This is a genomic window from Ralstonia sp. UBA689, from assembly GCF_002298975.1.
Taxonomy (GTDB): Bacteria; Pseudomonadota; Gammaproteobacteria; order Burkholderiales; family Burkholderiaceae; genus Ralstonia.
In genome coordinates this window covers 1-410146 of sequence record NZ_DBMV01000021.1, presented here as the reverse complement: position 1 = coordinate 410146, position 410146 = coordinate 1, and the positions used below count along the sequence as shown (strand labels likewise).

The following is a 410146-nucleotide window of genomic DNA, read 5'->3' as shown; positions in this document are numbered from 1 at the left end:
ACACGGAAATCCTGACACTCCCTGCAGGTCAGGCTTTCATCTCGGCGTTCCGAGTTCGAAACTCGGCGCGTGAGGCTTTTTTCTCGGCATTCCGAGTTCAGAGCTCGGCGTGTGAGGCTTTTTTCTCGCCGTTCCGAGTTCAGAGGTCGGCGCGCGAGGCTTTTTTCTCGACATTCCGAGTTCGGAGCTCGGCGCGCGAGGCTTTTTTCTCGGCATTCCGAGTTCAGAGCTCGGCGCGCGAGGCTTTTTTCTCGGCGCTTCGAGTTCCGGGCCTGGCGCGCCGAGTGCAAAGCATTGAAACCGCGCCTGCAACAGCGTCAGGAAACCACCTCGTCACACGCGTCTTTCACGACGCACATGGAGAAGCGCTTGTCGAACACCTGGCCGCTCGGGCAGTGGTCGAGGACGGCCCGTGATTGGGCGTCGCAGGTGGCGTAGGCTCGTGTGCAGTTGGTCCGCACGGGCTGGTTGGGGCCTCGGTTGGTGCCATCGTCAACGAGGAAGCGGCCGGACGGCGACGGGCACTTGAATTCGGCGGCGGCCTTGGAGAGGGCTGCGGCCGACTGGGCGGCACGCGAGGACGGCGACGCCTGTGAAGTCTGGGGTGTCGGCGGGCTGGATGGCGGCGGGCGGCGGTCGCAGGCCGTCAGGGCAAGCGCACACAGCAGCGTGGCGAGTGTGAGCGCGCGGGGCATGGTTTTCTCCTTCGGGAATTTCATGCCTGAAGTTTGACGCTGCGCGGCGGGCTGTGCAATGTGCTGCGGGTGCATCCCTTGTTTCGTCCCCTGCCGGGGCCGACCTACTTTCTTTGTCTTGCCAAAGAAAGGTAGGCAAAGAAAGGCGCGCCCGAGATGGCGACTTCCCCTTGAATTTCTGTAACCAGGCGGAGACGGGGAAAACTCGCTTCGCTCAGACAGTTCCCCGTCCTTTTTCCGCCCGCTTACAAAAATTCAAGGCGCCATCTAGGGCAGGTACGGCCACACCGTCTGAGTGCGAGTGTTGGAGCTACTGAGCGTGCGTGGTTTCGACGCTTAGCGCAGCATCGCGGACATGGCGGACAGGCTGTTCAACATGCGCACGGCGTGCTCGACGGAATCGGCCGCAAAGCGCAGCATCGTGCCGTCTATGCGTTCCAAGGCAGGCCACTGGCAGAACAGATCGGCCAGCGCGGGCGTTTGCGTTTGCAGGCGGCACACGATCGGGGCCTGGATGCGCAGCGGCATGCTGAAGTGCCCGCGCTGTACCGCTGCCTTCACCGCCGCGTAGATGGCCTCGCACGACTGCTTTGGCGAAAGCGATGTCCCCGCGCTCTGCCCGTCGGCCTGCTTGGTCTCGACAAACGTGGTGTGCGGCAGCAGCGGCTTCGTTTCCCTGATGAACACATCGTCGCCGCTGGCAACGGCAACCGGCACGCCGCGCTCGCCGGCCAGGGCGCCGTAGATGCCGGCCTCACCCAGTTCCTGCTCGTTGAACCACACGCGCGCAAACGCGAAGCTGTTAATGGTGTGGGCCAGTACGCCGCGGCTACCGGCGCGCGCGTGGTAGCCGATCATGCAGACGGCATCGCAGCCGTCCACGCCGGCCATCATGCTGAGGTAACGCGGCTTGCCGAGCACGAAGCGTGCGCGACGGTCCATGGAATCGGGGATGAGGTTGCGGAAACCGCCGTGCGAATCGTTGACGAGCACTTCCGTGGCGCCGCCATCGAAGGCACCGCGCACGGCGGCGTCGGCCTCGGCGGTCATCCAGCGGCGGGCGCGTTCGTATTCGGGGTTGCCGGCACGCGTCTGCTCGGTGTGAAAGACGTTAGCCACGCCTTCGATGTCGGCGGAAATCAGGATACGCATGGGTTACAGCAGATCAGTGAGGGCACGGCGTGTGTGACCATCGCGGCCCGTGACGGTTTCCGCGTGAAAGAGTGCATGCACGATGGCCTGCTCGACGCCGTCGGCAGCGGCCTGGAACAGCGGGTCAAGGTGCGCTTCGTGCGTCATGGCAATGGCGGGCATGGCGCGTGTGCCCTCGTGCGGCACGGTGTAGGCGGTCGAGAATGCCAGCGCGATATCCCCGCTGCCATGGCCGAATACGGAGCCGGTGCGTGCCAGGCCCGCGCCCGCGCGCAGGGCAAGGCGGCGCAACTGGCGCGCGTCGAGCGGCGCGTCGGTGGCCAGCAGCATGATGATCGAGCCTTTCTCCGGCTCGGGCGCCGCAGCTGCAATCGCGCGAGCAAGTTCGGGGCCGATGTGCTTGCCGGCAAGCGTCAGGTTCTGCGTCACGCCAAAGTTGGACAGCACCAACGCCCCCACCGTGCGCTGTGTGCCATCGGCCAACGTCACCACGCGCGAGGCTGAGCCGATCCCGCCCTTCACGCCGAACGACGACATGCCCCGCCCGGCACCAACCGCGCCCTGCGCAAACTCCACGTCCGCCGCCGCATACGCGGCGTTGTAGTGCACATCACCCACTGCAAAGGCCTGCAGATCGTTCAGGTAACCGTCGTTGCACTCGAACACGAGCGGATTGACGGTCGACCATGCACGGCCGATCTGCGGATTGGCTTCAACGGCCTGGACAATCTGCGCCTGTGCCACCGCCCCGACGGCAAACGTGTTGGTCAGCGCAATCGGCGTCTCCAGCACGCCAAGCTCTGCGACTTGCACCAGCCCGGCGCTCTTGCCGAAGCCGTTGAGCACGGCGCAGGCGGCCGGCACCTTGTCGCGGAATGGGTCGCCAGCGTGCGGGCGTACCACGGTCACGCCCGTCTGGATATCGCCACCGGCAAGCGTGGCGTGACCGACGGTCACACCAGCAACGTCGGTGATGCTGTTGCTCGCACCGGCCGGCAGCGCGCCGATGTGTGGAATGGCGAGGCTCGACATCTCAGCGGCGGTCGATCTTCGGGTCCAGCGCGTCGCGCAGGCCGTCGCCCAGCAGGTTGAACGCCAGCACGGTCAGAAAGATGGCGAGGCTCGGGAAGATCGCCACGTGCGGTGCCGTCACCATGTCGGCGCGGGCTTCGTTGAGCATCGCGCCCCACTCCGGCGTGGGCGGCTGCGCGCCCAGGCCCAGGAACGAGAGGCTGGCGGCAGTGATGATCGAGGTGCCGATCCGCATCGAGAAGTACACGACGATGGACGAGATCGTGCCCGGCAGGATGTGCCGCATGATGATGGTCCAGTCCGACGCGCCGATGCTGCGCGCAGCTTCCACATACGTCAGGTGCTTGAGCATGAGCGCATTGCCGCGCACCAGCCGCGCAAACGCCGGGATGCTGAACACCGCCACGGCAAACACCACGTTCATCATGCCGTTGCCCAGGATGGCCACAATGCCGATGGCCAGCAGGATGCCCGGGAAGGCGAACAGCACGTCGGAGATGCGCATGACGATGCGGTCCCACCAGCCTTCGTAGTAACCGGCGAGCAGGCCGAGCACGGTGCCCACGATTGCGCCGATGATGACCGACACGAAGCCCGCTTCGAGCGAGATGCGCGTGCCCATCAGGATGCGGCTGAAGATGTCACGGCCGAGCGAATCGACGCCGAACCAATGCTGCGCCGATGGGCCCGCGTTGAGCGCGTCGTAGTCGAAATAGTTTTCCGGGTCGAACGGCACGATGTGCGGCGCCAAGATGGCGATCACCACCAGCGCGATCACGAACACACCGGCGCCCATCGCCAGATGCTGCTTGCGGAACTTGCGCCAGAACTCGCTCCACGGCGTGCGGACGGGTTCGCTTGCGGCTTGTGGCATGACTGCGGGGCTTGCGGCTTGTGTCATGACGGCCTCTTTATTTCTTGTAGCGGATGGTCGGGTTGATCACGGTGTACAGCACGTCCACCACCAGGTTGATCAGGATGAATTCCAGCGAGAACAGCAGCACCTCAGCCTGGATGACCGGGTAATCGCGCATCTCCACCGCATCCACCAGCAGGCGCCCGAGGCCTGGCCAGTTGAACACCTTCTCCACCACGATCGAGCCGCCCAGCAGGAAGCCGAACTGCAGGCCCATCATGGTCACTACCGGGATCATCGCGTTGCGCAGGCAATGCTTGATGACCACCACCGTCTCGCGCACGCCCTTGGCGCGGGCGGTGCGCACGAAGTCTTCCTGCAGCACTTCGACAAACGAGGCACGGGTAAAGCGCGCCATCACGGCAGCCACCGCAGCGCCCAGCGTGAGCGAAGGCAGGATGTAGTGCTTCCAGCTATCGGCGCCGATGGACGGCAGCCAGCCGAGCTGCACCGAGAACACTTCCATCAGCAGCATGCCGAGCGCGAAGGCCGGAAACGAAATGCCCGACACCGCGAGCGTCATGCCCAGGCGGTCCGGCCATTTGTTGCGCCACACGGCGGAAACAATGCCGATGGCCATGCCGAAGATCACCGCCCACACCATGCTGGCAATCGTCAGATTGAGCGTGGGCCAGAAACGATCGCCGATCTCTTCGCTCACCGGGCGCTTGGTGCGGATGGAGTTGCCGAACTCGCCGCGCGCGGCGTTGGCGAAGAAGCGCACGAACTGCTCGTGCATCGGCTTGTCCAGACCCAGGTCCTTGCGGACCAGGTCAACGGTCACGTCATCGGCCTCGGGGCCGGCGGCCAGGCGCGCCGGGTCGCCCGGCAACAGGTGCACGAACAGAAACACCAACACCGCCACAATCAGCAGTGTCGGGATCACGCCCAGCACACGTTTTAGGAAGTAGTTCAGCATGGCAAATCCACCGCAGGCGGAGATTCAATGGCCCGCGCAGGCGCCGCGCGGGCCGGTACAGCATTGAGGCTTACTGCTTGATGTCGATGTCGTCGAAGCTGAACGAGCCGTCCGGCGCCACGTATGCACCCGACAGGCGCTTGTTGCGCGCGTAGACGATCTTCTCCGTCACCAGGAAGGCCCACGGTGCGTCTTCCCAGATGCGCTTCTGCGCGTCGGTGTAGAGCTTGCTCTTCTCAGTGCGATCGGTCGTGCGCAGGGCGCCGGCAATGTCGGCATCAACTTGGTCGTTCTTGTAGTACGCCGTGTTGAACGACTTGGGCGGCATGGCTTCGGACGCCAGCAGCGGACGCAGTGCCCAATCCGATTCACCCGTCGACGACGACCAGCCCGCGTAGTACATGCGCACGCCGGCGTCCTCGGGTTTTTGCACGCTTTCCACGCGCTCGACGCGCTGACCGGCTTCCAGCGCCTGCACCTGCGCCTTGATGCCGACTTGCGCCAGTTGCTGCTGCACGAACTGGATGATCTTCTGCGCCGTGGTGTGGTTGTAGGCCGACCACAGTTGCGTCTCGAAGCCATTCGGATAGCCCGCTTCCTTCAGCAACTCGCGCGCCTTGGCCGGGTTATACGGCCACGGGCCCAGCTTGACGGAATAGTCCACGCCCGGCGGCACCACACCCTCCGCGGGCACGGCGTAACCGGCGAACGCAACCTTGGTGAGCGCGTCTTTGTTGATGGCGTAGTTGATGGCCTGGCGCACCTTCGGGTTGTCGAATGGCTTCACGTGCGTGTTGAAGCTGACATAGCGCTGGATGATCGACGGCGCGGCAATCAGGTCAACCTTCGGGCTGCTCTTGAGCACGGTGGCCTGCTCGAAGGGGATCGTGAACGCGAAATCCGCTTCGCCCGTCTGCATGACGGTGGCGCGCGTGTTGTTGTCCACCACCGGCTTCCAGGTGATGGTGTCGATCTTGGGCAGGCCGTGCTTCCAGAAACCGTCGAATTTCTTGCCCTTCAGGTAGTCGGTCTGCTTCCACTCGACAAACTCGAACGGGCCGGTGCCGACCGGGTGGAAGGCGATGTCCTTGCCGTACTTCTTCAGCGCGGTGGGCGAGATCATGGCGGCCGACGGATGCGCCAGCACGTTGATAAACGGCGAGAACGGCTCCTTGAGCGTGACGCGTGCGGTGGTCGGGTCCACCACTTCGGTCTTGGCGACGCGGTTGAACAGCGTGTAACGCTTGAGCTTGTTAGCCGGGTCGGTCACGCGGTCCAGGTTGGCCTTGACGGCGTTGGCATCGAACGTGGTGCCGTCATGAAACTTCACGCCCTTGTGCAGCTTGAACGTGTAGACCAGGCCGTCCTTGCTCACCTCGTAGCTGTCGCACAGCACGTTGACGAGCTTCATGTCCTTGTCGAAGCCGAACAGGCCCTGATAGAACGACTTGGCGGCGCTGAACGACAGCGTGTCGTTGGCGTCGTACGGGTCCATCGTGGTGAAGGTCGAATAGACCGCCATCACGGCATCCTTCGCGGCGAAAGCCGGCATGGTGATTGCGGCCAGCGCCAGGCCACTGGCAACCATGGCTGCGCGCGGGGCGAAAGCAAATCGGTTGAACATGTCCTTCCTCCTCAAGAAAGTGTGTGACTTCACAGCGTTCAATACGCGCCGCCGATGGAATGGCGGGCAACAAAGTGGTCTGGCGCCACTTGCACCAAGGGCTGAACCACCGGCATGTCGTCGATGGCGCGAATCGGGCTTGGAATCTCGTGCGTGGACAGCTCGCGTTTCAGGTGCCGGCGCGCCGGGTCCGCAATCGGCACCGCCGACATCAGCTTCTTCGTGTACGGATGCTGCGGGTTTTCGAAGATCGCGCGGCGCGGGCCGATCTCGACGATCTGGCCGAGGTACATCACGGCCACGCGATGGCTGATGCGCTCCACCACCGCCATGTCATGCGAGATGAACAGGAACGCAACGCCAAACTCCTTCTGCAGGTCGAGCATCAGGTTGACGATCTGCGCCTGGATCGACACGTCCAGCGCGGACACCGACTCATCGGCAATCACCACCTTCGGGTTCAGTGCCAACGCACGCGCAATGCAGATGCGCTGGCGCTGCCCGCCCGAGAATTCATGTGGATAGCGCGACGCATGCGCGGCCTGCAGGCCCACCTTGTCGAGCAGCCATTCCACGCGTTGCTGCGCCTCTTTGCCGGAGGCCACCTTGTGCACCAGCAGCGGCTCCATGATGGAGTAGCCGACCGGCACGCGCGGGTCCAGCGAGGCGAATGGGTCCTGGAAGATGAACTGGATATTCCGGCGCAGCGTCTGGAGCGCGGGCCCCTTCAACTCGCCGATGTTCTGGCCGGCAAATTCGATGCTGCCGCTCTGGCTGTCCACCAGACGCAAGAGCGACCGTCCCGTCGTCGACTTGCCGCAGCCCGATTCACCGACCAGCGCCAGCGTCTCACCAGGGTAGAGATCGAAACTGACCTGCTCCACCGCATGCACCCGGCGCGTGACGCGGCCGAAGATGCCCGTGGGCACGTCAAAGCGCGTGACGAGATCACGCACACGCAAAATGGGTTGAACATCATGCGACGCAGCCGGTTGCGGTGTCGTATCGACCACGGCGGACGTGCCATCCACCCGCAACAGCGGAAAACGCGCCGGGCCATCGGTGCCCTGCATCGAACCCAGGCGCGGCACTGCCGACAGCAGCGCGCGCGTGTACGGATGCGCCGGCTGCGCAAACACGGTGGCCGATGGCCCCTCTTCCACGCGGTCGCCCTTGTACATGACGAGCACGCGGTCGGCCACTTCGGCCACCACGCCCATGTCATGCGTGATGAACACCACGGCCATCTGCAGCTCCTGCTGCAGGGCGCGGATCAGTTGCAGGATTTCCGCCTGGATGGTCACGTCGAGCGCGGTGGTCGGCTCGTCGGCGATCAGCAGCGACGGGCGGCACGACAGCGCCATGGCAATCATCACGCGCTGGCGCATGCCACCCGACAGTTGGTGGGGATAGCGCTCCAGGACCCGGCGCGCTTCCGGAATGCGCACCAGCTCCAGCATGCGCAGCGCCTCGGCCTTGGCCTGGCTATGCGACTTGCCTTGGTGCAGCCGGATCGACTCGGCAATCTGCTCGCCTACGGTGAACACCGGGTTGAGCGAGGTCATCGGCTCCTGGAAGATCATCGCAATGTCGGCGCCGCGCACACTGCGCATGGCGGCCGGGCTGGCATTCACCAAGTCCAGCACCTCGCCATTGCGGCGGCGCAAATGCATGTGGCCGCTGACGATCTTGCCGCCACCGTGCTCCACCAGCCGCATCAGCGCCAGCGACGTAACGGACTTGCCCGAGCCGGATTCGCCCACCACCGCCAGCGTCTCACCGCGATCCACATGGAACGAAAGGTTGCGCACCGCATCGACGACGCGCTCGGACGTGGCAAAGCGCACGCTCAGGTCTTGCACCTGCACAATGCGCTGCTCGGGCATGGCGATGGCGGTTGGCTGGCTGGTGATACTCACGGCAACTCTCCTGCTGTCCTGCTCGCTGTTCTGCTTACCGGTAGATCGACACGACGGGCGCTTCCGACCCGCGCGCGAACCCGCGGTACATCCCTTCGGTGTTGAACGGCAACGCGACGTTGCCTTGCGCATCAACCGCGATCAGCCCGCCGCGCCCTTCGATGGCGACAAGTTTGCGCATGACCACATCGTCGGTCGCATCGGCCAGCGACTTGCGGGCGTATTCCATCTGCGCGGCCACGTCGTAGGCAGCCACGGCGCGGATGAACATCTCGCCGGTGCCGGTGCACGACACGGCAGCCACGTTGTTGGCGAAGCAGCCCGCACCGACGATGGGCGTATCGCCCACGCGGCCGACCTTCTTATTGGTCACGCCGCCCGTTGATGTGGCAGCGGCCAGCCGGCCCTGCGCGTCGCACGCCACGGCGCCCACGGTGCCGAACTTGCTGTCGGGATCGATGGGCGCGGCTTCCTTGGCCACGAGCGATGCAGCATCGTGGTCGAGGAACATCGCCATGCCGTCTTTCTGCCGGGCGCGCTGCCACTGGGCGTAGCGCGCCTCGGTGTAGTAGTAGTCCGGCTCGACAAACTCGAGGCCTTGCGCCTGTGCGAACGCCTCGGCACCTTCGGAGGTGAACAGCACGTGTTCGCTGTGCTCCATCACGGCGCGGGCGGCCAGGATCGGGTTGCGCAGGCGCTTAACGCAGGTGACTGCGCCGGCGGCCAGCGTGGTGCCGTCCATGATCGACGCATCGAGTTCGTACGTGCCGGCGCTCGTGAGCACCGCGCCCTTGCCGGCGTTGAACAGCGGGCATTCTTCGAGCAGGCGCACGGCTTCAGTCACCGCATCCAGCGCGCTGCCGCCATCAACAAGAATGCGCTGGCCGGCTGCGAGGATGTCGTTGAGCGCCTGCTGGTAGGCGGCTTCCTGGCCGGCGCTCATGGCCGAGCGGGTGATGGTGCCGGCGCCACCATGGATGGCAAGAATGGGCGTGGTCATGCGTGGCTCAATGAAAATCAGTTTTCAGCGGCGCGTTTGCGGCCGCGGCGGTTTGTGTTGGCGGCCTTGGCGGTCTCGGTGCCGGATGCATTGCCGCGCGATGCCTGCCCCGTATGCAGCCACGGCAGCACGAACGCCGTCAGGCGCTCGGCCGACTCCAGCGAATGCGCAGAACGGTGCGCGACCGCGCCGCACAGCGCCTCGAACAGCGCCACGGCGGCCGTGTCGGACGTTGCCGAGAACTGCCGCTCCGTGCGCGCATACAGCGCAATGTCAGCCAGCGGCGCCAGCGGCGAGGTCGGGCTATCGGTCAGTGCCAACACTTGGCAGCCCTGATCACCCGCCTGCTTGGCCAAGGTAATCGTGTCGGCTGCATAGCGCGGGAAAGCGATGGCGATCAACAAATCCTTCGACCCGATCTTGCGCAACTGGCGCGCGGCATCCGAGGCACCGCCCGGCTGCGAGACGGCGATCACCGTGTCGCAGTACAGGTCCAGCCCGTGGCGCAACAGCCCCGCCAGATAACCGCTCGCGCCAAAGCCCATCACGTAGATGCGCTGCGCACCGAGGATGGCGCCGACCGCGCGCTCACAGGCCGCCGCGTCGAGCATGCGGCGCGTGGCATCGAGGTTGGCGATGTCTTCGTTGAGCGAGGCGGCAAAGATCTCGGCGCTGGTCGCCGGGCGCGCCAGCTCGTGACGCAGCTTCTCGACCGGCGCGAGCGTCGCCTCAAAGCCGCGCAGCAGTTCAGCGCGAAACTGCGGGTAACCATCGAAGCCCAGCGCCAGCGCAAAACGGTTGGCCGTGGCAATCGACATGTCCACCGCTGCCGCAAACTCGTCAATGCGCATGGTGGCCGCGCGAAACGGGTTCGCCAGCACGTATTCGGCCATGCGCTGGTGCGCCGGCGTGAGCGTGGCAAGCGCCGCCCCAATGCGCTCGGAGACGGTCGCCTCGGCCGCAAATGCGCCCTTCGACACATCCGTACGCTTGCTGTTGGGTTTCGCCATGTTCCGGGGCCGTGAAAATTTTGTGTAAATGTATTTTCATGAACCAGCCATGTAAAGAAAAAAACTTTCATAACGGCCTATGGTTTTCCCTAGGTCGAATGCGCATGCACGGATGCCGGGCAGAACAGTCGCTTCCGTAGTGCAATGCACCAACCCAAACCGTCCGAACCGCAGCCGAAGCCCCAGGATCGTGCGCCGCAGCAGGCTACAATCGCACCCTTCTCCGATTTGCCTTCAAAGCGCAGTTTTTCGTGATCCGATTCGACGACCTCGTCCTCCAGCGCGGCACCAAGGTGCTGTTCGACCACGCCTCCGCCACGCTCAACCCCGGTGAACGGGTCGGCCTCGTCGGCGTGAATGGCAGCGGCAAATCCACGCTGTTCTCGATACTGCGTGGCGAGCTGCATGCCGACGGCGGCGAAGTCGCCATCCCGCCCACCTGGCAGGTCGCGCACGTGGCGCAGGAAACGCCTGCCGTGGAGCGCAGCGCACTCGACTACACCCTCGACGGCGACACCCGCCTGCGTGACATCGAGCGCAGCCTCGCCGCTGCCGAGGCCGCCCACGACGGCCACGCGCAAGCCGAAGCCCACACCGCCTTTGCCGATGCCGACGGCTATACCGCCCCGGCACGCGCGCAGGCCTTGCTGCTGGGTCTCGGCTTCACGATGACGCAGACCACGCAACCGGTAGCGAGCTTCTCCGGTGGCTGGCGCATGCGCTTGAACCTCGCGCAGGCGCTGATGTGCCCGTCCGACCTGCTGCTGCTCGACGAACCGACCAACCACTTGGACCTCGACGCCGTGGTCTGGCTGGAAGACTGGCTCTCGCGCTACCCCGGCACGCTGGTCATGATTTCGCACGACCGCGAATTCCTCGACGGCGTGTGCAACGTCACGCTGCATATCGAGCACCAGAAGCTCAAGCGCTACGGCGGCAATTACACGCAGTTCGAGACACAGCGCCTGCAGCAGATGGCGCTGCAGGAGGCGTCGTACGCGCGGCAGCAGAAGCAGATCGCGCATCTCGAATCATTCATCACGCGCTTCAAGGCCAAGGCCAGCAAGGCCAAGCAGGCGCAAAGCCGCGTCAAGGCACTTGAGCGCATGGAGCGCCTTGCGCCTGTGCATGCGGCGGCGGGGTTCTCGTTCGAATTCCGCGAGCCTGATGCGGCCCCCAACCCGATGCTGACCTTTGAAGGCGTCGATTGCGGCTACCCCGGCCCCAGCGTTGATCAGCCCATCACCATCCTCAAACACCTGACGTTCTCGATCCAGACCGGTCAGCGCATCGGCCTGCTGGGCGCCAACGGGCAAGGCAAATCGACGCTGGTGAAGACGCTGGCCGATACGCTAGCGCCGCTCTCAGGCACCATCCGCCGCGGCAAGGGCCTGCAGATCGGCTACTTCGCCCAGCACCAGTTGGAAACGCTGGACGACCACGCCTCGCCGCTGCTGCACCTGGCGCGCCTGGCGCCGGACGTGCGCGAGCAGGAGCTGCGTGACTTCCTCGGCAGCTTCAACTTCCGCGGCGACATGGCGACCGCACCCATCGCACCGTTTTCCGGCGGCGAGAAGGCGCGCCTCGCGCTTGCGCTGATTGTCTGGCAGCGCCCCAACCTGTTGCTGCTCGACGAGCCAACCAACCACCTCGACCTCGACACGCGCGAAGCGCTGACCATGGCGCTGGCCCAGTTCGACGGCACGCTGATCCTCGTCTCACACGACCGGCACTTGCTGCGCGCCACGACTGACCAGTTCCTGCTGGTAGGCCAAGGCACCGTCGCCCCGTTCGATGGCGATCTGGACGACTACCGCGACTGGCTGCTCAAGCAGGCCGCTGCCAAACGTGCCGCTGCCAGCGCACCCGCCACCTCCACCGATGCGGATGGCACACCTGCGGTCAATCGTCGAGACCAGAAACGCGAAGAAGCCGAGCAACGCCAACGCCTTGCCGCCCTGCGCAAGCCGCTGCAAAAGAATGTCGACGCCATCGAAAAGCGCATGACGCCACTGCAGAAGGAAAAGGCCGAACTCGAAGCCTTCCTCGCTGATGGCGCAGCGTATGAAGAGGCCAACAAAACGCGCCTGATGGAAGGTCTGCGCCGCCAGGTCGAACTGAACACCGAGCTGGACCAGTTGGAAGAACGCTGGCTCGAGCTGCACGAACAACTCGAACAAATCAATTAAGGCTGGCGTGTCCGGCCAAGGAGACCATCTTGATGACGACCCCATCGCCGGACACCGCCACTGCCACACATCAACCGCTGGCGGGCGTGCGCGTGCTCGACCTCACGCGCTTGCTGCCAGGCCCCGCCGCCACGCGCCACCTGGCCGACCTCGGCGCGACCGTCCTCAAGATCGAAGATTCAGGCCCCGGCGACTACGCACGCGACATGCTCCGCACGTCCGCCGACCGCGCGGCCGAACGCCCGAGCCTGTTCTTCCGCTCGCTCAATCGCGGCAAGGCTGAACTGCGGCTCGACCTCAAGCTTGTTGAAGACCGCGAAGCGTTCATCGAACACGTGCGCCACGCCGACGTGCTCATCGAGAGCTTTCGCCCCGGCGTGATGGCGCGTCTCGGCGTCGGTTGGGAAACGCTGCGCGCGGCCAACCCGTCACTGGTGATGTGCTCCATCAGCGGCTATGGGCAGGACGGGCCACTAGCCCAGGCAGCCGGCCACGACATCAACTATGTCGGCTATGCCGGCATGCTGGATCAACTCACCAGCGTTGACGGCACGCCCATCGTCCCCAATGTGCAGATCGGCGACCTGCTGGGCGGTGCGCTGACAGCGGTGGTCGGCATTCTGGCCGCGCTAGTAGATGCACGCGCCACCGGACGTGGCCGCTACATCGACGTGTCGATGACGGACTCGGTGTTCGCGCACAACTTGATGGCGTTCTTTGCGGTCGGCACGCGCGGCCAGGCGAGCCGCGCAGGCACTGATCTGCTCAACGGTGGAGTACCCTGCTACGGCGTCTACCGCACCGCAGACGACCGCTTCATGGCCGTAGGCGCCCTGGAGTTGAAGTTCTGGCAGACGATGTGCGACGTGCTCGGCAAGCCCGAATGGAAAGACAAGCACTGGACGCGCGGCCAGCGTGTCGGCGGAGAAGAAGCACACGCCATGCGCGATGAGCTTGCGGCGCTGTTCCGCACAGCCACACAAACTGAATGGACGGCGCGCTTTGCATCAGCCGATTGCTGCGTCACGCCGGTCTTGCGCATGGAAGAAGCCTTGCAGCATCCGCTCTTTGCCGAGCGCAACAGCGTGGTGAAGGAGAATGGCGAGCCCGTGCAGCTCGCCCTGCCGCTACGGTTTGCGGACTGAGCCAGCGTCGGCACGATCCAGCGCATCGAGCAGGTGCGCAGCCTCGGCCAACTGGTGTTGGCTGAACACGCGAATGCCGTGCTGGCGCAAGAGCGCTGCCGTCACACCCTCGCCGGGTTGTAGTTGGCTGGAGAACGTTCCGTCGTAGAGAAAGGCGGAACCGCAGGATGGGCTGCGCTCGGTCAGCACGGCGACTTGCACGCCTGCTGCCTGCGCAGCCTCCAGGGCACGTTGCGCACCCCGTACAAATGCCTCGGTAACGTCATGGCCGTGGTGTTCGACCACACGAGCCGTGCCAAGCAGCACCGCCGTGCCACCGCCCTCACCATGGATTTCCGCCGGCGAGCGCGGCACCGGCAGACCGCCGGCCATTTCCGGGCACATCGGCACGACGCGCCCTTCCATCTGCCAGCGCGCCAGGATGCCGCCCTCGGTCGCAACCGTGCCGCCGTCGTAGCGGACCGGCTGGCCCAGCAGACAGGCACTGACGAGGACGGGCTGCACGATCGATGGCCTATGCCTAGCGACGCTCGCGGCGGATCATCGCCACCACCAGCGTCAGCGCCAGGATCAGCATCCAGATCAGCGACCAGACCGGCACCGACAAGCCCAAAACCGGCGGCATCGGCCCAACACACAGGCCATCGGCTTCAAACACCTGCGGCAGCCATTTGGCCGTGGGCAGCGCGTTGACCCAGTTTTCGATCGGATCGATGCCGCACGTTGCCTTCGGGTTCAGCAGCAGCGAAACGTGGTACCCCGCCACGCAGATCCCGGCCAGCCCAGACAGCATTCCCAGCCCGTGCCACAGCAGCCGCGTGGCAGACGATAGCGCCGCCAGTAGTGAAAACACACCGATGCCCAGAAATGCAAACCGCTGCAGGATGCACAGCGGGCATGGCTGCAGCCCCTCCACATGCTGGAGATACAGCGCATAGCCGACCAGCCCGAAGGCGATCACGGCAATCAGCAGGAAAAAGGCGCGCGAGTTGGCTTGCATGGCGGCGACAGATCAGGGAGAAAAGTTGGCGGATTATCGCATTGCAATGGCATTCGCATTTTCAAATGACGCCATCGACAGTGTTCCAAAGATTTGAAGGACTAAGCCTCCAGCGCCCGCACGCGGTCGATCGCCTGCTCGATGCGCTCGACGGCAATCACTTCCAGCCCGTCGATCGGCTGCTTGGGCGCGTTGGACTTCGGAATCACGGCAATCGAGAAGCCCAGCTTGGCAGCCTCCTTCAACCGCTCCTGGCCACGCGGCGTCGGGCGAATTTCCCCGGCAAGGCCGATCTCGCCAAATACGACCAGCCCGCGCGGCAGCGGCTTGTTGCGCATCGACGAATGGATGGCCAGCAGCACCGCCAGGTCCGCCGCCGGCTCGGTGATCTTCACCCCGCCCACGGCATTGAGAAACACGTCCTGGTCAAAGCATGCAATGCCGGCGTGACGGTGCAGCACCGCCAGCAGCATCGCCAACCGGTTCTGCTCCAGGCCCACGGCCAGGCGGCGCGGGTTCGGCACGCCCGCCGTATCCACAAGCGCCTGAATCTCCACCAGCAGCGGCCGCGTGCCCTCCTGCGTGACCAGCACGCACGAGCCCGGCACTACCTGCTCGTGCTGCGACAGGAACAGCGCCGAAGGGTTGGCCACGCCGCGCAGGCCGCGCTCCGTCATGGCAAAGACGCCCAGTTCATTGACCGCGCCAAAGCGGTTCTTGAACGCGCGCACCAGCCGATATGCCGAATGCGTATCGCCCTCGAAGTACAGCACCGTATCGACGATGTGCTCCAGCACGCGCGGGCCGGCCAGCGCGCCTTCCTTGGTCACATGCCCGACCAGGATGGTGGTCACGTCGAGCCGCTTGGCGATGCGCGTGAGCTGCGCCGCACATTCGCGCACCTGCGCCACCGACCCCGGCGCCGAGGTCAACGCCTCGGAATACAGTGTCTGGATCGAATCGATGACGACCACCTCGGGCTTTTCCGTCTCGATGGTCGCCTGGATACGTTCAAGCTGGATCTCGGCCAGCAGCGCAAGGTTTGGGCTCTCGATGCCGAGGCGGCGCGCACGCAAGGCGATCTGCGCGCCGGACTCTTCGCCACTCACGTACAACACACGCCGGCTGGCCGACAGGTTGGACAGCGCTTGCAGCAGCAACGTCGACTTGCCGATCCCCGGGTCGCCGCCGATCAGCACCACGCCGCCGCCCACCAGGCCACCGCCCAGCACGCGGTCAAACTCGTCGATGCCGCTGGAGAATCGCGGCACATCCTCCGCGTCGATATCCGACAGCTTGCGCACCGTCGCGCTCGATGCCAACGACTGGAAACGAGCGCCGGCACCAGACGCCGGCTGCGCCACGGTTTCCACCATCGTGTTCCATTGCTGGCAATGCGGGCACTGCCCCGCCCATTTCGGCGACGTGCCGCCGCACTCGGTGCACGTATAGACCGTCTTGCTCTTGGCCAAACAACCCCCTGCTTGCGGCCGCCGGACGTATCAGGCAGCCGCTTGATCTTCGTATTGCGTATGTATGACTAGGTTCGCGAAGGCGCTCAGGCAGCCTTGCCGAGCTCGCCCGCCGCTGCCGTTTCGACCGGCTCGACCGTCACCGGCACACGCGGCGCCAGGGCGCACATCAGTTCATAACCGACGGTGCCGGCGGCATACGCCACTTCGTCGATCGGCAGGCCCTCACCCCACAACGTGACCGGCGTACCGACGCGCGCATCGGGCACGCCAGCCAGATCCACCGTGATCATGTCCATCGATACGCGGCCCACGATGTGCGTGCGCACGCCATCGACCAGCACCGGCGTATGGTTGCCACTCCAGCCCGGTGCGTGACGCGGATAGCCATCGGCATAGCCGCACGCAACCACGCCGATGCGCATCGGCTGCTCCACCTTGAAGCGCGAGCCATAGCCGATGGTTGCGCCCGGCTGCAAGTCCTGGATCGCAATCAGTTCGCTCTTGAGCGACATGGCGGGCATCAGCCCGGTGCCTTCGATGTCAGCGGCCAGGCCGGTCGGCGAAGCGCCGTACATGATGATGCCGGGGCGCACCCAATCGCGGTGCGCCTTCGGATGCCACAGCGTGGCGGCGGAATTCGACAGGCTCGCCTCGCCCGGCAGCCCTTGCGTGGCCAGCTCGAAGGCGGCGAGCTGATGATCGATGCCGCGCGGGCCGTCGGCGTCGGAGAAGTGCGTCATATGGACGATCGTGCCGACGCCCGAAATGGCACGGGTGCGCTCCCATGCGGCACGGTAGGTGGCGGGGGCGAAGCCGAGGCGGCTCATGCCCGTGTTGATCTTGAGTTGCACGCTGATGGGGCCTTTCAGGCGCGCCACTTCCAGCATGCGCAACTGCTCTTCGTTGTGGACGGTAGTGGTCAGGCGGTACTGCTCGACGATGGCCAGATCTTCCGGCTTGAAGAAGCCTTCGAGCAGCAGGATGGGCCCCTGCCAGCCGAGTTGGCGCAGGCGAACGGCCTCATCCAGGTCGAGCAGGCCGAAGCCGTCGGTCTGGCGCAGTCCTTCATACACACGCTCGATACCGTGGCCGTAGGCGTTGGCTTTGACGACGGCCCACACGCGCGAGTCGGGCGCATGACGGCGGGCCACCTGGAGATTGTTGGCAAGTGCGGGGCCGTGGATGACGGCCTGAATGGGTCTTGGCATGACGGCAAACCTGCAGAACGTTGGGGCGATGGCGCGCTCGTGGCGCGGCGTCGGTGCTGCAACGCAATAAGCGTGCGCGGCGGGCAAGGCTGGGCCTCCGGCCTTGCACCACAAGCGTTCTATTTGACCACAGGACGCGAACAGGTTCGCGCGGTCAGGCGAATCGCCAAAAAGAAAGTGGGCGGCCGTCACGGGGAGCGCACACGTTTCGTGATATAAAGCCGTTCAATTTAGGCATGGGAAAACATACGTGATGCGCTGGCTGCATAAGGAAAGTTGGGCAACATCCACTTCTTTCTGCGCAACGGCGTCACATCTGGTTTGACCATGCGCACAGGCGAGACAAAAACACGCACGGGGCGGAACGCATGCCCCAAACGCCTGTCAGTGAAGATTCCTGCGGTTGCCCGGCGATGCATGTCTTGCAGCACCAAACTGGCCCCGCCCAAGGGAACCACAGTCAGGGGAGCTCGCGCGAGCCAAGGCACCGCTGCCGCACTCGCGCACCTGCGCACTGCGCGGCCGGTCAGCCGACGCACTGCCCGGCCGGCTGCCCTGGGAGGACGCTTCCGCGTGCCGGCGCGTTGCCGGCGCGTCGTGGCGACGGGAATGGCACCGCGGTCTACGGGGACGAATTCGAAGGTATGAAGAAGGGCTTTTACACCATCATGGCGGCGCAGTTTTTTTCGTCGCTCGCCGACAATGCGCTGCTCATCGCCGCCATCGCCCTTCTGACAGAGATGCATTCACCGCAGTGGATGACCCCGCTGCTCAAGCTGTTCTTCGTTCTCTCTTACGTTCTGCTTGCCGCCTTCGTGGGCGCGTTTGCCGACTCCATGCCCAAGGGCAAAGTGATGCTCATCACCAATGCCATCAAACTGCTGGGTTGCGGCGTGATGCTCACCGGCGTACATCCGTTACTCGCCTATGGCGTGGTCGGCTTTGGCGCGGCGGCGTATTCGCCGGCAAAGTACGGCATCCTGACCGAGCTGCTCCCCCCTGAAAAACTCGTCGCCGCCAACGGCTGGATCGAAGGGCTCACTGTCGGTTCGATCATTCTCGGCACGGTGCTTGGCGGGGCGCTGATTTCCAAGCATGTGTCGGCGTGGCTGCTGTCGTTCGACATCCCCGGCCTCGAATCCATCGACACGCCGGCCGAGGCCGCCATGCTCGTGATCATGGCGATGTACCTGGTTGCGGCGGTGTTCAACCTGCGCATTCCAGATACGGGCGCGCGCTATCCGCAGCAAGAGAAAAACCCGGCGCGGCTGATCTCGGAGTTTGCCGACTGCTTCAACGCCCTGTGGCACGACAGACTAGGCCAGATCTCGCTGGCGGTGACGACGCTGTTCTGGGGCGCGGGCGCTACGCTGCAGTTCATCGTGTTGAAGTGGGCGGAGCAATCGCTGGAACTGAACTTGTCGCAAGGCGCCATCCTGCAGGCCGTGGTGGCCGTGGGCGTGGCCGCAGGCGCCATGGCAGCGGCGGTGAAGATCCCGCTGCGCCGCTCGCTCGACGTGCTGCCGGTGGGCGTGGCGATGGGTGTCGTCGTCATGCTGATGGCGTTCTACACCAAGCACACGATTCCCGAAGTCACCTTCCACATCGGCGAGATGAAGCTGCCGCTGTACATGCTGATTGCCTACCTGTTCCTGATGGTGGTGGGCGCCATGTCGGGCTTCTTCGTGGTGCCGATGAATGCGCTGCTGCAGCACCGCGGGCACGTGTTGCTCTCGGCCGGCCACTCGATCGCCGTGCAGAATTTCAACGAGAACGTTTCGGTGCTGCTGATGCTGTGCCTGTACGCCCTGCTCATCAAGCTGAACGTGCCGGTGGGCGTGGTCATCGTTTCGTTCGGCATCTTCGTGTGCATCACGATGGCCCTGGTGATGCGCCGGCATCGCGCCAGCGAAAAGCTGTACCACACCGCCGCCCTCATCGGCGAGGACAAGCACCACTGAGCGTATCGTTACGCGCCGCCTCGGCTTCAGCGCCGATTTTTTCTCCGAAGATCCACTCGATGGTAATCGTGCGTTGGCGCAGCTCTTGAAGCCATGCCTGGGCATGACGGTGCAGGTAGCGTTGCTGACGGCGGCCATTCTGATCGTCTGCGTGGCGTGACACTTCCCGCGGATCGCGGGCGGCAAGGTGGTGCTGCAGCGCTTCCGCTCACCGCGGGCGCCGCGCATTCAGGGCTGGATCTTCGGGCTGAGCATGCTCGCTGTGGCGGCGTATGTCGCCCTCCTCACCTGAGCACGGCGCTTACTTGCCACCACGCTCCGCGTAGACCTTGCGTGCAAAGCAGAGGTCTTCCCAGGCACGAGCCTTGTCGGTCAGGGTGCGCAGCAGGTAGGCCGGGTGGTAGGTCACCACCACGGGCACACCGTCCACCTCATGCACCTTGCTGCGCAGCTTGCCTACCGGCGTCTGCGTCTGCAGCAGGTTCTGCGCAGCAACACGGCCCAGCACGACAATCACGCGCGGTTTGACCAGCGCGATCTGACGCTTGAGGTACGGGTCGCACATCGCCGCCTCGTCCGGCTCGGGGTCGCGGTTGCCGGGCGGGCGGCACTTGAGCACGTTGGCGATGAACACGCCCTTGTCTCGCGACAGGCCGATCGCGCGCAGCATGCTGTCGAGCAGCTTGCCGGCCTGGCCGACGAAGGGCTCGCCTTGCTTGTCTTCCTGCTCCCCCGGAGCCTCGCCGATCAGCATCCATTCGGCCTGCCGATCGCCAACGCCGAAGACAGTGTTCGTGCGGCGCTCGCACAGCTTGCACGACGTGCAGTTGGAAACCGCGTCTTCGAGCTGCGCCCAGTCAAACGCGGCGATGCGTTGGGCGCGCGGAACGGCGGCATCGCTCGGGACGTCAGCCACCTCCGGCACTTCGGCGCGGGCGACGACGGGTTCCGAAGCGACAACGGCCATCCCGGTTGCAACCGGTTCGGCAACGGCAACCTCGGCGAACTCCGCTTCAGCCAGCGCAACCGGTTCAACCACGTCAACCGGCTCCGCGCCGCGCAACACCCATTCGTTGGAGACACCCAGCGCCTCCAGCATGCGCGCCCGTCTGTTCATGCTGCCTCCACCCCGCTCGCCTCGCAGACAATGCGCATGACGAGCGCATCCTCGCGCGTGTTGTTCTCGGCCGGGTAATAGCGCTTGCGGCGGCCGATCTCGGCAAATCCAATACGACGATACAGCGCGATTGCGCCGGTATTGGACGGTCTCACCTCCAGCAGCAAGCTGCCAAAGCCATGTGCCAGCGTGAGCGCCACCGCCAGCCGCAGCAGCCACCGGCCCAGCCCCTGCCGCTGCCAGACGGGCGCGACCGTCACGTTGAGCAGGTGCATCTCGTCGACCACCGGCATGAGGATCAGATAGCCGGCGACCTCATTGCCGCCGTCACGCAACACGATGCCGAGGTGGCCCGACTTGAGCGAATCCTCGAAGTTGCCGCGCGACCACGGGAAAGCAAATGCCGCCTGTTCGATGGCCGCCACGCCGGCCAGGTCCAGTGCCGTCATGCGCTCGGCGCGCCAGCCGGCAGGCAGCGGCGTCTGCGCGGTCACGCTAGCCAGCGCGCGGTCGATGAGGCTCATGCGTGGGCTCCTCCTGCGGCAGCCTTGGCTTGCTGCACGGCCTGACGCTCTTCAATGGTGAGCGCGACCTTGTCGCGCACATATAGCGGCGCAGCCTCTTCCGGGCGCACCGTGTGGCCGGCGGCCAGGAGGCGCAGAGCGATTGTGACGATCTCGCGTGCGTGCGGTGCCACGTCGGGCAGCACGGCGGCAGCCCCCGCAGCAACGGCCAACCGATCGCCGAATACCGTAGCCGCGTTGCCGGCAAGCCAATACGGCTGCGACGGTGCAACCACGCTCTGCGGACCGCCCACCTGAATGGCAGACAGCGCGTGCCAGCCCGAGGCGTCCTGCGCCGGATCGACGGGCACGAAGCTGGTCCAGTAGCACTCATCCATACGCGCATCGAGCGCGATGGTCACGGCAGCCCCGGCCGGCAGCGACGCGCGCGTCTGTTCGGCACAGGCCACCAGCGAATTGACCGGCACGACCGGAAGATCGGCGCCGAACGCCAAGCCCTGTGCCACGCCGCATGCCGTGCGCAGCCCAGTGAACGAGCCGGGCCCGGCGCCAAAGGCAATCGCCGCGCAATCGGCCAGGGCGATGCCGGCCTCGGCCAGCAATTCGCCGGCGGCCGGCAGCACGCGGCTGCTGGACCGCGCGCCGGTGTGTTCATGGCGGAACAGCGTGCGCGTGCCGTCACCAAGGGCAACGGAACAGAACTCGGTGGAGGTGTCGAAAGCAAGAATCCAGGGCATGGCGGCATTGTACCGGCTGGTGTGGCGCCTGAATGCGCAATCCGCCCACAGCCTGCGCTGAAAACCGAAGGCATCCTCGAATTCAAACGGCCCGGCGGCGCACCCCCGGCGCTATCATCGCCGGACCATTGTTTTCAGCCGGGAATCATCATGAGCGACCTGCAAGCCCGTTTCGACCAAGCCCAGATCGACGTCAAGGGCCTCTCCGAACGCCCCAGCAACATGACGCTGCTGCGCCTGTACGCCCTCTTCAAGCAGGGCGCCGAAGGCGACGCCCACGGCGACAAGCCTGGCTTCACCGACATCGTCGGCCGCTACAAGTTTGAAGCGTGGGAGGGCCTGAAGGGCACCTCGCAGGACGACGCCAAGCAGAAGTACATCGACCTCGTTGAAGAACTAAAGAGCGGAGCGACGACCTGATCGTTGAATCGCCAAATGAAGAACCGGGCCATGCGCCCGGTTTTTTATTGCGCTGCCGGAATGGCGGATGGCAGCTCTCGGCGGCGCATGCGCCACGCTGCCAACACGGCCAGCGCGCAGAGGGTGCCGAGAAAGATGAACGTCTCGTCGAAGGACAGAATACGTGCCTCGGGGTCGACCGCTGCACCGTGCACCGTTTCGATGCCGCGCGTGGCGAGCCGCCATTGCAGAAAGATGCCCGTGGCCGACACACCGATCGCCCCACCAAGTTGGCGTAGGAAATTGACCGCGCTCGAACCCTGCGGGATCAACGTGAAATCGACGCCGCGCATGGCGCCCAGGCTCAGCGATGGCAGCACAAAACCGAGCCCGATCCGCCCGATGATGGCGATAGCGATCAGCAGCAGATAGCTCGTTGCCCGGGTGTTGGTCGCCATCAGGAAGAACGAGAGCGCCAGCGCAGCCAGCCCGAACGACACCAGCCGGAATGGCTCGATGCGATTGGTCAGCCGTCCGGCCAGCATGATCGTCACGGCCAGCACCAGACCGGCGGGCAAGAGCACCAGCCCCGCGCGCGACGGCGCATAGGCCAGCGCCACCTGCATATACACCGGTACCAAGTATGTCGAGCCGTACAGCCCTGCCCCGTAGACGAAGGCCACCACCGCCCCCATCGCAAACTGCCGATAGCTGAAGAGCCGCAGGTTTAGCAACGGCGACTCCACCCGCCGCTGCCAGAACACGAAACCGGCCACGCACACGGCGGACACGAGCATCAGCACGATGCCGTGCGCAGCATCGCCATGCAGCGCGACCAGCCCGTTGAGGAGCGTGACGGTCGCGCCACCGATCAGCAGCAGGCCGCGCCAGTCCAGCGGCTTGGGCTCGCCGGCCATCGACGAGTTGATCGCCATGAAGCGCCGTGCCATCGCCCAGCCGAGCAGCGTGAACGGCATCACCACAAAAAAGATCGAGCGCCAGCCGAACAGCTCCACCAGAAAGCCGCCCACGCTCGGCCCCACGGCCGGCGCCAGCACCACGCCAAAACCGAACAGGCCGAACGCCCTGCCCTGCTCCCTCTCGGGAAACACCCGCAGGATCAGGATGTTGGGCAGCGGTTGCATGATGCCGGCCGCCACGCCCTCCACCACCCGCATGGCGATCATCACGCCGTAATTGGGCGACAAGCCGCCCGCTAGCCCACCCAATCCCAGCAGTAACAACGCCCCAATAAACGTGCGCCGCAGCCCGAAGCGCAGCAGCAGCCAGGGCGTCAGCAGCATCGACAACGTCATCGCCACCATGAAGCTGGCCGAAACCCACTGCGCACGTTCCTGCCCGAGCACGAAATGCCGGCTCAGGTCGGGAATCGCGACGTTGACGATAGTGGCCGAGATGACGGACGACACCGCCCCCACCATCAGCGTGAAAAGCACAAGCCACTTGAAGCGCTCGCCGTAGCGCGCGCGCAGAGCCTCCAGGGTGGGCGTGAATGTCGTCATGGTCTCGTTTTAGTGATGTGAGACGACTGGGAGCAAACCCGGCCCGGCGCGTCCTCCACACGCCGGGCGGGCGAACAACGCTCAGCCGAGCCGGCCGGTGGCGGCAATCTCGCGGATGCGGCGCACGGTGTCGATATCGGACTCGCGGTAGGCGGATTTGACGATCTCGGCGTAGCGCGTGTCGCCGGTCTCATCGGCGCTGGGCAGCGTGGTGTCGTAGACGAAGCGGATGAACGCGGCGTTGGTGTCGTTCGTCTCGATCGTCATGGTGAGCGAGCCGCCGGCGTGCTCGCCGGTGGCCGCCGTGGTGTACGTCACGCGCTTGTGCGGCTCCAGCGTCACGCGGTCTTGAATGCGCGCCTTGCCGAAGCGCAGTTCGCGCTCGACCCAGCCATCGCCTTCGGCCGTGATGATGCATTCGTCGAGGCTTTCGACGAATTCTGTCTGTTCTCGCACTCGCAGCACCAGGCCCTGCCAGATCTGGTTCAGGGTCAGCGTGTCGATCAGGGGATTCAGTGGGTCGTTGACTTCCACCAGGTGTTCAAAACGCAAAGCGGCCTCCGCAAAATTTGCTGACATTATGGCGCGGCCCACGAACAAACGAGCGAAATGAAAAAACGCCGGTGGGTTGCCCCAGCCGGCGTTCTCCCTGCGACGCAAGCGTCGCTTAAACCTGTTCACGAACCGTAGCGAGCGGCCCGAGGTTGGCCAGAGAAGCGCAGCCGTACACCGGGTACGGCGAGCATCACAGGGCCAAGATCGGGACGCGCAGTAGGATCGTGGGCAGGTTTTTAGATTTCTTCGTACAGCGGGAGTGTCAGGAATTCCGCAAAGTCTTCCGACGTCGACATCTGTTCGAAGATTTCTGCAGCGCGGTCAAAGTGGCCCACCGCGCCCGTCTCCTTCACCTTGGCCAATTCTTGCGGGATCAGCCCGCGCACGAGTTCTGCCGTGACCTTCGTGCCGTCTTCCAGCTTGCCCTTGGGCGAGCGGATCCACTGCCACACTTGCGAGCGGGAGATTTCCGCCGTGGCGGCATCTTCCATCAGGTTATGGATCGGCACGCAGCCGTTGCCGGCCAGCCAGGCGCCCAGGTAGTGGATGCCGACGTTGATGTTCATGCGCAGGCCAGCTTCAGTGATGGGCGTTTCCGGCTGGAAGTCCAGCAGGTCAGCAGCCTTCACTTCCACGTCCGGACGTTGCTTCTCGAACTGGTTCGGCTTGTCGCCCAGCACCGCCACAAATTCCTTCATGGCCGGCTCGACCAGGCCCGGGTGGGCCACCCAGCCGCCGTCGTAGCCGTCGGTCGCATCGCGCTTCTTGTCGTTGATGATGCCGGCCATGGCGATGGCGTTCTTCTCCGGATCGTTCTTGATCGGGATCAGCGCGCTCATGCCGCCAATGGCGGGCGCACCACGCTTGTGGCAGGTCTTGAGCAGCAGCAGCGCATAGGCGCGCATGAACGGCGAAGTCATCGTCACCTTGGCGCGATCGGCCAGGCAGAAGTTCTTGTCGACCTTGAACTTCTTGATGCACGAGAAGATGTAGTCCCAGCGGCCAGCATTCAGGCCGGCGCTGTGCTCGCGCAGTTCGTACAGGATTTCTTCCATCTCGAACGCGGCGAGGATGGTCTCGATCAGCACGGTGGCCTTGATGGTGCCTTGCGGCAGGCCGATCTCGTTCTGCGCCATCACAAAGACGTCGTTCCACAGACGCGCTTCCAGATGGCTTTCCATCTTCGGCAGGTAGAAGAACGGGCCAGCACCGCGGGCAATTTGCTCCTTGGCGTTGTGGAACAGGAACAATGCGAAGTCGAAGATGCCGCCCGAGACGCGCTGGCCGTCAACGGTGACGTGCTTCTCGTCCAGGTGCCAGCCGCGCGGGCGCACCTGCAGCGTGGCGATCTTGTCGTTGAGCTTGTAGGTCTTGCCGTTCTGCTCGAGCGTGAGCGTGCGGCGGATGGCTGCCTTCAGGTTGACCTGACCCTGGATCTGGTTGTGCCAGCTGGGCGAGTTCGAATCCTCGAAGTCGGTCATGTAGCTGTCCGCGCCCGAGTTGAACGCGTTGATGACCATCTTGGCTTCCACCGGGCCGGTGATTTCCACGCGGCGGCAATGCAGTGCCGGCGGGATCGGCGCGACCTTCCAGTCGCCTTCGCGGATGGCCTTGGTCTCGGGCAGGAAATCCGGGCGCTCACCGGCGTCCAGACGCTTGGCGCGCTCGACGCGGGCAGCCAGCAGCTCTTTGCGGCGCGGCTCGAAAGCACGGTGCAGCTTGGCGACCAGCGCCAGTGCTTCGGGGGTCAGAATGTCTTTGTAGGCCGGAAGGATCTCGGCCTTGATCTCCATGCCTTGGGGCAGCGTGAGCGCCATGGTTGTTCTCCAGAGGATGATGTGAGGGTTGAACGGGTTCGGTCCTATAGCTGGGCCGATTGAATGCAATGCCTTACGTCGCTTGTGTTGCCTGTATGAATTGCAGCAGGTCTCGCATGTCGTGGCCGGCCCCGGTGGGCGCCACGTCGAGCGCCTCGGGCGGATGCCCCAGGCGATTGATCCAGAAGGTCGTGAAGCCGTACCACGTCGCGCCGCAGGCATCCCATCCATTGGACGATACGAACAGAATCTGTTCGGCTGGCACGCCAAAGGCTTGCGGCGCCAGCGCGTAGGCTTGCGGCGCGGTCTTATACAGCTTGACTGCGTCCACCGACAGGACGTGGTCGAACAGCCCCGACATACCGGCACTCTTCACGGCGATGTCGAGCATTTGCGGGTTGCCGTTGGAGAGGATGCCCAGCGGCAAGCCCATCTCCCGCAGGCGGCGCAGCGCCGGCACGTTCTCGGGAAAGGCCGACAGGCACGCATATTCGCGCATCAGCGTGGCTTCGTCGTGGGCGGAGAGTTCTACGCCCAGGCGAGCCGCCGCGTAGCGCAGCGCGTCGATAGTGATGTCCCAGAACGGCTTGTAGTGTTCCCCCGCCGGGCCAGCCAGCGAGCGGATGCGGGTGTAGTCGATCTGCTTGTCGCGCCAGAGCACCGACAGGGCCTCGCCCTTGCCGGCAAAGAGCTGTTCGGCGCGCGCGGCCACGGAATACACGTCGAACAACGTGCCGTACGCATCAAAGACCACCGCGCGAATCGAAGACATTCAGTCAGCTCCACGGACCCGAAGGTCGTGCACCCTGCAAGTTCTATTACGCAGAACGCCCCTCTGACCTTCGCAACGAAGGCCATTCTAGAAAAGGTGACGCGCTGCACAAAGATGGCAATGGTCACTTGATCTTTGACTTTTACCCTCTGAATGACGAGTGATAACCTTTATATTCATCACAATCCCGCAGGCCTCGTTTGCCACGGTATACATCAGGCATGGCTCATTTCAAGCAACTCGAAACCTTTGTTTCCGTCGCCACGCGCGGCAGTCTGTCCGCCGCCGCCGCCGCCGAGGGCGTGGCGCCCGCCATCATCGGGCGCCGCATCGATGCGCTCGAGGAGCGCCTGGGTGTCAAGCTGCTGGTGCGCACTACGCGGCGCATCACGCTCACCTTCGAAGGCTCGGCCTTTCTGGAGGATTGCCAGCGCATCCTCAACGACCTGCACAACGCCGAAGCCAGCGTCTCGGCTGGTGGCGTGAAGGCCAGCGGCCACCTGCGTGTGACGGCCCCGGCGGGGTTCGGCCGCCGCCACGTCGCGCCGATGGTGCCGGACTTCATCGAGGCGCATCCGGATGTGTCCATGACGCTGGATCTGGGCGACCGCGTGGTCGACCTCGTCAACGAGGGTTTCGACTGCGCCATCCGCCTCGGCGACTTGCCCGACTCCAGCCTCGTGTCGATCCGCCTGTGGGAGAACCGCCGCGTGGTGGTGGCCGCACCGGCTTACCTGGAGCGCCATGGCGTACCGATGCAGGTGGAGCAACTCTCGGGCCACAACTGCCTGGCCTTCGGCGCCAGCGCCAACGTGCAGCGTGGCTGGGTATTCCAGCAAGGCGGCAAGACCGTCACCGTGAAGGTGTCGGGCACGATGGAATGTACCGACGGCGCGGTACTGCGCGAATGGTGCCTGCAGGGCCACGGTCTGGCGTGGCGCTCGTGGTGGGAAGTCGGCCACGACATTGCGACCGGCAAACTGGTGACGGTGCTCGATGCGTTCGAGGCGCCGCCGATCGGCATCCATGCGGTGTTTCCGCAACGCAAGCACCTGCCGCTGCGCGTGCGGCTCTTTATCGACTTCCTGAAGAACACCTATGGCAATCCGGCTTACTGGCGCCGGGCCGACGCCCTCATCGGGATGGACTAGCGATCACTCCGGATGGGTGGAACACTGCGCGCGGCCTACAATCAAGACAACACGCATCCACTTCGCATTTCCCTGATCAGGAGGCCGCATGTTCCAGCACATCCTCATCCCCACCGATGGTTCCGAGCTGTCGCGCAAGGCGGTGGCAGGGGCGCTCGATTTTGCCAAGACGCTGGGCGCGCGCCTGACGGCCTACACCTGCCTGGAGGAATATCCGTACACGCCCTTCTCCGAGATCGTCGTGGAGACGCCGCAGGCCTTCAAGGAGCGCGTTGAAGCGCAGGCGCGCGTGGTGCTCAAGGACGTGGAAGACGCCGCCCGCAACGCCGGCATCAACTGCGACACCGACATGAGCTGCTTTGCCGTGCCCTACATGGGCATCATCGATGCGGCCGAGCGTCACGGCTGCGACGTCATTTTCATGGCTTCGCACGGCCGGCGCGGGCTGGCCGGACTGCTGCTCGGCAGCGAGACGCAAAAAGTCCTCACGCATACCGAGATTCCGGTGATCGTCTACCGCTGAGCCGAGGCGCTCACGCTTTGCAAGCCGCCCCGCCCCGGGCGGCTTTTCTTTTTCTATCAGCCAAGGCATAAAAAAAAACCGCGCCACTCACGGGGCGCGGTTTGAGCGGCTGGGGCGTGGTCAGCGCGCCAGCCCAGGTGTCCTGGATGCCGGATGCGTCGGCAACCTCAAGCGACCTTCTTGGCTTCCGCCTTTTCTTCGAAGAATTGTTCGTCTTCCGTCGAACCCTTCAGCGCCGTGGTGGACGCCTCGCGCTCAATGGTCTGCGTAACGGCGTCGAAGTAGCCCGTGCCGACTTCGCGCTGGTGCTTCACAGCGGTAAAGCCACGCTCGGCGGCCTTGAACTCGGCCTCTTGCAGCTCAACGAAGGCGCTCATCTGGTTGCGGGCATAGCCGTAGGCCAGGTTGAACATCGAGTAGTTCAGGGCGTGGAAGCCGGCCAGCGTGATGAACTGGAACTTGTAGCCCATCGCACCGAGTTCTCTCTGGAACTTGGCGATCGTGGCATCGTCCAGGTTCTTCTTCCAGTTGAACGACGGTGAGCAGTTGTAGGCCAGCATCTTGCCCGGAAACTTGGCGTGGATGGCTTCGGCAAACTTCTTGGCGTATTCCAGATCCGGCTTGCCGGTTTCGCACCACACCAGGTCGGCGTACTCGGCATAGGCCAGGCCACGCGAGATGGCTTGCTGCAGGCCCGGCTTCGTACGGTAGAAGCCTTCCACGGTGCGCTCGCCAGTGCAGAACGGACGATCGTTCTCGTCCACATCGGCGGTCAGCAGGTCAGCAGCCTCTGCGTCGGTACGGGCGATCAGCACGGTCGGCACGCCCATCACGTCGGCAGCCAGACGCGCGGCAACCAGCTTGCTCACGGCTTCACGTGTCGGCACCAGCACCTTGCCGCCCATGTGGCCGCACTTCTTTACGGCGGCCAGTTGGTCTTCGAAGTGCACGCCCGAAGCGCCGGCCTCGATCATGGCCTTCATCAGTTCGAACGCGTTCAGCACGCCGCCGAAACCGGCTTCGGCATCCGCCACGATCGGGGCGAAGAAGTCGATGTCGCCCTTGCCTTCCGACCATTGGATCTGGTCAGCGCGCTGGAACGTGTTGTTGATCTTCTTGACGACCTTGGGCACCGAATCCACCGAGTACAGCGACTGGTCCGGATACATTTCGCCGTTGCTGTTGGCGTCGCCGGCAACCTGCCAGCCCGACAGGTAGATCGCCTTCAGCCCAGCCTTGACCTGCTGCATGGCCTGGTTGCCCGTCAGCGCGCCCAGCGCATTGACGAACGGCTCGTTGTTGATCAGGTTCCACAGCTTTTCCGAACCACGCTTGGCCAGCGTGTGCTCGATCTGCAGCGAGCCGCGCAGGCGCACCACGTCTTCAGCGGTGTAACCACGCTTGATGCCCTTCCAACGCGGGTTAGTGTCCCATTCCTTCTGCAGTGCCGCCACTTGCTGTTCGCGCGTCATGTCAATCTCCTGTGTGATCGCATCACTCAAATCAAAACTGGGTAACTCACTCATCACCTTGAGCCACTGGCACCGTGTTGGGGCGTCGATGGGTGGCTTGAGTCATATGTCTTATATAAGAGTGTAGGGAAACCCGATGCAGCGCAACAAGGAGAAGTTGATCCAACGCAGAAGTTTTTATCCCTTTATTTTCAAATACTTAAATTCTATATTTCACGATACGGGAATATTTTCCCCATCATGAAAGATGCAGATGGTGCTGTGCGATGCGGAATTTTTGCGGATCAAAAAAGCTTTCCGCATTGTGAAATTTAAGGCGGCATGTCATCACCACAAAGCTGGGGCCAACAAAAACGCCGCGGGTGCGGCGTTCAGGATGAAATTGATTGCGGGCGAACTCAGGACTGCCGCTCGATATCCTTCAGGACATCCCACTGCAGCGGGTCCGGCGTCTTGCCGTCGAACACTGCTGCCACGAAGACATAGATCGCATCGATAAAACCGGCCCGAAACTCACGAGGAAGCGCGCGTGTGATGCCGTCGATTTTCGAGCGTAAACGCATGGCCACGAAGGGCCGGCCTGCACGCGCATCGATGTGCGTACGGCAGAGAAAATCCTTGGCTGCGAGGGCACCCGATTGGTAGGGGCGTAAAGCACTCATCGTGCACCTCCGTGAAACAGATACCGGGGGATGCGGGGCAATGGAGAGGGATAAGACGCGGGGCGATGCCCGCTTGATGCGATAGACATGACGTCTCCTAGATGAAGAGGCCAGCCGTTCGCTGCTAAACGAGGGTGGCGGGCCTGACGACGGCGTTAGCAGACCGGCCATCTAGAAACCGGCAGACCCGAAGGTCTCACCGCCCGGCCCGCCATAAAGCATAGGCGTGCACAAGCACCGGACATTGTCCGTCTAGATGGCACATCTTGTGGGCTGCTAAACCCGGCTGCTCAAATGAACAGCGCGCGAATTATATCGCGCGCCCTTCCCCCGCAAAATCGGAATCAGCCTCGAGACAGGCGATGCGCCACCCAATCTCCACCCGTGATGACGGGCCGCCCGGCAATGTGTTTCGGGCTAACCGGATAGACGATGCACTCGACCGGTTCGCTGCCCAGCATGACGGTGTGGTTCTCGCGCAGGAACAGCGCGTCGCCGCCGGGGTAGACCTCTTCGATCTCGTCCAGCACGGGAACGAGCGCCGCATCGATGCGGTACACATCGCCGCGCACGGCGGTGCCGGTCGGATCGAGCACGAGGCCGGGGTAGGCGCCGAAGTCGTACAGGCGGCCGTGCAGCATGGCCGTGCCCAGGAAATCCGGCTCAGGGATGCCGCGCTTGGCCGCAGCGACGCGCAAGTCATTGGCCTCGCCCGCACGCAGCGTGCCGTAGACGAAGACGTGGATGGCGTTGACTGGGCTCATATGAGCTTGTCCTGCGAGACCAGCACGCCGTCTTCGTCGGCATAGATCCATTCGCCGGACTGGATATAGGCGCCGGGCATCTGCACGCCGACTTCGCGCTGGCCGGCGTTCTTCTTGATGCTCTTGCGCGGATGCACCGCCAGCGCATGAATGCCGACATTGCACTCGGCCAACTCGCGCGTGTCACGCACGCAGCCATTGATCAGGATGCCTTCCCAGCCGTTCTCCTCGGCCAGCTTGCCAAGGTTGCCGCCCACCAGCGCGCAGCGCAACGAGCCGCCACCGTCAATGACGAGCACACGCCCCGCCCCCTGCTCTTCCAGCGCCGCGCGCACCAGGCCGTTGTCTTCAAATACCTTGAGCGTGGAGGCCGGGCCCGCCAACACGGCGCGCTTGCCAAAGCTGCGGAACACCGGCGTGAGCACGCGCAGGCTCCCGTAGACAAGTTTGTCTTCGTGCATGTCGCACAGGTCGGTCACTGGGGTCATCGTCATGGCAATGTCGGGAGGTTAGCGTTGGCAAAAAGTCTCAGCCGCGCGATTGCGCACGCAGTGAATCGATCGTCGCGCGCGGGCTGATGATATTCGGATCGGTCTGTACTTCAATGATGCTGGCCACGGGCGCGGCCAGCGCAGTTTCCACGGCCGACTGAAAACCCTCCAGCGAGCGCACCGTGTGCCCCTCGGCGCCATAGGCGCGGGCCAGCGCGGCAAAGTCGGGGTTGCGCAGCTCGGTGCCGCTCACGTGCTCTGGATATTCGCGTTCCTGGTGCATGCGGATGGTGCCGTACATGCCGTTGTTGACCACGATGAAGATGACCGGCGCGTTGTACTGCATAGCGGTCGCCAGCTCCTGGCCGTTCATCAGAAAGCAGCCATCGCCGGCCATGCAGATGACGGGCGTCTCGGGGCAGACGATCTTGGCGGCCACCGCAGCCGGGGCGCCGTAGCCCATCGCCCCGCTGGTCGGCGCCAGTTGCGTGCGCGAGCCGGAAGCCAGTGCGCCGTACTGATAGAAACGATGCAGCCATGTAGCGTAGTTGCCCGCGCCATTGGTCAGGATGCTGTTGTGCGGCAGGCGCTCGCGCAGCCATCGCATCGCGCGGGCCATGTCGATGCCCTTGCCCCCAAACGGCGGCGGCACGATGTTGGCGAGGTAATCGGTGTTGGCGGCTTCCGTCCAGGCCGACCAGTGCGGCGGCGCGTCGGGTGACACCGATTCCAACGCTTCGGCAATCGCGGGCATCGATGCATGGATCATCAGGTCGGCCTGGTAGACGCGACCGAGTTCTTCTGCACCGGCGTGCACGTGGATGAGCGTCTGCTTCGGGCGCGGCACATCGAACAGCGTGTAGCCGGAGGTGGTCATCTCACCCAGGCGCGGGCCGATGGCGAGCACCACGTCCGCATCTTTCACGCGCGCCGCCAGCTTCGGGTTGATGGCGATGCCGACATCGCCGGCGTAATTCGGGTGGCGGTTGTCGAACAGGTCTTGCCGGCGGAAGACGCAGCCGGCGGGCAGGTTCCAGCGCTCGGCAAAGCCCTGCATGCGGGCTGCGGCCTGCGGTGTCCAGCCTGAGCCGCCCAGCAGCAGCATCGGCCGTTCAGCGTTCTGCAGCAGCGTCTTCAGTTGGGCAAGGTCATGCGGGCCGGGCCAGGCCATCGCACGCGGCATCGGCGGCACGTCGGCCACGGTAGCCACCTGCGTGAGCATGTCTTCCGGCAGCGCCAGCACCACGGGGCCAGGCCGGCCTGCCATGGCGGTCTGGAACGCGCGCGCGATGTATTCGGGGATGCGTTCCACGCTGTCGATCTGCGCGACCCACTTGGCCATCTGGCCGAACATGCGGCGGTAGTCGATTTCCTGGAAGGCTTCGCGGTCGGCAAAGTCGCGGCCGACCTGGCCGATGAACAGGATCATCGGCGTGGAATCCTGGAACGCGGTGTGCACGCCGATGCTGGCGTTGGTGGCGCCCGGCCCGCGCGTGCAGAAAACGATGCCGGGCCGGCCGGTCAGCTTGCCGTAGGCATCTGCCATGTTGGCGGCGCCGCCTTCCTGCCGGCAGATGATGAAGCGCGCACGATCGCGGCGCTGGTAGAAACCTTCGAGCACCGACAGGTAGCTCTCGCCCGGTACGCCGAAGGCGATATCGACGCCGTGGTTGACCAGGGCATCGACGAGGATCTGGCCGCCGTGGCGGGGTGTCATTGCGGCGGGGCGTACGACTGCGGTCTCCATGGCGGCTGGTCTCGTGCTTGATTCGTTGACGACACAACGGATCATAACGGAAGGCGCCACGGGCGCACACGCCCTGCTGTGACTACATCTGCCGGAACAGGTGCGCGTACTGCCGCGCCACCGGCAGCGTCTCCGTGCGCCCGCGCATCTTCAGGCCCAGGCGGCCGAGCGACAGATGCACGGCGCTCGATACATGCGCCACATTGACCACCGTGCCGCGATGCACCTGCCAGAAGTGCTCGGGATCGAGCTGCGTAAGCAGATCACGCAGGCTCGTGCGGATCAGCGATTCGCCCGCGCCGGAGACCACGTTGACGTATTTGTCGGTCGCCTCCAGATACAGCACGTCATCTACCGGGATGAAGCGCACCTCCTGCCCGACCAGCGCCTTGATGAAACGCAGGTAGCCGCCGCCGGGCACGGCAACGCGCGTCTGGGCGGCGCCCTGCAGACCAGCGAGGCGCTCGACCAACTCGGCCAGCGTCTGCGCAGGATCGGCGGTGACGCTACCGCTCGGTCGCGCGCCAAGCCGGTCCTTCAGGCGCTTGATCGTCTCGCCCAGACGCTCGGTCTGCACGGGCTTGAGCACGTAGTCGACCGCGGCCTGCTCGAAGGCATCCAACGCAAACTGGTCGTAGGCGGTCACGAACACGACCAGCGGGCGATCGTCCCGATCAGACAGCTCGCGCGCCACGTCAATGCCCGACAGGCCCGGCATGCGGATGTCGAGAAAGACCACATCCGGCCCCGCCCCTGCTGGCGCGCCGTCAATCACGTCGAGCACGGCTTGCCCGTCGTGCACGGCCGGCAACAGCGCGGCTTCGGGCCACAGCGCAGTCAGTTCAGCAACCAGGTTGTCGGCCAGCGCCGGTTCGTCGTCGGCGATCAGCAGGCAGGGGGATGGCGGCATCGATCAGGTTCCGGCAGGTGCGCGCGACGGCAGCGCGGAGTTGGCGGCAGAGCGGGAGAAACGGCAGCGCCATTCGGGCGCATCAGCCGGGGCACGTTGATCGAGCGACTGGTGTGCCAGAGGCATTTCGACGGTGACGGTCACGCCGTGCGGCACGGTTTCAGTGATCGTCAGGCGCGCATCGCCATCGAACAGGCGCGACAGGCGCTCACGCACATGCGTCAGACCCAGGCCGGTGCCCTTGGCCGATGCCGCATCGTTGCCGAAACCGGCACCTGTGTCGCGCACCTCCAGCACCAGGCGCTCGCCTTCGCGGCGGGCGGACAACACGATCTCGCCGCCCTCGCGTGCGGGCTCGATGCCGTGCACGACGGCGTTTTCCACCAGCGGCTGGATCAGCATGGGCGGAATGACGATGTTGGCAATGGCCTCATCCAGTGCCAGAGAAAACCGCAACCGGTTGCCGAAGCGCAGCGCCTGGATTTCGAGATAGGCGCGCAGCAGCGCAAACTCCTGCGCCAGCGTGCACTGCTCGGCACGGGCGTGCGAGAGCGACGTGCGCAAAAAGCCGATCAGGTGCTGCAGCAAGCGCCGCGCACCGGCCGGGTCCCGTGCAATGAGCACATCCACATGGGCCAGCACGTTGAAGAGGAAATGCGGCTCGATCTGCGCCTGCAGCGCCATCAGTTGCGCGCGCACGACCTGCTTCTCTGCCTCTTCGCGCTCCAGCGCGTCGAGTGCGGCCTGCCGCTGTAGCGCGGCCAGCTTGCCGCGTGACCAATAGTAGTAAGTCGCGCCCAGCGCCGCCAGCATGGCGATGATGAAACTCATGCGCAGGCTGTCGGCGCGCCAAGGCTCCGCGTTCGGGCTGTGCAGACACAAGATCGTGCGGGCAATCCACTGCCCCAGCGGTACGCCGATCAGCACCGCGCCCACGATGATCCACGGAAACGCCTTCTTGTTGGGCGGTCCATCGCCCCAGAGCACGTGGCGCGGCACGCCGATCAGCGTGAACATCGACAGGCCGATCGCCTGGCTGAACACAAAGTCCTTCCAGAACGTCTCTTCCGGGCGAATGCCAAACGCCAGCACTGCCGCAATCAGCGTGTTGATGACGATGATGACGGCATAGCGGATCCCCCAGCGCCGCAACAGGCGCGGGTAATCGGCAAGCGAAGGGAACGACACATTGGCGAACATGCGGGCGATCTTACCGGAGGGCTCCCGGGCATTGAAGCGTGGGGTTTCCCGCATCAGCCGCGGCCGGTTTGCGACGATCGGCCAGCCTGCTCCTGCAGCCGCGCGAGTTCCTGATCGACCATGCGCTGGTAGCCGCTGCCCATGCTCCAGGCCAGGCTTAGCCCGTGCGCTGCCAGCCCCATGCCCCAGCCCAGCAGCGGCCAGACGAACCACAACTGCCCGCGCGACAGCGCAATTGCGACCAGCACGGCGTTCACTGCCAGGAACGACAGCAGGTGGATGCGGAACCCCATGCGCGCGCCGGCACGACGGCGGGCGCGGTGCAGCAGGTCATGGTTGGATTCAGCGGAATCGGTGTACGGGATAGCGGACATGGCGGTTTCAGATGGAACCGAGGATGTCCGCAGTATAGAAATGGCGCCCCGGCGGGCGCCACGACAATGCGACGAATGCACGAATACAGGGACCGAACGGACGTTTCCGGCGGCGCCCAGCCCCTGTGGCACCCGAGCCTGCTTCGATCAAGAATAGTTAAGGACAGTTGCCGATGATGTAATACCCGGCCGCCGTCTGCGCCAGGGTGTTCGTATAGAACACGTTGTCCAGGCCCATGCTCTGGTTCGAGCCGTTGGCGTAGGCGATGCCGCCGCTGTCGTGCGCGCGTCCGGCCTGCACGTGAGCGTAATTGCTGGCGGTGGTGGCCGTGCAGGTGAAGCTCGATTGCGTCGTGGCCGATACGGCGGATGACTGCGCGCTCTCCCCGGCGGTCGGGTCGATCTCGGTCACCGTGTAGCTGTATGTCGTGCCCGCGATCAAGCCGGTGTCTGTGTACGTCGTCGACGTGGACGAACCGACCTTGCTGCCGTTGCGATACACGTTGTAACTGCTGGCGTTGGTCACCGCGTTCCACGACAACGAGGCGCTCGTCTGGGTGGTGCCCGTGACCGTCAGCCCGGTGGGCGTGCCGCCCGATTGCACGGGGCTGCTGCCCGCACGCAGGTTGTTCTTCACCCAATAGTCCATCACGAAGGCCGGGTAGTTGATGTGCGTGGCGTCGACGTAGTTGGTGTTGTCGCCACCGGTGCCGGCAGGCCAGGCGTGGGCCATGCCGGAGACCGAAATCTCATGCGTGCGCACCTTGCCGTTGCTGTCGGTGTACGGCGTATTGGTACCGCCACCCGAGATCGACACCGCCGTGCCCTGCGTGAAGGTGCCGCCGTAGACGATGCGCAAGGCTGCCGTGTCCATGGGCCCATACGCCTGCGCCACGGTGTAGTCCGACGTGCCCCACACCGCTCCGGCAATCTGCGTGTTGAAGCTGCTCGCGTTCGAGCCTGCCCAGGCCTTGCAGTTGTTGGCCGCTGTGGTGGCCGTGTAGCCGGATGGCACATAGCCGATCTGCGACGTGGTCGTCCCCGGCGGCGGGCCGGCGTTGATGCCGATGCCCGCAAAGATGTCCGGCGCGATGCAGCCCAGCACCATGGTCATGCCGCCGCCCGAAGACAGGCCGGCCACGTACACCTGGTTCGGGTCGATCGCGTACTGCGAATTGGTCACGAAGCGATTGACCAGATCGAGCAGCACGCCCACGTGCCCGCTCGTGCGGCTGGGCGATGTGTTGGCGTAGTCCCAGCAGTGGTTGCTGTAGACGTTGCCCGTGGCATTGGGCGCAAGGATGACCGCGCCATATTGATCGGCGATCGTCTTCCAGTTGAAGCCGGCGCCATTGGCGTTGTTGATCACATCGCCGGAGGCCGTCTGCAGGCAGCCGTGCAGCACCAGCACCAAGGCGCGTTTGCCGTTGGGCGTGGTCGGCTGACTGGATGGCCAGTAGAAGTAGCCGGTCAGGTTGCCGCCGTTGACGGTGTCCGCCGCCCAGGTCTGCTGGCTGCTCCAGGCCCCTGGGCCTGCCGTGACGGCAGCCTGAGCGGAAAAGGCCGCCAGCGCGGTCACGAACGTTGCGAGCAGCGCGCAAAGCCACTGCCATCGATGTCCTGCTTGGTAGGTCATGGTGTCTCTCTCCTCTTGTGGTGTGTTTTACTTTTTTCGGCAACACAAAGCCCTGCGTGCCGGATACCGCCGGGTAACGCATCAAAAGCACTGCCTGACAACAAACGAAAAGACGTGACGATGCGGGCGCGTTACGCAAACGCGCCCCATATCTGAGGCGTTGCACCCGCTCGGGACATCACCCCACTAGAAACATGACATCTGATTCATGTTTCATCGTAGGAAACGGGTCGATGCCGTGTCAAATAGTGGCTTTCCCTGAGCCGGGACCATGCACTGCAAAAACGAAACGGCCCACCGCCAAAAGGCAGGTGGGCCGTTGCCAACCGGGCAAAGAGCGGCTGCGTCTATGCGGCGGCCTGCTCCTGATGCCAGGCGCGCGCACCGTTCGATACGGCGGCCGACGCCACCGCCTCCGCCACCGTCTCCCGCGACAGATGTGGTGCAAACATCCCGATGAAGTCATGTGCATAGCCGCGCAGGTACGCGCCACGTCGCACCGCCACACGCGTGGTATTCGGCTCAAACAAATGATCTGCACCGATGCACACGAGGTTGTCATCCTTGCGCCCGTCATACGCCATCGACGCGATGATGCCCACGCCCACGTCCAGCGCGACGTAGGTCTTGATCACATCCGCATCCATGGCGGTCAGCACGATTTCGGGGTGCAGGCCGGCGCCGGCAAATGCGGCATCGATGTTGCGGCGGCCCGTGAAGCCCGCGTCGTAAGTGATGAGCGGGTATTGCGCCACGTCTTCGAGCGTGGGGAGCGGGTTCTTGGTCAGCGGATGGTCCGGGCTGACCACCAGCACGTGGCGCCAACGATAAGCCTCGAACGACGTCAGCGCCGGCTCGTTGGCCACTGCCTCGGTGGCGATACCGATATCGGCCTGCCCCGTCAGCAGCAGCTCGACGATGTGCGAAGGCGAGGCCTCCTGCAGCGCCAGCGTGACGTGCGGATATTCTTTGCGGAAAGATTGCACCACCTTCGGCAGCGCATAGCGCGCCTGTGTGTGCGTGGTTGCCACGGTCAGGCGGCCCGACTGGCGGCCGGAAAATTCCTCACCGGCCTGCCGTAGGTTTTCAGCTTCGAGCAGCAGGCGCTCGACAATGCGGACGATCTCGCGGCCGGGTTCGGTCAGGCCGGTCAGGCGCTTGCCGTAGCGTTCGAAAATCTCGACGCCAAGCTCATCCTCCAGCTCGCGAATCTGCCGTGACACGCCGGGCTGCGACGTGTACAGCGCATTGGCGACCTCGGTCAGGTTGAACTGGCGGCGCACCGCCTCGCGGATGGAACGCAGTTGTTGGAAATTCATGCTCGTGTCCTCTCGTATGGTTGTCGTCGGAGCGGCGAGTTACGCGGTCGGTTGCGCGGCTGCTGGCCGTGCGCCTTGGGCGAAGACGCGAATGGCGCGTGGGCGCACCACCAGCGTTTCGCCTTCACGGAAGCCCTCGGCGCGGAAGCGCTCAATGGGCAGGGAGACTTCGATGATGTCGTCGGTGTCTTCGCGCTCCAGCTCAAGCTGCGCGATAGCGCCCAGCGTGAGCGCGCGGCGCAGCGTCACGGGGATGCCCTCAGCGCCCGGCGCGTAGCGTTCCACGTCAATCTCGTGCGGGCGCACGAAGGCGACAGCTTGATCAGCGCCAGACGAACCCACACCGCCCGACGGCACGGCGATGGCCGAATCGCCCACGTGCAGCACGCTACCGCCATCGCCGTTTTCCAACCGGCCATGAAACAGGTTGACGTTGCCCAAGAAGCCGTAGACGAACGGCGTGGCCGGCGTGTTGTAGACGGCATCGGGGCTGCCGACCTGCTCCACCTGGCCGCGGTTCATCAGCACCACGTTGTCGGCCACTTCAAGCGCTTCCTCCTGATCGTGCGTGACGAACAGACTGGTGACGTGCAGATCGTCATGCAGGCGGCGCAGCCAGCGGCGCAGTTCCTTGCGCACCTTGGCGTCGAGCGCGCCGAACGGCTCATCGAGCAGCAGCACGCGCGGCTCCACCGCCAGCGCGCGCGCCAGGGCAATGCGCTGGCGCTGCCCGCCCGACAGTTGCGGCGGGTAGCGATCGGCCAGCCAGTCGAGCTGCACCAGCTCCAGCAGCTCCTTCACCTTGGCGCGGATCTGCGCCTCGCTCGGCCGCTGCGCACGCGGTTTCACGCGCAAACCGAAGGCCACGTTCTCGAACACCGTCATGTGCTTGAACAGCGCGTAGTGCTGGAACACGAAGCCGACCTGGCGCTCGCGCACATGCTGCTCCGATGCATCTTCGCCATTCAGATGAATGCTGCCCGAATCCGCATGCTCCAGCCCCGCGATGATGCGCAGCAGCGTGGTCTTGCCGCAGCCTGAGGGGCCCAGCAGCGCTGTCAGTTCGCCCTGCTTGAAGTCGAGCGAAACATCGTTGAGGGCAACGAAGTTGCCAAAGCGCTTGGTGATGTGTTGAACCTGGATGCTCATGCTGCGCTCCCTTCGAGCGGAGATTGCACGGAGATGTGCGAATTCGAAATCGACGATGACAATGCGACGCGCGCGCCCGGGCCTTCGCCCACACCGGCATCTGCATCATCCAGCTCGCGGCGGCTGCGCCATTCGACCAGCGTCTTCAGTGCCAGCGTCACAAGCGCCAGCAGCGTCAGCAAAGAGGCCACGGCAAATGCAGCCGCAAAGTTGTATTCGTTGTAGAGAATCTCGACGTGCAGCGGCATCGTGTTGGTCAGCCCGCGAATGTGGCCCGACACGACCGACACCGCGCCAAACTCGCCCATCGCCCGTGCGTTGCACAGGATCACGCCATACAGCAGGCCCCACTTGATGTTCGGCAGCGTCACGCGAAAGAACGTCTGCCAGCCGGAGGCCCCGAGCACGATGGCAGCCTCTTCCTCTTCACTGCCCTGCGCCTGCATGAGCGGAATCAGCTCGCGCGCCACAAACGGGAACGTGACGAATACGGTCGCCAGCACGATGCCCGGCACCGCAAAGATGATCTTGAAATCGTGGTCGGACAGGTAAGGCCCGAACCAGCCCTGGGCGCCGAACAGCAGCACGTAGATGAGGCCGGCAATGACCGGTGACACCGAAAACGGCAGGTCGATCAGCGTCAGCAGCAGGTTCTTGCCGCGAAACTCGAACCTGGCGATCGCCCACGCTGCCGCCACGCCAAACACCACGTTCAGCGGCACGGCAATCGCCGCGATGGTCAGCGTCAGGTAGATTGCAGAAAGCGCGTCGGGCTCGATCAGCGCTTCAAGGTAGACGTCCACGCCCTTCTTGAACGCCTCGTAGAACACGCTCGCAAGCGGCACGAACAGGAACAGCGCCAGGAACACGAACGAAACGAGGAGCAGCGTTGCGCGCACCCAGGCGGATTCTGCGGTGGCACCACGGCGGGCAACCGTCGGCGCCTGACCGAGTTGACGGGAAACATTACCGGCCATGTCAGGCTCCTGCTGCCGCATTGGCGGTCAAGGGTTCGGGGGCACGCTCAATGGCGTCATTGCGATTGCCTCGGCGGCGCGTCCAGGCCTGCAGCAGGTTAATCACCAGCAGCAGCGTGAACGAGATACCCAGCATGACAACGGCAATGGCCGTGGCACCGGCGTAATCGAACTGCTCAAGCTTGGAATAGATCATCAGCGGCGTGATCTCGGAGACCATCGGCATGTTGCCGGCGATGAAGATGACCGAGCCGTACTCGCCTGTGGCACGCGCGAAGGCCAACGCAAAACCGGTCAGCAATGCGGGCAGCAAGGTCGGCAGAATCACGCGCGTGAAGGTCTGCCAACGCGTGGCGCCCAGGCTGGCGGCGGCTTCTTCCAGTTCGGTTTCAAGATCTTCAAGCACCGGCTGCACCGTGCGCACGACGAACGGCAGGCCGATGAACGTGAGCGCCACCACGATGCCCAGCGGCGTAAATGCAACCTTCAGCCCGAGCGGCTCCAGGCGCGAGCCGATCCAGCCGTTCGGCGCGTACAGCCCCGTGAGCGCGATGCCGGCCACGGCGGTGGGCAGCGCAAACGGCAGATCGACCAGCGCATCGATCAGCCGCTTGCCCGGAAAGCGATAGCGCACCAGCACCCAGGCCACGATCAGGCCAAATACGAGGTTGATCACGGCGGCAATCAACGAGGCGCCAAAGGTCAATTTGTACGAGGCAACCACGCGCGGCGCGGTGACGGTGGCCCAGAACGCACCCCACGTCATCGTGAACGTCTTGAGGACGGTCGCCGACAGCGGGATCAGCACGATCAACGCCAGATACAGCAGCGAGAAGCCGAGCGCCAGCCCGAAACCCGGGAGCACGTTGGCAGGCTTGCGCCGCTTGGAGGTCAAGAGGGAGAACGCAGAGGGCAGGCTCATCAGCGCAACCGATAAAAATGGCCGCAGAGCAAAACTCTGCGGCCGATGTGCAGATGAACCGATTGTGGCGAGCGTCCCTTATGAAGAAAACGAATATTTACGCATGTACATCATCGTTTTAGATATAAGGCGTGCTGGGTAAGACATCCCATTGGGCCTGCCAATCGGCGCCGTCGCGAGTGGTGTCCTGGGCACTTGCACGGCCGATAAGGCGGTCGAGCAGCGCCAGGCCGGCGGTCCAATCGCCGAGATTGGAATCGGCATTGATGTGGCCGGCCTCCCCGGCATCAACAAACTCGACGCCCCAGCGCGAGCCCCAGTCGACCGCGTAGCAATGCGGCATCCATGGGTCGTTGCGGCTGGCGACAAGCACGGCCGGAAACGGCAGCGCACGTTGGGGCAACTGATCGCGCACACCAAACTTGTCCGGATCGGCAGGTGCGACGAGCAGGATGCCTGCGATCAGGTCGCGCGCCTGCGTGGTCGCCCAATGGATCGAGGCCAGGCAACCAAAGCTGTGCGCAACCAGGATCACGCGGCGCTTGGGGCGAGACGGCGAGCGCTCGGCCAAGGCGGCATGCACGGTCTCGCCCACGCGGGAAGACCAGCGCGGCAGGTCCGGCGTTGACCAATCAGTCTGCTCGACGCGCCGCCAGTCGGGAAAGCGCGCCTCCCAGCGCGTCTGCCAATGGCCGGGGCCGCTGCCATACAGGCCAGGAACGGTCAGGATGGCCATGTCGGCGGGCCAGTGCCAATCGCGGGTGTCAGCCGAGGTTGCGCGTGCGCTGCGTGCCATGGATTCGTGCTCATTCAGTGAGGGTTAAACCCGCGCATTGCTGTTGTTGCACGAGCGGCGCCTGGGCCATCGGTGCATGGATCGGCGCCATGACCAGCGGTGCGGGTGCCGTCAAGGGTTCAGGTTCCGGCTCGGCACCCGGCAAGATGCTGCCTTGTACGTAAGTGATACCGGCAGCACGGGCCAATTCGAGATCGCTCGGACGCTCGCAGCGGCGCAAAGCCAGCGTCACACCCAGCTCGCGCGCGGATTCGGCCAGCGACACCACGTGCCGCGTAATCCAATCGCGTCGCGCATCGAGCTTCAGATACGCGGGCTTGGCATGCACGAGCAACGCACCCGCCTCTGCCGGGTCCGACGCCTGCACGGCCACGGCAAAGCCGTTGCGCCGGTAGTTGTCCACCACGAACAGCAGCAGACCCAGATCGTCATTGGCCGTGGACGGCACCTGGATGACGAATTGCTCCGGCGAAAGCCCCAGCGCCGTCACCGCACGGTGGAATGCCTTGCCGTGGTCGGCCGCGACCGCCGCCAGCAGGCGGCCGTGCACGTTCACAACCAGCCGCCGCGCATCGGTGCGGGCAAAGTAGTTGAGCGTATGCACCAGCCGGCACAGGCGATCGAGTTCCACCAGCGTGCTGTCGTCCGACGCCAGCGAGAACAGCTTCCATGGGTTCAGGCCCATGTCGCCGTCGCGCGTCCACGTGCGCATCAGCGCTTCGTGGCCGGAAGGGGCCAGCGAGCCGTCGGCACGAAGCTGCCAGACCGGCTCAAACAGGCTCGTCAGCGCACAGTGGAAAAACTGGCCCTGTACCCGGCCGGCGGCATCGCGCCACAACTGACGATCCGGCCTCGGGGCGCTCGGCAGGGTGCCGAGAAATTGTGCGAGTGCGGTGGTGTGCATGAGACTCATGGGATTGGGCTCCTGTTGGGTCGCCGTCTCCTCCCCGTCCTTTACAGCTTGGCGATCGAAACTTCCGTCGCCTTCACCAGCGCTACCACTTCACTGCCGATCTTGAGGCCGAGGCTGTCGACCGAACGCGTGGTGATGACCGAAGTGACGATGCCGGCCGGGGTCTCCACGTCGATCTCCGAGAGCACGTCGCCCCGGATGATCTCCTTGATCTGCCCGCGAAATTGGTTGCGTACGTTAATCGCTTGGATGCTCATGATGTTCCTTCTTAGATGACAACGGCACTACGTGCCAATGAATGTTTTCAGGAGAAAGTCTTGCAGCGCCTTACACGGCCCAACGTACCGCCATGGCGGACACGTCATGGGGTGATGCCCACGCCGTGTGCGAACGCACATCGGTCACTTCATTCGGATCGATCTTGCGCTGCATCACGCGGTTGAGGATGGCCTCCTCCAGCCGCGCAAACGCAGGCGAGCCACGATGGCGCGGGCGCGGCAAATCGATACGTTCATCGAGCGCGATGCGGCCGTCTTCGATCAGCACCACGCGGTCGGCCAGCGCCACCGCCTCGGCCACGTCGTGCGTGACCAGCACGCCGGTAAAGCCCAGGCGCTGCCAGAGGCCTTCAATCAGGTTTTGCATGTCGATGCGGGTGAGCGCATCCAGTGCGCCTAGCGGCTCATCCAGCAGCAGCAGGCGGGGCCGATGCACGAGCGCACGGGCAAGTGCCACGCGCTGCCGCTGACCGCCGGACAAGCGCGCCGGCCACTCGCCCGCGCGCTCGGCCAAACCCACTTGCGCGAGCACCTCGGCGGCGCGCGCGCGCTGTGTCTTTGGCAAGCCGAGCGCAACGTTGTCGAGCACCTTCTTCCACGGCAGCAGGCGGGCGTCCTGGAACATCACCCGCGCATCGTCGTGCAGGCCGCCTTCGGTCTCTCCATCGCGGCGCAGGTGGCCACCATCGATGCCTTCGAGCCCCGCAATCAGCCGCAGCAGCGTGCTCTTGCCGCAGCCGCTGCGCCCGACGATGACGACAAACTCGCCCGGCGTGATTTCCAGGTCGATGCCGTGCAGCACTTCGCGATCGCCGTAGCGTTTGACGACGTGTTCGATGTGCAGCGCGGTGCCGTGGTGCTCCACGCGCTCCAGCTCTGCATGTTCGGTGGCGTTGCTTTGCATGTGTTTCTCCTCAGGCTGCCGCCTGATAACCCGGGTGCCAGCGCAGCCAGAAACGCTCCAGCGCACGCGACAGCAGATCGGCCAGCTTGCCCAGCAGCGCGTAGAGCAGGATGCCGAGCAGCACCACGTCGGTCTGCAGGAACTCGCGCGCGTTCATCGTCATGTAGCCGATGCCGGCCTGCGCTGAGACTGTTTCCGCAACGATCAGCGTTACCCACATCAGCCCCAGCGAAAAACGCACGCCCACCAGAATCTGCGGCAGCGCGCCGGGCAGGATCACCTCCCGATAAAGCTGCGCGCGTGACAAGCCGTAGCTGCGTGCCATCTCCACCAGCGCCGGATCCACCGCGCGGATGCCGTGATACGTATTCAGGTAGATCGGGAAAAACACGCCCAGCGACACTAGGAACAGCTTGGCCGATTCATCGATGCCGAACCACAGGATCACCAACGGAATCAGCGCCAGCACCGGAATGTTGCGGACCATCTGCAGCGTGGTGTCGAGCAGCGTCTCGGCGGTGCGGAAGGTGCCGGTCAGCAGCCCCAGCGCCAACCCCAGCGAGCCGCCAATCGCAAAGCCCAGCAGCGCGCGCCACGTGCTCACGGCCACGTGTTTCCACAATTCGCCCGTGCGGGCCAGTTCGATAGCCGACTTGGCCACGTCCAGCGGCGCGGGCAGGATGCGGTTCGACAGCCAGCCCCATTGCGCGGACGCCTGCCACACCACCAGCAACGCCAGCGGCACGAGCCACGGCGTCAGGCGCTGACGCAGCGTGTGCAGAAAGGTGTTCGATTTCGGTTTCGATCCGGACGCCATTGCCCTGCCCCTTCAGCTTGCAGCCACCTTGGGCACGATGCCCGTGGCGATCACCTCGCCGAACGGCCCGTTCAGCACCTTGCCCGGCAGCTTGTCACGCACCGAGCGCGGCAGCAGTGGGAACACCAGCTCGGCAAAGCGGTATGCCTCTTCCAGGTGCGGGTAGCCCGACAGGACGAAGGTGTCGATGCCCAGTTCGGCGTACTCCTGCATGCGTGCAGCCACGGTCTTCGGATCGCCCACCAGCGCGGTGCCCGCACCGCCACGCACGAGGCCCACGCCCGCCCACAGGTTGGGGCTGATCTCCAGGTCAGCGCGACTGCGCTTGACGCCGTTGGCGTGCAGCGCCGCCATGCGCTGCTGGCCGGCGGAATCCATCTTGCGGAAAGCCTCCTGCGCGCGGGCAACGGTATCGTCATCCAACTTGCTGATGAGCTTGTCGGCGGCCTGCCACGCCTCGTCTTCGGTCTCGCGCACGATCACGTGCAGGCGGATACCGAAGCGCACCGTGCGGCCATGGCGGGCGGCACGCTTGCTTACGTCGGCAATCTTCTCGGCCACGGCGGCAGGCGGCTCGCCCCAGGTCAGGTAGGTGTCGACCTGCTCGGCTGCGAGTTCATGTGCGGCTTCGGACGAACCGCCGAAGTACACCGGCGGATACGGCCGCTGCACGGGCGGATACAACACCTTGGCGCCCTTCACGCTCAGGTGCTTGCCGGTGTAGTCCAGCGCGGCGCCCTCATGGCTGGCGGCGAGCGTTTCGCGCCAGATGCGGATGAACTCTTCCGAAGCCTCATAGCGCTGCGCGTGATCGTGGAATAGACCGTCGCCCGCCAACTCGGCCGGATCGCCGCCCGTGACGAGGTTCACCAGAACGCGCCCGTTCGACAGGCGATCGAACGTGGCTGCCATGCGTGCAGCCAGCGTCGGTGCTGTCAGGCCCGGGCGCACCGCCACCAGAAAGCGCAGGCGCTTGGTGGCCGGGATGAGGCTTGCGGCGACGATCCACGGGTCTTCGCACGAGCGCCCGGTGGGAATCAGCACGCCATCGTAACCAAGCGTATCGGCCGCCACGGCCACCTGCTGCAGATAGGCGTGATCGACCTGCCGGGCGCCTTCGGCGGTGCCGAGATAGCGGCTGTCGCCGTGAGTGGGGATGAACCAGAAGACTTGCATGACAACTCCTCGAATCGAATTCGGATCAGGTGCGGGCGATCGCCAGTTGCGCCGGGGTCGGATGCCAGACCAACTCGACCGGCTTGACCGCACGTGGAATCAGCCCCAGCCCGTGGAAAGCGTCGGCAACGCGCTGCTGCTCGGCAATCGCCTCGGGCGTGACCGGCCGCACCGGCGACGGCGGGCGCCGCGACAGAAACAGGTGCACCGTTGCCAGCGACAAACCGGAGAAATCGGCGATGCGCTGCGCGGCTTCCTTGCGGTTCTCCTGCACGAGCCGATCGGCACGCGAAAGCTCCGCAAAGATCGCGGCAAGCGTATCGCCGTGCTGCTCGGTAAAGGCGCGCGGCGCGAAGTAGAACGAGTTGTTGGACGACAGCCCACGCCCCGTCGCCAGCACGCGCGGCTTGATGGCGAGTTCGGTGGCGGCGTAGTACGGGTCCCAGATGCCCCAGGCATCGACGCTGCCGCGCTCGAAGGCGGCGCGGGCGTCAGCAGGCGTCAGGTACACGGGTTGAATGTCGGAGAACGTCAGCCCACCCTTCTGCAAGGCGCGCACGATCAGGAAATGCGCACTAGAACCCTTTTGCAGCGCGATGCGCTTGCCTTTCAGTGCCGCTAGTGTCTTGAGCGATGAGCCCTGCGGCACGAGGATGGCCGAGCTGTCTGGCTTGGGCGGCTCCACGCCCACGTAGCGCAGGTCCTTGCCCGCCGCCTGCGCAAATACGGGCGGCGTGTCACCGGTAATGGCCAGGTCCAGGCTGCCGGCCGACAGCGCCTCCAACTGCTGCGGCCCGGCGGGAAATTCCAGCCAGCTCACCTTGGTGTCGGGAAAGCGCTGCTCCAGCGCGCGGATTTCCTTGACGATGACGAGGTTGACCGCGCTCTTCTGAAAGCCGATGCGCAACTGCGCAGGCGGTGTGACCTTCGGCAAGCCCGCCGGTGCACTCGTCGCATTGGCGGCGTGCGCGACGGGGCCCAGCGCTGCCAGCGACGCGCCCGCCACGGAAGCGCTCAACAGACGGCGGCGTTGAATATTGATCGTCATGGCAATCACCGCGTCGCTTGTTGCGTCGTGGGTTGCCACGCAGAATCCGCCACCTTCACCGGGCGCGGGATCAGCTTGAGCGCGTGGAACGTATCGGCAATGCGTTGCTGATCAGCCAGTGCCTCGCCACTCACCGGCTGGATGCCATAGGCAATGCGCGAAACCGAGCGCGCCACCACCGCAGGCTCCAGGCCCAGTTGCGGGCCGAGGATGGTCGTCACTTCCTTCGGGTTGGCAACCGCCCAGGCATCGGTCTTCTTCAGCTCATCCAGCACGATATTCAGCACGTCCGACCGGGCAGCCGCGTAGCCCTTTGAAGCCAGGAAGTACTGCGAGTTATTCACCACGCCCGTGCCATCAGCCAGCACGCGTGCGCCAAGCTGAGTTTCTGCGGCAGCGAAGAACGGGTCCCAGATCACCCAGGCATCAACGGCGCCGCGTTCGAAGGCGGCACGTGCATCGGCGGGGGTCAGGTAGACGGGCTGGATCTCGCCGTAAGGCACATTGGCCTTCTCCAGCAACTTGACGAGCAGGTAGTGCACGTTCGAACCCTTGTTCAGGGCGACACGCTTGCCGCGCAGATCAGTCACGCTCTTGAGCGGCGAGCTCTTCGGCACGATGATGGCTTCAGCGGCCGGCGCGGGCGGCTGATTGCCGACGTAGACCAGATGCGCACCAGCGGCCAGCGCGAAAATCGTCGGCGCCTCACCCGTGGTGCCGAAATCAATGGCGCCCACGTTCAGGCCCTCCAGCAACTGCGGGCCGGCCGGAAACTCCGTCCACTTCACTTCGATGCCCTGCGCGGCCAGGCGCTTTTCCAGCGTCCCGCGCGCCTTGAGCACGGTCAGCGTGCCGTATTTCTGGTAGCCGATGCGAAGCTGCTTGGCGGCGGTCGGCGGAGGCGTATCGCTGTTGGCAAAGGCCGTGGGGGTGCCAAATGCGCCCAGCGTGGCGAGCAGCGTGGCGGCGATGTTCAGAGCCCTGCGCAAGGGCGAGTGCGTATTCATGACGATGTCGATCTAGTGTGTAGGGGCGGCACGAGCCGCGCGCAGGCGCTGCGCGGCATGACAACAACGGGAAACGTCAACGGCGTGGCGGCGCGTTCAGCGCATCACGCCAGACATCGCATTCGCTCGGCGTCGGCCAGCGTGGCGGCACGTACCGCACTGCGGCTGGAGACGATCACCTGCGCCACGGCCGGATGCCGTGCCAGTGCCAAGGCCTGGTGCACGCGCTCCACGCCGTCATCGAGGCGCTGCTGCAGCGATGGGTCGACGATGAGGCCATCGTCGGAGACAACGATCTGCGCATCGACGGCAAAGATGCCCGGCAGGATCGAACGCGCCGCCAGAGCACTCAGCACCGGCCGCAGCGCATAGTCGATCGCCAGCGTATGCGCGAGGCTGCCGCCGGTGGCAATCGGCAGCACAACCTTGTCGCGCAGCCCGCTCTGTGGCAGCAAATCGAGGAAGGTCTTGAGCAGCCCGCTATAAGCCGCCTTGTAGACCGGCGTGGCAAGGATCACCACCCCGGCCGCTTCCACCCGCGCCACCGCATCGGCAATGGCGGGGTCGGAGGCCTGCGCGCCCAGCAGTGCATCGGCCGGCAGGCTGCGCAGGTCCAGATGGTCCGCCCGCTCGCCGGCGCGTTCGAGCTGCGCGCGCACATGGCCCAGCAGGCGCGCAGACCGCGATTGCGCCGAGGGGCTGCCGGAGATGGTCAGGATTTGCATGATGCGGATCACCAGTTGTCGCGTTTGGGCTTACTTGCTGCCGGGTTGATAAAGCTGATCAAACTGGCCGCCATCGGCAAAGTGCGTCTTCTGCGCCTTCTGCCAGCCACCGAACGTGTCGTCGATGGTCACCAGCTTCACCTTCGGGAATTCGCTCTCGTGCTTCCTGGCCACCGCCGGATCGGTCGGGCGATAGAAGTTCTTCGCGCCAATCTCCTGCCCTTGCGGCGTGTACAGGAACTTGAGGTAAGCCTCTGCCGCTTTGCGCGTGCCCTTCTTGTCGGCCACCTTGTCCACCACGGCCACCGGCGGTTCGGCCAGGATGGAGATGGACGGCACGACCACGTCGAACTTGTCCTTGCCTTCCACGCGTGCGGCCAGCAGGGCCTCGTCTTCCCACGCGATCAGCACATCGCCGATACCGCGTTCGGTAAAGGTGGTGGTTGCACCGCGCGCGCCCGAATCGAGCACCGGCACGTTCTTGTAGAGCTTCTGCACGAAGTCCTTGGCAGTCGCGTCCGAACCGCCGGGCTGCTTGAGCGCATACGCCCATGCAGCGAGGTAATTCCAGCGCGCGCCGCCCGACGTCTTAGGGTTGGGCGTGATGACGGCGATGCCCGGCTTGACCAGGTCGCTCCAGTCCTTGATGCCCTTCGGGTTGCCCTTGCGCACCAGGAAAACGATGGTCGACGTGTACGGCGAGGCGTTGTTCGGCAAGCGCTTCTGCCAATCCTTGGCGGTCAGGCCGCGCTCGGCAATCGCGTCGATGTCGTAGCCCAGCGCCAGCGTCACCACATCGGCTTCCAGCCCGTCGACGACCGAGCGGGCCTGCTTGCCCGAGCCGCCATGAGAGGCGCGCAGGGTGATGTCCTCACCCGTTTCGGCCTTCCACTTCTTGGCGAACTCGGTGTTGATCTCTTTGTACAGTTCGCGTGTCGGGTCATACGACACGTTCAGCAGCGTCGTAGCCGCATGCGCGCCCACGGTTCCCCCCGCCACGATGGCAGCCGCAATGGCGTTGAACACAAACTTTCGAATCATCTTGCTGGCTCCGTTCCTGAAAGTTGTTGATTTCGGATAGGAGCAAGACTACCGAGCGCCCCTTCTACGGGGAACGAATGGTTTCAGTGAATGTTCATCGTTTTTTGCATAAGGAGACCAGCAAAGCGCCGCGGCGCGACCCCTGCCAGCATTCAAAGCGAAAACGTGCCCAGCGCCCTGCGCACCTTGTCCAGCGTGTCCTGGGTGACACCCCGGGCGCGCGCCGTTCCCTCACGCAGCACATCGAGCAGGTAGCCGCGATCACGGGCAAGCGCCTCGCGCCGCGTGCGGATCGGGGCAATCCGCGCCTGCAGGATGTCCTCCAGGCGCCGCTTCAGCACCATGTCGCCGAGGCCACCCGCGCGGTACGCCGCCTTCAGGCGCTCAACCTCATCACGGTCTGCATCGAACGCATCAAGGTACGTGAAGACGACATTGCCCTCGACCTTGCCCGGATCCGTCACGCGCAGGTGATCCGGGTCGGTGTACATGCGTTTGACCGCATCCCGGATGGCGTCGGGCGATGCGGACAACGGGATCGCGTTGTTCTGCGACTTGCTCATCTTCGCCTTGCCGTCGACACCGGGCAGGCGGCCGGTCGGCGGAATCAGCGCCTGTGCCTCTGGCAACACCTCCGCCGAGGCCAGCCGGTTGATACGGCGGACGATCTCGTTGGTCTGCTCGATCAGCGGCGCCTGATCTTCCCCGACCGGTACAACCGTTGCCTCGAATGCAGTGATGTCCGCCGCCTGAGACACGGGATAGCAAAGAAACCCGGCGGGAATGTCGCGCCCGAAGCCGCGCGCCTGGATCTCTTCCTTGATAGTCGGATTGCGCTCAAGCCGAGCGACGGTCACGAGATTCAGGTACAGCAGGGTCAACTCGGCCAGCGCCGGCAACCCCGACTGCAAGGCGATCGTGCACTTGGCGGGGTCGATGCCGACCGCCAGATAGTCCAGCACCACCTCCAGCACATTGCGGCGCACCTTGTCGACATCGTGGGCGTTGTCGGTCAAGGCTTGCGTATCAGCCACCAGCACGAACTGCCGGTGCGTTTCCTGGAGTTGGAGACGAGTCTGCAACGACCCGACGTAGTGACCGAGGTGCAGCGGCCCGGTCGGCCGATCGCCGGTCAGTACCGTCAGTTCGCTGTGAAGTTGGGGGGAAGAGGTGTTGCTGTCGTGCATGATGGATTTCCTGGAAGAAACCGCCACAGCACGGGCAAACGGTGTTCATGACGCCATGTCAGCCGGACTGCGGCGGCCATGGTCATGAAAAAAGACGTGACGATGCCGCTCCTTCAGGAGCGCCACCAAGTATTGGACGTGAACGGGATCGGGTAGATCGAGAACATTTTCAAATCATGCCATAGGCGCGCAGCCGGTGACAAGAACAGGCGCCTCACTCTCTTATCGATACGCTGTTTGGCAAACAAAAAAAAACCGTTCAGCCGAAGCTGAACGGTTTGCCTGCCATCTGCGCGTGCTGAGCTTAGTGCGCGATGCGCTCGAAGGTGAACGCGCCGTCGCGGTACTCCACCGGCACCACATCCTTCGGCGCAAACTTGCCCTCCAGAATCATCCGCGCCACCGGGTTCTCGATCTGCTGCTGGATCGCGCGCTTCAACGGCCGCGCGCCAAACACCGGATCGTACCCAGCGGAGGCCAGCTTGGCCACCGCCTCGTCGCTGATCTCCAGCGTCAGGTCCATATGCGCCAGACGCGCCGCCAGTCGCTTGAGCTGGATACGCGCAATCGACTCGATGTTGCTCTGGTCGAGCGAGTGGAACACCACCACCTCGTCGATCCGGTTCAGGAACTCGGGGCGGAAATGCGTCTTCACTTCCTGCCACACCGCGCCCTTCACCACATCGAACGGTTCGCCCGTCATCGACTGGATCAACTGCGAGCCGAGGTTGGACGTCATCACGATCACCGTGTTCTTGAAGTCCACCGTGCGGCCCTGGCCATCGGTCAGGCGGCCATCATCCAGCACTTGCAGCAGCACGTTGAAGACGTCCGGGTGCGCCTTCTCCACTTCATCGAGCAGCACCACGCTGTAAGGCTTGCGGCGCACGGCTTCGGTCAGGTAGCCGCCTTCTTCGTAGCCGACATAGCCCGGGGGCGCGCCGATCAGGCGGCTCACGGAATGCTTCTCCATGAACTCGCTCATGTCGATGCGGATCAGGTGCTCTTCCGAATCGAACAGGAAGCCGGCCAGCGCCTTGCACAGCTCGGTCTTGCCCACGCCCGTCGGGCCCAGGAACAGGAACGAGCCATACGGCTTGTTCTCGTCCGCAATGCCGGCGCGCGAACGGCGGATGGCGTCCGACACCAGGCGCACGGCCTCGTCCTGGCCGACCACGCGCTCGTGCAGGCGGTCTTCCATCTTGAGCAGCTTCTCGCGCTCGCCGGTCATCATCTTCGACACGGGGATGCCCGTGGCGCGGCTGACGACTTCGGCGATCTCTTCGGCGCCCACTTGTGTGCGCAGCAGCTTGTTCGGCAACTTCTGCTCGTTCGCCTCGGCGGCGGTCGCGGCCTTCAGCTTGCCTTCCAGCTCGGGCAGCTTGCCGTATTGCAGCTCGGCCACCTTGTCGAGCTTGCCTTCGCGCTGCAGCTTGGCGATCTCAACCTTGATCTTTTCGATCTCTTCCTTGAGCGCGGCCGCACCTTGCGCGGCGCCCTTCTCGGCCTTCCAGATTTCATCCAGATCGGCGTATTCCTTCTGCAAGCGCTCAATCTCTTGCTCGATCAGCTCCAGGCGCTTCTGCGACGCTTCGTCGGTTTCCTTCTTCACCGCCTCGCGCTCGATCTTGAGCTGAATCAGGCGCCGGTCGAGCTTGTCCATCGCCTCGGGCTTCGAGTCGATTTCCATCTTGATGCGCGCGGCCGCCTCGTCGATCAGGTCGATGGCCTTGTCCGGCAGGAAGCGGTCGGTGATGTAGCGGTGGCTGAGTTCGGCCGCCGCTACGATCGCCGGGTCGGTGATCTCCACGCCATGGTGCAGCTCGTACTTCTCCTGCAGGCCGCGCAGGATGGCAATCGTTGCCTCCACACTCGGCTCGTCGACGAGCACCTTCTGGAAGCGGCGCTCAAGCGCGGCGTCCTTCTCGATGTACTTGCGGTATTCATCGAGCGTGGTCGCGCCGATGCAATGCAGTTCGCCGCGCGCCAGCGCCGGCTTGAGCATGTTGCCGGCGTCCATCGCGCCTTCGGCCTTGCCCGCGCCCACCATGGTGTGGATCTCGTCGATGAAGAGGATGGTCTGGCCCTCTTCCTTGGCGATGTCGTTGAGCACGGCCTTCAGGCGCTCTTCGAACTCGCCGCGGTACTTGGCGCCGGCCAGCAGGCCTGCCATGTCGAGCACGAGCACGCGCTTGTTCTTCAGGCTCTCTGGCACTTCGCCGTTGATGATGCGCTGCGCCAGGCCCTCGACGATGGCGGTCTTACCCACGCCCGGCTCGCCGATCAGCACCGGGTTGTTCTTGGTGCGGCGCTGCAAGATCTGGATAGCGCGGCGGATTTCATCGTCGCGGCCGATGACGGGGTCGAGCTTGCCGATACGGGCCTGCTCGGTCAGGTCGATGGTGTACTTCTTGAGCGCTTCACGCTGGCTCTCGGCCTCGGCGCTGCCGACAGTCTGGCCGCCGCGCACGGCGTCGATGGCGGCTTCCAGCGCCTTGCGTGCGAGGCCATGCTCACGCGCAAGGCGGCCGGCTTCGCCCTTGTCGTCGGCCACGGCCAGCAGGAACAGTTCGCTGGCGATGAACTGATCGCCGCGCTTGATGCCTTCTTTTTCGGTTTGCTGCAGCAGGCTGCCCAGATCTCGGCCGACTTGTACTTGTTCGCCACCCTGCACCTGCGGCAGGCGCTTGATGGCGTTGTCGAGCGCGACCTCCAGCCCCTTGGCGTTGACGCCGGCCCGCGACAGCAGGTTCTTGGTGGCCCCATCCGGCTGGCGCAGCATGGCCAGCAGCAGGTGGACGGGTTCGATGTACGGATTGTCGTTGCCCAGCGCCAGGCTCTGCGCGTCGGCCAGCGCCTCCTGGAAGCGGGTGGTCAGTTTGTCCAAACGCATTGAAAACCCCTTGCGGAAAATGTTTCACTGCTCCAAAAGATAGGGAGCGTCCGCCGCATTTCAAGCGCAAAAGCGCCGGGGGCGATGCATATTTGTGCCAGATCAAGCGGCGACGGGCGCTCACCGCGCCCGTCGCCCATGTGACCCGAAAGCGCGGTCAGTTCGGCACAGAGACGGTCGCCACGCTCCCCGATGTCGTCACCGAGATGCGGTCGCCTGCGGCCGGCGTGTTGGTGAAGCTCGGCACGTTGGCTGCGGTAATGGCTGGCGCCGAACCTGCCACGCCGCCGCGCGGTGTCGTGCGCACCACCTGCGACGGGGGCAGCGGCGTGCCGTTCTTCAGATTAGCGTACACCGCGTCGAGAGCGCGCTGCTCGTACACCACCAGGGGCACGAACAGCGTGTCATAGCCGGGCACCAGGTCGATAAAGCCATCGAAATGCTGCGCATTCATCACTTCAATGTAAGCGAGCTTGCTGCTCCCATCGACCTGGGCGTTGAGCCCCAGATACGGCCGGGCGCCATGGTTGACGGGCAGCAAGGCGTCGCTGCGCCCTTGCACGATCAGGGCCGGCTTGCCGCGCAGGTTGCCGGTACGCAGCGTCTGCGACAAGCCGAGCTGCAGCGCCTGCGAGGTGGCGTCGCCGCCGGTCAGCAGGTTGCGCAGGCACAGCGCGCCGTCCAGGTTGGCCGCCTGCGTGCCGGATGAGTCCACCGACTGCTTGCTCTGTGTGGCACCACCCTGCGCGAGGTTGTTGATCAACTGCACACCTGTGGTGGGCGGGATGCCATTGCCGGTGGCGGCCAGTTGCGCCAGCGCCGTGGCGTTGACCGTGGTCGGGTGGAAGGACGCATCCACCGCCGCAAAGCTGAAGTTGCAGAGGTTGTCGAGCACGCTGGCACGTGCCAGGGCGTTGCCGAAGGTGGTGGCGACCGACGGATCGACCTCGAAGTACGCCATCGAGGCGTGCACAAGATCGGATTCCGGCTCCCAACCGTAGGTGTGTATCTTCTGCAGGGCCTCGTCAGCCTGCGCAGCCGCGGTGGCAGCGTTCAGCAACCCATTGGCATGCAGCGCCGCGCACCGGTTGGCCTGCACGCTGGCGGGCCAACCGATATTGGCGGCAAAGAACGACTGCCCGGGCGCGCCTGACACGCTGGCCGACAACGCCGCGCACAGCCGGAACTCGTTGGCGTAGCTCACGTAGTCGAACAGCGGCTTGCCGCTCACCGGCAGCGTCACACCACCGCGCTGCACCTGCACGTTGGCCGAGGGCGGCAGGTTCAGGCCGGGCTCACCCACCGCCACGCCGTCGATCAGGTTGTTCGAATCCTGCTCGGCGGCGGCAATGGCCGCCCCGCCGCCGTTCGACACGCTGGAGGCAATCACGATGGTGTTGTCCGGGCGCACCGGCAGCGGGCTGCCGTTGACCGCGTTAGCAGCACCTAGCAGCTTGTCGTTGATGGCCCAGAACGCGAATTGCACGGCTTGCAGCGTGAACAGGCCCCAATCCTTCTCGGGGTTGCGCTGTGAATGCGCGTGCTTGAACGCAAGCCGGTTTGGCGTGGCTGCATTGAACGCGGCGAGTTGGGTGCTGGTGATCGGTGCGGCGAATTGCGCCTTGCTGCCGGCCGCCGTGCGCGTGGTGCGCGTCCCGTCCTGCAGCGGCACGGTGTCGGTGGCCAGGTCGTGCGGGCCGGCGCCGGTGCCCTTGTCGGTATAGGCCACCGCGCACTTGTGCTTGAGGCCCCACTCACCGGTGGAGATGGCACCGTAGATGCCGCGCGAGCCCGAAGATGTGGCCGTGATGATGCAGGGGTTGGCGGGGTCGAAGGCGTCCGGGATCTGGATCAGCAGCACCACGTTCTGCTGGCCGGAGCCGTCGTCGGAATAGGTGACGTATTCCACGCCGGGCACCATGCCGCTGCCGGCTGTGACGTTGCCGTTGGCATCGACGTTCGGGCCGTACAGCGTGCCGTAGCCGCCCTTGGCGTTGGTATCGACCAGTGCGCGGTAGTTGTTGTAGATCGCCAGGCGGCGCAGTTCGGCGGCGGTCGGAGCCGTCGGGGTGGCGACCGTCGGCGCGGTGGCCGAGGCCAGCCCCGAGGCGCCCAGGCCGGCCGTCAGCAGATCGTCGCTTGCGCCGTCGAAGTGCGTGACCGTCACGGCGCCGACAAACGTCGGTTTGACGTTGCCTCCCGCGTTGTTGTTGTCGTTGCTGCCGCCGCAACCGGTCAGGCCGATCGCGCCGGCCGCTGCCATCGCCGCCAGCAGCGTGCCACGCAACCATTGCCGGCTAGGGTCCTTCCCTTGCATCGTTGTCATACCGTCTCCCTGTTCTTGATGTTGTGTGCGAAACATTCAACTGCAACGAGACTGCCAAACATGCGTTGCCTGCTAGGCCGCCAGCTCCGGGCGCTTGTCTTCCAGATTGCGCACCAGCACCAGCGCTTCACCCTGCACCACGATTTGGCCATCAGCACCACGCACGTCGGTGGCGAGATTGACCAGCTCCTTGTCGGCACGCAGCCGCGCGATGCGCACCGAAGCCGTGAGCGGCTCGCCCACCACGGCGGCGGAGCACAGACGCAGCGCCTGCTTCATCCAGCCGGTTCCCCGCCCAGGCAAGCGCGTGCCGAGCAGGTCGGAGAACATGCCGGCCAGCAACGGCAACGGCACCAGCGCGCCATCGAAGCCGCGCGAACGCGCGAACACAGCGTCGGTATAGAACAGGTTGCTGTCCCCTGCCAGCGCGGCGTATTCATCGATATCGACAGTGCTGAACGTGCGCGTTGCCTGCGCGGATTGACCAACACGCAGGTGGTAAAGCGCGGCATCCCCCGCAGGCTGTTCCACCTGCCCTGCCTGCGCAGAAACTGCCTGGGCGACGAGAGAAATCGCGTCGGCATCCAGCATCAGGTTTGCCTGGCCGTGCGCGGTCACCTGCGCATCGAGGTCGGTCACGCTGTCGAGCCCGCGCTGCAGGCAGCGGATCTCGGTATCGAGCACAACTTGCTGCGGCCCGGGTGACTCCTGCAGCCTCAGCACGGCCGCCACGCCATCGGCTACGAACGTCGGGCGCGGAAACATCAACGTTTGCGCGACGGGCAGCACCGGCTGCGGGAAGCTGCGCGTCATCTGCGCGCAGAGCAACGAGAACAGGAACATGCCGTGCGCCACGGTCGCACCGAAGTGCGTGGTGCTGGCGAACTCGGGATCGCAGTGGATGGGGTTGTCGTCGCGCGAGAGCGCGGCAAAGCGGTTGAAATCGGCCTGGGTCAGCACGCGCAGGCTGTGGGGCTGCATGGATGAAACCTCCGGGATATGTTGAAGACGCGCCCGGTACACTCCGGGCACGTCACTTCAGTGCGCGGCAAACTGCGAGCGCAACTTGTGCTTTTCCACCTTGCCCGACGGCGTGCGCGGCAAGGCATCGATAAAGCGCACGTGGCGCGGCACCTTGTAGCCCGCCAGGCGCGCCTTGCAGTGGGCGATGACGGCATCGGCATCGAGTGTCGCGCCATCGCGCATCACCACCAGCGCCACGCCCACCTCGCCCCAGCGTGTATCGGCCGTGCCGATGACGGCGGCCTCGGCCACACCGGGCAGTTGAAAGAGCACGTTCTCGACTTCGGCGGGGTACACGTTCTCGCCGCCGGAGATGAACATGTCCTTGGCGCGATCGACGATGTAGTAATCGCCTTCATCGTCCACGTAGGCGATGTCGCCGGAATGCAGCCAGCCGTCATGGATGGCGGCGGCCGTGGCCTCGGGCAAGTTCCAGTAGCCGGGTGTGACGCCGGGGCCCTTGATCAGCAGCTCCCCCCGTTCACCCGGGGCAACGTCCGCGCCCAGCGGGTCAACCACGCGTGTGAGCATCGAGCCGACCGGCTTGCCGATGGTGCCGATCTTACGGCGCGCCGTGGCTTCGTCACAGACGAACACGGTCGGGCCGGTTTCCGTCATGCCGAAGCCGAAGCAGATCGTCACGCCCTTATCCAGGTACGCCTGCAGCAACGGCTGCGGCACCGGCGAGCCGCCGGCAGACATGTTGCGGATGGCGGAAAAATCCGCCTGCGTAAAGCCCGGATGCTGGCTCAGGAACAGGTACACGGAGGGCACGGCAAAGAACATCGTGATGCCCTCGCCCGAGCGGCGGTCGAGTTTGTCGAGCGTCACCTGCGCATCGAACTGGCGCAGGATGTGGACTGTTCCGCCCGCGTGCAGCACGGGATTGGCGTAGAGGTTGAGCCCGCCCGTATGGAAGAACGGCAGCACGCTCAGGAACACGTCATCGCGCGTGATCTTGTTGGCGAGCATGGCGTTGACGGCGTTGAAGAACACCATGCCGTAGGTCTGGATCACCCCCTTGGGGCGGCCCGTGGTGCCGGAGGTGTAGAGCAGGTGCCAGATTTCGTGCTCGTCGCGGCACGGCATTTCGATGACGTTGCCGGAGGCGGAGGCCAATGCCGCCTCGAATTCGATCCAGCCGGCGGGTGCACCGACAGGTTTGTCACCGGCCAGGTAGAGCACGGCACGCATGGATCTTGCGAGGTTCAGGTCAGCCGCCACGTCGTGGAAACCATCGCCAGCCACCAGCACATCCGGCGCGCAGTCCTGGAGGATCGGCAGCAGCTCCGCCACCGGCAGGCGCCAGTTCAGGCACACCATCACCATGCCGGCCTTGGCGCAGCCGTACAGCATCTCGAAATACGCGGCGCTGTTGTGCGCCAGTACCGCCACGCGCGCGCCAGGTGCCAGCTTCAGTTGCTGCGTCAGGACTTCGGCAAAGCGGCTGGCGCGTTCATCGAACTGCCGGTAGGTGACGCGGCGGCCGGAGTCGACATCGACCAGCGCCACCTTGTCGGGCGTGTGCTGGGCGTTCTTGTGCAGCCAATCGACGACGTACATGGCGGGAGTCTCCGTTATGACGCGATCTCGTGCGTGTCGTGACTGCCGCGCAAGCGCCCTACCACGCCCTGCGGGAAGTAGTACACGCTGAGGATGAACAGCAGGCCCAGCCACAGCAGCCAACGGTCCGGATGCAGCAGGTTGGACAGCAGCGGCACGGCGGCCGTGGCATCGCTGGCGAGCTTCATCACGTCTTGCAGATAGGTCTGCGCGAGCAGGAACAGCGTGGTACCGATGATGGCGCCGTACAGCGTGCCCATGCCGCCGATCACGACGATCAGCAGGATGTCGACCATGATCTCGAACGACAGCGAGGTGTCCGGTCCGTTGTAGCGCAACCAGAGCGCCATCAGCACACCAGCCAGCGTGGCGAACACGGCCGAGAGCACCGTCGATACCGTGCGGTAAACCACCGTGCGGTAACCGATGGCCTCGGCGCGGAAGTCGTTCTCGCGAATCGCCTGGAGCACACGCCCGAACGGCGAGTTCACCAGCCGCAGGAGCATCAGGAACAGCACCGCCGCGCACACCAGCACGAAGTAGTACGACAGCAGCTTGCCGTTGAGCGGCACGCCAAACCATTCGGCATCGCCCAGCGAGAAGCCTGGCGTGAAGATCTCGGGCACTTTGAAGGTCAGGCCGTCTTCACCGCCCGTCCACTCTGAGAGTTGCGAGACCAGCGTGGCAAACGCGGTGGCCACCGCCAGCGTGATCATCGCGAAGAAAATCGCCCGCACGCGCAGCGAGAACAGCCCGATCACAAAGGCCAGCACGGCGGACACGACCACCGCGCCCAGCGTGCCGACCAGCAAGGCGCCCCACCCCGGCTCCATGTTCGACATGGCAATTGCCACGCCATACCCGCCGATGCCGAAGAACATCGTATGGGCGAACGACACAACGCCGGTATAGCCCAGCAGCAGGTCGTAGCTCGCCACCAGCACGACGAAGATGCAGATCTTGGCCGCCATATTGAGCGCACGCGCGCCCGGAAACAGAAACGGCGCGCACAGCAGCGCCAGCAGGATGATGACCAGCAGCACGGTCAGCGTTCGGCTGCGGGGCAGATCACCGGAAAGCATTCGGATCATGGTCGACTCGCTCCGTTCAACGCTTGGCCACCGGATACAAACCCTGCGGCCGCCACAGCAGGATCAGCATCATCAGCAGGATGTTCGAGAACAGCGCCACCTTCGGGAACAGGAAGCCGGTGTAGTTGGCCATCAGCCCCACCAGCACCGCGCCGATAAAGCAGCCCGTGGTCGAGCCCAGCCCGCCGATGATGATGACAATGAAGATCAGCACATTCACCTGCGAACCGATCGCCGCGGTGATGTTCTCCTGGTATAGCCCCCACAGCACGCCGCCCAGGCCGGCCAGCGCCGCGCCCACCACAAACACGCCGATGAACAGCCGGCGGATGCGGTAGCCCAGCGACTCCACCATCTCGCGGTTTTCCACCCCGGCGCGGATCAGCAGGCCGATGCGCGTGCGGTTGAGCACCAGCAGCATCGCCACGAAGATCACCAGCCCCAGCACCACGGCAATGAGCCGATATTTCTCGATGGCCGCGTCGCCCAGCAGCACGGCGCCTCGGAAGGTGGCTGGCGCCTGCAGTGCGATGGTCTCGGCGCCCCAGATGGCCTTGATCAGTTGTTCGGCGACGATCATGCCGCCCATGGTGATGAGGATCTGCTTGAGGTGCTGGCCGTACACCGGACGCACCACCACGCGCTCGAAGAACAGGCCCACGGCACCGGCCGCCACCATGGCCGCCACGATGGCCAGCGCGAACACGCCCAGGTTGAGCGCGAGGCTGTCGGCCTCCACCCAGGCCTGCATCGGCAGCAATACCGAAGCCGCCACGTACGCCCCCAGCGCGATGAAGGCACCGTGCCCGAAATTGAGCACGTCCATCAGCCCGAACACCAGTGTGAGGCCGGACGACACCACAAAAATGATCATGCCCATCGCCAGCCCGGCAATGGTGAGCGTGAGCCACGTCGAGGTGCTGCCGACCAGCGGCAGCGCTACCAGCATTAGCAGCGGTGCGAGCGCAAGCGGTGTCCAGTCGAGCCGAACCTTCGGCAGGTCGGCGGGTGCCGCGGGAACGCCGAGCGAGGTTGAGGAAATCGTCATCTGTGTTGGCTCCGTGGAGCGCTGCGGTTCCATGCCAAGGCCGTTCATTGATGCGCCGCCAGCGACAGACCGAGCAGCCGCTGCTGCAGCGCTTCGTCTTCGGCCAGGGCAGCCATGCGGCCGGTGTGCACGACCTTGCCGTCATCCATTACGGCCACCGTATCGCCCACGGACTTGGCCATGTGGAAGTTCTGCTCCACCAGCAGGATCGAGACCTCGGTCTGCTTGAGCTCCCGGAACACCGCGATCATGTTCTGGATGATGGCCGGCGCCAGCCCCTTGGTCGGCTCGTCGACGATCAGCAGCTTGCGCGGCTCGATGATGGCGCGCGCCACCGAGAGCATCTGCTTCTGCCCACCCGACAGGACCCCCGCACGCTGGTGCCAGAAGATTTTGAGCGCCGGAAACATGCGGAAGACCCAGTCGAGCCGCTTTTCGTCGACGGGCCCGCCGCGTGCGGCCAGGCGCATGTTCTCGGCCACGGTCAGGTCGGCAAACACGCCCATGTTCTCCGGCACGTAAGCAATGCCGAGCTGGGCGATGGCCGGCGTATGGCGGCGCGCGATATCGACGCCGTCGAACTCCACCTTGCCCGCGCTCGCCTGCCACAAACCCATGATGGTGCGCAGCGTGGTGGTCTTGCCGGCGCCGTTGCGCCCGAGCAGCATGGTCACGCCGCCGCGCGGCACCTCGAAGCTCACGCCGTGCAGGATGTGATACGGCCCGATGTGGGTCTGTACGTCCGTCAGACGCAGAATCGGCGCAGTGTGTATGTCAGCCATGGGCCACCTCCGCAGTCGGCTCGGCCGTGCCCAGATAGGCCTGCTGCACGATGGGCGAAGCAATGACCTCCGCCGGATCGCCATCGGCCATCAGCGTGCCGTTGTGCAGCACGATGATGCGGTCGGCCAGCGAGCGCACCACATCCATCTTGTGCTCGACCAGCAGCACGGTCTTGGTCTTGTCCTGCTTGATCTCGTGGATCAGGTCGAGAATCACGGGCACCTCGTCCACGCTCATCCCGGCGGTCGGCTCATCGAACATGAAGATGCGCGGCTGCAGTGCCAGCAGGATGGCCACCTCCAGCTTGCGCTGGTCGCCATGCGAGAGCGATGCGACCGTCTGGCTGCGCTTGTCGGCCAGGGCCACGCGCGCAAGGCAAGCCATCGCCTCGTCGCGGATGGCGCGGTGGCTGCTCCACACCGAGAACAGGTCCAGCCCGCGATGCAGCCGCGCCTGCACTGCCAGCCGCACATTCTCCAGTACCGGCAGGTTCGGGAACAGGCTGGTGAGCTGGAACGCACGCCCGATGCCACGGCGCGTCTTGGCCGAGATGGGCAGCCGTGTTACGTCGTCGCCGCCCAGCAGAATGTGCCCGGCGGAGGGTGGCAACTGGCCCGAGATCAGGTTGAAGTAAGTCGTCTTTCCCGCGCCGTTGGGGCCGACGATGCAGGTCAGCTCGCCAGGCCGGAACGCGCACGACACCGCGTTGACGGCCACGTGGCCGCCAAAGCGGATGGTCAGCCCGCGCGTTTCCAGCGCGGGCGTGCCTTCGGGGGAAGTTGCGCTTGTGCTCATCAGCGGTGGTTGCGGATCGGCACGTTCATCTCTTCGGGCTTGATCTCGCGGACCAGCTCCGGCACGCCCCACGCAAACGCCGGGTCCACCTTGATCTTGAAGTGGTACATCGACTGCATGGCCTGGTGGTCTTCCTTGCGGAAGGTCATCTTGCCCTTGGGCGTGTCGAACGACATGCCTTCCATGGTCGAGATCAGCTTCTCGGTGTTGGTGTCGCCACCCGTCTTCTTGAGCGCTTCCACCAACGCAATGCCGGCCGCCATGCCGCCCGCCGTGAAGAAATCAGGCGGCGTCTTGAACTTGGCGTAGTGCGTCGATACCAGCCACTCGTTGACCTTGTTCTTGGGGATACCGAAGTAGTAATACGTCGCCCCTTCCATGCCCGGCAGGTTCTTGTACGCACTCATGGCGGGCAGAATGTTGCCGCCGCTGGCGATCTCAATGCCGTAGCGCTTCGGGTCCAGGTCGGCAATCTTGAACGGGTTGCCCGCGCCGGCCCAGATGATGAAGATGATCTTGCGGCCCGGCTTGTCCTTGAGCGAATCGAACAGCCGCTGCGCGCCCGCGGTGAAGTCGGTGGTGCTGGTCGGCAGGTATTCCTCGTGCACGACCTTGGCATTCTTCAGCGCCCCCTTGAAGGCCTTCACGCCGTCGCGGCCGAAGGCGTAGTCCTGCGCCAGCGTGGCGATCTGCACGCCCGGCTTGTCCAGCGCCACAGCATTGGCAATCGCATCCTGCGACGAGTTGCGGCCGGTGCGGAAGATGTAGCGATTCCACTTTTCGCCGGTAATGGAATCGGCCACGGCCGGCTCCACCAGCAGAATCTTCTTGTATTCCTCGGCCACCGGCAGCATGGCCAGCGCCGTGCCGGAAGACGTGGGGCCGACGGCGATGTCGGCGCGGTCGTCGCTGTATGCGGCAGCCAATTGCGCCTTGGCCACGTCGGGCTTGCCCTGGGTGTCCTTCTCGATCACCACCAGCTTGTTGCCGTTGACGGTCATGGTGCCGCCGGTGGCGTACTCCAGGCCCATCATCAGGCCGGTCTGCGTCTGCTTGGCGTAGGCCTCCAGCGCGCCGGTCTTATCGTAGACGTGGGCAATCTTGATGTCCTTGGCCAGCGCGCTGCCGACTGCCAGCAGGCTGGCAGCCAGGGCTGCAGCACGGATTGCTGCACGAATGGCCGTGCGATTACGTTGCATCGTTGTCTCCTTCGGTGGTTCCGCTGTTCTTATGGGGTGGAATCCTGCTGAGGCTGCGTCCGAGGCGGTGGCCCTATGTGCGCTTGCCTCTATCTAAAAACCTTCGCATGCCGGCGTCCGCCTCCGCCGTCTGGATTTGCGCGACAAAGGCGGCGCGCTCGCGCTCAAGACCGTCCGCCAGCGCCTGCGAATCCCAACGCAGCAATGCGCGGGTCTGCGCCACGCTGCCGCGCACCTTGTCCTGTATGCCCACCGCCAGTGCCATGGCCGTGTGCTCGGCCTGCCCCGATTCAACCACGCGTGCGGCCAGGCCCAGCGCGCCGGCCTCCTCGGCCGTCAGCGTGGTGTTGTTCAGTTGCCAGGCCCGGGCACGCGCCGTGCCCACAAGCTGCGGCAGCATGGCCGTCCAGCCGCCGTCGGGGCTGAAGCCGACCACGGTGTAGAACGGCGCAATGCGCACGTCATGGCTCAGCACGGCCATGTCGCATGCCAGCACCAACCCCAGCGAGCCACCGGTCAGCCAGCCCTCCACCGCTGCGATGATCGGACAGCGCAGCGCGCTCACCCGCAGAATCGTCCGGTTCAACAACTCCAGCAGACGGTCGGCATAGGCCGGCAGCGCATTGCCCTGCGAAGCCAGCGCCTCGACATCGCCGCCGGTGGAAAAATTGCGGCCCGCGTGGGTCAGGACAACCACCTCGACCTGCGAATCCGCCTCGGCCCTGTCAAGCGCAGCCAGCAAGCCTTCAAGCAATTCCGGCACCAGGCTGTTATGCCTTGCCGGGCGATTCAGCCGCACGATGGCTGTGCCACCGATACGCTCGAACAGAGCAAGCTCGCTGGCCGGCATGTTCATCGCGCCACCAGCCCGTGCGTGATCAGGTCGTGCGCGGCCTCGACCACCTTGTCCATCGATTCCGGTTTCTGCCAGAGCGCGTAGCGCATGCCGAGGAAATTGCTGATACCGATCAGGCACCAGGCCCGCACCTCGGCATCGCCCGGTGCGATCTCGCCCTGTGCCTCGGCATCGCCGAGCCGGCGGCTGTACAGATCGGCAAAGACCTGGAAATAGCCACGATAGATGCTCTCGTCCACCGAGTACGAATCCAGCACGATGCGGTACAGGTTCTTGTGGCGCGAGACGAACGACAGGAACGCCTTCAGGCCAAGCTGCTCGGCTTCGATCTGCGAGCTGGCCGCCGCGACATGCTTGCGCAGATGCCCGCGCACCAGTTCCAGCATGTGCGCCACCAGCGCACGGAACACGTCTTCCTTGTCCTTGAAGTACAGGTAGAAGGTGCCCATGGCGACTTCGGCCTCCTGCGTGATCTCGGAGATCGACGCGGCGTAGTAGCCCTTCTCGCCAAACACCTTTTCTGCGGCGCGCAGCAGCGACTCGCGCGTCTTCTGGCCGCGCGCGGTCTTGGGTTGGGAAACGTCGGAATCTGCCTGGGACATTCATACCTCACTGTTCGGGCGCAACATCACAATCGCGCCCGCAAAAACATGATGACTGATTCAGGTTTCATGATATAAACGTCGAAATCGGGATGTCAATAGATGGCTTTCCCGCACCTTGCCAAGGAACTGCCGGTGGATGTTTCGTCTTCGGCGCACGCTTGCGGCGCGGCGCCTGCCTTCGTGGAATTTGCCGCCCGTGCGGGCTTGCCCGGCTGGCGTGAGGCCGGCACCGGGCGGCCGTTGCTGTTGCTGCACGGGTGGTCGGTATCAGGCGAAGTCTTTGACGGCCAGCGGGCGTTGGCACTGCAGGGCTACCGCGTCATCGCACCGGACCATGCCGGTCACGGCCTGTCTGCTGCCCTACGGCCATCCGGCGCGACCATTGCGGGCCTGACGGCGGACGCGGCTGCGCTGATGCGCCATCTGGAGCTCGACGATGCGGTGGTGGTGGGGTGGTCGATGGGCGCCATGGTGGCGTGGGAGCTGATGCGCAGCCAACCCAGCCTGCGAATCGCCATGATCGGCAGCATTGACATGACGCCGCGACTCGTCACCAGCCCTGATTGGTCGCATGGCCTGCATGGCCACTACGACATGGCGCAGGCGGCACAGATGGCAACCCGGATTCGACAGCGTTGGGAAAGCTTGATGGCACCCGTGGCGGCAGGCCTATGGGCAGCAGGCGTGCAGCCGGATACCGGGCTGACGCGCGATGTGATGCGCATGATGCGGCAATGCGCCCCCGGGACGCTGGCCGCACTGTGGGAAGACATGGCCAGGCAGGATTTCCGCGTGTTGCTGCAGGCGGCACGCTGGCCGTTGTTCCACCTGTATGGGGAGCGCAGCCGCCTCTACGCCCCCGATGTCGGCCGCGCCACGCTGGCGCTGCACCCTGCGGCGCAGGTTGCCACGATCCCTGGCACCGGGCACGCGCCGCACCTCGAACGGCCGGACGCGTTCAATGCCGTGTTGCTGCAAATGTTGCGCGCTCAGGAGAGCACGCGATAGCTCCACAGCCCCACCATCGTCAGGAACAACGAACCGCCCAGGTGCGCCACGATGTGCACCACGCCGATCACATAGTCACCGGCCAGGATGTTGGCGATGACCTCGCTTGAAAACGTCGAGAACGTCGTCAATCCGCCCATGAAGCCGGTCACCGCCAACAAACGCCATTCCGGCGGCAGGCTTGAGTGCGCATCGAAAAAACCGACCGCCACACCAATCAGATAGCCGCCCAGCAAGTTCGCGGCCAGCGTGCCATACGGCAGCGCCGGGTAGATTGCATTCCACAGCACCGCAAAGAACCAGCGCAGCCACGCCCCTAGAGCAGCGCCTACGCCTACTGCCAGGAATCCCATCCCGCTCATGCCTTGTTTCCTTGTTATTCGTAGTCGTTCGGTTGTGCCGACGCGCCAGCTGGACTGGCGGCCGCGTTGCTGGTGACGATGCCCCAGCGCGCCAGGGCCTTATCGTCCGTCACACGCGCATCAACCCAGCGGGCGCCCTCGGGCGTCTGTTCCCTCTTCCAGAACGGCGCCTCGCTCTTGAGGTAATCCATGATGAATTCGCAGGCAGCGAAAGCCTCGCCGCGATGCTTGGACGCCACCGCCACCAGCACGATCTGGTCTTCCGGCTTGAGCTTGCCGACGCGGTGGATGACCAGCGCGTCGATCAGCTCCCAGCGCTGCATGGCCGCGCTGACGATGCTGGCCAGCGCCTTCTCGGTCATGCCGGGATAGTGCTCCAGCTCCATCTCCGACACGCCGGTGCCGTCGTTGATGTCGCGCACCGTACCGATAAAGCTCGCCACCGCGCCAATGTTCGCGCGGCCGGCACGCAGTGCGGCGATCTCGGCGCCCAGATCGAAGTCGGCCTCTTGCACGCGGACGGACATGATCGCGCTCCTTGGCTCAGCCGCCTGTGACGGGCGGGAAGAACGCAACCTCGCAGCCGTCGCGCAAGGCGGTGTCTGCAGGCACGATCTGGTGGTCCACCGCCATGCGCAGGGCACGGCCTTCGGCCAGCGCTTCGGCCCACACGGGGCCGCGCGCAATCAACCAGCGGCGCACGTCGCCCACGGTGCGCAAGGTGTCCGGCACGGTCGCCACCTCATGCGAGGTGCCCAATTGCTCGCGCACACTGGCAAAGAAACGCAGCTCGATCCGCATGCTCATCGCTCCTTACACCAGCCCGCCAAACGGGAGGAAATTCACCACATCGCCCGGTGCGATCGGCTGGTTGGGCGGGTTGTCGATCAGGCCGTCGCCCCACACGGTAGAAGTCAGCACGCCCGAACTCTGGTTCGGGAACAGGTCCAACCCGCCATTGGCATTGATGCGCGCGCGCAGGAACTCGTTGCGACGGTCGCCCTTGGGGAAAGCGAAATCTGCGCGCATTGGAATGCGCTTTGGCGAAACATCAGCCACACCTTGCAGGCGCAGGATGAACGGCCGCACAAACAGAAGAAACGTCACAAAGCTCGATACGGGGTTGCCCGGCAGGCCAATGAAGAACGCCGTTGGCCCGCCCACCATGCCTTCCGGCCGGCGCACCTCGCCAAAGGCCAGCGGCTTGCCCGGCTTGATGGCGATCTGCCACATGTTCAGGCGCCCTTCGGCTTCCACGGCGGGCTTGATGTGGTCTTCCTCGCCCACCGACACACCGCCGGAGGTGATGATCAGGTCGTGGCCTTCTGCCGCCTCGCGCAGCGTGTCACGCGTGGCCTCCAGCGTGTCGGGCACGATGCCGAAATCGGTGATCTCGCAGCCAAGGTTCTCCAGCAGCGCGCGCAGCGTGAAGCGGTTGGAGTTGTAGATGGCGCCGGGCTGGAGCAGCTCGCCGGGCATGGCAAGCTCGTCACCGGTAAAGAACACGGCCACGCGCGGACGGCGCACGACCTGCAGGTTGGCGCAGCCGACGGATGCAGCCAGCCCAAGTTGTTGCGCGCCCAGGCGCGTGCCGCGCGACAGGATCTCGGCGCCCGCGGCGATGTCCTCGCCAGCGCGGCGAATCCACTCGCCTGATTCCGGCACGTGGTCGATCACGACGGTGCCCGTGCCCGGGTCGGCGTTGCACTGCTCCTGCATGACCACGGCGTCAGCGCCCGGCGGGATCAGCGCGCCAGTAAAGATGCGTGCCGCCTCGCCCGCGTTCAGCGGCTGGCCAACGTGGCCAGCGGGAATGCGCTGCGCCACCTTCAGGCGCGTGCCCGGCGCAGCGATATCGGCCGCGCGTACGGCGTAGCCATCCATCTGCGTGTTGTCGGCCGGCGGCACATTCAGGCTGCTGCGCACGGCTTGCGCCAGCACGCGGCCGTTGGCGTGCAGCGTCAGCACGGTTTCAACCTCAGGCAAAACGCGTGCAGCGGCGAGCAATTGCGACAGCGCCGCTTCAAGGGTCAGCAAGGACGGTTTGACGGCGGGAGCATCGTTAGCGGACATGCGAGAAGCGAAATCAGGGAGAGATTTCGATTGTATCGGTTCTGTGGCGGCGCCATGCATCAGCGCCGCTGTATCACGCGAATGCGTTGGCGAGCGCCGCTCGCAGTGCCGGCACGATGTGCGCGTCGAACCACGGATTGTGTTTGAACCAGGCCAGGTTGCGCGGGCTCGGATGCGGCAGCGGAAACAGCACACGCCCCTCCTCGTCCCGTACAGGCCCATTGCGCACCACGTCGGTCAACGACCAGTCGCGCGGAACATCCAGGTAGTAGCGCTGCGCATACGTGCCGACCAGCAGCGCCAGCTTGACCTCCGGCATGGCCGTCAGCAGCGGCCGATGCCACTGCGGCGCGCATTCCGGCCGCGGCGGCAGATCGCCGTTCGGGCCGGTGCCGGGAAAGCAGAAACCCATGGGCACCACGGCGATACGCTTGTCGGCGTAGAAATCGTCGTATGGGATTTGCAGCCACTGCCGCAGGCGGTCGCCCGAGCGGTCGTTCCAGGGAATACCCGTCTCGTGGACAATGCGCCCCGGCGCCTGCCCGACGATCAGCACATGGGCACGGCGGTCCGCCAGAACAACCGGACGCGGCTCATGCGCGAGCGCGCCTTTGCACAGGCGGCAGGCGCGGATGTCATGCAGGCAGCCCGCAAACGCTGCCTGGTCTACGTCATCCGACACCTGCGCCATGCTTTCAAAGGCCGGTGTGCTGGGCGATGTACGCCTTCACGCGATCGGCATCGGCGGGCATGACCTCGAAGCGCTGCGGCAGCGATTCGATGTCGGCGTAACCGGCCGGCCGCTCGGGCTCGCGGTCCAGCGCCTCGCGGATGGTGTCGCCGAACTTGGCCGGCAGCGCCGTTTCCAGCACCACCATCGGCACGCCCGGCGACAGGTGCTCGCGCGCGACCTTCACGCCGTCGGCGGTGTGCGTGTCGATCATCGTGCCGTAGCGGGCAAAGACGTCGCGGATCGTGTCCACGCGGTCCTCGTGCGTGCTGCGGCCCGAGACGAAACCGAACTCGGCGACGCGGTCGAATTCAGGCTTGCCCGTCAGCGAGAAGCCGCCCTTGGTTTCCACGTCGCTGAAGAGCTGCGCGAGGCGCGCCGGGTCGCGGCCCAGCAGATCGAACACGAAGCGCTCGAAGTTCGACGCCTTGCTGATGTCCATGCTCGGGCTCGACGTGTGGTACGTCTGCGCGGCCGAACGCACGCGGTACGTGCCGGTGCGGAAGAACTCGTCGAGCACGTCGTTCTCGTTGGTGGCAACCACCAGCTTGTCGATCGGCAAACCCATCATGCGCGCGATGTGACCGGCGCAGACGTTGCCGAAGTTGCCCGACGGCACGCAGAACGACACCTTGTCGCCGATCTTCGGGGCGGCCAGCAGGTAACCCTTGAAGTAATAGACGACCTGGGCCACCACGCGCGCCCAGTTGATCGAGTTGACCGTGCCGATCTTCTGGCGGGCCTTGTATTCCAAATCGTTGGAGACGGCCTTGACGATGTCCTGCGCGTCGTCGAACACGCCTTCGATGGCGATGTTGAAGATGTTCTTGTCTTGCAGGCTGAACATCTGCGCGGTCTGGAACGCGCTCATCTTGCGGTGCGGGCTGAGCATGAACACGCGCACGCCGCGCTTGCCGCGCATGGCGTATTCGGCCGCGCTGCCCGTATCGCCGGAAGTGGCGCCCAGGATGTTCAACTCGGCATGCTCGCGGTCGAGTGCGTATTCGAACAGGTTGCCCAGCAACTGCATCGCCATGTCCTTGAAGGCCAGCGTCGGGCCGTTGGACAGGCACAGCAGCGACAGCGAGGTACCACCCTCATCGCCCAGGCGGTGCAGCGGCGTGATGTCGGCGGTGTTGTCGCCAGCGCGCGCGTTGCAGTAGACCTCGGGCGTGTACGTGCGGCGAGCCAGCGCGCGCAGGTCGTCTTCGGGAATGTCGGTGGCGAACTTGCGCAGGATATCGAAGGCGAGATCGGCGTACGGCAAATCGCGCCAGCGGGTCAGTTCCTCAACGCTGACTTGCGGGTACTGCTCGGGCAGGTACAGGCCGCCGTCCGGCGCCAGACCGCCCAGCAGGATGCGGGAGAAGCTTTGCGGCTCGCTATGGCCGCGCGTGGATCGGTATTGCATGCTCATGGCTGTCTCGAAAACGTCGTGCGCTCAGTTCAGTTCTTCCATGCGGATGCGCGTGACCTTCGACAGCACGGTCGGCAGCGCCTCAATGGCGGCAATGGCGGCGTTCACGCGTTTTTCCACCGTCACGTGCGACAGCATGATGATGTCGGTCTGCGGCTCGCCTTCACGCGACTCCTTCTGCAGCATCGCGTCGATGGAGATGCCGCGCTCAGCGAGGATACGGGTGATGTCGGCCAGCACGCCGGTTTCGTCAGCCACGCGCATGCGCAGGTAGTAGCTCGATCGCACTTCGTCGATCGGCAGGATCGGCGTGTCAGACAGCTCGTCGGGCTGGAAGGCCAGGTGCGGCACGCGGTGCTCGGGGTCAGCCGTGTGCAGGCGCGTCACGTCCACCAAGTCGGCGACGACGGCCGAAGCGGTCGGCTCCGCGCCAGCGCCCTTGCCGTAATACAGCGTCGGGCCCACGGCGTCGCCGTTGACGACCACGGCATTCATCGCGCCTTCCACGTTGGCGATCAGACGTTTGGCCGGCACCAGAGTCGGGTGCACGCGCAGTTCGATGCCGGCATCGGTGCGGCGCGTAATGCCCAGCAGCTTGATGCGATAGCCGAGCTCCTCGGCGTAGCGGATATCGACGGCTTCCAGCTTGGTGATGCCCTCAACGTATGCACGCTCGAACTGCACCGGCACGCCAAAGGCGATGGCGCTCATGAGTGTGAGCTTGTGCGCGGCGTCAAAGCCCTCGATATCGAACGTCGGATCGGCCTCGGCATAGCCCAGGCGCTGCGCTTCCTTCAACACGGTGTTGAAGTCGAGACCCTTCTCGCGCATCTCCGAGAGGATGAAGTTCGTGGTGCCGTTGATGATGCCGGCGATCCACTCGATGCGGTTGGCCGTCAGCCCCTCGCGCAGCGCCTTGATGATGGGAATACCGCCGGCCACGGCCGCCTCGAACGCCACCATCACGCCCTTGTCCTGGGCGGCCTTGAAGATCTCGTTGCCGTGCACCGCCAGCAGCGCCTTGTTGGCGGTGACGACGTGCTTGCCGTTGGCAATCGCGCGCAGCACCAGCTCGCGCGTCAGGTCATAGCCGCCGATCAGCTCCACGACGATGTCGATGTCGGGCGAATCCACCACGGCAAACGGGTCGTTCACCACCGGCACGCTCGCACCGGCTTCCTGCACGATGGCACGGGCCTTGTCGACATTGCGCACCGCAATCATGGCGACCTCGATACCGCGCCCCGCGCGACGCCGGATTTCTTCCTGGTTCCGTTGCAGAACCTTGAGCGTACCGCCACCGACGGTACCGAGCCCGAGCAGGCCGATCTTGATGGGATTCATGAGACGTATCGTAGGAAAACGAAAAAGCGGAAAGGCAAAAAACAGACAGGGCAGACGCTTCGGTCTGCCCCGCAACAACTGATCTGGCGGAAGACCGGATTAAGCGGCCCGGATGCCAGTACCGTGACGCTGACGGTACCGCTCCAGGAAGCGCGCAATTCGGCCAATGGCCTCGCGCAGATCGTCCTCGTGCGGCAGGAAGACGATGCGGAAGTGATCCGGCGAGTGCCAGTTGAAGCCCGTGCCCTGCACCAGCAGCACGCGTTCCTCCTCCAGCAGTTGGCGGATGAATAGCTGATCGTCCTCGATCGGGTACACCGACGGATCGAGACGCGGGAACATGTACAGCGCCGCCTTCGGCTTCACGCAGGTCACGCCAGGAATGGCAGTGATCAACTCGTGCGCCAGGTCACGCTGACGACGCATGCGGCCGCCCGGCGCCACCAGGTCGTTGATGCTCTGATAGCCGCCCAGCGCGGTCTGGATCGCCCACTGACCCGGCACGTTGGCACACAGTCGCATCGACGACAGCATGTTCAGGCCTTCGATGTAGTCCTTGGCCGGGCGCTTGTCACCGGACACGACCATCCAGCCCGCGCGGTAGCCGCACGAGCGATAGCTCTTGGACAGGCTGTTGAACGTAATCGTCAGCACGTCTTCCGACAGCGAGCCGAGGGCGGTGTGCTTGTTGCCGTCGAACAGGACCTTGTCGTACACCTCGTCCGCGAAGATCACCAGACCGTGCTCGCGCGCAATGGCAACGATGCCGCGCAGCAGTTCGTCGGAATACAGCGCGCCGGTCGGGTTGTTCGGGTTGATGACGACGATGCCCTTGGTGTTGGGCGTAATCTTGGAGCGAATGTCGTCCAGATCCGGCATCCAGCCGTTGGACTCGTCGCAGTAATAATGCACCGGCGTACCGCCCGACAGGCTGGTCATGGCGGTCCACAGCGGGTAATCAGGGGCCGGCAGCAGCAACTCGTCACCTTCGTCGAGCAACGCGTTGGTGGCCAGCGCGATCAGTTCCGACGCCCCGTTGCCCAGGTAAATGTCATCCAGCGTGACGTTCTTGATCCCCTGTTCCTGCGTGTAGTGCATCACCGCCTTGCGCGCCGCGAAGATGCCCTTGGAATCCGAATAGGCAGCCGAATTCGGCAGGTTTCGGATCATGTCCTGCTGGATCTCTTCCGGGGCATCGAAACCGAACACGGCCAGGTTGCCGATGTTCAGCTTGATGATCTTGTGGCCCTCTTCCTCCATCTGCTTGGCCTTCTCGAGCACGGGGCCACGGATGTCATAGCAGACGTTGTTGAGCTTGGCGGATTTTTGGATCGTTTTCACGGGCGGCGTCGAGCGGGCTTGGATTGGCGGAATTTTGTCGTGCAGCAAAGCGGCGCGGGTGATACCGCTTGCGCAGGCAAGCGCTGCGCTCTTCCTTGCCGGGCGTCGCTTGTGGCGCGGCGGGCAAAGGAGAGAAAAAGATATAATTTAGCCCATTATGACAGACTTCGGCGCGCATTTTGCAATGCAGCGAGATCCGCCTGCCGGCTGCAAGAAATGCAGCCCGGAAGTCTGAAACCTAGCGCCCTGCCGCCATCCGTGCCGCAGCCATCGCGCCCGATGGGATTCCCGCCTTGAAGCTCCACTCATCTGATACATCCGCCGTCCTCAATACCGTTACCGCTTATGGCGACGGCTATATCGAAATCAACAAGGTGCGCCACGAGCAATCCGTGCTGGTCATGCCCGAAGGCGCCGTCGTGCCGTGGGACGTTGCCCGCTTTGAAGACCTGACCCCTGAACATTTCGCCCGCCTGCTGATGCTGGGCGCAGAAGTGGTGGTATTCGGCTCCGGCAACAAGCTGCGCTTTCCGCACCCGCGCCTGACCGCGTCGCTCACCGAAAAGCGTATTGGCGTAGAGGCCATGGACCTGCAAGCCGCCGGCCGCACCTACAACATCCTGATGCTGGAGGGCCGCAAGGTGGCCGCCGCGTTGCTGATCGAACGCGCCTGACCGCATGCCGATCGACCGCTCCAACCATTCGCCCAGCGCGCCCACCCTGCCCTGGCGCGACGCCACCCTGTGGGTGCTAGCCGCTTCCTTCCTGGCCGTCTGGCTCGGCACGCTCGGCTACCGGCACCTGATCCCCACCGACGAAGGCCGCTATGCCGAGATCGCCCGCGAAATGTTCACCTCCGGCGACTGGGTGACCATCCGCTACAACGACCTCAAATACTTCGAGAAGCCGCCCCTGCAGATGTGGGGCACGGCGCTCGCCTATACGCTGTTCGGCGTTGGCGACTGGCAGGCGAGGCTGTTCACTGCGATTTCCGGCATCGTTGGCATCGTTTTCTCGATGCTGGCGGCGGCGCGCTGGTGGGGCAAACGTGTGGCCGTCATCAGCGGGCTGGTGCTGGTGAGTGCGCCGATGTGGAACGTGGGCGCGCATTTCAATTCGCTCGACATGGGCGTCGCCGGCTGCATGACGATGGCGCTGGCGTCGTTGCTGCTCGCACAACACCCGCACGCCACCTGCGCCCAGCAGCGCGGCTGGATGTGGGCATGCTGGGCATCGATGGCGCTGGCAGTGCTCAGCAAGGGTCTGATCGGCGTAGTGCTGCCGGGCTTTGTGCTGGTGGTCTATACGCTGGTGGCGCGCGACTGGGCGCTGTGGAGACGCCTGCACTTGGTGACCGGGCTGATCGTTTTCTTTGCGGTGAGCGCACCGTGGTTCGTGCTGATCTCTGCGCGTAACCCGGAATTTGCGTGGTTCTTCTTCGTGCACGAGCACTTTCAGCGTTTCACGTCGAGCGTGCACAACCGCAGCGAGCCGCTGTGGTATTTCGTGCCGTTGCTGCTTGCGGGCTTCCTGCCGTGGCTGGCGCAACTGCCCGGCGCCGCACGCCTGACCCTCGCGCGCAATGAAACTGCGGTCAACGGCTTCCGCCCGACGCTGCTGCTGGGCTTGTGGGCTGGGCTGATCTTCGCGTTCTTCAGCATCTCCAACTCGAAACTGCCTGGCTATATCTTCCCGATCATCCCAGCGATGGCAGTCCTGGCCGCGCTGGTGCTGGAGCAGACCAGCGAGCGCGCCTGGCGCTGGCAGCTCAAGGCTTTCCTGGCGCTTGCCCTGATCGGCCTAGCAGCAAGCGGCTACGTGGCGACGATGTCCTCGGACATGTACCCGAACGCGGTGTTCTCACGCTTTGCGGTATTCCTGGCGGTGGCCTTCGCTGCAGGGGCAGCGTTCACGTGGCTTGCGCTTCGCGTGGGCAGCAAACGCTTTGAGAGTCTTGTCGCCTTCGCCTGCGCTTGGTTTCTGACATTCACGGCTGCCACGCTCGGTCACGAGGCATTCGGGCGGTCGATGTCGGGTATCGACCTCGTGCCGACCGTCAAACCGTGGCTCAAGCCGGGCGTGCCGTTCTATGCGGTGGAGCGTCTGGACCATACAATGCCGGTTTATCTCGGCAAGCCGGCCATCATGGTGCAGGAACCCGATGAACTGGCTTTCGGTGTGCAGCAAGAGCCATCCAAGTGGATACCGACAACCGAGGCCTTCGTGGCCCGCTGGCAAGAGATTGGCAAAGCGGGAGGTCAGGCGGTTGCGATGATGGGCCCCGGTACCTATGACAGGCTCGCCGCGCAGGGCGTGCCGATGACCGTCATCACCCGGGACGACCGCCGCGTGATCGTGCGGCGCAACTAGGTGCCACCTTAGGCCGCCAACGCATGCGCCGAAAGTGGCGCACAAGAGGAATTGTCGTAACATGCGCCCCTGCAGCGCCGTCTTGGGGGAAATCGCTGCAAGCGCTCCAACAACAAAACAACACATGAATCTGGTCACATTCGGGCTGATCCTGACGGGCGTCATGCTCAATGCCTGCGCCCAACTGCTGCTCAAAGCGGGCGTCAACAACATCGGCCGCTTTGCGTTTTCGGCTGAAAACATCGTGCCGATCGGCATCAAGCTTGCAACGCAGTGGCCCATCATCGGCGGGCTGTCGTGCTATGTGATTTCCGTGGTGGTGTGGATCCTCGGGCTCTCGCGCGTGGATGTGACCATTGCGTACCCGATGCTCTCGCTAGGCTACGTGGTTAATGCCTTCTTGGCGTGGTATCTGTTTGGCGAAGTGCTGTCAGTCCCGCGCCTGATCGGTATCGCCATCATTCTTGTCGGTGTGTTCGTGCTGGCCCGCTCCTGAGCAGCACGCGCCCAATCTCATTTGCAGCCATGACGCAAACCAACGCCTCTGTCGAACAACCGTTCCTGCCCTTCGTGCGCCCGACCATCGATGAGGCGACCATCGCCGCCGTGGCCGATGTGCTGCGTTCGGGCTGGATCACCTCGGGCCCCAAGGTGGCCGCATTCGAGGCGGCGCTGTCGGAGTACTTCGGCGGCCGCATCGTGCGCACCTTCGCCAATGGCACGGCCACCATGGAGGTTGCGCTGCGCATCGCCGGCATCGGCCCGGGCGACGAGGTCATCACCACGCCGATCTCGTGGGTGGCCACGTCCAACGTGGTACTGACGGTCGGCGCCAAGCCAGTCTTCGTTGATATCGACCCCGTCACGCGCAACATCGACCTGAGCAAGGTCGAGGCCGCCATCACCCCGCGCACGCGTGCCATCATCCCGGTCTACCTCTCGGGCCTGCCGGTGGACATGGACCGCCTGTACGACATCGCCTGCCGCCACAAGCTGCGCGTCGTGGAAGATGCCGCCCAGGCCATCGGCTCGCGCTGGGGCGACAAGCGGATCGGCCAGATCGGTGATCTGGTCAGCTTCAGCTTCCAGGCCAACAAGAACATCACCACCATCGAAGGCGGCGCGCTCGTGCTGAACACGCCCGAAGAAGCCGTGCTGGCCGAAAAGTACCGCCTGCAGGGTGTCGTGCGCACGGGCTTCGACGGCATGGAAGTCGACCTCGTGGGCGGCAAGTTCAACCTGACCGATGTGAACGCTGCCATCGGCCTTGGCCAACTTGCGCAACTGGAAAACGTTACGGCTCGCCGTGCCGCACTGGCCCGCCGCTACTTTGCCGCCATGCGTGCGGCTGACATCGAATCGTTCGGCGTCGAGCTGCCGGTGGAAGACTTTGCACACACCAACTGGCACATGTTCCAGATCGTGCTGCCGCTGGACCGCCTGACGGTCGACCGCGCCGGCTTCATGGCGGGCCTGAAGGCGCTGGGCATCGGCGCGGGCGTGCACTATCCGCCCATCCACCTGTTCAAGCTCTATCGCGAACTCGGCTGGGGCCCGGGCATGTTCCCGGTCGCCGAGCGCATCGGCCGCGCAATCCTCACGCTGCCGATGTTCGTCGCCATGGAAGATTCCGACGTGGATCGCGTAGTCAATGCGGTCCGCCAACTTTGCGCCCAATACCAACAATGAAGACACCCGCTCTCTCGGTCGTCATTCCTGTCTACAACGAAGAAGACGGGCTCGCTGCGCTGTTCGCGCGTCTGTATCCCGCACTCGACGCGCTTGGCATCTCGTACGAGGTTGTGTTCGTCAACGATGGTAGCCGGGACCGCTCTGCCGCCATGCTGGCCGAGCAGTTCCGCGCGCGCCCGGACAGCACGCGCGTGGTGCTGTTCAACGGCAACTACGGCCAGCACATGGCCATCCTGGCCGGCTTCGAGCACGCACGCGGAGAGCGCGTCATCACGCTCGACGCCGATCTGCAGAACCCGCCCGAAGAAATCGGCCGCCTGGTCGAAAAGCTCGACGAAGGCTACGACTACGTCGGCACCATCCGCCGTAACCGCCAGGACAGTTGGTTCCGCCGCACCGCGTCGCGCGCCATGAACTCGCTGCGCGAGCGCATCACGCACATCAAGATGACCGACCAGGGCTGCATGCTGCGCGCCTATAACCGGACCATCGTCGACACCATCAACCGCTGCCGCGAAGTCAACACCTTCATCCCGGCGCTGGCCTACACGTTCAGCAAGAATCCGACCGAAATCGAGGTCGATCATGAAGAACGTTTCGCGGGTGAATCGAAGTATTCGCTGTACAAGCTGATCCGCCTGAACTTCGACCTGGTGACGGGCTTCTCGGTGGTGCCGCTGCAGTGGTTCTCGGCAATCGGCATGCTGCTGTCGTTTGCCTCGGCGGTGCTGTTTATCCTGCTCGTGGTACGCCGCTTTGTTCTGGGCGCCGAAGTCCAGGGCGTGTTCACGCTGTTCGCCATCACGTTCTTCCTGATGGGCGTGCTGCTGTTCGGCATCGGCCTCTTGGGCGAGTACATCGGCCGCATCTACCAGCAGGTGCGCGAGCGTCCCCGCTATCTGGTGCAGGGCGTGCTGGAAGACACACCCAACCTGCACGAGGCCGGCCCGGCTGACCTGAAAACCAATCAACAGCGGGGTGTTGCATGACGCGCCGCGCCGTCGTTTTTGCGTACCACAACGTCGGCGTGCGCTGCCTGCGCGTGCTCGCAGCGCGCGGCATTCAGGTCGAATTGGTTGTCACGCACGAAGACAACGCCGCCGAGAACATCTGGTTCGGCAGCGTGCGCGCCACCGCACAGGAATTGGGCATCCCCTTCATCACGCCGGAAGACGCGAAGGGTGAAGACCTGCATGCGCGCATCGCAGACATCGCGCCGGATTTCATCTTTTCGTTCTACTACCGGCACATGATCCCGATGACGCTGTTGAGCCTCGCCAAGTTTGGCGCGTTCAACATGCACGGCTCCTTGCTGCCGAAATATCGCGGTCGCGTGCCGATCAACTGGGCCGTCCTGCACGGCGAGACCGAAACCGGCGCCACCCTGCACGAAATGGTCGAGAAGCCGGATGCCGGCTACATTGTCGACCAGACCATCGTGCCGATCCTGCCGGACGACACCGCGCACGAAGTGTTCGAAAAGGCCACTGTCGCAGCCGAGCAGACGTTGTGGCGCGCACTGCCCGCAATGATCACCGGGCAGATTCCTCAACACCCAAATGTGCTCGCCAACGGCAGCTACTTCGGCGGCCGCAAGCCCGAAGACGGCCGCATCGACTGGTCCAAGCCGGCTCAGCAGGTCTACAACCTGGTCCGTGCCGTGGCGCCGCCCTACCCCGGAGCATTCACGGATGCCGGCGGCGAACGCTACATCGTCGCGCGCGCCCGTCTGGCACGACAAACTTTCACGAATTTGCCGCCGGGCTTGCACGTCGTGGATAATGCAATGTTCGGCGTGTGCGGCGATGGGGGAGCCATCGCCATCCACGAGCTCTGGCGCGTCGAGCCCCAGGCTGCAGGTCATGCATCCAGCACGTCCGTCGTGACCGCGCAGCAGCTCGCCCTCTCCTGATTTTGAATTTGCCTTCATGAAAAAAGTACTGATCCTCGGCGTCAACGGCTTTATCGGCCACCACCTGTCCAAGCGCATCCTGGAGACCACCGACTGGGAGGTCTACGGCATGGACATGCAGACCGAGCGCCTGGGCGACCTGGTCAACCACCCGCGCATGCACTTCTTCGAAGGCGACATCACCATCAACAAGGAGTGGGTGGAATACCACGTGCGCAAGTGCGACGTGATCCTCCCGCTGGTGGCCATCGCTACGCCGTCGACCTACGTCAAGGCTCCACTGCGCGTGTTCGAGCTGGACTTCGAAGCCAACCTGCCGATCGTCCGCTCGGCTGCCAAGTACGGCAAGCACCTGGTCTTCCCGTCGACCTCCGAGGTCTACGGCATGTGCGGCGACTCCGAATTCGACCCCGAAGCCTCGCCGCTGGTGTACGGCCCGATCAACAAGCCGCGCTGGATTTACGCGTGCTCCAAGCAACTGATGGACCGCGTGATCTGGGGCTACGGCATGGAAGGCCTGAACTTCACGCTGTTCCGCCCGTTCAACTGGATCGGCCCGGGCCTGGACTCGATCTACACCCCGAAGGAAGGCTCGTCGCGCGTTGTGACGCAGTTCCTCGGCCACATCGTGCGCGGCGAGAATATCCAGCTCGTGGACGGCGGCAACCAGAAGCGCGCCTTCACGTATATCGATGACGGCATCGATGCGCTGGTACGCATCATCGCCAACAAGGATGGCGTGGCCACGGGCAAGATCTACAACATCGGCAACCCGTCGAACAACTACTCGGTGCGCGAGCTGGCCAACATGATGCTCGAGTTGGCCGCGAACATTGACGAGTACAAGGACAGCGCCAAGCAGGTCAAGCTGGTGGAAACCACTTCGGGTGCCTACTACGGCAACGGCTACCAGGACGTGCAGAACCGCGTGCCGAAGATCGCCAACACCATGGAAGAACTCGGCTGGGCCCCGACCACCGTGATGAAGGATGCGCTGGCGAAGATCTTCGAAGCGTACCGCACGCACGTGGCTGACGCCCGCAGTCTGGTCGAAGAAGGCAACGGCAACAACAAGTAAGAAGCAACACCCCGCGCAGGTTCATGGCTCTCATCGTCCTCAAGATCGACGTCGACACCCTGCGCGGCACCCGCGAAGGCGTGCCCAACCTCGCGCGCATGCTGCGCGAGCACGAGGCGGGCGCGACCTTCCTCTTCAGCCTCGGCCCGGATCACACCGGCTGGGCGCTGCGCCGGGCATTCCGCCCAGGCTTCCTGAAGAAGGTTTCACGCACGTCCGTGGTCGAGCACTACGGCCTGCGCACGCTGATGTACGGCGTGCTGCTGCCCGCCCCCGACATTGGTCGCAAGGCCGCCGCCGAAATGCGAGCGATTGCCGAGGCGGGCTTCGAGACCGGCATCCACACGTGGGACCACGTGCTCTGGCAGGACAATGTCCGCCAGCGTGACGCTGCCTGGACGTCCCGCCAGATGGGTGCCTCACACAAACGCTTTACCGAGATCTTCGGCCATGCGCCCGTTACACACGGTGCCGCCGGCTGGCAGATGAACGACCACGCCTTCCGCCAGATCGATGCCTGGGGTATGGCCTACGCCTCCGATGGCCGCGGCACGCATCCGTATATCCCGAGCGTCGACGGCCAGGCACTGAACCACGTGCAATTGCCGACTACGCTGCCGACATTGGACGAACTCATCGGCGTGGATGATCTGACGACGGAAACCGTCGCCCGACATATCCTGAAGATGACCGAATCCGATCGCGACCAGGTATTTACCTTGCACGCGGAGCTTGAAGGGCAGAAACTCGCCCCGATCTTCCGCGAGTTGCTGCGAGGGTGGCGCGCGCAGGGCCATCGGCTGGCGTCGATGGGCGATTACTACGCGACACTCGACCGCAGCACACTGCCCGTGCAGCCCGTCACATGGGGCGAAGTTGCCGGGCGCAGCGGCAGCCTGATTGTTCAGCCGGCCTGATCCACGATCGCCGGCTATACAGCGGGCGATGCGCTTCCCGTTTTGCCCGTTCAAGCGTTCCCCGTCTCTCCCCGCGGTTTTCCGGAACTTCACCATGCCCGTCTCTCTCGACAAGCCTCTTCCTGATTTCTCCGCGCCGGCCACCAGCGGCGTCACGTTCTCGCCGGCTGCGCAGCGCGGCAAGATCGTCGTGCTGTATTTCTATCCGAAGGACAACACGCCCGGCTGCACAACCGAGGCCATGAACTTCCGCGACCAGTACGACGCCTTTGAAGCCGCCGGCGCCGTCGTGTTCGGCATCTCGCGTGACAGCCTGAAATCGCACGAAAACTTCAAGGCCAAGCTGGAAATGCCGTTCGAGCTGATCTCCGACGCTGATGAAGCCGTCTGCCACCTCTTCGACACCATCAAGATGAAGAAGATGTACGGCAAGGACGTGCGCGGCATCGAGCGCAGCACCTTCCTGATCGACAGCAAGGGCGTGCTGCGCAAGGAATGGCGTGGCGTGAAGGTGCCCAACCATGTGGATGATGTCCTGACAGCGGTGCGAGCGCTGTAACCAATCGTGCACGAAAGCACCGTGCAGGACACGCCGGCGCGCGGCCTTGTGCCAGTTTCACGCCGCATGTTGTAACCGGCCAGCGCGACAGCACACGTCACATGTGACAGATTGCAAATCACAAAAGCTTCCGATACAGTCGGAACCGATGAGTACGAAATCCGGATGCCATTCCGACTGCCCACGACGGTACCGGCGGCCAAGTTGGCCTGATACCGTATCGGCGCTTATTTGGGCATTTTCCCCGGCGAATAGGCTGGGCAGAACGTCCGAATCGTGCAGCTTGTCGTGGCGTTCCCCCAGGCCGCCCCACCTCTCGAAGGTCATGGCGGCTTTTTTGTGGCCATCGTTCGGCCGCGCTTTTCCGGCCCCCCCTGCCGCCCCCGCTGTTTTCCACCAGCATCGCCTCGCCACCAGCGCGGGCGGTGTTTTGTCGTTGTTTCCTCCAGAGAGGTAATCGAAGCATGCCGCTGCCGACCATGCCCACCCAGCCAGCCCAGTTGCTAGACCCGGCTGAATTCAAGCCTTTCGGCAAAGCCGGAAAGCCCAAGGCGGGTCAGGAACCTCGAAAACCGGTGCCCGCGCTCGAACGCGAGGCGCTGTCTGAAACCGGCCGTGCACAACCCAAACGCAGCGCGGCCCCCCGTGCCCGATCGGGCGAGGCTTCTCCCACGGCGAAAGGCGAAGCACGCGAACACGCCGGCATTCTCGCCAAGGCGGTCGACAAGGTGAGTGCCACCGGCAAATCCACTGAAACCGCCGCCCGCCGCCGTCTTCGTCGTGACGACGGTCCGACCAAGCTGTTCGTGCTCGACACCAACGTGCTGATGCATGACCCGTCGTCGCTCTTCCGCTTCGAAGAGCACGATGTCTATCTGCCGATGATGACGCTGGAGGAGCTGGACAACCACAAGAAGGGCATGAGCGAAGTCGCGCGCAATGCCCGTACGGTCAGCCGCACGCTCGACCAGCTTGTCGCCGGCACCGAAGGCACGATGGACGACGGTCTGCCGCTCTCCAAACTCGGCAATCGCGATGCGCAGGGGCATCTGTTCTTCCAGACCCGCCTGAACGACATCAAACTGCCCGATGGCCTGCCGCAGGGCAAGGCCGATAACCAGATCCTGGGTGTGGTGTCCGCGCTTCAGCAGCAGCGGCCGGATCGGCATGTCGTGCTGGTGTCGAAAGACATCAACATGCGGATCAAGGCGCGCGCCCTGGGTCTGCCCGCCGAAGACTACTTCAACGACCGCGTACTGGAAGACACCGACCTGCTCTACAGCGGTGTGATGGCCCTGCCCGTCGATTTCTGGCAGAAGCACGGCAAGAACATCGAGAGCTGGCAAGACCCGAAGACGGGCACGACGTTCTACCGCCTGTCGGGCCCGCTGGTGCCCTCGTTCCTGGTCAACCAGTTCGTCTTCCTGGAGCCGAACGACGGCAGCCTGCCGCTGTATGCGCAGGTCAAGGAACTCAACGGCAAGACTGCCGTGCTGCAGACGCTCAAGGACTTCACGCACCAGAAGAACAACGTCTGGGGCGTGACCGCGCGCAACCGCGAGCAGAACTTCGCGCTGAACCTGCTGATGCATCCCGAGGTGGATTTCGTCTCGCTGCTCGGCCAGGCCGGCACGGGCAAGACGCTGCTGGCGCTCGCTGCTGGTCTGGAACAGGTGCTGGACCAGAAGCTCTACAACGAGATCATCATCACGCGTGCCACCGTGCCCGTGGGTGAAGACATCGGCTTCCTGCCCGGTACGGAAGAAGAAAAGATGCAGCCGTGGATGGGCGCCTTCGACGACAACCTAGAAGTCCTGCAAAAGTCCGACGACAACGCGGGCGAATGGGGCCGCGCGGCCACGCAAGAGCTGATCCGCTCGCGCATCAAGGTCAAGAGCATGAACTTCATGCGCGGCCGCACCTTCGTCAACAAGTTCCTGATCATCGACGAGGCGCAGAACCTCACGCCCAAACAGATGAAGACGCTGGTCACGCGCGCGGGCCCGGGCACCAAGATCGTGTGCCTGGGGAACATCGCACAGATCGACACGCCGTACCTGACGGAAGGGTCGTCGGGCCTGACCTACGTGGTGGATCGCTTCAAGGGCTGGAGCCACAGCGGTCACATCACGCTGGCACGCGGCGAGCGCTCGCGACTGGCCGATCACGCGTCGGACGTGCTGTAGCCGTCATACCGCGGCGATTCCGTTCGCCGTAAACTGTTGTGCCAAGGGGCCGCGCTGTTGCGCGGCCTTTTTTTTGCTACGTAGCAGATGCCGATCATTGACCTGATGGAGGCCCGACAATGCTCACGCAGCGAAACCCGCAATCCCGTACATGCTCGATGCGGTCGTTGGTTGCGCTGGCGATACTGTTGTCCGCCGGCGTGTCCTCTGCGTTTGGCAACGACCTGACGCCACAGACCACCGGCCAGATCCGCTACGTCTGCGGTGGCGTCGCACAGGATGAACAAGAGGCGCTGAATGCCGATGCGCGCAACTACAACCTGTCCTTGCTGTTCACGCAGGGGCCGCGCGGCGAATACCTGGCCGACGTGGAAGTTCAGCTCACGCGCCACGGCAAGGAGGTCGCAAGCTTCCACGCTGATGGCCCGCGCTGCCTGATCAAGGCACCGCCAGCCAGCTACAACGTCATCGCTACGTACGAAGGCACCACCAAGCGCGCCACGGTGCAGACCGGCAGCACGCGTAACATCCAGCTCCGCTGGTAAAACTGCCTGCAGAACGCGACGCCATCGGGGTCGGATCGACGAACCCGCGCCCCGCTTGGCGTTGCGCCCTGCCAACATCCAGGTTGGCGCGGTTTGCCTCGGGTTTGGCATTCTGGCGCCGAACGCATAGCATGCGAGCTATCCGGATTCTCCTGATGGCGCATGCTGACGTGGCACGGCTCTCCCCTTGGCAGTAACCGCCTGGCAGGCGCCGCCCTGCTGGCACTGGTCTGCCTGCTGTCCGCCTGCTCGTCGACACCCACTCGCACAAACGCATCACGCGACACCAGCGGGCTGCGCACGCGCGGCGCCGGAATCAACGATCCGAGCGCCGGCTTGGAGGAAATCTCCATCGAAGCAATGGCACTGGTCGGCACGCCCTACCGGTACGGCGGCAACACCCCGGACAGCGGCTTCGATTGCAGCGGGCTCGTGCGCTACGTCGTGCAGCGCGCTGCTTCCGTCAACCTGCCGCGCACCGCCTCCGAGATGGGGCGGCGCGGCACCCCGCTGGAACGCCGTGACGTGGCTTCGGGCGACCTCGTGTTCTTCAACACCACAGGCCAGCCGAACTCGCATGTCGGCATCTATGTCGGCCAGAACCGCTTCGTACATGCGCCATCTACCGGCGGCACGGTGCGCCTGGAAGACATGACCAAGTCGTACTGGGCAAGCCGTTATATGGGCGCACGCCGCGTGGTGGCGGCAAACAATCTGCCCGATGCTCCGGCAGCCATGCCGATCCTCTCGACATCTTCCGCGCCGGCCCGGCCGGTCGACGATGACCCGCTTGGCACCCTCGCCCGTGCACGCGGCGTCCAAACTGACAGTCTGATGATGACGCGCACGCCGGCTGTCGCGGCACCGCCAGTGGACGACGACCCGATCGCCCGCTTCGCCACGCAATAGCGCATCGCCCATGCCAATGCAAAACGCCCACCGGTTGGTGGGCGTTTCGTTTGTTCGGCACAGGCGAGGTTACAGCACGTGCTTGCCGACCCACCAGGCGATGGCCGCCATGAAGGCCGATGCGGGAATCGTCAGGATCCACGCCCAGACGATGTTGCCCGCCACACCCCAGCGCACTGCCGACGCCTTCTGTGCAGACCCCACGCCAACGATGGCCCCGGTGATGGTGTGCGTAGTCGACACCGGCACACCCAGCGCCGAAGCGAAGAACAGTGTCAGCGCACCACCGGTTTCAGCGCAAAAACCACCCACGGGCTTGAGTTTGGTGATTTTCTGGCCCATCGTGCGCACGATCCGCCAGCCGCCCAACAGTGTGCCTAGACCGATCGCCACATAGCAGCAGACGATGACCCACACCGGCGGCGTATCCGCCGTGGCCGAGGCATAACCGCCTGCGATCAGCAGCATCCAGATGATGCCGATGGTCTTCTGTGCATCGTTGCCGCCGTGGCCCAGGCTGTACAGCGACGCCGAGAGCAACTGCAACCGCCGGAACCAGCGATCCACCCTGGATGGCGGCGTGCGGAAAAACAGCCAGGACACCGCCACCATCAGCAGCGAGCCCAGAATGAAGCCCAGCAGCGGCGAAATCAGGATGAACGCCACCGTCTTGAGCAGGCCGCCGGCCACCAGCGAGCCCGTGCCCGACTTGGCCACCGCCGAGCCCACCAGCCCGCCAATCAGCGCATGCGACGAGCTGGACGGAATGCCGTAGTACCACGTGATGATGTTCCACGCGATGGCACCCATCAATGCACCAAAGATGACGTAATGATCGACGATGGCTGGGTCGATCGTATCGCGGCCCACCGTGGTCGCCACCTTGAGGTGGAAGATGAAGATGGCGATCACGTTGCAGGCCGCGGCCATGGCCACCGCCTGCTGCGGCTTGAGCACGCCGGTCGACACCACCGTGGCGATGGAGTTGGCCGCATCGTGGAAGCCGTTCATGAAGTCGAACACGATGGCCAGTGCCACCAGCAGAACGACCACCCAGAGACTGATCTGAAGCGTATGCATGAGGCGTCGTCTCGTCAGGCGTTCTCGAGCACGATGCCTTCGATGATGTTGGCAACATCCTCGCAACGGTCGGTGACGCTCTCCAGTTGCTCGTAGATTGCCTTGAGCTTGATCAGCAGCTTGATGTCGTTCTCGGTGCGGAACAGCTTGGCCATGGCGGCGCGCATCACGCGGTCGGCATCGGACTCAAGGCGGTCGATCTCCTGCGCGATGGTCAGGATCTGGCGGCCGTTGTTCATGTCGTCGAGCAGTGCCACGGCCTTGCGGACCTCTTCGCAGCAGGCTACGCAGATGTTTGCAAGCTGGCGCGATTCGTCGGTCACGTTGGTGACGTCGTACAGCGTGATGGTGAGCGACACGTCCTCCATCAGGTCGAGGATGTCGTCCATCGTCGTGATCAGCTTGTGGATCTCGTCGCGATCGAGCGGCGTGATGAAGGTCTTGTGCAGCAGCTCGATCGTGTCGTGCGTGATGCGGTCGGCCTTCTTCTCGAAGTTCTGCACGTTGCGCGCATGCAATTCAGCGTTGGGCAAGTCGTTGACCAGCTCCTTGAGCGCATGGGCCGCTTTGACGGCGCACTCGGCGTGCTGGTTGAAGTACTCGAAAAACTTGCCTTCGGTGGGCATGAAGCGACCGAACATGATGATCCTTGAAAACGGGAAAACGCAGGAGAGTTGTAAAAACAGCGCCGAGCGGGATCACCGCCGACGCTGTCATCAAAGCGCAATATTTTACCGGAACCCATCGCGCGCCACGCGTGGCACGTTGTGGCAGCCCGACATGCAATACGGGTCACGTGTCGTTGTCGAAGAAAGCGTTGCCCCCGGTGAAGTTATCAAACTTCGTGTATTCGCCCAGGAATGTAAGCCGAACGGTGCCGATCGGGCCGTTACGCTGCTTACCGATGATGATTTCTGCGGTGCCCTTATCCGGAGAATCGGGGTTGTAAACCTGGTCGCGGTAGATGAACAGAATCACGTCGGCATCCTGTTCGATGGCGCCGGATTCCCGCAAGTCCGACATCACCGGGCGCTTGTTCGGGCGCTGCTCGAGGCTTCGGTTGAGCTGCGACAGCGCGATCACCGGGCAATTCAGTTCCTTGGCCAACCCCTTGAGCGAACGCGAGATTTCCGAGATCTCGGTCGCACGGTTCTCGCCGCCGCCCGAGCCTGACATGAGCTGCAGGTAGTCGATGATGATCAGGCCAAGTTGCCCGCACTGCCGGGCCAGTCGGCGCGAACGCGCGCGCAGCTCCATCGGGTTCAGCGCCGGCGTCTCATCGATAAAGAGCTGCGCATCGTTCATCTTTTGAATGGAGTGCGTCAGACGCGGCCAATCCTCGTCGAGCAGGCGGCCCGTACGCAGGCGATGCTGGTCCAGTCGCCCAACCGAACCCAGCATACGCATGGCGAGCTGTGTGCCCGCCATTTCCATCGAGAACACCGCCACCGGCAGGCCCTGCTCAACCGCGACATGCTCGCCGATGTTCAGCGAGAAGGCCGTCTTACCCATCGATGGGCGGCCGGCCACGATGATCAGGTCACCTCCCTGCATACCGCTGGTCATGCGATCGAGGTCAACGAAACCCGTCGGTATACCGGTGATGTCACTCTGGCTATCGCGGTGGTACAACTCGTCGATGCGCTCGACCACCTGCGTCAGCAGCGGCTGGATTTCCAGGAAGCCCTTCTGCCCGCGCGCGCCCTCTTCGGCAATCGCGAACACCTTGGATTCGGCTTCATCCAGCAGTTGGCGCACGTCGCGGCCCTGCGGGTTGAAGGCACCGGCGGAGATCTCATCAGCAATCGTCACCAGTTGGCGCAGCACACCGCGATCGCGGACGATTTCCGCGTAACGGCGGATGTTGGCGGCGCTCGGCGTGTTCTGCGCGAGCGCATTCAGGTAAGCCAGGCCACCCACCTCTTCCGCCTTGCCCGCCGCCTGTAGTTGCTCGTACACCGTGATCACGTCGGCCGGCTTGGCTTGCGAGATCAACTTGCCGATGTTGTGAAAGATCAGCCGGTGATCGTAACGGTAGAAATCGTGCTCGTTGATGAAATCGGCAATGCGATCCCAGGCGGCGTTGTCCAGCAGCAGCCCGCCGAGCACCGACTGTTCGGCCTCGATGGAATGTGGCGGCACCTTGAGGGAATCAAGCTGGGGATCGGATGGCGCGTTCATGGCGGGATTATAGCGGCGCTGCTCGGTCTTCAATCTGGATCCCTGATACAAAAGCCAACAAAAAAAGGCAGAGACTTTCGTCCCTGCCTTCTTGACTCGCGCCAGCCGGCTACCCGGTCGCCGCGAGGTGCAGCGTACGCGCTTAGACGGACTCGCCCAGCACCGACACGGTCACATCGACCGCCACATCGGTGTGCAGCGACACGACGACCGGGTGGTCGCCGACAGTCTTCAGCGGGCCGTTCGGCAGACGCACTTGCGCCTTCTCGACCTTGAAGCCTTGCGCAACCAGTGCGTCGGCGATGTCGTGGTTGGTGACGGAGCCAAACAGGCGACCGTCCACACCAGCCTTTTGCGACAGTTGCAGCGTCAGGCCGTTCAGCTTCTCGCCTTCGGCTTGCGCAGCAGCCAGCTTTTCAGCGGCCAGCTTTTCCAGTTCAGCGCGGCGGGCTTCGAATTCCTTGATCGCCGAAGCCGTGGCACGACGTGCTTGCTTTTGCGGAATCAGGAAGTTACGGGCGTAACCGTCCTTCACACGCACCACGTCGCCCAGGTTGCCCAGGTTGATGACCTTTTCCAGCAGAATGACTTGCATCGTTTATTCTCCTTATCCCGCCGATTACTTCTTGTGCTGATCGGTGTACGGCATCAGCGCGAGGAAACGCGCACGCTTGATGGCCGTATCGAGCTGGCGCTGATAGATCGAGCGCGTGCCGGTCAGGCGGGCCGGGGTGATCTTGCCGTTCTCGCCGATGAAGTCCTTGAGCAGATCGACGTCCTTGTAGTCGATCTGCTCAACGCCCGCCACGGTGAAGCGGCAGAACTTCTTGCGCTTGAACAGCGGGTTTTGCTGCTGGAAGCGCTTCTTGTTCTTCGCGTCGCGCTGCTTCTTGTTCATGAATGCCATGATTCAATCCTTTACGAATACGTTACATCCGGAGATGTGAAAGACCAGTGTCTTGCTGCTGCGATGCTTGCGAGCCAAGAACCCGACGCAATCCAGGACGGTGCCCGGTGCGATGCGATCCAGAACAGTAGCCATCTTGCCGGCGCCGAGCGCTTCGATCGAAAACTCGACCTGTCGCGCCGTCTGCGCTTCCATCGCCTGCCCGCTGTAGGTCAGCAGGCAAGTGACGATGGGCACGCCGGCTGGGGTGTATCGCATCACCTCGCGCTCGACCAGTGTGGCGACGAGCTGCAGACGGTTGATGGCGCTATCCCCGGGGCTTTCGTTCATGCTCGCGGTGCGCGGTCATTTGCTTCGCGCTGCACCGCGCGACATCAGGCGGCCTGTTCGGTTTGAGCAGCGGCCTTCTTGGCCTCTTCGCGCTGCACTTCCTTCATCATTGGCGACGGAGCCGTTTCGGCCTTCTTGGTCTGAACGATGAGGTGACGCAGCACGGCGTCGTTGAACTTGAACGCGTGCTCGAGCTCGGCCAGGGTTTCCTTGCCGCATTCGATGTTCATGCACACGTAGTGAGCCTTGGCCAGCTTCTGGATCATATAGGCCAGTTGACGACGGCCCCAGTCCTCGACGCGGTGCACGTTGCCGCCTTGCGTGGTGACCGTGCTCTTGTAGCGCTCGATCATCGCGGGCACTTGCTCGCTCTGGTCCGGATGGACGATGAATACGATTTCGTAATGACGCATTGACGCTCCTTGTGGATTAAGCCGCCCGGGCGTCACACTCCGGTGCAGCAAGGTTGAATAGCCTGCCATTATACGCAGACTCCGGCGATTTTTTCAATATCGATCAATGACTTGCTGGAGCGAGGCCGCTTCTGCCTGGGCACGCCCGGCCGCGATAAGCAGCATCAGCAGCACGCGCGCCTTGTACGGATTGAGCGTGCCGCTCGCCGCCCAGCCTTGCCCTTCGGACTGCGCAGGCACCACGCCAGCGCCGGTACGCGTCGAACGCAGCACATGCACGCCCTGACTGGACGCCCGCTGCAGTACGACTTCGAGGTTCGCGTGGACGGAACCCGCGCCCGTGGCGGCAATGACCAGCCCCTTGACGCCGGCAGCCACCAGCGTGTCGACCAGGCGCGCGTCGGGCTGCGCATAGCTCGCCAGCACCTCCACCCACGGCCACTGGCCAGCGGGCGGCATCGGTAGCACATCCGCCGAACTCAAGCGTTGAGCCGCGCGCTGAAACTGCACTTGCGCGTCGAGTATGAAGCCCAGCGGCCCGACATCCGGCGAAACAAATGCCTCGACCGCGTAGGTATGCCCCTTCTGCACATCGCGCGCCGCATGCACGCGCTGATTGAGCGCCACCAGCACGCCGCGCCCGCGCGACATCGGATTGACCGCCAGACGCACAGCATTCAGCAGGTTCAGCGGACCATCCGCCGACAGCGACGTCGACGGCCGCATCGCCGCAGTCATCACAATGGGCGTATCGGTGTGCTGCGTCAGGTGCAGCAGCATTGCCGTCTCTTCCAGAGTATCGGTACCGTGCGTGATGGCCACGCCATCCACGCGCTCGACGTCGATCCAATGCCGGATGCGCGCGACCAGCTTTTCCCACACATCGAAGGTCAGATCCTTGCTGTCGATCTGCGCAACCTGCTCGGCACGCACGTTGGCGATGCGCTCCAGGCCCAGCTTGCTGGCAGCCAGCAGTTGATCGATGGGAACGGCGCCGGCGCGATAACGCGCGGCTGAGCCGGCGTCGTCAGCGGACCCAGCGATGGTGCCGCCGGTAGCGAGGATGGCGATGGTGGGCAAGGACATCGTTGCGGTCATGCGTGGTGGGCAAGGCGCGAATTGTATCCGCGCGCCCCGCCTTTGCCGACGCGGGATTGCCCTCGGGGCAGCGCAAAAGCAAAACGCCGGCACACAGGCCGGCGCTTGCGCAGAAGCCGCGACGCTTACTTCTCGACGAAGGCGCGCTCGATCACGTAATCACCGGCCTCGCCCATGCGCGGCGAAATCTTGAAGCCGCGCGCATCGAGCAGCTTGCAGGTGTCATCCAGCATGGCCGGACTGCCGCAGATCATGGCGCGATCCACCGCCGGGTCCAGCGGCGCCAAGCCGATGTCCTGGAACAGCTTGCCGCTGTCGACCAGATCGGTCAGGCGACCCATATTGCGGAACGGCTCGCGCGTGACGGTGGGGTAGTAGATCAGTTTTTCGCGAACCTGATCGCCGAAGAATTCGTTGTTCGGTAGTTCGCTGGTAATGAAGTCGGCATAGGCCAACTCGCTCACCTGACGCACGCCGTGCAGCAGCACGACTTTCTCAAAGCGCTCGTAGGTTTCCGGGTCCTGGATGATACTCATGAACGGTGCCAGGCCGGTGCCGGTGCCGAACAGGTAGAGGTTCTTGCCGGGCAGGAGATCATCGAGCACCAGCGTGCCGACAGGCTTCTTGCTCACCAGCACCTTGTCGCCCACCTTCAGGTGCTGCAGACGTGAGGTAAGCGGGCCGTTCTGGACCTTGATGCTGAAGAACTCGAGGTGCTCTTCGTAATTGGGGCTGGCGATGCTATAGGCGCGCATTAGTGGCTTGCCCTCGACCTCCAGGCCAAGCATGACGAAATGGCCGTTGTGGAAGCGGAGCGCCTGGTCGCGTGTGGTCTTGAAGCTGAACAGCGAGTCGTTCCAGTGGTGGACGCTCAGAACGGTCTCTTGATTGAAAGCGGACATGGTGATGTTCGGGCCAGCCCAACAAGGCTTTGTGGCAGTGCAAGATGCGGTCAAGGCCTTGATTTTATGCGATTCCCCGCAGGCGCGCCTGCATGGATTGCGCATAAGCTTCTAACCAGTCGCATGGGTTTTGACGTGGATCAGGCATGTGGTCACGCCCAAATTCACGGAGCCAGCAACACGTCACAACAAAATCACTTGCGCTTCTCGCGTCACTGTATAAAATCACAGCACCTGTTCAAATATACAGTGCGCCATGGCCACCCTCACCCCTCGCCAGCAGCAGATTTACGACCTGATCCGCCAGACGATCCAGCGTACCGGCTTTCCGCCCACGCGCGCTGAGATTGCCGCGGAATTCGGTTTCTCTTCGCCCAACGCGGCCGAGGAACACCTGCGGGCGCTGGCGCGCAAGGGCGTGATCGAACTGACACCGGGTGCCTCGCGCGGCATCCGCCTGCGAGCGGCGGGCGATACCGCGCAGCACCAGTTCTCGTTGCCGTCGATGGGATTGATGCAGCTGACGCTGCCGCTGGTGGGCCGCGTGGCTGCTGGTAGCCCGATCCTCGCCGCCGAGCACATCGACCGCCAGTATCAGGTCGACCCAGCACTCTTTTCCGCCCAACCCGATTTCCTGCTGAAGGTGCGCGGCATGAGCATGCGCGACGCAGGCATCCTGGACGGCGATCTGCTGGCCGTGCAGCGCGCCACGGAAGCCAGCAACGGGAAGATCATCGTCGCGCGCCTGGGGGATGACGTAACAGTCAAGCGCTTCCACCGTAAAGGCCGCCACGTCGAACTGATTGCCGAGAATCCGGATTTCGAACCGATTCACGTCGATCTGGATCGGGATGATTTTCACCTGGAGGGCTTGGCTGTCGGCCTGATCCGGCCAGCCGCCCCGTAAGTCTCCGGCGCACGCCGCGCCTCTTTCATCGCTGTTTGCCCCAACCCGGAGGTGAGCCAATGGCTCGCCGGGGCGGCTGTTTGCCGTCTATTTTTTGCCGCCCGTCCTTTTACCCGAACTCACGAGGTCTGCCATGCGACTCGGATTGATGTCCTCCCGCCGCCGCCCGGTGCATCCGGTGCCCTTCCGCCAAACCCAGGGCGTGCGTATTTACCAAGGGGAACAGCGCCGCACGATGGTCGGCAGCATGGCAGCGATCTGCCGCATGCTCGACGCCATTCCAGCCGCCTCGCGCCCAGCAGGTGCTGAAGGCTATTGAGCACGACGCCTCACACGGCTGCGCCGGTCAGGGCATACCCCAATGCTGCCGCCGCAACTGATTTCATACACTGGCGATGCCCTGAGGACAGGGCTTTCTTCAACTGATTTTCGGCCCGCCACTTGTGCGGGCTGTTTTTTTTCGGTCTGCATGTTGCAACAACGCCACATTTGCCAATGATCCGCAGGCGAAGCGGACGTTTACGGACGTTTACCCGAATTCTGTTTGGCGTACGTGACAGTAGTATTGCCAATGCCCTCAGGGGCAATTGAGATCGCTGAATTCGAAGCCCGCACATTGCGGGCTTTTTTTTGCGCCGCAATCGGACGGCGGTCCGGTCCACTTAGGCGCTAAACGCTGCCCTCTTTTTCGATGACGAGGATCCGCGCTTCGCCGCGCGGGTGGGCTATATGCTCGCAGCCCACGCCTGCAAAGAAGATATCGCCTGATTCCAGCGCCGCAACTTTCTCCTCGCCGCCTTCGCGGTAGTGCATGTCGATGATGCCATCAAGCACCACGAAGACCTCCTCGCCGTCATTCACATGCCAGCGGTATGGCTGGTCGGTCCAATGCAGGCGCGTGGTGATGCCGCTCATATTGACGATATCGAGCGCACCCCAGGCACGCTCGGCAGTAAACGACTTGGCGCGGATGATTTTCATGGCGATCAGGCAACGGTTACTGCATCGACGACAGATTCCCGACACGTACCAGCATTTCGGTGAACATCTGCATATCCAGGTCAAGGTCCGGCACTTCCTTGTACTCGTTGGCGTTATGCGCGGTGTACTTCTTGCCGGGCATGGCAGGGCCGAAGTTGATGGCGTTGGGCATCAGTTTGGCCGTGGTGCTGCCGGCAGTCGGCACGGGCTTGGCGTCCAAGCCAGTCGTGTCGCCGTAGATGTTGAGCAAGGTCGACAGCCAGGCACCCTTCGGATCGCGCGCCATCCAGTTGCCCTGGTCGTGGCTGATCTCCAGAGCGACGCGGTTGGCATTGGCCCAGGCGTTGATCCTGCCGGCGATCTCGCTGCGCAGCGCGTCGGGTGTCTTGCCGCGCGGCATGCGCACATTGGCGGTCACTTCCACGCGGCCGTTCTTGTCACCGATCACGTTGGGCGACATGGTGAGCGGGCCCATGAAGTCGTCCTTGTAGGCGACGCCCATGGGGTTGCCGAGGTAATCGGTGCCGTACAGGTCGGTCAGATAGCGCACCGCATGCGCGTATGCGTTGTCGGCCAAGCCCAAATCGGCAGCTCGCAGGAATAGCGCCAGGCGCGGCAGCGGGTTCACGCCCTCTTCCGGCCGCGAGCCGTGCGCCGAAACGCCAGTGACCTTCACGACGATGCTGTCCGCATTGCGCGTGATGTCGATCGCGAATTTGCCCTGTGCCGCCAGGCTGTTCACAAAAGCGTCTCGCTTGGCTTCGAGCGCGGAGACGACCGTGCCGAGGTCGCCGCCTTTGAGCGTAGCCGTGGCCGTCTGCGGGACAGCGTTGGATGATGCCGCGCCTGTCATCGAAATGATGGCCGTGCGCGCGGCATCCCCGGCCTGTGCAGGGAAGAATACCTTCAGCGCACCCGTGCCCTTTTCGGCCACCACGGCAGGGTACTTGCTGTCGAGCACGATGTTGTAGGCAGGCAGTTGCGTGTGCTCGCGGTAGTACTTCATACCGTCGCCGCCGGTCTCTTCGGTGGTCTCGATCATCAGGCGGATCGTGCGCGCCAGTGGCACGCCGCTGTCCTTGACCGTCTTCATGGCGTACAGCGCGGCGGCAATCGAGCCCTTGTCGTCGATCGTGCCGCGCCCGTACAGCAGGTTGCCGACGCGCGTGACCTTGAAAGGGTCAAGTTTGGTGCCATCGGCCAGCACCCATTCGTCAGTGCGCGCAGGAACGACGTCGGCGTGCGTGAGGATGCCGAATTCGTCTTGGCCAGTGCCGGGCAACACGACCTCGAACACGCGGTTGTCAACGTTGCGGAATTTCAGATCGAAATCGCGCGCCATGCCTTCGACCAGCTTGCCGAACGCGACGATGGCGGGGTTCTCGTACTGCGGGATCTTGTCGTCGCGTACCGTGGGCAGCGCGACCATCTTCTCGATCGTGCCGATTACGGCCTGCTGATTGTGCAGGCGGTTATACACGCCGAGCAGGCGGCCGATATTGACCTGATCATCGCCACTGAGAGCAGCCCTCTTCTGATATGCAGCCACGCTGCCCGCGACTTGCGGGTCGGCCTTGGCAGCCGCTGCGAGGAAGGCATTCAGGTCAGCCGAAGCCTTGGATTGCTCGGCGGCGACCAGCGTGTCGAGCTGGGGTTTCTGGAGCGTGGCGGCGAATGCGTTGGCGTCACAGGCTAGCGACAGCGCGATCGACAGCGAAGACAGGCCGATACGGGCAATGCGTTGCATCGAAGTGGTTTCCGGAAAAGGCGAAGGCGCCATCATAGGGGCGAAGCCCCGGCCACGCATTGTGCAGCGCCACATATCGCACAACGGCGTTGGGCTACACAAGGATGCGCGTTATGCTTGAGCGGTGTCCCAAAGAAAGGCTTGCCGCATGGAACCGCGTCTGGATACCGACCCCGCCCTGCTGGGCGTCCTGGAAGAACTGCAGCGACTCGAACCGATCTTCCATCGCCCGGAACGTGGGACGCGCCGTGAAGATTTCGAGCGGATGATCACCGAAGATTTCTGGGAAACCGGCGCCTCCGGCCAGCGTTACAGCCGAACCTACGTGCTCGGCGTGCTGGAAGCCCGGCATGGCCACATCGGTGAAGAATTCTGGCAGACCAGCGATTTCCGATGCCAGGAAATCGCACCGGACAACTACCTGCTGACCTATACGCTGGCGCAATCCAAGCGCCTGACCCGCCGAGCAACGCTGTGGCGACGCACGGCGGAAGGTTGGAAGATCGTGTACCACCAGGGAACGATCGTAGCGGACGCCTGAATGCAAAAAGCCCGCATTTGGCGGGCTTCTCTACGAAAATCTTCTGGGGTGGCTGATGGGACTCGAACCCAAATGCGGGGGGATTCAAGGGAAACCGCGGGGAGGCAACCTGTTGATTTCTCACGAATTTTTCCAAAATCGTTTTCCCTCCATTTCCCTCTTCCTTCCCTGGGCTCTTCCCCAGAGTAGGAGTACCGCGGTCGGACGGTAGGCAGGCGGAGAGCTTGTACCGTCATATGCGCTCGTGTGCTCGACGGACTCTTAATCCGTAGCTCGAGTGTTCGAATCACTCACGCCCTACCAGAATATGAAAGGGTTTGCAGGTTGGTTCCTGCAAACCCTTTTTCATTTCCTAGCCTCCGTGTAGGCACCATGTAGGCATGTTGCACGGAGACAAGTCCATACCGATCCATATGGCCGGCATGCCAGGTCACCATCCCCACTATCACCCCGACCGCGCACTACTGCGCTCGTCAGTTGCCTTGCAGAGTTTCAACCGAGCGGGCTCCAACGCCTAAGAAGCTGTTGCGAAATTACCCACGGGGCCTGTTAACTTCTTCGGGCAGGTGTTAACTTTCGGTCTTGTTTTGCCTGACAGGAAGCGATGCCAAGAGAACTGATAGACGACGAACTGTGGTCACTCATCGAACCGTTGCTGCCAGCACGAGCGCCGCGCAGCCGCCGATATGCGGGGCGCAAGCCGACGCCGGACCGCGCGGTGCTGACAGGTATCGTGTTTGTGCTGCGCTCAGGCATCGCCTGGAATCTGCTACCGCAAGAGATGGGCTGCGGCTCTGGCACCGCTTGCTGGCGACGGTTGGTTGCGTGGCAAGAGGCTGGCGTCTGGCAACGCATCCACGAGACGCTGCTTGCCGAATTGCGCCGTCGTGGCCAACTCGACATGGCGCGCGCCATTGTCGACAGTTCTTCGGTTCGCGCCATGTTGGCGGGAAAAAAACTGGCCCGAACCCAACGGACCGGCGCAAGCTCGGGAGCAAGCATCACCTCATCGTCGATGCGCAAGGCATCCCGCTCGCCATCATCCTGACCGGCGCGAATCGCCACGACATCACGCAACTCGATGCGCTGATCGAGGCGCCCCCCCATTCGCGGAAAGCGCGGACGTCCGCTGCGCAAGCCGAAAATCGTTCAAGGCGACCGGGGCTACAGTTCCGAGCCGCATCGACAGCGCTTGCGCGGTCGCGGCATCACACCCGTGCTCGCCAAAATCGGCTCGCCTCACGGCAGTGGGCTCGGCAAAACGCGCTGGGTCGTGGAACGCTCGATTGCTTGGCTCCACTCGTTCAGACGCCTGAAGATTCGATACGAACGATATGCCCATGTCCACGAAGCCTTCCTCTCCCTTGCCTGTTCACTGATTTGCTGGAGCAAGCTGAAGCACTGCATGAACTAATTTCGCAACAGCTTCTAAGTCGCGCCACTTTTCCGGGTGACACGAGAACAGCAAGATTGGATGTCGTGTTGCGGCGTCGAACAGTACATGCTTCCTTTCCGCAAGGCGTTCGTCGTCGCTGTGCACGAGTGGGCTGAGAACAGCGGGCTGAAGGTCGTACCGGCGGTCGCCGCCAGCCTGCTGGCCGGCCACTGCGTATGCGACGGGCATCGCGGCGCCATCTTCCCGATCGAACTGCGCGAACTGCGCGAACTGCTGCAACAGCCGGAAGCACTCGACCGATGAACGAAGCCGCAATCCGCGCGATTGCACTCGAGGTCGAGGAAAGTAAATTACGTCCGAACCCACCGTTACGCAGACAGCATGGATCTCGATTTGATGGACTGGCTCAACTCCCTGTACGGCCAGCACGACAAGCTGAAAGTCGCGACTCCCGAATTGGACTACGCACGCCTGGCGACGCTAGACGACGTCGTGGCTTACCCGGCCAAGGCAACGGGGAGCCAAGTTCGCAGGCATTAGGTCGTAGGGTGCGGCAAGACACCATAGACATGGCCGCACTGGTTGCAATACACGACGAGGAAATTCGGCGCGCTGCTATGCGTGAACTGATAGCGGTGACCGATCGCCTCCATTCCCGACGCACTGCACGATGGACACTTGGGTTCAACTTGAGGCGCGAAAGGCTCAGGCGTGGTTGGCGCAGTCATGGATGCTCATCTCCCTTGGAAAGCTGAATCCAATCTAGCACTTCAAAAGCAATGCCAAGACCTCAGGTGAGCAACCTGTCCACGGGAACATAGGGATAGCCCAGTGCCTCGGCCACGGCTTCATACGTGACATCTCCTTCGCAAACATTCAAACCGGCCCTCAGGTGAGGGGCTTCGGCCAGCGCTCGCTTCCACCCCTTGTCTGCCAACGAGATCGCGTGCGCGATGGTGGCGTTATTGAGGGCGAACGTGGAGGTTCGGGCGACCGCCCCGGGCATATTCGCAACGCAATAGTGAATCACGCCGTCCACGACAAAGGTGGGCGCTGCATGCGTCGTCGGATGGGATGTCTCGAAACAACCGCCCTGGTCAATCGCGACATCCACCACAACCGCGCCGGGTTTCATGTGCGAAACCATGTCGTGCGTGACCAGCTTGGGCGCGGCAGCGCCCGGTATCAGCACACCGCCGATAACCGCATCAGCGCGCAGCACAGCTTTTTCGATGCTGTGTGCAGTCGAATACAGCGTCGTGATGCGATTGCCGAAAATCAAATCCAGATGCCGTAAGCGGTCCACGTTCTTATCGAGCACCGTGACTCGCGCGCCCAACCCGACTGCCATCTGCAGCGCATTGGTGCCCACCACGCCTGCGCCGATGATCACGACATGTGCTGGCGCAACACCCGGCACGCCGGCCAGCAACAGTCCCATCCCGCCCTTGGACTTCTCCAGGTTGACTGCCGCCGCCTGAATCGCCATGCGCCCAGCCACTTCGCTCATGGGCGCAAGCAGCGGCAGGCCTCCGCCGGGCCCGGTGATGGTCTCGTAGGCAATGCACACCGCGCCGGAATTCACGAGTGCCGCGGTTTGCCCAGGATCGGGGGCGAGATGCAGGTAGGCATAGAGAATCTGCCCCGGCTTCAGCATGGCGCACTCGACCGGCTGCGGTTCCTTGACCTTGACGATCATGTCGGCGCGGGCAAAGATTTCCGCTGCACCGCCGCATATCGCTGCGCCTGCGGCGGTATAGGCCCCGTCAGGTAGTCCGATTTCGGCACCGGCATCGCCCTGGATCAGCACCTGGTGTCCACGGCTGGTCAGCTCCCGCACGCTCGCTGGTGTCAGGCCGACGCGGTACTCGTTGTCCTTGATTTCCTTTGGCACACCGATCAGCATCTCTCACCTCCGCAAATTGAGGCTCCGGCCAACTCGAACCTCGCGAAACACCAAACACCCTCTACCAACCACGACTCTACAGCTTGCCCAGCCGCGTAAGTGAGCATTGAGCCAAACGGCGTAAGGCGCGGCTTGCTGGCATTGCACCAAGACAGACGGCGACGCGCGCCGGCGCACCGGTTGCGCCTTGACAATGCCGGCATTCGTTTCCGAATGATCGGCCACACGGTCAAGGATGTGATTGAGCTGGTCGATTGCGCGCACATGCAGGCGCGCGACGAAGCAATCCTCGCCCGTCACTTTGTCGCACTCACGGATCTCGGGAATCTGCTCGATCAGCTTTTGCACCATATGCAGCTTGCCCGGCATCAGCCGCACCCGGACGATGGCTTGAAGCAAGAATCCCAGCACTTGCGGATCAATGTCCACCGTGTACTGGCGGATCACGCGCGTTCCTCCAGGCGGCGCAGCCGCTCCGACACCCACGCGACGACAGCCCTACCTGCTCGGCCAGGTTCTTGAGCGTCTGGTCGTCCTCAACGGTCGAGGCGGTGATGGGGCCGACGCCAAGGGCCAGAGTTCACAAGTCGAGCGCTAGACCAATGGACCTCCGCCGACGGCGTCTCCTTGAAATCAATTCAGGCCGGCAAACCGACACAAAATGCTTACATTGAGTCGTTCAACGGCAAGTTCCGGGACGAACGCCTGAACGAGCACTGGTTCACGAGCCTCGCACATGTACGCGTTGTCATCGCAGCATGGCGTCAAGATGACATCGAGGTGAATGACCAACCGCCTGCAGAATTCGCTGCGCGGTACCGAACAACAGCGGTGGCTCTTGCTGTCCAGGAGCAAACTTGAACTGGGCTGAGCTGGAAGCCCTCTGGCCCTGCCACCGGGACCATGTCACTGGGGACACCTACACGTTGTCTCGTTTGCCGGCGGCTTTAACTCCAGTGCGTGCCAGTCGAGAAACGGTTCCGTTTGAATGGCTCAGATGAATACCCGTGCCGGTGACGCGCTTTCATCTTTGAGCTCCCGTCGCAGAATCTTGCCAATGTTGGACTTGGGAAGCACCTCACGAAATTCCACGTACCTGGGCACTTTATAGGCGGTCAAGTTCGCCCTGCAATGCGCAATGACTGCCTCGACGGTCAGGGCGGGATCCCTCTTCACCAGGCAGACCTTGATTGCTTCACCGGACTTCGCGTCTGCAATGCCGACGGCACTTGCTTCCTTGACTCCAGGATGCATCATCAAGACTTCCTCGATCTCCGCTGGATAGACGTGGAAGCCGGACACCACGATGACATCCTTACGACGTTCAATGAACCGGACACTTCCCTGCTCGTCCATCACGCCGACATCCCCCGTGTGAAGCCAGCCCGCGTGATCGAGGACACGCGCAGTCTCCTCCGGCATGTTCCAATAGCCTCGCATGACCTGCGGGCCCTGCACGCAGATCTCGCCGATTTCGCCAAGGGGCAACTCCCGTCCCGCCTCATCCATGATCGACACTCGAGTGGACGGTAAAGGCAAGCCGATCTTTCCGCTGAACCTATCCGAGTCGAGCGGATTGACGCACACGATCGGAGCAGCCTCGGTCAAGCCATAGCCTTCGACCAGGGGAGCCCCCATCTTCTCCCGCCAGCGCTGCGCCACCTGGCGCTGCAACGCCATTCCCCCGGCCACGGCAACCTTCAGTGCCCCGGCATTGGCTCGGCAAACCGTATCAAAGCCTGGGGCATCGAGCAGAAGGCTGAACAAGGTATTCACGCCCGTGATCGCGGTAAAGCGGGTCTTCCGAAGGGTCTTCACCAGGCGGGGTATGTCTCGTGGATCGGCAATGAGGACGTTATTTGCGCCCCATTTCACAAACGTGAGCAGGTTGGCTGTTAGCGCGAAGATGTGATAGAGCGGCAACGGCGTGACGAGGACTTCCTCGCCCGCTTTGAACGTCTGGCCGATCCAGGCGGACGTTTGCTCCACATTGGCCACCATGTTGCCGTGCGTGAGGATCGCCCCTTTGGCGACTCCGGTCGTGCCGCCCGTATATTGAAGAAATGCGATGTCGTCGTGTGTGAGCGGAACATTGGCCAACCTTTCACGGCGACCGAGTCTCAGCGCTGCATTGATGTCGACGGCCCCAGGCAACCGCCAGCGCGGAACCATGTGCTTGAACCACTTGACGGTCAGGTTCACCAGGCATGCCTGCAGTGGCGGGAACAAGTCGCCAATCTGGGTGGTGACGACATGGCGCACGCTGGTGGCGGCGATGACTTTCTGCAGCGTGTGCGCGCAGTTCTCCAGCACGACAATGGCAACGGCGCCTGAGTCGGTGAGTTGTCGCTGCAATTCGCGTGCGCTATAGAGCGGATTGACATTGACCACCACCATGCCTGCACGCAAGACGCCAAACAACGCGACCGGATACTGCAGTAGATTAGGCAGCATGATTGCCACGCGATCGCCACGGCCTAATCCAAGAACCTGCTGCAGGTAGGAGGCAAAATCGCAGGAGAAGCGGTCGAGCTTTCCATACGTCATGATGACGCCCATGTTGGTAAAAGCCGGGCGATCAGCAAACCTCGCGCAACTTTGCTCGAGCATGTCCTTGAGGGAGGTAAATCGGTGGACGTCGATCTCCTCTGGCACATCTGGGGGGTAGCTCTTCAACCAAATGGGTTCCACGTTACCCCCTATTCCATGCAGGTCAAACCAAATGCAGACCAAGAATCTCCACGATGGCAGCCAGGACAAACATCATGACTGGTCTTTCGTGAGAAAACGATTGAGGGCACCAGATCTGGTCCGATGCCACGAGCATCCTGCCAACCAAGATATGTGGGCCGTTGAGAACCAGACGACATAGGAAAAATTGGCCTTCCAGTGCGGCAATGGTAGATACCCGCCTGGCCCCCTCTCCCTCTTCAGTTGGGAACCCAGTACCATCTTCACCAGCGCATGCGATGCCATCTCCCGGGGCCACGGCAACTACGTCGCCACCGCCACCTCTGCGATAGGTTGGCAAGTCACGCACGCCGCCGCGCCAAGCAAGCCGCAGGCGAAACCAATGCAGATTCGGGCGGACGACCATAGGGCCTTGGGACGAAGGAGTGGACCGCGAGGATCAATGTGCGGTGAGCGCGGCGCGCTCCGATGTGCTTACCGCGTCTATCTCCGGGATGCTTCAGGATAGCGCTCGTCTTCCAGCAACTTGCGAACTCACATTACCGGCAGCGGATCAGAACATTCCAGGTGGCAGGCGTCCCGGCGCGACCCGCTCCCCTCACCCCTCGTATCGGCTTACGTGGCTGGCCTGCGGCTCCTTGCCCGCTCCATCTTCAACGAACTTCACTTTATTGCCGACCTCAAGCTGCTCGAAGTCTGGGTGGATCACGTTGAAGCGGTGAAAGTAGAACTCCCCGCCATCGTCCGTGGCGATGAAGCCATACCCTTCGGCCGGATACAGTCGCGCAATCTCACCGCGCAACTCCGGCTCGTGTGTCTTGATGTCGCCGCGAACCCGCCGAATGTGGTCTTCTAGCTTGCGCTTGGCGTGGTCGAATGCATCGCGAATGGCGACGTAGATGTCTTCGGCCTGATCCCGGTTGACGACGATTTCACCGCCCGGCGCGGTCAGGTCAATCCGAATGTTGTAGAGCTTACCCTGGTGCTTGTGCCGCTGGATCATGCCGACAGTCACGCGGCATGACATCAGGTGCTCGGCAAACTGGTCGAGCTTTTCGACCTTCTCCTGGATGGCGGCTTCGACCGCGTCAGAGTGGGGGACTTCGCGGAAAACGATCTGTATCGGCTGTTGCATGGAGGACTCCTGCAGAGGATACGTGGCGCGACGGCCCGGCCCGATATTGCTTGGCGATACTGCAGGCTGCTGCTTGTGCTGCCGCAGGAGTCGCTTCGCCAGTGCTTGCCGCCGCAAGACAGCGGTCGTCAAGAGTGCATGACCAGGAAATCGTGGGCTCATGCGCTAACACTAGCCTGCCCGCCTACGGGCGGAATGATCCATGTCAACACGCCTACTCGCCGCGTCCGGGCGGGCCGAAGCGCGCCGCGGCATCATATCCATTGCTTCTCTGTGGCGAGGCTTTGCGCCCCCCAGAGCAGGCCGGGCGCAACATCGAGCAACGAATAAGCGCCCGCCCGTAGCCACGGCAGTGCGCGCGCAGCGGCCAGCATGATCTGTGCGGCCAGTCGTGCTTCATCAAAGCGCGCTTCCAGCAAAAGCGACGTATGATCGGCGTGCCCGCGAGCCGAATGACGCTCCAGCAGCACACCGCGATTCTGTTGTTCCAGCGCGGCAATGCTGTCCACCGGGAACACGTACGTTTGCTCATCCAGGTACGTCGGGTCCTGCCGGATGGCGCGCTCCACTGCAGCCACATCGGTTCCTGGCTCCAGCTCGACATACACATAACGCTGGCCGGTGTTATCCAGCGTTTTCAGCTCCGTGGCCAGCGCCTGCCGAACGCCCGCGATGCCTTGTGCCGCCAATGTGTGATGCAAGCTCGCTCCGGTGTGCAGGCTGCTCTGCGTATGGCCGTGTGGAACCAGCAAGGCAAACTGGCTGCGGAACACGGAGAAGAGGCCCGGATCCCACCCAGCGCCAACGACGGCCGCGACCCCGTACAGATGCGCAACCCGGTCCATTTCCGCCTTGTGCTCAACAAACGCCTCGCCGTGCAGGCGCGCGCATTCCACCACCGGGATGCGGGCTTGCAACAATTCCCTCGCTGCGCCCGGCACGACGTCGGGCGGCACGCAAAGCAGCGCCACATCGACCACGCCTAATTCGCGGATGTGCTCAACAACAGGCGCCTTGAGCCACGCGACCGGCGGCTGATCGCTGCGGCGCACCACCCCGACCAACGCCAGGAACGGGTCTGTGGACAAGGCTTCGGCACATCGGCGCCCCAGATTGCCCAGTCCGACCACAGCAACCGATCGCTTTCTCATGGCTGCTCCTTGCTGATGCAAGTTCTCCACGGCGCGGAATGCCACCGCTCCCGCCGTCCTTCCTCAATTCATGGCTTCCAAATTCTCGGCACTGCTTATTGTTGTCGCCCGCGAAGGCAGGAACCCAGCGGCTTTCAAGATACTGGATTCCCGCTTTCGCGGGAACGACGCCAGTGTGCGAGCGGTGCCACAAAATAGGGAACGCTCAATAGACAGGATAGGATGGCGGCCCACAGTTTCATCTCGGACCCCAATCGGAATGACGTACGTGAACAGCAGTGGTGTGAAGGCGAGCAGGTCATGCCACACGCGTCGTGCACCATACACGCGGTCGCTGGCGACAAAGCTCCGTCGTACCCGTTTACCCAGTACCTCATCGTTCAGGCGGCGCAGACTTCGCGGCCGATCCAGTCGCGCGTCGAAGCCGCTTCGCGAAATACCGAGCGCCTCGCACATCAAATTGACCGGCCACGCCCCTCGTGGCGAAGTAGGCCGCGGCGCGTTCAACGGGTGATCGCAACACCTTGTGATCTAATGTCGCGCTCCATCTTCAGGCGCGCCACCTCTGCTCGCAAGCAAGCCAAGTCCATCTGTTCCGGGCTCACCGGCTTCGTATCCGCGCCGGTGACGCGCCAATACGATCTGACCGATCGACCGCATGCCATCGCCATAGACAACGGGGAAATCCATCACTTCGACGGCGACGATGACTCCGTGCCAATACCAAGCCTTGACGATCTTTCCGGAGATGAAAGCCTCACGCACATCACCGTCACCACACAACTCGCGATTCAGCGCGTTGGGCCGGAGCGAGCCGCGAATGCCATCACTGAACAAGGATCTGCGCGGCTTGATGATGAAGTTCATCAAACCATCGAGTTCCGCATCCCCAACGGGCGGCGTGCGCACCCCCGCCTCCAAGCAGTACTGCTTGAACAGCATCTTGTCGCTGGAGATCGCCCACCGTCTGGTGGTATAGGACGGTCATCCGATGAAGGTGCAATCGTCTGAAACTTCCGACGTATAGGCGACGCCGTCCCCGGCCTTGATTGCGAAGCGGGGATACAGAAGTAGCATCCGGTTCTCGACCAGTATCCGCAGGTGGAAACTGAAGATCGAAAACCCCACCTTTGGCTGATTGGCGTTCGCCCACTTGCGAACCGGGCGGATGTGGGGCAACAGAGACTGCAGGATAGAAATCGGACTTGGACAATCGGGAGTCGCTGATCGCAAATTTTGCGAGACCAATACGGCGCGGACAGTGAAGTTGAACAACCGAACACGCGCGGCAATTGCACGCCAACGACAGCACACACAAGCCGCCGGCGCCGCGGTCTTTCAATATCCTCGGTACAGCGCGGCTTGGGTCGACGAGCGTGCGTTCAGGCGCAGTTACTGGACGCCCAGCTTCAAGTTCTTGGGGATACGTTACCGACGGCAGTACAACATGCGTCACACGTACGCGACTGCGATGCTGATGGCTGGGGTGACTCCGGCCTTCTGTGCGAAGCAGCCTGGACACAGCGTAGAGATGTTCCTGCGGACCTACGCAAGATGGATTGACGGCGGCCAGGATGATGTGGAGATGTCACGGCTGGAATCGACGCTTTCTTCCCCGACTCTTCCCCTGCAAACAAAAACAGGCGCCTAAGCGCCTGATTTTTAAGGAATCTCTTTGGGGTGGCTGATGGGACTCGAACCCACGACGACCAGAATCACAATCTGGGACTCTACCAACTGAGCTACAGCCACCATCGTACGAACAGCTTGAACTGATTGCTGCTCGGCGAAAAACGCGATTATACAAACATTCTTCCAGCATGGCTAGGGGGCGGTGCAATTTATGCGGCGACCGCCTCTTCGCCCAATTCCTCGCCACGCCGCAGGTGTGCACGCGCCTCATTGAACAACGCCTGTGCGTCCGCTCGCGTCTTCACGCGTCCGAGCGCCTTGGAATCCGACAACACGCGCCGCCAGCCACGCGCGCCTGCCACGCCTCGATACAACCCCAACATGTGCCGCACTGCCGCGCCGGCATAGCCGCCGCGCTCCACCCAGCGGCCGACGTAAGCAATCATCTCGTCTTCCACTTCTGCGCGCGAGGGCGCCTCCGAACTGGCGCCGTAGTAACGCGCGTCGAACGCGGCCATCAAGTGCGGATGGTGATATGCCTCGCGGCCGATCATCACGCCGTCAACGTGAGCCAGGTGCGCATCGATTTGCTCCAGCGTCTGCACGCCACCATTCAGCAGGATCTCCAGATGCGGGAAATCGCGCTTGAGCTGGTAGACAACCTCATAACGCAGCGGCGGAATCTCACGGTTCTCCTTCGGGCTCAAACCCTTAAGGATGGCGTTGCGTGCATGGACGATGAACGTCTCGCACCCCGCCTCGGCGATGGTGCCGACGAAATCGCGCACGAAGTCGTACGTCTCGATCGCATCGATGCCGATACGGTGCTTGACCGTGACCGGAATCGACACCGCATCGCGCATTGCCTTGACACCCTCGGCCACCAGTTTGGGCTCGGCCATCAGGCACGCGCCGAACGCGCCGCGCTGCACGCGCTCGGATGGGCAACCGCAATTGACGTTGATCTCTTTGTACCCCCATTGCTGGCCGAGGCGCGCGGCCTGGGCCAGATCGTCTGGCTCACTGCCGCCTAACTGCAGCGCGACCGGGTGCTCCACCTCGTCGAAATCGAGGTGGCGCGGCACATCACCGTGCAGGAGCGCGCCGGTGGTCACCATTTCCGTGTAAAGCCAGGTGTGGCGACTGATCTGGCGGTGGAAATAGCGACAATGCCTGTCCGTCCAATCCATCATCGGAGCAACAGACAGGCGGCGCGGGTTCGGCGTAGGGCGTTCAGCAGTCACAGCAAGATCAACAGTTCAATCAGGCGCGCAGTTTACCGGTTCTAGTCCAACAACCCCAGCAGCGGATGCTGCTCACGACGCCACGGCGAGATGAAGAACACGGCCACCTCGTCGGCGCGCACGGCGTCGATGCTGGCGTGCTTCCATTTGGGCGAATGGTCCTTGTCGACAGCAAGTGCACGAATGCCTTCGATGCCGTCGCCCTCAGCAAACACGTGCGTCATCATGTCCAACTCGCGGCGCAACTCATCGGCCAGGGTGGTGTGGCGGCCGCGGCGGATCTGCTCCAACGTTACGGCCATCATCAGCGGCGACCGCTTGACCATCTGTGTGGCAGTCTGTGCAGCCCAGTCGGCGTCGGCACTGCCCGCCAGTTCGGCCAGGATGGCCGGTACGGTGGCTTGGCCAAAGCACGCGTCGATCGCGGCGCGATGCGGGGCAATGACCATCTTGGCAGCATCCGGCTCGGTGGCGGCTTCGGTCAGGCACGCAGCAATCTGCTCGGCGCTGCTCCAGTCGCCTTCGCGCAAGCGCTGCACAACGGCGTCCAGCGCTTGCGTGGTGACATGGCAATCAGCCAGGCCAACCGACAATGCGTCCGCAGCCTCGATCATCTGCCCAGTCACGCCCAGATATTCGCCCACATTACCCGGCACGCGTGCCAGGAACCAGCCGCCGCCAACGTCCGGGAACAGGCCAATGTTGGTCTCGGGCATGGCCATTTTCGTGCGCTCAGTCACCACGCGCAGCGACGCGCCCTGCGAGATACCCATGCCGCCGCCCATCACCACGCCGTCCATCAGCGCGATGTAAGGCTTGGCGTAGCGGAAGATCAGGTGGTTGAGGCGGTATTCCTCGGTGAAGAACGTGACGAGCTGCGGGTCGCCCGCCTTGGCAGCGCGGTGGAAGAAGCGGATGTCGCCCCCGGCGCACAAGGCCTTACCGCCTTCGCCGCACAGAATGACGGCATGCACCTCTGGGTCATGCTGCCACGCCAGCAGCGCATGCGATAGCGCACGGATCATCTCCAGCGACAGCGCGTTCAGGGCCTGCGGCCGGTTCAGCGTCAGCCAGCCAATGCCACCGCGCACCTCGGCGATCACGTTGGGTTGCACGTCGGCTTGCGGCGCAGTCAAAACGGTGGATTCCATGTCTCTCATATTGTGTGTTTTGGGTATGACGGGTCGCACTGTACACGACAGGGCTGCTTATACGAGGAAGGCTTCTAGCGAGCCCCCTTTCGCAGCGCACGTGTTGGGCGTATATCTGCCGATTGGAGACAACACACATCACAAAAATCCAATGACCCCTGCCAACGGCGCCGCCGGCGCTTCCAGTTTCGACCCAGGCCTGATCCTGCTGGCTTTTGCGCCGGTCTTCCTGCTTACCATCGGCGCGGAAGTGTGGTACTGGCGCAAACGCGATCCCTCCGTCTATAGCCTCAAGGACACCGCCTCAAACGCCTGTCTCGCGCTGATGCACCAGGCATCCGACGCGTTCTTCCTGTGGCTGATGGTCAAAACCGTGTATGCGTGGACATACAGCCACGGCCTGCGCGCGGTGCCCGAGACGTGGTGGTCGTTCGCCCTGCTACTGCTGCTGCAGGACTTTCTCTACTACTTCTTCCACCGCGCCAGCCATCGCGTGCGCTGGATGTGGGCGTCGCACGTGACGCACCATTCGTCGGAGGGGATGAATTTCTCCACGGCGTTCCGGCAGAGCCTGACTTACCCAATCTCTGGGATGTGGCTGTTCTGGATTCCGCTCGCATGGATCGGCTTTACACCGGATTGGGTGATCCTGGCAGTGGGCCTGAACCTGGCGTTCCAGTTCTTCGTGCACACGCGGCTGGGGGCACTGGACTCACGCTACGCAGGCTTCTGGCGCTGGCTCGGGCAGTACGTCAATACGCCTTCCGTGCACCGCGTGCATCACGCCAAGAACCCGCAGTACATCGACCGCAACTACGCCGGCGTGCTCACCATCTGGGACCGCATGTTCGGCAGCTTCGTGCCCGAGGAAGAAGCGCCCACATTCGGCATCACGCGGCAGGTTCGCACACACAACCCGATCACCCTCACCTTCCACGAGTGGCGTGACATGTGGGCCGATGTGTTCCGCGATCGCGACATCCGCTATCTGTGGAAACCGCCCGAGTGGCGTAGCCCGCGTTCGACCGTGACAACCGAGCCGAGCAGCGTAGGCTCTCCCTTCTAACGCCGCGCCATCAAAACAAAACGCCCCGACGAATCGGGGCGTTTTGCTGGCAGATCACTTGGAAATCAGACCGTTTCCTCACGCGCAGCGCGCTTGCGCTCGTGCTCCTTCAGGTGACGCTTGCGCAGGCGGATGCTCTTGGGCGTGACTTCCACCAACTCATCGTCGGCGATGAATTCCACCGCGTATTCGAGCGACATCTGGATCGGCGGGACCAAGCGCACAGCTTCGTCTGTGCCCGAGGCGCGCACGTTGGTCAGTTGCTTACCCTTGATCGGGTTGACGACCAAGTCGTTGTCACGGCTGTGGATGCCGATGATCATGCCTTCGTACAGCGCATCGCCGGGCGACACGAACATGCGGCCGCGATCCTGCAGCTTCCACAGCGCGTAGGCCACGGCAGCGCCGTCGTCCTGCGAGATCAGTACACCGTTGTGGCGCTCGCCCAGGTCGCCTTCCTTGACCGGCGAGTAGTCGTCAAAGATGTGGCTGATCAGGCCGGTGCCGCGCGTCAGCGTCAGGAACTCGCCCTGGAAGCCGATCAGGCCACGTGCCGGAATGCGGTATTCCAGGCGGGTGCGACCCTTGCCGTCCGACGCCATGTCGAGCAGTTCGCCCTTGCGGCGGCCCAGCTCTTCCATCACGCCGCCCTGGTGACCATCTTCCACGTCCACGGTCAGGCGCTCGAACGGCTCGCACTTCACGCCGTCGATTTCCTTGAACACCACGCGCGGGCGCGACACGGCCAGCTCGTAGCCTTCGCGGCGCATGTTTTCCACCAGGATGGTCAGGTGCAACTCACCGCGGCCGGACACTTCGAAGATCGTGTCGTCGCCGGTGTCCTTCACGCGCAGCGCCACGTTGGACTTCAACTCGCGATCCAGGCGGTCGCGCAGTTGGCGGCTGGTCACGAACTTGCCTTCGCGGCCGGCCAGTGGCGAGGTGTTGACGCAGAAATTCATGGTCAGCGTCGGCTCGTCCACCTTCAGCATCGGCAGCGCTTCCTGGGCATCCGGGGCGCACACCGTGCAGCCAATGCCCAGCTCTTCAATACCGTTGATCAGCACGATATCGCCGGCTTCGGCTTCCTGCACCAGCTCGCGCTCCAGGCCGCGGAACTTCAGCACCTGGTTGACACGGCCCTTGATCGGCGCGCCATCCGGGCCGAACTTGACCACCACGTCCTGCAGCGGACGCACACGGCCACGCGTGATGCGGCCCACACCGATCTTGCCGACATAGCTGGAGTAGTCCAGCGAGATGATCTGCAGTTGGAACGGGCCGTTCGGGTCGTCGTTACGTTGCGGCACCTTGTCGAGGATGGTCTCGAACAGCGGCTTCATGTCGCCGCTGCGCACGTCTTCAGTCAAGCCGGCGTAACCGTTCAGGCCCGAGGCGTACACCACCGGGAAATCGAGCTGGTCGTCGTTGGCGCCCAGCTTGTCGAACAGGTCGAAGGTCTGGTTGATCACCCACTCCGGACGCGCGCCCGGGCGGTCCACCTTGTTGATCACCACGATGGGCTTGAGGCCCAGGGCCAGCGCCTTACGCGTCACAAAACGCGTCTGCGGCATCGGGCCTTCCACGGCATCCACCAGCAGCAGCACGCCATCGACCATCGACAGCACGCGCTCCACCTCGCCACCGAAGTCCGCGTGGCCCGGGGTGTCGACGATGTTGATGTGCGTGCCGTTGTACTCGACCGCGCAGTTCTTGGCCAGGATCGTAATGCCGCGCTCTTTTTCGATGTCGTTCGAATCCATCACGCGCTCGGCAATCTGCTCGTTCTCGCGGAACGTGCCGGCCTGACGGAGGAGCTGGTCGACCAGTGTGGTTTTGCCGTGGTCAACGTGGGCAATGATGGCGATGTTGCGAAGCGCGCGCATGGGATGTGAACTCGAAAAGACGTGAAACGAGCCCAGGGACAGCGCCCAAAACAGCTCGCGGAATAACCTGACATTCTAGCATGCTGCGATGCGCAAGAGATGACACTCCTTGACGAATCCATGAAGGACCGTTGCTAGAGCGATCATTAGATCACGCATTATTTCCAAAAATGGAATCACACATTCAGTACCTTGCCGTTTGCTGCGCCGATTCGTATATTTGTCCGGACAATGATTGTGCATACATAAGATGTCCGAACAAACAAGACCCGCCACCGAAGTTGCTGCCGGAACCCTGTTCCGGGTGGAGGACTACCGCATGTGCGAAAGCGTGGGCTACCTCGTCGGGCGCGCCAAGACGGCGCTGTCCATGGCGATCGAGCAGGAGGTCGCGCAGATGGACGTGACGCATTCCCAGGCCAGTTGCCTGGTGCTGCTCGCCAACGGCCGTTGCCAGACCGCCACCGATCTCGGCCGCGAACTGAACACCGATATCGGCTCGCTCACCCGCATGTTGAGCCGCATGGAAAAGCGCGGCCTGATCGAACGCGTGCGCAGCGAGTCCGACCGCCGCGTCGTGCATCTGGGCCTGACCGAGGCCGGCCGCGATCTGGCCGACCGCATGCCGGCCATCTATACGCACGTGCTGAACCGCTTCTTTGCCGGTTTTTCTCCGACCGAAGTCCAGATGCTGCGCGCCCTGCTGCAACGCGTGCTGGACAACGGCGCCGCCCCGGAAGGCAATCGCGCACGCTCCACCGATCACTGACGCGGCGTTGCGCCCGGATCGCCCCCTATCGTCTCCCCGATCGCCTGACACCTCAAAACAACATGAACGCCTCGAACTCCGCCACCCAGGCACTTTGCCCCCCCAGCCGCGCGCAGACGCCCTGGCCGGCGCGCCTGGCGGTGGCCTTGAGCAGCATTACCCTGGCTGTGCTGGCCGGCTGTGCCAACCTCGGCAACTCGCACAGCACGCAGACGCTGGCCTCGCCCGAGCAACTGGCAAGCGCGCAAACGCTGCCGTCTCAAGGCGGCCAGTGGCCGTCGCAGAACTGGGTGGACCAGTTCGATGACCCACAACTGCGAGCATTGGTGGACGAGGCCATCAAGGACAACCCGAACCTCCAAGTCGCCTTTGCCCGCGTGCGCGCCTCGCGCGCGATGGCCGACGTCGTGCGCGGCAACCTGTATCCAAGCGTCGGGCTCGATGCCGAGATGACGCGCCAGCGCCTCTCGTCGTATGACCTGTTTGAAGGTACGCCGCTGGGCGGCAACTGGTTCACCGAATCGAAGATCCAGTTGGGCGTGAGCTACGACCTGGATTTCTGGGGCAAGAACCGCTCGGCGTTGGAGGCGGCGCTGTCCGACGACAAGGCGATGGAAGCCGAAAGCCAGGCCGCCCGGCTGATGCTGTCCACCACGGTGGGCCGCACCTACGCCAAGCTGGCCGCGTTGTATGCCCAGCGCGATGTCGCTCAACGCACCATCGACCAACGCAAAGATCTGACCATGCTCGCCGGCCAGCGCCTGCGCGCGGGGCTCGATACACAGGTCGAGGCTACGCAAGCTCGCGCGAATGTAGCCGCCGCGCAAACCGAGCTTGAGCAAGTCGACGAGCAAATCGCCCTGGCGCGCAACCAGATCGCCGCATTGCTCGGCAAGGGCCCGGATCGCGGTCTCGCTATTGCCCGCCCGACGCTGCTGGCACAGACGACACCCAAGCTGCCGGACAACCTGACCATCGACCTGATCGGCCGTCGCCCGGACCTCGTGGCCGCGCGCTGGCGCGTGGAAGCTGCGTCGAAAGACATCGACGTGGCCAAGGCGGAATTCCTGCCGGATATCAGCCTCTCCGCCTTCCTGGGGGTGGCATCCATCCTGCCCGAGAACCTGCTGCTGGGTAATGCACGCCAGCTTGGCATCGGCCCGGCGCTGAAGCTGCCGATCTTCCAGGGCGGCAAGCTGCGCGCCAACCTGCGCGGCAAATACGCAAACTATGACGCAGCGGTGGCCAGCTACAACCAGACGCTGACCGAGGCCCTGCACGACACGGCTGACCAGATCACCTCCCTGCACAGCATTGATTCGCAAATCAACGTCCAGCGCACTGCCCTGACCGAAGCGGAGCGCGCATACAGCCTTGCCCGCACGCGCTACGGCGCCGGCCTCGGCACGCAATTGACCGTGCTCAACGCCGAGACGACCGTGCTGCAGCAGCGCAAGCTCGCCACCGATCTGCAGGCACGCCGCCTGGATGTGCAGATGGCGCTGATCAAGGCGCTGGGAGGCGGCTACACGGCAGAAGCATTGCCCGGCACCAAGCCTGAACACACGACGACCAGCGAGGCAGCCCAACAAGCCCCGTCGCATAGCTGATTTGAATTGAACCGACCGTTCCAACGCATTCTTTCGAGCCAACATCATGAGTGACAACAAGCTCCAAGCCGCACCGTCCGCAGCCCCCGCGGCAACACCCAACGGCAATGGCAACGGAAAACGCAAGCGCATGCTGACGACGCTGGCCGCCGCACTGGTGGTCGCTGGTGTCGGCTACGGCCTCTACTGGGGCTTGTACGGCCGCTGGTCCGAGTCGACCGACGATGCGTACGTACAGGGCAACGTCGTCCAGGTGACGCCGCAGGTGGCAGGCACCGTGGTCGCCATTCGCGCTGACGACACACAGCTCGTCACCGCCGGCCAACCGCTGATCGAACTGGATCGCGCCGATGCGCGTGTCGCGCTGGAGCAGGCCGAAGCGTCGCTCGCGCAGACGGTGCGCCAGGTGCGCACTCTGTACTCGAACACCAGTGCCTATTCCTCGACGCTGACCATGCGCGAGTCCGATCTGGCCAAGGCAAAGGACGACCTTGCACGCCGCAAGCAGATCGCTGGCTCGGGTGCTGTGTCGCAAGAAGAAATTTCGCATGCGCAGACCGCTCTGCAAGCAGCGCAAGCCGCCGTCGAGACGGCCAAGGAGCAACTGCAAGGCAACCGTGTGCTGACCGAGCAGACGACCCTGGAGCGTCACCCGAACGTGCTGCAGGCTGCGGCCAAGGTACGCGAGGCCTATCTGGCCTTTGCACGGACCAGCCTGCCCGCCTCGGTGACGGGCTACGTCGCCAAGCGCTCGGTGCAAGTCGGCCAGCGCGTCGCCCCGGGCACGCCGCTGATGGCGATCGTGCCGCTGGACCAGCTCTGGGTCGACGCCAACTTCAAGGAAGTGCAGGTGCGCCACATGCGCGTGGGTCAGCCGGTTGAACTGGTGGCTGACGTGTATGGCAGCAGTGTGACGTACCACGGCAAGGTGGTGGGCTTCTCGGCGGGCACGGGCTCGGCGTTTTCGCTGCTGCCGGCGCAGAACGCCACGGGAAACTGGATCAAGGTTGTGCAGCGCCTGCCGGTGCGCGTGTCGCTCGACCCGAAGGAGCTGAGGGATCACCCGCTGCGCGTGGGCCTGTCGATGGAAGCGAAGGTCGACATCCATGACGAAGGCGGCCAGAGCCTAGCCTCCACGCCGGCCGCCTCGCCGCTGGAGACTTCGGTGTATGACCAAGCCGGCAAGGACGCCGACCAGGTCATCGCCAGCATCATCACCAACAACGCCGGCCGCGCTGCTGCTCCCGCACCTGCCGCGGCGCCGGCTGCCGGCAACGCGACGGCTGCTTCCGCGCCGCGTGGTTCGCAACCCGCACCCAAGGTCTAAAAGGTCAACGCATGGCAACTGCCGCGCCCAAGCCGCTGCAACCTCTGACCGGCGCCAAACTGGCAATCGGTACGGTGGCACTGTCGCTGGCTACCTTCATGAACGTGCTGGATTCGTCCATCGCCAACGTGTCGATCCCGGCCATCTCGGGCGACCTGGGCGTAGCGCCGAACCAAGGCACGTGGGTCATCACCTCGTTTGCGGTGGCCAACGCCATCTCGGTTCCGCTCACCGGGTGGCTGACGCAGCGTTTCGGACAGGTGCGCCTGTTCATCACGTCGATCATCCTGTTCGTGCTGGCGTCCTGGGCGTGCGGGCTGGCGCCCAACATGGGCACGCTGATCACCGCGCGAATCATCCAGGGCGCGGTGGCCGGCCCGATGATTCCGCTGTCGCAAGCGCTGCTGCTGTCCACCTATCCACCGGCCAAGAGTTCGATGGCATTGGCGCTATGGGGCATGACCACGCTGGTCGCACCCATCATGGGACCGATCTTCGGTGGATGGATCTCGGACAACATGACCTGGCCGTGGATCTTCTACATCAACATCCCGGTGGGCATCCTGGCCGCCTACGCGACATGGGTCATCTACAAGGATCGTGAGTCGCAAACGCGTTCTCTGCCGATCGACAAGATCGGCCTGGCGCTGCTCGTGATCTGGGTTGGCTCGCTGCAGTTGATGCTGGACCGTGGCAAGGAGCTCGACTGGTTCAACTCGACCGAGGTCATCGTCCTGACGGTGATCGCCATCGTGGGCTTCGCATTCTTCCTGGTGTGGGAGCTGACAGAAGACCACCCGGTGGTGGACCTCACGCTGTTCAAGGGCCGCAATTTCAGTGCAGGCGTCGTCGCCATTTCGGTGGCATACGGGCTGTTCTTCGGCAACCTGGTGATCCTGCCACTGTGGCTGCAGACCATCGTCGGCTACACCGCCACCGATGCGGGCCTGATCATGGCGCCGGTGGGCATCTTCGCCATCATCCTCTCGCCCGTGATCGGCAAGAACCTTCCGAAGATGGACGCGCGCTGGGTAGCGACCACGGCGTTCCTGACCTTCGCGCTGGTGTTCTGGATGCGCTCGCACTTCACCACGCAGGTCGACACCTGGACGCTGATGATCCCGACGCTGATCCAGGGCGCCGCCATGGCGATGTTCTTCATCCCGCTTACGTCGATCATCCTGTCGGGTCTACCGCCCGAGCGGATTCCGGCGGCCTCGGGCCTGTCGAACTTCGTGCGGATCATGTTCGGCGGCATCGGCGCGTCGATCTCGACCACGGTGTGGGACAACCGCTCTGCCCTGCACCACGCGCAACTGGTCGAGCACACGAACCCGTACAACCCGGCCTATGCATCGTCGATCAACCAGTACACGCAGATGGGCATGCCCAACCTGCAGGCCAATGGTGTGATCGAGCGCGTGATCTCGCAACAGGCTGCAATGCTTGGCGCCAACGACATCTTCTGGATCTCGGCGGTGTTGTTCATCGTGCTGATCGTCTTCATCTGGCTGACAAAGCCGGCCAAGTCGGCGGGCGGCGCAGAGGCAGCAGCTGGAGCGCACTGACGACCACATTCACGTCGACTCACCTAAACAAAAAAGCCACGCAGTCACGCGTGGCTTTTTTTGTCCGTTGGTGAAATCAGAGATGCACGAGCCGTTCAGGCCTCAGCACACCGTCTTGCCAGGCGGCTACGCCAAGCAGTGAATTCGCCGCGTCACCGCGCGCGCCATAGACGCGGACTTGATCGGCATTTGGCAGCGGCAAACGCAATGGCAAGCGCTGGCCGTGCAGGAAGCGGCGGCTTTCCTCCGCATCCAGCTCCACGCGCGGCAGCGTCTGCAGCAGCGCATCAACCGGAGCCAGCAACGCGGCCCGCGTACCCTCGGCAGCCGCATCCAAGGCTTCCAGCGTAACAGCGCCTTCCAGCGTCAGGTTGCCGACCCGCGTGCGGCGCAGCGCAACCAGATGCGCACCGCAGCTCAGCGCTTCGCCGATGTCCTCGCCCAGCGTGCGGATGTATGTGCCCTTGCTGCACGACACACGCAACGTGACGGTCGGCGCGGCGGATTCCAGATCGGTCGCAAGCACGTCGATGGCGTGGATTGTCACGCGGCGCGCGGCACGTTCCACAGTCTGTCCCGCGCGAGCGTATTCGTACAGCGGTTTGCCGTCCTTCTTGAGCGCCGAGTGCATCGGCGGTACCTGGTCGATTTCACCGACGAAGCGCGCGATAGCCGCCTGCAACTGCGCAGGCGTGACCGACACCGGGCGTTCGCTCAACACCTCGCCTTCGGCGTCTGCCGTGCTGGTCTTGATGCCCAGTCGCACGACAGTCTCATACGTCTTATCCGCATCGAGCAGGTCCTGCGAGAACTTTGTCGCCTCACCAAAACACAACGGCAGCAGGCCGGTCGCCAGCGGATCGAGCGTGCCGGTATGCCCGGCCTTCTTGGCCCACAGCAGGCGCTTGGCGCGTATCAGCGCGTCATTGCTCGACCAGCCGATCGGCTTGTCCAGCAGTAGCACCCCGTGCACATCGCGGCGCGGCGGCTTTGCCGGTTGGGGCTGGCGCGGGTGTTGCTCGTCGGCCATCGTCAGTCGTCTTTGGCGCGCGTGGCGTTGGCCTCATCGATCAAGCGCGACATCTCGATGCCGCGCTCGACCGAGCTGTCAAAGTGGAAGTGCAACGTCGGCACGGTATGGATGTGCAAACGCTTGAACAGCAGCGAGTGCAGATAGCCGGCCTTCTCGTTCAGGATGGCGGCAGCCGCTGCCGGCTCAGCCCCCAGCACCGTGAAGTAGATCTTGGCGTGTGCGTAGTCCGGCGTGAGCGACACCGATTGCAGCGTCACCAGGCCCATCGCCGGGTTCTTGATTTCGCGCTGGATCAGCTCGGCCAGATCGCGCTGGATCTGGTCGGCGATGCGCAGGTTGCGGCCCGTGGCCGATCCCGATTTCTTCGGCATAGTGTGTTCCCCATATGGAACCACGGCGCGTGCCGCAGCCCCAAAAGACAAAACGGTGGCGCGGGACGCGCCCGGGCCACCGTCGCAAAACCAAGCCGGACACCGAAGCGTCCGGCCAGTGCATTACAGCGTACGCGCCACCTCGGTGATCTCGTAGATCTCCAGATGATCGCCTTCCTTCACGTCGTTGAAGTTCTTGATCGACAGGCCGCATTCGAAGCCTTGCTTCACTTCCTTCACATCGTCCTTGAAGCGCTTGAGCGAATCCAGTTCGCCCGAGAAGATAACCACGTTGTCACGCAGCACACGTACCAGCGAGTTGCGCTTGACAATGCCGTCCAGCACCATACAGCCGGCCACCGCGCCAACCTTCGGCACGTGGAAGACCTGACGCACTTCGACGGTGCCCGTGGTCTCTTCGCGCTTCTCCGGCGACAGCATGCCCGACATCGCCGCCTTCACCTCATCCACTGCGTCATAGATGATGTTGTAGTAGCGGATTTCGATGCCCTGATGCTCGGCCAGCTTGCGCGCCCCCGCATCAGCCCGCGTGTTGAAGCCGATGATGACGGCCTTCGACGCAGTTGCCAGGTTGACATCCGACTCGGTAATGCCGCCCACTGCGGCGTGCACAACCTGCACACGCACCTCAGCGGTCGACAGCTTCTGCAACGAATGCACCAGCGCTTCTTGCGAACCTTGCACGTCGGCCTTGATGATCAGCGGCAGCGACTTCACGTCGCCTTCGCTCATCTGCTCCAGCATGTTTTCCAGCTTGGCGGCCTGCTGGCGTGCCAGCTTCACATCGCGGAACTTACCCTGGCGGAACAGCGCGATTTCGCGCGCCTTGCGCTCATCCGGCAGCACCATGACTTCCTCACCGGCGCCCGGCACTTCCGACAGACCCTGGATTTCCACCGGGATCGACGGACCGGCTTCCTTGGCCGGCTTGCCGTTCTCGTCCAACATGGCGCGCACTCGGCCATAGGCCGTTCCCGCGAGCACCACGTCGCCGCGCTTGAGCGTACCGCTCTGCACCAGCACCGTGGCAATCGGGCCCTTGCCCTTGTCCAGTTGCGCTTCCACCACCAGCCCCTTGGCCGGCGCGTTGATCGGAGCCTTCAACTCCAGCACTTCGGCCTGCAGCAACACGTTTTCCAGTAAATCGTCGATGCCCTGACCGGTTTTGGCCGACACCGGCACGAACGGCGACTCACCGCCGTACTCTTCCGGAATCACACTCTCAGCCACCAGTTCCTGCTTGACGCGATCCGGGTTGGCTTCAGGCTTGTCGATCTTGTTGATCGCCACAACGATAGGCACGCCAGCCGCCTTTGCGTGGGCGATGGCTTCCTTCGTCTGCGGCATGACGCCGTCGTCGGCAGCCACCACCAGGATCACGATGTCGGTCGCCTTGGCACCGCGTGCACGCATGGCCGTGAAGGCCTCGTGACCCGGAGTATCGAGGAACGTGATGACGCCGCGGTCGGTCTCGACGTGGTATGCGCCGATGTGCTGCGTGATGCCGCCAGCTTCCCCTGCCGCCACCTTGGCGCGACGGATGTGGTCCAGCAGCGAGGTCTTGCCGTGGTCGACGTGGCCCATCACGGTCACGACCGGCGGACGGGTTTCCGCCTCGACATTGACCTGCTCTTCCGCGCCTTCGATCAGCAGCGCTTCCGGGTCGTCCAGCTTGGCAGCGACCGCCTGGTGGCCCATTTCCTCGACCACGATCATCGCGGTCTCCTGGTCCAGCACCTGGTTGATCGTGACCATCTGGCCGAGCTTCATCATCTGCTTGATGACCTCGGCGGCCTTGACCGACATCTTGTGCGCCAGATCGGCCACGGAGATGGTTTCCGGCACGTGCACTTCTCGCACGACCGGCTCGGTCGGTGCCTGGAAGGCATTGCGGTTGTCGTCGCCATGGCGGTTGCGGCCGCCCTTGGAGCCGGCACGCCAGCCGTCGACACCGCCACCGGTGTCACCACGCGTTTTCAGACCGCCACGCTTGCCGCGATTGTCATCCTGCCAATTGCCAGACTTGCCGCGACCACCCTTCTTGTCGCCGCTCGGCGCGCTGGGCGCGGCTGCAGCGGGGGCCGGCGCGGCCGGCTTCTTGGCAGCCGCGGCCGGACGCGCTTCGCCAGCCGGCTTGACCGGCTTGTGCAGCGTGCCCGATTGCTCGGCTTTCTTCTCTTCGGCCTTGCGCTCGGCCGGCGTCTTCAGCACGCGAGCCGGGGCACTCATCATTTCGCGGATGGCGCGGGCTTCAGCTTCCGCAGCCTCGCGACGCTTGCGCGCAGCGTCCTCTTCGGCCTTGATCTTGTCGGCAGCAACACGTGCCTCCTCGGAAGCCTTCTGCGCGGCTTCGCGCTCTGCGGCCAGACGTACAGCGTCTTCCTCGGCCTTGCGGCGCGGGGCGTCCTCCGCAGCTTCCGCTGCAGCACGGGCTGCCACGGCTTCCTCCTCCGCCTTCTTGGCAGCGAGTTCAGCTTGGCGCTTCTGCTCGGCTTCGGCGGCTTCCTGGCGGGCGCGACGTTCAGCTTCCTCGCGCTCCATCGCCTCCTGACGGGCCTTCAGCTCGGCTTCCTGGCGGGCAAGCAGTTCTGCCTGGTGGCGTTGCTCTTCTTCGCGGCGCGCAGTCTCTTCGGCGCTGATCACAGAAGCGGCGAGCGCAGCCTCGGATTCCAGCGCAGCGGCGCTCGGCTCCTCACGCTTGACCAGCACACGCTTCTTCTTGACTTCCACTTGCACGGTGCGCGTCTTGCCGGTGGCATCCGCTTGGCGGATCTCGCTGGTTTCGCGTTTGGTAATCGTGATCTTCTTGCGCGCGCCATCCTCGGCACTGCCGTGAGCTCGCTTGAGATAGTCGAGCAGACGGGCCTTGTCCGATTCGGTGATGACGTCTTCCGGCGTCGCCTTCTGCACGCCCGCAGCTTGCAACTGTTCCAGCAGCGCCGATGCGCTACGGTTCAATTCGCCTGCGAGTTGGGCAACTGTTGTGCTTGCCATTCAAACCCTTTCGATGCTTGGTTTTAAGTGAGGATTGCGAAAAACGATCAACGCTCGGTCGCAACGTCACGAAAACCAGTGTTCACGCGCCTTCATGATCAGCGCCTTGGCCTGTTCTTCGTCAACGCCGGTCATCTCGACCAATTCGTCAACGGCCAGCTCAGCCAAGTCGTCACGCGTCTGGATGTTCCCCTCGGCCAGCTTGCCGATCAGCTCCGGGGTCAGCCCCTCGAGGTCGCGCAGGTCTTGCGACACCTTCTCGACCTTCTCTTCCTTTGCCAGCTCCATCGTCAACAGCACATCACGGGCGCGGTTGCGCAGCTCGTTGACGGTGTCTTCGTCGAACGCCTCGATCTCCAGCATTTCCTGCAGCGGCACGTAGGCCACCTCTTCGAGCGAGCTGAAGCCCTCTTCGATCAGGATGTCGGCGACTTCCTCGTCCACGTCCAGCTTGTCCATGAACAGCTTGCGGACCACGGAGCTTTCTTCCGCCTGCTTCTGCGCGGATTCGGCCGGTGTCATGATGTTGATCTGCCAGCCGGTCAGCTCAGACGCCAGACGCACGTTCTGGCCGCTACGACCGATGGCTACGGCGAGGTTCTCTTCGTCGACCACCACATCCATGCTGTGCTTTTCCTCGTCTACGACGATGGACTGCACTTGCGCTGGCGCCAGCGCGCCGATCACGAACTGCGCTGGATCCTCCGACCACAGCACGATGTCCACGGCCTCGCCGCCGACTTCATTGCGCACCGCCGTCACGCGCGTACCGCGCACACCGACGCAGGTGCCGATCGGATCAATACGCTTGTCGTGCGCCACGACCGCGATTTTCGCACGTACACCGGGGTCACGCGCGGCCGCCTTGATTTCCAGCAGGCCCTGTTCCATTTCCGGCACTTCGTTCTCGAAGAGCTTGATGAGGAACTCGGGGCACGTGCGCGACAACTCGATCTGCGGACCGCGTGCGGTGCGGTCGACATTCAGGATGTACGCGCGGACACGGTCGCCCGTGCGCAGGTTTTCCTTCGGGATCATCTGGTCGCGCGCCAGCAACGCTTCAACGCGGCCGGACTCGACGATGAGACCCTTCTTGTCGGCACGTTTGATCGTGCCGGTCATGATCTTTTCGCCGCGATCGAGGTAATCGTTCAGGATCTGTTCGCGTTCGGCATCGCGGATACGCTGCAGGATCACCTGCTTGGCGGCCTGCGCGCCGATACGGCCGAATTCGACCGATTCGATCTGCTCTTCGATGAACTCGTCGACGTTGACGTCAGGGTCCTGCTCCTTGGCCTCGAACAGCAGGATCTGCTTGTCCGGCTCCTGCAGTCCGGCATCATCGGGAACAACCAGCCAGCGGCGGAAGGTCTCGTGTTCACCTGACTCGCGGTCGATCGCCACGCGCACATCCACGTCTTCTTCAAAGCGCTTCTTGGTCGCTGAAGCCAGCGCGGCTTCCAGCGCCCCGAACACCACATCCTTGTCGACGTTCTTTTCACGCGCAAGCGCATCGACGAGCAACAGAACTTCGCGGCTCATTGCTTGTTCCCTTTGTTTCGATTTCCTTTGAAGTCCAGCACGGGCACCAGCCGGGCACGGTCGAGTTCCGACAGCGTGAATTCCAGCAGTGCGGGGCCTTCCTTGCCCTCAAACTCGAGGCCGATCCGTTCTTGGCCGGGCTCCCCCGTCGGGGCCTGAATGACTCCCGTGAAATTCTTCTGCCCACCCACCGGCAGGCGCAGCGTCACCTTCGCTTCCAAACCTGCGAAACGCGTGAAATCGGACAGTGTACGCAGCGGGCGGTCCAGCCCGGGCGACGACACTTCCAGCCGCTCGTAATTCACGTTTTCGACTTCGAAGACGCGTGTGAGCTGGTGGCTCACCTTCTCGCAATCTTCGATGACGATGCCGTTTTCCGCCTGATCGATATACACGCGCAGCAACCCGGCCGGCGCGCGTTCCACTTCCACCAGCTCGTAACCCATGGCGGCGAGGGTTTTCTCAATCAGATCAGTCAGATGCACGTTTTTCCTGAAGAATTTCCCGGTACTGCCAACCTGCCGAAGCAAAAAAAAATGGGCGCAACGCCCATATCATTCGCCCATCTTCTGCAGGATGTCTTTTGATTAGACTCACATTGTAATGCGTCTTGAGGCAAAACGCAAAAACTGCCCCAAGTGCATCACGGAATGGGACGTTGCGACGGATACCGCACACAACGCCACCATTCTCAACGCTTGCCGCCGCGTTTACCGCCGCCACCGCGCGCCTTATTGCCATTTGGCATACCGCCGCCGCCCTTACCCGGACGCTTGTTGCCCGGCACACGGTTACCGTCACGCATGCTGCCGCCGGTGGCACCACGGCCGTCCGGCCGGCCACCCGTGCGAGTGCGCGCCGTCAATGTGGTCGGGCCGCCGACATTGATGTAACCCATCGATGTCTGCATCGGGTCCGGCTGGCGCGGATTGGACTGGCGGCGCGGCGCGGGCTGCGCACGGTTGCCGTTCTCGATGCCCAGACCGCGCGACTGGAAGTTGGCTTCGCCGGTGAAGCCCGAGGACATCGGCCCCATCAGTACCGGTGCCGACTCGCGGCGGCGATTCCCCGGGCGATTCTGACCACCCGAACCTGCCGAGGGCACCTTCATGCCCAGCGTGCCCATCAAAGTGCGCACGTCTTCGGCCGGCACTTCCTGCCAGCGCCCGCGCTTGAGGCCACGCGGCAGCACAAAGCTGCCGTAACGCGTGCGAATCAGACGTGACACCGTCAGGTTGACCGCCTCGAACATGCGACGCACTTCGCGGTTGCGACCTTCGGTCAGGGCAACGTGATACCAGTGGTTGACACCCTCACCGCCACCATCGACGCAACGCAGGAAGTTGGCTTCACCATCTTGCAGCTGGACGCCGTGAAGCAACTTCTGGCGATCGGTTTCGGCCAGCTCACCCAGCGTGCGCACCGCGTATTCACGCTCGACACCGTAGCGCGGGTGCATGAAGCGGTTGGCGATATCACCAGAGGTGGTAAAGATCAGCAGGCCTTCAGTGTTGAAGTCCAGGCGGCCGACGGCGACCCACTTGCCGGTCTTCATGCGCGGCAGCGCGTCGAACACGGTCGGACGGCCTTCCGGATCGGATTGGCTGACGATCTCGCCGGCCGGCTTGTGGTACAGCAGCAAGCGCGGCGGCTTGCCGGGCAGCTTACGCTGAATCAGCTTGCCGTTCACGCGCACCTGGTCGGCCTCAAGAATGCGCTGGCCGATGTGCGCCGGCAGGCCGTTCACGGAAACGCGCCCCTGCAGGATCAGGTCTTCCATGTCGCGGCGCGAGCCAAGGCCCGCGTCGGCCAGGATCTTGTGCAGCTTGGGGGCATCGTCCTCAGCAGTCAGTTCGCGCACCTTGGTCGACTGCGAACCGCCTCCCGCATCCGCTTCCGAATCATATGCCCCGGAAATTACGTACTGGAAGACATCATCGGAGCCCTTGTTGCCTCGGGCATTCTTACCACCCCGATCGCCACCAGTACCACCCCGATTCTGACCACCGGCCTTGCCCTGCGGCTTGCCGTTGCGGTTCTGCCCCTTACCGCGACCACCATTGGCTTGCTTGCCGCCGGCATTTTCGGCACGTTCGCCCGCCGGCTGACCCTCGCCCTGGCGGCGGCGGGTCTTGCCGAAACGGCCGCGCGGGCCACGTCGCTCGCCCTGGCCCTCGGCAGCGGCCTGCTCGGCGGGTGCTACGGCTTCCACCACAGCCGCCGGCTCGACACTTTCGGCCTCCTTGGGCTTGCGCGCTCGCGGCGCTCGACTCTTGCGCGACTGCGCCGGCTGACCGCTGTCGGTAGCAGCCACATCAACTGCCTCGCCCTCCGGGCGATTGTCCTGCTGCTGACGGCGGGAAGCCACGAGGTTGCGCAAGCCTCTGCGCAGCCCCTTGCGGCGAGCGGTCGACTCGGTTCCGTCGCCGCCCTCTTGTCGGGGCGACGAAGCGTCGGCATCGGCCGGCATACGTGTATCCATGGAATCTGGCTGGGTGCTCACAACGTCTTTCAAATCAAGGGTTCAGGCCATGCGCCGATCGGGCGGCCGGCATGGCATTACAGGTGTTCGTTCTCGGAGGCCGACGACGGCTCGGCAGCCGCCTTCGGCTTATCTTCCGGCTGACCGGCCTCTGGCTCCACTTCAATTGCGGCGGTGTCGCGCGCCTCGGCCTCCGCAGAGAAAGCTGCTTCCGGCCATTCGCGCGCCTCGGCAACCGCCCCCAGCTCGCTAGCAGCCTCTGCCGCGACCGGCTCGACCTCTGCCGACTCGGTCGGCACATCGCCCTCCGAAACCTCGTCAGTTAGCGGCTCACCCAAACCTGCCGGCGAGGCCTCAGCATCTTCCGCACTCGCCTCCGCGGCCGGCGCCTCGTTGACCAATGCAGTCAACTCCTCCACCGCGATGGCGCCGCCCTCAAACTCAATGGCGCCTTGCTCAAGCAGGCTCGCCTGCGCCTGAGCGCGGGCATCTTCCAGCGGCGGCAGTTCGTCCAGCGAGCGCAGACCAAGGTCGTCCAGGAACTGCTTAGTGGTCGCATACAACGCCGGGCGACCCGGTACGTCACGGTGACCAATCACTTCGATCCAGCCACGGTCCTCGACCTGCTTGATGACCTGCGTATTGACCGTAACGCCGCGAATGTCTTCGATGTCGCCGCGCGTGACCGGTTGGCGATAGGCGATGATCGCCAGCGTTTCCATCACGGCGCGTGAATACTTTGGCGGCTTCTCCGGATGCAGGCGGTCGAGATATACGCGCATCTCGGGGCGGCTCTGCAGGCGCCAGCCTGAGGCCAGCGCAACCAGTTCAACACCGCGATCGAGCCAGTCCTGACGCAGTTCTTCCAGCAGCACACGGATGGTGTCTGCGGAAACATCTTCGTCGAACAGCTTGCGCAAGTCATTGACTCGCAACGGGTCCTGCGCGCAGATCAGCGCGGTCTCGAGGACGATTTTCGCCTCTTGGGTATTCATCGAGTTGAGCAGTTCGTCATTGCTCGCGCTCGGCAAGTTGCCGTCACGCTTGAGGTTTGTCGTTCCGCCGCGAAGCACGCGGCCGATCTGAATACTGCTGCCCGCCCGGGCTTGGCGCACGAGGACCAATTGATCCAATTGGTCCTTGCACCGAAACGCAGCGGCTGTGCCCGCAAAAGGGCCGGAGGAGCGAGTTGATCCGGTGCCGGTCAGGCACCACTAGGGCAATTTCTTCCGCCGCCATGGGGACGGATGCTGCACCGGACGGCTGTCAACGAAAACTGGCAACCTGCCCGAACCGACTGTCCAGGGTAGCTGTACCGCTGGATGGCGTCGCCTGGCGCCGCGCTTGGGATTGTTGATCTGCGCGGGGGGCGAGTCGAATTGTCGTTGATTGTAGGGCAATTTCCCGCGGCGCCGCAACCGGGAAGATGCCCTATTACCGTATCCCGGGCCGGGCGGCGGTCTGCAGGTGCTTCAAACGGCTACAGCACGAGACAGAAGCCGTGTGCATTCAACATCTCCGGCAGCCATACCGCGTGTGCCAGCCCCCAGATTCCGAATGCGGCGATCAGGGCACCCGCCACGCCACGCGCCCACCGCTGGCGCGACAGCCCGCGCAGCCAGCCGGCCAACCCCGACATCATCAGCAGATTCGGCAGCGTGCCCACACCAAAAGCGAGCATCACCACGGCTCCGGAGGCTGCGTTGCCCGCCAGCAACGCGACGGCCAGCGCCCCGTAGACCATGCCACACGGCACAAGTCCCCAGGCCAACCCCGTGACATAGCGCCGAACCAACGGCGGGCGTTGACGCAAACTGCCGCCCAGCCGAGCGGCCAAGCGCGACAGGCCGCCCGCAAGACGACCAAGCACTCGCTCAAGCCACACGCTGCGCCAGGCATCCCCGGTCGTGCGCACCAGCAACAGGAGGCCATAGACCAGCAGTAGCGCGCTGGCCAAGGCAAACAGGCCCCGCTGGATCGGCAGCCACTGCTGTCGCCAGACCGTCGCTCCCAGCGCCCCCATGATCGAGCCCAGCAGCGCATACATGCTGAGCCGCCCCAGATGCATGACCACCTGCTCGAACCAAAGCCGGCGACGCGAGACGATGCGCACGGCCACCGCCCCGCGCTCGGCCGCCAGCGCGATGCCGCTGCACATCGCCAGGCAGTGCACACCTCCGAGCAGTGCAATCAGGAAGACACTCACCAGCGCCGCGACATTCATCTTCTTGACACTCTTTTGATATGGGCCAAAGTCCGTGTTCCGCTGTCGCGAATCAAATGCATTCCACGTGATTCACCTAGTCGGAAATATCCGATGACAGCAAGGTCGCCGCTATAATAAGCGGCGGTTACACCATAAGAATTCCTCATTCCACCTCTTCGAAATCCAGTCGCCCCCGTGCTCACACGAATCGCACTCTCCGACCAAGCCTCGCGTTGTTCGACCTGCGTCCTTGGGCAAATCTGCCTGCCAGTGGGAATGAATTCGGACGACGTGCGGAAAATGGATGAACTGGTGACCGAGCGCATCCGCATCAAGAAGGGGCAGACGCTCTACGCCCTTGGCGAGCCGCTTGAGGGCGTGTACGGCATTCGGTTCGGCACGCTCAAGACGCACGTGACGCTCGAAGATGGCCGCCACCAGATCACGGGGTTCCATTTGCCGGGCGAGATCGTCGGGCTTGACGGCATCGGCGAGATGCGCCATGTGTCAGACGCCACCGCGCTGGAAGACACCGAAGTCTGCGTGGTGCGGTACGACCAACTGCAACAGCTCTCACGCCGGCTGCCTTCGCTGCAGCATCAGTTCCTGCGCCTCATGAGCAAGGAAATCTCGCAGGACCACCTGATGCTGCTCACGCTCGGCTCAATGCGCGCCGAGGAGCGCCTTGCTGCATTCCTGCTCAACCTGTCCAAACGCTCCGCGCAGCGCGGGTACTCGTCGACCGAGTTCGTGCTGCGCATGAGCCGCGAGGAACTCGGCAGCTACCTGGGCCTGAAGCTCGAAACCGTCAGCCGCCTGTTCTCTCGCTTTGCCGAGGCAGGCCTGATCCAGATCCGCCAGCGCCACGTCAAACTGGTCGATATGGCCGGCCTGCGCCAGGTCATGAGCGGCCAGGCCGCCTGAGTCGCCTCGTCAATTCCTGAGCACCCGCTCACACGAGCGGATGCTCATGTGCCTCCAGCTTGCCGATGCCCGGTGACACATACAGCGTGAGCGCGCTCGACAATCCGCACAGCAACCAGAACACAAAGAACGACACCGTGTAGACCGCCTCGGCCGACACCGTGATCTGCTCGCCGAAGAAACGTAGATCCGCCGGGTCCACCACGGCAAAAACGACCAGCTCGGCGAGCGCGGCGCAGATAAACGCCGGCCACAGAATCCACATCAGCAGGCGGCGTTTCATCGGACCTCCCCGTGAGCGGCGTGCGCCGGCACGGTGGTGCTCTTCTCGACGACCAGCCCGCGCCGCACGACGTTGTCCTGGATGACCGGATCGGGATGCGACACAGCCAGCCAGATGGTCACACCGCAGCCGATCATGGCGACAAGGGGGCCCGCCATCAGCAGCCACGGCCAAGGCTCGCGCCACCACGGGTTGGCGGGTGCGGAAGATTGCGTTGCGTGCATCTGTGCCTCCTCTCGTGTATGGGATGCCGCGTCAGCGCGGCACGATGAAGCTCGACGGCTCACGCAGCACGAGGCTTTCGCTGCCGTCATCTGCCTGGATGACGAAACTGATCTTATGCGAGCCGGGCGGCACGTCGTCGGCCGGGCGACGCACCAGCACAGGCAAGAGCCGATTGGCCGCCGGCGCCAGTTCAAGCGTCGTCGATTCGCCACGGCCACCGAGCACCTGCAATTGCGGCAGGCCTTCGGCGGTCACGGTCACGCGAACGGGATGCTCGGACGCATTCATCAACTGCAGACGATAGACGTTTTCGATCTTATCGCCATCCACTTCGCGCGCCAGCGCGCCACGATCGCGGATCACGTCCACCTTGAGTGGCTTGCGCATCGCCAATGCCGTTACGAAGCCCGCGATGAGCACCAGCATGATCCCGGTGTAGACCAGCACGCGAGGACGCAACAAGTGCTGGCGTGTCTGCTGCGGGGTAAGCCGGTCGCGTATCGAGCGTTCGGTCGTGTAGCGGATCAGGCCGCGCGGGTAGCGCATCTTGTCCATCACCTGATCACAGGCGTCGATACAGGCACCGCAGCCAATGCACTCGTACTGCAGACCCTCGCGGATGTCGATGCCCGTCGGGCACACTTGCACACAGATGCTGCAGTCCACGCATGCGCCGAGGCCTTGCGCTGCAAAGTCGGCGTTGCGTGAACGGCTGCCGCGCGGCTCGCCGCGCTGTGTGTCGTACGTGACGACGTAGGTATCGGGGTCGACCATCACGCTCTGGAAGCGCGCATACGGGCACATGTAGCGGCATACCTGCTCGCGCATGAAGCCCGCGTTACCCCAGGTGGCGAACGCGTAGAACAGCATCCAGAAGGTCTGCCAGGGGCCGAGCGAAAGGGTCCACACCTCCATGCCGAGTTCGCGGATCGGCGTGAAGAAGCCAACGAAGGAGAAGCCCGTCCACAACGCGATCAGCACCCAGGCCGCGTGCTTGGCGGTCTTCAGTCGCAGCTTGCGCAGACTCCAACGCTCGCCGTCCAGGCGGATGCGGGCGAAGCGGTCGCCTTCGATATGCCGCTCGATCCACATGAAGATTTCGGTGTAGACCGTCTGCGGACAGGCGTACCCGCAGAATAGCCGCCCCGCTATCGCCGTAAACAGGAACAGCCCCAGCGCCGACAGCACCAGCAGCAACGTCAGGTAAATCACGTCCTGCGGCCACAACACCAAACCGAACAGGTAGAACTTGCGTGCGCCCAAGTCGAACAGCACGGCTTGGCGCCCGTTCCACTGGAACCACGGCAGGCCGTAGAAGATGGCCTGCGTGGCCAGCACCAGCCAAACGCGCCAGCGCGCGAAGGCTCCAGTCACGGCGCGCGGATAGATCTTGCGCCGCACCTCGTAGAGCATCTGCTCGGTCGGCGCATCATCGGCGCCTGCCGCCGTAGTGGCAGGCGTCATCGGGCGCCAGGCGGGTTCTTGGTCACTCATTGCTGGGCGCTCGCGCTAGTGCCAGTGTTCGACAGCCCCCACACGTAGGCCGCCAGCATGCGGATCTTCTCCGGCGAGAGCAGATTCTCATGCGCTGGCATCGTGTTGTCGCGGCCCTTGAGGATGGTCTCGACGATGGTCGCCTCCGCACTGCCGTACAACCAGACGCGGTCGGTCAGGTTCGGCGCGCCGAGTGCCTGGTTGCCCTTGCCGGTGGCCGTGTGGCAGGCCGCACAGACCGTCTTGAAGGTCGACTCGCCACGCGAGGCCTTGATCGGATCGTAGGACAGGCCCGACAGCGAGCGCACGTAGTTGGCGACGTTGACGGCCTGGTTGCCATCCACCACGGCGGCCAACGACGGCATGACGCCATGACGGCCCTTGGTGATGGTGGTGAGGATCGTCTCCGGATCACCGCCGTACAGCCAGTCGTTGTCGGTCAGATTCGGGAAGCCCTTCGAGCCGCCCGCGTCCGACCCATGGCATTGCGCGCAGTTGTTCAGGAACAGACGCTGGCCGATCTCGCGTGCCTGCGGATCGGCGGCGATCTGCTTGATGTCCATGGACGCATAGCGCGCATAGAGCGGTCGCACCTTCGCGTCGGCATCGGCACGCTGCGCGGCCAGTTCGCCGCGCGTGGAGAAACCCAGCACACCGCCAAACGCGCCCAGACCCGGATACAGGATCAGATACGTCAAGGCAAAGATGCACGACAGCAGGAACATCCACATCCACCAGCGCGGCAGCGGGTTGTTCAGCTCGCGCAGGTCGCCGTCCCACACGTGGCCGGTATCGTCGCCGGCATTCTGGCCCGGCGCGACCTGGATACGCCGCTGCGAGAACAGCAGCCAGACACACCACACGATGCCCACCAGGGCAATCGCTGCGATGTAATACCCCCAGAACTCGGAAATGAAGTCGCTCATGATTCGATGTCCTTATTGATGTGGGCGCGACGCGTCTACGCGTGCACCGGCGACCTCGGCTTCATCGGGCAGCAGGAACGGCAACATGGCCGACTCCTCGTTCGCGGCGCGACGATGCGCGGAGAACGCCCACCAACTGATGCACACGAACAGCACCAGAAAGACTGCAGTAGAGATTGCGCTCAACATGGCCATGGCTCACTCCCCTGCTGCAACGGTGGCGGACGGTGCTGCAGCCACATCGCGTAAGTTGCGCATTTCCACGCCCAGGCCCTGCAGAAAGGCCACCACGGCGTCTTCCTCGGTCTTGCCGACAAGCTGCTCGCGTGCGCCAGCAATCTGTGCATCCGTGTAGGGCACGCCGAGCTTGCGCAGCACTTGCATCTTCTTTTCGATGTCGCTGTTGTTCAGCGGCGTCTTGGCGAGCCAGGCGTAGGAAGGCATGTTCGACTCGGGCACCACTGCGCGCGGGTCACGCAGGTGGATGCGGTGCCAGTCGTCCGAATAGCGTTGACCAACGCGTGCCAGATCCGGGCCGGTGCGCTTCGAGCCCCACAGGAACGGGTGGTCGTAGACCGACTCGCCGGCCAGCGAATAGTGGCCATAGCGCTCGGTCTCGGCGCGCAGCGTGCGCACCTGCTGCGAGTGACAGCCGACACAGCCTTCGCGGATGTAGATATCGCGCCCCGCCAGCCGCAGCGGCGAATACGGCGCAATACCCTTGACCGGCTCGGTGGTCGAATGCTGGAAGAACAGCGGCACGATCTGCACCAGACCGGCAATGCTGACCACGACAAGTGTCATCACGATCAGCAGGCCAATGTTCTTTTCCAGCGTCTCGTGCGTAAAGAAGCGATTGTTGGATTGGTTGCTCATGCTCATCTCCTCACTGTGCCGCGGCCAATGGGGCCTGGGCGGGTTGAGGAATCGGCGCATCCACTGCCTTGCTGCCCTGGATGGTCTTGAAGACGTTGAATGCCATCAGCAGCATGCCGCCCAGGAAGCACAGGCCACCGGCCAGACGGATCAGGTAGAACGGATACGTTGCCTTCACCGCCTCGACAAAGCTGTAGGTGAGCGTACCGTCGGCTTCGGTGGCACGCCACATCAGGCCTTGCATGACGCCAGCGACCCACATGGCGGAGATGTAGAGCACCACGCCGATGGTCGCCACCCAGAAGTGCACCTCGATCAGGCGCGTGCTGTACATCTTCTGCTGACCAAACAGGCGCGGGATCATGTAATACATCGAGCCGATGGTGATCATCGCCACCCAGCCCAGCGCGCCGGAGTGCACGTGGCCAATGGTCCAGTCGGTGTAGTGCGACAGCGCGTTGACGGTCTTGATGGACATCATCGAGCCTTCGAACGTCGCCATGCCGTAGAACGACAGCGCCACCACCAGGAACTTCAGGATCGGATCAGTGCGCAGTTTGTGCCAGGCACCCGACAGGGTCATGATCCCGTTGATCATGCCGCCCCACGACGGGGCCAAGAGGATCAGCGAGAACACCATGCCCAGCGACTGCGCCCAGTCGGGCAGCGACGTGTACTGGAGGTGGTGCGGGCCCGCCCACATGTAGGTGAAGTTCAGCGCCCAGAAGTGCACGATCGAGAGGCGATACGAATAGATCGGACGCTCGGCCTGCTTGGGCACGAAGTAATACATCATCCCCAGGAAGCTGGTGGTCAGGAAGAAGCCCACCGCGTTGTGGCCGTACCACCACTGCACCATCGCATCCTGCACGCCTGCATAGGCCGAATAGGATTTCCACATCGACACCGGCAGCTCGGCGTTGTTGACGATGTGCAGCAGCGCGATCGTGATGATGTAAGCGCCGAAGAACCAGTTGGCCACATAGATGTGCCGGGTCTTGCGCTTGAGGATCGTGCCGAAGAACACGACGGCGTAGACCACCCACACGATGGTGATGAGGATGTCGATCGGCCATTCCAGCTCCGCGTATTCCTTCGAGCTGGTGAAACCCATCGGCAGCGTGATGGCCGCCGCCACGATCACCGCCTGCCAGCCCCAGAACGTAAAGGCCGCCAGCGTGTCGGAGAGCAAGCGCACCTGACACGTGCGCTGCACGACGTAGTACGACGTGGCAAACAGCGCGCTACCGCCAAACGCGAAGATGACGGCATTGGTATGCAGCGGACGCAGCCGACCGTACGTCAGCCAGGGCACACCGAAGTTCAGTTGCGGCCAGATCAACTGGGCCGCGATCAGCGCACCGACCGCCATACCGACGATGCCCCAGACGATCGTCATGATCGAGAACTGGCGGATAACGCGGTAGTTGAAGGTCTGGGTGTGCTGCAACGCGCTGGATGATTCCATGCTTGCTCCCCAAGGTAGTTGGTTTGATGCGGTCATGTTAAGAATCCGACGACCTGGAGGTCTTGACGTGCATCAAGGCACCCCGGCCATTGTGGTTAAGCCGTTCAGTCGCGCAGCCCTGTGTCGCGCGGGGTTGGTGTGTCCGGGTCAAGCAGAATCGACTCCGCGGGCGCCTTCAGGTCGTCGTACTGGCCCGAGCCGACCGCCCACCACAGCGCGCCGACGATGGCCAAAACGAGCATCAGCGACAACGGAATCAACAGGAACAGCGTTTCCATGCCGCCTCCTAGACCGCGCGCGACAGGCGCCACGCATTGAGCGCCACCAGCAGCGACGACACCGACATGCCGATGCCCGCAACCAGCGGCGACAACCACCCCAGCGTAGCGAGCGGAATGCTGATCGCGTTGTAGGCAAAGGCCCAGCCGAGGTTCTGGCGCACCACGCGCAGCGTGCGGCGGCCGATCGACACGGCCTCGCTGATGCCGGACAGGCGCGGCTCGGTGAGAATGGCATCAGCGCCAGCCTGGGCCAGCGCGGCGCCGCTGCCGATGGCAATCGAGACCTGCGCCTGCGCAAGCAGCGGCGCATCGTTGATGCCGTCGCCGACAGCCAGCACGCGCGCGCCACCCGCCTGGAGCTTCTGCACATAGGCGCGCTTGTCTTCGGGGCTGGCGCCGCCCACGGCGTGGTCAATACCGAGGCGATTGGCCCACCAGTGCACGGTCTCCGACGCATCGCCGGAAACAAGATGCAGACGCAGGCCCTGCGCGCGGAGCGCCTGCAGGCAGGCGGGCGCATCGGCACGCGGCGTGTCGGCGAGGATGAAACGGGCCAGCGGTTGTCCGTCACGGCCCAACCAGATCACGGTGCAGGCAGCCTCGGGCGGCACCTCTTCCAGTGGCGTTCCGCTGCCATAGCAGGTGGTCTTTACCGGCTGATCGGCATAGTGAGCGGCCGCGAACGGCCGGGAGCCCAATCGCAGCACCTGGCCGTCAACCTGCGCATGCACGCCCTGCCCCGGCACGTTGGTTGCATCCCACACGGCGGGCAGCACCATCGACTCCGTCCCGCCGGCGCGCAGCGATTGCGCGACCGGATGGTTCTCCGACTGCTCCATCGCACACGCCATGGCAAGACAGGTTTCGGCATCGACATCCGCAAGGGTCTCGATGCTGAGCAGGCGCAGGCGACCTTCCGTCAGCGTTCCGGTCTTGTCGAGGAGGACGTCGGTGACGGCCGCAAGGCTTTCGATCGCATGGCCGCGCGTAACCAGCACGCCGCGCCGGGCCAGGGCACCGCTGGCCGCTGCCAGCGCTGACGGCGTCGCCAACGACAATGCGCACGGGCAGCTCACCACCAGCACGGCCACGGTGACCGCGAACATGCGGCTCGGGTCGATCCACCACCAGGCGATGGCGGTGAGCAGTGCCCAGCCAAGCAGTACGGCGACAAACCGCCCCGCCACCCGATCCGCAAGTTCGGCCATGCGCGGCTTGGCGGTCAGTGCGCGGTCGAGCAGATCGACAATCGCCGCCAGGCGCGTCTGCGTGCCGACGCGGTTCACGCGCACGCGGATGGCGCTGGCGACGTTGTAGCTGCCCGCCAGGACAGCATCGCCAACGTCGCGCGGGCGCGGGAGGCTCTCTCCCGAGAGCAGGGATTCGTCGATCTCGGTGGCGCCGCGCTCGATGATGCCGTCGGCGGGAAGCACTTCGCCGGCGCGCACTTCCACGCAGTCCCCTGCTTGCAGGGTGGCCACGGGGATGGTCTCGGCTGCATCGGACGCAGCATCAACACGGCGACACGTGGCCGGCAACTGGCGCACCAACGCCTCCGCCCCGGAGGCTGCGCTCTGCCGCGCGCGCAATTCAAGATAACGCGCCGCCAAAAGGAAGGCGACGAACATCGTCACCGAGTCGAAATACGTTTCGCCATGGCCGTGCACAGTGGCCAACACGCTGGCAATAAATGCCGCCCCGACACCGAGCGCCACCGGCACGTCCATGCCGACGTGCGCGCGCCGCACCTGCTGCCACGCGTTGCGGAAGATGGGCCCGGCAGAGATCAGCACTACCGGCGTCGTCAGCACCAGGCTCGCCCACTGCATCAGCCGGGTTTGGTCGGCAGGGATGTCGCCGCCGTGCAGATAGACCGGCCACGCATACATCATCACCTGCATCATCCCGAGCATCGCGAGCCCCAGGCGGATCAGCAGGCTGCGGCGTTCACGCGCCTCGGCTGTACGACGAGCCGAAGGCTGGTCTGGCCATGCCTCGTAACCCACGTCGGCGATGGCGGCAAACACTTCGGACAGCCGCACGGCGCCCGCTTCGCTGACGATGCGGGCGCGTTCGGTGGCGTAATTGACCGTCGCTTCGCGAACACCCGCCACGCGCGACAAGGCCCGCTCGATCAGCCATACACATGCCGCACAGCGCATACCGCTGATGACGAGCGAGAAGTCCTCCGTACCGTCGGGGCGCGCGCGGACAAAGCGCTCGCGCATGACCGGCAGGTCATAGGTCGACCATACGCCTTCGGCTTCGGCGCGGCGGTCGCCGTCGATGGGTTTGGCAAAAGCGACCGGACCGTCATAGACGTGGCCCATGCCGGAGGCGTGCAGCGTCAGCGCGACGGTCTGGCAGCCCGCGCAGCAGAAGTCATGGGATTGGCCGGCGATGTTGCCGTGGAGCGCGGTGGCGCCATCCAGTGGTGATCCGCAGTGATAGCAGGAGACGTGCGATGCGCCCGCGCCATTGGCCACTAGGGGCGCACTGGTACCGACAACCGGCGTGGTTGGGAGGGTGGGGGCGAGTGTCGTCGTCATTATGAGGCGATGCTAGCCAGCATCCCTTGGGCAACCTTTGATACGAGTCAAGTGCGGCCCACTAAAAATTAGACGGAGCATGCGATTCTTGCAGCACTCTAGGCGACCACCTGTCCTCCCGCAAAGAAAGATGCCTCCTATAGTGATAGCTGGACCAGGCAAACAGGAGGGCGCCATGGCAACCGAGTTCAGCCTGTACAACGTCCACTGCGAGTGGGGCGAGCATGGGGCATCCGCGCTGGCGCCGCATTGCGACGCGGTCATCGTGGTGGACGTGCTGTCCTTTTGCACCTGCGTCGACATTGCCGTAGGACGCGGTGCACGCATCTACCCATATCCATGGCGCGACGGCAGTGCCGAAACGTTCGCCCGCCGCGCCGGCGCCATGCTGGCCGGCACCAATCGCAACCAGCCGGGCTATACGCTGTCGCCCTCCTCGCTCAAGGAACTGCCGATGGGCAGTAGCTTGGTCCTGCCTTCCCCCAATGGCGCGACGCTTGCGCTGGTGACTGGCTCAACGCCGACGTTTGCCGGCTGCTTGCGCAACGCACGCGCCGTTGCGGAAGCCGCGACGCGGCTCGGCCGCCGCGTGGCCGTGGTGGCTTCAGGCGAACGCTGGGCCGACGGCAGCCTGCGCCCGGCCCTGGAGGACTGGCTCGCGGCCGGCGCCATCGTGCACCATCTGTCGGAAACGGTCGCGGGCTTCCTGCCGCAAGCCCTGTCGCCGGAGGCGCTTGCCGCCCGCGCGGTCTATCGCGAAGCGTCACAGATCGGAATGATGAAGGCGTGGCTACTCGATTCCGTGTCGGGCCGCGAACTGTGCGAACGCGGCTTTGCGGAGGACGTGACCATCGCCTCACAAACCGATGTGAGCAACGTTGCCCCCATGCTGGTCGAAGGCGCGTTCCGCAACGTCAACCGCAAGAACGAAAGCGTTGCGCAGGATTTCTTCGGCGCAAACCTGCGGCCATCACCCGTACCATCGGCACACCGCAATCCACCGCTCTCGCACTGAGCGGCAGGCGAACGCTCAGGTCAGCGAGGTATCAACTTCGCGCCGAGGCGCTTCGAGGTATTCGCGCGACTGCATCTCGATGATGCGCGACACCGTGCGGTGGAATTCGTTGGCCATCTGGCCTTCAACATATAGCTCGTCGGCGGGTACCTCGGCCGACATCAGCAGCTTGACCTTGTGGTCGTAAAACACGTCGATCAGCCACGTGAATCGGCGTGCCTCGGACGCCATGCGCGGCGTCATCCTGGGCACTTCGGCCAGGATGACCGTATGGAAACGCGAGGCGATTTCCAGATAGTCGTTCTGCGAACGCGGGCCGCCACACAGCGTGGCGAAATCGAACCACACCACCCCGCCCGCCTTGCGCTGTGCACGGATTTCGCGGTGCTCGATGTGCAGCACCGGTGATTCGTCCGGCACTTCCGCCACCGCCACAAACGCATCGCGCAATGCCGAATTGGCCTTGGCGCCCAGCGGCGTGTGATACGCCTGCACCTGTTCCATAGCGCGCTTGCGATAGTCGATACCGGCATCCACGTTGAGGATGTCCAGCTTTTGCTGCAGCAGCGCGATGGCAGGCAGCACTCGGTCACGGTGCAGTCCGTCCGGGTACAGCAAGTCCGGCCGGTAATTGGACGTCATCACAAACTGCACGCCGTTGGCAAAGAGCTGATCCAGCAAGCGATACAGGATCATCGCGTCAGCAACGTCGTTGACGTGGAACTCGTCAAAGCAGATCAGGCGAAAGCGCTTGGCGATGCGACGCGCAAGCTCATCGAGCGGATCGGGGCGGCCACGCAGGTCTTCGAGCTGGCGATGCACCTCGCGCATGAATTCATGAAAGTGCAAGCGCGTCTTGCGCACCACCGGCACGCAGGCATAGAAGGCGTCCATCAGGAACGACTTGCCGCGCCCCACCCCGCCCCACATGTAGATGCCGCGCGGCAAATCCGGGTGGACAAGCATCTTGCGCAGCGCATTCGAGCGCCGGGCCTTGTAGGCCACCCATTCGTCATAGCACCGCTGCAAGCGATCGACGGCACGCTGTTGCGCCTCGTCGGGCTGATAGCCACGGGCCTTCAGTTCCTTGAGGTAGGTTTCCTGGACGTTCATCTGCGTGGGGCCAGCCTTTCGACGGCCCAAATGGACTGATGCCCGGCAATCTTGTGGATTCGCCGGGCATCGTGCTCGCCTGATGGCGGGCGATTACATGTTGAGCTGACGCTTGTCGACCGCCAGCGCGGCTTCACGCATCACTTCCGACATCGACGGGTGCGGGTGGCAGATGCGGCCGATGTCTTCAGCCGCAGCCTTGAACTCCATCGCCACCACGGCTTCCGCAACCAGATCCGATGCGTTGGCAGCCACGATGTGCACGCCCAGGATCTCGTCGGTCTTCGCATCGGCGATAACCTTCACGAAGCCGTCGGATGCACCCATGCCCAGCGCGCGGCCGTTGGCCAGGAACGGGAACTGGCCCGCCTTGATCTCGCGGCCTTCGGCCTTGAGCTGCTGCTCGGTCTTGCCGACCCACGCGATTTCCGGGAAGGTGTAGATCACCCAGGGAATGCAGTTGTAGTCGATGTGCGGCTTCTGGCCGACGATGCGCTCGGCCACGGCCACGCCTTCGTCTTCAGCCTTGTGCGCCAGCATCGGGCCGCGCACCACGTCGCCGATCGCCCACAGGTTCGGCAGCTTGGTCGCGCAGTGGTCGTCGACCTCGATGAAGCCGCGTTGGTCCGTCGCCAGGCCGATCGCTTCCAGGCCCAGGTTGTCGGTGTTCGGCACGCGGCCGATCGACACGATCAGCTTGTCGCACTCCAGCACTTGCGCAGCACCGGCAGCGTCGGTGTAGTTCACCTTCACGCCCTTGCCCGACGATTCGATCTCGCCAACCTTCACGCCGACGTTGATCTTCAGGCCCTGCTTGGTCAGCAGCTTGTTGGCTTCCTTGGCGACCGACTCGTCAGCCGCGCCGAGGAAGCTCGGCAGCGCTTCGAGAATCGTGACTTCGGCACCCAGGCGGCGCCACACCGAGCCCAGCTCCAGGCCGATCACGCCGGCGCCGATCACGCCCAGCCTCTTCGGCACTTCGCCAAACTTCAGTGCGCCTTCGTTGTCGGCGATGGTCACGTTGTCGACCTTTACGCCCGGCAGATGGCGGGCCTTCGAGCCGGTGGCGATGATCACGTGCTTGGCGGTCACGACTTCCGCGCCGGCCTTGCCGTTGATCTCAACCTGGTAGCCAGCGTCGGTCTTGCCGACGAACTTGCCGCGGCCCTTGAGCAGCGTCACCTTGTTCTTGCGGAACAGGAACTCGATGCCCTTGGTCATCTTGCCGACGATGTCGTCCTTGCGCTTGAGCATCTTGGCAACGTCGACCTTCGCACCTTCCACCGTGATGCCGTGGTCGGCCAGGTGGTGGTTCACGTTCTCGAACTCTTCCGACGAGGCCAGCAGCGCCTTGGACGGAATGCAGCCAACGTTCAGGCAGGTGCCGCCCAGACGCGGCTCGCCCTTCGGATCGTCGTAGGGGTTGTCTTCGCAGCAGGCCACGTTCAGGCCGAGCTGACCGGCACGGATGGCGGCAATGTAGCCACCGGGGCCAGCGCCGATCACCAGCACGTCAAATTCTTTGCTCATGGAGAAATCCTTTAGTCCGTCGTTCCTGCTCAGGCGGGAACGACAACAGTCGGTTTAAACCTGTTCACGGTCCGTAGCGAGCGGCCCGAGGTTGGCCTGAGAAGCGCAGCCGTACATGGGTACGGCGAGCATCGCAAGGTCAAGATCGGGGCGCGCAGTAGGACCGTGGGCAGGCTTACAGGTCCAGCAGCAGGCGAGCCGGGTCTTCCAGCGCTTCCTTCATGGCGACCAGGCCCAGCACGGCTTCACGGCCGTCGATGATGCGGTGGTCGTAGGACATGGCCAGGTAGTTCATCGGGCGAACCACGACTTGGCCGTTTTCCACCACAGCGCGGTCCTTCGTGGCGTGCACGCCCAGGATGGCCGATTGCGGCGGATTGATGATCGGGGTCGACAGCATCGAGCCGAACGTACCGCCGTTCGAGATCGAGAACGTGCCGCCGGTCAGGTCGTCCAGCGTCAGCTTGCCGTCCTTGGCCTTCTGGCCGAACTCGGCAATCTTCTTCTCGATATCGGCCAGGCTCATTTGGTCGGCGTTGCGCAGGATGGGCACCACCAGGCCGCGCGGCGAGCCGACGGCGATACCAATGTCGAAGTAGCCGTGGTAGACGATGTCGTTGCCGTCAACCGACGCGTTGATGACCGGGTACTTCTTGAGCGCGTGGACAGCGGCCTTCACGAAGAACGACATGAAGCCCAGCTTCACGCCGTGGGTCTTCTCGAACTGGTCCTTGAACTTGGCACGCAGGTCCATCACCGGCTTCATGTTGACTTCATTGAAGGTGGTGAGGATGGCGTTGGTCGATTGCGACTGCACCAGGCGCTCGGCGATACGGGCGCGCAGGCGGCTCATCGGCACGCGCTCTTCCGGACGGTCGCCCAGGGCGGCGAAGTCAACCGGCGCAGCCACTTGTTGCAGCGCCGGACGTGCAGCTTGCGGAGCAGCGGCAACCTGGGCCGGCTTGGCGCCACCAGCCACGGCACCCAGCACGTCACCCTTGGTGATACGGCCATCGCGGCCGGTGCCGGCCACTTGGCTGGCCGACAGGTTGGCTTCAGCCATCAGCTTGGCGGCCGACGGCATGGCGACGCCACCGGTAGCAGCGGCGGCCGGGGCCGATGCTGCGGCAGCCGGTGCAGGAGCGGCAGCAGCCGGCGCCGATGCAGCGGCAGCCGGGGCGGCAATGCCAGCCTTGCCTTCGGTGTCGATCTTGGCCAGCAGTTGTTCGGACGTAACGGTCGCGCCATCGGCGACCAGCACTTCAGCCAGCACGCCAGCCGACGGGGCCGGCACTTCCAGCACGACCTTGTCGGTTTCGATTTCGACCAGGACTTCGTCCACGGCCACGGCTTCACCCGGCTTCTTCTTCCAGGAGATCAGCGTGCCCTCTTCGACGGACTCGGAAAACTGCGGGACCTTGACGTCAACAATAGCCATTTTGGTGGTTCCTCGGATTCATGTGTGCGCTGCCCCTAAAACCGCATTCGGCGGGCCAGCGCTGCGATTCGTTTGCGTTGGATTCTGGAGATGCTCTGCATCAAGGCGACGGCCGCAGTCACAGCCATTGCCGCCTTGATGCATTTGCCGCTTACTTGGTCAGCACGAAGCCCTTGAGCTTGGTGAACGCCGCATCGATCAGCGCCTTCTGCTGCTCGTTGTGCTTGGCGTAGTAGCCCACGGCCGGCGAAGCCGAAGCGGGACGGCCCGCGTAGCCCAGCTTCTGGCCCTCGGTCATGTTCTCCATGATGAAGTGCTGCACGAAGAACCAGGCGCCCTGATTCTGCGGCTCATCCTGGCACCACACCACTTCGGCGAGGTTCGGGTACTTCTTGAGCTCGGCCGCGAACGCCTTATGCGGGAACGGATAGAGCTGCTCGACACGGATGATGGCCGTGTCGGTCAGGCCGCGTTCCTTGCGGGCGTTGACGAGGTCGTAGTACACCTTGCCCGAGCACGCCACGACGCGCTTGACCTTGGCAGCGTTCAGGTCTTCCGCCGTATCGGCGATCACGGTCTCGAAGTGGCCCTTGGCCAGATCGGACAGCGGCGATACGGCATCCTTGCTGCGCAGCAGCGACTTCGGCGTCAGGATGATCAGCGGCTTGCGGAACAGGCGGATCATCTGGCGACGCAGCAGGTGGAAGATCTGCGCCGGCGTGGTCGGCTGCACCACTTGCATGTTGTGATCTGCGCAGAGCTGCAGGTAGCGCTCCAAGCGCGCCGAGCTGTGCTCCGGACCCTGGCCTTCGTAGCCATGCGGCAGCATGAGCGTCAGACCCGAGGCGCGGCCCCACTTCACTTCACCCGAGGAGATGAACTGGTCGATCACGACCTGCGCACCATTGGCGAAGTCGCCGAACTGCGCTTCCCAGATCACCAGGGTGTTCGGCTCGGCCGACGAATAGCCGTACTCGAAGCCCATCACGGCCTCTTCGGACAGCACCGAGTCGATCACGGTGAACGGTGCCTGGCTGTCCGACACGTTCTGCAGCGGAACGTAGCTGCCGGCATCCCAGCGCTCGCGATTCTGATCGTGCAGCACGGCGTGGCGGTGCGTGAACGTGCCGCGACCGGCATCCTGGCCGGTGATGCGCACCGGGTAGCCCGAAGCCACCAGCGAGGCGAAGGCCAGGTGCTCACCCATGCCCCAGTCCAGGGGCAGGTCGCCCTTGCCCATCTTGGCGCGGTTGTTGACGACGTTCTCAACCAGCGGATGCAGCTTGAAGTGATCGGGAATGGCGGTGATGCGCTCGGCCAGACGCTTGAGTTCGGCCATCGGCACAGCGGTATCGGCCGAGTCCGTCCACTTGCGGTTCAGGAACGGCATCCAGTCCACGGCGAACTTGTTCTTGAAGTTCGACAGGACCGGATCGACCGTGTGCTTGCCGGCGTCCATGGCAGCGCGGTACTGCTGCACCAGGCCATCCGGCTCTTCGGTCTTCAGGGTGTTCTGCGTAACGAGCTTGTCTGCGTACAGCTTGCGCGTGCCGGGGTGCGTGCCGATCTTCTTGTACATCAGCGGCTGCGTCATCGCCGGCGTGTCTTGCTCGTTGTGGCCGAGCTTGCGGTAGCAGATGATGTCGACCGCGATGTCCTTCTTGAACTCCGAGCGGTAGTCAATGGCCAGTTGCATGGCCAGGACGACGGCTTCCGGATCATCACCGTTCACGTGCAGCACCGGCGCTTCGATCATCTTGACCACGTCGGTGCAATACAGCGTCGAGCGCGTGTCGCGCGGGTCCGACGTAGTGAAACCGATCTGGTTGTTGATGACGATATGGATCGTGCCGCCCGTACCGTAGCCGCGCGTTTGCGCGAGGTTGAGCGTTTCCATCACAACGCCCTGGCCGGCAAAGGCCGCGTCACCGTGCACCTGCACAGCCAGCACTTGCGCGCCGTGCTTGTCATCGCGACGCTCCTGGCGTGCCTTGACCGAGCCTTCCACGACCGGGTTGACGATTTCCAGGTGCGACGGGTTGAACGCCAGCGACAGGTGAACGGGGCCGCCCGGGGTGGTCACGTCGCTCGAGAAGCCCTTGTGGTACTTCACGTCGCCGGCCGGCAGGTCGTCCACGTGCTTGCCTTCGAATTCAGCAAACAGGTCGGCGGGCATCTTGCCCAGCGTATTGACCAGCACGTTCAGACGGCCACGGTGGGCCATGCCGATCACGATTTCCTGCACGCCCTTGGCCCCGGCGTGCTGGATCAGCTCGTCCATTGCCGCGATGAAGCTCTCGCCGCCTTCCAGCGAGAAGCGCTTCTGACCGACGTACTTGGTATGCAGGAAACGCTCGAGGCCTTCAGCGGCCGTCAGGCGTTCCAGGATGTGCTTCTTCTTTTCAGCCGAGAAAACCGGCTTGGAGCGGATGGACTCCAGACGCTCCTGCCACCAGCGCTTCTGCGCCTGGTCGCTGATGTACATGAATTCGGCGCCGATCGAGCCGCAATACGTTTCGCGCAGGTTGTTAACCAACTCGCGCAGGCTCATCGTTTCCTTACCGAAATACGTGTTGCTGGCGTTGAAGACGATGTCTTGATCCGCTTCGGTAAAACCGTAGAAGGCTGGGTCCAGATCCGGCACCGGCGGGCGCTCCTGACGCTTGAGCGGGTCAAGATCGGCCCAACGCAGGCCTACGTTGCGGTACGCGGCCACGAGTTGCGTCGCGGCCACGCGCTTGCGACCCATGTCGGAATCGGCAGACGCGACGATCGTCTTGATCGGGCCTTGCTTGGCGCGCTCAGCGAACGACGTGACGATAGGGGCGTGGGGGATATCCCGGGCGTTGGAACCGTCGACGGCAGGAACGTTCTGCAGCGCATCGAAGTACGCGCGCAGTGCCTCGCTAACGGACGTGGGATCTTGAAGGTATGCTTCGTACTGATCTTCAACGTAGGCGGCGTTACCGCCGGACAGGTACGAAGTGTCCAGGTACTGCTTATACAACTCAGTCATGGGGCGCTCACTTTTCTCCGGGTCTGCCGGAGTTCAGCGGGTTCATCAACCTTCCGCGACACGGCTTGACCGGTTAGCGGATCGCAAACTAAATCGCCTGAAATCACCTGGCCGGACCGGATCGCGCATGGCGGAAAGATGGTGCCGAGACAGCTTTTACAGACAAGTTGTGCGGGAAGGACCTAAGTCTTCACGGGCGGGAAGCATAGCACGTTTATAACGAATATTCCGATTCTTTGACGTGACAAAGAAGCGTTGTTCTGCCACGTCAAAGCATCGTTTTCATCACATTTGAGCGGGCGGAACACGATCCACCCAATCAGTGATCAGACCGTCCAGCCCTGCTCCCCAGAGCAACCGGGCGCGATCCACATCGTTGACGGTGTAGCAGCAGACGCGGAAGCCGGCCGCATGCGCCGTAGCGATGATCTCTGGAGTCAACTCACGATGGTTGGCGTCGAGCGCCACGCAGTCCAGCGCGCGCAGGCGGTCCAGCCAATCGCCTGGCAGCTTGTCCAGCAGCAGCGCACGCGGCACCTCCGGCGCGGCTGCGCGGGCGGCGGCCAGCGCTTCTTCCGAGAACGAGGACAGCAGTGGCGGCACATCGGCGCCAGCCCACAGCGTGCGGGCATCCAGCGCCACGGCCGCGCCCGTGCGCCATTCCGCGCCCGGCACCGGCTTGATCTCGATATTGGCAAGGAAGCTGTTGGCGCACAGGTAGCGGGCGATGGCTGCCAGCGTGGGTACCGGCTCGCCGGCGTAGGCCGGGCTGTGCCAGCTACCGGCATCCAGTTGCGCGATCTGACCAAGCGTAAGCGCGTCGAGCCGGCCGTGGCCGTTCGTGGTGCGATCAAGCGTGGCGTCGTGCAGCAGCACGGCCACGCCGTCGCCCGAGAGCTTCACGTCGAACTCGAACATGCGGTAGCCGAACGAGGCGCCATGACGAAACGCCGCCAGGGTGTTTTCCGGCGCCAGCTTGCCGGCGCCCCGGTGAGCGATGGCGCGCGGATACGGCCAGGCCGGCAAAGTGCGGGCGTCGCTCATGCCACGGCCTCGATGCGGCGGGTGGTCTGTGGATCAAACCAGTGCAGGTGGTCGGCGGAGGTCGTGATGGGCAGCTTGTCCCCAGCCTTCACGCCGGCATGCGGCTCCAGGCGGACCACGATCGGATGACCGGCCAGCGATCCGTAGGCGAAGGCGTCGGCGCCAAGGGCTTCGACCACGCGCACGTCGACGGACGCGATGGCCTGATCGACGGCGCACGGCTCGATGTGCTCGGGGCGCAGGCCCAGCAACGCGTGCTCAGGCAGGTGCAGACCCATTGGCAGGTGGCCGAGCGTGGCCGGCTCATTGTCTGCATTCGCGCCCTCCTTCGCACCGTCGACCCGGATCTGCGCGCCCTCGCCTGCATGGCGCGATACCGGCACGAGGTTCATCGGCGGCGAGCCGATGAAGCCGGCCACGAACGTACTGGCCGGACGCGAATACACCTCCAGCGGCGTACCGATCTGCTCCACCCGGCCGCCGTTGAGCACCATCATGCGATCGGCCAGCGTCATGGCCTCGACCTGATCGTGCGTGACATACAAGCTGGTCGTGCGCAGACGACGATGCAGTTCCTTCAGCTCAAGGCGCATCTGCACGCGCAGCTTGGCATCGAGGTTCGAGAGCGGCTCGTCGAACAGGAAGACCGCCGGTTCACGCACGATGGCACGACCCATGGCCACGCGTTGACGCTGCCCGCCCGAGAGCTGGCGCGGCTTGCGATCGAGCAGCTTGCCGAGCTCGAGAATGCCGGCGGCCTGCTGCACGCGCGCCTGGATCTCGGTCTTGGGCAGGCCGCGAATCTTCAGCCCATAGGCCATGTTGTCGAACACGCTCATGTGCGGATACAGCGCGTAGTTCTGGAACACCATCGCGATGTCGCGCTCGGCGGGCTCCAGTTCGTTGACAACGCGCTCGCCGATCCACACCTCGCCGCCGGTGATGGGCTCAAGGCCCGCCACCATGCGCAGCAGCGTGGATTTGCCGCAGCCCGACGGCCCGACGATGACGATGAACTCTCCATCGCCGATTTCCATGTCGATACCGTGCACGACCTGAAGGTTGGCGTAGTGCTTCTGAACGTTGCGTAGAGACAGTTTTGCCATTGCGTTCGATCTTTTACTTTTCGGTTTCTACCAAGCCCTTCACAAACCACCGCTGCATGCCGATCACCACCGCCGCAGGCGGCAGCATGGCCAGCATGACGGTGGCCATCAGCAGGTTCCAGTCGGTTGCGGAATCGCCGGAGCGGGAGATCATTTGCGTCACGCCCAGCACGATGGGGGTCATGTTCTTTTCGGTCGTGATCAGCAGCGGCCAGAGATATTGGTTCCAGCCGTAGATGAACTGGATCACGAACAGCGCCGCGATGCTGGTGCGCGAGAGCGGTAGCACGACATCCCAGAAGAACTTGAGCGGCCCCGCGCCGTCGATGCGCGCGGCTTCGGCCAATTCGTCTGGAATGGTCAGGAAAAACTGTCGGAACAGGAACGTGGCCGTGGCCGAGGCAATGATCGGAATCGTCAGGCCGAAGTAGCTGTTGAGCATGCCGAGGTCTGACACCACCTTGTACGTCGGCAGGATACGCACTTCCACCGGCAGCATCAGCGTGACGAAGATCAGCCAGAAGAACGTCTTGCGCAGCGGGAAGCGAAAATAGACGATCGCGAAGGCCGAGATGATGGAGATCGCGATCTTCCCGAGCGAGATGCCCAGCGCCATGATCAGGCTGTTCATCAGCATGGTGCCGACCGGCGTGGCCGAGTTGCCCATGCCATGCGTAAGCACTTCACGATAGTTCTCGATCAGGTGCGGCCCGGGGATCAGTGTCATCGGTGCCTGCAGCACCTCTTCGGTCGTCAGCGACGACGCGACGAAGACCACATACACCGGAAAGGCGACGATCACCACGCCGAGGATCAGCACCACGTGGGTAAGGAAGTCCAGAAATGGACGGCGTTCAATCATGGTTCTTATGCCCTCCTCTTAGTATTGGACTTTGCGTTCAACGTAGCGGAACTGAATGACCGTCAGAACGATCACCAAGCCCATGAGGATCACCGACTGCGCCGCTGAGCCGCCGATATCCAGCCCGCGCACGCCGTCTTGGTAGACCTTGAAGACCAGCGTCTCGGTGGCCTTGAACGGCCCGCCCTGCGTGACCGAATCAATGATGGCGAAGGTGTCGAAGAATGCGTAGACAACGTTCACCACCATCAGGAAGAACGTGGTGGGCGACAGCAGCGGGAAAACGATCGACCAGAAACGCTTCCACGGCCCGGCGCCATCGATGGCCGCCGCTTCGATCAGCGATTTGGGGATGCTCTGTAGGCCCGCGAGGAAGAACAGGAAGTTGTAGCTGATCTGTTTCCACGCCGCGATGATGACGACCAGGAACAACGCCTGCTCGCCGTTGAGCACGTAGTTCCACTCCACACCTATCTTGCGGATCACGAACGAGACGATGCCCAGCGTCGGGTTGAACAGGAAGCTCCACAGCACGCCCGCCACGGCCGGCGCAATGGCATACGGCCAGATCAGCAAAGTCTTGTAAAAGGTGGCGCCGCGCAGCGCACGATCGGCAAAGTACGCCAGCGCCAACGAAGTGCCGAGCCCCACGAATGTCACGCCAATGGCGAACACAGCCGTGGTCTTGAAGGAGCCCAGATAGCTGGGATCGGCAAAGAGATCATGAAAGTTCTCCAGCCCGACAAAGTCGAGGTTGATGCCAAAGGCATCCTGGCGCAGCAGCGACTGATACAGCGCCTGCCCAGCCGGCCAGAAGAAGAACACCAAGGTGACGACGATCTGCGGGGCCACGAGCACATACGGCAGCCAGCGCGATCGGAAAACAACGCGTTTTTCCATGCGACATTCCAAAAACGCACCGCCGGCCGGTGCAGATGCACGTGGCCGGCGGTTGACGACAAGCGCAGTGCCGCGCTTATTCCTTGACGGTCTTCTCGAAGCGGACGAGCAGTTCGTTGCCACGAGCAACCGCTGCATCCAGCGCTTCCTTCGGCGACTTCTTGCCGGCCCAGACGGACTCCAGCTCTTCGTCGATCACCGAGCGGATCTGCGGGAAGTTGCCCAGACGGATGCCGCGCGACTTTTCCGTCGTCTTGACGATCATCTGCTTGACGGCCACGTCGGCGCCCGGGTTCTTGTCGTAATAGCCCGACTTCTTGGTCAGCTCATACGCTTCCATCGTGACGGGCAGGTAACCGGTCGACTGGTGCCAGTCGGACTGGATATCCGGACGCGACAGGAAGGTGAAGAACTTGGCCACGCCCTTGTATTCGTCAGCCTTGTGACCGCCCATCACCCACAGCGAAGCGCCGCCGATGATGGTGTTCTGCGGCGCGCCGGGCACACCGGCTTCGTATGGCAGCGGCGCTGGGCTGAAGGCGAACTTGGTGCCGACGCCCTTGCGGATGTTCGCCAATGCCGCCGACGAACCCGTGTGCATGGCGCACTCACCCGCGATGAACTTCGCCTTCGGCTCGTCCTTGCGGCCGGCGTAGGTGAAGTAACCCTTCTTCTCCATGTCCAGCAGGTTCTGGATGTGCTGGACCTGCACCGGGCCGTTGAAGACCAGGCGCGCCTTCGGGCCACCGAAGCCGTTGTTCTCGGTAGCAAACGACACGTTGTGCCAGGCCGAGAAGCTCTCCAGGTGCACCCACGATTGCCAGTCGGTCGTGTAGCCGCATTGGACGCCTGCGGCCTTCAGCTTGGCCGCGTCGATGGCGACTTCCTGCCAGGTTGCTGGCGGCCTGTTCGGGTCAAGGCCGGCCTTCTTAAAGGCGTCCTTGTTGTAATACATGATCGTCGTCGAGCTGTTGAACGGGAACGACAGCATCTCGCCCTTGTTCGACGTGTAGTAGCCAGCCACGGCAGGCACGTAGGCCTTCGGATCGAACTTCTCGCCGGCGTCCTTCATGACCTTGGCCACCGGCACGATGGCGCCCTTGGCATTCATCATGGTGGCCGTGCCCACTTCGAACACCTGCAGGATGGCCGGCGCGTTACCGGCGCGGAAAGCCGCAATGCCCGCGGCCAGCGACTCATCGTACTGGCCCTTGTAGACCGGCACGATCTTGTATTCGGACTGGCTCGCGTTGAACTTGTTGGCGATCTCGTTCACCTTGTCGTTCAAGGCGCCTTCCATCGAGTGCCACCACTGGATTTCCGTCACTGCGTACGCGCCTTGCGCAAACGTACACGCGGCCAGTACAGCCGCCGCCCCCGCAATCTTCTTGATCGTCATCGCTTCTCCTGTTACGACGTTTTGGCGAGCTTTCTCGCTCCGCCCACGGCGCGCCGACTCTATATGAACGGTCGGGCATTTTTATGACAGCGGGATGTTACTTGGCTTTCTGTCACAAAGAAATCGGGAAATCCCTCCAAAGTTTGCCGACAAAGCACCGTTAGAATGCATTGAAGACTGTCCATTTCTTTTGCACCCGCAGCATGCTCGCCCCACCCACCACCCCCGCCTCTGCAAGCTCACCTGAAGCGACGCCCGCCATTGCCGCACGACGCATTCCTCTGGCGTGGCATCAGCTCTCAGATGATGCGCTGCGCAATGTCAGCGGCGTGTTCACCGACGTTGACGGCACGCTCACCACACGTGGCAAGCTGCCTGCCCAGGCATACTCGGCGCTGGAGCAGCTGCATCGTGCGGGCATCAAGGTTGTGCCCGTCACCGGCCGCTCGATTGCCTGGTGCGAGGTCATCACGCGGCTGTGGCCTGTCGATGCCGCGATCGGCGAGAACGGTGCGTTTGCCATGCGCCTCGACACGAGCGGCCATCTGGCCACCGATTTCGTTGACGATGCCCAGACCCGCGCGCGCAATCTGGAACGCATTCGCGAGATCGGCGCGGAGGTCCTGCGCGCGGTGCCCGGCTCCGCACTCGCGACCGACCAGGCTTGGCACGCGGCCGACCTTGCCATCGATCATGCCGAGCAAGTCCCGCCCCTGCCGCAGAATGCCGTGCAGCACATCGTCGACATCATGCGCACCCACGGCATGCACGCCACCGTCAGCTCGATCCACGTCAACGGCTGGTTCGGCAGACACGACAAGCTGAGCGCCAGCGTGGCGCTTGCGCGGCGGGCGTTCGGTGCCGACCTGCATGCCGAGCGCGAACACTGGGTGTTCGTGGGCGACTCCGCCAATGACGCCGCGATGTTCGAGTTCTTCCCGCTGTCGGTGGGTGTGGCCAACGTGTTGGACGTGATCGATACGCTGCCTGTACCGCCGGCCTACCTCACCCTGGCCGAAGGCGGTGGCGGTTTTGCCGAAGTGGCCGAGCGCATTCTTGGGGCACGCGCGCCCGCGCTACCGGCCCCGCGCGGCTGAAGCCGTCGCCCGCCCCGGGCGACGATAAGCCATTTCTCAGGTCTCGTTCCCGGTATCGTCGGATATCGACGTGTGTGGGCATACGCACGCGGCACGCGACTTGCGTCGCGTTGGTGCGCCGCACCGAATCGTGTCATGCACACGCCTCATCTTGGTGCGCGTGGCGTGCGGCGCTCCCATCCCATCCGATAGGAGCTTCTCATGCAAACCCAGAAAATCCGCCAGCGACTTGAGCACGCCGAACACACCATCGCCGAGCTGTCGCAATTGTGCATGTCGCAAGGCGTGCCCGACGCGCTCAAGCATTCCGTCGAGCAGTTGGATGAACAAGCCCGCCAGTGCCATGTGCGGCTAGAGAATACCCACGACACGCAGGCCCTGGTCCAGGCCGTCGATGAACTGGAAGCGGCATCCGATCGAGCCAGAACGGCGTGCCAAAGCGCCGGGAAAATCGACCACAGCGTGCACTCCGCCGTCATGCGCACGCACCAGGAGCTGTCGCGCCTGAAGCACCATCTGCACTAAGCGCAAGAAAAAAAGAGGCGGATCTCCTCATCGGAAATCCGCCCAATCCCAATCGCCAAGCTCGACGATATTCGGTGGGGCCAGCCCGGCTGACGACGCGTCAGTCGAAGCCGAGCTCCTGCAATTTGCGCGTGATGGTGTTGCGGCCGATGCCCAGGCGCGTGGCGGCCTCGACGCGGCGACCACGCGTAACTCCTAGCGCGGCTTCGAGGATGGCCTTCTCGAAGCGGCGCGTAAGCGCCTCCATTACATCGGGCTGGCCGGCTTCGAGCATGGCGCGAGCCTCGCCCGCGAGCGCTCGTTCCCAACCCGCCGCAACTGAGGCCCCTCCCACAACACCGGCCGCCAGCGCGTCGGCGATCGGTGCCGCACCATACGGTTCGCCGCCGTGCGAAGGCTCGCCGATGAAGGCGGGGCGTGCCGCCCCCGCGTCGCCCATGGCGGGCAGCATCTGCGCGCTGCCCTGGACGAGGTCGGCCGGCAAGTCCTTGATCTCGATAGTCTGTGCTGGCGCCATCACGGTCAGCCAGTTGCAGAGGTTTTCCAGTTGGCGCACGTTGCCCGGGAATGGCAGCGTGGCGATGTGCGCCAGCGCGTCGTCCGACATGCGCTTGGGCTCCACGCCCAGCTCCTTGGCACTCTTCTGCAGGAAGTGGCGCGCCAGCAGCGTGATGTCCTCCGGCCGCTCGCGCAGGGCCGGCAGGCGCAGGCGGATGACGTTGAGGCGGTGAAACAAGTCCTCGCGAAACAGGCCATCCTTGACGCGGGTTTCCAGGTTCTGGTGCGTGGCTGCGATGACGCGCACGTTGGCCTTGAGCGGGTTGTGGCCGCCCACGCGGTAGAAGTGCCCGTCCGACAGCACGCGCAGAAGGCGCGTCTGCAGGTCGAACGGCATGTCGCCGATTTCATCGAGGAACAACGTGCCGCCCTCGGCCTGCTCGAAGCGGCCCCGGCGCATGGTCTGCGCGCCGGTAAAGGCACCGCGCTCGTGGCCGAACAGCTCGGATTCCAGCAGGTCTTTCGGGATCGCCGCCGTATTCAGCGCGATGAACGGACCGCTCGCACGCGGGCTGTGCTTGTGCAGCGCGCGCGCCACCAGTTCCTTGCCGGTACCAGATTCCCCGGTGATCAGCACCGTCACGTTCGACTGCGACAGCCGGCCGATGGCGCGGAACACGTCCTGCATCGCGGGCGCCTGACCAAGGATCTCGGGTGAATCCCCCAGGCGATCGTCGATCTCTTCCTCGCGCAGGCTTTCTTCCAGTGCGCGGCGGATCAGTTCGACCGCGCGATCCACGTCGAATGGCTTGGCGAGGTATTCAAACGCACCGCCCTGAAACGCCGCCACGGCGCTGTCCAGATCGGAGTACGCGGTCATGATGATGACCGGCAGCCCCGGATGCTTGGTCTTGATGGTCTGCAGCAGATCGAGCCCTGAACCGCCCGGCATGCGGACGTCGGAAATCAGGACCTGCGGCGTTTCTTCGTCCAATGCGGCGAGCGCATCTCGGACATTGGTGAAGCTGCGCGACAGCAGGCTCTCGCGCGCCAGCGCTTTCTCAAGGACCCAGCGGATGGATTGATCGTCGTCGACTATCCAGATTGGCTTCATGTGTTGGTTCGTCTGCTTGACTTCGTCTCGCCTGGGCGCCCCGTGCCGCTTCAATGCAGCGGCACGAGAATGCGGAAATCGGTCAGGCCCGGCCTGCTCTCGCATTCGATCAAGCCATCGTGTTGCTGCACGAAGGTCTGTGCGAGTGTCAGGCCCAGCCCGCTTCCCCCCTCCCTTCCGGACACGAGCGGAAAGAAGATCCTCTCGCGGATGTCCTCTGGGATACCAGGACCGTTGTCCACCACATGCAAGTCCAATGCCAGCTTGTAAAGACGTTTTGCAATCGTGACTTGTCGTGCAACGCGTGTGCGCAACACGATCTCGGCATCGCCCTGTGCGATGCGGTAGACCAATGCGTGCGCAGCGTTGTGGACGATGTTGAGCACCGCCTGGATCAGTTGTTCCTTGTCGCCGCGAAACTCCGGCAGGCTGGCATCGTAGTCGCGCACGATGCGCAGGCCTTGCGGAAACTCCGCCAGCACCACCGAGCGCACGCGCTCAAGCACCTCGTGGATGTTCACGTCACCCACGATATGCGGATGCCGGTGCGGCTCCAGCAGGCGGTCCACCAGCGTCTGCAGGCGATCGGACTCCTTGATGATGACCTGCGTGTATTCGCGCAGCGAGCGCTCCGGCAGTTCGAACTCAAGCAATTGCGCCGCGCCGCGAATGCCGCCCAGCGGGTTCTTGATCTCGTGTGCGAGGTTGCGGATCAATTCCTTGTTGGCGGAGGTCAAGTCCAGCAGGCGCTCCTCGCGCTCGCTGCGGATCTTCTGCTCGTTGGGCAGCAGCTCCAGCAGCACGGCGCCGGGCGCAAAGTCAATGGCGCCCACCACCGCATGCACATGCAGCGGTTCGTGTCCCGGCCGCTCCAACGACACGTCGCGCCGCTTGGCGTCGAACTGGCGGCCTGCCACGGTGGCGATCATTTCAGCCAGCTCCGAGGGATCGGCAAATAGTTCCTGCAGCGACATCTCCACCAGTTGGCGGCGGGAGACGGCCAGGACGGCCTCGGCGGCGGGGTTGGCGTAGAAGATCGTCAGCGCCGGATGGCGGACGAAGAGAATGGGGTTGGGCACCGCATCGAGCCCGGGGTACGAGGGCAGCGCGCCGTGCGAGAAAGGGATGGGCGGCGGCCCGCCGAGCCCTTCGCCCATGGACACCTCCAGCCCGGAAACAGCGGCAGCCGACGGCGCGGGTGGCGTCGGCTGTTCCTGGTCATCGCGGCGGGCCGCTTTGCGGATCAGTCGACGCATCACTCAGCTACTCCTTTAGGTTGCCCAGCTCCCGGCGGATGGAATCGACATTGGCCTGGCTACGCTCGATGTCGCTCTTCAACTGCGCGGTGCGGTCGAGATACTTCTGATAGTTACGCTCATTGCCCTGGCGCTCGGGCTGACCGTTGTTGTACTCGGTCTTCAACGCCTGGAGCTTGCGCTCCTCTTCAGCCAATTCGGCTTCCAACACTTGGCGGCGTTCGCCGTCGCGCGCCTTCTGCGTGGCACTGTCCACGCGCGGGAAACCACCGGCATTGCTTGGCGCCGGCGTCGGCGCGGCCCCTGCGCTGCGCGGGCTACGTGTGCCCGGCACGGTAACGACATCAGGCAACGCCAGCTTCTTGCAGCCCTTCACGTTGCCGCTGTTGCGATACTCCGGCACACCGTTCGGGCCGGTGCACAGATAGACATCATCGGCGTGCGCGGGCGCCTGCACGGACAGGAAGCCGAGCATCGCCATCGCAGCGAGCAGTCCGGATGCGATGCGTGGGGAAGGACGGAACATGAGATGGAACCTGGCGAAACGTCGATCGGGCGCCGCAATGCGGCGGATGCTCATTTAGCCACAAAACCCCTCGCGCCAACAAGAAAGGGCGACCTGCGCCGCCCTTCCCCGTCAACTTTGTCGCATCCTTGCCCCATGGCTGCATCGCATGGGGCGCTCGCTTTTTACAGCGAGTAGTACATCTCGAACTCGACCGGGTGCGTGGTCATGCGGAAGCGCGTGACTTCTTCCATCTTCAGCTCGATGTAGGCGTCAAGCATCGAGTTGGAGAACACGCCACCGCGGGTCAGGAACTCGCGGTCCTTGTCCAGGTACTCGAGGGCTTGATCCAGGCTCGAGCACACGGTCGGGATCTTTGCATCCTCTTCCGGCGGCAGGTCGTACAGGTTCTTGTCGGCAGCTTCGCCCGGATGGATCTTGTTCTGCACGCCGTCCAGGCCGGCCATCAGCAGAGCCGAGAAGCCCAGGTACGGGTTCATCAGCGGATCCGGGAAGCGAGTTTCGATGCGGCGGCCCTTCGGGTTCGCGACGTACGGAATGCGGATCGAAGCCGAGCGGTTGCGGGCCGAGTAAGCCAGCTTGACCGGAGCTTCGAAGCCCGGCACCAGACGCTTGTACGAGTTCGTGCCCGGGTTGGTGAGGGCGTTCAGCGCACGAGCGTGCTTGATGATGCCGCCGATGTAGTACAGCGCGAATTCCGACAGGCCGGCGTAACCGTTGCCTGCGAACAGGTTCTGGCCGTCCTTCCACACGGATTGGTGCACGTGCATGCCCGAGCCGTTGTCGCCCACGACCGGCTTCGGCATGAACGTCGCGGTCTTGCCGTACGTGTGCGCCACGTTCTGGATCACGTACTTCTGCAGTTGGGTCCAGTCGGCGCGTTGCACCAGCGTGCTGAACTTCGTGCCGATTTCGTTCTGGCCCTGGCCAGCCACTTCGTGGTGGTGCACTTCAACCGGAATGCCCAGCGATTCCAGGATCAGGCACATTTCCGAGCGGATGTCTTGGAACGTGTCGATCGGGGCAACCGGGAAGTAGCCGCCCTTCTTGCCCGGACGGTGGCCCGAGTTGCCGTGCTCGAATTCCTTGGCCGACGACCACGGAGCTTCTTCGGATTGGATCTTCACGAAGCAGCCTTGCATGTCGACGTTCCAGGTCACGCCGTCGAAGATGAAGAATTCGGGTTCCGGACCAAAGAAGGCGGTGTCGCCCAGGCCGGTGCTCTTCAGGTAAGCTTCGGCGCGCTTGGCGATCGAGCGCGGGTCGCGGTCGTAGCCCTTGCCATCCGACGGTTCGATCACGTCGCAGGTCAGCACCAGGGTCGGCTCTTCGTAGAACGGGTCGATGTGCGCGGTGTTCGAATCCGGCATCAGCAGCATGTCCGAGGCTTCGATACCCTTCCATCCGGCGATCGACGAGCCATCGAATGCGTGGCCGCTTTCGAACTTGTCTTCGTCGAAATGCGAAACGGGGACCGAGACGTGCTGCTCTTTACCCTTGGTATCGGTGAAGCGAAAATCGACGAACTTGACGTCGTTTTCCTTCACGAGCTTCATCACGTCTGCAATGCTTTGGGACATGCCATTCTCCTGGTAGCGCAATAACGCAAAGTATTGTGAGCCGGTTGTGTGACGGATCGCTGCGACCGCCCCACCGCCGAAACATCTTCTTCCTCGCAAGGCCGTCCGGCATCACCGAACGTCCTTGAAAAAGACCGCGGGAATCTTAGCAGAAAGCATGCCAATTGCGACCCGATGGCGGGCATGCGCTCCCGCAAATAGTGCAGCACCGCGCCAGCCCATGTCTGACACGGTGCGCCGGCACCCGAAAGGCAAAGCAGGCGCACCGGCCAACTGCTCCCTTGGCCCAAGATTAGCTGTCCAATCAGAATAGTCATCGCACACTATTGGTGCACAAAAGTCACCATGGCACCGCTTTCGTGCACCAGCGCAGTGCTGGCACCATTGCGGTGAATTTCGCCCGATCCATGTAATGACGGCGCTAGAATTGTCAATTTCCATTCTTCCATTTCGCCGATCACCATGACCGCCGTCACACTCACCCGCGAGTCCCTGCTGGAAACCGCCGCTGCCCGCAGAGAGGCCGACCAGTTGCCTTATTTCGGTGCCCTGTCGCCGCAGGAGGCCGCCGCCCTGCTCGCCGCTGATCCGCAGGCGCGTCTGGTGGACGTACGCACGCGCGCCGAACTCGACTGGGTTGGCTCGCCCGACGTCGCGCCGGACCAGTTCGTGCATGTGGAATGGAACCAGTATCCGGGCGGCGTGCGCAATACAAACTTCCTCAGCACGCTGGAAGCTGCTGTGCCGAAAGATGCACCGGTGCTGTTCCTATGCCGGAGCGCAGCGCGCTCCAAACACGCAGCCGCGGCCGCCGCGCAGGCGGGCTACAAGCTGGCGATGGATGTACTGGAGGGCTTTGAAGGCGCCAAGGATGGCGAGGGCCATCGCAAGATGGTGGAAGGCTGGTGCTTCCGTGGCCTGCCGTGGCACGGCGCATAACGGAAACGCCGCCTTCGATCTTGGCCCTGTGATGCTCGCCGTACACATGTACGACTGCGCTTCCAGGATCAACCTCGCTGCGACTGGCGACGCTTCCGCAATCGCTGCAATCAGGGCGCCGTTGCGGCGCCCGTCTCGATGATCTCGCCACCCAGCGCCAGGGCGCCCTCGCGCAATACGACATAAGCGCGCGCCACGGCCTCTGGCACGCCTTTCACGCCCAGGTCGATATGCGAGCGGGCATAGCGCTCGCCGCGCGCAGGATCGCCCACGCTGGGCAGGCTGAACACCTTCACGCCATCGAACTCGGCTTCGATGCGCTCCATCAGCGGCGTCAGCCGCGACTCCGGCAGACCGAATACCAGGAACGAGCGCTCCTCGCGCGAGGCGCGATGGAATTGATCGGCGTAATAGGTATCGAGCACCCACTCCATCATCGGCCACGCCATCACCGGGAAGCCCGGCATGAAGTGGTGATGCCCCACCGAGAACCCGGGGATACGGTTGTAGCTGTTGGGGATGATGCGCGCCCCCTGAGGAAACTCGCCCATCTTGAAGCGGTGCTGATTTTCCGGCGTGGAGAGATCTGCCTTGACCGGATCGCCTGCAGCCGTCTCGCCAATGCGCAGCGTGATCTGGTCGTGCGCTTCCGGATGCAACACCAGCGGCACGCCTAGCGCGGCGGCGGCACACTGGCGCGTGTGGTCATCGGGCGTAGCGCCGATGCCGCCGGTACAGAACACCACGTCGTCGGTGGCGAAGGTGCGCTTCAGCACGCTCGTGATGCGCGCGGGCTGGTCGCCGACGTACTCGGCCCATTCCAGTGCCAGCCCACGCTCGCCCAGCACTTCGATCAGCTTGCGCAGGTGCTTGTCTTCGCGGCGGCCGGAGAGGATCTCGTCGCCGATGATAATCATGCCGAAGGCCATGGATCGGGTTCCTGTCTTATTCGCGGGGCAGTTCGATGGTGGTGACGTCGATGATGGTGGCCTCGACCATGCGCGTCTGCGGCGCCTCAGCCCGCAGGCGCGTCAGCGCCCGCAGGCAGAAATGGCCGAACCACAGCGCCGAGAAGATAAAGATCAGCACGTACAGCCAGATGACGGCAATCGCGATGATCGGAAACAGCACGATCGTCACCACCGACGACACCCACAGCAGCGTCGGCGCCGAGCCCAGCATGCCAACGGCGATGCCGATGCCGAGCAGCGGCAACCGGTAACGCTTCATGATGGCGTGGCGCTCTTCAGCCGTGGCGTGATCGGCCAGCGCATCGTAGGTCATCAGGCGGTAGGTCAGCCACCCCCACAGCAACGGCGGGATGAGCGCGAAGAACGGCGGAATCAGCCACAGCGGCAGCGTGATGATCGCCACCAGAACGAACGTCAGCGTGCACAGCAGCGCATGCATCACACTTCCCGCCAGAGATCCGCCCCTGCGGCGCTCGAGCTGCGGATAGCTGCGGTCGAGAAAACGCATGACCGGCGGCACCGACGTCACGCTCACGAAGACGAGGATCGACACCACAATCACCGGCACCAGCAACGTGATGACCAGCAGCGGCGCAATGGCCGCCCACAAACCCGTCATGCCGATGGCGTTGAGGCCGCTCTTGATCCAGCCCATGAACGACCAGCTTTCCACGGCGCTTCTGGCCACGCCGTTCATGGCGTCCCAGCCGAAATACAGCACCGCGCCCCATACCAGCAGGGCGACGACGAACGGCAGCACCGTCAGGAACAACATGCGCGGATGCAGTTGCGAAAGCAGCGCGCGGCCAAACGCGCGGATCAAGTCGTTCATGCGGGAATCTGAAAATCAGGGAACGGACAGCCTAGCACAGCGCACCGACATGGCGCGCGTGCCGCCCCGACTCACGCGCGACCGAACAGCCGCTTGAAGCCCAGCCATTGCTGGCGCAGCACGCCGCGCCCGTAGTCGCGCGAGGCCCCCTGCGGTGCGGGGAGTTGATCGCGGATGCCGGTGGCATGATATTCCGGCGAGAAGACGGCGGTGCCGAACAGCATGTCCCACCATGGGAAGAGCACGCCGAAGTTGCACCCACCCAGCACGCCCGGCTTGCCCGGCACCTCGTGCCCCAGGCCGATGGCATGGTGCAACCGATGAAAGCGTGGCGAGATCAGCAGACGCTCGCCCAGCCAGCCAAAGTGCATGCGCACGTTGGCGTGTTGCAGGCTCTGCAGCAATTGGGAGATGGCGACCAGCAGCACGTACTGCGACGGCTCCACGCCGATCGCCAGCGCCGCGACTGCGAACACCGCGCCGCGCAGCACGTCGTCGAGGATGTGGTTGCGATTATCCGACCACATCGTCATCTGCCGCTGGCTGTGATGCAACGAATGCAGGCTCCACCACCAGTTGAACTTGTGCGAGAGGCGGTGATACCAGTAATCCAGCAGGTCGAACAGCACCAGATAGATCAGGAAACTGACGATGGCGACCGACGTGACACCTGGCCACCAATCCTCCACATTCAGGTGCGCCCAGCCCCAGAAACGCAGCTTGCCATCCAGACCGTCGATCAGCGGCTGCAGCGTAAAGAACATCAGCAGCGGAAAGAAACCGAGCCGATGGAACAGCGTATAGAAGATGTCCGCGCGCACCGCCTTGCGGTCATGCATCGGCTCCACCGGACGCCGGTGTTCCAGCGGGCGCAGCACCAGCAGCAGCACGGCAATCTGCATCAGCCCCATCAGCAGCCATTCGGTGCCGGGGTACGCATCCTCAACGTAGCCGCCCAGACCAACGCCATACGTCAGCGGCATCACGACATGCTGGAACAGCACGTCCTGCGCTTGCGTGAAGGTGTCGGAAATCCAGTCGAACATGGCGGTGTCAACGGGCGGCAGGGTGTGCGGCAAACCAGGCCTTGTACTGCGGATGATCGCGCAGTGTGGCGAAGCAGAAGCCCCTGCGCTCCAGGCCGCTGATGAGCGGCTCCAGATCGGCCGGTGCCCATGCGTCCTTGCGCGACCAGATGCCCAAGTGCGCCATGGTGATATCGCCGTCGCGCAGATTGGTCAGGGCCTTATCCAGCAGCATGGCGTTCGGGTAGCGCTCGGACGGCAACTCATCGCCAAGGAAACCGGCTGGTGCCCACGCCACATGCGCATAGCCGCATTGTTTGGCCCAGGCTTCGGTGGTGGCAGAAAGGTGACCGCCCGGCGCGCGCCACAGCGGGTCGATCGGCTGGCCGGTCATGGCCCTGAAGCGGTCGGCGCTGCGTTTGAGTTCGGCGCAGAACTCAGGCTCGCTCCAGACGACGTTGCGGCTGCCCTGCTCGCCGAACTGTGGGCGGAAGCGCACCTTGCCGGCGCCGGCCTCGCCCTTGTAGTAGACGTGATCGAACGTATGCGTACCGAAGGCGTGGCCGTCAGCCGCCAGCGACTTCCAGTATGGCGCCCAGGCAGCGTCAAGCGTGCTGTCGCCGTGGATGGTTTTCTCGTTGGCGAGGAAGAAGGTGGCCTGGATGCGGTGGCGGCGCAGCGTGTCGGCAATCAACTGCGCCTGGCTCATGCTGCCGGTGTCGAAGGTCAGGTAGACGGTGCCCTTGCAGGCGCCTGCATTGACGCCACCCGGCGCGGCCGTGGCCAGCGCGCACAGGCCCAGCGCCGCCGCAGCGGCCGCCGTACGCAGTATCGACGGGCCGGCGTTCATGATTGTCACGCTCAAATCAGCGGCGCGCGCGAGCGGAAATAGATGCCGTGCGGCGAGCGCCCAACCTTGATCTCTTCCACCACCTTGCGGCTCGCCACATCGACGATCGCCACACGCTTGGCCCAGCGGCAGGTCACCCAGAGCTGCTTGCCGTCGGCGGTCAGTTCCATGTCATCGGGGCCGGGCGGCAGGCCGGTGATGTCGCCGACCTTGGTCAGCGTTTGCTGGTCGATGATGCTGATCGTGCCCGACACGCGGTTGGACAGGAACACATGCCGCTTGTCGCCCACCGCGCGGAAGTTGTGCGCCGCCTTGCCGGTCGGGATGTGCTTGACGCTGGTTCGCGTGTGCCAGTCGATCACTTCGACGTAGTCAGCGCCGGTCATGCCCACCAGCAGGTACTTCTGGTCAGGCGTGACCCACACGCCGGCCGGCGCGGAGCCGGCAGTCATGCGCCACATCACGTTCTGCGTGGGCAGGTCGATAGCGACGATTTCGTTGGAATCCTGCAGCGTGATGAAGGCGATCTTGCTGTCGGCCGTGAAAGCGATATGGCTCGGCGTCTTGGCCAGCGACAACTGCTTGGCGATCGACAACGCGTGGCCGTCCCAACGGTAGATGTCGACGCGATCCAGGCGGTTGCCAGTCGCCACAAACCATTTCTGGTCGGGCGAGAACCCAATCTGGTACGGATCGTCGATGCGCGGCACGCGCTGCTGGACCTTGCCGGTGAGCGGGTCGAGGAACACTAGCTCATTGCCAACCGCGTTGGCAACAATCAGCGATTTGTCATCCGGCGTGACTATCAGGTGATGCGGCTCCTTGCCGATCGGAAAGGTCTCCAGCACCTTGCGGGTGTCCTTGTCGATCAGGGTGACGCTGGCATCGCCCGAATTGAGCACAGTGACGATTTCGGCATGCGCCGCATTGGCCGACGCCAAGGCAGAAACCGACAGGACAAGCGTGGACAACCAACGGGAGGCAAACGAGGCGCGCGAGGCAGACATAGCGAGAAGATTCAGCAACTTAGCTAGCCATTCTAACGCCCGCCCTCAAGCCGTCGCTGACACAAATCAAAAAAAGAAAGCGGGAACTTTCTCAGCTTGCGGCAAGCAGCGCTGCCTAGCGCTGCATGGATTCCCACACCTTCTGCAGCCGCTTGACCGACATCGGCACCGGCGTGCGCAGCTCCTGCGCGAACAGGGCGATACGCAATTCTTCCAGCATCCAGCGGAATTCTTCCATGCGCGGGTCATTGCCGCCCTGCCCTTGCACGCGCAGCGCCTTCTCGGCGCGCTGGTACTGCTGGATGAGCGGCGCCATCTCCTGCATGCGCTGCGTATCGCGCGACGGATCCGCCTTGAGCTTGTCGATGCGCAAGGCGATGCCCTTCAGGTAGCGCGGGAAATGCGTCAACTGCGCATATGGCGTCGCCTCGATGAAGCGCTTGTGCATCAGCGTCTTCAGCTGCGCGTCGATATCGGCATAGGCGGCGGCAAACGGCTTGGCAATCTGCAGCTTGCGCGGCAGTTGCGCATATTCGGCCAGGATGGCGCCGACCAGGCGTGCGATCTCCTGCGCGAGCAGCGTCAGGCGCGCGCGGCTTTCGTCCTTGCGGGCGCCGAAGCTGGCGTCATCGGTGGGCAGCGGGTCCTGCAGGCAGGCGCGCTCCAGCGTGGCGTCCAGGATCTGGTTGCGCAGTTCGTCCTGCGTGCCCAGGTTCATGAACTGGATCGCCATCTGCGACAGGCCCGGGATGTTCTTCTCCAGGTACTTGAGCGGCTCGCGCAACTGGATCGCAAACAACCGGCGCAAACCCAGCCGGTGAATGCGCGCCGCCTCGGCCGGATCGTCGAAGACTTCCACATCGCAGTGGTCGCCCGCATCGACCAGCGCCGGATAGCCGAACAGCGTCTGGTTGCCCTTGCGGATCTCCAGCAGCTCGGGCAACTCGCCGAAGTTCCAGGTGGTCAGGCCCGAATACAGCGCGGCGTTAGCCGGCGCCTCACGCTTGCCACCCTTGCCCTGATTGACGCTCTCGCCCTGTGCGCCAACCACGGCAGCATCCTTGGCGGCGATCGACTGGAAGGTCTGCTGCGCCCGACCGCCCAGTTCTGCGCGCAACTGGGCCAGATTGCGGCCCATGTCGAGCTGCCGGCCGTGCTCGTCGATCACCTTGAAGTTCATGAAGTGATGCGCGGGCAGCGTTTCCAACTTAAAGTCCGCGCGTTTGAGCGGCGTGCCGGTCTGCTCGCGCACGTCGGCAATCAGGCGATCGAGCAAGTCGCCGTCGCCCAGCCGCACACGCGAGACGAAGCCCGCCGCGTAATCCGGCAGCGGCACACAGTGGCGGCGCAGCTTTTGCGGCAGGCTCTTGAGCAGCAGATGCACCTTCTCTTTGAGCATGCCGGGCACCAGCCATTCGGCGCGCAGCGCGGGCACCTGGTTGAGCGCGTACAGCGGCACTGTCAGCGTCACGCCGTCGCGCGGGCTGCCGGGCTCGAAGTGATACGTCAGCCCCATGTCGATGCCGGCAATCGGCAGCGTCTTTGGGAATAGGTCGGTCGTGATGCCGGCCGCCTCGTGCCGCATCAGGTCATCGCGATTCAGGTACAGCAGCTTCTGGCTGCCCTTGGCGGCCTCGGCATACCACTGTTCGAAAGCGACAGTGTTGTGGATGTCGGCTGGAACCTGGCTGTCGTAGAACGCGTAGATCAGCTCATCGTCGACGAGCACGTCCTGGCGACGCGACTTGTGCTCCAGGTTTTCGATTTCCCGCACGAGGCGCTGGTTGTGCGCGAAGAACGGCAGGCGCGTTTCGAACTCGCCTTCGACCAGCGCGCGGCGGATGAACTGCTCGCGCGCCTCCTTCGGCTGCATCGGCCCGAAATGCACGCGGCGCTGCTGGTAGACCGGCAAGCCGTACAGCGTGCCGCGCTCGAAAGCCATCACCTGCCCGGCCTTCTTCTCCCAGTGCGGATCACTCCACGACACCTTCAGCAGGTGTGCGCCGACCTTCTCGACCCATTCCGGCTCGATGCGCGCGAGCGTGCGGCCGAACAGGCGGCTGGTCTCGATCAGTTCACCGGCCATGACCCACTTGCCTGCCTTGCGAGCGATGGCCGAGCCCGGCCACAGAAAGAACTTGATGCCTCGCGCGCCGAGGTATTCGCGGCCCTTGCCATCGGCCTCCTCAATGCGCACGCCAATGTTGCCGAGCAAGCCTGTCAGCAGCGCCAGATGCAACTGCTCATACGTCGGATCGGATTCGTTGAGCTTCCAGCCCTGCTCCGCCACCGTGGTGTGCAGTTGCGAATGCACGTCGCGCCATTCGCGCAGCCGCAGGTGGGAGAGGAAATGCAAGCGGCACTGCTCCTGCAACTGCTTGTTCGACTTCTTGTGCGCAACGGCCTCTTCAAACCACTTCCAGAGCCTGACCCAACCGAGAAACTCCGACTTCTCGTCAGCAAAGACACGATGCGCCTGGTCGGCTTGCTGCTGCAATTCCTGCGGACGCTCGCGCGGGTCTTGCACGGACAATGCACTCGCGATGACAAGCATCTCGCGCAAGCATTGGTGGTCACGCCCCGCCAGGATCATCCGCGCCACACGCGGATCCAGCGGCAGGCGGGCGAGCTGCTTGCCCAGCGGCGTCAGCGCATTCTCGTCATTGACGGCGCCGAGCTCCTGCAGAAGCTGGTAGCCGTCCGCAATCGCCCGGCCCAACGGCGGCTCGATGAAAGGGAATTGCTCCACGTCCGTCAACCGCAGCGCCTTCATGCGCAAGATGACGGCCGCCAGCGACGAGCGCAGGATTTCCGGATCGGTAAAGCGCGGCCGCGCGACGAAATCCGTCTCTTCATACAGGCGGATGCACACGCCGTCAGCCACCCGGCCGCAACGGCCCGCGCGCTGGTTGGCGGCGGCCTGCGACACCGGCTCGATCTGCAACTGCTCGACCTTGTTGCGATACGAATAGCGCTTCACACGCGCCAGCCCCGTGTCGACCACGTAGCGGATGCCCGGCACCGTGAGCGAGGTTTCTGCCACGTTGGTCGCCAGCACAATGCGGCGCGTATTGGACGGCTTGAACACACGCTCCTGCTCCTGCACGGACAGGCGCGCAAACAGCGGCAGGATTTCCGTATGCGCCGGATGGTGCTTGCGCAGCGCCTCCGCCGCCTCGCGGATTTCGCGCTCGCCCGGCAGGAAGATCAGCACATCGCCGAGGCCTTCGCGTGCGAGTTCATCCACCGCGTCGACGATGGCTTCGTAGAGATCGCGCTCCTTGTCCTTCTCGTCGCGCTGCACTGGGCGGTAACGCACCTCGACCGGATACAGCCGGCCACTGACCTCGATCACGGGCGCAGGCCCTTTCGGCCCCGCAAAGTGCTCCGCAAAGCGCTGCGCGTCGATGGTCGCCGAAGTAATGATGACTTTCAGGTCCGGCCTGCGCGGCAGGAGCTGCTTCAGATAGCCGATCAGGAAGTCGATGTTGAGGCTGCGTTCGTGCGCCTCGTCAATGATGATCGTGTCGTAGGCGCGCAGCAGCGGATCATTCTGCGTCTCAGCCAGCAGGATGCCGTCGGTCATCAGCTTGACCGATGCCCCGGCGGAGAGCGAGTCGTTGAAGCGCACCTGGAAACCCACGTGCTCACCCACCGGCGAGCCGATCTCCTGCGCAATGCGCTTGGCCGTAGACGTCGCGGCAATCCGGCGCGGCTGCGTATGGCCGATCAGCCCGGTACCGCCCGCGCCGATGCCCCGCCCGATCGACAGGCAGATCTTCGGCAACTGCGTGGTCTTGCCCGAACCGGTCTCGCCCGAGACGATCACCACCTGGTTGGCCGCAATGGCCTTGGCAATCTCGTCGCGACGGGCCGAGACGGGCAGCGCCTCGGGAAAGCTGATCGGCGGGACGGGGTTGGCGCGGGCGCGGCGGGCCTCCAGAGCAGCGGCGAGCGCCTCCGGCGTCGGCCTCTGACGGTGCGGCGGCCGACCTGGGCGACCGTGATCGCCGGGCTTGCGCTCGGGCTGCGCGGCGTCCTTCGGCGATCGTTGGGAGGGTGCCGCAGAGCGCGGCTGGGCATGGGAATCTGACATCGGCCGGGATTATAATCCGCGCATCTTTCCTGCACCGACCCGCGTTGGCCGGCGCCCGCGCCCTACTCATCCTTCGCCCGTGACCACACGCTCCTCTGCCCCCTCCTCCAGCGTCTCGCTGGTGGCGCACACGCCCGCCGCCGTCGACATCGCCCCGATCCCGCCCACACCCGAACAGCAGCAGTTCGTGGATTGGCTGCGGGCGGTGGCGCCGTACATCCACGCTTTTCGTGACAAGACGTTCGTCATCGGATTCGGCGGCGAGCTGGTCAAGGCCGGCATGCTGGGCGCGCTGGTCAACGACATCGCCCTACTGCACGCCATGGGCATGCGCATCGTGCTGGTGCACGGCTCTCGCCCGCAGGTCGAGGAGCAACTCGCGCTGCGCCACGTGCAGACGCAGTTTGTCGAAGGCATCCGCGTCACGGACAACGCCGCGCTGGAATCGGCCAAGGAAGCCTCCGGCGAGTTACGGCTCGACATCGAAGCCACCTTCAGCCAGGCGCTGCCCAACACGCCGATGGCCGGCGCACGCATCTCGGTGGTGTCGGGCAACTTCGTGACGGCGCGGCCGGTGGGCATCGTGGGCGGAGTCGATTTCCAGCACACGGGGCTGGTGCGCAAGATTGACGCCGATTCGATCCAGCATTCGCTGTCAAACCGCAAGATCGTGCTGCTCTCGCCGCTGGGCTTCTCGCCCACGGGGCAGGCATTCAACCTGTCGATGGAAGATGTAGCCACCAACACGGCCACGGCGCTCAAGGCCGACAAGCTGATCTTCATCACAGAGGTGCCGGGGCTGGTGGACCGCGTGGGCAAGCTGCAGCAGGAGCTGTCGATGGAGTCCGCCATCGAGCGCCTGCGCGAGGGCAGCCTGTCTTCTGACGTGGCGTATTACCTGCAGCACATCGTCAAGGCCATGCGCGGTGGCGTGCGCCGGGCCCACCTGATTCCATTCGCGCTGGACGGCAGCATCCTGCTGGAGTTGTTCCTGCATGACGGCGTGGGCACCATGGTGTCGCATGCCGATCTGGAATACCTGCGCGAAGCCACGCTGGATGACGTGGGCGGCATCGTGCAACTGATCGAGCCACTGGAAGCCGACGGCACGCTGGTGCCGCGCGAGCGCCGGCTGCTGGAGCGCGACATCGCCAACTTCTCGGTCATCGAGCACGACGGCATCATCTTCGGCTGCGCGGCGCTGTACCCCTATCCCAAGGAGGGCGTGGGCGAGATGGCTTGCCTGACCGTCGCCCCCGATAGCCAGGGCACCGGCGACGGCGAACGCCTGCTCAAGCATGTCGAGACGCGCGCGCGCGCCCTCGGCCTGAAACACCTGTTCGTGCTCACCACGCGCACCGAACACTGGTTCCTCAAGCGCGGCTTTGTGCACGCCACGGTGGACGACCTGCCGGAAGACCGCCGTAAGCTGTACAACTGGCAGCGGCGCTCGATGGTGTTGATGAAGAAGCTCTAAGCCGCAAAAGCGGTACGCCGCTGGCTTCGAGCCGCTAACAAAACCCAGCGCAGCGGTCCTGGCTAGGCGCGCCAACGCAGACAGTACGCAGGTACGGCAAGGCGGTGCAACGAAGCCAGGAGGGTTTTGTTAACGGCTCTTAGCCCGCCGTGGGCCCCCTTCCCTCCCCGCTTTCTCTCGAAGCGGCCGCGAAAACCCGCCGGACAACTGTTCCCGCAAGTACTGTACGAGCGCATTCACCGCACTCGGCACCACAGGGCTGTATGGTCGGATGGCTAGGATATGCTCGCCAAACACACCCACCGGCCGCCACGCTTCCAGCACCGGCACCAGCCGCCCTGCGTCAATGTCGTGCTGCGCGCTGAAGTCCGGCAGCAGCGCGATGCCCAGCCCACCCAGCGCGGCTTCGCGCATCGCCTCGCTGTTGTTCGCCGCAAAACAGCCCCGCACCGGCACGCTGATGCGCCCACCCTTGCGGCCACGTTTTGGGCCACTCGGCTCGAAGCTCCATGCCGTCGGCTCGTTGCCGCGCAGGTAGTGCAGGCAATCGTGCTCCACCAACGCCTGCGGATGCGCCGGCATGCCACGCAGCGCCAAGTAATCCTGGCTCGCCACTAGCAATGAGCGCGTCTGGCACAACGTCCACGCCACATGCGTCTCGGGTGCGCTGGCGACGTGGCGGATTGCCAGATCAAAGCCCTCTTGCGTGAGCGAGTGCAGCCGATCAGAGAAGTCCAGCTCGATCCGCACACCGGGATAGCGCCGCAAGAACGCCGGCAGCAGTGGCACGATCTGCTGCCGGCCAAGCGCCACCGGCGCCGTCACACGCACAAGCCCGCGCGGCTCGCCGGCCAGGTCTTTCACCCGCGTGAAGTGCACGGCGATCGTCTCGTAAGCATCGCGCGTGCTATCGACCAAGGTTTGCCCAGCCTCGGTCAGGCGAACGCTGCGTGTGGTCCGGCGCACCAGTGGCACGCCTGCTGCGCGTTCCAGCTCGGCAATGCGCTGGCTCATGGCCGCCTTGCTGATGCCGAGCCGCTGCGCGGCAGCCGTGAAGCTGTTCGTCGTCGCGAGCACCGTCAACGAATGGATGTGCGGCAGCAGTGCCTGGATATTTTGCAAATTCATCCCGCGATTGTTCATCAAATTAAACAGTGATTCAACCGTAACGGGCTTCTCCCGCGCGCGATGGCCACCTAGACTGCCGCATCGCTTTCCCAATCCCACCACCCACCTGCATCAGGAGGAGACACATGCCCAAGGTACCCGCCTTCAATTCCGACGCCGACGTCGGTCACTACATCCAAGGCACGCCGCGCGCGGGCCGCAGCGCGCGCTTTCAAGACGTCTTCAACCCTGCCGCCGGCAAGGCCGCGCGCCGCGTCGCACTGGCGAATGCGGACGAGGTAAACCAAGCGGTGGCGGCTGCGCAAGCGGCATTTCCCGCCTGGGCCGACACGCCCCCGATCCGCCGTGCGCGCGTGCTGCACAAGTTCCTGCAATTGATGAACGAGCAGCGCGACACGCTGGCCGCCATCATCACCGCCGAGCACGGCAAGGTGTTCTCCGATGCGCAAGGTGAGGTGTCGCGCGGCATCGACGTCATCGAATTCGCCTGCGGCATTCCGCAATTGCTCAAGGGTGATTACACCGATCAGGTCAGCACCGGCATTGACAATTGGACACTGCGCCAGCCGCTCGGCGTGGTGGCCGGTATCACGCCGTTCAATTTCCCGTGCATGGTGCCGTGCTGGATGTTCCCGGTAGCGCTGGCAACGGGCAATACCTTCGTCCTCAAGCCAAGCGAGCGGAACCCGTCCGCCGCGTTGTTCATGGCGGAGCTGTTGACGCAGGCCGGCCTGCCCGATGGCGTGTTCAATGTCGTGCAGGGCGACAAGCTAGCGGTCGACACCCTGCTCGACCACCCGGACGTGCCAGCCGTGAGCTTTGTCGGCTCCACGCCGATTGCCGCCTACGTGCAGCAGCGCGGCGTGCAAGCCGGCAAGCGCGTGCAAGCGCTGGGCGGCGCCAAGAACCACTTGGTAGTGATGCCCGATGCGAACATCGACCAGGCTGTCGATGCGCTGATTGGCGCGGCTTACGGCTCGGCGGGCGAGCGTTGCATGGCGATCAGCGTGGCGGTGCTGGTGGGCGACGTGGCCGACCGCATCGTGCCAGCGCTGGCCGAACGCGCGCGCAACCTCGTCGTGGGCGACGGCATGATGCCCGAAGTGGAAATGGGGCCGATCGTCACCCGCGAAGCGCTGCAGCGTATCGAAGGTTACGTCGACCAAGGCGTAGCCGAGGGCGCCACGCTGGTGGTCGATGGACGCGGCCTGCGTGTCCCGGGCCGAGAGCAAGGCTTCTTTACCGGTGGCACGCTGTTCGACCATGTCACGCCCGACATGCGCATCTACAAGGAAGAGATCTTTGGCCCCGTGCTCAGCTGCGTGCGCGTCAAGGATTTTGCCGAAGCCATCTCGCTCGTCAACGCGCACGAATTCGGCAACGGCGTGTCGTGCTACACCAGCGATGGGGGCATCGCGCGTGAATTCGCGCGCCGTATCCAAGTGGGCATGGTGGGAATCAACGTACCGATTCCGGTGCCGATGGCGTGGCACAGCTTTGGCGGCTGGAAAAAGAGCCTGTTTGGCGACATGCATGCCTACGGCGAAGAAGGCGTGCGCTTCTATACGCGGCAGAAGTCGGTTATGCAACGGTGGGCTTCCAGCATCGGCAAAGGTGCTGAATTTGCGATGCCGACCGCGAAATAACGTGGGCTGAACCCGAGCGCGGCGGGGCATCGCGTCGACACCCCGCCGCGCTCAACGCTTAAGTCATCTTGTCGTGTTCGCCATCGCCGCTGTGTGAAGTGTGCCGGAATGAAAGTTCGAGCCGATACGCCAAAGCGATGAACAGGCTCTGCGCGAGACCCATCGTGGCCGTCAGCGCGCGAAAGCCGAACGTGGTGCTGTCTTGCACGACCAGCGTGACTTCGGCCAGGCGGGCGAGCGGGCTCATGCGGCTATCGGTGATGGCGATAACGCGCGCGCCACGCTGAGCCGCCTGCTGGGCCACCTCCAGAGTCTCATCCGCATACGGCATGAACGAAATCACGATCAGCACATCGCCTTCGCGCACCGAGCGAATCTGCCCCAGATGCATGCTGCCCAGTGCGCTGAACAGGCCAACGCGCTTGTCCGTGTGCTGCAATGCGTAGTCGAGATACACAGCCACAGAAAACGAGCGCCGCGAACCCACAATCCAGATCGCCTGGGTATCAGCCAGCATGTCGACCGCCTGCGCAAATGCCTGCGGGTCCAGCGCCTGGCGCAGATGCTGCATGCCAGCCACACTACCCTGGATGAACGCATCGACAATCTGCTCCGGCTGCAGGGTGGCCGAACCGGATTCAATCACATCGCGCAGACGGAGGTTGTAGTCGCGGCCTGGTGCAATTTGTTGGGCGATCCCCTCGCGAAACAGCCGCTGCATCTCGGAAAAACCCGTGAAGCCGAAATGCTGGGCAAAGCGCACCACGGCAGAGGGCTGCACGCCGCACTGGGCGGCCAACGATTGAATGCCCTCCAGGCCGAGGTGATCCCGGTGGGTTTCAACATAGCGAGCAATCAGCTTCAAGCGATTGCTCAGTGCGTCATATTCCTGCGTCAAGCGCTGCAGAAACGCGTCGACGTTTTCAGGCGGTTGCTCGGTTGGGTGCATCGGACGGCGTGATTTGGGTGGTCCAGGCATTCGGTGCGTTCGCTCGAGAATCGGGCCTGGGCTCGTCAAGGAAGTCGGGAAAGCTATAGAAAAGGTTCGGGCCCATTCTAAGCCGGTTCCCGGCTGCAACGGGATGCGGCAAGGGTGGGGGATGCCCTAAGCCGCCGCGCAGGGCTCAGCGTGGCAAGCCCCCTTTCAGAGGTAATCCACCCACACGCCGCCTGCATCGGCCGAGCGCACGCAGTTCTCCACCCAGCGCACTCCATCCACGCCCGCGTGCACGTCGGGGTAGCGGATCGCCTGCAGCGCGGCCTGATCGTCGCGGTCGGTTGCATCCATGGCCAATGCGAAGCGGGTGTACAGGTTGGACCACGCGTCGAATAACCCTTCCGGATGCCCTGCGCTGATGCGGTCGTCATGCAGCGCGATCGGATGCAGGTAGCCCATACCGCGATCGAGCACCTGTGCCGGCTGCCCCTGCACCTCGTAGCGCAGTTGGTTCGGGTGCTCATCCCACCATTCCAGGCTAGCCTTGGCGCCAATCACGCGAATCTTCTGATTGTGCGTCGACCCGGCATTCACCGCGCACGACCAGACATAACCGACCGCGCCGCCGTCGTACTCCATGATCGTGAAGGCGTTGTCCTCCAGCGGCGCGCGGCTCTTCACGAAGCTCTGCCGCGAACACAGCAACCGCTTGATCTGCAACGCCGGCAGCATCACCTCGGACAGGTACAGCGGATGCGTGCCGATGTCGCCCAGCACGTAGCTCGGCCCGGCAAACTTTGGGTCCATGCGCCAGCGCGCGGCCGGGTTCGCCGCCTCCACGCCCTCACTGTGAAAACCGTGCGAGAACTGCATCTGCACGATGCGGATCTCGCCCAGATCGCCGCGCGCGATCATCTCGCGCGCCTGCTCAATCAACTGGTGGCCGGAGTAGCCATAGGCCACGCCCACGATCTTGCCCTTCTCGCGCGAGAGTCGCTGCAGCTCTTCCGCCTCGGCCGTGGTGAAGCACAGCGGCTTCTCGCAGACCACGTGCAGACCGGTATTAAGCGCGGCCTTGCAGATTTCGAAGTGCGTATTGTTGGGCGTAGCAATCGAAACCGCGCGAATGCCGTCCGGGCGGCGCGCTTCGGCCTCGAACATCGCGCGGTAATCCGCGTAGCAACGCTCCTCCGCCACGCCAAGCCGCTGGCCAAATTGGCAGCCGCGCTCTGGGTCAATATCAAACGCGCCGGCCACCAGTTGGAAGTTGTCATCGCGCAGCGCTGCCGAACGGTGCACATAGCCAATCTGGCTGTTCAAGCCGCCGCCAACCATGCCCCAGGGAATCGAATGCCCCAGCAAGCTTTGTCCGTCGATCATGGTATTTGTGTTCCTCTTATGTTGTCAGGCAAAACCCACGGCGGCGAGGAATTCGCGGCTCGCCGCCACATCGCGCAGGCCGGAGCCGGCATTGCACGGATCGCGCTCCTGTTCGATCGTGATGTAGCCCGCTCAAGGTGCGCTTGATGGCCGGATAATCGAGCTCGCCCCGACACATCACGCCGCGCGCGCACGCGTCAAAGAAGGCGATTCGCCCGCCCAGCACCTGTTGGTAGGTTAGAAGACGGATGTCTTCGAAATACACATAACCGAGGCGCGCGGCATGCCCGCCCAGCCAGGTCACCGGGTCCAAGCCGAAGTCGTACAAGTGACCGGTATCGAAACGCAGGCCCGCCGTTTCGGCCTGCAGCTTGGTCGCGCACTGGTGGCACCAGTCCATCACCACCAGACGGCGCGGGATAACGCTGCCCGGGCTGCGCCAGCACCGACAGCAGTTGCTGAATCAGCGCGCAGATATCGCGCGCCCAACGCAGCAGACTCGTCGAGTTCAGCGGTGACACGAGGTCATCGAGGATCGTGCCCGCCGTGATGCTCAAGCGCCTCCCGCCCAACTCAGCGCGCGCGAAGTCCACGTCCAACGGAATGCATCCATAGGGATCCAGCTCAATGCCGGAGCCCCCCCCCCCGCCTTCGACGCATCGGACAAGACCTCGTGTCACGACGACTGGTGCCGGTTCCTCACGTCGTCCACGCCCCAACAACGGGGGGGAGGGGGAACAGGCAATCTTCATAGCCATACGGGTGCCGCCCGAGTTCTAACGCGATTTCAGGCGCGATAGAACGCCGGCCGTTCAGCAATCTCGATGCGCTCGACTGCGCCGCTCGTCTGCGCACGCACACACGCATCGGCAGCTACCGCTGCGGCGTAGCCGTCCCATGCCGATGGGCCAGTCAACGTGCCGCCTTGCACACCGTCGATGAACGCTTGCAACTCAACGTCGTAAGCCGCGATAAAGCGGTCCTTCCAGTCGACCAGGATGTCGGTTGCCAGCTTGGCACCATGCTTGAGCGACACCGCCTGCGGGTCCGGCAACTTGGCAATGCCGACCTCGCCCACCACCTCGCACTGGATGTCGTAGCCGTATTGGCAATTGACGAAAATCTCGACGTCGATGCGCACGCCGCCAGCCGTTTCCAGCAACACGATCTGCGGATCCGCCAGATGCGATGCCGCGTGGCGGCTCTTCTTCGGATACACGACCTGCGCGCTCACGTAGTCTTCATCAATCAGCCAGCGCAGCACATCCAGCTCGTGGATGAGCGTGTCGGTGATGGCCATGTCGGTCGTATAGCGCTCACCCACCGTCGGGTTGCGGTGCGCGCAATGCAACATCAGCGGTGCGCCGATCGTACCGCTGTCGATCACCTGCTTGAGCGCGCGGTAGCCCTGGTCATACGGGCGCATGAAGCCAACCTGCACCAATCGGCGGCCGTGTGCCTGTTCCGCCTGGACGATCCGCATGCAGCCCTCGGCCGTGACCGCCAGCGGCTTCTCGCAGAACACCGGCTTGCCGTGCGCAATCGCCTTCAGCACAAACTCTTCGTGCGTCGGGCCCCACGACGTGACAAGCACCGCCTGCACGTCCGACGCTTCGATCAAGTCATGACCGTTTGTATACACCTCGGCATTCAGGCCGTAGTTCGACACGGCGCTGCGCGCCTGCATCGGGTCGATGTCCGTCACCGCCACCACGCGCGCGCCGGACAGCGTGCGCGTCAATCGCCGAATGTGGTCCTGGCCGATTGCGCCGCAGCCAATCACACCAATTTGCAAAGTCATACCGTTTCCTCGTTATTCAAAATGTTCAACCTGTCAAACAGAGCGTTGTTGACGTGGTGCATGCTCTGGGCGAGCAGCTCCTCGCTGTTTTCCGCTTCCATCACCTCGGCGGCGAACGGCTCGAACGACACCAAGCCCTTGTAGCCACGATCCAGCAGCGTGCGCAGTTGGTGGATGTTGCCCAGTCGATCAGCCTGTCCGACCAGCACGCGATGGCCATCGCGCATGTCGCGGCGATCCAGCGCCGGCGATTCCACGCCCGACACATGCACCAGCCCCGTCAAATCGGGAAAGAAAATGTCCTCACCCGCCAAGTGGTGGTGGAACGTGTCGTGCACGAGCTTGAAGTGCCGTTCACCGGCGGCGGCGTAAATCGCCTCAACGGCGTCGGACTTGCGGCGCAGCGCACATTCCTCAAAGCCCAGTGGTTCAACCAGCCCTTCGATACCCTGGTCGTCCAGGATCGGACGCAGCTTGCGTAGTGCGTCTACCAAAGCGCGGCGGCGCTCGGTTTCGGTGCGCATATCGTCTCGGCTGTTGAGCGGGCACATCACCAGCGCCTGGGCGCCACACGCGCGCGCATAGACCGCCAGCAAGCGCGCTTTGGTTTCCAGTGCGGCATCGAACACGTCGAACGGATACAACGCGTTGATAGAGCGGATGGTAATGCCGGCTTGCTCGGCCAACCCCTTCAGGTTAGGGGCCGGCGTGCCGTCGCTGATCTCGGTGTCCTTCAGGTCGTTGCGGATTTCGACGGCCGACACGCCAAGCCGCTTGCACATGGCAAGAAAATCGCTGAACGACTGGCGCGGCGCACTGATCCGATTGATGGCAAATGGAATGCGGTGGTTCATGGTCAATGGAAGCAATAGGTTCAGCTTGGCTCAGCGCGCGACGCTGCTGAAATGACGATCGAGACAGCGTTGCAACGCGGCGTGCATGGTCCATTTCCGCTCGCCTTCAAACGGGCTGGCCCAGCGGTACATCGGCTGCAACGATGCCCGCCCCACGCCGCACGATCGCATCGCCTGCTCGAACGCCGCCATTTGCTCGCGCGTAGCACGGGACATGCCCCATCAATCGAGAAAATCGCTGCGCGGTGACAGCTCGATCTGATCGTAGCCAACTCCAGCCACCGCCCCCGGCAATGCACCGAGTGGCGTGTGGCGGAACATGTAAGTGTCCAGCGCGATCGTCATTCCGATTCCTTGGGGCGTTAGGGTGTGCGCGTGGGAGCGGCAATCAACGGCGCTTCTTCTTGTTACGGTATTGATCGGCCACGACGGCAGCGACGATGATGGCTCCCTTGACCATCTCCTGGTAATACGCATCGATGCGGATGAAGGTGAAACCCGACGTCATCACGCCCAGGATCAGCACGCCGATCACCGTGCCCGTAATGCGCCCCAGGCCGCCCGTCAGCGATGTACCGCCGATCACCACCGCCGCGATGGCATCCAGCTCATACATGACGCCCATGCCCGACTGCCCCGAGATGGCGCGCGCCGCCGTCACCGTGCCGGCAATGCCGCTCAGCACGCCAGCAATGGTGTAGACCCCAATCAATTGACGATGCACGTTGATGCCCGACACGATGGCCGCCTGACGGTTGGCGCCAATTGCATAGGTAAACTTGCCGAAGCGCGTGTAGCGCAGCACCACGTGGAAGATTGCGGCAATCACCAAGAAGATGATCACCGGATTTGCGCCCGCGCCAATGGCTGCAAACTCATCGGTCAGCATCGACACCGGCGTGCCGTTAGTGAACCACTTGGCAAAGCCGCGCGCCGCCACCATCGTGCCCAGTGTCGCAATAAAGGGCGGAATGCCCGTGTAGGCAATCAACGACCCGTTGATCAGACCCACCAGCAAGCCCACGAACACGCCCGCCAGCACCGGCCAGATGATCGGCAGATCGGTCAGATGCGGGAACACTGCGCGCGGAAAATCCGACACCTGCGCCAAGCTTGCGGATACCACCGCAGCAGCAGCCACCACCGAGCCAGACGACAGGTCGATTCCGCTGGTGATGATGACGAGGTTCACGCCCACGGCGATGATGCCGATCACCGCCATCTGCAAAATGATGATCTGCAGCCGCTCCGCATTGAACAGAAAGCTCTGGCCGACAACGGCCCAGCCCACTGCCTCGAAGAACAGGCTGATGCCGATCAGCACCAGGAAGATGCTCAGCTCCCGTGGCCACTTTGCGCGCCGCGATTTACCCATCGCGAGGGGCGCTTGCGCGATTGAATTGCACGTTCCCATTTCATTTGTCTCCATACATTGACCCGATCACCCGGCTTAGCGAGACGCCAACTCCATGATGCGAACCTGATTTGCGTCCTTGCGGTCGACGATGCCTGTCACGCGGCCTTCGTGCATGACCATGATCCGGTCGCTCATGCCCAACACCTCCGGCAGTTCCGACGAGATCATCAGCACTGCCACGCCCTTGGCGGCGAGCGCACTCACTAGGCGGTGGATCTCGGCCTTCGCGCCCACGTCGATGCCGCGCGTCGGTTCGTCGAGAATCAGCACCCTCGGCTCGGTCAGCAGCCAGCGCCCGATCAGCACCTTCTGCTGATTGCCGCCCGACAGGTTTTGGATTTCTTCATGCAGGCCTGGCGCTTTTACGCGTAGCGTGCGGCTCATCGCCTCGCAGTCTTGCCGCAGCGCAGTGCGGCGGACAAAGCCGGCTTTCACATAACGGTTGTGTAAGACGGCCGCTTCCATGTTGGCCAGCAGGTCGAGGCTCAGAAAACAGCCGGTATCCTTGCGGTCTTCGGTCAGGAACGCCATCCCGAGCTTCATCGCCTGCGCGGGCATGTGGATCCTGACCAACTCACCGTCCAGGCGAATCTCGCCGCTCGTGGCGGGCACCACGCCAAACAGGGCCTCCGCCACGTTCGAACGCCCCGAACCAACGAGCCCCGCCACGCCCAGAATCTCGCCCGCGTGCAGATCAAAACTCACATCGCGGAACGCGCCCTGCAAGCTCAGGTTCTTGACCGACAGCACCACATCGCCAATCGGCACGTGCTCCTTCGGAAACATCTGCGTGATCTCACGCCCAACCATCATGCGGATGATGTCGTCGCGCGTGACATCGGTGGATGCATGGGTGCCGATGTACTTGCCGTCACGAAACACCGAGAACTCGTCGGCAATTTCAAACAGCTCGTCCATCTTGTGCGTGATGTAGACGATGCCTTTGCCCTGCGCGCGCAATTGGCGAATGATGCGGAACAGATGGCTGACCTCCGTCTCGCTCAGCGCCGAGGTAGGCTCGTCCATGATCAGCACGTCGGAGTCGAACGAGACCGCCTTGGCGATCTCCACCATCTGCCGGCTGGCAACCGAGAGCGTGCGCACCTCGGCTTCTGGATCGATGTCAATCGACAAGCACTCGAACAACGTTTGCGTGCGCCGGCGCAACTCGGCATGGTCGACCAGACCAAAGCGGTTCTTCGGCTCGCGGCGGATCCAGATGTTCTCCGCCACAGTCATGTACGGCATCAGGTTCAGCTCCTGATGGATCATCGCGATGCCGCGGTTGAGCGCATCGAGGGGGCCGTCCAGCTTGGTGGGCGTGCCCTGGATGCGAATTTCACCCGCATCCGGCGTGTAGACGCCGGCAATGATCTTCATCAAGGTAGACTTGCCGGCACCGTTCTCGCCCATCAACGCGTGCACGGTGCCGCGACGCAGGCGGAACTGCACGTTGTCGAGCGCGGCAACGCCAGGAAACGACTTGCGCACGCCACGGACTTCCAGCAGGCAATCCGCAGCAGCTGAAGTGGACGGGCTGAACGAAGGGGATGGCACGTCTTGACGAGACGTCAGCCGATCCGACATGGCAAGGGACATGAGCACTCCTCGGGAAGCGAACACGGGCCGGCGCATCGCGGCCCGCGCGACGTGCAGTCGCGGGTCAGTGCTTGCTGTACTGGGCAAGGTTTTCTGGCGTGACGAGCTCGAACGGCACATTCACGTAGCGCTCCACCGGCTGCTTCTTCGCCAGCTTGAGCGCTGCATCCACCGCGCCGGCGCCCTGCCCGCTCAGGTTCTGGAACACGGAGACCTTAAGGTCGCCCGCCTTCATCGAGGCAATGCCGTCGGGCGTGGCGTCAATGCCGGCCACGATGGTCTTGGGCGTCCACTTGCGGGCCGCCTTCAATGCGGTGATCGCGCCGATCGCCATTTCATCGTTATTGGAGAGAATGGCGTCAAACTTGGCGCCGGAACTCAGCCAGTTCATCGTGATGTCTTGGCCCTGTGTGCGGCTCCACTTGCCTTCACGCCGGTCGACGATCTTCATGCCGGCGCATTCCTTGGTGGCGATCACCTCTTCGATGTCCTTGGTGCGGGCGCGTGCCGACTCATTGGACAACTCGCCCATCAGTACCAGCACATCGCCCTTGCCGCCCAACAGCTTGCACACCTGCTGCGCCTGCAGCGTGCCCGACAGCTTCTCGTCGGACGCCACCACCGCCACGCCAGCCGGCAGTTTGTCGAAATCGACCGGCCTGCGGTTCACGTAGACCAACGGAATCTTGGCCGCCGTCGCCATCTTGGTGATCTTGGGCGTGGCATCGGTGTCAACCGGGTTAACGATGATCGCGTCCACCTTCTGCGCAATCATGTTCTGGACTTGGCTGAGCTGTTTGCCCACATCGCTGCCGGCATCCTCAATCTGCACGACCACGCCCTGTTTTTTGGCGGCATCGGTCACGCCATTGCGCAGGATGGTCAGGCCCGTGTCATCAAACTGCGCAATGGCCACGCCGATCTTCTCGGCATGCGCCAGCGGCGCGGCAAACAGGGCAAGTGCGGCAACGGCCATCAACTTGGTCTTCATGGTGCGTGGTCTCCTGGTTTTTGAGCATGGAAGGTGGCGCGCTAGGCACCACCCGGGCCCGCCCCCGGGTCAAGCCGGAGTGTCAGGACGCAACTGTAGTTCAGGCTCACCCTGTTTTGGAAATTTATTTCTAAGTAATTTCACCTAGAGAACATGTTTTCCAAAAAATCTAGACTGCATCCGAATCTCTGAATTTCCGGCAAGGTGAACTGCCGCCGCATCCATGCTGCGCGGCCCTCCAAACCGGCCTTCCATTGCGCGACGACTGATATGAGCCCGTTGAACTTTCCAACCGACCGCCCCATCGATCTGGCCTGCCTGGGCCGGGTCGCCGTGGACCTTTATGCACAGCAGATCGGCAGCCGCCTGGAAGACGCGCGCAGCTTTCAGATGTACCTCGGCGGCTCGTCCGGCAATGTTGCATTTGGCGTTGCGCGGCTTGGCTTGAGGACGGCGATGATCTCGCGCGTGGGCGACGAGCAGATGGGCCGCTTTTTGCGTGAGGCGCTCGCGCGTGAGGGCTGTGACACCAGCCAGTTGCAGATCGACCCGCAGCGCCCGACCGCGCTGGTGCTGTTGGGCCTGAAAGACCGCGACACCTTCCCGCTACTGTTCATGCGCGAGAACTGCGCCGACATGGCCGTGCGGGCGGACGAGATCCGCGAAGACTTCATCGCCGGCTGCCGCGCGTTGGCAATCACGGGCACCCATCTGTCGACGCCGACCACGCGCGAGGCATCGTTGACTGCGCTGGACTACGCGCGTCGCCACGGCGTCGTGCGCATTCTGGACATCGATTACCGCCCCGTGCTGTGGGGCCTGACCAGCCGTGGCGCCGGTGAAAACCGCTACGTGCCGGACGCGCATGTCTCGCAGCAATTGCAGCAGGTGCTGGGCGAATTCGACTTGCTGGTCGGCACCGAAGAGGAATTCCTGATTGCCGGCGGCGTGCCGCATGACCTGATGGCGTCGCTACGTGCCGTGCGCGCCATCTCGAATGCTGCACTGATCGTCAAGCGTGGCGCGCTTGGCTGCTGCGTCATCGAAGGTGCCATTCCCACGCGGATTGAAGACGCGCCGACTTACCCTGGCGAGCGGGTCGAAGTGCTCAACGTGCTCGGCGCGGGCGATGCGTTCTTGTCGGGCCTGCTCTCGGGGCTCTTGCGCGACAAGGGTTGGGCGGAATCCACGCGCATTGCCAACGCATGCGGCGCCATTGTCGTGTCGCGCCACGCGTGCTCGGCTGCCATGCCAACGCCAGCGGAGCTGGAACACTGGTTCAGCGGCCAACGCCACTCGGCGGTGGATGCCGACCGCGACCTCGCCCACTTGCACCGCGTCACAACCGCCCGTCCCCAGTGGGACGACCTGTGCGTCATGGCCTTCGACCACCGCAGCCAGTTTTACGACCTGGCCGTTCAGGCCAACGCAAGCGAAGCCCGCATCCGGGCACTCAAGCAGTTACTGGTGCGCGCGGCCGAGCAGGTTGAGCGTGGCTGCGGTCTGCAAGGCCACCTCGGTGTATTGATCGACGGCGGCGCCTATGGCAGCGACGCACTCGCCTCGGCAACGGGGCGTGGCTGGTGGGTCGGCCGGCCGGTGGAACTGCCGGGCTCCCGCCCGCTGCGCTTTGACGACACGCGCTCGGTCGGCTCTGCGCTTGTCCATTGGCCCACGGAGCAGGTCGTCAAGTGCCTGGTGCATTACCACCCGGACGACCCGGCAACACTGCGCGTGGACCAAGAGCAGAAGGTGCTCGAACTATGGGAAGCCACCCGCGAGAGCGGCAACGAACTGCTGCTGGAAATCATTCCGCCGCGCACGATCACGCCGGCCGGTACAGAAGACGATGCCGTGCTGCGCACAGTCGCACGTTTCTACAACCTGGGAGTGCGCCCCGAATGGTGGAAGCTCGCGCCCATGCACGCCGACAGCTGGGCGCGCCTGGAACAACTCGTTGCCGAGCGCGACCCGCACTGCCGTGGCGCCGTGATCCTCGGGCTGAACCAGCCGCTGCAATACCTGATCGACAGCTTCCGCTCGGCCACCAACCCGATCGTCAAGGGCTTCATGGTCGGGCGCACGCTGTGGGCCGATGCCTCGCTCAAGTGGCTGCGCGGCGACATCGACGACTCAACCCTCATTAACGAGGTGGCGGGCAACTTTGCGCAATTGGCAGACGCGTGGCTGAGCCGCCGCGCGGGTGTCCAAGCCGAAGCACGATCCGCTGCCTGACTGCCAAGACAATACGAGACTCACCTTGACCACAACCGTAAGACTGACTGTGAGCCAAGCGCTGGTGCGCTACCTGGCTGCGCTGCGAGCCGAAGTCGTGCAGCCCGACGGCCGAATCGAAACCCTGCCGTACTGTGGCGGCGTCTTTGCCATCTTCGGACACGGCAATGTGGCGGGGCTTGGCGAAGCGCTGCAGGCCGAGCGAGACCGCCTGCCCACGCTGCGCGCGCACAACGAGCAAGGCATGGCCAACGCGGCCGTCGCCTTTGCCAAGGCCAACTTCCGCCAGCGCATGATGGCCGTGACGTCCAGCATCGGCCCCGGCGCCACCAATATGGTGACCTCCGCCGCGCTCGCGCACGTGGCCCGCTTGCCACTGCTGCTGTTGCCGGGCGACATCTTCACCTCGCGCCTGCCCGACCCCGTGCTGCAGCAGGTCGAAAGCTTTGAGCAAGGCGACGTGAGCGCAAACGATTGCTTCCGACCGGTCACACGCTATTTCGACCGCATTACCTCGCCTGAGCAATTGCTGGTCGCCCTGCCACGCGCAATTCAGGTAATGACCGATCCGGCGCAGTGTGGCCCCGTTTGCCTCGCGCTGCCGCAAGACGTGCAGACCTTCGCTTACGACTGGCCGGAAGACTTCTTTCAACCGCCGCTGATCCGCATGCGTCGCCAACCGGCCGACCCGGTGGAGTTGGCCGAAGCGGTTGCACTGCTCAAGTCTGCCAAGAAGCCGCTGATCGTCGCGGGTGGTGGCGTGCTCTACAGCCAGGGCTGGGAAGCGCTGCGTGCGTTTGCCGAGGCGCACGGCGTACCGGTTGCTGAATCGCAGGCCGGCAAGGGCTGCCTTGCGTGGGATCACCCGCTCAACCTCGGCGCCATCGGCGTCACGGGCTCGCCGGCTGCCAACCACGCCGCCAGACAGTGCGATGTGGTCTTTGCGGTCGGCACCCGTTTGCAAGACTTCACCACCGGCTCGCACGCGCTGTTTGGCCACGCCACGCTGCTGAGTCTGAACGTGCAACCGTTTGATGCCGGCAAAAAGCGCGGCCAGCAACTGGTGGCCGACGCGCGCACCGGGCTCGGCCAAGTCAGCACCGGGCTGGATGGATGGCGCGCTGATCCCGCGTGGACAGCCACTTGCCGCGACCACGCAGCGACCTGGGTCGGCCGCGTCACGGAGCTGACCAACCACGTGCCGACCGACACCCCGCCCTATGACGCCGAGGTGATTGGCGCGGTGCGTGAATCCGCTGCGGACGCTGGGCTCGACAGCGCACGCCACGACTTGGTGGTCTGCGCTGCCGGCACCCTGCCCGCCGAGCTGCACAAGCTCTGGCGCAGCAGCCTGCCTGGCAACTACCACATGGACTACGCCTACTCCTGCATGGGCTACGAAATCGCGGGAGGGCTGGGCGCCAAGCTCGCGCGCCCCGAGCGCGAAGTGATCGTCATGGTGGGCGATGGCTCGTACATGATGCTCAACGCAGAGTTGGCCACCTCGGTCATGCTGGGCAAGAAGATCATCGTTGTGATTCTCGACAACCGTGGCTACGGCTGCATCGAGCGGCTGCAACTCAACTGCGGCGGTGCGAGCTTCAACAACATGCTCGACGACTGCGTGCCAGAAGGCGGTGAACGCTCGTCCATCGATTTCGCCCTGCATGCCCGCGCCATGGGCGCCGACGCCGTACACGTGCGCAACACCGATGAACTGCGCCGCGAGATGACGCGCGCACGCGCCGCCAAGAAAAGCCAGGTGCTAGTGATCGACACCACGCACCACCGCACTACCGGCGACGGCGGCGCTTGGTGGGAGGTGGCCGTGCCTGAAGTCTCGGCCCGCTCCGAAGTCATGACTGCGCGGCACGCCTACGTTGAGGCCAAGCTGCGCCAGCAACGCTGAACCCAATACCCCCACTAAGGAAGACTCGCATGACCTGGAACGTTCGCATCGGCATCAACCCGCTGTCGTGGATGAACGACGACCTGCCCTCGCTCGGCGGCGAAACCCCGCTCGAAACCGCGCTCAAGGAAGGCGCGGAAATCGGCTATGCCGGCTTCGAGCTGGGCAACAAGTTCCCAAAGAGCGGCCCCGAGTTGAAGGCCAAGCTGGCGGAATATGGACTCGTCTGCGTGAGCGGCTGGTACTCCGGCTTTCTGGCGGAAGTCGCGCCAGGCCAGACCGAGGAAGAGGCCGTGGCCGCAGAGGTCGAACGCTGCAAGGCCCACATGACCAAGCTGCAGCACAACAACGTGAACGTGGTGGTGTACGGCGAATGTGCCGGCACGATCCAGGGCCAGATCGACACGCCCGTCTCCAAGCGCCCGCGCTTTCCGAACGACGATGCATGGCAGCGCTACGCACAGCGCCTGAATGCCTTCGGTGCGCACCTGCGCAACACGTACGGCATCAGGCTCGCATATCACCACCATATGGGTGCCTATGTGGAATCGCCCGAAGACGTGGACCGTCTGATGTCGCTCACTGATCCGGACAAGGTCTTCCTGCTATTCGATACCGGCCACGCTTACTTTGGCGGCGCGGCGGACCCGGTTTCATTGCTCAAGCGGCACGTTGCGCGCGTTGCGCACGTCCACTGCAAGGACGTGCGCCCACAGGTGATCGTGCAGGCGCGCAACGATAGCTGGAGCTTCCTCAACGGCGTAATCAACGGCACCTTCACCGTGCCCGGCGACGGCGCACTTGACTACGAAGCCACGTTGCGCACGCTCAAGGACGCGGGCTACGAAGGCTGGCTCGTGGTCGAAGCCGAGCAAGACCCGGCCGTTGCGCCGAGCTATCTGTATGCGAAGAAGGGCTACGAAACGCTGCGCACGCTGGTCGACCAGCTTGACGCCCAACAAGCCTGACAACCAAGGACTCCCCCCCATGGCAATCTCTCCCCTGCTGGTCAAGGCATCGCCCGAGCGTGAGATCTGCAACGTGACGCCGGAATCCGCCGGCTGGAAGCACGTCGGTTTTCGTGCGCTGCGCTTGAGCGCAGGTGACCACGAAGCGGTGGATACCGGCGCACGCGAACTGTGCGTGGTGGTACTCACGGGTACGATCCGCGCGGAGGTCGATGGCGTCACCTACGACAACCTGGGCAAGCGCGACAGCGTGTTCGACGACATCTCGCCCGACGCGCTGTATGTGCCCGGCAAGCAGCGCGTGACACTTACCGCTACGCGCGATGCGGAAATCGCGCTGTGCACCGCGCCGCAAGTCAGTGATACCAAGGCCGTGCAGCGCCTGGACGGCGAACGCATGCGTCGCATGGTGCGCGGTGAGGGCAGCAACACCCGCTACGTGTGCGACATCCTGATGGGCGACAACCCTGCAGCCGATCGGTTGTTGGTGGTGGAGGTGGTGACGCCGGCCAGCCACTCCAGCAGCTATCCCCCGCACAAGCACGACAGCGATGCCGAACCCGGCGAGACCGTGCTGGAAGAAACCTACTACCACCGTATCAGCCCGCCGCAGGGCTTTGCCTTCCAGCGCGTCTACACCGACGACCGCAGCCTGGATGAAGCCTGCGTCGTCGAGGATCACGACGTGGTCATGGTGCCTCGCGGCTATCACCCAGTGGTCGCCCCGCACGGTTACAACCTGTACTACCTGAACGTGATGGCCGGCCCGAGCCGCGCGTGGGCATTCCGGAACGATCCGGCCCACGAGTGGATGCTGCAGCCGGTTACAGGCTGAGCCCCACGCACTTCTGATCCATTCACAAGCAGGCTCCCACGCACGACCACCGTGCAAGCGTGGTGGGCAAACACATACGAAAAAATGATTTGGCGAGGCTCTATCGCCACCGAAGGGCAGGCGGCAAACCTGCCAAATTGAGGAGACTTATACCTATGCGCCTTTCAACCCCAGCACCACGCCAGCGCTCTGACATCCGCCGACAGGCTATTTACATCGCCGCCGCTTCAGCGCTTACTGCTGCCTGCGGCTTGGCCCACGCCCAAAGCAGCGTCACTCTCTATGGGCGCGTTGCCGGCGGTGTTGACTACACCAACAAGATCGCCACCACCAACGGCACCGCCAGCCGCCTGCAGTATGGAAGCAACCAGTGGGGAACCAGCATGTGGGGCCTGAAAGGCAGCGAAGACCTGGGCGGCGGCCTGAAAGCGGTCATGAACCTGGAGAATGGTTTCACCTCTGCCGATGGTTCCAGCGGTGGCGTGCTCTTCAATCGCTATGCGGTGGTGGGGTTGTCCAGCACGACCTACGGCACGCTGTTGCTTGGCCGGGCCATGGGCATTCCCGATGGTGAGGGCTGGTCCATCGACCCGATGGGCCTGCAGTTCATGAGCATCGCCACACTGCAAGGCAACCGGACGTGGGGCTCGCGGCCCAAGGCCATCACCTACAACTCGCCGGATTGGGGCGGCCTGTCGTTTCGCGCGCAGGCCGGGCTGAACGGCACGGCGGGCAACTTCAACGGCGGCCGTCAACTGGCCGCCAGCGTTGCATACCAGACCGGCCCGCTGATGTTGAAGGCGTTCTATGAAGAAATGCGCGACAACGCTGCGCAATTCACCAATCTCTATACGGCATCGCGCCTGTACACCGCTGGCGGCACGTACCAGATTGGCGATCTCAAACTCTTTGGCGGATACAGCCTGATTCAGTCTGGTGGTGCCACAGTGGCGGATGCCGACAATCCCGCAGGCGCCACGCGCCAGCAAACGTACTGGGTCGGGGCCAACTATCAGGTCACGCCGGCCACGACGCTGGTGGGCGGTGTCTTCCGGGCCAATCAGAACAACGGCGGCGGGAATGGCACACTGCTCACGCTTGGTGTCAATTACGCCCTGTCGAAGCGGACCTTGCTGTACGGCACCGTCGGCACCGTGCTCAACGGCAAGAACGCGACGTTCTCGGTGGAAGCCGCTGGCGGCAAGCCCACGGCAGGTTCCAGCCAGCAGGGCGTCTACACGGGCGTGGTGCATTCGTTCTGACGATCCCCTGGTGCGAGGCCAGCGCCGCAGTTCGCCGCTGCGCCTCGTACGCCACCTGTCGCGCCGGAAGCCCCCTCCGGCCCTAGGGCATTGGCGTGCGTGGCTTAGAATGGTGAGTTGCCGGACCTGCGGTGCAGGTCCCACCATCCGTCAAAACGAGGAAATCCCCATGGCCCGCATGGTTCACTGCGTCAAGCTCAACAAGGAAGCCGAAGGCCTCGACTTCCCGCCCCTGCCCGGCGAACTGGGCAAGAAGATCTGGCAGAGTGTCTCGAAAGAAGCCTGGGCCGGCTGGCTCAAGCACCAGACCATGCTGATCAACGAAAACCGCCTGAACATGGCGGATTCGCGTGCGCGCCAGTACCTGCTCAAGCAGACCGAGAAGTACTTCTTTGGCGACGGCGCCGACCAGGCTGCCGGCTACGTACCGCCACCGTCGGCCTGACCTGCCGCAACCGACAAAAAAGCCGTTCAGTTTGCGCTGAACGGCTTTTTGTTTGGACCCTCGCCGTAGCTATGCGGGAATGGCACCGCTTTCCAGCTTGAAGATCGCCACCGCGCGGCGCAGCGCATTGGCGTAGTCGGCCATGGCCTGTGCGGTGGCAGAGGCCTCCTTCACCAGCGTCGTCGACGGACATCAACAACACCATCAAAGTCATCAAACGCCGCGCTTACGGGTACCGCAACGAGGAGTACCTCTTCCCCGAAATTCCCCGATGAACCAAGAAAAAGGCCGTCCAGACAACCGAACGGCCGCTCCCGCACATCTTGCATCACTTGGTGTTTGCAGTCTCCTCTTGGGGCCGCCGCACCGCGTGCGGGGCGCGACGTGCATTGGCAAGGCGAATGGCATCGTAGTAGGCAGCCGCCGGCGGGCGCTTCAGATATTGACCGTCGCCGCGCACTGCGCGCAGATCGCCATCCGCCCAGGCCAATGCGCCGCGCGTGAGCGTATGCGTGGCGACCCCGCGCACAGTCATCCCTTCGAAGATGCTGAAATCCACCTTCTGGTGATGCGTCTTCACAGAGATCGTCTTGGTGGCGGCCGGGTCCCACACCACCAGGTCGGCATCCGCTCCAGGCTGCACGGCGCCCTTGCGCGGATACAGGTTGAAGATCTGCGCGGCGTTGGTCGACGTAATGCGCACGAACTCATTCGGCGTGATGCGCCCAGCATTGACGCCGTGATGCCAGAGGATGGCGAGGCGGTCCTCAATGCCGCCGCAGCCATTGGGAATCTTGGTGAAGTCTTCACGGCCCATGGCCTTTTGCGATGCGCAGAATGTGCAGTGGTCCGTGCCGGTGGTGTGCAGTTGGCCTGCTTGCAGCCCGCGCCACAGCGCTTCGCGATGCTCAGCCGCACGGAACGGCGGGCTCATGACGTGGGCGGCAGCGCGCGCCCAGTCGGAATCGCGGTACACCGACTCGTCTATCACGAGATGGCCAGGCAGCACCTCGCCAAACACGCGCAGGCCCTCGTTGCGCGCGCGGGCGATGACGTCCACTGCGTCCTTGGCCGACACGTGCACGATGTACACCGGCACACCCAGCACCTGCGCGATACGGATCGCACGGTTGGCGGCCTCCCCCTCCACCTCGGGCGGGCGCGACAGCGGATGCGCCTCCGGCCCCGTGATGCCGCGCGCGAGCAACTGGCGCTGGAGCTGGAAGACCAGCTCGCCGTTCTCCGCATGCACCGTCGGCAAGGCACCCAGCTCCAGCGAGCGCGAGAAGCTGTTCACGAGGATTTCGTCGTCGGCCATGATGGCGTTCTTGTAGGCCATGAAGTGCTTGAAGCTGGAGACGCCGTGCTCGCGCACAAGCGTGCCCATGTCGCGATGCACCGACTCGTCCCACCACGTAACGGCGACGTGAAAACCATAATCTGCCGCCGCCTTCTCGGCCCAGCCGCGCCATTCTTGAAAGGCCTCCATCAGCGGCTGGCGCGGGCTGGGAATCACGAAATCGATAATGCTGGTCGTGCCCCCCGCCAGGCCGGCTGCTGTGCCGGTGAAGAAGTCGTCGCTGGCGGTGGTGCCCATGAAGGGCAGCTCCATGTGCGTGTGCGGGTCGATGCCGCCGGGCATGACGTATTGCCCGTGCGCATCGATGATCGTGGCGCCGGCCGGCGCATCAATCTGCGCCGCCACCTGCAGGATGGTGCCGCCAGCCTCGGGGCTGGCACACAGCACGTCCGCACGCCAGGTGCGGTCCGCATCAATGACCGTGCCGCCACGGATCAGGGTTGTCATGTCGCTGTCTCCTTATGGGTTGCATGAGCTTGCATGCGTGCGTGGATCAGGCGCTCGCCACGCTGGCGCTCGGGCTGCCGCGCAGCTTCATCCACGCGCTGTAGACGACGGCGGCCAGCACCAAGCCGACGAACCAGGCATATGTGTAGAGCGTATTGAAGAACGCCGGCACGTTCGGGAACGCATTCGGAAAGGCGGTGTGCAGAAAGCCCGGCAGATTGGGGAGCACGCCCACGGCCAGCGCCACCACCGCGCCGAGGTTCCAGCCGCCGGTGTAGGCGTATTCGCCGTTCTCGTCGAACAACTCGCGCGCGTTCAGGCGCGTGCCGCGGATGAGGAAGTAGTCGACCATCATGATGCCGGCCACCGGCCCCAACAGCGCGGAATAACCGACCAACCACGTGAAGATGTAGCCCTCGGACGTGGCAAGAATCTTCCACGGCATCATCACGATGGCGATGGTGGCGGTCATCAGCCCACCCGTCTTGTACGAGATGCCCTTCGGCCACAGGCTGGAGAAATCATAGGCCGGGCCCACCAGGTTGGCCGCGAGGTTGCAGCACATGGTGTCCAGCGTCAGGATCACCAGCGCGATGCCCACACCGATGCCGGTCATGCGGCTGGTCAGGTCGATCGGGTCCCAGATGGCCTTGCCATAGATAACCACCGTGGCCGAGGTCACCACCACCGAGATCACCGATAGCAATGCCATTGGAATCGGCAAACCGATCGATTGCCCCACGATCTGGTCACGTTGGGATTTGGCGAAGCGCGTGAAGTCGGGAATGTTCAGCGCCAGCGTTGCCCAGAAGCCAACCATTGCCGTCAAGCTCGGCCAGAACGTCACCCAGAACAGGCCCTCCTTCTTGCCGCCCGCCACGAACTGCGACGGCGCGGAGAGCATCGAGCCGACGCCGCCCGCCTGCGATGTGGCCCACCACACCAGCACGATGCACATGACAATCTTGATAGGCGCCGACCAGCTCTCCAGCCAGCGGATCGAATCGGTGCCGTGCAGGATGAAGTAAAGCTGCAGCGCCCAGAACAGCAGGAAGCACGCAAGCTGTCCAAGTGAAATATCCAGGAACGGCAGCGGCGCGCCATGCAGCGCGTTGCCCGTCAGGATATTGGCCAGCGTATAGATGGCGCTGCCGCCCAGCCACGTCTGGATGCCATACCAGCCGCACGCGACGATGGCCCGCAGCAGCGCTGGCAGCTTCGCGCCCTGCGTGCCGAACGAGGTGCGCACCAGCACCGCGTATGGAATCCCATGCTTGGCGCCGGCGTGGCCGATGAGCAGCATCGGCACCAGCACGATGGCGTTGCCCAGCAGCACCGTCACCACCGCCTGCCACGGCGACATGCCCTGCTCCGTCAGCCCGGCGGCCAGCATGTAGGAGGCGATATTCATCACCATGCCGACCCACAGCGCCGCGAAGTGGTACCACCTCCAGGTACGCTGGGCCACGCCGGTGGGCGCCAGGTCGTCGTTGTAAAGACTGCTGCCGGCCGCAAGCGGATCGGCGGTGTGCGCTGCCTGCTTCATTGAAAGACCTCCACGGATAGTTGGCGCGCTCTGCGGCACGCGTCAGGCTCATTTGTAGGAATCAAAGCCGATCAATACAAGCTGCATCGGATCAAGCCGCCCTGGCTGTCGGCGCCGGCTCCTGGGCACCGGCATCGGGCGGGGCTGCGCCAACGCGCGCCGGGTTATTCGGATGCGTGGTCCAGTTTGCGTAGTCGCCAGCGTCCACGCGCTCCATCGTGATGCATTGCTCGACCGGGCACACATGCATGCATAAATTGCACCCGACGCACTCGGCATCTACCACCTCGAAGTGCCGTTTGCCGTCCTTCTCGCGCGTGATGGCCTGGTGCGAGGTGTCTTCGCAGGCGATATGGCACAGGCCGCACTGGATGCAGCGGTCCTGGTCGATACGCGCCTTGATGTCGTACTTCAGGTTCAGGTACTTCCAGTCGGTCACGTTGGGGACCGCCCGGCCGCGAACGTCATCCAGCGTCGCGTAGCCTTTCTCATCCATCCAGTTGGCCAGGCCATCGGCCATGTCTTGCACGATGCGGAAACCGTAGTGCATGGCCGCCGTGCATACCTGCACGCTGCCCGCGCCCAGCACGATGAACTCCGCCGCATCGCGCCAGTTGGAGATACCGCCGATGCCCGAGATCGGCAGGTTGGGCGTTTGTGCATCGCGCGCGATCTCAGCCACCATGTTCAGCGCGATCGGCTTGACGGCCGGGCCACAGTAGCCGCCGTGCGTGCCTTTGCCGTCCACGGTCGGCATGGGCGCCATCTGGTCCAGATCCACCGCCACGATCGAGTTGATGGTGTTGATGAGCGACACGCCGTCCGCCCCACCCTTGTACGCCGCGCGTGAGCCCAGGCGGATATCGGTGATGTTGGGCGTGAGCTTGACCAGGCACGGCAGCTTGCTCGACGCCTTCACCCAGCGCGTGACCATCTCCACGTACTCGGGCACCTGCCCGACCGCCGCGCCCATCCCCCGCTCGCTCATGCCGTGCGGGCAGCCAAAGTTCAGCTCAACCGCATCGGCGCCGGTGTCTTCAACCATCGGCAGAATCCATTTCCAATCCGCCTCGTTGCACGGCACCATCAGCGAGACGATCAGCGCGCGGTCCGGCCAGTCACGCTTGACCTGGGCGATCTCGCGCAGGTTCACATCGAGTGGACGGTCGGTGATCAGTTCGATGTTGTTCAGCCCGGCGATACGCTGGCCGTTCCATTGCACCGCGCCGTAGCGCGAGCTGACGTTGACCACGTGCGGATCGAGCCCCAGCGTTTTCCACACCACCCCGCCCCAGCCCGCCTCGAACGCGCGGTTGACGTTGTAGGCCTTGTCGGTGGGCGGCGCGGAGGCCAGCCAGAAGGGGTTCGGCGATTTGATACCGGCAACTGTGCAGCGCAGATCGGCCATGTTCGGCTCCGTGGATGTGGTGTGTGAGGAGGCGGATCAGGCCGCCATGACCGTCAGGCTCGCCAGGTAGGCGTCGATGGACGCGGCGGCCACCTTGCCGTCCTGCACGGCCTGCACCGTCAGGTCGATGCCGCCGGTGGCCGCGCAGTCTCCGCCCGCCCAGACGCCGGGCAGTGTGGTGCGCCCGCCGGCATCGACAGCGATGCGAGCACCATCGACCGTCAGCAACTCGCCATCGATGCCGATCGGCACCAGCGTCTGGCCAATGGCCTTGAGCACCATGTCCGCATCCACGGCAAAGCGATCGCCGGCCTCGCCCGACGTGCGCTCGAACTCCACGCCGGTGACATGCCCGCCGTTGCCGAGGAGTCGCACCGGTTTCGCGTGCGTGATGAGCGTGACGCCATTCATTTGCGCAAACTCGCGCTCGGCCCAGGTGGCGCTCATCGATTCGACACCGCGCCGGTAGGCCATCGTCACCGTGGTCGCGCCCAGCTTGCGGCTTTGCACGGCGGCATCCACGGCCGTGTTGCCGCCCCCGATCACCACCACGCGCCGGCCAACCGGCACTGCATCCAGCGCGGCAGCCTGGCGCACCTGCTCAATGAAATCGACTGCGTTCATCACGCCGGACAGGTCTTCGCCATCGAGTGCCAAGGCACGCACGCCGCCCAGCCCGATCGCCAGGAACACCGCGTCGTGCTGCTTGCGCAAGGCATCGAGCGACACATCGCCGCCCAACACCACGCCGGTCTTCCGCTCGATACCGCCCACCGACAGCAGCCACTGCACCTCACGCTGGGCAAAGTCGTCGACGGTCTTGTAGGCGGCGATGCCGTACTCATTCAGGCCGCCCGCCTTGGCATGCGCGTCGAACAACGTCACACGATGCCCCGCGAGTGCCAGGCGATGCGCACATGTCAGCCCCGCCGGTCCAGCGCCAACCACCGCCACATGGCGCCCGGTGTCGGCCGCACGCTTGAACAGCGTCACGCCACGCGCCATCGCCCAATCCGTGGCATGGCGTTGCAGCGCGCCGATTGCCACCGGCTGCGCATCCTGGTCGTTACGCACGCATGCCCCCTCGCACAGGATCTCGGTCGGACACACCCGCGCGCACATCCCGCCGAGCGGGTTGGCCGACAGGATGTCCATGGCCGCGCCCTTCAGGTTGCCATTGCCGATCTTGCGGATGAAGCCGGGGATGTCGATCTGCGTCGGACACGCCTGCACGCACGGCGCGTCGTAGCAATAGTGACAGCGGCTGGCGGCGGCCGCTGCGGCGGTGGGATCGAGCAGCGGCGCGATATCGGCAAACTCGCACGACAACTGCTCGGGCGACAGGCGGTGCGCGGCAATATCGCCGGTTTCCTTGAGAGCCATGGATGCTCCTTCGTCAGTGTGGGGACACAGCCGTACCCGCCGGCCTCACACGGTCGAGGTCGGGACGGCTTTCGTTGTGGGCAATGCGACGGCGACTGCGGGGTATGACTATGAAGCGGGCTCGCACGCGCGCGAGAGCATCGCGTGCAGCAGGACATTCGCGCCGGCCTCGATCCACTCGGGCGTGGCGTCTTCGATCTCGTTATGGCTGATACCGCCGATACACGGCACGAACACCATCGACGTGGGTGCCACCTGCGAGAGGTAGCACGCGTCATGGCCCGCGCCGGACACCATGTCGCGGAACGAGTAGCCAAAGCGTTCGGCGGCTGCGCGCACAGATGCCACGCATGCCGCATCGAATTTGACGGGCTCGTAATAGAAGATTTGCTCAAGCTGCATTTCCAGCCCGATGCCTTCAGCGATCTTCGCCGCCCCCTCGCGCAAAGCGGCGTCCATCTGAGCGAGTACGGCATCGTCCGGATGCCGGAAATCGACCGTGAAGAACACACGCCCCGGGATCACGTTGCGCGAGTTCGGGTGCACTTGCATCATGCCGACCGTCGCGCAGGCAAACGGCGCGTGATCCAGACCGATGCGGTTGACCAGATCGACCACGCGCGCGGCGCCCAGCAGCGCATCGCGGCGGCGCGGCATCGGCGTCGGGCCCGCGTGCGCTTCCTGACCTGTCAATGTGATCTCGTACCAGCGCTGGCCTTGCGCGTCCGTCACCACGCCGATGGTCTTTTGCTCGGCCTCCAGGATCGGCCCTTGCTCGATATGCAGCTCGAACGCCGCATGCAGCTTGCGGCCACCGCACGGCACATCGCCGGCATAGCCGATGCGCTTGAGCTCTTCGCCGATGGTCTTGCCGTCGACATCCTTGCGCGAGAGCCCGTACTCAAGCGTGAAGACGCCCGCAAACACGCCCGAGGCCACCATCGCCGGGGCAAAGCGCGAGCCCTCTTCGTTGGTCCAGATCACCACTTCGATCGGGTGTTCGGTCTCGATGCCGTGGTCGTTCAGGCTGCGGATCACCTCCAGCCCGCCGAGCACGCCATAGATGCCGTCAAAACGGCCGCCGGTCGGCTGTGAATCGGCGTGCGAGCCGGTCATGACCGGCAGCGCATCGGCCTTGCGCCCGGCGCGTCGCATGAAGACGTTGCCCATCTGGTCGACCGTAACCGTGCAGCCCGCCTCCCTTGCCCAACTGATGATCAGGTCGCGCCCCTGCTTGTCGAGATCAGTCAGCGCGAGGCGGCAAACGCCGCCTTTGGGCGTCGCGCCGATCTTCGCCATGGTCATCAGACTGTCCCACAGCCGCCTGCCGTTGACCCGGATCGACGTATCGAGCCGGATCGGTTCCAACGCTTCGGATGCTGCACTCATCGTGTGTCGCTCCTTTTGTGGGTCCGCCATTGCAGCCCGCTGCACCACACGCATGCGGTGCAGTGACGGCCATGTTTTGGGGCATCTCCGCACGCGGGCGGTGCATGCGGTTCGGTCTATCTCGGACTACGTTATCTGTGCGCTGCCCGCCGATCCAATCCTGTCCGAATGGACAGGTTGTAGACGACGATTCTCGCCAAATCAATGTCTTTCGCAGACAGGCTTTCAAAGCGAGAAGCGTGCCATTGCAATGCAGCATGGCGGATAGGAAGTGATTGCCAAGAGGTGCCGCACAGCCATCGACCGACTAGAATGAGGCGCGACGCGGCACACACGCCGCGCGAGACCATCATGCGAGACGACCCTGCAGCAGCCGACCCGTCAGAGCCCACCGAAACCGCCGCACCGATGCGGCGGCGCAAGGCGCATATCCGCGCGTCTAACGAAGCGCACCTGCTGGCCTGCGCCGAAGCCGTCTTCGCCGAGCGGGGGCTCGAAGGTGCCAGCACGGCCATGATTGCCGAGCGCGCCGGTCTGCCCAAGGCCAACCTGCACTATTACTTCCCGACCAAGCTGGCGCTATACAGGCGCGTGCTCGAAGATCTGTTCGAAGACTGGCACCGCGCCGCCAATTCATTTGAAGACAGCGACGATCCGGCCAAAGCCATCGGCGGCTACGTGCGCGCGAAGATGGAGTTGTCGCGCCGCCGGCCGCTGGGCTCCAAGGTCTGGGCCAACGAGATCATCCACGGCGCCGAACAGATGCAGGACATCCTCGCCGAGCGCGTCAAACCGTGGTTTGACACACGCGTGCGGGTGATCGACGGCTGGGTTGCGCGCGGGCTGCTCGCGCCCATCGACGCACAGACGCTGATGTACCTGATCTGGTCGACCACCCAGCACTACGCCGACTTTGATGCGCAGATCCGGGCGCTCTCGGGCAAGCGCGCGTTGACGCAAAAAGCGTTTGCAGAAAGAACAGAGGAAGTCGTGCAGCTTGTCCTGCGCGCATGCGGTGCGGTGTCGGATAGGCCATCCGAAAAACCTTGAGCAGCCAACAGGGCCGTCAAACAAAAATGCCGTTCAGCGTGAACTGAACGGCATCTGTTTTTTCTACGACCGACCGTCGTCGGCGTCGCTCTCAGAAATCGCGGCGCTGCACACCGGCTTCCGTGCCCAGCAGCAGCACATTGGCGCCACGTTTGGCAAACAGGCCAACCGTCACCACGCCCGGAATGTCGTTGACCACCGATTCCAACCCCTTCGGATCGGCAATGCGCAGGTCCGACACATCGAGGATCACATTGCCGTTGTCGGTCTTGTAGATCTGCCCTTCCTTGGTCATGCGCAGGCGCGGTTGACCGCCCAGCGCGGCCAACTGGCGAGCCACCGCAGCACGCGCCATCGGCACCACTTCCACCGGCAGCGGGAACACGCCCATCGTCTCGACCAGCTTGCTGCCGTCAGCAATGCAGACGAACGTTTTGGCGACCGAGGCGACGATCTTCTCGCGCGTAAGCGCGCCGCCGCCGCCCTTGATCATGGCGCCCGAGGCGTCGATCTCATCGGCGCCATCCACGTACACGGGAATCACGTCGACTTCATTCAGATCCAACACCGTGAAGCCGTGCCCTTGCAGGCGGCGGGTGGAGGCTTCCGAGCTCGACACGGCGCCAGCAAAGCGCGCCTTGTGCGGCGCCATCGCATCGATGAACAGGTTGGCGGTCGAACCCGTGCCGACGCCCAACACCGCGCCTTCGGGCACGTTGGCCAATACGTAATCTGCGGCGGCCTGGGCCACCAGCGCCTTCAGTTCATCCTGCGTCATCGCAAACACCCCAAAAAGCCGGTCGGAATCGGAAACCTTGTAGTGTACCGGATCGTTGCGACGGCCCTCTCCCGGCTGGCACAGGCAGACCTGCGGAGTACAATCGATTCATCCATCCACCCCAGCACGTTGCTGGCATGCACTTCGGCGGATCCGCCTTGCCCACCATGAATCAGCTCGATCAACTCAAGCAGTTCACCACCGTCGTCGCCGACACGGGCGATTTCCAGGCCATGCACGCCTACGCGCCGCACGACGCGACCACCAACCCGTCGTTGATCCTGAAAGCCGTGCAGAAGGCCGAATACCGTCCGTTGCTGGAGCAGGCTGTGCGCAACGCGCGCAGTGACAGCGTGGAAGACATCATCGACGCCGTGCTGGTGGCCTTCGGCTGCGAGATCCTGTCGATCATCCCGGGCCGCGTGTCGACCGAGGTCGATGCGCGCCTGTCGTTCGATACCGAGGCCACCGTCGCCAAGGCCAAGCATCTGATCACGCTGTACGAGCAGCGTGGCGTGGCGCGCGAACGCGTACTGATCAAGATTGCGTCCACATGGGAAGGCATCCGTGCGGCGGATCTGCTGCGCGCCGAGGGCATCCGCTGCAACATGACACTGCTGTTCTCGCTGGCCCAGGCCGTGGCATGCGCCGAAGCCGGCGTGCAGCTCATCTCGCCCTTCGTCGGCCGCATCTACGACTGGTACAAGAAAGATGCCGGCGCCAACTGGGACCCGGTTGCCCAAGGCGGCGCGAACGACCCGGGCGTGCTATCCGTGCTGCGCATCTACAACTACTACAAGAAGTTCGACTACCCGACCGAGGTGATGGGCGCAAGCTTCCGCAACACCTCGCAGATCATCGAACTGGCCGGCTGCGATCTACTGACCATCAGCCCGGATCTGCTCGCCCAGTTGCAGCAGACTGATGCGCCCGTCGAGCGCAAACTCTCGCCGGAGCATGCAAACGCGGCCAATATCGTCCGCCTGCCTGCCGACGAGAAATCGTTCCGATGGCACATGAACGCCGATGCAATGGCGACGGAAAAACTGGCCGAAGGCATCCGCGTATTCGCGGCAGATGCGGCCAAACTGGAAGCGTTGATTGAGCCGCTGCGCGTGGCTGCGTAAGAGAAGCAGAGAAGCGTGGAAGCGCCTTACCCCAGCATGGCGGGCAGGCATGCGCCCGCCGGCTGGTGGATCACCAAGTCGGCGGTCTCATCCAGCGCACTCGGCTCCGGATTCACGACGATCACGTGCGCGCCGTGGTCCTTCGCCAGCCCCGGCAACCCGGCCGCCGGATACACCAGGCCGGACGTTCCCACCACCAGGCACACATCGCACGTGTTGGCCGCCTCTTCGGCGCGGTAGTTTGCCACCAGCGGAAGCGGCTCGCCAAACCACACCACGCCGGGGCGCAGCATTGCGCCACAGATTGCGCAACGCGGCGGTCTACCGGGCTCGGCCGTGCTGATGTCGCATTTGCCGCACCCGCCCAGCCACTTGTTGGCGAACAGGTTGCCGTGCAATTCGATCACGCCTTCGCTGCCAGCGCGCTGGTGCAGCCCGTCGACGTTCTGGGTGACCAGCGTCACGGTTTTGCGCTGAGCCAGCGCCGCAATCGCCAGATGCGCGGGATTCGGCTGGGCCTGCAGCACACGCTCGCGCCGCTCCTGGTACCAGTCCCACACCACGCGAGGGTGCTTGCGGTAAGCGGCCTCGGTGGCCATGTCTTCGGGGTTGAAGCGCGCCCACAGGCCCGTGAGCGCATCGCGAAAAGTCGGTACACCGGATTCAGCAGAAACGCCCGCGCCGGTCAGCACCATGACGCGCTCGGCGGCGACGATCCAGGCGTGTGCCTGGGCCAGTGCCGCTGCGTCGGATGCTGCCGTCGATTGAGTGCTCATCACTTCTTGGCAGGTGCTGCCGCGCGCTGGCGCACGGCCTCGAACAGGCACACGCCACTGGCCACCGACACGTTCAGGCTTTCCACGCTGCCCGCCATCGGGATGCTGACCAGCGCGTCGCACGTCTCGCGCGTGAGGCGGCGCATGCCCTCGCCCTCGGCACCCATCACGATGGCGATGGGGCCCTTGAAGTCGGCTTGGTAGAGATCCTGCTCGGCTTCATCCGCCGTGCCGATCACCCACACGCCGCGCTCCTGCAGCTCGCGCAGCGTGCGCGCCAGGTTGGTCACGGTGATGTAGGGGACGGTCTCGGCTGCGCCGCTGGCCACCTTGGCCACGGTGGCGTTGATGCCGACGCTGCGGTCTTTCGGCGCAATCACGGCGTGTGCGCCGGCCGCATCGGCCACACGCAGGCAGGCGCCCAGATTGTGCGGATCGGTCACTCCGTCGAGCACCAGCAGCAGCGGCGTGCCTTCGATACTGTCGAGCAGTTCGTCCAGGTTGAGCGCCAACGACAGCGCCTCGGCCTTGGCAACCACACCCTGGTGGCCATCGGTGCCGGCAATGCCGCGCAGGCGTTCGCTGTCCGCAGGAATGAGGCGCACGCCCGCTGCTTCCGCCACTTTCAGGAAATCCTGCATGCGGCGGTCGCGGCGGTTGGCCTCGAAGTAGATTTCGTCGATCGACCGCGCATCGTGGCGCAGGCGGGCGGTCACGGCATGGAAGCCGATGAGGAGCTTGGATTTAGACATGGCCGCGATTGTACCCGCCTCCACCCTCGCCCCTCGGCTGTTTTATCGACGCCTAGCGCCCCTTGCCCTTGCGCGCTGCCTTGCCGGCCGCCTTGCGCGGCGTGGCGGTCTTGGCGCCGCCCTTGGGCTTGGTCACCCGCGCCGGCTGCTTCTTGCGTGCCGGCTTGGCATGCGCATGCCCCGGAGGCAAAGCGCGCGGCCCCGGCTCGAACACCGGCTGCTCTTCGAAGACACGATCGAGCGTCTCGTCGAACGACTCCTCCGGCTTGGCCGTACCGCCCAGCAGCGCCGCAAGCTGACGCGGCTTCTTGCGGCCGACCGGCGGCGCCGGCGTGGCGGCAACGGGCGGGCGGGCGGCCGCGACTTCCGGCGCACCGGCCACCTTGGCCGGGCGCAGCGCCTTGACCGACGGCTCCTGGATCAGGCGGAAATCCATCTTGCGCGCATCCAGATCCACGCGCAGCAGTTGCACGCGCACGCGGTCAGTCAGGCGGTAGCGGATGCCGGTACGCTCGCCGCGCAGTTCGTTGCGAGCGTCGTCGTACTGGAAGTAATCGCTGCCCAGTTCAGTCACGTGTACCAGGCCTTCCACATACAGCTCGTCGAGCTGCACGAAGATGCCGAACGAAGTGACCGCGCTGACCATGCCCGAGAACTCGTTGCCGAGCTTGTCGCGCATGAAGTAGCACTTGAGCCAGGCCTCGACGTCGCGCGAGGCCTCGTCGGCGCGGCGCTCGTTTGCCGAGCAATGCACACCCAGCTCATGCCAGATCGCCTCGACCTTGGCCTTGTTGACGACCGCGGCCGGCACGCCCTTCTCCGCCTCGGCCTGCAGGCGGCGTGCCTTGGGCGACAGCGCGCTGTTCAATTGCACGCCAGCCGCCAGTGACGGCACATAGCGTGTGCGATGCAGGATCGCCTTGATCGAGCGGTGCACCAGCAGGTCCGGATAGCGGCGGATCGGGCTGGTGAAGTGCGCATAGGCCGGATACGCCAAGCCAAAGTGACCGACATTGTCCGGGCTGTAGACCGCCTGTTGCATGGAGCGCAGCAGCATGGTCTGCAGCATCGGCGCGTCGGGCCGCGCGACGATCTTTTCCATCAGCTCGGCATAGTCGGCCGCTTGGGGCTTGTCGCCGCCGCCCAGCGTCAGGCCGCTGGTCTTCAGGAAGGCGCGCAGAGCCTGCAGTTTTTCTTCGGTCGGGCCGGCGTGCACGCGGTACAGGGCCGGATGCTTGTACTTCTCCAGCATCTCCGCCGCGCAGACGTTGGCCGTCAGCATGCATTCCTCGATCAGCCGGTGCGCGTCGTTGCGCGTGCGCGGCAGGATCTGCTCGATCTTGCCCTGCGCGTTGCAGACGATGTACGTCTCGGTGGTGTCGAAGTCGATCGCGCCGCGTTCTCGGCGCGCCTTGAGCAGCACCTGGAACAGTTCGTACAGATCCTGCAGATGCGGCACCAGCGGCGCGCGCTTGGCGGCCTCCGGACCCTTCACATTCGACAGAATCGCCCAGACCTCGTTATAGGTCAGGCGCGCCTTCGAGTGCATCACCGCCGGATAGAACTGGTAGGCCTTGATCTCACCCTTGGCCGTGATGACCGCGTCGCAGACCATGCACAGGCGGTCCACCTCGGGGTTCAGCGAGCACAGGCCGTTGGACAGCTTCTCGGGCAGCATCGGAATCACGCGGCGCGGGAAGTAGACCGAGGTCGCGCGGTCGATGGCATCCGCATCCAGCGGATGGCCCGGCTTGACGTAGTGCGACACGTCGGCGATCGCCACGATCAGCCGCCAGCCCTTGCTGCGACCGATCTTGACCTGTTCTGCATAGACAGCGTCATCGAAGTCGCGCGCATCTTCGCCATCGATGGTGACAAGCGGCACGTCGCGCAGGTCGATGCGGTCAGCCAGATCGGCGTCGCGCACGATGTCCGGCAGCGCCTCAGCTTCACGCGATGCAGGCTCAGCGAACTCATGCGGCACGCCGTACTTGCGCACAGCGATCTCGATTTCCATGCCAGGGTCGTCGATCTCGCCCAGTACCTCGACCACGCGACCGATGGGCTGCACATAGCGATCCGGATACTCCAGGATCTCCACGCTCACCACCTGGCCGACCTTGGCCTTGCCCTGCCCCTTCGGCGCAATCAGGATGTCGCGGCCCAGGCGCTTGTCTTCGGGCGCCACCACCAGCGTGCCGCTCTCCGAAAGCAGCCGGCCGATGATGAAGCGGTTGGCCCGCTGCAGGATCTCGACGATCTGGCCTTCCGAGCGCCCGCGTCGGTCGTAGCCGACGGCCCGCACCAAGGCGCGATCACCGTGCATGGCCTTCTGCATCTCCCGCTCGGGCAGGAAGATGTCGGGCTCGCCATCGTCGCGCACAAAGAAGCCGTAGCCGTCGCGGTGGCCGATCACGCGGCCTTCGATGAAATTGGGTTGGTGCGCCAGTTCGTAGCGCCCCTTGCGGTTGAGTTCGATCTGACCATCCCGCTCCATGGCGGTCAGACGCTTGATGAAGCCGTCATGCTCCTTGCGCGTGACCGACAGGGCCTTGGCAATGTCGGTGGCAGACAGCGGAGACCCCGACGTGCGCAGCACACCGAGGATTTCCTCGCGGCTCGGGATCGGATAAGTCGGTTGATTCAATTTTTTCTTCTAGAGTGTTGACAGATTCGCTGGAACCCGTAATAATTACAGCTTCGGTACACGCACACCTGCCCAGGTGGCGGAATTGGTAGACGCACTAGTTTCAGGTACTAGCGGGTAACTCCGTGGAGGTTCGAGTCCTCTCCTGGGCACCAGAGTTTAGGAACGGCGCAACGCAAGTTGCGCCGTTTTTCTTTTCCGCGATCGAATTGTTGATCAGTTGCTGACGCGGCATTCCGCGAAGGACGACAGGCATTGTGTCTTGGCTATCGCGCCAGGGCCGGGCCAGGATCACCGGCTCACGCATCCCAGGCACTGGGTGGGTTCGACGCCCGACACGCCCATCAAGACGCGCCGCGCTTCGATCATCCGCGCAGGCTAGCCGCAAAGCCAATCCGTACGCGGGTTTCGGGCCCGAGTTGCGGCCCGTGACGTGAGGTTACCCAAGTGGCACGCACGGCGCAAGCTGCACATGCCACCGCCCTCTTGCTTCGATGCAATCCATCCACAAACAAACCGCGAATCAAACCGCCGGAGCCTCGCCATTGCCGACCGGACGCGCCTTGCCACGCTTGATCCACGCCGCCAGGTTGTGCGGGCGCAGCGTGTCGTATTCCTCGAACGGCTGGTGAATCCACGGGTTGGTCGGCAGAAACTGCACAGCGTAGTCCGGCTTGATCTTCGAACACGCCTTATGCCACAGCACGGCCGTACGCACGTCGGTGACTGCAGGATAGCGCTCCTTCAGATGGCGCCCCACGCGCTCCAGCGTAACGCCCGAGTCAACCAGATCGTCGACCAGCAGCACGCGCCCCGTCAGCTCACCGCGCGTCATGGTGATGTACTGGGCGATGTCGAGGTCGCCCTGCTGCGTGCCGGCGGCCTCGCGATAGCTGCTGGTGGCCAGGATGGCGAGCGGCAGATCGTAGATGCGCGAGAGCTGATCGCCCACGCGCAGGCCACCGCGCGCCAGGCACAGGATCTTGTCAAACTTCCAGCCCGACTCGTGCACAACCAGCGCCAGGCGCTCGATCAGGCCGTGGTATTCATCCCAGGACACCCACAGGTGCGAGTCATCGTTAATCGGCTGGTTCATGGTGTTCCTCTTCTTGATCGTGAATGCGGCGAGAGTTGCCGCTGTCGTGTTTTATGTGCTCGGTGAAAGCGCGCCGCCCAATGCAAATTCGCCCGGCGAATCACCGGGCGAGCAAGCAAACAGCGCGGACAGCGCGCATCAATCCTTGTACGGATGACGCAGCAGGATCGTCTCGTCGCGGTCCGGGCCGGTCGAAATCATGGCGATCGGAATGCCAGCGACTTCTTCCACGCGCTTCAGATAGGCTTGCGCGGTCTCGGGCAGCGCATTCCATTCCTTCAGGCCAAAGGTAGATGTGTTCCAGCCCGGGAATTCTTCGTAGATCGGCTGGCAGCGCGCCACGGCGCCAGAGCCACGCGGCAGGATGTCGACTTCCTTGCCGTCGAGCATGTAGCCGACACACAGCTTGATGGTTTCCAGGCCGTCGAGCACGTCGAGCTTGGTGATGCACAGGCCCGACACGCCGTTGATCTGGATCGCGCGGCGCAGGGCTGCGGCATCCAGCCAGCCGGTACGGCGCGGACGCCCCGTAACCGAGCCGAATTCCTTGCCGACGTTGGCCAGGCGTACACCGGTCGGGTCTTGGCGAGCAGGGTTGTCGGCATCGTACAACTCGCTCGGGAACGGGCCGGAGCCCACGCGCGTGCAGTACGCCTTGGTAATGCCCAGGATGTAATGCAGTTGGCCCGGGCCCACGCCCGCACCGGCTGCAGCGTTGCCAGCCACGCAATTGCTCGACGTGACGAACGGATAGGTACCGTGGTCGATGTCCAGCAGCGTGCCCTGCGCGCCTTCAAACATCAGGTTCTTACCGGCGGCGTTGGCGGCGAACAGTTCGGCCGACACATCCGTCACCATCGGCGCGAGGCGCTCGCCATACGGCAGCATCTCGTCCAGCGTCCGCTGGAAATCCAGCGCCGGGTGGTTCAGGTATTGCGTCAGGACGAAGTTGTGGAAGTCCAGACTCTCGCGCAGGCGCTCGGCAAAGTACGCCGGGTCGAACAGATCCTGCACGCGCAGCGCACGACGGGCGACCTTGTCTTCGTAGGCCGGGCCGATGCCGCGGCCAGTGGTGCCGATCTTGGCGGCACCGCGCTTGATCTCGCGCGCCTTGTCGATGGCGACGTGGTACGGGAGGATCAGCGTGGCCGCTTCCGAGATGTGCAGACGGTTCTTGACCTGCACGCCGGCCGATTCCAACTCGTCGATTTCCTTGAACAGCGCCTCGGGCGAAAGCACCACACCATTGCCGATGTAGCACGCCACGCCGTCGCGCATGATGCCCGACGGGATCAGACGCAGGATCGTCTTCTTGCCGCCGATAATGAGGGTGTGACCTGCGTTATGTCCGCCCTGGAAACGAACCACGCCTTGCGCATGATCGGTCAGCCAATCGACGATTTTCCCTTTACCTTCGTCACCCCACTGGGTGCCGATGACGACGACATTGCGTCCTTGGCTCACTGCTGGTGCGGACATGTTGAATTTGCAGATGGGTTAAAAACGTATTCTACCCTTGTTGTCGGGGCTTCCCCGAAATTGCCGGGCGTTAACAGAACGTTATGCAACACGCTCAGGCCGAAGCCTTGCGCGGCTCGACGATCCAGCGGCCGCCCTCTTCCACGAGCTGGCGGTCGTAGGCGAATTCCTCCAGATCTTCGGGGTGGCCTGGTAGCGACCGGATCACAATCTCGCCCGAGGCACGCAGGGCGGCAATCGCCTCGCGCAGCTTGGCGTCGCCCGACCACGGGGCGCGGATGGCAGCGGCGCGCGCTTCCACCGGTGAAATGCCCGCGACTTCGCGCAGATCGAGCGAAAAGCCGGTGGCCGGGCGTGCGCGGCCGAACGCCTCACCAACCTTGTCATATCGACCGCCGCGCGCCACTGCATTGGGCACGCCCGCCACGTAGGCCGCGAACATCACGCCGCTGTGGTAATGGTAGCCGCGCAGGTCGGCCAGATCGATGTTGACCGTCGCGCCGACGGCTTGCTGGGCCAGCGCGGCGAGATCGTCCAGCGCACGGCCGATAGCGGGCAACGCCGGCAACCGGGCACGCGCTTGCGCCAGCACATCGACGCCGCCGTACAACGACGGCAGCAGGTTGATCGCATCGCGCTGGGCGGCAGGCAGATCGGCCGTGGTGGCGCGCAGCGCCGGGACATCCTTCGAGGCCAGCGCCGTGAAGAGGTCATCCTGCGCGCTCAACGCAACCGGCGACTGCTCCAGCAGCGCAGCCAGCACGCCGACGTGGCACAGATCCAGGCGCACATCCGCAAGCCCGGCGGCCGACAGCGCAGCCAGCATCAGGTCCTGGATTTCCAGATCGGCCTCCAGACCAGCATGGCCATAGATTTCGGCACCGATCTGCAGCGGCTCCCGAGTGACATGGAAGCCGCTCGGCCGCGTGTGCAGCACCGAACCCGCGTAACACAGGCGCGTCACGCCGGCGCGGTTGAGCAGATGGGCATCGATGCGGGCGACCTGCGGCGTGATGTCGGCGCGCAGACCGATAGTGCGGCCAGAGAGCTGGTCGACCAGCTTGAAGGTCTTCAGGTCCAGGTCATGCCCGGTGCCGGAGAGCAGCGACTCGATGTATTCCAGCATCGGCGGCATGACCAGTTCATAGCCGTAGGTGCGGAACAGGTCGAGCATGCGGCGGCGCAACTCTTCAATCTTGCGCGCCTCGGAGGGCAGCACGTCGGCAATGGATTCAGGCAGCAGCCAGTTGGTCGGCATGGCGGTCTCGGTCAGAAATCGAGGGTCGGCAGAAATTCGGAAAATGCGGGAAAAGTGGCTCGGCGGGTCAGTGATGCAGCAGGCGCAGCAGGATCAGCCCTGCCGCCATCGATACCAAGCCGATCACGCGCAGCTTCTCGTCGGGCAGTTCGGTCAGCGTCTGGAAGGCACGGCGCCAGGCCTGCGGGGCAACGAACGGCAGAATGCCCTCGAATACGAGCACCAGCGCGCAGGCGGCCAGCAAAACGGTGGGGAGTGACTCTTCCATGGGATGGCAGTGGGCGAACGAACAAAACCCCGGCAAGCCGGGGTCTGTCCGCCCTCAATTGGTCAACAGCGTCGATCAGCGACGCATTGTACTAGCGATGGCGTCCCGTCTGGGTAGCCGGCGCTGGCACCGAGCCGCCGCCACCGTTCGCGCTACGCATGTACTTGAAGAAATCGCTGTTCGGCTGCAATACCATCACATCCTTGCGATCGCGGAATGATGCGCGGTACGCCTCCATGCTGCGCCAGAACGCAGCGAACTGCGGATCGCGGCCAAACGCATCGGCATAGATATCGGCGGCGCGGGCATCGCCCTCACCCTTGATCTTCTGGGCATCTCGATAGGCGTCGGCCAGCACGACTTCGCGCTGACGGTCGGCGTCGGCACGGATCTTCTCACCCTCGGCGGCGCCGGTCGAGCGCAGCTCATTGGCCACGCGCTTACGCTCGGCCTCCATGCGGCGGTACACCGATTCGGTCACGCTGGCCAACAGGTCGACGCGCTTCAGGCGCACGTCGATGATGTCCACGCCAACCGATTTGCCGTACTCCTGCACGCCCTTGAGGATGCTCTGCATGACCGCCTCGCGGTCGGTAGAGACCACGTCGGCAACCGTGCGGCGCGCGAACTCATCGCGGGCGATAGAGTTGATCTTCTGCGTCATGCTGTCCTGCGCGAGGCGATTGTCGCCCTTGAAGCTCACATAGAACAAGCGCGGATCGGCAACCCGCCACTTCACAAACCAGTCGACCAGCAGGTTCTTCTTCTCGGCCGTGATGAAGCGGTCGGCGCCGGCCACGTCGATGGTCTGCAGGCGCTTGTCCATGAAGACCACGTTCTGCAGCGGCGGCGGCAGCTTAAAGTGCAGCCCCGGCTCCTTGATGACCTGCTTGATCTCACCAAAGGCGAACACGACAGCGTACTGCCGCTGGTCCACCACGAACACCACCGACGAGAATACCGCCAGGGCAATCACCAGTGCCACGAGGGCAGAAATCAGACGATTCATATGCCCTCCTCTTAGCGGGAATCGCGCTCGCGGTTGCGCAGCGCCTCGCGCGAACGCGAGTCGGCGTCACTCATCGACGACGGGTTGGAGGGCGTGGGCACGCCTTGCGCTGAACCGCTGTCCTGCGGTGAAGCGCCGGGCGTGGACGTCGGACGTGACGTGTCGCCCTGCGCCTGCGAGATCAGTTTGTCCAGCGGCAGATACAGCAGGCTGCCATTGCTCTGATCGACCATCACCTTGGTCGCGTTGGCGTAGATGTCCTGCATGGTCTCCAGATAGATACGGTCGCGCGTGACCTGCGGTGCCTTGGCGTATTCGCGCTGTACAGAGGCAAAGCGCGCGGCGTCGCCTTCTGCACGCGCCGTCACGCGGGCCTTGTAGCCCTGCGCCTCTTCGGCCAGGCGCGCGGCCGTGCCCTTGGCGCGCGGCACCACGTCGTTGGCATAAGCCTGGCCTTCGGAGATGGCGCGTTCACGGTCCTGACCGGCCTTGGTCACGTCGTCGAACGCCGCCTGCACCTGCTCAGGCGGCTGCACGCTCTGGACGTTCACGCTGAGGATACGGATGCCGGTGTTGTACGCCGTCAGGATGCGCTGGATCGATTCGGCCAGATTGCGACCAACCGCATCGCGTCCCTCGTACAGCACGGAGTCCATCTTGTTGCGACCGACGATCTCGCGCACCGAAGTCTCGGCGGCCTGCGTCACGAGTTCTTCGTCGCCGCCACGGTCCGTGCGGTTGAAGAACAAATACTTGAACGGATCGTCGATGTTGTACTGGACCGAGAAACGCACGTCGACGATGTTCTCGTCCTGCGTGAGCATCGACGAATCCTTCAGGTTCGTATCCTTGATCTGCGTGGTGCGGCCGATCTCAAGCGTGCGCACTCCGGACAGGTTGACGATCTCGTGCGATTCAATCGGATATGGCAGGCGCCAGTTGATACCCGGCGTCGCCAGGTATTTGAAGCGGCCGAACTGCAGGATCACGCCGGTCTGGCCTTCCTGCACGATGAAGAAGCCACTGCCCAGCCACAGGACCGCCAGCACGCCCAGCAGCACGCCGACGCCCAGGCCGGAACCACCGCGACTACCCGGACGCAGTGGCGTGGGGCCGCCATTGCCGTTGCCACCTTCCTTGCGGCCGAACAGGTTGTTCAAGCGGCGGTTGAAGTCGCGCCACAGCTCGTCGAGGTCGGGCGGACCGTCCTGGGGCGGCTTGCTTTGGCGCTTCGGCTCATCCGTGTTTTCGCGCTCGGCGTTGTTGTCATCGCCGCGACCCCAGCGCGGATCGTTCAGTGAAAGCAGCACACGCAAGCGGTGCCACAAGCCCCGCGCCGGACGGTGCGAGGCCATGGAAGAAGACTGGGTCGAAATCTCGGGCATGAGCGGTTGGGCTTGTCCTGATTGTCTGGCTGCAAAAGGAGTAACGGAGGATTCTATCAGCCCTCTCCGTCACCTTTGGCGGAAGCGCCACCACTCGGCAAGCTTTGCGACAGTTCGTCGCGTTGCACCGGCGTGTGATCGCGGCGGGTATCGAAGCGCGGGTCGAACTCCCCGTCGTGTCGTGCCGGGTGTTCGCGCAAGCGCGTGGCCGTTTCGACCAGGGCTTCGCGCAGCAGATCCAGCCCGGCCCCTTCAATGGCGGAAACGAACACGCGCCGCACGGCGCCGGTCTCATCGCGCTCAATGCGAGGTCCTTGGGCGCGCAGCTCCTCGGCCGCGTCGATCTTGTTCATCACGAGGATCTGCGGAATGCCGCTGGCGTCGATCTCTTCGAGCACGCGGTCGACCTGCTCCATCTGCTCGTGCTTGACCGTGCTGGCTGCATCCACCACGTGCAGCAGTACATCGGCGTGCACGGTTTCTTCCAGCGTGGCGCGGAACGCAGCCACCAGTTGCGTCGGCAGATCGCGGATGAAGCCGACGGTATCCGACAGCACCACGTTACCCAACCCCTCCAGGTACAGCCGGCGAGAGGTCGTATCCAGCGTGGCGAACAACTGGTTGGCGGCGTAGGCGCGCGCCTTGGTCAGCGCGTTGAACAGCGTCGACTTGCCAGCGTTGGTATAGCCGACGAGCGAAACGGAGAACGCGTCGTTGCGGTTGCGCGCGCGGCGTTGGGTGTCGTGCTGGCGCTGCAGCTTGTCGAGCTCAGCCGACAGACGCTTGGCGCGCTCGTCGAGCATCCGGCGGTCCAGTTCGAGCTGGCGCTCACCCGGGCCGCCACGCATGCCGATCCCGCCCTTCTGACGTTCCAAATGGCTCCACGCCCGCACCAGCCGCGAGGCCTGGTAGCGCACGCGCGCCAGTTCCACCTGCACCTTGCCGACGTGGCTTTGCGCGCGCTGGCTGAAGATATCGAGGATGAGACCGGTCCGATCCACCACATGGCGGCCGAAGAAGCGCTCAAGATTGCGCTGCTGCGCCGGGCTCAGGGCGTGGTTGAAGATGACGATCTCGGCGTCGTCCTCGTCCGCAGCGATCTTTACCTCCTCCGCCTTGCCGGCGCCGATAAACAGTGCCGCATCCGGCCGGGAGCGTTTGCCCGTGACGGCGCGCACCGGATCGGAGCCGGCCGTGGAGGCCAGCAGCGCCAGTTCACTCAGACTTTCCTGGAAATCGTGTTTACCGAAATCGACAGCGACCAGAATAGCGCGCGTCGGCTCCGAGCTGGAGGTGGGATGAGATGCCAAGCGGGGGAAATAAGAGAGGGGAAAAACGGGGGTGGGATGCGTCCCGCCGCGCGGCCGGCGGCGGGAGCGGGGCAGAATCAGGCGTCGGACGCTTCGTCCACGCGGAAATTCACGGCACGGGCCGGTACCACGGTGGAGATTGCGTGCTTGTACACCATCTGCGTGACGGTGTTGCGCAGAAGCACGACGTACTGGTCGAACGACTCGATATTGCCTTGCAGCTTGATGCCGTTGACGAGGTAGATCGACACCGGCACATGCTCCTTACGCAGCGCATTCAGAAACGGGTCTTGTAGCAATTGCCCTTTGTTGCTCATGGCACACTCCAGATTTATAGGTTTAGTGATGGGTTATGGGGCTGGGAAGCCCAAGTTCAAGCAGGCGACGCAAAAAAAGTTCGTCAAAAGAGTCGGCCAGATCGGTCCAAACGACACCAATGGCGCACGAGGCGCCACGTTTCGTGAATTTAGCCTTAGAAATCCGGGAAAGCAAACGGAAAACTTTGCTGGCATCGCCATACGAAATGGCTAGCTCAGCCTTCTGGTGATCCCCCGTTCGGTTGCCCCGCGTCACCCGCTCCCACGGTTGAGCGCGGCTTGCGCAACGCTCATTCCTTGGATTGGGCGTACGGGTTTTTGTTCGTACGAAATTCGATCCGCAACGGGGTGCCCTTCAGTTGGAAGGCATCGCGGAAACGCCCTTCCAGGAAGCGGCGGTAGGTCTCGGGAATGTTCGACAGTGCGTTGCCGTGGATCACCACGATCGGCGGGTTGGAACCACCTTGGTGCGCATAACGCAGCTTGGGGCGTGAAACGCCCGCGCGACGCGGCTGCTGGAACTCGACGGCCTCCTGCAGCACGCGGGTGAGCTTGGGCGTCGGCAGCTTGACCATGGCGGCAGCGTAGGCATCGTCCACCGACTTCATCAGCGCGCCGATACCGGTCTTTTCCTTGGCCGAGATGTAGTGCACGTTGGCGAACGACAGGAACTGCAGCTTGCGCTCCAGATCGTGCTTGATGCGGTCGCGCGCGTGGCCTGACAGGCCATCCCACTTGTTCACGCCGATCACCAGCGCACGGCCCGATTCGACGATGAACCCGGCGATATGCGCATCCTGGTCGGAAATATCCTGCTGCGCGTCGAGCAGCAGCACGACCACATTGGCATCCGCAATCGACTGCAGTGTCTTGACCACCGAGAACTTCTCGATCGCCTCGAACACCTTGCCGCGCTTGCGCAGGCCGGCCGTGTCGATGAGCGTATAGGGCTTGCCGTTGCGCTCGAAATCCACGTAGATGGAATCGCGCGTGGTGCCCGGCATGTCAAACGCAATCACGCGTTCTTCGCCGATCAATGCATTCACCAGCGTCGACTTGCCCACGTTCGGGCGACCGACGATGGCAATGCGCGTGCCGTGGTCATGTGCATCGGCTGCCTCGGCTAGTTCTGGGCGCTCGGCAAACGCCAGGTCCAGCGCCTCGTCCACGAGGTCGCGCACACCATCGCCATGCGCCGACGAAATGGCGCGCGGATCGCCCAGGCCGAGTTCGTAGAAGTCCGTCGCCACGGCGGTGTACTTCATGCCCTCAGCCTTGTTCACAGCCAGGAGGATGCGACGCCCCGTCTTGCGCAGGTAATCGGCGATCACGCGGTCCTGCGGCGCCAGGCCCAGACGACCATCGACGAGGAAGATGACCACGTCGGCCTCGACCACGGCCTGGCGTGTCTGCTTAGCCATCTCGGCGACGATGCCTTCCTTGGCGACGGGCTCGAAACCGCCGGTGTCAATGGCGATGAAAGGGCGCTCGCCGACGCGGCCCTCGCCATAGTGGCGGTCGCGCGTCAGGCCCGGCATGTCCGCGACGAGCGCGTCACGCGAGCGCGTCAGGCGGTTGAACAGGGTCGATTTGCCGACATTCGGCCGCCCCACGAGGGCAATGACTGGTTTCATGCTTGTGTGTCGTGCGCGAATGGCGCCACGACAAATTCCGGTTGTTGCAACTGCAGTTGGCACCCGCACGCCCACCGTACAGATGCAAGACGCCCGCGGGGTACGCGGGCGCAGGTCCGAGGCGACGCTGCCGCCTCATTGGATCCGTTTGCCGCCGCTGCATCATCGCACGCGGCGGCGGGTATTACTTGGGCACGTAGCCGTAGACGCCGCCACCTCGCGTCTGCACGATGAGCGTCTGGCCGACCACGACCGGCGCTGCGCTGATGGCGCTGCCGTCTGTTTTCACGCGGGCGACGAACTTGCCGTCGTCGCGCGACAGGAAGTGCAGCCAGCCTTCGGAATCACCGACGATGACCGCGCGGCCAAACGCCAGCGGTGCACCCAGGTCACGCCACAGCAGCGCATCGTTCTTCCACAGGTCAGCGCCGTTCTGCGCATTGAAGCCATAGACCACCGACTTCTCGTCGGCGGCGAACAACGCGCCATCTTCCTGCGTCACACCGGTCGGCGAGGAAAAGTCGCGGCCCCAGCGCGGCGCGCCGGTGCTGATATCGAAGCACGCCACACGGCCCTGGAAGCTTGCTGCACAGACCTGCTGACCATCGATCGACGGCGCGCCGGTCACGTCGTTCAGACGTTCGATTTCCGACACGCCACGCGGATACGATACGGCAGCTTCCCAACGCAGCCCGCCATTGCTGGTAGCCAGCGCACCCAGCTTGCCGCCGGCGAAGCCAAGAATGACGTTGTCGCCGGCGAAGACCATCGGCAGGCTACTGCGCAGGTTCAGCGCCGACGGCGAACGCTGATAGATCCACTTGCGATCACCATTGCTGCCATCCAGGCCGAGGACGCGGCCATCGGTCGTGCGCACGATCACCAGGCCCTGACCGACCAGCGGCGCCGTCAGGATCTCGCCGTTGACGGCGGTCTTCCACTTCTGCGTGCCCTTCTCGTCAAACGCGACGATCGAGCCCTTCTCGCCGGCCACGGCCGTGAGCGTGCCATCGCTGCCCGGGCCGGAAGTCAGGTCGACATCGGCCTTGCCCTGCCATACTGTGCGGCCGGTCGCGCCTTCCAGCGCGGTCACGGTACCGCCCGCCGCCGATACGTAGACGTTGTTGCCCGCCACCGCCGGCTGCATCACGTAGCTGCCGCTCTTGCCGACGCTCACGCTCCACGCCTGGCTCACGGCCAGCGCCTGCTGGACGTCCTGCAGCTTGGCCGGCTCATGCTTGGTCTTGCTGCCGAACAGCGAGCAACCACCCAAGCCACCCAGGGCAGCCGTCGCCGCCAGCGCCAGCACCGCCACACGCGCCGCATATACGACACCACCGCGCGCGACACCACCCTGCTCAAGTGCGTGAATCATGAAATCGAGATCCTTTTGTTATCCGTTGAATTGCGCGCAAGCTACGCCGATCAGGCGCCGCCCAGGGCATCCAGCTTGAACTGCACGATCTGACGGGCCGAACCGTCGGCCGGACCGAATTTCTCCAGCGCCAGCTTGTAGGCGGCGCGGGCGTCTTCGGTCTTGTTTTGCGCGGCGAGCAGGTCGCCGCGGCGGTCGGCATACAGCGCTGCGAAAGCCGGCGCGACGTCGCCGGAGACTAGCGCGAGGCCCTGATCGTAGGCTTTCTCGTCGAGCAGCAGGCCGGCCAGGCGGAGCTTGGCCAGCGCCTTGTATTCATCATCGCGCGCATGGTCGACGGCCCATTGCAACTGTGCCTTGGCGCCAGCGGCATCATTGGCCTCATACAGAGCCTTTGCGGCGGCCAGCGCGGCCATCTGCGCATAGGGCGTACCGCCGAACTTGTCTTCCATGTCGGTGGCGGCTCGCTTGATCTTCCCGGCGTCCTTGCTGTCGACGGCCTTTTCCACCTGCTCGTACAGTACGGACGCCTCGCCCGCCTGCTTGCGCTGCCAGTTCTTCCAGCCGAACCACGCTGCCACGGCCAGCAGCACCACGATGGCGATCCACGTCACCACGTTGCCGTTGTCGCGCCACCAGTGCTTGAGGCTCTCCAGTTGTTCCTGTTCTTCGAGATCGTAGGCCATGCTTTGCAGAGCTTGAGTATTGGAAGTGAGTCGCCGAGGTCAGTCGCTGCTTGCCACCATGGCGTCGATCAGGCGGTCCACGAGTTGGTCGGACGGCACGGTCTGCTGAGCGTCCGCTGCCGGATCGCCACGCAGCGGCTTGATCTGCGCCACGCCTTGGGCGACTTCATCGTCGCCAATGATAACCGCATAGGATGCACCACTCGCGTCGGCGCGCTTGAACTGCGACTTGAAGCTGCCGTTGCGCCCTTCCGCCGAGGCGTGGAGGATGACGTCGAGGCCGGCATCGCGCAGGCGCTCGGCGGCAACCAGCGCTTGCACCTGCGCCTCGTCGCCCTGGTGGACGATGTAGACGTCGCAGCCTTGCGCCTCGGGCTCCAGCTTCTCTTCGCGCAGCAGTTCGATGATGCGTTCCACGCCCATCGCCCAGCCGCATGCGGGCGCCGGCTTGCCGCCGATCTGCTCGATCAGCGGGTCGTAGCGGCCGCCACCGGCCACCGTGCCCTGCGCGCCGAGTTTATCGGTTGTCCACTCGAACACGGTCAGGTTGTAGTAATCCAGCCCGCGCACCAGGCGCGGGTTGATCGTGAACGGAATGTTGTTGGCCTTGAGCAGCTTCTGCACGCCTTCGAAGTGCGCGCGCGATTCGTCGCCCAGATAGTCGATCAGCTTGGGCGCGCCGGAGGCCATCTCCTGCAGCGCCGGGTTCTTGGTGTCAAGCACGCGCAGCGGGTTGGTGTAGAGGCGACGCTTGCCGTCTTCGTCCAGGATGTCCTGGAAGCCTTCCAGGTACTTGATCAGGTCAGCACGGTGCGCGGCGCGCTCCTCTGCCTGACCGAGCGAGTTCAGTTCCAGCTTCAGGCCGACGAGGCCGAGGTCGTCCCACAGGCGCTGGCACATCAGGATGACTTCCGCGTCGATGTCCGGGCCGGCAAAGCCCAGCGCTTCCACGCCCACCTGATGGAACTGGCGATAGCGACCGCGCTGCGGGCGCTCGTGGCGGAACATCGGGCCGGTGTACCACAAGCGCTTCGGACCGTCGTACAGCAGGTTGTGCTCGATCACAGCGCGCACAGCGGCGGCAGTGCCTTCCGGGCGCATGGTCAGTTGCTCGCCGTTCAGGGCGTCGGTAAAGGAGTACATCTCCTTCTCGACGATGTCCGTCACTTCGCCAATGCCGCGCACGAACAGCTGCGTCTGCTCGACGATCGGCGTGCGGATCTGCTGGTAGCCGTAAGCGCGTAGCATGCTACGCACGGCGTTGTCGAAGTGCTCCCACAGCGGGGCATCGCTGGGCAGCAGGTCGTTCATGCCCTTGACGCCAGCAATTTTCTGCACGCGTTGTTGTTTGGTATCGCTCATGATTTCACGTTAAAAGCCGGCCGTACTGCACGCTGACCGGCTTGTCGCTTCTTGCTGTGAAGCCTTATGCCGCCGCCTCGGTCTGCGCACCGTAATGCGTGCGCACGTACTCGTCGACGATCGTTTGGAATTCCTCGGCGATGCGCTCACCGCGCAGCGTCTTCACTTTGACGCCGTCGACGAACACCGGCGCCGCCGGCGATTCGCCCGTGCCCGGCAGCGAGATACCGATATTGGCGTGCTTGCTCTCGCCTGGCCCGTTGACGATGCAGCCCATGACGGCTACGTTCATCTCTTCGACGCCGGGGTATGTCGCTTTCCACGTCGGCATCTGCTCGCGCAGGTAAGACTGGATGCGCGCAGCCAGTTCCTGGAACACCGTGCTGGTCGTGCGCCCGCAGCCAGGGCACGCGATGACCATCGGCGTGAAATTGCGCAGGCCCATGGTCTGCAAAATCTCTTGCGCAACGATGACTTCCTTCTCGCGCGGCGCGCCCGGTTCCGGCGTCAGCGAGATGCGGATGGTATCCCCGATGCCTTCCTGCAGCAGCACCGACAGCGCCGCAGTGGAAGCAACGATGCCCTTGCTGCCCATGCCAGCCTCGGTCAGGCCCAGGTGCAGCGCGTAGTCGCACCGACGTGCCAGCTCGCGGTACACCGCGATCAAATCCTGTACCGCCGAAACCTTGCACGACAGAATGATCTGGTTGCCTGACAAGCCGAGTTCCTCAGCCTTCTGCGCAGATTGAATGGCCGACGTGATCAGCGCCTCGACCATCACAGTGCGCGCATCCCACGGCGTCGCGCGCTGCGCGTTCTCGTCCATGATGCGGGCAAGCAGCTCCTGCTCCAGGCTGCCCCAATTGACACCGATACGTACCGGCTTGTCGTAGCGGCAGGCGATCTCGATCATCTGCGCGAACTGCGTGTCGCGCTTGGCACCCTGCCCCACGTTGCCGGGGTTGATGCGGTACTTGGACAGCGCCTGCGCGCACGCTGGATAGTCCTGCAACAGCTTGTGGCCGTTGTAGTGGAAATCACCGACCAGTGGCACATCCACGCCCATGCGGTCGAGCTGCTCGCGGATAGCCGGCACAGCGGCGGCGGCCGCCGGTGTATCGACCGTGATACGCACGAGTTCGGAGCCGGCACGCGCCAATTCCTTCACCTGGATGGCCGTGCCGATGGCGTCCGAGGTGTCGGTGTTCGTCATCGACTGCACGCAGACTGGCGCATCGCCGCCCACGTGCACAACGCGCTCGCCCCAGCGGACCTGGGCCGAGCGCGAGTTCCGGCGCGGCAGTGGGCCGGGCAAAGCGGGCGCGCAATCGAAAGACGTGGAGGTTTCCATGATCAGGCAAGGCGCCGCGCTCAGTCAGGCGCCACGCCATTCAACAAAACGGTTCAGGGCAACGTGGCCCGCGCCACGCGGTTGCGGGCGTACTTCTGGAGGTCTACGGACACGCCACCCACGGCCAGGGACTCGACTGCCTCGGCGTTACCGAAGACGACCTTGAACGGCGGCGTGCCGGTCAGGTCACGCGCTTCGCCCTCCTTGGAGATACCGCTGGCGAGTGTCTTGCCGGACTTGTCCTTGATCTCGTACCAGGACGTCCCAGAGAAGCGCACAGAAACCGAGCCGTTGCCCGCAGCAGATTCGGTCGGTTTGGCAGCGGCGCTGGCCGGAACGCCAACGTTGACGACGGCAGGCTTCACGTCAACCGCTGCAGGAGCCGGCGCGGCACCACTGTCGGAACGCGGCAACGGCGGCGGCGCCAGTGGTGCGGTCACCACGCCAGAAGCTGGTGCAGTCGGCTGCGCAGGATTCAGCGGTGTCGGCAGCGACGCGGCCGGTGTTTCGATATGCGCTGGCGCAGGAGCCGGGGTTGCCTCGGTCGGTGCTGGTTGTTCGACGGGAGCCGCTTCTTTCACAGCAGACTCGGCGGTTTGCGTGGCGGCCGTCTGCGTGGCCAGCCACTGCTTCAGACGGTCCATGCCGGCCAGCACACCGCCGGCTACAACCAGCGCCACCAGCACGCCGATGAGCCAGCGGTTACCTCCGCGACGCTTGGCAAAGCTCGGCTTGTCGGAGAACGATTCCCCCAACCCGCCCTCGGGCCGCAAACCGATGGTGGTGACCTGCGTGCGCGCATTCAGACGGGCGAGCTGGTCATCGACATCGACCTGCAGAGCACGGGCATACGCCCGGATCAGCCCCTTGATGAACGCCATATCCGGCAACGCGCTAACGTCGGCGGATTCCACCGCCAACAACTTGGCCGGCGCAACCTTCAGGCGCGTGGCCAGGTCTTCGATCGTCAGGCGCTGGCGCTCGCGGCCGGCGCTCAGGCGTTCGGCTATCTCACGGAGTGCGTCGTCCCGTTCCGGCGATGCTGCGGTGGGCGAATTCGAGGCAGACGATGCACCTTGGGAAAGGTCCACAGCACTTGCCACGTCGCGGTCAGTCATCCCATGCTCCTCGTTCGAAAGCCGCCTCTTCGGGCGCATTGGGGAAACGGCGCTGCAGTTGCGCACTCCATGCATTCTGTTGCGAGACATCGCCGAGGCGGCGCGCGATGCGCGCGCCCAGCCAGAGGCTCTCGGCCGTCGGATTGCCGCGGCCATTAACGCGTTCGATGAACGGCATGGCACGCGCATACTCGCGGCGCTTGTAATAGAGCTGCGCCAACGTCACGTTGGTCAGCGGGTTGTTGGCGTCGATGTACGTGGCACGCGTGAGACTCTTCTCCGCGCCATCCAAATCACCCTGACGCATCTGGCAAACGCCCAGGTTGGTCCAGGGCTTGGACGGGTTGCCAGCTGCCGGTGCATCGACGGCCCGGCGCAGCATCGCCATGCCCTCTGCGGGTTTCCCACCCTGCGAGCATAGGAACCAGCCATAGTTGTTCAGCAGATCGCCATCCTGCGGCGTGACCGCCAGCGCGCGGCGGAAGCTGTCGTCAGCCAGATCATGCTGTCCGAGGCTCATGTAGGCCAAAGCACGGATGTGGTAGGCGCCCGGCACCGAAGGATCGATCGCGATGGCGTTCTTGACCTCGTCAAGCGCCGTGGCCGCCTGTCCGGCCTCAAGGTATTGCGTTGCTAGTTGCAGCCGGATTGCGGCTCGCCGACTGATATCGTTCTGATCGGAGGGCGTCTTGACGTCTTGTGTCTGGGCCGGCGGCGGCAATGCGCATCCAGCGGCTGCCAGCGTGAAGACCAGACTGACAGCAATCGACCAACGCTTCATGCGGTACCCATGCGGTGAGTGGAATCGGCCCCGACCACCGGAACCGGAACGATCTTGCCGAACTTGCCGCGCTCGGCCAGGCGCGTACGATCCTTGACCTCGCCGGCGAGCTGCCCGCAGGCTGCGTCGATATCATCGCCACGCGTCTTACGGATGGTGGTGACGATGCCAGCATCCAGCAGCACTTGCGAAAAGCGGCGGATCTGCTCGTTGTTCGAACGCTTCAGCCCGGACTCTGGGAACGGGTTGAAGGGGATCAGGTTGAACTTGCACGGCACGTCGGCCACGACGCGCAGCAGTTCGCGGGCATGCTCGACGGAATCGTTGACGCCGTCGAGCATGCAGTATTCGAAGGTGATGAAATCGCGCGGCGCGAATTCCAGATAACGGCGGCACGCCGCCATCAATTCGGCCAGCGGGTACTTCTTGTTCAACGGCACGAGCATATCGCGCAACGCATCGTTGGATGCGTGCAGCGACACCGCCAGCGCCACTGGCAGATCGTGCGAAAGACGATCCATCATCGGTACCACGCCCGAGGTGGACACCGTCACGCGACGGCGCGACAGGCCATAAGCGTTGTCGTCCAGCATCAGGCGCAAAGCCGGCACCACAGCATCGTAGTTCAGCAGCGGCTCGCCCATCCCCATCATCACCACGTTGGTGATGACACGATCGTCTTTCGGGCCGCGACCGAGTTGTTTGCGCATGGCGAATTCGGCCATCCACAGCTGCCCAATGATCTCGCCCGTAGTGAGGTTGCGCGAGAACCCTTGCTTGCCGGTCGAACAGAACCGGCAGTTGACGGCACATCCCGCCTGAGACGACACGCACAGCGTGCCGCGCGTCTCTTCAGGAATGTAGACCGTCTCGACAGCATTGCCCTGCCCCACGTCGACCAGCCACTTACGCGTACCGTCCGACGAGAGGTGATCGGAAATGATCGCCGGTGCCTGGATGGTGGCGCGGGTCGCGAGCTTCTCACGCAGCGACTTGGCGAGATCGGTCATCTCGCCAAAATCGGACGCGCCCGACTGGTGAATCCAGCGCTGCAACTGCTTGGCGCGGAACGACTTCTCGCCCAGGCTCTCGCAGTACGAGACGAGACCCTGTGCGTCGAAGTCGAGGAGATTCACCACATCGCTCATGTTTAGCAACCCGAAACCGCCAATCCCAGTCTAGTGTTGACGCTTAGCGGCTGTAAATGTTCAGGCCCGGGAAGAAGAAAGCGACTTCCACGGCAGCCGTTTCAGCGGCGTCCGAACCGTGCACGGCGTTGGCGTCGATGCTATCGGCGAAGTCAGCACGGATCGTGCCCTTCTCGGCCTTCTTCGGGTCGGTTGCACCCATCAGGTCACGGTTCTTGGCGATTGCGTTCTCGCCTTCCAGCGCCTGCACCATCACCGGGCCGGAGATCATGAAGTCCACCAGATCCTTGAAGAACGGGCGCTCCTTGTGCACGGCGTAAAACTGCTCGGCTTCAGCGCGCGACAGGTGAATCATCTTGGCTGCGACGACCTTCAGGCCAGCGCCTTCGAAACGGGCATAGATCTGGCCGATGACATTCTTGGCCACGGCATCCGGTTTGATAATCGACAGGGTGCGTTCGATCGCCATCAAAAACTCCAAAAAATGAAGGTGTTACGTGAAAGATAAACGTTAGATTCTAGCACGGAGCGCAGCCAGATTGAATGTCAAGCGGTGCAACCGCGCCCGCCGCACGATTGCCACAGCAAGCGCCTTAGGCACCACTCCGCAAGCCGAGCAGCACGTGAGCGATGCAATCGTCTTAAAATTGCCTTACCGGGGGCACAAAAAGTCACCCCAAAAGGCCCTTTTGCCATCCGATCATCTCCCGGACGCCGGAACCGCATGGCATGCTGCCCCTCCAAGTAAGGACGATGCGACTTGCAAAAGCGCACCTCGGATGCCACATTCGGAACGCCGTCGCATTGTCTGCAATGTCATTTACCCAAGGAGTTCGCATGGACAACCAACTCAACACGTACGGTTTTGGCGCTTCCGGCACCGCCGGCGCGTTGGCCGTCCGCAATCGCGTGCTGCGCAATACTTATTGGCTGCTCGCGCTTTCGATGATCCCCACCATCCTCGGTGCGTGGATCGGCGTCGCCACTGGCTTCAACCTGATGGGACGCAATCCGTTGATGGGTTTCGTCATCTTCATGGCAGTGGCCTTCGGCTTTTTCTACGCGATAGAGCGCTTCAAGAACAGCGGCTTGGGCGTAGCTCTGCTGCTCGGCTTCACCTTCTTCATGGGGCTGATGCTGTCGCGCCTGATCGGCACGATCCTCGGCTTCTCGAACGGCGCCTCGCTCATCATGACCGCGTTTGGCGGCACGGCGATCATCTTCGGCGTGATGGCGACGGTGGCCACGGTCAGCAAGCGTGACTTCTCGGGCCTGGGCAAGTGGTTGTTCATGGGCGTGCTGGTGCTGATCGTGGGTTCGGTCGCCAATATCTGGCTGCAACTGCCCGCGATGATGCTCACGATTTCGGTGCTGGCCATCGCGATCTTCTCGGCCTACATCCTGTTTGACGTGCAGCGCATCGTGAACGGCGGCGAGACCAACTACGTGACCGCCACCCTGGCGATTTACCTGGACGTGTACAACATCTTCACGAACCTGCTGGCGATCCTGGGGATCTTCGGTGGCAGCCGCGACTGAACCCGCATCTCGCCCGTCACGCTACAGCGTGGCATAGCGAAAAGAACCGGCGCCTGGTGCGCCGGTTTTTCTTTGTGCACATAACGTATGCGACGGCTTGTCAGTCGTGCTCAAACACCGCGATTGACTCCACGTGCGATGTGTGCGGGAACATATTGACCACGCCCGCGCCTGCCAGCCGATAACCGGCTTCGTGCACCAGCAGGCCTGCGTCACGCGCGAGCGTAGCCGGGTTGCACGACACGTAGACGATGCGTTTGGGCAGCAGATCCGCCGCCTCGCCACCGCGTTGCGACAGCTCGGCCAGCGCCTTGGAAACGGCCAGCGCCCCTTCGCGCGGCGGATCTACCAGCCAGCGATCGAATCTCCCCAGCGCAGCGATATCGTCGGCCGTCACTTCAAACAGGTTGCGGCAAGCGAAGGTTGTCTTGGCATCGAGCCCATTGTGCTGCGCGTTGGCAAGTGCACGTGTGGTCAGCGCCTCGCTGCCCTCGATACCGATGACTTCGCGAGCGCGCATGGCCATCGGCAGCGTGAAATTGCCGATACCGCAAAACAGATCGAGCAAGCGATCCGTAGGCTGCGCATCGAGCAACTTCAGCGCCCGCGACATCAGCACACGGTTGATCTGGTGATTGACCTGCGTGAAGTCCGTCGGCTTGAACGGCATCGTGATGCCGAATTCCGGCAGCGTGTACGTCAGTGCACGATCAAGCGGATAGAACGGATACACCGTATCCGGCCCCTTCGGCTGCAGCCAAAACTGCACGGCGTGCTGATCGGCAAAGGCGCGCAACTCGGCCTCATCGGCTTGCGTGAGCGGCTCCAGGTTGCGCAGCACCAGCGCGGTCACATCCTGCCCGACCGCCAGTTCGATCTGTGGCATACGCTGCACGATGGACAGACGCCCCACCAGTTCACGCAACGGCACCAGCAGCGCAGACACCTGCGGCGGCAGTACCTCGCACGAGGTCATGTCGGCCACATAGCTGCTCTTGCGCTCGTGAAAACCCACCAGCACGCCGCCCTTGGCCGCCACGTGGCGCACCGTCAGGCGCGCGCGATAACGGTAGCCCCAATCCGGCCCGGCGATGGGTCGGAATACCACGTCCGGCCGCAGCTTGGCCAGGTGCCACAGATCGTCTTCCAGCACACGCTGCTTGATGGCGACCTGCGCACGCGAATCCAGATGCTGCATTGAGCAGCCACCGCACACACCGAAGAACTTGCACTGCGGCGTCACACGCGAGGCAGACTGGCGCAGAATATTCACCACACTCGCCTGCTCATACGACGGCTTCACGCGATGGCTGCGATACGTCACCCGTTCGCCCGGCAGCGCGCCTTCCACAAAGACGACTTTGCCAGGCGTGCCGTCCTCGTTCGTGAGGCGGCCTACACCGCGCGCCTCACCGTCGAGCGAGAGGATCTCCAGCGGGCCGGCCACGGGCATCTCGGGTTTCGTGCGCGAAGCGCGCGGCGCCGTGGCCGGCGCGGCCGTTGCTGATTCAGGAGACGACGGCGTGACGTGGGGTGCAGCTTGAGACACGGATGAGCCTGAAGAAAATAGGGACAAGGGCGGCATTGTAAGACACCGGAGAACCCGCATGAGCACCGTCATCCTGACGTGGAACATCCAGTGGGGCCGTGGCGCGGACGGGCGTGTCGACCTCGCCCGCCAACTCGCAGAGGCGCACGACATGGCCGATTTCGATGTGCTGTGCCTGCAGGAGGTCACCTCCGGCTTCGGCAGCCTGCCAGGCCACCCGGGCATCGATCAATGGGGCGAGCTCGCCGACACGCTCGGCGTTGAGTACACCGTCATTGGCGGCTTTGCGCTGGAGCGCCATGACGGGCCACATGTGCAGCGCTTCGGCAACGCGATCGCCACGCGCTTGCCCGTGCTGTCTGTCGCGCGCCATGCGCTGCCTTGTCCGCCTGATGCCACGCCCGTCATGCCGCGCATGGCGATCGAGGCGATCGTACAGGCGCAGTTCGGACCATTGCGCGTCATCACTACACATCTTGAGTATTACTCGGAGACCCAGCGGCTGGCGCAGATCGACGCGCTGCGGGCAATTCACGCAGAAGGCTGCGCCCGCGCAGCCCGTCCGTCTGTGCTCGGCCCCGAGCCCGAAGCGGGCCCGTTCCGGCCGCTCACGCAAACTACCGCCACCCTCATCTGCGGCGATTTCAACTGCAAACCGGATTCCACGCCCAAGCGCCTGGCCACCGTGCCGTTCACGCGTGAACCGCCGCTGCATGATGCATGGGAAATCGCGCACGGCTCGACACCGCAGCCGCCCACCTTCGGCGTGCACGACCGCACCGGCTGGTCCGAGGCGGCCTATGCGTGCGACTTCATGCTGATCAGCGAACCGCTGAAATCGCGTGTGTTGCGCGTGGAGGTCAACAGCGCCACGCAGGCATCAGACCATCAACCGATGCTGCTGGAGTTGCGCAATCGCGATTGAAACGGATAGGAATTGCGTGCTTGCGAGACAGCGGCGCTTTACAGCACTGCGTCCTTGCGCACGCCCTGCGAGGCGAAATGCCGCTTGAGCTTGACCAGCGCCTCTTGCTGGATCTGGCGCACACGCTCGCGCGTCAGGCCCATCTCGGCGGCCAGTTCTTCCAGCGTGGCAGGTTCAATATGGTTGAGGCCGAAACGGCGCTCGACCACGTAGCGGTGTTTATCCGACAGCCGCGCCAACCACGACTTCATCAGTTGCGACAACTCGCGATGCGCAACCTCCTGATCCGGCGAAGCGCCATGCTCATCCGACAGGAAATCGAGCAGGCTGGTGCCCGGATCGAGATCGAACGGCGTATCGAGCGAGGTCGTGTGCTCATTGAGCGAGAGCACGTCCTGCACCTCTTCTGTCGTCTTGCCGAGCAGATGGGCGATGTCTTCAAGGCTCGCATCACGGCCGTCCACGCCGCTCTTCTCCAGATGGCGCTTGGCGCGCAGCACCTGGTTAAGCTCACGGATCACATGGACCGGCAGACGGACCGTGCGCGCCTGGTTCATGATCGCGCGCTCGATGCTCTGACGAATCCACCACGTGGCGTACGTCGAGAAGCGGAACCCGCGCTCCGGATCAAACTTTTCGATCGCATGCATCAGGCCGAGGTTGCCTTCCTCGATGAGATCGAGCAGCGGCACGCCGCGGTTCAGGTAGCCCTTCGCGATGCTCACGACCAGGCGCAGGTTGCGCTCGATCATGACCTGCCGCGCCGTGAATTCGCCCGCCTTGGCCAGCGTCGAGAAATGCAACTCCTCGGCCGGCGTCAGCAGCGGTTTGATGCTGATGCGATTCAGGTAGTGCTGAACGGTATCGGCGGCCAGTTCGGCCTGCAGCACCTTGCGGAAGTCTTCTTCCGGCGCAGCCTCCTCCGTCTCCTCAGAGTCTTCCTCGTCTTCGCTGGGCTCGTCGATATTGTCGGAAGAATCGTTCAGATCCACCGGCTCGGAGGTCGACACCTCGTCGATCAAGGCGTCGACAACTTCGATCTCTTCAGCGGGAGGCTGCGCCGCGCCGCGCGCACGCCGCCCCGCGCGCCCGTTCGGGGCGCTTTGGCCATCTGCAGCGTCGATGTTGTCATCGGCGGGGGTGGCGGGGGTGGCTTTCTGACGCGGCATGCATTCCTCTATTGAGGCGGCAGGAAGCGCATTGGATCGACCGGCTTACCGTTGCGACGCACTTCAAAGTGAAGCTTCACGCGATCTGCATCGGTGCTGCCCATTTCGGCGATCTTTTGCCCTTTCTTGACCGTGGATTGCTCGGTGACCAGGACCTTGTCGTTGTTGCCGTACGCGGTCAGGAACGTGTCGTTGTGCTTGATGATGACAAGATTCCCGTACCCACGCAAGGGTCCGACGTGGATCACTTTTCCGTCATCGGCGGCGACCACTGCATCCCCGCGCTTGCCCCCGATGTCGATGCCCTTGTTGCCCTTGTCGTCGAAGCGGTTGAGCAATGTGCCGCGTGCCGGCCAGGCCAATGCGATTGCGCTGTCGCTTGCCTTGGCAGGAGCGCTGGACGAGGCCGCAGGCGGTGGCGTGACCGGCGTAGAGTCGATCGGCTGCGTGCTCGTGGTGCCTGGGCGAACCGGCGTGACGACGGCCCCACTGCTGCTGACGTCAGCGTTGGGCGGCACAACACGTATCAATTGATCGACTTCGATCTGATTCGGATTGGGAATGTTGTTCCAGGCCACCAGATCGCGCGGTGCCTGGCCGTTGCGCAGGGCGATGCTGTACAACGTATCGCCACGCTTGACCCGATAGTAGCCGGGGGGCGGCGGCTCCTGCGACGTGGTGGTCGTGCTGCCGGCACGCGAGGTGCGATCGAGAACGGGGGCTTGGTTGCCGGAGGATGCGCAAGCCGCCAGCAGTGCGGCCGACACCATCGCCACAGCGAGCCGGCCGACGTGTGCGGGGCCTGGACGGTTCATGAAGCTCCGGGAAGTGAACATGCTAAACAGTTCCTGATTTTAACGGGACAAAGAAAACGCCTTCAAGCGCGGTACTGTGAAACTGGAAGCGGCCACGGCGCTCGATCAACACGAGCTGCTGCGTGGATCCACCACTGCGATCGGTGGCGACTGGAGCGATCAGGCGGCCGCCGACGGAGAGTTGGTCGAGCAGCGCCTGCGGTACCTCCAGCCCGGCCGCGGCCAGGATGATGGCATCGAACGGAGCCGCCTTCGGGAGCCCGAGCATGCCGTCGCCATAGTGCAGACGGATGTTTGGCACGCGGAGTGGCCGCAAGTTCGCTTTGGCTTTCTCATGCAGCGGCCGGATGCGTTCGATCGAATACACCTCATCTGCGAGCTGCGACAGGACCGCTGCCTGATAGCCGCAGCCGGTGCCGATCTCAAGCACACGAGAAAGCGGCAGGCCCTGCGCTCGCCTGGGACGCTCGCGCAGCAGCAGCTCGATCATGCGACCGACCACCGAGGGCTTCGAGATCGTTTGCTGATGGCCAATCGGCAGCGCGGAATCTTCGTAGGCCTGCGAAGCCAGGCCCGCATCGACGAATAGATGGCGCGGCACCGCGCCGATCGCGGCAAGCACGCGCGCATCGCTCACGCCGGCTGCCTGCACGCGGCTGACCAGCGCCTGGCGCGCGCGGTCTGATGCCATGCCCCCCGCTGCCGCATGCGCGGCTTGCGTGCGCGCTTGCACGGCGCTCGCAGCCACCGCGCCGACAACACCGTCGACGCCAGCCACACGCTGTAGCGCCGGCGCTGGCGCCTGCGGATTCGACAACCGCTCCGCCGACGCTGCGCGTGCGGGCGTCTGCCGAGGCACGGCGTTCGTTTTTGCGCTCACGCCGGACGAAATGCGAGCCTCGCGCTGCCGCTCCACGGGCTTGCGCTCGACTACCGCATCGAGCGTCAGGGGAAAACGCCGGTCGCGCGAACGTTCAGACATGGGCCACCGCAGCGGTCATGAGGTCTGCCAGCGGCGCACGGTACGCAATTGCGCCGTATCGGTCAGATCGAGCTGCAGCGGCGTCAGCGAAACGAAGCCATTTGCGACGGCATGGAAATCGGTGCCTTCGCTGGCGTCTTTCGCATCGCCGGCGGCGCCGACCCAGAAGATCGGTTCGCCGCGCGGATTGGCCTGTCGGATCACCGGCTGCGACTGGTGCCGCTTGCCCAGGCGCGTAGCACGCCAGCCGGCCAGCTCGCTGTACGGCAGATTCGGAATATTCACATTGAGGAGCATCGGCCCGTCGAGCGGATCGGACAGATAGCGCTCGACTACCTCGCGTACAACACGTTCGGCCGCGTCGAGGTGAGTCCAACCCTTGTCGACCTGCGAGAACGCAATCGACGGGATACCGAACAGATAACCCTCGATGGCGGCGGCGACGGTGCCGGAATACAGCACGTCTTCGCCCATGTTCTGACCTTGGTTGATGCCGGAGACAACCAGATCGGGTTTCTCCTCGATCATGCCGGTCAGCGCAATGTGCACGCAGTCCGTCGGCGTGCCGTTGACGAAGCGGAAGCCCTTCTGCGCGCCATCGGCGGCTTCAAACACCGACAGCGGCCGCTGCAGCGTAAGCGAGTTGGAGGCACCGCTGTGGTTCTGCTCCGGCGCCACCACCGTCACGCGGCCCAGGGAACTGAGCGCGCGGTAGAGAGCGGCGAGGCCCGGCGCGAGGTATCCGTCGTCGTTGGCGATAAGAATGTGCATGGCGCGGATTGTAACCGAGCCAAGTGATGAAATTACGCACGCACACGGCTGCGCATGCTGACAAAAAATCGGACGGCAAACCGTAGGACGCGTCCCTCGCCGAATTGCCCACAGTCGAATCGAACGACCGTGCTTTTATTCGGTTACACTGCCAGACGTTCAACGTCAGATTGATCAGGAGACACATCATGAAAGCCGTCGTCTGCAAGACTTGGGGCCCGCCCGAATCGCTGGTAATAGAAACGCTGCCGGACCTCTCGCCGGGCGCCGGCGAAGTCGTCATCGATGTGAAGGCTGCGGGGGTCAACTTCCCCGATGTGCTGATCATTCAGAACAAGTACCAGTTCAAGCCGGAGTTGCCGTTCACGCCGGGCTCGGAAGTGGCGGGCGTGGTGAATGCAGTGGGCCAAGGTGTATCGCACGTCAAGGCGGGCGACCACGTGATTGCCTTCCTCGGTCAGGGTGCGTTTGCCTCGCAGGTCAAAGCATCGGCCAAGGTCGTGATGCCGATGCCGCCGGGCATGGCGTTCGACACGGCTGCGGCGTTCACCCTCACCTATGGCACGTCGCACCACGCGGTGGTCGATCGCGGGCAACTGAAGGCCGGCGAGACGATGCTGGTGCTGGGCGCGGCCGGTGGCGTGGGGTTGGCGGCCATCGAGATCGGCAAGGCCATCGGAGCACGCGTCATTGCCGCGGCGTCGAGCGACGAAAAGCTCGCGGTCTGCAAGGATCACGGCGCCGATGCGCTGATCAACTATTCGACCGAAGACCTGCGCGAGCGCATCAAGGAACTGACCGATGGCAAGGGCCCAGACGTGATCTACGACCCGGTCGGCGGCATCTACGCCGAGCCGGCGTTTCGTTCGATCGCCTGGCGCGGCCGCTATCTCGTGGTGGGCTTTGCCAACGGTGAGATTCCGAAGATGCCGCTGAACCTTGCGCTGCTCAAGGGCGCATCGCTGGTGGGTGTGTTCTGGGGCGAGTTCGCACGCCGCGAGCCCAAGGCGAACCTGGCCAACATGATGCAGATGCTCGGCTGGATGCAGGAAGGCAAGATCCGCCCCCATATCTCGGCGCGCTATCCGCTGGAGCAGACCACGCAGGCGCTGCTCGACATGGCGGCGCGCAAGGTGACGGGCAAGGTCGTGATCCAACCCTGAACGCCATCGGCGATTGACAAAAAAGCCGCGCGGGCGACAAACCCGTGCGGCTTTTTCGTTGGTTTGGCGGATGCCGGTCAGGCAGCTTCTTCCAGCGTCGGGTAATCGGTGTAGCCCTTTTCCTGGCCGCCGTAGAACGTCGAGCGGTCCGGCTTGTTCAGCACGGCACCGGCGCGGAAGCGCGCAACCAGATCCGGGTTGGCGATGAATGGACGGCCAAACGCCACCGCATCCGCCAGACCCGAGGCGACCATTTGTTCACCCTCTTCTGCGCTGTATTGGCCGCAAACGATCAGCGTGCCCTTGAAGGCGTCGCGCAGTTGGCGACGGAAGTCGGTGGACAGTTCGGGGCCACCTGCCCAATCCGGCTCGGCGATGTGCAGGTAGGCGATGCCGCGCTTGGTCAGTTCGCGTGCCAGGTACAGCGCGCTTTCCTCGGCCTGCGCGTCGGCAATGTCATGCGCGACGAAGTGCGGCGAGAGGCGGATGCCGATGCGATCCGCGCCGATCTCGGCGATGGCCGTGTCGACGACTTCCAGGATCAGTCGTGCGCGATTTTCCAGCGAGCCGCCGTACTGGTCGGTGCGCTGATTGCTGTTGGTCGACAGGAACTGGTGCAGCAGGTAACCGTTGGCGGCGTGAATTTCGACAAAGTCGAAACCGGCACGGCGTGCACGCAACACGGCCTGGCGGTACTGCGCGATGATGCCCGGGATCTCTTCCGTGGACAGCGCGCGCGGCTCGCTGGTCGGCACGTTGCCCGGCGTGCCGTCGGGCTGCACGACAAAGCTCTGCGCCCCCTTGGCGACAAGGGCTGACGGCGCAACCGGCGCCTGGCCGTTCTCTTGCAACAGCGTGTTCGAGATGCGGCCCACATGCCAGAGCTGCTGCGAGATGCGACCGCCCTTTGCATGCACGGCGTCCACCACGGCCTTCCAGCCAGCTTCCTGCGCATCGGTGTACATGCCAGGCGTCCAGGCATAACCCTGGCCCTGGCGGGAGATCTGCGTGGCTTCCGTCACGATGAGCCCGGCAGTGGCGCGCTGCGCGTAGTAGGTGACGTTCAGCTCGGTCGGCACATCACCCGGCTGGCCAGCGCGCGAACGCGTGAGCGGCGCCATCACAACGCGGTTGGCAAGGGTCGTGTGGCCAACCTGGATGGGAGACAGCAGTTGTTGGGGCATCTTGGCTCCTGAGAGAGACTATTCGACCGGTCATCTAGAACCAGCAGTAAAGAAAGGCGAGGGCGTACCTCACCGACAATGCATTCAATGACGATCAGTGCCTAGGTTTGGCCAGCAGGGCTTCGGTCTGCGCTATGCAGCTCTGGAACGGCGCGACGGAACGGTGCGCCTTGGCCAGCAGCGCCCCGCCCATCCACATTGCATACAGGCCTTCGGCTAGGCGGCGCACATCGGCCACCGGCGCGAGGGAACCGTCAGCCACCGCTGCATCAATCGCCACGGCAATGCGTTCGACCATGCGGGCCATGCCCGCCGACAGCACCTTGCGCATCGGCTCGGACAAGTCCGACACCTCGCCCGAGAGCTTGACTGCCAGGCAGGTGACCTCGCAGGCGCTGCGCTCATGCAGGTCGATCCAGGCCATGAAATAGCGCAACAGCCTTTCGCGCGCGGTGATGCGCGTGTCGTTGAACAGGCTGACGACGCCCGCGTCGTAGTCCTGGAAATAGCGCTCCAGCATGGCAACGCCAAAGTCTTCCTTGGACCCGAAGTAGTAGTAGAACGAGCCCTTTGGCACCTGGGCGCGGCCGAGAATTTCCGCCAGCCCGACCGCCGAGAACCCGCGCCCGAGGATCAGCTCGGCGCCAGCGTCCAGGATGCGGTCGCGGGTGTCGTGCCGGGCTTCGGCGCCTTCAGCAGTGACGGGGTCGGGGTGCTTGCTCATGATGGGTTGGATTGTAGTAGACCGACCGTCTAGTTGCATGACCCTATCTCAAGAAGGGTCGATGTGACGTTCTGGCCCTCAGAGCTTTTCAGTTTCGCCGGTCTTCGGCTGCCAGCGCATCAGGCGCTTTTCCACCATACCGACGAGCCAGTCGAGCACCAGTGCAAACACCGTAAGCACGACGATGCCGGCAAACACGGTATTGATATCGAAGGTGCCCTCGGCCTGCAGGATCAAGTAACCGACACCGCGCGCTGAACCCAGGTATTCCCCCACCACCGCGCCCACGAAAGCCAGCCCGACCGACGTATGCAGCGACGAGAACACCCAGCTCATTGCACTCGGCAGGTAGACGAAGCGCAGCAGTTGCCGCTGCGATGCGCCCAGCATGCGCGCATTGGCCAGCACCACCGGGCTCACCTCCTTCACGCCCTGGTAGACGTTGAAGAAGACGATGAAGAACACCAGCGTCACCGCCAGCGCCACCTTCGACCATATCCCCAACCCAAACCACACGCCGAAGATGGGCGCCAGGATCACGCGCGGCATCGAGTTGGCCGCCTTGATGTACGGATCAAGCACCGCCGATGCCGCCGGACTCAGCGCCAGCCACAGCCCCGCTCCCAGGCCAGTCGCGGTGCCGATGGCGAACGCCAGCACGGTTTCAGCCAGCGTGACACCGAGGTGCAGGTAGATGTCGCCTTCAGTCACGAACCACGCCCAGATGCGTTGGGCGACGATCAGCGGTTCACCGAAGAAGAACGCGACGTCTTGTGAGCGCGTGGCGAAATGCCAGACCAGCAACGTGACGACCAGCAGGCCAAGCTGCCAGGCACGCAACGAGAATCGGGAAAGTGGACGATTTGCCATGTGAGAGACCGATCAGATTTGATTCAAGCTACGCGGCGATGCTGCGCATAGCCCTTGAGCACTTCTTCGCGCAGCACATCCCAGATGCGGGCGTGCAGATCGACAAAACCCGCTTGGTCGCGAATTTCCGCCACGTCGCGCGGGCGCGGCAGGTCGATCACGAACTCGCCGATCGGGTGGGTGCCGGGCCCGGCCGACAGCACGACCACACGGTCGCTCATGGCAATGGCTTCGTCCAGATCGTGCGTGATGAAGAGCACCGCCTTGCGCTTGGCGGCCCAGAGGGCCAGCACCTCGTTCTCCATCAACTGGCGGGTCTGGATGTCGAGCGCGGAAAACGGCTCGTCCATGAGGATGATGTCGGGGTCGAGCACGAGCGTCTGCGCCAGGCTCACGCGCTTGCGCATGCCGCCCGAAAGCTGATGCGGATAGCGGTCTTCAAACCCGGCCAGCCCCACGCGCGCCAGCCACGACATCGCCAGCTCGCGGGCCTCCTTGTCGGGCATGCCACGGAATTCCAGCCCGGCCAGCACGTTGTCCAGCGCGCTGCGCCACGGCATCAGCGCCTCGGCCTGAAACATGTAGCCGGCTCGGCGGTTGATGCCGACAAGCGGCTCGCCAAATACCCTGACCTGCCCCAGGGACGGCTGAAGCAACCCCGCCGCCAGGTTCAGCAAGGTGGATTTACCGCAGCCGGTGGGGCCTACCACCGAGACGAACTCGCCGGCTTGCACATCCAGCGTCGTGTTCTGCACGGCGGTGTAGCGCTGGCCCGGTTTGTCGGGCGAGATGAAGGTGCAGGTGATCTGATCAAACGAAAGCGCGGGCGTCGTCATGGTGTCTGCCACAAAGCAATGCGCCCGGACGGACCGGGCGCGGGATGAAAGTCTGCGGGACTCAGTGGTACTTCGCGTTGGCCTTCTGCACGAAGGTGTTGGTGAAGGTCTGGTCGAGCTTGATCGGCTTGCCCTTCACTTCCGCGTCGAATTCGGACAGCGTGCGCTGCGCCGTGGCCGGGCCGTCAGCCGGCATCGTGCCGTCTGGCGAGATGGCTTCGCGCACCTTGTCCCAAGCCGCCAGATACAGCGCGCGATCGCCCAGCAGGTAGGCTTCCGGCACCGTCTTGACGATGTCGGACGGGCCGGCCTTCTGCAGCCACTTGAGCGCGCGCACCATCGCGTTGGTCAGCGCTTGCGTCGTGTTCGGGTTCTTCTGGATGAACGAGGTTGAGGCATACAGGCAGCCGGCTGGCATGTTGCCGCCGAACACCGCCTTGGTGTCGGCCAGTGTGCGGGTGTCGGAAATCACGCGTACTTCATTCTTCTGCGTGAGCATCGACATAACCGGGTCGAGGTTGGCCAGCGCGTCGATCTGCCCGGCGCGGATGGCCGCGATGGCACCGTTGCTCGGCCCCACGCCGATGATCGAGACCTCATTGGGCTTGATGCCAGCGCGTGCCAGCACGTAGTTGACCATGATGTTGGTCGACGAGCCCGGCGCCGTCACGCCGATCTTCTTGCCCTTCAAGTCAGCAATCGACTTGTAGTTGGGCATCGTCTTGTTGTTGACCGCAAGGACGATCTGCGGGGCACGGCCCTGCAGGACGAACTCCTGATAGTTCTGCCCCTTGGCCTGCAACACCAGCGTGTGTTCGTAGGCGCCGCTCACCACGTCGGCGCTGCCGCCCACCACGGCCTGAAGCGCCTTCGCGCCACCGGCAAAGTCGACGATCTCAACGTCCAGGCCTTCGTCCTTGAAGTAGCCGAGGCGCTCGGCAATGGTCAACGGCAGGTAGTAGAACAGCGCCTTGCCGCCCACGGCGATGGTGACTTTGTTCTTCTCAGGCTTGCCCTGGGCCAGCACAGCGGAACTGGCCGCCAGCAGGCTCGCCGCGCAAAGTGCCGTGCCCATCCATTTCGCCCAACGGCTGATGCCTCGTGTCCCCATGCTCGTCTCCTGAAAAGCGTTCTTCTGCGGCGTTGATTGCCTTGGCGGCGAGTTTAACGCAACGTTTTGCCACACAACATGCGGGATCGTCCTAGCTACTGGGTATGCGTGGCTTCCGCGATGACGCCTTGCGCGGCCAGCGCATCGATCTGCGCGTCGCTCAGGCCGTGGCTGCGCAACACGTCGCGCGTGTGCTGACCCAGGCGCGGGGCGTTGGTCTGCACCGCGCCCGGCGTACCCGAGAGATTGGGCACCACGCCCGGCATCTCCACGTCGATGCCCGACTGCGCGCGCACCGTTTCGATGACGCCGCGCGCGCGGTAATGCGGGTCGGCAGCGATGTCGGCGATGGTGTAGATCGGGCCGCATGGCACCTCGGCTTCGTGCAGCGCGGCCAGGACATCGGCGATGGGCAACGCGCCCGTCCAGGCGTTGATGGCGGCGTCGATTGCTTCTGCGCGGGCGGCGCGGCCGTCGTTGCGGGCCAGGCCCGGATCGTCTGCCAGATCCTGCCGGCCCATGCGCTGCATCAGACGGCGGAAAATGTTGTCACCATTGGCAGCAATCAGCACGTACTCGCCGCCGGCGCAGCGGTACGCGTTGGATGGCGCAATGCCCGGCAACGCACCACCGGCCGGCTGGCGGATGGCACCAAACACGGAGTATTCCGGCAACAGGCTCTCCGTCAGGTTGAAGACCGATTCGTACAGCGCCACGTCGATCACCTGCCCCTTGCCGCCGCGCGCATCCCGCTCATACAGGGCAAGCAACACGCCGAGCGCACCATGCAGGCCAGCGATGGTGTCGCCCAGCGACAGGCCTGCGCGCGCGGGAGGGCGGCCGGGCTCGCCGGTCAGATAGCGCAGGCCGGCCATGGCTTCGGCAATGGCCGCAAAGCCGGGCTCGTCGCGCTTGGGGCCGGTCTGGCCGTAGCCCGACACGCGCAGCATGATGAGCTTCGGGTTGATGGCAGAGAGCGCCTCGTACGACAGGCCCCACTTTTCCATCGTGCCCGGGCGGAAGTTCTCGATCAGCACATCGGCCTCGGCGGCAAGCTTGCGCACAACGTCCTGCCCTTCGGGCACGCGCAGGTCAACGCAGACCGATTGCTTGTTGCGCGACTGCGCCTCCCACCAGACCGAGGTGCCTTCATGCAGCATGCGCCATTTGCGCAGCGGATCACCCTGCCCCGGCGGCTCGATCTTGATGACCTGCGCGCCGAAATCGGCGAGCGTCTTGGCGGCGAATGGCCCGGCAATCAACTGCCCGAGTTCGAGCACACGGATGTTCTGCAAAACCTGTGTCGGCATGGTCGTATGAAGAACGTTGAATTCAGAGCGCGGCAGGGCTGCCGAGCAGATGCGTCATCAAGAGGCGCGCGGAGCTGGTCAGCGCATCGGGGTCGCGCACACCCACCAGCAGGCGGCGATGGGCCCAGTCGTCTTGCAGCGGCACCAGCGCGAGGCCTGCGCCCGGCAGGCTCGACACGTGCCCCTGCGCGGCAATGCGCGGCAGCACGCCCACGCCCAGCCCCGAGGCGACCATGCGGCAGACGGCTTCGAAGCTGCGTACCTGGATGCGCAGGCGCAGCGGCTTGCCCAGGCGCTGGCTCTCTTCGAGCAGTTGTGCCGCCAGCGACGTGCCTGGCGGCAGGCTGACGAAATCGAAATCCGCCGCGTCGGCAAAGCCCACCTGCTTGCGCCCGGCCAGCGGATGGCCGCGCGGCGTCACCAATGCAAGGTCATCTTCGCGGTAATCGAACGATTGCAGCCCCTCGCACGGCGTGCCGGCAGCAAAGATGCCTAAGTCTGCCCGATTCTCTCGCAGCGCGGCGACGATATCCCCGCTGTCCTGCTCTTCCAGCGCGATGCGGATGGCGGGGTTGGCCAGCATGAAGGCAGCCAGGTCATCCGCCAGGAATTGCGTGATCGACGAGGTGTTGGCCCACACGCGCACCAGCCCGCGCGTGCCGGCTGCAAAGTCCGACAGCGCGCCGGCCATGCGCTCGACGTCCTGCAGAATACCCACCGCATGGCGGAAACACGCCTGACCCGCCTCGGTCAGCTCCACACCGGCGGCATGGCGGTACAGCAGCGGCGCGCCCACGGCTGCCTCCAGGTCGGAAATGCGCTTGCTTGCCGCAGCCACGGCCAGATGTGACTGCCGCGCCCCGGCTGAAATGCTGCCCAGCCGGGCCACCGCCACAAACAGGCCAAGGGTGACGAGATCGAAGCGGGCGAGGTTCATGATGTGGTTGAAAAAACGCGACAGGTCGTGTGCGAGCGGTGCCGGTTTTCACCGGTTGGTCATGTCACGGCGTTTACCATGGCCGGGTTTTTGCCCGTTCCGAGCGCACAAGCTTCGAATTGTAAAACCTGCCCCCTTTGTTGCGCCCATGCCCTTGCTGTTTCTTCGCACCAACGCCCGACTCTCCTTCCGCCGCCCCAAGCAGGCGCGTGCCAGTGCTGCCTCGCAAGCCATGGCAGCCATCATGCTGGCGCTGAGCGTGCAGGGCATCGCCCTGGCGGCCGACGCCCCAACCATTGACACCCCCACCACGGACATCCCCGAACCGGAGCGGTGGAATGTGCACGGGCAGTTCACCAACGTCACGCAATGGCATCCGTCGTTCCGGTCCCCCTATAGCGGCGACAACAGTCTGGACCCCGGCAGCGACAACAGGGAAACGACCGACCTGACGCTTTACCTGGGCGTGCGCCTGTGGAAAGGCGCCGAGGTGTACGCCAACCCGGAAGTCGACCAGGGGTTCGGCCTGAGCAATACCGTCGGCCTGGCGGGCTTCTCCAGCGGCGAGGCCTACAAGGTCGGCAATAATGCCCCATACCACAAGCTGCCGCGCCTGTTCCTGCGGCAGGTGATCGACCTCGGCGGCGAGCAGCAGGCCGTGGAGTCCGGCCCCAACCAGCTTGCCGGCAGCCGCTCGGCCGACAATCTCACCATCACCATCGGCAAATTTTCGGTGGTCGATATCTTCGACACGAACACGTATGCGCATGACCCGCGCGGGGATTTTCTGAACTGGGCGGTGGTCGATGCCGGCGCGTTCGACTACGCAGCCGATGCCTGGGGCTATACGCACGGTCTCGCGGTGGAATGGACGCAATCGTGGTGGACGCTGCGCGGCGGCATCTTCGCGCTGTCGGTCGTGCCCAACAGCGTCACGATCGACACCACGTGGAAGCAATACCAGTGGGTCGGCGAGTTCGAGGCGCGTCACAACTGGTTCGGTCGCCCCGGCAAGGTCAAGTTGCTCGCCTTCGCCAGCCGCGGACGGATGGGTGGCTACAGCGATGCCGTGAACCTCGCGCAGCAGACTGGCAACACGCCGGACACCGGTCTCGTACGACGCCTCGCATGGCGCCCGGGCATCGCCCTGAACATGGAGCAGGAAATCACCTCCGACCTGGGCGCTTTCGCTCGGGCCAGCATGAACGGCGGCAGCAAGGAAACCTACGAGTTCACCGACATCAACCAGTCGGTGTCGGCCGGACTCTCGCTCAAGGGCACGCAGTGGGGACGGCCGAACGATACGTTTGGCGCTGCAGTCGTGGTGAACGGCTTATCGCACGCAGCGCGGCAATACTTTGCCGCAGGCGGCATGGGTGTGCTGATCGGTGACGGTGCGCTCAACTACGGTACCGAGCGCATCGCCGAGTTGTACTACAACTGCGCTGTCATCAAGCACCTCACGCTCGGCCTGAACTACCAGTATGTCGTTCACCCCGCCTTCAATCGGGATCGCGGGCCGGTTTCCATCACGGGCGCACGCGTCCACGCGGAGTTTTAGATCGGAAGATCAGAGCTGACGCCGGTCCAGCACCGCACGGGCAATGGTGCCCGCATCCACGTATTCCAGTTCGCCGCCCACGGGCACGCCGCGCGCCAGGCGCGTCGCCTTGATGCCACGCGCCTTGAGCATCTCGCCGATATAGTGGGCGGTGGCCTCGCCCTCGCTGGTGAAGTTGGTGGCGAGAATCACCTCGGCGCACGGCCCGCCGAGCGCTGGATCGGTCGCCCGGGCCAGCAGGCGCTCGAGGTGGATTTCCTTCGGGCCGATGTTGTCCAGCGGCGAAAGCCGCCCCATCAGCACGAAATACTGTCCGCGATAGGTGAGCGTCTGCTCAATCATCATCTGATCGGCGGGCGTTTCCACAACGCACAGGACAGACGCATCGCGGCGCGGGTCGAGGCAGGTCTCGCAGACTTCCTGCTCGGTGAAGGTGTTGCAGCGGCTGCAGTGCTGGATCGACTCCGTGGCCTCGCTCAGCGCCTGCGCGAGCCGCGCGGCGCCCTCGCGGTCGTGCTGCAGCAGGTAATACGCCATGCGCTGCGCCGACTTGGGGCCCACGCCCGGCAGCACCCGCAAGGCCTCGACCAGCATCTGCAGCGCTGAAGGCGTGCCCGGGCCGCCGCGCATCATGCGCACTCCATCACCAGCGTGTGGTGCAGCACTTCCGGCATCGGGTCGTAGAAGTGATGCAGCAACGCGCGCCAGCGCTGGTACTCAGCCGATTGTCGGAAACCGATGGTGTGATCTTCCAGCGTCTGCCACTGCACCAGCAGCAGGTAGTCGCTGGGTTTCTCCACGCAGCGCGATAGCGACAGCGAAACAAAGCCCTTCATCGCACCGATGATATGGCGAGCCTCATCGAAAGCCGCCTCGAAGGCAGCCTCCTGACCGGGCTTGACGTGCAGCAGCGCAGATTCCAGCACCATGGCGCAGTCCTGAGGAGTACAGGCTTAGAACGGCAGCTTGAAACCCGGCGGCAGCATGCTCGCCATGCCGCCCAGACCAGACGTAACCGAACCCATCTTCTCCTGCGTGGTGGCCTCGGCCTTGCGCACGGCGTCATTGAACGCTGCGGCAACCAGGTCTTCCAGCAGTTCCTTGTCTTCGCCCTCGGCCAACAGGCTCGGATCAATCGACACGCGCTTCACGTCGTTCTTGCAGGTCATCACCACCTTCACGAGGCCAGCACCGGACACGCCTTCCACCTCGATCTGGCCGAGCTGTTCCTGCATCTTCTTCATGTTTTCCTGCATCTGCTGGGCTTGCTTCATCAGCCCGGCAATCTGGCCTTTCATCATGGTCGTTGCTCCTTGAAATGGGTCATGCATGGCGCGCCGCCAAATCGGGCGCGCAAGTGTTCAGAAATGGATGCGAATTCAGTGCGCGCGCGGTTGGATCGAACCCGGGACGACCTGTGCGCCAAAGTCCCGCACCAGCGCCTGTACGAACGGGTTGGCGGCGATGGCGTCCTCGGCATCGCGCTGGCGCTGGGCGCGCTGCTCGGCGTCGACGGCGGCGGCCGTGGCGCGTACCGCGCCGATATCGCACGCCACGCGAACGGACGTGCTGAAGTATTCGGTCAGCGCGGCTTCCAGCCGCTCAACGACGCCGGCTTCGGTCAGCGCAGGCAGCGGCACGCGCAGGCGCACCGTGGCGCCCTCCACGCTCACCAGTTCACTCTGGTGCGCAAGCTGCTGAGCCAAGCCACGCACAGGCAGGCCGGCGGCCAGCGTGGGCCAGTCGCCATCGAATGCAGTCAGGCCGCTTGCACTCAGGTCGGGCGGCGTGGCAGCAACCACGGGTTCGGGTGCAACTGGCTTGCCTTGCGCAGGGACCGGTGCAGCGGCGGGCGGCTCAATCTGTGCGGAACGTGTTGCCGGCTCAGGCGCGCCGGGGCGCGCAGCACTCGAGGCCGAATCCCAACCGGCAAACGCGGCGTTGATCTCTTCAAGCGACGGCGAGGCGAACTCGCCCGGCATTTCATCCCACGGCGGCGGACCGTCGTCAGCAGGCGCAGCGGATGCGGCTGGCGCTTCGCGGCGCGTCGGCGGCGATGCCGGCGCTGCAATCGGATTCGGACGCGGCACCGCATTGGCGGGACGGACGATCGGCGCAGGTGCGGCCAAAGGTGCCGGTGCCGGCCCCGAAGCACCGCCACGCGCACGACTGGATGCCTGACGCGCTGCCGCCAACGCTTCCATTGCCGGCGAACGGCGGGTCGGTGCTGTGGCCGGTGCCGGAGCCGATACCGCCGCAGGCGCAGCAACAGGCGTGGGGGCCGGCGGAGTCACTTGATATGTCGCACGCGGCGCCTCAACCACCGGCTCCGGGCGCGCCACAGGCGCCGTCTGCGCAATCGGCGATGCCGCGGGCGCGGGCGCTGCCGCTGCCATGGCCGGACGCGGCGATGCAGCCGGCGCCCCCACCAAAGGCATCGCCCGCTTGCCGCCGCCACCCGAAGGCGGCGTCGCATCCCCACCCGATTGCCCGGGCTGGAACGCCAGCATGCGCAGCAGCGTCATCGTGAAACCGGCGTACTCATCCGGCGCCAGCGCCAGTTCATTGCGGCCGAGGTTGGCGAATTGGTAGAACAGTTGCACCGACTGCGCATCGAAACGCTCGGCCAAGCGCCGCACGTCGTCGGCCTCGGGCCAGTCGTCCTGCACGGCGCCTGGCACAACCTGCGCGAGCGCAATCTTCTGCAGCAGCGACGCCAGATCCTGCAACGCACCCGAGAAGCTCAGGCTGCGCCCGGCCATCTCGTCGGCAATCTCGATGAGCGCGGCGCCGTTCTCGTCGGCCAGCGCATCGAGCAGGCGCACGAGGTAGCTCTGGTCGATCGCACCGAGCATGCCGCGCACGGCGGCTTCACTCACTTCGCCCGCGCTGTAAGCGATGGCTTGGTCCGTGAGCGACAGCGCATCGCGCATGGAGCCTTGTGCGGCAGCTGCCAGCAGGCGCAGCGCATTCGCCTCGTGGGTGATGTGCTCCTCGCCGAGGATGCGCTCCAGATGGGACACGATGTGCCCCGGCGGCATCTGCTTGAGGTTGAACTGCAGGCAGCGCGACAGCACGGTCACCGGAATCTTCTGCGGATCGGTGGTGGCGAGGATGAACTTGACGTGCTCGGGCGGTTCTTCCAGCGTCTTCAGCATCGCGTTGAAGGCGTGGTTGGTCAGCATGTGCACTTCGTCGATCATGTAGACCTTGAAGCGGCCGACCGTGGGCGCGTAGACCGCGCGGTCGAGCAACTGGGCCATCTCGTCGACGCCGCGGTTGGAAGCGGCGTCCATCTCGATGTAATCGACAAAGCGCCCGGCGTCGATCTCGGTGCACGCGCGGCACACGCCGCACGGCTGCGCGGTAATGCCGCCCTGCCCGTCCGCACCCACGCAGTTGAGCGATTTGGCGAGGATGCGCGACAGCGTTGTCTTGCCGACACCGCGCGTGCCCGTAAAAAGGTAAGCGTGATGCAGGCGCTGCTGTTCGAGCGCATGCGTAAGCGCGCGCACCACGTGTTCCTGACCGACCAGCGTGGTGAAATCGCGAGGGCGCCACTTGCGGGCGAGCACTTGATAACTCATGCGGCGGATTGTAGCAAAGCGAGGTGGATTTCCGACGTGCTTATCCGTTAGTCAAACGTCATGCACGCCGAGCGAATTGCAAGGATATTTAGGTGGGGTTGCGCGGGTCGGTTACAATGCCGGTCGGACGGGCCTCCTCGCATGGTGGCGCGGTCAACCTGGTCAGGTCGGGAACGAAGCAGCCACAGCCGTTTTCCGCCAGTGCCGAGGGTCAGGCTCGTCCCCCTTCTCTCTTCTTTCCTGCATCACCCCTCCTCTTTTGGTTGCCCCTCGCTCGCGTCAGAACAGCGCGCCCTGAGCGTCGTCGCCTGACGTCGGTGCTGGCTTGGGCAACGACTCCAGATCCATCCATTCGCCCTGCGCAGTTGCCACGCCAGCGCGCACGGTGCGCCCCGGAACCATCGGCGTGACGGCGGCCACGTAGCCGCGCAACTGGTCGGCATAGGCCGCGCGCTCGACGGGCAATAGGCGCAGCTTGTAGTCCACCACCAGCACTTCGCTGCCGCGTTCGATCAGACGGTCGATGCGCAGCAGTGCGCCGTCGGGGCTGAACAGTTCGATCTCGTTGTGGGCCGCGTCGAAGCGCGCGGGGTCGAACACGTGGGCCAATGCGTCGGCGGATAGCATGCGACGCACGGCCTCGGCGGCGCGGGCGGCGTCAGCCTCCGTCACTCCGATCGAGCCAAACCAACGGGCGATGGTGGCCGCATCGGGCGCCTGCTCAGGCAAGCCATGCCGCGTGATGCGCTCCAGCACGGCATGCAGCAACTCGCCTTGCGCGACGGCGCCTTGATCGAATACGGGGTCGGCCGTGTCCGCCGAGGGCTCGATCGTTCCGCCAACGCGCACCGTGACCGTGAGCGGTGCGCGGAAGTCATGGTACGAGACGGTCTCGGCCGCAGCAGCGGTGGCTTCGTCGGCTGTTACCTCCAGTACTGGCGCAGGCGACGCCACGCCGGCGGTGGCCAGAAGCGTGTACCAGCTCGCGGTGCCGTCAACCTCCGGCACATCTCCCTCATCAGCCGACTGAGCAGCTGAGCCGTCACGCTTATTGGCCACCCCCGAGACGATCAACACCTGCCGCGCGCGCGTCATGGCCACGTAGAGCAGGTTCCAGTTCTCGCGCTCAGCCAGCGCGGCTTCCTGCTTGAAGAGGGGATCGCGCGCCCGGCCGCGTTCAGCCGTCTTGCCAAAGGCGGAGAAATGCGTGGGCGCATTCGCGCCGGGCGGCCAGTCGATCAGGATGCCGGCGCTATCGGCGCGCGTATCGCTGTGATGGGCATCGAGCAACACGACGAACGGCGCCTCCAGCCCCTTCGAGGCATGCACGGTCAGGATCTGCACGGCGTCCAGACCTTCGCTTGCCACTTCGGCATCGATGGCATCGGGGGCCTCCCCTGCGTCGCCCTGCATGCCTTCGTCGGGGCTTTCCTCGTCATCGCCCTGGCGGATGGCGCGCAGCTCGGCCATGAACTTGGGCAGGCTCGGATAACGGCCGCCGTCCAGATCGAGCGCGAGCTTGAGGAAAGCGTCGAGGTTGGCGAGCACTTGGTCGCGGTTTGCGGCCGGCGCGCGTTCGGCATAACGGCGCTTGAGCTCGCCTGTGTAGGCGATGTGGTCCAGCAGATCGTGCACCGGCAGCGTGGGTGCCACCGCCAGCCAGCGGGCAAGCATGCGATGCGCGTGGCGCAAGGCTGGCGCCGTATCTGCGTGCCCCGCCAGAGCGATCAGGCGCCCCCACCATGCTGACGCCGGCGTGCCTTCGCCGGATTGCGCGAGCGCGATCAGGTCGTCGTCAGTCACGGCGAAGATCGGGCTACGCAGCACGTGCGCGAGCGACAGGTCGGCCTGCGGCGTCATCAGGAAATCGAGCAGCGCGCACAGGTCAAGCGCTTCAAGCGTAGCCAGCAGGCCGCCGCGGCGCGGGCTCACGTAAGGCACGCCAGCATCGCGCAGGGCGCGTTCGTAGTCCGCCAGATAGCGCTTGCGACGCACGAGCAGTTGGAAGTCACTCCAGCGTACCGGGCGCTCGGCGCCGTTCTCGCGGATGCGCTCACCAGCATGCAGCGCGTGCAGACAGGCGGCCACCTGGCGGCCTTCTTCGTAGCGCTGGGAATCTCCGGCCTCTTCGCGCGGTTCGGTCAGCGTGTCCCGCGGGGCGGACTCGTCGGTTTGCCCGCCTTCCGGCATGGGTACCAATGGCAACAGCAACGCTTGGCCCACTGGTGCGTCGACAGCCGTGCTCTGCTCGGCGTAGATCGGATATTCGTCCCGCGCGCGCGCCTGTAGGAAGACCGCGTTGACCCACTCCAACACCGCAGGCGCATTGCGGCGCGTGCGGTTGGTGCGCAGCACGGTGGCGCCAAAGCTGGCAACCAGCATCTCGCGCGCTGCATCGAACAGGCGCGCATCCGCCCGGCGGAAGCGGTAGATCGATTGTTTGGGATCGCCCACCAGGAACACGCTCGGCTGCGTGCCGGTGCCCGCATAGCCGGCCAGCCAGCCTTGCAGGATGCGCCACTGCATCGGGTTCGTATCCTGGAACTCGTCGAGCAGCAGATGCTTGTAGCGCGCATCGAGCCGCACCTGCAGGTAGGCGGCGGTGTCCTCATCCCGCATCAGGCGGGCGGCTTCCCATTCCAGATCCGTGAAGTCCATCGCACGCGCTTGGCGCTTGTAGGTTTGGTAACGGTCGATAAGCGCGTCGCCAAGGGTGAACAGCGCGGCATTGACGGCGCGCACGCCGGCCTCCTGGCGACGCGCCTGAACCACGGCCAGCGACTCGCACAGCACCGCATGCAGGGCGACCAAAGTTTGCGCAGGGTCTTCGCCGATGGCCTTGATGAGCGCCTTGGTCGGCTTGCACGCGCGCGCCTTGCCGGCCTGCGTGTGGAAGGCGGCGAACAACGCATCGAAAGCCTGCGCGCGTACAGATTCATCCGACACATCGGCCGAACGCACGGACGTTACCGCCGTTTCGATCTGCACCGCGCGCTTGCCTTCGGTAGCGCCGCCCTGCCCCAACCAGCCTGACACGCGCAGCATGTCGGCCAGCAATGCCTGGTCTTGCAGGGTTTCGATCAGCGGGTCGTTCCGGGCATCATCGCCCAGCAGATCATCGAGCGGGCCGAGAGGATGATCGCCGGCCTGTGTCTTGTACGCCCACCAGTCGCTGCGTTGATGGAACATCGCGTCGAGCAGTCGGCCCGCCTGGAAATCACCCACCAGATCCGCCAGCGCCTCGTACGCGGCGCGTAGCGCAGCGTGGTCTTCCGCCAGCAGGCCACGCCAGAACGGTGCCCAGGCCTCACGGCGCAATCGCCCGGCATCCTCGCGCAGCGATGCGCCCTGCGGCACGCCCGACGACAGCGGCGCCCCGCGCAGCAACGAGCCGAACCAACCGTGGAATGTATCGATCGCCATCCGCGATGGCGATTCCAGCACGCGTGCGTACAGCCCGCGCGCGGCATCGACCAGCCCCGACGCCTCCCGCTCGTCTACCGTACGGGCCACCAGCTCGCGCACCACACCGGCATCGTCGGCGCTGGCCAGTTGCGCCAGGATGTCCAACAGACGCTGGCGCATCTCTTCGGCCGCCTTGCGGGTGAAGGTGATGGCGAGAATGTCCGCTGGCGCTGCGCCTGCCAGCAGCAGACGCAGCATGCGCGTGACCAGCAGCCAGGTCTTGCCGCTGCCGGCGCACGCCTCCACCACCACCGAGCGCTGCGGATCGCACGCCGCGCGCGAGAAGGCTTCGGGCGAAACCGGCGCGCCATCGCGTTCGTAGGCGTGGTCGCTCATGTCTGGGACTCCGACGCGGCTTGCGGCTCCTGTGGCGCACCCTCGGTCCAATACCCCTTGCGGCACAGGCCACGCGCCGCGCAGTAGCGGCACGCCGATTCATCGCCAAAGGCAGGCAGCGGCGCGCCGGCAGCCAGGGCGGTCATGTCTTTCTGCATCTGCTCGATCAACCAGTCGACGACCTGCGCGAAATCCGGCAGGACGACGTCGCGTTTGTCCCCACGCGCCTCGCCGTCGAGCGAGACCCAGCCGCCCGCATCGGCACGCGCGTCGAGCACGCCGTAGAAGGGCAACTGGCAATCCTCGAACGGCGTCTTGGCGCGGCGCGCCAGCACCATCGGCGATTGCGTCTTGTAGTCCAGCACGGCCACGCCGTGTTCGCCATGCACATCGATGCGGTCGATCCGGCCACGCAGGCGCAGCGGGCGCTCCGGGCCTTCGCCTTGCAGCGTGATCGACGTATCGACATCGACCTCGCCCGCCTCAAAACGCCAGCCGTCGGCTTCGCGCGCTGCCTGCCAGGCCAGGTACGACGGCATCACGCCCTGCCACCGGCGATAGAAGCGCAGCGCATTGCCATCCTCGGCCAGCAACGGGCCGAACTCTTCATCAGTGATGGTTTGCAGCAGCGCATGGCGATCCGCCGGATCGTGCATCGGCGCGCTCAGCAGATGCCGATGGAAGCGGTGCAGGATCGCGTGGAGAATCTCGCCGATGTCGCGCTTCTCCAGCTCGTCGGACACCTCCTCCAACTCGCCCAGGCGCAGCATGCGGCCGACGAAGAATTGGTATGGGCAGCGGCGCAGGCTGTTGTAGGCGGCGGCGCTCAGCGTAGCCGGCACCAGTCCGGGAGCCGCCGGCGCAGGCATGCCGGTCGGCTGGCTGGTGGTCTGCAGGCTGGGCAACACGACGGGCGACTCGATGCGCATGCCAGCCACGGCCAGCCGACGCTGTAGGCGTTCAAGCCAGCCAGACAGACGATTCGGCTCACCACGTCCACCGTGGCGCTGCCAAGTCAGCACGGTCTCGGGCTGATTGAGCAGCACCTCGGCCAGATCGCGCGCCTGCTGGGCAAAACGCTGCGCACGATCCGGCAAGCCCAGTTCGCGGCGCACGTCGTTGGAGAAGAACAGCCATTCCGGCTGCGCGGACGGCAACTGCGCATCGTCGCAGCCGACCACCACCACGCCATCGAAGCGCCGCATACGTGCACCGTTGAGCGGCAGGATGACGACGCGGCGGTCTGCGGGCGGCGCCGGCTCGCTGAAGACGGCCGATTCAAGCAGCATCGACAGCAAGGCACGCCATTCCGTCAGCGAGAAACGGGCACCGGCATCGGCGCTGCCGTGCACCGAGGTGCGCAGGCGGTCGATCCAATCGAGCAACTGGCGCCCGGCATCATCGTTCTGCAGGCCGGTCCGCATATGCAGGCGGTCGAGCGTGCCGGCCAACAGCGCCATCCACGCATCGAGCGTGGCGTTGCCGGCGCGGCGCCACAGCGCGGCTTCATCGGCAAGCAAGCCAAGACGGTCAGCCAGACGACTGACTTGCGGTTCACCATCGGCGCCGTCGGCTGGACGATCCGCCACCAAGCGGCGCAACCGGCCCCACCCGCCCGACACGTTGTGCCGGCGCACGCGGCGCTCCAGCTCGGCGATCCAAGTAGGGGTAGAGCTGCCGGTATCGGCCCCACCGTTAGCATCACGCAAGCAGAACGGGCTCTTGATGAAATCGAGCAGCGCCGTGGTGTCGCCGTCGCCCTGCACCACATCCACCCAACGCATCAGCGCGGCGGCAGCGCGGGTGGTGGAAAGCTTCCAACCCGTCTCATCACGCACCGGCACGTTCACGCGTGCGAGCAGCGCCCGCACGCGCCGCGCAACGATGCGGTCCTGCGCCACCAGTGCCAGCGAACGACGCCCTGCGTTCAGCCACTCGACCAGCGTGTGCGCGGCGAAGGCGGCTTCATCTTCGAAGCGGGCCGCACCGGCAATGCGCAGCAGCGGCGCGGAAAACTGCGTATCCGAACCTTCGTCTTGCGCGACCTGCGCCGGTATGGCGCACTCGGGCCAGGCGTGCAGCAACAGATCGCGGAAATCGGCGTGCGTGGCTGGCATGGCGGACGTCGCGGAAGACTCGGCTTGCGGCACATTCCAGTCGTAACCGATGGCCAGCACTGGCACGCGCTCGGCGGCGCGCTTGAGGAAATCGAGATCGACGGCTTCGGCGTCGGTCGGGCTCACCCAGACGATCGGCCCGCGCACTTCGTGCAGCAGGCGCCGCATCGCCCGCAACCGCACCGGAATCGGATCGGCGGCGCCCGAGAGCAACCGCCAGAACGTCAGCACAATGCGCGACTCGGTGCCCAGGAAGCGCTCGGACAACTGCGCGTAAGTGCGCTCCAGCGCCCCGGCCAGTGCGGCCTCCAGGGCATCGGGCCGGCCTTCGGCATGGCTGTCCGCCGCATCGAGCGTGAGCCACCGCTGCGACAGCTCGTCCGACACGGTCACCAAGACTTGCGCCACGCCCCAGAGCGCTGCGTCATCCTGCGCGCCGAGCGCTTCGCGCAGCCACGCTTGCGTCTTGAGCGCCTGCTGCACGGCCAGCAGCCGAGAGAGCGTTGTGCGCGCGGCGGGCAGGCCCGGCTCGGGCGGCAAGTCGAGCAGCCAATGGCCCAGCGTCAGGATGCGCGGCAGCAGGCGTGGCGCACCGGCCGCCTGCGCGCTGGCATGCAGCGCGCTGCGCACGCCCGGAATTTGCGCGGCGGTCGGCACGATGACGGTGCCGGCACCGGAGGATTGCGCGTGCGCGTCCAGGAAGCGCCATACCGCGTCGGCGGCACGGGAGAGAAATGCTGGGCCGGGCGCGAAGGCAAGCGTCTGCATGCGGCGTGGGAAAAGAGACGAAAAACTGCGGCCGTGGCTATCGGCGTGATAGCGACAATCAACAATTGAAAATAGGGGCGCCGGTACTATATCAGCAGCATCCGCGCTGGCAGTGGTCCTAATACACGCCGGTTCGTGTAATCGTGTAATGTATGGGTTCGGCGCACGTCGCCAGCAATTACGAAATAACAGAGGTTCCCGCCATGAGCGAACAGATCAAGTATGTGAGCGACGCGTCCTTCGAGGCCGATGTGCTCAAGTCCGACAAACCCGTGCTCGTCGATTTCTGGGCCGAGTGGTGCGGTCCGTGCAAGATGATCGCCCCGATCCTGGACGAAGTTTCCAAGGACTACGGCGACAAGGTGCAGATCGCCAAGATCAACGTTGACGAAAACCAAGGCGTGCCGGCCAAGTTCGGCATCCGCGGCATCCCGACGCTGATCCTGTTCAAGAACGGCGCCGTGGCCGCCCAGAAGGTGGGCGCACTGTCCAAGTCGCAACTGACCGCATTCCTGGACAGCCACCTGTAAGCCGATGATTTGACGGCGGCGCGGGTTCCCCCGGCCGTACGCGCACACGCTGGCAATCTTCCGCCTGGAAGGCCGCCAGCGTTGTGCTAAGATTGCACCGAATCTGTTTCCCCGAGCGTTCGCTCGACCTTTTCCCCTCCCCCGCTTTTTCGCGTTTCGCTGCCCGTTCGGGCTTATCCCATTCTTTCGTCTATGCATCTGACAGAACTGAAATCCTTGCATGTGTCCCAATTGCTGGAAATGGCGGGACAGCTGGAGATCGACAACGCGCAGCGCATGCGCAAACAGGAGTTGATGTTTGCCATCCTGAAAAAGAAGGCGAAACAGGGAGAAACGATTTTCGGTGATGGCACGCTGGAAGTGCTGCCCGACGGCTTCGGCTTTCTGCGCTCGCCCGAAACCTCGTACTTGGCGAGCACCGACGACATCTACATCAGCCCGTCGCAGATCCGCCGCTTCAACCTGCACACCGGTGACACCATCGAAGGTGAAGTCCGCACACCGAAGGACGGCGAACGCTACTTCGCGTTGGTGAAGGTCGACAAGGTCAACGCGCAGCCTCCTGAAGCGGTCAAGAACCGCATCATGTTCGAGAACCTGACGCCGCTGCACCCGAACAAGCCGCTCACGCTCGAACGCGACATCAAGGCCGAAGAGAACATCACCGGCCGCATCATCGACATGATTGCCCCGATCGGCCGCGGCCAGCGCGCGCTGTTGGTGGCAAGCCCCAAGTCGGGCAAGACCGTGATGCTGCAGCACATTGCGCACGCCATCGCGACCAACCATCCGGAAGCCGAGCTGTTCGTGCTGCTGATCGACGAGCGCCCGGAAGAAGTGACCGAAATGCAGCGCACCGTGCGCGGCGAAGTGGTGGCGTCGACGTTCGATGAACCTGCCGTGCGTCACGTGCAGGTGGCCGAGATGGTCATCGAAAAGGCCAAGCGCCTGGTTGAGCTGAAGAAGGACGTGGTGATCGTGCTGGACTCGATCACACGTCTGGCCCGCGCCTACAACACTGTGGTGCCGACCTCAGGCAAGGTATTGACCGGGGGTGTCGACGCCAATGCGCTGCAGCGTCCGAAGCGTTTCTTCGGTGCGGCACGTAACCTGGAAGAAGGTGGTTCGCTCACCATCATCGGCACGGCGCTGATCGAAACCGGCAGCCGCATGGATGACGTGATCTACGAAGAATTCAAGGGCACCGGCAACATGGAAGTGCACTTGGAGCGCCGTCTGGCCGAGAAGCGCGTCTACCCCGCCATCAACCTGAACAAGTCAGGCACGCGCCGTGAAGAACTGCTGATCAAGCCGGACATCCTGCAGAAGGTGTGGATCCTGCGCAAGTTCATCCACGACATGGATGAAGTCGAAGCGATGGAATTCCTGCTCGATAAACTCAAGTCGACCAAGAACAACGCCGAGTTCTTCGACATGATGCGACGCGGCGGCTGAGCCTCTCCTGGCCGATCTCGCACGTACCGAAAAGCGCACCCGAAACGGTGCGCTTTTTTATTGCCGCATCAACCGCTTGATTTTCGGGCGGATTTGTCGGGCGCCGTTGCGAAACTTGCTAGTTCATTTGCATTACGAGCAATCGGCGCAACCGTTTGCTCCTCTCGTCCTTAAACGTCATCGCAAAAGCTGAACCCGGCAACCATACTGCAAACCTGCCTGGGCCGAGCCGTTTGGCCCCAAAGGCAGGGAGGAACCACGAAAAATTGAACGGGGGAAACCATGCGCGACGAGTCGCTGGAATGTACTGGTGCGTGCCGAACCGTCGTGGTTGCGTCACGCGCAGGAATGGGGGAAATCAACGAAGCCATTCTCGGAGCCGACTGGCATGTGCGACGTGTCACGTCGGTGCGCGAACTGGGCTGCGTCATCCGCGACGGTGCGCCCAAGGCCGGCCTGATCGATTTCGGCAGTGCCTTTTCGGCTGCTGAGCTGGATCTGCTCGAGCGCTGCCTGCAGGTTCCGCACGTGGGCTGGGTCGCCGCGCTGCCGCCGGACATGCTGAATCACGAACGCGTGCGCCAACTCGTGCGCGACTACTGCGTCGACTACGTGCAGATGCCTTTGCGCACCGAAGAAGCTGCATATTCACTGCGGCATGCGTGGGGCATGGCAGCGCTCGCGCAAGAGGTAGCGCCCGCGCCCAAGGTGAACAACGCCCGCATGCTGGGCGAATGCCCAGCCATGCACAACCTGTTCCGCGCCATCCGCAAGGTCGCGCAGAACGGCGCGCCCGCCTTCATCGCGGGCGAGTCGGGCACGGGCAAGGAGCTCACCGCGCAGGCCATCCACGAAGCCTCGGCGCGCGCGAGCGGTCCGTTCATTGCCATCAACTGTGGTGCGATCCCGCCGCATTTGATCCAGTCCGAACTATTCGGCTATGAGAAAGGCGCCTTCACGGGCGCCCACCAGCGCCACATCGGCTGGGTTGAGCACGCCAATGGCGGCACGCTGTTCCTTGATGAAATCGGCGATCTGCCGCTGGAGAGCCAGGTCAGCCTGTTACGCTTCCTGCAGCAAGGCACCATCACGCGGCTGGGCGGGCATCAGGCGATCCCGCTGGACATCCGCATCATCTCGGCCACGCACGTGGACCTGGAAGCGGCCCAGCTCCATGGCGGCTTCCGCACCGACCTCTTCCACCGGTTATGCGTACTGACACTGTCGGTGCCACCGCTGCGCGAGCGCGGCAGCGACATCGTGCTGCTGGCCGAACACATCCTGGCACAGCACGCCAGCGAAGCCTCGCACCGCATCCGCGGCTTCACGCCCTGCGCCCTGCACGCGATGATGCATTACCCATGGCCGGGCAACGTGCGCGAACTCATCAATCGCGTACGCCGCGCATTGGTGATGACCGACAACCGCAAGATCTCCGCTGCCGATCTGCATCTGGAAGGCTACGCATCCGTGTCTGGCCAGACGCTGGAGGAAGCCCGCGAAGGCGCCGAGTCGGACGCCATCCGCACCGCCATCGCCCGCAACGGCTTCCACATGGGCATGACGGCGCGCGAGCTGGCGGTGTCCCGAGTGACGCTGTATCGGTTGATGCAGAAGCACGGCATTCGGGCAGAGCATCCGCTCCATCCGGCCTGATCTCAATGTTCTCTGACCAGCTGCGGGGTGTGGCTTGCGTGCCGCGCCCTGGTTGTTCTTGGGTATCCGATGGGCGCTACCCGTTCAGGTATAACCGCGACATAGCGGATCGGGACACATCTCGCCCCGCCATGATCTTCCCGCCCTGCCCACCGCGCGGTCCGGCGGCGCCAGAGCTGCAAAAGCAGTCAGATTGGTCTGCATAGGAATCCTCTCTCTGGATTGCCGTTATAAAAAAAAGAGTGCCCGCCGGGGGACGGAGCACAAAACCTTGAGTGAGCAGCCTCGCCGCAGCCCGTCTTTCTTTTCATGTTGCGACAACGCTACACCAGCGGCACGCGTCGACGACTCGCTGCGCTTTGCTGGCGCTTCACCCCTAGCCGGTATCACGCGCATAGCACCCCCCCCACTTCTTGGGGGGTTGCGCCACTCCCCTCGCCGTTGGATTGTTAAACCACGCATGCGACGCACTCAGTTCGCCGTCAGAGAGCATTGACACGACGGGACCGATGGATGGATCGAATGCGCGGGTGGGATAAGGACCGATGGCGGTTCGCACCGACAACGTATCGGTGGAAACGCCTCGATAGGCGATGCGCAGCGTGAGTTGACGCTGCGCGATGATGTCGCCGTCTTCTGCGAGCGCCGGAACCATGACGACCATGGCCGCAAGACTCGCGACCATTCCGGTCATATCGATCGTCCACTTGAACGGCAAACATCGAGCGCGGCGCGGCGCTGGCATTGGCATGGCTCACCCCTCCCCGGGATGCGGTAGAGCGACATTCATGCCATGACGATTAAAGCCTTGTTTTTACGGAATATTCATTACGTGGAAAACGACTGGCCCCGAAATTGCGTGCGTGTTTGTGTCATGGCTGAAATAGCCATCCCCCAAAACCGCTGCACGCGGGCCGGACAGCTTCCTATGGGCGAATTGCGCGCCCTGGCAAACACTGGACTACAGTAGCCAGGATGCGGCAGCGAGGAGTCCCGAAGCATGGCCGTGGCGTCTGTCATTTTCGTGATACGCCACTAAAATGATTCGGAACGGGGGTCTGCTCCGGCCTGTTTCTCGCTTGGGGCGACGAAAGATGTTCGCAAGATCGGTAACAGGTCGGGAACAACAATGAACACGGTTTTGATCGAAGCCCATCCGTTGGTGCGCACGGGCATCGCGCACCTGCTTCGGACGCTCAAGGGCGTCACCGGTGTCACAGTCGTCGAACCAGACGAGGGCATGTTCGACGCCATCGAAGCCAATGCCGAAGCCGGCCTTCTGGTGATCGGCCTGCCTCTCCCCAACCTGGACGAGCTCTCCGCAATCGGCGAGATCATGCACCGGCCGCACTCGCGCCACGTGGTCGTGCTGGCGGAGTCCGAATCCCCCGACATCATCCGCACGCTCATGCAGATGGGCTTGTCGGGCTATACGCTCAAGCACTCGCCAGGCGAGGTCATCGCGGCCTCGCTGGAACTCGTGCTGGTGGGCGGGCAGTACATCCCGGCCAGCGCCCTGCTGCCGGAATCGCGCTTGGACGGTGCGCCCAACCCAGCGCTGGCCGGCGATCCTCAAACCGATCCCAAGCTGCTCGGCATCACGCCGCGCCAGTACGAAATCCTGGTGCTGCTCTCGCGTGGGCACCCTGTCAAGACGATCAGCCGCATGCTGAATATCTCCGAGGCCACGGCCAAGGCGCATATCAGCACGCTGTACCGGCGCCTGAAGGTACGCAGCCGCACCGAGGCTGTGTACGTCGCCAACCAGCGCGGCGCGCGGCTGCTGTCGGTAGCCTAATCGCCGTCGCCTGAACGCGAGCGGAAGCGAGGAAGCGCCCGATATACTGGACGCATGCTTTCGTCCGTCTTCCGCTGGTTCTCCGGCCGTGCGCGCTCGCGGCGCCTGGCGCGCTATGCCATCTCCGATGCGCTCTGGTCGCGCACGCTTGCCGGCCTGCCCTTCTTGCTGGACTGGCCCGAAGCCGACCTCGCGCAGTTGCGTGAAACCGCCACGCTCTTCATTGCGGAAAAGGAATTCACCACCACACACGACCTGCCGCTTACCGACGAAATGGTGATCAGCATCGCCGTGCAGGCCAGCGTGCCGATCCTGGAACTGGGCATCGCGTGGTATCGCGGCTGGCACGGCGTGGTCATCTACCCCGGTGAATTCGTCATCCGCAAGGAGGTCATGGACGAAGACGGCGTCGTGCACAACGTGCGCGAAGAAGCCGCGGGCGAGGCATGGGAACACGGCCCGGTCATCCTCTCCTGGCAGGACATCGAACTCGGCGGCGCCCTGGCCGAACCTGGGGTGCAGCCTTACAACGTGGTCATGCACGAGTTCGCGCACAAGCTCGACATGCTCAACGGCGAATCCGACGGTATTCCGGCGTTCTCATCGCACCTGCATGCAGACGTCGATCGCGAACAATGGGCCGACCATCTCTACGCCGAGTACGACGTCTTCGCCAATCGCTGCGAGCAGATTCCCGAGCGCCGCTGGGACGCCGATCCGATCCTCTCGCTGCTCGATCCGTACGGCGCGCAGCATCCGGCCGAGTTCTTTGCGGTAGCCTCCGAAGTGTTCTTCGTCGAACCGGCCGCGCTACGCGAGACCTTACCCGCCCTCTACGCCCTGCTGCAGGCCTTCTATCTGCAGGACCCGGCCAGGCGCGCTGCCACCGCCGACATGCGGATGTGATCGCCTCACGTTGCGCCGGGGCGACATGGCTCCAGGGCATCAACACACTCCGCCCCAGAAAGCGCCAAAAATGCGATACATCGTGCACATTTACGGGCAACAGCCTCTCTGCATTTTGTATCCTCGCGTTGCCCAAGCCCTTGTTTCTCTGGCATAATCGCCGTTTCTCCACCCGGCAAGTGATTCGACGGCTGGACGCACGGTATCCTTACCTGTTGCTCGCCGCGGATTGGCTACCTCAACCCCAGGGCCCATCATGAAAGAAGGCATTCACCCGAATTACCGTGAAGTCGTGTTCCAGGACATGTCCAGCGACTTCAAGTTCGTCACCCGCTCGACGATCCAGACCAAGGAAACGATCACGCTAGACGGCAAGGAATATCCGCTGGCCAAAATCGAAGTCTCGGCCGAATCGCACCCGTTCTACACGGGTCAGCAGAAGGTTCTGGACACGGCCGGCCGCGTCGAGAAGTTCCGCCAGAAGTTCGGCAGCAAGGCAGGCAAGGCTGCCAAGTAATGCCGGCGCCGGAGACGGCTCACCGCATGACCCGTCTCTCTGGTCCGAAAAAGGCAGCTCCGGCTGCCTTTTTTATTTCCTGGCGCCGGGGCGGCATTTGGCACCCGCCTCTCTTACGATCGGCACGCTGTCGTGCAACCCTGACCGGGTTCGCCTGGTCTGATACCCGATGAACACCACCCGCGTCTCGCGCATCCGCCTGACTGCTGCTGCCACCCGAGAGCTGCCGCGCTGGCTGCTGCTCGCCATCTGCGTGATCTACGGCCTGTCGGGCCTGTTCTCGCGCGACCCGTGGAAGAACGAAGACGCCGCCGGCTTCGGCGCGATGTGGACGCTGGCCACTGGCAACGCGCAAGACTGGCTGATGCCGAATATCGTCGGGCGCCCGTTCGTGCAGGCGGGTCCGCTGGTGTTCTGGATCGGCGGGGCATTCATCCGCGTGTTTGGCGAGTGGCTGGGCCCGTCGGATGCGTCTCGTCTGGCCACCGCCCTCTTCTTCTTCGCGACCTGTGCCGGCATCTGGTACGGTGCCTACCAGCTCGGCCGCCGCGCCGAAGTCCAGCCGTTTGAATTCGTCTTTGGCGGCCAGCCGAACGCGCGCGACTACGGCCGCACGCTGGCCGATGGCGCACTGCTGATCTTCCTCGCCTGTGTGGGCCTGGCGCAACGTGGACATGAAACCACGCCGCTGGTTGGCTCACTGTGCTTCGTGGCGGTCACGGTCTACGGGTTGATCCGCGCGCTGGACAAGCCCGTGCGCGGCAGCCTCATCTATGGCCTCGGCATCGGCTGCCTGTCGCTCGCGGGCGGGCCGATCCTGCCGCTCGTCATCATGGTTGCCGTGCTGATCACGGCGCAGACCACGCGCGTGCTGCAGGTGCGCCCGCTGCTGACGGTGGCCCTGCCAGTCGCACTCGCACTCGGTGTGTCATGGCCGATCATGGCCTACCTGCTGGCCGCCAGTCCGACCGACGCTGTCACATTCATTCGTGAATGGGCGCGCTTCGATCGCCACCAATACGCCGGCCCGACCGCGCATTCGCTCGGCTTCGTCGCGCGCAACCTGCTGCTGTTCGCCTGGCCCGTGTGGCCGCTGGCCGCCTGGGCATGGAAGAGCTGGGGTGGCATGCGTACCGCCCCACATATCGCACTGCCCCTGGTCGTGCTGGTGCCGCAGGTGCTCCTGTTACTGCTGCAGCCGCAACCCAGCGACGACAGTTTCCTGCTGCTGATCCCACCGATGGCCGTGATGGCCACGTTTGCCCTGCCCACGCTCAAGCGTGGTGCAATCAGTGCCATCGATTGGTTCGCGCTACTAGCCTTCACCATCCTGGGCGGCACGGTGTGGTTGCTGTGGATCGCCAAGATGACCGGCTTTCCGCCCCAACTCGCCCGCAACGTGTTCCGCATCGTGCCGGGCTACCGCCCCGAGTTCAGTTGGACTGCGCTGGCCTGCGCGCTGCTGGTGACGGCGGCCTGGGTGCTCATCGTAGTGTGGCGCACGTCGCGCGCGCCCAAGGCCATCTGGCGCGCGGTGGTGATCTCGGCGGCCGGCACCACGTTGATGTGGGTGTTAATGATGACGCTGTGGCTGCCCACCATCAACTACGCCAAGACTTACCGCGATGTCGCACAGTCGGCCGCTCTCGCGCTGCCGAGCACCTACACGTGCGTGCAGCCGATCCGCATGGGCGATGCGCAGCTTGCCTCCTTCGCCTACTTCGGCCACATCCGCTTCGGCAGCCCCGAAGACAACTGCGACATCCTGCTGCGCCACGACCCATACGACTACGGCGCGCCCTCGAGCATCTCGAATTACGAGTGGCGCCTGATCTGGGAAGGCCGACGCCCCGCCGACCGTGACGAGCACTTCCGCATGTACCGCCTGACCGAGGCCGCCGCCGTCACGCATCCGCCACCGGCCCCGGCAACCACGCGCCGGCGCAAGCTGCGTCAGTAACGCCTCATGTTCGTCGCCGACGTCCGCCGCATTGCCGCGCTCGCGTGGCCGGTGCTGATCGGCCAATTGGCCGTGATCGCCTTTGGCGTACTCGACACGGCGATGGCCGGGCGCGCATCAGCGGCAGACTTGGCCGCCATCGGACTGGGCGGATCAATCTATGTGACGGTCTACATCAGCCTGATGGGCGTCCTGCAGGCGCTCTCGCCGATCGCCGGGCAACTCTATGGCGCGCAGAAGTACGGTGAGATCGGCGAGGAAGTCCGCCAGGCCATCTGGCTGGGTCTGGTGCTTGCGGCTATCGGCATGGTCATCCTCTGGTTTCCTGCCCCACTGCTGCGTCTGGCAGACGCGACCCCGGAGTTGACCGAGAAAGCGACGGCCTACCTGCGCTATGAAGCCCTCGCCCTGCCCGCGGCACTCGGCTTCCGCATCTACTCGGCGCTGAACAACGCGTTGTCCCGTCCGGTGATGGTGACGGTGCTACAACTGGCGGGACTCGTTCTCAAGTTTCCGCTCAACGCGCTGTTCCTCTACGGCGGCATAGGCATCCCGGCGATGGGCGGCCCCGGCTGCGCGCTCGCCTCGATGATCATCAGTTGGATATGGTTTGTCGCGGGCGCAGCCATCCTCATGCGCAACCCGGCCTATGCGCCATTCTCGATCTTCACGCAATACTCGCCGCCAAACCGCGCTCGGCTGTGGGCGCTGATTCGCCTGGGCGTGCCGATGGGCTTCACCTATCTGATCGAGATCACCTCGTTCACGCTGATGGCAATCTTCATCGCGCGGCTAGGGACGGTCGTGCTGGCCGGACACCAGATCGCAGCCAACCTGGGCGCGGTGGCGTACATGGTGCCGCTGTCACTGTCGATTGCTACGTCGACGCTCGCAGCGCAATCGATTGGCGCGCGCGATCGTGTGGCGGCCCGCCGCATCGCCTTGAATGGCATCAAGCTGGCGGTGATCTGCGCGACCATCGTCGGTGCGGCTGTACTCATTCTGCGCCAGGGCCTGGCCGGCCTTTACACGCGCGACGCAGCCGTCTTGGCGATTGCGGTGCCACTACTGCCCTTCATCGCGTTCTACCAGATGTTCGACGCGCTGCAGGTGATGGCGGCGTTCATCCTGCGGGCCTACAAGATCGCGCTCATCCCGACGGTCATCTACGCGCTCTCGCTGTGGGGCGTGGGCCTGGGCGGTGGCTATGTGCTCGGTTTTGGGGTTTTCAGGGACTTCGCCCTTGCGCTGCGCGGCGCAGCCGGCTTCTGGGCAGCAAACAGCGTGAGCCTGATGGTGGCGGGTGCACTGCTGGTCAGCTATTTCAACCGCATCAGCCGCGCGGTCGATTAAAGCAACGCCTTTAACGGCGGCTTTAAAGCGCAGTGCAATCATTCCGATTGAACCGGAAACACAAAAAGAAAAACCCGCTGCAAGCAGCGGGTTTTGATTTGGCGGAGTGGACGGGACTCGAACCCGCGACCCCCGGCGTGACAGGCCGGTATTCTAACCGACTGAACTACCACTCCGTGTCGGTTTGCTCAGCCAGCTAGAGACTGGCTTTGCGAGTGAGCTTCTGGTTAAGCTCTTGTTTTGGCGTCCCCTAGGGGATTCGAACCCCTGTACTCACCGTGAAAGGGTGATGTCCTAGGCCTCTAGACGAAGGGGACAGAAACTGTTTTGCAACGCTTTCTGTCTTACGCTGCGAAGTCCGCTACTATAACGAACTTCTCAGCGTTTTGGAAGTCTCTTTTCAAATTTATTCTTTGAATCGAATCTTCCGGCATTTTGGTGGAGCTAAGCGGGATCGAACCGCTGACCTCTTGCATGCCATGCAAGCGCTCTCCCAGCTGAGCTATAGCCCCAAGTTACTGCTTTTTACTGCGTTTTCGCTTCGTGTTGCAGCGAAAACAAGAGTATAGGGGAACTGTTTAGCGCTTGGCAATACCCTTTCGCGATTTTTTTTTGCGCCCCGTGCATCACGCGGCCAAACGGCGCAAAACGACATCGCGGCCGAACAATTCCAGCACGGCGTCGATCGACGGTGTCTGCAGTTGCCCAGCCACCAGCAGGCGGACCGGCATGGCCAGCTTGGGCATCTTCCAGCCGTGCGCGGCCAGCACTTCCTTGAAGGTGGCAGCGATCGCTTCACGCTTCCACTCGGGCAGCGCGCCCAGCTTTTCGGCCAGCGCTGCGATGCCCGGCCGCACGTCGTCGGTCAGGTGCTGCGCGGCAAGTTCCGGCTCGACAGCGAGGTCCGTGCGATAGAACAGCAGCGCGGTCTGCGCAACTTCGCGCAGCGTGTTGGCGCGATCCTTCACCAACGCAATCACGTCGGCCAGCACGGGCCCGCCATCAACCTTGCCGCCCAGCTCCTCGATGAATGGCTTCACCAGACCGGCCAAGCGTTCGTTGTCGGCCTGCTTGATGTAGTGGTTGTTCAGCCAGGCGAGCTTCTCGGGGTTGTACTGAGCGGGCGACTTGCCCAGGTGCTCGAGATCGAACCACTCGACGAACTGCTCGCACGAGAAGATCTCCGCGTCACCGTGCGCCCAGCCCAAGCGGGCAAGGTAGTTGACGATGGCCTCGGGCAGGTAGCCGGCATCGCGGTAGCCGGTCACGCTCATGGCGCCGTGGCGCTTGCTCATCTTCTCGCCCTGCTCGTTGAGCACGGTCGGCAGGTGAGCGTAGACCGGTGTGGTGCCGCCCAGCGCGCGCAGGATGTTGATCTGGCGCGGCGTGTTGTTGACGTGATCGTCACCGCGGATCACGTGGGTGATCTGCATGTCCATGTCGTCGACCACCACGCAGAAGTTGTAGGTGGGCGTGCCGTCCGGGCGGGCGATCACGAGGTCGTCCAGCTCATCGTTGGAGATCTCGATACGCCCCTTGACCGCATCGTCCCACACCACGCTGCCGCCGATGGGGTTCTTGAAGCGCATCACTGGCTGCACGCCGACCGGCGGCGTCGGCAGGACCTTGCCGGGCTCGGGGCGCCAAGTGCCGTCATAGCGAGGCTTCTCACCGCGCGCGCGTTGCGCTTCGCGCAGGGCGTCGAGTTCTTCGGTGCTCATGTAGCACGGGTAGACCAGCTCCTGCTGGACCATCTGCGCGATGACCTCGCGATAACGGTCCATGCGCTGCATTTGGTAGAACGGGCCTTCGTCGACATCCAGACCAAGCCAGTCCATTGCCTCCAGGATTACGTCGACAGCCTCCTGGCTGGAGCGCTCCACGTCGGTATCTTCAATGCGCAGGATGAAGTCACCCTTCATCTTGCGTGCAAAGGCCCACGGATAGAGTGCCGAGCGGATGTTGCCGAGGTGGATGAAACCGGTGGGGCTGGGAGCGAAACGAGTGCGAACGCGCTGGGTCATAGGAATGGCTGAACGAACAAGGCCGCGAAGGCGGCCTCTCAAAGCTGAAATTATAGCAACCGTGTCTCGCAGGCCTGACCGACCCGCGGCCGAACTTTGGCACAATGGCGAACGGCGCGCAGTGCAGCCTCAATGCGACTGCGCCGCACATTGAACCGCCCGACCTTCTCATGCAACGCCGCCTCTTTCTGGGCGCCACTGGCGCCGCCCTGCTCTCCGCCTGTACCGTGACGGGTTTTTCGTCCGGCAAGATCGAAACGCCTGCTACGCCGCCCACGGCAGTACTCCCTCCAACGGCCCAGCCGGCCACGCCGCCCGTGCGCGTTGGGCTGGCGCTTGGCGGCGGCGCCGCGCGCGGTTTCGCGCACATTGGCGTCATCAAGACGCTGGAGGCTCAAGGCATCCAGATCGACTTCATTACCGGCACGAGCGCCGGCAGCGTGGTGGCAGCCATCTATGCGTCGGGCATGTCCGGCCTGGAGATGAACCGCATGGCGCTCAAGATGGACGAGGCCATGATTGCCGACTGGGCGCTGCCGTTCGGCACGCGCTTCGGCGGCTGGATCAAGGGCGAAGCGCTGGAGAACTACATCAACCGCCTGGTCAAACATAAGAGTATCGAGCAGATGCGCATCCCGCTGGGCATCGTCGCGACGGACCTGGCCAGCGGTAAGCCGATCCTGTTCCGGCGCGGCAACACCGGTCAGGCGGTGCGTGCGTCGTCCAGCATTCCGGGGGTGTTCCAGCCGGTGACGATCAGCGGTCGCCAGTATGTGGATGGTGGCCTGGTGGCGCCGGTGCCCGTCAGCTACGCCAAGCAGATGGGTGCGACGTTCGTAATCGCGGTCAACATCTCGGCGGACCCGTCAAACCAATCTGTCTCGGGCCAGGCCAGCATGCTGTTGCAGACGACGGCCATCATGGGCCAGAGCATCAACAAGACGGAGTTGGCGCAAGCCGACGTGGTCATCACGCCGTCGCTGCCGTTCGTAAAGGGCAGCGACTTTACCGCGCGCAACGAGGCGATCCTGGCCGGCGAGCAGGCCGCCCAGGCCGCCATGCCACTGCTGCGCGAGAAACTTCGCCTGCCGCAGCAGACCACTGCTGCCTCGCCGCTGCCGGCTCACTGAAGCGGTGTTGGTGAACAACAAAAAAGACCGCCGCGGCGGTCTTTTTGTTTGGATACGCGCGAATCAACCGCCGTACAGTGCCAGCGGCTTGCCAGCGGCATTCGGATCAACGCGCTTGAGTTGCTCGACAAAATTGTCGGCACCGTCCTTGACCGGCGCGCCAGAGCTGTTCTCGATACGGCGTGCACCGTTGTAACGCGTCACCCAGTAGGAGGCGGTCATATCGTCCACGCGGATTTTGCTGCCGGTGGACGGCGCGTGCACGAACTTGTTGTCGCCGATGTAGATGCCGACGTGCGAGAACGTGTGGCGCATGGTGTTGAAGAACACCAGATCGCCGGGGCGCAGTTCGGCCATATCAACGCTGGTGCCGACGCGGCTCATTTCAACGGCGCGGCGCGGCAGCAGGAAACCGAAGGTGTCGTTGAAGACGTAGCGGACGAAACCGCTGCAATCGAGGCCCGATTCCGGCGTGTTGCCGCCGAAACGGTAGCGCAGGCCGATCATGCCCAGCGCGTTCATGACCACGTCGCCGGTCTTGCTCATCACGTTGGAGATGAGGCCGGGCTTGGCTTCCGGCTTGGCGTCAGCACGGACTTCCGTGTCCTTGAAGACCGTATCAGCCTGTACTGCATTCGACACGATCACGCCGCAGCCGATCACAACCCCTACCGCCAGGCGCGCCATGGAATGAAGTACGAAGTGCTGCATCGGTTCTCCCTCGGAAAATCCGGTAATGATCTGGCCAACATGCGTCGGCGCAAATGAGATCAGTCCGGATCCTATTCAAACAATCTCGCAGGATGATAAAAGTGACACTTTGACTTGTCAAAGGTCGTTACAAATTTCCCTAAATTCACATGTGAATCAGGTATTTAGACATGATTTTAGATGCGCACTCTTACCATGCAAGCCCATCGAACCTGCACTTTCTTGGGGCAGTGTCGACCAGTTTTACGGGTTATCCCTCGACGGGATGAGCGAAGCGGCGGCCATCAGCTTGCAGGTATAAGGGTGAGAGGGTGACGCCAACACCGCGTCTGTGTCGCCCTCTTCCACCACTTTTCCGTCTTTCATCACCACCACGCGATGTGACATTGCGCGGATGACGGCGAGGTCATGGCTGATGAATAGATACGACAGGTTGTATTTTTTCTGAAGGGCGGAGAGCAGCGACAACACCTGCTGCTGGATCGACACGTCGAGTGCCGAAGTCGGTTCATCAAGCACCAAGACCTGCGGCTTGAGGATCAGCACACGGGCAATGGCAATACGCTGGCGCTGCCCACCGGAAAATTCGTGCGGATAACGCCCCAGCGCCGTGCGGTCCAGGCCGACTTCGCGCAGCGCCTCAATCACACGGTGACGGCGCTCCGCCACATTCACGTGCGGCTGGTGCAGCGCCAGCCCCTCGCCGACGATCTCCTCGATCGTCATGCGCGGCGAGAGCGAGCCGTATGGGTCTTGGAACACCACCTGCATGCGCGCACGCACGGCGCGGCGTTCATCACGCGAAATGCGCAGCAGCGAGTTGCCGAGGAAGCGCAAGTCACCGCCTTTGGGCGTCTGGAGCCCGAGCAACGTCTGCGCGAGCGTGGTCTTGCCCGAGCCGGACTCACCAACGATGCCGAGCGTCTCACCCTCGCGCAATTGCAACGACACCGCATCGACAGCGGTAAACGGATCCGTGCGGAACCAACCTGCAAACCCTGGGCGATGCCGCTCATAGGTAACCGTCAGCCTGTCGGCCTCCAGCAGCACGGGCGCAAGCGGCACCAGCGGCAGCACGTCGCGTTGCGGACGGCTTTCCAGCAGGCGCACGGTGTAGGGATGCTGGGGTGCGGCGAACACATCGGCCGTGTTGCCGATTTCGACGAGCACGCCCCGCTCCATCACACCGATGCGTTCGGCAAAGGCGCGCACCATGTTCAGGTCGTGCGTGATCAACATGACGGCCATGCCGAACTCGGCCTGCAGCTCGCGGAGCAACTGCAGGATCTGCACGCGCACAGTCACGTCCAGCGCGGTGGTCGGCTCGTCGGCCAAGAGCAACTTGGGCGAGCAGGCCAGCGCCATGGCGATCATCGCGCGCTGGCGCTGACCACCCGAGAGCTGATGCGGAAAGGCGTCGAAACGGCGCGGCGCCTCGGCGATGCCGGTGCGTTCGAGCAACGCGATGGCCCGAGCCTTGGCCGCGCGCTTGTCCAGGCCTTCGTGCAACTCCAGCGTCTCGACGATCTGGTTGCCGATGGTATACAGCGGGTTGAGCGCCGTCATCGGCTCCTGGAACACCATGGCCACGTCGGCGCCGCGCAGGCCGCGCATCTCGCGCTCACTGGCAGCCAGCAGGTCGCGGCCCTCGAACAGGATGCGACCGCTGTAATGCGCGTCTGCCAGCAGCCGCATGATCGACAGCGCCGTGACAGACTTGCCGGAGCCCGACTCACCCACCAGCGCGAAGCGCTCGCCAGCGTGCAGGTCGAGCGAAAGGTGCTTGACGGCTTCGGTCGCCTCGCCATGCTCGGATTCGAAATGCACGCACAGATCGTCCAGCCGCAGCAGCGGGCCGTCGTACTTGGGTACAGAGGAACGCAGGTCGACGCGGGTCATTTCACCCCCGCCGGTTTCTGGCGCGCACGCAGTTGCGCGAACGACAGGCGTGTATCGAAGGCATCGCGCAACGCGTCACCCATGAAGGTCAGCAGCACAAGGGTCAGCACGAGCACCGCGAAAGTCGATAGCGAAATCCACCAGGCATCGAGATTGGCCTTGCCCTGAGACAGCAGCTCACCCAGGCTGGGGGTGGATGGCGGCACACCCAAGCCGAGGAAGTCGAGGCTGGTGAGCGCAAGGATGGCGGCGCTCATGCGGAACGGCAGGAAGGTGATGACCGGCGTCAGGCTGTTGGGCAGGATGTGCCGCCACATGATCTGCCAGCTCGACAGCCCCATCGCACGCGCCGATTTGACGTAGTCCAGCGAGCGGTTGCGGTAGAACTCGGCACGTACGTAGTCCGACAGCCCCATCCAACCGAACAGCGACAGCAGGATGATCAGCAACCCGAGGCTGGGCGTGAAGATCGACGCGAAAATGATCAGTAGGTAAAGCTCGGGCATCGAACTCCAGATCTCGATCAGCCGCTGCGACACCAGATCGAAGCGCCCGCCGAAGAAGCCCATCAGCGCACCGGTGAGAGTGCCGACCAGCACGCCGATCAGCGTGAGCGCCAACCCGAACAGCGCCGACACCCGGAAGCCGTACAGCAGCCGCGCGAACACATCACGGCCGCGATCATCGGTGCCGAGCCAATTCTCGGCCGAAGGCGGCGCCGGGTTGGGCTCCTTCGAAAAGTAGTTCAGCGTCTCGTACGAATACGGATTGGGCGGGTAGATCGCAAAGCTGCCCGGCTCCTTGAACTTGTCGCGGATGTACGGATCGAGGTAGTCCGTGGGCGTGGGGAAATCGCCGCCAAAGGCCGTCTCCGGATACGTCTTCACGATGGGGAAGTACCACGTGCCGTGGTACTTGACCACCAGCGGCCGGTCGTTGGAGATCAGCTCTCCGCCCAGGCTGAGCACGAACAGCGCGACGAAAATGATCAGGCTCCAGTAACCGAGCCGGTGCTGCTTGAACCGCCGCCAGGCGCGCTTGCCCGGCGACAGCGAGTGGCGAACCGCGTGCGGCGCCGCCACGTTGGACGGATGAACTGAAGTGCGGGAGTACTGGGTCATGGTTGCCGGCCCCGCCTATCGCCCGACCGAGCCGAAATGGATGCGCGGATCGACCAGCACATAGCACACGTCGGAAATCAACCGAGCAGCCAGGCCGATCAGCGTGAACAGATACAGCGTGCCGAGCACCACCGGATAGTCACGCCGCACCACCGCCTCATACGACAGCAGCCCCATGCCGTCGAGCGAGAACAGTTGCTCGATCAGCAGCGACCCCGTGAAGAACGCGCCGATGAACGCCGTGGGGAAACCTGTTACCAAGGGCAGCAACGCATTGCGGAAGATGTGCTTCCACAGCACGCGCCGCTCGGACAAGCCCTTGCTGCGTGCAGTCAGCACATACTGCTTGCGGATCTCTTCCAAGAACGCGTTTTTGGTCAGCATGGTGATCACGGCAAAGCTGCCCACCACCGACGCCATGACCGGCAGCGTGATGTGCCAGAGGTAATCGGTCACCTTGCCGAGCAGGCTCAACTGATCCCAGTTGTCAGAGGTGATGCCGCGAATCGGGAACCACTGGAAGAACGTCCCGCCACCAAACAACACCAGCAGCAACACGCCGAGCACGAAGCCCGGAATGGCATAGCCGACCAGCACAATGACGCTGGTCACCAGATCAAACCGGCTACCCGCCCGCACCGCTTTGGCAATGCCGAGTGGCACCGCTATCAGATATGTAAGAAAGAACGTCCACAGCCCGATCGAGATCGACACCGGCAACTTTGACTTGATCAGCTCCCACACGCTGCGGTGCTGGAAGTAGCTTTCCCCCAGGTCGAAGCGCGCAAAACGGCCCAGCATCAGGAAGTAGCGCTCAACCGGCCCCTTATCGAAGCCATAGAGCGCACGGATCTCCTTGATCTTCTCGGCATCCACCCCGCGCCGACCGCGATAATCGAAGGCGCCGCCGCCGCTGGCCTCGCTGCCACCGCCCCGCCCCTTCATCTCCATCATCATCTGCTCGACCGGCCCGCCAGGCACGAACTGGATCACCACGAAGGTGAGCGTGACCACACCGACGAGCGTGGGGATCAGGAGCAGCAGCCGTTTGATCAGGTAGGCGAACATGGTGTCACCGATGCGGTCATTGGGCGGTTTCCGGCTTGCGCCACCAGGCCGTCAGCACCCAGGCCTCGGCCGAGTAGTAGTACGGCAAGCGGTCCGGATACATCAGATTCTTGTTGTACGCCACGCGATGCGTGGCCGAGTACCAGTGCGGAATCACGTAGCAACCGTGCATCAGCACACGATCGAGCGCACGCGAGGCGACGATCAGTTCGTCGCGGTTGTCGGCACGCAGCACGTCGTCGATCAGCGCATCCACGGCCGGCGACTTCAAGCCGATCACGTTGTCCGAGCCTTGCTCATCGGCGGCGGCGGAACCGAAGCGGTCCTTCAGCTCGTTACCCGGGCTCTGCGAATCGGGAAAGCGCAGTGAAATCATGTCGAAATCGAACTCCTCCAGCCGCTTCTGGTAGAGCGCGAAATCTGTCATGCGCTGGTTGACTTCAATGCCAAGCTTCTCGAGATTGCGTGCGTAAGCCGCCATCACACGACTCATGGCACCGCCGTCATCGAGCATCTCGAAGACAAACGGCTCGCCCTTGACATTGCGCAGCGCACCGTCGGAATACGTCCAGCCAGCCTGGGCGAGCAGGCGCCGTGCCTGGCGCAGATTGTCGCGCAGCGAGCTGGGCGGGTCGGTGGAAGGCGGCGCGGGCAGCACGCCGAAGACTTCCGGATCGAGCTTGCTGCGCAACGGCTCCAGCAGCGCCAATTCGCCCTTGCCCGGCATGCCAGTAAGGGAATCCGACGCGGCCAGTTCGCTGTTGGCGAAGTAGCTGTCGAGCCGGCGATAGGCGCCGTAGAAGAGCTGGCGATTCAGCCACTCGAAATCCAGCGCCAGAGTGAGCGCCTTGCGTACACGCAGATCCCTGAACAGCGGCCGCCGCAAGTTCATCAGGAAGCCCTGCATGCCGGCGCCGTTGCGGTGCGGGAATTCGCTCTTGATCAGTTCGCCGCTGCGGAACTTCACGCCCACGTAGCTTTTTGCCCAGTTCTTGGCGCGGTACTCGACCATGGCGTCGTACTCGCCGGCCTTGAAGGCCTCCAGGCGCGCGGTCTCGTCCTTGTAGAGCTTGTACTGGATGCGCTCGAAATTGAACGAACCGCGCCGCACGTTCAGATCGCGCCCCCAGTAGTTCGGGTTGCGGCGGAAAGAGATGCCGCGCGAAGGGTCGTAGCGCTCGATCACATAAGGGCCGCTCGCGATCGGGTCCTGGAACGTCAGCTTGTCGAAGGCGACGTCCTTGCCTTCATCCGGATCCTCGGGCTTGCCGCTGCCCTTGCCCCACTTGGGCGAGAACACGGGCAAGCCGCCGACGATGAGCGGCAACTCCTTGTTGCGGCGCTTGAAGTCGTAGCGAATGGTGGCGGCGTCCACCACCGTCACCTTGGCCACGTCGGCAGTCATGCTGCGGTAGGCAGGGCTGGCACCCTTGCCCATCAGCATGTCGTAGGAGTACTTCACATCCGACGCGCGCACCGGATCACCGTTGGAGAACCGCGCGCGCGGGTTGATATGGAACGTCACCGAAAGCTCATCAGGCGCGACCGTCACGTCGTCGGCGAGCAGCCCATAGCCGCTGGCGGTTTCGTCCCAACTCGTGATGAGCAGACTTTCGAAGACGAGCTGATTCAGCCCCGGGGCAGACGTCCCTTTGATGGTGAACGGATTGAACTTGTCGAAGCTCGTACGCCGGTCGGGATTGCCCAGCAGCAGCATGCCGCCAATCGGCGCCTTCGGATTCAGGTACCCGAAGTTCGAGAAACCCGCCGGGTATTTGAGATCGCCATATTCGGCGTAACCATGCGCCGCCCAGGATGGTGCCGCGCAGGCGGCCGCCAGCAGGCAGGCCAGTGCCGCGAGGAGTCGCCTATGTGGCTTGTGTACCGCTGCAAGTACGCTCATTGCGCCCCTTGCCCCCGTTGTCCTTGCATGCGCTGATCCAAATCGATCACTGTCTGAAAACCTGTTTCAGACGATTCTAACGCCCTCTCAGGGCATTCCCGTCAATTCTGGCCCGGGGATCGTCCCGCATTGACAAGGCCAGCGTGGCACGTGCGGCAGCGCGCAAAAACAGAGATGCCCAGCGCTTTCCGGTATGATCGCGCCGACCCTATTCACCTCGCACCCAGAATACCGCCGCTGAGTGACCGCGATGGCATTCCGGGCGCGACGTTGCCCCACATTTGTACGGAGAAACCATGGGATTCCTGGCAGGCAAGCGCATTCTGATCACCGGCCTACTGTCCAACCGCTCGATCGCCTACGGCATCGCCAACGCCTGCAAGCGCGAAGGCGCCGAACTGGCATTCACCTACGTCGGCGAACGCTTCAAGGACCGCATCACCGAATTCGCCACCGAGTTCGACAGCAAGCTGGTATTCGACTGCGACGTCGGCAGCGATGAACAAATCGCCAAGGTGTTTGAAGACCTCGGCCAGCACTGGGGCCACTTCGACGGTCTGGTGCACTCGATCGGCTTTGCCCCGCGCGAAGCGATTGCCGGCGACTTCCTCGAAGGTCTGTCACGTGAGTCGTTCCGCATCGCGCACGACATCTCGTCGTACAGCTTTCCGGCGTTGGCCAAGGCTGCGCTACCGATGCTTTCACCCAATGCGTCGCTGCTCGCCCTGACCTACCTGGGCGCCGAGCGCGTGGTCCCGAACTACAACACGATGGGTTTGGCCAAGGCCTCGCTGGAAGCGAGCGTGCGTTACCTGGCCGGCGCACTGGGCCCGAAGGGCATCCGCGCCAACGGCATCTCGGCCGGCCCGATCAAGACGCTGGCCGCGTCGGGCATCAAGGATTTCGGCAAGCTGCTCAAATACATGGAAGACGTGGCCCCGCTGCGCCGTAACGTCACCATCGAAGAAGTCGGCAACGTGGCTGCCTTCCTGCTGTCGGATTTGGCGAGCGGCATGACCGGCGAGATCACCTACGTGGACTGCGGCTTCAACGTGACCGCAGGTGTGCCGGACGTCGTCGGCCAGGGCTGAAGCGTTGATGCACTAACGCGTGCGCGCGCCCTCTTCGGGTGGCGCACGCATGCAGAGCAGACAAAGAAAAAGCCCGCATGGCGCAAACCATGCGGGCTTTTTGACGTGCATTGCAATGCGAGCCGTCACGTCAACTCGACTCGCATCCGCCTGTTGGTTAGCGCTTCCCGCGAGAAGCTCCACAAACTGGCGGAGACGGAGACCGCCATATCCAGATCCATTGGATGCCAACCCGATCCAAATATTGCCTGACAATTCAATGGGTTGCATGATCCAAGCTTCCAATCTACGCTAGCAACTTCCAACGCCATCCAGCGTCTGCTGATGGGCCGTATGATGGGCTAGAAATCGATGCTAACCGACAAACAAGCAAGAGCACTCAGGCCGGACGACAAGCCGGTCTTCGATGGGAAGGTAACCGGGCTGCTGCTGTCGCCCACAAAATCCGGCTGCAAGTGGACGTTGCGCTTCACCAGTCCAGTGACGGGAAAACGCCGAGACGCCGGCCTTGGCACCTACCCTGAAACGTCGATTGCCGAAGCACGCGACAAAGCTCTCGCCATGCGCAAGCTCATCGACAACGGCCAAGATCCCATTGAACAGCGTAACCGCGAGCGCGAAGCAGTCGCTGTTGCTGATGCCGCCCTCACCTTCGAGAAAGCTGCCCGGCAGGTCCACGAAGACCTCAAACCGGGTTGGAAGAACGAGAAGCATGCCGCGCAGTGGATCACCACGCTCGAATCCTACGTCTTTCCCAAACTGGGGAAACGTAAGCTCGACGCGATCAGCCCGGCAGATTGTGCTGATGTGCTCCGTCCGATCTGGCTGACCAAGGCCGAAACCGCCAGCCGCACCCGGCAGCGGATGCACGCTGTTATGCAGTGGGCATGGGCTCATGGCCATATCACGGCGAATCCCGTTAGCGTCGTCGATCACCTTCTCCCCAAACAATCCGCTAAAGCGGAACATCAACCCGCTATACCCTGGCGGCAAGTCCCGGAGTTCGTCACCACACATCTCGCGGAATTCGGCATCGGTGACAGCACGCGCGCTGCCCTGTTGTTCCTGATCCTGACCGCAACCCGCAGTGGCGAAGTGCGCGGCGCAACGTGGAACGAATTCGACCTGCACGCACGCGTCTGGAATATCCCCGCTGCACGCATGAAGGCCAAGGAAGCGCATCGGGTTCCATTGTCGGAGAAGGCTCTGGCACTCATTAAGACGCTGCAGCAAAGCCAGTTGCACGACACCCTGGTCTTTCCGTCGCCAAGGGAAAAGGTATTGAGCGACATGACGCTTACTGCCTTACTCCGTCGGGTCAAGGCCGAGAGCGACACGCCTGGCCGGGTTGCTACAGCCCACGGTTTTCGGTCCAGTTTCCGCGATTGGGCAAGCGAAAACGGCTATGCACGGGATCTTGCCGAGCGTGCGCTTGCCCATACCGTCGCAAACAAGGTGGAAGCGGCCTACCACCGGACCGACTTGCTGGAGCAACGCCGTCCACTCATGGAAGCTTGGGCAGACCACGTGTACTCAGGCTGATACCACCGATCAAACATCGATGTCGGCCGCCGATCATCATTTGCCTGCTCGCCGCTCCACGGGCCATGTAACAAACGCGAAGACCCAGTACATGACGATGTTGATCGGCGGCACGAACATGAGCAAGCACAGCCAGCCGGAATATCCCGCTTTACGCAATATGCGGGCAGCAGGTACGAGGTAGATGATCGGCAACAGGATCAAAATCATCCAATGCCACACACTGAAACTTGCCATTTGTTCCTCCCGTGATTGCCTACCTGCCAGAGACATCGTCCGTGCAACTAGGCGACCTTCTTATGCATTCTGAGCGCGGCGGCGATTTTCTCGCTGTTCCGCCAATCGAAGAAAGGCTTCCAGACAATCAGCAAAAAACAGAAGCCGCCAACTCCAAGCCCGAATGCCGGCTGCATGCTTTGCAAGGCGTCTAGTACCACCCACGTTCCGGTCGCGGCGCTGACCAGCCCAGCAAGAATGAACCATGTAAGGGTAGCCGCCGGTGAGGCTCCTAGCTTCCATATCTCTCGCCCGTCGTGGTCAAAGCGCCATGCAATGAGCGTCTCCCACCGACCAGGAACACGCAGCATCGCTGTGATCCGCATGCCAGCGTGAACGTCCATACGTCCACGCAGCTCCTGACCCCGTCGCACCTGATTGCCACTTCGAAAGTTGAAGATGGTGAACGTGCCCTGCCGAGCACGATGCACGTGGCGGAGCTCGGTTACTTCGTCAAGCAGCAGCGTTAGGCACTCGAATGTTGGCTGCAAGGTCAAGGTTCTGCACGCCACAGATAGGAGTTCTCCACATCTGATCGCCAAGTTGCGCAAGTTTCTTCGGTTCCCAGGCGACTCTCGGTCTCATTGCGCCCTGTCGGTGACCAGGGAACATCTCGCTTTGACCCAATTTGCGCAAGCGTCCTTATGGCGACGACGCCGGAACTACTCCAACTCAACGGATTCGGAATCCCGGCACAGTGATCTTGCATCGGACCAGGTTCCCCCAGCATCTGCGGCAATGCTAGATTGATGGACACTGACGCCTCGTTCTTCAATGCATTGTCGGTTTTTTCGTAGTCTGGCAACGCTATCGCTGCTTTCTTGAGCGCTAGCTGTACGCTAGGTTGCTGCCATATGAACTTAAGAGGCAAAATCAACGATACCCCTTCCAGAGTAGCGCTGTGGTGACTGACCGGCAGTTTGAACATAAGGCGCACGGGTTCCTGTCCCGGTACGCTGAATACGACCTTGGGCTGTACCGTAACAGGGTGATCTTTCGGTATATCCTCCAAGTGCGGGGAGGGATAGCACGTCACTCCGGTCATGCATCGGGACATTTCGAGGACAGTCGTCAGCTTCCAATAATGGCCGACGATACTTGCGTGCTTGAGCATCTCGGCGAGCGCGACCTGATTGTCAGCGGGACTCGCGAACGGATATCGCAACGCACGAGCTTCAACAGTAAAAGTCACGGTTTCGTTCTCGCTCGCTCTTGTCGTTACCACGGCTAAAGGCAAAGTCGCCACAACTAAGCCGATCGACAAAAAAATGCTCCGGATATTCAATGCACAACTCCCAATACGCGTAGGTGTAAAGGATATCGCCGTACCGCATATCGGCGACCTGGACAAGACGCTGACCTGTTCTCACCCAAAGACGACAGCACGGGCAGTTGGCAAGGTCAAGACTCCTTCTGCTTTTGTGGGCGAGTCTCTACTCAAGACGAATCATCATCATCAGAGCCGGAGCCCATCAGCGAATCAAATATGGAGCCGAAGATTGCGTCGAACATTCCCTCGATCCAACCACCTCCAGAAGCGTTATCTGGTTCCGACTCAGCTCGCGATTCGCGAGTCGGTTCTGCAATATGGGATGGCACCGCCCGGCCTGCCGCTCGCTCAGCCACCGTGTTCGCAAGCCGTTCCTTGGTCGTCTTGGTCAGCAACGCCGCACGCTGCTCTGCTGTGCATCCGGACAGTTCTTGCGCTTCGCTCAATTGCACCGGTTCGTGCAGATCACGCGCCTCTTCCCCATCCATCTCGTTCATATTTGGTCGCAAGCTCTTCTTGGAAACCGCACTTCCGGGCCTCAAGCCGACATCAATGGGAAGCATTCGAAGGGAGTTCGCCGGCAACGGCCAGCCTCTGGTCGACCAGTTCAAGCTTCAGCGGTTTGTCCGCGTCGAGCTGTTTCTTCTCAATCACCATCTTCCAGTCATTGGTGTTGCCAGGATTGCGATAAAACGCAACGACCGCGACGAACTTCGTCTCCGGCTGCATCGGCTGCGCAAGGCTGGCGGACGCTCCCGGGCTCAACGTGGCCGCCATGCTAGCCTGCAGGTCCTGCGCGAGCACGGTCCGGTCGTTCTTGAGCAGGTCGTCGTAGGAGGCGCTGTCCAACAGCTTGCGGTCCTTGAGTTGGTAGACGCGCACAGCCACCGAAGTCGCCCGCCCTGCCTCGTCCGGATTCAGCGCACGGCGCGCAGCAAGATCGACGTTCAAGACCTTGATCTGCTTGTAGAACACCGCCTGATACGCACCCACCGAGGCGTCGGACACAGCCTGCCAGGCCCCGCAGCCGGACAGCAATAGAACAAGTGCAACCGTGGAAGTGGTGAAACGGAAGGTCATTGCAAGATTCCTGATCAAGCTGGTCGTGTCAGATGCGGATTGGGCGCAGGCGTTGGAAAAGCTTCATACGTGCCGAGCACGACGTGAATCATGTGGTCCTCGTCGGACGGCAGCACGGTGGTCCAGCCCAGGCGTGGCGCGGGACTGCCGTCGGCCTGGCCAATGGCCGGCACGGGCGCGAGCCGCGACGACATCGTCATGCGCAGGTGAACATCCGCCTTGACGCCCACGTACAGGCGGAGGAAGGCCATCAGATCGCGATGCAGCCAGGCCCCCGGCAAAAAAGCGTGCGCCTGCTGGGCGCTCACCGGACACAGCGTCACGCGCACGGCGCGGCTGCGGTAGGTAAGCCGCTGTCCCAGTACGTAGCCGCCGCCGAGCCCCTTGGCGGGGCCGCCAACGGCTGGCGGTCCGCTCGATGCGGTCAGCGGCTGGGGCGCCCCGGCGCTGGTGGTGACCGGCCAGAACTCGTCCACACGGACGTCCACACCCGGCGCGGCTAGCGCAATCACACCGGCCAAGCCCTCGGGCGTGCGGGTCTTCTGGATGAGCAGCCCCAACAGCGCCAGCATGCGCGAATCCGGCAAGCCGGCGCGCTTGGGCTTGTCACCCCAGCCGAAACCGGCCAGACAGAGCAGATTGCGCGAATGGGCGTCCGTACCGCCCGCACGGAAGCTCTCGGGATAGCGATACTTCTTCCACGCGCGATACAGCAGCGTGACGAAGCGGTGGTTGAACTGGTCCAGGAACGCTTCGACGGCCTCGTGCCCTTCCTCGCGCAGCACGATCTCGTCGATCATGTGCGATGGCATCGCCGCATCGACGCCATATAGGCCCATAAAGGTCGTGCGCACGGTCGGCGGCGCATCGGGCCGTTCATCGTCGAACTCGACTCCGGCGATTTCGCCTGCCGGAAAACCTACACGCGGGCGCGGCCGAAAGCGCACCGGTTCGTGTTCGGGCGTGTCGCGCGTGCCGAACCCAGGAGCCTGAGGCTCACGACCTTCGAGCAGCCGGCAAAGCTGCATGAAGCTCATCTGCGGCGCCCGCCGCAGCAGCGAGGCCACCAGGGGCTCAAGATCGGGCCAGTCTGTGCGCTTCACAGCGGCATCCGTTGCGCCTTGCTGCGCGGCCACACCGTGCGCGTCTGCGACGGCAGGCTCACGATTGCAAGCTTGGTGAACAGGTTGATTTCGGCGTACAGCGCAAAGAACCGGTGCAGCAGTTCGCCAAACAGCATCACGTCGCCCTCGCCCGCGAAGGCGTGCGCATCGAGCGTCACCTCAATCAGCACGCCCCGCTCGACCGAGCCACCCGAGACCTCTTCCATTTGTTCCTGCGACACCCACAGGATGCCGGCCAGGCGCCGGCGGTTCAGTTCGTCGTTCCGCCAGTCGTAGAGCGCCAGTGCGCCGCGCAATACCTCGGCATCCATCAGGGAGAGGAAGTTCGGCGCGAGATGCGACAGGATGCGCCATTGGAACCGGTCTTCTGTGGGCGGATACAACGGCAGAGTCGGGGCAACGAGGTTGCGCACCCCGATGACGTTCGGCGTGCTCGCGGCCAGTTCGCTGAGACTGGCTTCCCGCAGCCCCTTGCGTGGCAGCATGCCGTTGGTGCCCGTCACCCGGAGGGAAACGCTCTCCTCCGGCAGATCCTCCATCGTCTCCCACGCGTGGCCGCCCAGAATCACCCAGGTCTCATGCAGGCCCGAGACTCCGGGACGCACGCGCGTATGGAAATACCGCTCGGGCGCCTCGTGCCGCAACATGCCGCCCCGGTGGCGGAAGGTGGCGAAGGGGACGTACTCGTAGCGCTCCGCAGTCTGATGATCGAACGATTCGATGGCGTCGACCGCATAGGTTTCCACATGCTCGCCACGGTGCCCGGCCGGTACCACACGGTATTCGGTCTCGTGGTGATGGATGACGATCGGTTCGGCGTCGAGTTCGAACAGGTTGATGACCGGCGCACAGAACAGCCGCACATTCTCAGCACTGAAGCGCTGATCCGACGGGTAGGCGGACTTGAGGACGATCTCCAGCTCGAAGCGGGTCGAGGTCGCGGGCAGCTTGGTGATGTCCAGCCCGCACAGGTCGACGAAAAGGAATTTCTCGCGAAACGTGAAATATTCCAGCAGCAACTGGTAGCCGGAGAACGCTGCCTCGGCCTTCGGCCACAGGCGTTCCTCCGTGGAGAAGCCTGCTGGCTCAAGGGTGACGCCAGACAACGGCTGCGCTTCGCCATTGAGCACTTCCGGGATCCGCCAGTTGATCGCCTCAACCTGGCGTGTGAGTGCCAGATGCATGGCAAACGCCGTCGGCAGATCGGCATTCAGGTACAGGCGCAATCTCGACAGATCCGTCTCCGTGCGGCGCGCCGACCCTTGCAGCATAAAACCAAGCCGAATCACCGAGCGGCCATCATGGCGCACGGTGGGCCCGGCATGGGTGATCGACACCGGTTGCAGCGTCACCGCCTGGGTGGTCCGGTACAGGCACTGCACGGTTCGGGGTGCCGAGCCTTCCGCGCCCGAGGCTTGCGGCAAGGTGATCGGCGCTGAGCGCACGGGCACGCCTGCGGGAACCTCTTCGGTCTTTTGGAGCTTTTCCGCCAGCGGTATCAGCTCGACCACCGAGAGCGACGGGATCATCCGCAGGTAATGCGGCCACAGCAGGCTCACCAGCCCTTCGGTGAGTTCCGGCAGCTCGTCGTCGAGCTTCTGTTGCAGCCTGCCGGTCAGGAACGCGAAGCCCTCGAACAGGCGTTCGACGTAGGGGTCGCGATCGCCCACGCGGTCCAGGTTGAGCAGGCGTGCGCGGTCGGGATGCGCCTGCGCGAATTCTCGGCCGGACTCACGCAGGTAGCGCATCTCGGCTTCGTAGTAGCGCAGGATCGGATCGTCGTGTTCCATGAGTTTGTGTTGTGTTCTTATGCCAGCGACAAGGCACGTGCCGGATCGAGCACGGTCAGCTCGGCGTGGAGTTCCGCGATGCGCCGCGCCAGCGCGGGCTTGTCCGCCTCCTTGCGGTTGCTCATGGCCTTGAGCGAGCGGACCAGTTGGTGCTTGACCTCGAAGACGAGCGCCGGCTCCCAGCGCGTCAGGGGCAGCGAGCGGGCCGCCGTATCCAGCTCCACCAACAGCGCATGGGCTGCGTCCGGGCGTCCGGCGTGATCGGCCAGACGCGCCATGACCAGGCGTTGCAGATAGCGGTGGCGGTCGGTCTTCAGGCCGGGCAAGGCTTCGAGCCAGGCAAAGGCGGCTTCCACACCCTCGCGCCCGGCCAGATCCCGCGCTTGCGCTTCGATCTCCGGCCAGTCCCCAGCGGCATCACCGGCGCTTTCCGCGGACACGGGCAACGGCGCCACGCTCTCCCCGGCTTCGAGGTTGCGCACCACGGCGTGTCGCGCAACCCATTCGAGCGTGGTGTCATCGGCAAACGGCGTGCCGTCGCTGAAAGCCAACCGCTCGATCCCTGGCAGACGTTCCAGGAACAGCGCCACATCGGCGCGCAGGAGCTCCCGCCACGCGTTGTTCGGCGCACCAACATGGTCGAGTGCGACGTGCTGGAAATACTGCAGATCAAACCACAGGTGGTTGACGCCCTCCATGAAGGCGCCTTCGACACGCTCGAGCAGTTCGTGCCATTGCTTCTGTAGCACGAGCCGCTTCATCTGCTGGCGCAGTTCGCCACGCGGCGGCGCCAAGCGTGTGCGGGCGGCGGCGTCCGCCGGCGGCACCTCGTGCAAGGTGTCCCAGCGTACGCTGCGTACAAGCCGTACCGAGGGCAGGTAACCGCTCTCCTGATCACGCAACCACGTGGCCATCGCGCGCGCCTGATCGAGCAGATCGCGCGTGGAAGCGATCGTGCCGGAGGAAGCCGGCACTGCGGTGGGCGATGCCAGCATACTGGCATCCGGCTGCGCACTGCGGGGCGGCGGTTCCTTGCGCTCGAAGCGGGAGACCAGGGGTTGCAGGTTGGGCCGGGCCGCTTCCGGCCATGTTGCGGTGCGCGTCAGCAGCACATCCAGCGCCGCTAGCGCACGCTCGAGGTCCGCAGGCGCGAACTCGCCGCGCGCCTCCAGCAGTTCGATGACGCGCGTCGTGGCGAGCATCTCCAGCGCACCCCTCTTCGCTTCAGCGCGGGCGGGCAGCACGGCTTCACCGAATCGCTCGACCAAGGCGGCGGCCAGTTCAAGACCATCGGCCAGCCCTGCCGGTCCATCCAGCCGTAGCCGTGCCAGGGCATAGTAGCCGGCAAGGCGCAGATCCTTGCCGGTTTCCTTGAGTAGTTGTTCGCACGCCCGGGTAATGCGGCCATCATCGATCCCGGAGAGCTTGTTCGCCTCGTCCTTGAGCTCGAAGAATGCGTCTTCGTAGCCCGGATCGCGGCCAACGCCGGTTTCGCCAGCCAGCGGTTGCAGCCACGCTTGCCACGCATCCAGCCGCGTACGCACCAGTTGTTCGGCGTCGCGTGCCGGAAACAGGCTCTTGAACAATCCCGCCAGCATCACTGCACCTCCGCCGACACGGCGCGCGGAGCCCCGGCGTTGATGGCGATGGGCTTCGGTCCTGCCTTCGCTGCCCCGGTCACAAAGATCCGCGCCGGCAGCGTGAAGCGCCGCAGTTGCAACACATCGAGGGGCCCTGCCCCCGCTTCGCTGCGCAGCTGCACACGCAGCGCGATGGCTTGGCTCATATCGGGCGTCCAGGTCACCAGGTAACGTGCGTTGTCCTGTTGGGAGACCTTGGCGCGCTCCAGCAGCCGGATCAGCCCAAACCGCCCTTGCGCGTCCAGTGCCGAGCGCAGTCCGCCCTGCTCGGTCTGCCATTCGATGTGGGAGAGGTTCTCAAGCGTCTGGCCCGGCCACTCGAACGGCACCCACTCCTCCTTCTGATTGAAATAGTGCAGTTCTCGCCCCGAGAACACGTATCGCGTATCCGTGACACCGGAGGCGGGAACCGCGCGCAGATCAAAGCGCAGATGGGCGTCCCCCGATGGGAACAGCACCGTCGCCACCCGGGTGAGCCGATTGAGCCCGTCCAGGAACGCCGGGTCGAGCGCGAGGGCGCCGTGGTTGGCGCCTTGCGCGGCGACCCAGCGGTCACCCTGGCGTTCGACGACACCCGCCAGTTGTGTCGTGACGAACTGCGTCAGGACGCCGATGTCGGGGCGCATGAAGCGCGCCATCTCGGGCAAGGAGGCGTCGTTATCGGAGTCTGCGAACGGATAGCGGCCCCCAAAGGCCTTGTTCCAGTCCGCCACAATGGAGGTGCGCCAGATCTCATTCAGGCTGGATGCGGCCGGCTGCACCACCACCTCCCAGGTCTGATCGAGTGGCGCCTGGAACAGCGCACCGAAACCCGCCCACTGTTCGCCCAGGCTCGCTGCCAGCCGGCTCGCGTAGTCGCGACTGTCCGCGATGTCCGAGGTCTTGCCCTGCAGTACTGATTGCGCCGCGAGGCGCGACATGGCGTCGGCATCCGGACTCGACACCATTTGCTGGGCTTTGAGACGCATGGCGGTGACGCGCTCGAGATAGCGCGCGAGGCTTAGGTCGCCTGTCGCGGCGAGCTGCACGCCGGTCTTGCCGTTTGCCGGCGCACCCGACACGAGGTCGCTGCCGGTCAGGCGCAGGATCGGCCCGAATGCAGCGGCGAGCGGCGCCAACTGGGCTTGCGTCTGCTTCGAGGGGTCCTTCTCGCCGGCGCCGACGAGTTGCTGCGCCTTACCCAGCAGGGTGTCGGAGAGCGATTGCGTGGTGGCGCCCGCCCCGGCCTGATACACGATCGCATTCATCAGGGCGACCAATGGCGAGCGTTGCGGGTCACCCAGCAGCGTGAGCTGGTCAACGGTACCGGACAGGGTGGGCACGGTCTGCCAGCGCAGCCCATTGAGGAACAACGCCCACGCGCGGGTGTAGTCGTCAAAATACCGCTGGCGCAATTCGGCTTTGAGGGTCGAGGGTGCCTGGTTGGCCGTCTTGACGTCCGACAGCACCCAGTCGCCTGCAACATTGCGCTGCTCGCTGGCTTCATCGATTGCCTTGGCAATGCGTCCGTCCCATGCGGCGCGTGTGAACACGCCCGGGATGGCTGTGGTCGCGTCGAACAGGCCCCGGCTGGTGGTCTCGCCCAGAAGCATGGCAAGCGTGACGGGCGGGTATTTAGTCGCCTCCTCTAGGATCTGCTGGTAGAGCGCATCGCGGGAGTTCTGGATACCGCGCACACCGATGATGGTCTGGCGTGCCGCTGCGACGAGCCCGACGTCCGGGTCGATCGCGAGCGTTGTGCCGTCTTGCCCTGCGCTGTGTCCAAGGTGGGTTGCAAGGAATGCGATGGTGTGTTGCCGCAGGTCTTCCCAGGTGCCGGAGGAGACGGATGCATTGCCTGGGCGTGCGGGTACGGCGGTGGCCACGAGTTGCGGCGTCAGGAAGGCGGGGACGACCCGCTCCGGCTTGGCCAACATCAGATAGGCCTTGAGGGTGTCGTAGGCCGCCTGCACTTGCGTGCTGCCGGCGCTGGCGATCTGCGCATCGGTGGAAGAGCCAAGCTGGCGCAGGCGTTCCTCGAGCTTGCGGCGCATCGGGCCGACGAGAATGCGGCCGGCGGCGTTCGCATACCCGGGCCACAACGTGTCCAGCAAGGCAGTGTCGCGGTTCAGGCCGAATCGGGTGATCCACGGCGCGCCGTCGCGTTGACGGGTCTCCAGCGTTTCGATCTGTTTGTCGAGGCTGTCCAGCGTCAGCAGGGCCCGTGTACGGTCCTGCGTCACGGACAGGCCATTGAGCGTGTCCGCGGCGGTCTGTATCGTTGCCCGGTTCGTGAAGCCCGAAAGCATGGTGCCGACGATCCAGCAGCCGACAAGCGCGGTGATCCCCCAAGCCGCCGTGGACGACCACGAAAAGCCGACTCGACGGCCATAGACCTTGCGGCTATGCTCGGCAACGGTCTGCCAGACCGGGTGCTGGGGTGGAGGTACCAGTGGATTGTCTTCACCGTCCTCGCCAGGAACCGGCTGAACCGGGTCACGTGTCTTGCCCAGCGGCGCGAACAGCAGCCCATGCACGGCGTTGCGCCAGAAGCGCGACTGGGCGGTCTGCAACACCAGGCCCGACAACGCAGCGTGCAAGCCAGAGATGTGCTGTGAGAGTTCGGCGGGATAGCGGTCGAGAGGATTCTGCGTGAGGCGGACCACGCCCCCGTCCGCGAGGTTGTGTGCGAGATCCAGCAGCGACGCGTCGATCTGCTCGGCGTTCACGCGTGAATTGGCCCAGGTGAAACCGATGGTCTCGTCCGGGCCCGACGCGTTGCCGCTAAAGGTAGTTGCGTTGAGCAGGTACACGGGGGCGGCCCAGCCCAGCGCGCGGGCGTGACGGGCCAGCCGTTGAGCAAGGTTGTCCGGGTCGAATGGCGTATTGGGGGCGCTTCGATTGCGTGTGACCACCACGACTGCGTCGACCGGGCGACGGCGGCGCAGTCGTCGGATCTGAGCAAGCCAGTCGGTGTCGAGCGTATTGCCGGTCTGCTTCGCGTAGAGCAGGACGGTGTCGCCAGTGAGCATGTAGCCGGTCTCAGCCAGGCCAGGCGCTAGAAGCTTGATCAGCGGTTCGTCGCCGACGACGAGCACCCAGCGGTCGCGGTAACGCCAGCGCCAGCCGTGACGGTCCGCAAGCAAATGCTTGAGCGTCATGGCACGCGCCTGCTCTTCATTCCGGTGATCCACTGTCGATGCGGAAGACGGTCGATTGCCGTGCTTCAAGACCCACTGCTTCAAGGCATGCAATGCGACTGCTGGCCGCGACGAGTCACTGAAGCTGAACGCCAGCAGCAGTACCAGGAAAATGGCACACAAGACAACCAAAGCAAGCCCCCTGTTCTCGGGCGCCAGGCCAATCCAGTGCGGTCGATACCAAACGATCAAGCCTGGTATAACAACGAGGACTAGGGTGCCAAACAGGTCGAGTCGGAATTTCCGGTTCATGCGCCAGTACTCGATTTCATTGATTCGTTGTGCGCAGCGACGACGACCGCCGCTACCGTATGGTCAAAGTGATGCTGAACGATAAGCTGACTCGCCGCAGACTGATTCGTCCAGTGGACCGCGCACGCCGCTGCGAGCCATCCCGCCGACGGCCCTGTGTGCCCCACCGTCAGATCGAGATCGCACGCCTTGCTCTCGATTTCCTGTCCGGAGGTGGTGCCAGCTTGGCTCAGTGCCGAATTGAGGGGACCACCGGACTCACCATCGAATCCAGTCGTCCACACGTTTTCCAGCGACTTCGGCTCAGCGCCACCCCAACGAAGTGCATTGGTCAGGGCATGGTCCACTCGATCGTTATCCGCCCGCACCGGCCGATGGATGGCAGCAATCGGAGCCAGTTTGTATTCGCGACGAAGGGCCGTTGACGCCAATAGCAAGCCCACACCGGCCTCTGCCGTCCCTTCCAACGGAGTGCCCTCGATTACTTGGCTCAGAGACACCGAAATCAGGAGCAGTGCGGTTTTGCTGAGTAAGTTGACTCGGTCATCGAGCCATGCATCCAGGGCCATCGTGTCAAGTTGCTCAGCCGCTCGTTCGGCGTGGGCGATCCGCATATCAAGCCCCGTCCATCTTCCCTGCCATATCGCAACCGGATCAACGCCACCACGGTATCCCGAGAGATCAATCACCACACGAAGTGGCAGGTCCGGCGGCAAAGCGCCAATCGCATCGCTCAGATCCTTCAACAAACAACCGTAGAGCCAGTCCAGAATGAACTCATGCCGCTCTGCGTCATCGCTTGCCAACCGCGCCTCAACAGGTTGTAGCCAGCGAGTGACAATGGATTCGTTCTCCTCGTGCGGAGAAGCTTGCGCTGCCGGCATCAAGCTACGATCCATGATGTGCTGGACGTCATTCTCAGCGTCGTTTTCCGTCACGCGAATTGCGGCGCCAAGCACCAGCACGGGGATGCTTTCTCGTGCGAACGCTTGCGTGTTGTGTCGCTCGCGTGCGTCATTCCAGGCCTGGGCATCAAGACGACGGCCTTCGTACACGCTGTAGCGCCGCGAGACCACAAACGCCGCAATGCCCGATGGAAATAGCGTGACACACGTCCAAAACCAAGCCCCGTTTGTCGGCTCACCTGCCGGCCAGAGCATCAGCACGGCCAGAATGGCAAGCAGCGTGATCACGAAAAACACCACCGTCCATACAAACCGGGACGGTGGCTCAGGAGGCCGCTCCTCGGGGGGCAGCTTCGAAAAGTCCAGCGCCATCGGTCAGCGGCGGCCGCTATTGGGCAGTGAGGAAATCAGATGGCAGCCGCACTCGCACCGATCGCCATCCTGGGCGATCTCGATTCCGTTGTCGAACGCTCCAGATGTCGCCGTCGCGATTCGGTTGTCGCTATGCTTGGGACACGTGACCGGGTCAAAGAGGCGCGCAACGGCACGCTCCATGAAAATGCACGTGGGCGAGCCCGCCACCACCACGCCGCCACCCGTATGGCGGTCACCTACCCGAATAATTCCTGGCATTTCCGATTCGTCCAAAATCTTAAGCTGCGGTCCAGTACGGCAATCCCACGACGTCGGCTAGCGAGGGGTCGTCGCTCGTCCGTTACTCTCCTGCCACTGCTTGTGCTGCTTCTCGATCCGGTCAGCAAGCGCATCATCTGCCCGTCTCTGCTTATCTTCCTTGCCGAAGTTTGTCGTGCCGAAGGTATCCTTTTCGCGTGTTCTGAAATACAAGGTCGGCGCGAGCACGTGATCCTGCCAACTCGTCAACAGGGTGTCGTGCACAAGCATGTCAAAAAGCGCCATGACCTGATCAGACAAGGGGTTGCGTCCTTCTGCGCCTGCCTGCCACGCCTTGACAAGCTCAATTTGTTCACCGGTCAGATCCACATGCTGGACATGCGCCGGAGCAAAAATGATCGGCGTATAGGTTGGCTTCCGGTTGAAGGAATAGACAGACTTCTCGCGCTGTTCCGCTTCGTATTCGGGCTCCATCTTTTTCCAGCGGGCTGTCATGTCGGCCGCCTCATGATCGAGACGCTGCCAAACGCTGGAAAAGTCTTGCTTTGGCGCTGTGGCAATCAACGCTTGGTATCGCCGTTGTGCGGCATCGCTTTGCGCCTTCAGTTGAAGCAGCGTGGCCTGATCCTGCGGGCTTCGAGATGACAGCATGCTCATGCTGACACCCTGCCGCTGCATTTCCAGATCAAGCGCCGACTTTGCCGCCCTGCGCTCCTGCTCCGCCGTCTTAATCTGTTGCTCCCAGTCGGCCATCGGGTCCGTAACAGAGCCTCGGAACTTGGGGTCTTGATAGCGCACGGCGATCCAGCGTAGGAAGACCTTTGAGTGCGCGACAAGATCGAGCCCCGACGCACGGGGCACGATGGTGCGATACCCATCGACCAATTCCTTGAGGCGGTAAGACTTGCCTTGATAGGTGATGGGCTGGGCGATCGAGAATTTGTCAAATGTCTTGTTCTTGTAGACATACAGATCCTCCATCGTGTCCATGGCAGTGCCCGCCTTGACCGCCTCGATCAGCATGTCGCGTAATGGCATGCGCATCAACTCGGCGTGAAAGCCGAGCGACCCGTTGGGCGCACCACCCACCACATCGGTGCTGGTGCCCGGGTAAAGAATCTGTTCGCCCCGTGTCTTTTCCAGACTATCCAGTCGCTGGTAGAAGCGCATCTCGTGAGCGGCGGCAAAGTGCACACAGCGCTTCACGCTGGCGGGCACCGCCATCTGCCGATCTTTATAGTTCGCCTTGATGGTTCCGAGGTATGGAATCATCCCAATCAGATTGCCCGTTTCTTCCGACATGATGGAAGACACGGCATCGAGCAAGCCCAGAAACTTGATCTGAATTTCCACACCCTCAATTGCCAGATCGGTGTCATCTTTGCGCTTGTATTTCTTTTCAAGATCATTGATGAAGGCGCGAGCGAGCACGCAGCCCCGGTCCGCACCAAATACCGAGACCTCGATCCGTCGGACCTTCGGCATCTGTGCCTTGACCGCCTTATAAGCTTCCTCAAACTGATCCTTGGCGGAGATCAGTCGGGTATCGACCCCGGTGCCAAAGTATTCCGCCATCACGGCGTTGTCGCGCACGATTGCGACGTTTTCAGCCACGATGCCTGTGAAAAGCTGGCGCGCCACGGTTTGCGCGACCTTCAGAGGATTCGTTTTGATGTCCTTCTTGACGTTGCGGTACAGCGCAACCCCGCCCGCCTTGGTGCGCTCCCAGATTCGCTCTGGTGAGGCGCCCAGGACATTGGTAATGCGGCGCGCCATTCGGGGGACGTTCTCGATGTCCTTGCGGAAATCTTGGTACGCTTGGGCGATCGGTCTGAAGGAAAAATCTTTGGCAGCATCCTGCCCCGCTTTCTTTACTCTTTTTGCGACATCAAGTTTCTCTGGCACTCCCTTGGCCCGCCCCACAGACTCGCCAACCGCCTTTGCGGTCTTTTGACCTTGCTTGGCACCGAGTTTGGCTGCCGCCACCGCCGCGTTGATCCACGCATTGGACTCCGCATCTTCGTTGAGCGGCGTGCCAAGGCCTGAGTAATAGAAGCGGAGCCAAAACTGATTGACTGGTCTGCGCTTATCCACCATGGTTCGATGCGCTTCCCACAGCCTGCAGATGTTGGAGTATTGCGAGCTGGTCTTGTCATCCACATCGCGGTGCCGTCCAAAAGCATCGAAGAAGAACCCCATGCGGATGGTGGCACCGCACGGCAGGCAATCCCCTCTTGGATAGTCCGATGCGCTATGTGCCATCAATGTCGTGTAGACATCCAGCGGCGTTGCATCGTCCGGATCGAGTTTGACTCGCTCATTCATCGTCGTTCTCCTTTACACGCGGCGGCGGCAGTAGGCCATCGGGAATGGCAGGCACGGGGACGGGCTTGAACTGGTTGCTCTTGAGTTCGGCCAGCACCTGCGATGACAGTGCCTGCATCGCTTGGCTGAACTGGCCTGGCGCGTCTTTGGCTCGCTGCAGCAGCTTCTGCACTTCCGGGTGGGCATCGAAGTGCTTGTTCACGAGCAGATTGAAATAGGTGTATTGCTGCAGATCCTCTTGGTTGACCAAGTGGTACTTGACCCACGCTCCCGCAATGACGCGAGCCACGCGCCGGAACGTTTGGTCTTCCCGCTCGTCATAGCGCTGATCCAACTGCGCTTGATACCGATCCATCCATTTGGACACCTCCACGATCGGCATACGCGTGTCACCCAGCATCTTTCCGGGGAACGCCATCTCCACATGGTGGTCGGGGTAGAAGTGCACATTCAGGATGCGGGTGCCAATCTTGTCCGGCACTGGCGACGGCGGCATCGTTACCTTGGCTTCGGCATGGAACTCTTGCTTATCGCCTTTGTGCCATTGGTCTACGTCGTAATACCCCCACCTCACCGTAAACTCGGTGCCTTTGAGCTTGTAGCAACAAGTGAAGCTTCCCTCCCCCGCCCCCGGTGGGTTGTCTCCACCTCCACCCGCTTTATTGCCGTAGGCATCCGTCACCGTGAAATCTTCGAGGTTGTAGGGTAGATAGTTGAACCCTTGCACTGAGATGCCACTGTAGACTGGCTCGGACTTGCCACACGCTCCCGTGCTGAGCAGCAGGCACATCACCGCAACGCGCAAAGGCCGTTTCCAATTCGGTCTTGTCACAGGCACCTCCATCACGCTGCTCCTTTGTGGGCATCGGCGTTCTCATTCGCACGCGGCGGCGGCAACAAGCCACCAGGTATGACAGGCACAGAGACGTGCTTGAACTGGTTGCTCTTGAGTTCGGCCAGCACCTGCGATGGCAGTGCCTGCATCGCTTGGCTGAACTGGCTTGGTTTACTTCTGGTGGCTCGCAAGATGCGCTGAACCTCGGGATGCGCGTCAAAGTGATCGTTGACCAGTAAATCGAAATACACGAACTGTTCGAAATCAGCTTGATCTGTCAAACGGTATTTCAGCCATGCAGACGCAAACGACCTTGAGATACGGCGATGCAATTCCGCCCAGTTATCGTCGTAGCGCTTGTCCAACTGCGCTTGATACCGATCCATCCATTTGGACACCTCCACGATCGGCATACGCGTGTCACCCAGCATCTTTCCGGGGAACGCCATCTCCACATGGTGGTCGGGGTAGAAGTGCACATTCAGGATGCGGGTGCCGATCTTGTCCGGCACTGGCGACGGCGGCATCGTTACCTTGGCTTCGGCATGCTGGATATGGGAATCCTCCATAGTCCATTGGTCGGCGTCGTAATAGCTCCATTTCACCGTGAACTCGGTGCCTTTGAGCTTGTAGCAACAAGTGAAGCTTCCCTCCCCCGCCCCCGGTGGGTTGTCTCCACCTCCACCCGCTTTATCGCCGTAGGCATCCGTCACCGTGAAATCTTCGAGGTTGTAGGGCAGATAGTTGAACCCTTGCACTGAGATGCCGCTGTAGACTGGCTCGGACTTGCCGCAAGCTCCCGTGCTGAGCAGCAGGCACATCGCCGCAACGCGCAAAGGCCATTTCCAATTCGGTTTTGTCACAGGCACCTTCATCACGCTGCTCCTTTGTGGGCATCGTCCCGCGTGTTCTCGATAGCGTTCCACACGTCCTCACCAATTTGAGCAAGCGCATCTGTCAAAGCCAGCTCACCGCGCGCAACGCGCTGTAGCAGCGCCTGAACAGCGGGATGCTCATCGAATCGTGCACCGACCAACACACCCATCGAAATGTATCGTTGCAGGTCACCCTCTCCTCCAATCCGATACATCGCGGCCCGTTCGAGCTGCTCACTGACCTTTTGCTGCAGATCATGCGCGGAGACATGATCAAGCGCAGCGCCGCACGTGTCGCGCAACTGCAATGCAATCTTGTCGGCATATCCAAGCTCAAGTAACCGTTGATGTTGTCTTTCAGTCAAAGACAAACGCTCTTGCAACGCCGGGCAGTCGGGTGACGCCGCATTTCTCCACGTTACATCCGCCAAGGACCGGTCTCGGTACCAAATTTCCGAACATGGAGCGATAAACTGCCGGGCCTCCGCATCTGACCAGACATGCTTGAGGCGTGCGAGAACTCGGTTATCGTAGAAATGCAGATAGAACGCGCGGCGATCCGGCAATTCATACATTGCGAATCGACGATAGTGCGCTTCAAGTTCATCAAGCGCATACGGCGACCATAACCAAGTCAACGCGTATGATTCGGAAACTTCTCGCCAGAATCGCCTCGCCAGCCGGCGCTGAAGACTGCTCTCGTTTTCGAGTTCGCGCCGGTCAATCGCGATGAGATACGGTGCAATATCCGCATACGATTCGATGGCCGACCCCTCCCAGAGAGAAGCAAACTGCAAATTTGGCACCTGCTCGAGTAGCTTGTCCGTGCCGGGACTTGCCCTACCGTCGACCAGCAAATACAAAAATTCAGGCGCATCATCGTGGGAACGCACGCCGAAAGTATTGAGTAGCCCGCTTAACCATAATTGCCAGTCCATATCGGGATGGCTCACGGCAGATTGCGCTTCAAATATCTCCATCGCTTCGCCCTCAACTAGCAGCCGAAGCGAGCGCCGGAATCGAGACGGCGAGAGTGATCGTGGTCATGCAACCTCCGTCATCGATTCGGCACCGCTATGCGCACTCAGCAAACACTCTTTGCATGTACCGATCGGCATCGCCGGCAAGGGGAGCGATAGATTTCCTGGGCCCGTCCAGTTGAAACTGCCACACTTGAGCGTGATGTCTCCCGGGCACCCGAGTTCGATATTGCCGCCCTCGATCTTGATGTAGGCCCCGCCGCTCGATAGCGTCAGCGCCCCTTTGGACACAGCCGTGATGGCCCCATCGACGCTGGTGAACTGCATGTTCTTCGAGGCAGCAAGAGACATCGCACCGGTGCGCGCCTGCATCACGATATCCTGCTTCGCCGCCGTGAAATGCATACCCTGAGCCTGCGCAAACAGCGCCACTTTCCGGCCCGCGGCTACGGTGAAGCTGTGCATGGTCCCGATGTCGACATTGCCGCCAGCAGTGGCAATCAGGTTCTGGTCGGCATTGACCTGCAGGTGTTCGCCCGACGTGAGCCCGATGCCCGAGGGTGCGCTCATAAGGATCGCAGCGCGCTTCAGGCCGTCCAGCGTCTGCTCATACAGCGCCTTTTGCTGCTTCAATTCCGCAACGACGCCCTCAGCGGCCCGCACAGCCTCGGAAAGTGATTCCATACGCTCGATGGCGCGCTGCAGCTGCTCCCGCGCGCCCTTCATGTCGAGCTGACTCCCTGACGCCCCTGTTTGACCTTCTACGCTCAGCAGCATGCCCTTGGAGGCACGCGTGGCGAGGTGCCCATCGGTGCGCAGCTCCGCGCCCTGTCCTCGCTCCTTACGATTGCCATCCACCATGTGGCCCAGATTCAATTCACTGGTCTGGAACGGCGTAGTCAGGTGAATGTGCTCAACCCCCTCCTTGTCCTCCATCCGCAGTTCGTTCTGCGCGGCGGTGCGGATGAGGTTGCGCGTATGGTTCAGGTTGTTGACTAGGTCCGGATGCAGGCTGTCGTGCATCGCCCCAATGATCACGGGTCTATTCGGGTCGCCATTCGTATGGATGACGGCCACTTCCGCGCTGTCAATCAGCGGGAAATGCTGGCCATAGTTCTCGCCGCTGTAGGGCTTGGCGAAACGCACCGGCCGGCTCGTGCCGCCCGGACTCCATTCGTCCAGATCGAACGGCAACTTGATCACGTACCAGCCCTGCTCGGTCAGGTAGGCGTATTTGTAGTTGCCCGGCGACGTGATGCGCGCCGGCAGGATGCCGTCAATCACTGGCCGTTGGATCGACGCCATCGGTGTGCGCCAGACGCGGTCGGCCGGAATCGCCTCAAACGTCATCCAGTACGATTCGCTGCGCCCGCCATGCGACTCGACAGCCGTCATCAACAAACCATGCGGCGCGTCGGCGGGGTTCTGATCCAGGCTGACCATCTCCCCGGCCTCGACGCCGAAGGGATTGCCCGTCCCCTTGAACACCACCTGCTGCGCCAGGTATTCCTCGTGGCGCCGGCGGGCAATGCCCTTACCTTCCTCCGGCGTCTCGTAGTGTTCGCCCCAGCGGTAATCGACGCCCTCAGTCGTCTTGTCCTCGCGCGCCGCGTTTTCCTCGACCAGCAGCGACACGCCCGCCTGGCGATGGTTGTAGTCGTGCAGCCGGACAGCTTCCGGCACACGCTGCGTATAGCGCTCGAGCGTCTTGATCGTCTCCGCGCCCGCGCTCTCCAGCCCGGCGTCACGCCGGTGCGGCACGGTGCGCTGCTTGCGCGCATACGCATCGAGATCGTCCCCGAACACCACGACGGTTCGATCCTTCTTCTGCTCGAAGCGGAACCAGATCCCTTCCTCGGCGCACAGGCGCTGGATGAAAGCAAACGTCGTCTCGTGGTACTGCGTGATGTATTCGTGGCGCTTGTACTTCCCGCGCAACTGGAACTCGAAATCCACGCCCGCCCGGTAGCCATAATGCCGCAGCGTTTCGGTCACGATCTCCTCGACCGATTGCTTCTGGAACAGGCGGCTGGTGACACCCCGGTTCAGATCCGCGAGCTTCGGTTCGAGCCTCACCCGGTAGCGCGTCTCGTCCGCCGAGGTTCCCAGCTCATCGAACCGCGTGATGATGCCGTGGACGGTGTAGGCAGGGGGCTTCTTGCTGAACTTCTCCGCGTTCTCCCCGAACATCTTCCGCAAATAGGCCATGTTCGGGTCGATGGGGTCGATGGTGAACTTCGCGGGCCGGCCGACCACCTGGTCCATTGCGAGACTGGCGACAGGGCTCGTGAACTCGATGTCGTACCAGTACAGCTCGCTGATCGCATCACGCCCGGCGAACTTGAGGATAGAAAACGGGGCCGGATGCGGCGCCAGCTTCAGCTCATAGGCCTGCGAAGGCAACACCATCGACATAGATAAAACTCCCTACGCGTGAAGCGTACAGACGACAACGCCGGAACCCATCTGGCCCCGGCGCTTGATGCAAAGGACAGCGGGTCAGCTCTTCGCCTTGGGCATCTGCGACACCAGCGACAGCCCAATGTCCATCCCCTCCACCTGGAAGTGCGGGATGATGAACAGCTTGATGCGGAAGAAACCCGGGTTGTCCTCGATGTCCTCGACCGTCACCTTCGCCTCGCGCAGCGGGTGCGACGCTTGCAGCTCGTCGCCCGGGTCCTTCATCTCGGTGACCAACCCCTTGATCCAGTTGTTGAGCTCAAGCTCCAACAGACGGCGATCCTTGGTCGTGCCAATGTTCTCGCGCTGAATCAGCTTCAGGTAGTGCGCGATGCGCGAGAGCAGGAAGATGTAGGGCAGGCGCGCGTTGATGCGGCTGTTGGCCGTCGCTTCCTTGGTCTCGTACAGCGCGGGCTTCTGCGTCGAGTTGGCCGAGAAGAAGCACGCGAAGTCGTGGTTCTTGTAGAACGACAACGGGATGAAGCCGAGATTGGCAAACTCAAACTCGCGCGTCTCCGGAATCAGCACTTCGGTCGGAATCTTGGGCTGCACACCGGTGCCCAGGTCGTACAGGTGCACCGGCAAGTCTTCGACCTTGCCGCCCGCCTGCGGACCGCGAATCTGCACGCACCAGCCGTTGGAGACGAAGCTGCGCACCATGTTGGCCGCAAACGCAAACGAGGCGTTGACCCACAGGTACTTGTCGTGATCCGGGCCCTTGACCGCTTCTTCATAGTTGAAAGCGCGCACGGGCGTGGTGTCCTTGCCATACGGCAGGCGGCCGAGCACGCGCGGCATGGTCAGGCCGACATAGCGCGCATCATCGGTGTCGCGAAAGCTCTTCCACTTGATGTACTCGGCGCGATCGAAGTAATTGCCGATGTCCTGGATCGCGGCCACTTCCTCCATCGACTTCTTGCCGAAGAAGGCAGCGCCCACGGAGCCGATGAACGGCATGTGGGCAGCGGCCGCGACCTTGGAGATATTGCGCAGGAGCGCGACATCCTGCGGCGAGTTCGCGAACTCGAAGTCGCTGACCAGCGCGCTGATCGGCTGGCCACCCGGGGTGTCGTACTCCTCTATGTAGGTCAGGCGGTACAGGCCGCTCTGGATGATCTCCGGCGTGTCCTCGAAATCGCGCTGCAGCGCGTCCTTGGACACATCGAGCACCTCGATCTTCGCGTTGCGCCGGAAATCCGTTCGGCTCACCAGCATCTTGAGACCGCGCCAGCGGCCTTCCAGCGCCTGGAACTCGGGCGTGTGCATGACAGCGTCAAGCTGGCGGCTGATCTGGCGATCCAACTGCCCGATATGGAAGTCGAGCAGCGATTTATCGAGCCGGTCGACCGGCTGGCTGGTCTTGGCGACCAGATCCAGGAACGCGCTCATGCCGCGCGCGATGCGCTCGTCGGCCGATGCTTCGGACAACGTGTCGTTGTCGCGGAAGGCTTCCAGCGGACGGGCCTCGGCCACGGGCTTCAGATGGATCTTGTTGCACAGCGACGCGTACACACTGTCGTTCTCCAGAACGACGGTCTCCGTTGCGCCCTGCGCGGACTCATGGTGTTTCATTGCAATGCCTCTTCTGCGTTCGTTTCGCTATTCGGTTCGATGCGGGCGGGCCGGCGGCCCAGCACCGCTTAAGCGTGGCCTTCCGCTTGCGTTGCCGCCGTCGCGATCTGCGACAACTCGCTGCGCAGCTTGTCGGAGAGGCGCTTGTCTTTCAGCACCTTTTCGAACTCGCGGCGGAACGTGCCGTTGTCCAGCAGGTTGGACTTCAGATCACGCAGCAGATTGCGCATCGCCAGCAGCGCCTGCAGCTCCGGAATCTGGCGAGCGACCTGCTCGGGCTCGAAATCCTTCAGTGAGCGGAACGCGAGGTTCACCGGCAATTCGGTCCCGTCTCCGGTCAGGGTGTTCTCGGCAGCGAGCTTGAGGTCCGGCGCGTAGTCGGCCAGCACCGCATCGAAGTTGTTCTTGTCGATATTGACCTTCTTGCGCTCAGCGAGCGGCGCCTGCTCGCGGCCCGCGCTGAAGTCGCCCGCGACCAGTAGCTTGAGCGGCAGCTCGACCTTCTTCTGGGCACCGCCCGTATGCAGATCCAACGTAATCGAGACGCGACTCTTCGGAATTTCGCGCTGAAAGCTGTCCATCCGTACTCCCTCTTCCCAAGCAATTGAATATTGACGCAACACGGCGCTGTTTCCCAAGCACCCTCCGTTGCCATCGCAGTGGTGGCCTATCAGAAGCGCCATAAATCACGGCATCCATTCCTGCGGCCGATGACGCAATGTCGTTTTTATCAGGTTTACCCTTTCGCAGTCAAAGCGTGCGCAATGTTGAGAAGATTTTCTTTTTCGACACACTTGTTATCAATTAAGCACGGTTTATATCTGCCCTGCATCGAACGCGGTGACGTGACGGGTCGGCGCAAGCCTCGCGGCGCTGCGGGAAACGCCGATGCAATCGCGTAGAAACTGGCCTGGATCAACACTCTACGGACGCCACACCGGGTCGATCGAGATCGATTCAACCCACCGCCAATTGGCCGCGAGCCCAATCGCCGAAAGCCGCCAATTAATTGCAAATCTTTGTCACGAATAATTGACTTTCTTATTAATCGCCTTATCTCCAAATGACACGGATCACCGGCATGACGGTTTTCGTCGCTTCTGCGCAATGGACCGGTATACGACTCGTAATTGCGACGTATAGAATCGGCCGCCACGTGATTTGATAAGTTGTTGCACAACACATTTATGCGGATCAACAAACCGCTTTGGCATGAGGGCTTGATCCTCACGCAGCAGCATTTCCAACAGCAGGACCAGTGGTCGGCATTCGCCTTGCAGCAACTGGGCTCGGCGGCGCTCGCGCACCCCTGGGGCACGCTTGGCGTCGAGATCGACGAACAGGCGCTGGCCACAGGGAGACTCAAACTCACCCGCCTCAAGCTGCGCTTCCCGGATGGCACGCCGTTTGACTCGACGATGACCGACGCCCTGCCACCGGCACGCGATCTGGCCCAAGGGCTGCCTGCCGATCTGCAAAGCGTCGTCGTCCTGGCCGCGCTGGCGCTCCCCAATGCCAATGGCAGCAACTGCCGCTTCGATGAGACGACGCTGGCGCGCCCGCGCCGCTCGTACCGGGAGTTCGTCAAGGTGGTGGACGTGAACGGCGCCGGCGAATCGGAGATCGCGGCCGAGCGTTACGCCGTACGCCTGCTGTTTGAGTTCGAACCACATGCGGATGACACCGTCTGTGCGGTCGCGCGCCTCACGCGCACGACCAGCGGGCAGTTCCAGGTCGATCCCACGTTCGTGCCGCCGTGCCTGACGCTGGCGGGCCACCCGCTGCATCTTGAGCGGATCGCCCGGCTGGCCGACATTCTGCAAGCCAAGAGCGCGGCGCTCGGCGCACGCCGCAGTGAGCGCATCGAGCAAGTCGCCGAATACGGCGTGGCCGACGTCCAACTCTTCTGGCTGTTGCACTGCATCCATGCCGCGTGGCCGCAATTGCGACTCTTCGCGTCGCACCCGAGTCGCCCGCCCGAGCACCTCTATGCGACGCTTGCGCAGTTAGCCAGTGCGCTGATGACGTTTTCCACGTCCCTACAGCTCACGGACCTTCCGGCGTACGACCATGGGCGCGCCGACGCGGTGTTCGCCCAATTGGAAGCCATGATTCGCGAGCTGCTGGACGCGATCATTCCGTCGCGCGTCGTGTCGATCGGCCTCACCCGCAAGAGCGCCACCACCTGGACCGGGCAATTCCTGGACGCGCGCATCGTCGAGGGCGCGGCCGACTGGTACCTGTCGGTCAACGCACCGCTGCCGGCCGTGACGCTGGCCGAACACTTCCCCCGCCTGTGCAAGATCGGCGCGCCGGATGACGTCGAACACATCGTCAATTCGGCGCTGCTCGGCATCCCGCTCAAGGCGGTGCCGCGCGTGCCGGCCGCGATTCCGGTCCGCCTGGACAACCAGTACTTCGCGCTCGATTCGAACGACCCGGCCCACGCGCGGATGCTCGCCGCGCGGGCCTGCCAGGTCTACCTGCCCGCGTCGGTCCCTGACGCTTCGCTCGAACTTTACGCGGTGCTGCGCTCATGACTCCGACGCTTGTCCACACTGAACCGAGCCTGTTGTCCGCCGCACCGGTAGCTACTTCGGGTGCCCCCGGCGGCATGCGCAGCCTGCTGCGCGACACCGCGCTCCTGGCTACCACCCTCGCGGCGAATGGCACGACGCAGGATGTCCTCGCGTTGCGCCGGCGCTGCGTCGAGCTGATGGACCGGTTTGCTGAGGCGCTGCACAGCCGCGGCTACCCGGAGGATGTGTGCCAGGACGCGCTCATCGCCCAATGCGGCCTGCTCGACGAGCTCGCGCTGCGGCGTCTGTCCGGCGACCACCACGCCAATTGGGAAGCCAGTCCGCTCCAAGTCGAACGCTTCAACATGCATGACGCCGGCGAACGCGTGTTTGCGCGGCTGGAGCAGCGCATGCGTGAAGCCCCGCCCTGCGTCGACCTGCTCGAGTGCTATTCAGCGGTGCTCGGCCTGGACTTCGTGGGCCGTTATGCCCGCGAGGGTGAGGCCAAGCGCACCGCCCTGATGAGCGCGCTCAACGGGCAATTGCAACGACTGCGCGGCACGCCTGAGCGGTCGTTCATCGTGGATCGCGGCGTTCGCCGGCTCTCTGACTGGTTCGTCCGGCTGTCACCATGGGCCATCGTGGGCTTGGCCGGCGGCGTCGCGTTGCTCGTGTGGCTGGCCTGGACGGCCGCACTGGACGTGCAACTCGCCCACCTCATGACGACCAAGGGCATCCGTCCGTGAAGTCCGAAGCGCACCCCGAGTTTGACGCACCCGCGCCGGCCGTCGACCCCGACCATGACGGGCTCGGCTATCCGGCGCGCCTGCTGGTCCTCTTCGCGGCCGCACTGGCGCTCGCGCTCATCTGGCTCCTGTGGCCGCTCGGGCGCGGACTGGCGTGGTCACTGACCGCCGTCATCGGCGTGGTCGCGCTCGCCCTCGTCTGGCTACGCACCCGACAGCTTGCGCGCTCACGCGAGCAGAGCGCGCACGTCCTCGCCGCACTGGGCGCCGCCACGGCGGCGATCCCCCTCCGGCTGCGCACACGCATGCCGCTGGTGCTGGTGACCGGAGATGGCCTGCCGGCGCTGTTCGATCGTGCTGCCGAGAAGCACTACGCTTATGTCGGCGACGGCGCCATCTGGCTGCGCGTCGACCGGCCGCAGGATCTGCCGCGGCTTGCGGTGGCGGTCAAACAGTGGCGCGATGGCCGGGCTCCGGATGGCATCGTCGTGTCGGTCGCGCCAGCCCTGCATGCGAGCACCGACCTGCTGGCGCAGAAGCTCTTCATCGTGCGCCAAGCGGCCGTCGATGCGGCCCGCGTGCTCGGCGTGCGCCTGCCCGGCTACGTCGCGGTCTATCAGCGGCTGACCCGGGGTCCCGCAGCCCTCGCGATGCCGCAGTGGTATGGCGTGTCGTCGGCGACCCGGCTGACGGACACGCAGCGTTTCGAAGCGGTCATTCACGCTGCCGAGATCGGCGTCCCGGCGACGGGCGATCCCCTTGCTGCAACCCGGGCTGCAGCGCTGGCGTCGGTGGTCGGCTGGACCCAACGCGTCGTCCTCGGTGCGCTGGCGGATCGGCGGCATCCGGCGGCGCCCTGGGTGCCTGACGGGGTCGGTTGGGTCGACTGTGGGCCCGCGAGCGGGTCGGGTGCCTTGTGGGAGCGCTCGGTCGAATTACAGACCCAGGTGGTGCCGGCGGCGGCGGCCGCCTCCCCCCTGCCTTGGCCCTTGCCGCAGCCGCTCATCGCAGCGATGCCGCAGCGGGCGTGGGTCTCCCCGCGGCTGGCAGCCCTCGGCCACGCGGTGGCGTTGACCGCCTGTGCGGCGGCCTTGGCCTTCTGGGGCGCCGCGAGGAACAACCAGGCGTGGATCGCACGCATCGAGTCCGATCTCGGCCGCTATGCAGCGGCACCGGTGGCCAACGATGCGGCGAAGCGCGATGCCTTGCAAGCTCTTGTGGCTGACCGCGATCAACTGGAGCGCTACGCCCGGACCGGCGTGCCGCTGCGCCTGTCGTTCGGCATGTACCGGGGCGCGCAACTGGTGCCCGTCCTGAACCAGGCCATCGCGTCGTACCAGCCGCCGCCTCCGCCTGCAGCAGTGGTGAGGCTCGACAGCATGTCGCTCTTCGACTCCGGGGCCGCGCAGCTCAAGCCCGGCTCGACACGAGTCATGGTGGACGCGCTCGAGCTGATCAAGTCGCATCCGGACAAGCGGATTCTCGTGGCCGGCTACACGGACAACGTCGGTAGCGCCGACAGCAATTTGAAGCTGTCGATCGCCCGGGCGGGTGCCGTGCGTGACTGGCTGATCGAGGCGTCCGGGATTCCGGCCACGCAGTTCGCGATCCAGGGCTATGGCGACACCCGGCCCATCGCGAGCGACGACACCCCGGAGGGGCGCGCGCGCAACCGGCGGGTGGAGATCACGCTGGTGCCCGACGCGGGGCGGTAGCGTACAGGTTTGCCCCCGAAGCACCCTGCTTCGGGATTGTTTAGCTCGGGGGCTGGCTCCGGGCGATTTGCGGTTGATAAAGAAGGAGTGAACCATGGCAATTCCGGCCTATATGTGGCTCAAGGACGATGGCGGCGCCGACATCAAGGGCTCGGTCACCGTGCAAGGCCGTGAGGGCAGCGTCGAGCTCGTCGCGTTCGATCACGGCGTGCACATCCCGACCGATGGCAACACCGGCAAGCTGACCGGCACGCGCGTGCACAAGCCGATCACGCTCACCAAGGAAACCGACGCTTCGACGCCCTATCTGTACAAGGCCGTCACGAGCGGCCAGACGCTCAAGTCGGTCGAGATCAAGTGGTACAAGATCGACGACGCCGGCAAGGAGAAGGAGTACTTCAACACGAAGCTGGACAACGTCAAGATCGTGGCCGTCAAGCCCAAGATGCTCGACATCAAGAACCCGGCATTCGAGAAGCACAACCACCTCGAAGAGGTCGAGCTGCGCTACGAGACCATCACCTGGTCGTACAAGGACGGCAACATCATCCACAAGGACACGTGGAACGAGCGCTCCTGAGCGTCTGCGCGTGTAGTGGCCCGGCGCACCGGCGCCCGGTCCATGGCCAGCCTGCCCACGCGGGCTGGCTTTTTTACGATTCCTGGGCGGGCGCTCCGAGCTGGCCGCTGCCCACCCTGCCCATCCTGCCGTGCCTGCACACTTCGATATGACTTTGCGCGACACCACTCACCTGCTGCGTCGACTCAACCCGCACTGTGCCCGCGCACTTGAGGCGGCCGCCAGTCTGTGCCAGACGCGGCTCTCAGACGAGATCACGGTTGAACACTGGCTGCTAAAGCTGATCGAGGCGGGCGATGGCGACATTCCGGCGATCCTGCGGCACTACGACATCGATATCGACACGCTCTGGGACGGCCTGCTCGCCGCAATCGACCGCCTGCCCCGCACCCTGCGGGGCAAACCGGCGCTCTCGCCGCAACTTGCAGCGCTGCTGCAGGATGCCTGGCAGAAGGCGGCGTTCGAGACGGACGACACGGCCATCCGTTCCGGCCATCTGCTACGGGCGATCGTTGATGCGCCCCACCTGCTACGAGCACAGAACGCGTGGCCGCTGCTGTCGATCAGCAGCCCGCAAATCCAGCGCCTGCTGCCCCGGCTAAGCCACCGGTCGTGCGAGAGCGCACCCGAGGCACCGCAGGACGCATCCGGCGAGCCTAAGGCGTCCGCGGCGTCCCAGCCGGCAGCACGACACGACGGGGCCAAACCGGCACCGACGCGGACCGTCGAAGGCAGTGCACTCGCGCGCTTCGCCATCGACCTGACCGACAAGGCCCGCCATGGCGAAATCGACCCCGTGTTCGGTCGCGATCGCGAAATCCAACAAATGGTCGACGTGCTCGCCCGGCGGCGCAAGAACAATCCGATCCTCGTCGGCGAGCCGGGCGTGGGCAAGACTGCCCTCGTCGAGGGACTGGCGCTGCGCGTGGCCGAGGCGAGCGTACCCAACGTGATCCGCGACGTGCGCATCCTCACGCTCGACCTGGGCCTGTTACAGGCCGGTGCCGGCGTCAAGGGCGAGTTCGAGCAGCGCCTCAAAAACGTGATCGACGAGGTGCAGGCCTCGCCCGAGCCGATCCTGCTCTTCATCGACGAGGCCCACACGCTGATCGGCGCGGGCAACGCGGCCGGTGGCGCCGACGCAGCGAACCTGCTCAAACCGGCGCTTGCGCGCGGTGAATTGCGCACGATTGCGGCGACGACTTGGGCCGAATACAAGGAATTCTTCGAGCGCGACGCCGCGCTCGAGCGGCGCTTTCAGATCATCAAGGTCGATGAACCCGATGACGAAGCGGCCTGCCTGATGCTGCGCGGCCTCAAGCGCCGCTATGCGCAGTTTCACAACGTCCATATCCGCGACGAGGCGCTGGTCGCCGCAGTCAAGCTCTCGCGCCGCTATATTCCAGCGCGGCAGTTGCCGGACAAGGCAGTGGATCTCATCGACACGGCCGCCGCACGCGTGCGCATGGGCCTCGAATCACCGCCCGCGGAATTGCAGCGCGCGCAGGCTGCGGTTTCCGCGCTTGAGCTGGAGCGCGGCACCCTGGAAGACGACGCGCGGGCCGGTATCGAAGATGCACACACTCGCCGCATCGAACTCGATGCGGCCCTTGCTGGCGCCCATGCTGAACTCGCCACACTGCAAGCCCGCTATGCGCACGAAATCGAGTTGATTGAGGCGCTGCACCAACAACGCGACGCCGCCGAGGCAACGCGTGACAATGTGGCGTTCGCTCAGGCGCGCCAGGCGCTGAGTGCCGCGCAAGGCAAGACGCCGCTGATCTTTGCGGACGTGGACGCGCAGGCGATTGCGCGGGTGGTAGCGGAGTGGACCGGTGTGCCGGTGGGCAACCTAGTCGAGGACGAACTGCAGAGCCTGCTCACCCTTGAAGGGCAGCTCGCCCAACGCGTGGTGGCCCAGGACGATGCGCTCGCCGCCCTGGCCGAGAGCCTGCGCACCGCCAAGGCAGGACTCAAGAACGAGCATGCCCCGCTAGGCGTCTTCCTGCTGGCCGGCCCCTCCGGTGTCGGCAAGACCGAGACAGCACTGGCGCTGGCCGACCTGCTCTTCGGTGGAGAAGCGGCACTGACGACCATCAACATGTCGGAGTACCAGGAAGCGCATACGGTCTCACAGCTGAAGGGCTCGCCGCCAGGCTATGTGGGCTATGGGCGCGGTGGGGTTCTGACCGAAGCCGTGCGCCAGCGCCCCTACAGCGTCATCCTGCTCGATGAGGTCGAAAAAGCCCACCGCGATGTGCTGGACATTTTCTACCAGGTCTTCGATCGCGGCATGATGCGCGACGGCGAGGGGCGCGAGATCGACTTCCGCAACTGCGTCATCCTCATGACGTCCAACCTCGGCAGCGCTCAGATTGATGAGGCGACCGCTGAGACCCCCGACATCTCCCAGGCCGATCTGCTGCAAGCCATCCACCCGCAGTTGGTCGCGCATTTCCAGCCCGCCCTGCTTGCGCGCTTCCAGACCCTCGTTTACCGGCCGCTCGGCGCTGAGGCGCTGGCGTCCATCGTGCGCATGAAGCTCGCCAAGGTCGCGCAGCGTTTGCAGCGCCAGCACGGTGTCGAACTGTCCTGCGACGACACACTGATTGGCGGCATCGCCGAACTGTGTCTCGCCCGTGAATCGGGGGCGCGCAACGTCGACGCGTTCCTCAACCAGCGCATCCTGCCGACGGTCTCGCGCGAGCTGCTTGCACGCATGGCCACGGGGACCCCGCCCGCCAAGATTGGGCTGTCGAGTTCAGCCGAGGGCAATCTGACGATGGAGTTTGTTGACCGGGACGCAAGCGTCGCGCTCGCGCCGGCCGTCGCTTAAGGAGAAGCGCACCCATGCCCGCCGGTCCCTCCCTTTATGACATGTTGCTCGGCCAAATCGGCGGGGCGCCTCTGGAAGCGCATGACGACCGCACGCTGGAGTGTCTGAGCGTGCAACGGAACGTGCAGCGCATCCTAAACACGCGCGCAGGGGCGCTGAAGCACTTGCCCGACTACGGCCTGCCGGATCTCACCAACATCTACAAGGCCCTGCCCGCTTCCGCCCATTTGCTCAAGGAGCAGATGGAAGCGACGCTGCTGAAGTACGAACCGCGCATCCGCGCGATCGAGGTCGACATCCTCGAGAACGACGACCCCGGCGTGCTGGTGAGCTTCGAGATGGTCTGTCACCTCAAGAAAGCCGGGCTCGTGCGGTTCGGGACGTATTTTGAGCCGCCGGGGCGGCTGCATGTCAAACGACGCGCGGAGCGCGGCTAAGACCGCAATCCACACGGTGTCAATTCGCCGCGGCCGGGAGGTTGGCGAACGTCATGCCATCAACATGATGGGTAACCGGACCGGAAATAGACATGGTGGGTGTGGGCAAATCGAATAGGTGCGTATGAAGTCGTCGCTTTCGTTCTTATCACTGCTCATTGCGGGCTCCACGCTGTTTGCCGCGTTGCTGTTGGCGATCAGCAATGATCCGGGCGGCTTTCTGCCGAATTTGGGCTTCTGGCTGGCACTATGGATTCTTGGGTTGGGCAACGTGCTCGTTTTCTTCCTCAACCTAGCGTGTTGGCGGCTCTACGGTGCACCCCTATGGTTGCGGGTCGTCATGACGGTACAGGCCCTCCCGGCTGCGGCCTGTCTGGCACTTCTTTTCCGGGAGGCCTATGGAGCCTGGCGCGAATCACAGGCAGATACGCAGGTGGCACAGATCTTCGACGCTATTACGGCCGACGATCCGCAACGACTCGCGCGCGCCCAGGCCGCTTGCGGCCCCCGATGCGGGGCACGTCTCCCCCTGAACGAGCAACTGCTGACATCCGCCGAGACAGGCTCATCTCGCGTGGCCGGCGAGCTGATTCGTCAATCCGCGCGCGTAGACGCAGGCTTGGGGACGCCAAGGCGGGAGGTGCGCACGTGCGAGAATCTCTACCTTCCCAGCCTGGATGCGTTGAGTATCGCAGTCGCACGAAACGACATACGGATGGCTCGTCTGCTCTTGCCGGTAAGCGCTCCTGAAGCCCGCCGAGAAGCCTTGTGGACAGCCGCGCAGACCGATCGACTGACCATGGTGCAGTGGCTGATTGGAGAAGGCGTTCCTCTTAGCATCCGCGGAAGCATCCTGGACGAGAACAACACGCTGCTAGTGGCCGCGGCCAGTGGCGGAGCCGTGCACGTCGGCCGGTGGCTGATCGAATCGCAGCATATGCCGGTCAACGCTCTTGCAAACGGCCCGGACGCGCTTGCTGGTAGGGCGCCAGTGCGGGCCCTCTATGATTTCCTTTCAGAGGTCGGGATCACACCCAAGGCGACTGACCTGCTTCACCAACTCATAACACATGGCGCGGACATCGATGCGCCGTCGGCACCTGGCGACTGGCCTCTTGAGGAAGCCGTTCGTCGTAAGGAGAAAGCGCTGGTTCGGCTCCTGCTTGACGCAGGTGCGAATCCCGCTTTGCTGGAACCTGCGCAACGTTCCGCCATGAGCGAATTGCTAGCCCAATCTGACGACCCCCAGTACGACATAAAGCGGCCACCGGGTTGCGTCGATACTCGAGACTCAGCGCCAGTGGGTTCAACCGGTGCAGCATCACGCTGATCCGAGCGAGTCCGAGGGCACAGCAAACTGATTCTGTGTCGTGCTGCGCGCGTCGCCAGCTCCTTCGAGGCATCTCAAGTCAGTAGGCCAATAAGCAAACTTGCCAGCCCATAGGCCGTAAGCCCCGTCAAGGCCAGCACGCACAACGCCAGCACAGGCGCCCGGACCGGGTGCCGGTCGATCCAGTCCTGTACGGACGCCGTCCCAGCCTGCAATCGCGTCACGCGCGTGTCGTCCTGCGTCTGCGGCATACCGGTCTGCTCCATCAACCAAGCTCCCCCTACCCTCTCGCCCAACGCATCAGCGTATCAACGGCCGTGCCACGTAAAAAGCGCTGCTGCATCCCACGGAAGTGGGGCGCATCACCATCCCCTCCGTCTCGCGCAGCACAAGATCACCCAAAGATTTCTCAGCCGGGATTCCAAAAGATTTCAGCCCTATATCACCGCTCGGAGCATTAGCTACCGCGACTGCTCCGCTCGCGCCAACCCTGGCACGGGCGTTCCTTCATTTCAGGAGTTCGGTGTGCCGCCAATATCCCCCATCGAGTATTTGGTCGCTTTCGCGCTTGCTTATCTCTGCGGCGTGCTGTGGTCGATCTGCTTCTGCAAGTACGTCGGCAAGGTCCGACGGGAGGCGACGTGTCATGCGTGACCATCGTTCGCTGCTTCCGCCCGACGATGACGACGAATGGCCGTACCACCAGCCGCCTGACGCATTCGCGAGACATCCATCGCACGATCCTGAGCCGCCTCGCTACCGGCCCGATACGGGCGAATGCGTCGCCTCCTGCCCGGTTTGCGAATCCTTCCGCACCGAGCCGCGTCATCTTGCACGCCGCATCGGCGGCGCGCTCGGCGCGGCGGCGGGCGGCACCAGCGCAGCCGCAGCCTCGCTCTCTGGCGCCGAACTCGGTGCAGCAGCAGGCGCGCTAGGCGGTCCGTTCGGCGTGCTGTGCGGCAGCATCGCCGGCGCGATCATCGCTGGCTTGGCCGGCGCCGCTGCCGGCTGCGCTACCGGCGCGGCGCTCGGCGAGACGCTGGACAACAAAGTCCTTCTGAACTGGTGCTGCCGCGCCTGCGGGCACACCTTCTCCAACCGGCCGGGCTGAGCAGCCTTCTGTTCTCTTTTCCCTGATTTGTTTCTCTGTCGCCCGGCCCTGTGCCGGGCTTTATGCCTTCTCTATTTCAAGGATTCACCATGCATCTCGTTTCCTCCATGGCCTATGTCGGCCAGAAGCCCTGGCACGGCCTGGGTCAAGAACTCGCACCCAACCAGCCAACCGAGGTCTGGGCCAAGGCTGCCGGCATGGACTGGCAGATTGAATCGTCCGACGTTCGCTTTGTCGCCAGCAACGCCAGTTCCCACATCGGCGCCATCCACGCCTTCCCCGAACAAAAAGTCCTCTACCGTTCCGACAACAAGACGCCCTTGGGAATAGTTTCTGCGCGATACAACATTGTCCAGCCCCGGGAAGTACTGGAGTTCTACCGAGATTTGTCTGAGCTCGCGGGCTTCACGCTGCAGACCGCTGGCGTACTGCGCGAGGGCCGTAAATACTGGGCACTCGCCAGAACCGGCCAGTCCGGCACGCTCAAGGGCAAAGACACCGTCAAGGGTTACTTGCTCCTGGCCTCCGCCTGCGACGGCACGTTGGCGACGACCGCCACTTTTACGTCAATTCGCGTGGTGTGCAACAACACAATGCAGATCGCTTTGGGCGATGGTGCTGGCGCCGTCAAGGTCTCGCACCGCACGCGCTTTGATGCCGATGCGGTCAAACGTCAACTCGGCATCGCGGTCAGTTCCTGGGATGCCTTCATGGCCCGCGCCAAGGCTATGGCCGAGTGCAAGGTCACCGATGCGGCGGCCGAAGCGTTCTTCCGGCGCGTGCTGACCTACCCCGTCACCAGCCCGTCCGAGCGGGGGGCGCCGGCCGTCAACGAACAGGCACTCAAGGTGGTCGGCGAGCTGTACGCCGGACGCGGCATGGGGGCGCAGTTGCCCTCTGCGGCCGGAACGCTGTGGGGCGCGATGAATGCCTTGACCGAGTGGACAGACCATCGCCGTCGCGCACGCAGCGAGGATCATCGACGAGACGCGGCCTGGTTTGGTCAGGGGGCCGACCTGAAAGCGCGCGCCTGGAACGAGGCCATGCGATTGATCGCATGAACGTCAGTCCGCTATTGGCAATCACGCCCGGCCGGGTTTTCCCGCCGGGCGTTCTTCTTTTTGGAGGTCAGCATGACCCTGTCTGAAACAACGGGGCGCAACCGGCATCGTCCGGCACTGCGCCTGGTGCAAACCAAGGACTTGCCGCGTGAAGACTGGCTGGCCGTGCGCAGGACCGGCATCGGCGGATCGGATGCTGCTGCGGCGGTTGGCCTGAACCCCTATAAGAGCCGGCTGGAGTTGTGGATGGAGAAGAGCGGCAAGGGGGCCGAGCTACCCAAACCCGACCCGAATGACACCACCGAGCCCGTGTACTGGGGAACCCTGCTGGAGCCCATCGTGGCCGCTGCGTACTGCAAGCAGACCGGTCACCGTGTCCGCAAGGTCAATGCCGTGCTCCGACACCCCAGCATTCCGTTCATGCTCGCAAATCTGGATCGGGAAGTCATTGGCGTGCCCGGTGTGCAGATTCTGGAGTGCAAAACGGCAGGCCTGTTCGGTGCACGCCATTGGCAGGACGGTGTGCCGGAATATGTGCAGATCCAGGTGCAGCATCAGTTGGCCGTCACCGGCAAACAGGCGGCCGACGTGGCCGTGCTGCTGTGCGGACAGCAGTTGGCCGTGCACCGCATTGAGCGCGATGACGAACTCATCGCCGGGCTCATTCCGCTGGAAGCCGAGTTCTGGCGTTTTGTTCAGACGGACACCCCACCACCCGGAGACGGTTCCGAATCGGCCGACCGTGCGCTACGCGTTCTGTATCCGCGTGATAGCGGCGGGACGGTGGATTTCTCGGACGATCGGCACTTGAGTGCGGTGTTCGCGGACCTCGTGGCCGTGCGGGAGCAGATCGAGGCACAGGAGGTTGCTGCCGCCAAGCTCAAGCAAACCATCCAGTCTGCCATGGGGGACGCCTCACGCGCGCTCTTCGAGACCGGCGAAGTCACGTATCGGCGCAGCAAGGACAGCACCACTACAGACGTGGACAAGCTGCTGGCCGACCACCCCGAGCTTGCCCCGCAGTACGCCATCCCCAAAGCCGGCTCGCGCCGCTTCCTCATCTATCCCTGAATCGGAGTCAACTCATGCTCACAGGACTTGTGATTTCCCCTCCAGTTGTCGGGAGGATCGCCATCGGCCGTGTGGTTGAGAAGAACGGCCGGCGCCTGCCGGAGAAAGACGACCAGTTCACGTTAACTACCCAGGTGCAACAACGCGGGGAATGGGTATTGCACCCGCTGAATGAGTCACTGCGCAAAGCCACACCGGGTAAGCTACGCTCCATTCCGGTGCGCATGCTCTTCAATGCCCCGGATCTGAACCTGCGAGCCGACTACACGCTGTTCGACCGAGAAACGGGGCGGCCGGTCTGTGTCGGCAATGGAGAACGCTGCAAACGCGTGGAGGAAGGCGGCATTGCCATCCTGCCCTGCCCTTCGCCGGAAGGCTGCCAGTTTGGCGGGCCTGGCGGCTGCAAGCCGTATGGCCGGTTGAATGTCATTGTGGGCGACGAAGACGAGATGGGCAGCTTCATGCTGCGCACCACGAGCTTCAACAGCATCCGGACGCTCGCGGCACGGCTGGCCTATTTCAACGCGGTGTCTGGAAACCTGCTGGCGTGCCTGCCGCTCAGGTTGGTGCTGCGGGGCAAATCGACCACGCGGAGCTACCGGGCACCGATCTACTACGTCGACCTGGCAGTCCGGGAAGGCACCACGCTGGAAGCAGCCATTGCCGAGGCGCGCGAGTTGGATGCGCGTCGCAAGGCCGCTGGCTTCGATCAGGCGGCGTTGGATGCCGCAGCCCGGGTAGGCTTTGCCAACGGGGCGTTCGAGGACAGCGCGGAAGAAGCGGCGGCGGTGGCCGAGGAGTTCTATCCGGAGCCAGCGCAGGGCGATCCGCAGCCCGGTTCGGACGCAGCCGCTAATGAGACGCCCGGCCCCGCCCCCACCCTGCGCGACAAGCTCACGCGCAAGGCGGCCTTGCTGGGCGGATCGGCCGCATGAGCCGGGGCGCCTCTCGGGCGCTGGCGATCGCCGCGACCGGCACCGCGCTCTGCCTGTCGGTCCTGGCCGGCTGTCAACGTGGCGGTTCCCTGCCGGAACGGCTGGTGTGGGTGGCGATCGGGGTCGTGCTGGTCGCCTGCGCCCACCTGCTGCCGGCGCTGGTGCGGGACGCGTCGATTGGCGTGCGCGCCGTAGCGGCTGTCCTGTGGCTCGCCTGCATGGCGGCGGCGTGCCTGGGTCACGCCACCTTCTTCGTCCTGGCCCAGCGGCATGCCGGGGAACTGCGGATGTTGGCGACGCCCGTTCCGGAGCCGGCGGCGGCCGGTCGCAGTCTCACGGCGATCATGGCGGAACGGGCTGACGTCACAGCACGACTGGCGACGGTGACGGCGCAGCGCTGTTCGGGCAACTGTACGACGCTGGAGGCACGTCGCGTCACGCTGACCGCCCGGCTCGCTGCGCTGGACGCCGAAGCGGAAGACGTGCGGCGCGGTACGGCCGAGCGTGACCGTGCGACGGCGCAACGCGACGCGCGACTCACCGATCCGGTCACGGCGCGACTGGCTGCACTGGTGGGCACGACGGTGGTGCGCGTCGAGTTACTGACGGCGCTCGCCTTCGCTGCGGTTCTGGAAGGCACGGCCTGTCTGCTCTGGATGCTGACACTGGTGTCGCGCCAGCCTCCGCAGATGCCGGTCGCGCCCGGTCATGCCCCAGTCGTGGCATCAGCGGACCCGCGACTGGCCGCAGTCACCTGCGCGACTGACGTGACGACGCCTCCGGTCACGGCCGTCACGTCAAATGCCATCGAGACGGCGGGCAGTCACGCAGCGCACGACGCTCCGGTCACGCCAATACCGGCAGTCGCGTCGCACGACTCCGACGTGACGCAACTCGCACAAGCCATCGCCACCGGGCAACTGCGCCCCACCGTCAACGGCATCCGCCAGTTTCTTGGCTGCTCCCAGGCTCGGGCCATCGCCCTGCGCCGCCAGCTCGCTGACCTCGCCTCACCGGCATAACGCCGGGCTCGCTGCCCGGCCTTTGTGTTTCTGTCCTTCTCTCCACTGTGGTGTGCCCGATTCCGGTTAGCCCGGAGGCTCGCGCACGCCCTTACACCTTAGGAGCCCCCAATGGGTGCCACCGTCCTCGTTGACCTCAAAACGGCGGCCTTGCGCCGCCCCAACGGGTCTGTCGTCTACTTTCTGTTCGAGAACACGTACGAGAAAAACCTCTACCCACACGAGCCCCACTGGTCCTGCGTCGCCATCGGTTCCTACGAGCAGGTGCTTCGCCGTATCTTCCAGGGCGCCGCCGCCTGCGAGGGCGGGTCGCTCCAGGGGCGCGGGCGTGGCCTTCTGCCAGAGACGTTCATTCCGCGCTGGCAGCGTGCCTTACGAACCCCGCTCACCATGCCGGATGTCACCGTTCGGGTAGAGCCCTCGCTGCCGTTCTCGCATGACGACGAGAACGCGCAGTACCGGGAGAAGGTCGCGCTCGTGCTGGCCGAGCAAGGCCGCCCGGAACTGGCGGACACCTTCCGTGCGGGGAACGCCATCACGCTGGAGTTGTACGCCGACCTCGATCTGGTGCTCGCACTGCATGGCGCGAACGGGCCGGTGTCGCCCTGGCGGGCTGTGCGCGTGGAGCACGCGCAGGGAGCCGCCGCGCCGGACTTTGCCCCACCAAGGGCAAGCCAGCCCGTGACGCCTCCCGACTATGCGATCTGGGCACTGGATCAGGATCTACGCATCGGCAAATTCGACGATGCGCCCGTGGCTGTCCTCGGCTGGGAGTACCGCGCCGTGGGGCACTTCCTGAGCCAGTACGTCTACCCGCTGGAGTTGCGGCGCACCGGTATTGCTGCCGGCCTGATTCGGCTCTTCCGGGACACCTGCCAGTCGGCCCCGCTGCTGCCGGACACCGTGCGCGTCACGATCCAGCTCGGCGAGATCCCCGGTGCACACCTGTGGCAGTTGGCGTGTGCCCGCCGGATTGCGGCTGCACTCGGTGCAATTGCCAGCTCGACGGTCACCACCACGCTGGGTGAGGTGCGGCGCATCGACGCACTACGCGATCTGTGCTCGCTGACGGCCGTGCAGCTTCTGTGGGACGAAGCCTCCATCCCCTGCGCCACGGATACCCCCGGCGCGCTCGCCCCAACGGCATAAAGCCGGGATCTGCCCGGCTGTCGTCTTCTCGTTGTTTCCCGCTCGACGTGCCTCGATCCGGTTGCCCCGGAGGCGCCAGCACGTCTTCAACCTGGAGTCCCCATCATGTTCGACACCCCGAAACCCGATCCCGTCCTGTCGCATAACCGTACCGTGCTGCTCGACGCCCTGCGTGCAGCCGGTGCCGCTTACGCCGTCATCACCTACTCCGGCTTTGGCGACAGTGGTAACGCCAACGCAATCCAGATCCTCGACACCAGAGGTCAAGAGATCCATGGTGACCAAGCCGTCAGCGTCCTGCGGGAGGACGGCCGCTACGTCAACGGCCAGTGGCAAAGCACGCAATCCATGGCCGAGCTGAGCCTACGCGACGCGCTGGATGCCTTTGCCGACCGTGCCGTCGACCGCTATCACCCGGGCTTCGAGGACAACGATGGTGGCGAGGGGGAGATCACCTTCGACGTGGCTGCCGGCACCGTCTGCATGGCGCACCGCGATTTCTACGTCGAATCGACCCACACGGAGACCGACCTATGAAAGCGTGTCTTTCGCTCGCCAGTTGGCGGGGGCTGGACTATGCCCGCGTGCCGCAGACCGTTGGCGTGCTCAACGAAGCGCATGTCGATGCCCTGCTGGCCGGGTTTCCGGGCATCCAGTTCCGGCTACACGCCAACGTGCGCGTGCTGCCCCGGCACCGCCTGGCAGACCTGTCCACCTTCGATGCCGATCTCGACTGGTTCCAGCAGGCGGCGCGCATCAGTCAACGGCTGAGCGCTCCCGCCTACAGCGCGCATGCCGGATATCGACACAACGCGACGCTGTCCCAGGTGCTGAACAACACCCGCCGCTGCGCCGACCTGTTCGGCTGCCCGGTGGCTGTCGAAGGACTGTATCCCGACCGGCACGACGCACAACTGGTGTCCACCTGGGAGGAATACCGCACCGTCTTCGCCTCGGGCGTGCCGTATGCGCTGGATCTGTCGCACCTGTTCATCGTGGCACACCGCTACGGCCGCGAGGATGGGCTGGTCGTGGACATGCTCGCCTGTGAGCGCTGCATCGAGGTCCACGTCAGCGACAACGACGGCAGCGGGGACTGGCACCGGGTCTGCCACGAACCGCCCTGGTGGTATCGGCTGCTGGCCTACCTGCATCCGGACGCGGTGGTGTTCTCCGAGGGCAATCACCGCAGGGCGTCCGAGGAGAACTGAATGCGGATTGCCTTCCTCAACGCAAACGGCGTGAACCAGATTGCCGAAGGGCTCGGCAAGTACCACAGGCTGGGGCGCGACCACTTCACCGATTCGATGTTGTGCGCGTGGGCCAACGAGGCCGAGGCGCACTTTGCGGCTGGCAATGGCGCCACTTCGAAATCAGCCGCTTCGACAGCGTCAGCGGGCATCCAATTGTGGTGGACATCACCACCGATGGGTACGACGTCGAAGACATTGCCGAACGATGACCCACCGCCCCATTTGCCTGGAATACGTCGCACCAGGCCAGGACCGATGAACGCCACTCACGACTTGAGAACATGCCCCATGAACACCACCAACGAACTCGTCCCCAGCATCAGCATTGCCAACCTTGCCAACCAGCGCACCGTCGTGGTCGAGCGCGTGCGCCAGGCGCTCGATCTACTCGGCGAGGCGCAGGAACTCGCCAAAGCGGCGCACCTGGGCTTCCCGCGCTTGGTGCTCGACAACAGCTATGTGCGCCGGGGCGTCGTCACAGTGACCGGCGAATATGCAACGCGCGCCGAAGCGGAACAGGCGATCCTGCTCACCATCGACGCCCAAGGCTGGAACTACCTGCTCAGCGAATCGGGCCTGCGCACCTTCATGGATGCCCGCGCCCGTGCGCAATGGCACCAGCAGATTGCCGATGGCAACGTGCCCGAGTTCACCGCTGCCAACATCGAAGCGACGTTCACCGAGCTGCACAGTGCCCGTGGCGACATGTTCGAGCGCGGCGTGCTCGAATGCTTCCGCCGGCTGTCGTGGGATTACAAGAGCAACCAGCCCTTCAAGTTCGGCAAGCGGGTCATCTTGAAGTCCCTGTTCAGCTACGGATCGCTCAATCACCACGGCGCGAATGAGCTGGACGACCTGCTGCGCGTGTTGCACGTGCTCGACGGCAAGCCCGAGCCGGATCACCGTGCCAGCGTCTACTACCTGATCAGCCACGCGCGAGGGCAACGGCAGGTCGAGGCAGAGAACGATTATCTGCACCTGCGTTGGTTCCAAAACGGCAATGGGCACGTGACGTTCAAGCGAGCAGATCTGGTCGACAAGATGAACACGATCCTCGCCAAGCACTACCCCAACGCGCTCGCTTCGGAAGCTCGCTGACCCCGGACGCGTCCTGCGTCCGGCTTTTTCCCTTTGTCCCAACGGCCCTGCATCCGGTCTGTCCGGAGGCATGCGCACGCCCATCCATTGGAGAGCAGCATGAATACCGCAACCTACTACCCCCAGCCGTACCTGCTGAACCGCCACGCAGGCGGCGCCATGCGCGGAGGTCAACAGAACCGGAGTGCGCACGCAGGCGTGCCGCGCAACAGATGGAGACGCTGTGCGCTCACGGGTGGCACCTGCACTACGGCCGTCAACGTGCTCGCTTCGGCAGCGCAATAGCTTCACGCCGCATCCCTGCAGTCCATGGGCGCGTCCCGCGTCCGGCATTTTTCCCTTCTTCCACAACCTGGCGACTTGGCACCCGGCACTGCCGGAGGCCCGTGCTCGCCTATCTTCAGGAGAACACCCATGACGGAACCCGCTTTACCTGCATTGACATCACCACGCCTGCCGCTCGGGCGAGTGGTGGCAACCCCCGCGGCAATTGCCGCTTTATCCGAGGCTGGCGTGTCGGTCTACCTGCTGCTCAATCGGCACGCTCGTGGCGACTGGGGCGAGCTGTGCGAGGAAGACCGCTTGCAGAACCTGCTGGCGGTCAACACCGGTCAGCGCGTGGTCTCCAGCTACCGGCTTGGGAATAGACAGAAGGTTCTCATCATCACGGAGGCGGACCGGGCGGGGACCACGGTCCTGCTGCCAGAGGACTACTAGCCCTCAGCGCGGCAACGCCGACATTGGCGTGTCCAACAGCGTGTCGATGAAGGCGTGCGGGTCGGCTTCCAGCACCCGCAGGAAATCGAGCAGTTCAACCACGTCCAGGCGGCGGGCACCGCTCTCGACCTTGGACACAAAGGCTTGTGGCCGTCCGATCCGATCGGCAACGTCCTGCTGCAGCCAACCGCGCTGCTTGCGCAGGTCGGTGAGCAGCTTCGCAATCCGCTGATAGCGAGGGTCGTGAATCGGGTGGGTCATGCAAAACATTCTAGATACACATACGCGATATTCTCTATCCGTATACGCTATATTCAGGGGGGATTCACATGTTTCAACTCGTTTGGCTGTCCGGTGCTGCCGCGACGGCGCTCGCCATCGTGCTCGACATGCGCTGGCTGCGCGCGAACCACGTCGGTCTGCCCGCTGCGGGCTGGGTCTTCGCCTCCGCCTGCATTGGGCCTGTTGCAGGCGCGGCGTACCTGCTCCAGCGCCGGGCAGCACGGCGTGCGCTGATCGAGGCGGCCTGGGCACTCGTTGGAGGTGCCAACCAACCCGCGCATGTGCGTCGCGAACGGCTGATCGCGCTGGAGCGCAGCGGCGTGTTGGGCATGCCGATCTTCCGAGCATGCCTGGCAGTGCTGGACGCGGAGATCGCAGACCCAATGCACGCAACGACCGAGGAGGATGCCGACCACTCCATGTAAAGGGCCAACCAAGCCACGCAATACACATCCGCAGGAATGCCCATCCGGTTTCTTGTCGAGACGGGCATTCGCTTCGCACAACACAACAGGGGGTCTACAAATTGAACACCACTCGAAACCTGGGCATTCCCAAGCTCGTACTGAGCGCCATGATGGCTGCCGTTCTGGCAGCCTGCGGGGGAGGCGGTGACGGCAGTTCCACCACTTCAAGCTCAACCCCGCCTGCAGCCACAACCCAGCAACTGACTGGCAAGGCCATTGATGGCTACCTAAGCGGGGCGATGGTTTGCTTCGACAACGGTCACGGCGCCTGCGATCCAACGCTACCGGAGGCGGTGACCGACATCAACGGCAACTACACGCTGAACGTGTCGGGCGACATGACCGGCAAGCACCTGCTCGCTGTCGTGCAAGCCGACAACGTTGATACCACGACGAACACGACCTTCCAACAGGGCTTCCTGCTGTCGGCGATCGTGGCGGGTGCCAACCAGAACATCACCCCGCTCACGTCGATGGTGGTCGCGCAGATGGCGGCTGGGAAATCGCAGGCGGATGCCACGGCGACGGTGCAGGCGCTGGCCAGCGGTGCTGATGTCAACGGCGACTACATCGCTGCTGGCAATGCTCCGGTGGCAACGCTCGCTTCCCAGACGGTCGGCGTGCTGCAGGCCTATGGGGGCACCACCACCACGGCTGCGGCCAACGTGCTGAACGCCGTGGTGGCTGCCGGTTCTCCGGCGGCAGTGACGGCTTCGTCGGTGGCACAGCAAGCAGCAGCCAACGGCACACCCGTTGATCCTGCCACGGCACTGGCCCAACCGCTCTATGCGATGGAAGGCTATCTCAGCAGTGGCGACACGCCGTTCTCGCACTATGGCCTGCAAGACGCAGTTGGTGTGCCGGTGCGGGATGCGTACACCCTGAGCGGCGGTTCGCTTACGGTGCCGCAGCAATTGCACCAAGGCGGCTGGGTCAACGCGCCGCAAGTCGGCATGTTTGACTCGTACATCACTGGGGCTGGCTTGAGCAATCCGCTGTCGTACGTGATGCCGCTCTCCGGTGGCTACGTCATGAGGGCCGATGGATCGTTGTCGGCATTCCTGTCCAGTGACCAGATGCATCCGGGTTACGCCGTGAGTTCGACCAGCGGCAAGATCAGCGCCACCGACCTCCTGACCAATGATGCCGTGACGATCTCGCTGTCGCAGGTGGACGTGAGCAATCAGCCGGTGTCGACCAGCCTGATCGTGCCGCCGACCAACGCCATCCGTCAGGCCATGGGTGGCGTGTTCGATTCGGGTTCGACGGCTGTTGTCGCTACCCTCCAGCATGCCAACGACCAGGCCATCATTACCACGAGTGGTTGGGGACCGGAGTGGGTGAGCGGTGCTGACGCCTGGAACACCGGCATCTATGTCACGCCGGACAATGCACCGTCCACCGGTGTGTTGACCCTGGGTGACCCGTCGGTGATGGTGTCGCTGACCTATGTTTCGCAAGTTGTCGGTAAATCCGCAGACGTGTCGTACAACGTCAAGGCGGGCTCCTGCATCGTGCTGAACATCCAGGCAGGTGGTGTGGTGCAACTGGCTGCTTCGGGTAAGTCGGGCTGCGACTACAGCAAGGTGTCGCTGCCGGTTCAAGGGACGTGGAGCCTCTATCCGCGTAACAACAACCTGATGGTCATCAGCCTGCCGCTCGCGGCCACAGCTCTGGACATCAACCCGGCTGTCAAGAGCGCCATCGCCAGCGGCGGTAATCTGGTCGTTGCACTGATCGCTGGCAAAGCGGCCATGGGCTACCTGTTCCCTGCCTCTGTACCCCAGACCTACGAGCTGCTGACAGCAGCGCAATCTGATCTGGTCGCGGCTTCGATGCATGCAGCGGCCAAAGCCATCGGTATCACGCTGAACCCGTAAGTACATCTCTCTTGAAGCAAGGCCGGTCGGCGCAGACGATGCACTGACCGGCATTCAGTCTCTCCGCCCTACTGTGGCTCGCCAAGCCTGCACACCACGTGCTACGGCGCTCGACCAAACCAGCGTTCGCTACGCCCCGAGGCCATCGCCACCGACGAACGCTTCCTCGCATCCTTCATCGGTGCAATTAATGCTTCCTCTCGATAGAACCATCATGAACAAATACAACCGTCTTCCCGCCATCACTCTCCTGCTCGTCGCGACGATGGCGACTGCTGCATGCTCGAAAGGGCCATCCGAAGCTGAAGCAAAAGCCGTGATCAAGGCGTCGCTCGCTGGCTGCGAGAATCTCTCAATCAGTCATTTCGAGAAGGTCAACGGAACAGCGCAAGGCGAGAACAGATACCTGGTCGATGTGAAGTATTCCATCGCCATGAGTCCAACATCAGACATCAAGGCATACGCAGGCGAGAAATACGCCCAGGAAGTCGAAAACGTCAAAAGCCAACTCGCGCATGCCCATGAAGTCGAAAACGCGTGGAAGGCTGACGAACAGGCCTGGAGAAGCGCGAACCCCGGCACTGACTCGGCTGCCTACGAAGTGCAGCACCCGGATGGGTGGGCCAAGTACCAGCAGGTCATGCCATTGCTGCTTGGCGGCGATCAACTGGTCAACAATGCGCCTCGGACTGCGAAGGCGGCAATGGAGCGGAACATGCGCAAGGCCTGCCCGAACGTCGGTGCACCGCTGCTCGACAACTTCTTTAACGGCGACGAGCCTGTCGAACAATACGCCGACTCGATCGAGAAGAGCTTTACCGGCAAGATCGCGATGGTGAAGACCGATAACGGATGGCAGGAGGATCGCTGATCACCGTCATTCCGCGAGTTGAAAAAAACGCTGGCTTCGTGCCAGCGCGAGAGGTTCCAGAGCGCATGGAACTCTTTTTTTTTGCAGCGCGGATGGAAAAATTGGGTGAGAACTACTCCCCCCAACGACCATTCACATCGCGCAGCAGGTGGCCCGCAAGGATGTAGTCCCCCAGTGCAGTCGCCTTGGTCTCCAGCTTCACCAACTCACCTGCTGGCAACGCATCCAGATCGAATTGGCAGTACAGATTCCGCTGGCGGAAGGTCTGCTTGGGACGTGAGAGACCTGCAACCAACGCGGCTAGCGATCCGACAGCGATGTCTTCATGGCCGCGAAACTCCACGCGAACCCCCGTCTTCTGGCCCATGCGGCCCAGCTCGACAGCATCCTGCCAGCCGGTTTCGTAGTCCAACTCGACGACTGCGATCCCGTTTGTATGCAGCAACCGCAGCGCTTCTTCTCGCGTCCCAGCACGCGCCGTTGCCATTCCTTCCCCTACTCAGTTTGTGACACCTACCGGCCACACGGGTGCTCCTGCCCTGCGTCAGTCGGCGCCAATGTCAGGACCGAGCCGCCATCGGCGTCCGGGATACTCGAAACTGGCCCCAATAGCGGCTTGCAGTGAAGATGCCTGCCCTACAGACCCAGTGCCCGAGTGCGTCCCGAGTATACCCGGCAGGGTAAAATGCAAGGCTGCTGCTTTGCAGTTGTACCCCGCACCTGAGCGACACCGACCATGCCATTTCTCGACTGGATCAACAAGAACCAAGCCAAGGACGCGTCCCGAGACGTGCCCTACCACTTGTTGAAGCAAGAAGCCATCTACGGGGACGGCCAAGACAATCTGCTGATTCAGGGAGACAACCTCCTTGCGTTGAAAGCTCTCATCCCCCTCTATGCAGGCCAGGTGAAGTGCATCTTCATCGACCCGCCCTATAACACGCAGAGCGCCTTCGAGCATTACGACGACAAGCTCGAACACAGCCAATGGCTGTCGATGATGCTCCCACGACTTGTGTTACTGCGTGATTTGCTCGCGGAGAATGGAAGTATCTGGGTGGCGGTGGATGATAACGAAGCACATTACCTCAAGGTGCTGCTTGACGAGGTCTTCGGTCGTAGGTGCTTCGTCGCAAACCTGATCTGGGAAAAAGCAGACTCACCCCGAAATTCGGCACGGCAATTCTCAACCGATCACGACCACATCCTTGTCTTCTCGAAAACACCGGACTGGCAGCCCCGCAGATTACAAAGAACGGAAGAGGCTAATTCGATCTACTCTAACCCCGACGATGACGAGCGTGGGCCTTGGATTCCCGGCGACCCCTACGCCAACAAGCCCTACTCAAAGGGATTGTTCTCGATTACAGGACCTACTGGCCGAGTTTTCTCGGCTCCTCCTGGACGCTACTGGCGCGTATCAGAGGAGAAGCTCATGGAATTGAACCAGGACGGTCGAGTGTGGTGGGGCCCTACGGGAGACGCCCGTCCAAGTATCAAGCGCTTTCTGGCAGAAGTTGCGGACTTGGTTCCACGGACGCTTTGGCGCAAGGATGATGCTGGTAGCAATCGAACCTCAAAGAATGAGATGCGAGCCTTGTATCCTGAGGAAGCATCATTTGGCACACCGAAGCCTGAGCGACTGATTCAACGGGTGCTGCAGATAGCAACTTCGCCAGGTGATTTGGTTCTGGATTCGTTCCTCGGCTCCGGAACCACTGCAGCTGTGGCACACAAGATGGACCGCCGCTATATCGGCATCGAAATGGGCGACCATGCGCGCACGCACTGCATTCCGCGCCTGCAGAAAGTTATTGGTGGGGAACAAGGCGGCATCAGCAAGTCCGAAGAATGGAAAGGCGGCGGCGGTTTCCGCTTCTGCACGCTCGGCGAACCAGCCTTCGATGCCGACGGCCGTATCAATGCGGCTGTCGATTTCGCAACGCTTGCAGCGTTCGTCTGGCACGCCGAAACCGGTCAGACGGGACAACAGGCATTCGACTCCCCGCTACTCGGCATCCATAACGGGACGGCGTACTACTTGCTCTACAAGGACATCCTTGGAGATAGACAACCCGCCGGAGGGAATGCCCTCACGCACGCTGTGTTGGACGAGCTCAAGAAGTTGCATCCTCACGACGGTCCCAAGGTGGTGTACGGAGAAACGTCTCGGCTTGGGGCAGCTCGGCTTGCCGCTGACAACATCCAGTTCAAACAGATTCCCTACGACGTGACGATGCGCTGAGACCATGCTGAAGCTCAAGACTTACCAGAAAAACGCGCTCGCCGCCCTCACCCGCTTCTTGCAGAGCACCCGCAGCACATCACCCCAAGACGCCTTTCGCGCCGCCTTAGCTGAACAAGAACGCGAGGATGAACCGTATCAAGCGCTGTTCGGTGAGGTGCCCACTGTCTGTGTGCGTATCCCAACGGGTGGCGGCAAGACGCTCCTCGCCGCTCATACGGTCGGCCTTGCCGGTAAAGTTGTGCTGGATAGTGATGCGCCGATTGCGCTTTGGCTCACGCCATCGGACACCATCCGCACCCAGACGCTAGACGCACTGTCGGATGCGCGTCACCCCTATCGGAAAGCCCTGGCCGAGTACTTCGATGACAACGTGCAGATTTGCGATCTGGAGAGTCTGCAAACCGTCGGTCTACAAGACATTGGCAAGAAGTGCATCATCGTAGTATCGACGATTCAGTCTTTCAACGTCACGGACACTGCCAAGCGCAACGTCTATTCCTTCTTCGAGGAACTGCAGCCGCACTTCCAATCCTTGCCTCCCCAGATTGCCGTTACGCTCGAACGTGTGACCGAAGCGGACATTCGGACCCAACCCTATCTGACCGCTGCCGACATCGGTCGCATCAAATATTCGGTTGCCAACTGGTTACACCTGCATCGACCCATCGTCATCGTTGACGAAGCACACAACAATCGAACAGATCGCTTTTTCAAGACGCTCAGCCGGGTCAACCCAAGTTGCATCGTCGAAATGACAGCGACGCCAGTCGCCGGCAACAACGTGCTGTATCACGTCTCCGCCCAGGAGCTTAAAGCCGAAGACATGATCAAGCTGCCGATCGTTCTGGCGGAGCATCCCGACGGCTGGCAAGCGTGTCTTCGCGATGCCATCCTGACGCGAGACAAACTGGAGACGATCGCGCAAAAGGAATCGGACTACGTGCGCCCCATCGTTCTCGTGCAGGCCGCCCCGAAGGGCAACGAGGCAACGGTTGAGGTCGTGCGTCAGCACATGATCGAGCAGGAGAACATCCCCGAGGCACAAATCGCGGTGGCGACTGGCTCACAGAAGGACCTGGATGGCGTTGACCTGCTGGATCGTGCATCGCCCATCCGGTATGTCATCACGATCGAAGCGCTCAAGGAGGGATGGGATTGCCCGTTCGCCTACGTGCTCGCGTCATTGCAATCGGTCAACTCTGCGAAGGATGTCGAGCAACTGCTCGGACGTGTGCTGCGGATGCCGTATGCCAAAGCCCGGCAGCAGCCGGAGCTGAATAAAGCGTATGCTCATATCGTCGCGGAAAATTTCGCGCAGGCAGCATCGAGCCTGAAGGACCGTATGGTGCAGAACATGGGTTTCAATCGACTTGAGACCGCTGCATTGGTGCTTCCCCAGCAATCACTGCCGCTGAGCGGAGGCGAAGGCGACAAGCAAGCGCTGCCGCCCATCCCCGATTGCCATATTGAAGTCCCACAAGCCCCTGATACGCAGCACTGGCCGGAAGACATCCGCGCCGCCGTGGAGATTCGCCCCACGTCGCAAGGCGCAACGCTACTGCTCAAGGGCGATATCGACTCGGAGACCCTCAAGCAGGTGGAGGCCTTCGTCACGGGGACACTGTCGCCAAAAGCGCGCGCAGCTGTGCAAGAGCAGTTCGACGAGCACCGCGCCACGCAGCGCGCGCTACGCGCGCCCGCACAGTTGGGCTTGAGCTTTGCGCCCATCCCACAACTCTGCCTGGAGCTCGACGGCTACCTCGAAGTGGTGGAACGCGAAACTCTGTCTCACCTAGGAGACTGGAGTCTGCTGGATTCGCCGGTGCAACTCGCAGGCTTTGCCTTCCGAGAGACCGTCAACTCGTTCGAAATCGACGTCAACGAGCAGCAAATTAAGTATCGCCATATCGACGCGACGCAGTTGCACCTTAATGACGTTGCGAGCCACGCGAGTGAGGGTGATCTCGTGCGCTGGCTGGATCGAGAAGTACGCCAGCCCGACATCGGCCAATTGCAGATGCAAGCCTATCTGACGAAGATGGTGTCCCACCTGATTCACGACCGGTTGATACCGCTCACCGCGCTCGTTCGTGCGCGCTTTCAGGTCGCACAGGCCATCGACAAGGAGGTCGGACGACTCCGCAAAGCGGCCATGCAAAAAGGCTTCCAGGGACGCTTGTTCGACATGACCGTACCTTCTGCTGAGCGCCTTGCCCACCACAGCTTCCAGTTCGAACCCGGTCGCTATCCAGCGCGAAACACATATCGCGGCAGCTATGAGTTCCGCAAGCATTTCTACGACCAGATTCACGACCTGCGAGAAAACACAAGTACAGGTAAGCGTTCCGAAGAGTTTATGTGTGCACAAGCAATTGCTGCGCATCCGCGCGTCAAGCTTTGGGTACGCAACATTGAGCGAGAAGAAAAATTCTCGTTCTGGCTGCCGACCTCGACAGACTATTTCTATCCGGACTTTGTTGCCGAACTGACCGATGGCCGTCTGCTCGTCGTCGAATACAAGGGTGAGCCGTACAAGACCAACGACGATTCGCGGGAAAAGAAGCTCGTGGGCGAGCAGTGGGAGAAATCGAGCAACGGGCGTTGCCTGTTCCTGTTCGCCGTGGCCGAAGATGAATGCGGCCGAAGTGTCTTCCAGCAAATCGACGACAAGCTGGCCGGATAAGACGCACGAGGGATTGGCCGATGTTCCTTTTGTTGGCCAATCCCCCGCATTGCCAACGCGCTGCTCAATAGAGCGTGGTTTGTCGCTGTAGTATCTGTCGGGCGGCTAGTTGCCCACGCCGTCGGCTTCGCCGTATTGCTGTTCTTCGAGCCGGTGACGGCGCTCGCCGAGCAGTTCGCCCTCGAACATCCAGTATCCCGGCCCGCTCGCGGCGGGTGTCTTGTAGCCCATGCGGTGCAGCGCTTTCAACGCCGCCGCAGAAAGGCTCATAACCTCCCCCTGAAATTCAAGCCGGCCCCCATCCGCTACGACGCCCGTCACCGACTCATCGCGCGAGAACGTTAGGACGTCGCCCGTTTTGATCCCAATGGCTGCCAAGTTGAGCTTCGGACGGCGGGCCTTGATCTTCTCCAACGCATCCCGCTCCTCCTTGTCGATTTCGGCCAGCCCTGGCGTGATCTCCTTGAAGTCTCCAATGCTAATTGCGAGCACGGCCTTCTCCGGGTCCAACTTGAAGAATTCGCGTTTTGGGTTCAATCGCACGTCGCCAAAGAGCTGATGGAGGATCTTCTCGATCTTCACGCAGTCCGGTACTTCCGCCGCGAAATAACACTCGAAGGGCAGCGGAACTCCTGAATGCGCGCTCAACTGGGAGATTCGCGCCTCCACACTGTCAGTGGTCATACCAATCTTGACCAGCCCAGGCATGGCTTCGTTCGTCAGCACATAGATGATTTGCGGCACTTCAATCTCTCGTTCGTTGATAACATGCACGGCAACTGGGGAGGTCATGCACGTGCGGTATGTCGACCGGGCAACGACGCCTAGCGATAAGGCGCCTTGGGGCCGATATAGCGCTTATAGGCGGCGATCCAATCATGCGCCATCGCCCATTGAGCTTGTGCCAGAGGAAGCTTGCGGTGGCACACCAGCGTGTGTAGCCGGTTCTCCAGCCGGTCCTTGGCAACACTGCCCCAGTTTCCAATCACGTGATGCGGCTGTGGCCAGAGATTCTTGGCACTGTTTGGTGCGCCGCCAATCTCCAGCGCCACGAGGTGGTCTTCTTCATAGTCCCGCAGCCGCTTGTCCTCGTAGCCGTACTGCCGGATCTGTCGCCCCTTGAGCTCGCGCGTGAATTGCTGCGGTGGCCGCACGGTCTTGGTGTAGCCGCGCATGCAGATGGTCTCGCGGATGTTGGCCTGGGTCACGCGTGGATCAACGGCACCGGGGGTGAGTCTGGGATTGGGCCTCGCCCGCTCGATCGGTGCAATTGCCGCATACGCGCCGCTCGCGTCGCCCACACCGCCCTTGTTTGTTCTTGCATGGGCGGGTGCCGAAATCAACACTGCCGCACACAGCATGGCGCATAGCCACGGAGACTGCCCTTGCACACCCAACTCCTTGATCAACATCGAGCCGCGTATTGTCGCACCACGCGACTGAAGCGAATTCAAGTAGCGCGCTTCACGACCAAAGAAAAAACGCCAAGTGAAACTGCTCACCTGGCGCTGCACGGGAGCCCAGCCACCGGGAGGATCACTGGACAGATGCAGGTAACGTCCCGGATCGCGGGACGGATTACAACTTTCTGTGTCGCGTGAACTCGACATGCGATGCAGCTACCGGTCCTACTGGCTGTCCACGTCATGGGCCAAGCGACCTGCAAGAATGTAGTCGCCCAGTGCGGCAGCCTTAGCTTCCAGTGCCTCCAGTTCGCCTGCGGGCAAGGCATCGAGATCGAATTGGCAATACAGATTTCTCTGGCGGAACGTCAGCTCGGCTCGCGAGAGGCCAGCCGCCAGCGACTCCAATGATTGGACGGCGATGTTTTCCTGGCCCCTCAACTCCACGCGAATCCCGACCTTCTGGCCCATGCGGCCCAGCTCGATAGCATTGACTCGACGACCCATTGCCTTCCCATGCACCGCTGCATGACGCCGCCGCACAGGCGCGGTTCGGCACCGCCAGTTGGCCCGCGGAGTAGTTGTCTCTTCAAGACTGAGCGCGGCCGCTTGACTTCCCGATACGCCAGCCCGCCAGCAAGGCAAGCGACAGCAGTGCGGTGGGCAGCCAGACCCAATACAACTCCGACGCTATCACAGCGAGTCCACGAGGGCCGAGAAACCGGGATACGCCCAGCGGTGACACCGCAATGGGCCGGGCCGGGAAAAACCAGCGCTGTTCGCTGAACGGCCACAGAAGCGCGATGCCCATCCCGCCGTTGGTGCACATATCGAGTAGCGGATGAGAGAGCGCAGCAAGTCCGACAAAGATTGCACTGCGTCGTGGGGTGCTTTTGAGCAAAGGGTCCACAAGCGCCGCCAGCATGGCGATGGCCAGCGCAAACGCGATCGAATGCGTGGCGCCGCGATGGCCGACGGCGTCTTGATACGGAACGCCCAGCTTGAGTGTAGCAACGTCGATGTCCGGCAACATCGCCGCAACGGCACCAACAAGAAGAAGCCTGCCGCTCACGCAACGGCGGCCTGCCGCCGCGCCCAGCATCAGGGGCACGGCTGCGTGTGTGATGATGGATGGCACAGTTTTTCAGCCCTCGCTCATTGCTTCATTCCCGCTCGGGCCACGCCCGCGCCGAACACACGGCAATTCTCGAATCGCGGCATGGTCAGGCACCGGTCAGAGTGGATCTCCGTCCTTCATAGAGCGGCCATGCAGCAGCAAGCCAATCCGGACAACAACACAGCAACTTGACGGGGGCTGCTTGAATGCCAAACCATACGCGCTACCGATCGCGCCCAGCCGCCTCTCTGAATCGGTCAATGCGGCGGTAAGCAACAATACGCGGTTGGTAGTGGCGACAGAGAAACGACTGACGACCATGTGCAGGACCTGCGATATACCAAGCTAGTCCTTCAACGACTCAGCGGCGCCAGCGATAACGGACCCTCAAAGGGGTAGTAGTCCGTGCGCAACGGTATGCACTTGTGACACGATGAAACACAAGAATGCGACGAGACTGAACAGATACAACCCGAAGAGCACAATGCGTCTTAGCGGATGCATCGTATCTTGCCAACCCGCGACGATTGTGGAAAACGTTCGGGCGTCAGCATCGCTTTCGAATAGATGAGCGAGCCCCTCGGCCTCTCTGCACACGTGAATCGTTCGCTTAGTCGGCAGTCGATTCAATATGGCAATGCCAGACCGATCCCACTCGACGACCAGATCTCTCTCTGAAATTTCGCTTTGACCTTCGAGCTCATGCTGGGAGAGGCGATAGATCCGTAGCCTTTGCATCAATGGGCGATTGCCCTCAAGGGTGTACCCAGCCTCATGGCGCTTCCACCGTTCGCTGCCCTCCTCCGTTGGTGTCCAGAGCTTGACATTGCGGCTCCGAGAAAATTCGTCCAACGCCAAGTCAATATGCGCACATGCTAGAACGTCAAATCCAGCAAAGGCAGGATCGCCGTATCGGGACATGATTGCCACTGCCGACTTGTCCTCCATCCTGGACAAATCCAACAATGCGGGATGTGGCTTCCACGTCCTCCTTGCCCACCAACGACGCAACTCATCTTCTACGAGCGCTCGCAACCATCGGCGGCCATGCATCCCAAGCCCCCCTTCCTTTGACCTCAAAGTCTGCTTCAAAAGCAACGGGCAAAACAGCTCAAACCAAGCAGCGGCACATAGATACATGGCCCCGGAAATCAGCAGCCATCGGAATGCTGTAGCAGTCGAACCACTGGGATGCAAAACCGGTGCAGCCTGGAAAACTGCACTGACAAGGCCAGCGATGGCGGCAAAACGTACTCCAGCAGACGTTCCCAGGTAAGAAAGGAAAGTCCATCCGGTACGCTGGCGAAACCGGTGGTATCTGGCATCCTGCCGGGTCGTGCGCCGAATCTGTGGATCGGGCACGTACATGTCCTGGGCGGGAAACTCGTCAAAGAACCATGCGATCAGATTCCGCTCAACGAACCGCGCGATACGCTGGCGCCAACGATATCGCCGTTGGGCCTCAATGGCCCTGCGCATAACAACACCCTCATCGATAATTGGCGAAGCTGAGGGCCGTTGTTCATCGCCAACCACGCTCGCCTCTTGATCCTTACTCATGAAATCCTCGCGTCTTTGACAATCACTGTGGCTGCCGCACTCCCAACAGTCTAAAGGCGTCGATGTCTGCATCTCTGGCTCTCTTCGTGTTAGCGTGCAGCGAACACCACGCTGATGCTGCGGTCGCTACGTGGAAGTGTTCGGCGCAGGCTGCGCCAGCGAAGACGCGCTAGGTGCCGAAACAATCCAAGAAGGTCCTTACGGCATCGCGTGACCGAAGAACTTGTTTGTCTGCCCCGTACTCGTCAAACAGCTTCTGGTGGCCAATGTAGGAGCTCCCTCCCTGACGACTTCGATACGTCGAAGCCCAATCCAACAACGCAGCAAATGATGCCGCGTCTCCCCCACGACGTATGCCGCGTTGGCGAATGTTCTCAACGCATTCCGCTTCGTCAAGACACAACCAGATCAGTGCGGTAGCGTTGGCACTGATCTCAGTAACGAGCGAACCGTAAATTCCTTCAGCCACACAATCCAATAACCGCGCGAGCAGGTGCACCAATTTACAAATGCGTTTGCGCTGTATCACAACTTGAGACTGTGTTTGAAACCTAGTCGTACCGCTCGGCGCCTAACTTGACTCGTTCGAACAGCGCTTGCCAGGTTTCATCTGGTATCGCGGGGTCCATCCACCAGTCCATCTGCTCCCTCTGGCGATGAACTCCAACCCGCGAGGTCGTCTTGCCCCGCAGCTTTGCTAGGGCAAGCTTCTCAACAGTATCGTAGCCCTCACGGACACAGCTTCCGAGTTTCTCAAGTTCGACAGAGGCAAGCTTGTCCATATCCTCGGACGACCCTTCGGCGGCCAGGTGCCGGCGCACTAGTTCAGGAAGGGAGAACACGTAAGCGAGTTCGGGGAGGACTCGCAGAACGAAGCGTCGAGCTTGTTCGTAGTACTTCGACTGTTGCGTCGTTGGCTTGAGCTTCTGAATCTCCGCTAGGGTTTGTCCGCTGACCCACGCCTTCAGCGCCGCGAGCACCACGCTAACAGCAACCTCACCTCGCTCCTCATCGCTCTCAATCGACTTGAACGGCTCGCCCATGTACCCGTCCAAGGTCTCCCGCCGGATCATCTGGGAGACAAGGATGGGCCGCTCGGCCAACCAAGTCGCCGTCCAAGTGAACCAGTCCAACGTGGTGCGTCCGACAGGGGGGGACGCCTCGAGACGAACTTTCAACTCCCGCAGCACATCCGACGGCGCGCCGTAGTTGGCAGCCATCTTGTCAGCCCAATCGGGTTCCTCATCTAGCTCTTGAAGCCTTCTACGCGCACGCAGCGCATGGGTGATGCGATCGTCGAGCTGGTCTTCCTGACCTTGCTTCCTCAGCTTGAAGGCAACAAATGACTTCTTCAACAGCGTCGTAGCGGGACCATCGACGTCCACAGTCTCAGTCGAAATGGGAAGCCGGCGCAAGAGGTAATCCGCATCGATTCCAGCATCTCCCCCAAGGTCCTGGATGCGGTCGAGGATGGCCTCCAGCGGGTCTTCGATGGCCAAGCATTGATCGCTCTGAGAGAAGATGCTTTGAAGCGCCCCCCAATGGCTGCCAATCCGGTTGTTGGAGTCGTCGATTTCGACGACATTGCTCGGAATAACGAGCACCAATCCGTACGAGCTCTGCCCGGCCCGACCAGCGCGGCCTGCGGCGTTGAGGAGATCATGCGCTTTCATCTGTGCGAGTTGCTTGTTCTCCTCGTCGAATTTGCTGTCGCCTGCGATAATGACGACGTGACTCGGCAGATTCATGCCTTGTGCCAGCGTCGATGTGGCAACCAGAACAGACACTCCGTCCGGGCGTTTGAAAAGCGACTCGTGCAACTGCCGCTCCGTCGGCAGGAGAAGGCCATGATGGCAGAGGCTCGACCACCGCGCCAGCTTCCCATCGACGGTATCGATGTAGAGCGCTGACTTATCACCCAGTTCCTCGAGCGTCAGATTGTAAAGATGCTGCTCCTCTTCCGTGAAGGCGATGTCCGCCTCCCCCAGTTGCCTACCCGCAGTTTCTTGAGCGCTCAAGGCATAGGGAATTGTCTGTGCGAAGATAAGCGACTTGATGCCCTCGTTTCGAGATGCAAGTGACGCAAATTCTGCGGCGACGCTGTTGACATTCGGCGTGAGTTTCCACGTGCTCGCATTCACCGAGAGGGACATGTCGCTGTCGGAGAGCGGAAGCAGCACGTAGTCATCACGGCGCATCGAATCCCACCGGAAATTGAGCCCGAGCAAACCCAGCGGCCTTGCCTTGAGTTCACGCTTCAGTGCGACAGGCGGCCCGCTCCTGCGCTTACCGGCAGCGACCAATTCCCGACGCTTCGTCACCAACTTCTCCCTCAGAACGGAGATTTGGTCGCTTGGAAAGACCACGGAGCCACGCACTTGCCGAGTCGGCTTCCACGCCATGCTCAGCGGCAAGCACGTGCGTCCGGTGAGGTCTGCCAGCCAAGCTGCGACTTCCTCCGTATTGCTCATCATGGCTGAGAGCAGCAAGTAGTCAGCATCAGGCGCATACGTGGACAAGTTCAAGATGCATAGCATCGCGTCGACGGCACGCCGGCTACGGTCATTCACGCCGGCGTGCAGCAGGTGGCACTCGTCGAACACGAGCAAACCAACGTCCTTGAACAACTCCGGCTGAAACCCCATCAGCGCCAAGCAACGCTCCGGTGTCATCACCGACATCGGCGGCAATCGCGTGCCCAAGTCAAAATCGAACGGGTTGTCACTCGCCCGTTCCCGATTCAGCCGCGCATCAGGAAAGGCCTTTTGGAGCGCGCGGGCGGTCTGGTCGACCAGCGCCAACGTAGGTGCCAGAAAGATAGTGTCCTTCCCTTGACACAGGTTCGAAAGAATCTTGAGCTCGGACAGCGTTGACTTCCCCGCCCCAGTGGGGAAGCTGATGGCGGCCGAGACCCCGGGGGTCAGGTAACCTTGCGCCACGGCATCACGGTGATTCGCCCAAAGATACGGCCGGGTCTTTGCAATCAGAGTTAGGCCCGAGATCCAGAGGAAGGCACCCACCCCAGGCGGGGCGGGCAACCGGGCCAAGCTATCGGCTGGCAACTCACGGCCCACGGCTTTCAGCAGGGAGGCCAAATGACGAGGCCCGGGGAAAGCGCTGTTACCAAGGCGGTCTTGGAACCGCACCACCGCCTGCGAGCAAAATTCCTCGACGCGTTCGAGCTCTGGCAATGATGGCTCATAGCCCGGACGTCCGAGCACTTCCGCCGCAATACGTTGAACGCAGCGCTGCAGCATGAGATACAGCGCACTCGCGCCGACCTGGGCCATTATCAAATCGCCATCCAACGACGGCGACTCAGGAACGGTTGAGTCCTCAAGCAATGAGTCCAGTTCGCCAATCGCTAGCCGCTTGATGTCCTGCAACAGCCTGCGCTCGACCTGTGGCAGGTCGTCGGAGAGCTCAATCTGGCGCGACATCTCGGCAGCATCCGGGCTCGCGCCTGCGGCAAGGAACAGGAGCGTTGCGGAGACCTCCGGCGCTATCCCATTGACCGTCAGAGGGCCAAGCTCAGCCCTCTCGACTGGCCCCAGGAGCCGCTGTGCTTGGAGGGTCACATAGTGCGCTGTCGCCGCGAGGAATGCCGCACCACGCCGCCGCGGGCTTTCTGGGTTGACAGAAGCGATGGCCTCCTGCGTGAAGGCAATTTTCCGGAGCCGCTCGAGCTCAGGACGCAGGTTCGCCAGTAGTTCGGCAGCGTTGGAGGTTCCATCAGCGAGCCTACGCAAGCGCAGACGCACTGCAACGATTTCGGCATACGCTTTGGTCAGTGCCTTAGGCAAGGACTTGGGGTCAAGGCCTGACAGCTCCGGCGCAGAGCGAAGGAGCTCTGATGTTGGGTCATCAAACACGATGCGCTCTCAGTCTTTGGTCGCAAATGCTGCGGCTTTCGCCATAGCTAACTTTGCAAGGTCATCCATCCACTTGCGAAGGTCGATGACTTCGAACACCTCTGCGCGTCGGCGCTCCAATGGGCCAGGAACGTGCGTCGCGTATCCTTTGAATAGCTTGGCTTGAGATTTGTCCGTACTCTGCTCGTCCGTGATGCTCAGGCGGTAGCGGCGTGCCTGAGCCCACATAATGTCAGCCACTGCTTGCTCCGGGTCGGGATGAGAGGAGCGAGCGAGAAGCTGAGCCACCTCGGCAGCAATGACATTCTCTTCCGCTCCACCTTCGAATTCCGCGAACTCCGGCCACACCATATCGCGCACCGTGTCCCGCGGGTTCTCAGTCGCTTTGTCCTCAAACAGCACGACAGCAGTAACTGCCCCCGTCCCGTCGATGTCCACCTGAAGCCCGTCCAATCCCTTGTCGGCGTGCTTCATGTGCGGCGCGTTCATCAGCCCGCCCGGGGTTCGTAGTTGAGCTGCGAGCCACGACATGACCTGGAACATCCACCCATCCCGATGGCCAATGTTTCCCGAAGGTGACAAGAGCTTGATTGCGCCCTTTACCATGTTCTTGGTAGTGGGCTTAGGCGCCAACCCTGCGGCGTGCAGGATGTTAGCGACGTGATGCGCCTGGCCCACCGCAATGATCGCGACAGCGTTGGCCAGTTCGTCAACGGAAGGCACACTCCACGTGCACCCCTCCCATTCCTTCTGAACGCTGAATGCTGAATGCTGTCAGAATAATCGGCATACCTCCCCCTATTAGACCCTCCGTGGCACCTCGGCCTCGTCTCTTGGCCTCCGTTTTTCTGCACCGATTATAACCACAGAAAATGGAGTCCACAGAAGAGCGCAAGCACGTGGGTATCCAACGTGAAATCTATTCACCCCCCTTATAAATAGGCGCCCGCATGAAAATTACCGGACTGACGCGTCGAGACATAATTAAATTCTGAGCGGCGCCATCGCCCTGCCATTGCAAGCGATATCTCGATCAGCATCATCCTTTGACGTTATGCCTCACAGGCGCATTGCTCCTGCTACCACAGGCGTCTGACCTATGCAGAATAGACATATGTGTTCCGCACTTTTTTGATTTAAAGACACCCGCAGAAGGCAGGACAAATTCATGCCTCTACATATTCGAGTATTTTTTAACTTCATCTCAGATGGTATGAGATGAGTAGTAGCAGGGATTGATGGAAGGGATTGAGATCACTCGTAGAGAGGAGTCGTAGGAGCGCATTGATAGTAGTCATCCTGGTCCACCAGAACACATAGAGGGGAATAAGGACGCGCACTTAACCTTTCTATCAGAAAGCACAGATCCTGAGCATTGCCCATCTCGCATACGGCCAGCGAAGCGCTCCTTCGTTGGCCTTTTCATTTGTCCACGAGAAAGGGTAGTCTGACCATGGCAAGTTTCCACCACACGATCAAGAGCGGCAAGAAAGGAACAGCGGCGAATCACGCAACCTACATCACAAGGCAGGGCAAGCACAGTCAACGCGAAGACTTGATCTGTACCGGGCACGGCAACATGCCAGCATGGGCGCAGAACAGCCCATCTGCATTCTGGAGGGCGGGAGACAAATATGAACGCGCGAATGGCGCGGTTTATCGCGAACACGAAATCGCGCTGCCTGACGAACTGACACGCGAGCAGCAGCAGGAACTGGCGAACGATCTCGTCAAGTCGCTGGTGGGTAACAAGCCTTATCAGTTTGCCATGCATGCACCGAAGTCAGCGCTCGAGGGCACCTCCAATACCCACCTCCACCTGATGTTTTCCGATCGCATGGACGACGGAGTTGAACGTTCCGCTCAACAGACATTCCGCCGCTACAACGCGGCGAATCCCGAGCAAGGGGGCTGCAGAAAAGATAGTGGCGGCAAGAACCGGCTCGCGTTGCGAGATGAGGTCATTGAGATCCGCAAGAAGTGCGCCGAGCTGCAAAACGCTGCCTTGAACAAGTACGGTCATACCGCTCGCGTTGATCACCGCACGTTGAAGGAGCAGGGAGTTGAACGCCAGCCGGAACGCCATCTGGGTCCAGCGCGTATCAGCAACATGTCACCTGAAGACAAAGCGCAGTACGTCGCGAGTCGATCGACGCTGCAGCAACAGACCGGTCAGGGTCCAACCAATGAACATGACCCGAATCAGTCGTCCCTTTAGCATGCACGCCTGACGAGCCTTCGCATCATCTTGGAACTGCCGAGTTGGCACGCTGTTTAGCGAAAAGGATTCAGCCTTACGCTTTGAGCTGCAGCCGATGGGGACGCAGTGCCTCTTCGACAAAGTTTCGTGCAAATGTTTCGGCACGCGGAGAAGAGCTCGGCTGATTATTTTGCGACTTTCGTGCGATTCTTTTTTCTGCAAATTCTTGCGCTTGGATTTCGTACAACCTAGAGCGCCGGCCACGCGTCGGCGGGCCGCCGCCGGGGCACGTATCGCCGCTGTGGCCTCACTCCCCAAAAATCAGCGAGCCAATGAAATCAGCAGGTTAGGTGTTTTGGATACTCACTTTTGGCGAGCACGTCTGCACATCGGCGCGCTTCTACGCGTCCGTCTTGGTTAGCCTAGCGGGTCGACGTGGGGCTCGCGCTCTGCGCTCACGCATGCCGAAATACTCGCCCTCAGGCTCGTTTTTCAGACGCACCAAGGCACGGCGCATGGGCAGGTAGCCGAGCGTTTCCTGGAGCTTTTGGCGGCGCCTAGTGTCATGGGGACGAACCTCGCCGTGCACCCAGCCTGGCCCATATAGCCAGTCGTTTCTGTCGCCTCGAAGATAGCCCCCCCTGACCCTCGGTCGCCGTCCTCACCCAGTAAGTTCCGATCTGGTCTGCATGGTCCTCCAAGATCGTCCCGGCTTGTTCGGCCTCCACCCTTTTGTCGTCGAGCACCTTGCACAAAGCAACCGTGTCGAACAGCAGTGTGAGATGCAGATCGTACCCCCCTTCCAGCGAAGGCAAGATGGCCCAGACGTACCCAGGCTTCTGGGTGAACAGCGCTGGCTTCCTGCGCATGCGGTCGAAGAACGCCGTGCGGCAGGCTCGGAGCTCGTGCAGGTCCCGATGTTAATCCTCCACCGGAGCCGAGATCAGGTCAGCCCGGTTCTTAGCGTGGAACAGACGGAGGTGCAGGACGGTCAGGCTGGGGGGCCGCGTGAACAAGCCATCCAGGTAAGCACGCAGGCTCGTTTGGTTCTCCCGACAGCCCATATGCCAGTTGTGCCGCTCCCGTCGCAGGAACTTCCTGGCGAGCATCGCCTGACGGAATTGAGCCGCGAAATCGTTGTAGATCTCCGCCTTGATGAGACCCTCATGAACGGTAGGCGAATTGATGTCGCTGCCGCCGCAGTTGCGGATGGGGTGGTGGAAGAATGTGTCCAGCAGCAGCCGAAGATGCGGCGCATGCACTAGTTGCGCGGCCTCCCGCTTCGACGGATCAAACGTTTCCACAGAGTGAGAGATTCTCTGCAATTGAGCGGCCAAGTCCAAGGTGTCTTGGCAGTACGGGTTCGGCGACGCAGACTTGGTGTAATTCCATCGTCCGGAAAGATGCTCTTCGTGCAGTGCGCCTTGCTGGTACTCATGCGGCAAATGCATCGTGCCGGAAATACGAAAAGGGGCGAACGGGGTTGCGAGCGCCGACCAGACAAAGCGGTCGAGCGTGAACAGGCTCCCGATTTCCGGACCGGACAAAATGGTTTTCCTGCCGTCCGGCTCAACACGGCAGTTCAAGGTGCGGTCGATGTACCCGGCGAGTCCAGCAAGGATCTGCGGCGCGATTGTGCCGAGCGGCGTCTGTTTGGTCATTGTGGTGTTGGGACGAGGGAGCCAACGGCAGCGTTGCGCTGTCATGCTCAGCAGAAAACCCCGTCCACCGGATGGCGAACGGGGCCAGTGAGGGCTTTCAGATGAGCGGCGGCAAATGGAGCGAAGTGCTCGGCAGCTCCACCATCTCGACCCGGCGACCGTTGATCGTACGCGGCAGCAGTTTGAGCTCGCCTGTCGCGAAAAGCACCATCAGGGCTGCCCTGGGACGCTGCGACGTCCACCCTAAGTTCTTCGCCTGCGTCACGATGTCCGATTCACGGATGCTAAAAACACCGCGACGGCGCAGTTCCCAGACAACCCAACGCAGCAGTTCTGGCGCATCCAATTGATCCTGGGAACCTCAATGACACCCAGCGAACAAGCCGGAACTAGGGCTTCGATCTGCGTATTGCCAAAGGCGTCGACAACATCCGTTCCTCAAGCGCACGGGCGAAAGACGCGCCCATGCTTTCGCCGACCGCATCTTTGGCGGAAGACTTCCCCCCAGCAGTAACCGACGGATGCGAATCCGTCGCAGCCTCTGTCTCCTTGCTCTGGTTGGCCACGCTACTGCCCCGGTTGGCCAATGCACCACCACAATGCGGGCACTCATCAAAACCATTTAAGACTTTTTGCAACTCTTTGGTTTCTCGCTGCCCCCGATAGAAGGACGATTTGAAACCGCCGAAGGACAGCTTGAGGCCTCGTTCACACAAACTGCTCCATACCTGCTTGAGCGTATAGCCCTTCGCCAGCGAAGCACTAATCTCAGCCTCAATTTCGCGAAGCTGCGCAGCCGCACTCCCCGGCTTCTCTCGGCGCTCAAGATTGCGCAGCCCTTCTAACAGGTCTTCTTTCGACATGACAGCAACCGGTTGCATACGAACGCACCATTGTGAAACCCAATGAAGCTATTTGCAACCATACCGACAACCTGCCGCACACCCCATCCTCACCGCTCTATCGCGCCCGGCACCCCATCGTCAGCGTATGCGCTCTCGGCGTGGGCTCGACCGGCATCACCTGCCCGCGACTCACCAAACCAGAACAGTGCTAAGCGGCTACATACATAGCCTAGATATGCATACCTAGGCATATCTAGGGTATTGGTGTGTGCAGGGATCGCGATCCTCAGTAGGCGGTTGCTATTGCCAAGCAATAACCATAGCTAGTCAGATAGATTGCCTGCGATCTCGTCCACCCACCGAGCATGCGACGCGCGCCCATCATTGATCGCGCCTTGACTTTCGTGCACCTGATTACCCGCATGCCGACCGTCCGTGCTGACTTCACTTAGCGCAACGACTCTCCTGCCGTGACTAGAAGCCACCCCAGATGCATCAACTTGACTTTGCAATGGAAATAAAGCAGGACCGCCATTTGCAAATGAACTATTTTGGGAATCTGGCATAAAATTCGGTTGGCCATGTGCACTGACTGATTCGCAGCCATTGCAGAATTTTCCCGATGGGTTACAACAAAGATACTTACCACCCCTCGGCCCACATCCCAAACGAAACCCTTGCCGCTGACCAAGCCACTCCATCGCAGTAAGAATTTTCTCTCGCCCCATTCTACTGAATGCATTTTGAAACTTTGAATAATCGAGCTTCACGCACTCATTATTCTGCTCCGCAGCAATGCGGTCGTAATTCCTATAAATCCATCCAAATAATTTTTGCCCATTATCGTTTAGATTTTGATGCCCCCCCATCGGGATCGCTTGATCGGGTGACTCTTGCCGACCCATCACTTTCCCATATTCACACATAAACCAATCGCACAGACTTATCGCATCCCGCATTGTCTGTCCGGATATTTCGTCTAGCGCCTTGTCAACCGTTGCTCTCAGTTCGATTTTCGGCCGAGTATGAAATTGATCGTGCGCGGGCTGCGTTGCCTCTGCGGAACTTTCAGATTGATGTGCGCGGATTCCCGGCAAGTCATCAGCTATTTCATCCGCGCGGCCAGTTCGATTCGACACCGTGACAACTTGGCTTTCGTCACCTGCTGCCTGGTCATTTGCCTCCCCCGTGTGCACCGGAAAACGATCCACCCCATCCTCGCCCAAGCCATCAAACTGTGACGGCCCAGCCTCTGCGGTTTCATCCGCCTGCTCAACCTGAGACTCGGTAGGTCGTTTATCCGCATCGCGCAGCACGGTCAACGGTTCTCCGGAATCCCGTGTATGGTCTTGCGACGTATTTGCCAGAGGCAATGCGACAGATGCGTTGGCGTTGGCGTTGGCGTTGACCTCGGCCGCTGCCGACGACCCGCAGCTGACGCCCTCAACAACGTCGCCGCGCGAAAAATAGTGAAAAAGCGCTGCAATCCTGGACGCCTGCTGCGCGAGCTTAAGAAGGAAGTTTCTTTCCGCTGTTGTGCGCCGCAAGTCCCCAGCGGCCCTCTTCATGGCATCCCGATAGCATTTCCAGTACAACTGGGCATCGTTTGATAGGGTGAGCGTCTCACGCTCTGCTGCCGAAGGTACGACCTGCGCCAGAATACGTGTTATGCGAGCGTTAAATTCGTCCAGATAATGCTCGTCAGCGTTATCGCCCGGCGTTCCCCAGAACGATCCTGGCTGCGCAATCAGGAATCTTGCCCAAAGGCCATTCCCTACCGCTGCCCGACCACGCCGCTGCTCGACAAACGCCCGGAACTCGCTTTCCTGCAACATCATCGATATCGTAAGACGTGGAGCTTTCGTTGCGCGATCCCCACCTACCAGCCCGGAACGGCGATGCTCCCCGCTCCACAGACCGTTCAACAACGTTGTCTGACGAAAGGTTTCTCCAATCTTCACCACGTCGCCAGCGTCAGCACACATAAGCCCAATGGCCCCGAACTGGCTAAGCGCTTCCGTTAGCTGCTGCGGCGACGCTTCGGTGTATTGCAGAATCCTTGCGCGCCGCTCCTTAGGTTTTGTGCCCGCATGCTCTAGACGTTGATTTTTGATCCTTTCCTTTTCCTCGGCTGACTTTGCTTTCCGATACTGCTTTTCAAGGTCCTTTTCGTCTTCCTGCCAGAATTTCAATTCGGCGGCAAACCTCGATTTCCTGGTATCGACAGCGTTTTCTTCACTCTCCTCGAACTGGTGAACCGCCCGAAGAAAACGCCGCTCTACCTCGCTCTTACCGTGACTCGACTCCGCGATGGTCCAAAGGAACAGTGCGCAAGAGGCAGGCTCATATCCGGGGCACTGCACGTTTACGAAATTCTGGCAGGCCAACGAAACCGCACCCAGCGCGGCGCTAGCAGCCAACGGCACCGGCGCTCCCAGGCTGTCGCTTACTTCCTTGATTGCATGCCGCATGATTGGCGGAAACATTTCCAACGGGTATGACAAAAGGTCCCGCAACCCCGGAAATTCATATCGGACTTCCGTTTCAGGGACTTTCAGTGGCATGCAAAACTCTCCGAGAGACCAGCGCCAGCGCCAGCGTCAGATGACCTGGCCTGGCCCATACGTTGACTACGGGACAATCTTCGATACATCGCTAAACAACGCGCGAACATGGATACGAAAAGAAGACGCGGCGTCATTCAGCAACCCCCTTCCTTCGAGCGCCATTTCAAATTGTTGAAGCTACTCACTCTTGAGCGCTCGCGGCCTGGGCGGCCACCCACGCACGGACCTGTTCTTCGTCCCATCCCACCGCACCATTTTCATTGGCACTGAGAGAGAAACATCTCGGGAACGTTGGGTCGTAATACGGTGAGCGAGAGTCCATGCGGTTGTAGATCGAACTGCGACCAAGACCAGTCAACTCGATAACGCGCGGCAAGCGGGCGACCTTCCCGACCTTTCTCATTGCCGTACCCCGAGCGGGCTGAGAGGATTTGCCTTCATTGTCACGGCCATTCGCCGAGTCGGGGTTATTCTCTTTGACGTCGACAGCATGGGCATGTTGCCCGCCCTTCGCCGATGCCGCTGGTTCCTCCGCTTTCGGCGTTGGGATCTGATGCGGCATAACCGCCGGAGCCAGCATAGGCTCCGGCGGGTGGTCATTGCGCTCAGTATCAACGCCTACATCACCGTCATCAGGCACAAAGCCGCAACGCTTCAAATAGGCGATCGCAGACTCCCTAGGAATGAAGCTGCCTAACGCGAGCGCCACTACGGGGGCGTGCCCAGCATCGACCGCAGTGAACCGGCCTCGCGCAAACTCATCTCGCAACGCCCGTTGATGGCGAACCTGAATCTCCTTTTGCTCGAATTTGTACCGATCCATGTCGGCAGCCGTCATCAGAATGGGCTCCCACGACGGCCGGCCGGTCGCGCTGGACCAGGCGTCGTGAAACGCTGTCTTGTCGCCATCCGAAATCGGATACCGCAGGGATGGCAACCCTGACAACAGACGGCTTAGCGCGCGACGATCATCCTCGGTCAAGCGGTATGGAGCCTCCGACAACTCGACGATCTGTTGTTGTGCATCGGATTCCGCTGCCGGCTCCGACGTCGCCTGCACATCGGCACCATGCCAATCCCGGGACGGAGAGTCCGACGCGTGCTCGCCTTCGGCCTGCGGCGCGACCTGCGCATGCTCAACCGCCGACTCGCCATTGCCGGTATACCCCTGCATCGGTGGGCAAAACCTTTGTAGCTTGCCAACAATGCACTCGATACCCTCGAAGTGCGGTACCGCCGTCGGTCGAAGCGCTTCGGCTATCGCCTTGCAGAAATCCGAAAACTCAATGAGTGGACCTGATGGCAGTTTGACGCGAACTTGCACTTGGACCCCGTTGGACTGTTCTCGTAAGTCCCCGGAGTATAAAAGAGCGGCGATCTTCCGACGCCCCCACCCAAGCAGGCCTCTGCCGTGCGCACGACTAGGAGCTCAGCAACGAACTCTGCGCAGAGGGCCAGAGTGATGGGCTAAGGCGACAGCGGACAGGCCAACACTTGGTGATGGGCTAGCTGAGGGGCCAGAAAAACAAAAACCCCGTAAGTCCTTGAACTTACGGGGTTTTCTCCACCAAACTGGCGGAGACGGAGGGATTCGAACCCTCGATCCAGGTTTTGGCCCGGATGCTCCCTTAGCAGGGGAGTGCCTTCGACCTCTCGGCCACGTCTCCCAAAACAGCGTCGCAGCGAAGGAGCCCGCGCGACGAAGCGCGTATTCTAGCCACTTCACCCCACCCGGTCAACGACAACTGCATGACAACACGGTGAGAATGTGTGGCCCCGGGTCGCCACCCGGCACCGACTCAAGCGATTACGCCTGATCCAGCTCGAACGCCTTGTGGAGCGCGCGCACAGCCAGCTCCATGTACTTCTCGTCGATCAGCACCGAGATCTTGATCTCGGAGGTGGAGATCATCTGGATGTTGATGCCCTCTTCCGACAGCGTGCGGAACATCTTGCTGGCGATGCCCACATGCGAGCGCATGCCAACGCCCACCACCGACACCTTCGATACCTTCGGGTCGCCCGATATGCTAGCGGCACCGATGTGCGCCTTCACGCTGTCATTCAGGATTGCCAGGGCGCGCTGGTATTCGCCGCGCGGCACGGTGAAGGTGAAGTCCGTCTTGCCTTCCACCGACTGGTTCTGGATGATCATGTCGACGTCGATATTGGCGTCGGCGACCGGACCCAGAATCTGATAAGCGATGCCAGGCTTGTCCGGCACACCGATCACAGTGATCTTGGCTTCGTCGCGCGCAAAGGCGATGCCGGAAATGGCGGCGGCTTCCATGTTCGAATCTTCCTCAAAAGTAATCAGCGTGCCCGAGTTCATTTCAACATCGAGCGGCATCAGCGGGTCGGTCAGCGACGACAGCACGCGGGTCTTCACGCGATACTTGCCGGCAAACTCCACAGAGCGAATCTGCAGCACCTTCGAGCCGAGGCTGGCCATTTCCAGCATCTCCTCGAAGGTGATCTTGTCCAGGCGACGGGCGTCGTCCACCACGCGCGGGTCTGTGGTGTACACGCCGTCGACGTCGGTGTAGATCAGGCATTCGTCGGCCTCAAGCGCGGCGGCAATCGCCACTGCCGAGGTATCCGAACCGCCGCGACCAAGCGTGGTGATGTGGCCTTCGCCGTCGATACCCTGAAAGCCAGTGATGACGACCACGCGGCCGGCATCGAGATCAGCGCGCACGCGCTCGTCGTCGATCGACTGGATGCGCGCCTTGGTATAAGCCGAATCGGTCTTTACCGGCACCTGCCAGCCGGTGTAGCTGCGGGCGTCGATGCCCTCGGCGTGCAGCGCGATGGCCAGCAGACCCACACTCACCTGCTCGCCGGTGGAGGCAATCATGTCGAGTTCACGCGGGTCGGGCTGGGCCGAAATCTCTTTGGCCAGACCCAGCAGGCGGTTGGTTTCACCGGACATGGCCGAAGGAACGACCACGACTTGGTGACCCGCGCGGTGCCACTTGGCCACGCGCTTGGCGACGTTCTTGATGCGTTCAACTGAACCCATCGACGTGCCGCCGTATTTGTGAACGATGAGAGCCATCTTGGAAAGATCGAGAGGAGGCGGGCGGTGCAAAAGCTTTTAAAAATACAGCAATTTGCACCCATCAGCAAGCAATATACCCGTCAAGATTCGTGTCAGCGCACGCCCTCGCCCGCCGGATGCCAGGCGATATGCCAGCCCGGCCCTTCACCGGCGGCCGCCCAGTCGATACCGAGTCCGGCGGCAAAAACCAGCGTATCGCCAGCGTACAGCAGTGGCAGCCACGGCCGTTCCCATGCCGGCACGCCGGTCTCCTGATACGCCTGTTTGAGCGCCCGCGACGGGCCGCCTCGGCGCAGCACGATGCGCTCCCCGCCCCGGCGTGGCGCCAACAATAACGGCGCCTGCAGGCGTTTCGCCGCGATACCGATTTCCATTGGCGAGAACACCAGCATCCCGCCCCAAGCCGCGACATCCACGCGCTGTTCAACGGGCCGCAGCGGGTCGAACTGCGCGGCATCGATCACGACGGCGGCGGGCACAACGCCATCGTCCGCACGCAGCTCGATCCGCGCGACACCGCGATAGCGCCTGACCTGCCCCGTCGGCAGCCGGACGCGCAGCGCGCCGTCGTCACGCGCCTCGGTCAGTTGGATACGCAGATCATCCAGGCGGCGCGCGGACACTGCGCGCATGGCGGACGAGGCAATCCATGCGCGCAATACCGCACGCTGGCGCGGCACCGACAACGCGGACAGCGCCATGACGTCAAGCTCGCCGGCTGGCGTAATCCTCGCCAGATCCGCCTGCGCCACTTCCGCGATCAACGCAGCCGCATCGGCCAAGTGGGCAGCGCTGCGGGAGAGCGCGTCACGGTACGCAGGAAAATGCTCGACCATACCCGCGAGCAGCGGGCGCAGCGCGTTGCGCGCATAGCGATCGTCGGCGTTGGAGGGATCGTCGACCCACGTCAGGGCATGGACCTGCGCATAGCCTTCAATCGCATCGCGCGGCACATCGAGCCACGGACGCAGCAGCGTCAATCCGGCCGCACGCTCGATCGGCATGGCCGCGAGACCGTCGAGACCGGCGCCGCGCAGCAGTTGCAGCAAGACCGTTTCGGCCTGATCGTCCTGGTGATGTGCGGTCAGCAAGATCGCCGCGCCTGCCGCCCGGCACATTGCAGTCAATGCAGCGTAGCGGGCGTCACGGGCGGCTTCTTCAACCCCCTGCCCCGCATCGGTCGCAACGTGCACGCGACGCACGCGGAATTCGACGCCAAACTCCTGCGCCATGCGCGCACACGTCGCCTCCCAGGCATCCGCATCGGCCTGCAAGCCGTGATGGATATGCAGAGCGACGAGCCGCACGCGTGCGCCGGCATCGCGCCACGCCGCGCAGGCGTGCAGCAGCGCTGCGGAATCCCGACCGCCCGATAGCGCAATCGCCACCGTCGGCACCTCGCCAGAAACAACAAAGGCCGCACACGCGGCAACGCGTTGTGCGACCTTGTCGATCAGGCTGGCGGACGGATCAGCGGCCGTCGGTTTCCTTGAACTTGCCATAGGCCATCAGGCGCTCATGACGGCGCGCCTGCAATTCCGATGTCTTCATGCCCTGGAACTGGCGCAGCGATTCGGCCAGCGCGCGCTTGAGCATGGCCGCCATGCCCTTCGGATCGCGGTGCGCGCCACCCAGCGGCTCGTTGACGATCTTGTCGATCAGGCCAAGCGCCTTCAAGCGGTGTGCGGTCAGGCCCATTGCCTCGGCGGCTTCCGGCGCCTTCTCGGCGGTCTTCCACAGGATCGACGCGCAGCCTTCCGGCGAAATCACGGCGTACGTAGCGAACTGGAGCATGATCACCGAATCACCCATGGCGATGGCCAGCGCGCCGCCCGAACCGCCCTCACCGATGATGGTGGCGATGAGCGGCACCTTCAGGCCTGCCATGACGAACAGGTTGTGGCCGATGGCCTCGGACTGGCCGCGCTCTTCGGCGTCGATGCCCGGGAAAGCGCCCGGCGTATCGACAAACGTGAAGATCGGCAGACCAAACTTGTCGGCAAGCTCCATCAGGCGCTTGGCCTTGCGGTAGCCCTCGGGCTTGGACATGCCGAAGTTGCGCAGCGCGCGCTCCTTGGTGTCGCGGCCTTTCTGGTGGCCGATCACCATGCATGCCTGCCCATTGAAGCGCGCCAGGCCACCCACGATCGACAAGTCGTCCGCGAAGGTGCGGTCGCCGTGCAGTTCGTGGAAGTCGGTGAAGATTTCGCGGACGTAGTCGAGCGTGTAAGGACGCTGCGGGTGCCGGGCGATCTGCGCGACCTGCCAGGGCGTCAGGTTGGCGTACAGATCCTTGGTCAGTTGCTGGCTCTTGACGGCCAAGCGGGAGATTTCTTCAGAAATATCGACAGCCGAATCGTCTTGAACGAAACGAAGTTCTTCGATCTTCGCCTCGAGCTCCGCGATCGGTTGCTCGAACTCCAGGAAGGTTGTTTTCATGGATCTTCTGAAAGGCTCTTGAAGGCGCGCATTCTACCGGATTTTGACCGCCGGTCGACGCTGCGCGTTTCATCGAAATGGATAGATCAATAGGTGGTCGCCGTGTCTAGGCTGCGCCACATATACCAAGTTGCCACGGTGCGCCACGGTTCCCAGTTGGCGGCCACCTCCCGCGCTTCGCTGCGGGTGACGGGTTCGCCACTGAAGTAATTCTGTGAAATCGCGTTGATGAGCCCGATGTCATCCAGCGGCAGCACATTCGGGCGCATCAGGTTGAACATCAGGAACATCTCCGCCGTCCAGCGGCCAATGCCGCGGATTTGCGTGAGTTCAGCGATGACGTCCTCGTCTTCCATCTCGGCCCACTTGGCTACGTGGACCGTGCCATTGCGGAAGTGATCCGCCAGATCGAGGATGTACTCCGCCTTACGCTTGGACAGGCCGCAGCCAGCCAGCTTTTCCTGGCCCGCGCGCAGGAATTGCGCAGGCACCAGCTTCGGGCAGACAGCCGCCACCCGCTCCCAAACAGATTGCGCCGCCTTCACCGAAATCTGCTGACCAACGATCGAACGCGCCAGTGTCACGAACGGATCGCCACGCGAGGCCAGATGCGCTGGGCCATAGGCGGGAATGATCTTGCGCAGGATACGGTCACGCTTCATGAGATCGGCGCACGCTTCCTGCCAGTAGGCGGGCGGGCCGGAGAGCACGACCTCGGTTAGCTCCGGAGCCACTTCGTTGGCACCGAGCGCCTCGGGCAGCGGTACCTTCGACGCAGGAGCGCGCTTGGCCGGAGCCTTCTCGGCAACCTTGCCGGCCTTGATGGCTGGAGTCTTGGCGGCGACCGTCTTGCTGGCAACACCGTCGACCTTCTTGGCCGCCGCTTTCTTGGCAGCAGGCGCCTTCACGGCCGGCACTTTCTTGGTGGCGGCACTGCGCGCCGCGCTGGCTTTCTTGGCCACCGCGTTCATGCGCGTCTCCACTCGGTCACGCCGCCCGGCTTGTCTTCCAGCACGATGCCTGCAGCCAGCAGATCGGCACGAATGCCGTCGGCACGAGAAAAGTCGCGGGCGGCCTTGGCAGCGCGACGCTCTTCAATGCGCGCCTCCACTTCGGTGGCATCGAGGCCATCAGCGCTCACGCCGCCTTGCAGGAACGCATGTGGATCCCGACCGAGCAGGCCCATCACGCCGGCCAGTGCGGCCAACTGATTGGCTTGCTCGGGTGAGCGCGTCTTGTTCACTTCGCTCGCCAATTCGAACAACACCGAGACAGCCACGGGTGTGTTGAAGTCATCGTTCATCGCCTCGCGGAAACGCTTGCCGTGCGCCTCGCTCCAGTCAGGCTTGGCGTCAGCGGCAGCGGGCACATCCTTGAGCGCGGTGTACAGGCGCGTGAGCGCGTGGCGGGCATCGTTCAGGTGGGCGTCGCTGTAGTTCAGGTCGCTGCGATAGTGCGAACGCAGGATGAAGAAGCGCACGACTTCAGCGTCGTACACCTTCAGCACGTCACGGATGGTGAAGAAGTTGCCGAGCGATTTCGACATCTTCTCGTCATTCACACGCACGAAGCCGTTGTGCATCCACGTGTTGACGAAGGTGTTGCCGTTGGCGCCCTCGGACTGGGCGATCTCGTTTTCGTGGTGCGGGAACTGCAGGTCGGCGCCGCCGCCGTGCAGGTCGAAATGCTCACCGAGCAACTCGCAGCTCATCGCCGAGCACTCGATGTGCCAACCGGGACGGCCCTCGCCCCACGGCGAGGCCCAGCGCGATTCGGCCGGCTCGTCGGCCTTGGCAGATTTCCACAGCACGAAGTCCAGCGGATCCTGCTTGGCGTCATTGGCGGCCACCCGTTCGCCGGCGCGCAGGTCTTCGAGCGACTTGCCCGAGAGCTTGCCGTAGCCGGGGAACTTGCGCACGGCATAGTTCACGTCGCCGTCGGTCGCCTGGTAGGCCAGGCCGTTGGCCTGCAGCTTGCCGATCATGCTCAGCATCTGCGGCACGTATTGCGTGGCGCGCGGCTCGTGGTCGGGGCGCTGCACGCCAAGCGCGTCGGCGTCTTCGTGCATCGCCTGGATAAAGCGGGTGGTAAGCGCGCTCATGGTCTCGCCGTTCTCGACCGCACGCTTGATGATCTTGTCGTCGATGTCGGTGATGTTACGCACGTAGGTCACGTCATAGCCCGACGCGCGCAGCCAGCGCTGCACCATGTCGAACACCACCATCACCCGCGCATGCCCGACGTGACAGTAGTCGTACACCGTCATCCCGCACACGTACATGCGCACGCGGCCGGGTTCGATGGGGACGAACGTCTGTTTCTCACGCGCGAGCGTGTTGTAGATCTTGAGTGATTCCATGAGGCGGTGTCGGGAAATTCAGCGCGCCGCCACGTACTGGGGTACTGGGCGTGATGCCGGCGGGCATAGACAACAAACGATGCGCGTGCGCGCGCAAATTAACGGCATATCTTACCGGAACTGAACCAACGGGTTAGTCCGGCCGAACGGCCGTCCTGCTCCCCGTCAAGAACCTTATCCGGCGTGCATGGCCGCTGCTACGCACAAAGACGGTTTGTTAGAATGCGGCGGAGTATAACGGAACCGATTCTCATGAACAGTACGCTGCGAGATCGCGCTGTAACCCTGTGCGCTGCCACCCTGCTTGTCGCGTCAGCCGCACCGGCCTTCGCCCAGACCGCCGGCATTGCCCTGCCGGCCGACCTGACGCCCAGCACCCAGCAGCCGCCGCAGATCGCGCGCCAGAAGCGTGTGGACGACTGGCTCACCAAGAAGCAATACGCCCAGGCACTGGCCGAACTGGACAAGGAAATCGCCGAACAACCGCGCAACGCGCAGGCCCGCTTCCAGCGCGGTGTGGCGCTCGCCGGTCTGGGCCGCAGCGACGATGCCGTCGTCGCCTTCAGCCAGATGACGCAGGATTTTCCCGAACTGCCTGAGCCGTACATCAACCTGGCCGCGCTCTATGCCGAACGCGGCGAACTGCTACGCGCCCGCGAAAGCCTGCTCATGGCGAGCCGCGTAGCGCCGGAGAATGCGCTGGCGCAGGCCAACCTCGGCGACATCTATGTCCGCCTGGCCGCGCAGTCTTATCAGAGCGCGCTCAAGCTCAACCCCAAGAACGCCACCGCGCGTGCACGTCTGGACGCCCTGCCCGATGTGCCGGGCGTGCGTCCTGCCGCAGCGCCCGCAAAACCGGCTGCCGCCGTGTTGCCCGCCGCCAGCGGCGTGAGCGCCAAGCCCGCCAAGCCGTAACCAAAAAAAGCAAGGCGCGGCCGATCCCGTTTTTCCCACCCCCCAAGATCTTCTAGACCATGCTCCGTATCCGCTCTCTCTTTGCCGGGCTCGTGTGTGCGCTGGCCGTGTCCGCAGCCGCGGCTGCCTCGCCCGCGCCGCGCGTGCAGTTCAAGACGTCGATGGGTAACTTCACCGTCGAGGTGTATCCGGACAAGGCGCCCAAAACGGTGGCCAACTTCCTGCAATACGTGAAGGACGGTTTCTACAAGGGCACGATCTTCCACCGCGTGATGGACGGCTTCATGATCCAGGGCGGAGGCTTCACGCCGGACATGAAACAGAAGGACACCCGCCCGCCCATCGAAATCGAATCGAAGAACGGCCTGAAGAACGACAAGTACACCATTGCCATGGCCCGCACGATGGATCCGAACTCTGCCACGGCGCAGTTCTATGTGAACGTGGTCGATAACAACATGCTGAACTACCCTGGTCAGGACGGTTACGGCTACACCGTCTTCGGTAAGGTGGTCGACGGTACCGACACCATCGACAAGATCAAGGCCGTCGAAACGACCACCAAGTTCCCGCACCAGAACGTGCCCGTGAAGCCGATCGTGATTGAATCGGCCACGGTCGTCTCCAAGTAACGCTTTTGCATCACCCTAAGGAATTCACCATGACCCAAGTCAAGCTGCACACCAACCACGGTGACATCACCCTCGAACTCAACGCGGAAAAGGCACCCAAGTCTGTCGCGAACTTTCTCGCTTACGTCAAGGACGGCCACTACAACGGCACGGTGTTCCACCGCGTCATCAAGGGCTTCATGATCCAGGGCGGCGGCTTCGAGGCCGGCGAGAAGATGAATCAGAAGCCCACCAAGGCCCCGATCGACAACGAAGCCAACAACGGCCTGAAGAACGAGCGCGGCGCAATTGCCATGGCACGCACCAACGATCCGCACTCGGCCACCGCCCAATTCTTCATCAACACGGTCGACAACGATTTCCTGAACCACACCTCGCCCACGCCGCAAGGCTGGGGCTACGCCGTGTTCGGCAAGGTTACTGAAGGCATGGACGTGGTCGACAAGATCCGCGCCGTGCGCACAGGCAACCGCGGCTTCCACCAGGACGTGCCGCTGGAAGACGTGGTCATCGAAAGCGCCGAAGTGATCGAATGAACGACGCGGCACGCGCCACAATGGTGTCTGCACTGAAGACACCGGTCCGGGTTTCCGGGCCGGTGTTTTTTATTTCGGATCTGCACTTGTCGGCCGGCATGCCCGCCACGGCTGCAGCGTTCGAGCGCTTCATGCGCGCGCGCGCGCGCGAGGCACGCACGCTCGTCATCCTGGGCGACTTCTTTGAATACTGGGTGGGCGATGAAGAACTCGCCGATCCTTTCCACCAGCACATCGCCCGCCTGCTCGCCGAACTCGCGAACGCAGGCACGCGCGTGCTGTTCATGCACGGCAACCGCGACTTTCTGCTCGGCCAACGTTTCCTGACCGCCGCGCACGCCACGCTACTGCTCGACCCCAGCTTGCTGGAAGCCGATGGTCAGCGCATCGTGCTTGCCCACGGCGATGCGCTCTGCACGCGCGACGTGGCCTACATGAGCTTTCGCCACTGGACACGCAAACGCTGGGTGCAGCAAGTTTTTCTGATGATGCCGCTACGTTGGCGATTGAAGATCGCGCAGCGGATGCGCGCCGAGAGTGAAGCCGGCCGCGCCATGTCCGCCAACGTGGCAGGCGAACCGCGCGCGGCGGCGATGATGGGCGACGTGGCGCCCGAAGCCGTCGATGCCCTGTTCAAGTTGGCCGACACACCCACGCTGATCCACGGCCACACGCACCGCCCGCAACTGCATCACGAGCCGAGCGGTGAGCGCTGGGTTCTTTCCGACTGGGATTTCGATCACGCGCAGCCGCGCGGCAGCTTTCTCAAGCTGCAGGATGGCACGCTGACGGTCGAGCAAGTGGCGGCATAAGCTGCTGCCACCCGCCCTTCCCTACTTGAGCATCCGCTTCAACTCGCTAGCATCGAACGGATCGTTCGGCGAGTTCTCCAGGTGTGCGCCCAGGCGATCGAGCACGGAGAGAATCGACTCGATGCGCTCCTGCTGGAGCACGCTGTGGTCGATCAACCGCTTGAGCGCCAGCGACACCGGATCGTCCGCATCGGGCGTGATGCCGTAGGCGGAAAACTCCTGTTTGAGCGCCGGCTGCACCTCGCTGGGCACATCGCGTTCGATGATGCGCGCCGGAATACCGACCGCCGTCGCGCCCGCAGGCACCGGCTTGAGCACCACCGCGTTGGACCCCACGCGCGCCCCATCACCGATCACGAACCCGCCGAGAACCTTGGCACCCGCACTCACCACCACGCCCTTGCCGAGCGTCGGGTGGCGCTTGGCCCCCTTGTAAAGGGACGTACCGCCAAGCGTCACACCCTGGTAGATCGTGCAGTCATCACCAATCTCAGCCGTCTCGCCAATCACCACGCCCATGCCATGATCGATGAACACGCGCCGGCCAACGGTCGCGCCCGGGTGGATCTCGATACCGGTCAGGAATCGCCCGAGGTGCGAGAACCAGCGCCCCAGCAACTTGAAGCCTCCGTGCCAACACGCATGCGCCACCCGATGGACGATGATGGCGTGCAGGCCCGGGTAGCAGGTCAGCACTTCCCAGCGGCTGCGCGCGGCCGGGTCTCGCTCCATGATGGCGCGGATATCTTCGCGAATGCGTGTGAACATCTTGGGTAGTGTGGATCGTTATGAAACTACCGCGCATCGATGTGCGCTGAGGGCAGTGTAAGGCATTCCCTTACCGCGCTGCGGCAAGGGTCTTGGCCCAACATGCTTGGGGATGCCGCCTCCTGGTAGGCGGCTTGCCTGGCGGTCAGCGACAGTCGTCGGCCGCACCGGTGGGTGGCGTCACTGCATCGGCGCGGCGGCCGAGCATGCGCTTGGCGATCCCGCGCAGAATGTTGACCTCCTCGGCCTCCAGCTGCGTGCGTGCAAACAGACGACGCAGGCGCGGCATCAGCTTCTTCGGCTGGGCCGGGTCAAGAAAGCCGATTTCGACAAGGCCGCGCTCCAGGTGATCGAACATGCCGTCGATTTGCTCTGCGGTGGCCGGCTCGCCGATGAAGCCGACGCCATCCATGCGCGTGTCGCCCGTGCCTGTTTCGGCCAGCAGCGCCATGCGCACTTCATACGCAATCAACTGCACTGCCTGCGACAGATTCAACGAGGCATAGGCCGGATTGGCCGGGATGTGCGTGACGACGTGGCAGCGCTCCACCACGTCGTTCGGCAAGCCGAAGCGCTCGTTGCCGAACACAAACGCGACCGTGGTGTCGGGCGCAGCCAGCAAGGCGGCTACCTCTTCCGCCGCAGCACGCGGACCGATGCGGCGCGGACCAAATTCGCGCGGGCGGGCAGTCAGTGCGACGGTGAGCGAGGCACCGGCCAGCGCCTCGCCGATGTCGCCGACCACGCGGGCGTCGGCCAGCACATCGTCGGCGCCGCTTGCCATGGCAATGGCATCGGCGTTGGACGGGGCATTGGCCTCGCGCGGGCGCACGAGCACGAAGCTGCCCGATTCGCCGAACCCCATGGTCTTGAGCGCGCGTGCCGTGGAGCCGACATTGCCCGGGTGGCTGGTTTCGACCAGCACGAAGCGGCAGCGCGCGGCCCGCTGGCGCAACGTTTCGGGGTCGGCGAGCGCAGCGTTCGGCGTGTTTTCCAGGGCGCTGGAGACGGGGTTCATATACAATACGGCCACTCATTTGACGGCGGGCAGGATCGTGAGATCGGCCCGCCGCTCGTTCTTCTACAATTCGCTGTGTTGTTCGCCTGCCGCCAAAAGCGTGTCAGGCGCGGAGATCCGTCATGCATCCGATGCTCAATATCGCCGTCCGGGCTGCCCGCAAGGCCGGCACCATCATCAACCGCGCGTCCTTCGACGTCGATAGCCTGCGCACCGAGCGCAAACGACACAACGATTTCGTCACCGAAGTCGATCGCGCGGCCGAAGCCGCGATCATCGAAGTCATCAAGACAGCGTACCCCGATCACGCGATTCTAGCGGAAGAGTCTGGCCAGTCCTGGGCCGACGGCGAAACCGCCAGCGAAAACGTCTGGGTCATCGACCCGCTGGACGGCACCACCAATTTCATCCATGGCTTTCCGCAATATGCGGTGTCGATCGCGCTGATCCAGCGTGGCGTCGTCACGCAAGCCGTGGTGTACGACCCGTCGCGCGACGAGCTCTTCACCGCCTCCAAGGGTGCGGGCGCCTTCCTGAACAACCGCCGCATCCGCGTCACGCGCCGTGACAAGCTGGCCGACTGCCTGATCGGCACCGGCTTCCCCTATCGCGACATGGAAGGCCTGTACGACTACACCCGCCTGTTCGCCACCATGACGGAAAACTGTGCTGGCCTGCGTCGCCCGGGTGCCGCGGCATTGGACCTCGCCTACGTGGCCTGCGGCCGCCTCGATGGCTTCTTCGAGCAAGGCCTGAACGCATGGGACATGGCCGCCGGCTCGCTGCTGATCACGGAATCGGGCGGCCTGGTGGGCAACTATTGCGGCGAATCGGGCTACCTGGACCAGGGCGAAATCCTGGCCGGCAACCCGAAGGCCTTCGTGCAGATGATCAGGATCACGACGCCGTTTTCGCGGTCGAAGGCTGAGGCTTGAGCGGCGCAAGTTGCTTCAAACAAGAAAGCCCGCGTGATGCGGGCTTTTTCTCTTATAAGTGACGTTTAGTCAGCTCGCTCCGCCGGGGCACTCACCACCACCAATACCTCCGCCTGCGTCTTCCCCACTGAGCGCGTCCGATGCGGGATGCGTGCATCGAACACCACCGAATCTCCTACCGCCAACCGCACAGTCTGTCCGGCAAAGGCGACCTCCACTTCGCCGCGATGCACGAACAGCAGCTCTTCGCCGTCGTGCTCCTTGAACGGCGACGCGCTGAAATCGGCCGGCGGGTAGATGACGAACGGCAGCAGCGTCTTCCCGCTGCGCTGCGTGGCGATACCCTCGTACAGCGGCTGCGAGCCGAGGTTGCCAACCCGCGTGCGCTCGCCCGCCCGCACGACGGTGATGGCGGCGGCTGAGGCGGCTTCGCCGAACAAGTCCTCGGCGGGCACGCCCAGCGCCTGCGCCAGCTTCATCGCCACGGCAATCGACGGCACGGACACACCGCGCTCGACCTTGGAGAGGTAGCTTTTGGTCAGGCCGGTGCGTTCAGCCAGCGTCTCCAGCGTCCAGCCGTGATTTTTTCGCAGCGGTTTGAGGCGTACGGTCATGGGGATGAGAGTGTCATTGCTTTCGACTAGATTGTCACATAAGACACCTCGTGTCATACAATGACGCATCCTTCGATCTCCCTCGCCGGCCATGAAAACCGCCCTCGCCTTGCGCCACGTTCCCTTCGAGCACCTTGGCGTGCTGCAGCCGCTGCTGGAAGCACGCCGCTATCACGTGCGCTATGTGGACGCGGGCGTGCAGCCCTTGCCTGCTGGTGAGATGGAGGCGGCTGACCTGCTCGTCGTGCTGGGTGGCCCCATCGGGGCATACGACGATGAGACCTATCCGTTCGTGCGTGAAGAAACCGACGCCATCGCGCGGCGGCTGGCCGCACGTAAGCCACTGCTCGGCATCTGTCTGGGTGCGCAGTTGATGGCGCGGGCGCTGGGCTCTGCCGTCAAGCCGATGGGCGTGAAGGAGATCGGCTTTGCGCCTGTGACACTCACAGCAAAGGGTGCCAACTCGCCACTCGCCCCGCTGGCCGACGGCACGCCGGTATTGCACTGGCATGGAGACCGCTACGACTTGCCGCCCGGCGCGCGCCGACTGGCTTCGACGGCAGTCTGCGCAGAACAGGCATTCGCCGTCGGCGATCACGCGCTCGGCCTGCAATTTCATCTCGAAGCCAACCTCGACGAACTGGAAGCTTGGCTGATCGGGCATGCAGCCGAACTCGGTGCGGCAGGCATCGACCCGCGTGCGTTACGCGCTCAGGCACCGGCGTTGGCGCAGCGCCTGTCGCAACGCGCCCGCGAAGTCTTCACCACATGGCTCGACCGCGCGGAGGCCGCCGCATGACGTTGCCCGCTCCTATCCGCATCAACGCCATCCTGACCGGTCGCGCGGTCGAATACACGCGGCCAGGCTCACGCAGCGCCATCGACAAACGCCCCGTGGCCGACGCCGTACAGATCGACCTGAACGGCATCGTCGGTGACGAGCAAGGCGACCGACGCGTGCACGGCGGCCCCGACAAGGCGATCCACCATTACCCGTTCGACCACTACGCTGCGTGGCAGGCGGACATCGGCGCGCTGCCAGTGCTGGCTCGGCCCGGCGCGTTTGGCGAGAACCTGAGCACGATGGGCATCACCGAAGCCGACATCTGCGTGGGTGACCGCCTGCGTGCGGGCGACGTAGTGCTGGAGGTGTCGCAGCTGCGTCAGCCCTGCTGGAAACTCAACGACCGCTTCAACACGCGCGACATGGCGCGCCGCGTGCAGCACAGCGGCCGCACGGGCTGGTATTACCGGGTACTGGAAGGTGGCACGCTGCGCGTGGGCGACACGTTGGCATGGCTCGAACGCCCATGGCCGCAATGGCCGCTGGCGCGCGTGCTGGACGTGCTCTATCGCAACATGCTCGATCGCACCGCGCTGGAAGCGATGCTGGCGCTGCCGCTCACGCCCTCGTGGCGCAAGCTCGTGGAAGGCCGCCTCGCGCGGGGCGAGGTGGAAAGCTGGGCCAAGCGCATCGATGGCCCAGCGCTGGATGCCTGATCAGAAGGTTTCCCAATCCGCATCGGAGCCGCCACCCGCCACGGCCAAGGGCGGCTTCTTGGCGGAGGCGGGACCGGGAGCCATCGAGACAGCGGCAGCCGCCTGAGCGGCCATCTTCGGTTCACGCTTGCGAACTGCGGGGCGCGCGGATTGGCTCGGCTTGCTGGTTGCCGTGACGGTGGCGGCTACAGGCTTGGCCGGTTTCGCCGGTTGCAGCGCTGCGACGGCGCCCTCCCCGCCATCCAGGCGGAACTGCGAAACCACCTGCGTGAGGTTCTGCGCCTGTTCTTCCAGCGACTGCGCGGCGGCGGCGGCCTGCTCCACCAACGCGGCGTTCTGCTGCGTTACCTGCTCCATCTCCGACACCGCCTGCCCGATCTGCAGAATGCCTTGCGTTTGCTCTTCCGACGCGGAGGCAATGTCTTCGACAATGTTGGCGACACGGCGCACAGCCTCCACCGTCTCGGTGATGGTCTCGCCCGCCTGCGCCACCTGCGTGTGGCCGGCCTGCACGCGAGACACCGAATCGTCGATCAGCGCCTTGATCTCCTTGGCCGCTGCCGCGCTGCGCTGCGCCAATGCACGCACCTCGCCCGCCACCACGGCAAACCCGCGCCCCTGCTCGCCGGCGCGTGCCGCTTCCACCGCAGCGTTGAGCGCCAGGATGTTGGTCTGGAAGGCGATCCCGTCGATCACGCCGATGATGTCGGCCATCTTGCGCGAGCCGGCACTGATGTCATCCATGGTGGCCACCACGCCGCGCACCACGTCGCCGCCGCGCGAGGCCAGATCGGCGGCATTCGATGCCAGCGCGCTGGCCTGGCGGGCGCTCTCGGAGTTGTTGGTGACGGTGGAAGTCATCTGCTCCATGCTCGCGGCGGTCTTCTCCAGCGAGGCCGATTGCTGCTCGGTACGCGAGGACAGATCCAGGTTGCCACTGGCGATTTCGTGCGCGCCAGTGTTGACTGAATCCGAACTGCTGCGCACCTGGCGCACCGTATTCACCAGACTCTCGCGCATGCGGGCCACGGCCGAGAGCAAGCGGCCCAGCTCATTGCGGCCACCTGCCTTCACCTGGGCCGACAGGTCACCCTCGGCCACGCGCGTCAGCACAGCCACGGCCTCGCTGAGCGGCGTGATCACAAACGCCTTGAGCCCATAGAACACGGCAACGATCAGCGCAAGCGCCATGACATTGCCCAGCGCAACGAACTTGAGGATCAACTGGTAGCGTGCGCGGCCACCATCGGTTTCCTCCTGCGCCAACCGCTTGACGAGTTGCTGGAAGCGCTCGATCTCCACCGACCAAGCGGCCCCCGTTGCCGTCACGTCCTTGTAGTTGATGGCGGCATAGCCAGCGGCATCGCCAGCGCGCAGTGCGGTCATGGCGCGCTGCACCGCGTCGATGTGCGCCTGCGCGGCCCGGACGATCGACTGGCGCAACGCGTCATCGACGCCTCCGATGGACGGTGCGCTCTTGAACGCGTCCAGTTGCGCGATGGACTTCTTCAGGCCCTTCTCCGAGCTCTCGAGGGCAGCCGCCTTGGAAGCCTCATCCATGTTTTCGCGCAGCGCACCGTACAGGCGCGACATGCCGGTACGGCAGCGCTGCATGTCCTTGTAGGCATCGTTGAGCAGCATGCTGCGATCCGCGATGTCATACACGCGCCCGGTGCTTTCGTTGGTTGTGCGCAGGGCAAGCACGCCCACTGCCGCCCCGACCACGATCATCAACGCAAAGGTGATCAGAATCGCCAGCAGGCCAGCGCGGACGCTGGTGTTTTTCAGAATGCGGTCCATCGTTGTCTCCAGAATCCGGCCCGCGAACAATTGTGCGGGCCGGCAGCAGGCAGGTACGCGATTGCACGCGCAGGATCAGAAGGTTTCCCAGTCGGAATCGTCGCCGGCAGCCACCAGGGGCTTGGCCTTGGCGAGGCTGGCGGGCACAGCCGCAATTGGCGCAGCAACCGAGGGCGTGTCGGCAGGCTTTCTATCGGCGGACTTGCTCAGCACCGGCGCCTTGCGTGACGTCAGCTTGGGGCTGGCCGCTTCAACGCTCGGCTTGGCGGGCTCGCGGCGCGGCGCCACGGTCTTGGGTGCAGCGGGCGCAGCAGGTGCGGCCACCGGCGCGGGCTTGGCAATCACCGCCGGTGTCGAGTGCAATGCAGCGGCATCCAGGCGGAACTGCGCGACGATCTGCGTGAGGCTCACGGCCTGCTCTTCCAGCGACTGCGCGGCGGCGGCGGCCTGCTCCACCAGCGCGGCGTTCTGCTGCGTGGCGTCGTCGAGCTGCGTGACGGCATGGCTCACTTCTTCGATGCCCGAGCGTTGCTCCTGACTCGCGGCGGAGATCTCCCCGACGATGTCGGTCACGCGCTTTACGCTCGCGACGATCTCGCGCATGGTCGTGCCGGCCTCTTCCACCAGCGCGCTGCCGGCATCCACGTTGACGACGGAATCATCGATCAGCGCCTTGATCTCCTTGGCAGCCGCCGCGCTGCGCTGCGCGAGGCTGCGCACCTCGCCGGCCACGACCGCGAAACCGCGCCCCTGTTCGCCGGCACGCGCCGCTTCCACGGCAGCGTTGAGCGCCAGGATGTTGGTCTGGAAAGCGATGCCGTCGATCACGCCGATGATGTCGACGATCTTGCGCGACGAGGTATTGATCGAGCCCATCGTCTCCACCACGCGCGTCACCACATCACCGCCGCGCACGGCCACGTCGGAGGCGGACGCGGCAAGCTGATTGGCTTGCTGCGCGTTGTCGGCGTTCTGCTGCACGGTCGACATCAGTTCTTCCATGGCCGAGGCCGTCTCTTCCAGCGAGCTGGCCTGCTGCTCGGTGCGCGACGACAAGTCCAGGTTGCCGCTGGCGATCTCGCGCGTGGCGGTGCCGATGGTGTCGGATGCGCCCTTGATGCGGCCGATGGTCTGCACCAGCGCACCGCGCATGCGGCCCATGGCGTAGAGCAGGCTGTGCTGGTCATCGGCGCGGGTGTGGATCTCTACGGTCAGGTCGCCGCCGGCAATGCGGGTAGCCACATCCGCCGCGTAGCCCGGGTCGCCGCCCAGCGTGCGAAGCAGGCTACGGTTGGCAATCGTGCCCAGCACGACCAGCAGCCCCGCCACCAACACCAGCATGCCACCGGTCTTGTACAGCGACGTCATGAACGCCGCGTTGATGTCGTCTACGTAGACGCCGGTCGAGAACACCCAGTCCCACGGCTCGTAGCGGATGGCAAAGGCAGTTTTTGGCACAGGCTCCGTGCCGCCGACCTTTGGCCAGACATAGCTGGTAAATCCACCGTTGGGGTCGCGGGAGGCGTTGGTCAGGTTGATGTAGACGGGCGTGCCTTGAGCATCCTTGAAGCCGGATTGGTCCTTGCCGATGAAGTCCACCTTGATCGGGTGCATCACCACGATGTTGTTGGAACTGGTGATGGTGAAGTAGCCGTCCTTGTCGTAGCGCAGCGCCTTGAAGCGGTCCAGCGCCTGCTTCTGCGCCTCCTCCTTGGTCAGGGTGCCGCTCTTGGCCAGGTCGTCGTACTGCTTGGCCAGGTTCATGGCCATGGTGGTCACGCTGACGAGGCTGTTCTTGCGCTCCTCGATGCGAATCTCCCGCGCCTGATAGGCGTTGAATACCGAGATCAGGGTCAGCGCGACAAGGCTGATCACCAGCGGCAGCCAAAGCTTTTGGCGGAAGCTGAACTTGCTCATTCCAGAGTCTCCGGGGCGGAAGCCACCCGCGCAATGTGCGCAAAGCATCTCCCATTGGTTTTAGAAGTCCGGATGGTCTATCGGCAACATGTTCAGCAATCTTGAGCTTGAACGCTCAGCCACCGGGCACCGATGCATCCCAATCGGGGGCGATGCCCGACGGGTTGGCGATGCGCTCACCGCGGTCCAGCGTGGCGATACGGGCCATGTCGTCACCGGTCAGGCGCAGCGTGCAGGCAGCCAGGTTGCTTTCCAGGTTGGCGCGGCGCGTGGACGATGGGATCACCGAATAGCCCTGCTGCATGGCCCATGCCAGCGCCACCTGGGCGGGCGTCGCGCCGTGCGCGCCTGCTATGTCCGCAATGACCGGATCAGTCAGCACCTTGCCCACGCCCAGCGTCATGTAGGACGTCACGTGGATGCCAACGCTTTGCGCGAACGCCATCACTTTGCGGTTCTGCAGATACGGATGCAGTTCGATCTGGTTGGTGGCGACGTTCTGCGTGCCCACGATATCGATGGCCTTCTTGAGCAACGGCACGGTAAAGTTCGACACCCCCAGCGCGCGCGTAAGTCCCAACTGTTTGGCCTCTGCCAAAGCGCCCAGGTACTCCGTCATCGGCACCTCGCCCTTGGGCGACGGCCAGTGGATCAACGTCAGGTCCACCTGCTCCGTGCGCAGCTTGGCGAGACTCTCCTTCAGGCTGGGGATGAGCTTGTCGGCCGCGAAGTTGCTGACCCAGATCTTGGTGGTGAGAAAGATGTCCCTGCGCGCCACGCCCGATTCGGCGATGGCCTGACCGACCTCGGCTTCGTTCTCGTAGATCTGTGCCGTATCGATGGCGCGATAACCAAGTTCCAGCGCGTTGCGCACCGAGTCGATCGCGGTCTGGCCCTTCAGGCGGAAGGTGCCCAGGCCAAAGACGGGGACGTTGAAAGCGTTGCTCATTGCATTGTCCTTGTGTTGATTGAAGTTGAATCAATGACCGGCGGGCATCGGGCCATCAAAGCGCGGGCCGATGCCGCTGCGGCGATCAAGCACGCCACTCCAGGAGGTCAGCCCCAGCGACACCAGCACCACCAGCGCACCAATCCACGGCGTATGCATCAGGCCCAGGTGGGTAACGATCAGCCCGCCAGCCCAGGCCGCGCCGGCAATACCCAGATTGAAGGCTGCAATGTTCAGGCCCGAGGCCACATCCACAGCCTGCGGCGTGAAGCGCTCGGCCTGCTTGACCACGTACACTTGCAACCCCGGCACGTTGCCGAACGCCACCGCCCCCCACAGCAACACCGTCGCCACGGCCGTCCACGGATGGTGCGCCGTGAAGGTGAACAGCAAGAGCACCGCCGCCAACAGCGCAAAGATGATCTGCAGCGCCGCGATCGGCCCCTTGCGATCGGCCAGCCGACCGCCCCACAGGTTCCCGGCTGCCACCGACACACCGTAGACCAACATCACCCAACCCACCGCCCCCGCGCTAAAGCCAGCCACGTCCTGCAGGATCGGCGCCAGGAACGTGAACGGGATGAACGAGCCGCCGTAGCCGATGGCCGTCTTGGCATAGACCATCAGCAGGCGCGGCTGCGCCAGCACCTTGGCCTGCTGCGCAAGCGAAGCCGGTGGCGTATGCGCGATGTTGCGCGGCACGAACAGCAGGCTGCCCACGAAGGCGATCACACCCAGCGCCGACACCGCCAGGAAGGTCTCGCGCCAGCCGAAATGCTGGCCAATGAAGGTGCCCAGGGGCACCCCGGTCACCAGGGCCACGGTCAGGCCGGTGAACATGATGGCGATGGCGCTTGCGGCCTTCTCCTTCGGTACGAGGCCGGTGGCAATGGTCGAGCCGATCGAGAAGAACACGCCGTGCGCCAGCCCCGTCAGCACGCGCGCCAGCACCAGCGATTCATACGTCGGCGCGCGCCACGCCAACAGGTTGCCCAGCGTGAACAGCGCCATGAGCGACAGCAGCAGCGTCTTGCGCGGCAAGCGCCCCGTCAGCGCCGTCAACACCGGCGCGCCGACGGCCACGCCCAGCGCATACAAGCTGACCAGCAGCCCGGCCGAAGGCAGTGTGACGCCCAAATCAGCCGCTACCGTAGGGATCAGGCCAACGATGACGAACTCCGTCGTCCCGATGGCGAACGCGCTCAGGGTGAGCGCAAACAAGGCAATAGGCATGGTGACCTCCGTGAAATCGATGGGTGGAGTGTCGCGTCGCCTGCCTTTGCAAAAAACCCCGCGTTGTGCAGAATACTTTTGACTTGGAATTGATAATCGCAATGAAAACCACGCTTGAAGAACTGCTCGCTTTCCGGACCGTGGTCGATACCGGCTCGGTCACCGCCGCCGCTGAGCAGCTCGGCCAGACCGTCTCTGGCGTGAGCCGCGCGCTGCGTCGGCTGGAAGAAAAGCTGGAAACCACCCTGCTCTCACGCACCACGCGCCGCCTGGTACTGACCGACGAAGGCACGCTCTTCCTGGTGCAAGCGCGGCAGATCCTCTCTGCCGTGGACGAAGCCGAAGAGCAGATCGCCCTGCGTCGCCAGCAGCCCGCCGGACGCCTGCGCGTGAATGCCGCCATGCCGTTCATGCTGCACGTGATCGCGCCGCTGGTGCCGGACTTCCGCGCGCAGTATCCGCAGATCGAGCTGGAGCTGAACACCAACGACCTGATCATCGACCTACTGGAAGAAGACACTGACGTCGCCATCCGCATTGGCACGCTGCGGGACTCCACACTGCGGGCGCGACTGCTCGGAACGAGGCGGCTGCGCGTGCTGGCAAGCCCCGCTTATCTGAAAGCGCACGGCCGACCGCGCAGCGTGAACGATCTGCAGAACCACGCCCTGCTCGGCTTCGTCCAACCCGAATCGCTGAATCACTGGCCCCTGCGCGGCCCGCACGGCGATCAACTGCGCATCACCCCCGCGCTGAAAGCCTCCAGCGGTGAAACCCTGCGCCAACTCGCCCTGCAAGGCGCCGGCATCGTCTGCCTGGCCGATTTCATGACCGCCGACGACCGCCGCCGCGGCGATCTCGTGCAGGTGCTGCCCGACGCTACGGTGGAGGTCCTGCAGCCCATCCACGCGGTCTGTTACCGCAACACGCAACTGGCATCGCGCATTGCGTGCTTCCTGGATTTTCTCGAAGCCCGACTCGCGCAAGCTGCCTGAGGTGAAACGGCATCGCGGGTATGCAACAATTGCGCGATTGAACACACTCCGCGCGCGACCAATCGATCGCGTGCCGCGCCTTAGTACCCATTTGCACCGCATGGCTGAACACTCCGCTCCGGCTCTGGAGATCGACCCGAAATACGGCCCCTTCGACAAGCACACCCCGATGATGCAGCAATATTTGCGGCTCAAATCGGGGCACCCGCACACGCTTGTCTTCTACCGCATGGGCGACTTCTACGAGCTCTTCTTTGAAGACGCAGAGAAAGCCGCCCGCCTGCTCGATATCACGCTCACCGCGCGCGGCAGCACCAACGGCATGCCGATCCGCATGGCGGGCGTGCCGTTTCACGCGGTCGAGCAATACCTCGCCAAGCTGGTCAAGCTGGGCGAATCCGTTGCCATCTGCGAACAGATCGGCGACCCGGCCACCACCAAGGGGCCCGTAGAGCGCAAGGTCGTGCGCGTCGTCACACCCGGCACGTTGACGGACGCCGCGCTGCTCTCCGACAAGGTCAACAACCATCTGCTGGCCATCGCGCACCTGCCGGGCAAGCGCGGCACCGCTCCGTTGATCGGCCTGGCGTGGCTCAACCTCGTCGGCGGTGAACTGCGCGTGATGGAGTGCAATCCCGACCAGCTTGAGCGCGAACTCGAACGCATCCGCCCCGCCGAGGTGCTGGCCGACGACGCCACCCTCAACGCCATCCAGATCGACGTTGCACGCACACGATTGCCCGACTGGCACTTCGATGTGGAAGCCGGCGCGCGCCGCCTGCGCGAACAGCTTGGCGTGGCCAGCCTCGTTGCCTTCGGCGCGGAAACATTGACAGCCGCGCTGGCCGCCGCCGGCGCGCTGCTGAATTACGCAGCCGCCACGCAGGGCCAGTCGCTGCGCCATGTGATCGGCCTGACCGTCGAGCACGAGAGCGAATTCATCGGACTGGATACCGCCACGCGCCGCAACCTGGAACTGACCGAAACGCTGCGCGGGCAGGAGTCGCCCACGCTGTTCTCGCTGCTCGATACCTGCTCGACCAGCATGGGCAGCCGCCTGCTGCGCCACTGGCTGCATCACCCGCTGCGCGATCGCGCGGTTCCGCAGGCACGTCAGCAGGCCATCGAGACCTTGCTCGACGGCGATTGGCAGACGCTGCGCGCAACGCTGCGCACGCTGTCGGATGTGGAGCGCATCACCGGGCGGCTGGCGCTGCTCTCCGCGCGCCCGCGCGATCTCTCATCGCTGCGCGATACGCTCGCACGCCTGCCGGAAATTCGCGAAGAACTGCCTCAGAACGATGCAGCGGCACTGCTGGCCGAGTTGTACGCCTCGCTCACCTTGCCCGAAGACGCGCACGCCCTGCTCCAGCGCGCCGTGATGGCCGAGCCGGCCGCCATGGTGCGCGACGGCGGCGTCATCGCCCGCGGTTACGATGCCGATCTGGACGAGCTGCGCGACATCTCCGAAAACTGCGGCCAGTTCCTGGTTGACCTGGAAGCGCGCGAGCGCGAGCGCACCGGCATCGCCAACCTGCGTGTCGAATACAACCGCGTGCACGGCTTCTACATCGAGGTCACCAACGGCCAAGCCGCCAAGGTGCCGGATGACTACCGACGCCGGCAGACGCTCAAGAACGCCGAGCGCTACATCACGCCCGAGCTGAAGGCGTTCGAAGACAAGGCGCTCTCAGCGCAGGACCGCGCCCTGTCGCGCGAGAAACTCCTCTACGAAGAATTGCTGCAGAAGCTGCTGCCGCACCTGGCCGAGTTCAAGCGCATTGCCGCCGCGCTGGCGCAGGCCGACGTGCTGGCGACGCTCGCTGAGCGCGCGCATGCGCTGTCGTGGTCCCGCCCGACGCTGACGGATGCGCCCGGCATCGAACTGACACGCGCTCGTCACCCGGTGGTCGAGCAACAGGTCGAACAGTTCGTCGCCAACGACTGCGTGCTGCAGGAGGCGCGCAAGCTGCTGCTCATCACCGGCCCGAACATGGGCGGTAAATCGACCTTCATGCGCCAGACGGCGCTGGTCGTGCTGCTGGCCTACGTAGGCGCCTTCGTGCCGGCGGAAGCTGCCACCATCGGCCCGATCGACCGCATCTTCACGCGCATCGGCGCAGCGGACGACCTGGCGGGCGGGCGCTCAACCTTCATGGTCGAGATGACCGAAGCCGCCGCCATCCTCCACCGTGCCACGCCCAACAGCCTGGTGCTGATGGACGAGATCGGTCGCGGCACCAGCACGTTCGATGGTCTGGCGCTCGCCTGGGCAATTGCGCGCCACCTGCTCTCGCACAATCGCAGCCACACGCTGTTCGCCACGCACTATTTCGAGCTGACGCAACTGCCGCAAGAGTTTGCGCAGGCCGCCAACGTGCACCTTTCCGCCGTCGAACATGGTGACGGCATCGTTTTCCTGCATGCCGTCCAGGACGGCCCGGCCAGCCAGAGCTACGGCCTGCAGGTCGCGCAGCTTGCGGGCGTGCCGCAGCCTGTCATCCGCGCCGCGCGCAAGCGCCTCGCTTGGCTGGAGCAGCATTCGGCTGACACCGGCGCCACGCCGCAGCTCGATCTGTTCGCACTGGCCGCCGACGCTTCCGTCGACGACGAAGACGACACTCCGGCCGAAGCGCAAGCCAGCGCAACCCACAGCGCGCTGGCCGATGCACTTGACGGTATCGACCCAGATGACATGACGCCGCGCGAAGCTCTGGAAGCGCTGTACCGGCTCAAAGTGCTGGCCAACCCATCCGCCTGATGACCCGGCCCGGCTCGGTTTCCCTCGCGCTAAAACACATTGCCGCTGCGTTGGCGATAGCGGTGCCGGTTGCCGTGCTGGCCGCGCCCAAGGAGAGCAAGGACCGCCCTGCCGCAGCGGCCGGTTTCACCTTCGCAGTCATCGGCAACGTGCCAGAACACCCCGAAGACGTGCCACCCACCCGCGCGCTGCTGGACGCCATCGACGCAGCGCACCCGGCTTTCGTCGTCCACCTCGGCAACCTGAAGGGTCGCGACGAATCGTGCGCCGACAACCTGCTCGAAGCCCGCCACGACTTGCTCGACAGCCTGAGCGCACCGCTGGTCTACATCCCGGGCGACCACGACTGGAGCGACTGCCAGCGCCCGGCTGCCGGCCGCTTCGACCCGGTCGAGCGCCTGCTGCGCCTGCGCGAGCTGTTCTATCCCGACGACAACACGCTCGGCCAGCGCGCCATGGCGGTCATGCGCCAATCCGACCAGGCCAAGTTCCGCAGCTATCGCGAAAACGTACGCTGGGAAGCCGACGACGTGCTGTTCGTCACCCTCAACGTGCCCGGCGACAACAACAACTACAAGACCGCCGGCGGCCGCAACGGCGAATACGAAGACCGTCTGGAAGCCAACCGCCAGTGGCTCGCGCGCGCCTTCGCCGTCGCACGCCAGCGCAAGCTGCCCGGCATGGTGATCATGATGCAGGCCGATCCGCTGTTTGAAGACGGATGGGAGCGGCACCGCTCACCGAACCTGCTGGATGGCCTGTTGCGCCGCCGTGCGCACGACGGCTACCTCGCACTCAAGCGCCAGTTGCGTGCTCTCACGCGTGACTACGACGGTGCCGTGCTGCTGATTCACGGCGCCAGCCAGACCTTCCTGCTCGACCGCCCCCTCAAGGATGAGAACGGCCGCCCCGACCCACACGTCATGCGGGCGCGCACCTACGGCTCGCCGGCGCTCGATCAATGGCTGGAAGTATCTGTCACGCCGGGCCGCACGCCGCTCTTCCACGTGCGCGGACGCCACATCGACAGCGAGCCGCCGCCCGAGGCGTCACCTGCGCCAGCGCAATAAAAAACGGGAGCCAAAGCTCCCGTTCTCATTTGTGCATCAGACGATCAGTGCAGCGTGTGCGGCTTATCGTCGTCCTCGTCCTCATCCACCACTTCAAGGCCATTTTCACCGTGCACGTGGCCGTGCTCGATCTCTTCGGCGGTGGCCTCACGCACGTCGGTCACCTTCAGATCGAAGCGCAGCGCCATACCGGCCAGCGGGTGATTGCCGTCCAGGACAACCTTATCCTCTGCCACATCGGTGACGGTGTAGACGATCGCGTCTTCCTCATCGCCATCCTCGGGCACGCCCTCGAACTGCATGCCGACTTCTAGCGGCTCCGGAAACCGATCACGCGGTTCGATCTTGATCAACTCCTGATCGTACTCACCGAAGGCATCATCGGGTTCGAGCTGCAGCTTGGCCTCGAAGCCTTGCTCATGGCCGTCCAGCGCTTCCTCGATCTTGGGGAACGTGCCATCATAGCCGCCGTGCAAATACACCATCGGCTCATCGGATTCCTCGATGACGTTGCCCTGCGCGTCGGACAGTTTGTAAGCCACCGACACCACCGTATTCTTCGCGATTTTCAATTGCGCACTCCATGAACGAAGTCTCATTATACGCTGCCGATGGCGGCGTCCAAACCGCCCTTGCCTTGGGGCGCCCGGCCCAGTTGCTGGGCGGCCTGTCGCCGCGCGATTTCATGCGCACGCACTGGCAGAAGAAACCGCTGCTGATCCGCCAGGCGCTTTCCCCCGAAGAGATGCGTGCGCTGCACTTTCCGCTGTCGCCCGAGCGCGTGCTGGCGCTGGCCGAACGCCCCGATGTCGAATCCCGCCTGATCGCCCAATCGCGCGGGCGCTGGTCATTCAACCACGGCCCTTTCGACGAGCGCCCCCTGCCCTCGCGCAAGACGCGCAACTGGTCCGTACTTGTGCAGGGCATGAATCTCGTGGAGCCGGCGGTCGAGGCGCTCATGCAGCGCTTCCGCTTCATCCCCGATGCCCGGCTCGATGACGTGATGATCAGCTTCGCCACCGACGGCGGCGGTGTCGGCCCGCATTTCGATTCGTATGACGTATTCCTGCTGCAGGCCCATGGCAAGCGTCGCTGGCGCATCTCCGCACAGGATGACCTCACGCTCGTGCCAGACCTGCCGCTAAAGATCCTTGCAAACTTCACGCCCGAAGAGGAGTTCGTGCTCGAGCCCGGCGACATGCTGTATCTGCCCCCGCACTACGCGCACGATGGCGTAGCCGAGGGCGACTGCATGACGTATTCGGTCGGCTTCCGCTCACCGTCGTACCGCGAACTGGCCGGCCACTTCCTCGGCTTCCTGTCGCAGACACTGGAAGATGATCCCAACTTCGAAGGCCGCTACGCCGATCCCGACCAGAAGCCCACCGAGCATCCCGCCGAACTGCCCGCGGCCATGGTCAAGGCCCTTGCGCAGAAACTCAATGCACTGCGCTGGACGCCCGAGCTGGTCGGCGAATTCCTGGGCGCGTACCTCTCCGAGCCGAAGGATCACGTTGACTTCATCACTCAGCCGCGCCTGCCGCTCACACGCTTTGCTGCCCGGGCACGCAAGGAAGGCATCGCGCTCGACTCACGTACGCAGGCGTTGTATGACAGCCAGCGTTTCTGGATCAACGGCGATACGTTCGAGCCTTCGGGTACGCTGCTTGCGTGGCTGTCTGCATTGGCAGACGACCGCCACGCGAGTGCGACGTCGGTCGACGCGGTAGCCGATCTGCCAGACCTGATGGATACGCTGCATGCCTGGTATGAAGAGGGTTGGCTGAGGCTCGCAGGGCCTGCGAAGCGTTGATTTAGCACTGAAACACATGGTTACAAAAGCGCACGAATCGAGGGCACGACAAGCCGGGCCCGGCTACACAGGGTGTGTAAAGGCCGCTATAATCCGTTGCTAGCTTGCAGCATGAGCCGCCCCGTGCGGCATGGCTGCCGGCACAGAAGAAGGTGTTGTACTAGAGCGATAATTACCGGTAATTATTCATCGCCCTTTCTGTTGGTTCGCTTTCCATATTCAGTTCAAGGATCGAAAAAATGAAAAAGTCTCTCCTGATCGCCTCGCTGATGGCTGCTGTGGCTCTGGCTGCTTGCGGTAAGAAGGAAGAAGCTGCTGCTCCGGCCGCTGCTCCCGAAGCCTCGGCTCCGGCTGCTGCTCCGGCTGCTTCGGAAGCCGCTGCTTCGGCTCCGGCCGCTGCTTCGGAAGCCGCTGCTTCGGCTCCGGCCGCTGCTTCGGACGCTGCTGCTTCGGCTCCGGCTGCCAAGCAATAATCGCGTTCCTCGCGAGACAAAAAAGCCGACCTTCGGGTCGGCTTTTTTGTGGGTAAGTGATAAGCAAGTCGTTACCAGCTCCACTCGCCATTCAAAGTTGTTTCTGAATCTTACAAGTCGCCCATCGTGCCGTCAGACAGCGTGCCAGGGCAGCCCTTCTTCCTGATCTGCGATCGGCACATCGCCGACCTTAACGCCCAGGGCCATGGCGATCGCCTGGCCCGCCAGTAGCGGCGTGTTGTTCTGCTTGGACAAGTGAGCGGCCACCACTGTATGCAAGGCCTCATGCCGCACGCGCTTAAGGATTGCGCTGGCGATGTCATTGGCCAAGTGGCCAAAATCCCCACCGATACGCTGCTTCAATGACCACGGATAAGCCGAGTTCGCCAGCATCTCGCGATCGTGATTGCACTCCAGCACGAGGGCATGCACGCCCTCCAGATGTGCGCACAGGTATTCGGTCGACATACCGGCGTCCGTCAGCACGCCCAAACGTCGCGCACCATCATTGAACACGAACTGCAACGGCTCACGCGCGTCGTGCGGCACGGTGTACGGCAGGATATGCAAATCACCAATGCTGAACACGTCATCGGCACGGCAAAAGCGCACGGCCGCACGATCGGCGCCGCGCAGGTTCACGGTGGCGCGATACGTGCCGTGGCTAGTCCAGACTGGGATATTGAATTTGGCGGCGACCGCATAGGCACTGCCGACGTGATCGCTATGCTCGTGCGTGACGAGAATGGCGTTGATGGATTCCGGAGCGCAACCCAGGCGTTCGAGCCGGCGCACGGTCTCGCGGATCCCGAATCCGCAATCGAGCAGGATGCGCGTGCACGTCGCTCCATCGGCGGATTCGACGAGCAGCGCATTCCCTTCACTGCCGCTGCCGAGGCTGGCGAATCTCAGTGTCATCGCCCACCCAGGCAGCCGTACTGCATGACGTCGATTACCGCAGTTGCTCGTCGAGCAGCGACAGGATGCGCTTGCCGATATCGCCCGTCTGCGCCGAGCCGTCGTCGTTCTGCACCAGCACCGTCGACGAGGCACCGCTATCCTTGACCACCACGCGGTATCGCTTGGCGCGCTTGAGGTCTTCGATCTTCGTGCCCGAGAACAGGCGCGAGAAGAAACCCGGCGCATTGGCTTCGGCGCGGGTGTCGGCGTAGCGGACGAAATACACGCCTTGCGAGCGGTCACGATCATCCACGGTGAAGTTCACGCGGTCGAGCGCCAGGCCCACGGTGCGCCACGCACGGTCGAAGGGTTCCGGCACCTGCAGCACCGGCTGGCCGTTCGCTTGCGCCATCAGCGACGGGCCGATACGCCGGGCAGGCTCGGCCGCCTTCGCGCCGTCTTCCACCGGGTGCGCGGCCTGCGTCTGTGCGAGCTTCTGCTGCGCGGCATCCTTGCTGGCGCCCAGGCGCTGCATCAGACGCGAGAGGAATTCAGCTTCGAGCTCCGGATCAGCCGGACGTGGCGTCCACACAGTCTGGTCCTTGGAAGACCCCACCAGTTGCTCCTGAGCGCCGCGGTGCGAGATGTAGACCTCGACCGTACCGTTCGGCCCCTTCTCGATGCGGGTGCGGAACTTGTCGCGCTCGCCGGTCGAATACAGGCCGTCGAACACCTTGCCGACCGTGCGGCGGATGATGTCCTGCGGAATCTTCGCGCGGTTCTCGGCCCAGTCGGTTTCCATGATGCCGGTCTCGGGTGAATCGATCACCAGCAGGAAACCGAGCTCTTGCCAGAACGTGCGCAGTTGCGGCCACAGCGCGTCGGGTGTGGTCTTCACGACCAGCCAGCGCTGGTTGCCGTCGCGCTCGATGCGCATGTCGGACACGGCGGGCAGCACGTTCTCGGTGCCCGAGCCTGGCGTCGTGACCTTGGGCGCAGTCGACGTATAGGCCGACAGCGTGGCCGTGCCCGTGTCCGGCGCGGCATAGCGGCGGTCAGCCTGGATGCCAGTCAGATCAGGCGGGACTTCCAGCGTCGGGCCCTTCTTGGCTTGAGACTTGTAATCGATGCGGTCCGGCTGCATCACCTCATTGACGGTATCGCAACCGGAAATCAGGGCAACCGACAGCGCGGCCAGCAACAGTTGAGCGGACGTCGCCACAGCCCCGCGACGAGTTTGGAGCAGTTTCATTGACTTGCGATCCTTCAGACGAGAACGATGGCTTGGAAGCCGGTGAACATCAGGAGAGCAGTCCGGCATCCTTCAGGGATGCGCGCACCACTTCGTGATACTGAGGCGCCAGCGGCGTCAACGGCAGGCGGATACCGCCTTCCATCTTACCCATGGCTTGCAGGGCCCACTTGACGGGAATCGGGTTCGACTCGACGAACAGGTTCTTGTGCACCGACAGCAGTTGCATGTGGATGCGACGGGCCGTCTCCACGTCGCCGCGCATGGCAGCGGCACACAGCTCGTGCATGGCTCGCGGCGCCACGTTGGCCGTGACGGAGATATTGCCATGACCGCCCAGCAGCATCAGTGCAATGGCGGTCGGATCATCCCCGCTGTAGATCTTGAACGAAGCCGGCGCGCCCTTGATGAGCTGCGCGGCACGGTCGATGTTGCCGGTGGCTTCCTTCACGCCGATCACGCCCGGCACCTCGGCCAGACGCAGCATGGTCTCGACCGTCATATCGGCGACGGTGCGGCCCGGCACGTTGTACAGGATGACCGGCAGGTCGACCGACTCGGCCACCTTGCGGAAGTGCAGATACATGCCTTCCTGCGTCGGCTTGTTGTAGTACGGCACGACCTGCAGCGAGGCATCGGCACCCACCTGCTTGGCGTAGGCCGTCAGCTCGACGGCCTCGGTGGTGGAATTGCCGCCCGTGCCGGCAATAATGGGGATGCGCTTGTTGGCCTGCTCGACCGCCACGCGGATCAACTCCCGGTGTTCTTCCACCGACACGGTCGGGGATTCACCGCTGGTGCCGACGATAACGATGCCGTCGGTGCCTTCGGCAATATGCCAATCGATCAGCTTGCGCAAGGACGAAAAATCAAGGCTGCCGTCCTCGTGCATGGGCGTGACGATGGCGACGAGACTGCCGGAAATCTGGATCATGGTTTCGGAAGGAAACAAAAGCGTCAACGTAAACAGGCGAATTGTACCGGAACGTCAAAACGAATTCGCCACATTGGAGGCCCGCTATGAGACGGGTAAGCCCAGGCCGTCAGCAACTTCAAAGTGCGTAGCGCGGGGCCACCACCCCAGCCTGCTCACGTACGGCGCAAATCCGCTGTACGTAAGCCTCTCGGGGCGATGAGACAAAGCCATCCTCGTAGCCGATCACGCGCAGTTGGCCCTGCACAGCGCCCAGTAATTCACCCGGCATCAGCAGGAATGCCGGATTGGACGGTTTGCCGACGGTTTCGTTTCCGATCGCGAAGGTTTCGTAGATCAACCGCCCGCCCGGCGCAACGGCCGCCAGCAATTGCGGCCACAGCGGCCGGTGCAGGTAGTTGGCAACGACCACGGCATCGAAGATCGCGCCCGCCGGCAACGGCCACGGGCCGCCTTCGATGTCGGCGACGATGGTCTCCGCACTGCCCGCGAGGCCGGCGAGCGCCGCTGCATCGCGATCAATACCGGTCACCCGCAGACCACGCGCCGCGAGCCAGCGCGCATGGCGGCCGCTACCGCAAGCCACGTCGAGCACAGACGCACCAGTGGGCAATTCAGCCGCCCAGCGCACCACCCACGGAGAAGGTGTAGCGAGCGTATGCGGATCGAACACGGCAGCAGACATCAACAACGCGTCAGCTATAGGCCAGGCCCATCGCCTCGCGTACCTCGCGCATGGTCTCTTGCGTGACCTTGCGGGCGTTGTCGCAGCCGTCAGCGATGATGGCGCGCAGCAGGGACGGATCGTCCATGTATTTCTGGGCGCGTTCGAGCATCGGTTGCTGCTCGCGCAGGATGCCTTCGATCACAGGCTGCTTGCACTCCAGGCAGCCAATACCGGCGCTGCGACAGCCCTTCTGCACCCATTGCTTGGTGTCGTCGTCGGAATAGACGAGGTGCAGTTGCCAGACTGGGCACTTGTCCGGGTCGCCCGGGTCGGTGCGGCGCACGCGGGCCGGGTCGGTCGGCATGGTGCGAACCTTTTTCTCGACAGACTCCTTGTCCTCGCGCATGCGGATCGTGTTGCCGTACGACTTGGACATCTTCTGGCCGTCGAGGCCGGGCATGCGCGATGCCTCGGTCAGCAGGACCTGCGGCTCGGGCAGGATGATCTTGCGAGCGCCTTCCAGGTAGCCGAACAGGCGCTCGCGGTCGCCCATCGAGAGGCTTTGCGATTCGGCCAGCAGCGCGCGAGCCTGCTCCAGGGCCTCGTCCTCGCCGCGCTCCTGGTAGGCGGTGCGCAACTCCAGATACAGCTTGGCGCGCTTGCCGCCGAGCTTCTTGGCGGCTTCCAGCGCCTTTTCCTCGAAACCGGGTTCGCGGCCGTACAGATAGTTGAAGCGGCGGGCGACCTCGCGCGTCATCTCGACGTGCGGCACCTGGTCTTCGCCCACCGGCACGAAGCCGGCGCGGTAGATCAGGATGTCGGCGGCCTGCAGCAGCGGATAGCCGAGGAAGCCGTAGGTGGAAAGATCCTTTTCCTTGAGCTTCTCGATCTGGTCCTTGTAGGTCGGCACGCGTTCGAGCCAGCCCAGCGGCGTGCCCATGGAGAGCAGCAGGAACAGTTCGGCATGCTCGGGGACGCGGCTCTGAATGAACAGCGTGGCCTGCGACGGGTCAACGCCCGCAGCCAGCCAGTCGATCAGCATTTCCCACACGGACTCCTCGATCACCTCGGGCGATTCGTAATGCGTGGTCAGCGCATGCCAGTCGGCGACGAAGAAGAAGCACGGGTACTCGGCCTGCAGCCGGACCCAGTTTTTCAGGACGCCGTGGTAGTGCCCCAGGTGCAGGGCACCGGTCGGACGCATGCCAGAAAGTACGCGATCAGGAAACATGTGGGAATGAAGTGTGGGGACTCAGGAAAACAGCATTTGCAGCGGGCTCAGGATCCACTGCAGCAGTTGGAACAGCAGCGCCATGATCGGACGCATCCAGACGTTGGTGATGACGTTGGAAATGATCAGCGCCATCACGATAAAGAAGCCGAATGGTTCAATGCGCGATAGACCCAGCGCGGCACGCGGCGGCAGGAGTGCTGCCAGCACGCGCCCGCCGTCCAGTGGTGGCAGCGGAAACATGTTGAACGCCGCCATCACCATGTTGACAAGGATACCCGCGCGCACCATGCCGATCAGGAAGGCCTCATTGACGTTGCCCACTGCCAGCAAGATGGCAAATACGCCCCAGACAATCGCCTGGACAAAGTTGGAGGCCGGCCCGGCCAGCGCGACCCACATACCGTGCCAGCGCGGATCGCGCAGGCGATCGAAACGCACCGGCACAGGCTTCGCATAGCCGAACACGAAAGCACCGTTGGTCGCGAAATACAGCAGCAGCGGCATCGCAATCGTGCCGATCGGGTCGATGTGCCGCAGCGGGTTAATGCTGATGCGGCCCATGACATAGGCCGTGTCGTCGCCAAAATGCTTGGCGACATAGCCGTGCGCCGCCTCGTGCAGCGTGATGGCAAACAGAACGGGGATCGCGTAGACCGCGATATTCTGAATCAGGGTGGCGTCCATAAGCCGGCTATTGTAGCAAGCGCATACGACGGCATATGTGCCGGCCAGGGCGCATCCCTACAAGCCAACGCGGGCCGGATCGCCGCGCCCCTTACGCACGAGTTCAGGCTCGCCGCCGGTCAGGTCGATGACGGTGGTGGGCTCGGCTGGGGCCGGGCCGCCGTCGATCACAAGTTCGAGCTGCTTCTCCAACCGCGTGCGAATCGCCTCCGCCTCGTTGAGCGGCTCGTCGTCGCCGGGCAGTTGCAGCGTGGCGGAGAGCAACGGCTCGCCCAGTTCGGCCATCAGCGCCAGCGGAATTGCATGATCCGGCACGCGCAGGCCGATGGTCTTGCGCGACGGATGCGACAGCCGGCGCGGCACCTCCTTGGTGGCTTCCAGCAGGAAGACAAAGGGGCCAGGGGTGGCTGCCTTGACGGCGCGATATTGCTTGTTGTCCACGCGGGCAAACGTGGCCAGCTCCGAAAGGTCCCGGCACATCAGCGTCAGGTGGTGCTTTTCGTCGATGCCGCGCACGCGGCGCAGGCGTTCGACTGCGGCCTTGTCATCCAAGTGGCAGGCCAGCGCGTAGCAGGAATCGGTGGGCAGCGCGACGAGGCCTCCCGCGCGGATGATCTCCGCCGCTTGGCGGATCAGGCGCCCTTGCGGCGTGGTCGGATGGATCTGGAAGAACTGGGACATGCGCAGTGTGGGTGAGTCGGCGGTCTACGACATCCACCGGCTCCACACCGGCGTCAGGTTGTCAGGCAGCGGCGGCAATTCGCCCAACTCGATGCGGCCTTCGCCTGGGCCGTGGAAATCCGACCCGCGTGATGCGAGCAGACCGTAGCGGCGCGCCACATCGGCGTAGTAGGCGTATTGATCGGGCGTGTGACTGCCGGTAACGACCTCGACGGCCTCGCCGCCCAGGTCCTTGAATTCATCGAAGAGCGCATTGTGCTCAACCAGCGAGAGCGTGTAGCGACCCGGGTGTGCCATCACCGCGGCGCCGCCGGCGCCTTTGATCCAGCCGATGGCGTCGGCCAGCCGTGACCAGCGATGCGGCACGTAGCCAGGCTTGCCTTCGCCCAGGTAGCGGTCGAATACCTCGGAGATGTCGCGGCAATGGCCGTGCTCGACCAGGAAGCGCGCGAAGTGCGTACGCGAAACCATGTCGGGATTGCCGGCGTAAGCGAGCGCCCCTTCATAGGCGCCCTCGATGCCGAGCTTGGCGAGCGCCGCGCTGATATCTTCGGCGCGGGCGCAACGGCCCGAGCGGGTACGCTCCAGTCCCCGCACGAGATCGGCATTTTCCGGATCGATACCCAGACCGACAATGTGCAGCGTACGCCCAGCCCAGGTGACCGAAATCTCCACGCCCGGCAGATATTCCATGCCGAGTGCCGTGGCGGCCTCTCGTGCGGCGGCCTGTCCACCCACTTCGTCGTGGTCGGTCAGCGCCCACAGCGTCACGCCATGCGCGGCGGCACGAGCGGCCACGTCTTGCGGCGCGAGCAGTCCGTCCGACACCGTGGAGTGGCAGTGCAGGTCGGCGTTGCGGGTGGAAGCAGCGGAAAGTTTCAGCATTTTGTGATTTTACTGCTGCGACGCGGAATCGGGGAGCCGCCCCTTGCTGCCGCGGGATACCGGGAAGACCTGACTACCGGTGGCGGTGTTGGCGATGCGCGGTCCGCCGCGCGCTATAGTGGCCGCATTGTTCCGTTCTCTTCGCTTTGCCATGACCACCTCAGCCACGCCCAACGCCCATTCCACGCAGCCGCTCGTCGCGCCAATCCAGCAGCGCGTCGACGTGCTCGTGGTGGGCGCCGGGCCGGTTGGCCTGTTTGCGGCGTTCCAGGCGGGCGTGCTCGGGCTGTCGTGCGTGCTGGTCGATGCGCTGGATCGTCCCGGCGGCCAATGCACTGAGCTGTACCCGGAAAAGCCGATCTACGACATTCCCGCGCTGGTCTCGTGCACCGCGCAGGAACTCGTCGACCGGCTGATGGCCCAGTGCGCGCCGTTCGAATACCCGATCCTGTGCGGTCGCCGCGCCGAGACCGTTGAGACGGTGGAAAGCGAACACGGCCGGCGCTTCCGCGTCACCACCAGTGCGGGCGACGAGTTCGACTGCGCTGCCGTGCTCATCACCGCCGGCAATGGCGCCTTTGCGCCGCAGCGCGTGGCCCTGCCCGAAGCGGCTGCGCTTGAAGACCTCCACCTGCACTACGCCGTGCGCGACACCGCGCGCTTTGCGGGCAAGCGCGTCGTCATCGCCGGCGGCGGCGATTCCGCACTCGACTGGGCATTGGCCCTGCGCAAGGTGGCCGCACGCGTCACGCTCGTGCATCGGCGCGAGGGCTTTCGCGCGGCCGACGCCACCGTGGCCGAGATGCGCGCCGCCGTCGCCACAGGCGAGATGGACTTCGTGCTCGGCATGCTCGCGCGCCTGGACAGCACGCCCGACGGCACCCTCACCAGCATCACCATCCGGGGGCGCGAGGGCGACACCGTCCTGCCCTGCGATGAGCTGATCGCGTTGTACGGGCTCGTCTCCGAACCCGGCCCGATCGCCAACTGGGGCGTGGAGATGCGCGCGGGCCGCATTACCGTAGAAACCACGGCGTACGAAACCTCGCGCCCCGGCGTTTTCGCCGCAGGCGATATCGCGCTGTATCCGAACAAGCAGAAGCTGATCCTGTCGGGCTTCCACGAGGTGGCGATGGCACTGCGCCGTGCCTACCGCTATGCGAATCCAGACAAGACGCTGGTCCACACGCACACCAGCAACGACACGAACCTGCAGCACAAGCTGCACGTGGCGGCTGAATGACCGTCCCCGTGCGTGAAGCGCACGTGGTCGTGATCGGCGGCTATGGTTTCTTCGGGCAGCGATTGGTCGAGCGCCTGTCGGCCCACGCATCGCTGACGGTGGCGATCGCTGGCGCGGGCCCAGGCTCTGGCCGATACCTTGCGCCGCGCCGCGCTGCGCACTGCACCGCACGCAACCGCTATCGCTGGTTCGGACGCTCGAATGCGTGCATCCTGCCGCCGCCCAGTGTGGCGCAGCGGTTTCTCGATTGATCCCCGCAGTCAGTCCAGCATTCAGCCCAACTGGCAGAACTCCTCGATCAGGACGGCCACCTGCTCGGGCTGATCGTGGTGCAGCATGTGGCCCGCATCGGCGATCAGCACTTCGCGGAAGTCGGCAAACGCCGTAAAACGCGCCTTGAATTCGGGCAGCGGCACATCACCCGCAATGGTCTTGAGCGTGGGCGAATCGACCGCCTCGACATGCAGCACAGGGGCGGTGACACAGCGCCACACCTCCATCACCTCATCCAGCCGGTAAAGCTGCGGGTTGATGATCTTGTGCGCCGGATCGCCGAGGATCTCCCAACGGCCCCCGGCATTCTGCCGCGACCAGTGCTGCGCAAGAAATGCGGCCTTGTCGGCAGGCAAGCGCGGGTTGGTCTTCTGTAGGCGCGCGGCGACATCGGCAACGGTAGCGTAGGAGTTCAGGCGCGGCTTGTCCTTGAGTTCATCAAGCCAGCGCGCATAGCGGCGCGGCGCCTGCGATGCCTCTGACGCCGACATGCCGAAGCCCTCCAGATCGACCACGCGGCGCACGCGCTCGGGCCGGACGCCGGCGTACAGGCACACCACGTTGGCGCCCAGGCTGTGGCCGACCAGCGTCACCTGCCCTTCCGGCTGGTAATGATCGAGGATGGCTTCCATGTCAGCCAAGTAATCGGCAAACCAGTAGCACTCGACGCCGGCGCCGTCGGTGGGCCGGGCGGTTTCGCCGTAGCCGCGCCAGTCGGGGGCAACGATATGCCAGCGCTCACGCAGCGCATCCACCAGAAACTGGAACGATGCCGACACGTCCATCCACCCGTGGAACAGAAACAGGATGGGCGCACCGGGATCGCCCCATTCACGGATGTGGTAGCGCAGGCCGCGCACATCCAGGTAAGTCGAGCGGGAAGCTTGGCGCACGGCCGGCAGCGTGGTGGAGTCCATGGTTTTCGTCACCGAATAGAAATCGAACGATCGTTCTTTTCTCGGCGATTATATCGGCGGACAGCCCGGCGCGTGCAGCTCAGAACGACGCTTCCAACGCAGCGATCTCGTCGTCGTCAAAACCGGCCTGGCGGCGCGCATCGAGGTTGAACGGCCCGCGCAGGCGCGGTGCGCTGTATTGCTCGGCCAGCTTGCGATAAGTCGGCACCGGATCGAGCCCGGCGCGCTCGCACAGCCAGCGATACCAGCGGTTGCCCACCGCCACGTGGCCGATCTCGTCGTGCAGGATGATGTCGAGGATGCCGGCAGCCGCCATATCGCCTGCCTGCGCCAGCTTGGCGCGGATCGGCGGCGAGGCATCCAGCCCGCGCGCTTCCAGCGTACGCGGCACCAGCGCCATGCGCGCGAGCGGGTCGGCGGCCGTCTTCTCGGTCATCTGCCAGAGGCCGTCGTGAGCGGGGTGATCGCCATAGCGGCAATCAAGCGTGGCCAGATGAGCCGACAGCAGCGAGAAATGCGTCGCCTCCTCCGCCGCCACGCGCATCCAATCCTGGTAAAACGCGACCGGCATGCCGGCAAAGCGCCACACCGCATCGAGCGCGAGATTGATGGCGTTGAATTCGATGTGCGCCAGCGCGTGCAGCAGTACGCCCCGGCCATGCGGCGTATCGATCGCACGGCGGCGCGGGACATCGGCCGGCGGCACCAATATTGGGGCATCGGGCCTGCCGGGAACGCCAACGACTGGCGCGGCGATGGCCTCGTCGGCGCCCCAGGCTGCGGCCTCGGCGGTTTGAGCGCGCTCGCCAAGGCGTAACGTGGCGTCAACCTTGCCGGCAGGATCAGTCAGGCACAACGCGGCCAGAGCGGCGCGGCGCAGCGAGTCGGTGGGCGGCTGGGAAGCAGTCATCAGCGTACAATTCGGGCTTTCCGCCATTCTAATTCGACGTGTCGGCTACGCCCTGCCGGGCAGGCTTGAAGACGCGCGCAAATCCCCCATTTACGCTGATTCTGGAGACCGATCGCATGGCCCTCTACCAACTCGGTGACGTTGCCCCGACCATCAATGCCGACGCCTACGTGGCACCCGAAGCGACCGTCATCGGCCGCGTGGAGCTCAAGGCACGCGCGAGCGTCTGGCCCGGCGCGGTGATCCGCGGCGACAACGAGCCGATCACCGTGGGCGAGGCGAGCAACGTGCAGGAAGGCGCGGTGCTGCATACCGACCCGGGCTGCCCGCTCGATATCGGCGACCGCGTGACGATCGGCCACCAAGCCATGTTGCACGGCTGCACGATCGGCGAAGGTTCGCTGATCGGCATCCAGGCGGTGGTGCTCAACCGCGCGGTGATCGGCAAGAACTGCCTGGTGGGCGCCGGAGCGATCGTCACCGAAGGCAAGGTCTTCGAAGACGGCACGCTGATTCTGGGCGCGCCCGCCAAGGCCGTGCGCAAACTGTCGGAAGACGACATCGCCAAGATGCACCTGAACACCGAGACGTATGCGGTGCGCCAGGCGATGTACAAGCAGCAACTGAAACGGATCGATGGATGACTGACGAGCTGAAGAAATTTGTATTCGACGCCGCGCCGGTGCGCGGTGAATTGGTGCGCCTGGAAGGGGCCTGGCAAGAGGTGCTGCGCCGCCGCCGCTACCCTGCCCCGGTCAGCACCCTGCTGGGCGAGATGATGGCCGCCGCCGCGCTGCTGTCGGCCAACCTGAAGTTCAACGGTGCACTGGTCATGCAACTGCATGGCGACGGTCCTGTGCGCATGCTGGTTGTGGAGTGCAATTCCGACCTGTCGATGCGCGCCACTGCCAAGATCGTCGAAGGCGCCGAGATAGCCGACGATGCCACGCTGGCATCGATGGTCAACGTACACGGCCACGGCCGCTTCGCCATCACGCTCGACCCGCACGACAAGCTCCCGGGCCAGCAGCCGTATCAGGGCATCGTGCCGCTGTCGGACGAAAACGGGCCGCTCTCCAGCATGACCGAGGTGCTTGAGCACTACATGCAGAGTTCTGAACAGCTCGACACGCGCCTGTGGCTGGCCGCCGACCAAAAGGTCGCCTCGGGCATGCTTCTACAACGCCTGCCCTCGTACGGCGGCACCATGGAGGGCCGTCCCGACCGCGAGCCGGCACAGGTGGGCGAGACCGGCCAGCCGCTGCACCATGACGTGCAGGAGCAGGATCTCGACACATGGGAACGCGTCTGCCAACTCGGCAAGACGCTGCGCCGCGATGAGCTGCTCGAACAGCCGATCGACACGCTCATCAAACGCCTGTACTGGGAAGAGATGGAAGCCGCTGGCATCCGCATGTTCGAGCCGCAGGCTCCGCACTTCCGCTGCTCATGCTCGCGGCTGCGCGTGGGCGCGATGCTGCGCACGCTTGGCCAGCCCGAAGTCGACAGCATCCTGGAAGAGCGCGGCAAAGTGGAGATCGACTGCGAGTTCTGTGGCCAGCACTACAGCTTTGACGCAGTCGATTGCGCACAGCTCTTCGCACAGGAAACCGTCGCGCAAGGCATTCAGGGCGCCTCCGGACAGCGCCATTGAGCGTGGCGACATAGTATGAAGATGCGTGGCGTGCGGCACTTTTGCGTGCCGTACGCGCTCTAAGTCGCCAGTTACGTTATCTGCCGCCCGCTACGGAGCGCATCATGTCTGAATCCATCGCCCGGTCGTTGAATCTGCCCCGCGCCAGCGCCGTCATCCTGCCCTTCGTGGCAGCCCTGCTGGCGTCGGCCTGCGTCACCGTTCCGCGCGGCCCGGGTGGCACGCCTTACACGGCACGCCTGCCTGCCGACGCGCAGCCGGCTGCCCCCGCTGCGTTATCGGCGGAAGAGCGCAAGAAACTGGATGCGTTGAACGCCAAGGCGCTGCGCGAATCTGATCAGGCGGCCCAACGCGACGCCGAGGCGCGAGCCTACGCAACCACGCCCTACTACGCTCCCTACCCGTATTACGGCAGCTATTCGGTCTACTACGGCAGCGGATGGCGCCACCACGGAGGCTGGGGTTTCAGCTACGGCGCGCCCGTTTGGGGCTATCCGTATTACTGGTAGAAACTGAAGTCGTATTGAAAAGCGAGCGCGGCCAGGACGGCGTGTTCGCTCGGCATGTTCAGTGCCGATTCTGCTGCCCTGCCGGGGGAGGCGGAGGCGGTGGGGTTTCGCTGGTCTTCGGGGCCGGCGCGACAAACTGAACGAAACCTTCGTCGTCCTTGACCATGCCCAACTCATAGCGCGCGCGCTCTTCGATGGCGCCCGTGCCTTCCTTGAGGTCCTTGACCTCGCCTTCCAGCTTGGCGTTGCGCTGTTTCAGCTCAGCATTGCGCTGATTCTGCGTAGTCACCTGCTTCTGCATGTCCCACACGCGCAGCCAGCCGCCCTTGCCCAGCCAGAGCGGGTATTGGATGGCAAGCAGCAACAGCAGCAGAAACAGCGTGATCAGGCGCATACGGTCAGACGTTGGCGGTGCGGCCTCCAGATACCACGCGACCGCCACAGCGGCGGTCGCACGGTTGCCCGAGGCAGAACTGCGACGGATTATCGCAGGTTATAGAACGCCGACTTGCCCGGGTAGCTAGCGATATCACCGAGGTCTTCCTCGATACGCAGCAGTTGGTTGTACTTGGCCATACGGTCCGAGCGCGACAGCGAGCCGGTCTTGATCTGGCCAGCGTTCGTGCCGACGGCGATGTCGGCGATGGTGCTGTCTTCGGTCTCGCCCGATCGGTGCGAGATCACAGCGGTGTAGCCGGCGCGCTTGGCCATCTCGATGGCGGCGAACGTCTCGGTCAGCGTACCGATCTGGTTGATTTTGATGAGGATCGAGTTGGCGATGCCCTTTTCGATGCCTTCCTTCAGGATGCGCGTATTGGTGACGAACAGGTCGTCGCCCACGAGCTGCACCTTGTTACCGAGCTTCTCGGTCAGGACCTTCCAGCCTTCCCAGTCGCTTTCGTGCATGCCGTCTTCGATCGACACGATCGGGAACTTGTCAGCCAGATTTGCCAGGTAGTTGGCGAAATCTTCCGACGACAGCTGGAGGCCTTCGCCTTCGAGGTGGTATTTGCCGTCCTTGTAGAACTCGGAAGCTGCGCAGTCCAGTGCCAGCAGCACGTCTTCGCCCGGGCGATAGCCGGCTTGTTCGATAGCCGACAGGATGGTGGCGAGGCATTCTTCGTTGCTGGCGAAGTTCGGGGCGAAACCACCTTCGTCGCCCACGGCCGTGCTCATGCCCTTGTCGGCGAGGATCTTCTTCAGCGCGTGGAAGATCTCGGCGCCGCAGCGCAGGGCTTCGCGGAAGCTCGACTGGCCGACCGGCATCACCATGAATTCCTGGATGTCCAGGCTGTTGTTGGCGTGCGCGCCGCCGTTGACGATGTTCATCATCGGCACCGGCATCTGCATCGCGCCAGAACCGCCGAAGTAGCGGTACAACGGCAGGCCCGCTTCTTCCGCAGCAGCCTTGGCCACGGCCATCGACACGGCCAGCATGGCGTTGGCGCCCAGGCGGCTCTTGTTCTCGGTGCCGTCCAGATCGATCAGGGTACGGTCCAGGAAGGCCTGTTCCGAAGCGTCCAGGCCCATGATGGCTTCGGAGATCTCGGTATTGATGTGCTCGACGGCCTTGAGCACGCCCTTGCCCAGGTAGCGCGACTTGTCGCCGTCACGCAGTTCGATGGCTTCGCGCGAGCCAGTGGAAGCGCCCGACGGCACTGCGGCGCGGCCCATCACGCCCGATTCCAGCAGCACGTCGCATTCGACGGTGGGGTTGCCGCGCGAGTCCAGCACTTCGCGACCGATGATATCTACGATGGCACTCATGAAAATCCCTCTTGGTGTCTTAAAGCTAACGCAAGCGGTCGATGGGCTTAAATGCCTTCAACCACAATCATGTTCATCTTGGCGGCCTTGGAGCGCGCTTCACGAGCGGCGCGATACTCCTCACTGTCATGGAAGGCCTTGGCGGCGTCATAGCTCGGGAACTTGAGCACGACGATGCGGGTGGGATTCCACTCGCCTTCAAGCGACTCGGTCTTGCCGCCGCGCACCAGCGGCTCCGCGCCATGAACTTGCATGGCCTTGGTCGACAGCACCTTGTATTGCTCGTATTGCACGGGGTCGGTCACGTCCACGTACGCGAGGATGTAGCCAGCGGCCATGTGTCTCTCTCCAGAAGCTGCAACAAACGACGACGGCAGCATACGCTGCCGCCGGTCGGGTTGGGATCAGTCAATCAGTCGAACTGATTTTCCAGGAAACCGCTGCGCTTGGTGAGCACATCCAGTTCTTTCAGTACCGACAGCAAGTCTTTCATGCGGCGCAGCGGTACGGCATTCGGGCCGTCTGATTTCGCGCATGCGGGGTCGGGGTGCGTTTCCATGAAAACGCCCGACACGCCCGCGGCGATGGCTGCACGTGCCAGCACCGGCACGAACTCGCGCTGACCACCCGAGCTGGTGCCCTGGCCGCCCGGCAGTTGCACCGAGTGCGTCGCATCGAACACCACCGGGGCCCCCGTCTCGCGCATGATCGCCAGCGAGCGCATGTCCGACACAAGGTTGTTGTAGCCAAACGAGGCGCCGCGTTCGCAGGCCATGAAGCTGTCTTCCGGCAGGCCGGCATCGCGGGCAGCATGGCGCGCCTTGTCGATGACGTTCTTCATGTCGTGCGGCGCGAGGAACTGGCCCTTCTTGATGTTGACGGGCTTGCCACTCTGCGCGCAGGCGCGGATGAAATCGGTCTGGCGGCACAGGAAGGCCGGCGTCTGCAGCACATCCACGACGCTGGCCACCGGCTTGATCTCGTCGATCTCGTGCACGTCGGTCAGCACCGGCACGCCTACCTGACGGCGAACTTCACCCAGGATGCGCAGGCCCTCTTCCATGCCCAAGCCACGGAACGATGCGTCCGACGAGCGGTTCGCCTTGTCGAACGACGACTTGTAGATGAACGGAATGCCCAGCGCGCCCGTAATCTCCTTGAGCGTGCCGGCGGTGTCGATCGCCATCTGCTCGGACTCGATCACGCAAGTGCCGGCAATCAGGAAGAACGGTTTGTCGAGGCCGACCTCGAAATCGCAGAGTTTCATGATGTTCCCGTGTGCAGGCGCTTAGGCGACGGCGCGTTGCGCGTTCTGCTGGTGATGCGCCAGCGCGGCTTCCACGTAGGCCTTGAACAGCGGGTGGCCGTCACGCGGCGTCGAGGTGAATTCCGGGTGGAACTGCACGCCGACGAACCAGGGGTGCATTGACGACGGCAGTTCCATCATTTCCGGCAGGTTCTCGGACGGCGTGCGTGCCGAGATGATCATCCCGGCCTTTTCCAACTGCGGCACGTAGTGGTTGTTCACCTCGTAACGGTGACGGTGGCGCTCGTTGACTTCGGCGCCGTAGATCGTCGACGCCTTGGTGCCTGGCTGCACCGGCACGCGCTGCGAGCCCAGGCGCATCGTGCCGCCCAGGTCGGAATCAACGGAGCGCTTCTCGACGCGGCCATCTCGATCCAGCCATTCGGTGATGAGCGCCACCACCGGATGTTCCGTCTCATCGTTGAATTCCGTGCTGTTGGCGTCCTTCATGCCGGCCAGGTGGCGGGCGAATTCAATCACGGCCAACTGCATCCCCAGGCAGATGCCCAGGTAAGGCACATCATTCTCACGGGCGTACTGGATTGCACGGATCTTGCCTTCGGTCCCGCGCTTGCCAAAACCGCCGGGCACCAGAATCGCATCCAGCGCTTCCAATACCGCGGTATGGCCAGACTCCAGCTCTTCGGAGTCGATGTATTCAATGTTGACGCGCGTCGAGGTATGCAGGCCGGCGTGGCGCAGCGCCTCGATGAGCGACTTGTACGACTCGGTCAGGTCGACATACTTGCCGACCATGCCAATGGTGATCTCGTGTTGCGGATTTTCCAGCGTGTGCACCATGTGCGCCCACACGGACAGATCCGCCGGCGGCGCCTCGATACGCAGTTCTTCGCAAATGATGCGATCCAGCCCCTGCTCGTTAAGCATCTGCGGGATCTTGTAGATGGTGTCGACGTCCCACACCGAGATGACCGCGTCCTGCGGCATGTTGGCGAAGAGCGAAATCTTCGCGCGCTCGTCGTCGGGAATCGGGCGGTCAGCGCGGCACAGCAGCGCGGTCGGCTGCACGCCGATTTCGCGCAGCTTCTGCACCGAGTGCTGGGTCGGCTTGGTCTTGAGCTCGCCGGCGCTGGCAATGAACGGCACCAGCGTCAGGTGCACGAACGCGGCTTGGTTGCGGCCCAGGCGCAGGCTCATCTGACGCGCGGCTTCCAGGAACGGCAGCGATTCAATATCGCCCACCGTGCCACCGATCTCGACGATCGCCACGTCGGCCTTGCCGTCGTGCGAGGCTTTGGCGCCACGCTCGATGAAGGCCTGGATCTCGTTGGTGATGTGCGGAATGACCTGCACCGTCTTGCCGAGATACTCGCCGCGACGCTCCTTGCGGATCACGGATTCGTAAACCTGGCCGGTGGTGAAGTTATTGGCCTTGCGCATCTTGGCCGAGACAAAGCGCTCGTAGTGGCCAAGATCGAGGTCGGTTTCTGCGCCGTCCTCGGTCACAAACACCTCGCCGTGCTGGAGCGGGCTCATGGTGCCCGGGTCGACGTTGATGTAGGGATCGAGTTTGAGGAGGGTGACTTTGAGGCCGCGCGACTCAAGAATGGCCGCGAGCGAGGCGGCGGCGATGCCCTTGCCGAGCGAGGACACAACGCCACCGGTGACAAATACGAACTTGGTCATAAACCTGGCTTGCCGGGGAAAGCCGGATTATAGCAAAGGTACCTTGTCCGATCCGTGTCGAAACGGTGGAATTCGGCGGATCAGGCGGCGTGCCGCATGGCGCCTGCATCGGCGCGCATATTGTTGATCAACTCGCGAATCAGCGCGGCGGTTTCCAGCGGTTTTTCCATCGGATACAGGTGGCTGCCTTCGATCCAGCGCAGCCGGCTGCCGACCAGGCGGCGGGTCGCGCCCAAGCCAACCCGGCGGATCTCCCGCGAGCGCGTACCGGCCACGAAGCTGACGGGAAATGGCGTGCCGCCCGCAATCTTGTGCCCCATGTTGGTCGGCAGGGTCCGGTAGATCTGGTATTCGATCTCGCGCGAGAAGCGCAGTGTGCGTTCGGCGTTGCGGCCGGTGGGCTCGGTGCCGTGTTCAACGTAATCGCGCAGTACATCCTCGTCCCAGCGGTCGAACTTGCGCTTGGCCTTGAAGTGGCTCCAGACCGCATCGAGGTCCGGCCACAGGTTGCGCCGGTTCTTAGTAGCCGCCGCCGGCGATTGGCTCTCGTCGATGTCCAGCCATTGCGCCACGCGCAACAGCTTGGCGCGCCAGCCGGCAATGATGGGCGAATCCAGCATCAGCACGCCGCGCACCCGCTCGGGCCGACGCAGCGCAGCCATCAGGCTCAGGAAGCCGCCCAGCGAATGACCAACCAGCCAGACCGGCTCAGGCTGCGCGTCGATCTCAGCCAGCAGTTCCTTGACCAGCCCGGGCCAGGACCGGGTGACCGGAAAGCGCGGGTCATGGCCGAAACGCTCCACCGCCTGGATGTCGAATTCGTCACTCAGCTCTCCGAGCATCTTGCGGTACGTGCCAATCGGAAAGCCGTTGGCATGCGAAAAGAGCATCACGTCGCGCATCGACCAATTCCTGTGCGGGTATTTTCAGTGCGATTCTTTCGACCCGCCAGCCACGCGCTGGATCGTCGCCACCTGCTCGAACACCGGGCCGGGCGCCCGTTGCGGCGCGGCTGGGGCGTCCGCCGCGGGCGGGGCAATGCGGACCGGTTCCACCTCGGCCGACGGGTGCCCTTCGCGGCGCAGCGGATGCTCCGGCGTGGTGTGGGTCTCCCATTCCGGGTCGTCGATCTCGGCAAACACCTGGCGCAGGCGCTTGCCCCACGTGCCGCGGATCATCGTGAAATACGGATTCTCTTCATCGATGGCCACGAAGCGTGTCACGTGCAGCGAGTTGGCTTCGTAGACCAGCAGGTCGAGCGGCAAACCCACGGAGATGTTCGACTTCAGCGTCGAATCCATCGAGATCAGCGCACATTTGGCGGCCTCGTCCAGCGGCAGCGCCGGGCGGATCACGCGGTCGATGATGGGCTTGCCGTACTTGGCCTCGCCGATCTGGAAGTAACAGTTCTCGGGCGTGGCCTCGATGAAGTTGCCGGCAGCATAGACGTTGAACAGGCGCGGCCGCTCGCTGCCGATCTGTCCGCCGAAGATGATGCTGACGTTGAAGTCGATCTTGGCCTTGGCCAGCGCCGCAGCGTCGCGATCGTAGACCTCGCGCACCGCCTCGCCGACGATGGTGGCAGCCTCGAACATATCCCGCGCCGTCCACAACGAGCGCGGCTTGTCGCGCGCCTCGGTCAGCACCTGGCGCACGGCCTGGCTGATGGCGAGGTTGCCGGCGGTCAGCAGCACCATGACGCGATCGCCCTCGCGCTCGAAGACGGTCATCTTGCGGAAGGTGGAGATGGCGTCGACGCCCGCGTTGGTACGGGAGTCCGACAGGAAGACCAAGCCAGCGTCCAGGCGCATGGCGACGCAATAAGTCATGGGAGCAGCAACAAACGGAATGGGTAAGTTGAGAGCATTCTAGCGCGCCAATTGCAACGCATTGATACGCTTGAAAGCTGCGCTCAGTTCACTCAAGAAACCTCGGCCGGTAGCGGCTCGATGGAGATGGTCACGTCCAGCGTCTCGGCGCCGCCGCCCTGGCGGATGCCGCGAATCGGCGCGGCCGATTGATAGTCGCGGCCGACCGCCAGGCGAATATGGCGCCCATCGGTAAAACATTGGTGGGTGACATCGATGCTGCACCACGTGTGCGAATCGGCATCGAGGCAGACATCGACCCAAGCATGGCTGGCGAGATCTTCCTCGCCGACCGCGTGGAAGTAGCCGCTGACATAGCGCGCCGGCACGCCCAGCGCCCGGCAGCACGCCACCATCACCTGCGCCTGGTCCTGGCACACGCCCGCGCCCAGGCGAAAGGCCTCGGCGGCGGTCGTGCCCACATCGGTCGTGTTGGGCTTGTAGCGGACGCGCTGGGCAATGGCATGGGCCAGGTGCAGCGCGGATTCGGCATCGCCCGGCACCAATGCGTGCTCACGTGCGAACGCCACCATCTCGGGCGGTGCGAAGGTCAGCGGGGTGGCGCTCAGAAAATACAGCGGCGAAACGCGGTAGCGCCCTTCCCCGGGCGCATCGGTAAAGCTGCGGCTGCCCGGCGAGCCGGACGGGAAAGCCTCGACGATACCGCGCGCGTCGATGGTGATGTCCTCAGCGCGATTGCCCAGCGTGAAGTGATGCACCACGTTGCCGAAACCGTCACTGGCGCGCGTCAGCTTGCCGGGGGCGTGGATCTGCCAGCTATCCACTTGCTGCAGTGGTCCGCTGCGAGGCGTCAGCCGCAGTTCGTGCACGCTGTGGCGTAGCGGCTCTGCATAACGGTAGACCGTCGTATGGCGAATTTGGTATTTCACGATGACGCGGGCGCCACCCGAAAGCAGCGCCCCAATGGAATCAAAATGCCCCGCGCATCACACCGCATCGAGTGGCACCAGGAAATCCTGGCTGATGCCGTTGCCCAGGTCGCCGATGCGCTCCAAGAAGTTGGTCAGCCACGGGTGCAGGCCGACCGCAAAAATATCTTCGATGCGGGCGTACCGCAGGTCGGCGTGCAGTTTACCAGCGCGACGCTCCGTCTCGGCCGACTGACTGTTGCGTACCGTGGAGAGGATCGCCACCACCTCGTCCATGCTAGCCAGCAGCGAGCGCGGCATGTCGCTGCGCAAGATCAGCAGCTCAGCCACGCGCGTCGGCGTGATGACGTTGCGGTAGATCTTGCGATACACCTCGAAGCCCGAAACGGAGCGCAGCGTGGCGGCCCAATGATAGAAATCCCCCTGCTCGGCAGCGGTTTCGTCTCGCGTGGGCGTGGATTGGAACTTCACGTCGAGCAGCCGTGCGGTGTTATCGGCACGCTCCAGGAAGGTGCCGAGGCGCATGAAGTGGAACGCGTCGTCCGTGAGCATGGTGCCGACCTGCACACCGCGCGACAGGTGCGAGCGGAACTTCACCCACTCGAAGAACTGCGACGGATCGTCTCGCAGCATGCCCTCGCCAATCAGGCGCTGCACGTCCAGCCAAGTGGTGTTGATGGTCTCCCACACCTCGGTCGTGATGGAGCCGCGTACCGCCCGGGCATTCTCGCGCGCGCCGCGCAGGCAGCTCATGATCGACGACGGGTTGGTCATGTCGCGCACCATGAAGTCGATCACGTCATCGCGCGAGAGCAGGCCGTAGCGCTCATCGAAAACCTGCGTGAGTTCAGAGATGTCGAGCATCGCCCACCAGCCTTGCTCCGCCACTTCCGCCGATTGCGGCAGCAGCGAGGTCTGATAGTTGACGTCGAGCATGCGGGCGGTGTTCTCGGCCCGTTCGGTGTAGCGCGCCATCCAGAAAAGGTGGTCTGCGGTGCGGCTAAGCATGGCGTTCCCTTTTTGCGTATTCGATTGATCGATTGCCAGGTTGCGACAATGAGCGAGCCTTCAGCGCTCCAGCACCCACGTATCCTTCGTCCCGCCGCCCTGCGACGAGTTGACCACCAGCGAGCCCGCCCGCAGCGCCACGCGCGTGAGGCCGCCCGGCACCATGCGCACGTCCTTGCCCGACAGTACGAAGGGGCGCAGGTCGATGTGGCGTGGCGCGATACCGGCTTCGACATAGGTCGGGCACGTGGACAGCGCCAGCGTCGGCTGGGCGATGTACTGCTCGGGGCGCGCCTTCACCACCTCGCGGAACGCGGCGATCTCGTCCTTGGTGGCGGCCGGGCCAACCAGCATGCCGTACCCGCCCGCGCCGTGCGTCTCCTTGATCACCAGCTCGCCCATGTGGTCGAGCACGTATTGCAGGTCGTCCGGACGGCGGCACATGTAGGTCGGCACGTTGTTGAGGATCGGCTCCTCGCCCAGGTAGAAACGAATCATGTCGGGCACGTACGGATAGATCGACTTGTCATCCGCCACGCCGGTGCCGATGGCATTGCAGATCGTAACGTTGCCCGCACGGTAGACTGACAGCAGCCCCGCCGCGCCCAGCGAGGAATCCGGGCGGAATACCAGCGGATCGAGGAAATCGTCGTCGACACGGCGGTAGATCACGTCGATGCGCTGCGGACCTTGCGTGGTGCGCATGTAGAGGTGGTCATCCTGCACGAACAGGTCGTGCCCTTCCACCAGCTCCACACCCATCTGCTGGGCCAGGAACGCATGCTCGAAATACGCCGAGTTGTACATGCCCGGCGTGAGCACCACCACGGTCGGATCGGCAATGTTCTGCGGCGACACGCTACGCAGCATGTCGAGCAACAGATCGGGGTAATGCGCGACCGGCGCCACACGATTGCGCGCGAACAGTTCCGGAAACAGCCGCATCATCATCTTGCGGTTTTCCAGCATGTACGACACGCCCGATGGCACGCGCAGGTTGTCTTCCAGCACGTAGAACTCGCCTTCGCCGGCCCGCACGATGTCGATGCCGGCCACGTGCGCATAGATGTCGCGCGGCACGTTCACGCCCAGCATGTCGGGGCGGTACTGGGCGTTGTTGTAGATCTGATCGGGCGGGATGACTCCGGCGCGCAGGATGTTCTGCTCGTGATAGATGTCGTGCAGGAAGCGGTTGAGCGCGTCCACACGCTGGCGCAGGCCGCGCTCAAGCGTCGCCCATTCGCTGGCTGGGAAGATGCGCGGAATGATGTCGAACGGAATCGTGCGCTCGGTGCCGCTGTTCGACTCGTCCTTGTCGCCGTACACGGCAAAGGTGATGCCGACGCGGCGAAAGATAAGGTCGGCTTCGGCACGCTTGTTCTGCAGCGTGGTGGCGGACTGATTGCCCAGCCATTCGGCAAAGCGTCCGTAGTGGCTGCGCACCTCGCCCTGCTGGACGAGCGCTCCCGGGGCCGGTTCGGCGGCATGCGGGCTGCGTTCGCCATGCCAGTTGAGCATTTCATCGTAGAACCGGACTGCCATGCTGATCTCCCCTGACGACGTGCCGCACAGGGTGCGCGGCACGTGGTTTTTATAGCACAGCGGTTTTGGGCCCCACAATGGGGCCAACCCGTTGTGCCACCAAGTTTTACGGCAGCACGTCAATTCCGTCCGCGGCCGACGTCAGGGGGTTCCACTTCCCGCGCGGAAGACCAGTAACGCGGTCGCATGGACCGCGCCGCCTGCACCTCCAGCGCATCGCCGCGCGTCTCGACGACGACGGCACCGGTCTTGTCGGTACGCAGCCGCTCGATGTCGCGCGCCACATAGCGCTGCCATACCTGCGGATGCGGGTGTCCGTACCGGTTGCGGTAGCCGACCTGAAAAATCGCCACCTGCGGAGAAACCGCGTCCAAGAACGCACCGCTGGAGCTCGTCTTGCTGCCGTGATGCGGTACAAGCAAGATGTCTGCCATCAACCGCTCCGGCGCCTCTTTGGCGACGAGCCCCGCTTCCTGTGCGGTTTCGATGTCGCCAGTCAACAGTGCTGCATGACGGTCGTTCGTGATCCGCAACACACAACTGCGTGCGTTGCTTGGCACGCGCGCATCGTCGTCAGGCACCTGCAGCGGATGCAGCATCTCGAAGTCGACCCCGTCCCATGCCCAGGACTGTCCGGCCACGCAATCCTGCGAAGCAATTTCGTGTGCCGTGGCTACAGCCCACAACCCATTGCCGGACGGCAACGACGCCAACATGGTGCGCACCGGCACCGCATCGATCACCGTTTTGGTGCCGCCAGCGTGGTCGCTGTCTTGATGACTGATGATGAGCGCATCAAGCGCTTCCACGCCATGCCCGCGCAGGTATGGGGTGATGACGCGGGCGGCGGCATCGGCGTGGTCGCCATAGCGCGGGCCGGTGTCGAACAGCAGGCGGTGATTGGCCGTCTCGACCAGCGTGGCGGCACCCTGGCCGATATCGAAAGCGACCACGCGGAACTCTCCTGGCAGCGGCACCGGCACACGGGCAAGCACCATCGGCACGAGCAGCAAGGCGCCCTGTGCCCGCCACGCCCACGCGCGATGCGCGCCCGGCAGCAGCAGCAAGGCCACGCCACCCACCGCCAGCAGCAATGCCCAGGCGGGTGCTACGGGAGCCACCCACACCGACCAGTCCGGTTTGGCCACCCATTCCAACCACATCACCAGCCAGGCGAAACTATGTTCCGACAGCGCCAGCAACGGTTGCGCCAACGGATCGGGCAGCGCCGCCCCCATCAACGCCAACGGCGTGATCACAAAGCTGACCACCGGGATCGCCAGCCCGTTGGCCGCCGCCGACACCACCGAGGTCTGCTGGAACAGCAGCAACGTCATCGGCAGCAGCCCAAATGTGACGGCAAGTTGAATGCGCGTGGCGCCGTGCAGGCTGCGAGCGATGCGCGTCAGCCAGCCGGGCTTCTGATCGCCGGGAGCGCGCCTGCCGTCGAGCACCATCTGTGCGGCCAGGAAGATGATCGCCACGGCGCCGAACGACAGCCAGAACCCCGCCGAGATGACCGCCCACGGGTCGACCACCGCCACCACAGCCGCCGCCCAGCACAGCGACAGGCTGGCCGGCACATTGCGATCCGTCAGCCGGGCGATGGCCACGGTGGCCAGCATCAGCAGCGTACGTTGCGCCGGCACGCCCATCCCGGCGAGCAGGCAATAGGCAAAGGCGGCCAACATGGCTGCAACAGCGCCTGCGCGCGGGGTCGGCATGCGCAGCGGCAGCGGTGTGCGCAGCCAGCGCGCCAGCCCAAACGACCGGCGCCACAACGCCATCCACAGCGCGGCGACCAACCCGGCAATCATCGTGATGTGGAGACCCGAAATGCTGACGAGGTGGCTGATGCCGGTGCGGCGGAATAGCTCCCAGTCTTCGCGTGCGATGCCGCTTTGGTCGCCCACCACCAGCGCGATGATCACGGGCGCATAGCGCGCGTCGGGCAAGGCTGCGAGGATGTGGCGCCGCACGGCCGCACGCCAGCGCTCGACGCCGACCCAGAAACCGGCGTCCGCCTCCCCCAACGGCACGTTCTGCGCGCGCTTGCCGGTGCGCACGTAGCCGGTGGCGCGAATGTCATCGGCCAGCATTGCGTATTCGCCGTCGAAACCGCCCGGGTTGGTCAGGCTGTGCGGGCGTTTGACGCGCAATGTCAGTTGCCAGCGCTGGCCGGGCCGCAGATCGGGAATGCCGGCTCGGCGATCACGCGCCCCCTCCCCCTGGCTTGCCCCACTCCAACTGCGAGTGCCGTACCACGACAGGCGCACGCGCGCCGGCACGGCATCGCCGGCATTGCTGGATTCGATCTGAAACAAAAAGCGTGTGGCGTCATCCGTGACGTGCGGCAACTCGGCCACCACGCCCGTCGCGACGATGTCTTTGCCCTCCCACGCCTGGCTGAGCGCGACCGACAGCCGCTGCTGCGCGCGCCAGTCGCTCCAGCCGAAACCGGCCGCAATGGCGCCTGCAACAAGCAAGGCAGAAAGCAGGATGGGCCGGCGCCGCGCCACGAACGCCAACAACAGGCAAAGCGTCAGCGCACCGACCGGCTGCCAAACCGGCACGAGCTCCGCTTGCCGTTGCAACGCCATGCACCCCGCGACGAGACCGATCAGCAGCAGCCGCATGCGCTGGTGTCAGGGCTCCAGCAATGCTGCCAGACGAGGAATGGCCTCGATGCTGTTCAGGCGGGCCTGCGCGGCCAGCGCATCGATGGAGATACCGCGCAGTTCCGCCAACGCGGCCGCAATGCCCGCCACCTCCGCCGGCGCATTGCGTGTGCCGACCTGTTCGCTGAACTGGTCGTCGGACAGCCAGGCGGGGGCAAGATCCGGCGCATCGGTTTCGAGCACGATCGATTCGATCGGCATCTCAGCCGCCAGCCGGCGCACGCGGCTGGCGCGCGAGAAGGTGAACACGCCGCCAAAACCGAGCTTGAAACCGGAATCGACATAGTGGCGAGCCTGATCCGGGCTGCCGTTGAACGCATGCGCGATGCCGCGCCGCACGCCTGCCCTGGCCGCCCCGCTGCGCACCTGGTCCTGTGACTTGCGCACGTGCATGAGCACCGGCAGGTCGAATTCGCGTGCGATGCGCAATTGCGCCTGATACACGGTGTTCTGCCGCTCGACGTCCGGATCGGGGATGAGGAAATCGAGCCCGATCTCGCCAATGGCGACGAAGCGCGGGTCGTCCATCGACGCAGCGACCTGACGTCGCAACTCGGCGAGGTCATCATCGCTGGCCTGCGCGGCGCACATCGGATGGATGCCCAACGCGTAGCTGCAGCCGGCGTGCCGGTGCGCCAAGGCGCGTACCGCGTCGAAATTCCAGCGCGCCACAGCCGGCACGACGATGTGGTTCACACCTGCCGCGTGCGCCTGCGCGACAACCGTGTCGCGGTCGGCGTCGAACTCGCGGGCGTCGAGGTGGCAATGGGTGTCGATCCACATGGTCGATTCAGAGGTGATAAAAGCGGCAACATACCGGAAAGGCTGGCGCCCTAGAATCCGACATTTCTGATCTTGGGCGAAGCCGCCCGTACAAAACGACGCTGCGCTTTGTCGAAGGCCGGCTGCAGTCCATCCGCTACGGCAACCGGGCGCGCTAAGCCGCAGCGTCGCGTGGCCATCAGCGCTCCTGGTGCAGATGGCCGTCGCGCAAGCGGAGGATGCGGTCGCAGCGGCCGGCCAGCTCTACGTCGTGCGTGACGATGACAAAGCTGGTGCCGAGCGTACGCGTAAGCTCCAGCATCAGATTGAAGACTTCGCCCGCCGTGTGGTCATCGAGGTTGCCGGTGGGCTCATCGGCCAGCACGCAGGCGGGTGAGCCGACCAATGCTCGCGCAATGGCCACGCGCTGGCGTTCACCGCCGGACAGCTCGCCCGGGCGGTGCGCCGTGCGCGGGCCCAGCCCCACACGCTCAAGCATCGCCTGCGCAGTGTGGCGCGCCTGCGCCTCGTTCACGCCACGGATGCGTAGCGGCATCGCCACGTTGTCGAGCGCCGTAAACTCCGGCAGCAGGTGGTGAAACTGGTAAACGAAGCCCAGCGCCTGGTTGCGCAGCGTATTGCGCTCGCGCTCCTTCATGGCGGTGAAGGGCTTGCCGAGCAGCGAGACGCGGCCGGAGGTGGGCTCATCCAGCCCGCCCAGCACATGCAGCAGCGTGCTCTTGCCCGAGCCCGACGCCCCCACGATCGCCACCTTCTCGCCCACGCCAATGCGGATGTCGACGCCCTTGAGCACGTCGACATGCAAGCCGCCCTGCTTGAACGACTTGGATAGCCCCTCGGCCTGCAGCACCGCGCCAAGCGGCGCGGCAGCCGGCGCTTCCATGGAAGTCATGACGGCCTCACTCATAGCGCAACGCCTCTGCCGGGTTCACGCGCGAGGCGTGCCAGCTCGGGTACAGCGTCGCCACCGAGGCGAGGATGAAGGAAATGATGCCGATGGTTGCAATGTCGTTCACGCGGGGGTCCGAGGGCAGTTCGCTGATGAAATAAATGTCGCGGGGCAGGAATTGCACGTGGAAGAGCCGCTCGATAAATGGCACGATCACGTCGATGTTGTAAGCGATGAGCGCGCCAAAGCCGATGCCCAGCAATGTGCCCATGAAGCCGATCGCCACGCCCTGCACGATGAAGATCTTCATGATCGAGCCCGGCTGCGCGCCCATCGTGCGCAGGATGGCGATATCGGCCTGCTTGTCCGTCACCGTCATCACCAGCGTGGAAACCAGGTTGAACGCTGCCACCGCAATGATGAGCGTCAGGATGATGAACATCATCTTCTTCTCGGTCTTCACGGCTGCGAACCAGTTCTTGTTCTGGCGCGACCAGTCACGGATGTACAGCTCGCCCGTGAGCGTGCGCGACAGCGCCTCGGCCACCTGCGGCGCGCGATCCATGTCCACCAGCTTCAGACGTACGCCGGTTGGGCCGTCCAGGCGGAACAGGCGCTCGGCGTCTTCCATGTGGACGAGCGCGAGCGAGCTGTCGAACTCGTAATGGCCCGATTCAAACGTGCCGATCACAGTGAACTGCTTCAGGCGCGGCAGCACACCGGCCGGGGTGATGGTGCCCTGGGGCGCCACCAGCGTGACCTTGTCACCCACGTGCACGCCCAGGCCGCGCGCCAGTTCGGCGCCCAGGGCGATGTCGAACTCGCCGGGCTTCAAATCGCCAATCTGGCCAGACTTGAAATCCTTGGCGATGTCCGAAACCTTCGGTTCATCGTCCGGCGACACACCGCGCAGCAGCACGCCGCGCACCGCATCGTCCCGCGTGATCATGGCCTGCGCGCCAACGTACGGCGCCGCGCCGATGACTTCCTTGTTCTGCATCGCCTCAGCCGCGGTACGCTGCCAGTCGGGCAGGCTGCCCGGCGCCATGATCTCGATATGCGAGAGCACCGACAGCATGCGGTCGCGCACTTCCTTCTGAAAGCCGTTCATGACCGATAGCACGACGATCAGCGCCGCCACCCCCAACGCAATGCCGAGCATGGAGATGAGCGAGATGAAGGAAATGAAGCTGTTGCGGCTGGCGCGCTTGCCCGCGCGCGTGTAGCGCCAGCCGATCTGCCATTCGTATGGAAATTTCAAAGGGATGTCCCAAAGAGGTGTGATTTAGCCAGCGCACTCGCCGGGCAGCCGGAAGTTTACAATCTCGTCGCCATGATCCCTGAACTGACCCTGATTGTCCCGTTTTGCGCGCCCGCTGCCGAGGTGGCGGACGACGCTTACCGTCAATTGACCTTGCCGGGCCTGGAAAGGTTGCTTGCCCGCGCCCGCGAAGCAGCGCGCGAGCGCCACGACGACGCCTACCTGCCCACGCTGCCGCACGAGCGCTGGTTGGCGGCGCACGCCGGGCTGCCGATTTCTCCGCTGCCTTCCGCCCCCTACATGCGCCTGGCCGACGGCGGCACAGCCGATACGCGCACCTGGGCTTGCCTGCAGCCGGTACACATCCACGCCGCGCGCGACCACCTGGTGATGCTCGATCCGGCCCAGCTTCGGCTGGAAGCGGCCGACGCGGATGCGCTGCGCGCGGCCATCGCCCCGCTGTTGGCCGACACGCAATTCACGCTGGATGCCCCGCAGGCGGCCCGCTGGTATATCGCCGATGCCCCTTTCGGCGACCTGATCGCCGCCGCCCCGCAGCGCGCCACCGGCCACAACATCGACATCTGGATGCACAAGGGCGAGCAGGAACGCACGTGGCGCAAGTTCCAGAACGAGATCCAGATGACGTGGTACGACCACCCCGTCAACCAGGCCCGCGAGGCGCGCGGCCTGCTGCCGGTCAACTCGGTCTGGCTGTTCGGTCAGGGCGCGCTGCTCGACACCCGCCCGATTGCCGAACGCATGATCGGCGCCGATCCATTCTTCGCGGGCCTGTGCCGTGCAGCCAACGCCACCAAACTGTGCGCCGAGACGCTCGCCGCCGTGCCAGCTGACGGTACCAGCGCTGCCGTGCTGCTGGACGCGGCCAGCGCACCTTATCTCTCGGCCAACTGGTACGACTGGATCGAAACCCTGCGCGCCTACGACCGCGACTGGTTCAGCCCCGCCGCCGACGCACTGGCCGATGGCCGCATCGACGCCGTCTCGCTCGTGCTGACCGGCGATTCGCACTACGCCCACTACCGCGTTACGCGCCGCGAACTGGCCAACGGGCCGCTCGGCTGGCTACGCCGCTTCAGTCGTGCTCGCACCCTGCGCGATGCGCTGTCCCCGCTTTCGATGTCCGCCTGATTCCGCATGACCCGCATCGCTGTCCGCTCGCATTCCCCCGAGGCCGCCAACACGCTGGCCGGCCATGGCATCCACCCGGTCCTGGCCCGCATTCTGGCCGCGCGCGGCGTCGCCCGGCCCGCCGAACTCTCGACCGAACTGGCCGACCTGCTACCGCCCGCGCAGCTCAAGGGCATCGACGACGCGGCGCGCTACCTGGCAGATGCCATCGCCGCCGGCAAACGCCTGCTCATCATCGCTGACTACGACTGCGACGGCGCCACCGCGTGTGCCGTCGGCGTGCGCGGGTTGCGCATGCTGGGCGCGCAGGTGAGCTACATCGTCCCGAATCGCTTCGAATACGGCTACGGCCTGTCGCCCGAGATCGTGGCGCTGGCTGCGCGTGAGAAGCCGGACGTGCTGGTCACGGTCGACAACGGCATCGCCGACGTGGCGGGCGTAGCGGCGGCCAATGCGCTGGGCATCGACGTGGTCGTCACCGATCACCACATGCCGGGCGCGCAGTTGCCCGAGGCACGCGTGATCGTCAACCCGAACCAGCCGGGCTGCGGCTTCCCAAGCAAGAACCTGGCGGGCGTGGGGGTGATGTTCTACGTGCTGCTGGCGCTGCGGGCCGAGCTGCGCAACCGGGGCGCGTTTACGCAGCAGGATCAGCCGCGCCTCGATGCGCTGCTCGATCTGGTCGCGCTGGGCACAGTGGCCGACGTGGTCAAACTCGATGTCAACAACCGCCTGCTGGTAGCGCAAGGGCTCAGGCGCATGCGCGCGGGGCGGATGTGCCCGGGCATCGCCGCACTCTTCCGCGTGGCCGGGCGCGAGGCGAGGCGCGCATCAACGTTCGATCTCGGCTTCGGCCTCGGCCCGCGCCTGAACGCCGCCGGTCGCCTGGCCGACATGTCGCTCGGCATCGAATGCCTGCTCACGGATGACTACGACCGCGCCATGGCCATCGCCGCAGAACTCGACGGCATGAACCGCGAGCGCCGCGAGATCGAAGCCGGTATGCAGCAGGAAGCGCTTGCCATCCTCGACAGCATGAATGCCCTGGACGGCGCTGGCCGCCACACCATCGCTGTCTACAACGAGACATGGCACCAGGGCGTGATCGGCATCGTCGCATCGCGCATCAAGGACAAGTTCCATCGCCCCGTCTTCACCTTTGCGCCCGGCGATGATGGCGTGATCAAAGGCTCGGGCCGTTCGATTCCCGGCTTCCACCTGCGTGACGCGCTAGACGCCGTGCACAAACGCCGCCCGGGGCTGATCGTCAAGTTCGGCGGCCACGCGATGGCGGCTGGCCTCACACTGCGCGAAGACGGCTTCGACGATTTCGTTGCCACCTTCGAGGCCGTCGGCCGCGAATGGCTAAACGAGGCGCTGCTCTCCCGCGTGCTGGAAACCGACGGCGAGGCCGACCCCGAGTGCTTCACGCCGCAGTTCGTCGAGCTGCTCGAAACCCAGGTCTGGGGCCAGGGCTTTCCGGCGCCGAGCTTCTGCGGCGAGTTCGACGTGCTGTCGCAGGCCGTGCTCAAGGACAAGCACCTGAAGCTCAAGCTCGGCCGTGGCAAGCAGCACTTCGACGCCATCTGGTTCAACCACGCCGAACCGCTCGGCGCCTCGGCCTATGTGGCTTACCGGCTCGATAACAACACCTTCAACGGCATCACGCGCGTGCAGATGGTGATCGAGCATGCGCAATAACGCCCCGACCAAACCTTGAGCCAACGCATAAACACATGCCAAAACTGTCTGACGGCGCGCGGATGACGCAGCCGTCAGGCACGGCCGGTGCGTTACAATGCGGGCTTGTCGGCATGGCACCCGCCATGACCGCGCACCCCACGAATTCCTAGCTTCAATTTCCAAGTGAAATGACTCACGTCGTTACCGAAAGCTGTGTCCGCTGCAAGTACACCGACTGCGTGGACGTCTGCCCCGTCGACTGCTTCCGCGAAGGCCCGAACTTCCTGACGATTGATCCGGATGAGTGCATCGACTGCGCGGTGTGCGTAGCCGAGTGCCCGGTCAACGCCATCTACGCCGAGGAAGACGTGCCCGCCGATCAGCAGAAGTGGATCGCCATCAATGCCGATCTGGCACAGGCCGGCTGGCCGTCCATCACCAAGACCAAGCAACCCCTGCCCGACGCCGACGACTGGAAGGACGTGAAGGACAAGGAACAGTACCTGGAACGGTGATGTCCGAACTTTTTCACCGTCACCGCAAAAAAGGTATTGACGGAGAAAAAGGAAACTAGTTAGAATTCATTTCTTCGCTGTTGCAGCGATTCCCCGATAGCTCAGTCGGTAGAGCGCCGGACTGTTAATCCGTAGGTCCCTGGTTCGAGCCCAGGTCGGGGAGCCAAAAAACAAAACGCCTCGCTTCGTGCGGGGCGTTTCCATTTGTAGCGCCGATGCGTGTATTGTCTGCACCGGTCTGCAGCCTGATGTGCCCGAGTGGTGAAATTGGTAGACACCGCGGACTTAAAATCCGCTGCGCCCTCACCGGCGCGTGCCGGTTCGATCCCGGCCTCGGGCACCACCCCCCCTCCTCTTCTTCCCTTCCCTGCTTTACGACGCGCGGCACGCGCGCCTGCTCGACGGTGCGTCTTCGTATTCGTCATGACGGCGCACCCATGACATTGGCCCGGTTTCGTTCCGACCAAGCGGCGCACGGTCGAGCAGCAGCAGCGTGCCGACCATGTCTTCCAGCCCGCGCGCATACGTCGAATACGTGTGGAACACGTTGCCGGCTTCGTCCTTGTAGAACGCGCTCATGCCGGGCAGTTCGTCGTGTGCGTCTTCTCTGGGCGTGGCCGTGTAGTTGTAGTCGACGGCGCCGCTGGCAAGCTCCTCGGGCGAGAAGCTCACGCCATAGTCGTGGTTGAACGTGGTGCCGAACGATGACACCCACGGAAACTGCCAGCCCATGCACTGCTTGTAGGTGGTGATTTCCGCCATCGGCGCGCGCGAGACGGCAACGAGCGTCACGTCATGGTGATTGAGGTGCGGCAGCATTCCACCCAGATGATCCGACAGGAACGAGCAGCCAGGGCAGCCCGCTTCCCAGCCCGGCCCCAACATGAAGTGATAGACGATCAACTGACTGCGGCCGTCGAACAGTTCGGCCAGCGTCTTCTTGCCGTCCAGCGTATCGAAAATGTACTGCGTATCGACCTTCACCCAGGGTAACGCTTGGCGCTCCGCGTTGATCGCATCACGCAGGTGGATCGCCTCTTTCTCTCTGGCCAGCAACGCGCGGCGCTGGACCAGCCATTCGTCTCTTGAAACAACAGAATGCGGTTGCATGATCGCCCCTCTTATCCACGCCATGGGTCTTCATACTAGGCCGCCCACCGCAGATGAGAAGCAGATAAAAAAACGCGGCGCGCAAGCCGCACACCAGATACGACTTGCGCGCCATCAGAGCGCCTGAGCGGTCTTAGGAGGACCGCCCGAGAGCGTGGAGATCAGCCCACCAGCCAACGCACTCCAGCGTTGAGGACCGCACCGCCGCCCACCAACCCGACCCACAGCACCGCCGCGCACAACAGCGGGCGCACGCCAGACTTCAGGAGCATCGGCACATGTGTCTGCGTGCCGATAGCGAACATCGCGCAGGCCAACATGGCGGTATCGATGGCGTCGATCGGGGCATGCCATGCGGCTGGAATGGCACCTGCGGAATTCAGCAGCGTTACGCCGAGCAGGCCCACGGCAAACCAGGGCATGGCCTTCCAGGCATGACCTGCGGCCTTGCGCAGCGCACCTTCACGCGAGCCGGTATTCGATGCGTCGCCCTCCGTCGGCGCGGTGCAGGCAAGCACCACCAGCAGCGGCGCCAGCGCCAGCACACGCACCATCTTGCTGACGACCGCCGCGTTGGTTGCGTCATCGCCCAGCGGACGCGCAGCGGCAATCACCTGCGCCACCTCGTGCATCGTCGAGCCGATATAGACACCGAAGTGCTCCGGCGAGACGGCCATGCCGGCATGCGTGACCAGCGTGTAGAGCCACGGATACAGGAAGATGCCCATCGTGCCAAACAGCACCACGCTGGCAATCGCCACTGCCGTTTCGCGTGGCGAGGCCTTGACCGCGGGCGCCACGGCCAGCACCGCAGCCGCGCCGCACACGGCACTGCCCGCCGCCACCAACACCGCCTGCGAACGCACGAGGCCGAACCAGCGCGTGCCGATCCAGGTACCGGCCAGCATGGTCGCTGCCAGCACCAGCAGCGGAATCGCCACGCCGGAGGCACCGAGATCGTGGATCTGCGCCAGCGTCAGCCTCGCGCCATAGAGAATCACGCCGGCACGCAACAGCGTGTGCCGCGCAAACTGGATCGCGCCAGGGGTCAGCCAACGCTCGCGCCCCGGCACATGCCCCACCGCCATGCCCAGCAGGATGGCCAGCGTCAGTGCGCTCAAGCCCAGGCGCCCCGCCCAGCTCATCCCGCCGAGCACCACGGACAGGCCCGCAAACCCGAACAGCACACCCACGCTGACCAGCGTCCGGCCGTCAAACCCTGCCGCCACGCCCTGCGGAGCCAGTTGTTTCTGTGCAATTGTCATCACATCCGCCTTGCTTATTCGCTATACGCATAACGATATGCGGCGCGTGATAACATGTAAAATGGGTAATTTTTCTAAGAATGACCAGTTTTATGGATAATAAAGCCCCTCGCGCCACCTTGCGACAATGGGCCGTCTTTGCTGCCGTCGCCCAGAGCGAGACGACCATCGCCGCCGGAGAACAGCTTGGCCTTTCGCAATCGGCGGTGAGCGCGGCGCTGGCAGAACTGGAGTCAACGCTCAGCCATCCGCTGTTCGACCGGCACGCACGGCGCCTGCACCTGAATGCGCTTGGCCGGCAACTGCTGCCGCAGGCACAGGCCCTGCTCGACCATGCCGATGCGTTGGAGCACGCCACGCAACAAGCCAACGTGCGGTTGAAGCTGGCGGCCAGCAGCACGATCGGCAACTACGTCTTGCCCGCCCTGCTTGCCGACTTCCGCAAGCAGATCGCGCCGGACAGCCAGCTCGACGTACTGATCGGCAATACGCAGGACGTGGTCGACGCGGTGCAGCGTTTCGAGGTGGACATCGGCCTGATCGAAGGCACCTGTCGCGGCGAAGCGCTGGAGATCGAAACCTGGATCGACGATGAGATGGTGATCGTCGCCGCGCCGGGGCATCCGCTCGCGCAGGGGGCGGTCTCGCACGCGGCGCTGCGCGAAGCCGGATGGTTGATGCGCGAGCCCGGCTCCGGCACGCGCGAACTGATCGACAGCCGCATCGCCTCGGTGGTGGGTCCACTGCACGTGGCGCTCGAACTCGGACACTCGGAGGCCATCCAGCGCACGGTGGCGGCCGGCTATGGCATCAGTTGCCTGTCGCGCCACGTGGTGGCCGACGCTCTGCGTGCCGGCCGGCTGGTCGAGGTGCAAAGCGGCCTGCCGCGCATTGCCCGGCCGCTGCTGATCGTGCGCCACCGCGACAAGCATCCCACGCACGGCCTCACGCAGTTCATCGACGCGCTGCACAGTCACGCAGGCAATTCGAAAAAAATCGCACAAAGGACTAGCGCGATCAGAAAAAGGTTGATATAGTCTCATTTCTTCGCGGGGGCGTTAGCTCAGTTGGTAGAGCAGCGGACTCTTAATCCGTAGGTCGAGTGTTCGAGTCACTCACGCCCCACCAGATCTCGCAAAGGCCCGACAGGAAACTGTCGGGCCTTTGTCTTTTCTGCGGTTTGCGCACGCCCGCTCGTGGCAGCCTGTTCCTCAGCCTATTGCCCGCCTATTCCCAGATCACCGATCTGCTTCAGTGCCGCCCATGTCTGGGCGAGCGGCAAGTGCCGCTGCACGATGGCGCAGCGGAGATACCCCGGCGTCCGCAACCGCAAGGTCGTCGGCCCTCGGCGACAAAGCGCTCCGCCGCGAAATAGTGATCGGTGGTCAGACAGTAGGGCTCAGATCGGCACGTTGATACGCAATTGCATGCGCAAACGCAGGGTCTCGCCGGGCAACAGGACTCGCAGCCCGGTGCCGTCCCACCCCTGCCCAGCCAGATTGACCGCGTCGGCCACATGCGAAACCGGCTCCAGGCAGAAATACGATTGGCCGCGCGGTGCATGCAGGATGAAATGATCGAGCGGCTCCTCTGCGCTCAACGTGAGCGTCGCGCCATCTTCGCGTGACACGACCGTGCGCTGTCGCCAATCGCTGTAGTAGACGCTAAGGGCGTCATTCGGCAAGGCGCGCGCACTGCGAAAGTCTTCGCGCACCGTGATCGGCTCGCGCCGGATGGCGACCTCGCCGGCATCGGTCGGCCACATCATTGCAGCCTCGAATTGCACGCGCATGCCGGGCGTGCGGACGAAGTACGGATGGAAACCACCGCCGGCAGGCATCCCGTTGTCGCCATCGTTGCGCAGGGTCAGTTCCGCATCGAGCCCATCGGGCGTCAGCACGAAGCGTTGCGTCGCAAAGAATGGCCAAGGCCAGCCCTCCGCCACAGGCACGTAGCGCAGACTGAGCACGGCCTCGTTTTCGAACAGATGATCAAGTTGCCAGGCTCGCGCATGCGCCACGCCATGCATGGCGTGTGGCCTGCCCCGGATGGGGCGCCAGGCGGATTTCACGCCCGCCCCACAGGAAGCGCCCGTCGCGGATGCGGTTGGAGAATGGCAGCAGCGGATAGCAGCCGGCCTTGGGCCACGCCAGCCCATTGAAGCCGTCGTGCAGGCAGGCGGCAGGCGCGACGTCCATCATCAACACCCCGGCACGCAAGGTGTGCACCGGGCCCGGAGCAAGCCACGTCTCGAGCGTCATCAGAACATCAGAACGAATGGCGGATACCGACCATGCCCACGAACTGGCTGCGCCCGGGCGATAAGTTGCCGACGGAATCCGCCCTGATGGAGGCACTCGGCGTCAGCCGCACAGTGGTGCGCGAAGCCATTTCGCGCCTGCAAGCCAAGGGGCTCATCGAGACGCGCCACGGCATCGGCAGCTTCGTGCTGCCGCCACGCGCCGACAACAGCATCCCCCTGGGCGACGCCTCCACGCTGCACGACATCCTGTCGATGCTGGAGTTGCGCGTGGCTATCGAAACAGAATGCGCCGGGCTGGCGGCCCAACGCATCACTCCCAGCCACCTGGAGGCCCTGCGCACGGCGCTCGATGCCATTGAGCAGGATCAGGTTGCCGGCAACGACAGCGCTACCGCCGACCTGCAATTCCATCTGAGCATTGCGCGCGCCACCGGCAACGAACACTTCGTCAACGCCCTGGCCCAGCTCGGCAAGACGCTGATCCCCCGCAGCCGGATCGGATCAGCACAAGTCGGCCACCTGAACACGCCGGAATCCCGCGCCACGGTCAACCGCGAGCATCACAGCATCTTCGAGGCCATCTCGCGCAAAGACCCCGAAGCCGCCCGCGTCGCGATGCGCATGCACCTGTCGAACAGCCGCGAGCGGCTGCGGCGCGCGCACGAGGCCGCCCGCACGCCAACGGCGGAATTCTCAGCCTGACCCAGATACCAATTCGACAGGCTTCAAAGCATTCAAGTTGTACGATGTCTGTTAGCGTGCAGCCATACGTGATTGCCGCGCACCGGACATCGTTGATAAAGATTTGCATTCTTCCTCCGCCTGCCACGTAACCTGATCAAGCACCGACCCCTCGTGGGTGCGCTTCGGTCGCGGAAGAGAGAGCCGCGGCCTTCTTGGCCCTGATGCTGCCGTCCCGAGTATCAGGGCGTTTTCTTTCTGTGGGCAGCCGCTCGATCCCCGCCTCCCAGCTTCGGTGGCCAACAAAAAAGCCCCGACTCGCGGGGCCTCGTGTCGTGGAGCGACGCTCTCAGCGTTCGCGCCGCATCAGGTGATAGCTGGTCAGCAAGATGACCGCACCGACCACCGCGCCGATGAATCCCGCCGACTGGCCCGGCTGATACCAGCGCAGCAACTGCCCGAGAAACGTGGCCGCCAGCGCGCCGGCAATGCCGAGCAAGGTGGTGAGAATGAAGCCGCTGGGGCCGCGTCCGGGCGTGATCCAGCGGGCAACGAGACCTGCCAGGAAACCGATGAGTACGGCGAAGATCAGGTGCATGGCGTCGTTACGGGGTTGGAGAAAGAATCGGCGTCGGATGTCAGCGAGCGGCCACGCTTTCCATGACGCGCTCCAGGCAGAAGCCCTGCCCGTAGATCGCGCGCAGGCGCAAGCCGTTCTCGGCACCCAGCAACAGCTTCTTGCGCAGACGCGAGACGTGCGTGTCCAGCGTGCGCGAATACGGGCTGAGCTCGCGGCCCCACAGCGCCAACTCGATATCGGCGCGCGACAGGATGCGCCCCGCGTTGGCGAACAGCAGTAGCGCCAGTTCGAACTCGCGCGCATGCACCGACACCGACGTATCGCGCAGTCGGACGGAGCGGTTCTGCCGGTCGATCGTATAGGGCCCCAGGTGAATCTCGGAAGCACGCACGGCGCGACTGACGGCGAAGCGGCGGATCAGCGCATCCAACCGCGCGAGCAGCTCGGGCGGACGGATCTCACCCTGGAAGCACAGATCGGCGCCGTGATTGAGCGCATCGGCGGTTTCGGCATCGGCCTGGCCGTCGGCAAGGTAGACGATCGCCATGCCGGGCCCCATGCGCTCGCGCACAGCGCGCACCAGCGACAGGCCGGGCATGTCATGAGCTTGAGAACCCACCATGAGCACGTTGATGCCTTGCAGGTCGATCGCCTCGAACACCTGGCGGGAGAGAAACAGCGGCACGCATTCGAAGCGCGAGGGCTGCAGCGCGGAGTGGATCGCCTGCTGGCGAGCGGAGTGGGTGTCGATCAAGCCGATTTTCATAACTCGGTCTCGTGGAGAGCGTTGCGACGCGATTAAGCCGTGGCGTGATGACCGCTGCGCGCACCAACTGAATCAGTGCCCTCGCCGCCCGGAATGGGTAAATGCCGACCGGCCTGCCAGACTCGCGCGTCCTGCAGCGGACTCCCGTCGCCGCGCAGGGCTTGGTACAGTTGCGTGCGAATGCGTTCGTAGTCGCATTCGCCCAGCGCATCGGTTGCGGTCTTGCTCAACATACGTGGCGTCTCGGGTGATCGGTATTGCCTGGGATTCATCTGCCTGTGCTCCCGGTTCTCGCCCGGTAGCCGCCTTCTCTCGACCGGGCGTGTCACCCGGGTACGTTGTGCCGATCGGCCAATCAACTGTAGAGCCACCAGACTGGCCGATTGCAAACGATTGAAAAAGACATGGCAGAGGCCGCGCCGTGCGCGCGGTTGCCTGCGGTGCTCGCCAACCGATGATCAGGCGTCGTGGTGAATCGGCCCGCGCGGCAGCCAGACTGTGAAGGTTGAGCCCAACCCCGGCGCGCTCTGCACGGCAATGCGCCCGCCGTGCCTCTCAACCGCGGTCTTCACGAAAACGAGGCCGAGGCCGCTACCGGCCGGCGCGTTGGCTCCGTCCTCGTGCATACGATGGAACGGCTGGAACAGGCGCGGCTGGTCAGCCAGCGCGATGCCCGCCCCCTGGTCAGCCACAGCCACCGTGAGCATCGCTTCGTCAATGCCGACCGACACCGTTACCACCGAGCCAGCGGCGCTGAACTTGATGGCGTTGTTGAGCAGGTTCACCAGCGCACGCACCAGCAGGCGCGGATCACCGCGGACGGGCGCCTCGATGTCGGCGGCTACGCGCACCTCCACGTGGTGCTGGTTCGCCAGGGCCCACACCTCATCGGCCGCATCGAGCACCAGGCCGACCAGATCCACGTCCACCAGCTTGAGCGTTTGTGATTCAGCGCGTGCCAGGTCGATGAAGGCGTCGGCCAGCTCCAGCGTGCGTGACGAGAGCTGCTCGATGCGCGAGAGCAGCGTCTCGTGATCGAGCGCGCGCGAGGCATCGCGCTGCAGCTCGATGAGCGCGAGGATGGCGCTCTGCGGCGAGCGCATGTCGTGCGAGATGAAGCGCAGCGCTTCTTCGCGGTGGCGCTCGGCCTGCCGCACCGGGGTGATGTCGGCAAAGCTGACGATGATGTCGATGGGCCGGCCCGTGTCGTCACGCAAGGCGGCGGCGTGCATCAGCATCGAGCGACCGTCGTGCGTGCCCAGTTCGACGGGCTCCAGCTTGGTATCCGGCTCCGCCAGCCAGCGCTCCAAATAATGTTCGCCAGCAGCCGGATCGGAAAAGACACGCGCCAGCAGGCTCGGCAGATCGCGCAACGCAGCAGCGCGATTCTGGCCCGGCGTGCTCGATTGGCCAACGAGCCCTGCGCTGCGGCCGTTGGCCAGGCGAATGGCGCCGTCGGGTGCGCAGATGACGGTCGCATCTGGCAAGCTCTCCAGCGCATCGGCCAGGAAGCGGCGCAGCCCCCGCAGCTTGTCGATGAGCGAGGCCACGGCATCCATGTGCGCACCCAGCGTGCGGCCCGTACGGGCCAGTGGCGCAGTGTCGGTCAGCACGCCGGGCTCACGCGCGAGGCGATACAGCTCGTCGCGCAGGAAATGCAAAGCCGCTTCCTGCTGGCGCCAACTCCATAGCGGATACAGCACCAGCGGCCCGACCAGCGCCGCAAATGGCGGCAACCAGCGGTTGCCGAACACCAGCATGCCGATCACGCCAACGAGAAGCGCCGCCGCGCTCGCCAACGCCGCGGCAAGGGCCATGCGCGGCGTGAGCCTGCGCACGGCCCATGCGGTCATCAGCAACGGCAGCAGCGTCACCGCCCAGAACACAGCCGGCGACACCGGCAGAATGGCGCTGCCGTCGAGCACCGTCTGCGTGGCATTGGCCAGTACCTCCACGCCGCTCATCGTGCGCGAAGTGGGCGTCGCAAAAATATCCGACACACCCGAAGCGGTGGCCCCGATCAGCACCAGCTTGCCGGCAAACACATCCGCCGCCACGCGACCGTTGAGCACATCCACGGCTGGCACGTGGCGGAATGTACCGGCCGGCCCCGCAAAGTTCAGCCGGACATGCGCCTGCCGCGTCCAGCCGTCGGCATCGGCTTCCGTGTCGCGTTCCGCGTCACGCATTGCCGGCATCGCGACCGGAGGTTGCGCAGCCAGCCGCGCGAGTTGCACAGCCAGATGGTCGAGCACATGCGCGCGCGGCCCTTCGGCCAGATACACGCCGCGCACGACGCTGTCTTCGTCTGGAGCGGCGTTGATATGCGCGATGGCGGCGTCGATGCCGAGAAACGGATAGTGATAGACGCGTCCCTGTTCCGTGCGCTCCGGCAGCGCCGGCAGGATGACGTGCCCGGCCTGCGCAATGGCCGTGGTCAGCGCGCGGTCGCCCTCCGGATAGGCAAGGTCGGGCTCCATGAGCAGGATATCGACGCCGATGCCGCGCGGCCGTGCGGCCCCGACGCGCCCGATCAGATCCGCCAGGCGGCTGCGCGGCCAGGGCCAGCGGCCCGCCGCATCAAGGCTCTGGTCGTCGATGGCGACGATGACGATGTCCTCACGCGGCGCATGGCCGTGCAGCGTGATCGCGGTGTCGTACAGCGCCGCATCCAGCCGCGAGACCACGCTCCAGCGCACGGCACCGACTGTCAGCAGCGCTGCCAGCACAACCAGCACGCCCCACTCCACCAGTGAGCGCAACCCCGGGCGCCGCCGCGCCGGACTGGCGAGCGTTGAGTCAGCGGGGGCTGGCGCGGCCGGACCAGTCATTGAGCAGAAGATTGCCGCCGCCGCTCTGCACAGGGCTGCGCGACGAATCGCCGACAAAAGCGCCGATGTCGATGCGCTGCGGCTTGGCGTAGACAACCGACGCCGCATCGCCCAGATCCACTCCCGTGCGGATGTAGTACACGCCTGCCGGCGGCTGCGGGATCGTGGCTTGGCTGCCGTCGCTCACGATGTCGGCGATCGGCTTGGCGAAGGTCCGTTCAGCCGCAAGCTGCACGCGCGTGCGCGCGCCGGATACTGTCAGTTCGGGAGCCAGCGCGGGCCAGTGGGCGTGCAGCATGCCGTCGTCTCCAGCATCGATGGAGGCCAACGGCGCGGCATCGAGCGGGATATCAAGCGCACGGAAGCGCAGCGCGTCGCTCCACGGACCGGTCTTACCGTCCTCAGCCACCGAACGCACACGCCACCACCAGGTGCCGGCGCCCAACGGTTTGGCCACGCGCACATCCTGCCCACGCTGCAGGATGGCCGGAGACGTGAAGGTTTCTGTGTCGGCCACTTCCATGTCATAACGGCGCACATCGGACACGGCCGCCCAGGCGAACGCCACCTCACCGCTGCGATACGTCTTGCCGCTTGCAGGTTGGATCGTGTACGGCGCCTCCGGGTGCAGGCGCACTGTAAAGGGCCGCGTGGCCGATACGCTGGTCAGGCCGAGCGCGTCGATACTCTGCACGATCAGTGTGTAGTCGCCATCCTCGTCACCGCACAACGTGGCGCCAGGCGTCTTGCTCGATTGATACGCGCCCAGTTCGGTCAACGCGGCATCGCGTGCTATGGCCGATCGATAGGCCACCGCCCCCTTGACCGGTTGCCATGTTGCCCGGAAGCACGGCGTCTGCACGAGTTCCGGAATTGCATTCAACTTGGGCGAGGGCGGCAGCGCTGCACGCTTGATGCGGCCACCGGATGCCTGCACGCCAAACCCGGCCTTGACCGATTGCGTCTGGCGGCCGGCTCTTGCGACCACCTCGCCTTCGAGCACGGAACTCGTCGATGCCGACTCGCTTGCCTGCACACGGAAGCGCGTGCCCCGCACGCCCGTCACGAGTGCCGGGGTGGAGATTTCGTAGCGACCCACACCGCTCTTCCTGGGCGAGACATTCGACTCGGCTTCACCCTGCTTCACATGCACACGCACATCGATGAGCCCTGCACGTGCAAAGGCCCGCACACGCGCAAGCGTCACGCGGCTGCCCGGCGGCACGGTCACGCGCGTGCCATCATCAAAGGCGAGCGTGGCGGCGCCCTTGTCGCCGGTCTCGATCTGCGCGTCTTCTGCCAGCTTCATGCCGGCCTGCAGCGGCTTGTGGTCGGCGGTAGCGGCATCGCGTGCAAACACGACCTGCGCTGTCGCCGGCACCTCCGGAATGCGATCGAATGGAACGCGCAGAACCGAACCCGGCTGCAAGCGGTACGGATTGGCCACGTGATTGCGCTGCTGCAGCAGGCGCCAGCCTTCGACGCTATCCATGTAACGGTCTGCCAGGGAGATCAGCGTATCGCCCGGCTGCACTCGGTAGAGGAAATCGGTGCCGTCGGCACCCGAAGGCTGGGCCACGGCGGCCTGCCAGCCCCCCCCGAAAACGACAAGCGCGCCGACAACCGCGGCGCGCCCGAGCCCATCGCGCCGCAGCGCATCAACCTGCTTCGTCATCTTCTTGCGTCGTTTCGAGCCGATAGCCATGCGAATAGACCGAGACCAGTCGCACACCGTTCTTCTGGTTGAGATCAAGCTTGAGCCGCAGCTTGGAGATATGCGTGGCCAGCGTGCGCGAATCCGGGCCGATGCTGCGCCCCCAGACCGCCTGTTCGATCAGCTCACGCGGCACCAGCTTGCCGATGTTGCGGAACAGGTACAGCCCCAGGTCAAACTCGCGCGGCGACAGCTCAACCTGTGAGCCATTGAGCGTCAGCACGCGCCCGATCGGGTCCACCACATACGGGCCTACGCGGATGCGCTCAAGCGATTCGCTCGTGCGCGGTGCCGCGCGGCGCAGCAGCGCACCCACGCGCGCCACCAGCTCGGCGCGCCGCACCGGCTTGATGATGTAATCGTCCGCGCCGGCAGCCAGCCCGCGCACCACATCATCTTCGAGCGAACGGTTGGTCAGGAACAGCACCGGCAGCGCCGGGCCGACCGTCTGCCGCACCCAGCTCACAAGCTGGATGCCGCTAATGTCGGGCAACTGCCAATCAAGCAGCAGCAGGTCGAAGGTTCGATCCCGCAGCGCCTTGACGAAGGCATCACCGCTACTGAAACACTCGCATTCGTATCCGGACGAAACCAGGATCTCTCGAATCAATTCTGATTGCGCCTGATTGTCTTCCACCGAGGCAATTCGTATCGCCATCTGGACTGCCCTTTCCCCGTTCCGGGTCCGGCCGCTTCACCAGCACCGCCCCTCGCTGCATGGGATGCCGGCTCGCTCCCTTTGTCGTTGTGATCTGGGTCCCGGACCGGTGCATCGCTGTTCGACCCACCTGCCACCTCCGGCGCGGCACCGACTCCCGCGCAAGACCTTACCCAGGCCATCAGTACGCATTACATACCGACTTGAGCCCAAGCCATCCTAAAAGGCCGCCCCTGTCATATTGCAAACAATTGTGAAAACCTAAGCGCAGCGTCGGGTTTTGTATCCTTCTATCATTTTTCATTGCGCCATTACAAGGCGCACCTGCCTGAAAGTATAGGACCCGATCTTTCGGGCAGCAGGCCGCCGCGCTGACATTAACCTCGAATTCGCGCCAGCCAAGGGGAACCCCTAATGCCCTGGGACCGCTCGGCGATATGCTCACGCCGCGGTCACCGCCCAGAACCCCAACGCCACCAGGCTGATAGCAGCCCCCAAGGCACACACGCCCAGCCACCCAGCCCACGCATAGACCGCCGTCGACGCCATCGCCCCGAGCCCGCTGCCCGCCGCATAGAACAGCATGTACGCGCCGACCAGCCTGCTGTGCGCCTCCGGATGTAAGCGAAAGATCAGGCTCTGGTTGAGCACGTGAACAGCCTGCCCACCCAGATCCAGCAGGATCACGCCGGCAACGAGCCAGCCCAGATGCCGCAAGCCCAGCCCCAGCGGCACCCAGGCCGTCAGCAGCAGCCCGAGCGCGACGCCCGTGGCCACCTGCGCCCATCCGCGATCGGCCAGATGCCCCGCGCGCGCTGCCGCCAACGCGCCGACCGCTCCCACCAATCCGAAGGCGCCGATGCCTGCCGGCGAGAACGCGTATGGCGGCGCGCTCAAGGCCAGTGCCAGCGCACTCCAGAACACGCTGAACGCCGCGAACATCAGCAGGCCAATCAGGCCGCGCACCTGCAACACCCGCTCGGTCAGCAGGAGTTGCCACATCGAACGCAGCAGCATGGCGTAACGCATGGGCGCCGATGCCACAGGCAGTGCTGGCAACCACCGCCACAGCGCGATCAACATCACCGCTGACAACCCGGCGGATGCGGCATAGACAGCCCGCCAGCCCGAAACACCCGCAATCAGGCCGGCCACAGCACGCGCCAGCAGCAGGCCGATCACCACACCGCCCTGCACCGCGCCCACCACCCGCCCACGCTCCGTCGCCGGTGCCAGCGCGCCCGAACAGGCAATCAGCCCTTGCGTCATTGCCGTGCCCAGCAGACCGACGCACAGCATGCCCAGCAGCAACGGCCAGCGGGTCTGTGCAAGGCTCACCGCCAGCAGCGTTGCCGCCAACAGCACAAGTTGAGCAAGCAGCAACGGCTTGCGCGGCCAACGGTCTCCCAGCGGCACGACCAGCGCCAACGCCAGCGCGCACCCCGCCTGCGTCGCGCCGACGATACCGCCGGCCCATGCCGTGCTCAGCGCAAAGTCACGGGCCATAGCGTCGAGCAGCGGCTGGGCAAAGTAGACGTTGGCCACGCTGGCCGCCGCACAGACCGCCAGCATCGCGACCGGCGCGCGCGGCAAGACGAAAGAAGAGGCAACGCCTGCGACCGGCGAATTGGCGGCAAGAGGATCTGCAGACATCCCAAACTCATCCAGTTTCAAATTAAAACCAGATGAGTCTAGGCAGACTTGTTTTATCATGCAACCACTTGATCGAAACGGCCATTCGCCGCCGATACCGCCATGGTCCAACGCAAACGCTTCGACGACTCCACCTGCCCCGTCGCCCGCGCGCTCGACGTGATCGGCGACCGCTGGATGCTACTGGTCGTGCGCGACGCCTTCGACGGCCTGCGCCGCTTCAGCGAGTTCCAGAAAAGCACTGGCGCTGCGCGCAATATCCTGGCGGATCGGCTGCGCCTGCTGGTCGAGCATGGCGTCTTTACCGTGGCGCCGGCCTCTGACGGCACGGCGTACCAGGAATACGTACTGACGCCCAAAGGCGAGCAGTTGTTTCCTTTGGTGGTGGGCTTACGCCAATGGGGGGAGGCGCATCTGTTCGCACGCGGCGAAAAACACTCGGTGCTGGTCGACAGGCAGACCGAACAGCCGCTCGCGCCGATGCGGCCAATGGCTTGCGACGGGCGTGCCGTACAAGCCACTGAAACGAAAGTGAGAAAGGTGCCGACCAAAGCGCGCGGATAGGCGCCGCGCCAACGAAAAAGCCCCGAACCAGTCGGGGCTTTTTTTAATGCATTCTGGAGGCGGAGGCCGGAATCGAACCGGCGTACACGGCTTTGCAGGCCGCTGCATAACCACTTTGCTACCCCGCCAGGGGTTCAACACCGCATTGTAGCGATTCGTGACGAATCGCGTGCATCCACCACACTGCGCCGTGCCGATAAAGAAAAAGGGAAGCGTGGCTTCCCTTCGGGATTGGAGCGGGAAACGAGGCTCGA

At 63.7% G+C, this 410146-nt stretch carries 364 protein-coding genes, 11 tRNA genes, 1 other RNA gene and 9 pseudogenes; 116 read left to right on the top strand and 269 right to left on the bottom strand.

Annotated features, from left to right (window positions below; translation table 11 throughout):
• Positions 1–317: 317 nt before the first annotated feature.
• From B4F51_RS10705 to B4F51_RS10665, 9 genes are all read right to left on the bottom strand, one after another.
• Positions 318–695, bottom strand: a complete 378-nt coding sequence (locus B4F51_RS10705; protein ID WP_296225359.1) for a chitin-binding domain-containing protein — start codon at positions 693–695, stop codon at positions 318–320.
• Between the two features lie 336 nt (positions 696–1031).
• Positions 1032–1847 carry a M55 family metallopeptidase gene (locus B4F51_RS10700; protein WP_296225329.1) on the bottom strand — a complete coding sequence of 272 codons (816 nt, stop codon included), beginning with the start codon at positions 1845–1847 and terminating at the stop codon, positions 1032–1034.
• Positions 1848–1850: 3 nt separating this feature from the next.
• Complete coding sequence (locus B4F51_RS10695; RefSeq protein ID WP_296225327.1) at positions 1851–2879, bottom strand: P1 family peptidase; 1029 nt, start codon at positions 2877–2879, stop codon at positions 1851–1853.
• A 1-nt stretch (position 2880) separates the two neighbouring features.
• Positions 2881–3780, bottom strand: coding sequence for a glutathione ABC transporter permease GsiD (gene gsiD, locus B4F51_RS10690; RefSeq protein ID WP_296225325.1), 900 nt, complete (start codon positions 3778–3780; stop codon positions 2881–2883).
• Between the two features lie 10 nt (positions 3781–3790).
• Positions 3791–4714 (bottom strand): glutathione ABC transporter permease GsiC, encoded by a 924-nt coding sequence (gene gsiC, locus B4F51_RS10685; protein ID WP_296225323.1) that lies wholly within the window; start codon positions 4712–4714, stop codon positions 3791–3793.
• A gap of 70 nt (positions 4715–4784) precedes the next feature.
• Entirely contained in the window at positions 4785–6338 is a 1554-nt protein-coding gene (gene gsiB, locus B4F51_RS10680; protein WP_296225321.1) for a glutathione ABC transporter substrate-binding protein GsiB, read from the bottom strand.
• A gap of 38 nt (positions 6339–6376) precedes the next feature.
• Complete coding sequence (locus B4F51_RS10675; protein WP_414706738.1) at positions 6377–8224, bottom strand: dipeptide ABC transporter ATP-binding protein; 1848 nt, start codon at positions 8222–8224, stop codon at positions 6377–6379.
• Between the two features lie 67 nt (positions 8225–8291).
• Positions 8292–9257 (bottom strand): isoaspartyl peptidase/L-asparaginase family protein, encoded by a 966-nt coding sequence (locus B4F51_RS10670; RefSeq protein ID WP_296225318.1) that lies wholly within the window; start codon positions 9255–9257, stop codon positions 8292–8294.
• A gap of 17 nt (positions 9258–9274) precedes the next feature.
• Complete coding sequence (locus tag B4F51_RS10665) at positions 9275–10267, bottom strand: MurR/RpiR family transcriptional regulator (protein WP_296225316.1); 993 nt, start codon at positions 10265–10267, stop codon at positions 9275–9277.
• Between the two features lie 251 nt (positions 10268–10518).
• Here B4F51_RS10665 and B4F51_RS10660 point away from each other — a divergent pair, with 251 nt between their 5' ends.
• Together B4F51_RS10660 and B4F51_RS10655 are read left to right on the top strand one after the other, a co-directional pair.
• Complete coding sequence (locus B4F51_RS10660) at positions 10519–12456, top strand: ATP-binding cassette domain-containing protein (protein ID WP_296225314.1); 1938 nt, start codon at positions 10519–10521, stop codon at positions 12454–12456.
• A gap of 32 nt (positions 12457–12488) precedes the next feature.
• Positions 12489–13601: a CaiB/BaiF CoA transferase family protein gene (locus B4F51_RS10655; RefSeq protein ID WP_296225312.1), complete on the top strand. Its 1113-nt coding sequence runs from the start codon at positions 12489–12491 to the stop codon at positions 13599–13601.
• Here the strand turns inward: B4F51_RS10655 and B4F51_RS10650 are convergent.
• From B4F51_RS10650 to alr, 4 genes are all read right to left on the bottom strand, one after another.
• The gene (locus B4F51_RS10650; RefSeq protein ID WP_296225311.1) at positions 13584–14105 is read right to left on the bottom strand and encodes a DUF523 domain-containing protein; all 522 of its coding nucleotides are present in this window, start codon (positions 14103–14105) and stop codon (positions 13584–13586) included. The genes B4F51_RS10655 and B4F51_RS10650 overlap by 18 nt on opposite strands.
• 16 nt (positions 14106–14121) lie before the next feature.
• Positions 14122–14601, bottom strand: a complete 480-nt coding sequence (locus tag B4F51_RS10645; protein WP_296225309.1) for a disulfide bond formation protein B — start codon at positions 14599–14601, stop codon at positions 14122–14124.
• Between the two features lie 101 nt (positions 14602–14702).
• A complete protein-coding gene (gene radA / locus B4F51_RS10640) occupies positions 14703–16073 on the bottom strand; it encodes a DNA repair protein RadA (RefSeq protein ID WP_296225307.1) in 1371 nt (456 codons plus the stop codon).
• Positions 16074–16159: 86 nt separating this feature from the next.
• Positions 16160–17284, bottom strand: coding sequence for an alanine racemase (alr, locus tag B4F51_RS10635; protein ID WP_296225305.1), 1125 nt, complete (start codon positions 17282–17284; stop codon positions 16160–16162).
• 644 nt (positions 17285–17928) lie between these two features.
• Between alr and lplT the strand changes: the two genes are divergently transcribed.
• A complete protein-coding gene (lplT, locus tag B4F51_RS10630) occupies positions 17929–19245 on the top strand; it encodes a lysophospholipid transporter LplT (protein WP_296225303.1) in 1317 nt (438 codons plus the stop codon).
• 301 nt (positions 19246–19546) lie between these two features.
• Here lplT and B4F51_RS10625 read toward each other — a convergent pair whose 3' ends face one another.
• Genes B4F51_RS10625 through tsaB form a run of 3 tightly spaced genes read right to left on the bottom strand, consistent with a single transcriptional unit; the run spans position 19547 to position 21623 of the window.
• Complete coding sequence (locus B4F51_RS10625) at positions 19547–20362, bottom strand: uracil-DNA glycosylase (RefSeq protein ID WP_296225301.1); 816 nt, start codon at positions 20360–20362, stop codon at positions 19547–19549.
• The gene (gene rimI, locus B4F51_RS10620; RefSeq protein ID WP_296225299.1) at positions 20359–20886 is read right to left on the bottom strand and encodes a ribosomal protein S18-alanine N-acetyltransferase; all 528 of its coding nucleotides are present in this window, start codon (positions 20884–20886) and stop codon (positions 20359–20361) included. Before rimI ends, B4F51_RS10625 begins: the two co-directional genes overlap by 4 nt.
• On the bottom strand, positions 20883–21623 hold the full coding sequence (tsaB, locus tag B4F51_RS10615) for a tRNA (adenosine(37)-N6)-threonylcarbamoyltransferase complex dimerization subunit type 1 TsaB (protein ID WP_296225297.1): 741 nt from the start codon (positions 21621–21623) through the stop codon (positions 20883–20885). The genes rimI and tsaB overlap by 4 nt, the downstream gene beginning before the upstream one ends.
• A gap of 150 nt (positions 21624–21773) precedes the next feature.
• Here tsaB and B4F51_RS10610 point away from each other — a divergent pair, with 150 nt between their 5' ends.
• Complete coding sequence (locus B4F51_RS10610) at positions 21774–22043, top strand: acyl-CoA-binding protein (protein WP_296225295.1); 270 nt, start codon at positions 21774–21776, stop codon at positions 22041–22043.
• Between the two features lie 44 nt (positions 22044–22087).
• On the opposite strand, the gene B4F51_RS10605 is transcribed toward B4F51_RS10610, so the two are convergent.
• The 4 genes from B4F51_RS10605 to B4F51_RS10590 all read right to left on the bottom strand — a co-directional run bounded on the left by B4F51_RS10605 (position 22088) and on the right by B4F51_RS10590 (position 26689).
• Positions 22088–23545 carry a DHA2 family efflux MFS transporter permease subunit gene (locus B4F51_RS10605; protein WP_296225293.1) on the bottom strand — a complete coding sequence of 486 codons (1458 nt, stop codon included), beginning with the start codon at positions 23543–23545 and terminating at the stop codon, positions 22088–22090.
• An 81-nt stretch (positions 23546–23626) separates the two neighbouring features.
• Positions 23627–24097, bottom strand: coding sequence for an SRPBCC family protein (locus tag B4F51_RS10600; RefSeq protein WP_296225292.1), 471 nt, complete (start codon positions 24095–24097; stop codon positions 23627–23629).
• Between the two features lie 239 nt (positions 24098–24336).
• The gene (aceB, locus tag B4F51_RS10595; RefSeq protein WP_296225290.1) at positions 24337–25917 is read right to left on the bottom strand and encodes a malate synthase A; all 1581 of its coding nucleotides are present in this window, start codon (positions 25915–25917) and stop codon (positions 24337–24339) included.
• A 73-nt stretch (positions 25918–25990) separates the two neighbouring features.
• The gene (locus tag B4F51_RS10590; protein ID WP_296225288.1) at positions 25991–26689 is read right to left on the bottom strand and encodes a haloacid dehalogenase type II; all 699 of its coding nucleotides are present in this window, start codon (positions 26687–26689) and stop codon (positions 25991–25993) included.
• Positions 26690–26910: 221 nt separating this feature from the next.
• Between B4F51_RS10590 and B4F51_RS10585 the strand changes: the two genes are divergently transcribed.
• The gene (locus tag B4F51_RS10585) at positions 26911–27840 is read left to right on the top strand and encodes a LysR family transcriptional regulator (protein ID WP_296225287.1); all 930 of its coding nucleotides are present in this window, start codon (positions 26911–26913) and stop codon (positions 27838–27840) included.
• An 88-nt stretch (positions 27841–27928) separates the two neighbouring features.
• Positions 27929–28363: a universal stress protein gene (locus tag B4F51_RS10580; RefSeq protein WP_296225284.1), complete on the top strand. Its 435-nt coding sequence runs from the start codon at positions 27929–27931 to the stop codon at positions 28361–28363.
• A gap of 167 nt (positions 28364–28530) precedes the next feature.
• Here the strand turns inward: B4F51_RS10580 and aceA are convergent, their stop codons facing one another.
• The 35 genes from aceA to B4F51_RS10405 all read right to left on the bottom strand — a co-directional run bounded on the left by aceA (position 28531) and on the right by B4F51_RS10405 (position 66057).
• Positions 28531–29835 carry an isocitrate lyase gene (aceA, locus tag B4F51_RS10575; RefSeq protein ID WP_296225282.1) on the bottom strand — a complete coding sequence of 435 codons (1305 nt, stop codon included), beginning with the start codon at positions 29833–29835 and terminating at the stop codon, positions 28531–28533.
• Positions 29836–30233: 398 nt separating this feature from the next.
• Positions 30234–30497: a hypothetical protein gene (locus B4F51_RS10570; RefSeq protein ID WP_296225280.1), complete on the bottom strand. Its 264-nt coding sequence runs from the start codon at positions 30495–30497 to the stop codon at positions 30234–30236.
• Between the two features lie 344 nt (positions 30498–30841).
• Complete coding sequence (locus B4F51_RS10565) at positions 30842–31261, bottom strand: gamma-glutamylcyclotransferase family protein (protein WP_296225278.1); 420 nt, start codon at positions 31259–31261, stop codon at positions 30842–30844.
• Positions 31258–31755: a ribonuclease E activity regulator RraA gene (gene rraA, locus B4F51_RS10560; protein ID WP_296225274.1), complete on the bottom strand. Its 498-nt coding sequence runs from the start codon at positions 31753–31755 to the stop codon at positions 31258–31260. The genes B4F51_RS10565 and rraA overlap by 4 nt, the downstream gene beginning before the upstream one ends.
• 34 nt (positions 31756–31789) lie before the next feature.
• Positions 31790–33499 (bottom strand): thiamine pyrophosphate-binding protein, encoded by a 1710-nt coding sequence (locus B4F51_RS10555; RefSeq protein ID WP_296225272.1) that lies wholly within the window; start codon positions 33497–33499, stop codon positions 31790–31792.
• A gap of 82 nt (positions 33500–33581) precedes the next feature.
• On the bottom strand, positions 33582–34409 hold the full coding sequence (locus B4F51_RS10550) for a LytR/AlgR family response regulator transcription factor (protein WP_296225271.1): 828 nt from the start codon (positions 34407–34409) through the stop codon (positions 33582–33584).
• A 3-nt stretch (positions 34410–34412) separates the two neighbouring features.
• Positions 34413–35663 (bottom strand): sensor histidine kinase, encoded by a 1251-nt coding sequence (locus B4F51_RS10545; RefSeq protein ID WP_296225269.1) that lies wholly within the window; start codon positions 35661–35663, stop codon positions 34413–34415.
• Positions 35663–35983 (bottom strand): 2TM domain-containing protein, encoded by a 321-nt coding sequence (locus tag B4F51_RS10540; RefSeq protein ID WP_296225267.1) that lies wholly within the window; start codon positions 35981–35983, stop codon positions 35663–35665. The genes B4F51_RS10545 and B4F51_RS10540 overlap by 1 nt, the downstream gene beginning before the upstream one ends.
• 157 nt (positions 35984–36140) lie before the next feature.
• Positions 36141–37619: a PHB depolymerase family esterase gene (locus B4F51_RS10535; protein ID WP_296225265.1), complete on the bottom strand. Its 1479-nt coding sequence runs from the start codon at positions 37617–37619 to the stop codon at positions 36141–36143.
• A 347-nt stretch (positions 37620–37966) separates the two neighbouring features.
• Positions 37967–38938, bottom strand: coding sequence for a CysB family HTH-type transcriptional regulator (locus B4F51_RS10530; RefSeq protein ID WP_296225264.1), 972 nt, complete (start codon positions 38936–38938; stop codon positions 37967–37969).
• A 39-nt stretch (positions 38939–38977) separates the two neighbouring features.
• Complete coding sequence (locus B4F51_RS10525; protein ID WP_296225262.1) at positions 38978–40087, bottom strand: sulfate/molybdate ABC transporter ATP-binding protein; 1110 nt, start codon at positions 40085–40087, stop codon at positions 38978–38980.
• Positions 40084–41064 (bottom strand): sulfate ABC transporter permease subunit CysW, encoded by a 981-nt coding sequence (gene cysW, locus B4F51_RS10520; protein WP_296225261.1) that lies wholly within the window; start codon positions 41062–41064, stop codon positions 40084–40086. The genes B4F51_RS10525 and cysW overlap by 4 nt, the downstream gene beginning before the upstream one ends.
• Position 41065: 1 nt before the next feature.
• Positions 41066–41986, bottom strand: coding sequence for a sulfate ABC transporter permease subunit CysT (gene cysT, locus B4F51_RS10515; RefSeq protein ID WP_296225259.1), 921 nt, complete (start codon positions 41984–41986; stop codon positions 41066–41068).
• A gap of 118 nt (positions 41987–42104) precedes the next feature.
• Positions 42105–42782 (bottom strand): RBBP9/YdeN family alpha/beta hydrolase, encoded by a 678-nt coding sequence (locus B4F51_RS10510; RefSeq protein ID WP_296225257.1) that lies wholly within the window; start codon positions 42780–42782, stop codon positions 42105–42107.
• Positions 42783–42792: 10 nt separating this feature from the next.
• Positions 42793–43695 (bottom strand): EAL domain-containing protein, encoded by a 903-nt coding sequence (locus B4F51_RS10505; protein ID WP_296225256.1) that lies wholly within the window; start codon positions 43693–43695, stop codon positions 42793–42795.
• Between the two features lie 41 nt (positions 43696–43736).
• On the bottom strand, positions 43737–43952 hold the full coding sequence (locus tag B4F51_RS10500) for a TOBE domain-containing protein (protein ID WP_004626558.1): 216 nt from the start codon (positions 43950–43952) through the stop codon (positions 43737–43739).
• A gap of 70 nt (positions 43953–44022) precedes the next feature.
• A complete protein-coding gene (locus B4F51_RS10495; protein WP_296225255.1) occupies positions 44023–44877 on the bottom strand; it encodes an ATP-binding cassette domain-containing protein in 855 nt (284 codons plus the stop codon).
• A 10-nt stretch (positions 44878–44887) separates the two neighbouring features.
• Entirely contained in the window at positions 44888–45694 is an 807-nt protein-coding gene (gene ssuC, locus B4F51_RS10490) for an aliphatic sulfonate ABC transporter permease SsuC (RefSeq protein ID WP_296225254.1), read from the bottom strand.
• A 12-nt stretch (positions 45695–45706) separates the two neighbouring features.
• Positions 45707–46870 carry an FMNH2-dependent alkanesulfonate monooxygenase gene (gene ssuD / locus B4F51_RS10485; protein WP_296225253.1) on the bottom strand — a complete coding sequence of 388 codons (1164 nt, stop codon included), beginning with the start codon at positions 46868–46870 and terminating at the stop codon, positions 45707–45709.
• Between the two features lie 25 nt (positions 46871–46895).
• Positions 46896–47918: an aliphatic sulfonate ABC transporter substrate-binding protein gene (locus B4F51_RS10480; RefSeq protein ID WP_296225252.1), complete on the bottom strand. Its 1023-nt coding sequence runs from the start codon at positions 47916–47918 to the stop codon at positions 46896–46898.
• Positions 47919–47923: 5 nt separating this feature from the next.
• Entirely contained in the window at positions 47924–48925 is a 1002-nt protein-coding gene (locus B4F51_RS10475) for a sulfonate ABC transporter substrate-binding protein (RefSeq protein ID WP_296225251.1), read from the bottom strand.
• Between the two features lie 104 nt (positions 48926–49029).
• Positions 49030–49650 carry an NADPH-dependent FMN reductase gene (gene ssuE, locus B4F51_RS10470; RefSeq protein ID WP_296225249.1) on the bottom strand — a complete coding sequence of 207 codons (621 nt, stop codon included), beginning with the start codon at positions 49648–49650 and terminating at the stop codon, positions 49030–49032.
• A 30-nt stretch (positions 49651–49680) separates the two neighbouring features.
• Positions 49681–50691, bottom strand: a complete 1011-nt coding sequence (locus tag B4F51_RS10465; protein ID WP_296225247.1) for a sulfate ABC transporter substrate-binding protein — start codon at positions 50689–50691, stop codon at positions 49681–49683.
• A gap of 152 nt (positions 50692–50843) precedes the next feature.
• Entirely contained in the window at positions 50844–51878 is a 1035-nt protein-coding gene (gene trpS, locus B4F51_RS10460) for a tryptophan--tRNA ligase (RefSeq protein WP_296225245.1), read from the bottom strand.
• A gap of 304 nt (positions 51879–52182) precedes the next feature.
• Positions 52183–54771, bottom strand: coding sequence for an ATP-dependent chaperone ClpB (gene clpB / locus B4F51_RS10455; RefSeq protein ID WP_296225243.1), 2589 nt, complete (start codon positions 54769–54771; stop codon positions 52183–52185).
• A gap of 157 nt (positions 54772–54928) precedes the next feature.
• Entirely contained in the window at positions 54929–57097 is a 2169-nt protein-coding gene (locus tag B4F51_RS10450) for a 3-hydroxybutyrate oligomer hydrolase family protein (RefSeq protein WP_414706735.1), read from the bottom strand.
• Between the two features lie 72 nt (positions 57098–57169).
• Complete coding sequence (locus B4F51_RS10445) at positions 57170–58078, bottom strand: MaoC/PaaZ C-terminal domain-containing protein (protein WP_296225241.1); 909 nt, start codon at positions 58076–58078, stop codon at positions 57170–57172.
• Between the two features lie 57 nt (positions 58079–58135).
• Positions 58136–59683, bottom strand: coding sequence for an acyl-CoA synthetase (locus B4F51_RS10440; RefSeq protein ID WP_296225239.1), 1548 nt, complete (start codon positions 59681–59683; stop codon positions 58136–58138).
• Positions 59684–59697: 14 nt separating this feature from the next.
• Complete coding sequence (locus B4F51_RS10435) at positions 59698–60774, bottom strand: branched-chain amino acid ABC transporter permease (RefSeq protein ID WP_296225236.1); 1077 nt, start codon at positions 60772–60774, stop codon at positions 59698–59700.
• A gap of 16 nt (positions 60775–60790) precedes the next feature.
• A complete protein-coding gene (locus tag B4F51_RS10430; protein ID WP_296225234.1) occupies positions 60791–61822 on the bottom strand; it encodes a branched-chain amino acid ABC transporter permease in 1032 nt (343 codons plus the stop codon).
• A gap of 44 nt (positions 61823–61866) precedes the next feature.
• Positions 61867–62604, bottom strand: coding sequence for an ABC transporter ATP-binding protein (locus B4F51_RS10425; RefSeq protein ID WP_296225233.1), 738 nt, complete (start codon positions 62602–62604; stop codon positions 61867–61869).
• Positions 62597–63400: an ABC transporter ATP-binding protein gene (locus B4F51_RS10420; protein WP_296225231.1), complete on the bottom strand. Its 804-nt coding sequence runs from the start codon at positions 63398–63400 to the stop codon at positions 62597–62599. Before B4F51_RS10420 ends, B4F51_RS10425 begins: the two co-directional genes overlap by 8 nt.
• Positions 63400–64599, bottom strand: coding sequence for a substrate-binding domain-containing protein (locus B4F51_RS10415; RefSeq protein WP_296225229.1), 1200 nt, complete (start codon positions 64597–64599; stop codon positions 63400–63402). The genes B4F51_RS10420 and B4F51_RS10415 overlap by 1 nt, the downstream gene beginning before the upstream one ends.
• A 73-nt stretch (positions 64600–64672) precedes the next feature.
• A complete protein-coding gene (locus B4F51_RS10410; RefSeq protein ID WP_296225227.1) occupies positions 64673–65455 on the bottom strand; it encodes an enoyl-CoA hydratase/isomerase family protein in 783 nt (260 codons plus the stop codon).
• Complete coding sequence (locus tag B4F51_RS10405) at positions 65452–66057, bottom strand: TetR/AcrR family transcriptional regulator (RefSeq protein WP_296225225.1); 606 nt, start codon at positions 66055–66057, stop codon at positions 65452–65454. The genes B4F51_RS10410 and B4F51_RS10405 overlap by 4 nt, the downstream gene beginning before the upstream one ends.
• Before the next feature lie 102 nt (positions 66058–66159).
• On the opposite strand from B4F51_RS10405, the gene B4F51_RS10400 reads away from it, so the two are divergent.
• A complete protein-coding gene (locus B4F51_RS10400; protein WP_296225223.1) occupies positions 66160–67068 on the top strand; it encodes an alpha/beta fold hydrolase in 909 nt (302 codons plus the stop codon).
• On the opposite strand, the gene crcB is transcribed toward B4F51_RS10400, so the two are convergent.
• The 9 genes from crcB to B4F51_RS10355 form a co-directional block, all read right to left on the bottom strand.
• Positions 67050–67430 carry a fluoride efflux transporter CrcB gene (crcB, locus tag B4F51_RS10395; protein WP_296225221.1) on the bottom strand — a complete coding sequence of 127 codons (381 nt, stop codon included), beginning with the start codon at positions 67428–67430 and terminating at the stop codon, positions 67050–67052. The two genes, B4F51_RS10400 and crcB, sit on opposite strands and share 19 nt — an antisense overlap.
• A gap of 14 nt (positions 67431–67444) precedes the next feature.
• Positions 67445–67957, bottom strand: coding sequence for a molybdopterin synthase catalytic subunit MoaE (moaE, locus tag B4F51_RS10390; protein ID WP_296225219.1), 513 nt, complete (start codon positions 67955–67957; stop codon positions 67445–67447).
• A gap of 16 nt (positions 67958–67973) precedes the next feature.
• Positions 67974–68231, bottom strand: a complete 258-nt coding sequence (gene moaD, locus B4F51_RS10385; protein ID WP_296225218.1) for a molybdopterin converting factor subunit 1 — start codon at positions 68229–68231, stop codon at positions 67974–67976.
• 12 nt (positions 68232–68243) lie between these two features.
• Positions 68244–69503, bottom strand: coding sequence for a gephyrin-like molybdotransferase Glp (gene glp / locus B4F51_RS10380; RefSeq protein WP_296225217.1), 1260 nt, complete (start codon positions 69501–69503; stop codon positions 68244–68246).
• 73 nt (positions 69504–69576) lie between these two features.
• Positions 69577–70194 carry a uracil-DNA glycosylase family protein gene (locus B4F51_RS10375; protein ID WP_296225215.1) on the bottom strand — a complete coding sequence of 206 codons (618 nt, stop codon included), beginning with the start codon at positions 70192–70194 and terminating at the stop codon, positions 69577–69579.
• A gap of 4 nt (positions 70195–70198) precedes the next feature.
• On the bottom strand, positions 70199–71644 hold the full coding sequence (gene thrC / locus B4F51_RS10370; RefSeq protein WP_296225357.1) for a threonine synthase: 1446 nt from the start codon (positions 71642–71644) through the stop codon (positions 70199–70201).
• Between the two features lie 30 nt (positions 71645–71674).
• Positions 71675–72994, bottom strand: coding sequence for a homoserine dehydrogenase (locus B4F51_RS10365; RefSeq protein ID WP_296225213.1), 1320 nt, complete (start codon positions 72992–72994; stop codon positions 71675–71677).
• Positions 72995–73093: 99 nt separating this feature from the next.
• A complete protein-coding gene (locus B4F51_RS10360; protein WP_296225211.1) occupies positions 73094–74335 on the bottom strand; it encodes a pyridoxal phosphate-dependent aminotransferase in 1242 nt (413 codons plus the stop codon).
• A complete protein-coding gene (locus B4F51_RS10355; RefSeq protein ID WP_296225209.1) occupies positions 74289–74513 on the bottom strand; it encodes a hypothetical protein in 225 nt (74 codons plus the stop codon). The genes B4F51_RS10360 and B4F51_RS10355 overlap by 47 nt, the downstream gene beginning before the upstream one ends.
• Before the next feature lie 115 nt (positions 74514–74628).
• On the opposite strand from B4F51_RS10355, the gene B4F51_RS10350 reads away from it, so the two are divergent.
• The 12 genes from B4F51_RS10350 (at position 74629) to B4F51_RS10295 (ending at position 86503) form a co-directional block, all read left to right on the top strand.
• Entirely contained in the window at positions 74629–75009 is a 381-nt protein-coding gene (locus tag B4F51_RS10350) for an Mth938-like domain-containing protein (protein ID WP_296225207.1), read from the top strand.
• A 4-nt stretch (positions 75010–75013) separates the two neighbouring features.
• Entirely contained in the window at positions 75014–76705 is a 1692-nt protein-coding gene (locus B4F51_RS10345) for a glycosyltransferase family 39 protein (RefSeq protein WP_296225205.1), read from the top strand.
• 124 nt (positions 76706–76829) lie between these two features.
• Entirely contained in the window at positions 76830–77201 is a 372-nt protein-coding gene (locus tag B4F51_RS10340) for an SMR family transporter (RefSeq protein WP_296225203.1), read from the top strand.
• A 29-nt stretch (positions 77202–77230) separates the two neighbouring features.
• Complete coding sequence (locus B4F51_RS10335) at positions 77231–78394, top strand: DegT/DnrJ/EryC1/StrS family aminotransferase (RefSeq protein WP_296225200.1); 1164 nt, start codon at positions 77231–77233, stop codon at positions 78392–78394.
• On the top strand, positions 78391–79386 hold the full coding sequence (locus tag B4F51_RS10330; RefSeq protein WP_296225198.1) for a glycosyltransferase: 996 nt from the start codon (positions 78391–78393) through the stop codon (positions 79384–79386). Before B4F51_RS10335 ends, B4F51_RS10330 begins: the two co-directional genes overlap by 4 nt.
• A complete protein-coding gene (locus B4F51_RS10325; protein ID WP_296225196.1) occupies positions 79383–80309 on the top strand; it encodes a formyltransferase in 927 nt (308 codons plus the stop codon). Before B4F51_RS10330 ends, B4F51_RS10325 begins: the two co-directional genes overlap by 4 nt.
• A gap of 16 nt (positions 80310–80325) precedes the next feature.
• Positions 80326–81387, top strand: coding sequence for a bifunctional UDP-4-keto-pentose/UDP-xylose synthase (locus tag B4F51_RS10320; protein ID WP_296225194.1), 1062 nt, complete (start codon positions 80326–80328; stop codon positions 81385–81387).
• A gap of 23 nt (positions 81388–81410) precedes the next feature.
• Complete coding sequence (locus B4F51_RS10315; protein WP_296225192.1) at positions 81411–82304, top strand: 4-deoxy-4-formamido-L-arabinose-phosphoundecaprenol deformylase; 894 nt, start codon at positions 81411–81413, stop codon at positions 82302–82304.
• 94 nt (positions 82305–82398) lie between these two features.
• Positions 82399–82863 carry a peroxiredoxin gene (locus B4F51_RS10310; protein ID WP_296225190.1) on the top strand — a complete coding sequence of 155 codons (465 nt, stop codon included), beginning with the start codon at positions 82399–82401 and terminating at the stop codon, positions 82861–82863.
• Between the two features lie 464 nt (positions 82864–83327).
• Entirely contained in the window at positions 83328–85049 is a 1722-nt protein-coding gene (locus B4F51_RS10305) for a PhoH family protein (protein WP_296225189.1), read from the top strand.
• 119 nt (positions 85050–85168) lie between these two features.
• Positions 85169–85594 carry a hypothetical protein gene (locus B4F51_RS10300; protein WP_296225187.1) on the top strand — a complete coding sequence of 142 codons (426 nt, stop codon included), beginning with the start codon at positions 85169–85171 and terminating at the stop codon, positions 85592–85594.
• Positions 85595–85756: 162 nt separating this feature from the next.
• Positions 85757–86503: a C40 family peptidase gene (locus B4F51_RS10295; protein ID WP_296225185.1), complete on the top strand. Its 747-nt coding sequence runs from the start codon at positions 85757–85759 to the stop codon at positions 86501–86503.
• Between the two features lie 69 nt (positions 86504–86572).
• Here B4F51_RS10295 and B4F51_RS10290 read toward each other — a convergent pair whose 3' ends face one another.
• The 9 genes from B4F51_RS10290 to B4F51_RS10250 all read right to left on the bottom strand — a co-directional run bounded on the left by B4F51_RS10290 (position 86573) and on the right by B4F51_RS10250 (position 93414).
• The gene (locus B4F51_RS10290; protein WP_296225182.1) at positions 86573–87583 is read right to left on the bottom strand and encodes an inorganic phosphate transporter; all 1011 of its coding nucleotides are present in this window, start codon (positions 87581–87583) and stop codon (positions 86573–86575) included.
• 14 nt (positions 87584–87597) lie between these two features.
• The gene (locus B4F51_RS10285) at positions 87598–88224 is read right to left on the bottom strand and encodes a DUF47 domain-containing protein (RefSeq protein ID WP_296225180.1); all 627 of its coding nucleotides are present in this window, start codon (positions 88222–88224) and stop codon (positions 87598–87600) included.
• A 151-nt stretch (positions 88225–88375) separates the two neighbouring features.
• On the bottom strand, positions 88376–89764 hold the full coding sequence (locus B4F51_RS10280) for a replicative DNA helicase (protein WP_296225178.1): 1389 nt from the start codon (positions 89762–89764) through the stop codon (positions 88376–88378).
• Positions 89765–89906: 142 nt separating this feature from the next.
• Positions 89907–90359 carry a 50S ribosomal protein L9 gene (rplI, locus tag B4F51_RS10275; RefSeq protein ID WP_296225177.1) on the bottom strand — a complete coding sequence of 151 codons (453 nt, stop codon included), beginning with the start codon at positions 90357–90359 and terminating at the stop codon, positions 89907–89909.
• Positions 90360–90383: 24 nt separating this feature from the next.
• Positions 90384–90662 (bottom strand): 30S ribosomal protein S18, encoded by a 279-nt coding sequence (rpsR, locus tag B4F51_RS10270; RefSeq protein ID WP_296225356.1) that lies wholly within the window; start codon positions 90660–90662, stop codon positions 90384–90386.
• Positions 90663–90674: 12 nt separating this feature from the next.
• The gene (gene priB, locus B4F51_RS10265; protein ID WP_296225175.1) at positions 90675–91001 is read right to left on the bottom strand and encodes a primosomal replication protein N; all 327 of its coding nucleotides are present in this window, start codon (positions 90999–91001) and stop codon (positions 90675–90677) included.
• A gap of 44 nt (positions 91002–91045) precedes the next feature.
• Positions 91046–91414 carry a 30S ribosomal protein S6 gene (gene rpsF, locus B4F51_RS10260; protein ID WP_296225173.1) on the bottom strand — a complete coding sequence of 123 codons (369 nt, stop codon included), beginning with the start codon at positions 91412–91414 and terminating at the stop codon, positions 91046–91048.
• 93 nt (positions 91415–91507) lie between these two features.
• Positions 91508–92500, bottom strand: a complete 993-nt coding sequence (locus B4F51_RS10255) for an asparaginase (RefSeq protein WP_296225172.1) — start codon at positions 92498–92500, stop codon at positions 91508–91510.
• Positions 92501–92637: 137 nt separating this feature from the next.
• A complete protein-coding gene (locus B4F51_RS10250) occupies positions 92638–93414 on the bottom strand; it encodes a ferredoxin--NADP reductase (protein ID WP_296225171.1) in 777 nt (258 codons plus the stop codon).
• Positions 93415–93670: 256 nt separating this feature from the next.
• Between B4F51_RS10250 and lexA the strand changes: the two genes are divergently transcribed.
• Together lexA and B4F51_RS10240 are read left to right on the top strand one after the other, a co-directional pair.
• A complete protein-coding gene (lexA, locus tag B4F51_RS10245; protein ID WP_296225169.1) occupies positions 93671–94321 on the top strand; it encodes a transcriptional repressor LexA in 651 nt (216 codons plus the stop codon).
• Between the two features lie 133 nt (positions 94322–94454).
• Positions 94455–94640: a hypothetical protein gene (locus B4F51_RS10240; protein WP_296225168.1), complete on the top strand. Its 186-nt coding sequence runs from the start codon at positions 94455–94457 to the stop codon at positions 94638–94640.
• 350 nt (positions 94641–94990) lie between these two features.
• On the opposite strand, the gene B4F51_RS10235 is transcribed toward B4F51_RS10240, so the two are convergent.
• Both B4F51_RS10235 and B4F51_RS10230 read right to left on the bottom strand, forming a co-directional pair.
• Positions 94991–95302 carry a cupin gene (locus B4F51_RS10235; RefSeq protein WP_296225167.1) on the bottom strand — a complete coding sequence of 104 codons (312 nt, stop codon included), beginning with the start codon at positions 95300–95302 and terminating at the stop codon, positions 94991–94993.
• Between the two features lie 16 nt (positions 95303–95318).
• The gene (locus B4F51_RS10230) at positions 95319–97049 is read right to left on the bottom strand and encodes a dipeptidase (RefSeq protein ID WP_296225166.1); all 1731 of its coding nucleotides are present in this window, start codon (positions 97047–97049) and stop codon (positions 95319–95321) included.
• Between the two features lie 148 nt (positions 97050–97197).
• On the opposite strand from B4F51_RS10230, the gene B4F51_RS10225 reads away from it, so the two are divergent.
• From B4F51_RS10225 to B4F51_RS10205, 5 genes and pseudogenes are all read left to right on the top strand, one after another.
• Complete coding sequence (locus B4F51_RS10225) at positions 97198–97590, top strand: DUF4440 domain-containing protein (protein ID WP_296225165.1); 393 nt, start codon at positions 97198–97200, stop codon at positions 97588–97590.
• Between the two features lie 213 nt (positions 97591–97803).
• Positions 97804–97893, top strand: a tRNA-Lys gene (locus B4F51_RS10220).
• 301 nt (positions 97894–98194) lie between these two features.
• Positions 98195–99004, top strand: a pseudogene (locus B4F51_RS10215) (IS5 family transposase).
• Between the two features lie 87 nt (positions 99005–99091).
• A complete protein-coding gene (locus B4F51_RS10210) occupies positions 99092–99289 on the top strand; it encodes a hypothetical protein (RefSeq protein ID WP_296225164.1) in 198 nt (65 codons plus the stop codon).
• 78 nt (positions 99290–99367) lie between these two features.
• Positions 99368–99526, top strand: a complete 159-nt coding sequence (locus tag B4F51_RS10205; protein WP_296225163.1) for a hypothetical protein — start codon at positions 99368–99370, stop codon at positions 99524–99526.
• Between the two features lie 250 nt (positions 99527–99776).
• Here the strand turns inward: B4F51_RS10205 and ald are convergent, their stop codons facing one another.
• Together ald and B4F51_RS10195 are read right to left on the bottom strand one after the other, a co-directional pair.
• On the bottom strand, positions 99777–100892 hold the full coding sequence (gene ald / locus B4F51_RS10200) for an alanine dehydrogenase (RefSeq protein ID WP_296225162.1): 1116 nt from the start codon (positions 100890–100892) through the stop codon (positions 99777–99779).
• Positions 100893–101048: 156 nt separating this feature from the next.
• Positions 101049–101469, bottom strand: a pseudogene (locus B4F51_RS10195) (Lrp/AsnC family transcriptional regulator); the annotation flags it as partial.
• On the opposite strand from B4F51_RS10195, the pseudogene B4F51_RS10190 reads away from it, so the two are divergent.
• Positions 101460–101753: pseudogene (locus B4F51_RS10190) on the top strand (integrase core domain-containing protein); the annotation flags it as partial. The pseudogenes B4F51_RS10195 and B4F51_RS10190 sit on opposite strands and share 10 nt — an antisense overlap.
• A gap of 132 nt (positions 101754–101885) precedes the next feature.
• Here B4F51_RS10190 and B4F51_RS10185 read toward each other — a convergent pair.
• The 9 genes and pseudogenes from B4F51_RS10185 to B4F51_RS10140 all read right to left on the bottom strand — a co-directional run bounded on the left by B4F51_RS10185 (position 101886) and on the right by B4F51_RS10140 (position 109896).
• Complete coding sequence (locus B4F51_RS10185) at positions 101886–103568, bottom strand: AMP-binding protein (protein WP_349676278.1); 1683 nt, start codon at positions 103566–103568, stop codon at positions 101886–101888.
• Positions 103569–104181: 613 nt separating this feature from the next.
• Complete coding sequence (locus B4F51_RS10180) at positions 104182–104718, bottom strand: HPF/RaiA family ribosome-associated protein (RefSeq protein ID WP_296225160.1); 537 nt, start codon at positions 104716–104718, stop codon at positions 104182–104184.
• A gap of 254 nt (positions 104719–104972) precedes the next feature.
• Entirely contained in the window at positions 104973–105914 is a 942-nt protein-coding gene (locus B4F51_RS10175) for a hypothetical protein (protein ID WP_296225159.1), read from the bottom strand.
• A gap of 246 nt (positions 105915–106160) precedes the next feature.
• Positions 106161–106349 (bottom strand): annotated as a pseudogene (locus tag B4F51_RS24640) (IS3 family transposase); the annotation flags it as partial.
• A 51-nt stretch (positions 106350–106400) separates the two neighbouring features.
• A complete protein-coding gene (locus B4F51_RS10165) occupies positions 106401–106811 on the bottom strand; it encodes a hypothetical protein (protein ID WP_296225158.1) in 411 nt (136 codons plus the stop codon).
• A 42-nt stretch (positions 106812–106853) separates the two neighbouring features.
• Positions 106854–107048 (bottom strand): hypothetical protein, encoded by a 195-nt coding sequence (locus tag B4F51_RS10160; RefSeq protein WP_296225360.1) that lies wholly within the window; start codon positions 107046–107048, stop codon positions 106854–106856.
• A gap of 497 nt (positions 107049–107545) precedes the next feature.
• Positions 107546–107621, bottom strand: a tRNA-His gene (locus tag B4F51_RS10150).
• Positions 107622–107710: 89 nt separating this feature from the next.
• Complete coding sequence (dusA, locus tag B4F51_RS10145; RefSeq protein ID WP_296225157.1) at positions 107711–108745, bottom strand: tRNA dihydrouridine(20/20a) synthase DusA; 1035 nt, start codon at positions 108743–108745, stop codon at positions 107711–107713.
• Between the two features lie 41 nt (positions 108746–108786).
• Positions 108787–109896 carry an enoyl-CoA hydratase/isomerase family protein gene (locus tag B4F51_RS10140; RefSeq protein WP_296225156.1) on the bottom strand — a complete coding sequence of 370 codons (1110 nt, stop codon included), beginning with the start codon at positions 109894–109896 and terminating at the stop codon, positions 108787–108789.
• A gap of 151 nt (positions 109897–110047) precedes the next feature.
• On the opposite strand from B4F51_RS10140, the gene B4F51_RS10135 reads away from it, so the two are divergent.
• Positions 110048–110962 (top strand): sterol desaturase family protein, encoded by a 915-nt coding sequence (locus B4F51_RS10135; RefSeq protein ID WP_296225155.1) that lies wholly within the window; start codon positions 110048–110050, stop codon positions 110960–110962.
• A 65-nt stretch (positions 110963–111027) separates the two neighbouring features.
• On the opposite strand, the gene typA is transcribed toward B4F51_RS10135, so the two are convergent.
• Positions 111028–112848, bottom strand: coding sequence for a translational GTPase TypA (typA, locus tag B4F51_RS10130; protein WP_296225154.1), 1821 nt, complete (start codon positions 112846–112848; stop codon positions 111028–111030).
• 250 nt (positions 112849–113098) lie between these two features.
• Here typA and B4F51_RS10125 point away from each other — a divergent pair, with 250 nt between their 5' ends.
• The 4 genes from B4F51_RS10125 to B4F51_RS10110 all read left to right on the top strand — a co-directional run bounded on the left by B4F51_RS10125 (position 113099) and on the right by B4F51_RS10110 (position 118122).
• Positions 113099–113617: a MarR family winged helix-turn-helix transcriptional regulator gene (locus B4F51_RS10125; RefSeq protein ID WP_296225152.1), complete on the top strand. Its 519-nt coding sequence runs from the start codon at positions 113099–113101 to the stop codon at positions 113615–113617.
• 62 nt (positions 113618–113679) lie between these two features.
• A complete protein-coding gene (locus B4F51_RS10120) occupies positions 113680–115227 on the top strand; it encodes an AdeC/AdeK/OprM family multidrug efflux complex outer membrane factor (RefSeq protein WP_296225150.1) in 1548 nt (515 codons plus the stop codon).
• Positions 115228–115273: 46 nt separating this feature from the next.
• A complete protein-coding gene (locus tag B4F51_RS10115) occupies positions 115274–116554 on the top strand; it encodes an HlyD family secretion protein (protein WP_296225148.1) in 1281 nt (426 codons plus the stop codon).
• 11 nt (positions 116555–116565) lie between these two features.
• Positions 116566–118122 carry a DHA2 family efflux MFS transporter permease subunit gene (locus B4F51_RS10110; RefSeq protein ID WP_296225146.1) on the top strand — a complete coding sequence of 519 codons (1557 nt, stop codon included), beginning with the start codon at positions 116566–116568 and terminating at the stop codon, positions 118120–118122.
• Positions 118123–118198: 76 nt separating this feature from the next.
• On the opposite strand, the gene truB is transcribed toward B4F51_RS10110, so the two are convergent.
• From truB to B4F51_RS10070, 8 genes are all read right to left on the bottom strand, one after another.
• Positions 118199–119152 carry a tRNA pseudouridine(55) synthase TruB gene (gene truB, locus B4F51_RS10105; protein WP_296225144.1) on the bottom strand — a complete coding sequence of 318 codons (954 nt, stop codon included), beginning with the start codon at positions 119150–119152 and terminating at the stop codon, positions 118199–118201.
• A 2-nt stretch (positions 119153–119154) separates the two neighbouring features.
• The gene (gene rbfA / locus B4F51_RS10100) at positions 119155–119526 is read right to left on the bottom strand and encodes a 30S ribosome-binding factor RbfA (protein ID WP_296225133.1); all 372 of its coding nucleotides are present in this window, start codon (positions 119524–119526) and stop codon (positions 119155–119157) included.
• Positions 119527–119649: 123 nt separating this feature from the next.
• The gene (infB, locus tag B4F51_RS10095) at positions 119650–122541 is read right to left on the bottom strand and encodes a translation initiation factor IF-2 (protein ID WP_296225132.1); all 2892 of its coding nucleotides are present in this window, start codon (positions 122539–122541) and stop codon (positions 119650–119652) included.
• Positions 122542–122607: 66 nt separating this feature from the next.
• Positions 122608–124083: a transcription termination factor NusA gene (nusA, locus tag B4F51_RS10090; RefSeq protein WP_296225131.1), complete on the bottom strand. Its 1476-nt coding sequence runs from the start codon at positions 124081–124083 to the stop codon at positions 122608–122610.
• Positions 124080–124568: a ribosome maturation factor RimP gene (rimP, locus tag B4F51_RS10085; RefSeq protein ID WP_296225130.1), complete on the bottom strand. Its 489-nt coding sequence runs from the start codon at positions 124566–124568 to the stop codon at positions 124080–124082. The genes nusA and rimP overlap by 4 nt, the downstream gene beginning before the upstream one ends.
• Before the next feature lie 206 nt (positions 124569–124774).
• Positions 124775–126553, bottom strand: coding sequence for a pseudouridine synthase (locus B4F51_RS10080; protein ID WP_296225354.1), 1779 nt, complete (start codon positions 126551–126553; stop codon positions 124775–124777).
• 89 nt (positions 126554–126642) lie between these two features.
• Positions 126643–127560, bottom strand: a complete 918-nt coding sequence (gene scpB, locus B4F51_RS10075; protein WP_296225352.1) for an SMC-Scp complex subunit ScpB — start codon at positions 127558–127560, stop codon at positions 126643–126645.
• 485 nt (positions 127561–128045) lie between these two features.
• The gene (locus B4F51_RS10070; RefSeq protein WP_296225129.1) at positions 128046–128789 is read right to left on the bottom strand and encodes a sulfite exporter TauE/SafE family protein; all 744 of its coding nucleotides are present in this window, start codon (positions 128787–128789) and stop codon (positions 128046–128048) included.
• A 177-nt stretch (positions 128790–128966) separates the two neighbouring features.
• Here B4F51_RS10070 and fnr point away from each other — a divergent pair, with 177 nt between their 5' ends.
• The gene (gene fnr / locus B4F51_RS10065) at positions 128967–129695 is read left to right on the top strand and encodes a fumarate/nitrate reduction transcriptional regulator Fnr (RefSeq protein ID WP_296225128.1); all 729 of its coding nucleotides are present in this window, start codon (positions 128967–128969) and stop codon (positions 129693–129695) included.
• A gap of 28 nt (positions 129696–129723) precedes the next feature.
• Here fnr and B4F51_RS10060 read toward each other — a convergent pair whose 3' ends face one another.
• The 9 genes from B4F51_RS10060 to B4F51_RS10020 form a co-directional block, all read right to left on the bottom strand.
• On the bottom strand, positions 129724–129978 hold the full coding sequence (locus tag B4F51_RS10060; protein ID WP_296225127.1) for a hypothetical protein: 255 nt from the start codon (positions 129976–129978) through the stop codon (positions 129724–129726).
• Positions 129975–130202, bottom strand: a complete 228-nt coding sequence (locus tag B4F51_RS10055; protein ID WP_296225126.1) for a FixH family protein — start codon at positions 130200–130202, stop codon at positions 129975–129977. The genes B4F51_RS10060 and B4F51_RS10055 overlap by 4 nt, the downstream gene beginning before the upstream one ends.
• Positions 130203–130233: 31 nt before the next feature.
• Positions 130234–131697 (bottom strand): cytochrome c oxidase accessory protein CcoG, encoded by a 1464-nt coding sequence (gene ccoG / locus B4F51_RS10050; RefSeq protein ID WP_296225124.1) that lies wholly within the window; start codon positions 131695–131697, stop codon positions 130234–130236.
• Positions 131694–132623 carry a cytochrome-c oxidase, cbb3-type subunit III gene (gene ccoP, locus B4F51_RS10045; RefSeq protein ID WP_296225123.1) on the bottom strand — a complete coding sequence of 310 codons (930 nt, stop codon included), beginning with the start codon at positions 132621–132623 and terminating at the stop codon, positions 131694–131696. The genes ccoG and ccoP overlap by 4 nt, the downstream gene beginning before the upstream one ends.
• A 12-nt stretch (positions 132624–132635) precedes the next feature.
• Positions 132636–132818 (bottom strand): cbb3-type cytochrome oxidase subunit 3, encoded by a 183-nt coding sequence (locus tag B4F51_RS10040; protein WP_296225121.1) that lies wholly within the window; start codon positions 132816–132818, stop codon positions 132636–132638.
• A gap of 3 nt (positions 132819–132821) precedes the next feature.
• The gene (gene ccoO, locus B4F51_RS10035) at positions 132822–133499 is read right to left on the bottom strand and encodes a cytochrome-c oxidase, cbb3-type subunit II (RefSeq protein WP_296225120.1); all 678 of its coding nucleotides are present in this window, start codon (positions 133497–133499) and stop codon (positions 132822–132824) included.
• Positions 133500–133509: 10 nt separating this feature from the next.
• Positions 133510–134967: a cytochrome-c oxidase, cbb3-type subunit I gene (gene ccoN / locus B4F51_RS10030; protein WP_296225119.1), complete on the bottom strand. Its 1458-nt coding sequence runs from the start codon at positions 134965–134967 to the stop codon at positions 133510–133512.
• A 104-nt stretch (positions 134968–135071) separates the two neighbouring features.
• On the bottom strand, positions 135072–135245 hold the full coding sequence (ccoS, locus tag B4F51_RS10025) for a cbb3-type cytochrome oxidase assembly protein CcoS (protein WP_296225117.1): 174 nt from the start codon (positions 135243–135245) through the stop codon (positions 135072–135074).
• Between the two features lie 8 nt (positions 135246–135253).
• Complete coding sequence (locus B4F51_RS10020) at positions 135254–137797, bottom strand: heavy metal translocating P-type ATPase (protein ID WP_296225115.1); 2544 nt, start codon at positions 137795–137797, stop codon at positions 135254–135256.
• Between the two features lie 175 nt (positions 137798–137972).
• Here B4F51_RS10020 and B4F51_RS10015 point away from each other — a divergent pair, with 175 nt between their 5' ends.
• Positions 137973–138812, top strand: a complete 840-nt coding sequence (locus tag B4F51_RS10015) for a 2-phosphosulfolactate phosphatase (protein WP_296225114.1) — start codon at positions 137973–137975, stop codon at positions 138810–138812.
• A gap of 15 nt (positions 138813–138827) precedes the next feature.
• Here the strand turns inward: B4F51_RS10015 and zapE are convergent, their stop codons facing one another.
• From zapE to ugpB, 9 genes are all read right to left on the bottom strand, one after another.
• Positions 138828–139925, bottom strand: a complete 1098-nt coding sequence (gene zapE, locus B4F51_RS10010; RefSeq protein WP_296225112.1) for a cell division protein ZapE — start codon at positions 139923–139925, stop codon at positions 138828–138830.
• A 93-nt stretch (positions 139926–140018) separates the two neighbouring features.
• The gene (lpdA, locus tag B4F51_RS10005) at positions 140019–141455 is read right to left on the bottom strand and encodes a dihydrolipoyl dehydrogenase (RefSeq protein WP_296225110.1); all 1437 of its coding nucleotides are present in this window, start codon (positions 141453–141455) and stop codon (positions 140019–140021) included.
• A 175-nt stretch (positions 141456–141630) separates the two neighbouring features.
• A complete protein-coding gene (gene odhB, locus B4F51_RS10000; protein ID WP_296225107.1) occupies positions 141631–142893 on the bottom strand; it encodes a 2-oxoglutarate dehydrogenase complex dihydrolipoyllysine-residue succinyltransferase in 1263 nt (420 codons plus the stop codon).
• A gap of 151 nt (positions 142894–143044) precedes the next feature.
• A complete protein-coding gene (locus B4F51_RS09995; RefSeq protein ID WP_296225105.1) occupies positions 143045–145909 on the bottom strand; it encodes a 2-oxoglutarate dehydrogenase E1 component in 2865 nt (954 codons plus the stop codon).
• Positions 145910–146194: 285 nt separating this feature from the next.
• On the bottom strand, positions 146195–146953 hold the full coding sequence (gene ugpQ / locus B4F51_RS09990; RefSeq protein WP_296225103.1) for a glycerophosphodiester phosphodiesterase: 759 nt from the start codon (positions 146951–146953) through the stop codon (positions 146195–146197).
• Complete coding sequence (locus B4F51_RS09985; RefSeq protein WP_296225101.1) at positions 146950–148059, bottom strand: sn-glycerol-3-phosphate import ATP-binding protein UgpC; 1110 nt, start codon at positions 148057–148059, stop codon at positions 146950–146952. The genes ugpQ and B4F51_RS09985 overlap by 4 nt, the downstream gene beginning before the upstream one ends.
• Positions 148060–148072: 13 nt before the next feature.
• Positions 148073–148921, bottom strand: a complete 849-nt coding sequence (ugpE, locus tag B4F51_RS09980) for a sn-glycerol-3-phosphate ABC transporter permease UgpE (protein ID WP_296225099.1) — start codon at positions 148919–148921, stop codon at positions 148073–148075.
• An 18-nt stretch (positions 148922–148939) separates the two neighbouring features.
• Positions 148940–149821 (bottom strand): sn-glycerol-3-phosphate ABC transporter permease UgpA, encoded by an 882-nt coding sequence (ugpA, locus tag B4F51_RS09975; RefSeq protein WP_296225097.1) that lies wholly within the window; start codon positions 149819–149821, stop codon positions 148940–148942.
• Positions 149822–149897: 76 nt separating this feature from the next.
• Positions 149898–151220, bottom strand: a complete 1323-nt coding sequence (gene ugpB / locus B4F51_RS09970; RefSeq protein ID WP_296225096.1) for a sn-glycerol-3-phosphate ABC transporter substrate-binding protein UgpB — start codon at positions 151218–151220, stop codon at positions 149898–149900.
• Positions 151221–151423: 203 nt separating this feature from the next.
• Here ugpB and B4F51_RS09965 point away from each other — a divergent pair, with 203 nt between their 5' ends.
• Both B4F51_RS09965 and B4F51_RS09960 read left to right on the top strand, forming a co-directional pair.
• Complete coding sequence (locus B4F51_RS09965; protein ID WP_296225095.1) at positions 151424–152317, top strand: HAD-IIB family hydrolase; 894 nt, start codon at positions 151424–151426, stop codon at positions 152315–152317.
• A gap of 201 nt (positions 152318–152518) precedes the next feature.
• Positions 152519–152842, top strand: a complete 324-nt coding sequence (locus B4F51_RS09960) for a hypothetical protein (RefSeq protein WP_296225094.1) — start codon at positions 152519–152521, stop codon at positions 152840–152842.
• Positions 152843–152942: 100 nt separating this feature from the next.
• On the opposite strand, the gene ntrC is transcribed toward B4F51_RS09960, so the two are convergent.
• The 4 genes from ntrC to B4F51_RS09940 form a co-directional block, all read right to left on the bottom strand.
• Positions 152943–154454 carry a nitrogen regulation protein NR(I) gene (gene ntrC, locus B4F51_RS09955; protein WP_296225093.1) on the bottom strand — a complete coding sequence of 504 codons (1512 nt, stop codon included), beginning with the start codon at positions 154452–154454 and terminating at the stop codon, positions 152943–152945.
• Between the two features lie 50 nt (positions 154455–154504).
• A complete protein-coding gene (gene glnL, locus B4F51_RS09950) occupies positions 154505–155710 on the bottom strand; it encodes a nitrogen regulation protein NR(II) (protein ID WP_296225091.1) in 1206 nt (401 codons plus the stop codon).
• Positions 155711–155717: 7 nt separating this feature from the next.
• The gene (locus B4F51_RS09945; RefSeq protein ID WP_296225089.1) at positions 155718–156236 is read right to left on the bottom strand and encodes a DUF4124 domain-containing protein; all 519 of its coding nucleotides are present in this window, start codon (positions 156234–156236) and stop codon (positions 155718–155720) included.
• A gap of 164 nt (positions 156237–156400) precedes the next feature.
• Positions 156401–157816: a 3-hydroxylaminophenol mutase gene (locus tag B4F51_RS09940; RefSeq protein ID WP_296225087.1), complete on the bottom strand. Its 1416-nt coding sequence runs from the start codon at positions 157814–157816 to the stop codon at positions 156401–156403.
• A 462-nt stretch (positions 157817–158278) separates the two neighbouring features.
• On the opposite strand from B4F51_RS09940, the gene B4F51_RS09935 reads away from it, so the two are divergent.
• Positions 158279–158755, top strand: a complete 477-nt coding sequence (locus B4F51_RS09935; protein ID WP_296225086.1) for a rhodanese-like domain-containing protein — start codon at positions 158279–158281, stop codon at positions 158753–158755.
• A gap of 110 nt (positions 158756–158865) precedes the next feature.
• Here B4F51_RS09935 and B4F51_RS09930 read toward each other — a convergent pair whose 3' ends face one another.
• From B4F51_RS09930 to hrpA, 6 genes are all read right to left on the bottom strand, one after another.
• On the bottom strand, positions 158866–159684 hold the full coding sequence (locus B4F51_RS09930) for a competence/damage-inducible protein A (RefSeq protein ID WP_296225085.1): 819 nt from the start codon (positions 159682–159684) through the stop codon (positions 158866–158868).
• A 16-nt stretch (positions 159685–159700) separates the two neighbouring features.
• A complete protein-coding gene (locus tag B4F51_RS09925) occupies positions 159701–160558 on the bottom strand; it encodes an EI24 domain-containing protein (protein WP_296225084.1) in 858 nt (285 codons plus the stop codon).
• A gap of 71 nt (positions 160559–160629) precedes the next feature.
• Positions 160630–161604 (bottom strand): sterol desaturase family protein, encoded by a 975-nt coding sequence (locus B4F51_RS09920; RefSeq protein ID WP_296225083.1) that lies wholly within the window; start codon positions 161602–161604, stop codon positions 160630–160632.
• A gap of 7 nt (positions 161605–161611) precedes the next feature.
• On the bottom strand, positions 161612–162433 hold the full coding sequence (locus B4F51_RS09915; protein WP_296225350.1) for a polysaccharide deacetylase family protein: 822 nt from the start codon (positions 162431–162433) through the stop codon (positions 161612–161614).
• Positions 162434–162444: 11 nt separating this feature from the next.
• Entirely contained in the window at positions 162445–163440 is a 996-nt protein-coding gene (locus B4F51_RS09910; RefSeq protein WP_296225082.1) for a YncE family protein, read from the bottom strand.
• A gap of 115 nt (positions 163441–163555) precedes the next feature.
• Complete coding sequence (gene hrpA, locus B4F51_RS09905) at positions 163556–167536, bottom strand: ATP-dependent RNA helicase HrpA (protein WP_296225081.1); 3981 nt, start codon at positions 167534–167536, stop codon at positions 163556–163558.
• Between the two features lie 121 nt (positions 167537–167657).
• Between hrpA and argA the strand changes: the two genes are divergently transcribed.
• Positions 167658–169013: an amino-acid N-acetyltransferase gene (gene argA / locus B4F51_RS09900; protein ID WP_296225349.1), complete on the top strand. Its 1356-nt coding sequence runs from the start codon at positions 167658–167660 to the stop codon at positions 169011–169013.
• Positions 169014–169142: 129 nt separating this feature from the next.
• Here argA and B4F51_RS09895 read toward each other — a convergent pair whose 3' ends face one another.
• Positions 169143–170156 (bottom strand): LysR family transcriptional regulator, encoded by a 1014-nt coding sequence (locus B4F51_RS09895; protein ID WP_414706733.1) that lies wholly within the window; start codon positions 170154–170156, stop codon positions 169143–169145.
• 110 nt (positions 170157–170266) lie between these two features.
• Between B4F51_RS09895 and B4F51_RS09890 the strand changes: the two genes are divergently transcribed.
• A complete protein-coding gene (locus B4F51_RS09890; RefSeq protein ID WP_296225079.1) occupies positions 170267–171787 on the top strand; it encodes a CoA-acylating methylmalonate-semialdehyde dehydrogenase in 1521 nt (506 codons plus the stop codon).
• Between the two features lie 58 nt (positions 171788–171845).
• Here the strand turns inward: B4F51_RS09890 and B4F51_RS09885 are convergent, their stop codons facing one another.
• From B4F51_RS09885 to B4F51_RS09845, 9 genes and pseudogenes are all read right to left on the bottom strand, one after another.
• Positions 171846–172736 carry a MurR/RpiR family transcriptional regulator gene (locus B4F51_RS09885; protein WP_296225078.1) on the bottom strand — a complete coding sequence of 297 codons (891 nt, stop codon included), beginning with the start codon at positions 172734–172736 and terminating at the stop codon, positions 171846–171848.
• A 195-nt stretch (positions 172737–172931) separates the two neighbouring features.
• Entirely contained in the window at positions 172932–174104 is a 1173-nt protein-coding gene (locus B4F51_RS09880; RefSeq protein ID WP_296225077.1) for a Gfo/Idh/MocA family protein, read from the bottom strand.
• 24 nt (positions 174105–174128) lie between these two features.
• Positions 174129–174849 (bottom strand): annotated as a pseudogene (locus B4F51_RS24570) (AP endonuclease).
• A 42-nt stretch (positions 174850–174891) separates the two neighbouring features.
• On the bottom strand, positions 174892–175905 hold the full coding sequence (locus B4F51_RS09870; protein ID WP_296225073.1) for a Gfo/Idh/MocA family protein: 1014 nt from the start codon (positions 175903–175905) through the stop codon (positions 174892–174894).
• Positions 175902–176759, bottom strand: a complete 858-nt coding sequence (locus tag B4F51_RS09865) for a TIM barrel protein (RefSeq protein ID WP_296225071.1) — start codon at positions 176757–176759, stop codon at positions 175902–175904. Before B4F51_RS09865 ends, B4F51_RS09870 begins: the two co-directional genes overlap by 4 nt.
• Before the next feature lie 84 nt (positions 176760–176843).
• Positions 176844–177104: pseudogene (locus B4F51_RS09860) on the bottom strand (sugar phosphate isomerase/epimerase); the annotation flags it as partial.
• Between the two features lie 43 nt (positions 177105–177147).
• On the bottom strand, positions 177148–178173 hold the full coding sequence (locus tag B4F51_RS09855; protein WP_296225069.1) for an ABC transporter permease: 1026 nt from the start codon (positions 178171–178173) through the stop codon (positions 177148–177150).
• Between the two features lie 36 nt (positions 178174–178209).
• Entirely contained in the window at positions 178210–179775 is a 1566-nt protein-coding gene (locus tag B4F51_RS09850) for a sugar ABC transporter ATP-binding protein (protein ID WP_296225068.1), read from the bottom strand.
• Positions 179776–179839: 64 nt separating this feature from the next.
• A complete protein-coding gene (locus tag B4F51_RS09845; protein WP_296225066.1) occupies positions 179840–180766 on the bottom strand; it encodes a sugar ABC transporter substrate-binding protein in 927 nt (308 codons plus the stop codon).
• A gap of 270 nt (positions 180767–181036) precedes the next feature.
• Between B4F51_RS09845 and B4F51_RS09840 the strand changes: the two genes are divergently transcribed.
• The 7 genes and pseudogenes from B4F51_RS09840 to B4F51_RS09805 all read left to right on the top strand — a co-directional run.
• Positions 181037–183001, top strand: coding sequence for a bifunctional 5-dehydro-2-deoxygluconokinase/5-dehydro-2-deoxyphosphogluconate aldolase (locus B4F51_RS09840; RefSeq protein WP_296225064.1), 1965 nt, complete (start codon positions 181037–181039; stop codon positions 182999–183001).
• Between the two features lie 25 nt (positions 183002–183026).
• Positions 183027–184910: a 3D-(3,5/4)-trihydroxycyclohexane-1,2-dione acylhydrolase (decyclizing) gene (iolD, locus tag B4F51_RS09835; protein ID WP_296225063.1), complete on the top strand. Its 1884-nt coding sequence runs from the start codon at positions 183027–183029 to the stop codon at positions 184908–184910.
• A gap of 29 nt (positions 184911–184939) precedes the next feature.
• Positions 184940–185878, top strand: a complete 939-nt coding sequence (gene iolE / locus B4F51_RS09830) for a myo-inosose-2 dehydratase (protein ID WP_296225061.1) — start codon at positions 184940–184942, stop codon at positions 185876–185878.
• Positions 185879–185897: 19 nt separating this feature from the next.
• Complete coding sequence (gene iolB, locus B4F51_RS09825) at positions 185898–186713, top strand: 5-deoxy-glucuronate isomerase (protein ID WP_296225060.1); 816 nt, start codon at positions 185898–185900, stop codon at positions 186711–186713.
• 155 nt (positions 186714–186868) lie between these two features.
• Positions 186869–187975 carry a porin gene (locus B4F51_RS09820; protein WP_296225059.1) on the top strand — a complete coding sequence of 369 codons (1107 nt, stop codon included), beginning with the start codon at positions 186869–186871 and terminating at the stop codon, positions 187973–187975.
• 169 nt (positions 187976–188144) lie between these two features.
• Positions 188145–188420, top strand: coding sequence for an oxidative damage protection protein (locus B4F51_RS09815; RefSeq protein ID WP_296225058.1), 276 nt, complete (start codon positions 188145–188147; stop codon positions 188418–188420).
• A 152-nt stretch (positions 188421–188572) separates the two neighbouring features.
• Positions 188573–188695, top strand: a pseudogene (locus tag B4F51_RS09805) (transposase); the annotation flags it as partial.
• Between the two features lie 53 nt (positions 188696–188748).
• Here B4F51_RS09805 and hydA read toward each other — a convergent pair.
• From hydA to B4F51_RS09780, 5 genes are all read right to left on the bottom strand, one after another.
• Positions 188749–190227, bottom strand: coding sequence for a dihydropyrimidinase (gene hydA, locus B4F51_RS09800; RefSeq protein WP_296225057.1), 1479 nt, complete (start codon positions 190225–190227; stop codon positions 188749–188751).
• A 46-nt stretch (positions 190228–190273) separates the two neighbouring features.
• Positions 190274–191773 (bottom strand): NCS1 family nucleobase:cation symporter-1, encoded by a 1500-nt coding sequence (locus B4F51_RS09795; protein WP_296225056.1) that lies wholly within the window; start codon positions 191771–191773, stop codon positions 190274–190276.
• A 91-nt stretch (positions 191774–191864) separates the two neighbouring features.
• On the bottom strand, positions 191865–193181 hold the full coding sequence (preA, locus tag B4F51_RS09790; protein WP_296225055.1) for an NAD-dependent dihydropyrimidine dehydrogenase subunit PreA: 1317 nt from the start codon (positions 193179–193181) through the stop codon (positions 191865–191867).
• Positions 193182–193217: 36 nt separating this feature from the next.
• Positions 193218–194564 carry an NAD(P)-dependent oxidoreductase gene (locus B4F51_RS09785; RefSeq protein ID WP_296225054.1) on the bottom strand — a complete coding sequence of 449 codons (1347 nt, stop codon included), beginning with the start codon at positions 194562–194564 and terminating at the stop codon, positions 193218–193220.
• 108 nt (positions 194565–194672) lie between these two features.
• A complete protein-coding gene (locus B4F51_RS09780; protein WP_296225053.1) occupies positions 194673–195953 on the bottom strand; it encodes a Zn-dependent hydrolase in 1281 nt (426 codons plus the stop codon).
• Between the two features lie 351 nt (positions 195954–196304).
• Here B4F51_RS09780 and B4F51_RS09775 point away from each other — a divergent pair, with 351 nt between their 5' ends.
• A complete protein-coding gene (locus B4F51_RS09775) occupies positions 196305–197003 on the top strand; it encodes a TetR/AcrR family transcriptional regulator (RefSeq protein WP_296225052.1) in 699 nt (232 codons plus the stop codon).
• 91 nt (positions 197004–197094) lie between these two features.
• On the opposite strand, the gene rpiA is transcribed toward B4F51_RS09775, so the two are convergent.
• On the bottom strand, positions 197095–197781 hold the full coding sequence (gene rpiA / locus B4F51_RS09770; protein ID WP_296225051.1) for a ribose-5-phosphate isomerase RpiA: 687 nt from the start codon (positions 197779–197781) through the stop codon (positions 197095–197097).
• 167 nt (positions 197782–197948) lie between these two features.
• Between rpiA and tal the strand changes: the two genes are divergently transcribed.
• Positions 197949–198908: a transaldolase gene (tal, locus tag B4F51_RS09765; RefSeq protein WP_296225347.1), complete on the top strand. Its 960-nt coding sequence runs from the start codon at positions 197949–197951 to the stop codon at positions 198906–198908.
• Between the two features lie 26 nt (positions 198909–198934).
• Here tal and B4F51_RS09760 read toward each other — a convergent pair whose 3' ends face one another.
• Genes B4F51_RS09760 through rnr form a run of 3 tightly spaced genes read right to left on the bottom strand, consistent with a single transcriptional unit; the run spans position 198935 to position 203083 of the window.
• The gene (locus tag B4F51_RS09760; RefSeq protein WP_296225050.1) at positions 198935–199684 is read right to left on the bottom strand and encodes an SIR2 family NAD-dependent protein deacylase; all 750 of its coding nucleotides are present in this window, start codon (positions 199682–199684) and stop codon (positions 198935–198937) included.
• Positions 199684–200436 carry a 23S rRNA (guanosine(2251)-2'-O)-methyltransferase RlmB gene (gene rlmB / locus B4F51_RS09755; protein WP_296225049.1) on the bottom strand — a complete coding sequence of 251 codons (753 nt, stop codon included), beginning with the start codon at positions 200434–200436 and terminating at the stop codon, positions 199684–199686. Before rlmB ends, B4F51_RS09760 begins: the two co-directional genes overlap by 1 nt.
• Positions 200437–200488: 52 nt before the next feature.
• The gene (gene rnr, locus B4F51_RS09750) at positions 200489–203083 is read right to left on the bottom strand and encodes a ribonuclease R (RefSeq protein ID WP_296225048.1); all 2595 of its coding nucleotides are present in this window, start codon (positions 203081–203083) and stop codon (positions 200489–200491) included.
• A 70-nt stretch (positions 203084–203153) separates the two neighbouring features.
• Here rnr and B4F51_RS09745 point away from each other — a divergent pair.
• Positions 203154–203238: transfer RNA gene (locus tag B4F51_RS09745), tRNA-Leu, on the top strand.
• Between the two features lie 368 nt (positions 203239–203606).
• On the opposite strand, the gene B4F51_RS09740 is transcribed toward B4F51_RS09745, so the two are convergent.
• The 17 genes from B4F51_RS09740 to ndk form a co-directional block, all read right to left on the bottom strand.
• Positions 203607–204179 (bottom strand): phosphoribosyltransferase, encoded by a 573-nt coding sequence (locus B4F51_RS09740; protein ID WP_296225047.1) that lies wholly within the window; start codon positions 204177–204179, stop codon positions 203607–203609.
• Between the two features lie 138 nt (positions 204180–204317).
• Positions 204318–205658, bottom strand: a complete 1341-nt coding sequence (locus B4F51_RS09735; RefSeq protein WP_296225046.1) for an adenylosuccinate synthase — start codon at positions 205656–205658, stop codon at positions 204318–204320.
• A 94-nt stretch (positions 205659–205752) separates the two neighbouring features.
• Complete coding sequence (locus B4F51_RS09730) at positions 205753–206916, bottom strand: ATP phosphoribosyltransferase regulatory subunit (protein WP_296225045.1); 1164 nt, start codon at positions 206914–206916, stop codon at positions 205753–205755.
• 67 nt (positions 206917–206983) lie between these two features.
• Positions 206984–207184: a DUF2065 domain-containing protein gene (locus B4F51_RS09725; RefSeq protein ID WP_296225044.1), complete on the bottom strand. Its 201-nt coding sequence runs from the start codon at positions 207182–207184 to the stop codon at positions 206984–206986.
• A gap of 91 nt (positions 207185–207275) precedes the next feature.
• The gene (hflC, locus tag B4F51_RS09720; protein ID WP_296225043.1) at positions 207276–208193 is read right to left on the bottom strand and encodes a protease modulator HflC; all 918 of its coding nucleotides are present in this window, start codon (positions 208191–208193) and stop codon (positions 207276–207278) included.
• Between the two features lie 11 nt (positions 208194–208204).
• Positions 208205–209578, bottom strand: coding sequence for an FtsH protease activity modulator HflK (gene hflK / locus B4F51_RS09715; RefSeq protein ID WP_296225042.1), 1374 nt, complete (start codon positions 209576–209578; stop codon positions 208205–208207).
• A 56-nt stretch (positions 209579–209634) separates the two neighbouring features.
• The gene (gene hflX, locus B4F51_RS09710) at positions 209635–210888 is read right to left on the bottom strand and encodes a GTPase HflX (protein ID WP_296225041.1); all 1254 of its coding nucleotides are present in this window, start codon (positions 210886–210888) and stop codon (positions 209635–209637) included.
• 77 nt (positions 210889–210965) lie between these two features.
• Positions 210966–211205 carry an RNA chaperone Hfq gene (gene hfq / locus B4F51_RS09705; RefSeq protein ID WP_003263868.1) on the bottom strand — a complete coding sequence of 80 codons (240 nt, stop codon included), beginning with the start codon at positions 211203–211205 and terminating at the stop codon, positions 210966–210968.
• A gap of 290 nt (positions 211206–211495) precedes the next feature.
• Complete coding sequence (gene der, locus B4F51_RS09700; protein ID WP_296225040.1) at positions 211496–212839, bottom strand: ribosome biogenesis GTPase Der; 1344 nt, start codon at positions 212837–212839, stop codon at positions 211496–211498.
• A 184-nt stretch (positions 212840–213023) separates the two neighbouring features.
• Positions 213024–214214 (bottom strand): outer membrane protein assembly factor BamB, encoded by a 1191-nt coding sequence (gene bamB, locus B4F51_RS09695; protein ID WP_296225039.1) that lies wholly within the window; start codon positions 214212–214214, stop codon positions 213024–213026.
• 50 nt (positions 214215–214264) lie between these two features.
• Entirely contained in the window at positions 214265–214900 is a 636-nt protein-coding gene (locus B4F51_RS09690; protein WP_296225038.1) for a YfgM family protein, read from the bottom strand.
• Between the two features lie 39 nt (positions 214901–214939).
• Positions 214940–216262, bottom strand: a complete 1323-nt coding sequence (gene hisS / locus B4F51_RS09685) for a histidine--tRNA ligase (RefSeq protein ID WP_296225037.1) — start codon at positions 216260–216262, stop codon at positions 214940–214942.
• 64 nt (positions 216263–216326) lie between these two features.
• Positions 216327–217613 carry a flavodoxin-dependent (E)-4-hydroxy-3-methylbut-2-enyl-diphosphate synthase gene (ispG, locus tag B4F51_RS09680; protein ID WP_296225036.1) on the bottom strand — a complete coding sequence of 429 codons (1287 nt, stop codon included), beginning with the start codon at positions 217611–217613 and terminating at the stop codon, positions 216327–216329.
• Between the two features lie 53 nt (positions 217614–217666).
• Positions 217667–218731: a RodZ domain-containing protein gene (locus tag B4F51_RS09675; RefSeq protein WP_296225035.1), complete on the bottom strand. Its 1065-nt coding sequence runs from the start codon at positions 218729–218731 to the stop codon at positions 217667–217669.
• Entirely contained in the window at positions 218724–219512 is a 789-nt protein-coding gene (gene pilW / locus B4F51_RS09670) for a type IV pilus biogenesis/stability protein PilW (RefSeq protein ID WP_296225034.1), read from the bottom strand. The genes B4F51_RS09675 and pilW overlap by 8 nt, the downstream gene beginning before the upstream one ends.
• Positions 219509–220660, bottom strand: coding sequence for a 23S rRNA (adenine(2503)-C(2))-methyltransferase RlmN (gene rlmN, locus B4F51_RS09665; protein ID WP_296225033.1), 1152 nt, complete (start codon positions 220658–220660; stop codon positions 219509–219511). The genes pilW and rlmN overlap by 4 nt, the downstream gene beginning before the upstream one ends.
• Before the next feature lie 43 nt (positions 220661–220703).
• Positions 220704–221129 (bottom strand): nucleoside-diphosphate kinase, encoded by a 426-nt coding sequence (gene ndk, locus B4F51_RS09660; protein ID WP_199031140.1) that lies wholly within the window; start codon positions 221127–221129, stop codon positions 220704–220706.
• 368 nt (positions 221130–221497) lie between these two features.
• Here ndk and B4F51_RS09655 point away from each other — a divergent pair, with 368 nt between their 5' ends.
• Positions 221498–222199, top strand: coding sequence for a Bax inhibitor-1/YccA family protein (locus tag B4F51_RS09655; RefSeq protein ID WP_296225032.1), 702 nt, complete (start codon positions 221498–221500; stop codon positions 222197–222199).
• A gap of 100 nt (positions 222200–222299) precedes the next feature.
• On the opposite strand, the gene rlmD is transcribed toward B4F51_RS09655, so the two are convergent.
• The gene (gene rlmD, locus B4F51_RS09650) at positions 222300–223652 is read right to left on the bottom strand and encodes a 23S rRNA (uracil(1939)-C(5))-methyltransferase RlmD (protein ID WP_296225345.1); all 1353 of its coding nucleotides are present in this window, start codon (positions 223650–223652) and stop codon (positions 222300–222302) included.
• Positions 223653–223806: 154 nt separating this feature from the next.
• On the opposite strand from rlmD, the gene B4F51_RS09645 reads away from it, so the two are divergent.
• Complete coding sequence (locus tag B4F51_RS09645; RefSeq protein WP_296225031.1) at positions 223807–224673, top strand: endonuclease/exonuclease/phosphatase family protein; 867 nt, start codon at positions 223807–223809, stop codon at positions 224671–224673.
• A 38-nt stretch (positions 224674–224711) separates the two neighbouring features.
• Here B4F51_RS09645 and rpoS read toward each other — a convergent pair whose 3' ends face one another.
• Genes rpoS through surE form a run of 4 tightly spaced genes read right to left on the bottom strand, consistent with a single transcriptional unit; the run spans position 224712 to position 228410 of the window.
• On the bottom strand, positions 224712–225842 hold the full coding sequence (gene rpoS / locus B4F51_RS09640) for an RNA polymerase sigma factor RpoS (RefSeq protein ID WP_296225030.1): 1131 nt from the start codon (positions 225840–225842) through the stop codon (positions 224712–224714).
• Positions 225843–225850: 8 nt separating this feature from the next.
• Complete coding sequence (locus B4F51_RS09635) at positions 225851–226678, bottom strand: peptidoglycan DD-metalloendopeptidase family protein (protein WP_414706729.1); 828 nt, start codon at positions 226676–226678, stop codon at positions 225851–225853.
• 1 nt (position 226679) lies between these two features.
• On the bottom strand, positions 226680–227639 hold the full coding sequence (locus B4F51_RS09630) for a protein-L-isoaspartate(D-aspartate) O-methyltransferase (protein ID WP_296225028.1): 960 nt from the start codon (positions 227637–227639) through the stop codon (positions 226680–226682).
• Positions 227640–227654: 15 nt separating this feature from the next.
• A complete protein-coding gene (surE, locus tag B4F51_RS09625; RefSeq protein ID WP_296225027.1) occupies positions 227655–228410 on the bottom strand; it encodes a 5'/3'-nucleotidase SurE in 756 nt (251 codons plus the stop codon).
• 188 nt (positions 228411–228598) lie between these two features.
• Here surE and B4F51_RS09620 point away from each other — a divergent pair, with 188 nt between their 5' ends.
• Entirely contained in the window at positions 228599–229573 is a 975-nt protein-coding gene (locus B4F51_RS09620; RefSeq protein ID WP_296225025.1) for an NADPH:quinone oxidoreductase family protein, read from the top strand.
• Between the two features lie 77 nt (positions 229574–229650).
• Here the strand turns inward: B4F51_RS09620 and B4F51_RS09615 are convergent, their stop codons facing one another.
• The 7 genes from B4F51_RS09615 to B4F51_RS09585 all read right to left on the bottom strand — a co-directional run bounded on the left by B4F51_RS09615 (position 229651) and on the right by B4F51_RS09585 (position 236545).
• Entirely contained in the window at positions 229651–230757 is a 1107-nt protein-coding gene (locus tag B4F51_RS09615) for an alkene reductase (protein WP_296225023.1), read from the bottom strand.
• Positions 230758–230851: 94 nt separating this feature from the next.
• Positions 230852–231481, bottom strand: coding sequence for a TetR/AcrR family transcriptional regulator (locus tag B4F51_RS09610; RefSeq protein ID WP_296225021.1), 630 nt, complete (start codon positions 231479–231481; stop codon positions 230852–230854).
• Between the two features lie 78 nt (positions 231482–231559).
• Positions 231560–232351: an ABC transporter permease gene (locus tag B4F51_RS09605; RefSeq protein ID WP_296225019.1), complete on the bottom strand. Its 792-nt coding sequence runs from the start codon at positions 232349–232351 to the stop codon at positions 231560–231562.
• Positions 232352–232374: 23 nt separating this feature from the next.
• Positions 232375–233187 (bottom strand): ABC transporter ATP-binding protein, encoded by an 813-nt coding sequence (locus tag B4F51_RS09600; protein WP_296225017.1) that lies wholly within the window; start codon positions 233185–233187, stop codon positions 232375–232377.
• Between the two features lie 61 nt (positions 233188–233248).
• Positions 233249–234298, bottom strand: a complete 1050-nt coding sequence (locus B4F51_RS09595) for an ABC transporter substrate-binding protein (RefSeq protein WP_296225015.1) — start codon at positions 234296–234298, stop codon at positions 233249–233251.
• 95 nt (positions 234299–234393) lie between these two features.
• Positions 234394–235608, bottom strand: coding sequence for a CaiB/BaiF CoA transferase family protein (locus B4F51_RS09590; protein ID WP_296225013.1), 1215 nt, complete (start codon positions 235606–235608; stop codon positions 234394–234396).
• A gap of 22 nt (positions 235609–235630) precedes the next feature.
• Complete coding sequence (locus tag B4F51_RS09585; RefSeq protein WP_296225011.1) at positions 235631–236545, bottom strand: LysR substrate-binding domain-containing protein; 915 nt, start codon at positions 236543–236545, stop codon at positions 235631–235633.
• 232 nt (positions 236546–236777) lie between these two features.
• On the opposite strand from B4F51_RS09585, the gene B4F51_RS09580 reads away from it, so the two are divergent.
• A complete protein-coding gene (locus tag B4F51_RS09580; protein ID WP_296225343.1) occupies positions 236778–238106 on the top strand; it encodes a carbohydrate porin in 1329 nt (442 codons plus the stop codon).
• A 9-nt stretch (positions 238107–238115) separates the two neighbouring features.
• Here B4F51_RS09580 and recR read toward each other — a convergent pair whose 3' ends face one another.
• The 4 genes from recR to B4F51_RS09560 form a co-directional block, all read right to left on the bottom strand.
• Positions 238116–238739: a recombination mediator RecR gene (recR, locus tag B4F51_RS09575; RefSeq protein ID WP_414706728.1), complete on the bottom strand. Its 624-nt coding sequence runs from the start codon at positions 238737–238739 to the stop codon at positions 238116–238118.
• Entirely contained in the window at positions 238736–239035 is a 300-nt protein-coding gene (locus tag B4F51_RS09570; RefSeq protein WP_296225010.1) for an antibiotic biosynthesis monooxygenase family protein, read from the bottom strand. Before B4F51_RS09570 ends, recR begins: the two co-directional genes overlap by 4 nt.
• 24 nt (positions 239036–239059) lie before the next feature.
• Positions 239060–239407, bottom strand: a complete 348-nt coding sequence (locus B4F51_RS09565) for a YbaB/EbfC family nucleoid-associated protein (RefSeq protein WP_296225009.1) — start codon at positions 239405–239407, stop codon at positions 239060–239062.
• Between the two features lie 78 nt (positions 239408–239485).
• Positions 239486–241693, bottom strand: a complete 2208-nt coding sequence (locus tag B4F51_RS09560; RefSeq protein WP_296225008.1) for a DNA polymerase III subunit gamma/tau — start codon at positions 241691–241693, stop codon at positions 239486–239488.
• A gap of 126 nt (positions 241694–241819) precedes the next feature.
• On the opposite strand from B4F51_RS09560, the gene ffs reads away from it, so the two are divergent.
• An RNA gene (gene ffs, locus B4F51_RS09555) (signal recognition particle sRNA small type) lies at positions 241820–241918 on the top strand.
• A 54-nt stretch (positions 241919–241972) separates the two neighbouring features.
• On the opposite strand, the gene B4F51_RS09550 is transcribed toward ffs, so the two are convergent.
• Both B4F51_RS09550 and B4F51_RS09545 read right to left on the bottom strand, forming a co-directional pair.
• Entirely contained in the window at positions 241973–245494 is a 3522-nt protein-coding gene (locus tag B4F51_RS09550; protein WP_296225006.1) for a UvrD-helicase domain-containing protein, read from the bottom strand.
• Entirely contained in the window at positions 245491–248379 is a 2889-nt protein-coding gene (locus tag B4F51_RS09545; RefSeq protein WP_296225004.1) for a PD-(D/E)XK nuclease family protein, read from the bottom strand. The genes B4F51_RS09550 and B4F51_RS09545 overlap by 4 nt, the downstream gene beginning before the upstream one ends.
• Positions 248380–248582: 203 nt before the next feature.
• Here B4F51_RS09545 and trxA point away from each other — a divergent pair, with 203 nt between their 5' ends.
• The 3 genes from trxA to B4F51_RS09530 all read left to right on the top strand — a co-directional run bounded on the left by trxA (position 248583) and on the right by B4F51_RS09530 (position 252020).
• Entirely contained in the window at positions 248583–248909 is a 327-nt protein-coding gene (trxA, locus tag B4F51_RS09540) for a thioredoxin TrxA (protein WP_295494019.1), read from the top strand.
• A 192-nt stretch (positions 248910–249101) separates the two neighbouring features.
• On the top strand, positions 249102–250364 hold the full coding sequence (rho, locus tag B4F51_RS09535) for a transcription termination factor Rho (RefSeq protein WP_039596074.1): 1263 nt from the start codon (positions 249102–249104) through the stop codon (positions 250362–250364).
• 282 nt (positions 250365–250646) lie between these two features.
• Positions 250647–252020: a sigma-54 dependent transcriptional regulator gene (locus B4F51_RS09530; RefSeq protein ID WP_296225001.1), complete on the top strand. Its 1374-nt coding sequence runs from the start codon at positions 250647–250649 to the stop codon at positions 252018–252020.
• A gap of 376 nt (positions 252021–252396) precedes the next feature.
• Here the strand turns inward: B4F51_RS09530 and B4F51_RS09525 are convergent, their stop codons facing one another.
• On the bottom strand, positions 252397–252714 hold the full coding sequence (locus B4F51_RS09525; RefSeq protein ID WP_296225000.1) for a hypothetical protein: 318 nt from the start codon (positions 252712–252714) through the stop codon (positions 252397–252399).
• 435 nt (positions 252715–253149) lie between these two features.
• On the opposite strand from B4F51_RS09525, the gene B4F51_RS09520 reads away from it, so the two are divergent.
• The 5 genes from B4F51_RS09520 to B4F51_RS09500 all read left to right on the top strand — a co-directional run bounded on the left by B4F51_RS09520 (position 253150) and on the right by B4F51_RS09500 (position 258554).
• Positions 253150–253818, top strand: coding sequence for a LuxR C-terminal-related transcriptional regulator (locus B4F51_RS09520; RefSeq protein ID WP_296224999.1), 669 nt, complete (start codon positions 253150–253152; stop codon positions 253816–253818).
• Positions 253819–253872: 54 nt separating this feature from the next.
• A complete protein-coding gene (locus B4F51_RS09515) occupies positions 253873–254724 on the top strand; it encodes a zinc-dependent peptidase (protein WP_296224998.1) in 852 nt (283 codons plus the stop codon).
• Positions 254725–254980: 256 nt separating this feature from the next.
• Complete coding sequence (locus B4F51_RS09510; protein ID WP_296224997.1) at positions 254981–255241, top strand: type B 50S ribosomal protein L31; 261 nt, start codon at positions 254981–254983, stop codon at positions 255239–255241.
• Positions 255242–255410: 169 nt separating this feature from the next.
• On the top strand, positions 255411–257201 hold the full coding sequence (locus tag B4F51_RS09505; protein WP_296224995.1) for an ArnT family glycosyltransferase: 1791 nt from the start codon (positions 255411–255413) through the stop codon (positions 257199–257201).
• A gap of 6 nt (positions 257202–257207) precedes the next feature.
• Complete coding sequence (locus tag B4F51_RS09500) at positions 257208–258554, top strand: MATE family efflux transporter (RefSeq protein WP_296224993.1); 1347 nt, start codon at positions 257208–257210, stop codon at positions 258552–258554.
• Between the two features lie 99 nt (positions 258555–258653).
• Here the strand turns inward: B4F51_RS09500 and B4F51_RS09495 are convergent.
• From B4F51_RS09495 to gltX, 4 genes are all read right to left on the bottom strand, one after another.
• Positions 258654–258730 (bottom strand) — tRNA-Asp (locus tag B4F51_RS09495).
• 65 nt (positions 258731–258795) lie between these two features.
• Positions 258796–258871: transfer RNA gene (locus tag B4F51_RS09490), tRNA-Glu, on the bottom strand.
• Between the two features lie 119 nt (positions 258872–258990).
• Positions 258991–259066 (bottom strand) — tRNA-Ala (locus B4F51_RS09485).
• Positions 259067–259180: 114 nt separating this feature from the next.
• On the bottom strand, positions 259181–260578 hold the full coding sequence (gene gltX, locus B4F51_RS09480) for a glutamate--tRNA ligase (RefSeq protein WP_296224991.1): 1398 nt from the start codon (positions 260576–260578) through the stop codon (positions 259181–259183).
• A 170-nt stretch (positions 260579–260748) separates the two neighbouring features.
• On the opposite strand from gltX, the gene B4F51_RS09475 reads away from it, so the two are divergent.
• On the top strand, positions 260749–261708 hold the full coding sequence (locus B4F51_RS09475; RefSeq protein WP_296224989.1) for a patatin-like phospholipase family protein: 960 nt from the start codon (positions 260749–260751) through the stop codon (positions 261706–261708).
• A gap of 63 nt (positions 261709–261771) precedes the next feature.
• Here B4F51_RS09475 and B4F51_RS09470 read toward each other — a convergent pair whose 3' ends face one another.
• From B4F51_RS09470 to B4F51_RS09450, 5 genes are all read right to left on the bottom strand, one after another.
• Positions 261772–262419 (bottom strand): C40 family peptidase, encoded by a 648-nt coding sequence (locus tag B4F51_RS09470; protein WP_296224987.1) that lies wholly within the window; start codon positions 262417–262419, stop codon positions 261772–261774.
• Positions 262420–262662: 243 nt separating this feature from the next.
• Positions 262663–264318, bottom strand: a complete 1656-nt coding sequence (locus B4F51_RS09465) for an ABC transporter ATP-binding protein (RefSeq protein ID WP_296224985.1) — start codon at positions 264316–264318, stop codon at positions 262663–262665.
• Positions 264315–265439: an ABC transporter permease gene (locus tag B4F51_RS09460; protein ID WP_296224984.1), complete on the bottom strand. Its 1125-nt coding sequence runs from the start codon at positions 265437–265439 to the stop codon at positions 264315–264317. The genes B4F51_RS09465 and B4F51_RS09460 overlap by 4 nt, the downstream gene beginning before the upstream one ends.
• 15 nt (positions 265440–265454) lie before the next feature.
• The gene (locus B4F51_RS09455; RefSeq protein ID WP_296224983.1) at positions 265455–266507 is read right to left on the bottom strand and encodes a microcin C ABC transporter permease YejB; all 1053 of its coding nucleotides are present in this window, start codon (positions 266505–266507) and stop codon (positions 265455–265457) included.
• Between the two features lie 16 nt (positions 266508–266523).
• Positions 266524–268410, bottom strand: a complete 1887-nt coding sequence (locus B4F51_RS09450; RefSeq protein WP_296224982.1) for an extracellular solute-binding protein — start codon at positions 268408–268410, stop codon at positions 266524–266526.
• A 296-nt stretch (positions 268411–268706) separates the two neighbouring features.
• On the opposite strand from B4F51_RS09450, the gene fabI reads away from it, so the two are divergent.
• Complete coding sequence (fabI, locus tag B4F51_RS09445) at positions 268707–269501, top strand: enoyl-ACP reductase FabI (RefSeq protein ID WP_296224981.1); 795 nt, start codon at positions 268707–268709, stop codon at positions 269499–269501.
• A gap of 351 nt (positions 269502–269852) precedes the next feature.
• Positions 269853–271043: a tyrosine-type recombinase/integrase gene (locus tag B4F51_RS09440; protein WP_296224980.1), complete on the top strand. Its 1191-nt coding sequence runs from the start codon at positions 269853–269855 to the stop codon at positions 271041–271043.
• A 36-nt stretch (positions 271044–271079) separates the two neighbouring features.
• Here B4F51_RS09440 and B4F51_RS09435 read toward each other — a convergent pair whose 3' ends face one another.
• Together B4F51_RS09435 and B4F51_RS09430 are read right to left on the bottom strand one after the other, a co-directional pair.
• The gene (locus B4F51_RS09435) at positions 271080–271280 is read right to left on the bottom strand and encodes a hypothetical protein (RefSeq protein ID WP_296224979.1); all 201 of its coding nucleotides are present in this window, start codon (positions 271278–271280) and stop codon (positions 271080–271082) included.
• 47 nt (positions 271281–271327) lie between these two features.
• Entirely contained in the window at positions 271328–271663 is a 336-nt protein-coding gene (locus tag B4F51_RS09430; protein ID WP_296224978.1) for a hypothetical protein, read from the bottom strand.
• On the opposite strand from B4F51_RS09430, the gene B4F51_RS09425 reads away from it, so the two are divergent.
• Positions 271652–271789, top strand: a complete 138-nt coding sequence (locus B4F51_RS09425) for a hypothetical protein (protein WP_296224977.1) — start codon at positions 271652–271654, stop codon at positions 271787–271789. The genes B4F51_RS09430 and B4F51_RS09425 overlap by 12 nt on opposite strands.
• Before the next feature lie 23 nt (positions 271790–271812).
• Here the strand turns inward: B4F51_RS09425 and B4F51_RS09420 are convergent, their stop codons facing one another.
• The 16 genes from B4F51_RS09420 to tssB form a co-directional block, all read right to left on the bottom strand.
• Positions 271813–272604: a hypothetical protein gene (locus B4F51_RS09420; protein ID WP_296224976.1), complete on the bottom strand. Its 792-nt coding sequence runs from the start codon at positions 272602–272604 to the stop codon at positions 271813–271815.
• A 152-nt stretch (positions 272605–272756) separates the two neighbouring features.
• Positions 272757–273086: a hypothetical protein gene (locus B4F51_RS09415; protein ID WP_296224975.1), complete on the bottom strand. Its 330-nt coding sequence runs from the start codon at positions 273084–273086 to the stop codon at positions 272757–272759.
• Positions 273087–273138: 52 nt separating this feature from the next.
• Entirely contained in the window at positions 273139–273669 is a 531-nt protein-coding gene (tssJ, locus tag B4F51_RS09410) for a type VI secretion system lipoprotein TssJ (RefSeq protein WP_296224974.1), read from the bottom strand.
• 14 nt (positions 273670–273683) lie between these two features.
• On the bottom strand, positions 273684–274772 hold the full coding sequence (gene tssG / locus B4F51_RS09405; RefSeq protein WP_296224973.1) for a type VI secretion system baseplate subunit TssG: 1089 nt from the start codon (positions 274770–274772) through the stop codon (positions 273684–273686).
• Positions 274769–276583 carry a type VI secretion system baseplate subunit TssF gene (tssF, locus tag B4F51_RS09400; protein ID WP_296224972.1) on the bottom strand — a complete coding sequence of 605 codons (1815 nt, stop codon included), beginning with the start codon at positions 276581–276583 and terminating at the stop codon, positions 274769–274771. The genes tssG and tssF overlap by 4 nt, the downstream gene beginning before the upstream one ends.
• A 17-nt stretch (positions 276584–276600) precedes the next feature.
• Positions 276601–278181: a type VI secretion system protein TssA gene (gene tssA / locus B4F51_RS09395; protein WP_296224971.1), complete on the bottom strand. Its 1581-nt coding sequence runs from the start codon at positions 278179–278181 to the stop codon at positions 276601–276603.
• Positions 278181–281654 carry an ImcF-related family protein gene (locus B4F51_RS09390; RefSeq protein WP_296224970.1) on the bottom strand — a complete coding sequence of 1158 codons (3474 nt, stop codon included), beginning with the start codon at positions 281652–281654 and terminating at the stop codon, positions 278181–278183. Before B4F51_RS09390 ends, tssA begins: the two co-directional genes overlap by 1 nt.
• On the bottom strand, positions 281651–282847 hold the full coding sequence (locus B4F51_RS09385) for a hypothetical protein (RefSeq protein WP_296224969.1): 1197 nt from the start codon (positions 282845–282847) through the stop codon (positions 281651–281653). The genes B4F51_RS09390 and B4F51_RS09385 overlap by 4 nt, the downstream gene beginning before the upstream one ends.
• An 87-nt stretch (positions 282848–282934) precedes the next feature.
• Positions 282935–283192, bottom strand: coding sequence for a PAAR domain-containing protein (locus B4F51_RS09380; RefSeq protein ID WP_296225339.1), 258 nt, complete (start codon positions 283190–283192; stop codon positions 282935–282937).
• Positions 283193–283249: 57 nt separating this feature from the next.
• A complete protein-coding gene (locus B4F51_RS09375; protein WP_296224968.1) occupies positions 283250–285517 on the bottom strand; it encodes a phospholipase effector Tle1 domain-containing protein in 2268 nt (755 codons plus the stop codon).
• On the bottom strand, positions 285510–286361 hold the full coding sequence (locus B4F51_RS09370) for a DUF3304 domain-containing protein (protein ID WP_414706727.1): 852 nt from the start codon (positions 286359–286361) through the stop codon (positions 285510–285512). The genes B4F51_RS09375 and B4F51_RS09370 overlap by 8 nt, the downstream gene beginning before the upstream one ends.
• Positions 286361–287227 carry a DUF3304 domain-containing protein gene (locus B4F51_RS09365; protein WP_296224967.1) on the bottom strand — a complete coding sequence of 289 codons (867 nt, stop codon included), beginning with the start codon at positions 287225–287227 and terminating at the stop codon, positions 286361–286363. Before B4F51_RS09365 ends, B4F51_RS09370 begins: the two co-directional genes overlap by 1 nt.
• A complete protein-coding gene (locus tag B4F51_RS09360) occupies positions 287227–288207 on the bottom strand; it encodes a DUF4123 domain-containing protein (protein ID WP_296224966.1) in 981 nt (326 codons plus the stop codon). Before B4F51_RS09360 ends, B4F51_RS09365 begins: the two co-directional genes overlap by 1 nt.
• 63 nt (positions 288208–288270) lie before the next feature.
• On the bottom strand, positions 288271–290622 hold the full coding sequence (locus B4F51_RS09355; protein ID WP_296224965.1) for a type VI secretion system Vgr family protein: 2352 nt from the start codon (positions 290620–290622) through the stop codon (positions 288271–288273).
• Positions 290623–290706: 84 nt separating this feature from the next.
• Positions 290707–292239 carry a type VI secretion system contractile sheath large subunit gene (gene tssC, locus B4F51_RS09350; RefSeq protein ID WP_296224964.1) on the bottom strand — a complete coding sequence of 511 codons (1533 nt, stop codon included), beginning with the start codon at positions 292237–292239 and terminating at the stop codon, positions 290707–290709.
• Between the two features lie 68 nt (positions 292240–292307).
• Positions 292308–292820 (bottom strand): type VI secretion system contractile sheath small subunit, encoded by a 513-nt coding sequence (tssB, locus tag B4F51_RS09345; RefSeq protein ID WP_296224962.1) that lies wholly within the window; start codon positions 292818–292820, stop codon positions 292308–292310.
• Between the two features lie 606 nt (positions 292821–293426).
• Here tssB and tssK point away from each other — a divergent pair.
• The 7 genes from tssK (at position 293427) to B4F51_RS09310 (ending at position 302402) form a co-directional block, all read left to right on the top strand.
• A complete protein-coding gene (gene tssK / locus B4F51_RS09340) occupies positions 293427–294779 on the top strand; it encodes a type VI secretion system baseplate subunit TssK (protein WP_296224961.1) in 1353 nt (450 codons plus the stop codon).
• Positions 294780–294853: 74 nt separating this feature from the next.
• Entirely contained in the window at positions 294854–295504 is a 651-nt protein-coding gene (locus tag B4F51_RS09335; protein ID WP_296224960.1) for a DotU family type IV/VI secretion system protein, read from the top strand.
• Positions 295501–297219, top strand: coding sequence for an OmpA family protein (locus B4F51_RS09330; protein WP_414706726.1), 1719 nt, complete (start codon positions 295501–295503; stop codon positions 297217–297219). Before B4F51_RS09335 ends, B4F51_RS09330 begins: the two co-directional genes overlap by 4 nt.
• Before the next feature lie 94 nt (positions 297220–297313).
• Positions 297314–297799 (top strand): Hcp family type VI secretion system effector, encoded by a 486-nt coding sequence (locus B4F51_RS09325; protein WP_296224959.1) that lies wholly within the window; start codon positions 297314–297316, stop codon positions 297797–297799.
• Positions 297800–297947: 148 nt separating this feature from the next.
• Positions 297948–300635 (top strand): type VI secretion system ATPase TssH, encoded by a 2688-nt coding sequence (gene tssH / locus B4F51_RS09320; protein WP_296224958.1) that lies wholly within the window; start codon positions 297948–297950, stop codon positions 300633–300635.
• 14 nt (positions 300636–300649) lie between these two features.
• On the top strand, positions 300650–301072 hold the full coding sequence (tssE, locus tag B4F51_RS09315) for a type VI secretion system baseplate subunit TssE (RefSeq protein WP_296224957.1): 423 nt from the start codon (positions 300650–300652) through the stop codon (positions 301070–301072).
• A 124-nt stretch (positions 301073–301196) separates the two neighbouring features.
• Positions 301197–302402: an ankyrin repeat domain-containing protein gene (locus tag B4F51_RS09310; protein WP_296224956.1), complete on the top strand. Its 1206-nt coding sequence runs from the start codon at positions 301197–301199 to the stop codon at positions 302400–302402.
• A 74-nt stretch (positions 302403–302476) separates the two neighbouring features.
• Here the strand turns inward: B4F51_RS09310 and B4F51_RS09305 are convergent, their stop codons facing one another.
• Positions 302477–302668, bottom strand: a complete 192-nt coding sequence (locus B4F51_RS09305) for a hypothetical protein (protein ID WP_296224955.1) — start codon at positions 302666–302668, stop codon at positions 302477–302479.
• 380 nt (positions 302669–303048) lie between these two features.
• On the opposite strand from B4F51_RS09305, the gene B4F51_RS09300 reads away from it, so the two are divergent.
• The 11 genes from B4F51_RS09300 to B4F51_RS09250 all read left to right on the top strand — a co-directional run bounded on the left by B4F51_RS09300 (position 303049) and on the right by B4F51_RS09250 (position 311819).
• A complete protein-coding gene (locus B4F51_RS09300; protein WP_296224954.1) occupies positions 303049–303513 on the top strand; it encodes a hypothetical protein in 465 nt (154 codons plus the stop codon).
• A gap of 89 nt (positions 303514–303602) precedes the next feature.
• A complete protein-coding gene (locus B4F51_RS09295; protein WP_296225333.1) occupies positions 303603–304574 on the top strand; it encodes a DUF932 domain-containing protein in 972 nt (323 codons plus the stop codon).
• Between the two features lie 72 nt (positions 304575–304646).
• Entirely contained in the window at positions 304647–305645 is a 999-nt protein-coding gene (locus B4F51_RS09290; RefSeq protein WP_296224953.1) for a YqaJ viral recombinase family protein, read from the top strand.
• A gap of 14 nt (positions 305646–305659) precedes the next feature.
• Positions 305660–306580 (top strand): phage capsid protein, encoded by a 921-nt coding sequence (locus B4F51_RS09285; RefSeq protein WP_296224952.1) that lies wholly within the window; start codon positions 305660–305662, stop codon positions 306578–306580.
• Positions 306577–307602, top strand: a complete 1026-nt coding sequence (locus B4F51_RS09280; RefSeq protein WP_296224951.1) for a hypothetical protein — start codon at positions 306577–306579, stop codon at positions 307600–307602. The genes B4F51_RS09285 and B4F51_RS09280 overlap by 4 nt, the downstream gene beginning before the upstream one ends.
• A gap of 111 nt (positions 307603–307713) precedes the next feature.
• Entirely contained in the window at positions 307714–308751 is a 1038-nt protein-coding gene (locus tag B4F51_RS09275; protein WP_296224950.1) for a hypothetical protein, read from the top strand.
• Between the two features lie 105 nt (positions 308752–308856).
• Complete coding sequence (locus tag B4F51_RS09270; RefSeq protein ID WP_296224949.1) at positions 308857–309288, top strand: DUF6878 family protein; 432 nt, start codon at positions 308857–308859, stop codon at positions 309286–309288.
• A complete protein-coding gene (locus B4F51_RS09265; protein ID WP_296224948.1) occupies positions 309285–309962 on the top strand; it encodes a hypothetical protein in 678 nt (225 codons plus the stop codon). The genes B4F51_RS09270 and B4F51_RS09265 overlap by 4 nt, the downstream gene beginning before the upstream one ends.
• 330 nt (positions 309963–310292) lie before the next feature.
• Positions 310293–311102 (top strand): DUF4942 domain-containing protein, encoded by an 810-nt coding sequence (locus B4F51_RS09260; RefSeq protein WP_296224947.1) that lies wholly within the window; start codon positions 310293–310295, stop codon positions 311100–311102.
• A gap of 99 nt (positions 311103–311201) precedes the next feature.
• Positions 311202–311387, top strand: a complete 186-nt coding sequence (locus tag B4F51_RS09255) for a hypothetical protein (RefSeq protein WP_296224946.1) — start codon at positions 311202–311204, stop codon at positions 311385–311387.
• A gap of 129 nt (positions 311388–311516) precedes the next feature.
• Positions 311517–311819, top strand: a complete 303-nt coding sequence (locus tag B4F51_RS09250) for a hypothetical protein (RefSeq protein ID WP_296224945.1) — start codon at positions 311517–311519, stop codon at positions 311817–311819.
• 3 nt (positions 311820–311822) lie between these two features.
• Here the strand turns inward: B4F51_RS09250 and B4F51_RS09245 are convergent, their stop codons facing one another.
• Complete coding sequence (locus tag B4F51_RS09245; RefSeq protein WP_296224944.1) at positions 311823–312080, bottom strand: helix-turn-helix domain-containing protein; 258 nt, start codon at positions 312078–312080, stop codon at positions 311823–311825.
• 68 nt (positions 312081–312148) lie between these two features.
• Here B4F51_RS09245 and B4F51_RS09240 point away from each other — a divergent pair, with 68 nt between their 5' ends.
• The 3 genes from B4F51_RS09240 (at position 312149) to B4F51_RS09230 (ending at position 315319) form a co-directional block, all read left to right on the top strand.
• A complete protein-coding gene (locus B4F51_RS09240; protein WP_296224943.1) occupies positions 312149–312526 on the top strand; it encodes a hypothetical protein in 378 nt (125 codons plus the stop codon).
• Positions 312527–312627: 101 nt separating this feature from the next.
• A complete protein-coding gene (locus B4F51_RS09235; protein WP_296224942.1) occupies positions 312628–314448 on the top strand; it encodes a hypothetical protein in 1821 nt (606 codons plus the stop codon).
• Between the two features lie 214 nt (positions 314449–314662).
• Positions 314663–315319 (top strand): hypothetical protein, encoded by a 657-nt coding sequence (locus B4F51_RS09230; RefSeq protein ID WP_296224941.1) that lies wholly within the window; start codon positions 314663–314665, stop codon positions 315317–315319.
• Between the two features lie 112 nt (positions 315320–315431).
• Here the strand turns inward: B4F51_RS09230 and B4F51_RS09225 are convergent, their stop codons facing one another.
• Positions 315432–315806, bottom strand: coding sequence for a PHA-granule associated protein 4 (locus B4F51_RS09225; protein ID WP_296224939.1), 375 nt, complete (start codon positions 315804–315806; stop codon positions 315432–315434).
• Between the two features lie 249 nt (positions 315807–316055).
• Here B4F51_RS09225 and B4F51_RS09220 point away from each other — a divergent pair, with 249 nt between their 5' ends.
• Positions 316056–317564, top strand: a complete 1509-nt coding sequence (locus B4F51_RS09220; protein ID WP_296224936.1) for a site-specific DNA-methyltransferase — start codon at positions 316056–316058, stop codon at positions 317562–317564.
• A gap of 4 nt (positions 317565–317568) precedes the next feature.
• Complete coding sequence (locus tag B4F51_RS09215; RefSeq protein ID WP_296224934.1) at positions 317569–320250, top strand: DEAD/DEAH box helicase; 2682 nt, start codon at positions 317569–317571, stop codon at positions 320248–320250.
• 105 nt (positions 320251–320355) lie between these two features.
• Here the strand turns inward: B4F51_RS09215 and B4F51_RS09210 are convergent, their stop codons facing one another.
• From B4F51_RS09210 to B4F51_RS09180, 7 genes and pseudogenes are all read right to left on the bottom strand, one after another.
• Positions 320356–321042 carry a GIY-YIG nuclease family protein gene (locus tag B4F51_RS09210; protein WP_296224932.1) on the bottom strand — a complete coding sequence of 229 codons (687 nt, stop codon included), beginning with the start codon at positions 321040–321042 and terminating at the stop codon, positions 320356–320358.
• A 32-nt stretch (positions 321043–321074) separates the two neighbouring features.
• Positions 321075–321860: a hypothetical protein gene (locus B4F51_RS09205; RefSeq protein WP_296224931.1), complete on the bottom strand. Its 786-nt coding sequence runs from the start codon at positions 321858–321860 to the stop codon at positions 321075–321077.
• Positions 321861–321878: 18 nt separating this feature from the next.
• Positions 321879–322145, bottom strand: a pseudogene (locus B4F51_RS09200) (PHA-granule associated protein 4); the annotation flags it as partial.
• Positions 322146–322242: 97 nt separating this feature from the next.
• Positions 322243–322791 (bottom strand): metal-dependent hydrolase, encoded by a 549-nt coding sequence (locus tag B4F51_RS09195; RefSeq protein ID WP_296224929.1) that lies wholly within the window; start codon positions 322789–322791, stop codon positions 322243–322245.
• A 366-nt stretch (positions 322792–323157) separates the two neighbouring features.
• Positions 323158–324330: a hypothetical protein gene (locus tag B4F51_RS09190; protein ID WP_296224927.1), complete on the bottom strand. Its 1173-nt coding sequence runs from the start codon at positions 324328–324330 to the stop codon at positions 323158–323160.
• A 551-nt stretch (positions 324331–324881) separates the two neighbouring features.
• Positions 324882–328202, bottom strand: a complete 3321-nt coding sequence (locus B4F51_RS09185) for a DEAD/DEAH box helicase (RefSeq protein ID WP_296224925.1) — start codon at positions 328200–328202, stop codon at positions 324882–324884.
• Between the two features lie 9 nt (positions 328203–328211).
• Positions 328212–328925: a hypothetical protein gene (locus tag B4F51_RS09180; RefSeq protein ID WP_296224923.1), complete on the bottom strand. Its 714-nt coding sequence runs from the start codon at positions 328923–328925 to the stop codon at positions 328212–328214.
• Positions 328926–329655: 730 nt separating this feature from the next.
• On the opposite strand from B4F51_RS09180, the gene B4F51_RS09175 reads away from it, so the two are divergent.
• Positions 329656–330420 carry a MobA/MobL family protein gene (locus tag B4F51_RS09175; protein ID WP_296224921.1) on the top strand — a complete coding sequence of 255 codons (765 nt, stop codon included), beginning with the start codon at positions 329656–329658 and terminating at the stop codon, positions 330418–330420.
• Between the two features lie 902 nt (positions 330421–331322).
• Here B4F51_RS09175 and B4F51_RS09170 read toward each other — a convergent pair.
• The 11 genes from B4F51_RS09170 to cysS form a co-directional block, all read right to left on the bottom strand.
• Complete coding sequence (locus B4F51_RS09170; RefSeq protein WP_296224919.1) at positions 331323–332063, bottom strand: hypothetical protein; 741 nt, start codon at positions 332061–332063, stop codon at positions 331323–331325.
• Between the two features lie 97 nt (positions 332064–332160).
• A complete protein-coding gene (locus B4F51_RS09165; protein WP_296224917.1) occupies positions 332161–332409 on the bottom strand; it encodes a hypothetical protein in 249 nt (82 codons plus the stop codon).
• A gap of 43 nt (positions 332410–332452) precedes the next feature.
• Positions 332453–332926 carry a hypothetical protein gene (locus tag B4F51_RS09160; protein ID WP_296224915.1) on the bottom strand — a complete coding sequence of 158 codons (474 nt, stop codon included), beginning with the start codon at positions 332924–332926 and terminating at the stop codon, positions 332453–332455.
• A gap of 305 nt (positions 332927–333231) precedes the next feature.
• On the bottom strand, positions 333232–335472 hold the full coding sequence (locus tag B4F51_RS09155) for a DUF3987 domain-containing protein (protein WP_296224914.1): 2241 nt from the start codon (positions 335470–335472) through the stop codon (positions 333232–333234).
• A gap of 184 nt (positions 335473–335656) precedes the next feature.
• Positions 335657–336799, bottom strand: coding sequence for an AlpA family phage regulatory protein (locus tag B4F51_RS09150; RefSeq protein WP_296224913.1), 1143 nt, complete (start codon positions 336797–336799; stop codon positions 335657–335659).
• A gap of 249 nt (positions 336800–337048) precedes the next feature.
• A tRNA-Ser gene (locus tag B4F51_RS09145) sits at positions 337049–337142 on the bottom strand.
• 140 nt (positions 337143–337282) lie between these two features.
• Positions 337283–338533 (bottom strand): aspartate kinase, encoded by a 1251-nt coding sequence (locus B4F51_RS09140; RefSeq protein ID WP_296224912.1) that lies wholly within the window; start codon positions 338531–338533, stop codon positions 337283–337285.
• Positions 338534–338628: 95 nt separating this feature from the next.
• The gene (tilS, locus tag B4F51_RS09135) at positions 338629–340038 is read right to left on the bottom strand and encodes a tRNA lysidine(34) synthetase TilS (RefSeq protein ID WP_296224909.1); all 1410 of its coding nucleotides are present in this window, start codon (positions 340036–340038) and stop codon (positions 338629–338631) included.
• Positions 340007–340975 (bottom strand): acetyl-CoA carboxylase carboxyltransferase subunit alpha, encoded by a 969-nt coding sequence (locus tag B4F51_RS09130; RefSeq protein WP_296224907.1) that lies wholly within the window; start codon positions 340973–340975, stop codon positions 340007–340009. Before B4F51_RS09130 ends, tilS begins: the two co-directional genes overlap by 32 nt.
• Before the next feature lie 86 nt (positions 340976–341061).
• Entirely contained in the window at positions 341062–341946 is an 885-nt protein-coding gene (locus B4F51_RS09125) for a DNA-3-methyladenine glycosylase family protein (protein WP_296224905.1), read from the bottom strand.
• Positions 341943–343334, bottom strand: coding sequence for a cysteine--tRNA ligase (gene cysS / locus B4F51_RS09120; RefSeq protein ID WP_296224903.1), 1392 nt, complete (start codon positions 343332–343334; stop codon positions 341943–341945). The genes B4F51_RS09125 and cysS overlap by 4 nt, the downstream gene beginning before the upstream one ends.
• 252 nt (positions 343335–343586) lie before the next feature.
• Here cysS and B4F51_RS09115 point away from each other — a divergent pair, with 252 nt between their 5' ends.
• The 4 genes from B4F51_RS09115 to B4F51_RS09100 are packed head-to-tail and all read left to right on the top strand — an operon-like array spanning position 343587 to position 346229.
• On the top strand, positions 343587–344249 hold the full coding sequence (locus B4F51_RS09115) for a hypothetical protein (protein WP_296224901.1): 663 nt from the start codon (positions 343587–343589) through the stop codon (positions 344247–344249).
• 59 nt (positions 344250–344308) lie between these two features.
• The gene (locus B4F51_RS09110; protein ID WP_296224899.1) at positions 344309–344881 is read left to right on the top strand and encodes a peptidylprolyl isomerase; all 573 of its coding nucleotides are present in this window, start codon (positions 344309–344311) and stop codon (positions 344879–344881) included.
• Between the two features lie 29 nt (positions 344882–344910).
• Positions 344911–345417 (top strand): peptidylprolyl isomerase, encoded by a 507-nt coding sequence (locus tag B4F51_RS09105; protein ID WP_296224897.1) that lies wholly within the window; start codon positions 344911–344913, stop codon positions 345415–345417.
• Positions 345414–346229, top strand: a complete 816-nt coding sequence (locus B4F51_RS09100; protein WP_296224895.1) for a UDP-2,3-diacylglucosamine diphosphatase — start codon at positions 345414–345416, stop codon at positions 346227–346229. The genes B4F51_RS09105 and B4F51_RS09100 overlap by 4 nt, the downstream gene beginning before the upstream one ends.
• A gap of 21 nt (positions 346230–346250) precedes the next feature.
• Here B4F51_RS09100 and cysE read toward each other — a convergent pair whose 3' ends face one another.
• Together cysE and B4F51_RS09090 are read right to left on the bottom strand one after the other, a co-directional pair.
• Positions 346251–346997, bottom strand: a complete 747-nt coding sequence (cysE, locus tag B4F51_RS09095) for a serine O-acetyltransferase (protein WP_296224894.1) — start codon at positions 346995–346997, stop codon at positions 346251–346253.
• A 145-nt stretch (positions 346998–347142) separates the two neighbouring features.
• On the bottom strand, positions 347143–348015 hold the full coding sequence (locus B4F51_RS09090) for an RNA methyltransferase (protein WP_296224893.1): 873 nt from the start codon (positions 348013–348015) through the stop codon (positions 347143–347145).
• Positions 348016–348137: 122 nt separating this feature from the next.
• Here B4F51_RS09090 and B4F51_RS09085 point away from each other — a divergent pair, with 122 nt between their 5' ends.
• Positions 348138–348950, top strand: coding sequence for an inositol monophosphatase family protein (locus tag B4F51_RS09085; RefSeq protein ID WP_296224891.1), 813 nt, complete (start codon positions 348138–348140; stop codon positions 348948–348950).
• A gap of 65 nt (positions 348951–349015) precedes the next feature.
• Here the strand turns inward: B4F51_RS09085 and B4F51_RS09080 are convergent, their stop codons facing one another.
• On the bottom strand, positions 349016–349564 hold the full coding sequence (locus B4F51_RS09080) for a helix-turn-helix domain-containing protein (RefSeq protein WP_296224889.1): 549 nt from the start codon (positions 349562–349564) through the stop codon (positions 349016–349018).
• Positions 349565–349655: 91 nt separating this feature from the next.
• On the opposite strand from B4F51_RS09080, the gene B4F51_RS09075 reads away from it, so the two are divergent.
• Both B4F51_RS09075 and B4F51_RS09070 read left to right on the top strand, forming a co-directional pair.
• Positions 349656–350363: a glutamine amidotransferase gene (locus tag B4F51_RS09075; RefSeq protein WP_296224888.1), complete on the top strand. Its 708-nt coding sequence runs from the start codon at positions 349656–349658 to the stop codon at positions 350361–350363.
• Positions 350360–351064: an MOSC domain-containing protein gene (locus B4F51_RS09070; RefSeq protein WP_296224886.1), complete on the top strand. Its 705-nt coding sequence runs from the start codon at positions 350360–350362 to the stop codon at positions 351062–351064. The genes B4F51_RS09075 and B4F51_RS09070 overlap by 4 nt, the downstream gene beginning before the upstream one ends.
• Here the strand turns inward: B4F51_RS09070 and B4F51_RS09065 are convergent, their stop codons facing one another.
• The 4 genes from B4F51_RS09065 to B4F51_RS09050 form a co-directional block, all read right to left on the bottom strand.
• A complete protein-coding gene (locus B4F51_RS09065; protein WP_296224884.1) occupies positions 351065–352864 on the bottom strand; it encodes a methyl-accepting chemotaxis protein in 1800 nt (599 codons plus the stop codon).
• A gap of 75 nt (positions 352865–352939) precedes the next feature.
• Positions 352940–354781 carry a methyl-accepting chemotaxis protein gene (locus B4F51_RS09060; protein ID WP_296224882.1) on the bottom strand — a complete coding sequence of 614 codons (1842 nt, stop codon included), beginning with the start codon at positions 354779–354781 and terminating at the stop codon, positions 352940–352942.
• Between the two features lie 115 nt (positions 354782–354896).
• Positions 354897–355730 carry a 2,5-didehydrogluconate reductase DkgB gene (dkgB, locus tag B4F51_RS09055; protein ID WP_296224879.1) on the bottom strand — a complete coding sequence of 278 codons (834 nt, stop codon included), beginning with the start codon at positions 355728–355730 and terminating at the stop codon, positions 354897–354899.
• Positions 355731–355760: 30 nt separating this feature from the next.
• On the bottom strand, positions 355761–356963 hold the full coding sequence (locus tag B4F51_RS09050; RefSeq protein WP_296224877.1) for an MFS transporter: 1203 nt from the start codon (positions 356961–356963) through the stop codon (positions 355761–355763).
• 101 nt (positions 356964–357064) lie between these two features.
• Here B4F51_RS09050 and B4F51_RS09045 point away from each other — a divergent pair, with 101 nt between their 5' ends.
• The 3 genes from B4F51_RS09045 to B4F51_RS09035 all read left to right on the top strand — a co-directional run bounded on the left by B4F51_RS09045 (position 357065) and on the right by B4F51_RS09035 (position 361789).
• The gene (locus tag B4F51_RS09045; RefSeq protein ID WP_296224876.1) at positions 357065–357958 is read left to right on the top strand and encodes a LysR family transcriptional regulator; all 894 of its coding nucleotides are present in this window, start codon (positions 357065–357067) and stop codon (positions 357956–357958) included.
• A gap of 100 nt (positions 357959–358058) precedes the next feature.
• Positions 358059–360719, top strand: a complete 2661-nt coding sequence (mutS, locus tag B4F51_RS09040) for a DNA mismatch repair protein MutS (RefSeq protein ID WP_296224874.1) — start codon at positions 358059–358061, stop codon at positions 360717–360719.
• Entirely contained in the window at positions 360719–361789 is a 1071-nt protein-coding gene (locus tag B4F51_RS09035) for a hypothetical protein (protein WP_296224872.1), read from the top strand. Before mutS ends, B4F51_RS09035 begins: the two co-directional genes overlap by 1 nt.
• Positions 361790–361833: 44 nt before the next feature.
• Here B4F51_RS09035 and B4F51_RS09030 read toward each other — a convergent pair whose 3' ends face one another.
• On the bottom strand, positions 361834–362361 hold the full coding sequence (locus B4F51_RS09030; protein WP_296224870.1) for an FKBP-type peptidyl-prolyl cis-trans isomerase: 528 nt from the start codon (positions 362359–362361) through the stop codon (positions 361834–361836).
• Positions 362362–362372: 11 nt separating this feature from the next.
• Between B4F51_RS09030 and B4F51_RS09025 the strand changes: the two genes are divergently transcribed.
• Together B4F51_RS09025 and B4F51_RS09020 are read left to right on the top strand one after the other, a co-directional pair.
• A complete protein-coding gene (locus tag B4F51_RS09025) occupies positions 362373–363602 on the top strand; it encodes a cupin domain-containing protein (protein WP_296224868.1) in 1230 nt (409 codons plus the stop codon).
• A gap of 239 nt (positions 363603–363841) precedes the next feature.
• Positions 363842–364075 (top strand): hypothetical protein, encoded by a 234-nt coding sequence (locus tag B4F51_RS09020; RefSeq protein ID WP_296224867.1) that lies wholly within the window; start codon positions 363842–363844, stop codon positions 364073–364075.
• 132 nt (positions 364076–364207) lie between these two features.
• On the opposite strand, the gene B4F51_RS09015 is transcribed toward B4F51_RS09020, so the two are convergent.
• From B4F51_RS09015 to B4F51_RS08980, 8 genes are all read right to left on the bottom strand, one after another.
• Positions 364208–364993: an MBL fold metallo-hydrolase gene (locus B4F51_RS09015; RefSeq protein ID WP_296224866.1), complete on the bottom strand. Its 786-nt coding sequence runs from the start codon at positions 364991–364993 to the stop codon at positions 364208–364210.
• A 34-nt stretch (positions 364994–365027) separates the two neighbouring features.
• Positions 365028–366227 (bottom strand): outer membrane protein assembly factor BamC, encoded by a 1200-nt coding sequence (gene bamC / locus B4F51_RS09010; RefSeq protein ID WP_296224865.1) that lies wholly within the window; start codon positions 366225–366227, stop codon positions 365028–365030.
• 49 nt (positions 366228–366276) lie between these two features.
• Entirely contained in the window at positions 366277–367161 is an 885-nt protein-coding gene (dapA, locus tag B4F51_RS09005) for a 4-hydroxy-tetrahydrodipicolinate synthase (RefSeq protein WP_296224864.1), read from the bottom strand.
• A gap of 118 nt (positions 367162–367279) precedes the next feature.
• Positions 367280–367846, bottom strand: coding sequence for a class I SAM-dependent methyltransferase (locus tag B4F51_RS09000; protein WP_296224863.1), 567 nt, complete (start codon positions 367844–367846; stop codon positions 367280–367282).
• Between the two features lie 10 nt (positions 367847–367856).
• Positions 367857–369059 (bottom strand): tryptophan--tRNA ligase, encoded by a 1203-nt coding sequence (locus B4F51_RS08995; protein ID WP_296224862.1) that lies wholly within the window; start codon positions 369057–369059, stop codon positions 367857–367859.
• A gap of 21 nt (positions 369060–369080) precedes the next feature.
• Entirely contained in the window at positions 369081–369746 is a 666-nt protein-coding gene (locus tag B4F51_RS08990) for a site-2 protease family protein (protein WP_296224861.1), read from the bottom strand.
• Positions 369747–369803: 57 nt separating this feature from the next.
• A complete protein-coding gene (locus tag B4F51_RS08985) occupies positions 369804–370427 on the bottom strand; it encodes an L-threonylcarbamoyladenylate synthase (protein ID WP_296224860.1) in 624 nt (207 codons plus the stop codon).
• 24 nt (positions 370428–370451) lie between these two features.
• On the bottom strand, positions 370452–371312 hold the full coding sequence (locus B4F51_RS08980) for a 3',5'-nucleoside bisphosphate phosphatase (protein ID WP_296224859.1): 861 nt from the start codon (positions 371310–371312) through the stop codon (positions 370452–370454).
• A gap of 151 nt (positions 371313–371463) precedes the next feature.
• Here B4F51_RS08980 and B4F51_RS08975 point away from each other — a divergent pair, with 151 nt between their 5' ends.
• Positions 371464–372555, top strand: coding sequence for an NAD(P)/FAD-dependent oxidoreductase (locus B4F51_RS08975; RefSeq protein WP_296224858.1), 1092 nt, complete (start codon positions 371464–371466; stop codon positions 372553–372555).
• Positions 372552–372806 (top strand): hypothetical protein, encoded by a 255-nt coding sequence (locus B4F51_RS08970; protein WP_296224857.1) that lies wholly within the window; start codon positions 372552–372554, stop codon positions 372804–372806. The genes B4F51_RS08975 and B4F51_RS08970 overlap by 4 nt, the downstream gene beginning before the upstream one ends.
• Before the next feature lie 21 nt (positions 372807–372827).
• Here the strand turns inward: B4F51_RS08970 and B4F51_RS08965 are convergent, their stop codons facing one another.
• Both B4F51_RS08965 and B4F51_RS08960 read right to left on the bottom strand, forming a co-directional pair.
• Positions 372828–373745 (bottom strand): alpha/beta fold hydrolase, encoded by a 918-nt coding sequence (locus tag B4F51_RS08965; protein WP_296224856.1) that lies wholly within the window; start codon positions 373743–373745, stop codon positions 372828–372830.
• 79 nt (positions 373746–373824) lie between these two features.
• Positions 373825–374655: a ferritin-like domain-containing protein gene (locus tag B4F51_RS08960; protein ID WP_296224855.1), complete on the bottom strand. Its 831-nt coding sequence runs from the start codon at positions 374653–374655 to the stop codon at positions 373825–373827.
• 116 nt (positions 374656–374771) lie between these two features.
• Between B4F51_RS08960 and B4F51_RS08955 the strand changes: the two genes are divergently transcribed.
• The 3 genes from B4F51_RS08955 to B4F51_RS08945 all read left to right on the top strand — a co-directional run bounded on the left by B4F51_RS08955 (position 374772) and on the right by B4F51_RS08945 (position 376818).
• Entirely contained in the window at positions 374772–375299 is a 528-nt protein-coding gene (locus tag B4F51_RS08955) for a gamma carbonic anhydrase family protein (protein WP_296224854.1), read from the top strand.
• Positions 375296–376309 carry an Hsp33 family molecular chaperone HslO gene (locus B4F51_RS08950; RefSeq protein WP_296224853.1) on the top strand — a complete coding sequence of 338 codons (1014 nt, stop codon included), beginning with the start codon at positions 375296–375298 and terminating at the stop codon, positions 376307–376309. The genes B4F51_RS08955 and B4F51_RS08950 overlap by 4 nt, the downstream gene beginning before the upstream one ends.
• 104 nt (positions 376310–376413) lie before the next feature.
• Positions 376414–376818, top strand: a complete 405-nt coding sequence (locus B4F51_RS08945; protein ID WP_296224852.1) for a hypothetical protein — start codon at positions 376414–376416, stop codon at positions 376816–376818.
• 58 nt (positions 376819–376876) lie between these two features.
• On the opposite strand, the gene ftsB is transcribed toward B4F51_RS08945, so the two are convergent.
• The 14 genes from ftsB to B4F51_RS08875 form a co-directional block, all read right to left on the bottom strand.
• Positions 376877–377212 carry a cell division protein FtsB gene (gene ftsB / locus B4F51_RS08940; RefSeq protein ID WP_296224851.1) on the bottom strand — a complete coding sequence of 112 codons (336 nt, stop codon included), beginning with the start codon at positions 377210–377212 and terminating at the stop codon, positions 376877–376879.
• 89 nt (positions 377213–377301) lie between these two features.
• Positions 377302–378585, bottom strand: coding sequence for a phosphopyruvate hydratase (eno, locus tag B4F51_RS08935; protein ID WP_296224850.1), 1284 nt, complete (start codon positions 378583–378585; stop codon positions 377302–377304).
• Between the two features lie 47 nt (positions 378586–378632).
• Complete coding sequence (locus B4F51_RS08930; RefSeq protein WP_296224849.1) at positions 378633–378923, bottom strand: DUF1330 domain-containing protein; 291 nt, start codon at positions 378921–378923, stop codon at positions 378633–378635.
• 74 nt (positions 378924–378997) lie between these two features.
• Positions 378998–379852 carry a 3-deoxy-8-phosphooctulonate synthase gene (gene kdsA, locus B4F51_RS08925; RefSeq protein WP_296224848.1) on the bottom strand — a complete coding sequence of 285 codons (855 nt, stop codon included), beginning with the start codon at positions 379850–379852 and terminating at the stop codon, positions 378998–379000.
• Positions 379853–379873: 21 nt separating this feature from the next.
• A complete protein-coding gene (locus B4F51_RS08920; protein ID WP_296224847.1) occupies positions 379874–381538 on the bottom strand; it encodes a CTP synthase in 1665 nt (554 codons plus the stop codon).
• A gap of 80 nt (positions 381539–381618) precedes the next feature.
• Entirely contained in the window at positions 381619–382440 is an 822-nt protein-coding gene (locus tag B4F51_RS08915) for an alpha/beta fold hydrolase (protein WP_296224846.1), read from the bottom strand.
• Positions 382441–382464: 24 nt separating this feature from the next.
• Positions 382465–383367, bottom strand: a complete 903-nt coding sequence (locus B4F51_RS08910; RefSeq protein WP_296224845.1) for a peptidase — start codon at positions 383365–383367, stop codon at positions 382465–382467.
• 92 nt (positions 383368–383459) lie between these two features.
• A complete protein-coding gene (locus B4F51_RS08905) occupies positions 383460–384296 on the bottom strand; it encodes a transglutaminase family protein (protein WP_296224844.1) in 837 nt (278 codons plus the stop codon).
• Positions 384297–384353: 57 nt separating this feature from the next.
• Positions 384354–385304 carry an alpha-E domain-containing protein gene (locus tag B4F51_RS08900; protein ID WP_296224843.1) on the bottom strand — a complete coding sequence of 317 codons (951 nt, stop codon included), beginning with the start codon at positions 385302–385304 and terminating at the stop codon, positions 384354–384356.
• Positions 385305–385364: 60 nt separating this feature from the next.
• A complete protein-coding gene (locus B4F51_RS08895; RefSeq protein ID WP_296224842.1) occupies positions 385365–386846 on the bottom strand; it encodes a circularly permuted type 2 ATP-grasp protein in 1482 nt (493 codons plus the stop codon).
• Positions 386847–386965: 119 nt separating this feature from the next.
• A complete protein-coding gene (locus tag B4F51_RS08890) occupies positions 386966–389482 on the bottom strand; it encodes a DNA internalization-related competence protein ComEC/Rec2 (RefSeq protein WP_296224841.1) in 2517 nt (838 codons plus the stop codon).
• Positions 389483–389491: 9 nt separating this feature from the next.
• Positions 389492–390307, bottom strand: coding sequence for a TatD family hydrolase (locus B4F51_RS08885; RefSeq protein WP_296224840.1), 816 nt, complete (start codon positions 390305–390307; stop codon positions 389492–389494).
• 178 nt (positions 390308–390485) lie between these two features.
• Positions 390486–391214 carry a lipoprotein-releasing ABC transporter ATP-binding protein LolD gene (gene lolD, locus B4F51_RS08880; RefSeq protein ID WP_296224838.1) on the bottom strand — a complete coding sequence of 243 codons (729 nt, stop codon included), beginning with the start codon at positions 391212–391214 and terminating at the stop codon, positions 390486–390488.
• Positions 391207–392457 carry a lipoprotein-releasing ABC transporter permease subunit gene (locus B4F51_RS08875; RefSeq protein ID WP_296224837.1) on the bottom strand — a complete coding sequence of 417 codons (1251 nt, stop codon included), beginning with the start codon at positions 392455–392457 and terminating at the stop codon, positions 391207–391209. The genes lolD and B4F51_RS08875 overlap by 8 nt, the downstream gene beginning before the upstream one ends.
• 72 nt (positions 392458–392529) lie before the next feature.
• On the opposite strand from B4F51_RS08875, the gene B4F51_RS08870 reads away from it, so the two are divergent.
• The 5 genes from B4F51_RS08870 (at position 392530) to B4F51_RS08850 (ending at position 396150) form a co-directional block, all read left to right on the top strand.
• Positions 392530–393609, top strand: coding sequence for a hypothetical protein (locus tag B4F51_RS08870; RefSeq protein WP_296224835.1), 1080 nt, complete (start codon positions 392530–392532; stop codon positions 393607–393609).
• Positions 393610–393615: 6 nt separating this feature from the next.
• Positions 393616–395310, top strand: coding sequence for a single-stranded-DNA-specific exonuclease RecJ (gene recJ, locus B4F51_RS08865; protein WP_296224833.1), 1695 nt, complete (start codon positions 393616–393618; stop codon positions 395308–395310).
• Between the two features lie 170 nt (positions 395311–395480).
• The gene (fdxA, locus tag B4F51_RS08860; protein WP_296224831.1) at positions 395481–395807 is read left to right on the top strand and encodes a ferredoxin FdxA; all 327 of its coding nucleotides are present in this window, start codon (positions 395481–395483) and stop codon (positions 395805–395807) included.
• 90 nt (positions 395808–395897) lie between these two features.
• A tRNA-Asn gene (locus B4F51_RS08855) sits at positions 395898–395973 on the top strand.
• Between the two features lie 86 nt (positions 395974–396059).
• A tRNA-Leu gene (locus B4F51_RS08850) sits at positions 396060–396150 on the top strand.
• Between the two features lie 29 nt (positions 396151–396179).
• Here the strand turns inward: B4F51_RS08850 and B4F51_RS08845 are convergent.
• Complete coding sequence (locus tag B4F51_RS08845) at positions 396180–396917, bottom strand: DUF899 domain-containing protein (RefSeq protein ID WP_296224828.1); 738 nt, start codon at positions 396915–396917, stop codon at positions 396180–396182.
• Between the two features lie 161 nt (positions 396918–397078).
• Positions 397079–398182 carry a YeiH family protein gene (locus B4F51_RS08840; protein ID WP_296224826.1) on the bottom strand — a complete coding sequence of 368 codons (1104 nt, stop codon included), beginning with the start codon at positions 398180–398182 and terminating at the stop codon, positions 397079–397081.
• Positions 398183–398274: 92 nt separating this feature from the next.
• Between B4F51_RS08840 and B4F51_RS08835 the strand changes: the two genes are divergently transcribed.
• The gene (locus B4F51_RS08835) at positions 398275–399219 is read left to right on the top strand and encodes a LysR family transcriptional regulator (RefSeq protein ID WP_296224824.1); all 945 of its coding nucleotides are present in this window, start codon (positions 398275–398277) and stop codon (positions 399217–399219) included.
• Between the two features lie 15 nt (positions 399220–399234).
• Positions 399235–399310: transfer RNA gene (locus B4F51_RS08830), tRNA-Lys, on the top strand.
• A 271-nt stretch (positions 399311–399581) separates the two neighbouring features.
• On the opposite strand, the pseudogene B4F51_RS08825 reads toward B4F51_RS08830, so the two are convergent.
• Positions 399582–400443 (bottom strand): annotated as a pseudogene (locus B4F51_RS08825) (aldose 1-epimerase).
• Between the two features lie 32 nt (positions 400444–400475).
• Between B4F51_RS08825 and B4F51_RS08820 the strand changes: the two are divergent.
• Positions 400476–401147 carry a FadR/GntR family transcriptional regulator gene (locus B4F51_RS08820; RefSeq protein ID WP_296224821.1) on the top strand — a complete coding sequence of 224 codons (672 nt, stop codon included), beginning with the start codon at positions 400476–400478 and terminating at the stop codon, positions 401145–401147.
• Positions 401148–401475: 328 nt separating this feature from the next.
• Here the strand turns inward: B4F51_RS08820 and B4F51_RS08815 are convergent, their stop codons facing one another.
• From B4F51_RS08815 to B4F51_RS08785, 7 genes are all read right to left on the bottom strand, one after another.
• Positions 401476–401724 (bottom strand): GlsB/YeaQ/YmgE family stress response membrane protein, encoded by a 249-nt coding sequence (locus B4F51_RS08815; RefSeq protein WP_296224819.1) that lies wholly within the window; start codon positions 401722–401724, stop codon positions 401476–401478.
• Positions 401725–401764: 40 nt separating this feature from the next.
• Positions 401765–402472, bottom strand: coding sequence for a response regulator transcription factor (locus tag B4F51_RS08810; RefSeq protein ID WP_296224818.1), 708 nt, complete (start codon positions 402470–402472; stop codon positions 401765–401767).
• Between the two features lie 32 nt (positions 402473–402504).
• Positions 402505–402705 carry a hypothetical protein gene (locus B4F51_RS08805; protein ID WP_296224816.1) on the bottom strand — a complete coding sequence of 67 codons (201 nt, stop codon included), beginning with the start codon at positions 402703–402705 and terminating at the stop codon, positions 402505–402507.
• Positions 402706–402930: 225 nt separating this feature from the next.
• On the bottom strand, positions 402931–405303 hold the full coding sequence (locus B4F51_RS08800; RefSeq protein WP_296224814.1) for a CHASE2 domain-containing protein: 2373 nt from the start codon (positions 405301–405303) through the stop codon (positions 402931–402933).
• Positions 405272–406978 carry a FecR domain-containing protein gene (locus B4F51_RS08795; RefSeq protein WP_296224812.1) on the bottom strand — a complete coding sequence of 569 codons (1707 nt, stop codon included), beginning with the start codon at positions 406976–406978 and terminating at the stop codon, positions 405272–405274. Before B4F51_RS08795 ends, B4F51_RS08800 begins: the two co-directional genes overlap by 32 nt.
• A complete protein-coding gene (locus B4F51_RS08790) occupies positions 406962–407675 on the bottom strand; it encodes a response regulator transcription factor (protein WP_296224810.1) in 714 nt (237 codons plus the stop codon). Before B4F51_RS08790 ends, B4F51_RS08795 begins: the two co-directional genes overlap by 17 nt.
• Before the next feature lie 441 nt (positions 407676–408116).
• Positions 408117–409328, bottom strand: a complete 1212-nt coding sequence (locus tag B4F51_RS08785) for an MFS transporter (protein ID WP_414706722.1) — start codon at positions 409326–409328, stop codon at positions 408117–408119.
• 102 nt (positions 409329–409430) lie between these two features.
• On the opposite strand from B4F51_RS08785, the gene B4F51_RS08780 reads away from it, so the two are divergent.
• Entirely contained in the window at positions 409431–409892 is a 462-nt protein-coding gene (locus B4F51_RS08780) for a winged helix-turn-helix transcriptional regulator (RefSeq protein ID WP_296224809.1), read from the top strand.
• A 54-nt stretch (positions 409893–409946) separates the two neighbouring features.
• Here B4F51_RS08780 and B4F51_RS08775 read toward each other — a convergent pair.
• Positions 409947–410020 (bottom strand) — tRNA-Cys (locus B4F51_RS08775).
• Between the last annotated feature and the right edge of the window lie 126 nt (positions 410021–410146).

Bases quoted from the DNA above. Each gene is read 5' to 3' on its own strand.
- B4F51_RS10705 (WP_296225359.1), bottom strand. From the start codon at position 695: ATGCCCCGCGCGCTCACACTCGCCACGCTGCTGTGTGCGCTTGCCCTG.
- B4F51_RS10700 (WP_296225329.1), bottom strand. From the start codon at position 1,847: ATGCGTATCCTGATTTCCGCCGACATCGAAGGCGTGGCTAACGTCTTT.
- B4F51_RS10695 (WP_296225327.1), bottom strand. From the start codon at position 2,879: ATGTCGAGCCTCGCCATTCCACACATCGGCGCGCTGCCGGCCGGTGCG.
- gsiD (WP_296225325.1), bottom strand. From the start codon at position 3,780: ATGACACAAGCCGCAAGCCCCGCAGTCATGCCACAAGCCGCAAGCGAA.
- gsiC (WP_296225323.1), bottom strand. From the start codon at position 4,714: ATGCTGAACTACTTCCTAAAACGTGTGCTGGGCGTGATCCCGACACTG.
- gsiB (WP_296225321.1), bottom strand. From the start codon at position 6,338: ATGTTCAACCGATTTGCTTTCGCCCCGCGCGCAGCCATGGTTGCCAGT.
- B4F51_RS10675 (WP_414706738.1), bottom strand. From the start codon at position 8,224: ATGCCCGAGCAGCGCATTGTGCAGGTGCAAGACCTGAGCGTGCGCTTT.
- B4F51_RS10670 (WP_296225318.1), bottom strand. From the start codon at position 9,257: ATGACCACGCCCATTCTTGCCATCCATGGTGGCGCCGGCACCATCACC.
- B4F51_RS10665 (WP_296225316.1), bottom strand. From the start codon at position 10,267: ATGGCGAAACCCAACAGCAAGCGTACGGATGTGTCGAAGGGCGCATTT.
- B4F51_RS10655 (WP_296225312.1), top strand. From the start codon at position 12,489: ATGACGACCCCATCGCCGGACACCGCCACTGCCACACATCAACCGCTG.
- B4F51_RS10645 (WP_296225309.1), bottom strand. From the start codon at position 14,601: ATGCAAGCCAACTCGCGCGCCTTTTTCCTGCTGATTGCCGTGATCGCC.
- alr (WP_296225305.1), bottom strand. From the start codon at position 17,284: ATGCCAAGACCCATTCAGGCCGTCATCCACGGCCCCGCACTTGCCAAC.
- lplT (WP_296225303.1), top strand. From the start codon at position 17,929: ATGAAGAAGGGCTTTTACACCATCATGGCGGCGCAGTTTTTTTCGTCG.
- B4F51_RS10625 (WP_296225301.1), bottom strand. From the start codon at position 20,362: ATGAACAGACGGGCGCGCATGCTGGAGGCGCTGGGTGTCTCCAACGAA.
- rimI (WP_296225299.1), bottom strand. From the start codon at position 20,886: ATGAGCCTCATCGACCGCGCGCTGGCTAGCGTGACCGCGCAGACGCCG.
- tsaB (WP_296225297.1), bottom strand. From the start codon at position 21,623: ATGCCCTGGATTCTTGCTTTCGACACCTCCACCGAGTTCTGTTCCGTT.
- B4F51_RS10610 (WP_296225295.1), top strand. From the start codon at position 21,774: ATGAGCGACCTGCAAGCCCGTTTCGACCAAGCCCAGATCGACGTCAAG.
- B4F51_RS10605 (WP_296225293.1), bottom strand. From the start codon at position 23,545: ATGACGACATTCACGCCCACCCTGGAGGCTCTGCGCGCGCGCTACGGC.
- aceB (WP_296225290.1), bottom strand. From the start codon at position 25,917: ATGGCGCTCACGCTGCCCCAAGGCATGGAGATCAAGGCCGAGATCCTT.
- B4F51_RS10590 (WP_296225288.1), bottom strand. From the start codon at position 26,689: ATGTCTTCGATTCGCGCGGTGGTCTTTGATGCGTACGGCACGTTGTTC.
- B4F51_RS10585 (WP_296225287.1), top strand. From the start codon at position 26,911: ATGGCTCATTTCAAGCAACTCGAAACCTTTGTTTCCGTCGCCACGCGC.
- B4F51_RS10580 (WP_296225284.1), top strand. From the start codon at position 27,929: ATGTTCCAGCACATCCTCATCCCCACCGATGGTTCCGAGCTGTCGCGC.
- aceA (WP_296225282.1), bottom strand. From the start codon at position 29,835: ATGACGCGCGAACAGCAAGTGGCGGCACTGCAGAAGGAATGGGACACT.
- B4F51_RS10570 (WP_296225280.1), bottom strand. From the start codon at position 30,497: ATGAGTGCTTTACGCCCCTACCAATCGGGTGCCCTCGCAGCCAAGGAT.
- B4F51_RS10565 (WP_296225278.1), bottom strand. From the start codon at position 31,261: ATGAGCCCAGTCAACGCCATCCACGTCTTCGTCTACGGCACGCTGCGT.
- rraA (WP_296225274.1), bottom strand. From the start codon at position 31,755: ATGACGATGACCCCAGTGACCGACCTGTGCGACATGCACGAAGACAAA.
- B4F51_RS10555 (WP_296225272.1), bottom strand. From the start codon at position 33,499: ATGGAGACCGCAGTCGTACGCCCCGCCGCAATGACACCCCGCCACGGC.
- B4F51_RS10550 (WP_296225271.1), bottom strand. From the start codon at position 34,409: ATGCCGCCATCCCCCTGCCTGCTGATCGCCGACGACGAACCGGCGCTG.
- B4F51_RS10545 (WP_296225269.1), bottom strand. From the start codon at position 35,663: ATGCGGGAAACCCCACGCTTCAATGCCCGGGAGCCCTCCGGTAAGATC.
- B4F51_RS10540 (WP_296225267.1), bottom strand. From the start codon at position 35,983: ATGTCCGCTATCCCGTACACCGATTCCGCTGAATCCAACCATGACCTG.
- B4F51_RS10535 (WP_296225265.1), bottom strand. From the start codon at position 37,619: ATGACCTACCAAGCAGGACATCGATGGCAGTGGCTTTGCGCGCTGCTC.
- B4F51_RS10530 (WP_296225264.1), bottom strand. From the start codon at position 38,938: ATGAATTTCCAACAACTGCGTTCCATCCGCGAGGCGGTGCGCCGCCAG.
- B4F51_RS10525 (WP_296225262.1), bottom strand. From the start codon at position 40,087: ATGAGCATCCAGGTTCAACACATCACCAAGCGCTTTGGCAACTTCGTT.
- cysW (WP_296225261.1), bottom strand. From the start codon at position 41,064: ATGGCCGGTAATGTTTCCCGTCAACTCGGTCAGGCGCCGACGGTTGCC.
- cysT (WP_296225259.1), bottom strand. From the start codon at position 41,986: ATGAGCCTGCCCTCTGCGTTCTCCCTCTTGACCTCCAAGCGGCGCAAG.
- B4F51_RS10510 (WP_296225257.1), bottom strand. From the start codon at position 42,782: ATGGCACGCAGCGCACGCGCAACCTCGGCTGACACCCGCGATTGGCAC.
- B4F51_RS10505 (WP_296225256.1), bottom strand. From the start codon at position 43,695: ATGAGTCTCATGCACACCACCGCACTCGCACAATTTCTCGGCACCCTG.
- B4F51_RS10500 (WP_004626558.1), bottom strand. From the start codon at position 43,952: ATGAGCATCCAAGCGATTAACGTACGCAACCAATTTCGCGGGCAGATC.
- B4F51_RS10495 (WP_296225255.1), bottom strand. From the start codon at position 44,877: ATGCAAAGCAACGCCACCGAACATGCAGAGCTGGAGCGCGTGGAGCAC.
- ssuC (WP_296225254.1), bottom strand. From the start codon at position 45,694: ATGGCGTCCGGATCGAAACCGAAATCGAACACCTTTCTGCACACGCTG.
- ssuD (WP_296225253.1), bottom strand. From the start codon at position 46,870: ATGCAAGTCTTCTGGTTCATCCCCACTCACGGCGACAGCCGCTATCTC.
- B4F51_RS10480 (WP_296225252.1), bottom strand. From the start codon at position 47,918: ATGACGATCAATATTCAACGCCGCCGTCTGTTGAGCGCTTCCGTGGCG.
- B4F51_RS10475 (WP_296225251.1), bottom strand. From the start codon at position 48,925: ATGAATACGCACTCGCCCTTGCGCAGGGCTCTGAACATCGCCGCCACG.
- ssuE (WP_296225249.1), bottom strand. From the start codon at position 49,650: ATGCAAATCCTGACCATCTCCGGCAGCCCCTCGGCGCAATCGCGGTCT.
- B4F51_RS10465 (WP_296225247.1), bottom strand. From the start codon at position 50,691: ATGATTCGAAAGTTTGTGTTCAACGCCATTGCGGCTGCCATCGTGGCG.
- trpS (WP_296225245.1), bottom strand. From the start codon at position 51,878: ATGCACGACAGCAACACCTCTTCCCCCCAACTTCACAGCGAACTGACG.
- clpB (WP_296225243.1), bottom strand. From the start codon at position 54,771: ATGCGTTTGGACAAACTGACCACCCGCTTCCAGGAGGCGCTGGCCGAC.
- B4F51_RS10450 (WP_414706735.1), bottom strand. From the start codon at position 57,097: ATGACAACGATGCAAGGGAAGGACCCTAGCCGGCAATGGTTGCGTGGC.
- B4F51_RS10445 (WP_296225241.1), bottom strand. From the start codon at position 58,078: ATGCAGCCCCACAGCCTGCGCGTGCTGACCCAGGCCGATTTCAACCGC.
- B4F51_RS10440 (WP_296225239.1), bottom strand. From the start codon at position 59,683: ATGTACGTCGTCGATTGGCTGCACAAGAACGCCCAGCACACGCCCGAC.
- B4F51_RS10435 (WP_296225236.1), bottom strand. From the start codon at position 60,774: ATGATCCGAATGCTTTCCGGTGATCTGCCCCGCAGCCGAACGCTGACC.
- B4F51_RS10430 (WP_296225234.1), bottom strand. From the start codon at position 61,822: ATGACGATTTCCTCAACCTCGCTCGGCGTTCCCGCGGCACCCGCCGAC.
- B4F51_RS10425 (WP_296225233.1), bottom strand. From the start codon at position 62,604: ATGGCTGACATACACACTGCGCCGATTCTGCGTCTGACGGACGTACAG.
- B4F51_RS10420 (WP_296225231.1), bottom strand. From the start codon at position 63,400: ATGAGCACAAGCGCAACTTCCCCCGAAGGCACGCCCGCGCTGGAAACG.
- B4F51_RS10415 (WP_296225229.1), bottom strand. From the start codon at position 64,599: ATGCAACGTAATCGCACGGCCATTCGTGCAGCAATCCGTGCTGCAGCC.
- B4F51_RS10410 (WP_296225227.1), bottom strand. From the start codon at position 65,455: ATGAACATGCCGGCCAGCGAGCTTGCTCTGTTCGAGCGTATCGGTGGC.
- B4F51_RS10405 (WP_296225225.1), bottom strand. From the start codon at position 66,057: ATGTCCCAGGCAGATTCCGACGTTTCCCAACCCAAGACCGCGCGCGGC.
- B4F51_RS10400 (WP_296225223.1), top strand. From the start codon at position 66,160: ATGGCTTTCCCGCACCTTGCCAAGGAACTGCCGGTGGATGTTTCGTCT.
- crcB (WP_296225221.1), bottom strand. From the start codon at position 67,430: ATGAGCGGGATGGGATTCCTGGCAGTAGGCGTAGGCGCTGCTCTAGGG.
- moaE (WP_296225219.1), bottom strand. From the start codon at position 67,957: ATGTCCGTCCGCGTGCAAGAGGCCGACTTCGATCTGGGCGCCGAGATC.
- moaD (WP_296225218.1), bottom strand. From the start codon at position 68,231: ATGCGGATCGAGCTGCGTTTCTTTGCCAGTGTGCGCGAGCAATTGGGC.
- glp (WP_296225217.1), bottom strand. From the start codon at position 69,503: ATGTCCGCTAACGATGCTCCCGCCGTCAAACCGTCCTTGCTGACCCTT.
- B4F51_RS10375 (WP_296225215.1), bottom strand. From the start codon at position 70,194: ATGGCGCAGGTGTCGGATGACGTAGACCAGGCAGCGTTTGCGGGCTGC.
- thrC (WP_296225357.1), bottom strand. From the start codon at position 71,644: ATGCAATACCGATCCACGCGCGGCCATAGCGAGCCGCAAAGCTTCTCC.
- B4F51_RS10365 (WP_296225213.1), bottom strand. From the start codon at position 72,994: ATGAATCCCATCAAGATCGGCCTGCTCGGGCTCGGTACCGTCGGTGGC.
- B4F51_RS10355 (WP_296225209.1), bottom strand. From the start codon at position 74,513: ATGCGCGCCGAAGTCTGTCATAATGGGCTAAATTATATCTTTTTCTCT.
- B4F51_RS10345 (WP_296225205.1), top strand. From the start codon at position 75,014: ATGCCGATCGACCGCTCCAACCATTCGCCCAGCGCGCCCACCCTGCCC.
- B4F51_RS10340 (WP_296225203.1), top strand. From the start codon at position 76,830: ATGAATCTGGTCACATTCGGGCTGATCCTGACGGGCGTCATGCTCAAT.
- B4F51_RS10335 (WP_296225200.1), top strand. From the start codon at position 77,231: ATGACGCAAACCAACGCCTCTGTCGAACAACCGTTCCTGCCCTTCGTG.
- B4F51_RS10330 (WP_296225198.1), top strand. From the start codon at position 78,391: ATGAAGACACCCGCTCTCTCGGTCGTCATTCCTGTCTACAACGAAGAA.
- B4F51_RS10325 (WP_296225196.1), top strand. From the start codon at position 79,383: ATGACGCGCCGCGCCGTCGTTTTTGCGTACCACAACGTCGGCGTGCGC.
- B4F51_RS10320 (WP_296225194.1), top strand. From the start codon at position 80,326: ATGAAAAAAGTACTGATCCTCGGCGTCAACGGCTTTATCGGCCACCAC.
- B4F51_RS10315 (WP_296225192.1), top strand. From the start codon at position 81,411: ATGGCTCTCATCGTCCTCAAGATCGACGTCGACACCCTGCGCGGCACC.
- B4F51_RS10310 (WP_296225190.1), top strand. From the start codon at position 82,399: ATGCCCGTCTCTCTCGACAAGCCTCTTCCTGATTTCTCCGCGCCGGCC.
- B4F51_RS10305 (WP_296225189.1), top strand. From the start codon at position 83,328: ATGCCGCTGCCGACCATGCCCACCCAGCCAGCCCAGTTGCTAGACCCG.
- B4F51_RS10300 (WP_296225187.1), top strand. From the start codon at position 85,169: ATGCTCACGCAGCGAAACCCGCAATCCCGTACATGCTCGATGCGGTCG.
- B4F51_RS10295 (WP_296225185.1), top strand. From the start codon at position 85,757: ATGCTGACGTGGCACGGCTCTCCCCTTGGCAGTAACCGCCTGGCAGGC.
- B4F51_RS10290 (WP_296225182.1), bottom strand. From the start codon at position 87,583: ATGCATACGCTTCAGATCAGTCTCTGGGTGGTCGTTCTGCTGGTGGCA.
- B4F51_RS10285 (WP_296225180.1), bottom strand. From the start codon at position 88,224: ATGTTCGGTCGCTTCATGCCCACCGAAGGCAAGTTTTTCGAGTACTTC.
- B4F51_RS10280 (WP_296225178.1), bottom strand. From the start codon at position 89,764: ATGAACGCGCCATCCGATCCCCAGCTTGATTCCCTCAAGGTGCCGCCA.
- rplI (WP_296225177.1), bottom strand. From the start codon at position 90,359: ATGCAAGTCATTCTGCTGGAAAAGGTCATCAACCTGGGCAACCTGGGC.
- rpsR (WP_296225356.1), bottom strand. From the start codon at position 90,662: ATGAACAAGAAGCAGCGCGACGCGAAGAACAAGAAGCGCTTCCAGCAG.
- priB (WP_296225175.1), bottom strand. From the start codon at position 91,001: ATGAACGAAAGCCCCGGGGATAGCGCCATCAACCGTCTGCAGCTCGTC.
- rpsF (WP_296225173.1), bottom strand. From the start codon at position 91,414: ATGCGTCATTACGAAATCGTATTCATCGTCCATCCGGACCAGAGCGAG.
- B4F51_RS10255 (WP_296225172.1), bottom strand. From the start codon at position 92,500: ATGTCCTTGCCCACCATCGCCATCCTCGCTACCGGCGGCACCATCGCT.
- B4F51_RS10250 (WP_296225171.1), bottom strand. From the start codon at position 93,414: ATGTCCGCTTTCAATCAAGAGACCGTTCTGAGCGTCCACCACTGGAAC.
- lexA (WP_296225169.1), top strand. From the start codon at position 93,671: ATGGCCACCCTCACCCCTCGCCAGCAGCAGATTTACGACCTGATCCGC.
- B4F51_RS10240 (WP_296225168.1), top strand. From the start codon at position 94,455: ATGCGACTCGGATTGATGTCCTCCCGCCGCCGCCCGGTGCATCCGGTG.
- B4F51_RS10235 (WP_296225167.1), bottom strand. From the start codon at position 95,302: ATGAAAATCATCCGCGCCAAGTCGTTTACTGCCGAGCGTGCCTGGGGT.
- B4F51_RS10230 (WP_296225166.1), bottom strand. From the start codon at position 97,049: ATGCAACGCATTGCCCGTATCGGCCTGTCTTCGCTGTCGATCGCGCTG.
- B4F51_RS10225 (WP_296225165.1), top strand. From the start codon at position 97,198: ATGGAACCGCGTCTGGATACCGACCCCGCCCTGCTGGGCGTCCTGGAA.
- B4F51_RS10210 (WP_296225164.1), top strand. From the start codon at position 99,092: ATGCTTCCTTTCCGCAAGGCGTTCGTCGTCGCTGTGCACGAGTGGGCT.
- B4F51_RS10205 (WP_296225163.1), top strand. From the start codon at position 99,368: ATGGATCTCGATTTGATGGACTGGCTCAACTCCCTGTACGGCCAGCAC.
- ald (WP_296225162.1), bottom strand. From the start codon at position 100,892: ATGCTGATCGGTGTGCCAAAGGAAATCAAGGACAACGAGTACCGCGTC.
- B4F51_RS10180 (WP_296225160.1), bottom strand. From the start codon at position 104,718: ATGCAACAGCCGATACAGATCGTTTTCCGCGAAGTCCCCCACTCTGAC.
- B4F51_RS10165 (WP_296225158.1), bottom strand. From the start codon at position 106,811: ATGCTGTTCAAGCAGTACTGCTTGGAGGCGGGGGTGCGCACGCCGCCC.
- B4F51_RS10140 (WP_296225156.1), bottom strand. From the start codon at position 109,896: ATGGAATCCACCGTTTTGACTGCGCCGCAAGCCGACGTGCAACCCAAC.
- B4F51_RS10135 (WP_296225155.1), top strand. From the start codon at position 110,048: ATGACCCCTGCCAACGGCGCCGCCGGCGCTTCCAGTTTCGACCCAGGC.
- typA (WP_296225154.1), bottom strand. From the start codon at position 112,848: ATGCGCGCGCTTCGCAACATCGCCATCATTGCCCACGTTGACCACGGC.
- B4F51_RS10125 (WP_296225152.1), top strand. From the start codon at position 113,099: ATGTCCGAACAAACAAGACCCGCCACCGAAGTTGCTGCCGGAACCCTG.
- B4F51_RS10120 (WP_296225150.1), top strand. From the start codon at position 113,680: ATGAACGCCTCGAACTCCGCCACCCAGGCACTTTGCCCCCCCAGCCGC.
- B4F51_RS10115 (WP_296225148.1), top strand. From the start codon at position 115,274: ATGAGTGACAACAAGCTCCAAGCCGCACCGTCCGCAGCCCCCGCGGCA.
- B4F51_RS10110 (WP_296225146.1), top strand. From the start codon at position 116,566: ATGGCAACTGCCGCGCCCAAGCCGCTGCAACCTCTGACCGGCGCCAAA.
- truB (WP_296225144.1), bottom strand. From the start codon at position 119,152: ATGGCCGACGAGCAACACCCGCGCCAGCCCCAACCGGCAAAGCCGCCG.
- rbfA (WP_296225133.1), bottom strand. From the start codon at position 119,526: ATGCCGAAGAAATCGGGATCGGCCACGGGCCGCAACCTGCGCATCGCC.
- infB (WP_296225132.1), bottom strand. From the start codon at position 122,541: ATGGCAAGCACAACAGTTGCCCAACTCGCAGGCGAATTGAACCGTAGC.
- nusA (WP_296225131.1), bottom strand. From the start codon at position 124,083: ATGAGCCGCGAAGTTCTGTTGCTCGTCGATGCGCTTGCGCGTGAAAAG.
- B4F51_RS10080 (WP_296225354.1), bottom strand. From the start codon at position 126,553: ATGCCGGCCGATGCCGACGCTTCGTCGCCCCGACAAGAGGGCGGCGAC.
- scpB (WP_296225352.1), bottom strand. From the start codon at position 127,560: ATGAATACCCAAGAGGCGAAAATCGTCCTCGAGACCGCGCTGATCTGC.
- B4F51_RS10070 (WP_296225129.1), bottom strand. From the start codon at position 128,789: ATGAATGTCGCGGCGCTGGTGAGTGTCTTCCTGATTGCACTGCTCGGA.
- B4F51_RS10060 (WP_296225127.1), bottom strand. From the start codon at position 129,978: ATGAAACGCCGCCTGCTGATGTGGATTCTGTGGCCGGCGTTTATCTGC.
- B4F51_RS10055 (WP_296225126.1), bottom strand. From the start codon at position 130,202: ATGCACGCAACGCAATCTTCCGCACCCGCCAACCCGTGGTGGCGCGAG.
- ccoG (WP_296225124.1), bottom strand. From the start codon at position 131,697: ATGAGTGACCAAGAACCCGCCTGGCGCCCGATGACGCCTGCCACTACG.
- ccoP (WP_296225123.1), bottom strand. From the start codon at position 132,623: ATGAGCGACTTCATTTCCGAGTTCTGGGGGTATTACATCGCAGCGATT.
- B4F51_RS10040 (WP_296225121.1), bottom strand. From the start codon at position 132,818: ATGGCCATGTTGAGCGCAATCTCTACTGCAGTCTTTCTGGTGCTGTTC.
- ccoO (WP_296225120.1), bottom strand. From the start codon at position 133,499: ATGAGCAACCAATCCAACAATCGCTTCTTTACGCACGAGACGCTGGAA.
- ccoN (WP_296225119.1), bottom strand. From the start codon at position 134,967: ATGGAATCATCCAGCGCGTTGCAGCACACCCAGACCTTCAACTACCGC.
- ccoS (WP_296225117.1), bottom strand. From the start codon at position 135,245: ATGGAAACGCTGTTCCTGTTGATTCCGTTGTCGCTGATGCTCGTTTTG.
- B4F51_RS10020 (WP_296225115.1), bottom strand. From the start codon at position 137,797: ATGACGACGACACTCGCCCCCACCCTCCCAACCACGCCGGTTGTCGGT.
- B4F51_RS10015 (WP_296225114.1), top strand. From the start codon at position 137,973: ATGGCAACCGAGTTCAGCCTGTACAACGTCCACTGCGAGTGGGGCGAG.
- zapE (WP_296225112.1), bottom strand. From the start codon at position 139,925: ATGAACGTCCAGGAAACCTACCTCAAGGAACTGAAGGCCCGTGGCTAT.
- lpdA (WP_296225110.1), bottom strand. From the start codon at position 141,455: ATGAGCAAAGAATTTGACGTGCTGGTGATCGGCGCTGGCCCCGGTGGC.
- odhB (WP_296225107.1), bottom strand. From the start codon at position 142,893: ATGGCTATTGTTGACGTCAAGGTCCCGCAGTTTTCCGAGTCCGTCGAA.
- B4F51_RS09995 (WP_296225105.1), bottom strand. From the start codon at position 145,909: ATGACTGAGTTGTATAAGCAGTACCTGGACACTTCGTACCTGTCCGGC.
- ugpQ (WP_296225103.1), bottom strand. From the start codon at position 146,953: ATGAGCGACGCCCGCACTTTGCCGGCCTGGCCGTATCCGCGCGCCATC.
- B4F51_RS09985 (WP_296225101.1), bottom strand. From the start codon at position 148,059: ATGGCAAAACTGTCTCTACGCAACGTTCAGAAGCACTACGCCAACCTT.
- ugpE (WP_296225099.1), bottom strand. From the start codon at position 148,921: ATGATTGAACGCCGTCCATTTCTGGACTTCCTTACCCACGTGGTGCTG.
- ugpA (WP_296225097.1), bottom strand. From the start codon at position 149,821: ATGGAAAAACGCGTTGTTTTCCGATCGCGCTGGCTGCCGTATGTGCTC.
- ugpB (WP_296225096.1), bottom strand. From the start codon at position 151,220: ATGACGATCAAGAAGATTGCGGGGGCGGCGGCTGTACTGGCCGCGTGT.
- B4F51_RS09965 (WP_296225095.1), top strand. From the start codon at position 151,424: ATGCTCGCCCCACCCACCACCCCCGCCTCTGCAAGCTCACCTGAAGCG.
- B4F51_RS09960 (WP_296225094.1), top strand. From the start codon at position 152,519: ATGCAAACCCAGAAAATCCGCCAGCGACTTGAGCACGCCGAACACACC.
- ntrC (WP_296225093.1), bottom strand. From the start codon at position 154,454: ATGAAGCCAATCTGGATAGTCGACGACGATCAATCCATCCGCTGGGTC.
- glnL (WP_296225091.1), bottom strand. From the start codon at position 155,710: ATGCGTCGACTGATCCGCAAAGCGGCCCGCCGCGATGACCAGGAACAG.
- B4F51_RS09945 (WP_296225089.1), bottom strand. From the start codon at position 156,236: ATGTTCCGTCCTTCCCCACGCATCGCATCCGGACTGCTCGCTGCGATG.
- B4F51_RS09940 (WP_296225087.1), bottom strand. From the start codon at position 157,816: ATGTCCCAAAGCATTGCAGACGTGATGAAGCTCGTGAAGGAAAACGAC.
- B4F51_RS09935 (WP_296225086.1), top strand. From the start codon at position 158,279: ATGACCGCCGTCACACTCACCCGCGAGTCCCTGCTGGAAACCGCCGCT.
- B4F51_RS09930 (WP_296225085.1), bottom strand. From the start codon at position 159,684: ATGGCCTTCGGCATGATTATCATCGGCGACGAGATCCTCTCCGGCCGC.
- B4F51_RS09925 (WP_296225084.1), bottom strand. From the start codon at position 160,558: ATGAACGACTTGATCCGCGCGTTTGGCCGCGCGCTGCTTTCGCAACTG.
- B4F51_RS09920 (WP_296225083.1), bottom strand. From the start codon at position 161,604: ATGTTCGACTGGATTTCCGACACCTTCACGCAAGCGCAGGACGTGCTG.
- B4F51_RS09915 (WP_296225350.1), bottom strand. From the start codon at position 162,433: ATGAACGCCGGCCCGTCGATACTGCGTACGGCGGCCGCTGCGGCGGCG.
- B4F51_RS09910 (WP_296225082.1), bottom strand. From the start codon at position 163,440: ATGTCTGCCTCGCGCGCCTCGTTTGCCTCCCGTTGGTTGTCCACGCTT.
- hrpA (WP_296225081.1), bottom strand. From the start codon at position 167,536: ATGTCAGATTCCCATGCCCAGCCGCGCTCTGCGGCACCCTCCCAACGA.
- B4F51_RS09895 (WP_414706733.1), bottom strand. From the start codon at position 170,156: ATGAACAATCGCGGGATGAATTTGCAAAATATCCAGGCACTGCTGCCG.
- B4F51_RS09890 (WP_296225079.1), top strand. From the start codon at position 170,267: ATGCCCAAGGTACCCGCCTTCAATTCCGACGCCGACGTCGGTCACTAC.
- B4F51_RS09885 (WP_296225078.1), bottom strand. From the start codon at position 172,736: ATGCACCCAACCGAGCAACCGCCTGAAAACGTCGACGCGTTTCTGCAG.
- B4F51_RS09880 (WP_296225077.1), bottom strand. From the start codon at position 174,104: ATGATCGACGGACAAAGCTTGCTGGGGCATTCGATTCCCTGGGGCATG.
- B4F51_RS09870 (WP_296225073.1), bottom strand. From the start codon at position 175,905: ATGACTTTGCAAATTGGTGTGATTGGCTGCGGCGCAATCGGCCAGGAC.
- B4F51_RS09865 (WP_296225071.1), bottom strand. From the start codon at position 176,759: ATGAACCACCGCATTCCATTTGCCATCAATCGGATCAGTGCGCCGCGC.
- B4F51_RS09855 (WP_296225069.1), bottom strand. From the start codon at position 178,173: ATGGGAACGTGCAATTCAATCGCGCAAGCGCCCCTCGCGATGGGTAAA.
- B4F51_RS09850 (WP_296225068.1), bottom strand. From the start codon at position 179,775: ATGTCCCTTGCCATGTCGGATCGGCTGACGTCTCGTCAAGACGTGCCA.
- B4F51_RS09845 (WP_296225066.1), bottom strand. From the start codon at position 180,766: ATGAAGACCAAGTTGATGGCCGTTGCCGCACTTGCCCTGTTTGCCGCG.
- B4F51_RS09840 (WP_296225064.1), top strand. From the start codon at position 181,037: ATGAGCCCGTTGAACTTTCCAACCGACCGCCCCATCGATCTGGCCTGC.
- iolE (WP_296225061.1), top strand. From the start codon at position 184,940: ATGACCTGGAACGTTCGCATCGGCATCAACCCGCTGTCGTGGATGAAC.
- iolB (WP_296225060.1), top strand. From the start codon at position 185,898: ATGGCAATCTCTCCCCTGCTGGTCAAGGCATCGCCCGAGCGTGAGATC.
- B4F51_RS09820 (WP_296225059.1), top strand. From the start codon at position 186,869: ATGCGCCTTTCAACCCCAGCACCACGCCAGCGCTCTGACATCCGCCGA.
- B4F51_RS09815 (WP_296225058.1), top strand. From the start codon at position 188,145: ATGGCCCGCATGGTTCACTGCGTCAAGCTCAACAAGGAAGCCGAAGGC.
- hydA (WP_296225057.1), bottom strand. From the start codon at position 190,227: ATGACAACCCTGATCCGTGGCGGCACGGTCATTGATGCGGACCGCACC.
- B4F51_RS09795 (WP_296225056.1), bottom strand. From the start codon at position 191,773: ATGAAGCAGGCAGCGCACACCGCCGATCCGCTTGCGGCCGGCAGCAGT.
- preA (WP_296225055.1), bottom strand. From the start codon at position 193,181: ATGGCCGATCTGCGCTGCACAGTTGCCGGTATCAAATCGCCGAACCCC.
- B4F51_RS09785 (WP_296225054.1), bottom strand. From the start codon at position 194,564: ATGGCTCTCAAGGAAACCGGCGATATTGCCGCGCACCGCCTGTCGCCC.
- B4F51_RS09780 (WP_296225053.1), bottom strand. From the start codon at position 195,953: ATGAGTGCAGCATCCGAAGCGTTGGAACCGATCCGGCTCGATACGTCG.
- B4F51_RS09775 (WP_296225052.1), top strand. From the start codon at position 196,305: ATGCGAGACGACCCTGCAGCAGCCGACCCGTCAGAGCCCACCGAAACC.
- rpiA (WP_296225051.1), bottom strand. From the start codon at position 197,781: ATGACGCAGGATGAACTGAAGGCGCTGGTGGCCCAGGCCGCCGCAGAT.
- tal (WP_296225347.1), top strand. From the start codon at position 197,949: ATGAATCAGCTCGATCAACTCAAGCAGTTCACCACCGTCGTCGCCGAC.
- B4F51_RS09760 (WP_296225050.1), bottom strand. From the start codon at position 199,684: ATGAGCACTCAATCGACGGCAGCATCCGACGCAGCGGCACTGGCCCAG.
- rlmB (WP_296225049.1), bottom strand. From the start codon at position 200,436: ATGTCTAAATCCAAGCTCCTCATCGGCTTCCATGCCGTGACCGCCCGC.
- B4F51_RS09740 (WP_296225047.1), bottom strand. From the start codon at position 204,179: ATGAACCAGCCGATTAACGATGACTCGCACCTGTGGGTGTCCTGGGAT.
- B4F51_RS09735 (WP_296225046.1), bottom strand. From the start codon at position 205,658: ATGTCCGCACCAGCAGTGAGCCAAGGACGCAATGTCGTCGTCATCGGC.
- B4F51_RS09730 (WP_296225045.1), bottom strand. From the start codon at position 206,916: ATGCCGACCAACTGGCTGCTGCCTGAATCCATTGCCGACGTGCTGCCC.
- B4F51_RS09725 (WP_296225044.1), bottom strand. From the start codon at position 207,184: ATGGAAGAGTCACTCCCCACCGTTTTGCTGGCCGCCTGCGCGCTGGTG.
- hflC (WP_296225043.1), bottom strand. From the start codon at position 208,193: ATGAATCGTCTGATTTCTGCCCTCGTGGCACTGGTGATTGCCCTGGCG.
- hflK (WP_296225042.1), bottom strand. From the start codon at position 209,578: ATGCCCGAGATTTCGACCCAGTCTTCTTCCATGGCCTCGCACCGTCCG.
- hfq (WP_003263868.1), bottom strand. From the start codon at position 211,205: ATGAGCAACAAAGGGCAATTGCTACAAGACCCGTTTCTGAATGCGCTG.
- der (WP_296225040.1), bottom strand. From the start codon at position 212,839: ATGAAACCAGTCATTGCCCTCGTGGGGCGGCCGAATGTCGGCAAATCG.
- bamB (WP_296225039.1), bottom strand. From the start codon at position 214,214: ATGATTCACGCACTTGAGCAGGGTGGTGTCGCGCGCGGTGGTGTCGTA.
- B4F51_RS09690 (WP_296225038.1), bottom strand. From the start codon at position 214,900: ATGGCCTACGATCTCGAAGAACAGGAACAACTGGAGAGCCTCAAGCAC.
- hisS (WP_296225037.1), bottom strand. From the start codon at position 216,262: ATGAGCGATACCAAACAACAACGCGTGCAGAAAATTGCTGGCGTCAAG.
- ispG (WP_296225036.1), bottom strand. From the start codon at position 217,613: ATGGAAACCTCCACGTCTTTCGATTGCGCGCCCGCTTTGCCCGGCCCA.
- B4F51_RS09675 (WP_296225035.1), bottom strand. From the start codon at position 218,731: ATGACTGACCGCGACGTGGCAAGTGCTGTGGACCTTTCCCAAGGTGCA.
- pilW (WP_296225034.1), bottom strand. From the start codon at position 219,512: ATGAAGCGTTGGTCGATTGCTGTCAGTCTGGTCTTCACGCTGGCAGCC.
- rlmN (WP_296225033.1), bottom strand. From the start codon at position 220,660: ATGAGCGATGTGGTGAATCTCCTCGACTTCGACGCACAGGGTCTCGTC.
- ndk (WP_199031140.1), bottom strand. From the start codon at position 221,129: ATGGCGATCGAACGCACCCTGTCGATTATCAAACCGGATGCCGTGGCC.
- B4F51_RS09655 (WP_296225032.1), top strand. From the start codon at position 221,498: ATGGACAACCAACTCAACACGTACGGTTTTGGCGCTTCCGGCACCGCC.
- rlmD (WP_296225345.1), bottom strand. From the start codon at position 223,652: ATGCCCGTGGCCGGCCCGCTGGAGATCCTCTCGCTCGACGGTGAGGCG.
- B4F51_RS09645 (WP_296225031.1), top strand. From the start codon at position 223,807: ATGAGCACCGTCATCCTGACGTGGAACATCCAGTGGGGCCGTGGCGCG.
- rpoS (WP_296225030.1), bottom strand. From the start codon at position 225,842: ATGCCGCGTCAGAAAGCCACCCCCGCCACCCCCGCCGATGACAACATC.
- B4F51_RS09635 (WP_414706729.1), bottom strand. From the start codon at position 226,678: ATGTTCACTTCCCGGAGCTTCATGAACCGTCCAGGCCCCGCACACGTC.
- B4F51_RS09630 (WP_296225028.1), bottom strand. From the start codon at position 227,639: ATGTCTGAACGTTCGCGCGACCGGCGTTTTCCCCTGACGCTCGATGCG.
- surE (WP_296225027.1), bottom strand. From the start codon at position 228,410: ATGCACATTCTTATCGCCAACGACGACGGATACCTCGCGCCGGGCCTC.
- B4F51_RS09620 (WP_296225025.1), top strand. From the start codon at position 228,599: ATGAAAGCCGTCGTCTGCAAGACTTGGGGCCCGCCCGAATCGCTGGTA.
- B4F51_RS09615 (WP_296225023.1), bottom strand. From the start codon at position 230,757: ATGCCCCAACAACTGCTGTCTCCCATCCAGGTTGGCCACACGACCCTT.
- B4F51_RS09610 (WP_296225021.1), bottom strand. From the start codon at position 231,481: ATGAGCAAGCACCCCGACCCCGTCACTGCTGAAGGCGCCGAAGCCCGG.
- B4F51_RS09605 (WP_296225019.1), bottom strand. From the start codon at position 232,351: ATGGCAAATCGTCCACTTTCCCGATTCTCGTTGCGTGCCTGGCAGCTT.
- B4F51_RS09600 (WP_296225017.1), bottom strand. From the start codon at position 233,187: ATGACGACGCCCGCGCTTTCGTTTGATCAGATCACCTGCACCTTCATC.
- B4F51_RS09595 (WP_296225015.1), bottom strand. From the start codon at position 234,298: ATGGGGACACGAGGCATCAGCCGTTGGGCGAAATGGATGGGCACGGCA.
- B4F51_RS09590 (WP_296225013.1), bottom strand. From the start codon at position 235,608: ATGCCGACACAGGTTTTGCAGAACATCCGTGTGCTCGAACTCGGGCAG.
- B4F51_RS09585 (WP_296225011.1), bottom strand. From the start codon at position 236,545: ATGAACCTCGCCCGCTTCGATCTCGTCACCCTTGGCCTGTTTGTGGCG.
- B4F51_RS09580 (WP_296225343.1), top strand. From the start codon at position 236,778: ATGGCAGCCATCATGCTGGCGCTGAGCGTGCAGGGCATCGCCCTGGCG.
- recR (WP_414706728.1), bottom strand. From the start codon at position 238,739: ATGATGCGCGGCGGCCCGGGCACGCCTTCAGCGCTGCAGATGCTGGTC.
- B4F51_RS09570 (WP_296225010.1), bottom strand. From the start codon at position 239,035: ATGGTGCTGGAATCTGCGCTGCTGCACGTCAAGCCCGGTCAGGAGGCT.
- B4F51_RS09565 (WP_296225009.1), bottom strand. From the start codon at position 239,407: ATGATGAAAGGCCAGATTGCCGGGCTGATGAAGCAAGCCCAGCAGATG.
- B4F51_RS09560 (WP_296225008.1), bottom strand. From the start codon at position 241,693: ATGAGTTATCAAGTGCTCGCCCGCAAGTGGCGCCCTCGCGATTTCACC.
- B4F51_RS09550 (WP_296225006.1), bottom strand. From the start codon at position 245,494: ATGAGCGACCACGCCTACGAACGCGATGGCGCGCCGGTTTCGCCCGAA.
- B4F51_RS09545 (WP_296225004.1), bottom strand. From the start codon at position 248,379: ATGCAGACGCTTGCCTTCGCGCCCGGCCCAGCATTTCTCTCCCGTGCC.
- trxA (WP_295494019.1), top strand. From the start codon at position 248,583: ATGAGCGAACAGATCAAGTATGTGAGCGACGCGTCCTTCGAGGCCGAT.
- rho (WP_039596074.1), top strand. From the start codon at position 249,102: ATGCATCTGACAGAACTGAAATCCTTGCATGTGTCCCAATTGCTGGAA.
- B4F51_RS09530 (WP_296225001.1), top strand. From the start codon at position 250,647: ATGCGCGACGAGTCGCTGGAATGTACTGGTGCGTGCCGAACCGTCGTG.
- B4F51_RS09525 (WP_296225000.1), bottom strand. From the start codon at position 252,714: ATGACCGGAATGGTCGCGAGTCTTGCGGCCATGGTCGTCATGGTTCCG.
- B4F51_RS09520 (WP_296224999.1), top strand. From the start codon at position 253,150: ATGAACACGGTTTTGATCGAAGCCCATCCGTTGGTGCGCACGGGCATC.
- B4F51_RS09515 (WP_296224998.1), top strand. From the start codon at position 253,873: ATGCTTTCGTCCGTCTTCCGCTGGTTCTCCGGCCGTGCGCGCTCGCGG.
- B4F51_RS09510 (WP_296224997.1), top strand. From the start codon at position 254,981: ATGAAAGAAGGCATTCACCCGAATTACCGTGAAGTCGTGTTCCAGGAC.
- B4F51_RS09505 (WP_296224995.1), top strand. From the start codon at position 255,411: ATGAACACCACCCGCGTCTCGCGCATCCGCCTGACTGCTGCTGCCACC.
- B4F51_RS09500 (WP_296224993.1), top strand. From the start codon at position 257,208: ATGTTCGTCGCCGACGTCCGCCGCATTGCCGCGCTCGCGTGGCCGGTG.
- gltX (WP_296224991.1), bottom strand. From the start codon at position 260,578: ATGACCCAGCGCGTTCGCACTCGTTTCGCTCCCAGCCCCACCGGTTTC.
- B4F51_RS09475 (WP_296224989.1), top strand. From the start codon at position 260,749: ATGCAACGCCGCCTCTTTCTGGGCGCCACTGGCGCCGCCCTGCTCTCC.
- B4F51_RS09470 (WP_296224987.1), bottom strand. From the start codon at position 262,419: ATGCAGCACTTCGTACTTCATTCCATGGCGCGCCTGGCGGTAGGGGTT.
- B4F51_RS09465 (WP_296224985.1), bottom strand. From the start codon at position 264,318: ATGACCCGCGTCGACCTGCGTTCCTCTGTACCCAAGTACGACGGCCCG.
- B4F51_RS09460 (WP_296224984.1), bottom strand. From the start codon at position 265,439: ATGACCCAGTACTCCCGCACTTCAGTTCATCCGTCCAACGTGGCGGCG.
- B4F51_RS09455 (WP_296224983.1), bottom strand. From the start codon at position 266,507: ATGTTCGCCTACCTGATCAAACGGCTGCTGCTCCTGATCCCCACGCTC.
- B4F51_RS09450 (WP_296224982.1), bottom strand. From the start codon at position 268,410: ATGAGCGTACTTGCAGCGGTACACAAGCCACATAGGCGACTCCTCGCG.
- fabI (WP_296224981.1), top strand. From the start codon at position 268,707: ATGGGATTCCTGGCAGGCAAGCGCATTCTGATCACCGGCCTACTGTCC.
- B4F51_RS09440 (WP_296224980.1), top strand. From the start codon at position 269,853: ATGCTAACCGACAAACAAGCAAGAGCACTCAGGCCGGACGACAAGCCG.
- B4F51_RS09435 (WP_296224979.1), bottom strand. From the start codon at position 271,280: ATGGCAAGTTTCAGTGTGTGGCATTGGATGATTTTGATCCTGTTGCCG.
- B4F51_RS09430 (WP_296224978.1), bottom strand. From the start codon at position 271,663: ATGGACGTTCACGCTGGCATGCGGATCACAGCGATGCTGCGTGTTCCT.
- B4F51_RS09415 (WP_296224975.1), bottom strand. From the start codon at position 273,086: ATGAACGAGATGGATGGGGAAGAGGCGCGTGATCTGCACGAACCGGTG.
- tssJ (WP_296224974.1), bottom strand. From the start codon at position 273,669: ATGACCTTCCGTTTCACCACTTCCACGGTTGCACTTGTTCTATTGCTG.
- tssF (WP_296224972.1), bottom strand. From the start codon at position 276,583: ATGGAACACGACGATCCGATCCTGCGCTACTACGAAGCCGAGATGCGC.
- tssA (WP_296224971.1), bottom strand. From the start codon at position 278,181: ATGCTGGCGGGATTGTTCAAGAGCCTGTTTCCGGCACGCGACGCCGAA.
- B4F51_RS09390 (WP_296224970.1), bottom strand. From the start codon at position 281,654: ATGAACCGGAAATTCCGACTCGACCTGTTTGGCACCCTAGTCCTCGTT.
- B4F51_RS09380 (WP_296225339.1), bottom strand. From the start codon at position 283,192: ATGCCAGGAATTATTCGGGTAGGTGACCGCCATACGGGTGGCGGCGTG.
- B4F51_RS09375 (WP_296224968.1), bottom strand. From the start codon at position 285,517: ATGAATGAGCGAGTCAAACTCGATCCGGACGATGCAACGCCGCTGGAT.
- B4F51_RS09370 (WP_414706727.1), bottom strand. From the start codon at position 286,361: ATGGAGGTGCCTGTGACAAGACCGAATTGGAAACGGCCTTTGCGCGTT.
- B4F51_RS09365 (WP_296224967.1), bottom strand. From the start codon at position 287,227: ATGAAGGTGCCTGTGACAAAACCGAATTGGAAATGGCCTTTGCGCGTT.
- B4F51_RS09360 (WP_296224966.1), bottom strand. From the start codon at position 288,207: ATGGAGATATTTGAAGCGCAATCTGCCGTGAGCCATCCCGATATGGAC.
- B4F51_RS09355 (WP_296224965.1), bottom strand. From the start codon at position 290,622: ATGTCGATGGTGTTGCCTTCGCAGGCCTATGAGCTGAAGCTGGCGCCG.
- tssC (WP_296224964.1), bottom strand. From the start codon at position 292,239: ATGAAACACCATGAGTCCGCGCAGGGCGCAACGGAGACCGTCGTTCTG.
- tssB (WP_296224962.1), bottom strand. From the start codon at position 292,820: ATGGACAGCTTTCAGCGCGAAATTCCGAAGAGTCGCGTCTCGATTACG.
- tssK (WP_296224961.1), top strand. From the start codon at position 293,427: ATGCGGATCAACAAACCGCTTTGGCATGAGGGCTTGATCCTCACGCAG.
- B4F51_RS09335 (WP_296224960.1), top strand. From the start codon at position 294,854: ATGCGCAGCCTGCTGCGCGACACCGCGCTCCTGGCTACCACCCTCGCG.
- B4F51_RS09325 (WP_296224959.1), top strand. From the start codon at position 297,314: ATGGCAATTCCGGCCTATATGTGGCTCAAGGACGATGGCGGCGCCGAC.
- tssH (WP_296224958.1), top strand. From the start codon at position 297,948: ATGACTTTGCGCGACACCACTCACCTGCTGCGTCGACTCAACCCGCAC.
- tssE (WP_296224957.1), top strand. From the start codon at position 300,650: ATGCCCGCCGGTCCCTCCCTTTATGACATGTTGCTCGGCCAAATCGGC.
- B4F51_RS09310 (WP_296224956.1), top strand. From the start codon at position 301,197: ATGAAGTCGTCGCTTTCGTTCTTATCACTGCTCATTGCGGGCTCCACG.
- B4F51_RS09305 (WP_296224955.1), bottom strand. From the start codon at position 302,668: ATGGAGCAGACCGGTATGCCGCAGACGCAGGACGACACGCGCGTGACG.
- B4F51_RS09300 (WP_296224954.1), top strand. From the start codon at position 303,049: ATGCGTGACCATCGTTCGCTGCTTCCGCCCGACGATGACGACGAATGG.
- B4F51_RS09295 (WP_296225333.1), top strand. From the start codon at position 303,603: ATGCATCTCGTTTCCTCCATGGCCTATGTCGGCCAGAAGCCCTGGCAC.
- B4F51_RS09290 (WP_296224953.1), top strand. From the start codon at position 304,647: ATGACCCTGTCTGAAACAACGGGGCGCAACCGGCATCGTCCGGCACTG.
- B4F51_RS09285 (WP_296224952.1), top strand. From the start codon at position 305,660: ATGCTCACAGGACTTGTGATTTCCCCTCCAGTTGTCGGGAGGATCGCC.
- B4F51_RS09280 (WP_296224951.1), top strand. From the start codon at position 306,577: ATGAGCCGGGGCGCCTCTCGGGCGCTGGCGATCGCCGCGACCGGCACC.
- B4F51_RS09275 (WP_296224950.1), top strand. From the start codon at position 307,714: ATGGGTGCCACCGTCCTCGTTGACCTCAAAACGGCGGCCTTGCGCCGC.
- B4F51_RS09270 (WP_296224949.1), top strand. From the start codon at position 308,857: ATGTTCGACACCCCGAAACCCGATCCCGTCCTGTCGCATAACCGTACC.
- B4F51_RS09265 (WP_296224948.1), top strand. From the start codon at position 309,285: ATGAAAGCGTGTCTTTCGCTCGCCAGTTGGCGGGGGCTGGACTATGCC.
- B4F51_RS09260 (WP_296224947.1), top strand. From the start codon at position 310,293: ATGAACACCACCAACGAACTCGTCCCCAGCATCAGCATTGCCAACCTT.
- B4F51_RS09255 (WP_296224946.1), top strand. From the start codon at position 311,202: ATGAATACCGCAACCTACTACCCCCAGCCGTACCTGCTGAACCGCCAC.
- B4F51_RS09250 (WP_296224945.1), top strand. From the start codon at position 311,517: ATGACGGAACCCGCTTTACCTGCATTGACATCACCACGCCTGCCGCTC.
- B4F51_RS09245 (WP_296224944.1), bottom strand. From the start codon at position 312,080: ATGACCCACCCGATTCACGACCCTCGCTATCAGCGGATTGCGAAGCTG.
- B4F51_RS09240 (WP_296224943.1), top strand. From the start codon at position 312,149: ATGTTTCAACTCGTTTGGCTGTCCGGTGCTGCCGCGACGGCGCTCGCC.
- B4F51_RS09230 (WP_296224941.1), top strand. From the start codon at position 314,663: ATGAACAAATACAACCGTCTTCCCGCCATCACTCTCCTGCTCGTCGCG.
- B4F51_RS09225 (WP_296224939.1), bottom strand. From the start codon at position 315,806: ATGGCAACGGCGCGTGCTGGGACGCGAGAAGAAGCGCTGCGGTTGCTG.
- B4F51_RS09220 (WP_296224936.1), top strand. From the start codon at position 316,056: ATGCCATTTCTCGACTGGATCAACAAGAACCAAGCCAAGGACGCGTCC.
- B4F51_RS09215 (WP_296224934.1), top strand. From the start codon at position 317,569: ATGCTGAAGCTCAAGACTTACCAGAAAAACGCGCTCGCCGCCCTCACC.
- B4F51_RS09210 (WP_296224932.1), bottom strand. From the start codon at position 321,042: ATGACCTCCCCAGTTGCCGTGCATGTTATCAACGAACGAGAGATTGAA.
- B4F51_RS09205 (WP_296224931.1), bottom strand. From the start codon at position 321,860: ATGTCGAGTTCACGCGACACAGAAAGTTGTAATCCGTCCCGCGATCCG.
- B4F51_RS09190 (WP_296224927.1), bottom strand. From the start codon at position 324,330: ATGAGTAAGGATCAAGAGGCGAGCGTGGTTGGCGATGAACAACGGCCC.
- B4F51_RS09175 (WP_296224921.1), top strand. From the start codon at position 329,656: ATGGCAAGTTTCCACCACACGATCAAGAGCGGCAAGAAAGGAACAGCG.
- B4F51_RS09170 (WP_296224919.1), bottom strand. From the start codon at position 332,063: ATGACCAAACAGACGCCGCTCGGCACAATCGCGCCGCAGATCCTTGCT.
- B4F51_RS09160 (WP_296224915.1), bottom strand. From the start codon at position 332,926: ATGTCGAAAGAAGACCTGTTAGAAGGGCTGCGCAATCTTGAGCGCCGA.
- B4F51_RS09155 (WP_296224914.1), bottom strand. From the start codon at position 335,472: ATGCCACTGAAAGTCCCTGAAACGGAAGTCCGATATGAATTTCCGGGG.
- B4F51_RS09140 (WP_296224912.1), bottom strand. From the start codon at position 338,533: ATGGCTCTCATCGTTCACAAATACGGCGGCACGTCGATGGGTTCAGTT.
- tilS (WP_296224909.1), bottom strand. From the start codon at position 340,038: ATGGCAAGTTCAAGGAAACCGACGGCCGCTGATCCGTCCGCCAGCCTG.
- B4F51_RS09130 (WP_296224907.1), bottom strand. From the start codon at position 340,975: ATGAAAACAACCTTCCTGGAGTTCGAGCAACCGATCGCGGAGCTCGAG.
- B4F51_RS09125 (WP_296224905.1), bottom strand. From the start codon at position 341,946: ATGAACGCGGTGGCCAAGAAAGCCAGCGCGGCGCGCAGTGCCGCCACC.
- cysS (WP_296224903.1), bottom strand. From the start codon at position 343,334: ATGGAATCACTCAAGATCTACAACACGCTCGCGCGTGAGAAACAGACG.
- B4F51_RS09115 (WP_296224901.1), top strand. From the start codon at position 343,587: ATGAACAGTACGCTGCGAGATCGCGCTGTAACCCTGTGCGCTGCCACC.
- B4F51_RS09110 (WP_296224899.1), top strand. From the start codon at position 344,309: ATGCTCCGTATCCGCTCTCTCTTTGCCGGGCTCGTGTGTGCGCTGGCC.
- B4F51_RS09105 (WP_296224897.1), top strand. From the start codon at position 344,911: ATGACCCAAGTCAAGCTGCACACCAACCACGGTGACATCACCCTCGAA.
- B4F51_RS09100 (WP_296224895.1), top strand. From the start codon at position 345,414: ATGAACGACGCGGCACGCGCCACAATGGTGTCTGCACTGAAGACACCG.
- cysE (WP_296224894.1), bottom strand. From the start codon at position 346,997: ATGTTCACACGCATTCGCGAAGATATCCGCGCCATCATGGAGCGAGAC.
- B4F51_RS09090 (WP_296224893.1), bottom strand. From the start codon at position 348,015: ATGAACCCCGTCTCCAGCGCCCTGGAAAACACGCCGAACGCTGCGCTC.
- B4F51_RS09085 (WP_296224891.1), top strand. From the start codon at position 348,138: ATGCATCCGATGCTCAATATCGCCGTCCGGGCTGCCCGCAAGGCCGGC.
- B4F51_RS09080 (WP_296224889.1), bottom strand. From the start codon at position 349,564: ATGACCGTACGCCTCAAACCGCTGCGAAAAAATCACGGCTGGACGCTG.
- B4F51_RS09075 (WP_296224888.1), top strand. From the start codon at position 349,656: ATGAAAACCGCCCTCGCCTTGCGCCACGTTCCCTTCGAGCACCTTGGC.
- B4F51_RS09070 (WP_296224886.1), top strand. From the start codon at position 350,360: ATGACGTTGCCCGCTCCTATCCGCATCAACGCCATCCTGACCGGTCGC.
- B4F51_RS09065 (WP_296224884.1), bottom strand. From the start codon at position 352,864: ATGGACCGCATTCTGAAAAACACCAGCGTCCGCGCTGGCCTGCTGGCG.
- B4F51_RS09060 (WP_296224882.1), bottom strand. From the start codon at position 354,781: ATGAGCAAGTTCAGCTTCCGCCAAAAGCTTTGGCTGCCGCTGGTGATC.
- dkgB (WP_296224879.1), bottom strand. From the start codon at position 355,730: ATGAGCAACGCTTTCAACGTCCCCGTCTTTGGCCTGGGCACCTTCCGC.
- B4F51_RS09050 (WP_296224877.1), bottom strand. From the start codon at position 356,963: ATGCCTATTGCCTTGTTTGCGCTCACCCTGAGCGCGTTCGCCATCGGG.
- B4F51_RS09045 (WP_296224876.1), top strand. From the start codon at position 357,065: ATGAAAACCACGCTTGAAGAACTGCTCGCTTTCCGGACCGTGGTCGAT.
- mutS (WP_296224874.1), top strand. From the start codon at position 358,059: ATGGCTGAACACTCCGCTCCGGCTCTGGAGATCGACCCGAAATACGGC.
- B4F51_RS09035 (WP_296224872.1), top strand. From the start codon at position 360,719: ATGACCCGGCCCGGCTCGGTTTCCCTCGCGCTAAAACACATTGCCGCT.
- B4F51_RS09025 (WP_296224868.1), top strand. From the start codon at position 362,373: ATGAACGAAGTCTCATTATACGCTGCCGATGGCGGCGTCCAAACCGCC.
- B4F51_RS09020 (WP_296224867.1), top strand. From the start codon at position 363,842: ATGAAAAAGTCTCTCCTGATCGCCTCGCTGATGGCTGCTGTGGCTCTG.
- B4F51_RS09015 (WP_296224866.1), bottom strand. From the start codon at position 364,993: ATGACACTGAGATTCGCCAGCCTCGGCAGCGGCAGTGAAGGGAATGCG.
- bamC (WP_296224865.1), bottom strand. From the start codon at position 366,227: ATGAAACTGCTCCAAACTCGTCGCGGGGCTGTGGCGACGTCCGCTCAA.
- dapA (WP_296224864.1), bottom strand. From the start codon at position 367,161: ATGATCCAGATTTCCGGCAGTCTCGTCGCCATCGTCACGCCCATGCAC.
- B4F51_RS09000 (WP_296224863.1), bottom strand. From the start codon at position 367,846: ATGTCTGCTGCCGTGTTCGATCCGCATACGCTCGCTACACCTTCTCCG.
- B4F51_RS08995 (WP_296224862.1), bottom strand. From the start codon at position 369,059: ATGTTTCCTGATCGCGTACTTTCTGGCATGCGTCCGACCGGTGCCCTG.
- B4F51_RS08990 (WP_296224861.1), bottom strand. From the start codon at position 369,746: ATGGACGCCACCCTGATTCAGAATATCGCGGTCTACGCGATCCCCGTT.
- B4F51_RS08985 (WP_296224860.1), bottom strand. From the start codon at position 370,427: ATGTCCCAGTTCTTCCAGATCCATCCGACCACGCCGCAAGGGCGCCTG.
- B4F51_RS08980 (WP_296224859.1), bottom strand. From the start codon at position 371,312: ATGCTGAAACTTTCCGCTGCTTCCACCCGCAACGCCGACCTGCACTGC.
- B4F51_RS08975 (WP_296224858.1), top strand. From the start codon at position 371,464: ATGACCACCTCAGCCACGCCCAACGCCCATTCCACGCAGCCGCTCGTC.
- B4F51_RS08970 (WP_296224857.1), top strand. From the start codon at position 372,552: ATGACCGTCCCCGTGCGTGAAGCGCACGTGGTCGTGATCGGCGGCTAT.
- B4F51_RS08965 (WP_296224856.1), bottom strand. From the start codon at position 373,745: ATGGACTCCACCACGCTGCCGGCCGTGCGCCAAGCTTCCCGCTCGACT.
- B4F51_RS08960 (WP_296224855.1), bottom strand. From the start codon at position 374,655: ATGACTGCTTCCCAGCCGCCCACCGACTCGCTGCGCCGCGCCGCTCTG.
- B4F51_RS08955 (WP_296224854.1), top strand. From the start codon at position 374,772: ATGGCCCTCTACCAACTCGGTGACGTTGCCCCGACCATCAATGCCGAC.
- B4F51_RS08950 (WP_296224853.1), top strand. From the start codon at position 375,296: ATGACTGACGAGCTGAAGAAATTTGTATTCGACGCCGCGCCGGTGCGC.
- B4F51_RS08945 (WP_296224852.1), top strand. From the start codon at position 376,414: ATGTCTGAATCCATCGCCCGGTCGTTGAATCTGCCCCGCGCCAGCGCC.
- ftsB (WP_296224851.1), bottom strand. From the start codon at position 377,212: ATGCGCCTGATCACGCTGTTTCTGCTGCTGTTGCTGCTTGCCATCCAA.
- eno (WP_296224850.1), bottom strand. From the start codon at position 378,585: ATGAGTGCCATCGTAGATATCATCGGTCGCGAAGTGCTGGACTCGCGC.
- B4F51_RS08930 (WP_296224849.1), bottom strand. From the start codon at position 378,923: ATGGCCGCTGGCTACATCCTCGCGTACGTGGACGTGACCGACCCCGTG.
- kdsA (WP_296224848.1), bottom strand. From the start codon at position 379,852: ATGAAACTCTGCGATTTCGAGGTCGGCCTCGACAAACCGTTCTTCCTG.
- B4F51_RS08920 (WP_296224847.1), bottom strand. From the start codon at position 381,538: ATGACCAAGTTCGTATTTGTCACCGGTGGCGTTGTGTCCTCGCTCGGC.
- B4F51_RS08915 (WP_296224846.1), bottom strand. From the start codon at position 382,440: ATGCGCGACGTGATGCTCTTTTCGCATGCCAACGGCTTTCCGATTGGC.
- B4F51_RS08910 (WP_296224845.1), bottom strand. From the start codon at position 383,367: ATGACTTATTGCGTCGCCATGCGCCTGGACGCTGGCTTGGTCTTCCTG.
- B4F51_RS08900 (WP_296224843.1), bottom strand. From the start codon at position 385,304: ATGCTTAGCCGCACCGCAGACCACCTTTTCTGGATGGCGCGCTACACC.
- B4F51_RS08895 (WP_296224842.1), bottom strand. From the start codon at position 386,846: ATGGCAGTCCGGTTCTACGATGAAATGCTCAACTGGCATGGCGAACGC.
- B4F51_RS08890 (WP_296224841.1), bottom strand. From the start codon at position 389,482: ATGCGGCTGCTGCTGATCGGTCTCGTCGCGGGGTGCATGGCGTTGCAA.
- B4F51_RS08885 (WP_296224840.1), bottom strand. From the start codon at position 390,307: ATGTGGATCGACACCCATTGCCACCTCGACGCCCGCGAGTTCGACGCC.
- lolD (WP_296224838.1), bottom strand. From the start codon at position 391,214: ATGAGTGAGGCCGTCATGACTTCCATGGAAGCGCCGGCTGCCGCGCCG.
- B4F51_RS08870 (WP_296224835.1), top strand. From the start codon at position 392,530: ATGATCCCTGAACTGACCCTGATTGTCCCGTTTTGCGCGCCCGCTGCC.
- recJ (WP_296224833.1), top strand. From the start codon at position 393,616: ATGACCCGCATCGCTGTCCGCTCGCATTCCCCCGAGGCCGCCAACACG.
- fdxA (WP_296224831.1), top strand. From the start codon at position 395,481: ATGACTCACGTCGTTACCGAAAGCTGTGTCCGCTGCAAGTACACCGAC.
- B4F51_RS08845 (WP_296224828.1), bottom strand. From the start codon at position 396,917: ATGCAACCGCATTCTGTTGTTTCAAGAGACGAATGGCTGGTCCAGCGC.
- B4F51_RS08840 (WP_296224826.1), bottom strand. From the start codon at position 398,182: ATGACAATTGCACAGAAACAACTGGCTCCGCAGGGCGTGGCGGCAGGG.
- B4F51_RS08835 (WP_296224824.1), top strand. From the start codon at position 398,275: ATGGATAATAAAGCCCCTCGCGCCACCTTGCGACAATGGGCCGTCTTT.
- B4F51_RS08820 (WP_296224821.1), top strand. From the start codon at position 400,476: ATGCCCACGAACTGGCTGCGCCCGGGCGATAAGTTGCCGACGGAATCC.
- B4F51_RS08815 (WP_296224819.1), bottom strand. From the start codon at position 401,724: ATGCACCTGATCTTCGCCGTACTCATCGGTTTCCTGGCAGGTCTCGTT.
- B4F51_RS08810 (WP_296224818.1), bottom strand. From the start codon at position 402,472: ATGAAAATCGGCTTGATCGACACCCACTCCGCTCGCCAGCAGGCGATC.
- B4F51_RS08805 (WP_296224816.1), bottom strand. From the start codon at position 402,705: ATGTTGAGCAAGACCGCAACCGATGCGCTGGGCGAATGCGACTACGAA.
- B4F51_RS08800 (WP_296224814.1), bottom strand. From the start codon at position 405,303: ATGACTGGTCCGGCCGCGCCAGCCCCCGCTGACTCAACGCTCGCCAGT.
- B4F51_RS08795 (WP_296224812.1), bottom strand. From the start codon at position 406,978: ATGACGAAGCAGGTTGATGCGCTGCGGCGCGATGGGCTCGGGCGCGCC.
- B4F51_RS08790 (WP_296224810.1), bottom strand. From the start codon at position 407,675: ATGGCGATACGAATTGCCTCGGTGGAAGACAATCAGGCGCAATCAGAA.
- B4F51_RS08785 (WP_414706722.1), bottom strand. From the start codon at position 409,328: ATGTCTGCAGATCCTCTTGCCGCCAATTCGCCGGTCGCAGGCGTTGCC.
- B4F51_RS08780 (WP_296224809.1), top strand. From the start codon at position 409,431: ATGGTCCAACGCAAACGCTTCGACGACTCCACCTGCCCCGTCGCCCGC.